This is a genomic window from Lelliottia sp. JS-SCA-14 (assembly GCF_035593345.1).
GTDB lineage: Bacteria > Pseudomonadota > Gammaproteobacteria > Enterobacterales > Enterobacteriaceae > Enterobacter > Enterobacter wanjuensis.
Window position 1 is genome coordinate 56,917 of sequence record NZ_CP141606.1, and the last position, 461,373, is coordinate 518,289.

A 461,373-nucleotide genomic window follows, 5' to 3' on the forward strand; every position below is an offset into this window, starting at 1 on the left:
AGCTTCCTGACCTGGAACTATTTTATTAACGCGATGGGCATGACCTGGGGTCAGTTCTTTGGCGTGAACTTCATGGCTGAACCGACGGCGGGCAGCGGGCTGGCGATGATTGCCGGGATCAAAACCCTCGACACCAGCATCATCGGCGCGATTGTGATCTCCGGGCTGGTGACCGCCATCCACAACCGCTATTTCGATAAACAGCTGCCGGTCTTCCTGGGCATCTTCCAGGGCACTTCGTTCGTGGTGATCATCGCCTTCTTCGTGATGATTCCCTGCGCCTGGCTGACTTTGCTCGGCTGGCCAAAAGTGCAGATGGGCATCGAGTCGTTGCAGGCGTTTTTACGCTCCGCCGGGGCGCTGGGCGTGTGGGTTTACACCTTCCTCGAACGCATTCTGATCCCAACCGGCCTGCATCACTTCGTCTACGGTCCGTTTATTTTCGGCCCGGCGGCGGTCGAGGGCGGTATCCAGGTTTACTGGGCGCAGCATCTGCAGGAGTTCAGCCAGAGCACGCTGCCGCTGAAAACCCTGTTCCCGGAAGGCGGTTTTGCCCTGCACGGTAACTCGAAAGTGTTCGGCTCCGTCGGGATTGCGCTGGCGCTGTGGTACACCGCGTCGCCGGAAAACCGCGTCAAAGTGGCGGGCCTGCTGATCCCGGCCACCCTCACCGCGATGCTGGTGGGGATCACTGAGCCGCTGGAGTTCACCTTCCTGTTTATCTCCCCGCTGCTGTTTGCCGTTCACGCGGTGCTGGCGGCAACCATGGCGACCGTGATGTACATGTTCGGCGTGGTCGGCAACATGGGCGGCGGTCTGCTCGACCAGTTCCTGCCGCAAAACTGGATCCCCATGTTCCACAACCATGCCTCGATGATGTTCACCCAGATTGGCATCGGCGTGTGCTTCACCGGGCTCTACTTCCTGGTCTTTAAGACCCTCATCGAACGCTTCAACCTGAAAACACCGGGCCGCGAAGAGAGCGAAATCAAACTCTACAGCAAAGCGGATTACCAGGCTGCGCGCGGGCAAACCACCGTCGCCGCCAATACCAGCTCGGGCCAGGCGGCAGGCTATCTGCAGGCGCTCGGCGGGGCAGGCAATATCGAAAGCATCAACAACTGCGCCACCCGACTGCGTATCGCCCTGATAGACATGAGCAAAACGCAAAGTGACGACGTTTTCAAAGCCCTTGGCGCCCACGGTGTGGTGCGTCGCGGCAACGGGATTCAGGTGATTGTCGGGCTGCACGTGCCACAGGTGCGCGACCAGCTTGAATCCCTGATGAACACTCCTTCTTCGACCCCATCATCTACCCTGACAGAGGCTGTATCATGAAAAAATTCTCAGTTGTTATCGCAGGCGGCGGCAGTACTTTCACTCCGGGTATCGTCCTGATGTTACTGGCGAATCGCGATCGCTTCCCGCTGCGCGCCCTCAAGTTCTATGACAACGACGGCGCACGTCAGGAGACCATCGCCGAGGCGTGCAAAATCATCCTCCAGGAGCAAGCTCCGGACATCGAATTCAGCTACACCACCGATCCTAAAGCGGCCTTTACCGACGTGGACTTTGTGATGGCGCATATTCGCGTCGGCAAATACCCGATGCGCGAAAAAGATGAAAAAATCCCGCTGCGTCACGGCGTGCTGGGCCAGGAAACCTGCGGGCCGGGCGGGATCTCCTACGGCATGCGCTCCATTGGCGGCGTGCTGGAGCTGGTGGATTACATGGAGAAATACTCCCCGAACGCGTGGATGCTGAACTACTCCAACCCGGCGGCAATCGTCGCTGAAGCGACGCGTCGTCTGCGTCCACAGGCCAAAATCCTCAACATCTGCGATATGCCCATCGGCATCGAAGGGCGAATGGCGCAGATTGTCGGCCTGAAAGATCGCAAAGAGATGCGCGTGCGCTACTACGGCCTGAACCACTTCGGCTGGTGGACGTCGATTGAAGACCTGAACGGGAACGATCTGATGCCGAAACTGCGCGAATACGTCGCGAAACACGGCTATGTGCCGCCCTCTGATGATGCGCATACGGAAGCGAGCTGGAACGACACTTTCGCCAAGGCAAAAGACGTGCAGGCGCTCGACCCGGACACCATGCCGAACACCTACCTGAAATATTACTTCTTCCCGGATTACGTGGTGGCGCACTCCAACCCGGAACGCACCCGCGCCAACGAAGTGATGGATCACCGCGAGAAGCACGTCTTTAGCTCCTGCCGCGCGATCATCGAAGCGGGGAAATCCTCCGCCGGTGAGCTGGAAATCGACGAACATGCGTCGTACATCGTCGATCTGGCTACCGCCATCGCCTTCAACACTCAGGAGCGGATGCTGCTGATTGTGCCGAACAACGGCGCTATCCATAACTTCGATTCTGATGCGATGGTCGAAATCCCGTGCCTGGTCGGCAAAAACGGCCCTGAGCCGCTGACCGTGGGCGACATCCCGCACTTCCAGAAAGGGCTGATGGGTCAGCAGGTGGCGGTGGAGAAACTGGTGGTCGACGCCTGGGAAGAGCGTTCCTACACCAAACTCTGGCAGGCGATTACGCTCTCTAAAACCGTGCCGAGCGCGTCTGTCGCCAAAGCCATTCTTGACGATCTGATTGAGGCCAACAAAGAGTACTGGCCTGAATTGCACTAATCCCGCCGACCGGCATCCCAGATGCCGGTCAATTTACGCTATGCTGAAGCCTGCTTGCGCGACGACAAGGAGCCTTCATGAAAATTTCCCAGCTGGGCGAAGCGCCGGACTATCGGTTTTCTCTCGCCAATGAACGCACATTTCTGGCATGGATCCGCACCGCGCTGGGGTTTCTTGCCGCAGGTGTCGGGCTGGACCAGCTCGCCCCGGATTTTGCCACTCCCCTGATTCGCGAAGTGCTGGCGCTGCTGCTCTGTCTGTTCGCCGGTGTGCTGGCGATCTACGGCTACCTCCGCTGGCTGCGCAATGAAAAGGCGATGCGCCTCAAGCAGGATCTGCCCTACACGCGCGGGCTGCTGGCAATCAGTGTGATTTTACTGACGGTGGCGGGCGTGGTGATGGCGCTGGTGTTCTATGGCGGATAGCCGCAAAGCGCGGCGGGAAGTCGATCCCGGCCTGCAGCCTGAACGCACGTCGCTCGCCTGGCTGCGCACACTGCTCGGCTACGGCGCGTTGATTGCGCTGGCGATTAAACACAACTGGCACCGCACCGGTCTGCCGTTCTGGGTATCGCTGGTGGTGCTGGCGCTGGTGGCGACAATTCTCTGGCGCTACACCCGCAGCCGCAATCTGATGGACGTGAATCGCGATGATTTTGTGCAGCCGAAAGCGGTGCGTGACAAATTCTTGATCTCTCTCGCAGTACTCTCCCTCGCATTGCTGTTTGCTGTTACGCACTTACAGCAAATTCTGAATTTTTAGGGTCGTCAATGACAGGATGCCACGAGAGTACCCGCGTGGTTGTGGTGGATAACTGCAACGTACGTGAACCAGGGAAGGTGTATCAATCGTTACGTCAGAGCGGAAGCAAAAACCTCCATTTTTTACCCCAGACGCTGGGCGAAAAGCCCGTCACGCCAGAGGTCTGGGGCCAGTTCTTAACGCAGATTTTTGCCATGTGGGTTCGGGAGGATATCGGGCAGATTTCGGTGCGCCTGTTCGACGAAACGCTCAACGGCTGGTGCGGCACCGCGCTGTGCGAGAAGAAGGACCTGCTGAAATGCCAGACCTGCCCTGGCCGCCGCTTATGCACGGCGGCCAATGACGACGAACTCTGTCAGGGCTATCTGGCGTTCTATAACTACAGCGCACCCTTTATGAAAGTGATGCGCGATTTGAAAAAGCACAACCGCTCGACGCAGGAGCTGATGGCGCTGTTACGACAGAAGTGACGGACGGCCCTTCGCCAGGTATTTCGCCATCTCCGCTTCCGGGACCATACCGCCGCCGGTCGCCCAGACGAGGTGCGTCGCGTTCGGCTGAACAGGCACCCGCACCGGCCCGGCCATGCCCGCCAGCGCCGATGGCTCGAGGCGAATCCCCTCTTCCTGCGCCAGCCAGCCCAGCATGTCGTACATGCTCTGATCGGACAGGGTGTAGAAGCCATCCAGCAGGCGCTCCATGGCACGACCTACAAACCCGGACGCGCGCCCGACCGCCAGTCCGTCCGCCGCCGTGACGTTATCAATCCCCAGATCCTGCACCGCAATCTCATCGTGCAAACCGGTATACACCCCCAGCAGCATGCACGGTGAATGGGTCGGCTCGGCGAAGAAGCAGTGAACATGGTCGCCAAAGGCCAGCTTGAGACCAAACGCCACGCCGCCAGGGCCACCGCCCACGCCGCACGGGAGATAGACATACAGCGGATGATCCGCATCCACCACGCGCCCCTGCTCGGCAAACTGCGCTTTCAGGCGCTCACCTGCGACGGCATAACCTAAAAAGAGCGTGCGGGAGTTTTCGTCGTCGATAAAGAAACAGTTCGGATCGCTCTCAGCGGCCTTGCGCCCTTGCTCCACCGCCACGCCGTAATCCTGCTCGTACTCCACCACTTCCACGCCGTGGCTGCGCAATTTGGCCTTTTTCCACTCGCGGGCGTCGGCCGACATATGCACCGTCACCTTAAAGCCGACGCGGGCGCTCATGATGCCAATCGACATCCCGAGGTTGCCCGTCGAGCCGACGGCGATGCTGTACTGGCTGAAAAAGTCCTTGAAGCGCGGCTCCAGCAGAATGCTGTAATCGTCCGTGAGCGACAGCAGCCCCGCTTCCAGCGCCAGCTTTTCGGCGTGGGTCAGCACTTCATAAATCCCGCCGCGCGCTTTAATGGAGCCGGAGATCGGCAGATGACTGTCTTTTTTCAGCAACAGGGTGCCGTTAATCGGCGTCGCAAATTCCTTCGCCAGTCGGCTCTGCATGGCAGGAATAGCCACCACGTCGGACTCGATAATGCCGTTTTTGGCGGCAGTTTCCGGGAAGGCTTTCGCCAGGTAAGGCGCAAACCGCGCCAGGCGTGCGTGGGCATCCTTCACATCCGCCTGGGTCAGCCCGACGTACGGCAACCCTTCGGCAAGCGAGGTGGTGCGCGGGTTAAACCAGGTGGTCTCTTTCAGCGCCATCAGATCCTCTACCAGAGGAAATTGGGCGATTAAGGTGGTGATGCTTGCGTTTTCCATAGTACGTCTCTTCGCGCTTAGATAATGAAAGAAAGCAGGAACGTGCAGCCAAGTGCAAGTACCGAGGCGATAAATGTCGCCGTTGTATAGTATTTGAAGGTCTCATTCAGGGTCGCGCCGCAGTATTGCTTCACCAGCCAGAAGAGAGAATCCGTCACGATCGTGCAGCCAATGGCGCCAGAACCGATGGCAATGGCGATGATCTCCGGGCTAACGTTGGGATAGAGCGGCAGCATCGGGGCGACAATCGCCGTCGCGCCCATCATCGCCACGGTGGCAGAGCCGACCGCCGCATGCAGAATCAATGCCACTAGCCAGGCCAGCAGAATCGGGTGCATGTGCATATTCGATAAAATCAGCGCCAGAGTGTCGGCAAGGCCGCTGGTTTTGAGGATCGCGTTAAACGCCCCGCCTGCGCCGATGATCAGCAGGATATTAGCAATCGAACCAAAGCCGGTTTCCGTGTGCTTGAGCAGGGCGCTCATGCCGATATGCTGGCGAATCCCGAGCAGGTAGTAGGCCACAAAGACGGCGATAAACATGGCGGTGATCGGGTTGCCGATAAATTCCAGCAGCGTGTAGAGCGAACCGGTTTTTTCCATGTTCAGCTCGGCGATGGTTTTCACCAGCATCAGGCCAATCGGCAGCAGCACCGTGAACAGCGTGGCACCGAGCGTCGGCAGCGTGTGTTCTTCGCGCACTTTCAGGTCAGAAAACTCCGCCGGAACCGGCTTGAACGGCAGGCGATCGCCGAGCAGTTTCAGGAACAGCGGGCCGCCCACCAGGGACGCCATCAGCCCGACCATCAAGCCGTAAACAATCACCGTGCCCACGTCCGCGCCCAGTTTGTTGGTCACAAACAGCGCTGCAGGGTGCGGTGGCACCACGCAGTGAACCGCCATCAGCGCGGTACAGAGCGGGATCGCCAGTTTCAGCAGCGAGGTCCGGGTCTTTTTGGCAATCGAAAACGCCAGCGGGATCAGCAACACCACGCCCACTTCGACAAACAGCGTGATACCGCAGATCAGCCCAACCAGCACCATAATCACATCGGCGGAGAGCCAGCGGCAGCGCTGGAGCGTCAGGCCGATGCGCTCCGCCGCGCCGGACACTTCCATCATTTTGCCGAGAATGGTGCCGAGGCCAATCACCGCCGCGAGGAATCCCAGCGTGCCGCCGATGCCGCTCTCAATGGCATTCACCATATCCAGCGGGCTCATGCCCATCATCGCGCCGACGAAAAAGCTTGCCAGCAGCAGCGCCAGAAACGGGTGAAACTTCAGTTTTACGATGGTTAATACAATCAACACGATGCTTGCCAGCAGCGTCGCCACAACCCACATCTGAGATCCCATATCTCACCTCACCCTTAAGTTATCTGCGGCTATTGGACGAAAAAACGGCACCGGCTGACAAACGATATAAATTGCCGTTCAGGTGAGCCAGATTGGATCAAGTGAGTGACGCCGTTCTAAAAAGCGCACTTATTACGGGGTTGGTTCACATAAATTCATCCAGAACCGGTATTCTGGACGCAGTGAAATGAGTCTGAAGAGAGAAAAAAGTCGCCATGAACGATGAGAACGAGGTCGGAAATCGCCTGCTGAATGGCTGGCAGCTGTCGAAAATGTACACCTTTGAGGTGGCGGCCCGGCACGAGTCCTTCGCGCTGGCGGCGGAAGAGCTGTCCCTCAGCCCGAGCGCGGTCAGCCATCGCATTAACCTGCTGGAAGAGGAGCTGGGAATTCAGCTGTTCGTCCGTTCGCACCGTAAGGTGGAGCTGACGCCGGAGGGAAAGCGCGTCTTCTGGACGCTGAAATCGTCGCTCGATACCCTGAATCAGGAGATCCTCGACATCAAAAATCAGGCGCTCTCCGGCACCCTGACCGTCTATTCGCGCCCGTCTATCGCCCAGTGCTGGCTGGTGCCGATGCTCGGGGATTTCACCCGCCGCTATCCGTCGATCTCTCTGACCATTCTGACGGGCAACGATTACCCGAACATGCAGCGAACGGGTATCGATCTGGCGCTCTATTTCGACGATACGCCGCCCACGCAGCTTTCTCACCATTTCCTGATGGACGAGGCCATCCTGCCGGTCTGCACCCCGGAATACGCGCGCGAGCACGAGCTGATGAAAAACCCCGACAACCTGCGCCACTGCACTCTTTTGCACGACCGCCAGGCGTGGAGCAATGATTCAGGCACCGACGAGTGGTTTAGCTGGGCGCAGCACTTTGGCGTGAATTTGCCGCCATCGTCGGGAATTGGCTTCGATCGCTCCGATTTAGCGGTTATCGCGGCAATGAACCACGTCGGCGTCGCCATGGGGCGGCAGCGGCTGGTGCAAAAGCGGTTGGATCGCGGGGAGCTGATCGCGCCATTCGGCGAGAAAGCGCTGAAATGCCATCAGCACTACTACATCTCGACCCTCTCCGGCAGGCAGTGGCCGAAAATTGATGCCTTTATCGACTGGCTGAAAAGTCAGGTGGGATGAAGAATTATTACGCTTAGCCTCTACACCAAACGGCAAAAAGCGTGCTAAATACAGCCTATTGCTTTCGATTCTTCGCAAGGTTAACCGTGTTAAAGCCTCTGATCGCCGCTGCGCTGATTTTCTCCTCTGGCTGGGTGTCTGCCGCTGAGCCTCCGCTGACGGCTGCGCGCTATGCGCAGCAGCTCGGCGTGGGTATCGACGTGGACTGGGCGCGCACCGAGCGCGGCATTCGTGAGTTCGACCCGCTGGAAGTGCGTGATTTTAAGGCCAAGGGCTTTACCCACGTGCGCATTCGCGTGGCGGGAGAGCCAACGGAAGCGCGGCTGATTCACCTGCGCAAGCTGGTGGAGGCCTGCGATCAGTACGGCGTCATTCCGGTGATTGCCTACCAGGCGGATGAGTACAAAAACGACCCGAAAGCGGATAACGAAAAAGAGGTGGTGAACTGGTGGATAGCCGTCGCGCACTACTTCGAGAAAAGCTCGCCGCTGCTCGGGTTTGACCTGATCTACGAACCGGCGGACAAGCTGAATCACAACATCGCGTCCCTCAACCGCGTCTACGATAAAACGATCAAAGCGATTCACGCCATCGATGCCGATCGCATGATTTTCGTCGCTCCGCGCCTGCGCGCGGCACCGGAAGATCTCACCAGCCTCCGGCTGCCTGCTCATAGCCAAAACTACGTCCTGGCCGAGTGGCACATCTTCCCGTGGGGACCGCTCAAGAACAACGGTAAATACCCCTGGACGTCAGGCACTGCGGCGGAGAAATCGGCGATTCGCAGCCGGATTAACACCGCCCTGCGCTGGCAGCAAAAAACCGGGCATGTGAGCTGGGTGGGCGGCTGGGGTGTGGGCGAATCCAGCCGCGTGACGCCGACGGCGCCGCAGATGGCGTTCGCGAACTTCATGGCCTGTGAACTGCAAAAAGCCAAAATCCCGTACGCGATTAACGCGGATTTCCAGTTTTACGACGGGGAGGAGGGGGCGTGGCGACCGGGACCGGAACCGTTATTGCAGGCGATGCTCGCCCCGGTGTGCGAAAAGCCCGACGAGAAGCCGGGCCATCATGTGATTAAATCGTCTGCTCGTGATGCGGCTCACGCGACGCCAGCGGCAGCCAGCACAGCAAAATCAGCAGCCCCATCAGGGTCATCAGCAGGCCAAGGCTAGACTGACCGGTTTGCGGCATCATGGCGGAGAGCCAGGCCAGCGCGCCGGAACCGATGTTTTGCAAACCCCCGACCAAAGCGCCCGCGGTACCGGCGAGGAACGGGAACGGCTCCATTGCGCCGCTGGTCGCCAGCGGGAAAAGCATACCCGCGCCGAAGAAGAACAGGGCGGCCGGGATCAGCAGCGTCCAGACGGTCATCACGCCCAGTAAGCCCGGGACCCACATCATCACGCCAGCCAGCAGGCAGCTCATCACCGACTGCCACATCAGGGTGGAAAAACGTTTATTCGGGCGACCGGCAAACCACGCCCCGAAGAACGCCGCCGGGATCGGCAGAATAAACAGAATACTCACCACCATACTGCTCAGCCCCAGGCCCGCGCCGAGTAGCACGCCGGAACAGGCTTCAAACACCGCAATCCCCGCCAGACCGCCAATCAACATCAGCAGATAACAGGTGAAGGCCCCGTTGCCGAACAGCGTTTTGTAGTTGGCGATGAGCTTCGTGCGCGGCGCACCCGTCGGGCGCGTTTCCGGCATCCAGCGCGCCATGCTGAAGGTGACGATAATGCACAGCACCAGCAGGAAGGCGTAACAGGCGCGCCAGGACCAGATGCTATCCAGCACGCCGCCAATCAGCGGGGCCAGCAGCGGGCTGACCAGAATGCCCATATTCAGCAGGCTGTTGGCGTGGCGCAGCTGCGTCCCCTGGTACATGTCGCGCGGCAGCGTTCGCGCCATCACCCCGCCGACGCCGGTTCCCATGCCCTGTAAGGCACTGGCGGCAATCAGGATTGTCAGGCTGTGAGTGGTCATCGCAATCACCGTGGCGATCATGAAAATCGTCATGCCGACGAGGATCACCGGGCGGCGTCCAACGCGGTCAGAGAGCGGACCGTAGAACAGCTGCGAGACGCCGTAGGTCAGCAGATAGGCGGCCATCACGCTCTGCACCGCGCCTTCGCGCACGCTGAGCTCCTTCGCCATGTCTGCAATCGCCGGAATATAAATGGTCTGCGCCATCTGACCGACGGCCACCAGTAACACCAGCATCAACAGTAAATTAACGTTCCTTTGCTTTTTCATGTCGCTGAATACTTTTGCAAAAAGAGAGAAATAAAGAATAAGTGACTGCGCATTCCCATAAATGCGCGAGGAATCTACCACAATGAGATGACAAATTAAGCATCTCTGAGGTGAATGGTTGAGCGAAAGCAGGCAGGATTTGTAAACGATCTCGGCAACTTATGTTGCCACTGTGCAGGTGTTAAAGAGGGGCGGTTGCCCGCCCCTCTCTGGTGCGACTTGAACCTGAATTACCGCAGGTATTTCAGGACGGCATCAAGCAGTTGCAGTACCGCAACAATGAGTTTCAGGATAAGAATGACCATATCCACGACGCCCATACGCGCCTCCTTCTGGCAGAAGGAGCACGATGCTGGCGTACCTCTCCGCCGCCTGTTGCCAGCACCTTTGTTGACGTAACACAGTGTGCTCATTGGGGGGTTAAGGCACTGACGGCACCACCCGTTTCAGCCAGGACTTCGTTGCGCCGGTGTACTGCTTGCGGCCCCCGTAACTCACTGCGAACAAAATCAGTATAGATAAATACTGGATGCATGAACAGTATTTTATCGACAAAATCGGCGGGCTGATCCATACTCAGATTCATCAAAAAAGAAGCCTAAAATTGCGCGTTCGTGGCCGATCGCGTATACTTCTTGCGTTGACGTAACACAGTGTGTTCGCGGAAACCAACCGCAAACCCTGAAAAAAAACCTCGCTCCGGCGGGGTTTTTTGTTTTCATCATTCGACAAACGAAACGTGATCCCTGACGCAAATTCAGGTGGATGAAAATATTTCCATTGTCAGGCTCTGAATCCTGTGTTTGTATAAATTCTATCAATGATTCTAAACACAGGTCCTCAATGACAACTTCCATGATGGCGTCGACCCTACTAAAAACTGCGCAACCTGCCGCAGTGGTCGTCGTACGTGTGGTGGTGGTCGTCGGCAATGCGCCGTAGGGACTGGATCAACACACGAATCCAAAACCCCGCCGGCGCAAACCGGCGGGGTTTTTAGTTTAAACCTCCCCGGAAAGTCGGCTCAGAACAAAAGGACTGGAGCATGGCAAGTTCGGGCACAACATCTGGCAAGACGCGTTTTACCGGCGCGCAGTTAATCGTTCACTTACTGGAACGTCAGGGCATCAGCATCGTTTCGGGCATTCCGGGCGGCACGGTTCTGCCGCTCTACGACGCGTTGAGTCAAAGCACGCAGATCCGCCACGTGCTGGCACGCCACGAGCAGGGGGCCGGATTTATCGCCCAGGGCATGGCGCGAACTCAGGGCAAACCCGCGGTCTGTATGGCCTGCAGCGGACCGGGCGCCACCAACCTGGTGACCGCCATCGCCGACGCGCGCCTCGACTCCATCCCGCTGATCTGCATTACCGGCCAGGTTCCCTCGTCGATGATCGGCACCGATGCGTTTCAGGAAGTCGACACCTACGGCATCTCTATCCCCATCACCAAGCACAACTATTTAGTTCGCGATATCGCCGAGTTACCTCAGGTGATCGCCGATGCGTTCCGCATTGCGCAATCCGGTCGCCCGGGCCCGGTGTGGATAGACATTCCTAAGGACGTGCAAACCGCTGAAATCGACATCGAGACCTTCCCGGAGCCGGGTGACCGCGCGCCCGCGCCGGAATTCAGCGCCCAGAGCGTGCAGGACGCCGCCGCGATGATCAACGCAGCGATTCGCCCGGTGCTCTATCTGGGCGGCGGGGCGATTAACGCCTCTGAACAGGTGCGTGAATTCGCTGAAAAAGCCAATCTGCCGACCACCATGACCCTGATGGCGCTGGGTATGCTGCCGAAAGCGCACCCACTCTCATTAGGTATGCTGGGGATGCACGGCGCGCGCAGCACCAACTTTATTCTGCAAGAATCTGATTTACTGATCGTTCTCGGCGCACGTTTTGATGACCGGGCGATTGGCAAAACCGAGCAGTTCTGCCCGAACGCGAAAATTATCCACGTCGATATCGACCGCGCCGAGCTGGGTAAAATCAAACAGCCGCACGTGGCGATTCAGGGCGACGTGGGCGAAGTGCTGGCCCAGCTGATCCCGCAAACCCACGCCACCGACAACGCCGAATGGCGCGATCTGGTCGCTCAGCTGCAGCAGGAGTTCCCGAGCGCTATACCGACCGAAGGCGATCCGCTGAGCCACTACGGCCTGATTAACGCCGTCGCCTCCTGCGTGGACGACAGCGCGATTATCACCACCGACGTCGGCCAGCATCAGATGTGGACCGCTCAGGCCTACCCGCTGAACCGTCCGCGCCAGTGGCTGACCTCCGGCGGCCTGGGGACAATGGGCTTCGGCCTGCCTGCCGCCGTGGGTGCGGCGCTGGCGAATCCGGACCGCAAGGTCATTTGCTTCTCCGGTGACGGCAGCCTGATGATGAATATTCAGGAGATGGCGACGGCGGCGGAAAACCAGCTCGACGTGAAAATCATCCTGATGAACAACGAAGCGCTGGGCCTGGTGCATCAGCAGCAGAGCCTGTTCTACAAGCAGGGCGTGTTTGCGGCGACCTATCCGGGAACGATCAATTTCATGCAGATTGCCGCCGGTTTTGGCCTGCACACCTGCGATTTAAATGCCGCTGAGGACGCTCAGGCCGCCCTGCAGGAGGCGATTTCCCGTCCGGGCCCGGCGCTGATCCACGTGCGCATCGACCCAGAACAAAAAGTGTATCCGATGGTCCCGCCGGGTGCGGCCAATACTGAGATGGTGGGAGAATAAGCCATGCAGAAACAATACGATAACGTCATTCTCGAACTCACCGTCCGCAACCACCCTGGCGTCATGACCCACGTCTGCGGCCTGTTCGCCCGCCGCGCGTTTAACGTCGAAGGCATCCTATGTTTGCCGATTCAGGGCAGCGATCAGAGCCGCATCTGGCTACTGGTGAACGACGACCAGCGCCTGGAGCAGATGATGGCGCAAATCGACAAACTGGAAGACGTCACCCAAGTGGTGCGCAACCAGTCCGATCCGACCATGTTTAATAAAATTGCGGTGTTTTTTGAGTAAATCGCTCAAGGCTTGAACGGCAGCGCGCTTATCGTTAAGGTAGGCGGCTTTGCCGTAAAGCACTGCGCTGGACATTGCCGATGTAGGCCTGATAAGCGCAGCGCCATCAGGCGCTTTCAGGCATCAGGACACCCACATGACCACCATCGCCCTTATCGACGACCATCTTATCGTCCGCTCCGGTTTTGCCCAGTTGCTGAGCCTGGAGTCCGATTTTCAGGTGGTAGCTGAATTCGGTTCAGGCCGCGAGGCGCTGGCCGGACTGCCGGGGCGTGGGGTGCAGGTGTGCATTTGCGATATCTCGATGCCGGACCTCTCCGGGCTTGAGCTGCTCAGCCAGTTGCCGAAAGGGATGGCGACGATCATGCTCTCGGTGCACGACAGCCCGGCGCTGGTCGAACAGGCGCTCAACGCCGGAGCGCGCGGGTTTCTCTCCAAACGCTGTAGTCCCGATGAACTCATTTCCGCCGTGCGCACCGTCGCCACGGGCGGGTGCTATCTTACCCCCGACATCGCCATCAAACTCGCCGCCGGACGCCAGGACCCGCTGACCAAACGCGAGCGGCAGGTGGCGGAAAAACTGGCGCAGGGGATGGCGGTGAAAGAGATCGCCGTCGAGCTGGGCCTGTCGCCGAAAACCGTTCACGTTCATCGCGCCAATCTGATGGAAAAACTCGGCGTCAGCAACGACGTTGAGCTGGCCCGCCGCATGTTTGACGGCTGGCAATGAGCCCGTATTTCTCGCGACTGGTCTCCGTCGTCGCCAGCTTTTTTATCTTCTCCGCCGCCTGGTTTTGTCTGTGGAGCATCAGCCTGCATCTGGTCGAGCGCCCGGAGCTGGCGGTGCTGCTGTTCCCGTTCGGTCTGCGTCTGGGGCTGATGCTGCAATGTCCGCGCGGCTACTGGCCAGTTTTGCTCGGCGCCGAGTGGATCATGCTGGTATGGCTGGCGCAGGAAGTGGCGCTGGCGCATCTCCCCTTATTGATGATCGGAGGTGTGCTGACGCTGCTCCCGGTGGCGCTGATCTCCCGCTATCGCCATCAGCGCGACTGGCGCACGCTGCTGCGTCAGGGCGCAGCGCTGATCGCCGCCGCGCTGCTGCAATCCCTGCCGTGGATCGGTAAACCCGACACTCTCACGGCCCTGCTGCTGACCCTCACCGGCGGGCTGACGCTGGCCCCGACCTGCCTCGTGATCTGGCACTATCTCACCAGCACCGTCTGGCAACCGCTCGGCCCGGCGCTGGTCTCCCAGCCGGTGAACTGGCGCGCGCGGCATCTCATCTGGTATCTGCTGCTGTTTGTGGTCAGCCTGTGGTTACAGCTCGGGCTGCCTGCGGAACTCTCCCGTTTTACGCCATTCTGCCTGGCGCTGCCGATTATCGCCCTGGCCTGGCACTACGGCTGGCAGGGGGCGCTGATCGCCACCCTGATGAACGCCATCGCGCTGATTGCCAGCCAGACGTGGCACGATCACCCCGTCGATTTACTCCTCTCGCTGCTGGCGCAAAGCCTGACCGGGCTACTGCTGGGGGCGGGGATCCAGCGTCTGCGCGAGCTGAACCAGTCCCTGCAAAACGAGCTGGCACGCAACCGCCGTCTGGCGGAGCGTTTACTGGAAACCGAAGAGAGCGTGCGCCAGGAAGTGGCGCGCGAGCTGCACGACGATATCGGCCAGACCATCACCGCCATCCGCACTCAGGCGGGGATTGTCCAGCGCCTGGCCCCGGAAAATATCGGCGTCCGCCAGGGCGGGGCGCATATCGAACAGCTTTCGCTTGGGGTGTACGATTCGGTGCGTCGTTTGCTGGGCCGACTGCGCCCGCGCCAGCTCGACGATCTCTCCCTTGAGCAGGCGGTGCGTTCCCTGATGCGCGAGATGGAGCTGGAAGATCGCGGCATCGTCAGCCACATCGACTGGGCGATCGATGAGTCGGGGCTGAGCGAAAGCCAGCGCGTGACGCTGTTCCGCGTCTGTCAGGAAGGGCTGAACAATATCGTCAAACACGCCAGCGCCAGCGCGGTCACGCTCCAGGGCTGGCAGCAGGACGACCGCCTGATGCTGGTTCTCGAAGATGACGGCTGCGGCCTGCCGCCCGGCTCCGGCCAGCAGGGTTTTGGCCTGGCGGGCATGCGCGAGCGCGTCACGGCGCTCGGTGGAACGCTGACGATCTCCTGCACTCACGGCACCCGCGTCAGCGTGAATTTGCCGCTGCGTTACTCGTAAGGACCGACGATGTTTACCTTTTTGAAAACGCCCGCCAGCGCCGCGCCGATAGGCGACAAGCATGAGATCGACGCCCGCTACCGCTACTGGCGACGCCACATCCTGACCACCATCTGGCTCGGCTATGCCCTGTTCTACTTCACCCGCAAAAGTTTCAACGCCGCCGCGCCGGAAATCCTCGCCAGCGGTGTAATGACGCGCACGGACATCGGCCTGCTGGCGACGCTGTTTTACATCACCTACGGACTGTCGAAATTCTTCTCCGGGATCGTCAGCGACCGCTCCAACGCCCGGTATTTCATGGGGCTGGGGCTGATCGCCACGGGCGTGGTGAATATCCTGTTCGGTTTTTCCACCTCGCTTTGGGCCTTCGCCCTGCTGTGGGCGCTGAACGCCTTTTTCCAGGGCTGGGGCGCGCCCGTTTGCGCACGCCTGCTCACCGCCTGGTACTCCCGCAACGAGCGCGGCGGCTGGTGGGCGATCTGGAACACCGCCCATAACGTCGGCGGAGCGCTGATCCCCATCATGGTGGGCGCGGCTGCGCTGCACTACGGCTGGCGCGCCGGGATGATGATTGCCGGAACGCTGGCGATTTTCGCCGGGCTGTTCCTGTGCTGGCGCCTGCGCGACCGGCCTGAAACCGTCGGTCTGCCGCCGGTGGGTGACTGGCGTCATGACGAGATGGAGATCGCCCAGCAGCAGGAAGGCGCAGGCCTGACGCGCAAGGAGATCCTCACCAAATACGTGCTGCTGAACCCGTACATCTGGCTGCTTTCTCTGTGTTACGTGCTGGTCTACGTGGTGCGCGCGGCGATCAACGACTGGGGCAATCTGTATATGTCCGAGACCCTGGGCGTCGACCTGGTGACCGCCAACTCGGCGGTGACGATGTTTGAGTTGGGCGGATTTATCGGCGCGCTGGTGGCGGGCTGGGGATCGGACAAACTGTTTAACGGTAACCGCGGCCCGATGAACCTGATTTTTGCCGCCGGGATTTTGCTCTCCGTCGGCTCCCTGTGGCTGATGCCGTTCGCCAGCTACGTGATGCAGGCGGCGTGCTTCTTCACCACCGGATTCTTCGTCTTTGGCCCGCAGATGCTGATCGGCATGGCGGCGGCGGAGTGTTCGCATAAAGAGGCGGCGGGCGCGGCGACCGGGTTTGTCGGCCTGTTTGCCTATCTCGGCGCGTCCCTCTCCGGCTGGCCGCTGGCGCGGGTGATCGACATCTGGCACTGGAGCGGATTTTTCGCGGTGATCGCCATCGCGGCGGGGATTTCTGCTCTGCTGTTGCTGCCGTTTCTGAACGCCCAGGCGCCGCGCGAGACTCACGAAGCGTGATACGCCTCACCTTTTTGCCCCGAGTGGGGCAAAACTAGGAAATTTTCCCGGTTTCGCCTGGACGCTGTCTCAGGCCAACGCGACTGCTGATTTTTACAATGCCTGCCATTCGCAGGTATTCCTATCAGGAGTTTTTGATGCTGGCCTTTCTCAACCAGGTGCGCAAGCCGACCCTGGATCTGCCGCTCGAGATGCGGCGCAAAATGTGGTTCAAGCCGTTCATGCAGTCCTACCTGGTGGTCTTCATCGGCTACCTGACCATGTACCTGATCCGCAAAAACTTTAACATCGCCCAGAACGACATGATCTCCACCTACGGGCTGAGCATGACGCAGCTGGGGATGATTGGCCTCGGTTTCTCCATCACCTACGGTGTCGGCAAAACCCTGGTCTCCTATTACGCCGACGGTAAAAACACCAAGCAGTTCCTGCCGTTTATGCTGATCCTCTCCGCCATCTGTATGCTCGGCTTCAGCGCCAGCATGGGCGCGGGCTCCGTCAGCCTGTTTATGATGATCGCTTTCTACGCCCTGAGCGGTTTCTTCCAGAGTACCGGCGGGTCGTGCAGCTACTCGACGATCACCAAATGGACGCCGCGCCGCAAGCGCGGAACCTACCTCGGCATGTGGAACATCTCCCACAACCTCGGTGGGGCGGGTGCGGCAGGCGTGGCGCTGTTCGGTGCCAACTTCCTGTTCGACGGCCACGTGATCGGCATGTTTATCTTCCCGTCGATTATCGCCCTGATTGTTGGCTTCATCGGCCTGCGCTACGGCAGCGACTCCCCGGAATCCTACGGTCTGGGCAAAGCGGAAGAGCTGTTTGGCGAAGAGCTGAGCGAAGAGGATAAAGAGGCCGAAGACGAGTCGATGACCAAATGGCAGATCTTTGTTGAGTACGTGCTGAAAAACAAAGTCATCTGGCTGCTGTGCTTCTCTAACATCTTCCTGTACGTGGTGCGTATCGGTATCGACCAGTGGTCCACCGTGTATGCCTTCCAGGAGCTGAAACTCTCCAAAGAGGTGGCGATTCAGGGCTTTACGCTGTTTGAAGTCGGCGCGCTGGTGGGCACGCTGCTGTGGGGCTGGCTCTCGGATCTGGCGAACGGCCGTCGTGCGCTGGTGGCCTGCGTGGCGCTGGCGCTGATCATCGCGACGTTAGGGGTGTATCAGCACGCCAGCAACCAGTACGTCTACCTCGCGTCCCTGTTCGCCCTCGGCTTCCTGGTGTTTGGCCCGCAGCTGCTGATCGGTGTTGCCGCGGTTGGATTTGTGCCGAAAAAAGCGATCGGCGCTGCCGATGGGATTAAGGGCACCTTCGCGTATCTGATCGGTGACAGCTTCGCCAAACTGGGTCTCGGGATGATCGCCGACGGCACGCCAGTCTTCGGCCTGACCGGCTGGGCGGGCACCTTCGCCGCGCTCGACGCCGCCGCTATCGCCTGCATCTGCCTGATGGCGATGGTCGCAGTGATGGAAGAGCGCAAAATTCGCCGCGAAAAACGGATTCAGAAATTGAAAGTAGCTTGATGGATTGTGCAGGTAACTTTTTGCCCGGCTTAGCGCCGGGCTTTTTTGGTTCAGGAGTCTGGGAAATACCAACGAGCTAAGAGGTATTTAATAAATAGCAATATCTCCAAATCTTCAATAAAATTAAAAATTCAAGGAAGAACCTTATTGGCTTTAGTTTGGTCAGAGGTTTTCATTATCTCTGGGGCGAGTCTCGATGTCGTTGCGTGGCAATATCAATTCTACAGGCATGTTCATTCTTGCGAGCATGGTGTTTTCGTTTCTTTTCAACTCCGCTTTCGGATATGGCCCGGCGGTGGCATATAGCTTTTTTACATTTATTTTAACCCTGACATTCAGGAATGAAATTGTATATTTCTCAGCAATTATATTAGGGGCAGTCATAGCCTTCCTGTATTGTCCAGTTGGCTTAACCTTTGGTCCTCCAGATCTGAATGCCATGACTTCCGTGGCTTACACAGACAAAGCCGAAACCTTAGAGTTTCTCATGTCTATTTCGGTGTGGAAGTGGTTGATTGCAGTGTCAATTCTGTTCTCTGCTGCATCATGTTGTCTGCTAAGAAAAAAAACAACATTTGTACTGCCACGCATCCTTTCGCTACTGAGTATTATTTGTTTTTTCAGCATTCCTATTAAGGCTGCATATCAGGAAAGTCAATTCTCACTTCTTGATTCACATTACCCGCCGATCAGATTCGTCAGTGATGCTCGCAATGCTTACAATCAGGTCAATGCGGATAAAGCGTTTTATCAACACAACATGAAAATACCTGATGATTGGGGTGATGATATTCATGGGGGGAATTATAATACGGTGGTGATTATCATCGGGGAAAGCGTGCGGCGGGATTTTATGTCAGCATATGGTTTTCCGATAAATGACACATCATTTATGCAAGCAATACCCGGAATCATTTTTACTAACTATATTTCAAGCGGCCCTGCAACAGTATTATCTTTAACCCATTCATTGTATCGATTTAAAAATGGGAAAATAGAATATAACAACAGTATTGTCAGATTGCTCAGTAAACGCGGTTATCACACTAACTGGATTTCCAACCAGGGGATATATGGTGGCGCTGACAGCCCTGTCTCGCTTGCAGGAAAGCAGGCGGATGAGTTCCATTTTGTGAAGAATGGTTCTTCGAACAAGTTTCTTTACAGCCCGGATGAGAAGATGCTCCCTCTGGTGTCAGAAGCGCTAAACCGTAAAGGGAAAAAAGCGATATTTATACACTTGATGGGTTCACATCCAATGGCCTGTGTTCGTACCTCTGGCCAGTACGATACGTTCTTCCGGTCGAAAGAAGAATCCTGCTACGTCCAGAGCATCAAGAATACCGACGCGTTGCTCAGCCACGTTTATGGGATGCTCGGCCAAAATTCTCAGAGTTGGGCAATGATGTACTTTGCCGATCATGGGCTTAGGGTTGTGGATAAAGGGACAAACGAGGAGCGTCAGCAGCACTCGGACAGGTATCAAAATGATTATGATGTCCCGCTTTTCGTGACAACTTCAGGCAGTAAACAGAGTGAGAAAATCACCGCGCCGCGCTCAGGTTTCGATCTGATCCCCCTTATTACTCAGTTGGTGGGTATCAATGAGACTTCTACTGATGTTCAGTGCAATTTGTACTCGGAAGAGGTTTGTCGCAAAGAGCGTCTTGTTTTGAAGAAAGACGGAACACGCGTTCCCTATAACGCACTGCCCAGAGAAGAAGCACTGTATTAGCGGGCTCTTTTGCGACTGAGTTTCTCGCGTTGTCCGCTGTCAGCCCCACGCGTTTCCCGATATCATGAGCGGCTTACATTAAGGAGAGCGCATGGTCTGGATAATGCTGGCCACCCTGGTTGTGGTGTTTGTTGTCGGGTTTCGCATTCTGACGTCCGATTCGCGCCGCGCTATCAAGCGACTGAGCGAACGCTTAGGGATTACGCCGGTGCCGCTGGAGTCGATGATTGACCAGTTTGGCAAAACCGCAGGCAATGAGTTTATCCGCTATCTGGAGCGACCGGACGAGGCTCATCTGCAAAACGCCGCGCAGGTGCTGTTGATCTGGCAGGTCTGCATCGTCGATGGCAGCGAAGAGAACCTGCACGCCTGGCACCGGATTTTGCGCAAAGCGCGCCTGGCAGCGCCCATCACCGACGCGCAAATCCGCCTGACGCTGGGCTTTATGCGCGAGATGGAGCCGGACCCGCAGGAGTTCAACGCCTTCCAGCTGCGCTATAACCAGCTCTTCCTGCCGGAAGGGGGCGTGTTCTTCCTGCACTAATTCACCACATTGCGGCTTTCTGCCGGGCGGCGCTGCGCTTGCACCGGGCTACAAGTCCTGTAGGCCCGGTAAGCGCAGCGCCACCGGGCACAAAAACCCACAAAAGTTGTCAAAACGTTAAATCCGTCACAGTTATGATGATAAACTGCGCGACTTTCCCGCACGTTTTTATCCTCAGGTGACGCCATGACAGAACAGATCCACTCCACGCCCACGACTCACACCAGTGAGGTGCTGCGACCAAACTGGTCGGCGGTTTTCGCCGTGGCGTTTTGCGTCGCCTGCCTGATTACCGTGGAATTTCTGCCGGTGAGCCTGCTGACGCCGATGGCCCAGGACCTCGGGATTTCCGAAGGCGTGGCGGGCCAGTCCGTCACCGTCACGGCGTTTGTCGCCATGTTCTCCAGCCTGTTCATCACCCAGGTCATCGGAACCATCGACCGCCGCAAGGTGGTGATCCTGTTCGCGGTGCTGCTTACCCTCTCCTGCGTGCTGGTCTCGTTTGCCGATAACTTTACTCTGTTGCTGCTGGGCCGCGCCTGTCTGGGCCTGGGGCTGGGCGGGTTCTGGGCGATGTCGGCCTCGCTCACCATGCGCCTGGTGCCTGCGCGCAAAGTGCCGAAAGCGCTCTCGGTGATTTTCGGTGCGGTGTCGATTGCGCTGGTGATCGCCGCCCCGCTGGGCAGTTTTTTGGGCGGGATTATCGGCTGGCGTAACGTCTTCAACGGCGCAGCGATCATGGGCATTCTGTGCATTTTCTGGGTGTGGAAAGCGCTGCCGTCCTTGCCTGGCGAAGCGGCGCATCACAAACAGAATATGTTCAGCCTGCTGAAACGCCCCGGTGTGATGGCGGGGATGACCGCCATCTTTATGGCGTTTGCGGGTCAGTTTGCCTTCTTCACCTACATTCGCCCGGTATTTATGACCATGGCCGGGTTTGACGTCGATGGCCTGACGCTGGTGCTGCTGAGCTTCGGTATTGCGAGTTTTGTCGGCACGTCGCTCTCTGCACAGTTCCTGAAACGCTCGCTCAAGATTGCTCTTGCGGGGGCGCCTCTAGTGCTGGCGGTCAGCGCCGTGGTGCTGATTTTGTGGGGCAGCGATAAGTGGGTGGCGTCGGCGATTGCGATTATCTGGGGCTTTGCGTTTGCGCTGGTCCCGGTAGGCTGGTCAACGTGGATCACCCGCTCTCTGGCCGATCAGGCGGAAAAAGCGGGTTCCATTCAGGTGGCGGTGATTCAGCTGGCGAACACCTGCGGGGCGGCGATCGGCGGCTACGCGCTGGATAATCTGGGGCTGCTGTCGCCGCTGGTCTTATCCGGCACGCTGATGCTGCTGACCGCGCTGCTGGTGGCAGGGAAAGTAAAGGCTCAGTGAGCCTGAACGCGTCTGCGTGAATCCATCGAAATCAGCACCACCGACGACACAATCAGTAGCGTCCCCAGCCAGTCCGGCAGGGTAAAGGCCACACCCAGCAGCAGCACCGATAGCAGGGCGCTGCTCAACGGTTCGGCGCAGCTCAGGATGCTCGCCTTCGGTCCACCAATCATCTGCGCGCCCTTCAGATACAAACTGAAGGTCAGCGCCGTGCCGATCACCACCAGATAGAAGAAGGCCAGCAGCAGGCTGCCGTCGATCACGAAGGTGGTGCCGCGCCCGGCGTAGAACGGCGTCAGCATCAGTCCTGCAATCAACATACTCCAGCCGACAATCGGCAGCGTGCCGTAGCGGGCGATCAGCGTCGACGGATAGGTGGTGTAAAACGCGGCGGCGAAGGCCGAGGCGATACCAAAGAAGAGCGCTTCCGGAGAGATGGATAGCGACGTCGGATCGCCGTGGGTCACCAGTAAAAACGTGCCGATAAGCGACGTCAAAATCGCCGCGAGGACAAAAATCCCGGGCCGTTTTTTTCGCGCCAGCGCGAACCAGGCCACGATAATGGTCGGGGAGAGAAACTGCAGGACCGTCGCGGTGGCGGCGTTGGATTTTTCAATCGTCAGCAGGAAGGTGAGCTGCACCGTGAGCGCGCCAACCAGTGAGAAAACCAGCAGGCTGATGGCGTCTTTGCGATGCCTGATGACCGAGAAAATCTTGTCGCCGTGGACGAAAGAGAGCGTCAGTAAAATCACGCCGGTAAACAGCAGACGAATCATGGTCAGATAAGGCGAGGAAATCTGACTCTTCTCCATGATGTACTGCGCGCAAACCCCTGAACTGCCCCATAACACGGCGGCGATCAAGACATTCAGCATCCCTCTTTTTGTGGAACCCATGTTCTCCCCTGCATGCTCGTTTTTTTTCTAGCATATCATGGGAGCATTGCCCGGCGGCGCTGCGCTTGCACGGGCCTACGAAAATAGTAGGCCGGGTAAGCGCAGCGCCACCCGGCAAATGACAGCACGGTTTTAGAACCACGCCTCCCACATCGCCCCAACGTTAAAGTCGTCGAACGTCTGGTCGTCGGTGCCGTTCACGCGCGCAGTGCGTTCGTTATCCACCTTGCCGCCGGTCACGTAGAAGCGCAGCATCGGACGGAATTCCGGGCCCATGGCGATGGACATGTTCTGCGACAGGGTCAGCTTCCAGCCTTTGTTATCGCCGCCGTTGTCATAGTCAACATGCTGCCAGCCCGCTTCCAGCCAGGTCGAATGAACGTCGTTCCACCAGTGCATCGGGCGCACAATCGCGTTGTAGTTTTTGCGGTTGTCGGTGCTGTCGCGGCTGTTGTCATAGTCGTGGAAGGCGAGGATGTACTCCACCTGGGTCTGCTGGGTGAACTTATGCAGCCCTTCGAAGCTGGCGTAAACCGTGGTCAGGTCTTCGGTTTTGTTGAACACGCTGTTGTCTGAGTTATCCGAGTAGCGGGCGATCACTTTGTTCACGCCGCTGTCGTTGGTGTGGCTCAGGACCACGCCGCCCTGCCAGGCTTTCAGGCGATCGTCGCTCTCGATGGCTTTCGAATCGAAGCCGTAGTTGGCATAGATTTCCAGATCCAGCGGGCCGACTTTCATGCCGTGGATTTTAGAGGTCGCCGCGTAGTTGCCCTTATCGCCGGTGCCGGAGCCGCCGGTACAGGAGATGCGCGACGGGTTAGAACCGTCGTTTTCCACTTCCGGGTTACAGGACTCCACCGCCGCGACGGTCGCCACATCAAACTGCACGCCGCCGATGTCGAAGTTTTTCACCCCGGCACCCTGGCCGTCGTGGTTCATCCAGAAGTAGTCGTTGATGCCCTGCTGCGGACGCTGGTGGAAGTCACGCCCGGCCCAGAAATAGGCGTTCGGGTTAGAGGCCACAATGTTGGTCACCCCGGCGTAGGCCTTTTTCAGGTTAACTTCGTCGCCCCAGTGGTCGATCATCACGTTGATATCCCAGATCGCGCCGTTGTCGCCCTTGAAGGCTTTGGAGAGCTGGAACTCGCCGCCGTTGCCTTCGTTACCCAGACGACCAATCGCCGAGCCGCCGTTGTAGGAACCGTCGACCGCGACATATTTCTGATCGCCCGCCTGGAAGTGCGCGCCGTAGCGGGCATAGCCGGTAAATTTAACGCCAAACGGAATCGCCAGATCCGGGGACTGCGCGGCGCTTTGCGGCTCGGTCACCACGTCCACTTTTTTCGCCACCGCGGCGTCCATTTTTGCCTGGCGATCGGCCAGGGCTTTATCCACCGCTTTAGCCACAATGGCGTCAATTTGCTCCTGCGTAAAATCTTGTGCGAGGACAGAAATTGGGCAAAGCGCGGCGATAACCGCCATTGTTAATGGAAGTTTTTTAATAATATTCATTGTCATCTCTATTAATTTACATTTTATTCAGACAATAACCAGCCCGTTCCGATTTGACAGAATATGTCGCTATCATCAGAAGAAGTTGATTTATATTTTTAGTGGTACAGAGGGTCTAATTTAACGTAACGGTATCTCCCTTTATTATCTCTGGTAGAGATGAATAATCTCTTCGGACAATTCACGGGCTAACAGTGAATTCATTAAATGATCCTGGGCGTGCACCATAATTAAGGTCATCGGCTGGCGGGCTTCGCCCGCGTCCTGTTCGATGAGTTTGGTCTGCATATGGTGCGCCTGGCGCGCGTAGCCATCGGCTTCGCGCAGCAGGCTTTTGGCTTCGTCGAGGTTGCCCTGCCGGGCCGCGTGCAGGGCTTCAAAGCACAGGCTACGCGACTGACCGGCGTTGACGATAATTTCCATTACGGCGTCTTCTAATGCAATCATCATTCATTACTCTTTATCAAAGCTGTTATTTAACGAGGTGGCGGCGAACCACTCCCCGCTTTTCTTAATGGTGCGTTGCTGCGTGGTTAAATCCAGCTGGATAAATCCGTAGCGGTTTTTATACGCATTACACCATGACCAGTTATCAATAAATGTCCACATATGGTAGCCAAGGCAATTTGCGCCTTCGCTAATTCCTTTGTGGACCCATTTGAGGTGCTCGGAAATAAAGTCGATACGGTACTGATCGTTAATTTGGCCGTTTTCAATAAAACGCTGCTCGTTTTCGACGCCCATGCCGTTTTCAGAAATAAAACAGCGCGGGTTGCCGTAATTTTCGCGCAGATTAACCAGAATATCGTAAATACCCGGCTCGTAGATTTCCCACCCGCGGTACGGGTTCATTTTGCGCCCTGGCATCTCGTAATTATCAAAGAACCACTCCGGCATAAACGGCGCCTGAGGATTCACCGCGCTGTCGCGACACTTCACGCGGCGCGGCTGATAGTAGTTGATGCCGAGCAGGTCGATAGTCCCTTCGGCAATCAACGCGCTGTCTTCGGGCTGACAGGCAGGCAGCTGATCGTAGGCTTTCAGGAGTGCCACCAGATCCGCCGGATACTCACCGCGAAGAACCGGGTCGAGGAAGCTGCGGTTGAACATCAGATCCGCATAATGCGCGGCTTTCCGATCCTGTGGACTTTGCGAGCGCGGATAGGACGGTGTCAGGTTCAGCACGATGCCGATCTCCCCCGCGTGATGCCCGGCGCGGAAGGCGCGCACCGCCTGAGCATGGGCCAGCACCGTGTGATACGCCACGGTCGCCGCACGGCGGAAATCCACCACGTTCGGATAGTGGAAGTCGTACAGATACCCGCCTTCCACCGGAACGATCGGCTCGTTAAAGGTAAACCAGTGCAGGACGCGATCGCCGAACAGCTCAAAGCAGATCTGCGCGTAGCGGGCGTAGGCCGCCACCACGTCACGGTTTTCCCAGCCGCCGATCTCCTGCATCGCCATCGGCATGTCGAAGTGGAACAGGGTGATGAACGGCGTGATGCCCTGCTCGAGCAGTTCGTCGAAGACCTGATTGTAGAACTCCACCGCCTGCGGATTCACTTCACCGACACCGTCGGGGATCAGGCGCGCCCAGCTAATCGAGGTGCGAAAGCTGTTGTGGTTCAGCTGCTTAAGCAGCTGAATGTCCGCTTTCCAGTTCTGATAAAAGGTCGAGGTATCCTGCGGCCCCACACCCTGATGGAAACGGTTTGGCTGATGGGCGAACCAGTGATCCCAGGTGGTCACTCCTTTGCCGCCGCCCAGGCTTTCCCCTTCGGTTTGCAGCGCCGAGCTGGCGCTGCCCCACCAAAAGTGTTCGGGAAATGAATACTTCATCATGCGTCCTCTTTGACTTAATTAACGTGCTGTTTCAGCGTTACCGACGGTCGCCTGGGCTTTTTGCTCTTCGGTTTTCATCAAAGAGCGCTCGTAGGCGCGCAGGAACGGGAGATACATCAGGGCAGACATCACCATACAAATCACGCACATCACCACCGGGCTGAACGCCCAGTTGGCCGCCCACGACGCGCCAATCGGGGCCGGCGTGGTCCACGGCGTCAGGGAAACCACCTGCGCCAGCCAGCCGAGTTTGGTCGCGGCGTACGCCAGGCAGGCGTTGACCAGCGGCACGAACACAAACGGGATAAACAGCATCGGGTTCATGATAATTGGCGCGCCGAACAGAATCGGTTCGTTGATGTTAAAGAAGCTCGGCACCACGCCCATTTTGCCGATGGTGCGCAGATGCGCCACGCGACTGCGCAGCAGCAGGAAAGCCAGGGGTAAGGTCGAGCCAACGCCGCCGATCAGCAGGTAGTGATCCCAGAAGCCCTGCAGATAGACGTGCGGAAGCGCCGCGCCCGCCGCGAGAGCCGCCTGGTTTGCCGACAGGTTCGCCATCCAGAACGGGTTCATGATGCCGGTGACAATCAGCGAGCCGTGGATGCCCGCGAACCAGAAGATCTGGCACAGCAGCACGGAGAGCAGAATCGCAGGCAGGGAATCCGAGGCGGAGACCAGCGGTTCCAGCAGATGCATAATCGCCTGCGGAATGATCATTCCGGTTTGCGCTTCGATAAACAGGTTCAGCGGATGCAGCGTACCGATCACCACCATCACCGGAATCAGGATCTCAAAGGAGCGCGCCACGCCGGTTGGGACTTCCTTCGGCAGGCGAATGGTGACTTTGTTCTCTTTCAGCCACGCGTAAACGCGGGTGGAGTAGATAGCGGTGATCAGCGCGGTGAAAATCCCCTGGCCGGAGAGATACTGCGTGGAGATTTTGCCGTCAGCGTAAGGTGCTGCCACCAACAGGAACGCCATAAACGCCAGCAGGCCGGACATCACCGGATCGAGATTGAACTGGCGGCCGAGGCTCGCGCCGATACCCACCGAGATAAAGAAGGTCATCACGCCCATGCTGAGGTTAAACGGCAGCATCAGTTGTTCGCGGTAGGTCTGGGAGAAATCGAGCCAGCCGCGGGCAAAACTGTTGGTGGTATCCGCCGAGAACGGCGGGAAGATGAACACCAGCATAAACGAGCCGATGATCATAAACGGCAGCGCCGCGGTAAAACCGTCACGGATCGCAATCACGTACTTTTGCTGTCCGAGCTTTGCCGCCAGCGGGGTAATGGACTGCTCAATAACGGCAACCATTGATTGATATAACGAACTCATGAGAACACCTTCTTAGTGTGCCGCGTCGATGAGCGACAGAGCATAGTCCAGTACCTTATCACCACGCTGCATTCCGTAATCCATCATGTCGATGGCCTGTACCGGAATGCCCTGCGTGGCAGCCTTGTCTGCCAGTGTCTTTAACATGTATTTCACCTGCGGTCCGAGAAGCACGACCTGGTACTGCGGAAACTGCGTATCAAATTCGGAAACACCGTACGCATCTATCGTCACCGGCACACCGCGTTCTTCTGCCACTTCAACCATTTTCCTCACCAGCAGGCTGGTGGACATCCCGGCAGAGCAGCACAGCATAATCTTGAACATCGACAACCATCCTCAAAGTGTAAAAAGTTATTGCGGAGGTGATTGGATATCATATGGAAACCGGTTTCCATTTATAAAAGACAGAAGTGTGACACCCATCAAGATCCAGTAGTTACGCGGCTTATTATCACGATGTGGGTCACGAAATTTGGCGATTTGGACATCAAATGGAGCGGAAACGGAAAATCGGTTTCCATGGAAAAGGGAAAACGGATATACTGCGGATTGGCTATAATGTGAGCCGAAGCGGTAATGGGAATTACAGGGCTGCGTGGGTCCTGTCAGGGGAATATGATGTCTACAATCAACGATGTATCACGTCTGGCCGGGGTGTCCAAAGCCACGGTATCACGGGTGTTGAGCGGGTCGCGCGGCGTGAAGGAAGCCAGCCGTGAGGCCGTACTGAAGGCGGTGGATGAGCTGAACTACCGGCCCAACGTCATTGCGCAGTCGCTGCTGAGCCAGTCCACCGGCTGTATCGGCGTCATTTGCGCGCAGGATAATATCAACCAGACCACCGGGTATTTGTACGCGCTGGAAAAACAGCTCAGCCAGCATCAAAAACACCTGCTGCTGCGTTTCGCCAACACCAAAAGCAAAGTGCTTAACGCGCTCGATGAACTCTCCTGCGGCCTGTGCGACGACATCCTGATTATCGGGGCGCGTTTCCCGCTGCATATCGATCAGGAGAACGTCATCCTGGTGGACTGCATGGAGTCCGATAACACCAACAGCATCCAGTTTGACCACGCCTTTGCCGCCGAAACCGCCTGTAACTATCTCACCAGCCAGGGCCGTCGGCAGATTGCTTTGATCCAGCCGCAGGGCAGCGGATTCGCCGATCAGGTGCTGCTTGGCTACAAACACGCGCTGGAGAAAAACTTCCTGCCGTTTAACCGCAATCTGGTGTTTATGGACGCCACCTCGTCCTCCGTGGCATTGCAGGAGCTGCTGAATAACGCGACCACGTTGAATTTCAACGCGTTGCTGGTGGCGGATGAGCAGGAAGCGCAGCGCGTGATCCCGCAGCTGCAGGCGTTTAACAAATCGGTGCCGGAAGACATCATGGTCTTTAGTCTCGCCGGTTCGCTGCATCTTCCGGGGATCCCGACCATTCCGGCCATCGAATATTCCATGGATGCGATGGCGGCGCGGATTGTGGCGTGGCTGAATGAAAAAACGCAGATGCTCGGGTCTTACGTCCTGCGCGGGGATCTGATTATCCCGGATATGCGCAAACGCTAATCAAACAAGCGTGAAGCCCGCTTCACGCTTAGTAATCCTCCATGCAGTCCACTTTGCCGACCGCTTCCCAGTAGTTGTCCAGGTTGTCGCGCTCCATCGCCAGCACGGCGTTTTTCACCAGCAGTTTGTTGGCCTCGGATGACATGATCATCGCCTGCCACTCCTTGTCCGTCTGTTTGCCCTGAGGCGAGCACACTTTCTTGATATCTTTCATCACGGCCTGCCTGATTTTTTCCGTTTTAACCGGATCTTCCGTCTCCTTTGCGTGGACGAAGGCGGCGAAAAGCAAACAGATAATCAGACAAAACAGGTGAGCAGCTTTCATAGAAACCCCCGGAAAAAAACGCGCATGGTCTTCTGAAATATATCGTTACATTCATCAAAGCGATTCAAGCCGAAAGTATGATTCTGGACAGACGCAGGTATGAGACGTTTTAAGCGTAGCTGGAGTTTTTACCGGGCATCAGCGCCCGGCAAAAAGATTTATGGCATGCCGCCGCCGAGGGATTGCCACAGCGTGACGCGGTTGGTGAAGTCGGTCTGTTGCAGGGCGATCAACGATTCCTGTGCCGACCACAGCGACCGCTGCGCGGTCAGCACCGTCAGATAATCTCCCGCGCCGGCCTGATAGCTGCGCGTCGCCACCGCCAGCGTTTTCTGCTCGGCGGCAACATACTCCCGCTGGGCATCGAGCTGTTCGCTCAGGGTTTCCCGCCGCGCCAGGGCATCGGCCACGTCCTTGAACGCGCTCTGAATGGTTTTCTCGTAGGTGGCGATCAGCCCCTTTTTCTCCGCTTCGGCATAGCGCAGCTGCGCCAGATTGTTGCCCCCGCTGAACAGCGGCAGGGTGATCGACGGGGCAAACGACCACACTTTCAGCCCATGACTGAACAGGGACGACAGGGAGTCGCTCCCGACTCCGGCGCTGGCGGTCAGGGAAATGCTCGGGAAGAAATTGGCGCGCGCTGCGCCGATACTGGCATTGGCGCTCAGCAGATTGTGCTCGGCCTCCTGGATATCCGGACGACGCAGCAGCGCACTGGAACTCACCCCCGCCGGGATCAGGGTGATGGCGTTGTCGCTCAGGCTCTCTAGCGTGCCGGGCAGGAGGTTGTCCGGCACCGTACCGCCCGCCAGCAGATTCAGGGCGTTTTTGTCCTGCATGACTAACGTCTGATAACTCGCCACGCTGGCGCGGGCCTGCTGATACACCGCCATCGCGGCGCTGACATCCGTCGCCGCTGCCACGCCCACTTCCTGCTGGCGTTTGACGATTTTCAGCGAGTTCGCGGCGCTCTCCATGGTCGATTTTGCCAGCGCCAGATTGCTGTTATCCGCCGCCAGCGTCAGCCATGCGGTGGTCAGCTCGCCGATCATCGTCAGGCGCGTATTCTGGGCGGTGAATTCGCTGGCAAGCCAGGTTTCGCGCGCGGCGCGGGACAGGCTCTGATTGCGGCCAAACAGATCCAGCTCAAAGCTCGACACCGCGCCGTTGGCCTCGTCGCTGGTGGTCACCCCGCTCGCCAGCGTGCGGCTGCGGGTGTGGCTCAGTTCAGCATCCACCGTTGGGAACAGGGACGAGCGGGTTTCGCCATACAGAGCGCGGGCGGCGTCGATATCGGCAATCGCTTTTTGCACGTCGCGGTTGCTGGTGAGCGCCATCGTCACCACCCCTTTCAGCCGGGCATCGTTCATCACATTTTGCCACTGGCTCACGACCGCGCCGGCCTCGCCGTGGCTGCCCGGCAGCGTCGCCGGGACGGGGGAATCGGGGCGCTGGTAGCTGGGGTCCAGCGACACACAGCCTGCGCTCATCAGGGCTAACACCAAAACAGATACACGAAACATGATTACCTCCGGTTTGCGTGCTGACCGGAGAACAACCGCTTCACCAGTACAAAGAATAAGGGGACAAAGAAAATCGCCAGCAGCGTGGCCGCCAGGGTGCCGCCGATGATGCCGGTGCCGATCGCCACGCGGCTGTTGGCGCCTGCCCCGGTGGCGACCGCCAGCGGCGTCACTCCGGCGATAAAGGCCAGCGAGGTCATGATGATCGGGCGCAGACGGGTCTGGGCGGCGCGCAGGGCGGCCCGCGTCAGGGAGTAGCCTTCAGCCACTTTGGCCTCGGCAAACTCAACGATCAGAATGGCGTTTTTCGACGACAGGCCGATGGTGGTCAGGAGCGCCACCTGGAAATAGACGTCATTGTTCAGACCGTGCATTGTCGCCGCCAGCGCCGCGCCGAGCACGCCGAGCGGGATCACCATGATCACCGAAATTGGCACCGACCAGCTCTCGTACAGCGCCGCCAGGCACAGGAACACCACCAGAATCGACAGGGCGTACAGGCTCATCGCCTGGCCGCTGGCCAGTTTTTCCTGCAGCGACAGGCCGCTCCATGCCCAGGTGGTGCCAGCCGGGAGTTTGTTCGCCAGCTGTTCCATGGTGGTCATCGCGCTGCCCGAGCTGGAGCCGCTGGCGTTCTCGCCCTGAATCTCATACGCCGCCGAACCGTTGTAGCGCACCAGGCTTTCCGGGCCGTATTCCCAGCGGGTGGTGGCGAAGGCGGAGAACGGCGTCATGCTGTCGTCGCTCCCGCGCACAAACCATTTGTTGAGATCCGACGGCGCGGCGCGGTAATCGCTATCGCCCTGGATGTAGACCTTTTTGACGCGGCCGCGATCGATAAAGTCGTTCACGTAGGTTCCGCCCCAGGCGCTGGAGAGGGTGCTGGTGACGTCGCTCAGGGCGAGGCCCAGAGAGACGGCTTTGTTGTTGTCGATATCGACCTGCAGCTGCGGCATCTGCGGCAGATCGTTGGCGCGCACCGCCTGCAGGGAAGCATCTTTATTCGCCTCGCCAATCAGCTGGTTACGCATCGCCAGCAGGGTATCGCGGTCCGTACTGCCGGTCGCCATCAGCTCGAAGGTAAAGCCGTTGCTCTGGCCGAGGCCGTCGACGGACGGCGGGGTCATGGCGAACACGGTGGCATCGCGAATGCCGCCCAGCTCCTGGCTGGCGCGCAGGGCGATCGCCTGGGCAGTATTTTCGCTCCCCTTACGCTCGGACCAGTTTTTCAGCGACACAAACGCCATCCCGGCGTTCTGGCCACTGCCGCTGAAGCTGAATCCTTCGACGGTGAAGATGACGTTGGTGTTGTCTTTCTCTTTGCTGAGGAACCAGTCGGTGACCTGACGGCTCACCTCGGCGGTGCGCACGGCGGTGGCACCGGCGGGCAGGGTGTACTGCACCATGATTTCGCCCTGATCTTCCGTCGGCAGGAAGCTGCCCGGTAGTTTCCACATGGTCAGGGCCATCGCGCCGCACAGCACCGCGAAAATCGCCATCATGCTGCCGGAGCGGCGTAACACCCGCAGGACTTTGTGCTGATAGCCCTTTTCCGTTTTGCTGTAAAAGCGGTTAAAGGCGCCAAAAAAGCCTTTCTTGTGCGGCGGTGTGTGGGTGAGAACCGTCCCGCAAAGGGCCGGAGTGAGGGTCAGGGCGACGACGACCGAGAGGATCATCGCCGAGATGATGGTCACGGAGAACTGGCGGTAAATCACCCCCGTCGAGCCGCCGAAAAACGCCATCGGCAGAAACACTGCCGAGAGCACCAGGGCAATCGCCACCAGCGCGCCGGAGATTTCACCCATCGATTTTTCGGTCGCTTCGCGGGCGGGCAAGCCCTCGTCGCGCATGATGCGCTCGACGTTTTCCACCACCACGATAGCGTCATCGACCAGCAGACCGATGGCCAGCACCATCGCGAACAGCGTCAGGGTGTTGATGGAATAGCCGAACAGGGCCAGCACGCCAAAGGTGCCGAGCAGCACCACCGGCACCGCCAGGGCGGGGATCAGCGTGGCGCGGACGTTTTGCAGGAACAGATACATCACCACCACCACCAGGATGATGGCTTCGAACAGAGTCTGAATCACATCCTCGACGGAGATTTTGATGAACTCGGTGCTGTCTTTCGGGTAGGCCACGTCATAGCCTTCCGGCATCGCGCGTTTGAACTCGGCGATTTTCTCTTTCACCGCGGTAGCGGTGCTCAGGGCGTTAGCCCCAGGCGAAAGCATCACCGCCACACCTGCCGCCGGATGGCCGTTCAGTTTGGCTGTCGCCGTGTAATCTTCGCTGCCCATCTCAACGCGGGCGACGTCGCCGATGCGCACCACCGAGCCGTTCGACTGACTCTTGATGATGATATTTTTAAACTGGTCGACGGTTTGCAGGCGCGACTGGGCGCGGACGGTGGCCGTCAACTGCTGCGCATTCGACGACGGCAGCGCACCGATTTTCCCGGCGGAGACCTGCACGTTCTGCGCTTCAATCGCGCTCTGCACGTCGGACGGCATCAGCGCGTACGAAGCCAGCTTCGCCGGATCGAGCCAGATGCGCATAGCGTACTCCGCGCCGAACACCTGCAAACTGCCCACGCCTTCCACGCGCGCCAGCGGGTCCTGAACGTTACTCACCAGCCAGTCGGCGATGTCCGAGCTGCTGGCTTTGTCGGTTTTGTCGTACACGCCCATGATCAGCAGGAAGTTGCTCTGGGATTTCACCACCGTAATGCCCGACTGCTGCACCTCGCTCGGCAGGCGCGATTCGGCCTGCTGCACTTTGTTCTGCACCTGGACCTGGGCGGTATCCGGATCGGTGCCCTGTTCGAAGGTGACGTTGATGCTCACGGAGCCGTCGGAGCTGCTGGTGGAGGTGAAATAGAGCAGGTTATCCAGGCCGGTCAGCTGCTGTTCGATCACCTGAGTGACGCTGTTTTCCAGCGTCTGGGCGGACGCGCCCGTATAGGTGGCGGAGATTTTGACCGACGGCGGTGCCACGTCCGGGTACTGCGCCACCGGCAGGGTGCGGATCGCCAGCATCCCGGCGAGCATAATCAGAATGGCGATCACCCACGCAAACACCGGGCGACGCACGAAGAAACGGGAAAACATCAGGCGTTTCCTCCGTCGGTTTTGACCGCTTCGGCTTTCACTTCCTGGCCGGTGGTCACTTTCCCGGAGCCCTCGACGATCAGCTTATCGCCCGCGTTCAGCCCGCTCAGCACCAGCCATTTGTCGCCGTAGGTGTCGCCGGTTTGCAGCGTGCGCTGCTCAACTTTGTTGCTGGCGTTCACCACCAGCGCGGTGGCGTTGCCTTTGGCGTCGCGGGTGATGCCCTGCTGCGGCGCCAGAATCGCGTCGTCCATGATGCCCTCATCCACTTTGGCGCGAACGAACATGCCGGGCAGGAGCTGCTGTTTTGGATTAGGGAATACTGCGCGCAGGGTCACGGAGCCGGTAGATTCATCCACGGCGACTTCCGTCAGCGCCAGTCGGCCCTTTTCACTGTAGGTACTCCCGTCTTCGAGGATCAGCGACACGCTCAGGGTATCGCTGTTGGTGGACAGGGTTTGCCTGCGTAATCGCAGCAGATCGGCGCTGGAACGGGTGAGATCAACGTACATGGTGTCCAGCCCGCGAATGGTCGCCAGCGCCGTATCCTGCTGGGCGGTGACCAGCGCACCCGGCGTGACGGACGAAATCCCGATGCGGCCGCTAATCGGCGCGGTGACAGTGGTCCAGTTCAGGCTGATACGCGCGCTCTCCAGGGCGGCTTTTTTGGATTCGACGCTGGCTTTGTCCTGCGCACAGGTGGCCTGCGCATCTTCCGCATCCTGACGCGACACCCCGTCGTCCTTCACCAGCTGGGCATAGCGTTGGGCCTTCTGGCAGTCGGCCTGCACCAGCGACTGGGCCTGTTTCAGCGCGGCGGCGGCTTCGTCGTAGCTGGCCTTAAAGCTGGCCGGATCGATCTGATACAGCGCCTGTCCGGCTTTGACCGTATCGCCTTCATTGAACAGCCGTTTTTGAATGATGCCGCCGACCTGCGGACGCACTTCCGCGCTCAGCGCAGCGCTGGTGCGCCCGGTTAACTCACTGACCACCGGAACGGGCTGGCTCATGAGCGTGACGATCCCCACTTCCGGGAGTGGGCCTTCTGGCGCGGATATTTGTGCATTATCGCAACCGGTCAGGAGAAATAATGCCGCGATGGAGGTTGTTCTGATTTTCATACTTTTTCCAGGGTGAACGATGCCTGTCCCGTTAATCGCTTAACGAGATGAAATTTATTTAAGGCAAAGGCATGCCGCATCTCCGCGACTCGCGGAAATGAAAAAACGGGAAAGCGTTATTTCCCGATGTTTAATTCAGATTTAATTAATTCACAATGAGAAGCATATTGAGTATTTCCCGATAAATTTTCTCTAATTCAGATGCAGAGACTTTTTGTGGGGTTAACCGACGATAGATGGAGCCTTCCATCATCACGGCGGTAATTTCTACGCAGCAGCGGATGCGCTCTTCGCTCAGGTGCGGGCACTGTTTTTTCAGGTGCTCGCAGGCGTTGGCGAACATGCGCGCATCGGCTTCGACCAGCATCGCCGCCACCAGCGGATTGCGGGTCGCTTCGGCGGACATCTCCAGCATCAGCGCATCGTCGTCTTCGCTTAGCGTCTGGCGCCAGGCGAGGATCTGCGGCATGCGGTCGGTCTGGGTTTTGTCTTCCATCTCCGCGATGCGGTAGTCGATGATGCGGCGGATCATCTCTTCGATGATGGCATCTTTGTTGCTGAAATAACGGTAGATCTGCCCGACGCTGAGCTTCGCCTCGCTGGCGATCTGCGACATGCTGGCCCCGTGAAATCCGCTGGCGCGAAAGCAGCGCCGCGCCGCGGTGATGATCTCGTCCTGCCGCTGTTTCTGCCGTTCTTCTAGCTTTGTGCTCATCGTTTTCCCGCCGCGCTGAGAGTGAGAATGATCGTTCTCATTTTTGGTTATTATACGTTTCAGGAAGGTATTGGAAAGCGCTTTTTTTATTTACATATTGAAAGGATATTTCCACAACGAAATAAAGGAGAGAATAAGGAGTTTTTATGAAGATAAAGCTGTGAGAGAGTCAAATTGCGCTGAAAATAAGGAGAGCACGGCTCTTTTCCAATAGGGAAGGCGCTGTGTTTAGCGGGCCTACTATAAGTTGCGAGGCGCTTTCCGAATTTGCATCGTGATGCTTGTCACTCTGCCCCCCGATGGCTCATTCTTTGGCCTGGTCAATAAACCCGCAGAGGTGGCAATGGAACGCACAGTAAAAATCTTCAAAAAGGGCCGTCGTCAGGCCGTCAGACTACCGGCTGATTTTGAATTTGATACGGATAGTGTCTATATCCGCAGGGATGAGTATGGGAATGTGGTGCTGTCTGTGAAGAATCATCGTGAGTACCACAGAGATATCTTTTTAAACCTGTTAAAGCTAACGGATGTCCCGGAATCATTCCTGAGTAAAGAGGAGCGCAATCAAGGGTTCGCAGACAGAGATCCTTTTGAAGGAATGTAGAAATGCGGCATATGCTTGATACAAACATTGTGAGCTATATCGTCAGAAAGCATCCAGATGTGCTTAATAAATATTCCTATACCGCGCTCGAAGATATTTGTATTTCGAGCGTCACTGAAGCGGAACTGCTTTACGGCGTGGCCAAAAAGCAAAGCAGTTCATTAACCGCAAAAATACTGGAGTTTCTGAATACGGTCACCGTATGTGACTGGGATCGTGAAGCCGCGGAAAGCTATGGCACGCTGCGCGCATCAATGGAAAAAGAGGGAAAAGTCATGGGGGCGCTTGATCAACTGCTTGCAGCCCACGCGGTGAGTCGCGGTGCCACTTTTGTCACCAACGATCGCGCCTTCGGCATGGTTCAGGGATTGAACGTAGAAGACTGGACCACGTCTCTGTAACACCTGACGCCCGGTGGCGCTGCGCTTACCGGGCCTACAAAGTCGTCCGTACACATATAACTTTTCCTTCTGGTTGATTCTTTTTCGGTTTTTAGCGTACCGCTTCGTTGTCGATATAGTCGTTTAAACGTTTATCAAAAGGATCTGTCTCGTGAAACTCTCTTTACCTCGATTTGGTGCATTAGTTCTAACGGGTCTGCTGCTGGCGGGCTGTGACCAGGGTGGCAGCGATGCCAAACACATTAAAGTCGGCGTGATTAACGGCGCCGAGCAGGACGTGGCGGAAGTCGCCAAAAAAGTGGCGAAAGAGAAGTACGGCCTTGATGTCGAACTGGTTGGTTTTAGCGGCTCGCTGCTGCCCAACGATGCGACCAATCACGGTGAACTGGATGCGAACGTGTTCCAGCATCGCCCGTTCCTCGCCGAAGACAACAAAGCGCACGGCTATAAATTAGTGGCCGTCGCCAATACCTTTGTCTTCCCGATGGCCGGTTATTCCCGCAAGGTCAAAGCCGTATCGGAGCTGAAGGATGGCGCGACCATTGCCATACCTAACGATCCGACTAACCTCGGGCGCGCGCTGTTGCTGCTGCAAAAAGAGAAGCTGATTACGCTGAAACCGGACGTCGGCCTGCTACCAACGGCGCTCGACATCACCGCCAACCCGAAAAAACTGAACATCATGGAGCTGGAAGGCGCGCAGCTGCCGCGCGTACTGGACGACCCAAAAGTGGATGTGGCGATCATCAGCACCACCTACCTGCAACAAACCGGGCTGTCGCCGGTGCATGATGGCGTGTTTATCGAGGACAAAAACTCACCCTACGTGAATATCGTGGTAACGCGCGAAGACAACAAAGACGCTGAAAACGTGAAGGAATTTATTCAGTCGTACCAGTCGCCGGAAGTGGCGAAAGCGGCGGAAAAAATCTTTAACGGCGGGGCGGTGCCGGGCTGGTGACAGGGTGATGGGCAGGCGGGATATATCTCGCCTGCCGTCGGTATTATTAAGTGAAACCCTAATGAATATTAAGATGATTGATATAAACGTCTTAAAATAGCTAATATTCAACGTCAATCACATATTCAACAAAAATATCCTGCCTATCTTAAATTCTATTTACTCGAAACAAGACTCACCTTATAGTTTTGAAATATTTTGTAATACGATATCTCAGGGACAAAATGAACAGGGTGTTCCGGCTTTTTAACGTTATTCCTCGCGTCAGTTATCGCTTTGTTATTCTTATTATTAGTATTTTTTCTTTCGCCCTTCAGGCAGCCCCGCTTTCTCCTGCAGACCGCGACACAATCCAACAGCAGCAACAGCAGCTGCTATTACAAAACCAACAGCAACGTGAAGAATTAGAACGCTCGATCCCCCTGCCAAAACCCACGGCACCAGCGCCTGTCGCAACAGGAACCGGGCCCTGTTTTCGCATCCAGAATATCACCCTGACGGGGGCGACGCTGATCTCTCCTAAAGCTCAGCAGAAGCTGCTGACCCCCTGGGAAAATCAGTGTCTGGATATGGCGAAAATCACTGAATTAACAGCACAAATTTCTGACTGGTATATCAGCCGAGGATATATCACCAGCCGCGCTTTTCTGACCGAACAGGATCTCTCTGGTGGTCAGCTCAATATTGCGGTGCTGGAAGGAAAGCTTGCAGATATTCGCCTTGAAGGCGAAACACCCTTAATGCTCAAAATGGCGTTTCCAGGTCTTAAGGGGCGCGTACTTAATTTGCGGGACATCGAACAAGGGATGGAGCAAATTAACCGTTTGCGTACCACGCCCGTGCAAATCGAAATTATTCCGGCGTCAGAGCCGGGATATTCAGTGGTTAATCTTACTGCGCAACCCGAATTTCCGTTAAGTGCGACCATCAGTCTGGATAATAGCGGGCAAAAGAGTACCGGTGAGGATCAGCTCAATGGCGGTCTGACCGGGAATAATCTCCTCGGGCTGGCCGATAAGTGGCTTGTGAGCGGCGGGCGCAGCAGCGATTTTGCCACTGCGTACGACGCGCAAAGTTTCCAGGCGGGCGTGAGCGTGCCATTCGGCTATGGCCTGCTGGACTACAGCTATGCGTGGAGTAACTACCGGACCACACTCGATAACATGGGCTACCAGTGGGTCTCGACGGGCGACACCAAAACGCACCGCCTCAATGGCTCCTGGGTGGTGTATCGCAACGGCGACGTCAAAACCGGCCTGACGCTGGGCGCGGTACAGCGCTCGAGCCGTAACTGGCTCAACGATGCGCCGCTGCAAAGCAGCACCCGCAACCTCTCCAGCCTGATTGTCGGTATCACCCATACGCAAAAAATGGCGGGTGGCGTGGCGACCTTCAACCCCACCTACAGCCACGGGATGCCGTGGTTCAACGCCGAGACGGACGAAGACAAATCGGGCGATATGCCGCGCGCAGAATTCCGTAAATGGAGCCTCAACGCCAGTTTTCAGCGTCCGCTGACCAGCAATCTCTGGTGGCTAACCAGCGCCTACGGCCAGTGGTCACCCGATCGGTTATACGGCTCCGAGCGCCTGACCCTGGGCGGCGAAAGCTCGGTGCGCGGTTTCAAAGAGCAGTATTTGTCCGGCGATAACGGCGGGTATCTGCGCAACGAACTCGGTTACACGCTGTTTACCCTCCCGGTAATTGGCCAGGTCAGCGCCACGGCGGCGTTCGACGGCGGCTGGCTGGAAAAAGACCGTGAAGATCGCTACGCGTCCGGCACCCTGTGGGGCGCCTCCATTGGCCTCAGCAGCGCCGGGCGCTGGTACAGCAGCCAGGTTTCCGTGGGGACGCCGGTGCACTATCCCGACTGGCTCGGCCCGGACCACATCAGCGTCAACTGGCGCATTGCTTTCGTGCTTTAAGAGAATTGATGACTATGGATACTCGTCACCCCCCTGTTCGTCTCTCACAGCGTCTGATTAGCTGGATGGTTTGCAGCCTGATGGTCTGGCAGCCCGTCGCCCCCGCGTTTGCGGCGGTGATGACGCCAGGCGGAAAGACCACGATGGATCAGGCCGGGAACGGGGTGCCGGTGGTGAATATCGCCCCGCCGAATGGGGCGGGGATTTCACACAACCAGTTCAACAGCTACAACGTTGGCAAAGAAGGGGTGATCCTCAATAACGCCACCGACCGTCTGACCCAGACGCAGCTCGGCGGCCTGATCCAGAACAACCCGAACCTGGTGGCGGGCAAAGAAGCGAAAGGCATTATCAACGAAGTGACGGGCGGCAGTCGTTCTCAGCTCCAGGGCTATACGGAAGTCGGCGGAAAAGCGGCGAGCGTGATGGTCGCCAACCCCTACGGCATCACCTGTAACGGCTGCGGATTTATCAACACCCCGAATGTGACCTTAACCACCGGCAAACCGCAGTTCGACGCGAACGGAAATTTGCTGGCGCTGGATGTCAGCAAAGGGGCGATCACCATTGAAGGCCAGGGGCTGGACGCCAGTCAAAGCGATGCCCTGTCGATCATCGCCCGCGCTACCGAGGTCAATGCGGCGATCCACGCCCGGGATCTGACGGTGACGGCGGGGGCAAACCGCGTCGGCGCAGATGGCAGCGTAAAAGCCATCGCCGGAGAAGGGGCCGCGCCTGTCATCGCGGTGGATACCAGCGCCCTGGGCGGCATGTACGCCAACCGCATTCGCCTGGTGTCGAGCGATAAAGGCGTGGGGGTGAACCTCGGTAATCTGAATGCCCGTCAGGGCGATATCCAGCTGGATGCTAACGGCAAGCTGACGGTCACGAACAGCCTCGCCAGCGGAGCGATCACCGCGAAAGGCGCAGGCGTGACGCTGAACGGTAGCCATCAGTCGGGCGGGGCGCTCAACGTCGCCAGCTCGCAGGATATCGCGCTGAACAACAGCACGCTGGTGAGCGGCGGCGAAATGCGCCTGACCAATGATGGCAAACTGCAGATGAGCGGCGGGAGCGCCACCAGTAAAGCGGCGCTGACGGTGAATAGCAGTCAGGATTTGACGCTCAACAACGCGACGCTCGGCAGCGACACGCAGACCACGCTCACCAGCGGCGGCACGCTGGCCGCAACGGGCAGCGCGGTGTCGGCCGGTAAAAATCTCACGCTGAAAGGCCAACAGCTCACGCTGGATAATCGCAGCCGCGCCGATGCGGCGGGCAATATCGATCTCAGCGGTGAGCGCATCACCAGCCAGGGGCAACTTAACGCGGGTGGCGATCTGACGAGCGCCAGCCAGCAGCTGGACAACAGCGGCCTGATGGCGGCGAAGGGGCGCGCCAGCGTACAGGCCGACAGCCTGACCAATAGCGGCACCTTGCAGGGCAACGGCGTCACCCTTGCCGGGAAAAACGTCATCAACAGCGGCACGGTGCAAAGCGGCGGACAGCTGCAGGTCAGCGCCGGGACGCTCAGCCAGCAGGGCACCCTCACTGCCAAAGGCGACGCGGAGCTGAACGCCAGCGAGTCTCTTCGCAATAGTGGAAGCGTGGTGGCGGACGGTGCGCTGCGTGCCAAAGCGGGCGCGCTGGTGCAAAACGGCGTGTTCTCCGGGGCAAAAGCGCTGACGGCGGATGCCGACACCCTCACCAGCGGCAAAGATTCACGCACCACCAGCCAGGGCAACATCCAGCTCACCGCCGCCCAGCTCGCCGATCTCAACGGCCAGACGGACGCAGCGGGCGCACTGTCCGTCAGCGGAAAAAATCTCACCACCCGCGCTGACGCGCATCTTCAGAGCGGTCAGGATCTGACCCTGCAAGCGAATAGCGTGGATCTTGGCGGCGTGCAGGCGGCAAAAGGGGGGCTTCGCGCTTCGGCACAGAACCTCGATCACAGCGGCACATCCACGGCGAAAACCCTCTCTTTTGGCACCAACGACGGCATCACCCAGCGCGGTGAACTCACGGCGAATGCAATCGCCCTCAACGGGCAGCGCATCAACCAGAGCGGCAAAGCGAAAGCGGACAGCATCACTCTCACAGCATCGGACGCGATAGCGAACAGCGGCACGCTGGTGGCCGACGCTCTGACTCTCGATGGCAAACAGATAAGTAACAGCGGTCTGTTGCAGGGAAACAGCCTGCTAACCCTGCGGGCGACCACGCTGGATAACCTGACGGGTGGCGCGATTTATAGCGCCCGTAACCTGACGCTCAATCTGCCGGAACTGAACAACAGCGGTCTCATCACCACGGACACCGATCTGGGGTGGCAGGGCAATGCGCTCACCAATAGCGGCGAAATCAACGGCGTAAATCTGCGTCTCGATGGCAACTCGCTGACTAACCAGGCGACCGGTCGTCTGCTGGCCGACGATGCGTTGAACGTCAAAGGTTCGCGGCTACTAAACGACGGTCAGATGGCGGCAAAAAACCTGCAACTGACGGGCAATACCCTGCAAAACCAGGGCGTTATGCAGGGGTATGACATTCTTGCGCTCAACGCCGACGAGGTCACGAACGGCGGCGCCATGCGCAGCGACGGCACGCTGACCCTTCGCGTCGCGACACTGACCAACAGCGGGGAGCTGAGCGCGACGAACCTGCTGCTCACCCTGTCTCGCCAGATGCAAAACAACAGCAGCGGACAGATTATCGCCCGCAACGGACTGACGCTCGCGACGCCGGAGCTTCTGAACAGCGGGCTGCTGGCCGGAGCGAATGTGCAACTCAACGCGGGGACCATCGCCAACAGCGGAACGCTGCAGGGGACAACCGCGCTAACGGCGACGGGAACGCAGCTCAACAACCAGCAGAACGGCAAAGTGCTCTCCGGCGGGGACGTGCGGCTGCAAAACGACAAACTCACCAACGCCGGTTTGCTGCAGGGCAAAACCCTCAACCTGGCGACCGGCGAGTGGATCAACAGCGGCAACGCGCTGGGCGAAGCGGGCATCACCGCGACGATCGCCAAATCCTTGACCAACGACGGCAATGTGCTGAGCCAGCAAAAGCTGGATCTGAACGCGGCGAACATCAATAACCGCGGGCAGCTGCTGGCGAAAGTGCTGACCCTGCGCGGCGACCTGCAAAACAGCGGTCTGTTGCAGGGGAGCAGCGCACTGACCTGGACCGGTGGCGGACTCACCAACCAGACGCAGGGGCAAATTACCGGCGGCGAAACGCTGACGCTCAGCGGCAAATCCTTAAGCAACCAGGGGCAGATTCAGGCGCGCGACGCCTCTGTCACCGCAGACGCCATCAGCAACAGCGGGTCGGTGCAGGCGCTGGATCGTCTTACCCTCAACGCTGGCGGACGGCTGGATAATCAGGGCACGCTCCTCAGCCAAAATCTGTTTGAACTGACGGCGGCGCAGCTCTTTAACGACGGGCAGCTGGCGGCGAAAACGCTGACCCTCGCTACACCGCAGCTGACGAACAACGGCATTCTGCAAGGCAACGACGGCCTGACGCTGACCACCCGCTCGCTGACCAACGGCCAGAACGGACAGCTGGTTAGCGGCGGCGCGCTCGCGCTGGATCTTGATAAGCTCGAAAACCACGGCCTGATGCAGGTGAATCAGCGGCTGACGGTGAAGGGCAACGATCTGCTCAACAGCGGCGATATTCAGGCGGATGCGCTGGAGATGACCCTCCACAACGCGCTGAATAATCAGGGTGGGCTAGTCGCCAAAAATGACGCCGCGCTGAACGCCGTCACCCTGACCAATACCGGGACGCTGGCAGGCAAAACCCTCACGCTGGGGGCCACCGAGATCCGCAACAGCGGCCTGATACAGGGCAACGATCGGGCGGATGCGACGGCGAGTCGGATCAGCAACGACGCGGCGGGTAAATGGCTCTCCGGCGGCGCGCTCACCCTGAACGGCGGAACGCTTAGCAATGCGGGTGCCCTTCAGGGGGAAAACCTGGGCCTGACGGGCGCGTCGCTGGATAACAGCGGGACAGTCAACGGCCTGAAAGGGCTCACCGGAAACCTCAGCGGCAAAATAACCAATACCGGCCTGCTACAGAGCGGCGGCGCGGTGAAGTTCACCGCCGACAGCCTGCTAAACCCAGGCCGCGTGATGGGTAAAACCCTGACGCTAAACGCCCGCGAACTCAACAACAGCGGGCTGTGGCAGGGCACCGATACCCTGACGCTGACGGGTGATTCGCTCGTCACCGGCGCGGCGTCAAAAACGCTGACCGGCGGGGCGCTGACGCTGGATGCCGGGCAGTTAACTACCCAGGGCACGCTTCAGGGCAACGGCGTGACGGTAACGGCCGACGGCTGGACGCACGGCGGATCGCTCCTCAGCCAGGGGGCGTTAACCGCCAGTGTTGGCGGCACCCTCACCTCAACCGGCGCGCTGATGAGCCAGGGCGACACGGCAATCACCGCGCAGACGCTGGATAACCGGGGCCAACTGCTGGGCGAAGGGGATATGCGGCTCGGCGGCAGTACGCTCAAAAACAGCGGGGCGGTGCAGGGGAAAACCCTCGCACTGCGCCAGACCAGTATCAACAACCAGGGAACGCTGACGGGGCTGCAAAGCCTGACGCTTAAGGCCCAGCAGCAGCTGATGGCCCGCATGGCGATGGCTGCGCCGCAGTTGGAGCTGATCAACGGCGCGTCGGGGGCGCTGCTCACGCAGGGCACGCTGAATATTACCTCCGGGACGGTCACCAATAACGGGTCCTGGCAGGGGCAAAACATCCTGCTGGATGCCCAGTCGCTGACCAACAACGGCGCGGTGCAGAGCGCCGACGCGCTGCAAATGACGCTGGCGAATAATCTGACCAACAGCGCGGGCAGCAAAATCACTGCGCTGGGCAGCGCGACGCTGCAGGCGATGTCGCTCAACAATCAGGGCCAGTGGGCGGCGAAAAACCTGACGCTCAAAGGGACGACACTCAGCAACAGCGGGGCGATCAGCGGCGTGAACGGTCTGACGCTGGCCCAGACCGGGGCCATCACCCAGCAGCAGAACGGGACGATGCTGACCGGCGGGGCGCTGAATCTCAACGCCGCCTCCCTCGCTAACGACGGAAAAATCCAGGGCGCAACGCTCGGCGTGACCAGCGGCGCATTGACCAACAACGGGCGATTGCAGGGGGATAACGGCGCGACGTTTAGCCTCAGCGGAGCGCTGACCAACAACGCTGGCGGGGAGATCGTCAGCCGTCAGGGGCTGACCGTAACGACGCCCTCTCTTTTCAACTACGGCCTGATGCAGGGCGGCGGCGACACAAACGTCACCGCCAACACTCAGGCACGCAACGACGGCAAACTGCTTTCCGGCGCACGCCTGACGCTGTCGACGCCGCAGTTCACCGGCGCGGGCTGGCTTCAGGCGACGAACCTGATCCTCAACGCGGCGACGGCAACTAACGGCGGCACCTGGCTTGCGGATCAGGCCACGCTGACGGGCAATACGTTGGTAAACCAGGGCACCACCCAGGCGGGAACGCTGGCGGTGAATTATGGCCAGTTGACCAACAGCGGGACGCTGCTCGGCAACAGCCAGCTGACGATTGACGCCGATCAGGTCACCCAGAGCGCGGCGGGTAAGTTGCTCAGCGGCGGCGATCTGTGGCTGGAGAGTAAAGGGCTGGATGCGGTCGGCCAGCTGGTTTCGCTGGGCAATCTGACCTTAAAACTCACGAATGCGTTTACCGGTAAGACGGCGATCGCGGCGGGGAAAACCCTCAGTATCAGCAGCAACGGTGCGATCGAAAACCGCAGCGTGATGCAGGGCCAGGCGGTCAATCTGACCGCGGGCGGCGCGCTGACCAATAACGGGCAACTGACAACCGGCAGCGGCGCGAGTGCGCTCTCGGGCAGCACCGTGGCGCTCAACGGAGCCGGGACGATCCAGGGTGGCGGCGATATCGCCATCGCCAGCCGCGGCAATATCACCGTGGATGGTTTCACCGGCACCCGCGGCTCCCTGACGCTCAGCGCGCCAGGGTCGATCGTCAACACCGCCCTGCTGTACGCCGCGAACAATCTGGCGCTGTACGCCAACAGCATCACCAACCAGCGCGGCGATATCCTTGCCGGAAATAATCTGTGGATGCAGAAAGACGCGGCGGGGAATGCGAACAGTGAAGTGGTGAATACGTCGGGGACGATTGAGACGCAGAATGGTGATATTTCAATTAAGACCGGACATTTGCTAAATGAACGTGCTGGATTATCGGCAAGTGTTACCGCAGAAACCGAGATCACCAATCAATATTCATGGCTGACGCAGACAGAGGCTCTCGTACCGCTCAGTTACCTGGATAGTGTTAATTACAATTATGGGTATTACCGCGTTGATACGGGGTGCGCTAACTCTTGTGCAGGGGCATATTGGTCACGACCTGCGCCATATAAAAATGCTGGCGATTTAGAATTCGCGGTATCTCGCTCGCAGGTCGTTGTCAGCAGTGATGGTTCAGCCGCAGCGCGTATATCGTCCGGGCGCGATGCTCTGTTGTCAGCGAATACGATGGAAAATAATGCCAGTAACATTCTGGCGACGAAAAATATCGTACTCAGCGGTGGGACACTGAACAACCAATCCTGGATTGAAAGTGCTCAGACACGCTATATGACATATTCCTATGGCGGTGATGAGTTCGCAAAAGAATCAAAGATAACTTCCCAAAACGGTACCGGCGGTGTGAATTACATTTATTTCACGTCCCGAGGGAATATCCGCACTGAGGGCGTTGATGGAGACGCTTATCGGGCCGTTATCCAGGCTGGTGGCAATGTCGTTGCTAACTTCACCAGTGATATCAGCAATACCGCCACCACGGCGAATGTTGGCGGGAATAACTCAACTATCAAAGCTCCTACGCTCACGACTTTGAGCAACCAAACCATTGATGGTGCTGCACAAAAGCAGAACCTGGCTAACACCGGCGTAGTCGCGGTCAACTCCCCGCAGTGGAACGATCAACTCCAGGGCGCGTTGCAGCAAATCAACGGCGGCGGCGCGCTGGACAGCAGCGGCGCAAGCAGCGCCTCGCTCAGCAACATCTCCACCAGCCAAAAGGGCAACGCCAGCCTCGGTCAGCTCAGCGAGCTGGCAAAAGCGGGCGTCACCACGGCGGACCTCAACACCGCCAAAGGCGGCGCAACCGGGCAGTATCAGGGCAAAACCGTCGATACCAGCGCCTACCCGCTGCCATCAGGCAACAACGGCTATTTTGTGGTTTCCGATAATCCAAAAAGCCCGTACCTGATTAACGTCAACCCGAAACTCAATGGCCTCGGGCAGCTCGATCCCGCCCTGTTCGCCGATCTCAACAAAATGCTCGGCACGCAGCCGTCGACCAGCGCTCCACAGGAGACGCGCGCCGCCTTTACCGATGAAAAACAGGTGCTCGGGTCGTCCTACATGCTGGGCCGTCTCAACCTGAACCCGGATTACGACTACCGCTTCCTCGGCGACGCGGCGTTTGATACGCGCTACGTCAGCAATACGGTGCTCAACCAGACGGGCAGCCGCTACCTGAACGGCGTCGGGTCCGATCTCGATCAGATGCGCTACCTGATGGACAGCGCCGCCGCCGCGCAGCAGTCGCTGGGCCTGCAGTTCGGCGTCTCTCTGACCGCCGATCAGATCGCCTCCCTCGACCACAGTATCCTGTGGTGGGAAAAAGCGACCATCAACGGCGAAACGGTGATGGTGCCGAAAGTCTATCTCTCGCCGAAGGACGTCACCGTCAACAACGGCAGCGTCATCGCGGGCAACAACGTCAGCCTGACCGGCGGCAACATTACCAACAGCGGCAGCACGCTGGTGGCGAGCAACAACCTGACGCTCGACAGCCAGAACAGCATCAGCAACCTCAACAACGGCCTGATCAAAGCGGGCGGCGATCTCAACCTGAGCGCCATCGGCGATATCAACAACATCAGCTCCACCATCAGCGGCAAAACGGTGCAGCTGGCGAGCCTCGACGGCAGCATCAACAACCTGACGCTGGCGGATCAGATTGATATCAATGCCAAAGGCAAATACAGCAACGTCAGTATTAAAGACACCGTCCTCGGCACCACGGCCTCGATCACGGCGCAGGATTCCCTGTCGCTCGAAGCGGGTAAAAACATCACCGTGACGGGCGCGAACCTCGCGTCGGGCGGCGATATGCTGATGAATGCGTGGGGCGATATCGCGGTTAACGCCAATCAGATCAACGACGCCTACAGCTCCAGCCAGGCCAAAACCAGCCGTTCGTCCGTGACGTACCAGGGCAGCACGGTGAATGCGGGCGGCAACCTCAGCATCAACGCCGGGAACAACATCGACCTGAGCGCCAGCGACCTGAAAGCCGGCGGCAGCGCCGGGCTGAACGCGGGTAACGATCTGAATCTTAACGCGGAGCAGACGAGTACCAGCAGCGGAAAGGGTAAGAGCGAGTCCCACAGCACCGGCGTCGATCGCACGACGATTTCCGCAGGCGACAACCTGGTGCTGAAAGCCGGGCAGGATATTAATTCGCAGGCAGCAGGCATTGCCGCAGAAGGCGATCTGGCGATGAGGGCTGGTCGGGATGTGAACCTGCTGGCGGAAGAAACGACCGACGGTAGTAGCTCACGCTCGAAAAAGAAAACGGTTATCGACGAGTCAGTTCGGCAGGGCAGTACCGAAATCGCCAGCGGCGGCAACACCACCATTATCGCCGGGCGAGATGTGAACTCAGAAGCCGCGCAGGTCACTGCCAGCGATGACCTCGCCGTGACAGCTGGGCGAGATGTCAATATCACTACGGCTACGGAGAGCGATTATCACTACAAGGAAGAGAGGAAAACCAAAAGTGGTTTCTTTAAGAAAACCACCACCCACACCATTGAAGAAGATAGCGCAACCTACGAAAAAGGCTCATCACTGAGCGGGGATAACGTTTTGATCACCGCCGGGAATGATGTCACGGTGAAAGGCTCTTCTGTTATCGGGGATAAGGATCTGACTCTTAACGCGGGTCACGATGTGAATATCGTGGCGGCCACGGAAGAGCAGTCGACATATCGACTGAAAGAGAAGAAAACCAGCGGTCTGATGGGCAGCGGCGGCATTGGTTTCACTATTGGGACCAGCTCTTCCCGTCATCAAATCAACGAAGACGGCACCACGCAGAGTCAGAGTGTCAGCACAGTCGGTTCAACTGGTGGAAACGTCAATATTTTTGCTGATGGCAAAGCTCACGTCAGTGGGGCCGATATTATTGCCGCGAAAAACCTCAACGTTGTGGCGGGTGAAATAGCGGTTGATCCGGGGAATGATCTGTTGCGCCGGAAAGAATCGTACGAGGAGAAAAAGAGCGGGCTGACGCTGTCCGTTTCCTCTGTCATTACCGATGCCGCTTTGGCCGCCAACAGCGCTCTCAAACGCGGGGAAGAGGTCAGTGACGATCGCCTTGCAGCCCTTTATGGCGTGAAAGCTGCGAAGGATATGTGGGTGGCGGGCTCGGGAGTGGCTTCCCTGGCGGGCGGTGCTGCTGGGGGTAACGTGAGCTTAATCAGGGTAGAGCTGAATATCGGCTCCAGCAAAAGCCAGTCCACCTCTGAACTGAAGCAGAATGAAGTGCGCGGCAGCACGCTGACGGCGGGTAGTGATGTCAACATGGTTGCCACGGGCAAAAATACCAGCGGCGACCTACATATCACTGGCAGCGGCGTGACAGGCAATAACGTCACACTGGTTGCGCAAAACGATGTGATTCTGGATGCAGCTTCGAACAAACGCGAGCAAACCAGCAGCAATAACAGCAGTGGCTGGAGCGCAGGAGCGCATGTTGGAATCGGGAAGGAAACCGGGATAGGGGTGCAGGCCAGCGGTTTCCAGTCAAAAGGCGGTGACGACGGCACAAGCACCGAACATGTAAATACACGCGTGAACGCTCGTGATGAACTGAGCATCAGCAGCGGCCGGGACACCGTGATCGCAGGCGCGCAGGCGCTGGGAGACAAAATCACAGCAGATGTGGGCCGCGACCTGCTGATCAGTAGCCTTCAGGATACTGATGATTATCACAGCTGGCAGAAGGACGTCAGCGGAGGAGTCAGCTTTACCTTCGGCACCATGACCGGATCGGCCTCGCTGAACATCATCAACAGCAAAATTGACAGTGAATACGCCAGCGTCGGTGAGCAAAGTGGTCTGTTTGCCGGGAATAAAGGCTTTGATATTACTGTCGGTAAGCATACTCAGCTTGACGGAGCGGTCATTGCCAGCACGGCAACGGCAGATAAAAACTCGCTCGATACCGGCACGCTAGGCTGGCGTGACATTGATAACGATGCCAGCTACAGCTCGAAGACAAAAGGCATTGGTGGCCTGGTGCCCATTATTGGCACCGGCAGCAAAGGCGATGCTTCCGGTACCACAAACGCGGCCATTGCGGATGGCACGATTTCAGTTCGTGACAAGGAAAACCAGCAGCAGGATGTGACGGAACTGAGTCGCGACACGGATAACGCCAACGGGCATATAGATAAGATATTTGATAAAGAAAAAGTACAGGAGCAGCAGGAGTTAGCAGCGCTGTTTGGACAGATGGCAAACCAGGCTGCGGGAGATATCGGAAGCGCCATGGGCTGGGCCGCGGACAGTAAAGAGAAAGCGGCTATTCACGGAATCATCGGTGCGCTTCAGGCTGGTCTTGGCGGGGGAAATGCTCTTGCAGGCGGCGTGGCTGGTCTCAGCAGCGAAGCCTTTAGCAGCATGGTCAACGACTATCTGGGCAGTCACACTTCACTGGGTAGCAGCGAAAAATCAGCCATTGTCCAGTGGGCGGCCGCCCTCAGCGGTGCAGCTATTGGGGGGGTGATTGGTGGCACGAACGGGGCACAGTCGGGCGCGGCGGCTTCACTGGATTCAGTGCGGTATAACTATCTGAATCACCAGGAAGCAGAGCGTAAAAAACAGGTTGAGAGTCAGCTTCAAAAGGGGGACTTGTCGTCAGAAGAGCGGCAGTCGCTTCAGCAGGAACTGGCGGACATTAATGCGACAGATAAATCCCGTGACCAGCAAATTCTGGATGTCTGTACTCAGGGGAATAAGAGCAGTGGTGCCTGCGGACAGTTGGTTGTAAAAGCACAGAAAGCGCTGGAAGGATATGGTGATAGCGCAGCGGGGTACAGATTGTCCTATAAGGATATCTTCCCGCAAGATTACGCGAATGCTGACGCTATAATGAAGGGGCTGGATGCGGGAAGCATTACGCGTGATGCGGCGATTAAAGGGATTGTCGCCAACAATCCGGGTAAGACGTGGGATGAGGTTGCTAGAACTTACGATGATGCAATGCAGACTCATGCGATTGTTAGCATTATCGCTGGGTCAAAGCTTTCTGGCGATGAGGGGATTTTTGGGAAAGATAAAATCTCAACAGGAAAGATATCCCCTGAAAATCAGAAGTATGTTGATATCCTTTCGCCTGAAGCGAAGCAGCATATTTTGTATGGTGATGGTCCTGGAGGTGGTGGACATTTATATCCCGGCCAGCCAGGCAAAACAGTATTCCCAAAAGAATGGGCAGCAGATAAGGTTGTTCACGAAGTAGGAGACATTGCAACATCTCCAAATACTCAGTGGTATGCTCAGACGGGGACAGGTGGAATTTATACTAGCAAGGGTAAACCAGCCAACTGGGTATCTTATGAAGAGAGAGATGGAATACGAATAAGAGTGGTCTATCAGCCTGCAACTGGAAGAGTCGTCACAGCCTTTCCTGATACAGCTGAGGTTCCCACAAGTTATAAACCCATCAAAAAGTAAAGGTTAAGTTAAATGACTAATATAGATGAAAGAATAAAAAGTTTCGGGCGGTTGTTTGCAAATCGATTGGAAAGTGAGCGGCTTGAAGATGCGATAAATTATGTTAATCACGGTGAAAGAGGATTAGCTTTTGAAACTATTTGCGATCATCTAAGCGAATTTAAAGTGCGGATTACACGGGAAGAGTATGATTTAGCTATACAAATTTGCAATTTACTAGAAATGGATGTTGATGATATTAGCCTGCTACATTTAAAAGAGTTGGTTTTAAGATAGATAATACCAACTATTAGAACTATTTACATCGTATCATTAACAGGTTTATATCTGTTGATTTTTGGAAAACAGTAAAATAGTTACACAGTATGGGCCGATGAAAAGGTATTGCGAATACATTCCTCAGTGGTGCGTATTCCGAAGTTGTTACTCAACAATCAACCGTACTATATGGCGTTTATGGTGGAACCGCTCAGGAAATGGGTGGTTATTTGACGACGGCAAAACCATCAGGTCCTGTCCAATCAATTAATGATAGCGCTCTTAATCCTCAATGGGGAAATACAGCGACAAAAGTAGTAAAAATTGAGGTGCCTGCAGGGACTAAATATTATGAAGGCATTGCAGCACCTTAAGGAGGATTAGTTGGTAGGGGAAGTCAAGTTCTCTTCCAGAAAAATGTTAAAATTGACTCTTCTTGGATAAAAAATGAATGAATGTGGTTGGGAAGTCATCGACGCATTTTCATCTCCATATGAATATGAACGCTTTGAAATATGGATTGATGATCAAGTTAAAAATGGAAGGGTAATCCAGGTCCCCGTTCAGGAAAACTATGCCGGCTGGGGTTTTGAAGAGAAGTGGTTTATTTGTTTGAAGTCATGCGATACCTGGAGACTTGTTGCTCCTCAAGCTCCTTTTCTCGGCTACTGGGGGACGATATAGGGTTTCAATTTCCTGAAATATGGAAAGTGTGTATGGTCTGCTTGTGCCCTCAGTGTTTTGTATACGAATACTGATACACCAGCAAAATAGATTGCTTGGGAAATCGTGATGAAATCCAAATCAGTGCCATGTTTGAACAAGTCAGGGCAAGAGTCATTACGGTAATTACTAAATAGAAACAGACACCTACGATAACAAAAGAGTAGACATGGGTATCAATAATGAAATCATGAGTACGAGTGATTCAATGATGACACCTGTAGCACATGATTATTCAACTTGCTCAGAGTGCTATACGGAGTTATCAATATATACAGGAAATACCCATCCTCAGGAAATAACACGTTTGCTGGGTATTAAACCGACTCAAGTAAATGTGTTAGGTGACAAAATTGTTAACAGCCGAGGGAAAACCAGGGAGATAAAGTTAGCTGGATGGTTTTTGTCGTCCAAAACGCAAGTGAATTCAAAGGATTTGAGGGAGCACATTGATTGGATATTGATGCTGTTATCACCGGTTAAAGTCGGCCTATCAGAAGTTCAACATATTAATGGTGTTAAAATTACCCTCAGATGTACCTGGCGTTCAAAATTTGACCATGGCGGCCCTGTTTTATGGCCACATCAAATGGCAGGTATGGCAGAACTAGGCCTCGAATGCTCCTTTGATATATATTTTGATGATGAAGATGAATCGTATTAAAATCTCCGTTAGCTCAATGTCAACCCATTCTCTACATTAAGAATGTGGGGCATACACAGAGAAAGCTGCAGAAACTGCGGACAGCTGGTTGTAAAAGCACAGAAAGCGCTGGAAGGATATGGTGATAGCGCAGCGGGGTACAGATTGTCCTATAAGGATATCTTCCCGCAAGATTACGCGAATGCTGACGCTATAATGAAGGGGCTGGATGCGGGAAGCATTACGCGTGATGCGGCGATTAAAGGGATTGTCGCCAACAATCCGGGTAAGACGTGGGATGAGGTTGCTAGAACTTACGATGATGCAATGCAGACTCATGCGATTGTTAGCATCATTGCTGGAATGAAAGGCGTTGATTCTGTTGTACCAAAAACAACTGTGGTTGAAACAGCTTCCGGACAAAAGGTAATAATAAAAACAACCGGTAATGTAGCTGAAGTGACTTACCCTGATGGTATCAGTTTTAAGATAAATCAGCCCGCACATCTTTCAACATTGGATGGTTACTCGCAGAAAAAGGGCATCTCAGGAGCGCACAATGCTGATACCTTTAATAAGGCCGTTGCTGATAATGGTGTGAAAGTTCTATCCCAGGAGCCTGATGTTGATGGTATTACATATGTTAAATATCAAGTGCCAGCGAAAGATAGAGCTGGTAATATTATTGGCTATAAAAATGATGTTTTAGAAAAAATAATTTACGATCCGAAAGTTTACAGTGATGAAAAAATATTGAGTTGGGGTCAGCAAGCGGCAGCAAGTGGTTATCAAGATGCTATTAAATCTGGGAAGAGAGAGTATACGGCAACAGCTGGTGGTCTTAATTTCCAGGTGTATGTGAATCCCAAGACTGGCACAGTAACTAACTTTTTTCCGGTGACGAAATGAACGAGTATATTTTCGAAAAAATAGATTATGACAATGATAACTTGTGGGTGATAAAAGAGTTTTTTAACTCATTACACCTACAAAATCGGCTCGTTTATGGAGTGGATAATATTATCAAAAAATGTGGATTTGTGATTAATGAGACATATTGTCATTATCCAGACTTTGAGAGTATAGATCCTGATTTCCATTTTGAAGGTATTATGTTTGGTGTTTGGGAGGGGGAGATTATAGTCTCTGAAGAAATTGGTTTTAAATACACTCGCTTAGCCTGCGAATATTATCTTAAACTTCACCCTGATGATTCAGAAAATATCAAACATTTGTTATCAAAGCTTTCAACTTGATAAAAGAGATCTCAACCATCTGACCAAGAACTAAGACTGTAAGACATTGGTTGCGGGCTGCTTATAAGCAGTCTTAAGGACACGGAGGATCTTTGAGCAGTTTCGTAATAACTAGGCAACCCGGTATCACCCGTACATCCAGCGGAGTGCCGGTGGTAAACCCGGCTTCTTCCATCCAGTGGCCGTTCAGGAGCAGGCTGGCGCTGCGGGTATAGCGCCTGATTTTCTTGGTTTTGCGATCGAAATGGCGGATGTTGACATAACATATCGTCATACGCCGTAAGGTTTTAGAAACACGTTCCGCTTTCTCTTCTACCTGAGGTATTGCGTTCTCTTTATGCAAACGGCGAGCGCCATTATTGCGTACCGCTTCGCGATTTCTGGAAATATATTCCAAAGTTTAAGAATCTGTTTTGGCAATAATCACTTCTGGCTTAGTATTTGTGTCAGCCATATACAACTCATATTTAGTTGTTTGTGGTTAGCGGTGTAAGGATGCGCTAACACCTTTACACCGCGTTCTTTAATAATCTGAATTTATCGTCTTATATTACTTTCCTGTTGCGGCTTTACGGTTGTTTCTCTGTGCCCATTATACCTTACTGAATAAAAATACAGTGCATGATTAACGGGCAATGTTAAAAACTACGATGCTGCTTCAGGAATTAATATCAATTCATGTAACGTTACGTTTTTAATAATTCGGTTAACACATTCCTTAATATTTCAGATACTCCCACTTTACGTATTCGACCCACAGGAAACTAACAGCATATTGCCTCCCTCGACCACAGCATCCTGTGGTGGGAAAAGCGACCATCAGCGGCAACACCGTGGTCATCGCCGGGCGGGATGTGAACTCAGAAGCCGCGCAGGGAGACATCGGCGTTGTGGCGGGTCGCGACGTGAATCTCACTACCGCCACGGAAAGCGATTACTACTACAAAGAGCGGACCAAAACCAAGAGCGGTTTCCTCAGCAAAAAAACCACGCACACCATCGAGGAGAGCAGCGCCACCCATGAAAGCGGCACGCTGCTGAGCGGGGATAATGTGCAGGTTGCGGCGGGGAATAACCTGCTGGTGAAAGGCTCCGGCGTGGTCGGGGATGATCAGGTCACGCTCAGGGCCGGTAACAACGTCGATATTGTGGCGGCGACCAACAGCAATACGGACTGGCGCTTCAAAGAAGAGAAGAAAAGCGGCCTGATGGGCTCGGGCGGCATCGGCTTCACCATTGGCAGCAGCAAATCGACGCACGATCTGCGTGAGAAGGGAACGACGCAAAGCCAGAGCTTCAGCACCGTCGGTTCGACGGGCGGCAACGTGGATATTTCTGCCGGAAACCAGGCGCATATCGGCGGCGCCGATCTGGTGGCCGGGAAAGATTTAAACCTCAGCGGCAGCAGCGTCATCATCGAACCAGGACACGACAAACGTACCCGCGATGAAACCTTCGAGCAGAAGAAAAGCGGGCTGACGGTCGCGCTGTCTGGCACAGTGGGTGGTGCGATTAACAACGCGGTGAGTGCGGCGCAGGATGCGCATGAGGAGAGCGATGGGCGACTGGCGGCGTTGCAGGCGACTAAAACTGCGCTGTCCGGTGTGCAGGCCGGGCAGGCGGTGGACATGGCCGCGACCACTGGCGATCCGAATGCGCTGGGGGTGGCCCTCTCACTCACCACGCAAAAATCGAAATCAGAACAGCACGCGCAGAGCGATGCGGTGACGGGCAGCACGCTGAACGCGGGCAATAACCTCTCCATCACCGCGAACGGGAAAGGCAGCGGCCCGAACAGCGGCGATATCGTGATTGCAGGCAGCCAGCTGAAAGCGGGCGGCGACACCACACTGGATGCGCAGAACGATATTCTGCTGAGCGGTGCGGCGAATACTCAGCAGTCGAGCGGCAAGAACAGCAGCAGCGGCGGCGGTGTGGGCGTGAGTATCGGTGGGGGCGGCAACGGTGCGGGCATCAGCGTGTTCGCCAACGTCAACGCGGCCCATGGGAAAGATAAGGGCAACGGCACTGACTGGACCGAGACCACAATAGACAGCGGCAAAACCGTCACCATCAAGAGCGGAAACGACACCGTACTCGACGGGGCGCAGGTCAACGGCAATAAAATTGTCGCCGACGTCGGTCATGACCTGCTGATGAGCAGCCAGCAGGACACCAACAAGTACGACAGCAAGCAGACCAGCGTGGCGGCAGGCGGCAGCTTTACCTTCGGCACGATGTCTGGCTCCGGCTACATCAACGCCAGCCAGGACAAGATGAAGAGCCGCTTCGACTCGGTCGCCGAGCAGACCGGGCTGTTTGCCGGTGACGGCGGCTTCGACATCACTGTCGGTAACCACACCCAGCTCGACGGGGCGGTCATCGCATCCACGGCAACGGCGGATAAAAACAGCCTCGATACCGGGATGCTGGGCTTCAGCGACCTGCACAACGAAGCCGATTTCAAAACCCAGCACTCGGGCATCAGTCTGAGCGGCGGCGGCAGCTTCGGGGATGAATTCCAGGGCAACATGCCGGGCGGGATGATTTCAGCGGCGGGCAACAAAGGCCACGCGGAGGGCACCACCCAGGCGGCAATCGCGGACGGCACGATAACCATTCGTGACAAGGCCAGCCAGAAACAGGACGTGGCAGACCTGAGCCGCGACACGGAGCACGCCAACGACAGCATCAGCCCGATATTCGATAAGGAAAAAGAACAGAACCGCCTGAAAGCGGTGGGGATGATCAGCGAAATCGGCAGCCAGGTAGCGGACATTGCGCGGACGCAGGGGGATCTGAACGGACTGAAAGAGGCAAAAGATAAATACGGCGATCTTCCGGCGAATGCGACGGAAGAACAGCGTCTGGCATATCTGGCGAAACTGCGTGCCACACCGGAATACCAGGGTGAGATGAAGAAGTTCGGCACCGGCAGCGATATCCAGCGCGGTATCCAGGCGGCCACAGCAGCGTTGCAGGGACTGGCGGGCGGCAATATCGGTGGTGCGCTGGCGGGGGCATCGGCGCCGGAGCTGGCGCATCTGCTGAAATCAACGGAAGGTGATCCGGCAGTCAACGCGATAGCGCATGCGATCCTGGGTGGTGCTGTGGCGGCTATTCAGGGCAATAGTGCAGCGGCAGGAGCCGTGGGTGCGGCATCCGGTGAGGTGATTGCGAGAGCCATTGCCGGGATTTATTACCCTGATGTAAAAATGTCTGATCTGACGGAAGAACAGAAGCAGACCATCAGTTCGCTGGCGAGTATTTCGGCAGGTATAGCAGGTGGGCTTGCGGGTGGCAATACGGCTGGCGCAGCTGCCGGGGCGGGGGCTGGGAAGAATGCGGTTGAGAATAATGCGCTGAGTGATATTGCACAGGCGCAGTCTGAAGGTAAGACGCTAGAGCAGAAGGCCGGTGAGCAGGTTGAAGCCGAAAACGAGCGTTATAAGAAGGCAAACTGCGGCGGCATCAGCGCCGAAGCCTGCACGGTGAAGATGTACGAAGAGCGGCGTGAAGCGCTGAAAGAAACGGTGTCGCTGAGCGCTGACTTCGTACCTGTCGTGGGTGATATCAAGAGTTTTGCGGAAGCGCAGTCGGCGCTGGATTACCTGGCAGCTGCGATAGGGATTATTCCTGGCGCAGGTGATGCTGCCGGTAAGGCCATCAAGGCGGCTGAAACAGCCCTGAAGAAAGGTGATGTGGCGGAAGCATCCAAGCTAATCAATAAAGCCAGCGATGAAATTCAGGCAGTTAAGCCGCTAGATGTTGGTTCATATAAAGAACTTAAAGATCGTTCTGTAGTTGGTGATGGACTGGAACATGATCATATCCCATCATTTGCTGCAATTCGTCAGGCAAAAGAAAATGAGCTGGGGAGAAAATTAACTCCAGCAGAAGAAAAAAGCCTATATAACAATGCAACAGCTATTGAAGTACCTAAAGATGTACATCAGGCTGGCCCTACTTATGGTGGTAAAAATACGCCATCCCAAGTAAAACAAGATGCGATAAATCTTTGTGGTGCAGAATGTCGTGATACAGATGCACTGAGAAAGAATATGTTGGATCGGGGATATGATCCTAAACTTGTCGATGATGCAATAATCCAACTCAAGGAAAGGAATTCTCAAAAAGGAGTAATAAAATAATGTTGATATGGAATGAATTTATTAAGTTGTTAGGTTGCTCAAAATTTGATAGTCAATTTTTTAATATTTCAAGTAATTTTAATGAGTTGCCTAAGATCGAGGAGAGTGTTTTAGGTGACAGGAATTATTACTCGTTTTTACAGTCAGGTGTTTTGTTTTTATTAGAAGATGAAGTTGTAGATCAGATTACTTTTTATGCAAAGAAGGATGAGGGTTTTTTTGAGTATAAAGGGGAGTTGCCAGTATCAATTGATAGTTCGGAGCAAGAGGCTGTTCAAATATTAGGTTGGCCATTGTCTTCAGGTGGTGGAAAAACGGATGCACTTATGGGTTATATTGATCGTTGGATAAAGTATGAAAATGAGGAGTATTCACTTCATTTACAGTTTAATCAGAATGATAATTTATCCAGAGTTACTATCATGAGATAAATATAAAGTCCCGCCCTTATCCGGCGGGAATTATTAACCTAATATCACACCGCCTCAAGCACCACCTTCGCTGCCACTCCCGTCAAAAACCGCCTCACCTGCTCCTGCTCTTTCTCCGGCAAACGGCTGATCTTGTTCAGGTCTTTCATAAAAGAAGTCTCTTCCGGACGAGTAGTGATCACCAGGCACCCCGGCATCACCCGTACATCCAGTGGGGTACCAGTGGTAAACCCGGCTTCTTCCATCCAGTGGCCGTTCAGGCGCAGGCTGGCGCTGCGGGTGTAGCGCCGGGTTCTCTCGGTCTTGCGATCGTAGTGGCGGGTACTGACATAACTCACCGTCATACGTCGTACGCTTTTAGAAATCCCTTTTGCTTTCTTTTCAACAGCACGAACGCCATTTTTGCGTACCGCTTCGCGGTTTCTGGAAATATTGGCCAAAGTTTCAGAATCTGTTTTGGAAATAATCACTTCTGGCTTAATATCGCTGTCAGCCATATTCAACTCCTTGATAGTTGTTTGTGGTTAGCGGTATACAGGTGGTGACACACCTTTATGCCGCGATCTCTTTTTTAGCTGCCCCCATTATACCGAACTGAATAAAAATACAGTGCCTTGTTTACGGGAAAAATTAAAAAATGCGAGGCGGATTCAGGAAAACAAATAACCATAAACAAAAAAAGACGACAGTGAGGTTTGTCGTCTAAAAGTGTGGCATATAAGGACCTTCGGGCCAGGGTCTCTCGTTTTGAACTATGTATTAAAGTCTCAGGTAATCGCCAGCCGCAGCCCCAGATCCTGCGGATACGGATCGAAATAGTTTTGCGTCAGAAGATAGTTGTCAGGATGCTCGGCCAGATAATGCTTGAGCAACGTGAGCGGGGCGAGGATCGGCAGCTGCCCGGCGCGGTAGTTGAGGATCACTTCGCGCAGCTCCAGGCGCTGGCGGGCGTTGAGCTGTTCGCGGAAATAGCCCTGGATGTGCATCAGCACGTTGGTGTGGTTTTTACGTGAGGCGGGCTGCTTCATGATCGCCATCAGCTTGTCGCGGTAGGCCACAAAAAACGCCTCCAGATCCTGCCACTCGTGCATCGACGCCACGAACGGGCCGATCTCGCGGTACGCCGCCTGGTTATGGGCCAGCAGCTGCAGTTTGTAGCGGCTGTGATACGCCAGCAGCGCGCGGCGCGTCAGGCCTTTGGCGCGGATCGCGTTCAGCTCGTGCAGGGCAAAAATCCGCGCGATGAAGTTCTCGCGCAGGACCGGGTCGTGCAGCCGACCGTCTTCCTCCACCGGCAGCCACGGGTATTTTGCCTGCATCGCGGCGGTGAACGCCCCGCTGCCCTCTTTCTGGCCAGGGTTGCCCGCTTCATCGTAGATCCGCACGCGTTCCATGCCGCAGCTCGGGGATTTGGCGCAGACGATAAAGCCGTCGTAACCGGCGATCCCCGGCAAATAGCCCGCGGCGAAATCGGTCATTTTGTCGGTCACGTCTTCGTGCGGCGCGAAGGTAAAGCGCACGCGCATGTCGCCGTCGGGCGCTTTCACCAGACGCAGCGCCGGGCGCGGAACGGGCAGGCCAATCGCCATCTCCGGGCAGACGGGTTTGAACGTCACCCACTGCGCCAGGGCATCCATCAGGAAATTCATGCGTTTATGCCCGCCGTCGAACCGCACGGCTGAGCCCGTCAGACATCCGCTAATACCGAGCGTGGGTTTGGTGTTCATGGTGTTGCCCCCTTACTGTCTTTCCGGGTGAAGAAAAGCGTGACGGTGCCGACGTTGAAACCAAACTTCGTCATCGCGGTTTTATTGAAAAGATGCGTGTCGTCCTGCAAATACATCCAGTCGTCGAAGTGCAACAGCCAGGTTTTGCCGTCGGCTTTGACGTTCATGCTGTAGCGCCAGTTGAAGGCGTTTCCCGCCGCCTGGCCTGTCGCCACGCCCTCGATATCCCCCGCACGACCTTCATAGCGATCGGCGCTGACGCGCCGGATGTGCCACACGCGCTGCTGCTTCTCGCCGTCGTCATACACAAACTGCTCGCTCAGGGTCAGGGTATCGGCCTGCACTTCGCCGTTCAGCGCCACGTGGAAGCGACGGATCTGCTTCCCGCTGCGGTCCTGCACCATGCCGAACGCTTCGGTCTGGCCCTGAAAATAACGGAAGATATCGAGTTTTGGCGTTTTGCCCTGATACTCGCTGATATCCGTGCTGCAGCCCGCCAGCAGCATCAGCGCCGCCAGACTGACCGCCAGAAAACGTTTCATGGTTGCCTCCCGACCAGCAGGTGGAAAAAGAGGATCAGCACCAGCCATCCCATCGCCATCCAGCTCAGGACGATGAAGGCCGGGGCCTGAAAGACGATCGCATCCAGACGCTCGCCGAGAAAATAGGCCACCGGGCCACCTGCGGTACCCATCAGCACCAGCAGCCAGCGCGGCAGGGCGGTGGTGGTGGTGAGCTGGGTCCAGACGCAGGCGAACATCAGCCACAGGGCCATCATCCACAGCGGCAAAATCCCTTCGCCGTTAAAACGCAGCAGGCCGGTCAACGACCAGAGCGTATCCAGAGAACTCCCCGCGACCGCCAGCAGAATGGCGTACAGTCGCTGGATTGGTTTGAGCATCAGGCAGGCCAGCAGCGCCAGCGCGAGCCACACCATCACCCCGCGCTCGCGAAAGATCACTACCATCGTCCAGTAAAAATCGAACGCGATGGCGAGGATGAAGACCTGCACGTGACGGTTCATACGCGCTCTGCCGTCAGCTGCACCACGCTGATGGTGCGGGCGTTGAACCCCGCTTCGCAGTAGCCCAGGTAGTAGAGCCACATGCGGCGGAAGCGCTCGTCGAAGCCGAGTTTTTCAATATCCTGCCAGGCGTGGAGGAAGCGCGTGCGCCAGTGTGTCAGGGTGCGGGCGTAGTCCGGGCCCATGTCGAACAGGTTGCGCACCACGAAATCCGTGTGGCGCGTCATGAGATCGCTCATCGCCGTGATGCTCGGCAAAAAGCCGCCGGGGAAGATGTAGCGCTGAATGAAATCGACGCTTTTGCTGTAGTTGCGGTAGCGCTGGTCCTGAATGGTGATCGCCTGAATCGCCATTTTGCCGCCGGGGCGCAGGCGCGCCTGGCAGGTGCGGAAGAACTCCGGCAAGAAGGTTTTGCCGACGGCTTCGATCATCTCCACCGACACCAGCTTGTCGAACTCCCCGGTTAAGTCGCGGTAATCGCAAAGCAATACCTGAACCTTGTCCTGTAAGCCTGCGCGGGCAATCCTCGCCTGCGCCCAGCAAAACTGCTCATAGGATAACGTGGTGGTGGTCACCCGACAGCCGTACTGGCGGGCGGCGAACTCGGCCATCGCGCCCCAGCCGGTGCCGATCTCCAGCAGGTGATCGTCCGGCGTCAGGGCCAGCTGATCGCAGAGTCGCGCCATTTTGGCCTGCTGCGCGGCGGTCAGATCCTGATCCGGCGAGGTAAACAGGGCGCTGGAGTAGAGCAATTCTTCGTCGAGAAACTGGGCGTAAAAGGTGTTGCCCAGATCGTAATGGGCGGCAATATTTTCCCGCGCCTGCTGGCGGTGGTTGCGGCGCGCCCAGTGGCGGATCCGTTCGACGGGCTTGCCCAGCAGGCGGAATCCGCTCTCCAGCCGCCCCAGGGTTTTGCCGTTGAGGGCCAGGATCTGCAGCAGCGTGGTGAGCTGATGCGTCTCCCACTCGCCGTCCATCCAGGCTTCGGCGGCGGCAAGACTTCCGCCGGTCAGCAATCGCCGGTAAAGCGTCGGAGAAAGCACCTCCACCTCGGCGTGCAGGGCCGCGCTGGCGTCACCAAAATGGAACGTCTGGTTGCCCTCGCGCACGGTCAGCGAACCCTGCTGCAAGTCTCCCAGCAGGCGGAACAGCAGCCAGCGCGCCATGCGCGCGTTGCGCGGATAATCTGGCTCAAGCGCATAAACGGGATCGGTCATGAGCGTTCACTCCTGCTGGCGGGATGGGGATGGACGGGCACGCGTTTGAGCCACAAACGCAGCGCCTGCCAGTAAATCGCGAGGACGGTTTTGAGCGTCATCAGCGGGATGCGCCACAGCAGCGAACGCAGCGCCGGGCGGGTCAGGGGCTGACGGGTCAGCATCAGCGTGGCATCAAACACTTTGGTTTCCTGATGCGTTTCAATGTGCATGTGCAGGGTTTTTGCCGGGCAGTTGAAACGCCAGTGGTAGACCATATCCATCGGATTAAACGGCGAAACGTGGAAGGCTTTCGCCATTGGGCGTGCTTCCTGGCCGTTCACCGCGTAGTAATGCCGCTCGTTCCACGGCGTGTTGCGCACTTCGGCGAGCACCCAGCGCAGCACGTCCTGGCGGTCAAAACAGTAGTAAAAATTGACCGGATTAAAATGGATGCCGAAATAGCGCAGCTGGGTCAGGAGCATCACCCGCCCGTCGGGGCGTTCGCCGGTCAGCGTCTCCAGCCTGGCGAGAGCCTGCGCTTTGAGCGGCTCGCCCAGCGGATAATCGCGGTCGTAAAACGACGCGGCGGCAAAGCGGTTGCGGCGGACACCCAGCGACGGCAGGAGCGCCAGCTCGTCGAGATCGAGCCACGCCATAAACAGGCTGTAGCGGAAATGGTGTGGCCGGGGCAGCAGGCGGCGATGACGCAGCACGCCCTGATAGAGGCAACTGTTCATGTTCCGGTCCTCGCGATCCCCGCCACCACGTCGAGCGCGCTGCGCACGCCATCTTCGTGAAATCCGTTGTACCAGTAAGCGCCGCAGAACCAGCTTCGCTGCTGGCCGTTGATCTCGGCGCGGCGCGACTGGGCGCGCCAGCTTTTGGGGTTGAACTGCGGATGTTCATACACAAAGCGCTGCCAGACATCGCGCTCGTCGATGGGCGCATCCGGATTGAGGGTGACGCAGAACAGCGGCGCGCCCGCGGGCAGGCCCTGCAAAATATTCATGCTGTAGGTGACGCAGGCGCTGTTTTGCTCCTGGTCGCTCAGGCGATAGTTCCAGCTCGCCCAGGCGCGCTCGCGCACCGGCAGCCAGCGGCGGTCGCTGTGCAGCACCACCTCGTTACGCTGCCAGCCGATATCGCCGAGGATCTGCTTTTCCGCAAGGCTTGGGTTATTCAGCAGCGCCAGCGCCTGCCCGGAGTGACAGGCGAAAATGACCTGATCGAAGCTGTGCGTTCCGTCGGCAAGCTCAATATCCACGCGGTGGGGGTGGCGGATCACCTTCTGCACCGGCGCATTCGTGCGCAGCGTCAGGCGATCGCCCAGCTGCGTGACGAGGGCGCGGACATATTCGCGCGATCCGCCGGGCACCACGTACCACTGGGGACGATGGGTGATGTCCAGCAGCCCGTGATTCTCAAAAAAGCGTAAAAACAGCGCCAATGGAAAACGGCGCATCTCCTGCAACGACGAGGACCAGATCGCTGCGCCCATCGGCAGGATGTAATGCCGGGCAAAGAACGGGCTAAAACGGTGCTGATCGAGGAAGGTTTGCAGGGTGTGGTTGTTGCTGGAGCCCTCGCGCAGCGCCTGTTTCGCCAGTTTGTTAAAACGCACGATCGATCTGAGCAGCCGCCAGAACGTCGGGTTCAGCAGATTGCGGCGCTGGGCAAACAGGGTCGAGAGCGTGTGGCCGTTGTACTCCAGCCCGCTTGCCGGGTTGTGCACGGAAAAGCTCATCTGCGTTTTCTGTCCACTGAGACCTAACTCGCTTAGCAGGCCCATAAAGCGCGGATAGGTGCGGTCGTTGTAGACGATGAACCCGGTGTCGATGGAATACTCCCCCGACGGGGTGGTGACATCGACCGTGGCGGTATGGCCGCCAACGGTGGGGGCCGCCTCGAACAGCGTCACCTGATGGTGCCCGGCCAGCCGCCAGGCGCAGGTCAGCCCGGCGATGCCGCTCCCGATGATGGCGATGTTCATGAGCGCACCATCCGGCGCAGCAGCGCGTTTTGCATAAACTGCGGCAGAGATGCCAGCAGGCGCAAAGCCAGACTGAATCCGGTGGGGAAGGCGATGTGCGCCCGGCCTTTCGCCACGCCGCGGCGGATGGCAGCCACGGCTTGCCCGACGCTCACTTTCGCGGGCATCGGGAAATCATTTTTGCGCGTCAGGGGCGTGTCGACAAAGCCAGGGGAGACAACCGTGACGGCCACGCCTTTCGGCTCCCAGTCCAGACGCAGGCAGTTGGCGAACCAGGTCAGCGCCGCTTTGGAGGCGCCGTACGCCTCGGCGCGCGGGAAGTGCAGCCAGTGCGCCATCGAACTCACCAGCACCACGCGGCTGCCGGGGGCGAGCGTGTTCTGCAGCGCAGCCAGACAATTTATCGGCCCGGTAAAATTGGTGCTCATTACCCGCGCGATCAGATCGACGTCGATCACCCCATGATCGAGATATTCGCAGGTTCCGGCGCACAGCACGGCGAGATCCACGCGGCAGTCGGCCAGCGCCTCGCGACAGGCCTGCGCGTCGGTCATGTCAAACTGACGCAGAGAGATCAGCGGGCTGTACTGGCGCAGGGCCTCAAGGCGGGCAGCATCCCTGCCGCAGGCGATGACGCGGCAGCCGTCATCCGCCCAGGACTTCGCCAGTCCCTCGCCAATCCCTGAGCTGGCGCCGGTGATGAGGACAGTCATCATGGGCGCACCCTCCTTTTCACACCGCGCACCGCCCAGCCAAGGACGGGCAGGTGTTCGTAAATCATCTCTCCGGCATCGTAATAATCCCGCTGGCGTTTCACCGTGCCGTCCTGGATTTCCACCACGGAACAGCCCGGCAGCGCCAGCGTCTCGCCGTCCGTCAAACGCGGATGCGACCAGTGCATGGTCCAGGTGAGGGCAAAACGGTCGCCGTCGATGAACGGCTTATCGATGGAGAAATGACACTGGTCCACATTGGCCAGCAGATGGGTGAAGTAGCGCTGGATTGCGAACAGCCCCTGATGCTCACCGAAGGGATCAATCAGCACCGCTTCAGGGTGATAGAGCGCAGGCAGCGCCGATGGCGGCTGGTTTTCCAGCCCGGCGTAGTAACTCATAAACCGATCGATGACGGCGCTCATTGATTCACCCTTGCAGTGGACGATCCTGATATAAAACCCATACCTAAAACTTGCACAAACGTGTGTGTTTGTCCAAGTTTGATTCGAGTTATTTTTTATTTATGAGTAATTTCAGATTGATAGGGTGAGTGTTTTTGTGCGGTAAAATGCGCTCCCGATAGCGGGGCGGGAGCGCAAGACGGGTCAGCTACCCTTGTAGGTGGAGTAGCCGTACTGGCTCAGCAGGAGCGGGATATGCAGTTTTTCGTTGGTTTTGGTGACGGTGAACAGCACCGGGACCTCAGGGAAAAACGAGGAGAGTTTTTGGCTCTGGAAGTAATCGCCGGTTTTAAAGGTCACTTTATACACGCCGGGCTGCATATCCTGATCCTCTGGATAGAGCGATTTAATGCGCCCGTCGTGGTCGGTTTTGCCGCTCGCCAGCATCGCCCAGTTGCCCTGCTGCTGTTTTTCCAGTGTGACCGTCACACCAGGGGGCGGCGTGCCCGTCTGCTGGTTAAGAATATGCACGCTCAGGGTGCCCATCGGTGCGCTAAAGGCGACGGGGGCGAAGGCGATGGAGGATAAAAGCAGCAGGCCGGAGAATTTATTCATGTTGTTTTCCTGTTTTTGATGAATACAGGAAAACGTTAGCATTCTGGCGGCAGGAAAATATTCAATCTTTTGTGATAACTGGCGAGGGAAATATCGTCTACAGGGTAATGACGTCCAGCGAAATAACCTGTTCTTGCCACTGCTCAATCTGTTTTTTGCGCGCGGCGGTTAATTTGCCGGTGGTGACCAGCAACCATTTGCGATCCGGGAAAATCTCCGGGGCCAGGGTGGCGGGCGGGATCGGCAGGACGTCGATGCGATGCCCTTGCCCCGTGCGTTTCAGCGCTTCGAGCCAGATTTCACACGGGTCGTTGAGGTGCCAGCCGGTGATCAGGCAGTTATCGCCTGGCGCGCGTTTATCCCCTTCGAGGCAGAACGAGGTATAGGCGATGATGATCCCGTCGAGAATTTCCCGCAGGGTCATGATCGCCGGGATATTCGCCGAGACCTGGCTGCGCAGCGGGCGCAGGACTTCCGTCACCAGTTCCGGGCGGGGCGATTCGCGGCCTGAGTCGTAAATCAGCTGGCGCAGGGACTCGATTTTCCCCTCTTTCAGGCGCTGCAGCATGCTCTCCTGCAGGGTGACCCAGTTATTGGTTCGCCGCGCGCCGGGCCGCGCCAGCAGCGGCTTCACCTGGCTGACCGGCACGCCTTTTTTCACCCAGTCGAGGATCTTCAGCGCTTCCTGCACGTCGTCGTCGCTGTAAAGACGGTGGCCGCCATCGGTGCGAAGGGGTTTCAACAGACCATAGCGACGCTGCCACGCGCGCAGCGTGGTGGCGGTGATGCCGCAAAGTCGGGCGAATTCGCCGATGGAGTAAGACATGGGGTGCGCCTGCTGATCAAGATGACTCTCAATATACTACGAATTCCGGTTGTTACGAGCACATGTGATTGAACGGCCCCGGCGGGCAGGGGCGCAGGATGGCGTGGACGCGCTCCTCTTTGAGCGTATACATGCCGCCGGAGAACGGGTCGACGATGAACCAGCCCGGCACGCCGAAGAAGATGATATTGCCGAAGGTGTACCAGCGGCTGAAGCGGTATTCGAGCGGCATCATGGTCGAGTAGTAGCCCTCCTGTTTCAGCGTCAGCGTGTATTCCCGCTTGCCAAAATAACTCCCGTCGGATTTTTTCAGCACCACGGATTGCGGCGTCTGTCCGGTGGCGATCATCTCACCATCGCGCCCGATAACCGCGAAATACGCCTCTGTCGGGGTGCTGTCGATATACAGCGTCTCTTCGTTGCTCCCGACAATGCTGGCGCAGCCCGTCAGCATCAGCGGCAGCAGTAACCATAGTAATTTTTTCATTGTGGGCGCTCCTCCGTGTATAGCGATTCAGAGCGACACAGGTGAGCCGATCATTAAGGCATATCGTGCATTTTTCGTAGGGCAATGCCGCACCGTTTGCATAGACTTCCGGTTAGGGTCGAACGGGGGGATAACGAGATGAACTGGCACTCTTTTCGCGGTGATGCACCGGCAACGATGACGATTTACAGCGCCTCGTTCCCCGATATTAGCGACCAATGGCCGATGAAAGACGACGTTACGCGGGAGATCAACGCCCTCAATCAGGCCATGAAAGCCAACCCTGAACTGCTGCCCCCGCTGCTGGAAGAGGGCGAAAACGGCCTGCCGAGGCTGATCCCGCAGCATCTTCACTCCGACCAGGCGTACCGCACGCGGCCGGCAATGGCGGCCTGGCGCGCACGGCTGGTGCCCTCCGCGCTGGCACTGTTTGTGGTGCAAAACCCGCTGGAAGAGCGCCTGCCCGAAGGCACACGAATGGACAGCGCAAGCCGCCAGTGGTTTATCCACGCCAACGACGCCATCGGCGTGCGATCCCGCGCGCAGGTGCTGGGCGCGCTGGTGGACAAGTACATTCACAATGAGATCGAAAGCGACTGGATAAGCCTCGCGAGCGGCGCGGCGATCCCGGTGCTGGAGGCGCTGCGCACGGCAAAACTGGACGGGCAGAAGGTGCACCTTTCGCTGGTGGACGACGACCCCGTCGCCCTGCGCTGGGCCGAAACCATGGCGGCGCAGGAGGGGCTGAACGTCGGGGAACAGCTGACGCTGCTCAAGCGGCACCTGGTGCATACCCTGATCCGCAGCGACGATTTAGTGCTGGAGCTGGGCGAACATCAGGCCGAACTGGTCGACGCGCTGGGAATTTTCGAATATTTCAATGACACCGATGCGGTGATTTTCCTCCAGCGCGCCGTACGGCTGGTGAAGCCCGGCGGGGCAGTGATTGTGTCGAATATGCTCACGACCAGCCCGCAGATCGACTTCATTTTGCGCTGCATCGGCTGGGCGCACATCTTCCCGCGCTCGCTGCAGCAGTTGCAGGATATTCATATCGCGGCGGGTATCCCGGCGGAGAAGGTGACGGTGATAGTGCCGAAGGATGGGGTGTATGCGGTGATGGAGATTAGGGTTTGATTGGGGGTTTTGCTCGATCGGTTCCCTCTCCCTGTGGGAGAGGGTTAGGGTGAGGGAGGGACTCGGCTCTGTTGGTGAGGGGAACATGTAAGTGCTGTGGTTATTCCGTTCACTTTGCGAACCGTGCTTCTCTGTCACCACGATACCCGTGAACGTGCCAGGGTGGCTCAATCGCCACCACCCTGGCAACCCGGGCTCCCGGCGGTAAATCGCCGCTTCGCGGTGCCCTCGTCTTATTCCTTCCGGCGACGGGGACGGGCGCAGGTAACGTCCCTGTAAAGCAGCGCCCTCGACGCACATCCCTGTGCGTCGCCCCTACCTCCAGTCAACGACTCAGCGATTTACAGCCGGACCAGGGCATCGCTGTAAGTTGTGCGCCGCGTCCAGGAGTCACATTGCTGTGCTCGATCGGTCCCCTCTCCCTTGAGGGAGAGGGTTAGGGTGAGGGGGAACATGCGGCGATTAAGCTGCATATTTGCCTTGGTTCTTTGAGTCGATTTTACGTTAAAGCGTGCTGTGATTGCCGGGTGGCGCTTCGCTTACCCAGCCTACAAAACCGACGGTGCCTCGCTGTAACAAATTTGCACGTTCAGTCCCCTCTCCCTTTTGGGCAGAGGGTTAGGGTGAGGGGAAAACCCCGCACCAAACCTAATGCACCCCAACCAACGCCCCCTCAATCCCTTTCAACTTCGCCTGCGCCTGTTTTAATTCATCCAGCAACCGCTGTTCCTGCTCGCTGTACGCCACCAGAACAATGCACCCGTCCATGACTTTGACCGTCACCTGTTGCCCGGTTTCAAACCCTGCGGCTCGTAGCCATTTGCCGGAAAGCATGATGTTGGGCGTGGTTTTGTCGTGAACATTTGGACGATATCCCACAATTATCGTGCGCTCAGTTCCGGTGGCGGTGGTGTCTGGGGTAGAATGCGAATCAGCCATAATCAACTCCTTGATAGTTGGTGAGGTTAGACGCTTCGCTTGTGTTCCCGCACATCGAAGCGTTGTTTAAAAGGAGGTTTAGGTGGCCTCCTAATTTGATTTAGAGTAAATGGATAGGTGGCCCCATGTCAATCATAGCGCGCGATAAAAAACCAAAAGGCGGCGGACAATCTCCGCAGTTTAAAATGCGTATTGATCCGGCATTAAAGGAACAGCTGGATGCTGTGGCGGCTGAGGAAGGGGTGAGTCTCGCCAGCTGGTTAAAGGAGCTGGCGAGGGAGGCGCTGAGGAATAAAGGCATTGACCCCAATGGTTAGTAGTTAGGGGATATATTTCTGTATTTGACTGATTATTGCAGAACCAAATTTAATGCATAAGCTATTAATAAATGTTGGTTCAACACTAGCGCAATAACAAAGATAGCCTTGAAGATACTTCTTTTTTCCAATATCCAAATCATTCCATTTGTATACAAGACTTCTGATTTCTCTCTTTTTATCTCTGCCTAAGGATATTTTATTGTCGTTAGTTAAAGTTAGTCCTGTAACAGACATTTTTCTTTTTTTAGACGAGTGTTTAGTTTTTGAACTGTTTATTATAAGATGTTTGGGGTATTCAATGCTTCTTATGATATTTATGATTGATGATGTAATAGATAGTAGCACATTTTCTTTATTAGTAGAGAAATACATATCATCAGAGTACCGACTATATGTAACTCCTTTTACAGAACATAGTTCAGATATTTTCTCGTCTAGATGCCAACAAACTAGGTTAGATACGGCAGGCGCAGTAACACTTCCCATGGTGAGACGCCCTTTGTAACATACAATTTTTAAAAATAATTCAGAGTCTTCTTCAGTCCAATCAGAATGAAATGTTTTAGAGTTATCCCTAAGATATAGAAATATATCATTGGACGTGATAGATTTAAAGAAATCGACAAAGTCTAAGCGTAATAAATACTTGTTTTCTTTATGTAAGTACGCATTTTTATAAATTGATGCGCCATCTCTATATGCTGTGCATGACGGATGTGGGATTATTTTTTTTAAAAAGTCATCATGTAACACGCGTTGTAATAATTTAAGTTCTTTTTGCGGTTGGTATACAACTCTACTTTTACCATTTGTTTTAGTTATGCTAAATTTGTTATAACTTTCGTTTGCAGAACAAGCGATATGGTCAATAAACTCCGGAGTAAGAATTAAACTACTTGATAGATAGTTAAGAAGCATTTTTCATCACCATGCGCAATTCATTTTTGAAAGATTTAATAAGGACAAGATCTGATAATGCTCTGGCTCGGCTTTTTAATATACTCTCTAACAGTTTTTTTGTAGTTTCATGATTAAAAAATTTATCGAAATCAATACATGAATAATAAGGGGTATCATCCTGCCATGATATTTTGAAAAGGCCTAATGCAATCCCCAGTGAAAGCATAAAGCTGATAGTGTCTCTTCCTCTATTTTTTTCTTTGAATTCGATTATCTCAGTAGTTAACGTGGCTATTTCTTTAGACGGTATTGGCCCTAATGATGCAATTACGTAAAGAAGAAAAAATAGAAGCACTTTAGGGGAATATCTGTATTTACCGTATGTGTTTTCTTCAGAAAATGAAGATCTAAATTTTCTTGATAATCTATCATTTATTTCTGGAATGCATGTGAGGATGGTAGAAAAGTCTGTGTAAATTGCCGGGTTAAATTTTGAGTCGTTGTTAACCCACATTACAGGACCAGTATTAATAAATGATAAGTCTCTCTCAAATCTTTTATCAAGTATTGGGAGTAGTTTTTTCCTTAATCCATTACTTAATGAAAATGCACCTAATTCAGCGACAGTACCATAACTCTCAACAAGAATGATAACGATATCAGAAAAATCGGCTAACCATTCCTCTAAAGCCAATGCATTTACATTTTTACTTGCTTATTACCTCCCAAGCAAGTTCGGCTCGGAAAGTTAAATATTCTTTATGATGCTTCTTTATATAGTGCTCTAGCGTACTTCGATTCCGACATGTCTTCTCTTCACCACCGCAGATAAATAATATCTTCGGAAGAGAATAACTAAGTTGGTTAAGTTCACTCGCTGAGAAATTATCAATAAAATCTTTGCGAGCATTTTTATACTTTGGATGGTTAATCCACATGTTAGTCCCTTACACAGGCCACGAAGCGCGAGCTCGTGAAGCGTCCGGGGGACGGTTTACGATCTTGCGGTGAGAAACCAAACAACTTTACCGGGTCGGCTATACACCAACCACAAGAAAGCATGCAATATGCTTTCTAACTAAGGGTAATACACCCTAGCATATAAAAAAATGACATCAAAGCCTGATTTATTAGATATGGCCATGAATGTTAGGAGTGTTTTACGAAATGTAGAGAGGATGATGATGAATGTAGGATGTTAACTATTGGCGGAAGATCACAGGAGTCGAACCTGCCCGGGAACGCTGGCGTCCCCAACTGGATTTGAAATCCAGCCACCTCACCGGAGATGACGATCTTCCGCGCCTCGATTGCTACATGGAGGCGGTGCGCATTATAGCTACTTTCAGGCATTTACCCCATCCTTTCGCATCTTTTTTTCACCCCTGCTTTGACCTGCATCCCCCTCCCGACTTAAAACCTAAGAAAATCCTGAGGTTAGATTTTTTCTGCAACTTCTACGGCGATCACAAAAGAGAAGAATCGTAAGCAGCTAACCAGAAAACAGAATATCCGCTCCACCAGGGATGGTTTACAACATCTGCAACCGGTATCAGCGCCCCTACAGCGTCCAAGGATAAAAATAATGAGCGAAATATTGTCTGTGAAGGAAAAGATAGGCTACGGCATGGGAGATGCCGCCAGCCATATCATCTTTGATAACGTCATGTTGTATATGATGTTTTTCTATACCGATATTTTCGGTATCCCCGCCGGGTTTGTCGGCACCATGTTCCTGCTGGCGCGTGCGCTGGATGCGATTTCCGACCCGTGCATGGGTCTGCTCGCCGACCGTACCCGCAGCCGCTGGGGGAAATTCCGTCCGTGGATTTTGTTCGGTGCCATCCCGTTTGGCATCGTCTGCGTGCTGGCGTACACCACGCCGGACCTCAGCCTGAACGGCAAAATGATCTATGCCGCCATCACTTACACGCTGCTGACCCTGCTCTATACCGTGGTCAACATCCCTTACTGCGCCCTCGGCGGCGTGATTACCAACGATCCGACGCAGCGCATCTCCCTGCAGTCCTGGCGCTTTGTGCTGGCGACGGCGGGCGGCATGCTCTCCACGGTGCTGATGATGCCGCTGGTGAAACTGATTGGCGGCGAAGACAAAGCCTTTGGCTTCCAGGGCGGGATTGCCGTGCTATCGGTGGTTGCGTTCCTGATGCTGGCGTTCTGCTTCTTCACCACCAAAGAGCGCATCCAGGTGCCGCCGAGTACCACCTCCATGCGTGAAGATCTGCGCGACATCTGGCACAACGACCAGTGGCGCATCGTCGGCGTACTCACCATTCTCAACATCCTCGCCGTCTGCGTGCGCGGCGGCGCGATGATGTACTACTGCACCTGGATCATGGGCTCGCCGGAAGTGTTCGTCGCGTTCCTCACCACCTACTGCGTCGGCAACCTGATCGGCTCTGCGCTGGCTAAACCGCTCACCGACTGGAAATGCAAAGTCAGCATCTTCTGGTGGACCAACGCCCTGCTGGCGGTGGCGAGCGTGGCGATGTTCTTCGTGCCGATGCATGCCACGATGATGATGTTCAGCTTCATCTTCGTGATCGGCGTGCTGCACCAGCTGGTGACGCCAATCCAGTGGGTGATGATGTCCGATACCGTCGATTACGGCGAATGGACCAACGGCAAACGCCTGACCGGTATTAGCTTTGCGGGCACACTGTTCGTGCTGAAGCTCGGCCTGGCGCTGGGCGGCGCGCTGATCGGCTGGATGCTGGCAGGCGGTGGCTACGATGCCGCAGCCAAAACCCAGAACAGCACCACCATCAGTATCATCATCGGCCTGTTTACCCTGGCCCCGGCAGCTTGCTACGTGCTGAGCGCCATCGTCGCCAAACGCTACTACACGCTGAAAACCCCGTTCCTGACCAAAATCATGGGCGAGCTGGCGCAGGGCGCGCGCCGCAACCAGCAGGAGTTTGAAACCCTGCCGGTCAGCAAAGAATTGCAGAACTAAGAGGATCAAAGCATGAAAATTAGTGACGGAAACTGGCTCATTCAGCCGGGTCTGAACGTGACCTACCCGGTGCAGGTGTTCGACGTGGAGCAACAGGGTAAAGACCTGGTGGTGTACGTCGCCCCGCGCGACGTGCGCGAGCGCACCTGGCAGCTCGACACATTGATGTTTACGGTCCGCCTGTTCTCGCCGCAGGAAGGCATCGTCGGTGTGCGCATCGAGCACTTCCAGGGCGCGCTGGACAAGGGGCCGCACTATTCGCTGAACGTTCTGAAAGACGTCAACGTTCAGATTGAAAACACGGCGGAATTTGCCGAGCTGAAAAGCGGCAACATCAGTGTGCGCGTCACCAAAGGGGAGTTCTGGGCGCTGGATTTCCTGCGCGACGGGCAGCGCATTACCGGCAGTCAGCTGAAAAACAACGGCTACGTGCAGGATGGGAATACCGACAGCAACTACATGTTCGAGCGCCTGGATCTGGGCGTCGGCGAGGCAGTGTATGGCCTCGGCGAGCGCTTTACTGCCCTGGTGCGCAACGGACAGACGGTTGAAACCTGGAACCGCGACGGCGGGACCAGCACCGAACAGTCCTATAAAAATATTCCGTTCTACCTGACCAACCGCGGGTACGGCGTGCTGGTGAACCATCCGGAAAACGTGTCGTTTGAAGTGGGTTCGGAGAAAGTCTCCAAAGTGCAGTTCAGCGTGGCGGGCGAGTATCTGGAATATTTCGTGATCGACGGACCGACGCCGAAAGAGGTTCTGAATCGCTATACGCAGTTCACCGGCCGCCCGGCGCTGCCGCCTGCGTGGTCGTTCGGCCTGTGGCTCACCACCTCGTTCACGACTAACTATGACGAAGCGACGGTTAACAGCTTTATCGACGGCATGGCCGAGCGCGATCTGCCGCTGCACGTCTTCCACTTCGACTGCTTCTGGATGAAAGCCTTCCAGTGGTGCGACTTCGAGTGGGATCCGGTGACCTTCCCGGACCCGGAAGGGATGATTCGTCGCCTGAAGGACAAAGGGCTGAAAGTCTGCGTGTGGATCAACCCGTACATCGGCCAGAAATCGCCGGTGTTTAACGAGCTGAAAGAGAAGGGGTATCTCCTGAAACGCGCGGACGGCTCCGTGTGGCAGTGGGACAAATGGCAGCCGGGGCTGGCGATCTATGACTTCACTAACCCGGAAGCCTGCCAGTGGTACGCCGACAAGCTGAAAGGCCTGGTGGATATTGGCGTCGACTGCTTCAAGACCGATTTCGGCGAGCGTATTCCGACGGATGTGGTGTGGCACGACGGGTCCGATCCGCAGAAGATGCACAACCACTACGCTTATATCTATAACGAGCTGGTGTGGGACGTGCTGAAAGAGACGGTGGGCGAAGAGGAGGCGGTGCTGTTTGCGCGCTCGGCGTCCGTAGGTGCGCAGAAGTTCCCGGTGCACTGGGGCGGCGACTGCTACGCGAACTACGAATCGATGGCCGAAAGCCTGCGCGGTGGGCTGTCGATTGGGCTGTCGGGCTTTGGCTTCTGGAGCCACGATATCGGCGGGTTCGAGAACACCGCGCCTGCCCATGTGTATAAACGCTGGTGCGCGTTCGGATTGTTCTCCAGCCATAGCCGCCTGCACGGGAGTAAATCCTACCGTGTGCCGTGGGCGTACGATGACGAGTCCTGCGACGTGGTGCGCCACTTCACCCAGCTGAAATGCCGGATGATGCCGTATCTGTATCGTCAGGCGGCGCTGGCCCGCGAGGTGGGTACGCCGATGCTGCGTGCGATGATGCTCGAGTTCCCGGACGATCCGGCGTGCGATTATCTGGACCGGCAGTACATGCTCGGCGACGCGATGATGGTGGCACCGGTGTTTAGCGAGGCGGGTGACGTGCAGTTCTATCTGCCAGAAGGGCGCTGGACGCACCTGTGGCATAACGACGACGTGCAGGGCAGCCGCTGGCATAAGCAGCAGCACGACTTCCAGAGTCTGCCGGTGTATGTGCGTGAAAACACTCTGCTGGCGCTCGGCAACAACAGCCAGAAACCGGATTACGCGTGGCACGAAGGGACGGCGTTCCAGCTGTTTAACCTGGCCGACGGGTGTACGGCGGTGAGCGAAGTGCCAGCGGCGGACGGTTCGGTGGTGTTTACGCTGACGGCGTCCCGCCTGGGCGATACGGTGATGGTCAAAGGCGAAGGTAATGCGCAGGGGTGGTCGATCTGTTTGCGTAACGTGCAGCAGATCGCGGGCGTCAAAGGCGGGTCACATGCAGGCAGCGAATGGGGCGTGGTGGTGAAAGCGCAGGGGAGTGAGGTGGTGATTCGGCTGTAAGATTTTCCCCTCACCCTAACCCTCTCCCCAACGGGGCGAGGGGATTTGTTCGGTGCTCGAGGGGATTTTTCTGCGGTTTGTTGCCCGGTGGCGCTGCGCTTACCGGGCCTACGGTTCGGAGTTTGATTTTGTAGGCCGGGTAAGGCGAAGCCGCCACCCGGCTTTTTGGTTGGCACCCGAGGCTGAAATCGCCCGGTGGCGCTGCGCTTACCGGGCCTACGGTTCGGAGTTTGGTTTTGTAGGCCGGGTAAGGCGAAGCCTCCACCCGGCTTTTTTGTTGGCACCCGAGGCTGAAATCGCCCGGTGATGCTGCACTTAGCGGGCCTACGGTTCGGCGTTTGATTTTGTAGGCCGGGTAAGGCGAAGCCGCCACCCGGCTTTGTTGTTGGCACCCGAAGCTGAAATCGCCCGGTGGCGCTGCGCTTACCGGGCCTACGGGGCCGTTGAAACCACGCCACCTACCATCGTCTGCTCGACCTGCTGCTTATCCATATTCACCGCCTTCAATTTCCCGTTCACCGTCGGTTTTAGCGGCGCTTTATCCTGCACGCTCCCACTGGCGGTCAGTTGGATGTTGCCGTCGCCACTCACCGGCAGCGCAGGCCAGCCCCACTGTTGCAGCACGTTCAGCGGCACACCGCGACCGTTCAGGCTGATCGTGGTCTGACGCTGCGGCAGCTGTGAAACCGTCCCCGTCGCTTCCAGAATGCCTTTCTCAGTAAAGGCGCTCAGCTCCGTGATATTCACCGTCGAGGCATTCGCGGCGAGCGCCATCGACGGACGTCGCACGTCCACGCGGTTAAAGGTAGCGGCGGCGCCGTTCAGCGTCGCATTGCCGCCCCACACGCCCCACTGGCGATCTTTCGCCAACTGGAGGTTGGCACCATAACCATCGAGGGAAGTGACCTGCCACGGGAATGCCGGATCGATATCAATCACCAGGTTGCGGCTCAGGCCGAACTTTTTCAGGGTGACGCCGTTGAGCCACTCCGGCAGCGGCTCCATCCACAGGGTTTTCCAGTTCTGTGGCAGCGTATATTCGAGTCCGGCGACGGCGACGTCGTCCAGCACGAGGGCTTTACCGTTGCGCAGCCAGTTGCCGGAGGTGCGCACCATGCCGCCTTCCCAGCGGGATGTGAACTGGCGCAGCGCCACGCCCTGCGGCGAGAATTCAGCGTTCAGAATCGGGTCAAAAAGATGCAGCGAACCGTAGATAAACTCGCTGGCGTTCATCGACAGACGCCCGTCCTGGCTCTGCCAGTCGCCTTTGCTCAGAGTCAGGTTGCGCAGGCTCAGGTCGAGATCGGTCACCGCCCAGTCCGGGCCTTGCAGACGCGCGTCGGTCACTTCCAGACGACCAATCTGTAACGACGGCAGCGTGGTGATCGGTGCGAAGAAATCCGCTAATGATTTATCACTTTGCAGACGAATGTCGTTCAGACGCATGGTGTCGATCACCCATCCGCCGTCGGCATTGCGCCGCGCGGTGCCGGTCAGGGAGCCGCGCGCCATGTCCGCGCCGATAGTACTCAGCACCACTTCATTGCCGTTCAGCTCGCCCTGAATCAGCACGTTGCTGGTGGGCATGCCGTTGAGGGTCAGCGACCCGGCGCTCATCTGGATCTGCGCCTTATTACCCAGCACCTTGCCCGCCTTCGGTTCCCAGGGGCTGACGCCGCCCGTCACTTTTTGCGCGCTCAGGTCCCATTCGGTATTCGGGCTGTTAAACGCCATATTGTTCAGCTGCAGACGGTCGGCCTGGAAGGGGAGCGGGGCCGTCTGCGGGGAGAGATTTAACGTACCGTCGTGCAGGGTGATGGTGTCCATGTGCAGCGGATCGGTGATTTGTCGGCTGCTCAGGCCAATATCGACTTTCTTCGCGACCAGCGTGGCGGGTTTGCCATCCCGGCCAAAAGTGACGTTCTCGAGGATGATGTGCGACGGGGAGGAAAAGCGGTGATCCATCAGGTCGAAGTTGAGTTCGTAGTCGGTATTCACCGTGATCCAGCTGCTTACCTGCGACGCGCCCCAGCGGGTCTGCACGAGGATATACAGTGCCAGGATTGCGATCAGCACCGCAATCAAAATCCAGATCAGCAGCTTTCCAATAAATTTCATGGTCTTCCATCCCGTCAAACGCACATAGAGGAGTTATGCACGATTTATGCGCAATCCTCAAGGCAGGAATGGTGTAATTCGGTTTCACGGCAGGCGCGAGGCCTGCCGTGACGGGGATCAGTTCTTTTCAGGCGGGAAGACGAGGTTCAGTACAATCGCAGTGATACCGCCCGCGGCGATGCCGGAGGAGAGCAGGTTTTTCACCCAGTCAGGGGCGAACTGCAGGATCAGCGGCTGCTGAGACACGCCCAGGCCGACGGCCAGAGACAGCGCGATAATCATGATCGCACGACGGTTCAGCGGCTCGCGCGACACGATGCGCACGCCAGATGCCGCAATCGTCCCGAACATCACCAGCGTTGCGCCGCCCAGAACCGGTTCCGGAATGTGCTGCACAAAGCCACTCACCGCCGGGAACAGGCCGAGCACGATCAGCATCAACGCGACGACGAAGCCTACGTAGCGGCTGGCGACGCCGGTCAACTGGATCACGCCGTTGTTCTGGCCGAAGCAGGAGTTCGGGAAGGTGTTGAACACGGCGGAGACAAAGGAGTTCAGGCCGTTCGCCAGCACGCCGCCTTTCAGACGCTTCATGTACAGCGGGCCAGAGACCGGCTGCTCGGAGACGTCAGACGTCGCGGTGATGTCGCCGATGGTTTCCAGGGAGGTGATCATGAACACCAGCATCAGCGGCAGGAGCAGGTTCCAGTCGATGCCTAAGCCGTAATACAGCGGCGTCGGGACCATGATTAGCGGGCTGTTGGTCGGCGCGGTGTTTTCCGGCAGCATGCCGAGCGCCCACGCCATCAGATACCCGGCGGCCATGGCAATCACCAGCGAGGCGACGCGCAGGTACGGGTTACGCTGACGGTTAAGCAGGATAATAATCGCCAGCACCACGCCCGCCAGCAGCAGGTTTTTCGGTGCGCCGAAGGTATGGTCGCTCATCGCCGCATAGCCGCCGCCGATGGACGTCAGGCCGACCTGAATCAGCGACAGGCCGATAATCATCACCACCACGCCGGAGACCAGCGGAGTAATCACGCGGCGCGCCAGGTGCAGAACGCGGGAGATGACCATTTCCGTGCAGCTGGCCAGCATCAATGTGCCAAACAGGGCGGCCATCATCGTTGGTACATCTGCGCCGCCGGTTTTCAGCGCGGTGCCGCCCATGATCAGCGGCGCAACGAAGTTAAAGCTGGTGCCCTGAATCGACAGTAAACCTGAACCGACCGGACCCCAGGCTTTAATCTGGATAATGGAGGCAACGCCAGAGGCGAACAGGGACATGCTGATGATGTGCTGTGTGTCCTGAGCCGGTAAACCGAGCGCCTGGCAGATCAGCAGGGCAGGCGTAATAACCGCCACGAACATCGCGAGTAAGTGCTGACATGCGGCAAACAGGGTTTGCGCCAGCGGTGGGCGATCTTCAAGACGGTAGATTAATTCACTATTATGCTGAGTCGGCGCAATCGGTTGCGCATCAGGAGACTCTACGGCGTTAACGGACATCGGCGGCAATCCCACGGTGGAAAAGCGGGCATTTTAGCTGACCGGATGGTAAAAGCAAACGATTGCATTTATAAATTATACAAACTGTTTCTGGCAGTGTTTATCAGGCGTTGGAATAACGCTCGGTTTCCGGCATCCAGCGCTCGATCAATGCGGCTGCCTGCGCGGAATGGCGCTCGTGAATGTAACGCGCAAGGCGCTGAACTTCGGGGATCATCGCCTGGTCACGCAGCAGATCCGCGACTTTGAATTCGGCGTTGCCGGTCTGGCGCGTGCCTAACAGTTCGCCGGGACCGCGGATCTCGAGATCTTTTTGCGCAATGACAAAGCCGTCGTTGCTGTCGCGCAAGACTTGCAGTCGCATTTGCGCCGTTTTGGAAAGCGGGGATTTGAAGAGCAATACGCAGTGGGACGCCACCGCACCACGTCCGACGCGGCCACGCAGCTGGTGGAGTTGCGCAAGACCCAGTCGCTCCGGGTTTTCGATAATCATCAGGCTGGCATTAGGCACATCTACGCCCACTTCGATGACCGTCGTGGCGATCAGCAAATGCAGCTCGCCCTGCTTGAATGCCTGCATCACGGCCTGTTTCTCAGCAGGCTTCATGCGGCCATGCACCAGCCCGACGTTCAGCTCGGGTAGCGCCAGCTTGAGCTCTTCCCACGTGGCCTCTGCCGCCTGGGCTTCCAGCAGGTCGGACTCTTCAATCAAGGTACACACCCAGTACGCCTGACGGCCTTCGTGCGTACAGGCGTTGCGCACGCGCTCGATAATCTCACTGCGACGGGTATCCGGAATCGCCACAGTGGTGACCGGTGTACGGCCTGGCGGCAGTTCGTCGATGGTCGAGGTATCCAGATCGGCATAGGCGGTCATCGCCAGGGTGCGCGGAATCGGGGTCGCGGTCATGATCAGCTGATGCGGATGGAAGCCCTGCTGCAGCCCTTTCTCCCACAGCGCCAGACGCTGATGCACGCCAAAGCGGTGCTGTTCGTCGATGATCACCAGCGCAAGGCCGTTAAACTGCACCTGTTCCTGGAATATGGCGTGGGTGCCGACAATCATCTGCACCTGACCGCTGGCGATCGCTTCCTGCTGCGCAAGACGCGCTTTGCCTTTTTGCTTCCCGACCAGCCAGCCGACCTCGACACCCAGAGGCGCAAACCAGTTGCGGAAGTTGTTGGCGTGCTGCTCGGCGAGCAGTTCAGTCGGCGCCATCAGCGCCACCTGCTTGCCGTTTGCGATGGCGCGCAGTGCCGCGAGGGCAGCAACCAGGGTTTTACCGGAACCGACATCACCCTGCACCAGGCGCATCATCGGCACGTCGAGCGCCATATCGCGTTCGATCTCGGCGGTGACTCGCGCCTGGGCGTTAGTCGGCTTGAACGGCAGGGAGGCCAGCAGCTTATCTTTTAAATCATCACGGGCAGGAAGGGGTTGGGCATGAAAACGCTGGGCACCCGCGCGAAGCGCCAGCATGCTCAGGTTATGGGCCAGTAATTCTTCAAGGATAAGCCGCCGCTGGGCCGGATGTTGACCGCTCTCTAAATCGCTCAGCTGTAAGGACGGCGGTGGGCGGTGCAATGTGCGGATCGCTTCCGGCAGGCTCATCATGCCCTGCGCCAGCTCAGGCGGCAGCAGTTCGGCGATGGCACAGGTATCGAGCAGCTCAAGCGCCTGATCGGTCAGCTTGCGCAGCGTAGCCTGCTTGATGCCTTCCGTCGTGGGGTAAACCGGCGTCAGCGTCTCCTGGAGTTCAGGCGTACTCAGATCGCCCTGCACGCGGTATTCCGGGTGGATCATCTCCGCGCCGTACTTACCACGTTTGGCTTCGCCGTAGGCCAGCACGCGTCGACCGGCGGCGAGACTGTTTTTCATCGCTGCGTTGAAGTTGAAAAAACGCATGGTGAGAATGCCGGAGCCGTCGCTGATCTGACAGGTCATCATCCGGCGACCGCCGAATGTGATGCTGCTGTTCAGCACCTCGCCTTCCACGGTGGCGTAGATGCCGGGCAGCAAATCGCCGATGGCGTAAAGCTGTGTGCGGTCTTCATAGCGCAGAGGGAGGTGCAGAAGTAAATCTTGCACGGTGTGCAGGCCGATCTTCGCCAGCTTGCTGCTTTGCGCTGCGCCCACGCCCGTTAAGGAGCTGAGCGGAACGGCATCAAGCAGATGGCCTTTCATGGATTAGCCTGCAAACTGCATGGTGGACCACCACGCGGCATCGGCTTCGATTTCGCCCTGCGCGTTGACGTGGGGATAAGGGAGTTGCTTCTGTTTTGCCACGCGAGCCAGCACCGGATAACCGCCTTCAAACAGCAGGCGCTGCTGCTCGTCTTCCGGGAGCATGCTGTTTTCACGCTCGTACATCCCCGCGTTTTGGCGCTGGCGCTGGGCTTCATACAGAATCAGCGCCGAGGCGACGGAGACGTTCAACGACTGCACCATACCGATCATCGGGATGATGATGTCCTGATCCGCCAGCTCTAACGCTTCCTGAGTGATCCCGGTTTTCTCCTGACCCATCAGAATGCAGGTGGGACGGGTGTAATCAATCTCGCGGAAATCGACGGCTTTATCGGAAAGATGGGTGGCGAGGATCTGCATGCCGCTGCCTTTCAGCTCTGCAACGGCGTCGGCAATCGTGGGATGGGTTTTGACCGTCACCCAGCTGTTGCTCCCGGCCGCGCTGGAGGCCATGGTGCGCATGTTTTTACTCGGCCAGACGGCGTGAACTTCATGCACGCCAACGGCATCCGCGGTGCGGACGATGGCGGAGACGTTATGAGGTTTATGGACCTGCTCCATACACACCGTCAGATCGGGCTGACGTCTGGCGAGCATCTCACAGATACGTTCATAACGTTCAGATCTCATGTCACTAATTTCGGTTACGGGTGACTTTAATGACGTCCGGCATCACGCGAATTTTGCGCATAATATTCGCCAGATGCACACGATCGCGCGCGGTCAGGCGAATGAACGCGCTATAGACGCGGCCATCTTTTTCTTCCGTATTCAGGCTCTGAATGTTGGAAGTGGCCGTGTTAATCGCCGCTGTCAGGTTCGCCAGTGCGCCCTGGTGGTTGAACATATCCACCTTAATTTCGGTGATAAATTCCTGCTCGGTCTCTTTATCCCACTCAACGGCCATGAACTTCTCGGGCTCTTTCTGATAGCCACGGATGTTACGGCAGGACTCGTGGTGGATAACCAGACCTTTACCAGGGCTGACGTGGGCGATGATCGGATCGCCTGGAATCGGTCGGCAGCATTTGGCGAAGGTGATCAGCACGCCATCAGCGCCTTTAATTGGCAGATGACCGTGGCCCTGCGTCGTAGGCTGCGCAACGGAGGCTTCGCCTTGCTGCAGGTTCTTCGCGACCACGACGCTCATGGCGTTGCCGAGACCGATTTCTGCCAGCAGATCGTCAAGCGAGGCGAGCTTCATGCGCTCCAGCTCTCGCTGAATGTTCTCTGGCGGAATTTCGGCCAGCTTGCGGCTGCCACCCAACGCATGGTTGAGCAGGCGACGGCCAAGGCTGACGGAATCGTCACGTTTCAGGTTTTTCAGCAGTTGGCGGATCTTCGCGCGCGCTTTGGAGCTGACGACGAAGTTAAGCCATGCGGCATTCGGGCGAGCGCCCGGTGCGGTAATGATTTCGACTGTCTGACCGCTGGTGAGCGGCTGCGACAGCGGATAAGGTTGCCTGTCGACGCGTGCGCCTACGCAGGCATGGCCGATATCGGTGTGCACTGCATAAGCGAAGTCGACCGGCGTGGCGCCAGCAGGCAGCTCGACGATGCGCCCTTCTGGCGTGAAAACGTAAATCTCATCCGGGAAGAGATCGGATTTAACGCTCTCGATAAATTCAAACGAACTCCCGGCGCTCTGCTGGAGTTCAAGCAGGCTTTGCATCCAGCGCTGGGCGCGGATTTGTGCGGTGGTGCTGGTTTCACCGTGCTCTTTATAAGCCCAGTGCGCAGCAACACCCATTTCCGCCATCTGGTCCATGTCTTCGGTGCGGATTTGCACCTCAACAGGCACGCCGTGTGGCCCGATCATCGAGGTGTGCAAAGATTGATAGCCGTTCGCTTTTGGAATGGCGATGTAGTCTTTGACGCGCCCTGGACGCGGTTTGTACAGGCTGTGCATTTGGCCGAGCACGCGGTAGCAGGTGTCAGAATCATGAACGATGACGCGGAACGCGTAGATGTCCATGATCGAGTGAAAACGCTGCTCTTTGAGCACCATTTTGCAGTAGATAGAGTAGAGATGTTTTTCGCGGCCGCTTACGCGACACGGAATTCCCGCTTCCTGCAAACGCCCGTCGATTTCAGAGAGGATTTTTTGAATCATCTCTTTACGGTTGCCGCGCGCGGCTTTGACCACCTCTTTAATCACACGATAGCGGTTCGGGTACAACGCTTCAAAACCCAGCTCTTCCAGCTCGGTTTTAATGTGATGGATACCTAAACGGTGTGCCAGCGGACTATAAATTTCGAGGGTTTCACGCGCGATGCGGCGACGTTTATCCGGGCGTAATGAGCCCAGCGTGCGCATATTATGGGTACGGTCAGCGAGTTTGATGAGAATGACGCGGATATCCTGCACCATCGCCATAATCATCTTGCGGAAGTTTTCGGCTTGCGCCTCTTTCTTATCGCGGAATTTCAGCTTATCAAGCTTAGAGACCCCTTCCACCAGTTCGGCAACGCTTTTGCCAAACAGCTGTTCCATATCCTGGTAGGTGGCGGGGGTATCTTCGATCACGTCATGCAGCAGCGCGGCCATCAGCGTTTCATAGTCGAGTTTCATCTCGGCCAGAATACAGGCCACCGCTACCGGGTGCGTGATATAGGGTTCACCGCTTGAACGTGTCTGGCCCTCGTGAGCGTCACGTGCAACGAGATACGCCTGCTGAAGACGCTTAATCTGGTCTTCAGGCAGGTAGGTTTGAATCAGTTGATTCAGGCTTTCAAACAGATACAAGGGCGACCCGCAGGTTTAATTAACGACGGCCTTCAGCAATGGCGGTTACGGCCTGCAGTTCTGCGGCTTCCTGCTCTTGCTGCTCCTGGCGCTCACGTACGTCGAGGATCTGGTTGTTGATCAGACCTTCTTCGATTTCGCGCAATGCGATAACGGTGGTTTTATCGTTTTCTTCTGGTACCAGTGGATCTTTGCCACCGGACTGCATCTGACGAGCGCGACGCGCGGCGACCAGTACCAGGTCAAAACGGTTACCAATTTTCTCTACAGCGTCCTGAACAGTTACGCGTGCCATACTTAAAATGCTCCACAGATGAAGAAAGGACTGGGCATGATACTGAATGTGCGTTCAGTCTGCCAACAGTTTGGTGATTAATGCGTCATGTCGCTGCTTCTGGCGGCTCATGCGCAGACGTTCTGCACGAATGATGGTTTTCAGATCGCCAAGGGCAGTATCAAAATCATCATTCACAATAAGGTAATCATATTCGGCGTAATGGCTCATTTCTGCAACTGCCTGCGCCATACGTTTTGCGATCACTTCTTCGCTGTCCTGGCCGCGGCCACGCAGGCGGCGGTCCAGTTCGTCCTTCGACGGCGGCAGAATAAAGATGCTGCGCGCTTGTGGCATTTTCGCGCGAATCTGCTGCGCGCCCTGCCAGTCGATATCCAGGAACACATTGACGCCGGTTGCCAGAACCTGCTCGATGGTTTCACGGGATGTCCCGTAGAAGTTACCGAAAACTTCAGCGTGTTCAAGGAACGCGTCTCGGCCAATCATCGTTCTGAATTCATCGTGATCAACAAAGAAATAGTGTTCACCGTGTACTTCACCCGGACGCGGAGCGCGCGTGGTGTGAGAAACCGACACTTGCGTATCGTACAACGGTTGGGTTTTTAACAACGCCTGAATCAGGCTGGATTTACCCGCGCCACTAGGGGCAGAAACAATATAAAGCGTGCCTTGAGCCATGAGAGTCTTTTGTATGTGTTAGCGAAGAAGTCTTACATACGGGCTTATTATACACGTCGCCGCTCTGTGACGTAGTCTTTGTCACACTTTTTCCACTGCATTGTTGATTTTTGCGTACCGTTTTCCGGTTTTCCCCGCCCGTTGCTGCAATCAAAACAAAACGCTGAAGCCGCCTCGTAAATCGTGACTTTGCAGATAGTCAGGTCAAAACGGGAGGGGTATACCTTGCGCAAAACAGGGAGGCGTGACGATGTGGAAATGGGCTGGAGTGGTGTTAATGCTGTGGAATGGCTACGGAATGGCGGTTTGCCCCGCCTGGTCGCATGCCAGAGCGGAAAAGGAAATTGCGGAACTCAGCGCGCAGGTCGCCCGCTGGAATCAAGCCTACTGGCAGGAAGGAAAAAGCGAGGTCAGCGACGAGGTTTACGATCAACTGAGTGGCAGGCTCACGCAATGGCGGCGCTGCTTTAGCGATGAGCCGCTATCGGATGATGTTCCCTCGGTCAGCGGGACGGTCAAACACCCTGTTGCGCATACGGGCGTGCACAAGGTGGAGGGGAAGGAGGAGCTACGTCAGTGGATGCATGCCCATCATGACCTGTGGGTGCAACCCAAAGTGGATGGTGTCGCAGTCACGCTGGTCTATCGGAAGGGAAAATTAGTGCAGGCCATCAGCCGTGGCGATGGGATAAAAGGTGAAGACTGGACGGCGCGAGTACAAAAAATCCCGTCGATACCTTTAACCCTACAAGGGCCATTGTCGGAGAGCGTTCTACAAGGCGAGCTGTTTTTGCGAAGCGAAGGGCATATCCAGCAGCAGATGGGGGGCATGAACGCCAGGGCCAAAGTGGCGGGAATGATGATGCGCCAGAATGATAGCTCGGTGCTCGATAATCTTGGCGTGTTTATCTGGGCCTGGCCAGATGGGCCAGCCGATATGTCGCAACGTCTTGCGGAACTGTCCAGGGCGGGTTTTCCGCTGACTGGGCGTTATACGCGCGCTGTTCAAACCGCAGATGAGGTCGAGCAAAACAGAATCGACTGGCTGACATCACCTCTGCCGTTTGCCACTGACGGCATTGTGATTCGCTCCGCGATCGAACCTGCGGGCGAGCGCTGGTTGCCCGGGGAGGGAGACTGGGTGGTTGCGTGGAAATACTCGCCCGTCTCTCAGCTTGCTGAAGTTAAAGCCATCCAGTTTGCCGTTGGGCGTACGGGAAAAATAGCCGTGGTTGCCACTCTTGAGCCTGTGCTGTTGGGCGACAAACGTGTGCAGCGAGTGAGCCTGGGTTCCGTTGGGCGATGGCGAACGCTGGACATTGCGCCTGGCGATCAGATTTTGGTGAGTCTTGCCGGGCAAGGCATACCGCGCTTCGATAAAGTCGTATGGCGTGACGCCGAGCGAACCAAATCTGTGCCGCCCGAGCCGCATTTCAGCCCGCTGACCTGTTTCTATGCTTCGCCCGATTGCCTGGAGCAGTTTTTTGCCCGTCTGGTCTGGTTGAGTTCGAAGCGCATTCTCAATATTGAAGGGACAGGGGATTCAGGCTGGCGATTGCTGCATCAGACTCATCATTTTGAGCATATCTTCTCATGGCTGGCGTTGAGCAAAGAGCAGCTTCAAAATACGCCGGGTTTGAATGTGGGTCGGGGTTTGCAGCTATGGCATCGCTTTGAGTTCGCGCGACAGCAGCCTTTTATTCGGTGGATTGGCGCGCTGGGTGTGCCATTACCGCAGGCGGCAGCGAAAGCGCTGAATGCCTCTTCGTGGCAGCAATTACGCGATACTGATGCGGGAAGCTGGAGCCAGCTTCCCGGCGTCGGCCCGGAAAAAGCGCGAAAGCTGGTTGAGTTTTTCCATGATCCTACGATCGATACCCTGGTGTCCTGGCTGGGTAAGCAGGGCGTTCAGGGGTTTTAGAGGGATCCGGTTTTGGCCTTTCGCCATGGCGTGTTTTTGCCCGGAGAACTGAATGTCTCACGCAACTGATCGTAATCGAAAATATGACGGCCACCATCCATCACCGGAAGTAATGTTGGCTCCTGGTAGCAGGTTTCGAGCACTGAACTGCAGTTCTCATTACCTGTTGAAATACCCAGCCAGCTCAGCATAAGCCAGTAGTTATTAGCGGTGGGCCAGAAGCCAGGGACCCAACCGAGTTGACGTTTTTGGGCTGATAGTGCGGGTTGGCTATACCAGATAAACTGCGGAACTTCGTACGCCTCTTTGCTTGGGTTACGGGAGCCATGCATATAAATGGAATCCAGCTGCGGATTTTTTTCCAGCCCGTGATCGGAGAAGTAAAGCATTGAAGAGGCGCTGTTTTGTAAGCGTTTCGCCACCTCGCCGATAAAATAATCGGTGAATCGAATCGCATTGTTGTAGCAATCTTCGTATTTATTTCCCGTATCGAGAATGTTTGCTGATTCCGGATAGCGGTCGCATGCCATCTCATGACTTCCGTTAATGTGCAGCACGATAAATTTCTTACCGGGTTTTTTCAGCGCTTCATCCAGAGCGGGTAAAAGCTCAGTATCATATTGGGTATTAATCCACTGTGCTTTTTGACTCGTGGAGGCAATGGCGACAATGTAATTATTGCTCTTTCCCGAATTGCCTTGTGCGCTGATCCATTCAGTATAATAGCCTGATTTTCTGGCGATGCTGACAATATTGTCGGCAAGCTTATCGACAGTAAAATTGTCTGGATCGGCTTTGCTCATAATCATCGGTACGGCCAGTACCGTGGCTGAGGCAGGGGCAATGGCATGGGTGAAGACGAGGGCGTTCTTCTTAAATGCTGACTCTACAGGCGTGGTCTCCTGATCAAAACCGTAAAGCTGCATATTACTGCTACGCGCGGATTCACCGACGATCACCACATAGTTTTCTATGCCCGTTTGACGATATTGCAAGGCGGGATAATGCACATTTTGCTGGCTGATTTTGTTTGCAAGGGCGCTATCCCGATGGGCAATAATAAATTCTGAACCCGTGTAAAACGGCGTGTTGGTCAGGATCCGCGAACTCAGTGGATAGTAAACTTCCAGATCTTTGCGTTTTTTTAGCCAGTTTGCGGTGGAGTACCAGCCCATATAACCCACAAGTAAGACAATACTGATGACTTTTGCCCGATCAGAGAGGTTATCGCTTAATGATTTAATGGCATACCAGGTGATAACAAAATAGGCAGCGATTACGGGGAAGCTACTGATGTAGAGCCCCGACATGCTTTTCGCTTCAGCCATATGGGTTGCCAGAATACTCATGGCAAAGACGGTGTTGAATTCGCTCTGGTAAACATTCCAGGTGCTGAAAGCGATAGCAAAATTGAGCGTCAGCAGAGCGGTAAGAATAAACGCAATAATTTTGCCGGGTATATACCGGTAGATAGAGGAAGCGCCAAGCAACAGAAGACTATTACAGATCGCAATGCGGACCACAAACCGTGCAGGTTGCGTGAAGTACACTGGCCATATTTGTATAAGCACAGAGATCAGCAGCAGGATTAAAAAATGGCTGCCGATCTTTTTATCAAGGATAAGTACAGAGGTTTTGGCAAGTGACATCGGTTCTTAACGCAAATTTCCAGGGCGATTACAGAACGGTATTGTATTCGTTTTTGAATATATTATAAGCCCACGAAAAGTGCTTTTTTCTGCCCGTTGTCTTTTTGTTAAGAACTCAATGCGAGTCGTGCGTGTAATGAAACACGGGCAGCCCCAGCTTCAGACGCAGCGCCAGCATACGCGCGGTGAAACCGAACAGCAGCGTGGCGATGACGACGACATCGTGGCTCGACACATAATGCTGCAGGGCGATATACAGCACCGCAGAGGCAAACGAAATCCCTGCGTAGAGCTCTTTCTGGAAGACCAGCGGAATGCGTTTACAGAACATGTCGCGCAACACGCCGCCAAATACGCCGGTCACGACCGCGGCGATGGTAGCGATGATCGGGCCTTCACCCATATCCAGCGCGATTTGCGCACCGATAATGGAGAACACGATCAGCCCCAATGCGTCCAGGACCAGAAACAGTCGACGCAGGTGTGGCATGACAGGGGCGGCAATTGTCGTCAGCACCGCGGCAACGGCTACGATGACAACATATTCGGGATGTTTGACCCAGCCGAGCGGGTAGTGTCCGAGCAGGATATCGCGAACCGATCCCCCGCCCAGCGCCGTGGCAGTGGCGATAATGATGACACCAAAAGTGTCCATACGACGACGCCCGGCAGCCAGCGCGCCTGTCATGGCTTCAGCGGTGATACCGACCAGATAGAGAATATGTAAAAGCATTATCGCCTCCAGAGAAACTGGCGACAGAGTAGCCTTTTGTGGTGTGGATCACGATTGAGATTTTCTAAGGCGAAGCGATTTGGCTTAGTTAAACTAATAGGGGAATAGATTCTTTAGCAGGGCAGTGAAGGGTTTTCTTGTGTGGTGTGGGTTTTTAAGCGTGAGAAAAAGTAATGGGTAGCTCGCGTTGAGCTACCCTGACGATTACTCGATGTTCTGAATCTGCTCGCGCATCTGCTCAATCAGCACTTTCAGTTCGATCGCAGAAGTGGTGACTTCGGCATTGATTGACTTGGAGGCCAGCGTGTTCGATTCGCGGTTGAACTCCTGCATCATAAAATCGAGGCGACGACCAACGGCTTCTTTTTTCTTCAGAATGTTGTAGGTCTCTTTGACGTGCGCTTCCAGACGATCCAGCTCTTCGGCCACGTCAACGCGCTGCGCCATCAGGACCAGCTCCTGCTCAAGACGGGTGTTTTCCAGCTGAACTTCGGCGTCTTCGAGTCGGGCAAGCAGGCGTTCGCGCTGCCACTGCAACACTTCTGGCATGTGGGCGCGTACTTTCAGGACTTCTGCGCTGACGCCTTCGAGACGCTGCTCGATCATCGCTTTCAGCGCCTGGCCTTCGGTTTCACGGGCGATGATAAAATCGTCCAGCGCGCCATCGAGCGCACCCAGAATCTCGGTGGTGATCGCATCCAGATCCTGCTCACCGGCCGCCATTACGCCAGGCCAGCGGAGGATATCAACGGGGTTGATTTCACCTTCGTCGCTCTGCATCTTGACCCAGTTCGCGGCGTTCACCAGCTGTTTAGCCAGTTTTTCGTTGAGGATCAGCTCCCCCTGGGCGCTCGCATCGGGTTCAAAACGTAGGTTACATTCCACTTTACCGCGCGTCAGGCGAGCACGGATACGTTCGCGAACGACCGGCTCAAGGCTGCGAAACTGCTCCGGCATACGGAAATACGTTTCCAGATAGCGCTGGTTTACCGAGCGCATTTCCCAGGTAGCGCTACCCCAGCTACCCTTGATTTCACGCCGGGCGTAGGCGGTCATACTGCGAATCATAGACATGTCCGTTTTTAGAGGAGAGATGGGGGGATTATAGCTTTCGGGGCTTTGTCAGGATAGGAATAAGCGCGTTTAATCCGTATAATGCGCAGCCACATTCGTTTCAAGCCGGAGATATCATCATGCGTCCAGCAGGCCGTAGCGCCAATCAGGTGCGCCCTGTCATCCTGACCCGTAACTATACAATACACGCTGAAGGCTCCGTGCTTGTTGAATTCGGTAACACCAAAGTGCTGTGCACCGCCTCTATCGACGAAGGCGTACCGCGTTTTCTGAAAGGCCAGGGCCAGGGTTGGATCACCGCCGAATACGGCATGCTCCCTCGCGCCACCCACACCCGTAACGCTCGCGAAGCGGCGAAAGGCAAGCAGGGCGGCCGCACGATGGAAATCCAGCGCCTGATTGCTCGCGCACTGCGCGCGGCGGTGGATCTGAAAGCCCTGGGCGAATTCACTGTTACCCTCGACTGCGACGTGATTCAGGCAGATGGCGGCACGCGTACGGCGTCCATCACCGGCGCTTGCGTCGCTCTTGCCGATGCGCTGAACAAGCTGGTTGCTGCGGGCAAGCTCAAAACCAACCCGATGAAAGGGATGGTTGCCGCGGTATCCGTTGGGATTGTCAAAGGCGAAGCCCTTTGCGATCTGGAATACGTTGAAGACTCCGCAGCAGAAACAGACATGAACGTAGTGATGACCGAAGACGGTCGCATCATTGAGGTACAGGGCACGGCAGAAGGCGAGCCGTTCACCCATGAAGAGCTTCTTACCTTGCTGGCGTTAGCCCGAGGGGGAATCGAATCCATTGTCGCGACGCAGAAAGCGGCGTTAGAAAATTGATTTTAAGGGCGACGTTGTCGCCCTTTTTTTTGTCCGTAGAAAAGTAAGATGAGGAGCAAATCCATGAAACCCTATCAGCGCCAGTTTATTGAGTTTGCGCTTAACAAGCAGGTTCTTAAGTTCGGCGAATTTACGCTGAAATCCGGGCGTAAAAGTCCCTATTTCTTCAATGCCGGCCTGTTTAATACCGGGCGCGATCTGGCTCTTTTAGGCCGCTTCTACGCCGAAGCGCTGGTAGATTCCGGGATTGATTTTGATCTGCTGTTTGGCCCGGCCTACAAAGGCATTCCAATTGCCACCACCACCGCGGTGGCGTTGGCGGAACACCATGACCGCGACGTGCCGTACTGCTTTAACCGTAAAGAAGCCAAAACCCACGGCGAAGGCGGTAATCTGGTCGGTAGCGCGCTGCAGGGCCGGATCATGCTGGTGGACGATGTGATCACCGCCGGAACCGCGATCCGCGAATCCATGGAGATCATTCAGGCTAACGGCGCGACGCTCGCAGGCGTGCTGATCTCTCTCGATCGTCAGGAGCGTGGCCGCGGTGAGATTTCGGCGATTCAGGAAGTGGAGCGCGATTACAGCTGCAAAGTGACGTCGATTATCACCCTGAAAGACCTGATTGCGTATCTGGAAGAGAAGCCTGAGATGGCGGATCACCTGGCGTCAGTCCAGGCGTATCGGGAAGAGTTCGGCGTCTGAGTGAATTGCCCGGTGGCGCTGCGCTGACCGGGCCTGCGTGTCACCCATGCCGGATAAGGCGTAGCCGCCATCCGGCAAGAGGTTTACTGCAGCTGTGCGGCCACTAACGGCCAGCGGGTATCGAAATCGTCCGTCGGGCGATATTTAAACTCGCTGCGCACAAAACGGGAGAGCATCCCTTCGCAGAAAGCCAAAAGCTGCCCGGCCAGCAGGGTTTCGTCAGTGACGTAGCCTTCGCCTTCACGCATTTTCTTCTCACGCAAAACCTGACGAAGCTGCGCTTCAATACGCTCGAAAAGCTGATTGATGCGCCCCTGAAGTTTGTCCTGCTCAAACATCAGCGCGTGGCCGGTCAAAATGCGGGTCAGACCCGGATTGCGTTCACCAAATCCCAGAATCAGCAGCACGATCAGACGTAAGCGCGACGTGGTGTCTTTTTCGTCTTTTAAAATCAGGTTGATACGGGTGATCAGGCTGTCTTCGATAAATTCGATCAGGCTGTCAAACATCCGCGTTTTGCTGGGGAAATGACGGTACAGCGCCGCTTCTGACACACCCACGGAGGCCGCCAGTTTTGCGGTGGTGATGCGTTGACTGCCATCGCTGGATTCAAGCATCAGAGCCAGAGATTGAAGTATTTCCTCGCGACGATTCCTTTTCGCGGTTTGTTTTTCTGCCATGTTACAAAATACCCCTGAAAATAAGCGCTTTTACGGCGAGCATCCACACAGCGACCGCAAACTGTCGTTTGCGGTGTGTTATCGCGTTATGACGCTGTGAGATGCGTATCGTTGGGCTTATTTGCGCCCTGAGTGGCCGAAGCCGCCTTCGCCGCGATCGGTGGCGTCAAAATCTTCCACCAGATTAAATTCAGCCTGAACCACCGGCACAAAGACCATCTGCGCGATACGTTCGCCCGGCTCAATGGTGAAGCTGTCCTGGCCACGGTTCCAGACGGAGACCATCAGCTGACCCTGGTAGTCAGAATCGATAAGCCCAACCAGATTGCCCAGCACGATACCATGCTTGTGACCCAGGCCAGAGCGAGGCAGGATCACTGCCGCAAGCGATGAGTCGGCAATGTGAATCGCCAGACCTGTCGGGATAAGCGTGGTCGCGCCCGGCGCCAGCTCTACGGCGTCGTCGAGACAGGCACGCAGGTCAAGACCGGCAGAACCGGAGGTGGCATAGGTCGGCAGCGGGAATTGCTGACCAACACGCGGGTCCAGAATCTTAACGTCGATTTTTTTCATCATAACGGGTAACGATCTCGTCCAGTAATTGTTGGCCCAGGAGTTCCTTGCGCTCAAGCGGTAAGACTTTATCTCCATCCTGCCAGAAAAGGTGCAGTGCATTGCTGTCGCTGTTAAATCCTTGCGTCGCCAGCGAGACATCGTTCGCGCAAATCAAATCGAGATTTTTGCGGGTACGTTTTTGCCGGGCGTATTCTTCCACATTATTCGTTTCTGCGGCAAATCCAACGACGTAAGGTCGGTGGGTTTTTAATGCGGCAACACCGGCGACGATGTCGGGATTTTTCACCATTTTTATCGTTAATTCATCGCCTTGCTTTTTGATTTTCGCCTCGGCAATCGTTTCTGCACGGTAATCCGCGACGGCCGCACAGCCGATAAATATTTGCTGTTTCTGCGCGTGAGCCTGAACCGCGGCTTCCATTTCCAGCGCCGTCGTCACGTCGATACGCTGCACAGAGGCGGGTGTTGGTAGCAAAACCGGCCCGCTCACCAGCGTAACCGTGGCACCGCGTTTTGCCGCGGCGGCGGCAATGGCGAAGCCCATCTTGCCGGAGCTGTGGTTGGTGATGTAACGCACCGGGTCGAGCGGTTCGCGCGTCGGGCCTGCCGTAATCATGATGTTGAGATGTTGCAGGTCGTTGACAGGGGCGAAATGGGTGGCGGCCATATCGACAATCGCAAGGGGATCCAGCATGCGTCCTGGGCCGATATCACCGCAGGCCTGGCTGCCGCTGTCGGGGCCCCATATCAGCAGGCCGCGAGAGGCCAGAACCTCCAGGTTATGCTGGGTGGCGGCGTTGCGGTACATCTGCTGATTCATGGCCGGCACCACGGCGACCGGGGCGGGCGTGGCGAGACAAATGGTCGATACCAGGTCGTTTGCCATACCGGCGGCAACGCGTGCGATTAAATCGGCCGTTGCGGGGGCGAGGATCACCAGATCGGCCCATTTGCCGAGCTCAATGTGGCCCATCGCCGCTTCGGCTGCCGGGTCCAGCAGACTGTCAGAGACCGGATATCCCGACACTGCCTGCAAACTCAGGGGCGTGATAAAGGCCTTACCGCCTTCGGTTATTGCGACCCGCACATCGGCCCCGCGCTCGCGCAAACGGCGCACCAGATCTGGCGTTTTATAGGCAGCAATGCCGCCGCTCACGCCAAGAACGATTTTTTTACCGGCCAGGCTCATCATGATTCTTTCCTGTTGGGTTTCACCAGAGAGCGGGCATTTTATCACAATCCCAAAAGTGACGTGATTTTGTCCGTGCTGCACTTTGCGAGGCGCTACGCAAGAACGAAAAGTGCCTGTCGAGCGGCGGCAATTCCTGTGTCAGCATGAGAGAAAAACAGGGAGAAGAGATATGGATGTCACCTTACCGCTCTTACCGCGCGAGAAAATGCTCCATTTTGGGATCACTTCGCTGACCGACAGCGAGCTGCTGGCACTTTTTTTACGCACCGGTACGCCTGGGAAAAGTGTGTTCACGCTGGCGGAGGAGCTGCTGGCGCATTTCGGCTCACTTTATGGTCTGCTCAACGCGGAGCTGGTGGAATTCAAGCATGTCGAAGGGATTGGCGTGGCGAAATATGCCCAGCTCAAGGGGATTGCGGAGCTGTCGAGACGCTATCATAGCGTGCGTATGCTCGAGGATAACCCTCTGATAAGCCCTGAAATGACGCGGGATTTCTTACAGAGTCAGCTCTCCGATGCCGAGCGCGAGATCTTTATGGTGATCTTTCTGGATAACCAGAATCGGGTGTTAAAACACTGCCCGCTGTTCTCGGGTACATTGGGCCACGTGGAGGTTCATCCGCGAGAAATTGTCCGCGAAGCGATAAAAGTGAATGCAGCCGCCGTGATCCTCGCGCATAATCACCCCTCGGGTTGCGCTAAACCAAGTCAAGCTGACAAAGAGATCACTGAACGTATCATCAAATGCTGTCAATTCATGGACATTCGTGTGCTTGACCATTTAGTTATCGGTCGTGGAGAGTATGTTTCTTTTGCCGAACATGGTTGGATTTAGACCATTTCGCGCGATCCATCGGGATCTTTGTCTGTTCGGGACTTGAGCACATCGTCGAGTCAGCGTATACTACGCCACCTTTGAGAATCTCGGGTTTGGCATTTGGGCCTGGCAATCGAGAGTTCGCTTAGAACCGCGATGACCGGGCTGTAAAGCCTGACGAGGCGCCGATACCCCATACGAAGCTCGAGCTAATTTGATTTTTGGAGAATAGACATGTCCCGAGTCTGCCAAGTTACTGGCAAGCGTCCGGTGACCGGTAACAACCGTTCCCACGCACTGAACGCGACTAAACGCCGTTTCCTGCCGAACCTGCACTCTCACCGTTTCTGGGTTGAGAGCGAGAAGCGTTTTGTCACCCTGCGTGTATCTGCTAAAGGTATGCGTGTTATTGATAAGAAAGGCATCGATACAGTTCTGTCCGAACTGCGTGCCCGTGGCGAAAAGTACTAAGTACTTAACGAGGAAATAAATCATGGCTAAAGGTATTCGTGAGAAAATCAAGCTGGTTTCTTCTGCTGGTACAGGTCACTTCTACACCACCACGAAGAACAAGCGTACTAAGCCGGAAAAACTGGAACTGAAAAAGTTCGATCCAGTTGTCCGTCAGCACGTGCTGTACAAAGAAGCTAAAATCAAATAATTTTAGTTTTCTTTGAAGAAAAACCCCGCAATCGCGGGGTTTTTTGCATTCTGTGTATCTCAAAGGAGGAAACATGCCTGAATTACCTGAGGTAGAGACCAGCCGTCGTGGAATTGAACCCCATCTGGTGGGGGCGACCATTCTGCATGCCGTCGTTCGTAATGGCCGTCTGCGCTGGCCTGTTTCCGATGAGATCCACGCCCTCAGCGACAAGCCTGTGCTCAGCGTGCAGCGTCGCGCCAAGTATCTGCTGCTGGAGCTGCCCGATGGCTGGATCATTATCCACCTGGGAATGTCAGGGAGCCTGCGCATCCTCACTGAAGAGCTGCCTGCCGAAAAACACGACCACGTCGATCTGGTGATGAGTAACGGCAAGGTGCTGCGCTACACCGATCCTCGCCGCTTCGGTGCCTGGCTGTGGACCAAAGAGCTGGAAGGGCATAACGTGCTGGCCCATCTCGGCCCTGAACCGCTCAGTGCAGACTTCAACGCCGAATACCTGAAGGCGAAGTGCGCGAAGAAGAAAACGCCGATCAAACCCTGGCTGATGGATAACAAGCTGGTGGTGGGCGTCGGGAACATTTATGCCAGTGAATCCCTGTTCGCTGCCGGGATCCATCCCGATCGGCTGGCCTCTTCGCTATCTGATAAAGAGTGTGAGCTGCTGGTGAAAGTGATCAAAGCCGTTCTGCTGCGCTCGATAGAGCAGGGCGGAACTACGCTGAAGGATTTCCTGCAAAGTGACGGGAAGCCGGGCTATTTTGCCCAGGAGCTGCAGGTGTATGGCCGAAAAGGGGAGCCGTGCAGAGTGTGCGGGACGCCGATTGTGGCGTCCAAACATGCGCAGCGGGCGACGTTTTACTGCCGCCAGTGCCAGAAGTAAGTTACCTGAGCTTGTCCATCAGCGCCTGATGGACGTTTGCCGGCAGGAAGTGCGTCACATCGCCCCCGTGGCGTGCCACCTCTTTCACCAGCGATGACGAGATAAACGACCACTCTTTCGACGGCATCAGAAACACGCTTTCCAGCTCCGGCATCAGATGGCGGTTCATGTGCGCCAGCTGCATCTCATATTCAAAATCAGCCACGGCGCGCAGCCCACGAATCAGAATGTTGGCTTTTTGCGCGCGGGCAAAATTCGCCATCAGATCGCTAAACCCCACCACTTCCACATTCGGAAGATGTGCGATCGCAGCGGTCGCCAGAGCGACGCGTTCATCCAGATCGAACATCGGTTTTTTACTCGGGCTGGCGGCAATCGCCAGAACAACCCGGTCAAACATACTGGCCGCGCGGGTGATGATATCAAGATGACCGTTAGTGATCGGATCGAAGGTACCCGGATAAATCGCTTTTGTGCTCATGGCTCACGCTTTCTCTGAGTAGCCGCGGTTCAGTGCCCACAGCTCGGTGTATTTGTTGAAAGTATACTGGGCATTCACCACCGCCAGTAACCAGCCCTGTTTGCCATCCAGAATGCCTGCGCGCAGTACCAGCGTTTTCAGAAACGCGCCCAGCGTGTGAGCGAAGATACCGGCAATCGAGGCTTTCTTGCCGCGCTGGTGGCGCTCCTGCGCCCATGCGGTTGCATAGCTGAGCTGTTTGCGCTGGAAGCTGGAAAAATCCCGACAGGTAAGATGACGCAAATCGCCTTGCAGGTTGATCACCTCGGCGTTCGCGCACTCCAGCGATTCGTGCACCAGATTGCTGTTGTACTGGTAGCGCTCGCGTTCATACAAGCGCATGACGCGGTCGGGATACCAGCCGCTGTGGCGCATAAAGCGTCCGAGGAAATAGTTGCGGCGGGCGATGCTATAAACTGCGCCAGGTTTTGGCGAGGCCAGCACTGACTGAAGGGATTGCTGCAATTCCGGCGTCACGCGCTCGTCGGTGTCGATCATCAGCACGTAATCGCCGGTGGCAAAAGATTGTGCGCGCTGGCGCTGAATGCCGTAGCCCTGCCAGTCCGTATCGATGAAGACCTTTGCACCCGCGGCGCGGGCGACCTCAAGGGTGTTGTCGCTGCTGCCTGAATCGAGGAGGATAATTTCGTCGGCCCAGGCGACAGAGGCCAGGCAGTCCGGAAGCAGGTCAGCGGCGTTTTTGGCGATCATCACGACCGACAGACGCTTGGACATTAATGGCTCCGCTGAGGCAGATAAGGTTGCAGAAGTTGCAGCAGACGGGTCAGCGCGCCCTGGTTCTGATGCAGCACTTCGACGGCATGACGACCGTACCACAGGCGGTAATCTTCGTCGGTGAGCAGGGTCGAGACCTCTTTCACCACCGAGTCCGCGTCGGTTACGGTAATTAAGCCATCGGCTTGCTGCAATTTAGCGCAGATATCTTTGAAGTTAAATGTGTGCGGGCCCATCAGCACCGGAATGGCGTGTGCGGCCGGCTCCAGCGGGTTATGACCGCCGCGCTCGACAAGGCTTCCGCCAACGAAGGCCAGATCGGCAATTCCGTACAGCAGCATCAGTTCGCCCATCGTATCGCCAATCACCACCTGGGTGCTGCCGGATGGGATCTCACCGCTGCTGCGCAGGGTGAAGCTAAATCCGCCTTTCTGCACCATTTCACGCGCGTCTATAAAGCGCTCCGGATGGCGAGGAACGAGAATCAGCAGTAAATCGGGGAATTTCTCCAGCAGCTTGCGATGCGCCTGCAGGATAATCTCTTCTTCGCCGTCATGCGTGCTGGTGGCAATCCACACCTGGCGGCGCGGGGCCCACTGGCGGCGCAACGTGACGGCGCGGGCGGCGAGTTCTGGCGTGACGGAAATATCAAATTTCAGGCTACCCGTGACGGCGAGCTGATTGCGTTTCAATCCCAGGGAGATAAAGCGCGCGCCGTCCTCTTCGTTTTGGGCGGCGATCAGCGTGATTTTCGCCAGCAGGCGGCGCATAAAGCTGCCCAGCTTGCCGTAGCCTTTGGCCGAGCGTTCCGACAGGCGGGCGTTAGCGACGACCAGCGGAATTTTACGGGCATGCAGGGCGGAAATCATATTCGGCCACAGTTCGGTTTCCATCACGATCACCAGCTTCGGACGCACGGTGTTGAGGAAACGGTTCATGGCGCAGGGTAAATCGTACGGCAGATAGACGTGATGGACATCTTTACCGAAGGCCGACATGGCGCGTTCGGAGCCGGTCGGCGTCATTGTGGTGACGGTAATCGGCAGCGAAGGATAGCGGTGGCGCAGGGCGCGGACCAACGGGATCGCGGCCAGCGTCTCGCCGACAGAAACGGAATGCAGCAAAATACCGTCCGGGGCGACCTTATTGCGGCAATAGCCATAACGTTCAGCCCAGCGTTTTCGGTACGCAGGCGCTTTACGGCTACGAAGCAGCAGTCGCAGCCACACCAGTGGCTGAATAATGTAGAGCAGGGCGGTATACAACAATTCCAAGCGATTATCCGTTTTTGAGTTTCGGCGGGCAAATTCTAAGCATTTAGGCGGGGTAAAGCTATCTCTTTGGCGTTTTTGCTCGCCCGGTTGGCGGTGTTGCGTTCATTTAGAGCAAAAAAAACGGGCAATCACTTGCCCGTTTAGTCTCTTGTGGATTACCGCTCTGCTTCAGGAAGCGCATTCAAATGGTAGGTCACACGCTCCGACAGGCCGCGAATATCTCCACCGGTAATGAAGAAACTGTCGTCTTTCTGATTCGGGTTACTCACTGAATAGCCGAGCATTTTGTTAATCAACGTTGCCACCTGGAAGTGGTTCAACGGGATTTGCGGGCTAATGGCATTCATGGAGTAGGCCGGATCGTTGCTGAAATAAAGGAACGGTACCTGAGCAATCGGCATTTCCACGACCGAGTGGCCGAATAAGCCGCCGTCGCCTACGCGCTCCCCGTGATCCGAGGTGATAAAGACCAGCACCGGCAGCTTAGATTTTGCCATCGTGGTACGAATCGCAGAGGCCAGTTCTTTGTCGTACAGGCGAACGGCATCGTCGTACTCATTTTTCTTCTGCGCAACGTCATCACTCAGACGTGGCGTGGAGAATTTAGCAAAGCCTTGTGGGATATTACGCTCGTAAGGAATATGCGGCGCACGGCTATTGAGCACCATCAGGAACGGCTTGTTCCAGTCCAGAGCGGCTTTTTCGACAGACGGAGTGAGTACCACATCTGCACCGACATCGGGAGCCGGGCGGATCTGCGTATCTTCCCACAGATCAATATCGTGGATACCGATCCAATTGCTTAACCCTTCCAGGCCTTGAGCCGAGATGAACGCGGTCTGATAACCCTGCTTTTTCGCATTAGCAAAGATATTGGTCGATTTCGATTTGTACGCGCCGTAGTTGTCCGGTTCGCGCAGGTTGTTCACCAGCATCGGAATAGCCACGCGCGTCGACACGGCGTTAGAGACAATCAGACGACCCGTACCTTGATACTGCTGCATCAGCGCTTTCAGTTCTGGCGTGGTATCACGCTCGTAGCCCAGGGCGCTCACGTGGTGCGGGTTCAGGCTCTCGCCAATCGCCAGGATGATGGAGTATTTACCCGCGTGCGAGCCTTCCACAGGCGTGACCTTGTACGGCTCATAATGGGTGACGCTCTGGTTTTCGCCGGAAAGCGCTTCCGGGATCAGACGGATGGCGCTGAAGCTCATGGCCGACAAACCGTTACGCAGCAGTGAGTGGCGAAGATCAGGGTTGAACTTATACATCTGCCCGTCGATCGCTTTATAGAACTGCCCGGCAAACATCACCACGATAGCCAGCAGACATGGCATTGCCAGCCATTTATGCCACTGCGGTGCCATCCGGCGGGTAAAGACCAGTGCAAATACCACTGCAACGATCATGATGGCAAAGTAGATGCCCAGCGAACCGAGGCTATCGGTAATCCCACTGGCAATATCTTTTGTTTCAACGAAAGCCAGCCACACTTCGCTGGGGCCGTAGAACTGACCGTAGAATTGGTAATAAACCGCTTCTGAGATCTGCACGATAAATGTCACGGCCAGCAGCAGGCGAGTGAGGAAGAAGCGTGCGCTTATGGCTGCTAAAAACGAAATGATCAGATAAAGGGAGATATCTCCGGCTTTCGGTTGGTAAACGTGATCTTTTAACAGAATGATGATTTCGGAAAGCGAAAACAGCACCAGGAAAGCCAGCGTCAACACCAGCGTGCGCAGGATATTGCGACGTGGCGTGAGTGATGATTGTGTAGATGTTTTAAACATGTTCAGACTCAATCCAACTCAGAACTTTTTAGTCAGCGGACGAATGGCTTTACCGAATCCAAAGCGCAGCGCGCGAACCAGTGTGGGGCGAGTGTGCAATCCTTTACGCCAGGTATCCTGAAACAGGGCATACCAGCGCGCGGCGACCGCCTCGCGGGAATAGACCTGCAGACGTTTATCACCCTGTTCACGCATCTGACGATACAGCTCAGGAGAATTTTTTAAGCGCATAATAGCCTCGAACGCCTCATCCGGGTTTTTCGCAATCAGGTAATCCAGCTCGCTTTCGCGAATTGCGCGGTAAGAGGGTTCGTCGTCACAGACCATTACCGTCTTGCCCAGCCAGTTATTAATCAGCTTACTGGCGGGTTTGCGGGCAAGTTTATGATCGTGAGATTTACGGAAACTGATACAAACATCCACGTCCTGGTAGTTCGTCCAGTTATCAAATGAGATGCGCAGCTCGATGCCTTGCTCCGCCAGGCGCTGTTTAAAATCGCCTTCGCGATAAGCTTCCGGGAAGCTGTCTACGCGCCCAAAGAAAGCCACGGTTTTGACGGTTTCATCCGTGCGTTCACGGGGCTTCACACCAGGCTGCGGCCAGTACGGCACGAAAATACGATTACTGTGACCGTCGACTTCCGGGTTCTGATCGACGACGACATCAGCGCCAATGACCGGTGGACGATCGGCACGAGCGACCACGGTTAAACCGCGCCACGGCTTCACGCGAGAGCCAAAGTCATCGTTGTGCATCAGGTTGATGGCATCTGCCCGACACTCTGAGCCAAATGAGCACTCAATATCGTCACCGTAATAGTGTTTAAGCGCCAGGGTGGTCTGGAAAGTCCAGCCGCCGCGACCTCCGCAATAAAAACGTTCAGGAATGCTATCCGGATTTACGCGGTTATCCAGCAATGTCTGGAAGTCAGCATAGTTTTTAGCAATAAAATCAGCGCGGGAAACCGCGTGTAGTTTGAGTTTACTCATCATGTCCGTTAGCCGAGAATTTTTTTAAGACGAAAGTAGCGACGTCCCAGACGCCAGCGTTGACGTAAGCCACGCGCATTTTTCCAGATCATTGACCAGATGCCACGATCGAACAGCTCCTGGGTGATCTCGCGTTTTTTCGCCATATCCTGGATGTTGTTGATGCTATGCAGGATCCCCAAACCCTCTTTGGCGATCTGCCAGTGACAGGCAGGAACACGCTTAACCTGTTCCGGATGGCGCAGATTAATAGCCTCCAGCATCTCCAGTATTTTCATATAGTGGCGAGACGAGCGCATCCGCGTATCGTCAGTACCTGGCGTATGGGAAACCGACGCCGAGTGAATCAGATAATCATAAAAGACTTCATCCACATACTGAACGCGTTTGGCGGTCAGCAATACTTCTGTCGTCCACGGGATATCCTGATGGCGTAGGCCGTGCTCGAAGGTAAAACCTTGTTCTTTGAGAAAGGCATGGCGATAGATATTCAGCCAGGTCACGTGCAAGAACTTGCGTGATTCCAGCGCCATTTGCAGCCAGGTCGGCCCGTCCAGAACGCCAGTGGAGGTCAGTTTGTCAGACGGGAAAATTTTCTTCGACGGACGACCATCATCATAGATATAGGTGCCGTTGCAGGTAGCGACGTCAAGATTACCGGCATAGGCGATCTCCAGCAGGCGCGGATACATGCCTGGATAGATAACATCGTCGATATCCGGGAAAGCGACATACTCCCCTTTCGCGACCGCAAGACCGGTATTACGCGCTGCGGAGACGCCGCCGTTGGGCTGAACAATCACCTGAAAATCGCTAAATTCGCTGGCGTAGCTCGCGATAATTTCCGCAGAACCATCCGTAGAACCGTCATTGACGACGATCAGTTCCAGACTTTCCAGGTTCTGCTTCTTAATGCTGTCAAAAAAAGCGCTCAGGAAGGATTCGCCGTTATAAACAGCGACAACGAGGCTTAATTGAGGCGTTCCAGACATGCATACTCCGTATTATTCCGCGCTGCGGCAGCAATCAACGTGTTCAACCCTAACGTTCGATGGCAATTCGACAGCCGACAGGCTAAAGAGTTCGATATGAGCGCGCCGAGGCGGATTAGCTTCGGCGCGCGGTCTAGTGACTCAGGATAGGGTTTCATCTGCTTTGGTCGGCCGTAACGCGCACATCCCGATCAGCAGCCCGGTCAAGAGGAGGTATTGCTCCAGATAGTGGTCTTTCAGGTTGTGATCGACCATGGTTCTGGAGAAGAAACCGATAGTAAACAGTAACAAGAACATCCCTACCATAGTGTTACCGTGACGGAATTCACGCCATCCAACGTACCAGCAGCCAGCCAGCAAGATCAGCCAGCCTGCAATCCCGGCAAATCCATTCTGGATGCCAAACTCAATCAGGCCGTAATGGCTGTGCGGAATATTAATCCGGTTATCCTGAGTATCGCGGCGCAGCACGTAGCGGAACGCCTCTTTGCGCGGCCCCATACCTAAAGGATGTTCAGCGACCAGTTTCCAACCCTGATGGAAGAAGCTGGCGCGACAGCCATTAGAATGGTTCATTGGGCGGCCCAATTCATTGCGTGGCACAGTCCCGTTCGTTTTGTTGTAGCAGAAACTGGTAAAAGGTGCATTCCAACCTGTAATCGCGTCGGTTTCCAGACTCTGCCAGCGCGGATCGGTTTTCCATGATGCATAGCCGAGTAACGCTGAAGCGATAAAGATACCCAGCAGAATGCCACCCGTTAACACCACCCGACTGCGGCGCATGCTGTGCAGGCTCAGCAGCACAAAGGTAGAGAATAAGCTACCAACAAGACCGATAGTGCCCCAGCGGGTATCAACCAGTGCGGTACAAATCAGATTACAGAGCAGCATGAAGGCCAGGAATGGGGTCTTCAGGCGTAAAAAGCGCTGATGCAGTAGGCCGCGCGCCAGTAATTCTGCAAGCAGGAAACCGGTGATCATGTTTACCTGGAAACTCATGCGCGTGCGGTTGTAAACAATCCGCGTTTCACCCCAGTGAATCACTCCGTCGCGCCAGTAAAGCCAGATGGTATCCAGTAAATGGATACAGACGACCCCCCAGAAAAAGAGCACAATCAGGGTGAAATAGCGCGCTGCAGAAATAGAGGGATACTGGCTTTGAATGGCTGGCAATAGCACCAGGCCCGCGCAGAAAAGTAATACCGGGCGCAACCATTGTCCGTCCCAGGTGGAAACCATCTCTTTAATATCTGGCGCGACAAAAAAGCCGTTAATCAGGATAAAGAAGGTTAACACCCATATTGCAATGAGAACGAACTTGATTTTGCTTAGGTCAAGATTTTTTCTGGCCGAGGCTGAGCTAAAAAAGAGACCCAGTGCCACTGCGACGATGGGATAGATCAGGCCATTGCGGTGAAAAGGAAGCTGGTCATTCGGGATTGGCCAGACAAAACACAAAGCCAGTACAGCCGGTACTAAAAGGCCCGTCAGGATGTTGCGAATATTTGTCATATTTATGGTACTGGTTAAGGATTTAGGCTTTTATACCGGTTAGTTAACAGTGCTATACGATAATTCCACGGAGTTCCGATGGGAATAAAAGCGAGAGAAAAGTACCACAGATGACTTAACTACAGAAGGACAATGTTTGTAAGCAAGAATAATCCAAGACTTCAGGCTAATGCTGACTTTGTGCATTCTGCGGCTGGCAATGTATATAATGCAGGAAAAGTTCGATTTCGGCCCATTAACAGGAAATGTATGCATATTGTTCACACTGAAGCAGACGGTGGCAAAGGCGGGCAACCTCTTCGCATTATCAACGAATCGCTTGGCCTTATTGCTCGCGGCCATCAGGTGACAATTTTGTGTCCGGAAACCGCACCGCTGCATGCTCTTGCCCGTGAAGCCGGGCTGACGGTGGTGACAATGCCGCTGAGGCGAAAAAACCTCAAAAATCTGCAGTTGCTGCGTAGCTGGATAAAAAACAACCGAAGCTCAATTGATGTCATCAATAGTCACAATTCTGCCGATACCTGGCTGGTAGCACTCGCCAATCTGACGCTATTGAATCCTGTCCCACTGGTGCGTACCCGTCATGCATCAGGGGTACCGCGCAGCAACTGGACTACCCGCTGGCTGTTTAGCAAAGCTTGTGCCCACATTGTGACCACGGGTGAAGCGCTTCGCCATCAGGTGGCGGATATTGGCGTGCCGATGGCGCAGAGCACTTCGGTGCCAAGCGGCGTGGACACTCAGCGTTTTCATCCTGCCGATAAGCAACAGGCTCGCGAGCACTGCGGTTTGTCACAGGATGATTTCTGGCTCGGGGTGGTCTCACATCTGCGTCCTAACAAAGGCCACAGCGTATTGCTGCGCGCCCTGGCGAAGATCGATAACCCGCATATCAAGCTGGCGATCGTCGGTGAGGGGCCACACAAGGCGACACTGGAACAGGAAATCACCGGTCTGGGGTTACAGCAGCGCGTGCTGATGGCCGGGCATCGCAGCGATCCGGAGCGCTGGTTCCCGGCGTTTGATATTGCCCTCAGCCCTTCGCACGATATGGAAGGCGTGCCGCAGGGCGTATTGCAGTCCCTGGCCTCACGTATTGCGACTATCGCCACGGATGCAGGCGGTACGGCGGATGCGGTAATTGACGGTCAGACAGGATTATTGGTTGCTCAGCGCGATGAATCCGCCCTTCAGGATGCGATAGTAAAACTGTATGACGACGCGGATCTGCGCGAGACGCTGGCGCAGCAGGGATATGACTACCTGTGCGCCCATTTTACGCGCGAATGCATGCTGGATGCGATGGAAAAGGTCTTCTCCGATGCCGCTCAGCGTAAGAGATCGTGATAGAGCGCCTGTAGCTCTTTCGCCATTCTCTCCAGGGTGTAAGGCTCAGCAGTGGCGCGCGCCGCTGCTGAATAGTCCCGCCCCAGTTTTCGGCCTGTAAGCCATTCGCCGACCACCTGCTGATAGCCGTTGCTGTCCAGCGCATCGCGTACCCAACCGTTAGTACCCTCTTCGATCCATTCCGCCGCACCGCAGCCATGGCTGGTCATCAGCGGCAGGCCGCAGGCCAGCGCTTCGACGCAGACATTCGGGAACGGATCGTAAAGAGTCGGCAGAATCAATGCATCCGCGGTGCCGTATACCTGACGCACATCAGCGACTGGACCCAGAAAATGAACGCGTGAAGCCACGCCGAGTGTCTGAGCCAGTTTTTCGAATTTGCGTGCGTGCTTGTCGCGCCCGGCGATCACCAGCCAGACGTCAGGATGCGGCACAATTGCGCGCAGCGCGGTCGCTACCCCTTTTCGGCTAAAACCGGAACCGACATATGCCAGCACGGGTGCATTGTGCGGAATCCCCCACGCATCGCGCTGAGACAACCTGCGCACGTCAGGCGAGAAATGTTGGGTATCGACGCCGTTATAAATGACCGTCAATTTGTCGTCCGCCAGGGCAAACCGACGGGCGATATCGTCGCGAACCATCTTCGAATTACAGATCACTTTCCGCAGCTGCGGATGAGTAAACATCTGCGCTTCGGCCTGCAAAATATAGCGATGATAGCGGCTCAGTGACTGCGCCCAGCGCGCCAGCGGCGACAAAATCCGGCTGTATTGCTCAAGCCAGGTGGCGTGAACGCCGTCGCCTGCGCGGAAAATCGTCGCGCCTGGAATTCGCTCATGGCTCTGCACGATATCAAATTGCGCAAACTGCGCGGCGGCGGCCTCGGCAAAGCCGGATTCGCGACTCAGGCGATTACGAAACGGCGGATTCACCGTCAGCGTGTTCCAGCCCGCGGCGTCTTCCCACTGGCGGGCAATCAGCGTCACGTTCAGCGCCGTATCCTGTGCCAGGACGTTCAGCGCGCGGGAGACAAAACGCTCCGCGCCGCCATTGGGATTATAGGTTTGTCGGACGATCGCCAGCTTCATGCCGGATATTCCAGCAGCAGCGTATCAATGGCGCTCAGGACCTGCTGAGGCGTAATCGCCGTGATGCAGTCCGACACGCCGCCATCCCCACAGCCCGCTTTGCCGCACGGCTGGCAGGTGAATCCGGCGGTGATAACACGATAGTTTACGCCCCACGGCGCCCATTTGATGGCACCCGTCGGGCCGAAGATGGCCACGGTTGGCGTGCCGACGGCGCTGGCGAGGTGCATTGGCATGGAATCGACGCCGAAGTAGATCCTGGCGTGTTTCATCAGCGCACCCAGCTCTTTCAGATTGAGCTGCCCGCTTAAATCAAACACGGGTTGTCTGAGAGATGCACGCAGTTCATCCATGTACGCCGTCTCTTCTTTCGAAGGGGCGGCGGAGAGGATAATCGGTAACCCGCGCGAGGCGAGGTTGTCGATGGTCGCCGCGAGCTTTTTGATATCCCAGGCTTTGAACATCCAGCGTGATGTCGGGTGCACCAGAATGTAGGATTTGCTGGCAAGCCCGAAACCGGCCAGTTTTTCGGCAATTGAGGCTTCCGCCGCATCGCCTGGTACAAACAGCGTATGTTTATCTTCTTCGTGTTGCGGGTGAATCCCGATCCGACGCAGGGCGTCGAGGTTCACTTCCACCATGTGACGGCTGTTATCCTGAATCGCCGGATAAAGAGTCGTAAAGGACTTCACCCAGCGACGACGTGCCAGCCCGCTGCGTTTATCCGGCTTAAAGCCCACGGAGACGCGCGGTTTCAGACGACGAGCCAGACGCGCGCCGTGCCAGTGTTCGGTCAAATTAATCAGCACGTCGTAATGACGCGCTTTCAGCGTATTGACCAGCGCGCGATACAGGCGGAGTTGTGCAAACCACCCTTGCTTGCGCCAGTTTCGGCCAATGGTATGCACCTGGTCGATATGCGGATGGCTGGTGAGCATCGCCTGGGTATCGTCATACACCAGCGCATCGACTTCTACATCCGGCCAGTTTTTTTTCAAAACGGTAAAGACCGGTGAGGTCAGCAGGACGTCACCGTGGTGACGCAGCTTGATGATCAGCACGCGTTTTGGCGGTCGCTCCGCTGAGAAAAAATCAGACATAGGCTCTCTCTGCTGCCAGCAAAGGCTCTAATTGCGCAAAAACCGCAGCGGCGCTGAGATCGCTCAGCTGCGATGAAAGGTCCGGGCGGCAGATAATTTGATTTTTCCCGTAGCCGCCGATAAGGCCCGGATCGGTTGGGCCATAAAGCGTAATATTAGGTCGATCGAGGGCTGCCGTCAGGTGGCTTAGCCCCGTATCCACGGAGACGACCGCGGTCGCCCCCGCCAGCTGTTGGGCGACGCCATCGAGTTTCATGCGCGGCAGAACCTCGACGTAATCAAATCCTTCCGCCAGACGTTTGGCCCGCGCCTCTTCGTGGGGGGCACCCCAGGGGAGTTTAATCCGCACGCCTGCGTCGCCGAGCAGGCCGATCAGCTCCCGCCAGTGAGATTCTGGCCAGTGCTTGTCGTCGCGCGTCGTGGCATGGAGGAAGATCAGATAGGGCTGAACGTCATGCGGCGATCCCGTTAAGAAATGCTGCGAGATCGCATAATCGCCCTGAGTGTCAGGTTTCACATAGCCAAGACTTTTCGCAAACAGCTCACGAGTGCGTTCTACAGCGTGCTGCTGTTTAGCAATGGCATGGCGCCGGTTATAGAACAGGCTCGCCAGCGGTTCGCGGGCGCTGTGCCAGTCCATACCGTGCTTGACGCCGTGCGCCAGGCGCGTGACCAGCGCGGCGCTTTTGACCAGCCCCTGGGCGTCGATTATCGCATCGTAGTGCTGAGCCTGAACCGCCTCGCGAAAGGCTTTGCGCTCGGCTTTGATTGGCGCGGAAAACCAGGCTTTGCGCCAGCGCCGAATCGCCACCGGGATCACGCGGTCGACCGCTTCATGCCAGGTGGGGATTTGCGCGAAGCCCTCTTCCACCACCCAGTCAAAACGAATGCCGGGGATGGCGCGCATCGCATCCGTCAGGGACGGCAGCGTATGCAGGACATCGCCCATCGAAGAGGTTTTTACGATCAAGACCCGCATTCGTTATCCTTCATCGTTCAACAGCAGATCGTTGAGTTCATCGAGGACACGCTGCGGCGTAATGTCGATTAGACTCTGATGATAGCCTTCTGCTGCATCGCCTTTGCGGACTTTGTGATAACCGGTGATCAAACGAATCACGCGCGCTTTATGGGACAGCGGCGGCGTGAAGTCCGGGCTGCTTGGGCCATAGAGCGCGACCAGCGGACGGTTCAGCGCAGCGGCGACGTGCATCAGGCCGGAATCGTTAGTGACGACCGCTTTACAGGCTGCCAGCAGAATCACCGCCTGCTCCAGCTGGGTTTCACCGGCCAGATTGCGGCACCATGCCTGCTGCTCGTTGCTCAGCGTGGCGAGGATTTCATTGCCCGCTTCATGATCTTTCGCCGAACCGAAGAGTACAACCTGATAGCCTTCGTCGATCAGCTGCTTTGCCAGCTCGGCGTAGTGATAGTGCGGCCAGCGCTTTGCCGGACCGAACTCTGCGCCAGGACAGAAGCCGATGATCGGGCGCTCAGCCGACAGACCAAACGCGTTACAGGTCTGCGATTTTTCGCCGTCATGCACCTGCAGCTGCGGCCACAGCAGCGGCTGCGGCAGATCTTTCGCCGAGAGCATCACGCCTTTGTCGTACGCCAGGGCCACGTAACGCTCGACCATTAACGGCCAGGCGGCTTTATCCAGCACGCGCGCATCGTTGAGCAGACCGTAGCGCATCTCGCCACGCCAGCCGGTGCGGTGCGGCACGCCAGCAAAGAACGGTACTAAGGCAGATTTAAAGGAGTTCGGCAGGACATACGCGCGATCGTAACGTTTCTCGCGCAGGCTATGCCCGAGCTTGCGGCGTTCGCCAATTTCCAGCGCCCCGTGGCCAAGCGGCATTGGGATCGCTTCGTTGACTTCCGGCATGCGCGACAACAGCGGACGGCACCACGCGGGTGCCATCACGTCGATTATCGCCTGGGGATAGCGCGCCTTGAGCGTGCGATAGAGACTTTGCGACATCATCATGTCGCCCACCCATGACGGGCCAATCACCAGTATTTTCATCTTAATGTCTTACGCGTCGCGGTTCAGCCAGGCCATATATTCCGTCACGCCTTCGGCAACGGTCTTGAACGGCTTGTCGTAGCCCGCGGCACGCAGGTTGGTCAGATCCGCCTGGGTGAATGCCTGGTAGCGACCTTTCAGTTTTTCCGGGAACGGAATGTACTCAAGGCTGCCTTTTTGATGGTAAGCCAGCGCCGCATCGGCCACGGCCTGGAAGGATTCCGCGCGACCGGTACCGAGGTTGAAGATACCGGAAACGCCGTTTTCCCAGAACCACAGATTCACAGCCGCCACATCGCCCACGTAGACGAAATCGCGTTTGAAGCCATCGCTGCCTTCGAACAGTTTCGGGCTTTCGCCGTTGTTCAGTTGGGTGTTCAGATGGAATGCCACGCTCGCCATGCTGCCTTTGTGGCCTTCGCGCGGTCCGTAGACGTTGAAGTAGCGGAAGCCGACGATCTGGGAATTCGCTTCTGGCAGAATCTGACGCACGTATTCGTCGAACAGGAATTTGGAGTAACCGTAGACATTCAGCGGCTGCTCGTATTCGCGCGATTCAATAAAGTCAGAGGTACGGCCGCCGTAGGTCGCCGCAGAAGAGGCGTACAGGAACGGAATGTCACGTTCCAGGCAGTAGTGCAGAACCTCTTTAGAGTACTGATAGTTGTTATCCATCATGTACTTGCCGTCCCACTCGGTGGTGGAAGAGCAGGCGCCTTCGTGGAAGATGGCTTCGATCTCGCCGAACTCTTCACCTGCCATAATCTGGATAAGGAAATCTTCTTTATCCATGTAGTCAGCAATGTTCAGATCGACCAGGTTCACAAACTTGGTGCCGTCTTTCAGGTTGTCGACAACCAGAATGTCGGTGATGCCTTTGTCATTCAGGGCCTTGATAATATTGCTGCCGATAAAGCCCGCGCCGCCGGTAACGATGATCATAACAGTAACCTTTGTAGTGTGGCGTCCGGGGACGATCCCGAACACGAATACTCATATCATATCATTAGTATGGCGACCCTTCAGCCATTCACCGATATGCAGCAGGGGTACACGTGATTTATGCTGCAAAAACGATAACTGATGATGCGTCATCTCGTATCGACGTATAGGTTTGGGTAATATGTGCCGAAATTTGCCGAGTCTGGAGAATTGCAATGCGTGGTGATTTTTACAAACAGTTAAACAACGACCTGGAGACCGCACGCGCGGAAGGGTTGTTCAAAGAAGAACGTATTATCACATCTGCGCAGCAGGCGGACATCACCGTCGCTGATGGCAGTAAAGTGATCAACTTTTGCGCGAACAACTACTTAGGTCTTGCGAATCACCCTGAGCTGATTGCCGCTGCCAAAAAAGGCATGGACACCCACGGTTTTGGTATGGCCTCCGTGCGTTTCATCTGCGGCACCCAGGACAGCCACAAACAGCTTGAGAGCAAGCTGGCGGCGTTCCTCGGGATGGAAGATGCGATTCTCTACTCTTCCTGTTTCGACGCCAACGGCGGTCTGTTCGAGACCTTGCTGGGCGCGGAAGACGCAATTATCTCTGATGCCCTGAACCATGCCTCGATCATCGACGGCGTGCGTCTGTGTAAAGCGAAGCGTTTCCGCTACGCCAACAACGATATGCAGGAGCTGGAAGCGCGTCTGAAAGAGGCGCGCGAAGCGGGTGCTCGTCACGTGCTGATCGCCACTGACGGCGTGTTCTCCATGGACGGCGTGATCGCTAACCTGAAAGGCGTGTGCGATCTGGCAGACAAATACGATGCGCTGGTGATGGTCGATGACTCACACGCCGTCGGTTTTGTCGGTGAGAACGGTCGCGGTTCCCACGAATATTGCGACGTGATGGGCCGCGTGGACATCATCACCGGCACGCTGGGCAAAGCGCTCGGCGGCGCATCCGGTGGCTATACCGCGGCGCGCAAGGAAGTGGTTGAGTGGCTGCGTCAGCGCTCCCGTCCGTATCTGTTCTCTAACTCTCTGGCTCCGGCGATTGTCTCTGCCTCCATCAAAGTGCTGGAGATGGTGGAGTCGGGCGCTGAGCTGCGCGATCGCCTGTGGTCTAACGCCCGTCTGTTCCGTGAAAAAATGACCGCAGCAGGCTTTACGCTGGCCGGGGCCGATCACGCGATTATCCCGGTGATGCTGGGTGACGCGGTGGTGGCGCAAAACTTTGCCCGCGAGCTGCAAAAAGAGGGGATTTACGTCACCGGGTTCTTCTTCCCGGTGGTGCCAAAAGGTCAGGCGCGTATTCGCACCCAGATGTCTGCGGCGCATTCGCCTGAACAAATTGAGCGTGCGGTGGCAGCCTTTACCCGCATCGGCAAACAACTGGGCGTGATTGCCTGAGGACGTGTGATGAAAGCGTTATCCAAACTGAAAGCGGAAGAAGGGATTTGGATGACCGACGTGCCGGAGCCGGAAGTCGGTCATAACGATCTGCTGATCAAAATTCGTAAAACCGCGATTTGCGGCACGGACGTTCACATCTACAACTGGGATCAGTGGTCGCAAAAAACCATTCCGGTTCCGATGGTTGTCGGCCATGAATACGTCGGCGAAGTGGTTGGTATCGGCCAGGAAGTGAAGGGCTTTAAGATCGGCGATCGTGTCTCTGGTGAAGGGCATATCACCTGCGGTCACTGCCGTAACTGTCGCGGCGGTCGCACGCACCTGTGTCGCAACACCGTGGGCGTGGGCGTGAACCGCCCGGGCTGTTTCGCCGAGTATCTGGTGATCCCGGCGTTCAACGCCTTCAAAATCCCGGACAATATTTCTGACGATCTGGCGTCTATCTTCGACCCGTTCGGTAACGCGGTGCACACGGCGCTGTCGTTCGACCTCGTCGGCGAAGACGTGCTGGTTTCTGGCGCGGGTCCAATCGGCATCATGGCTGCGGCGGTGGCAAAACACGTGGGGGCGCGCAACGTCGTGATCACCGACGTGAACGAGTATCGCCTGTCTCTGGCGCGTAAAATGGGCGTGACCCGTGCGGTGGATGTCTCGAAAGAGAACCTGAGCGACGTGATGAACGAACTCGGTATGACCGAAGGTTTTGACGTGGGCCTGGAAATGTCCGGCGCGCCGCCTGCGTTCCGTACCATGCTCGACACCATGAACCACGGTGGCCGCATCGCCATGCTGGGTATTCCTCCGTCAGACATGTCCATCGACTGGAACAAAGTCATCTTTAAGGGCTTGTTCATCAAAGGCATTTATGGCCGTGAGATGTTTGAAACCTGGTACAAAATGGCAGCGCTGATCCAGTCCGGTCTGGACCTGACGCCGATCATTACCCACCATTTCGGCATTGATGATTTCCAGAAAGGCTTCGACGCGATGCGCTCGGGCCAGTCAGGGAAAGTGATCCTGAGCTGGGATTAACAGTCAAAGCGCCTGCGGGCGCTTTTTTTTCGTTTCTTTCACACTTCTGGCATCCGCAATCGGATTATTTCGATTTTTACTTCGCTTTTTTACCCACACGCTTATAAAGTCTGTTTAAGTTTCGTTTACTTTTACAGCGCCTATGTTCAAGCTTACCGTTTGTTTATTGACCTGTAACTCCGCACGTCTGCTGCGTGAAGTGCTTCCGCCGCTTCTCGCGGTGGCGGATGAATTCGTCGTGGTGGATTCAGGAAGCACGGATGCCACACTCAAGATCTGCCGGGAATACGGCCTCTCTCCTCACTATCACCCGTATGCGATGCATGGCGCGCAGATGAATCATGCGATTGATCTGGCGAGTAACGACTGGGTGCTGTGCATGGACAGCGATGAGATCCTCGACGCTGAAACGGTCGATTTTATTCTGGCGCTCAAAGCGAGCGAAGAGCCTGCAGCAAACCAGGCCTGGCGTATTGCGCGCTACTGGCATGTGCTGGGTGAAGAAGTCCGGACCCTCTATCCCATTTCATCCCCGGATTTCCCGGTGCGTCTGTTTAATCGCACTCACGCCCGGTTTAATCACCGCCCGGTGGATGACAAAGTGGAGGGCGCGCTTCAGGCGATCAAAATGCCAGGGCGTGTTCGCCACGACACCTTCTACAATCTTCATGAAGTCTTTAATAAGCTGAACAGCTACACGTCGCGGCTGGTGAAATACCAGAACGTGCGGCCTTCGATTGGGCGCGGAATCATCAGCGGTATCGGCGCGTTCTTCAAATGGTATCTTTTCAGCGGTGCCTGGCGACAGGGGAAAGTGGGGGTGGTGACGGGTCTGTATGCCACGTCCTATAGCTTCCTGAAGTATTTCAAAGCCTGGTATCAGCATCAGGATAAAAAAGAGTCCGCGGCAAATAAAACAGCGGACTCTCATCTTACTGAATAACCCTTACGCTTTCTTACCCCAGCCCTGCCACTGGTGCTGGAGGTAAGTCACCAGCGAGCTTTGGCTCACGCTCTCACCTATCACCGTGAAGAATCGGGTTGCGTAGACCGGTTCTGGTGTCTGTTTCGGTTTGCAAACCTGTACGCCGCGGAACGGATTTTTCGGCTCCGTGCGCGGGTTGCTGCCTGGCGGCGTGGAGTTGTCTGGTCGTGAGGTGTCCAGCTGCGGCTCGTTCAGGAGATCGCTTGGGCGGACCAGCGTGATGTCCGAAGGCAGTGTCGGTAGCATCTGCTGCAATACGCGGACCGTTGACGGATGTGGGTGCCCAATGGCGATCGCCGAACCGGTACGCTGAGCAAGTTTCACAGCGCGGTTAAACTGGAAACGGATATCGGCTTCATTCTGCGTGTCATCGAGGAACACTTTGCGCTTAATCACCTTCACGCCAGTGCCCTGCGCGGCGCGCATCGACTGGCTGTTGCCGATGGTCATACTGTCGAGGAAGTAGAGATTGTAGCGCTCCAGCGCCTGCATCACTTTCTGCATCCCGAACAGGCTGGAGGTCATCGCGCTGCCCATATGGTTGTTCAGCCCGACTGCAAACGGCACTTTGCCATAGGCGTCGCGGATGATGCGCTCGATCTCGTCGCTGCTCATATCCGGCCGCAGGGTGTCTTTTTCCAGCGGCTGTTTGCTCAGGGGAGCCATCGGCAGGTGGATGAGGACTTCATGCCCGCTGTTGTGGGCTTTGGTCGCCATTTCACGCGCGTGCGGCGCATTAGGTAAGACGGCGACGGAGATGGCCGACGGCATCGCCAGCACCTGATTTTCGTTGTGCGGACGATAGCCAAAGTCATCAATGACGATCGCTAATTTGCCTGCGTAAACCGGTGAAGCCAGCGCCAGTGCACTGACGACGGAGAGAACAAGACGACGAAATTGAAGCAAAACTTATCTTCCCAACCACGGCTGTGGATTGACCGCCTGACCCTGGCGACGAATTTCGAAATAGAGTGACGGGCGGCCCTGACCGCCACTACTGCCCACAAGGGCGATAGGTTGTCCTGCGCGGACCTGTGTACCGACGCTGACCAGCGCGCTTTGGTTGTAGCCGTAAAGACTCATGTCGCCTTTCCCGTGCTCAACCACCACCACCAGGCCATAACCCTGCAGCCAGTCGGCGAGGATCACGCGGCCATCGGCGATCGCTTTGACTTCGCTGCCTTCCGACGCGCCAATCACGATACCCTTCCAACGTAGCTCACCCTGCAACTGTTCGCCATAGCGATGCAAGATTGAGCCGCGAACCGGCCAGAAGGCTTGCCCGCGTGGCGCACCCAGACCGCCGGTACGTGAAATGAGCGAGCGCTCGCTTTCTGTCGGTTTATAGGTTGAGCCTTTACGGGACGCTTCCTGTTGGCGGTCTTTCACGGCCTGAGCGTCGCGCGCCTCTTTTTCGGCACGCGCTTTGGCGGCCGCTTCGGCGCGGGCAATAGAATTGCGAAGTTTGGATTCGTTGGCGCGCATTTCGCCCAGCTGCGTCTGGCCTTCCTGAATGGAAGACTCCAGCCCGGAGAGGGTTTTCTTACGTTCGTTCCGCGCCTGTTCCAGCTTCGCCTGCTGGGCCTGCTGATCGTAAAGCAGAGTTTGCTGCTGGCTCTGCTTCTCTTCCAGCTCGGCTTTCTGCGAAGTGACCTCTTCCCGCGTCTGTTTGAGCTGCGCGATGGTCTCCTGGCGAGCCTGGTTCAGATAGCCAAAATAGGCCTGCAGGCGCTGTCCGCGCTGGCTCTCTTCCCCGCTGAGGATCAGCTGAATGCCCGTATGCTCACCCTGACGAAACGCGGCGTCGAGCTGCGCCGCAAGATTGCGTTCCTGGCTGGCTCGCTGGAGCTCCAGTTTGGCAATCGAGGCGTTCATCTCATCGATCTGCTTATTCAGCACGGCGAGGGTGTTCTGGGTTTCGCGCAGTTTGCGCGCGGCGGCGGAGATCGCCTCTTCCTGCTGCTTTAACTGCGCGAGCAGAGAGGAGCGTTGTTGTTGCTGCTGGCGTACCGCGCGCTCTTTGGCGGCGATATCGGCCTGAATCGATTTGAGCTGATCGCGATCGTCAGCGTGGGCGGATGCGGCGCACAGCAATACGCCAGCGCTGAGTGCGCTGGCGTAAAGCAGAGGCCTGACTGATAACCGTAACGGTTTCACGACCCATGTGATTGAAAAAATCGCCTTTCCCCTCATGGGGAGGGATTATTCCACGATGAACAGCGGCTTGCCAGTCATCTCTTGCGGGATTTCCATGCCCATCAGCGTCAGCATGGTCGGCGCGATGTCGGAAAGCTTGCCGCCTTCCACTGCTTTCAGAGATTTCTCACCCACGTAGATCAGCGGAACCGGCAGGTTGGTGTGCGCAGTATGTGCCTGACCGGTAGACGGATCGCGCATCTGTTCTGCGTTGCCGTGGTCAGCCGTAATCAGCAGCTGGCCGCCGACTTCTTCTACCGCTTTGGTCACTTCATCAACGCAATGATCCAGGGCTTCAACCGCTTTCACCGCCGCTTCCATCACGCCCGTATGACCGACCATGTCGCCGTTCGGGTAGTTACAGATGATGGTGTCGTACTTGCCGCTCTTGATCGCCGCGACCAGTTTTTCAGTCAGCTCAGCGGAGCTCATTTCCGGCTGCAGATCGTAGGTCGCCACTTTCGGGGAGTTGATCAGAATGCGATCTTCGCCTTTGAACGGCTCTTCTACGCCACCGTTGAAGAAGAAGGTCACGTGCGCATATTTCTCGGTTTCGGAGATACGCAGCTGGGTTTTATCGTTCTTCGCCATCCATTCGCCGAAGGTGTTGGCGAGCGATGCTGGTGGGTACGCGCAAGGCACTTTGATGTCTGCGGCGTATTCGGTCAGCATGATGAAGTCGAGGTTCACAACTTTCTTACGGGCAAAACCGTCGAAATCGCTGTTCACGAAAGCGCGGGTAATTTCACGAGCACGGTCAGCGCGGAAGTTCATGAAGATCAGCGCATCGCCATCTTCCATCGCGGCGTCGGCCTGGCCTTCAGCGCGGATCACGGTCGCTTTCACGAATTCGTCGTTTTCGTCGCGCGCGTAAGCGGCTTCCAGACCTTCAACAGCGGTATCAAACTGGAATTCGCCTTTCGCCTGAGTCATCAGGTCGTAAGCTTGTTCAACGCGATCCCAACGGTTGTCGCGGTCCATGGCAAAGTAGCGGCCAATGATGGACGCCACGCGGCCTTTGCCCAGCTCAGCAAATTTATCTTCGAACGTTTGCAAAGAAGATTTCGCGCTGCGCGGCGGGGTGTCGCGACCGTCGAGGAAAGCGTGCAGATAGATTTTTTCTGCGCCGCGCTCGGCTGCCATCTCAACCATCGCCAGGATGTGATCTTCGTGGCTGTGAACGCCACCGGCAGAGAGCAGACCCATGATGTGAACGGCTTTACCGGCTTTCACCGCTTTATCCACCGCGCCAGTCAGCGTTGGGTTGGTGAAGAACGTCCGTTCTTTAATTTCAACGTCCAGACGGGTCAGGTCCTGATAAACGATACGACCTGCGCCCAGGTTGACGTGTCCAACTTCGGAGTTGCCCATCTGACGGTCTGGCAGGCCCACTTCCAGGCCTGAAGCGTCAATCAGGGTATGCGGACGTTTTGCCCACAGCGCATCCATGACCGGGGTTTTAGCGTTGAAAATGGCGTTATCCTGGCTGTCTTCGCGATAGCCATAACCATCCAGAATCACCAGTACCATAGGTTTTTTAGAGACCGACATTGCGACATCCTCATGCTCAAGAGACAAAAAATTTGCCTGATTTTACTACAGCTGAATCGATAAAGTAGCCACAGAAGATCAAAGAAAGCGCTGGCACAGGCAGCGGCTATCCTCATTTTGACGCTTTTTTTTCGTGGCATGCCGCAGAAAATGGATTAGCTTATTCTCGCTGGCTGTATTTGCCACAACGCACAGGTATACTCCTGTCCTGGTTTTTTTAATCACTACGTCGGGAGTTGTTACCCCCCATGCAAGAAATTATGCAATTTGTTAGCCGCCACCCTGTACTGAGTATCGCGTGGATTGGTTTACTGGCCGCTGTGCTGTTCACTACGTTTAAAGGTCTTACGTCTAAAGTTAAGGTCATTACGCGTGGCGAAGCAACGCGCCTCATCAACAAAGAAGACGCGGTCGTTGTGGATCTGCGCCAACGTGATGATTTCCGTAAAGGTCACATTGCCGGTTCTATTAACCTGCTGCCGACAGAAATCAAAGCCAACAATCTTGGCGAGCTGGAAAAGCATAAAGACAAACCGATTATCGTCGTCGACGGTACCGGGATGCAGGCTCAGGACCCAGCAAGCGCACTCACCAAAGCCGGCTTCGATAAAGTCTTCGTGCTGAAAGACGGCGTCTCTGGCTGGAGCGGTGAAAACCTGCCTTTAGTTCGCGGTAAATAAGAGGAACGACGTGATGGCCAATATTGAAATCTACACCAAAGCGACCTGCCCGTTTTGCCATCGTGCAAAAGCGCTGCTGAACAGCAAAGGGGTTACTTTCCAGGAACTGCCCATTGATGGTGATGCGGCAAAACGTGAAGAGATGATCAAACGTAGTGGCCGCACGACGGTTCCGCAGATTTTTATTGATGCGCAGCACATTGGCGGCTGTGATGACTTGTATGCGCTGGATGCAAGCGGCGGGCTCGATCCCCTGCTGTGATAGCGTTTTAGGACAATTAAAAAGGGTATTTCCATGTCAGAACAAAACAACAACGAAATGAGTTTCCAGATCCAGCGCATCTACACCAAAGATGTCTCTTTTGAAGCTCCAAATGCGCCGCACGTTTTCCAGAAAGATTGGCAGCCAGAGGTTAAACTTGATCTGGATACCGCATCTACTCAACTGGCAGATGACGTGTATGAAGTTGTGCTGCGTGTGACCGTTACCGCTGCGCTGGGCGAAGAGACTGCATTCCTGTGCGAAGTACAGCAGGGCGGTATCTTCTCCGTGGGCGGTATCGAAGGTAATCAGCTGGCGCATTGCCTGGGTGCATACTGCCCGAACATCCTGTTCCCGTATGCTCGCGAATGCATCACCAGCCTGGTCTCCCGCGGTACATTCCCGCAGCTGAACCTTGCGCCAGTGAACTTCGATGCGCTGTTCATGAACTATCTGCAGCAGCAAGCTGGCGAAGGTACTGACCAACATCAGGATGCCTGATGAGTACAGTTAATGCGTCAATGACTGTGATCGGTGCCGGCTCGTACGGCACCGCTCTTGCCATCACTCTGGCGAGAAATGGTCACGAAGTGGTTCTCTGGGGCCACGATCCCAAACATATCGCGACGTTGCAACACGACCGCTGCAACGTGGCGTTTCTTCCTGACGTGCCTTTCCCTGATTCGCTGCATCTCGAAAGCGATCTCGCGACCGCACTGGCCGCCAGCCGCAACATTCTGGTGGTGGTGCCGAGCCATGTCTTTGGCCAGGTGCTGCATCAAATTAAAGCGCTGATGCGCCCCGATGCGCGCATTGTGTGGGCCACGAAAGGTCTCGAAGCGGAAACCGGGCGTCTCTTGCAGGATGTCGCGCGAGAAATCCTTGGGGATGACATTCCGCTTGCGGTGATTTCCGGGCCGACGTTCGCCAAAGAGCTGGCCGCAGGCCTGCCGACGGCGATCTCCCTGGCCTCCACCGATCAAACCTTCTCTGACGATCTTCAGCACTTGCTGCACTGCGGTAAGAGCTTCCGTGTCTACAGCAACCCTGATTTCATCGGCGTGCAGCTGGGCGGCGCGGTGAAAAACGTCATCGCGATTGGTGCCGGGATGTCCGACGGTATCGGTTTTGGCGCGAACGCGCGTACGGCGCTGATCACTCGCGGATTGACCGAAATGTCTCGTCTCGGGACCGCGCTTGGCGCCGACCCTGCCACCTTTATGGGCATGGCCGGTTTAGGCGATCTGGTGCTGACCTGTACCGACAACCAGTCTCGTAACCGCCGTTTCGGCATGATGCTCGGACAGGGCATGGATGTGATCGGTGCGCAGGAGAAGATTGGCCAGGTGGTTGAAGGCTACCGCAATACCAAAGAAGTTCGGGAATTGGCGCACCGATTTGGTGTCGAAATGCCAATAACCGAGGAAATTTATCAGGTATTGTATTGCGGAAAAAATGCGCGCGAGGCAGCATTAACCCTGTTAGGTCGCTCACGCAAGGACGAGCGCAGCAGTAACTAATCGCAGGGAATCTTAGTCACCTGAATGACCCGGCTGGCGCAGAACTGGCCGGTCATTATGATACCGCCTGGAGTATGCAATGCCGTGTGAAGAACTGGATATCGTCTGGAACAATATTAAAGCCGAAGCCCGGGCTTTGGCCGACTGCGAGCCGATGCTGGCCAGTTTCTACCACGCGACGCTACTCAAGCATGAAAACCTCGGCAGCGCCCTGAGCTATATGCTCGCCAACAAACTGGCTTCCTCCATCATGCCCGCCATTGCCATTCGCGAAGTGGTGGAAGAGGCGTATGCCGCCGATCCTGAAATGATTGCCTCCGCTGCCTGTGATATTCAGGCGGTGCGTACGCGTGACCCGGCAGTCGATAAATATTCCACGCCGCTGCTGTATCTGAAAGGCTTCCATGCTTTGCAGGCCTACCGCATCGGCCACTGGCTGTGGAACGAGGGCCGCCGCGCGCTGGCCATCTTCCTGCAAAACCAGGTTTCCGTGACCTTCCAGGTCGATATCCACCCGGCGGCGAAAATTGGCCGTGGGATCATGCTCGACCACGCCACGGGCATTGTGGTTGGGGAGACGGCGGTCATTGAAGATGACGTCTCTATCCTGCAATCCGTGACCCTCGGCGGTACCGGTAAAACCAGCGGCGATCGCCACCCGAAAATCCGTGAAGGGGTGATGATTGGCGCGGGGGCGAAAATTCTCGGTAATATCGAAGTGGGGCGTGGCGCGAAGATTGGCGCGGGTTCCGTCGTGTTGCAGCCCGTTCCGCCGCATACCACTGCCGCTGGCGTACCGGCGCGTATCGTCGGCAAGCCGGAGAGCGATAAACCGGCGATGGATATGGATCAGCATTTCAACGGTATTCACCATACCTTTGAGTATGGTGACGGGATTTAACACCCCGCCCGGTGGCGCAAGCCCGTAGGTCGGGTAAGCGAAGCGCCACCCGACACTATCAGCTCCGCAAAACCGCGCCGGCATACCCCAGCTGGCGCCAGGCTTCATACACCACCACCGACACCGCGTTCGACAGGTTCATGCTCCGGCTGTCCGGCATCATTGGAATGCGGATTTTTTGCTCGGCGGGCAGGGCGTCAAGAATAGTGGCAGGCAGGCCGCGCGTCTCAGGGCCAAACATCAGATAATCCCCTTCCTGATAGCTCACCGCGCTGTGCGCTGGCGTGCCTTTGGTCGTCAGGGCAAACATGCGCTGCGGCTTTTCTGCTTCCATAAACGCGGCATAATCGTGATGACGCACCACGGCGGTGAATTCGTGATAATCCAGCCCGGCGCGGCGCAGGCGTTTGTCATCCCACGTGAAACCCATTGGCTCGATGATGTGCAGACGAAAACCGGTGTTAGCGCACAGGCGGATGATATTCCCGGTGTTCGGCGGGATTTCTGGTTCGAATAATACGATGTTAAGCATGCAGCCCCCTTAAAATGCGGGGGCAGGATAGCAGATATTTCCCTAACCCTCACCCGGTGCACCGTTTAGTCCCCTCGCCCCTTTGGGGAGAGGGTTAGGGTGAGGGGATCAGACCGCACCCAACCTAAGCCGCGTCCCCTCGCGCCAGCGGAGCCAGCGCCGCAGGTAATTGACTCAGCTCCTGCACCAGCGAATCCTTGCTGATCTCCCCGATAGTTTTCGCCCCGGTCAGGGTCATCGCCACTTTCATCTCTTTCTCAATCAGGTTCAGGAGATTCGCCACGCCCGCCTGGCCGTGAGTCGCGAGAGCATACAGATAAGCTCGGCCCAGCAGCACGCTGTCAGCGCCGAGGGCAATCATACGCACCACGTCCAGCCCGTTGCGGATGCCGCTGTCGGCCAGAATCGCGATATCGCCCTTCACCGCGTCGGCAATGGCTGGCAGCGCACGGGCGGAAGAGAGCACACCGTCCAGCTGGCGGCCGCCGTGGTTCGACACCACAATCCCGTCTGCGCCAAAACGCACCGCGTCGCGCGCATCTTCCGGATCGAGAATCCCTTTGATCACCATCGGGCCGTCCCAGAACTCGCGGATCCACTCCAGATCTTTCCATGAAATCGACGGATCGAAGTTATTCGCCAGCCAGCCGATGTAATCTTCCAGCCCCGTCGGTTTGCCGAGATAGGCCGAAATATTACCCAGATCGTGCGGGCGACCGTTCACGCCGACATCCCACGCCCACTGGGGGTGCGTCACCGCCTGCCAGTAGCGGCGCATGGCCGCGTTCGCACCGCTCATGCCCGAGTGCGCATCGCGATAGCGCGCGCCTGGCGTGGGCATATCTACCGTAAACACCAGCGTTGAACAGCCCGCCGCTTTAGCGCGCTCCAGCGCGTTACGCATAAAGCCGCGATCGCGCAGGACGTACAGCTGGAACCACATCGGGCGCTTGATGGTCGGGGCCACTTCTTCGATTGGGCAGACGGATACCGTCGAGAGCGTAAACGGAATGCCTTTGGCATCGGCAGCCGCAGCCGCCTGCACTTCACCACGACGAGCGTACATGCCGCACAGGCCAACGGGCGCAAGGGCAACGGGCATTGAGAGCGTCTCGTTGAACAGCTTCGTCTCCAGACTCAGGTCGGACATATTCCTCAGCACGCGCTGGCGCAACGCCACCTCGGACAAGTCTTCCACGTTGCGGCGCAGGGTGTATTCGGAGTACGCCCCGCCGTCGATGTAGTGAAACAGGAATGGGGGCAGGATGCGCTGCGCCGCGGCGCGATAGTCACTGGCTGCGGAAATAATCATGCTTTGTTCTCCCTGGAAATATCATGATCGCCGGGCAGGCGGGTAATGCGCGCCTGCCGGGCCTGATCTTCATCGAATCGTTTGATGGTGGTATGGACGAAGCCGAGGTGCGCCATCATCGCTTTGCGCGCGGCGTCGGCATCGCCTTTGAGAATGGCGTCGAGCACGGCCTGGTGCTGCTCCGTGAGCTGCGCAAAGACCGGCGGGACGAGATACATGCGCTGGCGGCTCTGTTTGACGGAGGATTGCAGCAGATCGAAAAATCCGCGCATGGTTTGCAGGAGCACTACGTTATGCGAGGCCTCGGCAATGGCGAGGTGAAAACGCACGTCCGCCTGCGAGGCGATATCCGGATTATCGCTCTGCGTCGCTTCAAAACAGGCTTTGAGCTTCTCTTTGTCGGCATCCGTGGCGCGCATCGCCGCGTGCCAGGCGGTGCTGGCTTCAATGGCGTGGCGGGCTTCGAGGATATCGAAACTGTAGTCCGGGTCGTTCTCCATCAACGTTTTGAGGGGCTGAACGATGTTTTGCTCGGACCAGTCGTCGTGCTGCCAGCGGACAAAGGTGCCGCCGCCGCGACGGCTCAGCAGCACGCCCTCGCTGACCAGCGTCGCCAGCGCCTCGCGCAGTGAGTTGCGCGACACGCCAAGCTGCGCCGCCAGTTGCCGTTCTGCGGGCAATTTCATGCCCGCTTCCAGCTGTTGTTCTTCAATCAGCGCCCGCACGCGAGAGGCGATCTCGTCGGACAGGCGTCTGGGCATCACTATCATGGAATCATCCAGGTTAAGACATAGGCCTGAAGCGTGGTGATCACGCCCACCATGCAGGTGAAAATCAGGCTGTGTTTGACGGTAAAGCGGAACAGGTCAGACTCTTTCCCCACCAGTCCAACCGCCGCACAGGCAATGGCGATGGACTGCGGGGAGATCATCTTGCCCGTCACGCCGCCGGTGGTGTTCGCCGCGACTAACAGCACATCCGAGACGCCAATCTGCTGCGCGGCGGTCGCCTGTAGCGCGGCAAAGAGGGCGTTAGACGAGGTATCGGAACCTGTCAGGAACACCCCCAGCCAGCCGAGGAATGGCGAGAAGAAGGTGAACGCGTGGCCAGTGTGGGCCAGGGCTAACGCCAGCGTCGAGGAGAGGCCGGAGTAGTTAGATATAAACGCGAAGGCCAGCACCATCCCGATGGAGTAGATCGGCAGGGCCAGTTCTTTCAGCGTGCTGGCAAAAGTCTGGATAGCGGCGGCTGGTTTCATGCGCAGCCACACCACAGAAAGAATAGCCGCAAACAGGATCGCCGTGCCGGTTGCAGAGAACCAGTCGAACTTGTAGACCGCGGCATACGGCGTCGCTTCGTGAACGACCGGCGGCATGCGGGCCACCATTTTGTCGAGGAACGGCACGGAGATATTAATCACCATGTCGTACAGCGCGCCGCCCGGAGCGAACAGCGCTTTAAACGGCGGGACGCTCCAGAGCGTCACGGTGGCGGTCAGGAACAGGAACGGTGACCACGCGCGAACAATCTGCCCGACGCTGTAATGGGTGCGCGCCAGCGTCTGATCGACCTGCGCCGCGCCCATATCGCCGAAGCGGAAGACCCGCACCGGCTGCCAGCGCTTGAGGAACAGCGTCAGGCAGACCAGCGACACCAGGGAAGAGATGATGTCCGGCAGTTCCGGGCCAATGAAGTTGGAGCTGAGATACTGGGCGATAGCAAAAGAGCCACCCGCGACAACCACCGCAGGCCAGGTCTCTTTCACGCCGCGCCAGCCGTCCATAATCGCCATGATCCAGAACAGCACGATGATGGTCAGGAACGGCAGCTGACGGCCCACCATCTGGCCGATCTCAAAGCTGTCCAGACCGGTCACCTGTCCGGCCACCAGAATCGGAATCCCCATCGCACCGAATGCCACCGGCGCGGTGTTAACGATCAGGCACAGGCCCGCGGCATACAGCGGATTAAAGCCGAGCCCGACCAGCAGTGCGGCGGTGATCGCCACCGGCGCCCCAAAGCCCGCCGCCCCTTCGAGGAACGCCCCGAAGCAGAAACCGACAATCAGCATCTGCAGACGCTGATCGGGTGTAATGGAAAGAATCGACGAACGAATAATGTCGAACTGCCCGGTTTTCACCGAGATTTTATAGACGAAGACCGCCGCAATGATGATCCAGGCGATTGGCCACAGGCCGTAGAAGAAGCCGTAAACCACCGACGCCAGCGCGTGGTCGACCGGCATTTTGTAGAAGAACAGCGCCACCAGCAGCGCAATCGCCACGGTGTACGTCGCGGCGAGATAACCTTTTAGCTTGAGTTTAATCAGCGCGAAGAAGAAGAACAGGATCGGCAGCGATGCGATCAAGCTCGACAGCCAGATATTCCCGGCCGGATCGTAGTTTTGTTGCCAGAGGCTCATTGCAGGTCTCCTGAGGACCGCACAGCCCGCTTCGCGGTGAGTCTGCGCTCATCTCGGCGTCACAGTCTGTGTAAAAGTGGTCCTGCCAATATTGTGATGTAGGGGTAATGACAACAAATGGTTAATCAAATGTTATGGGTGGGCAATGATTTTGTGAGTGGAATTGATGGAAGTGTGAACCAGGGGAAGGTTGGTCAGGGGATTGGTTGGGCCAATTTTAAATAGTGCGGTTTGGTGCCCTCACCCCAGCCCTCTCCCAAAGGGAGAGGGGGCTCAAGACAATTCCCTCTCCCTTTGGGAGAGGGTTAGGGTGAGGGGAAAAATCAGAACGCCGTCTTCGAAAAACCGGTCATTTCTTTCAGGCCCATTTCACGGCCCAGCTCGGTCATCGGGTGGACCACCACCAGACCGCGGACGCTTTTTTTCAGCTTACCCATGTCGGCCTGTTCTTTTTTGGTGATCGCACGGCGGTGCGGCATGTCCATCAGCTTCTGCGCTTCTTTGCTCAGCTTGTGGCCTTTGACCGCGCGCAGACGGTCGATTTCCGCTTCCAGCGTCGCTTTCTCTTTTTCCAGCTCGGCGTATTTGTCAGCGGACTCAACCAGCGACATATCAGCCTGCTGGTGGCGGATCAGATCCAGGCGGTCGCTCAGGCGTTTAATTTCATTCTTTTCGACTTCTTTCATCACATATAGCTCTAAAAACGGGGGAATTAAGGGAAGGATACACCAATGTGCGCAGGCTTACTTCTGAAACGCTTTTTTTAAGCTGATTCGTGAAATCAGCTCAGTCAGGGAAAGGACCATCGTGGAGCGGACAACCTGTTGATAACGAAGCTTTTGCATCGCGTACAGTTCAGGATCGCTGTTGTCAAAATGCGGGGCCGGGGGAAGGGCGCTCACGCAGTGCAGCTCGCCAAACGGGCCGAGAATTTCATCGTCGGTAAAGGTGTACTCATTCCCGTCGTGATTCAGCTCTTCGCGCAGGGCCATCAGCAGTTCAGCGTCTTCATACTCGTGCCTGCTCAGCACGCCGAGACCATAAATCAGTTTCAGGCGCACCGACAGATCGCCCAGCGGTCCGTCGCCGTCCAGTAACGGTTCTACAGCATATTTTACCGCGTAGTCGTCTTTGCGGAACACCTGAAGTACCAGAATGTTCACCGCCTCGGTGAGTAACTCGACGGCGGCAATCAGGAAACTTCGTACGGTTTTGCCAGCATTCAGACGCTCAAGCACACGGTTTTCAAAGGCCTGGGTTTGTTCCATTATTGCCTGCATATCTGACAATCTGTCGTTCGGGCGCAGGATGACCTGCGCCTGATCCTGAATCATTTGGTTGCGTTATATGCGTTAACCGCCTCCACAACCACGTCACTATTGGCCTCAAGGCCCGAAATCTCGGCCAGCGCGGCCTGTGGGCCTTTGGCATCAATCAGCTGAGCCAGCTCCAGCGCCTGCGGGTCCTGCTCGCTGCGATAGTGCATCGCGCCCGCAATCCCTTTCACCAGGTTAGCGTGCGGCAGACCGTATTCCAGCGTGCCGAGCAGCGGCTTGATCAGGCGATCGCCCGCGCTCAGTTTACGCAGCGGCTGACGACCCACGCGCTCAACGTCATCTTTCAGATACGGGTTTTCAAAACGACCGAGGATTTTTTGAATGTATGCCGCATGTTTCTCAGCATCAAAACCGTAGCGTTTGATCAGGACCGCGCCGCTCTCGTCCATGGCACCTTTTACCACCGCGCGGATTTTCTCATCGAGAATCGCATCACGAATGGTCTGATGACCGGCCAATTTTCCGAGGTACGCGGTTATAGCATGCCCGGTGTTCAGCGTGAAGAGTTTGCGTTCGACAAATGCCATCAGGTTATCGGTTAATTCCATACCTGGGATGTTCGGCAGCTGGCCCTTGAACTGGGTTTTGTCGACAATCCACTCGCTGAAGGTTTCAACGGTCACTTCCAGCGGATCGTGGGTCGCTGACTCTGACGGCGGAACAATGCGGTCCACGGCAGAATCGACAAAGCCTACGTGCTCTTCGACCCAGGCTTTATCTTCGTCCGCCACAGCGGCCATCACGTGGCCTTTCAGCTGCGTGGTGCCGCGCACCATGTTTTCACAGGCGATGATGTTCAGCGGGGTGGTAACGCCCAGGGCTTTACGTTTTGCCAGGCCTTTCGCCACGGCTGGGGCGATGCGCTCAAGCACAACCGGACCGACGGCGGTGGTCACCAGGTCAACGCTTGCGATCAGATCAACGACGTCGTCGCCAATGCTGCTGACCGCATTCACGCCGGAGACGGTTTCAACCAGCTCGTTTTCTCCCACGACGTGAACCTGATAGCTATGACGGGCATTCAGGGCGTCGAGCACCACTTGATTCACATCGGCGAATGTCAGCGTAATGCCCGCGTCTGCCAGCAGTTTGCCGATAAAACCACGACCAATATTACCTGCGCCAAAATGTAATGCTTTCATAGTATTAACCTTCATCAATGTTTTGACCCGAGAGGGCTGGGGTGAGGCATTTCCCTCACCCTAACCCTCTCCCAAAGGGAGAGGGGATAGACCGCACCCCATTTTACTCCCTCTCCCGGGGGAGAGGGCAGGGGTGAGGGCGAACGTTACTTGTTCAGCAGCGCCAGTACTTCTTCCACGCTGGTGGTCTGCGCCAGGCGCTCGATGACGGATTCGTCATCCAGGGCGTTGGTCAGGCTGGTAATCACCTGGATGTGCTCGTTGTTGCGAGCGGCGATACCAATCACCAGACGGGCGATGTCGTCTTCTTCTTCACCGAAGCGCACGCCTGCCGGGTACTGACAGAACACCACGCCGGTTTTCAGCACGCGATCTTTCGCTTCAACCGTGCCGTGCGGAACCGCGATGGACTCGCCCAGGTAGGTTGGGGTCAGTTTCTCACGTTCCAGCATCGCATCCACATATTCTGGCTCGACATAACCGCCTTTCACCAGCTGCTCACCGGCAAAGCGAATCGCTTCTTCTTTGTGGCTCGCAGTACGACCGAGGAAGATGTTCTCAGCGCCCAGACGGAACAGGTGGCTGTCGTTTGGATCAAAGCTGTCTTTCAGGCTATCACGGACTTTCACTTCGTTGTCGGTGTGACGCTGTGCTGCCACCAGACGCTCAGTCAGGCTGGTGTACAGGCCGCTGTCGAGGAAGTTAGTCAGAGAAATATGCTGCGCCTGTGGCACCTGACGCATCGCACGCTCTGTCAGATCGCGGTGCGTGATAACCAGGTCGACATCTGGCGGCAGGCTGTTGATGGCGCTGTTGGTCACGGAGATGTGGGTCAGGCCCGCATCCTGGACTTTCTTACGCAGCACGCCAGCACCCATGGCGCTTGAACCCATACCGGCATCACAGGCGACGATGATTTTGCGCACGTGGCTCAGGTCGTTAGACACTTCGCCAGCAGACAGCGGAGTTGCCGCGCCTTTGGATTCAGATTTCATATCCTGCATGCGACGGGTCGCTGCTTCGATATCGTCGTCTTCTTTCACTTTGCTGGTTTTCAGCAGGATGGCTGAGACCGCGAAGGAGACCGCCATGGCCGCACAAATTGCCGCGATGTTCGCGAAGTACGCGCCTTTCGGAGTCATCGCCAGAACCGCCAGGATGGAGCCTGGAGACGCCGGAGAAACCAGGCCGCCGTTCAGCATAGTCAGTGTGAACACACCGGTCATACCGCCGAGGATAACGGCCAGGATCAGACGTGGGTTCATCAGAACATATGGGAAGTAAATTTCGTGGATACCACCCAGGAAGTGGATGATAGCCGCGCCGCCTGCAGACTGTTTAGCGCTGCCGCGACCGAAGAACATGTACGCCAGCAGAACACCCATACCTGGACCTGGGTTCGCTTCAATCAGGAAGAAGATGGATTTGCCCAGTTCATGGGACTGCTGAATACCCAACGGTGAGAAGATACCGTGGTTGATGGCGTTGTTGAGGAACAGGATTTTCGCCGGTTCAACAAAGATAGACGCCAGCGGCAGCATGTCGTGCACGACCATGAAGTTAACGCCAGCGGCCAGCACTTTCGACAGCACTTCAACCGCAGGGCCAATGCCGAGGAACGCCAGAATCGCCAGGATCATACCGATGATGCCAGCGGAGAAGTTGTTCACCAGCATTTCGAAGCCGGATTTGATCTTGCCATCAACCCAGACGTCAAATTTCTTAATTGCCCAGCCGCCTAAAGGACCGGCAATCATCGCGCCGAGGAACATCGGCATATCCGCACCGACGATCACGCCCATGGTGGTAATCGCACCGACCACGCCGCCGCGATCGCCGCCAACCAGACGACCACCGGTATAACCGATGAGCAGTGGCAGCAGATAGGTAATCATTGGGCCAACGAGTTTCGCCAGCGTTTCGTTCGGCAACCACCCTGTCGGAATAAATAACGCAGTGATGATACCCCACGCGATAAACGCGCCGATATTTGGCATCACCATGTTGCTCAGGAAGCGACCAAAGCTTTGCACTTTGATCTTGATATCGGATGACATAAAACACCCCTTCTTCTGTTTACGCTTAGGCTTGCGGCCCGAGGTTTATCGTTAATGTGCGGCGGCAGAGGTAGCCGAGCCCTGTTCTGATGCTGTGAAATCTGGCACTGAATCGTTCAACTGTCCAGACAGCGGAATTTTGTGTGATCTCAATCACGTAAATGTAGGGGGTGGGGCTAAAAATGAAGTGATCCGTGTCACAAAAGCGGTGTGTAAAAAAAATACAGACGGGCTAAATCAGCCGTGATTGACGCTTTTCTGTGACTGAAATCACATTTCGCGTTGGCGTGTTTGTTGGATGTTTGTGATCATCTTCACAATAAATTTGAAGGCAGAATTCTCCAGGTGTGATCGTCGCCTACATCTGTTTTGTCAATTCAGCCAGGCTGTAACTCAGCAACTCATCCTTTCACGTCATCGTCATCCCTTAGTGTTATGGAGAAAAGGCGTAATGAGGATTAATCTGCTAATGTAAACTTAAGTCGATTCTTAGTCAGGATATATTTTGTCACGCTATTAAACTTGCGCGGAGTTATTTTAAAAATAATACTCCACGGCTCTAAATTATATGTGCAAAAGATTTGCGCAGTATGAAAGTTAATTTGGTTGCTTACCATTTAATATTTTTAAAGAGTTGAAGCTATTTTAGTGAGGCAAATATGTTCCTTAACTATTTCGCGCTGGGCGTATTAGTTTTCGTGTTCCTTGTCATTTTCTACGGGATCATCGCGATTCATGACATCCCCTATTTGATGGCCAAAAAACGTAATCACCCCCATGCCGATGCCATTCATACGGCAGGCTGGGTCAGTCTGTTCACCCTTCATGTTATCTGGCCGTTCCTGTGGATTTGGGCCACGCTGTATCAGCCCGAGCGCGGATGGGGCATGCAGAACCATGGTGCGCAGTCCCCGCAACAACCCGATATCGATGCCCTCTCCAGACGCGTTGCCGAGCTGGAAAACCGGCTGGCCGCGGAGCACGTCCCCGCAGATAAAAATACGCCGGAGAGCTAATCATGGATCTGTTGATCATTCTGACTTACGTCGCCTTTGCGTGGGCGATCTTTAAAATATTCCGTATTCCGGTGAATCAGTGGACGCTCGCCACCGCCGCATTAGGTGGTGTATTTATCGTCGCCGGACTCATTTTATTAATGAACTATAACCACCCTTATACGTTTACGGCGCAAAAGGCGGTTATTTCTATTCCGATCACGCCGCAGGTGACAGGTGTGGTGAGTGAAGTCACGGATAAAAATAACCAGCTGATTAAAAAAGGCGATGTGTTATTTAAACTCGATCCGGTGCGTTATCAGGCCCGAGTCGACCGATTACAGGCCGACCTGGTGACGGCAACGCACAATATCGACGTGCTGAAAGCCCAGCTTTCGGAAGCCCAGGCCAATACGACCCGCGTCTCGGCGGAGCGCGACCGTCTGTATAAGGATTATCAGCGTTACCTCAAAGGCAGCCAGGCTCGGGTGAATCCGTTCTCTGAAAGCGACATCGACAACGCGCGGCAGAACTATCTGGCGCAGGATGCGATGGTGAAAGCGTCTATTGCCGATCAGAGCCAAATTCAAAGCCAGTTAGACAGCATGGTCAACGGCGAGCAGTCGCAGATTGTCAGCCTGCGGGCCCAGCTCACCGAGGCGAAATATAACCTCGATCAGACGATTGTGCGTGCGCCGAGCGACGGGTACGTCACCCAGGTGCTGATCCGCCCCGGAACTTACGCCGCCGCGCTGCCGCTGCGTCCGGTGATGGTCTTTATTCCTGAGCAGAAACGCCAGATTGTGGCGCAGTTCCGCCAGAACTCGCTCCTGCGCCTGAAACCGGGTGACGATGCGGAAGTGGTGTTTAATGCGCTGCCGGGGCAGGTGTTCCATGGCAAGCTGAGCAGTATTTTACCGGTGGTGCCGGGTGGTTCCTACCAGGCGCAAGGCTCGCTGCAATCTCTGACGGTCGTGCCGGGAACAGACGGGGTGCTCGCCACCATCGATCTGGACCCTAATGCCGACGTAGATGCGCTGCCGGACGGGATCTACGCGCAGGTGGCGGTCTATTCCGATCACTTCTCGCATGTGTCGGTGATGAGGAAGGTGCTGCTGCGCATGACCAGCTGGATGCATTACCTTTATCTTGACCATTAAAGCCTGCCCGTCGAGTAGGTCGGGTAAGCGAAGCGCCACCCGGTGCTAACAGACCTGCACATTTTTCATTGCCTGATCCATACTTACCCTTTTGTTGGCGTAAAGGATCAGGCAATGAAACTCATCGGCAGCTACACCAGCCCCTTCGTGCGTAAAATTTCGATTCTCCTGCTGGAAAAAGGGATCACCTTCGAGTTCGTGAACGAACAGCCCTATCAGGCAGAAACCGGCGTCGCGCAGTACAACCCGCTGGGCAAAGTCCCGGCACTGGTGACCGATGATGGCGAAACCTGGTTTGATTCTCCCATTATTGCGGAATACATCGAGCTGCTCGGCATTGCCCCGGCGATGGTGCCCCGCGAGCCGAAAGCGGCGCTGATGGTGAAACAGATCGAAGCGCTGGCCGACGGCATCATGGATGCCGGGCTGGTGTCTGTCCGCGAACAGGCGCGTCCTGCGGCGCAACAGTCTGAGGCGGAGCTGGTGCGCCAGCGGGAGAAAATCAGCCGCAGCCTCGACATGTGCGAGCAGCTTCTTCAGGACGGAAAAATCAGCACCGATACGGTGAATCTGGCGACCATCGCCATCGCCTGCGCGATCGGCTATCTCAACTTCCGCCGCGTCTCACCCGGCTGGTGCGTCGACCGTCCGCTGCTGGTCAAACTGGCCGAAACCCTCTTCCAGCGGGAAAGTTTTGCCCGCACCGAACCGCCAAAGGCTTGATACGGGTTATAACACTTCACCGTGGTACGCGGTACAATCCCCCCGCACGTTGACTCCCTCTCCCGTCGGGAGGGGGGAAGGCCTTCCAACCGCCAGGCATGTTAATGACTACTCATCGTTCCCTTTACAGCCAAATCCCCGCGACCGATCGCCTGCTGCGCGATCCCCACTTCACTGCTTTGCTTGCACAGTCCGGACACACCCGCATGGTGGCGCTCCTGAATCAGATGCAGGACGAAGCTCGCCTGCACATCCAGACGCAAAACGCGCTGCCACAGTGGTGTGAAGACTGGGCGCAAGAAGCGGAGAAACGGCTGACCGCGCAAACGCATAGCGCGTTGCGCCCGGTGATTAACCTGACGGGAACGGTGCTGCACACTAATTTAGGCCGCGCGCAGCAGGCGGAAGAGGCGATTGCGGCGGTCACCCAGGCGATGCGCTCCCCGGTGACGCTGGAGTACGATCTGGACGGTGCCGGGCGCGGACACCGCGATCGCGCTCTGGCCGATCTGCTCTGTCAGATCACCGGCGCGGAAGATGCCTGCATCGTGAACAACAACGCGGCGGCGGTCCTGCTGATGCTGGCGGCGACGGCGAGCGGCAAAGAGGTGGTGGTCTCACGCGGTGAACTGGTGGAGATCGGCGGCGCGTTCCGCATTCCGGACGTGATGCGTCAGGCGGGATGCGAACTGCACGAAGTCGGAACCACCAACCGCACTCACGCCAAAGATTATCGCGCGGCGGTCAACGAAAATACCGCCCTGCTGATGAAGGTCCACACCAGCAACTACCAGATCGAAGGCTTCACTAAAACGCTGGAAGAGGCGGAGCTGGCAGAGATTGGCCGCGAGCTGAACGTGCCGGTGATTGCCGATCTGGGCAGCGGTTCGCTGGTGGATCTCAGCCAGTACGGTCTGCCGAAAGAGCCGATGCCGCAGGAGATGATCGCCGCGGGCGTGAGCCTGGTGAGTTTCTCCGGCGACAAACTGCTCGGCGGCCCGCAGGCCGGGATTGTGGTGGGCAAACGCGAGCTGATTGCGAAGCTCCAGCAGCACCCGCTGAAACGCGCCCTGCGCGCGGATAAAATGACCCTCGCCGCGCTGGAAGCGACGCTGCGTCTCTACCTCCATCCGGAAAAACTGGCCGAGCGCCTGCCGACGCTGCGCCTGCTGGCGCGCGATGCGGCCTCCATTCGTGCGCAGGCTGAATTATTGCTCCCGAGAGTCGCCGCGCACTACGTCGATTTCGACGTGCGGGTCGAATCCTGTCAGTCGCAGATCGGCAGCGGGTCGCTGCCCGTTGATCGCCTTCCCAGCGCTGCGCTGACTCTGACGCCGCGCGACGGGCGCGGAAGCCAGCTCGAAAGTTTATCTGCGCGCTGGCGTGCGCTGCCTACGCCTGTCATCGGGCGTATTTATGATGGTCGTCTGTGGCTGGATCTGCGCTGCCTTGAAGATGAAGAACGGTTTCTGGAGATGTTGTTGAAATGATTATTGCCACTGCCGGTCACGTAGACCACGGAAAAACCACCCTTTTACAGGCCATTACCGGCGTGAATGCCGACCGTCTGCCGGAAGAGAAAAAGCGCGGCATGACCATCGATCTGGGCTATGCCTACTGGCCGCAGCCGGACGGTCGCGTGCTCGGGTTTATTGATGTGCCGGGGCATGAAAAGTTTCTCGCCAATATGCTGGCCGGGGTGGGCGGGATCGATCACGCCCTGCTGGTGGTGGCCTGTGATGACGGTGTAATGGCGCAAACGCGTGAGCACCTGGCGATTTTACAGCTGACGGGCAAACCGCAGCTGACGGTCGCGCTGACCAAAGCCGATCGCGTCGAAGAGCATCGCATTGACGAAGTGCGCGAAGAGATCCGCACCACGCTGCTGGAATTTGGTTTTGCCGATGCGCCGGTGTTTGTCACCGTCGCGACAGAAGGCCGTGGAATCGACGCTTTACGCGACCACTTGCTGCAACTTCCTGACCGCCAGCACGCGAGCGATCACCGCTTCCGCCTGGCCATTGACCGTGCTTTCACCGTAAAAGGGGCCGGGCTGGTGGTGACCGGAACGGCGCTGAGCGGAGAAGTTAAAGTGGGCGACAGCCTGTGGCTCACGGGCGCGAACAAGCCGATGCGCGTGCGCGGCCTGCACGCCCAGAATCAGCCTTCAGAACAGGCGCACGCCGGGCAACGTATTGCCCTGAACATCGCGGGCGATGCGGAAAAAGATCAGCTCAATCGCGGCGACTGGCTGCTGGCCGACGCGCCGCCGGAGCCGTCCGAGCGCGTGATTGTCTCTCTGCACACCCACACGCCGCTGACCCAGTGGCAGCCGCTGCATATTCATCACGCCGCCAGCCACGTGACCGGGCGGGTCTCGCTGCTGGAAAACGACCTGGCGGAGCTGGTGCTGGATACCCCTCTGTGGCTGGCGGATAACGACCGGCTGGTGCTGCGCGATATCTCGGCGCGCGCCACCCTGGCAGGGGCTCGGGTGGTGACGCTCAATCCGCCGCGCCGCGGGAAACGTAAACCGGAATACCTGCAATGGCTGGCGGCACTGGCGCAGGCGGAAGAGGACCAGGCCGCGCTGGCGGTGCACCTCGATCGCGGCGCGGTGAACCTGGTGGATTTCGCCTGGGCGCGCCAGCTGAGCGGTGACGGTTTGCGTCAGCTCACGCAGCAGCCGGGCTTTATCCAGGCCGGGTACAGCCTGCTGAATGCCCCGGTGGCCGCCCGCTGGCAACGCAAAGTGCTGACCACGCTCGCCACCTATCACGAACAGCATCAGGACGAGCCAGGCCCAGGCCGCGAACGCCTGCGCCGCATGGCGCTGCCGATGGAAGACGATGCGCTGGTGCTGCTGCTGATTGAAAAGATGCGCGAAAGCGGGGTGATCCACAGTCATCACGGCTGGCTGCATCTTCCCGATCACAAAGCCGGGTTTACCTCCGAGCAGGAAACGATCTGGCAAAAAGTGGCCCCGCTGTTTGGCGACGAGCCCTGGTGGGTTCGCGATCTGGCTCGTGAAACGGCGACGGATGAAGTGGTGATGCGCCAGGTATTACGCCACGCCGCGCAGCAGGGGCTAATTACCGCGATCGTTAAAGATCGTTATTACCGTAACGATCGCATCGTGACTTTCGCGAGTTTGATCCGCGAACTGGATCAGGAGAAGGGATCGACCTGCGCCGCCGATTTCCGCGATCGCCTGAACGTCGGTCGCAAACTGGCGATTCAAATTCTGGAGTATTTCAATCGTATCGGCTTCACGCGCCGCCGCGGCAATGACCATCTGCTGCGCGATTCCCTCCTGTTCCCGAAGACCGAGCAATAAGCGCGCGATCGAATCCGTGATACGCGTCGTAAAGCCGTAAGCAGCTGGCGAGAAAATCGCCAGCTGTGACTACCCTTGTTAGACACCAACAGCAAGGAGACGGTCATGACGAACAATCCTCCCTCAACGCGTATGCAGCCTGGCGAGTATGGTTATCCCCTCAAGCTAAAACCCCGGTACGACAACTTCATCGGCGGCGGCTGGGTCGCGCCGGTCGATGGCGAATATTACTCAAACCTGACGCCAGTCACCGGGCAGCCGCTGTGTGAAATCGCCAGCTCTGGCAAAAAAGATATCGATCTGGCGCTGGATGCGGCGCACAAAGCGAAAGAGAAGTGGGCGCACACCTCCGTGCAGGACCGCGCGGCGATCCTGTTCAAAATCGCCGACCGCATGGAGCAAAATCTGGAGCTGCTGGCGGCGGCCGAGACCTGGGATAACGGCAAACCGATCCGTGAAACCACCGCGGCAGACGTCCCGCTGGCAATCGATCATTTCCGCTATTTTGCCTCCTGTATTCGCGCCCAGGAGGGCGGGATCAGTGAAGTCGACAGCGACACTGTCGCCTATCACTTCCAGGAGCCGCTGGGCGTGGTCGGGCAAATTATTCCGTGGAACTTCCCGCTGCTGATGGCGAGCTGGAAAATGGCGCCTGCGCTGGCGGCAGGCAACTGTGTGGTGCTCAAACCGGCGCGTTTAACGCCGCTGTCGGTGCTTCTGCTGATGGAAATCATCGGCGATCTGGTCCCGCCGGGCGTGATCAACGTGGTGAACGGTGCGGGCGGTGAGATCGGCGAATACCTGGCGACCTCAAAACGCATCGCCAAAGTGGCCTTTACCGGCTCGACGGAAGTCGGGCAGCAGATCATGCAGTACGCCACGCAGAACATCATTCCCGTAACCCTGGAGCTGGGCGGCAAATCGCCGAACATCTTCTTTGCCGACGTGATGGACGAAGAGGACGCCTTCTTCGACAAAGCGATGGAAGGATTTGCCCTGTTCGCCTTTAACCAGGGCGAAGTTTGTACCTGCCCAAGCCGCGCGCTGGTGCAGGAATCGATTTATGAACGCTTTATGGAACGCGCGATTCGCCGCGTGGAGTCAATCCGCAGCGGTAACCCGTTGGATAGCGTGACGCAGATGGGGGCGCAGGTTTCGCATGGGCAGCTGGACACCATCCTGAACTACATCGATATCGGTAAAAAAGAGGGCGCGGATGTCCTGACCGGTGGTCGGCGTAAAGTGCTGGAGGGCGATCTGAAAGACGGGTATTACCTTGAGCCGACGATTCTGTTTGGCAAAAACAGTATGCGCGTCTTCCAGGAGGAGATATTTGGCCCGGTGCTGGCGGTCACGACCTTTAAAACGCCGGAAGAGGCGCTGGAGCTGGCTAACGATACGCAATACGGGTTGGGAGCCGGGGTCTGGAGTCGTAACGGGAATCTGGCGTACAAAATGGGGCGCGGCATTCAGGCCGGGCGCGTCTGGACCAACTGTTATCACGCCTATCCGGCCCACGCGGCATTCGGCGGATATAAACAGTCGGGCATCGGGCGTGAAACCCATAAGATGATGCTGGATCACTATCAACAGACGAAATGTCTGCTGGTGAGTTATTCAGATAAACCGCTGGGACTGTTTTAATTATTCTGAGCAGGTCGCCCCCGGGACGGCCTGCTTAATACGTTCGCGAAGACTGTTCAGCACTCCATCCAGAATGTATTGCACGCGCCACGGCTGATATTCCCGCTTGCGGAAAATAGCCGTCAGATCCAGCCACCACTCCTCCTGATGCGAGAAGCAGGGCATTAAAATCCCCTGTTCAATCTCGCTTTTCAGGCTCTCTTTTGGCGCAAAAACAATACCAAGATGATTACGCGCCAGTTCCAGCGCCGTTTGCGTATTATCACAAATATAGTTTCCGGTGACTTTATAATCGCGAACTTCTTCGCTGCCGTGAACGCGAAAACGCCAGATATTGGCATCGTCAACCAGAATGGAATCCAATAAAATACAGGAGTGTTTAATTAAATCGTCCGGGCTGTTAATTGGACGTTTTAGTATATATTCCGGAGTGGCAAAGGCGGTGACGGAATATTTTGTCAGCTGATAAGCCACCAGGCTTTCATCTTTCGGCTGAGCATAGGTAATTAAAATATCGCAGTCGTCTGGGAAAGAGACCCCTTCAGACAATTCGTTGCGATTCGGATTATAGGTTTTCAGGCAAATGCGGATATCGCCGATCTCTTCGAGCTGGTGGATCACATGGCGGGCGAGGTAGGTGATGATGCCGGTGGGGGCGTAAATCGTCACCCGTCCGCTTTTTTCATGCTTGTAGTCGGCAATAAAATTAATGAGTTGGATATTTTTATCCAGTGAAGCATTTATATAAGGCAGCAATACCTCACCAAACTGCGTCAGCGCCAGCTGGCGCGTCGTGCGTTCGAAGACTTTCAATCCGACGCGGGTTTCGAAATCCGAAAGATATTTACTGACGTTCGCCTGCGCCATCCCTAACAAAGCGGCGGCGTCGCCAATGCTGCCCGTTGCAGCAATGACGGAGATAATTTTTAACTCACGCGGCTTAATCTGTAAATTATTCATCACGAACGCCCATCTATATGATTTTATATATAATATTATATAAACTACTTCGTTGCATCGGCAAATTTGTAACCATTATTATTCGCCTCGTTTGTTAGGCATTTAATGGATACAGGGAATGATTATCAAAAAGAATTTGCTCATCACCGCAACGTTATTTTTCGCCTCATCCGCTATGGCGGGTGAATTTTCATTGGGTGCGGGCGCTGTTTTCAATGAATCGCCTTACAAAGGGTATAACGAAAATACGACGGCGGTTCCGCTGATTAGTTATGAAGGCGATAACTTCTACGTGCGTCAGACCACGGCCGGTTGGGCCTTCTGGAAAGACAGTAAGAATGAACTGAGCCTGACGGCGTCCTGGATGCCGCTGCACTTCGATCCCGACGACAACGATGATCACGCGATGAAGCAGCTCGACGAGCGCAAAGCGTCGGTGTTTGTGGGCGGCGCGTACTATCGCCACGAAAGCTGGGGTAGCCTGAAGTTCGGCGTCGCGGGCGATGCAATGGACGAAAGCGGCGGCGTGGTCGGTGAGATTACCTACTTCCATCCGATCCGCATGGAGCGTCTGACGCTGATTCCAGCCGTGGGCGTGTTCTACTACGACGAAAACTTCAATGACTACTACTACGGTGTTTCCGGAAAAGAGTCTCGTCACAGCGGCCTGAACGAATACAGCGCGGGTGACAGCTGGAACCCGTACGTTGCGCTGACCGCAAAGTATCAACTGACGCAGAACCTGTTCCTGAACGCCAGCGCGGCTTACACCGTCTTGCCGGATGACGTCAAAAACAGTCCGATGGTTGATCGCGATGACAGCTTCGTGCTGATGACCGGCGTGAGCTGGCGCTTCTAAGTCTCAACAAGCGGTCCTCAGGGATGAGGGCTGCTTCACTCCCTTCCCCGGTGGTGCTGTGCCTGCCCGACCTGCGATTATCAGGCCGGGTAGGTTTAGCGTCGTCGGGCTTTACGATCCTGCCTGCAAATTCAGATGTAACCCTCTCTCTTGCACATTCTCTTTGCGTAGCGCCTTCCTTTCAGAGGCTGCTTGGGTGCTCTTACTCAGGTATACGGATTCGCTGTCTCTTTTAAGTTAAATTTACCTATTCACCTTTGTCTTTTTGTCTCTTTTAAGTGACAATAAAAACATGTGCGGTGAGTAAGGGAAACGAGATGTACAAGTCTCAGTTCTACACGGACGCAAACGGCGAAAAGCCCTTCAATGACTGGCTGACAAAGCTAAAAAACAAAGACCGGATAGCAGCAGCAAAGATTGATACAAGGATAGACCGGGCCGAAGCGGGTAACTTCGGGGACCACAAGTTTGAAAGAGATGGAGTTTGGGAGTTACGAATTAATTACGGCCCAGGCTATCGTGTTTACTACTCGTTAGAAGACGGTGAAATCATTCTCTTACACATCGGCGGAACGAAGAAAACACAGGACGCCGATATAGACAAAGCAGTTGAATACCTCAAAGATTTTAAAGCGAGGGTGACAAAATGACAGTAGCTCACAAAAAGGGGGCTGCCCGCGAGGCGGCCGCAATCGCACCGGCTGTAGACCGTGACAAGCTCATGATTGAAGAATTACGAGCCGATCCTGATTACGCTGATCTTTACCTAAAAACCGCACTCGAAGATATAAATGAGGAAGGCGGATTAGGTGGCTTCCTCATAGCTTTACGACGTGTATTAGAAGCTCGCGGTGGAATTACAAAAGCGGCTAAAGAGACAGGACTGGCTCGGCAAAGTATCTATAGGGCGTTATCAGAAAACGGAAACCCAACGGTCACGACACTCGCACAGCTCGCCGCCGTAGCGGGTCTACAGTTAACATTAAGCAAAGCACCACACTGACATTTAGCCCACGTTATGCCCTTAGGAATCCCCAGCATCATGTAGCGGGGAAAACAGAACGGGCATGGATATAGTGATCTACTGATTATGCCAATAATTCAATGAGATCACTTCCATGCCCTATCCTGCGACATTCTCCGCGGGCTTTACACCTCATCCACCCATATCCGCATTTCGCCTTCTCCACGGTTGGCCCAGCTAAACCACGGAATAAATGTCAGCGTCTGATTGTGTGATGCAGTCGGTGCGCGGTCATATTGCCAGAGCGGTTGCGATTCGGACTCAGTGGCGCGGTGTGCAATGCCTTCAGCCTGAATCAGCATCTTGTGGGCGAATAACCCTTTCCCTTCGAAAACACGGAAGGCGCTATCGGCGGGCAGCGACAGATTGTGTAATCCCGGACCGTTATCCGCTTCTTCCAGGCAATAGACCAGCGGGCCGCGCTGCACCGCCACTTTGCCCGCCTGCTGGCGCACCTGCGGGTTGCCGTACAGACGGCGGACCGGCATCGGGAGCGTCAGGGTGATGGAATCTCCCTCCTGCCAGCGGCGGGTGAGGTAACAATATCCCTGACGCACATCGACGGTCACGATTTCACCATTCAGTGCCACCCGTGGCGTGTCGCACCAGTCCGGCAGTCGCAGCGCGAGAGTGTGCTCGACCGGAACCGGCGAGGTGATGTCGATGTTCACCTGATCCTGCCACGGATAGTGACCGCTGATACGCAGCTGCAGCTCGTTATCGCCCACCGTAATCACCGCGCTGTTGCCGACGTAGAGGTTGATAAAGAGCGCATCCGGGCGCGCGGTGTAGATGTAGTGACCCAGCGAGGTCAGCACGCGGGCGATATTCGGCGGGCAGCAGGCGCAGCCGAACCAGCGCTGACGAATGGGTTTCACGTGATCGTAGATATGATTGAAGGCCAGTGTTTTGGGATGCACCTCCAGCGGATTCACGTAGAAAAAGTGTTTGCCGTCCAGCGCCATCCCGCCCAGCACGGTGTTGTATAACGCCCGCTCCATGACGTCGGCGTACTGGCTATCCGCTTCCATCTCCAGCATCCGGCGGGCGAACATCATCAGGCCAATCGACGCGCAGCTTTCGGCATAGACCGTATCGTTCGGCAGATCGTAGTCGCTGCTGAAAGCTTCACCGCTGCTCTGGGAGCCGATCCCGCCCGTAATATAGAGTTGACGCTGCACCATGTTCTTCCACAGGCGCAGGCAGTCCTGACGTTTGCTTTCATCCCCGCTCAGTCGCGCGAGGTGCGCCACGCCGGTCATCAGGTAGACGAAGCGCACGGCGTGCCCGATGGCCGTTTGCTGCTCGGCGAGAGGCTGATGCGCCTGGCTGTAGGCTTTGTCTTTGACCATCCACGCCGGGCCGTACGTATTCCAGTGCGACGTTCTGCCGCGTTTTTCATATTCGATATCGTAAAAATGCGGCTGCGCGCCGCGCTCCTCAACGAAATATTTTACCAGGGCCAGATAGCGTGGCTCCTGGGTGACGTCGTACAGGCGCATTAACGCCAGCTCGATTTCGGGATGACCCGGGTAGCCGTGCAGCTGGTTTGCACCGGGGCCAAACACGCTGTCGATGTGGTCCGCCAGTTTGCACACTACCTCTAACAGCGTGCGTTTGCCGGTGCCCTGGAAGTACGCCACGCCCGCTTCAATCATATGCCCGGCGCAGTAAAGTTCGTGGCACTCCGCGAGGTTGGTCCAGCGTTCGCCCGGTGCCTTCACGGTGAAATAGGTGTTGAGATAGCCATCGTCGCATTGGGCGGCGGCCACCAGGTCAATCACCTCGTCGGCGGTTTTCTCAAGCGCCGGATCGGGTTTCTGGCACAGGGACCACGCTACGGCCTCAAGCCACTTGGCGACATCGCTGTCCTGGAAAACCATGCCGTAAAACTCCCCTTGCTCCAGCCCGGCAGCAATACGGAAATTGGTTATAGCGTGGCTCGGCTCTGCTTCCGGGATGCGGTCGTTTAGCGCATCCCATTGATAAGGAATGACCACATCACGTACCAGCTGTTGATACTGGCCGAGGAAGGGATCGTTGATTTTGAGCTTATGCAGGTCGGGTTCCATGATGGACATGTTGTTCTCCTCAGGACTGAACGTGACGCTGGCGCAGGTCGGTGGAAATGCGCGACATCATCGGGTTATTGAGTCTGCACCAGCGAATCGAGATCGCCAGCAGCAAGTGGAAAAGGGCTGGCAGCAGCGTTTCCATGGTGGTGATACCGGATAGCGACGCAGGGGTTTGATTGCCCACGCCGGGCTGATAGGCGACGAAGATAAAGACCAGGCTGATGATCCCCGCGCTGGAGGCCCATGCCAGCTTGATGAAAAAGAGGTTAAAGGCGAAGTTCATCCCTGATGAACGCACGCCGGTTTTCCACTCGCCGTAGTCGTCGGCAAAAGCCATCAGCGAAAAGTGCAGGGGAAGCGTAAAACCGAGGATCACCCCGTTGCCCAGAATCACAGCCAGCCACAGGGTTTGGTACGCCGGGCCGGTTGGCAGGAACCACATCCCTAACGCCAGCGCGGCCAGCACCAGGTTGGTGGTGGAGTACAGTTTCACCGTATCAATACGACGGGTGAGCGGGCTGACGATCACCGCACCGAGAATGGCGGCAAAGGTCACCATGGTGAAGAACAGCGAAGTATAAGCCGTACTGCCCTGCAGTACGTAGGTGATGAAATACATGTACCCGCCGCCGCGGATGTTAAAGACGTTAATCAGCAGGAAAGACATCACCAGCATCAATAAAAGCTGATCGTTGTTACGCAGCCCAGCCAGATGCTCGCGCAGGGTAAAGCGGCCCATCAGTGCCAGCGGGACGCGCTCGCGCACCCAGAAGAAGCAGCACAGGAACATCACCACGGCGATGGCGCACAGCACGCCGACACCCAGCTGATACCCCTGCGCCACATTGCCCTGACCCAGCGCCTCAACCAGCCACGGCAGGCCGACGGAGACTAAAAATCCCGCCACGCCGCACAGCACAAAGCGCCAGGACTGACAGGAAATCACCTCGCTGTGGCGGGTGGTCATGGTGTTGATCAGCGCGCAGTAGGGCACGTTGATCGCGGTGTAGCCGACGGACAACAGCAGATAGGTGCCGAACGCCCAGGCGATTTTGACCCCCATACTCGCTTCCGGCACAGTGAAGGTCAGGACGCCGATAATCCCGATGGGGAAAGCGATCCACAGCTGCCACGGACGAAAGCGCCCCCAGCGGCTCTGGGTCCGGTCAGCAATCACCCCCATAATCGGGTCGGAAATGGCGTCAAATACGCGTAGGGCAATAAACAGCGTGCCGACCAGCGCGGGCGTTAAACCAAAGACATCGGTATAGAAAAAGGTGAGAAAGTTCATGATCAGGCAGGTCATTACCGTCCCGCCAGCATCACCCAGGCCGTAGCCAATTTTCTCGCGTACGGACAGGCGATCGTCGGCGGCCTGTTGTACGACATCGGTTTGCGTAATCGGAGTGGAAGTCATTCTATAACTCCTCGTGAATAGGATTTTATTATGTTCTGCAAGGTACCCGATTAATTCTGCACTGAAAGTCGATGCCAACAAGGGAAGGGAAAAGTATAAAAAGGTGACGATTCCGACCTGATGATGAAAATGTGATTTCGATCTAGCGAATAAGCAATTATTCATTAATAATCAATATGAAAGAGGCTTAATCAGACGTTTTAAAGCGGGAAAATGAATACTCATGCTCGAATTATCCATAGCGCTTCCGGTTAAGGTACAAAACGGCGGACTGTTCATTTCACGCGGCGTCGGGCGTCACCCTGCGCGCAAGCTGACCTCATGGGAAATTATCTTTGTTGAAAAAGGGACACTAACGATCCAGGAGGAAAACAGAGTTTTTACCGTGAATGCGGGAGAGAGTTTGCTGCTGTGGCCGAATCGTCGCCACGTGGGAACGGAGGATTTCCCGGCCGATCTGCGGTTTTACTGGCTGCATTTTGATATCGAAGGCCAGCCGTCGGAATTAGAGGGTTTTACCAGGCTCGCCATCGAACAATATTGCCGCGTCCAGGACGCATCCTGTGTGGTCTCTCTTTTCCGCCAGTTTCTGATGGAGCAGGAGAAATTCCAGCGCAGCGCCGCACTGGAATTCTTGCTCTTGCTGATACTCCAGCAAATTTCCCTGTCGCCTGGAAGTGAGGAGAATAAGGACGAATCGGGCACGACGATTGCGTGGAAGGCGAAACAAATTATCCGCACGCAATTTCACCTCAGCCTCTCGACGTCGCAGCTGGCAAAAGATCTGCACTGTAATGCGGATTATCTCGGGCGCGTTTTTCGGCGCACCTTTCATTTAACCCTGACCGAGGCGATCCATCGCCAGCGCGTCCGATCTGCGGAGAAGCTGTTGCTTGATGATTCGGCTTCCCTCACGGAAGTTGCCGCCCGCTGCGGCTTCAACGATGTCGGCTATTTCCGTCAGATATTTCGTAAACATACCGGGCTAACCCCCGCCGTCTGGAAACGGCGGTACTGTAAGGAACATATTAATTCCGGCTGATCACTGGCCGTAATAGGCGTTCGCTCCGTGCTTACGCAGGTAATGTTTGTCCAGCAGTTCCTGCTGCATGGTCGGCAATTGCGGCGCAAGCTGGTGGGAGAACAGGCCCATATAGGCGCACTCTTCCAGCACGACGGCGTTGTGGACGGCGTCGGCGGCATCTTTGCCCCAGGCAAAAGGACCGTGGGAATGGACCAGCACGGCGGGGATCTGCATCGGATTTAAGTCGCGCTCCTCGAAGGTTTTGATAATCACTTCTCCGGTCTGATACTCGTACTCCCCGGCGATTTCGGCGTGGGTCATCAGCCGCGTGCAGGGAATGTCGCCATAGAAATAGTCCGCATGGGTGGTGCCCCACGCCGGGAGATCCAGCCCGGCCTGCGACCAGATGGTCGCGTGGCGTGAGTGGGTGTGGACGATGCCGCCTATCACCGGGTAGCGGCGATACAGCGCCAGGTGCGTTGGCGTATCTGAGGAGGGTTTTTTGCTGCCTTCCACGACCTTGCCGGTGGCGATCTCCACGACCACCATGTCCTCTGCGGTCATCACCTCATACTCGACGCCTGAGGGTTTGATGACCATCAGGCCACTTTCGCGATCCACGGCGCTGACGTTGCCCCAGGTAAAGGTCACCAGCCCGTGGGCGGGCAGCGCCAGGTTGGCCGCCAGGACTTCCGCTTTCAGTTGCTCTAGCATGTCATGCCTCCTTCCTGCATACGGGCTTCGATCCAGCGCCGTGCTTCGATAATTTCCAGTACCGGCTCTTTGGCTTTTTCAGTCCACATTTCAATGAGAAATGCGCCGCGATAGTTGAGCTGATTCAGGGTGTTAAACACGCCGACGAAATCGACGCAGCCTTCACCGAATGGCACATCGCGAAACTGTCCTGGGCTTTGTTCGGTGACTGGCTGCGTGTCTTTCAGGTGGATGGCGGCGATCCGGTCAATGCCGAGCGTCAGTTCGGCGGTGACATCGTTGCCCCACGCGCTCAGGTTGCCGACGTCGGGATAGACGCTAAACCACGGCGACTTGAGCATGTCATCCCACTTTTTCCACTTGCTGATGGAGTTCATGAACGCGGTATCCATGATCTCCACGGCCAGCATCACCTGCGCGGCAGCGGCTTGTTCTACCGCCCACGCCAGCCCTTCCGCGAAGCGCTGCTGGGTGCCTGCGTCGTGCTCTTCGTAATAGACGTCGTAACCCGCCAGCTGAATGGTGCGAATCCCCAGATCGCGCGCCAGTTTGATAGCCCTGGTCATGATCTCGCGCGCGCGTTCGCGCACGGACTCGTCGCGGCTGCCGAACGGGAAACGACGGTGCGCTGACAGGCACATGGACGGAATCGCGACGCCTGTTTCCAGCATCGCTTCGACCAGCGAGGCGCGCTGGGTGGTACTCCACTCCAGCCTGGATAAGCGCTCGTCGGTTTCATCCACCGACATTTCGACGAAATCAAAGCCGCAGCTTTTGGCTAGCACCAGGCGCTCCGGCCAGGAGAGATCTTTTGCCAGCGCTTTTTCATAAATTCCTAACGGATGCTGACGCATGGTTATTCTCCCCAGATGTCGCGGATTTGCGTGTGGAACTCATTTGCCACCTGCGATGGGTTGGCGGCCCCAGCCAGCGCACGTCCGGCGATAAAGGCTTTAACGTTAATCTCGCGGAACAGCGGTAAATCCGCCGGGGTGATGCCGCCGGTGATGGAGAGCTGCAGACCGATATCTGACAAAGCTTTCATTCTGGCGAGATCGTCTTCGCCCCACTGCTGGCCGCTGGCCTGGGCGTCGCGTCCGCGGTGGTAAATCGCCTGTTTAACCCCGACGCGATGCCACGCGCGCGCGTCGTCCAGGGTCCAGTTACCGAACAGCTCCATCTGGATTTCGCATCCGCGCGCGGCAGCCACCGCGTGGCCTTTTTCCACGGTCGCCAGTGGTGCGGCGCAGATAATCGTCATCCAGTTCGCGCCCGCGTCAAAGGCCTGCTGCGCCAGCGTTTCTCCTGCGTCGGCCACTTTCCAGTCGGCGACGATGATTTTGTCCGGGCACTGCTGGCGCAACGCGCGTACCGCCGAAAGACCCTCGGTGAGGCACAGAATGGTGCCGGCTTCGACGATATCGACATGATCGTGCAGCAGCGCGACATCGCGCTGGGCGGCCTGAAGGCTGGTGTGGTCGAGCGCCAGCTGTAGTAATGGTCGGCTCATAGGTTGTACTCCTTAATTCGGGCGTGAAAGCCCTGCAATGCTGAAATCAGTAGCTGGTAGCGGTGATATTTGTGCTGGTAGGCGGCGTGGGCCTGCATGTCCGGCTCGATGGTGCGGATGTCGTGCTTGAGGCTTTGCTGCGCGGCGTAGAAATCGGGATAAACCCCGGTGCCGACGAGGGCGGCGAGCGCCGCGCCGGAGCAGCCGGTCTCCTCGACCTGCGGCAGTTCGATTGCCAGACCGCTGACGTCCGCCAGCATCTGCATCCACACCTCGGAATGGGTCGGGCCGCCGGTGACGCGCAGGGCCTGAACATCGGTAAAGCGCTCGAGCATGCGGTTGAGATGGGTCATGTGACAGAACACCACCCCTTCATAAACCGCTTGCAGCAGGTGGGCGCGGGTGTGCAGCGCCTGCATGCCGTAGAAACCGCTGGTCATCTCCAGCCCGGCGTTGCTGCCGTAGAGAAACGGCAGGAAGAAGACATCGCTGGCCGCTTTCGGCAGGCTGGCAACTGCCTGATTGATCTCGTCAAAAGAGAGATCGCCCCACTGCGCCGTGAGCCACTCGAGGTTGCCGGATGAGGTCGGGCTGGCTTCGTGAACGATGTACTGCTGCGGGTGAACGTATCGGCCATAAACGTACGGGAAGGGTTCGTTATCGCGGATGCCGTGCGCAATCCCGCTGGTGACGGCCCAGGTGCCCATCACGGCGTTGAGCGTGTGCTCGTCGTGCAGTCCGGCGCAGATCGCGGTGGAAACCACATCAAACAGACCACCCACGACGGGCGTACCCGCCGCAAGACCGGTCAGGGTGGCTGCCTGAGCGGTGATTTCCCCGCAAATTTCTGCTGAGCCGACGATGGGCGGCAAGGCGCTGTCGATTTCGCTGATGCCCAGCCAGCGCGTCAGCTGCGGGTCATAGTCGCCCGTGTTCATGTTGTAGAGATTGGACTCGGAAATGTTGCTCTCTTCGCAGCCCTTTTTGCCCGTCAGGCACCAGCGCAGATAGTCATGGGCCATCATCACGCAGCCGATCTGGTGGTAGCGCTGGTGGTCGTGCTCTTTGACCCAGCGCAGCAGCGAAGCGGGATGCCCGGTCCACAGGGTTTGCCGGGTGTGCGGGTAGAGTTTTTCGGGGATCGCGTCCTGCTGCCAGCGCTGGACGATCTCTAAAGCCCGGCGGTCGGAAGAGAGGATGGCGTTGCCCAATGGCTTATCCTGTTTATCCAGCAGGAACAGGCCTTTGCCCTGGGCGGAGATGCCGATGCCTTTGATTTGGGAGCCATTAATGCCCGTGCGATTCAGCAGGGCGGCAACCGTCTCGTGGCAGCGCTGCCAGAGCAGGTGCATGTCGCGTTCGGCATAGCCCGGACGGGGGCTGAGCGTGGCGACCGGGCAACGTTCGATGCTGTGTTCTTTTCCCTGGCTGTTGTACAGACCGGCTTTCAGATAAGTACCGCCACAATCGATACCCAGCCAGAAGGGCTCTTTTTCACTCATCTTTGCGATTCTCGGTTCGTGGTTGCTGTTGCCGGGTGGCGCTGCGCTTACCCGGCCTACGTTCTGGGTTGCTGTTGCCGGGTGGCGCTGCGCTTACCCGGCCTACGTTCTTGGTTGCTGTTGCCGGGTGGCGCTTCGCTTACCCGGCCTACGTTTTTTCACCCTCTCCCTGTGGGAGAGGGCCGGGGTGAGGGCATCAGGCCGCGCGCTTGTGCGGATTCACCGTCGGATTGGGCTGTGCTCCGGCGTCACATTTCGCAGGCAACAGCAGCGCCAGCAGCGAGGCCAGGGCCAGAGAGATCGCCAGGCAATACACGCCCGCATCTTTGCTGTACAAGGTGATCAACACGCCCACCGCGTAAGGACCACAGAACCCGCCGAGATTACCGAGCGCGTTAATCACACCGCGTGCGCCGCCTGCCATCTCTGCGCTAAACAGACGCGCAGGGATGGTCCAGAACACACCCGCTGCCGACTGCAGGAAGAAGCCGCAGCCGACCAGCGCGGCATACGCCAGCCAGATGTTTTCTTTCAGCGCCACGGAGAGGAACATGCACAGGGCAAAACCGATTAGCGGCAGGGAGACGAACAGCTTGCGCTTGCCGGTGCGGTCAGAGAGGGCCGAGAACAGGAACATCCCGGCAATCGCGCCGACGTACGGCAGAATGGCGAGCATCCCGACCTGGCCCATCGTTGAATGGGTCAGCTCCTTCAGAATGGTCGGCAGCCACAAGGTGTAGCCGTAAATGCCGGTCTGGTAGAAGAAGTTCAGGGCGATCAGCTGCCACATGGTTTTGTCCGACAGTACCGCGCCCAGGGACGCATTTTTCACCTCTTTGCCCGCAATGGCGCGCTGCTCGGCGGCCAGCGTCTCGACCAGATAGTTTTTCTCGGCCTCGGAAATCCACTTCGCCTCCTGCGGTCGGTCATAGATGGTCTGCATCCAGAGCACCAGCACCACCAGGGAGAGAAGCCCTTCAATGATGAACAGCCAGCGCCAGTCGAGGGCGGTGATGATCCAGCCGGAAAGCGGGGCAGTGATAATCCCGGCAATCGGCACGAACATGATCACAATCGCGTTGGCGCGACCGCGCTCGGCGTCCGGGAACCAGTTGCTGATCATGGTCAGCACCACCGGCAGCATCCCGCCTTCCGCCACGCCGAGTAAAAAGCGCAGGACCAGCAGTTGATACTGGTTAGTAACGATGCCTGTCAGAACGGAAATCACCGCCCAGGCGACCAGCGACCAGCCGATGAATTTTTTACCGCTACCGTGCACGGCAATTTTGCCGCCGGGAACTTGCAGGAACAGATAACCAATAAAGAATATCCCACCTGCTAAACCCGCCATGGTGGCGGTGATCCCCAGTTCCTCATCCATACCGCCCGGCATCGCGAAGGCGATATTGACGCGGTCCATATAAGAGATAATGCAGGCGATAAGAATAGGGGGAATTATTCTCAACCAGCGTTGGCGCGGAATATCCGCCTGTAGAGCATGAGAAGAATTAGTCATAATTAATGTCTCATTAAGGTAATCGGCTCGGGAATAAGATTATTATTTTTATTGTGCTGCTTTTTTCATAACGCTAATACCGTCGCGCAAAATGGCGATGCGATGACTGACGTCAGCATTAGCATTTATTTCCAGTAGTTTGATACCGGAGAATTTCAATGTTGCGGCGCTCGCCGCAGTAAATAATTCATTTACACTTTCAGGTGTCATTAAGCTTTCAGGGCAGAACGGTGAAAAGGGTGCGTGAAGATCCTGCCAGTCGCCGTATTCGCCGGTCGCCGTGGTGCCGGAGAACATCAGCGCACCGAGCTTACCCGCCTGCAGTGCCGCCTGAACATGTTTCACCGGAAGCGTCGTATCGCGCCCTTCAATGGCCGAGCGGGCCCAGTTAATGCACACGCTGATATCGGTGCCCTGCAGCACGTCCAGAACGTTTTCCAGCGGCAAAAAGCCTTTGCGCGGCTGGCTGCCGGTCATGGCGTCACAGTGCTCGAGCACCAGATCGCACGGCCAGTCCCAGGCGGCAATTTCGCGGATTGAGCGAGAAAACGCGTCGGTGGCCTGCGAGACGCAAGCGTTGCCCGCCTGCGGTGCAGCCTGCATTTCCAGGGCGGTGACTTTGCCGGGGAAGCGTGCGTTGACCGCGACGATTTTCGCTAACAGATGGCGATAAAACGCCACGCTCTCGCGGCGCTGATCTTCGTCAGCAGACGCCAGGCCAAACCCGCCGTGGGTGCCACGCCGACGCATGGTTTCCATCACCGCCGTGACCACAATTTGCCAGTCGTCCGGCGTGTGGCGGAACAGCCACTCATCCCCGAACGGGTGCAGGTTTTCCAAACAGGGTTGTTCAATGCCGCGAACGTCGGGCGTATCGGCTAATTGACGCCAGAATTCACGCTCGTCCTGTTCCCCTTGCTGGTGGAACGAAGGTGCGCAGGGGTACGCACCAATAATAAAATCGGTGTGAGTCATTTCGCTTTCCTGTTTAATTTTAAAAAATTAAATCAATTCGCTGACAGCCACTTTGACGACAATTTTACGAATGGCCGACTCCTTGTGTTGATGACATTGCGGTCGATGAACATCCTGCGGGAAAAATATGGCGTAATTACCTGGGACCATTTCAATCAGCGATTCGTTTTCCATCTGGTGATAAAAAATAATGTCGCGCTGTTCCAGCAATGATTCGCTTATTTCGTTATTTCCGGTGTCAATCGCAAAACCTATTTTCTCTTCGCCCCACGCCAGAAATTGAATATCCAGATAGCGGCGATGTACTTCCGGGCGGTTTTGGTGGTGCTCCCGGGTGGTGAGATCGAGGATCTGCGCGTAGATATTGCGTCCGTCGATCTCCACCACGCCGGGTTCCAGTGCCGTGAAATCGGTTGTGCGTAAAAATTCGAGCGCCCGCTCTATCGCCTGCGGAAGTCGGCAGGGGTTGGGCTGTGAAATATGTCCGAATATCATGCGTCACTCCTTACAGCGACTGGATCTTCGCCCACACGCTGTCATCAATGGTGATGCCATTGCGACGGTTCTCTTCCAGCAGACGAGTGAATTCATGCCCCGGCAGGCGCACGGCGACGTCGTCGTCTGAACGTTCGGCGGTGGTGATGAAATCCATGATGCGCTGCAGTTTGGCATCGCGGGTTGGGCCGTCGATCAGCTTGTCCACTTCGATGGCGATGAAGATCTGCGACACGCCGTACTCATCGCTGTTGTCCTGCGTCACTTCCGCCACGGACGATCCGTTGGAGAGCAGGGTGGCAATCATGTCGAGCACGATAGAGAGGCCGGAACCTTTCCAGTAACCCATCGGCAAAATACGGCGGTTTTTCTCGATCACGCCCGGCTCTTTGGTCAGATTGCCTTCGTCGTCAAAGCCGCCGTCCACCGGCAGTTCGCGCCCGGCGAGGCGGTTCACTTCGAGCATGCCGTAGGAGAACATCGACATCGACATATCGACCATGGTGATCGGCGTGGATGGAATGGCGACGATCAGCGGGTTGGTGCCGATGCGGCACTCTTTCGCGCCCCACGGTGGCATTACGGCGATGGAGTTGGTCCAGCAAATACCGATATAGCCTTTCTCGGCGGCCTGCCAGCCGTAGCTCCCGCCGCGCATCCAGTGGTTGGCGTTGCGCAGCGCCACTAACCCAATCCCGTGATCCGAGGCCAGCTCGGTGGCGCGATCCATCATCTTTTTAGCGGTCAGGTTGCCGATGGAGCGCTGGGCGTCCCACTGCTCGATAGCACCCAGGGTGGTGACGCGCTTCGGCTGGGCGTCAGGAATGATGTCCCCGTTATCCAGCTGCTGAATGAAACGTGGGAAGCGGTTTACGCCGTGCGAATAAACGCCGGATTCGGTGGTGCGCGCAAACATCTCTGCGCAGGCGTCGGCGGTATCGGCCTGAACGCCGCGGTTGAGCAGTACCCGATTGAAGGCTGCTTTCAACTCGTCAAAGGTCACTTTCATCCCTGTTCTCCTGTTCGTATGAGGGGCGCATGTGAGTGCTTTTTTATCTCTAAATTCCACAATGCGAAATCTGATTTCAAATATAGCGATCAAATTTTGTTAGATCAACGACATTCATGCTTTTCAAAAACCAGTAAAATCAATGCATTGTGTTTTTTGTGCTGAGATCGTGAACTGAACCACACTTTGCGCTACCATCAGGACGCGATTAACGGAGAGCTATTTGATGAGCATGAAAGAGAGCGAAATGACGCCAGAAAAAGAGAGGCCAGCAGGTAGCCAGAGCTTGTTTCGCGGCCTGATGCTGATTGAGATCCTCAGTAACTACCCGAACGGGTGTCCGCTGGCGCATTTGTCGGAACTTGCCGGGCTAAACAAAAGCACCGTGCATCGGTTGTTGCAGGGGTTGCAGTCGTGCGGGTACGTCACTCCCGCGCCCGCGGCGGGCAGTTATCGCCTGACCACCAAATTCATCGCCGTCGGACAAAAAGCGCTGTCGTCGCTCAACATCATTCACGTGGCGGCGCCGCATCTCGAAAATCTGAATATCGTGACCGGCGAAACGGTGAACTTCTCCAGTCGGGAAGATGACCACGCGATTCTGATCTACAAGCTGGAGCCGACGACGGGAATGCTGCGCACGCGCGCCTATATCGGCCAGCACATGCCGCTCTTCTGTTCTGCGATGGGTAAAATTTACATGGCGTTTGGCCATCAGGATTACGTGGCGAGCTACTGGCAGAGTCATCAGGAGCAGATTCAGCCCCTGACCCGCAATACCATCACTGAACTGAGCGCCATGTACGATGAACTGGCGGAGATTCGCACCCACAGCATGGCGATGGACAAAGAAGAGAACGAGCTGGGCGTGTCTTGCATCGCGGTGCCGGTGTTTGATATTCACGGGCGCGTGCCTTATGCCATCTCCATTTCCCTGTCGACCTCGCGTATGAAGCAGGTGGGGGAGAAGAATCTGCTCAAACCGCTGCGTGAAACGGCGCAAGCGATCTCACAAGAACTTGGCTTTACCGTTCGCGGCTAAGTGGTGAAAAAAAAGGCCAGATGTCGACATCTGGCCTTTTTTGTTGTCTTGCGGTGAGCCGTTAGCGGCTGCCTTCGCTCCACGCCAGCTCAATCTCTTCAGCCAGGATTTTCACCCCGGCTTCGATTTTCTCTGGGTCCGGCACGTAGTTCATGCGCATGCACTGATGCGTATGCGGCCACGGCTTGTCGAGGCCCGGGAAGAAGTAATCCCCTGGCACCATCAACACGCCGCGTTTTTTCAGGCGCTGATAGAGCAGCTCGGTGGTGATCGGCAAGTCTTTAAACCACAGCCACAGGAAAATCGCCCCTTCCGGTTTATGAATCAGACAGCGATCTTCGGGCAAGTAGCGGCGAATGGTCGCGATCGTCTCCTGGACGCGCTGATAGTAAAACGGCTTGATCACGTCATTCGACAGGCGCAGCAGGTCGTTGCGTTTAATCATTTCGCACATCATTGCCGGGCCCATGCCACCTGGCGCCAGGCTGATAATGCCGTTCATGTTGGTGATAGCGCTGATGATTTTTTCATTGGCGATGATGATGCCGCAGCGGCTGCCCGGCAGGCCGAGCTTTGAGAGGCTCATGCACAGGACAATATTGGGGTTCCACAGCGGGCGGGCTTCGCTAAAGATAATGCCGGGGAAGGGTACGCCGTAGGCGTTATCGATCACCAGCGGTATGCCGTGCTGGTTGGCGAGCACATCTAGCTTCATCAGCTCTTCGTCGGTGATGACGTTGCCCGTTGGGTTGGTTGGGCGCGACACGCAAATCATGCCCGTCTCTTCGCCGATATGCAGGTGCTCAAAATCGACGTGATACTTGAACTGGCCCTCTGGCAGCAGCTCGATGTTCGGCCGCGCCGAGACAAACAGATCCTCTTCCAGCCCGGAGTCGGCGTAACCGATGTATTCCGGCGTCAGCGGGAACAGCACTTTTTTAGTGGTGCCGTCGGCGCGACGTCCTGCAAAGAGATTAAACAAGTAGAAAAATGCGCTCTGGCTGCCGTTTGTCAGTGCAATATTCTGTGGTTCGATATCCCAACCCAGCTCGTCGCGCAGCATTTCAGCCAGCAAGGTCAGCAGTTCGGTTTTGCCCTGCGGACCGTCGTAATTACACAGCGCATCAGTGGCTTTGCCGTTTTGCAGCATCTCCGCCAGCAGGTTGTGGAAGTAGTCGTTCATGGCCGGGATTTGGGCCGGATTTCCGCCGCCGAGCATGATAGCGCCCGGTGTGCGCAGCCCGTCGTTGAGATCCTCCATCAGGCGGGTAATGCCTGAATGGCGGGTGAATTTGTCGCCGAAAAGTGAAAACGTCATAGCAGGTGTTCTGGCATTCTTATAATGAAAGTGGGTAACCATAACGCTAGCATCGTGCGGGTGCAAATCGAGGGAAGAGGTCGGGATCGTGGTTTTGTTTCGCTGATTTGTGTTTGCGTGGTGAATTGTTCTGATAAAAACGTCCCCCTCCGTTGGAAGGGGACGACGATGGCGCTACTGATTCCCGGCCCAGATCACCATCACGCTATCGTCCTGGTGCTGGCGCACGAAACCGTAGCCCTGCTTGAGGGAGAGCGTGGTTTGCGTGCCTTCGCCGATGGCCGGATGGCGCGCCCGGAACTGCCCGAGAATTTGCCAGTGCTTAACGGTCGCCGCCTGATCGCCTGCGACATCCTGCCAGTTCATGTCCGAGCGCGTTCCCTGCAGCGGATCGGAGCCGGTCGGGCCGAATGGACGTTCGGACTCGTCACCATAGTAAATCTGCACTGAGCCAGGTGAGAGCAACAGCAGTTCTGCCGCGCGCTGGCCGCCCTCGCGGAACAGGCGCGTGTCGTGGGAGGAGAGATAGCTCAGGACGTTGAATCCCTGCAGTTTTTCCGCCATCTGCTGCCAGGTCATGTCCATTTCGGCCAGGCAATCGGCGGCTTTGGCGGCCTGCTCCTGATAGTCAAAGTTGATCATCGCGTCGAAACCATGGCGGTAATACTCGCTTTGCATCACGCCATGCCCCCAGGATTCACCCGTCATCCAGAACGGTGTGTCATCGAGTTTTTTATCCGGGTTGGCCTCTTTCCACGCTTTCAGCGCCTGGGTGGATTGCTCCTTCAGCGCTTGCCAGGCGGGGAGTTCAACGTGTTTGGCGGTATCGACGCGGAAACCGTCAATGCCGTAATCGCGCACCCATTGGCTGAGCCAGTGGGTGAGATAATCGCGCGGTGTATACCCGGCGATCTCTTTGGCGTGGGTGTCCGGCTTATGGCGGTAGAAATTGGGCAAACCGGACGGGGTGGTGGACTCGGTTTTGAGATCCGGTAAAAAGGCCAGCGACATGGTCAGATCGTCGAAGCCGGGGTTGTCGTAGTCGCCGATATCGGTGCGGATCCAGTTTTTGCCCCACCACTTTTCCCACCCGGCTTTGTCGCTGAAATTGATGTAGTCGTTAAAGCTGTGCCAGCTCTGCCCGGCGGCGGGCTTCCAGTCGGTCCAGCGTTCGCCCAGCGTCTTTTTCAGCTCGTCACCCTGCAAGTACAGCGCGCCGAACTGGAACGCCTGCATATCAGCAAGTGTAGCGTAGCCGGTGTGGTTCATCACCACGTCAAAGAGAATGCGGATGCCGCGCTGGTGTGCCTCGTCGACCAGATGGCGCAGATCGTCTTCGCTGCCCATATTGGCGTCGAGTTTTGTCCAGTCCTGCGTGTAGTAGCCGTGATAGGCGTAGTGCGGGAAATCGCCTTTGGTACCGCCCCCGACCCAGCCGTGGATTTGCTCCAGCGGGGAGCTTATCCACAGCGCGTTGACGCCAAGCTGCTGCAGATAATCAAGTTTGCTGGCGAGCCCTTTGAGATCGCCTCCGTGGAAGGTGCCAATCTCCTGCATGCCGTCTTTGTGGCGGCCATAGCTGTTGTCGTTAGAAGGGTCGCCATTGACGAAGCGGTCCGTCAGCACAAAGTAGACGGTGGCGTTTTGCCAGCTGAATGGCGCAGCTTTGTCGGTTTCTGCCCGCTCAAGCAGGAGCAGACCGTTGCTGTTCGCGGCGGGCTGCAGGGTGATTTTTCCTTGCTGCACCGTGGCCGTCTGCTGGCTGTAGAAATCCCGGACGACGGAGCCTTCCGGGAAGGTGTTTTTAACATCGAGGGTGAGCGGTTTGCCGTCCCATTTCGGGCACTGGCGAGTGACATCCGCGACGGGTTTCTCTGCGGCGCTTTGCACTGTGAGCATGAGCGTCGGCGTGCCTGAGCGCGTATCAATGCGCATCTGATAATCGCCCTCGCGGAATAAACGCCACTGAGGCGGCGTTCCTTCGCAAGGTTTTAGCGACATCATCTCATTGAGTTTAATCGGGTTTGTCGGCTGCCAGCACGCGTTGTCAAAACTCAACGTCAGCGGGCGAGTACCCTTCGCAAACTTCGCGTGGCTGGTGAACACCCCAGCAGCTTCGGCATTGAACGTGGAGAAGCCAGGAGATGACCAGTCTGCATTTGCCATCGCGGGTAAAAGCAAAAGGGCTAAAGCTGAGCGTTTCATTCCATTTTCCTGTCGCGGCCATTTTAACCAGTGTGCCATCAGGTTTATGGCGAGGACTCCTCCCCCTGCGTTTTCTGGCAGGATGAGCCGAAAGGGTGAGTGATCTCGCGCAAAATTAGGCGGTTATCTGCGATATCGCACACAAATTTGTAGAAATGATGGTTAAGTGAGCAAGTTTCAGGTGACATAGTTTCGGAATTGGACTATTTCTTTGGATGCTCTGGAAGACTATTTTTGATATGATTTGAGATTCCGCTCTCAATTTTGTGAAAAAAATAAGGTGTTGGAATGTATATATCCGACCAGGAGACCTAATGATATCGACTCCCATACGACGATTTGGGGCTACGATACTCATGTTGCTCACCGTGATGTTTTCAGGTGAGGTGCTTGCGAAGACGCACACGGATACAACGAGTAAAAAAGCCCACGTCATAAAGACGACGACCAGCAGTAAGAGTAAGGTTAGCAGTAAACAAGAGTATTCTCGCAATAGTGTAAAGAGCAGTTCACTTCCTGATTTGCGAAAATACCCTTCCGGGACACCAAGGAAAAAAGCGTTTCTCCGGACGGTAATGCCTTATATTACAAGCCAAAATTCTGCGATTACTGCAGACCGTAACTGGCTGGTTTCGAAACAGTATGAAAGCCGCTGGTCACCAAGCGAACGCGCACGTCTGAAAGACATCGCGACGCGCTACAAGGTGAGCTGGAACGGTAATACCCGCCGCGTGCCGTGGAACTCACTGCTTGAGCGTGTGGATATTATTCCAGGCAGCATGGTGGCAACCATGGCAGCAGCCGAGAGTGGTTGGGGCACGTCAAAACTGGCGCGTAACAACAATAATCTCTTCGGCATGAAATGCGCCAAAGGCCGCTGTAACAACGTGCCTGGCAAAGTGAAAGGCTATTCGCAGTTCGAATCAGTGAAAGATTCCGTGAATGCCTACGTGGTGAACCTGAACACGCACCCGGCCTACTCTTCGTTCCGTAAGTCACGCGCTCAGTTGCGTAAAGCGGACCAGGAAGTAACCGCGAGCACCATGATTCACAAGCTGAAAGGTTATTCAACGCAGGGTCAGAGCTACAACAACTACCTGTTTGCGATGTACCAGGATAACCAGCGCTTAATCGCCGCTCATATGTAAGTCATCCAAAAAAACGCCTTCCATCGGAAGGCGTTTTTCTTTGTTATACCAGCACTACACCAGCACTTCGCTGTACCGCTCGCGGTACTCCTTCGGCGTGGTGTCATACTCCTTCTTAAACACCGAATAGAAATATTGCAGAGACGGGTAGCCGCACATCTGCGAGATTTCATTGATCGACAGCGACGTTGAGATCAGCAGGCTGCGGGCTTTCTCCAGCTTCTCGGCGTGAATCACCGCGTGGATCGTCTCCCCAACCTCTTCTTTAAAGCGCTTCTCCAGATTTGAGCGAGAAATACCGACCGCATCCAGCACCTGATCCACCTTGATGCCTTTGCAGGCGTGATTGCGGATATAGTGCATCGCCTGAATCACCGCCGGATCGTTCAGGGAGCGATAGTCCGTCGAGCGGCGTTCCACCACGCGAACGGGCGGAACCAGCAGGCGCTGAAGAGGCAGGGTTTCGTTATCCAGCAGGCGATGAAGTAACTTGGCCGCCTGGTAGCCCATCTGCCGCGTCCCTTGTGCCACCGACGACAGGGCCACGCGCGACAGATAGCGCGTGAGCTCTTCGTTATCGATACCAATCACACACAGCTTTTCGGGAACCGGGATGTGCAAATGGTCGCAGACCTGGAGAACGTGACGCGCGCGCGCATCCGTAACGGCGATAATGCCCGTCTGCGGCGGCAGGGTTTGCAGCCAGTCGGCGAGCCGATTTTGCGCGTGCTGCCAGTTATCAGGCGCAGTCTCCAGCCCCTGATAAACCACGCCGCGATACTTTTCCTGCGCCACAATCTGGCAAAACGCATACTCGCGCTCCATCGCCCAGCCTTTGCCGCTGGAAGAGGGCAGGCCGTAAAAGGCGAAGCGGTGTACGCCTTTCTCTTTTAAATGCAGAAAGGCGCTCTCGACCAGCGCGTGGTTGTCGGTCGCGATGTAGTGGACCGGAGGATACTTCTCGGGTGAGTGATACGAGCCGCCGACGCCCACAATCGGGACGTCGACGTCGGTCAGCAACTGCTCAATCACGGGATCGTCGTAATCGGCGATCACGCCATCGCCCAGCCAGTCTTTGATGTTTTCAATGCGGGTACGGAAGTCTTCTTCGATGAAAATATCCCACTCCGATTGCGACGCCTGCAAATATTCACCCACGCCCTCGACGACCTGACGGTCATAGGCTTTGTTGGCGTTGAATAACAACGTAATGCGGTGACGCTTCTCAAACATGGCTTATCTTTCCCAAATCAGTGACAACGCGGCGTTATGCCCGTCGTTTGGTCGCAGAGTCCATCCAGACTGCCAGCAACAAAATGGCGCCTTTAACGATATACTGCCAGAAGGTCGGAACGTCCATCATACTCATTCCGTTATCCAGCGACGCCATAATAAACGCACCCATCACCGCGCCCGCAACACTCCCGATGCCGCCTGCGAGGCTGGTTCCACCAATGACACAGGCGGCGATAGCATCCAGCTCGGCGATGTTCCCGGCGGAGGGCGAACCTGCACCGAGGCGCGAGCTTAAAATCAGCCCGGCGATGGCCACCATCAGACCATTAATCGCGAAAACTGCAAGCTTGGTGCGCTCCACATTGATACCCGACAGACGTGCCGCCTCAATGTTGCCGCCGATGGCGTAGATACGCCGACCAAAGGCGGTGCGGGTCGCCATAAACATCCCCGCCAGCAATAGTAGCGTCAGGATAAGCACCGGCGTGGGTACGCCGCGATAATCATTCAGCAGCCAGATGGCCCCCAGCACGATAACGGCGGTCAGGGCCTGGCGTCCGACGACTGAGGTTGAAGCCGTCGAGGTGAGCCCCAGCGCCTGACGACGCATTCTGGCGCGCCACTGCCAGGCGATAAAGACCATCATACCGATAGCACCAAACGTGAAGCCCACGCCGTCGGAGAGATAACTCTGACCAATCTGCGACATCGACGCGCTGGTCGGCGACACGGTGGTGCCGTTGGTAATGCCGATCAGAATGCCGCGAAAGGCGAGCATTCCCGCAAGGGTGACGATGAACGAAGGGACTTTGCGATACGCGACCCACCAGCCGTTCCAGGTCCCGAGCAGCAGGCCGAGCACCAGCGTGACCGCTACGGTAAGCGGCAATGGCCAGCCGAGCCAGACGTCAAAAATCGCCGCGACGCCGCCCAGTAGCCCCATCATCGAGCCGACCGACAGATCGATTTCTGCCGAGATAATTACAAACACCATCCCGACCGCCAGAATGCCGGTAATGGCGGTCTGGCGCAGCAGGTTGGAGATGTTTCGCGCGCTTAAATAGGAGCCGTCGGTCATCCAGGTGAAGAACAGCATGATGACGATAATGGCCGCGATCATGACGAAAACCTGCAGGTTTAGCGTTTTAAATCCCGGGAACAGACCTGGCGCAGACGCAGGGGCTTTGATTTCAGACGGGTTGCTTTTCGACATGACGTTCCCTCCTCAGGGCGGCTTCCATCACCTGTTCCTGGGTCAGGTTTTGGTTTTTCAGATTGGCTTTCAGTTTGCCTTCGTGCATCACCAGGACGCGATCGCTCAGGCCGAGCACTTCGGGCAGTTCGGACGAGATCACAATCACCGCGATGCCCTGCTGCACCAGCTGGTTAATAAGTTTGTAGATTTCATATTTTGCGCCGATGTCGATCCCGCGCGTCGGTTCATCCAGAATCAGGATGCGCGGATTGAGCAGCAGACAGCGAGCCAGAATCGCTTTCTGCTGATTACCGCCGCTCAGCCGCCCGATGGCTAATTCGGGCGACGAGGTTTTGACTTTCAGGCGCGCTAAAGACTGGAGAATGCACTGCTGTTCAGCGGCATCGTCCAGGCTGCTCAGCGCACCCGAAAACTGGTTGAGTGCCGCCAGGGTAATGTTTTTCCCCACGGCCATGACCGGCACAATGCCGTCTCTTTTACGATCTTCCGGGACCATCGCGATACCCTGAGCGATCGCCTGCTGGCAGCTGTTGATCTGCACGGGCTGACCGTCGAGGTAAATCTTGCCCTCCCAGCGGCCCGGCCAGACGCCAAACAGGCACTGGACGGCTTCGGTTCGCCCGGCACCGACTAAACCTGCAATACCGAGGATCTCCCCGCGCCGCAGGGAGAAGGAGACATTGTTGACGCGTTTGATATGGCGGTTCACCGGATGCCAGGCAGTCAGATTCTCGACTCTTAGGATTTCATCCCCGGTGGTGTGCGGTTCGTTGGGGTAGAGCGCAGTGAGTTCGCGGCCCACCATCATGGTGATGATGTCGTCTTCGTTCATCCCGTCGGCTTCTCGCGTGCCGATGTGTTGCCCGTCGCGAATAACGCAGATGGTGTCCGAGATAGCTTTCACCTCGTTGAGTTTGTGAGAGATATAAATACAGGCGATGCCGTGGTGCTGCAGGTCGCGGATGATATCCAGCAGCACCGCGGTTTCTTGCTCCGTCAGGGAGGCGGTCGGTTCGTCGAGGATCAACAGGCGCACCTGTTTGTTCAGCGCTTTGGCGATTTCAACCAGCTGCTGCTGCCCCAGCCCCAGGTCGCCGACGCGGGTGTCTGGTGAGATATGCAGGCTGACCTGGGCCAGCAGCTTTTCACAGCGCAGGGTCATACTGTCGTAGTCCAGCACGCCGAAATTCGAGATCTCCGCGCCGAGGAAAATATTCTCCAGCACGGTGAGATGCTTCACCAGCGCCAGCTCCTGGTGAATGATGGCGATACCTTTGCGCTCCGTGTCGCGAATGTGGGTGGCCTGCAGGGTTTCACCGGCAAAGACGATTTCCCCGTCGTAACTGCCGTGCGGATAGATGCCGCACAGCACTTTCATCAGCGTGGATTTGCCGGAGCCATTTTCGCCGCACAGAGAGACAATCTCGCCGGGGTTTAAGCGCAGGCTCACGTTGTCGACAGCTTTCACTGCGCCAAAGGCTTTGGTGATACTTTTCATTTCAAGTAAGTAAGGCATAACTGCTCCACATGATCTGAGGGGGCCCCCGCACAGCAGGGGCGATGCGGGGTTACAGTTCGCTCTTCTTGTGGAAACCGTCTTTTACAACCGTGGCGTCAATGTTCTCTTTGTTGACTTCGATTGGCGTCAGCAGACGGGCTGGGACATCTTTCAGGCCGTTATTGAGCTTGGAATCGGCCTTAGGCTGCTGATCGTTGCCCAGTTCGACGGCAATTTCAGCGGCAGTAGTGGCGAGCTCGGTGATGGGTTTGTAGACCGTCATGGTTTGCGTACCGGCAATAATACGTTTCACGCCTGCCAGGTCCGCATCTTGTCCGGAAATTGCCACTTTACCGGCCAGGCCCTGGGCACTCAGCGCCTGAATCGCACCGCCCGCGGTGGCATCGTTTGAGGCGACGACGGCGTCGATTTTGTTATTATTCGCGGTTAACGCGTTTTCCATAATTTTCAGCGCGTTTTCTGGCAGCCAGCCGTCAGCCCACTGATCGCCCACCACTTTAATTTTTCCGTCGTCGATATAAGGCTTGAGAACTTTCATCTGCCCTTCGCGGAATAATTTGGCGTTGTTATCGACAGGTGAGCCGCCCATCAGGAAATAATTCCCCTGCGGCACTTTGTTGACCAGGCTTTGCGCCTGTAATTCACCGACTTTTTCGTTGTCGAAGGAAATATAAAAATCGATATCGGCGTTATTTATCATTCGGTCATAGGCTAAAACTTTAATTCCCTCTTGTTTCGCTTCTTTGACGACATTACTTAACACCTGACCGTTGTAAGGAATAATGACCAGAACATCAACGCCGCGGTTAATCATATTTTCGATTTGCGACATTTGCGTCTCTTCATTGCCATTAGCAGACTGAACAAACACTTTTGCGCCGAGAGATTCCGCTTTATTCACAAAAATATCGCGGTCTTTTTGCCAGCGCTCCAGGCGCAGGTCGTCGATGGCCATTCCGATTTTGACTTCTTTTGCATGCCCCGCAAAGCTTGTGAGCACTAGCGAAGCGCAGAGAGTAAGGCACAGGTTTCTTATCGTCATCATTATTTTACCTTTTTTGTAGGGTGGTAAGGCTTGGACAAAAGAATCATTCACTGCCAGATACGCAGCAAATTCTTAACGGGGAAAGGGAAACTCGCAATTACAGATTTTTATCTTCTCATTACGATATTTGGTTTATTTGCGAATTTATGACCGCGATCTGATTTTAAAATGCGCAACTTATTAATTACACATGATTCTGGAATAAGCGCCGAAAAATCCTTTGCCTGCGTATTATTTTTGCGAGCCAGCGCACGTTTGTGCATTCTCTCAATAGCAGTGTGAAATAACGTAATTGAGCAACCTGCAATGTGTATTCACTATTACTCCATTATCGATGACTCGCCGCACCTCTTGATTATGGAGTTCAATATGCAAGCTTATTTCGACCAACTCGATCGCGTTCGCTATGAAGGCCCGAAATCCACCAATCCTCTAGCATTTCGTCACTACAATCCGGACGAGCTGGTGCTGGGTAAGCGCATGGAAGATCACCTGCGTTTCGCCGCCTGCTACTGGCATACCTTCTGCTGGAACGGCGCGGATATGTTCGGCGTGGGGTCGTTTGACCGTCCGTGGCAGCAGCCAGGCGAAGCGCTGGAGCTGGCGAAGCGCAAAGCGGATGTGGCCTTCGAGTTCTTCCACAAACTGAACGTCCCGTATTACTGCTTCCACGATGTGGACGTCTCTCCGGAAGGCGCATCGCTTAAAGAGTACCTGAACAACTTTGCCCAGATGGTGGATTATCTGGGTGAAAAACAGCAGCAAAGTGGCGTGAAGCTGCTGTGGGGCACGGCAAACTGCTTCACCAACCCTCGCTACGGCGCGGGTGCGGCGACCAACCCGGATCCTGAAGTGTTCAGCTGGGCCGCCACTCAGGTCGTGACCGCCATGAACGCCACACATAAGCTGGGCGGCGAAAACTACGTCCTGTGGGGCGGCCGCGAGGGTTACGAAACGCTGCTGAACACCGATCTGCGTCAGGAGCGCGAACAGATTGGCCGCTTCATGCAGATGGTGGTGGATCACAAACACAAAATCGGTTTCCGCGGCACCCTGCTGATTGAACCTAAACCGCAGGAGCCCACCAAACACCAGTACGATTATGATGTCGCGACGGTGTACGGTTTCCTCAAGCAATTTGGTCTGGAAAAAGAGATCAAAGTGAATATCGAAGCCAACCACGCGACGCTGGCGGGGCACTCTTTCCACCATGAAATCGCGTCGGCTATTGCGCTGGGAATCTTCGGCTCTGTCGATGCCAACCGCGGTGACCCGCAGCTTGGCTGGGACACCGACCAGTTCCCGATCAGCGTGGAAGAAAATGCGCTGGTGATGTATGAAATCATCAAAGCGGGCGGTTTCACGACGGGAGGCCTGAACTTTGACGCCAAAGTGCGTCGTCAGAGCACCGATAAATACGATCTGTTCTATGGCCATATTGGCGCGATGGATACCATGGCGCTGGCGCTGAAAGTGGCTGCCCGCATGATTGAAGACGGCGAGCTGGATAAACGTGTGGCGAAGCGTTATTCCGGCTGGAACAGTGAACTCGGCCAGCAAATTTTGAAAGGGCAGTTATCCCTTGCCGAGATCGCGAAGTACGCTGAACAGCATAGTCTGGCGCCGAGCCATCAGAGCGGTCATCAGGAACTGCTGGAAAACCTGGTGAATCATTACCTGTTTGATAAGTGATCGATAATGCCGGGCGGCGCTGCGCTTGCCCGGCCTAAAATCATCGTAGGCCCGGTAAGCCTCGCGCCACCGGGCATTTTCAGTTAAGGAATCCACACTATGTATATCGGGATTGATCTTGGCACATCGGGTGTGAAAGCCATCCTGTTAAACGAGCAGGGCGACGTGCTGGCCTCGCAGACTGAGAAGCTGCACGTCTCGCGCCCACATCCCCTATGGTCAGAGCAAGATCCCGAAACGTGGTGGCAGGCGACGGATCGCGCGATCAAAGCCCTGGGCCAGCAGCACAGTTTGCGTGAGGTCAAAGCGCTGGGTATTGCCGGTCAAATGCATGGTGCAACCTTGCTGGACAGCGAGCACCGCGTGCTGCGCCCGGCGATTTTGTGGAACGATGGTCGCTGTGCAGAAGAGTGCGCGCTCCTCGAAGCGCGGGTGCCGACCTCACGGCAAATCACCGGTAACCTGATGATGCCGGGCTTTACCGCGCCTAAGCTGCTGTGGTTGCAGCGCCACGAGCCGGATATTTTTAAGCAGGTGGCAAAGGTCTTGCTGCCAAAAGATTATCTGCGTTTTCGCATGACTGGCGATTTCGCCAGCGACATGTCGGACGCGGCGGGGACGATGTGGCTCGATGTCGCTCAACGCGACTGGAGCGAGGCGATGCTGGATGCCTGCCAGTTGACCCGAGATCACATGCCTGCGCTCTTCGAGGGTAGTGAGATCACCGGCGTGCTCAATCCGTCGATTGCCGACAGCTGGAATATGCCTGCCGTGCCGGTAGTGGCGGGCGGGGGCGATAATGCGGCGGGTGCCGTGGGCGTGGGGATGGTCGATGCCGGACAGGCAATGCTGTCGCTTGGCACTTCAGGCGTCTATTTCGCGGTCAGCGACGGGTATCGCAGCAATCCAGAGAGCGCGGTACACAGCTTCTGCCACGCGCTGCCGGGGAAATGGCACTTGATGTCGGTGATGTTAAGCGCCGCGTCGTGTCTGGACTGGGCGGCAAACCTGACCGGACTCAAGGATGTTCCGGCGCTCATTTCGGCGGCCCAGCAGGCCAACGAAGAGGCGGGGGCCGTGTGGTTCTTGCCCTATCTTTCCGGCGAGCGCACGCCGCACAACAACCCGGAAGCGAAAGGCGTGTTCTTCGGCTTAACCCATCAGCATGGCCCGGCCGAACTGGCGCGCGCGGTGCTGGAAGGTGTCGGCTATGCGCTGGCGGACGGGATGGATGTGGTCCATGACTGCGGACTCAAACCGACCAGTATTACCCTGATTGGCGGAGGCGCAAGAAGCAGCTACTGGCGGCAGATGCTGGCGGATATCAGCGGATTGCAGCTCGATTACCGCACTGGCGGGGACATAGGACCTGCTCTGGGGGCGGCGCGTCTGGCGCAGATTGCCGTCAACCCTGACAAACCCCTGACGCAGCTTCTGCCGCAGCTCACGCTGGAGCAGGAGCACAAGCCGGACGCGGCGCACCATGCGCGCTACGCCGAACGCCGGGAAGTGTTCCGCAAAATCTACCAACAGCTCCTGCCGCTAATGTCGTAAAGGTAGGTTGTCCCGAAGCGGCGTGAGGATGTCCTTTTTTGGTCTTCTCGTGATGCTCGCTCCTCGTCAGTATAGAGATACACCCACTGGCGAGGAGCATTACCATGTCGCGCACCGCATTAATCAATATCGATACTCAGCAGTCTTTTCATCATCGCGAATACTGGCAGGAAGAGGGATTTCAGGCTTTTCAGCAGGCCATTCTTGGGCTGATTGAGGGCTGTGAATCCCGTGAGATTCCGGTTGTGGATATCTTCCATGTCGACGATAAGGGGCCCTTCTCGCTGGAAAGCGGTTTTGTTACGCCGATGTCCTTTTTACGTCATCAGCCTGCGGTGGTTTTCCACAAGCATGTGCATAACGCCTTTACGGATACGGGCCTTGACCACTGGCTGCGCGAGCGTGATATTAACCATCTGGTCATCTGCGGCCTGCGTACGGAACAGTGCTGCGAAACCACCGCGCGGGTGGCGTCAGATCTCGGCTATGCGGTGACTTTTGTCAGCGAAGCCACCCTGACTTTTCCGATGACCTGGAAGGGCGTCACGCTCAATACCGACGACCTGCGCCATCGCACGGAAACGGTGCTGGCCGGGCGTTTTGCTGAAATCAAAACTGTGGCGGAGACGCTGGAGTCGCTCTGATGAGTATCGACGTCTGGTTTGTGATGTTGCCGGGAGTGCTGGCGCTGGATATGTCCGGCCCGGCAGAAACCTTTGTGCTGGCGGGCGATGCGTTTCGCCTGCACTACATCGGCCCGCAGCCGGACGTTCCCACCTCGATTGGTCTGACGATGGGGGGCATTTCGCCTTTACCTGACACGCTTCCCGACGGCAGTTTGCTGGTTTTACCGGGCGTGAGCGACTCACGTCATCAGTTTTCGACCCCTCAGGCATTAGGCGTTCAGCACTGGCTGATGCGCCTGCAGCCTGCGATTCACCGCCAGGCTATCACCGTGATGTGCGTCTGTTCCGGCGCGCTGCTGGCGGCCAAATCGGGTTTACTCACCGGGAAGCAGTGCACGACCCATCACGATGTGATCACCCGTCTTCGCGACGCAGCGCCAGGGGCGGTAATCAAAGAGAATCGTATTTTTGTGCAGGACGGGAATATCTGGACCAGCGCGGGAATAACTTCTGGAATCGATCTCGCGCTGCACCTGATGAACCGTCTGTGCGGGCCGGAAAAGGCGCTGACGGTCGCGCGGGAAATGGTGGTGTGGTTCCGACGCTCGGGTGACGATCCGCAGCTTTCACCCTGGCTGCGCTATCGCAACCATCTGCATCCGGCGATCCACCGCGCGCAGGATGCGCTCACCGCCGAGCCGCAAAAGGGCTGGCAACTGGCGGATATTGCCGCTCTGGCGCACGTCAGTCCCCGGCATTTAACGCGCTTGTTTCAGGAGCATTTGGGGATCAGCGTGCGCGACTATCTGGAACAGCTGCGGCTGGCGATTGCCCAGCAGTGGCTGCTGCAGGGGCGCGGCGTGGAGCAGGCGTCCATCGCCGCCGGGTTTTCATCCCCACGCCAGTTTCACCGGGCCAAACAGCGCGCAATTAGCTGACAAACCGGCGGGTATCCACGCGCTGTAGCAGCATCGACAGCAACAGGCTGATCAGCAGCGTCGCCGTGAAAATCCAGACAATATCCAGAAGCGGCCAGCTTTTTAGCTCGACACCGCGGGTGCGCAGGGCGTGGATCACCAGCGCGTGAAAACCGTAAATGCCCAGCGAGTGGCGCGAGATGAGCCCCAGGACGGGAAGCGGGCGCGCGTTAAGGGTGTTTTTCACCAGCGTCAGCAGAGAGACGGCACAGATAAAGACCATAGGGCCGCAGTAGACATACCAGGTATCAGCAAAATTTCCGCGCCAGCGCAGCTCGTGCAAGGTCCCGCGAGAGATAACCACCACCGCCGCGATAAACAGAGCGGCGCACAGCCACGTCAGCCAGGTTTTGCGCGTATCCAGCATCCCAATCGCCCGGCCCAGCATCCCGTAAATCACATAGTAAAAGGTATCGCCGCTGATATAGAGGTTGATCGGCAGCCATTCGAAACCGCCAATTTTCTGCGAAACGGTATTGGGGTTGGCGAGCAGGCCAATCACCACCATCAGCGCCAGCAGCATCTTTCCGCCGACGTTTTTCACCTGAATCAGCGGAGAGACCAGATAAATCACGATGATGGCGAAGAAAAACCACAGGTGATAAAACACCGGTTTTTGCAGCAAATACCGTAACGACAGCTCGCCGTTAATCGAGGTAAACAGCGTGATGTAGAGCAGCGCCACGGCGCTATAAAACAGCAGGCACAGGCCGATACGCAGGAAGTGGCGCGGCTGCGCGCTGCGCTCGCCGAAAAACAGATAGCCGGAAATCATGAAAAACAGCGGGACGCTGACGCGCGACGCCGAGTTGAGGATATTGGCAATATCCCAGTTCATCGGGCTGATGCTGTGAGCATTGGTCACATACCAGGTCGTGGTGTGGATCATCACAACCATCAAACAGGCTATCCCTCGCAAATTATCAATCCAGCTAATTTTTGACTGCATCAGTTCCTCTGTTCTGGCGGTAAATACGGTCTGACTGTCATTGTGTGCTAGCCTCTCACTGGATAATTCTGAGTTTATCTGGGCGGGCTTGAACGAAAGTCGCGAGATTCGCAGAATGCCGGGCCATAATCTATAAAGTTTTAATATTAAAAATAACAGCCAGAAAACACGGCGGTAATAAAAATGATGATCACGCGCGCTGCGTCACTGATTCTGCTCGTTTTGCTTACAGGGTGCAGCTCACAGGAAGACGCTCCGGTACAACGGGCGCAGAAAAGCAAAGTCAGCCCGGAACGTTCGTTAAATATGGAGCAGCTGTGTAAGGATCAGGCCGCCCATCGCTATAACACCGGTTCGCAGAAAATTGATGTGACTGGCTTTGAGCAATTTCAGGGCAGCTATGAGATGCGCGGGTTTACGGCGCGTAAAGAGGGCTTTGTCTGCTCTTTTGATGCGGATGGGCAGTTTTTGCATCTCTCCATGCGCTAAGAGCCTTATTTCCCCAATTTTGCCTAAACAAACCCGTTTCGTACTGTATATCTTGCAGTCAGCGGGTATACTGATTCCTTCCATTTAAAACCACACGTATCCAGCACGAAATACTATGCAAAAGTTTGATACCAAGACCTTCCAGGGCCTGATCCTGACATTACAGGATTACTGGGCTCGTCAGGGCTGCACCATTGTTCAACCTTTGGACATGGAAGTTGGCGCCGGCACTTCACACCCGATGACTAGCCTGCGTGCGCTGGGGCCTGAACCTATGGCCACCGCGTATGTGCAACCGTCCCGTCGTCCGACGGATGGCCGCTATGGCGAAAACCCGAACCGCTTACAGCACTATTATCAGTTCCAGGTGGTGATTAAGCCTTCCCCGGACAATATCCAGGAGCTGTACCTTGGTTCCCTGAAAGAGCTGGGCGTGGACCCGACCATCCATGACATCCGCTTCGTGGAAGATAACTGGGAAAACCCAACGCTGGGTGCCTGGGGTCTGGGCTGGGAAGTGTGGCTGAACGGCATGGAAGTGACGCAGTTCACCTACTTCCAGCAGGTTGGCGGTCTTGAGTGTAAGCCGATCACCGGCGAAATCACCTACGGTCTGGAACGTCTGGCCATGTACATTCAGGGCGTAGACAGCGTTTACGACCTGGTCTGGAGCGACGGCCCGCTGGGTAAAACCACCTACGGCGACGTGTTCCATCAGAACGAAGTGGAGCAATCCACCTATAACTTCGAATACGCGGACGTGGACTTCCTGTTCACCTGCTTCGAGCAGTACGAGAAAGAAGCGCAGCAGCTGCTGGCGCTGGAATCTCCGCTGCCGCTGCCAGCCTACGAGCGTATTCTGAAGGCCGCCCATAGCTTCAACCTGCTCGACGCCCGTAAAGCGATCTCCGTGACTGAACGTCAGCGCTATATTTTGCGCATTCGCACGCTGACCAAAGCCGTTGCAGAAGCTTACTACGCGTCCCGTGAAGCCCTTGGCTTCCCGATGTGCAACCGAAATAAATAAGAGGCGGCCATGTCTGAGAATACTTTCCTGGTGGAAATCGGCACCGAAGAGCTGCCACCAAAAGCCCTGCGCAGCCTGGCGGAATCCTTTGCTGCGAACTTTACGGCTGAGCTGGATAACGCTGGCCTGGCACACGGCAACGTCGAGTGGTTTGCCGCTCCGCGCCGTCTGGCGCTGAAAGTTGCGAATCTCGCGGCCTCTCAGCCCGATCGTGAAGTGGAAAAACGCGGCCCGGCGATTGCCCAGGCGTTTGACGCCGAAGGTAAACCGAGCAAAGCCGCAGAAGGCTGGGCTCGTGGCTGCGGGATCACCGTTGACCAGGCCGAGCGTCTGGCGACCGACAAAGGTGAGTGGCTGCTGTATCGCGCCCATGTGAAAGGCGAAAGCGCAGAAGCGCTGCTGCCAAACATGATCGCCACGTCACTGGCAAAACTGCCGATTCCAAAACTGATGCGCTGGGGCGCAAGCGACGTGCACTTCGTGCGTCCGGTTCACACCGTGACCCTGCTGCTGGGCGATAAGCTGATCCCTGCGACTATCCTGGGTATTCAGTCCGATCGTGTGATTCGCGGCCATCGCTTCATGGGCGAGCCAGAATTCACCATCGACAATGCCGATCAGTACCCGCAGATCCTGCTGGAGCGCGGCAAAGTCATTGCCGATTACGAGCAGCGTAAAGCCAAAATCAAAGCGGACGCGGAAGAAGCGGCGCGCAAAATCGGTGGCAACGCCGATCTGAGCGAAAGTCTGCTGGAAGAAGTGACCTCGCTGGTGGAATGGCCGGTGGTGCTGACCGCCAAATTCGAAGAGAAATTCCTCGCCGTTCCGGCAGAAGCGCTGGTGTACACCATGAAGGGTGACCAGAAGTACTTCCCGGTATACGCAGCGGACGGCAAACTGCTGCCGAACTTTATCTTCGTGGCGAACATTGAATCGAAAGATCCGATCCAGATTATCTCCGGTAACGAGAAAGTGGTTCGTCCACGTCTGGCGGATGCGGAATTCTTCTTTAATAGCGACCGTAAAAAACGTCTGGAAGATCACCTCCCACGCCTGCAAACCGTTCTGTTCCAGCAACAGCTCGGCACGCTGCGTGACAAAACCGATCGTATCGCAGAGCTGTCCGGCTGGATTGCTCGTGAGATTGGTGCGGATGTGAATCACGCGACCCGCGCAGGCCTGCTCTCTAAGTGCGACCTGATGACAAACATGGTTTTCGAGTTTACCGACACCCAGGGCGTGATGGGCATGCACTATGCGCGCCACGATGGCGAAGCGGAAGACGTTGCCGTTGCGCTGAACGAGCAGTATCAGCCGCGCTTTGCGGGTGACGATCTGCCGTCCAACCCGGTGGCTTGTGCTGTGGCGATTGCCGATAAAATGGATACCCTCGCGGGGATCTTCGGTATTGGCCAGCATCCAAAAGGCGACAAAGACCCGTTTGCACTGCGTCGTGCGGCGCTGGGCGTGCTGCGTATCATCGTTGAGAAGAACCTGAATCTGGATCTGCAGACGCTGACCGAAGAAGCGGTGCGTCTGTATGGCGACAAGCTGACCAACGCCAAAGTGGTGGATGACGTTATCGACTTTATGCTGGGCCGTTTCCGCGCCTGGTATCAGGACGAAGGCTACACCGTCGACACTATTCAGGCGGTGCTGGCGCGTCGTCCGACTCGTCCGGCCGATTTCGATGCGCGCATGAAGGCAGTTTCCCACTTCCGTACGCTGGAAGCAGCGTCCGCGCTGGCTGCGGCCAACAAGCGTGTTTCCAATATTCTGGCGAAGTCCGACGAACAGCTGACCGAGCGTGTAAACGCCGCGACGCTGAAAGAGCCGGAAGAGATCGCCCTGGCGATGCAGGTTGTGGTGCTGCGCGACAAGCTGGAGCCGTACTTCGCGGAAGGACGCTATCAGGAAGCGCTGGTGGAACTGGCTGAGCTGCGTGAAGTGATCGACGCCTTCTTCGAGAAAGTGATGGTGAACGTAGAAGACAAAGAGCTGCGTATTAACCGTCTCTCTATGCTCGAAAAACTGCGTGAGCTGTTCCTGCGCGTGGCGGACATTTCGCTCCTGCAGTAATCTGCTTTGCCCGGTTGGGCCTACAGGTTCTGAAACCCGCTTCGGCGGGTTTTTTTTATGGCGAAAAAATAACCTTGAAATTCTGGCCTGAGTGCCGTTATCCTTTATCGCGTTAACTTTTCCTTCCTGGAGCGCATCCCGAAAATGAACAAACACGACTGATGAATTTCGATCCTTGCTAAACGCGAACGCGTCGGCAGGGGATGTTTTGATTTCATTCAGGAGTGCTTATGGCTCATTTTGCGCAATCCCCTTCTTTTATTTTGCATCAGGTCACCTGTCAGTTTGCGACGGGCGATACCCTTTTTGGTCCACTGAATTTCTCTCTTGAGCCGTCGCGCTGTGCGCTGGTTGGGCGTAACGGCAGCGGTAAAACGCGCCTTTTACGTTTGCTGGCCGGGCTGGACTCTCCGGCGAGCGGGCATATTGAGCGTCTGGGGACGCACGCGTATGTCGCGCAGCAGCATGATATTTCTGCGCACACGACGCTGGCGGAACTGCTGGGCTACGATCAGATTTTCGCGGCCCGTCGACGCATCGACAGCGGCGATTACCAGCCGGAGGATCTGGAATGTCTCGACGGCTACTGGGACTTAGCGGAACGACTCACCGCGGCGTTTCTCACGGCCCATCTGCCACCTTTTGATCCCGATAAACCCGCGTCAGAGTTCAGCGGCGGAGAACGCGTGCGTGCTTTGCTGTGCGGAGCCTTTACCTCCGGGGCTGACTATCTGCTGCTGGATGAACCGACAAACCACCTCGATCGACCGGGGCGGGAGTGGTTTTACGCCCAGCTGGCGCGCTGGTCTGGCGGAGTGATGGTCGCGTCGCACGATCGTGAGTTACTGGCGCAGGTGCCGCGCATTCTGGAACTCAGCGGTGCCGGGCTGCGCGCGTATGGCGGTAATTATGCGGACTACCAACGCCAGCGGGATGCCGAACAGCAGGCGGCGCGCGCGGCGCTGGAACATGCCGCCACCGAGCGCAAACGCACCCGCGCGCGTATGCATAAAGAGCATGACGCCAGCCAGCGGCGATCCGCGCAAACCCTGCGCACCGTCGATACCCTGAATATCGCCTCGTTTGAGCGGATCAAATATAAGATGGCGGCGAAAGAGCGGCCCGGGACGTGGCGTAAGCAGCATCACGAGCAGAATGATGCTCTGAACGCCGCCGTCAGCCAGGCGCGGGAACGCGTGGAGGAAGACAGCCCCGTGATGTTTACCCTGCCGGGGAGCCGCATCGCCGAGGGCAAGCAGGCGGTGGTGTTGGAGGCGTTGGTTCTGCCGTATGTGAATACGCCGCCTGTTAACTGGCGAATGGACGGGCCGATGCGCGTGGCGCTGCGCGGACCGAACGGCTGCGGAAAATCGACGCTGTTAAAGATAATCCTCGGGAAACAGGAACCTGTTTCCGGCTCGTGCAGCGTATCGGTGACAACCGCGTATCTCGATCAGCATTTATCGCAGCTCGATCTCACGCAGTCGGTGATGACGCATCTCAATTTGCACGACACGCCGCTGGAAGAGGGTGTGCTGCGCAGCCGTCTGGCGCAGCTTCAGCTGGGAGCGGATAAAGTTTCCCTGCCGTTAGGGACGCTGAGCGGCGGTGAACGCCTGAAAGCGGCGCTGGCCTGTGTGCTGTGGCGGGAAGAGGCTGCGCAATTGCTGCTGCTGGATGAGCCGACCAACCATCTGGATTTGGCGTCTGTGCAGGCGATTGAAGCGGCGCTGGCCGATTTCCCCGGCGCGCTGCTGGTGGTGTCGCACGATCAGGTTTTCCTCGATGGGCTTAAACTGACCCATGAACTGGTGTGGACGGAGAAAGGGTGGCGTTGTGAAAGGCTCTAAAATACAAACCCCCGCAGTAGCGGGGGCGGTAACATGAACGTACTTACTTACGGCGTACTGACTGTTGAAGCAACCTGAATCATGCGCATCAGTTTAAGCTCGGTCGTGGAGGGTTTTACACGTTTTGATTCCCACTCATGCACCATGGCCACACTGACGCCCATCTCTCGGGCGAAATCATCAATTTTTAACCCTGTCCCTTTGCGTAATCGCTCAAATTCAGTAAAGGGATTCGTCTTTTGGGACGGGGTGACTGTCTGCGATAAATCTTTAAAAACAATTTGTTCCAGGCTGGTTAACAGCTCAAACATAGGATCTTTAGATTCCATTAAGAACTCCTCTTAAATCACACAGCGGGATCGTGAACATCAGAGAGCCAATTAAGAATAGCCTCAAAAGAGTGCATAAGATCGTCACGTCTGTGACTAATCGTGCGGTAACGATCGACTTATTCGTTTCAGCAGAAGAGTGACTGACCCTAATTGCCTGATTAATCGAAACAGGAGTTGGTTGATATTTTTTTGTAAATCGTAAGAAAAAAAACGGCAATAGCCGTTTTGCATGAAAATAGTATCTTGCCAGCCTGACCTGGACTATCCTTGTCAGCGTCGGGCACGCGTGTGCCGGTGTGCGTTTTTTGGGTGAAAGGAGTATTAAAATGGCGACAGGAAAGTCCTGCTCTCGCTGGTTTGCGCCTATTGCGGCGTTATTGATGGTAGTTAGCCTGAGTGGGTGTTTCGATAAAGAAGGCGATCAGCGTAAAGCGTTTATCGATTTTCTACAAAATACCGTGATGCGCAGTGGCGAGCATCTGCCGACGCTGACTGCGGATCAGAAAAAACAGTTTGGTCCCTTCGTTTCCGATTACGCCATCCTTTATGGTTATTCACAGCAGGTGAATCAGGCGATGGATTCTGGTCTTCGTCCGGTTGTGGACAGCGTAAATGCGATCCGCGTTCCGCAGGACTATATGACTCAGCGCGAGCCGCTGCGCCAGTCTAACGGTGCGCTTGGCGTGCTGAGCCAGCAGCTGCAGAATGCCAAAATGCAGGCCGATGCGGCGCGTTCTGCGCTGAAGCAGGGTGAAGATCTCAAGCCCGTGTTTGATCAGGTGTACGAGAAAGTCGTCACCAAACCATCAGATGCGATGCAGCCGCTGATCCCAGCCGCGCAGATCTTTAGCCAGCAGCTGGTGCAGGTGGGCGATTTCATCTCCCAGCAGGGGACGCAGGTGAGCTTTGTCTCGAACGGCATTCAGTTCCCGACCTCACAGCAAGCCAGCCAGTACAACACGCTGATTGGGCCGCTCGCCTCTCAGCACCAGGCCTTTACGCAGGCCTGGAGCGCGGCAGTCACCGCGACGGAATAAAAGAAAAACCCCGCCTGGTGCGGGGTTTTTTACAGGCTGATAAAAATAATGCTTGTCATTCGTCTACCACATCGGTATAACTATTCCTGTCGGTTTGTTACACAGACCTAAAGCAGTTTAGTTAAGTAGTCCAGATGAGTTATCCAAAGATACCTTCGTAGTGACCCTTCCTTCATCGCTTAAAAATCTGTAACACATTCCATCATCGCGCCGGAAGGCAAAACGTATTTTAAAAAGGTAATTTCTATGTCTGGTAAAATGACTGGTCTGGTAAAATGGTTCAACGCTGATAAAGGCTTCGGCTTCATCACTCCTGACGATGGCTCTAAAGATGTATTCGTACACTTCTCTGCTATCCAGAACGAAGGCTACAAATCTTTGGACGAAGGTCAGAAAGTTTCCTTCACCATCGAAAGCGGCGCTAAAGGCCCAGCAGCTGGTAACGTTGTAAGCCTGTAAGCTTCCAACTCAGCAGCACAAGAATTTAAAAACCCGCCTCTGGCGGGTTTTTTTCGTTTCAGGGTTTGTGATTATTTGACCTGCGGGTTCACGCAGTTCTTCTCAACCTTCCCGTTCAGCGCATCGATCAGATTATCCACCGCCGTGGACGCCATATTGTAGCGCGTCTCATGCGTCGCCGAACCGATGTGCGGCAGGGCAACCACGTTGGGCATCGTCAGCAGCGGCGAATCGACCGGCAGCGGCTCTTGCTCAAATACATCCAGACCGGCCGCGTGGATCTCCCCGTTTTGTAATGCTTCAATCAATGCCTTCTCATCCACCACCGGCCCACGGCCTGCGTTGATGAAGATGGCTGATTTTTTCATTTTCGCGAACTCTGCTTTGCCGATCAGATGATGAGTCTCATCTGTCAGCGGCAGGATCAGGCAGACATAATCCGCTTCCTGTAGCAGCGTATCCAGATCGCAGTAACGGCCATTGAAACGCTCTTCGGCTTCTTTGTGCTGACGACGCGCGTTGTACAGAATCGGCATGTTAAAACCGAAATGCGCGCGCTGGGCCAGCGCCAGGCCGATACGTCCCATGCCGACAATCCCCAGCGTTTTGCCATGAACGTCCACACCAAACCAGTCGGGACCGATGCTTTTGGTCCATTCGCCCGCTTTCACGCGTTCGGCGACCTCCACCACCCGGCGCGCGGTGCTGAGCACCAGCGCCATCAGCGTATCTGCCACCGTCTCCGTGAGCGCGGTCGGGGTGTGCATCAGCAGAACCTTGCGGGCGTTGAGCGCGTCGACGTCGAAGTTGTCGTACCCGACCGAAATGGTCGAAGTGGCACGAAGCTTCGGCATTTTTTCCAGCAGTGCGCTGTCCACTTTTTCGCTCGAGCCGAGCAGCCCTTCCGCGCTGGCAAAGGCGTCTGCGTGCTGCGCCACGGTCTCCGGGCTCAGGTTCTTCACCTGGGTGACGGTGAAGTGTTCCTCAAGGCGTTTCTGTAGATCGTCGGGCAATGCTTTGTACAAAATGACGGACGGCTTCATGCTAATCTCCGTTGATTTTAAAGGGTTCAGGCGTGACGTGCGCCGGCAGGGATCTGTTGATTATTAGCAGGCTTAACAATCAAAGTAAGCCACACCGAAGCGAAAAGTGCCACCCCCATAAATATGTACGAGGCCGCCGGGCTGCCGGTTGCGCCGTTCAGATAGCCGACAAACCAGGAGCCAAAGAAGGAGCCTAGCGCGCCCATACTGTTGATCAGCGCCATCGCGCCACCGGCCACATTACGCGGCAGCATTTCCGGGATGATGGCAAAGAACGGGCCGTACGGCGCGTACATCGCAGCCCCGGCGATCACCAGCAGCGTGTAAGAGACCCAGAAATGGTTGGCGCCAACGGCCCAGGAGCCGATAAAGGCGAAACCGGCAATCAGCAGCAGCGGCCAGACGAAAAGCTTACGGTTTTGCAGCTTATCCGATGCCCACGACACCACAATCATCGCGATGGTCGCCGCCAGATACGGCACCGACGACAGCCAGCCCACTTCCACCATACCGAGATTTTCACCGCCGCTGCGGATAATCGACGGCAGCCACAGCACGAAACCGTACACCCCGATGCTCCACGCGAAATATTGCATGCAGAGCAGGACGACGTTGCGCGAGCGGAACGCCTCGCCGTAGTTACGCACCGCTTTCAGCCCCTGCTGTTCTTTATCCAGCTCGGCCTGCAGCGCGGCTTTTTCACTCTCAGACAGCCAGGTCGCCTGCGTCGGTTTGTCTTTTACCAGCACCCACCAGCAGAATGCCCAGATGATCGCCGGGAAGCCTTCGATGATGAACATATGGCGCCAGCCGAAGGACTGAATCAGATAGCCCGATACCACCGACATCCACAGCACCGTCACCGGGTTGCCGAGGATCAGGAAGGTATTGGCGCGCGAACGTTCTGATTTGGTAAACCAGTTGCTGATGTAGATCAGCATCGCGGGCATCACGGCGGCTTCAACGACGCCGAGAATAAAGCGAATGGCCGCCAGGGCTGGAATGTTATTGACCATCCCGGTGAGTGACGCGCAGGCCCCCCACAAAATCAGGCAGACAAAAATCAGTTTGCGCACGCTGCGGCGTTCGGCGTAAATCGCGCCCGGGATCTGGAAGAAGAAATACCCGAGGAAGAAGAGGGCGCCTAACAGAGAAGAGACGCCTTTGGTGATCCCCAGATCTTCGGTGATCCCCGCGGCGGAAGCGAAACTGAAGTTCGCGCGATCAAGGTACGCCAGGCTGTACGTGATAAACACGATAGGCATGATGTACCACCAGCGTTTGACTGCATTGGTCGATGTGTTCATGGGCTTGCCTCTGTGGTTGAGGTTTATACCGCCGTTGTCTGTAGGGTACACGGTGGCTAATTGTTGTTACTCGGATAATTGTGTTCTTGTGGGCAATCCTTCGCTGTCGCCTTGCACCTGAATGGCCAGCGAGCCGATTTTGTTCCCGCGTGCGACGGCCTGTTGCAGCGTTTTTCCTTCCAGCAGGGCGCTAATCACTCCTACTGCGAATCCATCTCCTGCTCCGACGGTGTCGACAACGTTGTCGACCCTCACCGCCGTGACGGCACCTTTCTCGCCGTCGGCTGTTTTGAACCAGGCGCCGTCGGCACCGGTTTTCAGCACTACGGCGTCCACGCCGCGTTCGAGATAAAAATCAGCGATCCCTTCCGGGGTTTGCTGCCCGGTGAGGATCATGCCCTCTTTCAGGCCAGGCAGAACCCAGTTGGCCTGGAACGCCAGATGGTTAAGTTTTTCAACCATTTCGCCTTCGCTTTTCCACAGCACCGGGCGCAGGTTTGGATCGAACGAGATCGTTTTGCCCTGAGCTTTCATGGCACTGGCCGCGTGATCGAGCAGGGCATAGGAACTGGCAGACAGCGCTGCTGCGACGCCACTTAAATGCAGATGCCGCGCGGAGGCAAAGTAAGCGGGATGGTAATCCTGCGTCGAGAGATGGCTGGCAGCGGACCCTTTACGGAAGTATTCCACAATGGGATCGGTTCCATTTTCGATTTTAGATTTGAGCTGAAAACCGGTGGCGAAACGGCCATCGAGCGTCACGCCTGCGGCGTCGATACCCTCTTTTTTCAGGGAATCCAGCACAAAGTGGCCGAAACTGTCGTCGCCCACGCGGCTGACCCAGCCGACTTTGAGCCCAAGGCGCGCCAGACCGGTTGCCACGTTCAGCTCCGCGCCCGCGACGCGTTTGATAAATTGTTCGACCGAGCGCAGTTCGCCCGTTTGCGTAGCGACAAACATGGCCATCGCTTCGCCGATGGTGATGACGTCCAGAGAATCAGACATGGCGTGTCTCCTCACGCAGCAGATTGACGTAATGGCGGGTGACCGCCGCTAAATCGGGCCCTTCCAGTGGAAACTCAATCCCGCGCGGGGCGTCTGCCGGAAGCTGGTCCAGCAGATCCATCCAGCGCGCATCGGCGCGATCCGGGGCGATGGCGCGATAATTTTGATGATGCGGCACCGCGGCTTTGACGTGGATATAGCTCACCGCCGGGGCCAGATGACGCGCGGCTTCTTCCGGTGATTCACCGACCCATAGCCAGTTTCCGGTATCAAACGTGAGCGTGACCGGCAGTTCCATCATCCGGCAGGCTGCCTTGAAACGCTGCATCGGCGCGAGCTGGCCGCAGTCGGTCTGATCGTTTTCCACTACCAGCGCCATGCCGCTCTCATCGAGCAACTCTCGCAGTGCTTCAAGGGGCTGCTTATCGCGGAAATGGCCCAGCGAGACTTTCAGCCACAGGGCATTGAGGGTACTGGCTTCTTGCAGATAGCGCGGCAGATCCGGGTTGAGCGTGCCGTCTGGCATCAAAAGAGGCGCGGGGGCGGAGTAACAGGCGAACAAACCGAGCAGTTCGATGGATTGCGCGAGTGTGGGGAGAGACTGTAACTCTTCTTCGCTGAACAGTTCCCGGCGGATCTCGACGCCATCGGCACCGCCCGAGGCTATAACCGGCAGCATGGCCCGCTGGCCGCCTGCCTGACGGACCTGATCCGCGCCATACGCGGCGGTGACGACGATGATTTTCCTGCCCATTGGCTGACTCCCATTCATAGCTGATAGGTATTACGCTAGATGGAACCGGTTCCAAAGAAAAGGTCAGGATGTTGAATTTATGATCGTCATCACGAAGGGGTTAACGGGAGGTGGAGCCGCGTACGATCAACTCGCCGGAGAAAACTTGCTCGCGTACGGTGTCGGTCATGCCTTCAATGCGGCGTACCACCTGCTCGACGGCGGCATAGCCGATCTGCCAGGTGGGCTGTTTGAGGGTGGTAATGCCGACGCCCGCCAGTTCGGCCCATTCGAGTTCATCGAAGCCGAGCAGGCCGATATCGCTGCCCCAGTTCAGGCCAATGCGTTTGAGGGCGCGGGCCACCTGCAGCGTGAGCGCGCCGTTGGCGGAAATCACCGCTTTGCGCATCCCGCGATGGCGGGTGTGGAACTGGCGCAGGGTGTTATCCATCTGGTCGGCTTCGTGCAGGGGGATTTCGGCATTTTCGGCAATCACGCCGGGATAACGCGCCAGCGTAGCGCGAAATGCGCTCAGGCGGTCGCGACGAGTGTTGACCATCCCCAGCGGTTCGCTCATGAACAAAATGGCTTCGAAACCTTGTTCGATCAGGTGTTCCGTTGCCGTGGTGGCGGCCTGGGTGTTGTCCAGCCCGACGACGTCACAAGCAAATTCCGGGATTTTGCGATCGATGAGCACCATTGGCAGGGACGACTGTTGCAGGCGGTTAAGCCCCTCTTCGCGCATCCCGACGGCGTTGACCACAATGCCTTCCACCTGGTAGCTGCGCAGCAGATCGAGATAGTGCAACTCCTGGTCGACTTCGTTGTTGGTGTTACACACCAGCGGAGTGAAGCCTTTTTCGCGGCACGCGGCTTCGATGCCGCTCAGGACGTTGACGGAGTAGGGGTTGGTGATATCGGCGATGATCAGGCCGATCAGGCGGGTGCGACCATGCTTCAGGCCGCGGGCCATCAGGCTGGGACGATAGTCGAGTTCGGCGATGGCCTGCTCAATACGAGCCAGCAGCGCGTCGGAAAGCAGATGTTTCTCGCCGTTGAGGTAGCGGGAAATACTGGTTTTACCGGTTTTGGCGGCTTTCGCCACGTCGCTGATGGTGGGCCGTGCTGATTTGCTCATCGCTGATTCCCTTAGGATTAGTGAGAACACCTTAGCGGGAAAATCAGCGATGGCAAGTGCTTCATGCCGGATGGCGCTGCGCTTATCCGGCCTACAAAATCCTCGAATGTAGGCCGGGTAAGGCGCAGCCGCCACCCGGCAACAAGGTTACTGCACAGGACTCAAGGTGATCTCAACACGGCGGTTTTGCGCTTTGCCTTCTGCCGTGCTGTTGCTGGCGATTGGGTTCGCCGGGCCCATGCCGTTGGTGCGGATACGGGTTGCCGCAACGCCCTGGGTGATCAGCGAGCTGGCGACGGAATCCGCGCGCTGTTGCGACAGACGCATGTTCAGATCCTGGCTGCCGGTGCTGTCGGTGTAGCCCGTCACGTTCACTGCGGTTTTATTGTACTCTTTAAGCACCATCGCCACGCCGGTCAAGGTGTTGGCGCCGGCCGGTTTCAGCGTCGCGCTGCTGCTGTCGAAAGTCACGTTGTTCGGCATATTCAGGATGATATTGTCGCCACTGCGCGTCACGCTCACGCCTGTTCCCTGCATTTTGTCGCGCAGTTTCGCTTCCTGCACATCCATGTAATATCCCACGCCGCCGCCCAGAGCAGCGCCCGCTGCGGCACCAATCAGTGCGCCTTTACCGCGATCTTTCTTCGAGGAAGAGAGTGCGCCAACGCCAGCGCCGACTAATGAGCCAATACCCGCGCCGATGCCGGATTTGCCCGCTTCACGTTCGCCGGTGTAAGGGTTGGTTGTGCAGCCAGAAACCGCCAGCGCGCCGCTGACCAGAGCCGCAATGACAAGTACGCGTTTATTCATCTTATTTCCTTAATCCTTTTTATTCTTTGCCACGAAGCGCGTGGCGGTTGATTATGACGCCCAGAGACGCAGAAAATTCCAGGGCTAACTCTGAAATTTGTGTCCAAATCTTAAATAGCCTCAAAGAAGGCCGTCACACCTGCAACAGACAAACCCAGGAGCGCACGCTTGACCACTTCAATAAAAACGATTCTGACCGCCGCCCACTGGGGCCCGATGCTGGTTGAAACCGATGGCGAAAATGTCCTCTCCTCGCGCGGGGCGCTGCCGACGCAGCATCCGAATTCGTTACAAACCGTGGTGCGCGATCAGGTGCACAGCAAAACGCGCGTACGCTGGCCGATGGTGCGTAAGGGCTTTCTGGCGTCGCCCGATAATCCACAGGGGACGCGCGGGCAGGATGAATTCGTTCGGGTGAGCTGGGACGATGCGCTGGCGCTTATCCACACCCAGCACAAACGTATCCGTGAGACCCACGGCCCGGCGTCGATTTTCGCGGGCTCTTACGGCTGGCGTTCGAACGGCGTGCTGCACAAAGCGGCGACGCTCCTGCAGCGCTACATGAGTCTGGCGGGCGGCTATACCGGGCATCTCGGTGACTACTCGACCGGCGCGGCACAGGCGATCATGCCCTATGTTGTCGGCGGAAATGAAGTGTATCAGCAGCAAACCAGCTGGCCGCTGGTGCTGGAGCATACGGACGTGGTGGTGCTGTGGAGTGCTAATCCGCTCAACACCCTCAAGATTGCGTGGAACGCCTCGGATGAGCAGGGTATCGGCTATTTTGATGCGCTGCGCAAGAGCGGTAAGCGGCTGATCTGTATCGATCCGATGCGCTCGGAAACCGTCGATTTCTTCGGCGACAGCGTCGAATGGCTGGCCCCGCATATGGGAACCGACGTGGCGATGATGCTGGGTATCGCCCATACGCTGGTGGAAAACGGCTGGCACGACGAAGAGTTCCTCAGTCGTTGCACCACGGGCTATGACTCATTCGCCGACTACCTGACGGGCAAAACCGACGGGATCGCCAAAACCGCCGAGTGGGCGGCCGACATTTGCGGCATAGAGGCGGCGACAATCCGCGAACTGGCGGCGCTGTTCCACGCAAACACCACCATGCTGATGTCCGGCTGGGGGATGCAGCGCCAGCAGTTCGGCGAGCAGAAACACTGGATGCTGGTGACGCTGGCGGCGATGCTGGGCCAGATCGGTACGCCGGGCGGCGGCTTTGGTTTGTCGTATCACTTTGCCAACGGCGGGAACCCGACGCGCCGCGCCGCGGTGCTGGCCTCGATGCAGGGCTCCGTCAAAGACGGCATAGATGCCGTGGATAAAATCCCGGTAGCGCGCATCGTCGAAGCGCTGGAAAACCCCGGCGGCTTTTATCAGCACAACGGCCTGGATCGCCATTTCCCGGATATCCGTTTTGTCTGGTGGGCGGGCGGCGCGAACTTTACCCATCATCAGGATACTAACCGCCTGATCCGTGCCTGGCAGAAGCCGGAGCTGGTGGTGATCTCCGAATGCTTCTGGACGGCGGCGGCCAAACACGCCGATATCGTCCTGCCAGCGACCACCTCGTTCGAGCGTAACGATCTCACCATGACCGGCGACTACAGCAATCAGCACATGGTGCCGATGAAACGCGTCGTTGCGCCGCGCGATGAAGCGCGGGATGACTTTGAGGTGTTTGCGGAACTGAGCGAGCGCTGGGAAGAGGGCGGACGAGAGCGTTTCACTGAAGGCAAATCCGATCTCGACTGGCTGGAGACGTTTTACCAGATCGCCGGAGAGCGCGGCGCGTCTCAGGGCGTGACCTTGCCGCCGTTCGCCCGGTTCTGGGAAGCGAACGAGATTATCGAAATGCCGGAGAGCGAGCAGAACGTGCAGTTTGTCCGTTTCGCCGATTTCCGCCGCGACCCACAAAACCATCCGCTGAAAACGGAAAGCGGCAAAATTGTGATCACCTCGCAGCGCATTGCCAGCTTTAACTATGCCGACTGTCCACCACATCCGATGTGGCTGGAGCCGGACGAGTGGCACGGTAATGCGCAGCCGAAACAGCTGCAGGTGCTCTCGGCCCATCCGGCGCATCGTCTGCACAGCCAGCTCAACTATTCGTCGCTGCGTGAAACTTATGCCGTGGCGGGACGTGAGCCGATCACCCTACATGCGGAAGATGCGAAGGCGCGCGGGATTGTTGACGGCGATGTGGTGCGCGTCTGGAACGCACGCGGACAGGTGCTGGCGGGCGCGGTGGTGAGCGAAGGGATTAAGCCCGGCGTGATCTGCATTCACCAGGGCGCCTGGCCGGATCTGGATCTGACGGAAGGCGGGATCTGCAAAAACGGCGCGGTGAACGTGCTCACCAAAGATCTCCCCAGCTCGAAGCTGGGGAACGGCTGCGCGGGAAACACGGCGCTGGCCTGGGTCGAGAAATATCAGGGGCCCGAGCTGACGCTTACGGCGTTTGATCCGCCTGCCAGCTCATGATCCACGTCGGGTGTTGAGTCTCTTCCTGCCAGGCGCTGTCTTCAATGCGAAAACCCTGCGCATGGTAGAAATTCACCGCCCGACTGTTCTTCTGGTAAACCTCAAGGCTGAGATAAGGGTAGTGCTGCTGCACATGGTGGATCAGCGCGTGGCCAATCCCCTTGCCCATATGCGCGGTGGCGACAAACAGCGCGCCGATAAACTGCGACTGCATGACGCTGATAAACCCGCGCACTTCGTCTTCCTCTTCCCACACCCAGGTTTCGGCGGAAGGAAGATAGGCGTCGCGCACCAGCGTCTCGCTCTCTATCCAGTATTGCGGGTCGATAAACGGGTGCGCGTCGGTGGTGCTTTCAAGCCATAAACTGAGCAGCGGCGCGGTGTTTTCACTTTGCCATTTGCGGATCATGTTGGCCTCCAGGGTGGCAGAAACAGCCCGTGATATGATCGTTCACCAGGCCGCAGGCTTGCATGAAAGAGTAGCAAATCGTGGTGCCAACAAATTTGAAGCCGCGCTTTTTCAGTGCTTTAGACAGGGCATCGGAGGCGGGTGTCGACGTCGGGATTTCACCCATTGTCGCGGCCTGTGTCACCTGCGGCGTGTTGTCGACAAACGACCAGACAAATTCACAGAACGGCTCGCCGTTTTCGGCCATCGCCAGATACGCTTTGGCGTTGCCAATGATGGCCTGAATTTTACCGCGATGACGAATGATTCCGGCGTCGAGTACCAGCCGTTCGACGTCTTCTTCGGTCATGGCCGCCACCGCAACGGGATCAAAATGGTGGAAGGCTTTGCGGTAGTTTTCCCGCTTCTTCAGTACCGTGATCCACGATAAACCCGCCTGCTGCCCCTCCAGACAGATCATCTCAAAGAGCTTTTGACCGTCGGTTTCCGGCACGCCCCATTCTTTATCGTGATAGTCGATATAGAGCTGATCCTGGCTTACCCATCCGCAACGTTGCATTGGTTTTCATCCTTAATGATTTTAACCCGTAAAAAAATCAACCTGGCTGGCTTGACGTGTGTCTTAAAAAGACAATATTTAATTAAGGGCTTTGCCCTCATACCTCTCTCTAACAATGACAAATATCGCCGAATTCGGCTCTTTCTGGAGTCGCTTTGATGATGATAAAAATAATCAGTGGTCGCCATGCCTTTACTGGCCTGGCGGGAATACCTGTCTGTTTGTTTTTTTGTAGCACAGCATACGCCTGGCAACAGGAATATATCGTTTCGGACGCGCAAAATAATACGACCGAACGCTATACATGGGACGCCGATCACCAACCGCGTTATGAGGATATTCTCGCGGAGCGGATCCGTTCTTCCCAGAATGTTCCAGGTGTGGCGTTGAATTCGCCGGAAAATTATCCTGCCGAATCCGCCAGTACCATGAGTCTGAGCGTCAATATTCCGGTGACGAACAATGTGACCACCGGGCCTGTCGCCGAGTGGCATTACGACGCTTCGTCGCCAATGGTTTACAACGAGTTTGGCGATAACGGCAGTAAGGCGTTAACCGATCCGCTCTGGCATGCCAGCGTGAGCACCCTTGGCTGGCGGGTGGACACGCGCGTGGGCGGTCTCCGGCCCTGGGCGCAGATCAGCTATAACCAGCAGTTTGGCGATAATCAGTGGAAGTCCCAGTCCGGGATGAGTCGTCTGCCTGCCTCGATGCAGTACGATAACTGGATGGATGTTACTGTGGGGGCCGACGTGCTGCTTTACCCGCATATGGCGGCCTATGCATCGTTATCCCAGGCCGATAGCACCATGACCGGGGCTGATTATCTTTATACGCTGGGTGTGAGCGCGAGATTTTAATTTTGTTACTGAAATCAACCTGACGATAACATCTTAAATACAATAACAGCCGGGCTTGTAGCGATAGCAGGCACTAACAAAATGCGTTTCGCGCTTCCCGGCAAGGTCATTCATTCCAGAATCCAGGCATTTCATTCCGTCTCAACTGCATTTCATGCCGTTTTCCCCCTGCTAATTTGAGGTTTTGTTTATCGTTGTCTGCAGCGAATTCCCTTAATTTCTCTTGCAGGACAACTGCCATGAACACATCAACTTACAACCGCACTCGTTGGCTGACCCTCTTTGGCACCATCGTGACGCAATTTGCGTTGGGATCGGTGTATACCTGGAGCCTGTTTAACAGCGCGCTCTCCGACAAACTCGGCGCACCGGTGAGTCAGGTCGCGTTCTCCTTCGGCCTGCTGAGCCTCGGCCTGGCGTTGTCCTCCTCCGTCGCCGGGAAATTGCAGGAGCGTTTTGGCGTGAAGCGCGTCACCATGGCCTCTGGCATTCTGTTAGGTGTCGGCTTCTTCCTGACAGCGCACTCCAGCAACCTGATGATGCTCTGGCTGAGTGCCGGTGTGCTGGTCGGTCTGGCGGACGGCGCGGGTTACCTGCTGACCCTGTCGAACTGCGTGAAGTGGTTCCCGGAGCGTAAAGGCTTGATCTCAGCCTTCTCCATTGGCTCTTATGGCCTGGGCAGCCTCGGGTTTAAATTTATCGACTCCCATCTGCTGACCTCCGTGGGCCTGGAAAAGACCTTCATGATCTGGGGCGCTATCGTGCTGGTGATGATTCTGTTCGGCGCGACCCTGATGAAAGATGCCCCGCAGCAGGAAGTCAAAACCGTTAACGGCGTGGTGGAAAACGACTTCACCCTGGCCCAGTCCATGCGTCAGCCGCAGTACTGGATGCTGGCGGTGATGTTCCTGACCGCGTGCATGAGCGGCCTGTATGTGATTGGCGTGGCGAAAGATATTGCGCAAGGGATGGTGAAACTGGATGCGCTGACGGCGGCGAACGCGGTGACGGTGATTTCCATCGCGAATCTCTCCGGTCGTCTGGTGCTGGGTATTCTCTCCGACAAAATCGCCCGTATCCGTGTGATTACGCTTGGGCAAGTGGTCTCTCTGGTCGGTATGGCGGCCCTGCTGTTTGCCCCGCTGAACGAGATGACCTTCTTCGCGGCGATTGCCTGTGTAGCCTTTAACTTTGGCGGCACCATCACCGTCTTCCCGTCGCTGGTAAGCGAATTCTTTGGCCTGAATAATCTGGCGAAGAATTATGGGGTGATTTATTTAGGTTTTGGTATCGGCAGCATCTGCGGGTCGCTGATTGCCTCGCTGTTCGGCGGCTTCTATGTCACCTTCTGCGTGATCTTCGCGCTGCTGATTATCTCTCTGGCGCTCTCCACCACCATTCGCCAGCCGCAGCGTGAAGTCTTTAACGAAGCACATGCCTGATGAATGATTGAAAAGGCTGGAGTTTCCGGCCTTTTTTTCACTGCCTTAATGTCCGTTTTTTGACCCACTCTGTTATCGAACTTGATTTTTTGTAAATATCTACTGCAATCACACTCTCTGCTGCCACTTTTCCCCTTCTCTGTGGTCTACTTACCACGCTTTAGACGTTTCTGATAACGATCCCCTGAGCGAATATCTACTCTGTTCACTTTTGCAGTCAAAAGTGAATGTCGTGACTGTCCCTTTTTCCGGGTAGCTTGCATGAAATATATTAAATCGATGACTCAACAAAAGCTGAGTTTTTTGCTGGCGTTGTACATCGGCCTGTTTATGAATGGCGCTGTTTTTTTCCGTCGGTTTGACGGATACGCGCAGGATTTTACCGTCTGGAAAGGAATCGCCGCGGTTGTTGAATTGGCCGGTACTGTTCTGGTCACTTTTTTCTTATTACGTCTGCTCTCTCTGTTTGGTCGCCGCATCTGGCGCGTTCTGGCTTCGCTGGTGGTGCTCTGTTCGGCGGGTGCCAGTTATTACATGACATTTATGAACGTGGTTATTGGCTACGGCATTATTGCCTCAGTCATGACGACGGATATCGATCTCTCAAAAGAAGTCGTCGGTCTGCACTTCATCCTGTGGCTGGTGGGCGTGAGCGCGCTGCCGCTGCTGCTGATCTGGAGCAACCGCTGCCGCTATACCTTGCTGCGTCAGATGCGCACGCCGGGGCAGCGTATCAGAAGCGTGGCGATTGTGCTGCTGGCCGGGCTGATGGTCTGGGGCCCGATTCGTCTGCTTGAAGTGAAGCAGAAGAATGACGAACGTACCTCTGGCGTGGATTTGCCAAGCTACGGTGGCGTAGTCGCCAACTCCTATCTGCCTTCTAACTGGATTTCCGCGCTGGGCTTATATGCCTGGGCGCAGGTGGATGAGTCCTCGGATAATAAATCCCTGCGGAATCCGGCAAAGGAGTTCACCTACGAAGCCCCGAAAGATATCGACGACACTTATGTGGTCTTTATCATCGGTGAAACGACGCGCTGGGATCATATGGGGATTCTGGGCTACGATCGTGACACCACGCCGAAACTGGCGCAGGAGAAAAACCTGGTCGCCTATAGAGGTTATTCCTGTGATACGGCGACCAAGCTGTCGCTGCGCTGCATGTTTGTGCGCGAGGGTGGGGCGGATGATAACCCGCAGCGTACCCTGAAAGAGCAGAACGTCTTCTCGGTGCTGCATCAGCTTGGGTTCAGTGCCGATCTCTATGCGATGCAGAGCGAGATGTGGTTCTACAGCAACACCATGGCGCAGAACATTGCCTATCGTGAGCAGATCGGTGCCGAGCCGCGTAACCGCGGTAAGAGCGTCGACGATATGCTGTTGATCGACGAGATGAAGGGTTCTCTGAGCAACAATCAGGATGGTAAACACATGATCATCCTGCATACCAAAGGCTCGCACTTCAACTACACCCAGCGTTATCCGCGCAGCTTTGCCAAATGGACGCCGGAGTGCGTGGGCGTGGATAAGGATTGCACCAAAGAGCAGCTGATTAACTCGTACGATAACTCGGTGATGTATGTGGATCACTTTATCGAGAGCGTGATTGACCAGGTGCGCGACAAGAAGGCGATTGTTTTCTATGCCGCCGACCACGGTGAATCGATCAACGATTTTGAGCACCTGCACGGTACGCCGCGCAAAATGGCGCCACCGGAGCAGTTCCGCGTGCCGATGATGGTCTGGATGTCGGATAAGTATCTGGAGAACCCGGATAAAGAGAAGATGTTCCAGCAGCTGAAAAAAGAAGCCGCGATGAAGGTACCTCGCCGTCACGTTGAGCTGTACGACACCATTATGGGTTGCCTCGGCTATACCTCGCCAGACGGCGGGATTAACGAGAATAACAACTGGTGTCACATCCCTGAGGGCGCGTCAAAAGCCGCTAAGTAACCGAGCTGGCGAGTTTCTCGCCAGTCGAATGGCTTTTTGCAGATAAGGGATTGACGGGGGCGCACCCCAGCAGTAAGATGCGCTCCGCATTCGGCGAGTAGCGCAGCTTGGTAGCGCAACTGGTTTGGGACCAGTGGGTCGGAGGTTCGAATCCTCTCTCGCCGACCACATTCGAAAAACCTGCTTTTAAAGCAGGTTTTTTTTCGTCTGGAGTTTGTGAGGATGAGAATCTCCGGGGAAGGTTGCTTTAGCAACGGCCCGCAGGGCGAGCCACGTAGTGGCGAGTCATCCTCTCTCGCCGACCAGATTTAAATAAGGGCTAACCGCAAGGTTAGCCCTTTTTGCATTATGGGCTTATCCACGCCGACCGGCCAAAACGCTCCTTATCCCCGCATTCCCCTGCCTGTTAACGATTTTGTGACATAATCCATTGTATTTTTTTATATATGGATTGATTTTTTTTCGCGTTGCTTATGGATAACCTCAGCATTTTCCGCTGTGCGTTTTAACGTTCGTGGCATTTACTGCGCAGATAATCGCCATTCTGTAAGAAAATTTACGCGATCTGAATAAATGTTAATCACTGATTGTTGCGAAATATGAAGAGAGTTGTGCTGCAAGATGAGGAGTAGCATAAATTTCCCTGCTGAAAATAGACGCCTAAAGTTTTTTTAATCTTTGTTTGCCGTTTCTCACCCTCAACGTAAATCCCCGTCACCTGTATTGACGTTTTCACATTCTGTTGACAGATTGTAGGGCACGAGGGGCATTTCAGGGAGGATCTGCGCTGCAACTCCGACGCTCTTCTGAAAGGAATCTCCAACCCTTATCACGCCTTCGGGCATCACCGACCGGACCGGGTAAAAAATAAATAAAGGTCAGGCGGCGTAACACAACAAAGCAAAACATCACATTGGAGCAGAATAATGAGTATTTCCTTGAAGAAGTCAGGGATGCTGAAGCTTGGTCTGAGCCTGGTCGCTCTCACCGTCGCAGCAAGCGTACAGGCAAAAACCCTGGTTTACTGTTCTGAAGGCTCGCCGGAAGGCTTTAACCCACAGCTGTTCACCTCTGGTACCACGTACGACGCAAGCTCCGTACCTATCTATAACCGTCTGGTTGAATTCAAAACCGGTACCACGGAAGTGATTCCGGGTCTGGCTGAGAAGTGGGAAGTCAGCGAAGACGGCAAGACCTATACCTTCCATCTTCGCCAGGGCGTGAAGTGGCAGGACAACAAAGATTTTAAACCGACGCGTGAGCTGACTGCGGATGACGTTGTCTTCTCCTTCGACCGTCAGAAGAACGCACAGAACCCGTACCATAAAGTCTCTGGCGGCAGCTATGAGTACTTCGAAGGGATGGGTCTGCCGGATCTGATCACCGAAGTGAAAAAAGTGGACGACAAAACCGTTCAGTTCGTACTGAGCCGTCCAGAAGCGCCATTCCTGGCTGACCTGGCTATGGACTTCGCCTCTATTCTGTCAAAAGAGTACGCGGACAACATGCTGAAAGCGGGCACTCCGGAAAAAGTGGATCTGAACCCAATCGGTACCGGTCCATTCCAGCTGCAGCAGTACCAGAAAGACTCCCGTATTCTGTACAAAGCGTTCGAAGGTTACTGGGGCACCAAGCCGCAGATCGACCGTCTGGTCTTCTCCATCACGCCTGACGCATCCGTGCGTTATGCCAAACTGCAGAAAAACGAGTGCCAGGTCATGCCGTACCCGAACCCGGCTGACATCGCTCGCATGAAGCAGGACAAAAACATCAACCTGCTGGAGCAGGCGGGCCTGAACGTGGGTTACCTCTCCTTCAACACCGAGAAGAAACCGTTTGATGACGTGAAAGTGCGTCAGGCGCTGACTTACGCGGTGAACAAAGAAGCGATCATCAAAGCCGTTTACCAGGGCGCGGGTGTGGCTGCTAAGAACCTGATCCCACCAACCATGTGGGGCTACAACGACGACGTTAAAGACTACTCCTACGATCCTGAGAAAGCGAAAGCGCTGCTGAAAGAAGCAGGCCAGGATAAAGGCTTTACCGTTGAGCTGTGGGCGATGCCGGTACAGCGTCCATACAACCCGAACGCGCGCCGTATGGCGGAAATGGTTCAGGCTGACTGGGCTAAAGTCGGCGTTCAGGCCAAGATCGTCACTTACGAGTGGGGCGAGTATCTGAAACGCGCCAAAGCAGGTGAACATCAGGCCGTGATGATGGGCTGGACCGGGGACAATGGGGATCCGGACAACTTCTTCGCCACCCTGTTCAGCTGCGCAGCGGCGAAAGACGGTTCTAACTACTCTCGCTGGTGCTACAAGCCGTTTGAAGACCTGATCCAACCGGCACGTGCGACCGACGATCACAACAAGCGTATTGAACTGTACAAACAGGCTCAGGTAGTGATGCATGACCAGGCTCCGGCGCTGATCGTGGCTCACTCCACCGTTTACGAGCCAGTGCGTAAAGAAGTCAAAGGCTATGTGGTTGATCCGTTGGGCAAACACCACTTCGAAAACGTCTCAATCGAATAATTAAAAATGTAAGGGGTACGTGAGTACCCTAGTGCCCGGCGGCGCTGCGCTTGCGCGGGCCTACGAGAGTAGGCCGGGTAAGCGTAGCGTCACCCGGCAGTTGTGAGCAATACAGACGCACGGTTCCAGGCTGTGAGTCTCTAGAGAGAGTACGGGATATGTTGCAGTTCATCCTCCGACGTCTGGGACTTGTCATCCCCACGTTTATCGGTATCACCCTTCTCACTTTTGCCTTCGTCCATATGATCCCCGGCGACCCGGTAATGATTATGGCGGGTGAGCGTGGTATCTCCCCTGAACGCCATGCGCAGCTGCTGGCCGAACTCGGCCTCGATAAGCCGATGTGGCAGCAGTACCTCCACTATATCTGGGGTGTATTGCACGGTGATTTAGGGATTTCGCTGAAAAGCCGTCTTCCGGTGTGGGACGAGTTTGTGCCGCGTTTTAAAGCGACGCTGGAACTCGGTATCTGCGCCATGATTTTTGCCGTTGCTGTCGGTATTCCCGTCGGTGTACTGGCTGCGGTTAAGCGCGGCTCTATTTTCGATCACACCGCCGTTGGTCTGGCGCTGACCGGTTACTCCATGCCTATCTTCTGGTGGGGCATGATGCTGATCATGCTGGTCTCGGTGCAGCTCAACCTGACGCCGGTCTCCGGGCGCGTGAGCGACATGGTGTTCCTCGATGACTCCAACCCGCTCACCGGCTTTATGCTGATTGATACGGCGATCTGGGGCGAAGAGGGCAACTTCATTGATGCGCTGGCGCACATGATCCTGCCTGCGATGGTGCTCGGGACAATTCCGTTAGCGGTGATCGTGCGTATGACCCGTTCGTCGATGCTGGAAGTGCTGGGCGAGGATTATATCCGTACCGCTCGCGCCAAAGGGCTGACCCGTATGCGCGTCATTATCGTCCATGCCTTGCGTAACGCGATGCTGCCGGTGGTGACCGTTATCGGTCTGCAGGTGGGGACCTTGCTGGCCGGGGCGATCCTGACCGAAACCATCTTCTCCTGGCCGGGCCTGGGACGTTGGCTGATCGACGCGCTGCAGCGCCGTGATTATCCGGTTGTGCAGGGCGGTGTGTTGCTGGTGGCGACGATGATTATCCTCGTCAACCTGCTGGTCGATCTGCTGTACGGCGTGGTGAACCCGCGTATTCGTCATAAGAAGTAAGGGGCCATCATGTCACAAGTTACTCAAAATAAAGCTGTTGCTGCCCCGGTGCCAATGACGCCGCTGCAGGAGTTCTGGCACTACTTCAAACGCAACAAGGGCGCGGTGGTCGGGCTGGTGTATGTCACCATCATGATCATTATTGCCGTGTTTGCGAACTTCCTCGCACCTTTCAACCCGGCGGATCAGTTCCGCGACGTGCTGCTGGCGCCGCCAGCCTGGCAGGATGGCGGCACCCTCACCCATCTGCTCGGTACGGACGACGTGGGCCGCGATGTGCTGTCGCGCCTGATGTACGGTGCGCGTCTGTCGCTGCTGGTGGGCTGTCTGGTGGTGGTGCTGTCGCTGATCCTGGGGGTTATCCTCGGACTGGTGGCGGGCTACTTCGGCGGTCTGGTCGATAACATCATTATGCGTATCGTCGACATCATGCTGGCGCTGCCGAGCCTGCTGCTGGCGCTGGTGCTGGTGGCGGTGTTTGGGCCGTCGATCGGTAACGCAGCACTTGCCCTGACGTTCGTTGCACTCCCGCATTACGTACGATTGACGCGTGCGGCGGTGCTGGTGGAAGTGAACCGCGATTACGTCACCGCTTCACGCGTGGCGGGTGCGGGCGCGCTGCGCCAGATGTTCGTCAATATTCTCCCGAACTGCCTTGCGCCGCTGATTGTTCAGGCGTCGCTCGGTTTCTCTAACGCCATTCTCGATATGGCTGCTCTTGGCTTCCTGGGCATGGGTGCGCAGCCGCCAACACCGGAGTGGGGCACGATGCTCGCCGATGTGTTGCAGTTCGCGCAAAGCGCGTGGTGGGTCGTGACCTTCCCGGGTCTGGCGATCCTCCTGACGGTGCTGGCATTTAACCTGATGGGTGATGGTCTGCGTGATGCACTTGATCCCAAACTGAAGCAGTAAGAGGCACGAGATGGCGTTATTAAATGTAGATAAATTATCGGTGCACTTCGGTGACGTGGGCTCCGAGTTTCGTGCCGTAGACCGTATCAGCTACAGCGTGAATCAGGGTGAAGTGGTCGGTATCGTGGGCGAGTCTGGCTCCGGTAAATCCGTCAGTTCACTGGCGATTATGGGGCTGATTGATTATCCGGGCCGCGTGATGGCGGAAAGCCTGGAGTTTAACGGCCAGGATCTGAAGCGTATCTCCGAGAAGCAGCGCCGCCAGCTGGTGGGCGCTGAAGTGGCGATGATCTTCCAGGACCCGATGACCAGCCTTAACCCGTGCTACACCGTCGGTTTCCAGATTATGGAAGCGATCAAGGTGCATCAGGGCGGCAACAAGAAAACCCGTCGCCAGCGCGCGATCGACCTGCTCACGCAGGTGGGGATCCCTGACCCGGCGTCGCGTCTGGACGTGTATCCGCACCAGCTGTCCGGTGGGATGAGCCAGCGAGTGATGATCGCCATGGCGATTGCCTGTCGGCCAAAACTGCTGATTGCAGATGAACCGACGACGGCGCTGGACGTGACCATTCAGGCGCAGATCATCGAACTGCTGCTTGAGCTGCAGCAAAAAGAGAATATGGCGCTGGTATTGATTACTCACGATCTGGCGCTGGTAGCGGAAGCCGCGCACAAAATCATCGTGATGTATGCCGGACAAGTGGTGGAGGCCGGGAGCTCGCACGATATCTTCCGTGCGCCGCGTCATCCCTATACTCAGGCGCTGCTGCGTGCGCTGCCGGAGTTTGCTCAGGATAAAGCGCGTCTGGCGTCACTGCCTGGCGTCGTTCCTGGCAAATATGACCGCCCGACGGGCTGTCTGCTGAATCCGCGCTGCCCGTATGCGACCGATAAGTGTCGTGCTGAAGAGCCAGAGCTGAATACCCTCCACGATGGCCGTCAGTCGAAATGTCACTACCCACTTGATGATGCCGGGAGGCCAACACTATGAGTACGCAAGAGGCCACCAAACACCAGCACCTGTTGCAGGCCATCGATCTGAAAAAACACTACCCGGTGAAGAAGGGGATTTTTGCCCCGGAACGCCTGGTAAAAGCGCTGGATGGGGTGTCGTTTACCCTTGAGCGCGGCAAAACGCTGGCCGTGGTGGGGGAATCTGGCTGTGGGAAATCCACACTGGGTCGTCTGCTGACGATGATTGAAACCCCAACCGGCGGCGAGCTGTACTATCAGGGCCAGGATCTGCTCAAGCACGATCCGCAGGCGCAAAAGCTGCGTCGGCAGAAAATCCAGATCGTGTTCCAGAACCCGTACGGTTCTCTGAACCCGCGCAAAAAAGTGGGACAGATTCTGGAAGAGCCGCTGCAGATTAACAGCGATCTCAACAAAGAGCAGCGCCGTGAAAAAGCGCTGGCGATGATGGCGAAAGTGGGGCTCAAAACCGAGCACTACGACCGTTATCCGCACATGTTCTCTGGCGGCCAGCGTCAGCGTATCGCCATTGCCCGTGGCCTGATGCTCGACCCGGATGTGGTGATTGCCGATGAACCGGTCTCTGCGCTCGACGTCTCCGTGCGTGCGCAGGTGCTGAACCTGATGATGGATTTGCAGCAGGATCTGGGGCTGTCGTATGTGTTTATCTCCCACGATCTGTCGGTGGTGGAGCACATCGCCGATGAAGTGATGGTGATGTACCTGGGCCGCTGTGTGGAGAAGGGGACCAAAGACCAGATCTTTAATAATCCTCGTCATCCGTACACCCAGGCGCTGCTCTCTGCCACACCGCGCCTGAACCCGGACGATCGCCGCGAACGTATAAAGCTGACGGGCGAGCTGCCGAGTCCGCTGAACCCGCCACCGGGCTGTGCGTTCAACGCGCGTTGTCGTCGCCGCTTCGGTCCTTGTACTCAGCTGCAGCCGCAGTTGAAAGACTACGGCGGTCAACTGGTGGCCTGCTTTGCGGTCGACCAGGATGAAAACGGTGAAAAACCGCACGCATAACGCGTAAACAAAAAAACCGGCGATTATCGCCGGTTTTTTTATGTCTGCTGACTCGCTATTTGCGCAGGCGAATCTGGTCGACGGCGTGATTTTCACTTTTGGTGAGGATCAGGCTCGCACGTTCGCGCGTCGGCAGGATGTTCTCTTTCAGGTTCACGTAGTTGATCTCATTCCATAGCGACGTCGCCACGTTAACCGCTTCCTCTTCTGAAAGCTGGGCGTAGTTATGGAAGTAAGAGTCCGGGTCGGTAAAGGCCCCTTCGCGGAACTTCAGGAAGCGATTGATATACCAGTTTTGCAGCAGGTCTTCCGGCGCATCGACGTATATAGAGAAGTCGACGAAGTCAGAGACAAACACATGATGCGGGTCATGCGGATAATCCATGCCGCTTTGCAGCACGTTTAACCCTTCGAGGATCAGGATATCCGGCTGGGCCACCGTTTTGTCACCATCCGGGATGCGATCGTAGATCAGATGGGAATAAACCGGAGCTGTGACGTTCGGCGCGCCGGATTTCAGATCCGACACGAATTTCACCAGACGGTGCATATCATAAGAAAGCGGGAAGCCTTTCTTCTTCATCAGGCCGCGCTCTTTTAACACCTCATTCGGATGCAGGAAGCCGTCTGTCGTAATCAACTCAACGCTACGATGCTCCGGCCAGCGGCTCAGCAGCGCCTGCAGAACACGCGCGGTGGTGCTTTTCCCGACCGCCACGCTGCCCGCGATGCTGATGATATAAGGAATACGTTGGCCGTTGGTGCCAAGGAACTGCTCCAGCACCGCCTGACGACGAAGATTGGAGCTGATATAGAAGTTAAGCAAGCGGGAGAGCGGCAGATAGATCTCGGCAACCTCTTCCAGCGACAGGTCTTCGTTGATCCCTTTTAACCGCGCGATTTCCCCTTCCGTTAAGGTCATGGGGACGGAGTCACGTAAAGCGGCCCACTGGCTGCGGTTAAAGTGTAGATAGGGTGTCATTAACGATTGCTCTTTTTTGCTCATAAGCGTGTTCTGTGAACCCTTTATCTGCGCAGCAACGCCTTCTTGTCGGCAGCGGTTCATCACTTAGTAGTTAAATTTGGACAATGGGCAGGAGGTTAACACCAGATGGCGGGAATAATAAGAAAAAATATAGACAAGTGATGCATTACGCGCAGGGCATCACGCTACGCTATAGGTGGGTTATTTGCGGGGCTTATGCTGAATATTTAAACGCCAATGGGCGAAATATCAGCGTTTTTCCCTTCTGGCGCACAAAATCTGAGCGAAAGAACATTTTATGCAATTTTTTAGTTGCATGACTGCGCATGCCCCCATAGAATGCGCGCTACTTGATGCCGACTTAGCTCAGTAGGTAGAGCAACTGACTTGTAATCAGTAGGTCACCAGTTCGATTCCGGTAGTCGGCACCATCAAGTCCGGTGGGGTTCCCGAGCGGCCAAAGGGAGCAGACTGTAAATCTGCCGTCACAGACTTCGAAGGTTCGAATCCTTCCCCCACCACCACTTTCTGGCAGCGTTATCGCCGCCTGAGCTGGCTAAAACATCAATCAGCTCAAAACATAAAAAGAGAGAAATCTCTTTTTTGTTACAGAAAGAACTGGGTAGCCGAGTTTCAGGATGCGGGCATCGTATAATGGCTATTACCTCAGCCTTCCAAGCTGATGATGCGGGTTCGATTCCCGCTGCCCGCTCCAAGACGTGCTGATATGGCTCAGTTGGTAGAGCGCACCCTTGGTAAGGGTGAGGTCCCCAGTTCGACTCTGGGTATCAGCACCACTTCACTTCTCCTCCCTGTTTCTCTCTGTTTACCTTTAAAAGCATTCAACAGTTCAGGCATATTGCCTGGTTGATGTGGTGATATCACCGATTTATCCGTGTCTTAGAGGGACAATCGATGTCTAAAGAAAAGTTTGAACGTACAAAACCGCACGTTAACGTCGGTACTATCGGCCACGTTGACCATGGTAAAACAACGCTGACCGCTGCAATCACTACCGTTCTGGCTAAAACCTACGGTGGTTCTGCTCGTGCATTCGACCAGATCGATAACGCACCAGAAGAAAAAGCTCGTGGTATCACCATCAACACTTCCCACGTTGAATATGACACCCCGACTCGCCACTACGCACACGTAGACTGCCCGGGCCACGCCGACTATGTTAAAAACATGATCACCGGTGCTGCTCAGATGGATGGCGCAATCCTGGTTGTTGCTGCGACTGACGGCCCTATGCCTCAGACTCGTGAGCACATCCTGCTGGGTCGTCAGGTTGGCGTTCCTTACATCATCGTGTTCCTGAACAAATGCGACATGGTTGATGACGAAGAGCTGCTGGAACTGGTAGAAATGGAAGTTCGTGAACTTCTGTCCCAGTACGACTTCCCAGGTGATGATACTCCAATCATCCGTGGTTCTGCTCTGAAAGCGCTGGAAGGCGAAGCAGAGTGGGAAGCTAAAATCGTTGAGCTGGCTGGCTTCCTGGATTCTTACATCCCAGAACCAGAGCGTGCGATTGACAAGCCGTTCCTGCTGCCTATCGAAGACGTATTCTCCATCTCCGGCCGTGGTACTGTTGTTACCGGTCGTGTAGAGCGCGGTATCGTTAAAGTTGGCGAAGAAGTTGAAATCGTTGGTATCAAAGAGACTGCTAAGTCTACCTGTACTGGCGTTGAAATGTTCCGCAAACTGCTGGACGAAGGCCGTGCTGGTGAGAACGTTGGTGTTCTGCTGCGTGGTATCAAACGTGAAGAAATCGAACGTGGTCAGGTACTGGCTAAGCCAGGCTCTATCAAGCCGCACACCAAATTCGAATCTGAAGTTTACATCCTGTCCAAAGATGAAGGCGGCCGTCATACTCCGTTCTTCAAAGGCTACCGTCCACAGTTCTACTTCCGTACAACTGACGTGACCGGTACCATCGAACTGCCAGAAGGCGTTGAGATGGTAATGCCAGGCGACAACATCAAAATGGTTGTTACCCTGATCCACCCAATCGCGATGGATGACGGTCTGCGTTTCGCAATCCGTGAAGGCGGCCGTACTGTTGGTGCAGGCGTTGTTGCTAAAGTTCTCAGCTAATCGCTGATAACATTTGACGCAATGCGCAATAAAAGGGCATCATTTGATGCCCTTTTTGCACGCTTTCGAACCAGAACCTGGCTCATCAGTGATTTTATTTGTCATAATCATTGCTGAGACAGGCTCTGTAGAGGGCGTTTAGTCCGAGAAGCGTTTGTTTTTTCGGGTTGGATCGCCTCGCTAATGCGGGGTGAAATTGTTTGTAGAATACTTCTGACAGGTTGGTTTATGAGTGCGAATACCGAAGCTCAAGGGAGCGGTCGCGGCCTGGAAGCGATGAAGTGGGTAGTTGTTGCCGTGCTGCTGATTGTGGCTATTGTAGGTAACTACCTTTATCGTGACATGATGCTGCCGTTGCGTGCGCTGGCCGTAGTAATTCTTATTGCTGCAGCGGGTGGTGTCGCGCTGTTGACGACAAAAGGTAAAGCGACCGTTGCTTTTGCCCGCGAAGCGCGAACCGAAGTTCGCAAGGTCATTTGGCCGACTCGCCAGGAAACATTGCACACCACGCTGATTGTGGCAGCGGTGACAGCTGTCATGTCACTGATCCTGTGGGGACTGGATGGTATTCTGGTTCGCCTGGTTTCCTTTATCACTGGCCTGAGGTTCTAAGATGTCTGAAGCCCCTAAAAAGCGCTGGTACGTCGTTCAGGCGTTCTCCGGTTTTGAAGGCCGCGTAGCCACTTCGCTGCGTGAGCATATCAAATTACACAATATGGAAGAGTTGTTTGGTGACGTCATGGTTCCGACCGAAGAAGTGGTCGAAATTCGTGGCGGCCAGCGTCGCAAAAGTGAGCGCAAATTCTTCCCGGGTTACGTGCTGGTTCAGATGGTGATGAACGATGCAAGCTGGCACCTGGTGCGCAGCGTCCCGCGCGTAATGGGCTTTATCGGCGGCACGTCCGATCGTCCGGCACCAATCAGCGACAAAGAAGTTGATGCGATTATGAACCGCCTGCAGCAGGTGGGTGATAAGCCGCGTCCTAAAACGCTGTTTGAACCGGGTGAAATGGTTCGTGTTAGCGACGGTCCGTTTGCTGACTTTAACGGTGTGGTGGAAGAAGTGGACTATGAGAAGTCCCGCCTGAAAGTTTCTGTTTCTATCTTCGGTCGTGCGACCCCGGTAGAACTGGACTTTGCCCAGGTAGAAAAAGCCTAAGCAGCCGATCAAAAAAGCGGCGATTTAATCGTTGCACAGGGCGCGAGATTGGAATACAATTTCGCGCCTTTTGTTTTTATGGGTCTCGGCCCGTAAGACGATATTTATCACGGGGAGCCTCCTTGAGGCGCTATAACCCATTTAGAGGATTTTAGAATGGCTAAGAAAGTACAAGCCTACGTTAAGCTGCAGGTTGCAGCTGGTATGGCAAACCCAAGTCCACCGGTTGGTCCAGCTCTGGGTCAGCAGGGTGTTAACATCATGGAATTCTGTAAAGCGTTCAACGCAAAAACTGAATCCCTGGAAAAAGGTTTGCCAATTCCGGTTGTTATTACCGTATACGCTGACCGTTCATTCACTTTCGTTACCAAGACCCCGCCGGCAGCAGTTCTGCTGAAAAAAGCGGCTGGTATCAAGTCTGGTTCCGGTAAGCCGAACAAAGACAAAGTGGGTAAAATTTCCCGCGCTCAGCTGCAGGAAATCGCGCAGACCAAAGCTGCCGACATGACTGGTTCCGACATTGAAGCGATGACTCGCTCCATTGAAGGTACTGCACGTTCCATGGGCCTGGTAGTGGAGGACTAAGAAATGGCTAAACTGACCAAGCGCATGTCCGTAATCCGTGACAAAGTTGATGCGACCAAACAATACGAGATCACCGAAGCTATCGCTCTGCTGAAAGAACTGGCTACCGCTAAGTTCGTTGAAAGCGTTGACGTTGCTGTAAACCTCGGTATCGACGCTCGTAAATCCGATCAGAACGTTCGTGGCGCAACTGTACTGCCACACGGTACTGGCCGTTCCGTACGCGTAGCTGTATTTGCTCAGGGTGCAAACGCTGAAGCTGCTAAAGCTGCCGGCGCTGAACTGGTAGGTATGGAAGATCTGGCTGATCAGATCAAAAAAGGCGAAATGAACTTTGACGTTGTTATTGCTTCCCCGGATGCAATGCGCGTTGTTGGCCAGCTGGGCCAGGTTCTGGGTCCACGCGGCCTGATGCCAAACCCTAAAGTCGGTACTGTAACGCCTAACGTTGCTGAAGCGGTTAAGAACGCTAAAGCAGGTCAGGTTCGTTATCGTAACGACAAAAACGGCATCATCCACACTACCATCGGTAAAGTGGACTTCGACGCTGACAAATTGAAAGAAAACCTGGAATCTCTGCTGGTTGCGCTGAAAAAAGCGAAACCAACTCAGGCGAAAGGCGTGTACATCAAGAAAATTAGCATCTCCACCACTATGGGTGCAGGTGTTGCAGTTGACCAGGCTGGCCTGAGCGCTGCTGCAAACTAATACCTTTACGTGGGCGGTGGATTTGTCTACAATCTTACCCCCACGTTTGCTAACGAAAGTTAGCAGGTAAAAAGATTTGTTCGTTGGAGCCTGGCCTAATCCAGGCCTCCGTCGAAGACCGCAGGTGTCTCGAAAGAGGCTTAATGCCCTGCGTAGACGGTGACAGAACGCTAAGATTATTTCTGATACTCTGGCTTGTTTCTGCTCACCGTATTAAGACGCTCTTTCCGTTGGGAAGAGTGAAGTGAGTTCCGGAACATGAGTTCCGGCAAACATCCAGGAGCAAAGCTAATGGCTTTAAATCTTCAAGACAAACAAGCGATTGTTGCTGAAGTCAGCGAAGTAGCCAAAGGCGCGCTGTCTGCAGTAGTTGCGGATTCCCGCGGCGTAACTGTAGACAAAATGACTGAACTGCGTAAAGCAGGTCGCGAAGCCGGCGTATACATGCGTGTTGTTCGTAACACCCTGCTGCGCCGTGTTGTTGAAGGTACTCAGTTCGAGTGCCTGAAAGACGCGTTCGTTGGTCCGACCCTGATTGCATATTCTATGGAACACCCGGGCGCAGCTGCTCGTCTGTTCAAAGATTTCGCGAAAGCGAATGCAAAATTTGAGGTCAAAGCCGCAGCCTTTGAAGGTGAGTTGATCCCGGCATCGCAAATCGATCGCCTGGCAACCCTGCCGACCTACGAAGAAGCAATTGCACGCCTGATGGCAACCATGAAAGAAGCTTCGGCTGGCAAACTGGTTCGCACTCTGGCTGCTGTTCGCGATGCAAAAGAAGCTGCTTAATAGCCGTTTTCTTTATCAAGCATTCGCTTACGTATAAACTTATTCTGATTTTCAGGAACAATTTAAATGTCTATCACTAAAGATCAAATCATTGAAGCAGTTGCAGCTATGTCCGTAATGGACGTTGTAGAACTGATTTCTGCAATGGAAGAAAAATTCGGTGTTTCCGCTGCTGCTGCTGTAGCTGTAGCTGCTGGCCCGGCTGAAGCTGCTGAAGAAAAAACTGAATTCGACGTAATTCTGAAAGCTGCTGGCGCTAACAAAGTTGCTGTAATCAAAGCAGTACGTAGCGCAACTGGCCTGGGTCTGAAAGAAGCTAAAGACCTGGTAGAATCTGCTCCAGCCGCTCTGAAAGAAGGCGTGAGCAAAGATGACGCAGAAGCACTGAAAAAATCTCTGGAAGAAGCTGGCGCAGAAGTTGAAGTTAAATAAGCCAACCTTTCCGGTTGCAGCCTGAGAAATTAGGCTGATGGCTGGTGACTTTTTAGTCACCAGCCTTTTTGCGCTGTAAGGCGCCAGTAGCATTTCACACTGTTTGACTGCTGGTTGTCCTGACAATGCTTGTTTCTATCGACGCCTTAATATACTGCGACAGGGTGCTCGCTCTGTGTAAATCGCAACGAAATGGTTTAAGCGTGATAGCAACAGGTATTGCGGAAAGTATTCAATTTTCCGATCAACAAAACGGTGTTGCACAAACTGTCCCTTCGTCGGACAGATGGGTCGACTTGTCAGCGAGCTGAGGAACCCTAATGGTTTACTCCTATACCGAGAAAAAACGTATTCGTAAGGATTTTGGTAAACGTCCACAAGTTCTGGATATACCTTATCTCCTTTCTATCCAGCTTGACTCGTTCCAGAAGTTTATCGAGCAAGATCCTGAAGGGCAGTATGGTCTGGAAGCAGCCTTCCGTTCCGTATTCCCAATCAAAAGCTATAGCGGTAATTCTGAGCTGCAGTACGTCAGCTACCGCCTTGGCGAACCGGTATTTGACGTTCAGGAATGTCAGATCCGTGGTGTGACCTATTCCGCACCGCTGCGCGTCAAACTGCGTCTGGTTGTCTATGAGCGCGAAGCGCCAGAAGGCACCGTTAAAGACATTAAAGAACAAGAAGTCTACATGGGTGAAATTCCACTCATGACGGACAACGGTACTTTTGTCATCAACGGTACAGAGCGTGTTATCGTTTCCCAGCTGCATCGTAGCCCGGGCGTCTTCTTCGACAGCGATAAAGGTAAAACACACTCTTCCGGTAAAGTACTGTATAACGCGCGTATCATTCCTTACCGTGGTTCATGGCTGGACTTCGAGTTCGATCCGAAAGACAACCTGTTTGTCCGTATCGACCGTCGTCGTAAACTGCCAGCGACCATCATTCTGCGTGCGCTGCAATACACCACTGAGCAGATCCTTGACCTGTTCTTCGAGAAAGTGATCTTTGAGATCCGCGACAACAAGCTGCAAATGGAGCTGCTGCCGGAACGTCTGCGTGGTGAGACCGCGTCGTTCGACATCGAATCCGACGGCAAAGTGTACGTGGAAAAAGGTCGCCGTATCACTGCGCGCCATATCCGCCAGCTGGAAAAAGATGAAATCAAACACATCGAAGTTCCGGTTGAATACATCGCGGGCAAAGTGGCAGCAAAAGATTACGTTGATGCATCTACTGGCGAACTGATCTGCCCGGCTAACATGGAGCTGAGCTTGGATCTGTTGGCTAAGCTGAGCCAGTCTGGCCACAAACGTATCGAAACGCTGTTCACCAACGATCTGGACCACGGTCCGTACATCTCTGAGACTGTACGCGTCGACCCAACGACCGATCGTCTGAGCGCACTGGTAGAAATCTACCGCATGATGCGTCCTGGTGAGCCACCAACTCGTGAAGCGGCTGAAAGCCTGTTCGAGAACCTGTTCTTCTCCGAAGACCGCTACGATCTGTCTGCGGTTGGTCGTATGAAGTTCAACCGTTCTCTGCTGCGTGACGCGATCGAAGGTTCCGGTATCCTGAGCAAAGAAGACATCATCGAAGTGATGAAAAAGCTCATTGATATCCGTAACGGCAAAGGCGAAGTGGATGATATCGACCACCTCGGCAACCGTCGTATCCGTTCCGTAGGCGAAATGGCGGAAAACCAGTTCCGCGTTGGCCTGGTACGTGTTGAGCGTGCGGTGAAAGAGCGTCTGTCTCTGGGCGATCTGGATACCCTGATGCCTCAGGATATGATCAACGCCAAGCCAATTTCTGCCGCAGTGAAAGAGTTCTTTGGTTCCAGCCAGCTGTCTCAGTTCATGGACCAGAACAACCCACTGTCCGAGATTACGCACAAACGTCGTATCTCTGCACTCGGCCCAGGCGGTCTGACCCGTGAACGTGCAGGCTTTGAAGTTCGAGACGTACACCCGACTCACTACGGTCGCGTATGTCCAATCGAAACGCCTGAAGGTCCAAACATCGGTCTGATCAACTCCCTGTCCGTGTACGCACAGACTAACGAATACGGTTTCCTTGAGACTCCGTACCGTAAAGTGACTGACGGTGTTGTCACCGACGAAATTCATTACCTGTCTGCTATCGAAGAAGGTAACTACGTCATCGCTCAGGCGAACACCAACCTGGACGAAGAAGGTCGTTTCGTTGACGATCTGGTTACCTGCCGTAGCAAAGGCGAATCCAGCCTGTTCAGCAATGATCAGGTGGACTACATGGACGTTTCCACTCAGCAGATCGTCTCTGTTGGTGCGTCCCTGATTCCATTCCTGGAACACGATGACGCCAACCGTGCATTGATGGGTGCGAACATGCAACGTCAGGCGGTTCCGACTCTGCGCGCTGATAAGCCGCTGGTTGGTACCGGTATGGAACGTGCTGTTGCCGTTGACTCCGGTGTAACCGCAGTTGCTAAACGTGGCGGTACTGTTCAGTACGTTGATGCTTCCCGTATCGTTATCAAAGTTAACGAAGACGAGATGTATCCGGGCGAAGCAGGCATCGACATCTATAACCTGACGAAGTACACCCGTTCTAACCAGAACACCTGCATCAACCAGATGCCGTGTGTCTCCCTGGGTGAGCCGGTTGAGCGCGGCGACGTGCTGGCAGATGGTCCGTCTACCGATCTCGGTGAGCTGGCACTCGGTCAGAACATGCGCGTAGCGTTCATGCCGTGGAACGGTTACAACTTCGAAGACTCCATCCTCGTTTCCGAGCGTGTGGTTCAGGAAGATCGTTTCACCACGATTCACATTCAGGAACTGGCATGTGTGTCCCGTGACACCAAGCTGGGGCCAGAAGAGATCACCGCTGACATCCCGAACGTGGGTGAAGCTGCGCTCTCTAAACTTGATGAATCCGGTATCGTTTACATCGGTGCAGAAGTGACCGGCGGCGACATTCTGGTTGGTAAGGTTACGCCGAAAGGTGAAACCCAGCTGACGCCAGAAGAGAAACTGCTGCGTGCGATCTTCGGTGAGAAAGCGTCTGACGTTAAAGACTCTTCTCTGCGTGTACCAAACGGTGTTTCCGGTACGGTTATCGACGTTCAGGTCTTTACTCGCGATGGCGTAGAAAAAGACAAACGTGCGCTCGAAATCGAAGAGATGCAGCTGAAGCAGGCGAAGAAAGACCTGTCTGAAGAATTGCAGATCCTCGAAGCTGGCCTGTTTAGTCGTATCTACGCAGCGCTGGTCTCCGGTGGCATTGAAGCTGAGAAGCTCGACAAGCTGCCGCGCGACCGCTGGCTGGAACTGGGCCTGGCCGACGAAGAGAAACAAAGTCAGCTGGAACAGCTGGCCGAGCAGTACGACGAACTGAAACACGAGTTCGAGAAAAAACTCGAAGCGAAACGCCGCAAAATCACTCAGGGCGACGATCTGGCACCAGGCGTGCTGAAGATTGTTAAGGTTTATCTGGCCGTTAAACGTCAGATTCAGCCTGGTGATAAAATGGCAGGTCGTCACGGTAACAAAGGTGTTATCTCCAAGATCAACCCGATCGAAGATATGCCTCACGATGCTAACGGTACGCCGGTAGATATCGTGCTGAACCCACTGGGTGTACCGTCTCGTATGAACATTGGTCAGATCCTCGAAACTCACCTGGGTATGGCTGCGAAAGGTATCGGCGAGAAAATCAACGCCATGCTGAAGCAGCAGGAAGAAGTCGCGAAACTGCGCGAATTCATCCAGCGTGCGTACGATCTGGGCACTGATGTTCGTCAGAAAGTTGACCTGAACACCTTCAGCGATGACGAAGTTCTGCGTCTGGCTGAGAACCTGAAAAAAGGTATGCCGATCGCAACACCGGTCTTCGATGGTGCGAAAGAGTCTGAAATCAAGGAACTGTTACAGCTGGGTGGCCTGCCGACTTCCGGTCAGATCACACTGTTCGACGGTCGTACCGGTGAGCAATTCGAGCGCCAGGTTACCGTTGGCTACATGTACATGCTGAAACTGAACCACCTGGTTGATGACAAGATGCATGCGCGTTCTACCGGTTCTTACAGCCTGGTTACTCAGCAGCCGCTGGGTGGTAAGGCACAGTTCGGTGGTCAGCGCTTCGGTGAGATGGAAGTGTGGGCGCTTGAAGCATATGGCGCGGCATACACCCTGCAGGAAATGCTTACCGTTAAGTCTGATGACGTGAACGGCCGTACGAAGATGTATAAAAACATCGTCGACGGTAACCATCAGATGGAACCGGGCATGCCGGAATCCTTCAACGTACTGTTGAAAGAGATCCGTTCCCTGGGTATCAACATCGAGCTGGAAGACGAGTAACTCTCGCTCAAACAGGTCACTGGTGCCGGATTAATAACCCGGCACCAGATTGTGCTAACTCCGACGGGAGCAAATCCGTGAAAGACTTATTAAAGTTTCTGAAAGCGCAAACTAAAACCGAAGAGTTTGATGCGATCAAAATTGCTCTGGCCTCGCCAGACATGATCCGTTCATGGTCTTTCGGTGAAGTTAAGAAGCCGGAAACCATCAACTACCGTACGTTCAAACCTGAGCGTGACGGCCTTTTCTGTGCGCGTATTTTCGGGCCAGTAAAAGATTACGAGTGCCTGTGCGGTAAGTACAAGCGCCTGAAACACCGTGGTGTGATCTGTGAGAAGTGCGGCGTTGAAGTGACCCAGACCAAAGTGCGCCGTGAGCGCATGGGCCACATCGAGCTGGCGTCTCCGACTGCTCACATCTGGTTCCTGAAATCTCTGCCGTCCCGTATCGGCCTGCTGCTGGATATGCCGCTGCGCGATATCGAACGTGTTCTGTACTTCGAATCTTATGTGGTTATCGAAGGCGGGATGACGAATCTGGAACGTAACCAGATTCTGACCGAAGAACAGTATCTGGACGCGCTGGAAGAGTTCGGTGACGAATTCGACGCAAAAATGGGTGCGGAAGCTATCCAGGCCCTGCTGAAAAGCATGGATCTGGAGCAAGAGTGCGAGCAGCTGCGTGAAGAGCTGAACGAAACCAACTCCGAAACCAAGCGTAAGAAGCTGACCAAGCGTATCAAACTGCTGGAAGCGTTCGTTCAGTCTGGTAACAAACCAGAGTGGATGATCCTGACCGTTCTGCCGGTTCTGCCGCCAGATCTGCGTCCGCTGGTTCCGCTGGATGGTGGTCGTTTCGCAACGTCCGACCTGAACGATCTGTATCGTCGCGTGATCAACCGTAACAACCGTCTGAAACGACTGTTGGATCTGGCTGCGCCTGACATCATCGTACGTAACGAAAAACGTATGCTGCAGGAAGCGGTCGACGCCCTGCTGGATAACGGTCGTCGCGGTCGTGCGATCACCGGTTCTAATAAACGTCCTCTGAAATCTTTGGCCGATATGATCAAAGGTAAACAGGGTCGTTTCCGTCAGAACCTGCTCGGTAAGCGTGTTGACTACTCCGGTCGTTCTGTAATCACCGTAGGTCCATACCTGCGTCTGCATCAGTGCGGTCTGCCGAAGAAAATGGCACTAGAACTGTTCAAACCGTTCATCTACGGCAAGCTGGAACTGCGTGGCCTCGCCACCACCATCAAAGCCGCTAAGAAAATGGTTGAGCGCGAAGAAGCTGTCGTTTGGGATATCCTGGACGAAGTGATCCGCGAACACCCGGTACTGCTGAACCGTGCACCAACTCTGCACCGTTTGGGTATCCAGGCGTTTGAACCTGTTCTGATCGAAGGTAAAGCAATTCAGCTGCACCCGCTGGTTTGTGCGGCATATAACGCCGACTTCGATGGTGACCAGATGGCTGTTCACGTACCGCTGACGCTGGAAGCCCAGCTCGAAGCGCGTGCGCTGATGATGTCTACCAACAACATCCTGTCACCTGCGAACGGCGAGCCAATCATCGTTCCTTCTCAGGACGTTGTATTGGGTCTGTACTACATGACCCGTGACTGTGTTAACGCCAAAGGCGAAGGCATGGTGCTGACTGGCCCTAAAGAAGCTGAGCGTATTTACCGCGCTGGCCTGGCCTCTCTGCATGCGCGCGTTAAAGTGCGTATCACTGAATACGAAAAAGATGCTAATGGCGAATTCGTTGCGAAAACCAGCATTATCGACACCACCGTAGGTCGTGCGATTCTGTGGATGATCGTGCCGAAAGGTCTGCCTTTCTCCATCGTCAACCAGGCGCTGGGCAAGAAAGCGATCTCCAAAATGCTGAACACCTGTTACCGCATTTTGGGTCTGAAACCGACCGTTATCTTCGCTGACCAGACGATGTACACCGGCTTTGCATATGCAGCGCGTTCAGGTGCATCTGTTGGTATCGATGACATGGTGATCCCACAGAAGAAATACGAGATCATCAGCGAAGCAGAAGCCGAAGTTGCCGAAATCCAGGAGCAGTTCCAGTCTGGTCTGGTTACCGCGGGCGAACGCTACAACAAAGTTATCGATATCTGGGCTGCGGCGAACGATCGCGTTTCCAAAGCGATGATGGACAACCTGCAAACTGAAACCGTCATTAACCGTGAAGGTAAAGAAGAGCAGCAGGTTTCCTTCAACAGCATCTACATGATGGCCGACTCCGGTGCGCGTGGTTCCGCAGCACAGATTCGTCAGTTGGCAGGTATGCGTGGTCTGATGGCGAAACCAGATGGTTCCATCATTGAGACGCCAATCACCGCGAACTTCCGTGAAGGTCTGAACGTACTCCAGTACTTCATCTCCACGCACGGTGCTCGTAAAGGTCTGGCGGATACCGCACTGAAAACAGCTAACTCCGGTTATCTGACGCGTCGTCTGGTTGACGTTGCGCAGGATCTGGTGGTGACCGAAGACGATTGTGGCACCCTCGAAGGTATCACCATGACCCCGGTTATCGAGGGTGGTGATGTTAAAGAGCCACTGCGCGATCGCGTTCTGGGTCGTGTGACTGCTGAAGACATTCTGAAGCCAGGTACCGCAGACATTCTGGTTCCACGCAACACTCTGCTGCACGAACAGTGGTGTGACCTGCTGGAAGAGAACTCTGTTGACTCCGTGAAAGTGCGCTCCGTCGTATCTTGTGACACCGACTTTGGTGTGTGTGCCCACTGCTATGGTCGTGACCTGGCGCGTGGCCACATCATCAACAAAGGTGAAGCAATCGGCGTTATCGCGGCACAGTCCATCGGTGAGCCGGGTACACAGCTGACGATGCGTACGTTCCACATCGGTGGTGCGGCATCTCGTGCGGCTGCTGAATCCAGCATTCAGGTGAAAAACAAGGGTAGCATCAAGCTGTCTAACGCCAAGTCGGTTATTAACTCCGCTGGCAAGCTGGTTGTGACCTCGCGTAACACCGAGCTGAAGCTGATCGACGAATTCGGTCGTACCAAAGAAAGCTATAAAGTCCCTTACGGTGCTGTGATGGCGAAAGGCGATGGCGAGCAGGTTGCTGGCGGCGAGACCGTAGCAAACTGGGATCCACACACCATGCCGGTTATCACCGAAGTGGCAGGTTTCATTCGCTTCACCGATATGATCGATGGCCAGACGATTACTCGTCAGACCGACGAGCTGACCGGTCTCTCCTCTCTGGTGGTTCTGGATTCTGCAGAACGTACCGCGGGTGGTAAAGATCTGCGTCCGGCACTGAAAATCGTTGATGCCAACGGTAACGACGTTCTGATCCCAGGTACCGATATGCCTGCTCAGTACTTCCTGCCAGGTAAAGCGATTGTACAGCTGGAAGATGGTATTCAGATCAGTGCGGGTGACGCCCTGGCGCGTATTCCTCAGGAATCCAGCGGTACCAAGGACATCACCGGTGGTCTGCCACGCGTTGCTGACCTGTTCGAAGCACGTCGTCCGAAAGAGCCAGCTATCCTTGCGGAAATCAGCGGCATCATTTCCTTCGGTAAAGAAACCAAAGGGAAACGTCGTCTGGTTATCACTCCGTTAGACGGTAGCGAGCCATACGAAGAGATGATTCCTAAGTGGCGTCAGCTCAACGTGTTCGAAGGCGAACGTGTAGAACGTGGTGACGTGGTTTCCGATGGTCCAGAAGCGCCGCACGACATTCTGCGTCTTCGTGGTGTTCACGCGGTTACGCGTTACATCACCAACGAAGTACAGGACGTTTACCGTCTGCAAGGCGTTAAGATTAACGATAAACACATCGAAGTTATCGTTCGTCAGATGCTGCGTAAAGCAACCATCGATAGCGCTGGCAGCTCGGACTTCCTGGAAGGCGAGCAGGTGGAATACTCCCGCGTCAAGATTGCGAACCGCGATCTGGAAGCGAACGGCAAAGTGGCGGCGCTGTACTCCCGCGACCTGCTGGGTATCACCAAAGCGTCTCTGGCAACCGAGTCCTTCATCTCTGCAGCATCCTTCCAGGAGACCACGCGTGTCCTGACCGAAGCAGCTGTTGCAGGTAAACGTGATGAACTGCGCGGTCTGAAAGAGAACGTCATCGTGGGTCGTCTGATCCCGGCTGGTACCGGTTATGCTTACCACCAGGATCGTATGCGTCGTCGTGCTGCGGGCGAACTGCCAGCGGCACCTCAGGTCACTGCGGAAGATGCTTCTGCAAGCCTGGCAGAACTGCTGAACGCAGGTCTGGGCGGCTCTGACAACGATTAATCGTTGATGCCCGGCGGTGAAAATTGCCGGGTAACGGAGCGTAGGTCGGGTAAGCGTAGCGCCACCCGACAACAAAAAACCCGCCTCGGCGGGTTTTTTTACGTCTGTATTTATTCAGTTCAGCAGCGGTAAGCGACGATAAAGTTCGATCATATCGCCCGCCAGATCCTGAATCACCATCGCGTTCATCAGGTGGTCCTGGGAGTGGACGGTAATCAGATTCACCGGGAGTTTGCCTGTGCCTTCATCAAGGCCAATCAGCTGCGTCTGAATGGTGTGCGCATGCTTCACGTATTCACGCGACTCTTCCATCGCCTGTTCGGCGCCCGCGAAATCCCCTTTACGTGCCAGTTGCAGAGCGGTTAAAGCAGCGCTGCGCGCCGCGCCCGCGTTTACCAGCAACTCCATGATGGTCGTTTCTAAATCTTCCATGTCTTACTCCAGCAGTTTGAGGGCTTTTTCAAGAACGACATCGCCTTTCATCATGCCGTAATCCATCATGTCGATCACCGCGACTTTTTTGCCCAGCGGTTCGGCCTGAGCCTGAAGTTTTGCCAGTTCGTATTTAACCTGTGGCCCCAGTAATACGATGTCGGCGGTAGCAATATTGTCTTTAAATTCAGCAACCGGAACGGCTTTGATGGTCACTTCAACGCCTTTTTTATCTGCGGCGTCTTTCATGCGTTGAACCAGCATGCTGGTAGACATACCCGCCGCACAGCATAAAACGATGTTCTTCATAGTCAGCCTCGATGTACATGTGTTTCTTGATAATTATCCCGTGCAGGCCGCTTCAACAACCGCTTTACCACGATTGTGTGTGAGGCATCACAAAGAAATCTGCTTTTTCTGAAACCGGTTACAATTTTTACCGACGAAGGGATGCGCCCGCCAAAAGCGGGCTTCTGGAAAGCGGCGTTATGAGTGAGTAGATGTCAGAAGAATACGGTTTTTGCCCTGCTGTTTGGCTTTGTAGAGCGCCTCATCCACGCTGCCAATTAACTGCTCCAGCGGCTCGAAGTGCCACTCGCCCAGCCCGGCGCTGAAGGTGACGTGCAACGCCTCTTCCCGCCAGGTACGTTCCGCTACCTGAAGTCGCCACTCTTCCAGCAGGCCAAAGGCGGTTTCGAGATGCTCTGCCGGGAAGACAACGGCAAACTCCTCACCGCCGTAACGATAGACGGAAATATGCTGAGGCTGCATCACCTGGATGCCTTCCCGGGCGACGTTGCGCAGCACAATGTCGCCGCTCAGATGACCCCAGGTGTCGTTAATAGATTTGAAATTATCGATATCCACCAGGGCCAGCGCAAAGGGCTGATGCTCTTTCATCAGCGCCGCGATATCGCTGTCGAAGGCGCGGCGATTCTTACAGCCGGTGAGGGCATCCACGGTCGCCTGGCGCACATAATCTCGCTCGCGCTCTTTGTTCTTCAGAATGGCTTTACTGAGCATTGCCTCCAGCCGCGGTGCCTGATTTACCTCGCCGGTTTTAATGGCGTTGATGATGTTCATCAGCACCGTACGCGATGCGTGGCGCAGATAGAGGCCAAACAGGATAATCACGATGGCGGCCAGCGCAAATCCCCAGCTGACAATGTTGGTCTCGTGGCGTGTGATGTCGGTTAGTGTGGTATTTGACACGCGATAAATGACCAGCCAGTCCGGATTCGTAAAGGCGTAATAGTAATACCAGTAACCCGTTTTACGATCGTAGGTATGTCCTTCCCCGCTGGTCATCTTAGCCATCAGCTCTTCACTGACATAGGGTTTAAACAGGGCGCTGGTATCGGGATGAAGCACCACTTTTCCATCACGCTCCACGACGAAGAATTCACCCTGTACCGGAGAGACCATCTGGCGCAGGGTATAGCCCATGGCGGTCAGATCCAGATGAAATGCGAGGGTGCCTTTCAGTCTGCCTTCCGGCGTTATCACGGGCCGGTAAATTGTGATGGTGGGATGATGGGTAAAGTAATCCGTATAGGGGCTGGTATAGCGACTTAAGGTGCTGGCCTGAGCCTGCCCGACGAACCACGGGCGGATGCGGGGATCAAACAGTTTGCTACTGTCACTGGCTAAGACTTCGGGGGCGCGCAGGTATTTTCCCTGCGAGTCAGCCAGGGAAATCGCCGACACGTTCGGCATCAGGTTCTGTAACTGCATCAGGACCTGCAATCCTTTCTCGCGATCGACATTCACCATGTTGCCGAGCTGGTCGTTGCGGGAGAAGAAGGTGACAGCCCGCCCGAGAATATGGTCGTTTTCACGCAGGATAGATTCCGTATAGTTCACCGCCAGGTTGTGGGTGAAATTACTGTTAATCTTATGATAATCCTCTACAAAATCCTTTCTCTGCGTCAGGGTGATAAACACGGCGATCAGAACGAAACCGATCAGGATCCCTGCAAAACTCACCAGGATTGGCGTTGTGAAAGAGAGCTTTCTGCTATGAACAGGCATGAGTCGTCAGGAGTCCAGAAGAGGTAATAGTCCAAATGGGTGCTGGTTTATTATACGTCTCAGCGTAGCAGGCCGAATGATTTATCTTAATAACTGGCGCGAAACTTCCTGGTTTGTGAAGGCAGGGCGAAACGAGGAAGAAGCTTTTCGCCCTGGTCAGCATCCGCTGCTGACCCTGACAGGTTAAAAAAACGGGCGAAAGTCAGCAATCGCCCGATGATAACGCTCCGAGCCGCCTCGAGAGCTTTTCGCGCCGTTGCAGGCCGTTTCAGCGTAACTGCGAGGCGCGTCCCAGCCAGCTGTCCCAGTCTTTCCACACCGGTTGTAATCCCTGCGTGCTGAGCGCCTGGGCCACCTCTTCAGGTCGACGGCCATCGTGCGGAGCAAACTGCTCCAGCTCGGGATGATTGTCCGCATACCCGCCAGGCTGAGTTTTGGAAAAGGCGCTGACGTTGTTGATGGCTAACGGAATCACCCGATCGCGAAACTCCGGGGACTCCCGGGTCGACAATGACAGCTCCACTTCCGGCGCCAGCAGGCGAAATGCGCAGATGACCTGTACCAGCTGGCGTTCGTCCATGATCGACGCCGGTTCGATACCGCCCGCGCAGGGCCTAAGTCGCGGGAAAGAGATCGAGTAGCGGCTCTGCCAGTAGTGTTGCTGGAGCCACAGCAGATGCTCCGCCACCATAAAACAGTCCACACGCCAGCTGTCGGACAGCCCGATCAGCGCGCCGAGACCGATTTTATCGATCCCCGCACGCCCCAGCCGGTCTGGGGTTTCAAGGCGGAAAAAGAAATCCTGCTTTTTCCCCTTCAGGTGATGCTGGGCGTACATGGCTTCGTGATAAGTCTCCTGATAGACCATCACGCCGTCCAGCCCGAGGGTTTTCAGCTCTGCATATTCGTTTTCGGATAACGGCTGCACTTCCATCTGCAACGATGAAAACCGACGACGAATGGCGGGAAGATGCTCACGGAAATAATCCATCCCCACTTTTCCCTGGTGCTCACCGGTGACCAGCAGGAGGTGCTCAAAACCCATCTCGCGGATGGCGGCGCATTCGCGGGCGATCTCTTCCGCGTCGAGGGTTTTGCGCTTGATGCGATTGCTCATGGAAAAACCGCAGTAGGTGCAATCATTGGCGCACAGGTTGGAGAGATAGAGCGGCACGTAAAAACTCACCGTGTTGCCAAAACGCTGGCGCGTGAGCCGCTGTGCGCGCTGCGCCATCGGCTCCAGACAGGCGCTGGCGGCAGGGGAGAGCAGGGCCATCATGTCCTCGCGGGTCAGATGCCGCGCGTTCAGGGCGCGCTCGACGTCAGCCGCCGTTTTGCTGTTGATCCGCAGACGAATATCGTCCCAGTTTAGCTCCCGCCAGCGGTCAGCGAAGGTGCTCATGAGTACGCCTCCAGAAAGCCGGTAAGCGGGCTGGTGGCCTGCGCCTGAAAATGGCGCGATCCTGGCCCGGAGTGACGCGCCAGCACGCCCGCCTCGACGGCCAGACGAAACGCGCGCGCCATCATTACCGGATCGTCAGCCACCGCAATGGCCGTGTTGACGAGTACGGCGTCGGCCCCCATCTCCAGCGCCTGTGCCGCGTGGCTTGGCACGCCGATGCCCGCATCGACGATCACGGGAACGGTGGCCTGCTCGATGATGATCTCCAGCATCGCGCGGGTCTCCAGCCCCTGATTGGAGCCAATCGGTGCGCCGAGGGGCATGACCGCCGCGCAGCCGACGTCCTCAAGGCGCTTGCAGAGCACGGGGTCCGCGCCGCAGTAGGGCAGAACGGTGAAGCCCTGTTTAACCAGAATTTCGGCGGCTTTCAGGGTTTCGATAGGGTCGGGCAGCAGCCAGCGCGCGTCCGGGTGAATTTCCAGTTTCAGCCAGCGGGTGCCCAGCGCTTCGCGTGCCAGCTGGGCGGCAAACACCGCCTCTTCTGCCGTTTTCGCCCCGGAGGTGTTGGGCAGCAGCGTCACGCCTGCCGCCAGCAGCGGTGCCAGAATCGCATCGCTGTGGTTGCGCAGGTCCACGCGCTTCATCGCCAGCGTCACCAGTTGGCTGCCGCTTTCGCGAATGGCATCCACCATCAGCTGTGGCGACGCGAATTTTCCGGTGCCGGTGAAGAGATGTGAATCAAAGGTTTTATCGGCAATACGTAACATGTCAGCCTCCCGCGATGACCTGAAAAAGCAGGATCTGATCGCCATCGCGCACCTGCTGACGTTCCCACCGCTCGCGCGGCAGGATCTGTTGGTTAAGGGCCAGCGCCACGCCGGGTTTCAACTGGCGTAGCTGGTCGAGAAGCGTGGCGATGGTCAGCCCCTCCGCGCACTGCATCGGTTCATCGTTAAACAGAATCCGCATGATGTCCTCCGCAGACGCTGCACCCGCCGGCACGCTGGAGCGCCAGATGTCGCCAGTTACCCGAGCGGCCATCGAACATGCGCAGCGTATTGCGCGGCGTCTCCATTCCGCTGAGCAGCTTGATGGCTTCCAGCGCCTGCAGAGTTCCCATCACCCCGACCACCGGCCCAAGGATGCCGGCCGTGCGGCAGTTGCGCTGCGGCTCTGCGTCATCTGGCCACAGGCAGCGGTAGCAGCCATGCGTCCACGGCGGCGTCAGGACCATCATTTGCCCGCCGAACCCAACGGCGCTGGCGGTGATGAGCGGGGTATTGAGCGCCACACAGGCGGCGTTGATCGCCTGGCGTGTCGCCATATTGTCGGTGCAATCCAGCACCACGTCCGCGCGGGCAACTTCCTGGTGCAGGGTTTCCCCGTCCAGTCGCTGTTGCACGGTGATAAGCGCAATTTCAGGGTTGAGGGCGTTCAGCCGTTGGCTGGTGACCTGCGCTTTTGACGCGTTCACATCCTCGGTGGTGAACAGGATCTGCCGCTGCAGATTGCTGATGTGGATGTCGTCATCGTCGGCTAACACCAGCGTCCCGATGCCCGCTCCGGCCAGATACAGCGCAGCAGGCGCGCCGAGCCCGCCCAGTCCGACAATCAATACCCGGCTGTCGAGCAGCTTTTGTTGACCGTCGACGGCGATATCCTCCAGCAGGATCTGGCGGCTGTAGCGCATGAAGTCGCTGTCATTCATCGCCCGCTCCCGCCAGTTGCAAGAGCTGTGCAGTCGCTGCCTGCCAGTCCACCGCCTGAGTAATGGCGCTGACCACCGCGATACTGCCGACGCCGGTCTCCAGCACCGCCGGGGCGCGATCAAGGCTGATGCCGCCGATGGCCACGGTCGGATAATCGGCCAGACGTTCGATGTGACGTGCCAGCTGCGCCAGCCCCTGCGGGGCCGAGGGCATCTGTTTGGTTTGCGTCGGGAAGACGTGGCCGAGGGCGATATAGGACGGTCGTGCGGCGAGCGCCACATCGATCTCCATATCGTCGTGAGTCGACACGCCGAGGCGCAGGCCGGCATTCCGGATGGCGTTCAGATCGGCGGTTTCCAGATCCTCCTGCCCGAGATGCACGCCGTACGCCTGATGCTTAATCGCCAGCTGCCAGTAGTCGTTGATGAACACCCGGGCGTCATACCGACGCCCCAGTGTGATGGCGGCAGACACATCACTTTCGACCTCGCCATCACGCTGGTCTTTGATGCGCAGTTGAATTGTTTTCACGCCAGCCTCAAGCAGGCGCTCAATCCACTCCACGCTGTCGACGACGGGATAAAGCCCTAAGCGCCGGGGCACGGTTGGAAAATTGGGCTGAACCATTACGCCTCCTCTTTTTTGAGGTAGATTTCGCCGCCTTTGGCGCGGAAGTTTTCCGACATATCGGCCATGCCGACTTCAATCACCTGCTTCGCGGCGTAGTCGCGCACTTCCTGGCTGATTTTCATCGAGCAGAATTTTGGCCCGCACATGGAGCAGAAGTGCGCCACTTTGCCGGACTCTTGCGGCAGGGTTTCATCGTGATAGGCGCGGGCGGTGAACGGGTCGAGGGCCAGGTTAAACTGGTCTTCCCAGCGGAACTCGAAGCGCGCTTTGGACATGGCGTTGTCGCGGATCTGCGCCCCAGGGTGGCCTTTGGCTAAATCGGCGGCGTGGGCGGCGATTTTGTAGGTGATCAGCCCCTGCTTCACGTCCTCTTTGTTCGGCAGGCCGAGGTGCTCTTTCGGGGTGACGTAGCAGAGCATGGCGCAGCCAAACCAGCCGATCATCGCCGCGCCGATGCCGGAGGTGAAATGGTCATAGCCCGGTGCAATATCGGTGGTCAGCGGCCCCAGGGTGTAGAACGGCGCCTCGTGGCAGTGCTCCAGCTCCTCGGTCATGTTGCGGCGGATCATCTGCATCGGCACGTGGCCCGGGCCTTCGATCATCACCTGCACGTCATATTCCCAGGCGATTTTGGTCAGCTCGCCGAGGGTGTGCAGCTCAGCAAACTGCGCTTCGTCGTTGGCGTCGCGAATGGAGCCCGGACGCAGACCGTCGCCCAGCGACAGGGAGACATCGTACGCGGCGCAGATTTCGCAAATCTCGCGGAAGTGTTCGTAGAGGAAGTTCTCCTGATGATGTGACAGGCACCATTTCGCCATAATCGAGCCGCCGCGCGACACAATCCCGGTCAGACGTTTGGCGGTCATCGGCACGTAGCGCAGCAGAACCCCGGCGTGAATAGTGAAGTAGTCCACCCCCTGTTCCGCCTGCTCCAGCAGGGTATCGCGGAAGGCTTCCCAGGTGAGATCTTCGGCGATCCCGTTCACCTTCTCCAGCGCCTGGTAGATCGGAACGGTGCCGATCGGCACCGGGCTGTTACGCAGGATCCACTCGCGGGTTTCGTGGATGTAGCGGCCGGTGGAGAGGTCCATCACCGTGTCCGCACCCCAGCGGGTCGACCACACCAGTTTTTCGACCTCTTCTTCGATGGAGGAGGTGACCGCGGAGTTACCGATGTTGGCATTCACTTTCACCAGGAAGTTGCGGCCGATAATCATCGGCTCCGATTCCGGGTGGTTAATGTTGGCGGGGATGATCGCCCGTCCGGCGGCGACTTCGTCACGCACGAATTCCGGGGTGATGTTCTCCGGCAGGCGAGCGCCAAATCCTTCGCCCGGATGCTGGTGGCGCAGCACTTCGCTGCGGATGCGCTCGCGGCCCATGTTTTCACGAATGGCGATGAACTCCATCTCCGGCGTGACGACACCTGAGCGTGCGTAATGGAGCTGGGTCACGCATTTGCCCGCTTTGGCGCGTTTCGGTGTGAGCAGGCCGGTAAAGCGCAGTTCGTCCAGACCATCGTCGGCCAGGCGTTCTTTGGTATACGCTGAGCTGCGGTCGGTCAGAGATTCGCTGTCCTGGCGTGCTTCGATCCACGGCTGGCGCAGTTTTGCCAGACCCTGCTGCACGTTGATGGCTACATCCGTATCGCCGTAAGGACCAGAGGTGTCGTAAACCGGTACCGCTTCGTTGTCTTCGAACTGGGGATTATCTTTGCTGCCGCCGATGAGCGTCGGGCTGAGCTGGATTTCACGCATCGGCACGCGGATATCGTCCTGCGAACCGGTGATGTAGATGCGCTGAGAATTCGGGAAAGCGGTGCCTTCCAGGGTGTCGATGAAGTGTTGGGCTTGTGCGCGCTGTTCGCGGCGGGTCAGTTTAGTGGCAGACATAGCTCATTCCAAAAAAGTAAGGAGTGGCTTGTCAGACGACGGATGAACTAAGAGAAGTGATCACCCAGGGAAGGGCGATACAACAGCTTTTTGACTCTTGTTCCCTTCGCAGGTATTAGCCTGATCAGGTTCCGCGGATCCCGAATTAACGGTCTCAGCCCGTACATTTCTGTACTGGGCACTCCGACAAGAAAACACGCCTGCAGTGCAGACGCGATATTTGTAAATTACTCGTTAACGCTTAAGAACTCAAGCCGGTCGCGCGATGTTGTCTTCGTTGCTGGCCTTCAGATCGCTGTCCAGCACCAGGGCGATGAGCTTGTCTTCCAGCGTGAAACGGACTTCCATCGCCTCGCCGAGATCGGAAAGCGCCTGCTGGAACTCCAGATAATTGTCCTGGTCGATGGCGTTTTCGAGCGTTGAGTCGTAATAGTCCATGATTTGCTGGGTATTGGCCTCCAGCAGCGGATAGAGTTTGGTCGCCGCTAAATACGGCGTCGTCCCTTCCATTTCGCGAATAATACGTTCATATAGATTAAAATGACCGTCGGAAAGGTAGTCGACCAGGCTTTGACAAAAATCATCCAGCGCTTTTTCATTCAACCGCATATACGATTCTTTGCCAGGCTTAATGCCAACCAGATTGTAGTAGGCAACAAGCAAATTTTTGCGCACGTGCAGCCAGCGATCGACCAGGTGATGACTTCCTCCAACGCGCTCTGTCAGGCTTTGTAGCTGGTTTAGCATGTTTGACTCCACAAGGTTAAGATGAAAAAGCTGGCCACCCAAAAATGTAAGAATATTGTTATCAACATGCCTGTGAAGCAAAGGTAGTGCAATAGATATGGATCGTATAATTGAAAAATTAGATCGCGGCTGGTGGATCGTCAGCCACGAACAAAAATTATGGTTGCCCGGCGGAGAATTGCCTTACGGCGAGGCCGGAAATTTCGATCTTGCGGGGCAACAGGCGCTGAAGATCGGCGAATGGCAGGGCGATCCCGTGTGGTTGATCCAGCAGCATCGCCATCACGAGATGGGATCGGTTCGTCAGGTGCTGGATCTCGATGTCGGTCTGTTCCAGCTGGCCGGGCGCGGCGTACAGCTGGCCGAGTTTTTCCGATCGCACAAATATTGCGGCTACTGCGGGCACACCATGCACCGGAGTAAAACCGAGTGGGCTATGCTCTGCAACCACTGTCGCGAGCGCTACTATCCGCAAATCGCCCCGTGCATTATCGTCGCCATTCGTCGTGATGACTCCATTCTGCTGGCGCAACATACTCGCCATCGCAACGGCGTGCATACGGTGCTGGCCGGGTTTGTCGAAGTGGGCGAGACGCTTGAGCAGGCCGTGGCCCGCGAAGTGATGGAAGAGAGCAGCATCAAGGTGAAAAACCTGCGTTACGTTACCTCCCAGCCGTGGCCGTTCCCCATGTCTCTCATGACCGCTTTTATGGCGGATTATGACAGCGGCGAGATTGTGATCGACCAAAAAGAGCTGCTGGAAGCCAACTGGTATCGCTACGACGATTTACCGCTCCTCCCGCCGCCGGGAACCGTGGCGCGCCGACTGATAGAAGATACGGTGGCAATGTGTCGGGCCGACTATGAATGAATCACATGTTACACTGGCGGCATGACGCTTAAGGAACTGCAAAAATGACCGAACTGAAGAACGATCGTTATCTGCGTGCGCTGCTGCGCCAACCCGTTGATATCACCCCGGTGTGGATGATGCGCCAGGCGGGCCGCTATTTGCCGGAATACAAAGCCACGCGCGCCGAAGCGGGCGATTTCATGTCCCTGTGCAAAAACGCCGAGCTGGCCTGCGAAGTCACGCTGCAGCCGCTGCGCCGTTTCCCGCTCGATGCGGCGATCCTTTTTTCAGACATCCTGACCATCCCGGACGCGATGGGGCTGGGTCTCTACTTCGAAACCGGCGAAGGCCCGCGCTTTACCTCGCCGATTAAGAGCAAAGCTGACGTCGATAAGCTGCCGATCCCCGATCCTGAACAGGAGCTGGGCTACGTGATGAATGCGGTGCGCACCATCCGCCGCGAACTGAAGGGCGACGTACCGCTGATTGGCTTCTCCGGCAGCCCGTGGACGCTGGCGACCTACATGGTGGAAGGCGGCAGCAGCAAAGCCTTCACGGTGATCAAAAAGATGATGTATGCGGAGCCGCTGGCGCTGCATGCCCTGCTCGACAAACTGGCGAAGAGCGTCACCCTGTACCTGAACGCTCAGATCAAAGCGGGCGCGCAGTCGGTGATGATTTTCGATACCTGGGGCGGCGTGCTGACCGGGCGCGATTATCAGCAGTTCTCCCTGTACTACATGCATAAAATTGTCGATGGCCTGCTGCGTGAAAACGAAGGCCGTCGCGTGCCGGTGACGCTGTTTACCAAAGGCGGCGGGCAGTGGCTCGAAGCGCTGGCCGCGACCGGCTGCGATGCGCTGGGTCTCGACTGGACCACCGACATTGGCGACGCGCGTCGTCGCGTGGGTGACAAAGTGGCGCTGCAGGGCAATATGGACCCGTCCATGCTCTACGCACAGCCTGCGCGTATCGAAGAAGAAGTGGCGACGATCCTGGCCGGTTTCGGCAAGGGCGAAGGCCATGTCTTTAACCTCGGTCACGGCATCCACCAGGACGTTCCGCCAGAACATGCGGGCGCGTTTGTGGAGGCAGTACACCGGCTTTCTGCGCCGTATCACCAGTAGGAGTGAGTATGGATCTCGCGTCGTTACGCGCTCAGCAAATCGAACTGGCCTCGTCGGTTTCCCGCGTGGATCGTTTTGACAAAAATCCTCCGGCGTTGATCGCCGGAGCCGATGTCGGGTTTGAGCAGGGCGGGGAAGTGACGCGAGCCGCGATGGTGCTCTTAACCTGGCCCGGGCTGGAGCTGGTGGAGTACAAAGTGGCGCGTATCGCCACCACCATGCCTTACATTCCCGGTTTTCTCTCCTTTCGTGAATATCCCGCGCTGCTGGCAGCGTGGGAGCAACTCTCGCAAAAACCCGATCTGCTGTTCGTCGACGGTCATGGGATTTCCCATCCGCGCCGCCTCGGCGTCGCCAGCCATTTTGGCCTGCTGGTGGATGTGCCGACGATTGGCGTGGCGAAGAAACGCCTATGTGGCAAATTTGAGCCGCTCTCCGCCGAGCCCGGCGCCCTGGCACCGCTGATGGATAAAGGCGAACAGCTGGCGTGGGTCTGGCGCAGCAAAGCACGGTGTAATCCGCTGTTTATCGCGACGGGGCATCGCGTGAGCACCGACAGCGCGCTGGCATGGGTGCAGCGCTGTATGAAAGGCTACCGTTTACCGGAGCCGACGCGCTGGGCTGATGCAGTCGCATCGGCGCGTCCGGCATTTGTTCGTTGGCAGGAAATTCAGCGTTGATTCAGGTAAACTGCGGCTAATTTCCGATTCGAGACATCATCATGTTACAAAACCCGATTCATCTGCGCCTTGAGAAGCTGGAAAGCTGGCAGCACGTCACCTTTATGGCCTGTCTGTGCGAGCGCATGTATCCCAACTATGCCACCTTCTGCAAGCAGACTGGATTTGGTGAAGGCCAGATTTATCGCCGTATTCTCGACCTGATTTGGGAAACGCTGACGGTCAAAGACGCCAAGGTGAATTTCGATTCTCAGCTCGAAAAGCTGGAAGAGGCGATCCCTTCTGCGGACGACTACGATCTGTACGGTGTCTACCCGGCCATTGACGCCTGCGTGGCGCTGAGCGAACTGCTTCACTCCCGTCTGAGCGGTGAAACCCTGGAGCATGCCATCGAAGTCAGCAAGGCTTCGATTACTACCGTGGCGATGCTGGAAATGACCCAGGAAGGTCGCGAAATGACCGACGAAGAGCTGCGTGCTAACCCTGCCGTTGAGCAGGAGTGGGATATTCAGTGGGAAATATTCCGACTTTTAGCCGACTGCGAAGAACGCGATATTGAGCTGATAAAAGGGCTGCGCGCGGACTTACGCGAGGCGGGTGAGAGTAATATTGGTATAATTTTTAACCAATGAGACAATAAAACGTGATTTAACGCCTGTTTTGTCGCACCTCGACTCTTCCCTTCTGCCCCCCGTCTGGTCTACATTTGGGGGGCGAAAAAAAGTGGCTATCGGTGCGTGTATGCAGGAGAGTGCTTTTTTGGCATTTTCGTCGCACTCGATGCTTAGCAAGCGATAAACACATTGAAAGGATAACTTATGAACAAGACTCAACTGATTGATGTAATTGCGGACAAGGCTGATCTGTCTAAAGTGCAGGCTAAAGCTGCTCTGGAATCCACCCTGGCTGCTATTACTGAGTCTCTGAAAGAAGGCGATGCTGTACAACTGGTTGGTTTCGGTACCTTCAAAGTGAACCACCGCGCTGAGCGTACTGGCCGCAACCCGCAGACCGGTAAAGAAATCAAAATCGCCGCTGCAAACGTACCGGCATTTGTTTCTGGTAAAGCACTGAAAGACGCTGTTAAGTAAGACGGCGTGGCAGTGAACAGTTTTGACAAGGGGGCGGTTTCGCCCCTTTTGTTTTTCTGGCGCCGTCCGCTTGCGCTGGCAGGCCTGCTGTTGCTCTCTGCCTGTAGCCATGACTCCTCTCTGCCGCCCTTTACCGCCAGCGGATACGCTGACGACCAGGGCGCGGTGCGGGTCTGGCGTAAAGATTCCGGTGACGATGTTCACCTGCTCTCCGCATTCAGCCCGTGGCACAACGGCAACACCTCTACCGCCGAGTACCGCTGGCAAGGCGACACCCTGTCGCTGATTGAACTCAATATCTACAGTAAAACCCCCGAACACGTCCGCGTGCGGTTTGATGACCACGGCGAGCTGAGCTTTATGCAGCGCGAAATCAGCGGCCAAAAACAGCAGCTCTCCAGCGATCAAATCGCTCTGTACCGGTATCGCGCCACTCAGGTGCGCCAGACCAGCGATGCGCTGCGTCAGGGACGCGTGGTGCTGCGCCAGGGACGCTGGCATTCCGATGGCACCGTGACCACCTGCGAAGGGCAAACCGTGAAGCCGGATCTTGAAGCCTGGGCGACAGAACATATCGAACGCCGTCAGCGTCACTCATCGATGGAAGTGAGTATTGCCTGGCTTGAAGCGCCGGAAGGATCGCAGCTGCTGCTGGTGGCGAACGAAGATTTCTGCACGTGGCAGCCGACGGAAAAGAATTTCTGATTCTGTGGGGAGGTGCCGGATGGCGCTGACGCTTATCCGGCCTACGAATGATCCCCTCTCCCTGTCGAAGAGGGGAATAAACGGTCTTCTTACTCGCCTTGCTCGCGGGCAATCGCACGATAGCCGATATCACTGCGGCTAAAGCTGCCGTCCCAGTGAATATCCTTCATCAGTGCGTAAGCGCGTTTCTGCGCTTCGGCAACGGTGTGACCCAGTGCGGTGGCGCACAGGACGCGGCCCCCGTTAGTTAATACGCGATCGTCGTCAGCCAGTTTCGTTCCCGCATGGAACACCTTCCCGCCGTCGACTTCTTCCAGCGGTAAACCGTGGATCTCATCGCCATTGTTATAGTTGCCCGGATAACCACCGGCGGCGATCACCACGCCCAGAGACGCGCGCTCATCCCACTCGGAGGTTTTTTCGTCCAGCTTGCCTTCGCAGGCGGCCAGGCACAGCTCGACCAGGTCGGATTTCATGCGCAGCATGATCGGCTGAGTTTCCGGGTCGCCGAAGCGGCAGTTGAACTCGATGACCTTCGGGTTGCCCTGCTTGTCGATCATCAGCCCCGCATACAGGAAGCCGGTGTAGGTGTTGCCTTCTGCCGCCATGCCTTTCACGGTAGGCCAGATGATGCGATCCATCGTGCGCTGGTGGACTTCGTCAGTCACCACTGGCGCAGGGGAGTAAGCTCCCATGCCGCCGGTGTTTGGACCGGTATCGCCGTTGCCTACACGCTTATGATCCTGGCTGGTGGCCATCGGCAGAACATGTTCGCCATCGACCATCACGATAAAGCTCGCCTCTTCGCCGTCGAGGAACTCTTCGATGACGATGCGATGGCCCGCGTCGCCAAAGGCGTTACCTGCCAGCATATCCTGGACGGCGGCTTCGGCCTCTTCGAGAGTCATCGCCACGATCACGCCTTTACCGGCGGCCAGACCGTCGGCCTTGATCACAATCGGCGCGCCTTTCTCACGCAGATACGCAAGAGCAGGTTCTACTTCGGTGAAGTTCTGGTATTCGCCGGTCGGGATTTTGTGGCGCGCGAGGAAATCTTTGGTGAAGGCTTTGGAGCCTTCGAGCTGCGCCGCGCCTTCCGTTGGGCCGAAGATTTTCAGACCGGCGGCGCGGAACGCATCCACCACGCCAATGACCAGCGGCGCTTCCGGGCCGACGATAGTCAGATCGATGTTCTCGTTCTGGGCAAAGCTCAGCAGCGCCGGGATATCGGTCACGCCGATCGCGACGTTCTGCAGAGCGGGCTCCAGTGCGGTACCGGCGTTGCCCGGCGCTACGAAGACGGTCTGAACCAGCGGCGATTGTGCCGCTTTCCATGCCAGGGCGTGCTCGCGGCCGCCGTTACCAATCACTAATACTTTCATTCTTTGCTCCGGGATTAATGGCGGAAGTGACGCATGTCGGTGAAGATCATCGCGATGCCGTGTTCGTCGGCAGCAGCAATCACTTCGTCATCGCGGATTGAACCGCCCGGTTGAATCACACAGGTGACGCCAACCGCTGCTGCGGCATCAATACCGTCGCGGAACGGGAAGAAGGCGTCAGAGGCCATCGCGGAACCTTTCACTTCCAGCCCTTCATCGCCTGCTTTAATCCCGGCGATTTTCGCGGAGTAGACGCGGCTCATCTGGCCCGCACCTATGCCGATGGTCATGTTCTCTTTGGAATAGACAATGGCGTTGGATTTAACGAATTTCGCCACTTTCCAGCAGAACAGCGCGTCACGCAGTTCCTGCTCGGTCGGCTGGCGTTTGCTGACCACGCGCAGATCGCCTGCGGTGACCATCCCCAGATCACGGTCCTGAACCAGCAGACCACCGTTAACACGTTTGAAATCGAGACCCGAAACGCGCTCAGCCCACTGACCGCATACCAGCACGCGGACGTTCTGCTTGGCGGCGGTGATCTTCAGGGCTTCTTCTGTGGCGGAAGGGGCAATAATCACTTCGACAAACTGGCGGGAGATAATCGCCTGCGCCGTTTCGGCATCCAGTTCACGGTTGAACGCAATGATGCCGCCGAACGCGGAGGTCGGGTCGGTTTTGTACGCGCGGTTGTAAGCTTCCAGAATAGAGCTGCTCACCGCAACGCCACATGGGTTCGCGTGTTTGACGATCACACAGGCTGGCTCGCTGAACTCTTTCACGCACTCCAGCGCCGCGTCGGTATCAGCGATGTTGTTATAGGAGAGCGCTTTGCCCTGAACCTGTTGGGCGGTGGCAACGGAAGCTTCTTTGATCTCTTCTTCTATATAGAAGGCGGCGTTCTGATGGCTGTTCTCGCCGTAACGCATATCCTGCTTCTTGATGAAGTTCAGGTTCAGGGTGCGCGGGAAGCGGCCGGAAGGCTCTTTGCTCTCGCCGTGATAGGCAGGGACGAGGCTGCCGAAGTAGTTGGCGATCATGCTGTCGTAAGCGGCGGTGTGTTCGAAGGCTTTAATCGCGAGGTCGAAACGGGTTTCAAGCAGAAGCGAACCGTCGTTGGCGTCCATTTCTTTAATGATAGTGTCGTAGTCGCTGCTCTTGACCACGATAGCCACATCTTTATGGTTCTTCGCGGCGGAGCGCACCATGGTCGGGCCGCCGATGTCGATGTTCTCAACCGCATCTTCCAGAGAGCAGTTTTCGCGGGCCACGGTCTGCGCGAACGGATAGAGGTTAACCACCACCATATCGATCGGCGCGATGTTGTGCTGTTCCATGATGCCGTCATCCTGACCGCGACGGCCCAGAATGCCGCCGTGCACTTTTGGATGCAGGGTCTTTACACGTCCATCCATCATTTCCGGGAAACCGGTGTAATCGGACACTTCGGTTACCGGCAGACCTTTATCTGCTAACAGGCGAGCGGTACCGCCGGTGGACAGCAGCTCTACACCGCGTGCAGAAAGTGCCTGAGCGAATTCGACGATACCGGCTTTATCAGAAACACTGAGCAGAGCGCGGCGGACTGGACGACGTTGTTGCATGGTAAATCCCCTGGATTTCACGATTACAGAGAGCGTTAGATGAATTTTCCTGTGAAAAACTCATCTAACACACCTGACGGGGCATCCTTGCATGGCGCGTGCATTTTAACGAAAACGTTTGCGCATCGCTCGTTAATTTTCAAATTTTCGTCGTGTTGTGGATAAGTCTGTGTGCAAAAGGGTATAAGGCGGGGTTTTGCTGTGGAATGCAGCAGTCAGTCATTTTTCTGTCATTTAGCGGTTGCGGCCTGACGAGAACTCCCTATAATGCGCCTCCATCGACACGGCAGATGTGAATCACTTCACACTAACCACCGGGTCGGTTGAAGAGAAAAAATCCTGAGATTCAGGGTTGACTCTGAAAGAGGAAAGCGTAATATACGCCACCTCGCAACGGTGAGCGAAAGCCGCGTTGCACTGCTCTTTAACAATTTATCAGACAATCTGTGTGGGCACTCAAAGTGACATGGATTCTAAACGTCGCAAGACGCTAAATGAATACCAAAGTCTCTGAGTGAACATACGTAATTCATTACGAAGTTTAATTCACGAGCATCAAACTTAAATTGAAGAGTTTGATCATGGCTCAGATTGAACGCTGGCGGCAGGCCTAACACATGCAAGTCGAGCGGTAGCACAGAGAGCTTGCTCTCGGGTGACGAGCGGCGGACGGGTGAGTAATGTCTGGGAAACTGCCTGATGGAGGGGGATAACTACTGGAAACGGTAGCTAATACCGCATAACGTCGCAAGACCAAAGAGGGGGACCTTCGGGCCTCTTGCCATCAGATGTGCCCAGATGGGATTAGCTAGTAGGTGGGGTAATGGCTCACCTAGGCGACGATCCCTAGCTGGTCTGAGAGGATGACCAGCCACACTGGAACTGAGACACGGTCCAGACTCCTACGGGAGGCAGCAGTGGGGAATATTGCACAATGGGCGCAAGCCTGATGCAGCCATGCCGCGTGTATGAAGAAGGCCTTCGGGTTGTAAAGTACTTTCAGCGAGGAGGAAGGCATTGTGGTTAATAACCACAGTGATTGACGTTACTCGCAGAAGAAGCACCGGCTAACTCCGTGCCAGCAGCCGCGGTAATACGGAGGGTGCAAGCGTTAATCGGAATTACTGGGCGTAAAGCGCACGCAGGCGGTCTGTCAAGTCGGATGTGAAATCCCCGGGCTCAACCTGGGAACTGCATTCGAAACTGGCAGGCTAGAGTCTTGTAGAGGGGGGTAGAATTCCAGGTGTAGCGGTGAAATGCGTAGAGATCTGGAGGAATACCGGTGGCGAAGGCGGCCCCCTGGACAAAGACTGACGCTCAGGTGCGAAAGCGTGGGGAGCAAACAGGATTAGATACCCTGGTAGTCCACGCCGTAAACGATGTCGACTTGGAGGTTGTTCCCTTGAGGAGTGGCTTCCGGAGCTAACGCGTTAAGTCGACCGCCTGGGGAGTACGGCCGCAAGGTTAAAACTCAAATGAATTGACGGGGGCCCGCACAAGCGGTGGAGCATGTGGTTTAATTCGATGCAACGCGAAGAACCTTACCTACTCTTGACATCCACGGAATTTAGCAGAGATGCTTTAGTGCCTTCGGGAACCGTGAGACAGGTGCTGCATGGCTGTCGTCAGCTCGTGTTGTGAAATGTTGGGTTAAGTCCCGCAACGAGCGCAACCCTTATCCTTTGTTGCCAGCGGTTCGGCCGGGAACTCAAAGGAGACTGCCAGTGATAAACTGGAGGAAGGTGGGGATGACGTCAAGTCATCATGGCCCTTACGAGTAGGGCTACACACGTGCTACAATGGCGCATACAAAGAGAAGCGACCTCGCGAGAGCAAGCGGACCTCATAAAGTGCGTCGTAGTCCGGATTGGAGTCTGCAACTCGACTCCATGAAGTCGGAATCGCTAGTAATCGTAGATCAGAATGCTACGGTGAATACGTTCCCGGGCCTTGTACACACCGCCCGTCACACCATGGGAGTGGGTTGCAAAAGAAGTAGGTAGCTTAACCTTCGGGAGGGCGCTTACCACTTTGTGATTCATGACTGGGGTGAAGTCGTAACAAGGTAACCGTAGGGGAACCTGCGGTTGGATCACCTCCTTACCTGAAAGAACCTGCCTTTGTAGTGCTCACACAGATTGTCTGATGAAAAGTAAATAGCAAGGCGTCTTGCGATTGAGACTACACGTCCCCTTCGTCTAGAGGCCCAGGACACCGCCCTTTCACGGCGGTAACAGGGGTTCGAATCCCCTAGGGGACGCCACTTGCTGGTTTGTGAGTGAAAGTCACCTGCCTCAATATCTCAAAACTGACTTCCGAGTCATGTTTGAGATATTTGCTCTTTAAAAATCTGGATCAAGCTGAAAATTGAAACGACACGCTGCGTCTGTTCTCCGTAATAAGAACAGAGTGACGGTGTGTTCGAGTCTCTCAAATTTTCGCAACACGAGATGTTTTACGAAACATCTTCGGGTTGTGAGGTTAAGCGACTAAGCGTACACGGTGGATGCCCTGGCAGTCAGAGGCGATGAAGGGCGTGCTAATCTGCGATAAGCGTCGGCGAGGTGATATGAACCTTTGACCCGGCGATACCCGAATGGGGAAACCCAGTGTGTTTCGACACACTATCATGTCATGAATACATAGTGGCATGAGGCGAACCGGGGGAACTGAAACATCTAAGTACCCCGAGGAAAAGAAATCAACCGAGATTCCCCCAGTAGCGGCGAGCGAACGGGGAGGAGCCCAGAGTCTGAATCAGCGCGTGTGTTAGTGGAACGGTCTGGAAAGTCCGACGGTACAGGGTGATAGTCCCGTACACAAAAATGCACACTTTGTGAACTCGAAGAGTAGGGCGGGACACGTGGTATCCTGTCTGAATATGGGGGGACCATCCTCCAAGGCTAAATACTCCTGACTGACCGATAGTGAACCAGTACCGTGAGGGAAAGGCGAAAAGAACCCCGGCGAGGGGAGTGAAAAAGAACCTGAAACCGTGTACGTACAAGCAGTGGGAGCCTCTTTTATGGGGTGACTGCGTACCTTTTGTATAATGGGTCAGCGACTTATATTCTGTAGCAAGGTTAACCGTATAGGGGAGCCGAAGGGAAACCGAGTCTTAACTGGGCGTTAAGTTGCAGGGTATAGACCCGAAACCCGGTGATCTAGCCATGGGCAGGTTGAAGGTTGGGTAACACTAACTGGAGGACCGAACCGACTAATGTTGAAAAATTAGCGGATGACTTGTGGCTGGGGGTGAAAGGCCAATCAAACCGGGAGATAGCTGGTTCTCCCCGAAAGCTATTTAGGTAGCGCCTCGTGAACTCATCTTCGGGGGTAGAGCACTGTTTCGGCTAGGGGGCCATCCCGGCTTACCAACCCGATGCAAACTACGAATACCGAAGAATGTTATCACGGGAGACACACGGCGGGTGCTAACGTCCGTCGTGAAGAGGGAAACAACCCAGACCGCCAGCTAAGGTCCCAAAGTCATGGTTAAGTGGGAAACGATGTGGGAAGGCACAGACAGCCAGGATGTTGGCTTAGAAGCAGCCATCATTTAAAGAAAGCGTAATAGCTCACTGGTCGAGTCGGCCTGCGCGGAAGATGTAACGGGGCTAAACCATGCACCGAAGCTGCGGCAGCGACGCTTAGGCGTTGTTGGGTAGGGGAGCGTTCTGTAAGCCGTTGAAGGTGTCCTGTGAGGGGTGCTGGAGGTATCAGAAGTGCGAATGCTGACATAAGTAACGATAAAGCGGGTGAAAAGCCCGCTCGCCGGAAGACCAAGGGTTCCTGTCCAACGTTAATCGGGGCAGGGTGAGTCGACCCCTAAGGCGAGGCCGAAAGGCGTAGTCGATGGGAAACAGGTTAATATTCCTGTACTCGGTGTTACTGCGAAGGGGGGACGGAGAAGGCTATGTTAGCCGGGCGACGGTTGTCCCGGTTTAAGCATGTAGGCGGAAGGTTTAGGTAAATCCGGACCTTTTTTAACGCTGAGGTGTGATGACGAGGCACTACGGTGCTGAAGTAACAAATGCCCTGCTTCCAGGAAAAGCCTCTAAGCATCAGGTAACATCAAATCGTACCCCAAACCGACACAGGTGGTCAGGTAGAGAATACCAAGGCGCTTGAGAGAACTCGGGTGAAGGAACTAGGCAAAATGGTGCCGTAACTTCGGGAGAAGGCACGCTGGTGTGTAGGTGAAGTCCCTGCGGACGGAGCTGAAACCAGTCGAAGATACCAGCTGGCTGCAACTGTTTATTAAAAACACAGCACTGTGCAAACACGAAAGTGGACGTATACGGTGTGACGCCTGCCCGGTGCCGGAAGGTTAATTGATGGGGTTAGCGGCAACGCGAAGCTCTTGATCGAAGCCCCGGTAAACGGCGGCCGTAACTATAACGGTCCTAAGGTAGCGAAATTCCTTGTCGGGTAAGTTCCGACCTGCACGAATGGCGTAATGATGGCCAGGCTGTCTCCACCCGAGACTCAGTGAAATTGAACTCGCTGTGAAGATGCAGTGTACCCGCGGCAAGACGGAAAGACCCCGTGAACCTTTACTATAGCTTGACACTGAACACTGGTCCTTGATGTGTAGGATAGGTGGGAGGCTTTGAAGCGTGGACGCCAGTCTGCGTGGAGCCAACCTTGAAATACCACCCTTTAATGGCTGGTGTTCTAACGTAGACCCGTAATCCGGGTTGCGGACAGTGTCTGGTGGGTAGTTTGACTGGGGCGGTCTCCTCCTAAAGAGTAACGGAGGAGCACGAAGGTTAGCTAATCCTGGTCGGACATCAGGAGGTTAGTGCAATGGCATAAGCTAGCTTGACTGCGAGAGTGACGGCTCGAGCAGGTGCGAAAGCAGGTCATAGTGATCCGGTGGTTCTGAATGGAAGGGCCATCGCTCAACGGATAAAAGGTACTCCGGGGATAACAGGCTGATACCGCCCAAGAGTTCATATCGACGGCGGTGTTTGGCACCTCGATGTCGGCTCATCACATCCTGGGGCTGAAGTAGGTCCCAAGGGTACGGCTGTTCGCCGTTTAAAGTGGTACGCGAGCTGGGTTTAGAACGTCGTGAGACAGTTCGGTCCCTATCTGCCGTGGGCGCTGGAGAATTGAGGGGGGCTGCTCCTAGTACGAGAGGACCGGAGTGGACGCATCACTGGTGTTCGGGTTGTCATGCCAATGGCATTGCCCGGTAGCTAAATGCGGAAAAGATAAGTGCTGAAAGCATCTAAGCACGAAACTTGCCCCGAGATGAGTTCTCCCTGACTCCTTGAGAGTCCTGAAGGAACGTTGAAGACTACGACGTTGATAGGCTGGGTGTGTAAGTGCAGCGATGTATTGAGCTAACCAGTACTAATGAACCGTGAGGCTTAACCTTACAACGCCGAAGATGTTTTGGCGAAAGCAGAGACGACGATTTTCAGCCTGATAACAGATTAATCGACGTGCAGAGATGCGTGTTGATAACAGAATTTGCCTGGCGGCTTTAGCGCGGTGGTCCCACCTGACCCCATGCCGAACTCAGAAGTGAAACGCCGTAGCGCCGATGGTAGTGTGGGGTCTCCCCATGTGAGAGTAGGGAACTGCCAGGCATCAATTAAGTGAAGAGGCCATCCGCAAGGATGGCCTTTTTGCGTTTTTGTCCTTTCTAAAAATCCTCCGTGAAACTTTCTCACCTTCCTCTTACAGACTCGACATTCGCCCGATTCCTGGTTATTGTCAGCTATCTGGATGTCTAAACGTTTATACGTATGCTGTGAGGATATAAGGTTATGCCGATTAGGGTGCAGGACGAGCTACCAGCCGTTAATTTCTTGCGTGAAGAGAACGTCTTCGTGATGAAGGCCTCGCGCGCGACAGGTCAGGAAATTCGCCCTCTGAAGGTTCTTATCCTCAACCTGATGCCCAAAAAGATCGAGACGGAAAACCAGTTTCTGCGTTTGCTCTCCAACTCGCCGCTGCAGGTAGATATCCAGCTGCTGCGCATTGATGCCCGTGAATCGCGCAACACGCCCTCCGAGCATCTGAACAACTTCTACTGCAACTTCGAAGATATCCGTAACGACAATTACGATGGCCTGATCGTCACCGGCGCGCCGCTGGGTCTGGTCGAATTCAACGATGTGGCCTATTGGCCGCAGATCAAACAGGTCCTCGAGTGGGCGAAAGATCACGTCACCTCAACGCTGTTTGTCTGTTGGGCGGTACAAGCGGCTCTGAATATTCTCTACGGCATTCCTAAACAAACCCGAGCGGATAAGCTGTCAGGCGTCTACGAACACCATATTCTTCATCCGCATGCTCTGCTGACGCGCGGTTTTGATGACTCTTTCCTCGCGCCGCACTCACGCTATGCAGATTTCCCGGCCGCGTTGATTCGTGATTACACCGATCTCGAGATCCTGGCCGAAACGGAAGATGGCGATGCCTATCTGTTCGCCAGCAAAGACAAACGTATCGCCTTCGTCACAGGTCATCCTGAGTACGACGCCCACACCCTGGCGAGCGAATTTTTCCGCGATCTGGAAGCGGGATTAACCCCGGAAATTCCGTACAACTATTTCCCTAAAAACGATCCGCAAAACACACCCAGAGCCTCCTGGCGCAGTCACGGAAACTTGCTCTTTACTAACTGGCTCAACTATTACGTCTACCAGATCACGCCATACGATCTGCGCCACATGAATCCAACGCTGGAGTAATCTCCTGCCCAGAACGATCCTAAAGCGTTTCAGCATTCCAGATCAGGCACCTTCGGGTGCCTTTTTTATTTCCGAAACCACACTCATCATCTGTTCTATTTTTAATCTCAACATAATCAATAAGATATTTGCATTTTATAATTAAAATGGAAATTGTTTTTGATTTTGGAAAAATAATAGATAGTCTTAATTTTGCTGAGCGAAAACTACGTAACGATCTTTCGCTCGCGATGGGGGACTCTTTTTTGGATCTTGGGTGAGGAGCAGAGAAATGAATCAACAGGCAACGACCGCCGATGAACTGGCGTTTAACCAACCGCATGGTGAGCTGGAACAGCAGGTTCTGACGCCAGATGCCGTCGAGTTTCTGACAGAGCTGGTGACGCGCTTCGCACCAAAGCGCAATAAACTGCTGGCCGCCCGTATCCAGCAGCAGCAGGACATCGACAACGGTAAGCTGCCAGACTTCATTTCGGAAACTGCTTCCATTCGAGATTCTGCCTGGAAAATTCGCGGCATCCCGCAGGATTTGCAGGATCGCCGCGTCGAAATCACCGGCCCGGTTGAGCGAAAAATGGTGATTAACGCCATGAATGCCAACGTAAAAGTCTTTATGGCCGACTTTGAAGATTCGCTGGCGCCGGACTGGCGTAAAGTGATCGAGGGGCAGATCAACCTGCGCGATGCGGTCAATGGCAGTATCAGCTACACCAACGAAGCCGGAAAAATCTATCAGCTCAAACCCAATCCGGCGGTCCTGATTTGCCGCGTGCGCGGCCTGCATCTGCCGGAAAAACACGTCACATGGCGCAACGAAGCCATTCCCGGCAGCCTGTTTGATTTCGCCCTCTACTTCTTCCATAACCACAAAAGCCTGCTGGCAAAAGGCAGTGGCCCCTATTTCTACCTGCCAAAAACGCAGTCATGGCAGGAAGCCGCCTGGTGGAGCGAAGTCTTTAGCTATACGGAAGATCGTTTCAATCTGCCGCGAGGCACCATCAAAGCCACCCTGCTGATCGAGACGCTGCCGGCCGTGTTCCAGATGGACGAAATCCTGCACGCCCTGAGCGATCACATCGTCGGCCTGAACTGCGGTCGCTGGGATTACATCTTCAGCTACATCAAAACCCTGAAAAATCACCCGGAACGCGTCCTGCCCGACCGTCAGGCAGTCACCATGGACAAGCCGTTCCTCAACGCCTACTCGCGACTGCTGATCAAGACCTGCCACAAGCGCGGCGCGTTCGCGATGGGCGGCATGGCGGCCTTCATTCCGAGCAAAGACGCCGAGCGCAACAATCAGGTGCTGACTAAAGTCAAAGCGGACAAAGAGCTGGAAGCCCGCAATGGTCACGACGGCACCTGGGTTGCCCATCCAGGCCTGGCAGACACCGCCATGGACGTCTTTAACAGCGTGCTGGGCGATAGCAAAAATCAGCTGTTCGTCACCCGCGACGACGATGCCCCGATTACGGCTGAACAGCTGCTGATGCCCTGCGAGGGGGAACGCACCGAAGCCGGTATGCGCGCCAATATTCGCGTGGCGGTTCAGTACATCGAAGCCTGGATCTCGGGCAACGGCTGCGTCCCGATTTACGGCCTGATGGAAGATGCTGCCACGGCGGAGATCTCCCGTACCTCCATCTGGCAGTGGATCCATCACCAGAAAGCGCTCAATAACGGCAAACCGGTGACCAAATCCCTGTTCCGCCAGATGCTCGCCGAAGAGATGCTGGTGATTCAGGACGAGCTGGGCGAACACCGCTTCAGCAGTGGCCGTTTCGACGATGCCGCCCGCCTGATGGAACAAATCACCACCTCAGAAGAACTTATCGACTTCCTGACTCTGCCCGGCTACCGCCTGCTGGCCTGAACCCACCACATAACAATATGGAGCATCTGCACATGAAAACCCGTACCCAACAAATCGAAGAATTACAAAAAGAGTGGACTCAACCGCGCTGGGAAGGCATCAACCGCCCGTATAGCGCAGAGGAAGTGGTGAAACTGCGCGGTTCGGTCAACCCGGAATGCACGCTGGCGCAGCTCGGTGCCGCAAAAATGTGGCGTCTGCTGCACGGTGAATCGAAAAAAGGGTACATCAACAGCCTCGGCGCATTGACCGGCGGTCAGGCGTTGCAGCAGGCGAAAGCGGGTATCGAAGCGGTTTATCTCTCCGGCTGGCAGGTCGCGGCTGACGCCAACCTGGCGTCGAGTATGTATCCGGATCAGTCGCTCTACCCGGCGAACTCGGTGCCGTCGGTGGTCGATCGGATCAACAACACCTTCCGCCGTGCGGATCAGATCCAGTGGGCGTCCGGAATCGAACCGAACGATCCGCGCTTCGTCGACTATTTCCTGCCGATCGTGGCCGATGCCGAAGCGGGCTTTGGCGGCGTGCTGAATGCGTTTGAGCTGATGAAATCCATGATCGAAGCCGGTGCAGCGGCGGTTCACTTTGAAGATCAGCTGGCGTCCGTGAAGAAATGCGGTCACATGGGCGGCAAAGTGCTGGTCCCGACGCAGGAAGCGATTCAGAAGCTGGTCGCCGCACGTCTGGCGGCGGATGTGCTGGGCGTGCCGACGCTGGTTATCGCCCGTACCGATGCGGATGCGGCAGATCTGATTACCTCCGACTGCGACCCGTACGACAGCGAATTCATCACCGGCGAGCGCACCAGCGAAGGGTTCTACCGGACTCATGCGGGGATTGAGCAGGCTATCAGCCGCGGTTTGGCCTATGCCCCGTACGCCGACCTGGTGTGGTGTGAAACCTCGACGCCGGACCTGGCGCTGGCAAAACGCTTTGCCGATGCGATCCACGCCAAATACCCGGGCAAACTGCTGGCTTACAACTGCTCGCCGTCGTTCAACTGGCAGAAGAATCTGGACGATAAAACCATCGCCAGCTTCCAGCAGCAGCTGTCAGAGATGGGCTACAAATACCAGTTCATCACCCTCGCGGGCATTCACAGCATGTGGTTCAACATGTTCGACCTGGCCCACGCCTACGCGCAGGGCGAGGGCATGAAACACTATGTGGAAAAAGTGCAGCAGCCGGAATTTGCGGCGAGCAAAGAGGGCTACACCTTCGCCTCACACCAGCAGGAAGTGGGCACGGGCTACTTCGACAAAGTCACCACCATCATTCAGGGTGGCGCGTCTTCCGTGACCGCGCTGACGGGGTCGACGGAAGAGTCACAGTTCTGAGTCTGATTGCCCGGCGGCGCTCCGCTTGCCGGGCCTACAGGGTTCCGTAGGCCGGATAAGCGAATGCGCCATCCGGCGATACCCGCATCATGGTGGGGAAAAAAGCATGTCACGTGGCCTGGAGTTACTGATTGCACAAACCATCCTGCAGGGCTTCGACGCGCAGTATGGCCGTTTTCTGGAAGTGACTTCTGGTGCACAGCAGCGCTTTGAACACGCCGACTGGCACGCCGTTCAACAGGCGATGAAGCAGCGTATCCACCTTTATGACCATCACGTTGGTCTGGTGGTGGAACAACTGCGCTGCATCACCGACGGCAAAAGCCCCGACGCGGATTTCCTGCTCCGTGTGAAAGAACACTACACCCATCTGTTGCCGGATTACCCGCGCTTCGAGATTGCGGAGAGCTTTTTCAACTCCGTCTATTGCCGGTTATTTGACCACCGCTCGCTATCTCCTGAGCGGTTATTTATTTTCAGCTCTCAGCCTGAGCGTCGCTTCCGTACGATCCCGCGCCCGCTGGCGAAGGATTTCTTTCCGGAGCACGGCTGGGAAAGCCTGTTAAGCAAAATGCTCTCAGATTTACCCCTGCGCCTGCCGTGGCAAAACAAGGCGCGCGATGTGGGTTACATCGTCGCTCATCTGACGGAAACCTTCGGCGCAGAAGTGCTCCAGCGCAGCCATTTGCAGGTAGCTAATGAGCTCTTTTTCCGTAACAAAGCCGCCTGGCTGGTCGGGAAACTGATTTCGCCCACGGCCACAATCCCCTTTCTGCTGCCGATCCATCGCACGGATGATGGCGAGCTCTTTGTCGACGCCTGCCTGACGACCAGCGCCGAGGCGAGCATCGTCTTTGGCTTCGCCCGCTCCTATTTCATGGTCTATGCCCCGCATCCCGCCGCGCTGGTTGAGTGGCTGCGCGAGCTGCTGCCGATCAAAACCACCGCCGAACTGTACATGGCAATTGGCTGCCAGAAACACGCGAAAACGGAGAGCTATCGCGAATACCTGCACTACATCACCCGCACCGACGAGCAGTTCATCGAAGCTCCCGGTATTCGCGGGATGGTAATGCTGGTGTTTACGCTGCCGGGTTTTGATCGCGTTTTTAAGGTCATCAAAGATAAATTCGCCCCGCAGAAAGAGATGACGGCAGCCCACGTCCGCGCCTGCTATCAGCTGGTTAAAGAGCACGACCGCGTCGGGCGCATGGCCGATACCCAAGAGTTCGAAAATTTTGTGCTGGATAAGCAGCAGATCGACCCGGCACTCATGGCGCTGCTGATGCAGGAAGCGCCGGGCAAAATCACCGATCTGGGCGATAAGATTGCTATCAGCCATCTCTACATTGAACGCCGTATGGTTCCGCTCAACATCTGGCTGGAGCAGGTGGACGGCCAGGCGCTGCGCGATGCGATTGAAGAGTACGGGAACGCTATCCGCCAGCTGGCAGCGGCCAATATTTTCCCCGGCGATATGCTGTTTAAAAACTTTGGCGTGACCCGGCACGGCCGCGTGGTGTTCTACGATTACGATGAAATTTGCTATATGACCGAGGTGAATTTCCGCGATATTCCGGCCGCGCGCTACCCGGAAGATGAGCTCGCCAGCGAACCCTGGTACAGCGTCTCGCCGGGCGATGTCTTCCCGGAGGAGTTTCACCACTGGCTGTGCGCCGACCCGCGCATCGGGCCCTTATTTGAAGAGATGCACGAGGATCTGTTCCGCGCCGACTACTGGCGCAGCCTGCAAACCCGCATTAAAAAGGGTTATGTGGAAGATGTGTACGCCTACCGCAGGCGGCAGCGTTTTAGCATTCGATACGCGATGTAACGCCGGGTGGCGGCTACGCCTTACCCGGCCTACGTTCAGGTTTTGTAGGCCCGGTAAGCGCACCGCCGCCGGGCAAAACATCTTAGCGAATCCCACCATACGCCAGCGTCACTTCCTTCGCCGCTTTGATCACCAGCGCGCCCAGCTCGGTCACGCGGTCGTCGGTCACGCGTGAAATCGGTCCGGAAATGGAGATCGCCGCGAAGGGTTCGCGGTGCTCATCAAAAATGCACGCCGCGATGCAGCGCAGGCCCAGGGCGTGCTCTTCATCATCAAACGAATAGCCGCGCTTGCGCGTCTGGGCCAAATCATCTTTCAGGTGCAAGGGGGAAACCAGCGTCGCATGGGTATAGGCGTGCAGCCCTTTACGGTGCAGCAGGCCGGTGACCTGCTCCTCGCTCAGTTGCGACAGGAACGCTTTCCCTGCACCCGACGCATGCATCGGCAGTTTGCCGCCAATCGGCGCGGACATGCGCATCAGCTGCGTACACTGCACCTGGTCGATGATAATCGCCTGATGGTCGCTCTGATCCAGCACCGCCAGGTTGACCGTCTCACCGGAATCTTCCATCAGTGTGCGCAGGATGGGGTGGACAATCGCCAGCAGGTTACGGCTCTGCAAAAAGCTGCTGCCGACGATAAACGCGTGCGCACCCACAGACCAGTGGCCCAACTCGCCCACCTGGCGAACAAACCCGAGCTGCTGCATGGTGCTCAACAGACGATGCGTCGTGGAGTTCGGCAGGCCAGCCTGCTGCGCCAGTTCGGTCAGGGCCACGCTGCTGTGGGATTCCGCAATCCATTCCAGCAGCTTTAATCCGCGCGTCAGCGACTGAACTTGTCCGCCAGGCGGCGCGGTAGTGGCAGCAGGTTTTCTGCCGCGTTTTGCGGGAACGGTAGCGACCATGACGGATTCCTTTTTCTGTATCGTGGAAATCATTTTCGTTTTATTTGGTGAATTTGCAACCGTTATCCTGACTGATCGGAGGAGTGATAGTGAACATGTCTCATGTTAACGCTGCGTGACTTCTCCCTCCTGCGAGATTATGCCAGTATGGATCGCAGCCTTTTGGCCTTGTTGAGCGTTGTCGGGAGCGAGTGTGAGCAGCAAAGTAGATCAACTGCGTGCGCAGTTAAATGAACGAATTCTGGTGCTGGACGGCGGCATGGGCACCATGATCCAGAGCTATCGTCTCAGTGAAGACGATTTCCGCGGTGAGCGTTTCGCCGACTGGCCCTGTGACCTGAAAGGCAACAATGACCTGCTGGTGCTAAGTAAGCCGGATGTCATCGCGGCGATTCATAACGCCTATTTCGAGGCGGGCGCGGACATCGTTGAAACCAATACCTTCAACTCGACAACCATCGCCATGGCGGATTACCAGATGGAATCCCTGTCGGCGGAAATCAACTTTGAGGCCGCCCGACTGGCGCGCGCCTGCGCCGATGCGTGGACTGCCCGCACGCCGGAAAAACCGCGCTACGTGGCCGGGGTGCTTGGCCCGACTAACCGTACCGCCTCGATTTCACCGGACGTCAACGATCCAGCCTACCGCAACGTCACCTTCGACCAACTGGTGGCTGCCTATCGTGAATCGACCAAAGCGCTGGTGGAAGGCGGTTCCGATCTGATCATGATCGAGACGGTATTCGACACCCTCAACGCCAAGGCCGCGATCTTTGCGGTGAAGGAAGAGATGGAAGCGCTGGGTGTCGACTTGCCGATCATGATCTCCGGCACCATCACGGATGCCTCCGGACGTACCCTTTCGGGCCAGACGACGGAAGCCTTTTACAACTCCCTGCGTCACGCCGATGCGCTGACCTTCGGCCTGAACTGCGCCCTCGGTCCGGACGAACTGCGTCAGTATGTGCAGGAACTTTCGCGCATCGCCGAGTGCTATGTCACCGCACACCCGAACGCCGGTTTGCCGAACGCCTTTGGCGAATACGACCTCGATGCGACGACCATGGCCGCGCAGATCCGCGAGTGGGCCGAGTCGGGCTTTCTGAATATCGTCGGCGGCTGCTGCGGTACCACGCCGGAACACATCGCCGCCATGAGCAACGCGGTGGCCGGCTTAGCGCCGCGCCAGTTGCCGACGCTTCCGGTCGCCTGTCGTCTGGCCGGTCTTGAGCCGCTGACCATTGCCGATGACAGCCTGTTCGTGAACGTCGGTGAACGTACCAACGTCACCGGTTCCGCCAAATTCAAGCGCCTGATCAAAGAAGAGAAATACAGCGAAGCGCTGGACGTTGCCCGCCAGCAGGTGGAAAGCGGCGCGCAGATCATCGACATCAACATGGATGAAGGGATGCTCGACGCCGAAGCGGCGATGGTGCGGTTCCTGAATCTGATTGCCGGTGAGCCGGACATTGCCCGCGTGCCGATCATGATCGACTCCTCTAAGTGGGAGGTTATCGAGAAAGGGCTGAAGTGCATTCAGGGCAAAGGCATCGTCAACTCGATCTCAATGAAAGAGGGGATCGAGCCGTTTATCCACCACGCCAAACTGGTGCGTCGCTATGGCGCCGCCGTGGTGGTGATGGCATTCGACGAAGTCGGCCAGGCCGATACCCGCGAGCGCAAGATTGAGATTTGCCGGCGGGCGTACAAGATCCTGACCGAAGAGGTCGGTTTCCCGCCCGAAGACATCATTTTCGACCCCAATATCTTCGCCGTCGCGACCGGGATTGAAGAGCATAACAACTACGCGCAGGACTTTATCGGCGCGTGCGAAGACATCAAACGCGAGCTGCCGCACGCCCTGATTTCCGGCGGCGTCTCGAACGTCTCATTCTCGTTCCGCGGTAACGACCCGGTCCGTGAAGCCATCCACGCCGTGTTCCTTTACTACGCCATCCGCAACGGCATGGACATGGGGATCGTCAACGCCGGACAGCTGGCGATTTACGACGACCTGCCCGCCGAACTGCGCGACGCCATGGAAGACGTGATCCTTAACCGCCGCGACGACTCCACCGAACGCATGCTGGATCTGGCGGAGAAATATCGCGGCAGCAAAAGCGATGAAAGCGTAAAAGTTCAGCAGGCTGAATGGCGCGCCTGGGATGTGAAAAAGCGTCTGGAATACTCGCTGGTCAAAGGCATCACCGAGTTTATCGAGCTGGATACGGAAGAGGCTCGCCAGCTCTCGACGCGCCCGATTGAGGTGATCGAAGGCCCGCTGATGGACGGCATGAACGTGGTCGGCGACCTATTCGGCGAGGGCAAAATGTTCCTGCCGCAGGTGGTGAAATCCGCGCGCGTGATGAAGCAGGCGGTGGCCTATCTCGAACCCTACATTGAGGCCAGCAAAGAGAAAGGCCAGACCAACGGCAAGATGGTGATCGCGACCGTCAAAGGTGACGTGCACGACATCGGCAAAAATATCGTCGGCGTGGTGCTGCAGTGCAATAACTACGAAATCATCGACCTGGGCGTGATGGTCCCGGCAGACAAAATCCTCAAAACCGCGCGTGAAGTGAACGCGGATCTGATCGGCCTCTCCGGGCTGATCACCCCGTCGCTGGACGAAATGGTCAACGTGGCGAAAGAGATGGAGCGCCAGGGCTTTACCATTCCGCTGCTGATTGGCGGCGCGACCACCTCGAAAGCGCACACAGCGGTGAAAATCGAGCAAAACTACAGCGGGCCGACGGTCTACGTGCAGAACGCGTCACGTACGGTGGGCGTGGTGTCAGCCCTGCTTTCTGCGACGCAGCACGACGATTTTGTCGCCAGAACCCGCAAAGAGTACGACACCGTTCGCATCCAGCACGCCCGCAAAAAACCGCGCACTCCGCCGGTGACATTGGCTGCGGCACGCGAAAACGATCTGGCCTTCGACTGGGCGAGCTACACGCCGCCGGTGGCGCACCGTCTGGGTGTGCAGGAGGTGACCGCGAATATCGAAACCCTGCGCAATTACATCGACTGGACGCCGTTCTTTATGACCTGGTCTCTGGCGGGGAAATATCCGCGCATTCTTGAGGATGAAGTGGTCGGCGAAGAGGCGCAGCGCCTGTTCAAAGATGCCAACGATTTGCTCGACCAGTTGAGTGCCGAGAAGAGCCTCAATCCGCGGGGCGTCGTCGGCCTGTTTCCGGCGAACCGCGTTGGGGATGACATCGAAATTTATCGCGATGAAACCCGCACCAACGTGCTGGCGGTGAGCCGTCATCTGCGCCAGCAGACCGAGAAAGTCGGTTTTGCCAACTACTGCCTGGCCGATTTCGTCGCGCCAAAACTCAGCGGCAAAGCGGACTACATCGGCGCGTTCGCCGTGACCGGTGGGCTGGAAGAGGATGCGCTCGCTGACGCGTATGAAGCGCAGCACGATGATTACAACAAAATCATGCTGAAAGCTCTCGCCGATCGTCTGGCGGAAGCCTTCGCGGAATACCTGCATGAGCGGGTGCGTAAAGTTCACTGGGGTTACGCGGCGAATGAGAACCTCAGCAACGAGGAGCTGATCCGCGAAAACTATCAGGGTATCCGTCCGGCACCAGGCTATCCGGCCTGTCCGGAACACACGGAAAAGGGCACCATCTGGCAGCTTTTGGATGTGGAAACCCACACCGGGATGAAACTGACGGAATCCTACGCCATGTGGCCGGGCGCGTCCGTTTCGGGCTGGTATTTTAGCCACCCTGACAGCAAATATTACGCCGTGGCGCAAATCCAGCGCGATCAGGTGGAAGACTATGCGCTGCGTAAGGGGATGAGCGTCTCCGAAGTGGAACGCTGGCTGGCCCCGAATCTGGGCTACGACGCGGATTAATTTCACTTTTCCTTACAACTAACAGGGCGCTCATCGGGCGCCCTGTCTCTTTCTGTCGCAATAACTCTTATACTTAAAAAACTCAGCCCGGTGGCGCTTCGCTTACCGGGCCTACAAAAGACCGTAGGCCGGGCAAACGCAGTGCCGCCCGGCAAAGAAGCCAAAGGATAACCGACAACAATAAGGAGAACCCACTTCCGTGCTGACATTGTTACACCTGCTATCGGCCGTCGCCCTGCTGGTCTGGGGCACGCACATTGTCCGTACCGGCGTGATGCGCGTCTTTGGCGCACGCTTACGCACCGTCCTCAGCCGCAGCGTTGAGAAGAAGCCGCTCGCCTTCTGCGCGGGGATCGGCGTCACAGCCCTCGTACAAAGCAGTAACGCCACCACCATGCTCGTCACCTCGTTCGTGGCGCAGGACCTGGTGGCGCTCACTCCGGCGCTGGTGATTGTGCTCGGCGCAGACGTCGGGACCGCGCTGATGGCGCGAATCCTGACCTTCGATCTCTCCTGGCTCTCGCCGCTGCTGATTTTCATCGGCGTGATCTTCTTCCTCGGCCGCAAGCAGACCCGCGAAGGGCAACTGGGCCGCGTCGGGATTGGCCTCGGGCTGATCCTGCTGGCGCTGGAGCTGATTGTCCAGGCGGTCACGCCGATCACTCAGGCCAACGGTGTACAGGTGATTTTCGCCTCGCTCACGGGCGATATCATGCTCGACGCGCTGATCGGCGCGGTGTTTGCCATCATCAGTTACTCCAGCCTGGCGGCGGTGCTGCTCACCGCGACGCTGACCACCGCCGGGGCGATCTCCTTCCCGGTCGCGCTGTGCCTGGTGATCGGCGCGAATCTCGGCTCTGGCCTGCTGGCGATGCTCAACAACAGCGGCGCGAATGCCGCCGCCCGCCGCGTGGCGCTCGGGAGTTTACTCTTCAAGCTGGTGGGCAGCCTGATCATCCTGCCGTTTGTCCATCCCCTGGCGAACCTGATGGATAACCTGCCGCTGCCGAAAGCCGAGCTGGTGATCTATTTCCACGTCTTCTACAACCTGGTGCGCTGCCTGGCGATGGTGCCGTTTGCCGGGCCGATGGCGCGGTTCTGTAAGCGCATGATCCGCGATGAACCCGAACTGGACGCTCGTCTGAAACCGAAGCATCTCGACACCTCGGCGCTGGATACCCCGGCGCTGGCGCTGGCCAATGCCGCGCGTGAGACCCTGCGCATGGGCGACGCGATGGAGACCATGCTGGATGGCCTGAAGAAGGTGATGCACGGCGAGCCGCGCGAAGAGAAAGAGCTGCGCAAACTGGCCGACGATATCAACGTGCTCTACACCGCCATCAAACTCTACCTGGCGCGCATGCCGCAGGATGAGCTGGCGGAAGAGGAGTCCCGCCGCTGGGCAGAGATTATCGAGATGTCTCTTAACCTGGAGCAGGCCTCCGATATCGTCGAGCGTATGGGGAGTGAAATCGCCGATAAATCCCTGGCCGCCCGCCGGGCATTCTCCCTCGAGGGGGTGACTGAGCTGGATGCGTTGCACGATCAGCTTCTCAGCAACCTGCAGCTGGCGATGTCGGTCTTCTTCTCCGGCGATGTGCCGAGCGCCCGCCGTCTGCGCCGCAACAAGCACCGCTTCCGCATTCTCAACCGACGTTACTCTCACGCCCACGTTGACCGCCTGCATCAGCAGAACGTGCAAAGTATCGAAACCAGCTCCCTGCACCTGGGGCTGCTCGGCGATATGAAGCGTCTCAACTCCCTGTTCTGCTCGGTGGCCTACAGCGTGATGGAACAGCCGGATGAAGATGATGAGAGGGATGAGTATTAGTTCTGAAAGCGCCTCGCAGTTTCCTGCTGTCGGGCGTGACGCAATCCCACTTCACATTTAACGTTGCAACGCAGGTGATTGGTAAATCTGCGCTGCAACGTTTTGTCATTAGTGATGTATAAAATTTTATACAGGGATGTGTTATGTTATTAGAAAAACCAACGATGCGTCCTGTCGCATGGATGGGAAGCGCGCTTGATGATTTGCTCGGTTTCCCGGAGGAAATCCGTAAAGACGCCGGGTATCAGCTGCATCGGTTACAGGCGGGCCTGGAGGCTGCTGACTGGAAACCGATGTCAGAGATAGGCAGAGGCGTCGCTGAGATCAGGCTTCATGGAGCGACGGGTGCCTGGCGGATCATTTATCTGGCCCGTTTTGACGATGCTGTGTACGTGCTGCATTGCTTTGTGAAAAAAACGCAGCGAACTTCCGAACAGGATATACGAATTGCAAAAGCCCGTTATCAGGCGGCGCTCGATGAAATGAGGAATCGAAATGAAGAATAACGTTGATTGCAATATTCGTCATGTCACGGGGGCGGATGCCAACATTTTTGCCGATCTGGGGTTTGAGGAAAGTGAAGCGAAATACCTGAAGCTGGATGCCGAAAAGGAGGTCGAACAGCTTTTGCTGATCAAGCGCCAACTGATGCAAGAGATCTCCAGCTGGATTTCAGATAATAAAATGCGGCAGGCAGATGCAGCGGCGAGACTTAACGTCTCTCGCCCGCGTGTATCCGATGTGGTGAATCTCAAAACCAGCAAGTTTACCCTCGACACGCTTGTGATGATGCTGAGCAAACTGGGAAAACCTGTCTCAGTTACCGTCGGCTAATCTTTTTACCAGCCCAAACCTAAGGTATATTTCGCCCATTAAGGAGAAATTATGCTGCCCACCCAATCAACCCGATTAAACAAATACATTAGCGAGAGCGGAATCTGCTCGCGTCGCGAGGCTGACCGTTACATCGAGCAAGGCAACGTCTTCCTCAATGGCAAACGCGCCACCATTGGCGATCAGGTGGTGCCCGGCGACGTGGTGAAAGTGAATGGCCAGCTCATAGAGCCCCGGGACGAAGAAGACCTGGTGTTTATCGCGTTGAACAAACCGGTGGGGATTGTCAGCACCACGGAAGATGGCGAGCGGGATAACATCGTTGATTTCGTCAACCACAGCAGCCGCATCTTCCCGATTGGGCGTCTGGACAAAGATTCGCAGGGGCTGATTTTCCTCACCAACCATGGCGATCTGGTGAACAAAATCCTGCGTGCCGGTAACGATCATGAGAAAGAGTATCTGGTTACGGTCAACAAGCCGGTGACGGATGATTTTATTCGCGGGATGGGCGCGGGCGTGCCGATTCTCGGGACCGTCACCAAGAAGTGCAAAGTCAAAAAAGAGGCACCGTTCACGTTCCGCATTACCCTGGTGCAGGGCTTAAACCGTCAAATCCGCCGTATGTGCGAGCATTTTGGTTTTGAGGTCACGAAGCTTGAGCGTACGCGCATTATGAACGTCAGCGTCGCCGGTATTCCGCAGGGCGAGTGGCGCGATCTGACCGGGGATGAACTGATTGAGCTGTTTAAGCTGATTGAAGGGTCATCTTCCGAGGCTAAGCCGAAAGCCAAAGCGAAACCGAAAAGCCAGGGGATAAAACGGCCTGTGGTCAGCGCGCCGAAATCCGCAGAAAAAGAGCGCAACAAACCTGCCGGAAAACGCTTCGTACAGCCAGGCCGTAAAAAGAAAGGGCGCTAAATTAGCGCCTTCCACGGGGTGAAGTATTGGCAGTCCACGAAAATGTGGATTCCTTATCTGGCTTATAAGCCTGCGCTTTTTTGAGTTTGCGGGCTTTCTTCGCTTCGACTTCACGCTCGGCCATCAGCTTGTCGATGTACTCTTTTTTCACCTGATTGGTTTCAGCGTTTGTCAGAGTACGACCATGTGCAATCCGTGCGCGATCGAGCAGGGTTTTCAGCTCGCGCTGCTCGCTTTCCGTCATGTCTTTCTGGGTCAATCTCGGTGTGGACATACCTGAAGCCTCTTGAGAGTAGAGGCTTCAGTGTAAAGCAAGCCGCGGTTTGCGCGAAGTGAATTAGTTTTCTTTCACCACTTCTTTTTTCGGCTGCGCTTCAATCGGTTTTCCTGACCAGTAGCCCGCCAGCAGCGAGCCGGACAGGTTATGCCAGACCGAGAACAATGCGCCAGGCAGCGCCGCCAGCGGAGAGAAGTAGATCTTACCGAGCGCCGCCGCGAGGCCGGAGTTCTGCATCCCCACTTCGATCGCCAGCGTGCGGCAGGTCGATTCATCAAAGCCAAACAGCTTCCCGCCCCAGTAACCGCCCAGCAGCCCGATGGTGTTATGCAGAATCACCGCGATTATCACCACAAAACCGACCGACGCAATATGCGATGCCGACCCGGCAACCACGGCGCTGATGATCGCCAGGATGCAGACCATTGAAAACGCAGGCAGGTAAGGCTCCACGGCTTTCACGACGCGCGGGAACAGGTGATGAATCACCAGACCGAGCGCAATCGGAATCACCACGATTTGCAGGATCGACAGCAGCATGCCCATTACATCCACCTGAATATGCGCATCCACATACAGACGCGTCAGCAGCGGCGTGGCGATCACCCCCACCAGCGTTGAGACCGACGAGATGGTCACCGATAGCGCCACGTCGCCCTTCGCCAGATAGATCATCACATTCGACGCCGTACCGCTGGCAACGCTGCCCACCAGCACCATCCCGGCAGATAAATCCGGCGGCATTTTAAAGGCCATCGCCAGCAGCCAGGCTGCCAGCGGCATCACCAGGTAGTGCAGGAAAATCCCCGCTGCGACCGGAGCAGGGCGTGACAGCACGCGCTTAAAATCGTCGATTTTCAGATGCACGCCCATGCCGAGCATGATCAGCATCAGTAGCGTCGTGACCCACGGGCCGACGGGGGTAAAGGTCGATGGCGTGTAATAGGCGAGAACAGAGAGCAGCAGCGCCCAGAGCGGGAACAGCCGCGTGATTGCGGATAACATAGTGAATTCCTTGCAGTATTGTCGTTGTGTTATTTAGTTATAAAAAAGCCGGGTTCGAGCCCGGCTATTGGTATTGTTTATCGTGCTAAGGAATTTTATTCAAACAAATTATGGTGAAGTTTCTGCACGACCTGCTCGGCTTCGTGGCCCGGGACCAGGAAGCAGAGGTTGTAGCTGGAGGCGCCGTAGCAAATCATGCGGATGTTGAACGGATCCAGCACGCCAAAGACCTCTTTGCCCACGCCGCAGGCGCGTGACAGCTGGTTGCCGATAATCGCCACCAGGGCCAGGTTCTCTTCGACTTCAACGCGGCACAGGGCAGACAGCTCCATCAGCAGGGATTGCGTCAGCAGGGTATCGCCCGTCGACGTCGAGCCGGTGGTGTCCAGCGTCAGCGCAATGCTCACTTCAGAGGTGGTAATCAGATCCACCGAGATATTGTGGCGCGCCAGAATCCCGAACACTTCCGCGAGGAAACCGCGGGAGTGCAGCATGTTCAGGCTGTGCAGGGTGACCAGGGTTTGCTTACGACGCAGGGCCAGAGCGCGGAACAGCGGTGGATTTTCGGTGCTTTTACACACCAGCGTCCCGCCTGCTTTTGGATCTTTGCTCGAGCCGACAAAGACAGGAATATCGCTGCGCACGGCAGGCAGCAGAGTCGCCGGATGCAGCACTTTCGCGCCGAAGGTCGCCATTTCGGCAGCCTCTTCAAAGGCAATCACATCAATACGTTTTGCGGCAGGTACTACGCGCGGATCGGTGGTGTAGATGCCAGGGACGTCGGTCCAGATATCCACACGGGTGGCGTACAGCGCCTCGCCCAGCAGGGCAGCGGTGTAGTCACTGCCGCCGCGGCCCAGAGTGGTGGTACGGCCTTTGGCTTCGCTACCGATAAAGCCCTGGGTGATGACAATCCCTTCGGCCAGGCGCGGGGCCAGCTGTTGTTTCGACAACTCGGAAAGGGTCGCCACGTCCGGTTCGGCGCGGCCAAAGCGGTCGCTGGTGCGCATGATTTTACGCACGTCAAACCACTGCGCCAGCACGTCGCGCTCACGCAGGATCTCAACGAACAGCAGGGTGGACATCAGCTCGCCGTGGCTCACCAGTTCGTCGGTCAGCGCGGTAGACGTCGCCAGAGAGGCCGCTTCCGCCAGGGTGGTGATATTTTCCAGCAGACGTTCAACTTCCTCGCGAATCACCTGAGGGTTCTTCATGCGCTCGAGGATATCGAACTGAATTTTGCGCAGCGCGTCGAGCTTCACAAAGCGCTCGGTCGCTTCCAGTCCTTCTGACAGGGCCACCAGCAGATTGGTCACGCCAGCCGAGGCAGAAAGCACCACCAGGCGGGTCGTCGGATCGGCCAGCACCACGTCGGCGCTGCGGTTCATGGCGTCGTAATCGGCCACACTGGTACCGCCAAATTTGGCGACAACAAAACTCGTCATAACATCCTCGTGTCAGGGAAAGAATAAAGCGACCTTGGCACAAGAACGAAACGATGACAGGTGCAGGCGCAAATACCGCCCTATAAATAAAATGCGGGGGGAGTCCTGTCAACGCTGGGATTATGCGGATTTTTCATGGGGGGGTACCCCTCAGTAACAGGACTAATAACAAGCCATTATTTTATCCCTCGTTTTACGGCGATCTGAAGGACATTCCACCGCGATAGGGCTGGCTGTAGCGACTATACTTTTGGGACTTTTCACGCCCGTTTGATGCAGACCAGGGCAATGGCATAAAAACCATCACAATTTCTGCGCGCAGGCGCTACAATCGACCGCAGTCACAATTCTCAAATCACAAGAGTATTGCTAATGAAAAACATCAATCCAACGCAGACTTCTGCCTGGCAGGCACTACAAAAACACTTCGACGAAATGAAAGACGTCACCATCGCGGACCTGTTCGCGAAAGACGGCGACCGTTTCAGCAAATTCTCCGCCACCTTCGACGATCAGATGCTGGTGGACTTCTCCAAAAACCGCATCACCGAAGAGACGCTGGCAAAACTGCAGGATCTGGCGAAAGAGACCGATCTGGCAGGGGCCATCAAGTCCATGTTCTCCGGCGAGAAGATCAACCGCACCGAAGACCGCGCTGTCCTGCATGTCGCGCTGCGTAACCGTAGCAATACTCCGATTATCGTCGACGGCAAAGATGTGATGCCGGAAGTGAACGCGGTGCTCGAGAAGATGAAAACCTTCTCCGAAGCCATTATCTCCGGCAGCTGGAAAGGCTACACCGGTAAAGCGATCACCGACGTCGTGAACATCGGTATCGGCGGCTCTGACCTCGGCCCGTTCATGGTGACCGAAGCGCTGCGTCCGTACAAAAATCATCTGAACATGCACTTCGTTTCCAACGTCGATGGCACCCACATCGCCGAAGTGCTGAAAAAAGTGAACCCGGAAACCACCCTGTTCCTGGTCGCCTCTAAAACCTTCACCACGCAAGAGACCATGACCAACGCCCACAGCGCGCGCGACTGGTTCCTGGCAACGGCGGGCGATAACCAACACGTCGCCAAACACTTCGCGGCGCTCTCCACCAACGGTAAAGCCGTGGGCGAGTTCGGCATCGACACCGCAAACATGTTCGAGTTCTGGGACTGGGTCGGCGGTCGTTACTCCCTGTGGTCAGCGATTGGTCTGTCGATCATCCTGTCCGTAGGTTACGACAACTTCGTTGAGCTGCTCTCCGGCGCGCACGCGATGGACAAGCACTTCTCCACCACTCCGGCTGAAAAAAACCTGCCGGTGCTGCTGGCGCTGATCGGTATCTGGTACAACAACTTCTTCGGCGCAGAAACCGAAGCGATCCTGCCGTACGACCAGTACATGCACCGCTTCGCGGCGTACTTCCAGCAGGGCAACATGGAATCCAACGGCAAATACGTTGACCGTAACGGCAACGCCGTGGATTACCAGACCGGCCCAATCATCTGGGGCGAGCCGGGCACTAACGGTCAGCACGCGTTCTATCAGCTGATTCACCAGGGCACCAAAATGGTCCCATGTGATTTCATCGCGCCGGCGCAGACTCACAACGCGCTGTCCGACCATCACCAGAAACTGCTGTCTAACTTCTTCGCGCAGACCGAAGCCCTGGCGTTTGGTAAAGCCCGCGACGTGGTTGAGCAGGAATATCGTGACCAGGGTAAAGATCCGGCCACGCTGGACCACGTAGTGCCGTTCAAAGTCTTCGAAGGCAACCGCCCAACCAACTCCATCCTGCTGCGCGAAATCACGCCGTTCAGCCTGGGTGCGTTGATTGCCCTGTACGAGCACAAAATCTTCACTCAGGGCGCGATCCTGAATATCTTCACCTTCGATCAGTGGGGCGTGGAGCTGGGCAAACAGCTGGCGAACCGCATTCTGCCAGAGCTGGGTGATGACAAAGATATTAACAGCCATGACAGTTCAACGAATGGTCTGATTAATCGCTATAAATCCTGGCGTGGATAATTAATATTCCCTGAACAATGCCGGCGAAATGCCGGCATTTTTTTATCGGATAATTCCGGTTGTCCGTTACCTGGCGCAAATTTCTATTCTGAGGTTAATCCGAAAAGGCCAATTACCCTGTTAATGACTAAGGGTCATTTTAGGAAAATACGGAGCCTTGCTGATATTTTATTATATTATAACTTGTTGAATTTATACGTCTTGATTAATATTTTCCCTCCGCTGATATTTCCTTTCATCCATTTATCCTAAAACCGTCCCGCTATTTCCCCGCACGGCAATCCGTCTGCTTTAGTTGTGTATACTCGAATCCGCCTGAATTTCTTTTCGGGCAAATCTCCATTCATTCATTGAAGGGAAATTGTTATGAAGAAAGTACTGTATGGCATTTTTGCCATATCTGCGCTTGCGGCGACGTCTGTCTATGCGGCTCCGGTTCAGGTCGGGGAAGCAGCAGGCTCGGCAGCGACGTCTGCGTCAGCGGGGAGTTCTACCGCGACCGCGACCAGCACCGTAGGCTCGGCCGTGGGTGTCGCTCTGGCGGCAACCGGTGGCGGTGATGGCTCCAATACCGGAACCACGACCACCACGACAACAAGCACTCAGTAATCACGGGTGTATTACCATAACCACACTTCGGTGTGGTTATTTCACCCCTTCGGAGAAGAGTCGTGAAGCGACCTGCAATTATTCTGCTTTGCCTGCTGTTGCAGGCGTGCTCAGCCACCACCAAAGGGCTGGGACACTCACTGTGGGACAGCGTATTCGGCACGCCGGGCGTGCATCTGACGGATGACGATATCCAGAATATGCCCTACGCCAGCCAGTACATGCAATTAAACGAGGGGCCGCAGCTGTTTGTGGTGCTCGCTTTCGCCGAAAACGGGCAGCAGAAATGGGTGACGCAGGATCAGGCCACCATCGTGACGCAGCACGGGCGTATCGTGAAAACCCTGCTCGGCGGCGACAACCTGCTTGAAGTGAACAACCTCGCGCAAGACCCGTTGATCAAACCGAATCAAATCGTCGACGGCGCAAGCTGGACGCGCACCATGGGCTGGACGGAGCACAAGCAGGTGCGCTACGCCACCGCGCGTTCCGTTTTCCGCTGGGATGGCACCGACACCGTCACCGTGGGCAGCGACCAGACTCAGGTTCGCATCCTTGACGAAGAGGTCACGACCGACCAGGCCCGCTGGCATAACCGTTTCTGGGTGGATGACGAAGGGCAAATTCGTCAGTCCCTGCAATACCTTGGCGCGAACTTCTTCCCGGTGAAAGCCACCCTCATCAAGGCGGCGAAACCATGAAAATTATCACTTCTGCTGCACTCCTTCTGACGCTTACAGCGCCGATTGCCTGGTCTGCGGGGACCGTAAAGGTCTACACCCCAGGGAGTCACGAGCCGAAAACCCTCTCCAACGCCGAACACCTGATCGATCTGGTCGGGCAGCCGCGTCTGGCGAACAGCTGGTGGCCGGGGGCAGTAATCAGCGAGCGTCAGGCAAGCGTCGTGGCCGAACAGAAACACAAGGCGCTGCTGGCCCGGCTGACGGGTCTGGCAGAGCAGGAAACGGGCGATACGGCAGCGGCGATCAACGCCGTGCGCCAGCAGCTTCAGGCGATACAGGTCACGGGACGTCAGCTGGTGAATCTCGACCCGGACAAAGTACGCGTGGCCGAGAAGGGCAATCCGACTTTGAAAGGGGAGTACAGCCTGTGGATCACGCCGCAGCCGACCACCGTCACGGTGATGGGTCTGGTCAGCCATCCGGGGAAAAAGCCATTTACGCCGGGGCGCGATTTGGCGAGTTATCTCGACGACCAAAGCCTGCTGGACGGCGCCGATCGCAGCTATGCGTGGGTGGTCTATCCCGATGGCCGCACGCAAAAGGCCCCGGTGGCGTACTGGAATAAACGCCATATCGAGCCGATGCCGGGCAGCGTGATTTTTGTCGGCTTTGCCGATCACTTCTGGACGAAGGCGTATGACGGGCTGAACTCCGACATCCTTCACTCCCTGACGCATCGGATACCGGATTAATGAAAAGAACTTATCTCTACAGCATGCTGGCGCTTTGCGTCAGCGCCGCCTGCCACGCCGAAACCTTTCCCGCGCCCGTCGGGCCGTCGCAGTCAGACTTCGGCGGCGTCGGGCTGATGCAAACCCCCACGGCACGCATGGCGCGCGAGGGGGAAATCAGCCTCAACTATCGCGATAACGATCAGTACCGCTACTACTCCGCGTCGGTACAGCTCTTCCCGTGGCTCGAAACCACTCTGCGCTACACCGATGTGCGCACCAAACAGTACAGCAGCGTCGAGGCGTTTTCGGGCGATCAGACCTACAAAGACAAAGCCTTCGACGTCAAACTGCGCCTGTGGGAAGAGAGCTTCTGGATGCCGCAGGTCTCCGTCGGGGCGCGCGATATCGGCGGGACCGGCCTGTTTGATGCGGAATACATCGTCGCCAATAAAGCCTGGGGGCCGTTCGACTTTTCTCTTGGGATGGGCTGGGGATATCTCGGCACCAGCGGCAACGTGAAAAACCCGTTCTGCTCCTACAGCGACAAATATTGCTACCGCGATAACAGCTACCAGAAAGCCGGTTCGGTCAACGGCGACCAGATGTTCCACGGCCCGGCCTCGCTGTTTGGCGGCGTGGAATACCAGACGCCGTGGCAACCGCTGCGTCTGAAGCTGGAGTACGAAGGCAACAACTACACGCAAGATTTTGCGGGTAAGCTCGAACAGAAGAGCAAGTTTAACGTCGGCGCCATTTACCGCGTCACCGATTGGGCCGACGTTAACCTCAGCTACGAGCGCGGGAACACCTTTATGTTTGGTGTCACCCTGCGCACCAACTTTAACGATATGCGTCCGTCCTATAACGACAATTCGCGCCCGGCGTATCGACCGCAGCCGCAGGATGCGATCCTGCAGCACTCGGTGGTGGCGAATCAGCTGACGTTACTGAAATACAACGCGGGCCTCGCCGATCCGAAGATTCAGACCAAAGGTGACACGCTGTATGTCACGGGTGAGCAGGTGAAATATCGCGATTCCCATGAAGGGATCGAACGGGCGAATAGGATCGTGATGAACGATCTGCCGGACGGGATCCGCACGATCCGCGTGACGGAAAACCGTCTGAACATGCCGCAGGTGACCACGGAAACGGATGTCGCCAGCCTGAAGCGTCATCTTGAAGGCGAGCCGCTGGGGCACGAAACGGAGCTGGTGCAAAAACGCATCGAACCGGTGGTGCCGGAAACCACCGAGCAGGGCTGGTATATCGACAAATCGCGCTTCGATTTCCATATCGATCCGATCCTGAACCAGTCCGTCGGCGGCCCGGAAAACTTCTACATGTATCAGCTGGGCGTGATGGCGACGGCGGATCTGTGGATGACGGATCACCTTCTGATCACCGGCAGCGTATTTGGCAACCTCGCCAATAACTACGACAAATTTAACTACACCAACCCGCCGAGCGACTCGAAGCTGCCGCGCGTGCGTACCCGCGTGCGTGAATATGTGCAGAACGATGTGTACGTGAATAACCTGCAGGCCAACTATTTCCAGTACCTCGGCAACGGCTTCTACGGCCAGGTTTACGGCGGCTATCTGGAAACCATGTACGGCGGCGCGGGGGCGGAAGTGTTGTATCGTCCGGTCGACAGCAACTGGGCGTTCGGCCTGGATGCGAACTATGTGAAACAGCGTGACTGGCGTAGCGCGCAGGACATGATGAAGTTCACCGATTACAGCGTGAAGACCGGCCACCTGACCGCCTACTGGACGCCGTCGTTTGCCCAGGACGTGCTGGTGAAAGCCAGCGTCGGGCAGTATCTGGCGGGCGATAAGGGCGGTACGCTGGAGATCGCCAAACGCTTCGACAGCGGCGTGGTGGTGGGGGGCTACGCGACCATCACCAACGTGTCGCCGGACGAGTACGGGGAAGGGGATTTCACCAAAGGGGTGTACGTCTCGATTCCGCTGGATCTCTTCTCGTCAGGTCCGACCCGCAGCCGCGCGGCGATCGGCTGGACGCCGCTGACGCGCGACGGTGGGCAGCAGCTTGGACGTAAGTTCCAGCTGTACGATATGACCAGCGACCGGTCGGTTAACTTCCGTTAAGGCTGTTTCGCCGGATGGCGCTGCGCTTATCCGGCCTACGGGAATGTAGGCCCGGTAAGCGAAGCGCCACCGGGCGATTGTTCTGGTTTGCACAAAACATAAACAAAAAATATAGATCTCCGTCACATTTTTGCGTTATACAGGTACTTCGCTCCAGAGAATGAGGTGCTGTATGACATCCCTGACTCGCCCGCGCGTTGAGTTTATCTCAATGGTCCTCCAGACCGTGCTGAGCCTCGGTCTGTTGAGCCTTGGCCTGATACTGGTGGTCTTTCTCGGCAAAGAGACGGTACATCTGGCGGATGTGCTGTTCGCCCCTGAACAAACCAGCAAATATGAGCTGGTTGAAGGACTGGTGGTCTACTTTCTCTACTTCGAATTTATCGCCCTGATTGTGAAGTACTTTCAGTCTGGCTTTCACTTCCCGCTGCGTTACTTTGTCTATATCGGCATCACCGCGATAGTGCGGTTGATCATCGTCGATCATAAGTCTCCTCTCGACGTGCTGATCTACTCGGCGGCGATCCTGCTGTTGGTCATTACCCTCTGGCTGTGCAACTCTAAGCGGCTGAAACGCGAATAAAAAAATGGCGGCCCGAGGGCCGCCAAACAACAGTCACAAGTTAGGGTCAATACATTACGTCAAAGTTGAGGGTTGCAGTGGCATAACACGATGAAACTTAACCTTTTACACCGCCCGCCGTGAGGCCGTTGACCAGCCAGCGCTGAGCCAGCAGGAACACCACGGTGATCGGGATAGCAGAGAGTACAGCGGCTGCGGCAAAGTCGCCCCACAGGTAGTTTTGCGGGTTGAGATATTGCTGCATACCCACGGCCAGCGTGTAGCTATTCACATCACGCAGCAGCAGCGACGCGACCGGGACTTCGGTAATGGCCGCGATGAACGACAGAATAAAGACCACCGCCAGAATCGGCACCGACAGCGGCAACAGCACCAGGCGGAAGGCCTGCCACGGCGTGGCCCCATCCAGCGCCGCCGCTTCTTCCAGCGACCCGTCGATGGTTTCGAAATAGCCCTTAATCGTCCAGACGTGCAGCGCGATCCCGCCCATGTAGGCGAAAATCACCCCGCCGTGGGTGTTCAGACCGATAAACGGCACGTACTGGCCGAGACGGTCAAACAAGGCGTACAACGCGACGAGTGACAGCACTGCCGGGAACATCTGGAAAATCAGCATGCTTTTCAGCAGCGTCGCCTTGCCCGGGAAACGCATACGGGCAAAGGCGTAAGCGCAGGTGGTGGAGAGCGCCACAATCCCGATGGCGGTAATGCCGGCCACTTTAATTGAGTTCCACAGCCACAGCAGCACCGGGAACGGCGGCGGCGTCACGCGACCGTCGGCGTGCTCGACGCTAAAGCCCAGCGCCAGCTTCCAGTGCTCCCAGGAGATCTGGTCCGGGATCAGGCTGCCCGTCGCGAAGTTCCCTTCGCGCAGGGAGATGGCGATCACCATCAGCAGCGGGAACATGATGGCGGCGATAAAAATCAACAGCCCTAAGTGCGTCACCAGGAGGCGCAGTTTCTGAGATTTGGGTTGTACCATAGCCATAGTGAGTGCCCTCCTTAGTCAAATTTCATTCGTGTGGCTTTCAGGTTCACAATCGCCAGCGCGCCGACCAGCAGGAAGATCAGGGTGGCAATTGCGGCCGCCAGCCCGAAGTCCTGACCGCCGCCGCCTTCGAAGGCGATGCGATAGGTGTAGCTCACTAACAGGTCTGTATAACCGGCGGGCGTGGTGGTGCCGAGGCGGTCCGGGCTGCCGTTGGTCAGCAGCTGAATCAGTACGAAGTTGTTAAAGTTAAAGGCGAAGCTGGCAATCATCAGCGGCGTCAGCGGCTTGATCAGAAGCGGAAGCGTAATCTTAAAGAAGTTCTGGAACGGACCTGCGCCGTCCATCGCCGAGGCTTCGTACAGATCGTCCGGAATCGCTTTCAGCAGGCCCATGCACAGGATCATCATGTACGGATACCCGAGCCAGGTGTTGACGATGATAATCATGCTGCGGGCGGTGGTCGGGTCGCTGAACCAGGCCGGTTTGATGCCAAACAACGCGCCGAGCATCATGTTGATTTCACCGAAGCTCTGGTTGAACAACCCTTTGAAAATCAGAATCGAGATAAACGACGGCACGGCGTAGGGCAGGATCAGCAGCACGCGGTAGATGGCTTTGCCCTTGAGGGATTCCCACTGCACCACGCACGCCAGCACCATGCCGACCGCGACGGTTAAAATCACCGTCAGCACCGAGAAGACCACCGTCCAGACGAAGATCGCGAAGAACGGTTTCTGAATCCCTTCGTCGGTGAAGACGCGGGTGAAGTTATCCCAGCCAATAGTGACCGTGTAGCCTGGGCTGAGTTTGTCATCGCCCCATTTGCCGTCGGCGTTGATGGACTGGTAGAAACCGATCTCGTTGTTTGGACGATACTTCACGCCGCTCTGATTGTTGGTCAGCGTGCCGTCATCGGCTTTGGTGTAGAGCGGCTGCGTGCCGGAGAACTGGCGCAGGGAGCTCATGATCACTTTGCTTTCGTCCGGCAGGATCGCCGTCAGCTGGGTCAGCGCCTGGCGGTTCTGGGTGATGATACGCAGATTCGCGCGCTCGCCTTCCGGCAGGGCGCTTGCTTCTTTCAGAGTCAGCTTCTGCTCGCCGCCAAATTTGAAGGCGTCGGAGAGATAATTTTTACCGGTCCCTTCATCGGTCAGGGCCAGTTTCCACTCGTCACCCGCCGGGTATAAACCAAAGTTAAAGGTTTTACCGGCCTGATAAGAACGGTCCATCAACACCTGTTCGGCGCGTTCCTGCGCGAGCTGGTTGGTGCTGCTGTAGTTGGTAAAGGCGATTGCGATAGTACAGATCAGCGGGAACAAGACGAACAGTCCCATCCCGGCCACGCCCGGATAGACATAGCGCCAGGCATAGGCTTTACGATTAGCGAAAATATAGAGGCCAACTGAGCTCAAAATCAGCGTCATGATGGCGAACAGGTACTCCCCCTGCACATACATTAAAACAACAAGGTATCCCACCAGTAAGCCCAGCAGACCTATCACTGACCATTTCAGCGTGTCGCTTTGCCACCAGTGTTTCTTTTTAATGATATCCATGGGGAATCTTCCTCAACAGCAATTAAACAACCCTCACCCCAACCCTCTCCCTGAGGGAGAGGGGGCGGTTTCTCCTTCTCCCTTGAGGGAGAAGGCCGGGATGAGGGGGTTACAACACGTCTTACTTCGTAATACGACCTTGCGCGTCTTTCAGTGCCGCATCGACAGTCTGACGACCGCTTGCTGCGTTGATCACCGCCGTACGAGTGGCATACCAGAACGCCGCCATTTGCGGGATGTTCGGCATGATTTCGCCTTTCTGGGCGTTATCCATGGTGGCCGCAATGCGTGGGTCTTTCGCCAGCGTATCCTGGAAGGATTTCAGCGCGACGGCACCCAGCGGTTTGTCCTTGTTCACTTCATCCAGACCCTGATCGGTCAGGAGGTAGTTTTCGAGGAACTCTTTCGCCAGCTCTTTGTTCGGGCTGGCGGCGTTGATACCTGCGCTCAGCACGCCAACGAACGGTTTAGACGGCTTGCCTTTGAAGGTTGGCAGCAGGGTCACGCCGTAGTTGATTTTGCTTTTATCGATGTTAGACCAGGCCCACGGACCGTTGATGGTCATCGCGGTTTCGCCTTTGTTGAACGCCGCTTCCGCGATGGAGTAATCGGTATCCGCGTTCATGTGTTTGTTCTTGATCAGATCCACCAGGAAGCCCAGGCCCGCTTTCGCGCCAGCGCTGTCCACGCCCACATCTTTGACGTCGTATTTGCCGTTTTCAAACTTGAAGGCATACCCGCCGTCGGCAGCGATCAGCGGCCAGGTGAAGTACGGTTCTTGCAGGTTGAACATCAGCGCGCTCTTACCTTTCGCCTTCAGCTCTTTATCCAGAGCCGGGATCTCTTCCCAGGATTTTGGCGGGTTCGGTACGAGGTCTTTGTTGTAAATCAGAGACAGGGCTTCAACGGCCACCGGATAGGCGATCAGCTTACCGTTGTAACGCACGGCGTCCCAGGTGAACGGGAACAGTTTGTCCTGGAACGCTTTATCCGGGGAGACTTCTGCCAGCAGGCCAGACTGCGCGTAGCCGCCGAAACGGTCATGCGCCCAGAAGATGATGTCCGGGCCATCGCCCGTTGCCGCAACCTGAGGGAATTTCTCTTCCAGTTTGTCCGGGTGTTCAACGGTGACTTTGATGCCGGTGTCTTTTTCGAATTTCTTACCCACTTCGGCCAGGCCGTTATAGCCTTTGTCGCCGTTAATCCAGATAACCAGCTTACCTTCTTCAATTTTGGCGAGAGCCGGTGCGGAAATCATCATTGCTGCCAGGGCGGACAATGCGAAAACGCGTGCGCCAGTCTTGATCTTCATATCTGCCATCCTTTTTGGTGATGTGCTCGTGGATATTGAGGTGGTTCAACGTCACTCAGTTTCCTTATATGACATCCTCTTTCCATCCTCCTTAGGTCTACGCCCCACCCCCGCGTTGTGTGATCTGCGTTGCATAAATTTAAGTTATGAGTCATGGCGCACATAAAAGCCCACTGAATATTGCAGCCTGCATCACGAAATTCCCCAGAGCCCGCCCGGCGCGGTGGCAGAACCGGTTATCTCATCCTCCCGCCTCCTCCCCCATGAAAAAGGCAGGGGGTGGAGGATTTGCAGAAGTTATCGATACCCCATAGTGAACTTATGTTGAATGTTTCTGTCGGTGACAGGTTGTAACGAGGGAGAAGGGCATGGCGAGCGTACAGCTGCGGAATGTAACGAAAGCCTGGGGCGACGTAGTGGTGTCTAAAGACATCAATCTCGACATCCACGAAGGTGAATTCGTGGTGTTTGTGGGCCCATCAGGCTGCGGTAAGTCAACACTGCTGCGTATGATTGCTGGACTTGAAACCATCACCAGTGGCGATCTGTTTATTGGTGAAACCCGCATGAACGATATCCCGCCCGCCGAACGCGGCGTTGGCATGGTGTTCCAGTCTTATGCGCTCTATCCCCATCTCTCTGTTGCCGAAAACATGTCCTTTGGCCTGAAACTGGCCGGGGCGAAAAAAGATGTGATTAATCAGCGCGTCACTCAGGTGGCGGAAGTGCTGCAGCTGGCACACCTGCTGGAGCGTAAACCGAAAGCACTCTCCGGTGGACAGCGTCAGCGCGTGGCGATTGGCCGTACGCTGGTGGCGGAACCGCGCGTGTTCCTGCTCGATGAACCCCTCTCTAACCTGGACGCCGCCCTGCGCGTTCAGATGCGTATTGAAATCTCCCGTCTGCACAAACGCCTTGGCCGCACGATGGTCTACGTCACCCACGATCAGGTCGAAGCGATGACGCTGGCCGACAAAATCGTGGTGCTGGACGCCGGCCGCGTCGCGCAGGTGGGGAAACCGCTGGAGCTCTATCACTACCCGGCTGACCGCTTCGTTGCGGGCTTTATTGGCTCGCCGAAGATGAACTTCCTGCCGGTGAAAGTGACCGCTACGGCTATCGAACAGGTACAGGTGGAACTGCCGAACCGTCAGCAGATTTGGCTGCCAGTGGACAGCGCTAACGTACAGGTCGGGGCAAACATGTCCCTGGGTATTCGTCCTGAACATTTACTGCCAAGTCAGATCGCCGATGTGACGCTGGAAGGTGAAGTGCAGGTCGTCGAACAACTTGGTCACGAAACACAGATTCATATCCAGATCCCCGCCATCCGTCAGAACCTGGTTTACCGCCAGAACGACGTGGTGTTGGTAGAAGAGGGTGCCACATTCGCTATCGGTTTGCCGCCAGAGCGTTGCCATCTGTTCCGAGAGGATGGCACTGCATGTCGTCGGCTGCATAAAGAGCCAGGCGTTTAAGCATTCCAACAAAACTACACAAAACCATTTGTGCTGCATCGAGGCGGCAAATGAGTGAATCCCCGGGAGCGTACATGAGTACGTGACCGGGGTGAGCGAATGCAGCCAACGAAGAGGCAGTGCAAATGGGGAAGTGTAATAAGAAAAGCAATGATCTCAGGAGATAGAATAATGATTACTCTGCGCAAACTTCCCCTGGCAATCGCCGTGACAGCAGGCATTTTGTCTGCTCACGCGGGTGCCGTCGATTTTAAAGGTTACGCCCGTTCGGGTATCGGCTGGACCGGTAGCGGCGGCGCGCAACAGTGCTTCCAGGCAACGGGTGCACAAAGTAAATACCGTCTTGGTAACGAATGTGAAACTTACGCTGAGCTGAAACTGGGCCAGGAAGTGTGGAAAGAAGGCGATAAGAGCTTCTACTTCGACACCAACGTCGCGTACTCCGTTGCACAGCAGAACGACTGGGAAGCCACTGACCCAGCCTTCCGTGAAGCCAACGTGCAGGGTAAAAACCTGATTGAATGGCTGCCAGGTTCCACCATGTGGGCCGGTAAGCGCTTCTATCAGCGTCATGACGTTCACATGATCGACTTCTACTACTGGGATATCTCCGGTCCGGGCGCAGGTCTGGAAAACGTGGATCTCGGCTTTGGTAAACTCTCCATGGCCGTGACCCGTTCGACTGAAGCGGGCGGTTCTTCTACCTTCGCCAGCAACAACGTGCGTGATTTCACCACTGAGACCGCGAACGACGTCTTCGACGTGCGTTTAGCGCAGATGGAAATCAACCCAGGCGGCACGCTGGAACTGGGCGTTGACTACGGTCACACCAACGTAAACGACGATTACTACCTGCAGCCAAATGCCTCTAAAGATGGTTGGATGTTCACTGCAGAACATACCCAGAGCATGCTGAAAGGCTTTAACAAATTTGTGGTTCAGTACGCCACCGACTCCATGACCTCTCAGGGTAAAGGCCTGTCTCAGGGCGCGGGCATTGGTCTGGGTAATGACGACACCGATGGCAAACTGTATGCCTACGGCATCAACAACAACGGCCACCTGCTGCGTATCCTCGACCACGGCGCAATCTCCCTGGGCGACAGCTGGGACCTGATGTACGTCGGTATGTACCAGGACATCGACTGGGATAACGGCAACGGCACCAAATGGTACACCGTGGGTGTGCGCCCAATGTACAAATGGACGCCAATCATGAGTACCTTGCTGGAAGTGGGCTACGACAACGTCAAATCCCAGAACACCGGCGACAAAAACAACCAGTACAAAATCACCCTGGCGCAACAGTGGCAGGCGGGCGACAGCATCTGGTCCCGTCCGGCAATCCGCGTCTTCGCAACCTACGCGAAGTGGGATGAGAAGTGGGGTTATGACACTTCCGGTAGCCCAATTTCCACTAACTCTAAGTACAACTCTAACTTCGGTATGCAGACTGCTGGCCTGGGCCGCGGCGACACCGACGAGTGGAGCTTCGGTGCTCAGATGGAAATCTGGTGGTAATCCGTCCTTAATCTCACGTAATGGCTAAACAAAGGAGGGGCGCAAGCCCCTCTGATTTAAGCGTCGCGCGCTATTGCCTGGCCACCGCTGCGCTTGATATCTGAGGTGATAAAATGAAAATGAACAAAAGTCTCGTTGCCCTCTGCCTGACCGCTGGCCTGCTGGCAAGCGTACCGGCAGTCAGTTTTGCCGATGTCAATTTCGTCCCGCAGAACACCACGGCGGCCCCGGCCATCCCGGCTTCTGCGCTGCAACAGCTGGTCTGGACCCCTGTCGACCAGTCTAAAACCCAAAGCACCGATCTTTCTGCCAGCGGCCAACAGCTGAATGTTCCCGGCATTTCCGGTCCGGTCGCGGCCTGGAGTATCCCGGCGAACATTGGAGAGCTAAACCTGACGCTGACCAGTATCGTCGACAAACAAACGAACGTCTTCGCGCCGAACGTGCTGATTCTGGATCAGAACATGACGCCATCGGCGTTCTTCCCGAGCAGCTACTTCACCTATCAGGAACCGGGTGTAATGAGCGCCGATCGCCTGGAAGGGGTGATGCGCCTGACGCCTGCGCTGGGTCAGCAGAAAATTTATGTGCTGGTCTTCACTACGCCGCAGGATCTCACCCAGACCACGACGCTGGTGGACCCGGCCAAAGCCTACGCCAAAGGCACGGGCAATGCGGTGCCGGATATTCCGGACCCGAAAGCGCGTCACACCACGGACGGCACCCTGAAACTGAAAGTGAGCACTTCCTCTGCCTCCAGCGTGCTGGTCGGCCCACTGTTTGGCTCATCCGGCCCTGGCCCTGTGACCGTAGGTAACACCGCCGCTCCGGCTCCGGCCTATGCCGCACCGGTCGCCGCTGCGCCTGCTGCTGCCCCGGCACCGGCGCCTGCTCCGGCGAAGAAAGCCGAGCCGATGCTTAATGACACCGAAAGTTACTTCAATCGCGCCATCAAAGAGGCAGTTGATCGCGGCGATGTAGACAAAGCGCTGAAGCTGCTTGATGAAGCTGAGCGTTTAGGTTCGACCACTGCCCGTTCCACCTTTATCAGCAGTGTAAAAGGCAAGGGGTGACCGTCTCCCCACAGTGCTGATTTTGTCAGTAGTTTAGTGCGCCTGAGTGGGCGCACTTTTTTTTGTGCGGCAAAAAGCTGTTGCACCGCTGTTGCGATAATGATCGCTAAACCGCGTTTGGCCGCCCCCAATCTGCTTTTCTGCGATACAATAGCCAGACGTTATGTATCGGAGAGTCTGGCATGTCACACCCTGCGCTAACGCAACTGCGTGCGCTGCGCTATTTTGAACACATCCCCGCGCTTGACCCGGAACAGCTGGACTGGCTGCTGCTGGAAGATTCCATGACGAAACGCTTTGAGCAGCAGGGGAAAAAAGTCACGGTCACGCTGATTCAGGAAGGCTTTGTCGCGCCTGAAGACGTCGCCAGTGAACTGCCGCTGCTGCCGAAAGAGGAGCGCTACTGGCTGCGCGAGATTTTACTCTGCGCCGACGGTGAACCCTGGCTTGCCGGGCGGACGGTGGTCCCGGAATCGACCCTGTGCGGCCCGGAACTGGCGCTGCAACAGTTGGGTAAAACCCCGCTGGGACGTTATCTTTTCACGTCGTCTGAGCTCACCCGTGATTTTATTGAGATTGGTCGCGATGCAGACCTGTGGGGACGCCGTTCCCGCCTGCGCTTAAGCGGCAAGCCGCTCATGCTGACAGAACTCTTTTTGCCTGCATCGCCGTTGTACTAAGAGGATTTGAAAATGGAGTGGAGTCTGACGCAGGACAAGCTGCTGGCTTTTCACCGCTTGATGCGCACCGATAAACCCATCGGCACTTTTTTGCTGCTGTGGCCAACGCTATGGGCGCTGTGGGTCGCCACCCCTGGTTTGCCGCCGCTGTGGATCCTGGCGGTGTTTGTGGCCGGCGTCTGGCTGATGCGTGCCGCGGGCTGTGTGGTGAACGATTATGCCGACCGCAAATTTGACGGTCACGTGAAACGCACCGCCAACCGCCCGATGCCGAGCGGCCAGGTCTCGGAGAAAGAGGCCCGCACGCTGTTTGTGGTGCTGGTATTACTCGCTTTCCTGCTGGTCTTAACGCTTAACACGATGACGATTCTGCTCTCGGTGGCGGCGCTGGCGCTGGCGTGGGTTTATCCGTTTATGAAGCGCTATACCCATCTGCCGCAGGTGGTGCTGGGCGCGGCCTTCGGCTGGTCGATTCCGATGGCGTTCGCCGCCGTCAGTGAATCTGTACCCTTAAGCTGCTGGCTGATGTTCCTCGCCAACATCCTGTGGGCGGTGGCGTATGACACCCAGTACGCGATGGTCGACCGCGATGACGATCTGAAAATTGGCATCAAGTCGACGGCGATTCTGTTTGGTCGTCACGATAAGCTGATCATCGGAATTTTGCAGGTCGCCGTGTTAGGGCTGATGGTGCTGATTGGCTATCTGAACGCCCTGAACTGGGAGTTTTACTGGTCGGTGCTGGTGGCGGGAATGCTGTTTGTGTATCAGCAGAAGCTGATTGCGAACCGCGAGCGCGAAGCCTGTTTCAAAGCGTTTTTGAATAATAACTACGTCGGGCTGGTGCTGTTTTTGGGGCTGGCGATGAGTTACTTTGCCTGAAAAAAAAGCCCGGTGGCGCTACGCTTACCGGGCCTACATGTTGTGCTAAATCGTAGGCCGGGTAAGGCGAAGCCGCCACCCGGCTTTTTTATCACTCGTCCTGCGTCGCACTCTCAATCGTCAAACGAACGTCAGACGTAATCAACTCCGCCAGCATCTGGTAAACCCGCATCGTCTCTTCAGGTTCCGCATCGCTGATATAGCCTTCATCACGCAACGTCAGCACCAGAGAGCTAAACACCGCTTTATCGAAGAACTCAGGCGCGTTAATGCCGTGCAGCACGGACAGACGCTGAGCCAGGGTGCGGCTCTCTTTTTCCAGGGTTCCACGGTTGATGGACGGGTTCGCGCTCAGCAGCCAGAAGGTGATGGCGTAGCGCTGCAGCGTCTCACGCGCACCGGCTGCCAGCAGCTGCAGGGTACGGGAGCGTGACGGATTGATATGCAGCTCATCGTCTTTCACCGCGATCAGGCCCTGACGCAACAGCTCGGCGGTCAGTTTATCCAGCTCGACGGCCAGCTCTTCGTTGCTCCAACTCAGGAACAGCTCAGCTTTCAGCATCGGATAGAGCGTCTCAACGTGACGCAGCAGTTCCTGACGGGAAATGCGGCGGTGCTGAGTGATGATCGCCGCCATCAGGGACGGCAGCATCAGCATATGAGCGATGTTGTTGCGATAGTAGGTCATCAGCACCGCCTGCTCACGCGGCAGAATGATGATGTCACCGATCGTATCTTTCTCGACTTCGAACTTATTCATCTGCAGCGCGTGGTCGATCAGCTGACCGGCGGTCGCAGATGGAACGGTAGAGTCGGCGGAATACGGGACATTACGCATAATGTCCAGGTAGCAATCGAGCTGTTCGGTCAGCTGTTCGCGCGTCAGAGAACGTTGACGAGACGCCAGCAGCGCCGTGACGCACAGGTTCATCGCGTTAGCCGCACCGGCGTTGTTAATACGCACCATCAGATCGGCGGCGATGTTATTCACCGTCGGCGTCAGCCAGGCTGGGCGAATCGCTTCGATTGGATCGATAGACTCGCGCCACTCGGGAACGTGCTGATTCAGGTAGGTCATCAGCGGCAGCGGTTCGCCAAAGTTGACGTAGCCCTGACCGAGATTGCGCAGCTTGCTCAGGCCTTTCAGCATCTGAGGCAGGCTCTCTTTCTCTTTGGTCGCGCCGCGCAGCTCTTTGGCGTAAGTGCCCACTTCCATCACGTGCTCGTAACCGATGTAGATCGGCACCAGCGTAATAGGGCGCGTACCGCCGCGCAGCATCGCCTGAATGGTCATCGACAGGGTGCCGGTTTTCGGGTCAAGCAGACGGCCCGTACGAGAGCGGCCACCTTCGACGAAATACTCAACGGAATAGCCGCGGCTGAACAGCTCGCCCAGATATTCGCGGAACACCGTAGAGTAGAGCTTGTTGCCCTTGAAGGTACGACGAATAAAGAACGCACCCAGACGGCGGAAAATCGGGCCGGCTGGCCAGAAGTTCAGGTTGATACCGGCGGCGATGTGCGGTGGCACCAGTCCCTGATGATAAAGGACGTAGGACAGCAGCAGATAGTCCATGTGGCTGCGGTGGCAAGGCACATAGACAATTTCGTGGCCGTCGTGGGCCAGCTGGCGCACGCGCTCGGCGTTGTGGACGTTAATCCCCTGATAGAGACGGTTCCAGGTGAAGCTCAGGATACGGTCGGAAAGGCGGATCATCTCGTAGGAGAAGTTGGCCGCAATCTCTTCCATCAGGGCAATCGCGTTCTGCTGGGCTTTCTCGTGAGAGATTTTCTTGCTGCGCGCTTCGTCTTCGACGGCGCGAGCAATGGCTTTCGAGGCCAGCAGTTTGTTGAACAGATCCTGACGCGCTGGCAGGCGCGGGCCAACGGCCGCCAGACGCTGACGGGCGAAGTGCATACGCGCCACGCGTGCCAGTTTCTGCGCAATGATCTTATCCGTGCCGTGCTCATCCGCCATGCGGCGCAGCGAAACGGAAGGGGAGAAACGCACAAAGCTGTCGCGCCCCAGCCATGAGACGGCAAAGAATTTCTGAATGCCGTTCAGCATGCGCAGCGGCGGATTCTCTTCGCCTTTCTGACGTCCAGGACGACGACCAAACATCACCGACACCGGCACCATCTGGACATCCAGGCTGGGGTTGCTGCGGTGCAGATCGAGGTAGTCATGGAACAGCTTAATCGACTCTTCTTTCGGCGTGTAATAGGTGAACACGCGCGGCCCGCCGTGAATAAACACGTAGCGCGGCAGCAGCGTTCCGTCGACCTCAAGGGGTTCGAGCGGATCGGGTAAGTCGTGCGCCAGACACTGGGCGCGCAGCGTCAGTAAGTCTGCCTTCGAGTTATAAGGCAAAACGTACATAATTGGGCGCGAGGTATCGAGCCCTAATTCCAGCGCGGGTTCCGCCGGGATAGACTTACTTTTTACCAGGACGCTTAATGGTAAATTAAGTAATTTGTAGTAAATTCGTGGCCAGCCGGACATAAACGATGTAAAGCCTCTGGTTAATAATGCAAATGCGGCGCAAGGATAACAGAAAGCGCGCAAAATTTCTGTTGTTACCGGTCATACTTCAGGCTGCATGGCAATGCGCTACAGCTATAGTTACTGACGCTAAATCTAAGAAAAGGTTCTTTTAATGGCCAATAATACCACTGGGTTAACCCGAATCATCAAAGCTGCCGGATATTCATGGAAAGGTTTCCGCGCCGCATGGATCAATGAAGCTGCTTTTCGCCAGGAGGGGGTTGCCGCCGTCGTCGCGGTAATCATCGCCTGTTTCCTCGATGTTGATCCTATTACCCGCGTGCTTCTCATTGGTTCAGTCCTTCTGGTGATGATAGTGGAAATTCTGAACAGTGCTATCGAAGCGGTGGTGGATCGCATCGGGTCTGATTTCCACGAACTCTCGGGCCGCGCAAAAGATATGGGCTCTGCCGCTGTGCTGCTGGCGATTATCATCGCTGCCATCACCTGGATCACGCTTCTTTGGTCACATTTTCGATAAGCCTTCAGGAATCGAATAAGTCTCTGGTTTTTTGTGCAGTTTTTGATTCCAAAATCACCTTTGACTGTATATACTCACAGCATAACTGTATATACACCCAGGGGGCGGAATGAAAGCGTTAACGGCCAGACAGCAAGAGGTGTTCGATCTTATTCGGGATCACATCAGCCAGACGGGAATGCCACCAACGCGTGCGGAAATCGCGCAGCGTCTGGGCTTCCGTTCTCCAAATGCCGCTGAAGAGCACCTCAAAGCGCTGGCGCGTAAAGGCGTCCTTGAGATTGTTTCGGGTGCGTCACGCGGCATTCGCCTGCTGGTGGAAGAAGAAGAGGGTCTGCCACTGGTGGGCCGTGTCGCAGCAGGTGAGCCTCTGCTGGCACAGCAACACATTGAAGGGCATTATCAGGTCGATCCGGCGATGTTCAAACCCAGTGCCGATTTCCTGCTGCGCGTCAGCGGGATGTCCATGAAAGACATCGGCATTCTGGACGGCGATCTGCTGGCAGTTCACAAAACCCAGGATGTGCGTAACGGCCAGGTTGTGGTTGCGCGCATCGACGACGAAGTGACCGTGAAACGCCTGAAAAAACAGGGCAACACGGTACAGCTGCTGCCAGAAAACAGCGAGTTCTCCCCGATTGTGGTCGATCTCCGCGAACAGTCTTTCTCCATCGAAGGTCTGGCTGTGGGCGTGATCCGCAACGGCGAATGGCTGTAATGTCTCTCTGACAGGCTGCGGTCTTTCCGCAGCCTGACTGTCTCTTATCTTTCCCGGTACTTTCTCATGTCTCTGCTGACTCCCTCAGACAAGGCATTGTGGCGTCTCGCGCTGCCGATGATTTTCTCCAATATCACCGTTCCCCTGCTCGGGCTGGTCGATACGGCGGTGATTGGCCATCTGGATTCCCCTGTTTATCTCGGCGGCGTGGCCATCGGCGCAACGGCGACCAGCTTCCTCTTTATGCTGCTGCTCTTTTTACGTATGAGCACCACCGGGCTGACGGCCCAGGCGTTTGGCGCTAAAGATCCGGTTCGTCTGGCTCGTGCGCTGGTCCAGCCACTGATCCTCGCGCTCGGCGCAGGGCTGCTGATTGTTTTGCTGCGTACGCCGCTAATCGATCTGGCTCTACACGTCGTCGGCGGTAGTGAAGCCGTGCTCGAACAGGCGCGACGGTTCCTTGAAATCCGCTGGCTCAGCGCCCCGGCGTCGCTGGCTAACCTCGTTTTGCTCGGCTGGCTGCTCGGCGTACAGTACGCCCGCGCGCCGGTGATCCTGCTGGTGGTGGGAAACCTGCTCAATATCGTGCTCGATCTGTGGCTGGTGATGGGCCTGCACATGAACGTGCAGGGGGCCGCGCTGGCGACGGTTGTCGCGGAATACGGCACCTTCTTCATCGGCCTGTGGATGGTGAAACGCGTGCTGGCGATGCGTGGCATCACACTCGCGATGCTGAAAACCGCGTGGCACGGCAATATCCGCAAACTGCTGGCGCTTAACCGCGACATCATGCTCCGCTCGCTGCTGCTGCAACTCTGCTTTGGCGCGCTGACGGTATTCGGCGCGCGGCTCGGGCCGGAGATCGTGGCGGTGAACGCGGTCCTCATGACCCTGCTGACCTTCACCGCCTACGCGCTGGACGGGTTTGCCTATGCGGTTGAAGCCCATTCAGGGCAGGCGTACGGTGCGCGCGAAACGGGGCAGTTGCAGGAGGTGTGGCGGGCGGCCTGTCGGCAGTCGGGCCTGGTGGCGCTAAGCTTTGCGCTCGTCTACGCTTTGTTCGGAACGAATATTGTGGCGCTCTTAACCTCGCTGCCTGAGCTGCGCGAGCTGGCAAATCACTACATTCTCTGGCAGGTCGTTTTACCGGTGGTGGGGGTGTGGTGCTATCTGCTCGACGGCATGTTTATCGGTGCGACGCGCGGGGCCGAGATGCGCAACAGCATGGCGGTCGCGGCGGCCGGTTTTGCCCTGACGCTTTTCACGCTGCCCTGGCTTGGCAATCACGGTTTGTGGCTGGCCCTGGCGGTGTTCCTCGCTCTGCGCGGCCTCTCTCTGGCGGTGATCTGGCGGCGCCACTGGCGCAACAATACCTGGTTTGCGTAGTGGCTTCGTTTGACGAAATGGTTAAAGATTCTGAATCTCTCAACGTCTGCCAAATCCTTATCTACAATTAATATCACGTCCAGCAGAAATGAACGTAACGGACGACACGAATTTTACGTGATAACCGAACGATGAGGATATGATTATGAATAAAGACGAAATCGGCGGTAACTGGAAACAGTTCAAAGGTAAAGCGAAAGAACAGTGGGGTAAACTGACCGATGATGACGTGACCGTCATTGAAGGTAAACGCGAACAGCTGGTCGGTAAGATTCAGGAACGTTACGGCTACGCGAAAGATCAGGCGGAAAAAGAGGTCGTTGACTGGGAAAAACGCAACGACTACCGCTGGTAACAGAGTTCTACCCGTTGTACACGGAAGTACAATCCCTGAGGGCGGCTTAACAGCCGCCCGCTTTGTTTTTAGCGCGGTTTTTTCTTCACTAAAATGGAGTGATCGTGCTGGCACTCGCCCTGATGGCGACAGGCTTCCACTTCGACACACGCCGAGCACAACCCGTGCGCTTCAATCACGTTATGGCGCAGGGCAAAGCCCATTTTCGCCGCCAGCGAATGCATGATGTCTTCCACGCCTTCCGCCCCTTCTTCTTTGACCGCACCGCAGCGATCGCAGATAAACATGGCTGAAGTGTGCGTTGGCTGATCGAACAGATGGCACAGCACATAACTGTTTGTCGACTCAACCTTATGCACAAACCCTTGTTCCAGCAGGAAATCCAGCGCACGATAGACCGTTGGCGGTTTCGCCTGGGGCTCGCTTTCGCGCAGCAGGTCGAGCAGATCGTAGGCGCTGATGGCACCGCGCTGCAGGCTCATCAGACGTAACACTTCAAGGCGCTGCGGGGTCAGGCGCACATTGCGTTCAGCGCAGAGCTTTTCAGCTTGCGCCAGCAGATCTTGCATCGTGGTCTTGTCCATGTCGCACCTCGGAGTATGGAGTCTGGAAACCCTCACTTTACCATGTTCTGCTGAAAACGCCGAGATCCGCCACGGTGTGCTATACCTGACGCATCGAAACAAGGGAATAAACAGAATGAAAAGACCTGACTGCATCCGACACTGGCGCGACGTCGAAGGTGCCGACGATTCGACTTACCCGGACAGTGACGAACTCTTCGCTATCGGCGCGCCGCTGGCCCGAAAACTGGGGCTGGGGCGGATCGGTATTCACCATGAACGCCTGCCGCCGGGCCGTCGCACTTCCTATCCCCACGCCGAAAGCGACGAAGAGGAGTTTATCTTCGTGATTGAAGGGCATCCGCAGGCATGGATTAACGGTTATTTATGGAAACTTGAGCCGGGCGACAGCGTCGGTTTTCCGGCCGGAACCGGGGTCTGCCACACCTTTATCAACAACACCGAGGAAGAGGTTCGGCTGCTGGTCGTGGGTGAGGCGAACAAAAAACACAACCGCATCTATTACCCGCTCAATCCGGTGTATGCCGCCACCCGAGAGGACCGCTGGGTGGACCATCCCCCGCAGTTTTTTGGCCCGCACGACGGAAAACCTGGGCGAAAATAATTTCCTCTTCTATAAATATTGAGGGCCGTCACAAATTACAACAGGCCAACCGGAAGATTTAACTTAAGGAAATAGCGTGTCTTTTTGATGTTATTCACAGCAATAGTTCGTCCCTGTTTAAGAGATAACAGGGTTGTTAAATAACAGACTATAAAACGAGCATACTGTGAAAAAACATTTAAAATTTTCGGTGGTTAGCATCGCTGTCTCCCTGTTTGTGGCAAACGAGGCGTCCGCCGCTAATACCTGGGCAGAAGCGCGTAGTGACGCGATGGGTGGTACGGGCGTTGCTTCGGGCAATTACGGTAGTGGAGCCTTCATAAACCCGGCGCTGCTGGCAAAGGCAAAACCGGATGACGACATTACCGTGATTCTGCCTTCGGTCGGCGCGCAGATCACCGACAAAGACAATCTGCAGGATCAGATCGACGATATCAGCGATAAAGTCGATCACTACGACAATGTGATCAACAGCCTGACACCGGCTGAGATCATCGCCAATCCCTTAGGATCCGTGAACCAGTTCCAGAGCGCGGCGAAAGATCTTGCTGACGAACTGGACGATCTGAAAGGCAAAACCGCCCGCGCTAACGCCGGTGCCGGAATTGCGGTCAGCATTCCCAACCATGTTCTGGCGGTTGCCTTTGTGGCAAAAGGCTACGCCCACGCGCGCGTCAGCTCTTCCATCGACCAGCAGGATATTGATTATCTGCGCAGTATCCAGAACAGCAAACTGGTGGCCGGAAGCGTCGCGCTGGATGCTGCCCTGAATGGTTCGGACCAAATCACCAAAAACCTCAACTCCACCGCGTCTGGCCGGGCAGCAATTGTCTCGGATTACGGCGTGGCGGTGGCGCGTCAGTTTGATATCGCCGATGTACCGGTCTCTGTCGGTATCACGCCAAAGCTGCAAAAAACCTGGCTCTATAACTACACCACCTCCATCTACACCTACGACAGCGATGACTGGAACAACAGCCGCTATCGCACGGACGATACCGGTTTCAACGTCGATGCCGGTGTGACCGCTGATTTTGGCGAGCACTGGACGGTGGGCCTGAGCGGGCAAAACCTGATGTCGCGTGATATCGACACCAAAGATGTGCGCATTCGTAATGGCCGCACGGGTGAGGAAGTGAACTACAAAGATACCTACCAGATCCGTCCGCTGGTGACCGCTGGCGTGGCCTGGCACAACGATCTGGTGACGCTCACCGCCGATGGCGATCTGACCGAAACCAAAGGCTTCAAAAGCGAAGAAAACTCCCAGTATGTCGGCGTCGGTGCGGAAGTCACGCCCCTCAGCTGGCTGGCGGTGCGTGCCGGTTATCGTGCGGACGTGAAAGACAACGACAGCAACGTCTTTACCGGCGGTCTTGGCTTTGCGCCGTTCAACGCGGTCCATGTGGATCTGATGGGCCTGTACGGGGAAGACAAAACCTGGGGCGCGGGCGCGCAGCTGAGCGTCACCTTCTAAGACGACCGGAGGCCATGCGCCTCCGGCTTTTCTTTGTGCTATAGTAGCGCCCCTTTTCCACCAAATGCTTAAAACTTCGCCATGTCGTCAGAATCACAGTCAAATTTCCCTGCACACCGTTTTTCCATCGCGCCGATGCTCGACTGGACCGACAGACACTGCCGCTATTTCCTGCGCCAGCTCTCTCGCCACACGCTGCTGTACACCGAAATGGTGACCACCGGGGCGATTATTCATGGCAAGGGCGACTATCTGGCCTATAGCGAAGAAGAGCATCCGGTTGCCTTGCAGCTCGGCGGGAGCGACCCGGCGGCGCTGGCGCACTGTGCGAAACTGGCGCAAGAGCGCGGCTACGATGAGATCAACCTCAACGTCGGCTGTCCGTCTGACCGCGTGCAGAACGGCATGTTTGGCGCCTGCCTGATGGGCAATGCCCAACTGGTGGCCGATTGCGTCAAAGCGATGCGCGACGTGGTGTCGATTCCGGTGACGGTCAAAACCCGTATTGGCATTGACGACCAGGACAGCTACGAATTCCTGTGCGATTTCATCAATACGGTGGCCGGAAAAGGTGAGTGCGAGACGTTTATCATCCACGCGCGTAAAGCCTGGCTGTCGGGCCTCAGCCCGAAAGAGAACCGTGAAATTCCGCCGCTGGACTACCCGCGCGTGTATCAGCTCAAGCGTGATTTCCCGCATCTGACCATGTCGATCAACGGCGGCATCAAATCTCTCGACGAAGCCAAAGCCCATTTAGAACACATGGACGGCGTGATGGTGGGCCGCGAGGCGTATCAAAATCCGGGCATTCTGGCCTCGGTGGATCGTGAGATCTTCGGCGTGGACGGCACCGATAAAGACCCGGTTGCCGTGGTGCGCGCCATGTATCCGTACATTGAGCGCGAGCTGAGCAACGGTACCTATCTGGGCCATGTGACGCGCCATATGCTCGGTTTATTCCAGGGCATTCCGGGGGCGCGTCAGTGGCGTCGCTACCTGAGCGAAAATGCCCACAAAGCCGGGGCAGATATCGAAGTCCTCGAGCAGGCGCTGCGTCTGGTCGCTGACAAGCGATAATTTTCACCAAAAGTTCGTCAAATTCACCACGCCCTGCGAATGTTCGCGGGGCGTTTTGTTTTGGATTCAATAAGTTAACTTTGGCACGTTTCTTGTAATACCCACTGCATATCTGAGGTATTCATGTGGGAGAGAGCCATGCTGGAACTGCTGTTTGTGATTGGATTTTTTGTCATGCTGATGGCGACCGGAATTTCGCTGCTTGGCATTCTGGCTGCACTGGTGGTGGCGACGGTGGTGATGTTTATCGGCGGGCTGTTTGCGCTGATGATTAAACTGCTGCCGTGGCTGTTGTTAGCGGTCGCTGTGGTGTGGGTGATTCGGGCGATAAAAGCGCCAAAAGTCCCGCAGTATCAGCGCAATAACCGCTTTCGTTACTAAGGTATTGAGGCGTTCGTCACATACCTGTAACTTTTCCGGCAGCGAGGCTTAGAACAGAATAGGATTTACTTATCGAATCTGTCACTATGGCTGCCGTTAAAGAATTCATCGAGCTGTACCCTACATACAGCCGAACTAAAAAAAGAATGGGCTTCCTACAGGAAGCCCTAATTCTTTTTATGGGATCAGCAAACTCGACCCCTGCGTCCCGCGACTCTCCAGCACTTCATGCGCGCGCTGCGCATCGCTCAGCGGATATTTCTGCGCTTCTGCCACATCCACTTTAATTACGCCGCTGGCAATTAGCGAAAACAGCTCGTTGCTGGCTTCCGTCAGTTCATCACGGGTGGTGATGTAGCCTTGCAGGGAAGGGCGCGTGACATACAGCGAGCCTTTCTGATTGAGAATGCCCAGATTCACGCCGGTGACTGCGCCGGAAGCGTTGCCAAAGCTCACCATCAAACCGCGACGCTGCAGGCAATCGAGCGATGCTTCCCAGGTGTCTTTTCCGACGGAGTCATAGACCACGCGCAGCTTTTTGCCGTTGGTGATCTCTTTCACGCGCTCGGCGATGCTCTCTTCGCGATAGTTAATCACCTGCCACGCGCCCGCCTGCAGGGCACGCTGCGCTTTTTGCGCGCTGCCGACGGTGCCGATCAGTTTGGCGCCCAGCGCTTTGGCCCACTGGCAGGCGATCAGCCCGACACCGCCCGCCGCGGCGTGGAACAGGAACTGCTCATCGGGTTTGATTTCGTAGGTTTTACGCAGGAGATAATAGACGGTCAGCCCTTTCAGGAATGACGCCGCTGCCTGCTCAAAGGAGATCGCGTTCGGCAGAATGGCGGCCTTATCGGCGGGCACGTTGTGAATCGAGCTGTACGCGCCGAGCGGCGACTGGGCATACACCACGCGATCGCCTTCTTTAATATGCTTCACGCCGCTGCCGATTTTCACCACGACACCTGCTGCCTCGGTTCCCAGGCCGCTCGGCATGGTCGGTGGCGGATAGAGACCGCCGCGGATGTAGGTATCGATATAGTTGATACCAATCGCTTTGTTTTCGACCTGGATTTCGTTCTCCCCAGGTACTGCGGGGGTAAACTCCACCGCCTTCAGGACTTCAGGACCACCATGCTTGTGAAATTCGATACGAGTTGCCACGTTGAACTCCTTTGTCGATTCATTTGCAGACGGTTATACTTCCCCGTCTCTCAATTTATGGTAATCCATTCACTATGGCAGGAAATAAACCCTTCAACAAACAGACTGAGCCTCGCGAGCGCGATTTGCAGGTCGCCGGACTCAAAGTCCCGCCGCACTCGATTGAAGCGGAACAGTCGGTGTTGGGCGGTTTGATGCTGGACAACGAGCGCTGGGACGATGTCGCCGAGCGCGTGGTATCCGATGATTTTTATACCCGTCCACACCGCCATATCTTTACCGAAATGGCGCGCCTGCAGGAAGCCGGTAGCCCGATTGATCTGATTACGCTGGCTGAGTCTCTGGAGCGCCAGGGGCAGCTCGATTCTGTCGGTGGTTTTGCCTATCTGGCAGAATTATCGAAAAACACGCCAAGTGCGGCGAATATCAGCGCCTACGCCGACATCGTGCGCGAACGCGCCGTTGTCCGTGAGATGATCGCTGTGGCGAATGAGATCGCCGAAGCGGGCTTTGACCCGCAGGGCCGCACCAGCGAAGACCTGCTGGATCTCGCCGAATCCCGCGTGTTTAAAATCGCCGAAAGCCGTGCGAACAAAGACGAAGGGCCGCGAAACATCGCCGAAGTCCTGGATTCCACCGTCGCGCGTATCGAACAGCTTTTCCAGCAGCCGCACGACGGCGTCACCGGTGTGAACACTGGTTATGACGATCTCAACAAAAAGACCGCCGGTTTGCAGCCGTCGGATCTGATTATCGTCGCGGCGCGTCCGTCGATGGGTAAAACGACCTTTGCGATGAACCTCGTCGAAAATGCGGCGATGTTGCAGGATAAACCGGTTCTGATCTTCAGTCTGGAGATGCCCTCCGACCAGATTATGATGCGTTCTCTCGCGTCTCTGTCGCGTGTGGATCAGACCCGCATTCGTACCGGCCAGCTTGACGACGAAGACTGGGCGCGCATCTCCGGTACCATGGGCATTCTGCTGGAAAAACGAAACATCTACATCGATGACTCCTCCGGTCTGACGCCGACGGAAGTCCGCTCGCGCGCGCGCCGTATCGCCCGCGAACACGGCGGCATCGGCCTTATCATGATCGACTACCTGCAGCTGATGCGCGTGCCGTCGCTCTCCGATAACCGTACGCTGGAAATCGCCGAAATCTCCCGCTCTCTCAAAGCGTTAGCGAAAGAGTTACAGGTCCCCGTGGTGGCCCTGTCGCAGCTTAACCGCTCCCTGGAACAACGCGCCGATAAGCGCCCGGTCAACTCCGACCTGCGTGAATCCGGCTCCATCGAGCAGGATGCCGACTTGATCATGTTCATCTATCGTGACGAGGTTTATCACGAGAACAGCGACATGAAAGGCATCGCGGAAATCATTATTGGTAAGCAGCGTAACGGCCCGATTGGGACGGTGCGTCTGACGTTTAACGGTCAGTGGTCGCGTTTTGATAACTACGCGGGACCTCAATACGACGACGAATAATTCCTCGTCATCCTTCGCGCCACAGCGGCGTTGGCTGCGCCCGCTCACCCCGGTCGCTTAGTTGACTAAGCTCCCGGGGATTCACGGGCTTGCCGCCTTGCTGTGACGCAAATGATTTAGAGGAATACTCTTTCTTAACGGCAAGGATTTCAAATTCAAATGCAAGCGGCAACTGTAGTCATTAACCGCCGCGCTCTGCGACACAACCTGCAACGTCTGCGTGAACTGGCGCCTGCCAGCAAGCTCGTTGCAGTCGTGAAAGCGAACGCTTACGGACACGGTCTTCTTGAGACCGCGCGAACGCTCCCTGATGCCGATGCCTTTGGCGTCGCCCGTCTCGAAGAAGCCCTGCGCCTGCGCGCGGGCGGTATCACCCAGCCGATACTGTTACTCGAAGGCTTTTTCGAAGCCGCCGATCTGACGACCATTGCCGACCAGCATCTGCACACCGCGGTGCATAACGAAGAGCAGTTAGCCGCACTGGAAACCGCCACGCTGAGCGAGCCGGTCACCGTGTGGATGAAACTCGACACCGGTATGCACCGTCTGGGCGTGCGTCCGGAGCAGGCCGAGGCCTTTTATCAGCGCCTGAGCCAGTGCAAAAACGTGCGTCAGCCGGTGAACATCGTCAGCCACTTTGCGCGTGCCGATGAGCCAGAGTGCGGCGCAACGGAACAGCAGCTCGATATCTTCAACACCTTCTGCGAAGGCAAACCGGGAATGCGCTCCATTGCGGCGTCCGGCGGTATTTTGCTCTGGCCGCAGTCGCACTTCGACTGGGCGCGTCCGGGCATTATTCTCTACGGCGTATCGCCGCTGGAGGGCAAACCCTGGGGCCCGGACTTTGGCTTCCAGCCGGTGATGTCCCTGGTCTCCAGCCTGATCGCCGTGCGCGAGCACAAAGCGGGTGAACCGGTCGGCTACGGCGGCACCTGGGTGAGCGAGCGTGATACGCGTCTGGGCGTGGTGGCGATGGGCTACGGCGACGGCTATCCGCGCGCGGCACCGTCCGGTACACCGGTGCTGGTCAACAGTCGTGAAGTGAAGATTGTCGGCCGCGTGGCGATGGATATGGTTTGCGTCGATCTCGGACCGGATGCCGATAATAAAGCCGGTGACCCGGTGGTGATGTGGGGCGAAGGTCTGCCCGTCGAGCGCATTGCTGAAATCACGAAAGTGAGTGCTTACGAACTTATCACACGCCTGACGTCGCGGGTGGCGATGAAATACGTCGATTAAGTCTCTTTAAATGCCGGGTATCGCCCGGCATTTATCTCTTTATTAACATCCCCTCGACCTTCCCGCGCTTCCGGTTTATTGTTGAAATCCCTGCCTGACAGAAATCCGGAGATACATCGCGTGTTCCAGAAAGTTGACGCCTACGCCGGCGACCCCATCCTCTCCTTAATGGAGCGTTTCAAAGAAGATTCACGCAGCGACAAAGTGAACCTCAGCATCGGTCTTTACTACAACGAAGACGGCATTATTCCTCAGCTGCAGGCGGTGGCCGAAGCCGAAGCGCGCCTGAACGCGGTGCCGCACGGTGCGTCGCTCTATCTGCCGATGGAAGGGCTGAATACCTACCGCAACACCATCGCCCCGCTGCTGTTTGGCGCCGATCACCCGGTGTTAACGCAAAAACGCGTGGCGACGATCCAGACCCTGGGCGGTTCCGGCGCGCTGAAAGTGGGCGCGGACTTCCTGAAAAAATATTTCCCCGATTCTGGTGTGTGGGTCAGCGATCCGACCTGGGAAAACCACGTCGCGATTTTTGAAGGCGCAGGCTTTGCCGTCAGCACCTATCCGTGGTTCGACAACGACACCAAAGGCGTGCGCGTCGAGGCATTGCTGGAAAAACTGAATACTCTGCCGGAGCGCAGCATCGTGCTGCTGCATCCGTGCTGCCATAACCCGACCGGCTCGGACCTGACCAACAGCCAGTGGGATGCGGTCATTGAAGTTCTGAAAGCGCGCAATCTGATCCCGTTCCTCGACATCGCCTATCAGGGCTTTGGCGCGGGCATGGAGGACGACGCCTACGCGATCCGCGCGATTGCCAGCGCCGGGCTGCCAGCTCTGGTCAGCAACTCCTTCTCGAAAATTTTCTCTCTGTACGGCGAGCGCGTCGGCGGGTTGTCGATTGTCTGTGAAGACGCAGATGCAGCCGGGCGCGTACTGGGCCAGCTGAAAGCGACGGTTCGCCGCATCTACTCCAGCCCACCAGCGTTCGGTGCGCAGGTGGTGGCGACGGTTCTGGGCGATGACGAGCTGAAAGCGACCTGGCTTGCCGAAGTGGAAGGGATGCGTAAGCGTATTCTGGCGATGCGTCAGGAGCTGGTGAATGCCCTGAAAAGCGCATTACCGGAGCATAACTTCGATTATCTGCTCAAGCAGCGCGGCATGTTTAGCTACACCGGGCTGAGCGCACAGCAGGTCGATCGTCTTCGCGAAGAGTTCGGTGTTTACCTGATCGCCAGCGGCCGTATGTGCGTCGCGGGCCTGAACGCACACAACGTCCAGCGCGTCGCGCAGGCGTTTGCGGCTGTGATGTAAGCACTTACTTACATTATTGGCTTCCGTGCGGTTTAGCGCCCGGTGGCGCTGCGCTTACCGGGCCTACAAAACCTAAACGTAGGCCGGGTAAGGCGCAGCCGCTACCCGGCTTTTTTCATCCTCACGCTTTGTGATATCCCTCCCTTTACCAGGGATAATCTCAAAAATTTCCTTCCCTTCACCTGGCTCAGGGGTTAAGGTCTGGTAGATTTTTGACCATTCGCTCAATTTAAAACGATAACAAACTGAATATTCAGGGGAATACATGCGCAAGATCACACTGGCGCTCAGCGCCGCCTGCTTATTGTTCTCGCTTAATAGTGCAGTCGGTGCAAGAGCTTCCGCGCCAACGCCGGTCTACACCGGAACCACCGCCGCCATTCTGGCTGAACAAGCCCCCATTCACTGGGTCTCCGTGGCGCAAATCGAAAACAGCCTGATGGGCCGCGCGCCAATGGCTGTCGGTTTTGATATCGACGATACCGTCCTCTTTTCCAGCCCTGGCTTCTGGCGCGGCAAAAAAACCTGGTCGCCGGATAGCGAGGAGTACCTGAAAAACCCGGAATTCTGGGAAAAAATGAACAACGGCTGGGACGAGTTCAGCATCCCGAAAGAAGTGGGTCGCGCGTTGATTGCGATGCACGTCAAACGCGGCGACAGCATCTATTTCGTCACCGGTCGCAGCCAGACCAAAACCGAAACCGTCAGCAAAACCCTGCAGGGCGATTTTTCGATTCCGGCAGCCAACATGAATCCGGTGATCTTTGCCGGGGACAAGCACGGGCAAAACACCAAAACCCAGTGGCTGGAGCAGAAAAATATCAAAGTGTTCTACGGCGATTCGGATAACGATATCTCTGCTGCCCGCGAAGTCGGTGCTCGTGGCATCCGCGTTCTGCGCGCCTCCAACTCGACCTATCGTCCGCTGCCAATGGCGGGATCCTTCGGTGAAGAGGTGATTGTTAATTCGGAATACTGACGTGCGATGATTTTTTGAACAAATCAGGCCTGGCCGGGTTTACCTTTTGTCGTCTTGCTGCACACTTAAAGGGGCAGGTCCTCAGGTCGCACTCAACCCATTTACAGGGGAGCAAAGATGACAATTTCGGAGATACTTCAATACTGCATGAATAAACCGGGCGCGGGGCAAAGTGTCCACAGCGACTGGAAAGCCACGCAGATCAAGGTGGCAGACGTGCTGTTTGCGATGGTGAAAGAGGTCGAAGGGCGTCCGGCGGCATCGTTAAAAACCAGCCCGGAACTGGCGGATTTACTGCGTCAGCAGCACAGCGATGTGCGGCCGAGCAAGCATTTGAATAAAGCGCACTGGAGCACCGTCTATCTCGACGGCTCGCTGCCGGATTCGCAGATTTACTATTTAGTCGATGCCTCTTACAAGCAGGCTTTTGAGCTGCTGCCGGAAAATACCCGACAGCAGCTTTCCGTTTAAGACTCGAGCAACGGTTTCAGGAAGCGCGCGGTGTGCGAAGCTTCGCACTCTGCCACCGTCTCTGGCGTACCCGAGACGAGGATTTCACCGCCGCCGCTGCCGCCTTCCGGACCGAGATCCACAATCCAGTCTGCGGTTTTGATGACGTCCAGGTTGTGCTCAATGACCACAATAGTGTTGCCCTGATCGCGCAGCTGATGCAGCACTTCAAGCAACTGCTGGATATCCGCAAAGTGCAGACCGGTGGTTGGCTCATCCAGAATATACAGCGTCTGACCGGTGCCGCGTTTCGACAGCTCACGCGCCAGCTTCACGCGCTGCGCTTCACCGCCGGAGAGCGTCGTCGCTGACTGACCGAGACGAATGTAGGTCAGCCCCACATCCATCAGCGTTTGCAGCTTACGCGCCAGTGCAGGTACGGCATCGAAGAACTCACGGGCCTCTTCAATGGTCATATCCAGCACTTCGTGGATAGTCTTGCCTTTGTACTTAATCTCCAGCGTTTCGCGGTTATAGCGCTTGCTTTTGCACTGATCGCACGGCACGTAGATATCCGGCAGGAAGTGCATCTCGACTTTGATCACGCCGTCGCCCTGACAGGCTTCACAGCGGCCACCGCGCACGTTAAAGCTGAAACGTCCTGGCGTATAGCCGCGCGAGCGTGATTCAGGAACACCGGCGAACAGTTCACGTACGGGCGTAAACACGCCAGTATAGGTCGCCGGGTTCGAGCGCGGCGTTCGGCCAATCGGGCTCTGGTCGATATCGATCACTTTATCGAAATGCTCCAGGCCCTGAATGTCGCGATACGGCGCAGGCTCAGCCAGCGTCGCACCGTTCAGCTGGGTCTGGGCAATCGGGAACAGGGTATCATTAATCAGCGTCGATTTACCGGAACCTGACACCCCGGTGACGCAGGTGAACAGCCCGACAGGCAGCGTCAGCGTGACGTCCTTCAGGTTGTTGCCGCGAGCGCCGGTCAGCTTCAGCACTTTCTCTGGATTGGCTGCAACACGCTGTTTCGGCACATCAATTTTGCGCTTACCGCTCATGAACTGACCGGTCAGGGACTCCGGAACGGCCATGATGTCGGCCAATGTTCCTTCTGCCACCACCTGGCCGCCATGGACACCCGCGCCAGGACCGATGTCGATGACGTGGTCAGCGGCGCGGATCGCATCTTCGTCGTGCTCAACCACAATCACCGTGTTGCCGAGGTTACGCAGGTGGATCAGCGTGCCGAGCAGACGCTCGTTATCGCGCTGGTGCAGGCCGATGGACGGCTCATCCAGCACGTACATTACGCCGACTAACCCGGCACCAATCTGGCTCGCCAGACGGATACGCTGCGCTTCACCGCCGGAGAGCGTCTCTGCGGAGCGAGAAAGTGACAGATAGTTCAGACCGACGTTCACGAGGAATTTCAGGCGATCGCCGATCTCTTTCAGCACTTTTTCGGCAATCTGCGCGCGCTGGCCGGAGAGCTTCAGGTTAGTGAAGAAGTCCATCGCGTGACCGATGCTCATGTCTGAGATGGTCGGCAGCGCGGTGTTTTCAACGAACACATGACGCGCCTCGCGACGCAGACGCGTCCCTTCACAGGTGGTACATGAGCGGTTGCTGATGAACTTCGCCAGCTCCTCGCGCACCGCGCTGGATTCGGTCTCTTTGTAGCGGCGCTCCATATTGTGCAGCACGCCTTCGAACGGATGGCGGCGCACGGAAGTGTCACCGCGATCGTTCATGTATTTGAACTCGATGTTCTCTTTGCCGGAACCCGACAGCACCACTTTATGCACATTTGGGCTCAAACTCGCCCACGGCGCTTCGACGTCGAACTTATAGTGTTCGGCCAGCGATTTCAGCATCTGGAAGTAGTAGAAATTACGGCGATCCCAGCCGCGAATCGCGCCACCGGCCAGGGAAAGCTCCGGGTTCTGAATGATGCGATCCGGATCGAAATATTGCTGCACGCCCAGGCCATCACAGGTCGGGCATGCCCCCGCCGGGTTGTTGAACGAGAACAGACGCGGTTCCAGCTCGCGCATGCTGTACCCGCAAATCGGGCAGGCAAAGTTCGCGGAGAAGAGCAGCTCTTCGGCTTTCGCATCGTCCATGTCAGCGACAATCGCTGAGCCGCCGGAGAGTTCCAGCGCCGTTTCGAACGACTCGGCCAGACGCTGCGTCATATCGTCGCGCACTTTAAAGCGGTCAATCACCACTTCAATGGTGTGTTTCTTTTGCAGCTCCAGCTTCGGCGGATCGGACAGGTCACACACTTCCCCGTCGATACGGGCGCGGATGTAGCCCTGGCTTGCCAGGTTTTCCAGCGTTTTTGTGTGCTCGCCTTTACGGTCTTTGATGATCGGGGCCAGCAGCATCAGGCGTTTGCCTTCTGGCTGCGCCAGCACGTTATCCACCATCTGACTGACGGTTTGCGCAGCCAGCGGCACGTCATGATCCGGACAGCGCGGCTCGCCCACGCGGGCAAACAGCAGACGCAGATAGTCATGAATTTCGGTAATGGTACCGACGGTGGAACGCGGGTTATGCGACGTAGATTTCTGTTCGATGGAGATCGCCGGCGACAACCCTTCGATATGGTCGACGTCCGGTTTTTCCATCAGCGACAGAAACTGACGCGCATAGGCGGAGAGCGATTCAACGTAGCGACGCTGTCCTTCGGCATACAAGGTGTCGAAAGCCAGTGATGACTTGCCAGAACCCGATAGTCCGGTCACGACAATCAGCTTGTCGCGAGGGATTATGAGGTTGATATTCTTGAGATTATGGGTGCGGGCGCCCCGTACTTCGATCTTATCCATTCACCTTTCCCGGTAGAGACTCGGATGCCTGGTTTGTTTGAAGGACAAACGGCAGAAACGGCTAATTATGACACAATCTGACCTGTTTGAATATACAGTATTGGAATGCAGCTTCTGATTTAATGTGCAACAATGTTTAGTGAGTGCGAGTTCTGTGGAATCACTGTCGCAGCTATCAAAATGTGACGTGGAAATGGTACACTCGCGCGCTTACACTATTAAGAAACGTATTCAGGAGACACGATCATGGCCAGCAGAGGCGTAAACAAGGTGATTCTCGTCGGTAATCTGGGCCAGGACCCGGAAGTACGCTACATGCCGAGTGGTGGCGCAGTTGCCAACATTACGCTGGCTACTTCCGAATCCTGGCGTGATAAAGCGACCGGTGAGATGAAAGAGCAGACTGAATGGCACCGCGTTGTGCTGTTCGGCAAACTGGCAGAAGTGGCCGGTGAATATCTGCGTAAAGGTTCTCAGGTGTATATCGAAGGTCAGCTTCGTACCCGTAAATGGACCGACCAGGCCGGTGCAGAGAAGTACACCACCGAAGTGGTAGTGAACGTTGGCGGCACCATGCAGATGCTGGGTGGCCGTCAGGGCGGTGGTGCAGGTGCGCCAGCAGGCGGCGGTCAGCAGCAGCAGGGTAGCTGGGGCCAGCCTCAGCAGCCTCAGGGCGGCAACCAGTTCAGTGGCGGCGCGCAGTCTCGTCCGCAGCAGCAGTCCGCTCCGGCACCGTCTAACGAACCACCAATGGATTTCGACGACGATATCCCGTTCTGATGTGGTTTTGCCCACTGGTCTACAACACCGCATTGTGTGTGGTTTTGTAGGCCGGGTAAGGCGAAGCCGCCACCCGGCAACCCACAACTAAAAAGCCCCTCTCGGGGCTTTTTGTTTTATCCCACCGCGTAATTTCGTAAAAACACCGCGAAATCGCCAAACGCGAGCGGTTTTGAAAAGTAATACCCCTGCAGACAGTCGATCTGATTCGCCTTCAGATACGCCACCTGATAGTCATACTCCACGCCCTCTGCGGTAGTGAGAATGTTCATCCTTTTCGCCATATCAATCACGCAGTCGATCAGCGGCGTCGCCACATCCCGAGAGATTTGCCGGACAAACATGCGGTCGATTTTAATGCTGTCGGGGCGCAGGTTGGAGATAAACGCCAGGTTGGAAAACCCGGTGCCAAAATCATCCAGGGCGATTTTGATCCCGCGCGTTTTGATGTGTGTAATCTTGTGCGCCATCGCCTCGCTGATATCAATGTTTTCGCGCTCGGTAATTTCAAATACCAGCGTCACGCCGAGAGCGGCAAACACCGGTGCCCAGTTATCGACAAACGCCTCGAATCCGTCGTCCGCCAGATGGCTGTAGCTGATATTGAGATTCAGATTAAAACCCGGTTTAAGGGCGACGATACCCTGCTGTAAATCATCCACCACCTGCTCAAGCAGACTCTGCGTCAGTTCGATAATCAGCGCCGTGCGTTCCGCCACCGGAATAAACACGTCCGGTGGCACAAACCCCAGCTCGTCATGATGCCAGCGAGCGAGGATCTCCGCCCCGGAGACGACATTGCTGTGCGCGCAAATCAGCGGCTGATAGTGCGGGTGGATCTGACGCTGTCGAATCGCGTGCGCCAGCTGGGTGTAGAGCGAGTGACGACGGGTGGCCAGCAGCCAGACGACGGTCGCCATAATGAACGACATTGCGAGGATAAAACCGATGGAGAGCCAGGATTTCGCCATGGCTTTCACCGCCTCATCCAGCCGTGGCTCTTCCCATGCCAGGGTATAAAGCGGGGAATGGGCGGGAAAAAGCGTGTAGCGGCTAAAGTGCGGCGAGCTGAGCGGAAGGTCTGACAGGCCCGCCGCGGTGAGGGTTTTGCCAGACACCTCCAGCGCCAGCTTTCTGCCCGCCGAACTGCTGCGCATCACTTCCAGCAGAAAACGGATATCGGAGGCGACGTACACATCCCCCTGCGGCAGAGCCGTTTTAAAGGCGATCACCTTGATATCCTTTGCGCTCACCGAAGGCGACATCCAGATCTGTTTCCCGCTGCGAAGAATATCCCGGACGTCGACATGTTTATTTGCCAGCAGCGACGAACAATCAATATGGTTATCTTTCACGACGTTAATCGAGTAAATGTGCATATACCGGCCGGGGATCATATTGAGCTGTTTTTCCACCGTGAAATCGCACACTTTCCCGACCAGACCCGCGGCCTGCTGCGTGGCAGAATGAGCATCGTTTAAAAAACCGTCCAGAATATGCTGTAAATAGTTCGCCTCGTCCTCGATATTTTTTTTGTTATTGTTCTGCATGGCGATCAGCGCCAGAGACGCGGTCACCATTAACGTCAGCAGAAAGGTCAGACACGAGGCGATAACCCTGTTCTTTTTTGTTCTGAGAATATATTGCTGATACATGGGGTTATTTTTCTTATACGCGTGGCAGGGCGAGGCAGTCTGTTAATGCTCGGGCTGCATATATTCCTGATGGAAATGCTCTTTGCTGAGAGGGCGAGAGAAGAGAAAACCTTGTCCATATTTCACCCCGTGGCGCAGCATGGTGGAGACATGGGTATAGTTTTCAACGCCTTCGATAATCACGTCGATATCGAGCTCATTGATGTAATCCAGCAGCAAAAACGTGTGATCGATATTCGCCGACGCCAGGCAACTTCTGTCGAGCTTAATATAGTCCGTCGACCAGACGGCGAGCCGGGCTTTTAGCGTATCCAGGCCATCAATCCCATCCCAGGCAAGATGAATTCCGGCATCACTGAGCTGCGCAAGATTTTGCCTGACCGCATCGTCAGGGCAATCAACGCTGTCGGTAATTTCGAAAATGAAATGTCGCGGCGAAAGGTGGTTTTGTTGCATCAGGTGAATGGCGCGCGCCGCGTAACCGGCGTCGTTCAACTGCACCTGCGAAATATTGAGAGTAAACAGCTGATACTCGCGCAGTGCCTGCGGCTGACGGGTGATAAATTTAAACGCCTGCGCCATGACGTAGTCGCCCATCGGCAATATTCCGCCCGTCTCTTCCAGTTGGCTGATAAAGAGATTCGGCGGCACGATATTGCGCCGATGGGTGCCGCGCACCAGCACTTCGCCGCCAATGCAGACGAAGCGCGAGAGATCGAAAATAGGTTGAATGACAAAATCGATGCCAGCATCGAGCCTGTTTTTTTCGACACACTGGACGACAAAATGTGTACTTTTTTCCATGCCAGCCTCATAGCCATAACGTTACCCGTTTAAAACGACACAAAGGGCGTCAGACTTAAACGGGTGAGGCAAGATGGGAGCTGTCTGGCCTTAGCCTGCGAGGATTTTGTTTTTACCGGTTTTTTTCGCCTGATACAGCAGCTGATCGGCCTGAGCGACCACGTCAGACAGCGACGCCCCGCCCATTTTGCACAGCCCGGCGCTGAACGAAACCCGCAGATCGGCTTCGCGGAAACTCCGCGTGTGCACTGAAATTCGCCACTTTTCGAGGTAACTTTGTGCCTTTTCCACCGAAACATCGCGGAACAGCACGGCGATCTCCTCGCCGCCGTAACGATAGAGCGTGATATTTTCCAGACCCCGCAAGCGTAACCCCAGCTCAGCGAGGGTTTTCAGCACCACATCTCCGACCGTATGGCCCCAGGTATCGTTGATTTTCTTGAAATTATCGACGTCAATCATGGCGATATGGGTATTGGCCAGGCCGTTATAGCGTTCTGCATCGTTATCAAACGCGCGGCGATTTGCCAGACCCGTCAGCCCGTCCGTCAGAGCATCCTGGGCGATCTTTTCCTGCCTCTGCTGGGCGCTGTGGATCTCCTCGAACAGCAGCTCCTCAACGGCGGTCTGCTTGATCGTGCCATTTCTGATGCCGTTGGTGATGCGCATGTAGATGGTATTCAGCGCCGCGCGCAGCACCCACCAGCAAAATAAAAGAATGACCTGGGTGAGCACCATTCCATAGAGGACCTTGATGCTGCCGTGGCGTACCAGCTGTTTCATCTCGCTTTCGGCAACTTCCTGGACGACAAACCACTCCTGCGGCCCGATGGTGCGATAAAAATAGTAATATCCGTTCAGAAAGAATTCGCCGCGAAAGGCATTCGCGTTGCGGGCGATGGCCTGAAGGGTGCTGTCCGCAATGTTATAACCGGGGCTTATGACCATCTGGCCCTCTTTGGTCATCACAAAGGTTCGGCTTTTCATCGGCGGGTAAGTGGCATTGAGGATCGCTTCGCTTTTTTCGGCGTCGAGATTGAGTGCCAGTACGCCGTCGTTCGAGCCGTCGACGCCGTCGATGACGGGGAGTGAAATCGTCAGTACGCGCTCTTTGTGGGTGAAAATATCGTTGGTCACGCTGTAATGGGCAGTGTCGGTGTCCTCAACGGCGATGCTGAACCACGGCTCTTTGCGCGGATCCCAGGTCTCTTTACTCTCGATATAGGGCAGGCGAGTGTAGTGACCATCATTACTGGCATGAATGATTGAAACGGCATCCGGCATGATACGCAGACGTTCGATCAGCCAGTTTCTCAGCGCTAAATCGTCATGTTCTGATGTACTGAATTTATGCTGATCCGCAGCGGTACGCGCCATTTCGCGCACAATATCTTCATAGCCGCTGAGGTATTTATTAAAAAACAGCGTGACGTTATTGATATAAAGCCGATTTTGTCTTTTACAGGATTCTTTAATATCAGCCCATTGTGCCAGCGTGATCAGGAAACAAACGATAACCAGAGTAATAGACAGGGCTGAAAAACAGATATTCAGCGGCTTTCGGAAATTCAAGCTCGTGATCACTGATGGCTCCAGGTTTTGACCAAATTAGCTGACATGGGACGCACACAAAAATTTATCGTAATAAACAATAAATTAACATTATTCGAGGGTACTCAGAGGATCGTACCTGCACCGTTTTTAATTGTCAAAGTCGATCGAATATCTGTTATCGATCGATAAAAACAATCACTATAATGAGGTAGAAATATAATTACGGGCTATAGTTTGGAGGAAGAAATAGGGAGTAATGGGAAATAATATTACCCGAAAGGCGGAAATAAAATTTCCCGTGCAAAATAATAATAGCGAGATTATTCGTTCTTCAGATCATATTCAATCAGCTTCCAGTTAACCGGATAACCATTCTGCCAGGGCATGGTGTCACCCTTTTTCACATTCACCACGTTGGTGACCGCCGGATTATCAATTTGCCAATAGCCGCTTTGCGGACAGGCATTTCCGCTAGAACGTTTTATACCTAATGGGCTTCGCGAAGAGTTTGTTTGTGAACTGTAGGCTGAAACTGTAGCCATGGTGAGATTGCTACTATCAATTTTCATCATTAAGCGTCCATAATTTATACATCCCCTCTTTTAATGCGACAAAAAACAAACAGAACTTAACACTTCATTTTCATTATCTATTCATATAGTTATCGTGAATGGGTTTATATTGCAAAGCGTGGATCCATTCGCCACAATAGCCCTATTATTGGATGAAAGTTGAACAAATATGATCCCTCGCGTTTGCCGTTTTCTGTTTTGCCTCACCTTCTTACTGAGCGGTAGCGCCATGGCAGTGAACTGCCAGCGAGCCGTAACGCCGCTGGAAAATACCATCTGTAATAACGACAACCTGCACTGGCTCGACAGCACCTTGTCCGTGGTTTATCAGCAGGCGGTTCATCAGGAAGGGGTGGCAGGAAACGACAAAGAGTATCGCGACTGGGAAAAGCTGCTGGAAAAATGCACCACCGATACCTGCATTGAACGCGCGTACTACGCGGGGATCAGCGCGCTTTCCGATACCAATCGTGATTTCAAATGGGAAGGAAAATGGTGGAACATGCTGGCGCCCAATATGAGCGGCGGGGTGATTCAGTTTAGCCGTAGCGCCCAGTGGAGCGAGACCCTCGATATCCGCGCATGGGCGGGCCTGAACAAAGATGAGTTCACCGCCGAGGCGCGCAAACTTTACGGGATGCTGGTGGTGGAGCGGGTGGTGGACACCACCAACTGCAAACTGCTGCTGATCCCCAAAAACGACGGCTCACTGCAGGTCTACAGCAACTCGGACTGGGGCTGTCGCATGTCGATGCCCGCCGGGGTGTTCCTCGACGGCGCGTACCAAATGGCCGAAAGCGATCCGCGACCAAAAGCGACGCTGCTGACGCTGGGGATTTTCCCGGATGCCGCCCTCGACGACAAATTCCGCGCGCTGGTGGGCGACGATTACCAGAACTTCGTGAATAGCGCGAATGTTTATATTTATCAGGATGATATCGACAACATCGGTGCCCGCGTGATCTCCATGTGGGTGCAGGGCTCCGCCAACAAACGCACGGCCATCGTGATGTACACGCCGAAAGGGGAGATCTGGGCCGGGCGGATTTCACCCGCCAAAGAGGGTGGGTTGATGTTTAGCTATTACAGTACCGACGGCAGCGATCAGCGCAAAATGCCCCGCACGCTGGCGGGGTGGAAGTTGCGGTTTTTGGATGAGTAAGGTGAGCGGCTGCTTTGCTATGGATGCTGATCCATTAAGCATTAGAGGTGGTTCCGTTCACCTTATGTTCAGCAGAATATAAAACCTGTATCACCTGTGAACGTGACAAGGGGGCTGCGCGGCCCCCTTGTCAATCCCCGCGCCCCGCCATGAAATCGGTGCTTCGCACTGCGCTCACCTCCCGGCCATCTGCCTGCGGTCGGCTCGACTCGACATCACTGTCTCGTTTCGCCTCTGGCCGCCATCCCTGGCGTCCAGCCCTTGTCATCTGGCCTCCGGTTCGCCGATTTCTGCGGGGACCCACACCGGTGCCACATTCATACGGCTGTGAAGGTTGAGGGATCGCGAGTCCGGCTGAAAATCGCCGAAGCGTTTCCTGGAGGCCGGGTCGAGGCGCAGGGAAGCGCCGAGAGGGTGCGACCTGCATGGATGCAGGATCGCGCCCGACCCGAAAGCCGCAAGGAATAAGCTGAGGGCACCGCGAAGCGGCGATTTTCCTGACCGGGAGCCGGGATTGTAAAGGGCGCGGCGGCGAGCGCCCTTTACACGTTCACCGCAGAGAAACAGACAGGAAGCAGAGGATATGAAGTGAACGGAACAATTCCACTAAGCTCATAAAAGGATTAACCGGCATGATTGCCAAACATGATCTCACGACAACGTCCCCACAATCGTCAAATCACTATCATCCGGCACCTCGTTATACGACAACACATTCAAATTGCTGGCAAACAAACGCCCATAACGTGAAATCAACGGTCGCAGCTGCGGCGTCACCAGCAGCAGCGGCGGCATCCCTTTGGCTTTCATCTGCTCCTGAATGATCGGCATCGTGTTCTGCAATTGCGTCAGAATGTTCGGGTCCACCGGGAAGCTATCCAGCGCCACTTTTCCGCCCTGCTGCGACTGATTCAGCGCCCCCAGCAGCATATTCTCCAGCGCGTTATCAATCGTGTAGGCCGACAGCTTCTGCCGATCGCCATTGATGTTGTGAATAATCGCGCGACGCAGGGCATAGCGCACGTCGGAGGTCAGCAGGATCGGATCTTTGGTCACCGCCGAACTCTCCAGCAGCGTCGAGGCGATGGTCACGATATCTTTCAGCGACACCTGCTCCAGCAGCAGCTGGCGGTAGATCCGCAGCAGCAGGCTAAAGTTGAGAGCGTTCGACAGATCCTCGGCCAGCTTCGGCGCCTGTTGCGCCAGGCGGGAGTGCAGGTGAGTGATGTCGTCGTAGTTAAACAGCTCCGGCAAATGCTCGCGCGCCACTTTGTTGACGTGCGTTGCCACCACGCTGGCGCAGTCCACCACCTGATAACCCAGGTTCAGCGCTTTGGCTTTCTGCTCCGGATCGATCCAGACGATCGCCATCCCGTAGGCCGGATCCGTATCCAGTACGCCGTCGATCTCGCCGTACAGCTCAGACCCCGGGATCGCCATCAGTTTTTCGGCATACACTTCCGCCAGCGCCGTGCGGATGCCGTTGATATAAATCGCGTATTGCGCGGGCTTCAGGCGGAAGTTTTCGCGAATGCGAATCTCCGGGAGCAGCACGCCGCACTGCTCGGACACCACCTGGCGCACCCCGCGAATACGTTGCGACAGCGGGCTGCCCTTGGCGGAGTCAATCAGCGTCACCAGCTTGTACCCCAGATTCAGGCCAATCGGCTCCACCAGCGGAATACTTTCCCAGTTAATCGCGGGCGCGGCGTCCTGGCCCAGCGCGTCGGTGATCGCCTCGTAATCGGTCTCTTCCTCGGCGGGTTTAACCACTTTGCTCTGCCGCCAGGCGGCAAACAGCAGCAACCCGGTGAAGCACAGAAACGCGATGTGCGGCATGCCCGGAACAATCGCCAGAATAAACATGACGAACGCGGCGGTGTAGAGCACATGCGGTTTGGCGAGCAGCTGAGTTTTGATCTCGTCGCTGACGTCATCGCCGTCGCTCACGCGCGTCACGATAATCGCCGCGGCGGTCGCCAGCAGCAGGGAAGGGATCTGCGCCGCCAGGCCGTCACCGATGGTCAGCAGGACGTACTGCTGGAAGGCGTGGCTGGCATCGAGATCGTATTTGAAGATACCGATACAGATCCCGCCGATGACGTTAATCACCAGCACCATGATCCCGGCGATGGCATCCCCGCGGACAAACTTCGATGCCCCGTCCATCGCGCCGTAGAAGTCGGCCTCTTTCGACACCTCTTTACGCCGATCGCGCGCCTGTTTCTGGTTAATCAGCCCCGCATTCAGGTCGGCGTCGATCGCCATCTGTTTGCCGGGCAGGGCGTCGAGGGTAAAGCGCGCCGAAACTTCGGAAATACGCTCGGCCCCTTTGGTGACCACCACAAAGTTGATGATCATCAGGATGATGAAGACCACGAAACCGACGACGAAATCGCCGCCGATCACCACCTGTCCAAACGCTTCGATGACCTTACCGGCGGCGCCTTCCCCCTCGTGACCGTGGAGCAACACCACGCGCGTGGAGGCGACGTTCAGGGTCAGTCGCATCAGGGTGGTGATCAGCAGGAGCGTCGGGAACACCGCAAAATCGAGCGGGCGCTGCATGTTCACCGCCACCAGCAGGACCGTCACGGCCAGCACGATGTTGAAGGTGAACAAAATATCCAGCATCAGCGGGGACAACGTCAGCATCACCATCGCCAGCACGCTGAGCAGCAATATCGGCACGCCGATGCGGCCCTGACGGAGAATGGCAAGCATCTGCTGCGACTTACTGTTCGCCATGGGTTTTTAATACCTCTTTTGGAATGTTGATCTGCCTGTTCAGGCTCGGTTTGGCCTCAAGCTGGCCGGTGCGCCAGGATTTGAGCTGCATGACGTAGGTCAGCACGTGCGCAATGGCGCGAAAAAGCTGAGCCGGGATCTGCTGGTTCACGCGCGTGGAGTGGTACACCGCGCGCGCCAGCGGCGGAAACTCCACCACTTCAATCTGGTGCTGGCTCGCCACTTCGCGGATGTAGAGCGCGATATCATCAACGCCTTTCGCCACGATGTAGGGCGCCTCGGCTTTGTTCGGATCGTATTTCAGCGCCACCGCGAAGTGGGTTGGGTTGGTGATGATCACGTCCGCTTCCGGCACGGTGCGGTTGATCTGGCCCATCGCCATCTGGCGCTGGAGCTGGCGGATGCGCCCTTTGATCTGCGGGTTACCGTCGTTGTTTTTGTACTCTTCTTTCACCTCTTGCTTGGTCATGCGCATCTTTTTGGTGAACATGAATTTGGTCAGCGGCACGTCGAGCAGGGCAAAAATCACAATCACTGAAATAAAGTAGATCAGCACATGGTGAAAAATGCCGAAACCGGCGTGGATCGCCTGGTTGAGGTTGAGCTTCTGCAGATGCAGCAGCGGGTTCAGCGAGCTGTGCACCATCGAGTAGAGCACCGCCAGAATCACCCCGCACTTGAGCATCATCTTGCCGACTTCAACGAAATGGCTGGCGGCGAACATGCGCTTGATGCCGCTTAACGGGCTGATTTTTTTAAAGTCCGGCTTCAGCTTCGACATCGTGAAAATCCAGCCGCCGGGGATCAGACTCGCCACAATACAGGCCAGCGGAATCGGCGCGAGGGTGGCGATAAACCGCAGGATCACCGAGACGTTGAGCATCAGAAACTGGCTCAGCGCGCCGCTGTCGTCCAGCCGCCCGGCCATCATGCCCACCGAGGTAAAGGACTCGCTAATCAGCTGCTGGTAATAGGGAAAAAAGCTGCTCAGGGTAATAAACGAAGTCAGCAGCCCCACCGCCATGGTCAGATCTTTCGAGCGCGGCAGATCGCCCTTTTCCCGCGCTTTGCGCAGTTTCTGGGGTGTGGGTTTTTCGCTCTTATCTCCGCCCTGGGCCATCAGTGGCTCCTTACGGCTTCGAGCCTGGCCAGAATTTCATTGGTCAGGTTGAGATAGTGGTCGGGAATATTGGTCATCATCATCGAAATACAGAGCAGGCCAAACAGCATGCTGATAGGAAAGCCCAGCGAGAACAGGTTCAGGGTGGGGGAAATACGGTTCAGCAGGCCAAACCCGCCCTGCACAATCAGCATCACGAAGGTGGTCGGAATGGCGATTAAGGTCGCCGCGGACATGATCCAGCCCAGGCTCTGGACGATTAATAATAATGTTGGTTTATTAATCGCCTGGCCGATGGGCCACCAGACAAAACCTTTAAACAGGATCGTCACCACCAGCAGATGCCCGTCCATGATGAAAAACAGCAGGCCGCAGAAGGTGTAAATAATCTGCGAAATCACGGTGGTCGAACTGCCGTTGACCGGATCGTTCATCATCGCCATCCCGAGGCCCATATTCATCGACAGAATATGTCCGGCGGTCTGCAGGGCGACAAACACCAGATGCATCGCCATGCCAAACAGCATGCCCCACAGCATCTGCTCGCCGATGAGCAAAATGGTGCGCACCGACAGCAGCCCGGTGAGCAGCACTTTTTCCGGCAGCATCGGGGTAATAATCACCGACAGCGCCAGCGCGAGGGCCGCTTTGATGCGTTTACTAAAGGCGCGGTTGTCCAGCACCGGGCAGAAGTGGATAAACGCCAGGATGCGCACAAACGGCAGAACCAGCGCCATCAGCGGGTTAATCAGGGTGTGGATATCAATGCCCATGGCCGTCAGCCTACCAGCGCCGCCGCCTGGTGAAAGATATTGACGGTAAAATCGACCAGCTGGGTCAGCATCCATTTGCCGCCCACGATCAACACCGCCAGCGTCACCAGCAGACGCGGCAGAAAGCTCAGGGTCTGTTCGTTAATTTGCGTGGTCGCCTGGAAAATACTGACGCACAGGCCGACGATCAGGCTTGGAATAATGGCCACCGCCGAGATAATCAGCACCAGTTTGATGCCGCTCGCCATGATGTCACCGGCAATATCCATCGTCACCATGGCTATATCCCTTGCACGCTGGAGGTGAGCGTCCCGACGATCAGCGTCCAGCCGTCGCAGAGCACAAACAGCATCAGCTTAAATGGCAGCGAGACAATCAGCGGTGAGAGCATCATCATCCCCATCGCCATCAAAATACTGGCAACAATCAGGTCGATGACCAGGAACGGAATGTAGATCATAAAGCCAATCTGGAAGGCGGTTTTCAGCTCGCTTAACAGGTACGCGGGGGTGACCACCGTCAGATCCTGCTCGCGCGGATCGCCCGTGACTTTGGCGATGTCCATCATCTGCGCCATCGCTTTATTGCTGGTTTGCGCCAGCATGTAGTGCTTGAGCGGTGTTTCCGCTTTGCCGAGCGCCTGTTTCATGGTGATTTCGTCATTCTGAAACGGCACGATGGCCTCGTCGTAAATCGTGGTCCAGACCGGGCGCATCACCAGCAGCGTCAGGGCCAGCGCGATGCCGGTGAGGATTTTATTCGGCGGGCTTTGCTGCAACCCGAGCGCCTGGCGCAGGATCGCCAGCACGATGATAAAGCGCGTAAAGCAGGTCATCATCAGCAGCATCACCGGCAGCAGACCCAGAAGGGTCATCATGATCAGGATTTCAATTTTGACGTTGTAATCCTGGCCGCCGTCGGTGGTGGCCGAACTAAAGAGGGTGATATCGCCGTTGGCCGCAAACAGCTGCGGCGAGAAGAGCAGCCCGGCAATCAGCAGCGCGGGTGCCACGGCGCGAAGCAGCGGTTTCATCGCGTCAGTTCACCCAGTTCTTTGCTGTTGAATTCCAGAATGCGCAGGCCGTATTTGTCGTTCAACACCACCGCTTCGGCTTTGCCAAACAGAATGCCGTTCACTTTGATGTCCAGCGCTTCCCCGGCCATTTTGTCCAGCTCAATCACCGAATCGTGGTTGACGGTCATCAGCTCGGCCAGCGAAATCTCCACCGACGCCACTTCCAGCGTCAGGGTGACGGGAATGCGGCTAAAGAGCGCCATTTTGCGCAGGTCGTCGATGTCGTTCACGCTCGCGGGCTCTTCCTGAATATCGAGGCGGATATTGCCCTCAACGGTCTCTTCGCGCGGCATGTCGCCGAGGTTGAGATCGCTGAAATCCAGGGACTGGCTCAATTCTTGTTGCAGATCACTCATAAGGCTTCTCGATGGTTCTGTCGTTAAATCCACACAGGAATAACTTGCTGTGGTCTTCGGCAATGTTGGCGTCAAAAATCTGCTCTTTCCCGATATACACAGGAACGGGATCGTTGATGCTCATAGGGATAATGTCGCCCGGCTTAATTTTGGCGAGCTGGGCGACGGTCAAATTCAGGCTGGCGACCTTGCCGCTGAGTTTGAGCGGCAGGCTGTAAAACAGGCGCTCGATCTGCGAACGGTCCGGGGTGGCTTTCTTGCCTGCGGCGCTGTCCGTTGACGGGTCGCGCATGGTCATCAGCATGTGATCGACATGCTGGTTATCAAATAACAGGGTAAAGCTCCCGTGTTCATAACCTTCGAGACTAAAGGTCACACACCACGCCCATTGATTAATAATGGTGGTGTTGTCGCTCTTTATTTCCAGGTCCTGACCGAAAGTCTCTTTATCAATCAGCAGGCGCGTGAGATCGAGCCCAATTTTGGTTTTCAGGCGATCTTCTGTTTTCGTCACCGGCTGGCTGGTGTCCGGCAGAATATTGCCGCTCTCTTTTCCCAGACCATAATAGTCGTGAAGAATGTGCAGTAATAACGAGCGCTCAATGCTAAAGGCAATTGAACCCAACGGCGTGGAAAAGAGCTGCGTATTTTTATGCGTCTGGTCGATAGCAAAAATCATCGACTCCAGCGCGACATTCACCCGCAGTTTTTTAAGAAAATAGATGCTCAGTCGCGAATCAAAGATATCGAAGCTGTCATTCATCAACTTAGGTAATTTATGCCAGGGGCGACCAAGCTTGCTCACATCGAGCTTCACCATGTCGGGAATCGCCTGACGTTGGTAGATTCTAATTCGCTGAGGAGCTGCTTGCATAGTTCTTCCGCATAAAAGAGTGATGCGCGTTCAGGTTTATCAATTAAACAAAAACGCAAATCGTATCTAAAAAAATTTAAGTTTATTAAAACCGTGTCGCTATACGTTATCAGGAGGAAAAACCCGCCAGCGATAAATCCAGACGTGCACTGTTTTATTAGGGACAAGAATTAGACTCTTTTTAGGCGATCGGCACAAGATTGTCGGGGTTATTAATTCCTTATTTAGCAGGCGCAGATTAAGATTAATAACTTTTGTAACTTCATGATATGTATGGATTAATATTTTAATACCCATTAAAAACAAGACTTCTCACCCCCCGCCGTTATAATGCGCTTCAGTCATAAATTCAGATGCTCTCATGTATCCAGTGACTTTCGTAACCCATATCGAACTTATGCATTTATAAATATCCACGCCGCGTGGCGGAATATCTGTGCAGCAGTTTCAGGTTAATGAATTGATTAAATTGTTGGTGAGTTGTTATGAGTATTGTTATTGAACATGAAGCCCGTAATGAAAATGGATTTGTTGCCAGCGCGCCAGAAAGCGTCAATGTATTTTCATTAGCGCGTCGCGTGGCTAAATATAATGTATCGGTACTTATTACTGGCGAGACCGGAACAGGTAAAGAGTGTATCTCCCGCTATATTCATGAGAATGCATTAGGTGCAGATGCGCCTTATGTTGGTGTGAACTGTGCGGCGATTCCGGAAAGCATGCTCGAAGCGATTTTATTCGGCTACGAAAAAGGTGCCTTTACCGGCGCGGTCACCGGCGTGGCCGGGAAATTCGAACAGGCCAACGGCGGAACCTTATTGCTCGATGAAATCGGCGATATGCCCTTGGCCCTGCAGGCGAAATTATTACGCGTCTTGCAGGAGCAAGAAGTTGAGCGTCTGGGCAGCCATAAACGTATTCCGCTGGATATTCGTCTGGTCGCCTCCACCAATAAAGATTTGCAGCAGGAAATTGCCGAAGGGCGTTTTCGTCAGGATCTGTTTTACCGTATTTCGGTGGTGCCGATTCATATCACCCCCCTGCGCGAACGTCGTCAGGACATTATTCCTCTGGCCCTGCGTTTTATTGCCAAATATAAAGCTTTCCACAAAGGCAATATTCGCCTCAGCGACGAAGCGCGCCACGCGCTGCTGGCCTACGAATGGCCGGGCAACGTGCGCGAGCTGGAGAACGTCATTCAGCGCGGCATGATTCTGAGCAACGGCGAAGAGATCACCGCGGTCGATTTCGGCCTGCCGGTGATGATCCCCACGGTCGACATGCCCGACCTCGACGTGATGCCCGCCTATCGCGAGCAGCAGAGCGCGGCCAGCGCGATGAGCAACGTCAAACTCCACGGCCGGATGGCGGAGTTCCAGTACATCCTCGAACTGCTGAAACGCCACAACGGCAACAAATCCAAAACGGCGGCTTTTTTGGGAATCACCCCGCGCGCGCTGCGCTATCGCCTGGCGTCGATGCGCGAAGAAGGCATTGATGCCGGTTGCTACTCGTAACGGCAGAAGAGACATCACCCATGGACAAAATTTCCGCTATCGGACTCCAGGCAAGCCAACAGGCAATGCTTAGCAAAATGCACAACACCGCCGCGATGGCCGCGTCTGGCGTGAATCAGGGGCAGATGATCGCCCCCGGCGCGTCGTTCCCGGAAGTGGCGGGCGCAGGCAATCTCTCCTTCTCACAGGTGCTCAACAACGCCATTGATAACGTCGATGCGGTGCAGCACTCCGCTGGGGCGAAGCAAAAAGCGATTGAAATGGGACAGAGCGACGATCTGGCTGGTGCGATGATCGAATCGCAGAAGGCGAGCGTGGCCTTCTCCGCCATGATGCAGGTTCGCAACAAACTCACCACTGCGCTCGACGAAGTGATGAATACTCCGCTCTAAGGTCTCCTCCGTGCTGAATAAGTTAAAAGAAAAACTCTCCTCTATCCCGTTCCCTGCCGGGCGGCTGAAACCCCAGTGGCTCATCACCGCAGGCGGTGTGCTGCTGGTGGGGGCGATCGTCTTCTCCCTGTGGCGCAGCAATCAGGGCTATGTTGCCCTGTACGGCAGCCAGGAAAATATTCCTGTGGCGCAGGTGGTGGAAGTGCTGGGCGCCGAGGCGATTGCCTATCGCATCAACCCCGACAACGGCCAGATCCTGATCCCGGAGAACAAACTCCCGCGCGCGCGCATGGCGCTGGCGGCGAAAGGCATTACGGCGGTGACGCCGGACGGCTATGAGCTGATGGACAAAGAGGAGATGCTCGGCAGTAGCCAGTTTATCCAGAACGTTCGCTACAAGCGCAGCCTCGAAGGTGAACTGGCGCGCAGCATTATGGCTCTCGACCCGGTCGAAAGCGCCCGCGTGCATCTCGGCCTGAGCGAATCCAGCTCATTCGTGATGACCAACAAACCGCAGAGCAGCGCCTCGGTGATGCTGCAACTGCGCTACGGCAAACATCTGGATGAGCAGCAGGTTGCCGCCATCGTCCAGCTGGTCGCCGGAAGCGTGCCCGGTCTGCAGGCCAACAGCGTGCGCGTGGTCGATCAGGCGGGGAATCTGCTGTCGGAAAATGGCCAGCAGGGCACCACCAATATGGCCAGCATCCGCCAGGGGCGCGATGTCATTGAGCGAATCAAACACGAAACCACCAGCAACATCGCCGGGCTGCTGACGCCGCTGTTTGGCAGCGAAAACTACCGCATCAGCGTCACGCCGTCCGTGGACATGAGCAGCGTGGAAGAGACGCAGGAGCGCCTCGGGAAAGAGCCGCTGGTGAGCGACGAGAACATCTCTCGCGAAAACACCACTAACGAGCTGGCGATGGGCATTCCAGGTTCACTGAGCAACCGCCCGGTGACCGCTCCCGCCGCCGGTGCAGCACCTGCCGCCGCGCAACAGCAAACCACCCAAACCCAGACCAGCGATCCGCGCTCGCTCACCAACCGTACCCAGGAGCAGCGTAAGTTCGCCTTCGATCGCGATATCCGCCACATCCGCCATCCCGGCTACAAGCTGGAGAAACTGCGCGTGGCGGTGGCCCTGAATCAGGCGGCACCGTCGCTGGCCTCCATGACGCCAGAGCAACTCGCCACCCTGACGCGCCTGGTGGAAGACGCCGCCGGTATTGAAAAAGATCGCGGTGACTCCCTGACGCTGGACCGCCTGACCTTTGTCGATATGACGGTCGACGGCCTGCCGGTGCTGAAATGGTGGCAAGACCCGTCCATTCAGTACTGGGGACAAACGGGCGGCATCGGCCTTCTGGCCCTGCTCACCCTGCTGTTCGGCGTGCGTCCGCTGGCGCAGCGCCTGGGTCGCCGCGAACCGCTTGAGGCTGAAGCCATCGAAGCGAAAACGCACGACGACGCACCGGAAAATGATCTGGTCACTACCGAAAACGGCCTGACCGGCTTACCAGGACCTGCGTTTAATCAGGATAGCGAATTGCCGCCACTCAGCTCTGGCCTTGAAACCAAGGTGGAATACCTGCAGATGCTGGCGGAAAACGAAACCGAACGTATGGCTGAAGTACTGAAACAATGGATCAACAGCAATGAGCGAACAGCTAATAAACAAGAGCAGTAAAAGCAGCGTCAAAAGTGGACGCAGCCGCCTCGAGCAGGCCGCCATTCTGTTGCTCAGCGTGGGCGAAGAGGCCGCCGCGAAGCTGATGCAGAAGATGAACCGCGATGAGGTGATCCTGCTCAGCGATACGATGGCCCGTCTGCATGGCGTGAAGGTCGACCACGCGCGCTATGCGATGAACAACTTCTTTGACGATTACCGCGAGCAGAGCGGGATCAACGGTGCGTCCCGTAGCTATCTGCGCAGCATTCTGGAGAAAGCGCTGGGCGGCGAAATCGCCAGTAGCGTGATCAACGGCATCTACGGGGATGAGATCCGCCACCGTATGGCGCGCCTGCAGTGGGTCGATGTCCCGCAGCTGGCGGCGCTGATCGAGCAGGAGCACCTGCAGCTCCAGGCGGTATTCCTCGCCTTCCTGCCGCCGGACGTGGCGGCCAGCGTGCTTAGCGCGTTGTCGCAGGAGCGCCAGGATGAAATCGTCTGGCGTATTGCGCGCCTTGACGACGTCAACCGCGACGTGATTGACGAGCTGGACCGCCTGATTGAACGCGGCGTGGCGGTGCTGTCGGAACACGGCTCGAAAGTGGTCGGCATCAAACACGCGGCCAACATCGTGAACCGTATTCCGTCCAACCAGCAGCAGCTGTTGGATCAGCTGCGCGAGCGTGATGCGGGCGTAGTCGATGAGCTGGAAGAGGAGATGTACGAGTTCTTCATCCTCAGCCGCCAGACGCCAGCCACGCTGCAGCGCCTGATGGAAGAGATCGCCATTGAGGAGTGGGCGGTGGCCCTGAAAGGCACCGAGCCGGTCCTGCGCCAGACCATTTTCAACGTTATGCCGAAGCGTCAGGTGACGCTGCTGCAATCCACCACCACGCGTCTGGGGCCGGTTCCGGTCAGCCGCGTCGACCATGTGCGTAAAGAGATCATGGCCACCGTTCGCCAGCTGGCGGAAGAGGGTGAGATTCAGGTGCAGCTGTTTGCCGAACAGACCATGGAGTAACCATGTTTAAAAAGCACAGCTTACCGCTCAGCGCGCTGACCCCGACCCGACAGGCGGTGATCAAACCCCGTCTGCACAAATTCCCGCCGCTGCGCAAACGCCGCCCGGCGCACAGCGTGGCGGAGGACATTCCCGCGGCGGTAGACGGCGCGGCGATCCAGGAGCAGCTCCAGCAGGGGTTTCAGGACGGCCTGAACCGCGGATTTGCCCAGGGCCTGGAAGAGGGCAAAGAAGAGGGCTATCAGGAAGGGCTGCGCCTCGGTTTTGACGAGGGCGTGCGCAAAGGGCGATCCGAAGGCAAAACCCAGGCACGCCAGCAGTTTCTCGACGCGGCGCACCCTCTGGATGAGATCATTCAGTCGATGGAAACCTTTATGGCGGGCTACGAACAGCGCCGTCGCGAAGAGCTATTGCAGCTGGTGGAGAAAGTGACCCGCCAGGTGATCCGCTGTGAACTGACCCTGCATCCGACGCAGATTTTGACCCTGGTGGAGGAAGCGCTTAGCGCGTTGCCCCAGCAACCCGAGCAGATCAACGTCATGCTCAACAGCGAAGAACATCGCCGCATCAGCGAAGCCGAGCCCGAGAAAGTGACCCAGTGGGGGCTGATGGCGGACCCCGACCTTGCCCCCGGTGAATGCCGCGTGGTGACCAACACCACCGAGATGGACGTCGGATGCCAGCACCGTCTGGACCAGTGCATGGACGTGCTGAAAGAGACGCTCCTGCCGGAATCCCGCGATGAGTGATACCGATTTCGCGCAGGTTCTGCGCTCCATCGACAACATCAACCTCGCCCGCGTGGCCGGGCGTCTGGTGCGCGTGGCGGGGATTTTGCTGGAGTGCGTCGGGTGTCGTCTCGCCGTCGGCCAGCTGTGTCAGGTTGAAAGCGCGGATGGCGAGTTTATCGAAGCCCAGGTGGTGGGTTTCGATCGCGACGTGACCTTTTTGATGCCCTTCAAACAGCCGTCCGGCCTGATGGCGGGCGCGCGCGTCTATCCGATGGACAAACAGCAGGGCGTGTTGATTGGCGATCAGTGGCTCGGACGCGTGGTCAACGGCCTCGGGGAACCGATCGACGATAAAGGTAAACTCTCCGGCGACACGGTGCTCCCGCAGCAACTCCCGCAGGTTCACCCCCTGCGCCGCCAGCCGGTGGCTGCGCCGCTCGACGTCGGCGTGCGGGCGATCAACGGCCTGCTGACCATCGGCAAAGGCCAGCGCGTGGGGCTGATGGCGGGGAGCGGCGTAGGTAAAAGCGTGCTGCTCGGGATGATCACCCGTTACACCCAGGCCGAAGTGGTGGTGGTGGGGCTGATCGGCGAGCGCGGTCGCGAAGTGAAAGAATTTATTGAACATTCGCTGGGCGAAGAGGGACGGCGTAAATCGGTGATTGTCGCCGCGCCTGCGGACGAATCGCCGCTGATGCGCATCAAGGCCACCGAGCTGTGCCACACCATCGCCAGCTACTACCGCGACAAGGGCAAAGACGTCCTGCTGCTGGTGGATTCCCTGACCCGCTACGCCATGGCCCAGCGCGAAATCGCCCTCTCACTCGGCGAACCGCCTGCTACCAAAGGCTATCCGCCGTCGGCGTTTGGCATGATCCCACGGCTGGTGGAAAGTGCGGGCAACAGCGAAAGCCACGGCTCGATGACCGCGATTTACACAGTGCTGGCCGAAGGCGATGACCAGCAGGATCCCATCGTCGACTGCGCCCGTGCGGTGCTCGACGGGCATATCGTTCTGTCGCGCCATCTGGCGGAAGCGGGGCACTATCCGGCCATCGACATCGGGCAGTCCATCAGCCGCTGCATGAGCCAGGTGACGGAGCGCGAGCACCAGCTTTCGGCGCGAACCCTTAAACAGCTGTACGCCGAATACCAGAGCATCAAGCCGCTGATCCCGCTCGGCGGCTACGTCGCCGGTGCCGATCCGATGGCCGATAAAGCGGTCAACCTCGCCCCGGCCATCACCCGCTTTTTACAGCAGGAAGTGCAGGACGCGGCCCTGCTCGACAAAACCATCTCCGATCTCAACGTACTGGCGAAAGCAGGATAATCGACGATGAGCAAACTGATTCACACCCTCGAACAACTCCATCTGCTGCGCCACCGCGCGGTGAAAGACCTGAGCAGCAAACTCGCCACCCAGCAGCAGCTGTGCCAGCGTCTGGAGAAGAACATCCACGCCCTGTCGAATCTCGTTAACCACAGCGCACCGGAGATCCAGGGCAACGCGACCATGCTCAACAACCAGTCGTTCTACAAGCGCAATATCCAGCGCGTGATCGACTGGCAGCGACAGGAGCAGGCGCTCGCGACCGTCGAGGCGCAGAAGTTGCAGGGCAATCTGCTGGCGGAGTCGCGCCGGGAGAAGAGCCTCGAACTGGTGCTCGACGGGCGTCGTCAGGATCTGCGTCAGGCGCAGGAGCGCCGCGAGCAGAAGGTCACTGACGCGGTTTCCGCGCAGTGCTGGTTAAGACAACAGCAGGCACAGCGACAGCGATAAGATGGCTACGAATTTGATGCAGACGCTGCTCAAACGCCAGCAGCAGAAAAAAACCACAGAGCACCCTTTCGTCAGCGTGATCTGCCCGACCTGGGATCGCCGGGCGTTTTTGCCCTATCTGCTCTATCTCTTTCAGTATCAGGACTATCCGGCGGATAAACGCGAGCTGGTGATCCTCGACGACTCGGCGGAGAGCAACGAAGATCTGATCGCGATGATGGTCGATGCGCGCGTGGACAACGTGCGCTACATCCACAGCCCGGAGCGCCTCGATCTCGGCAAAAAACGCAACATGCTCAACGCGCTGGCGAAAGGGGAGTACATCGTCTGCTTCGACGATGACGATTACTATCCGCCGAACAAAATCAGCGCCCAGGTGGGCGAGATGCAGCGCAACAACGCGCTCTTCTCCGGCAGCGACACGATTTATATCTGGTACAGCCATCTCGACAAAATCTATCGCACCCACGCGTTTGGCGCGCACCACGCCCTGAACGGGACGTTTGCCTATCACCGCAACTTCCTGAAAAACCACCGCTACGAAGACACGGCGGTGCTGGCGGAAGAGCAGGCGTTCCTGAACAACTTCACGTCGCCGGTGTTTCAGATTGACCCCAAGCAGGCGATTCTGTGCATCTCGCACAGCAGTAATACCTATGACAAAGATTTTGTGCTCGGCTCCAGCCAGCCGACGGATCTGACGCTGGACGATTTCGTCTCGGACCGCAATCTGCTGAGCCACTATCGCCGCCTGAGCCACGCGCCGCTGAGCACCTCCGTGCAGTGGTCGGCGCTCGATAAGGTGGCGGTGATGTACGACCAGCCCGAGCAGCTTGAAAACCAACGTCAGGCGCTGGCCGCGCTCGGTCTGAACGACAGTCAGCTTGTGCCTTTTGCTCGCGGTATGCAGAGCGAACTGGAAACGCACTGTGAGGTGCTGGACACCGCGATGCGTGAAGGCTGGCGCAGCGTGCTGCTGCTGGATGCGTCGGTGAAATACGTGCGCAAAGAGATGTCGATCAAAACGGTCAACCAGCTGCTTTCCCGCCTCGAACATATCGACTGGCAGGGGCTGCTGCTGGGCGCGCGCTACCAGCGCATTTCCCCCCTGAAAGCCTTGCCCGGCGTGGCCCGCATTACCCGCGCCGACTGCGCTTGCGCCTATGCCGTGAACGGCAAATACCTTCCCGAGCTGCTGGCCCACTACCGGGAGGCCATCGCGCAACAGTACAGCCTTGATGCCTGCTGGCCTGCGCCAATGCAGGCCCACTGCTGGCTTGGCCTGCAGCCGAGCTTCGCTTTTTTACCCGAGATATCCGACCGCGAAAGCGGAAAGAGTGTCGATTGCACCCACTGGTTTTTTCGCAAAAACTTTCAATGAAAAAGGGCCGCGACGCCCGCGGCCGGAGTACCTTATGGAATTGATTGAGCACTACCAACCCGAGTACGTCATTCGCTTCGCCGAGCGCGTGCGACCGTGCGACTGTCCTGCCTGCCAGAACCGCGCGGACGACTGGCCCGCCACGCAGCTAAAACTGAAAAATCAGCAGCGCGACAGCCTCGACGCCGGCTGCGAAACCGCGGCCCGCGAAATCCTGCTCAACCCGCAAGCCTTTGTTCTACATACCTCCACCACCCGCCCGGAGAGCGAGCTGGGGCTGAGCGCGTGGGACGAAACCCTGAATCAGCAGTGTATCAACCTGGCGGTTCACCCGGCGCTGACCCTCGAAAGCAGCCTGTACGCGACCGGCGTGCTGCTGAGTAAAGCCCAGCGTTATCTCGATAACGATCAATGCGACCCGCAGCTGCTGCTGGAGATGGGTGAGCAGCTCGCGGATCTGGCCGAGCGTGGAATTCTGGACGAACAGCTGCAGCTCCTGCCGCCGATTGAGGTCAACCGCGTGGAGGCCCTGGAGCAGATGGGCGCGATGCGCCTGACCCTGAACCTGCCCGCGATGCAGAAAATGAGCATGATGCTGAAGCTCAGCGAACTGGCGGTGATGCAGCCTGCCCGCCTGCAGGATCGTTTACGTGAACTGGAAGCAGTGACCGCCCGCAACACGCTCCTGACAGATCAGCCGCATATCCTGCGCAACGCCCTGATCTATAAACTCTACGGCGAATGCCTGCCCGGCCCGAACGCCGACAACTACGGCGATGTGCTGATGTCCCTCACCCGGATGATGTTCCAGCTGAAAATGCTGTGCGCCATGTGGCTGGAAGACAACGCCCAGTTGACCCACGACGACGTGGTAGCCCTGTTCAGCGCCTGGTTCAGCTGGCAGCGCGGGAATGTGTGGAAAGGGGCGAATTCTGCGGACTACACGTTGCTGTGTGGGTTGTCGTTGATTTGATGGCTTATTCAGCTCTTTAGTTTAAGTAGACATCAAAACCATAAATCTATGGCTTTGATGTCTACTACTATTCATTTGAGTTCTTCTTTCTTTTTCTTCATCCATGCATCGTCATATTTAATATTCCCTCTGACATAGTTCCATTCAATCGCACGGAATCTCAGTCCCACAACCTCATGCATATTCGGTGCGGAACTCCCTGGATAATAGACATGGGTAAAATCTAAGGACGAGATCACGACGCTTTCCAGTGTGATGCGATAGATCTCGACTTCAATCCCCGCCTCGATAATCTCATAATATTTAATGACGGCTTTCTGTAATCGTCTTGATTCGCTGATGGCATTAGCAAGATAGGGACTGACTTTGTCTAACTGCTTATGAATGACAACGGGATCATGCTGTCGGGTCCCTGTCAGGCTTCCGGTATGGCTATCGACACCGGTTCGTATGCCATAACTGCTGTTCATCACCTCTATGGCACCCTCCCGGCCTGGCGCCGTACATTCCCCGGTGACTTTCATTCCGTTTTCATCATATAAAAATAAATAGGCGGGTAGCGACATTCTTATTACCTCAATTCTCTTAGTTGTCCGTTGTTATTAATAAAAAACTCATGAATATAATGTTTGCCATTTAAACCGTATGAAATAGCATAGCTATAACCATATTCCCACTTTATATTAATGCAGTCATCGGGATAGGAAAGATTTAGATTTGAATCGTGTTTTATCACTGAATATCCTTCCTCCTGGTCTGATTCAATACGGTAATAATTCAAGACGTCTTTTTTATTAACGCTGAAACAAAGTCTTTCACCATTTATGTAAGTATATCCGATTTCAGGTGCTGGCCTTCCTCCTGGACAACCAGACAGCAAACATATTAGAGGAATGATGATTAATCTTTTCATCCAGGAAATCCTTTTAACACTGCTTTATATTTTTGAATCAAAGAGTAAACAGATTCATCAGGGTTATAATCACGATATACATGTAAGTCGCAATAATCTTTTAAGCTATTGTGAAGTAGTAGCCAATAATCACTGGCTATGGATGCTTGTTGTTCTAATCCATAGTGCAGGAGATCAGCTTTATCCAGGCTGTAACTGTAATCAGCGAAACGAGAGAACAAACCCCGTGTTCTGACAAACATTCCCTTTTGAGCTTGCCAGGCATGAACCATTTCATGCATGAATCTGTGCTTCTTCTCCAGGAGATCTAAAGAGAAATCGTGTGAATAGGTTTCTTCTCGGAACCACAGTTCACCGTTGGGAGTCATTGCAATATCGATAGGTTGCAGGTTGAATGGGAGGTAACTTTCGCGATGCACCCATATCTTACTGTAGATGAGGCTTCCCCCGAACAACGTTTTAGCAAGGGCGATCTCACGTATCGTAAGGAGTCTTACTCCATCGGGCTTTATCCGGGTTCCTGATGTTGGATCAATCCTTTCGTTAACTGACATTCAATAACCCTCTCATCCGTGTTGGTATTGACAACTCATCCTACAACCAGAAAATAGATGAAAGAAGCGATATTTTTCGCGTCATTTATTAAACAATAATACTCGCGAATAAATTACGTCAACGCATTGCTTGAACTAATTAATGTAATTCGTCTCCCTGCAATTACATTCGAAAATTAGATACTCCTTCCAGTAATGACTATTTTAAAAATAAAGCTCTGACCGTATTCTTTTCCCGCACCTGCAAAATCAGGTGCCGGGTTTAGCATCCTGTATTATCTTAGTGGCGACACACCGGCGCGCCAGCGCTTTTTTTGTGTCGTGCGCACGGCTTCACCTCAATGGCGGGCCGGGCGGTGGCGTCGAAAGACGCGCCGGTGTCCACTAAGGCCGGTAATGCTAACGCCGTCTGGTTCCGCCACCCGTGAAATTAGCATTTCCGCTGGCGGTAATGATTTATTACCTAGTGGAGTTTTCTTTATGACCACCCTATTTACCCCAGCCCACGATCTCCTCACCCTCCCTTTCAGCGCTGCGACGGATTTCACCGATCTCGCCGACTGCTGCGATCGCTTTGCCGAAACCCTGATGGAATGCCACGAACCCGTGGAGAAAATGGCGCTGTTAGGCCGCATCGGGGCCTGTCTGGCGCTGCTGCGCCCGACGCTCAGCGAACCGATCCCGGCGCACCTGATTGAACGTTTTACCGTCGATACGCTGCCTGAATCAGCCCCGTATTTTGAGCCGGATGCCGAAGCCCTGTGCGACTACTGCCAGTCGCTAACGCTGGTGCTGTGCGGACAATCGCTGTTGCCGGAAACCGAGAAGACGCTGAAAGCGCTGCTGTGTGAGCTGATGTGGATGTTTGCCGGCGATCTCAAAGCGCCCCGCTGGGCCAGAGAGCAGCTGCCGCACTAATGAAGACGCCCCGCCTGCGGGCCGGGGTAGTAGCTCTTTAATTTAAGTAGACATCAAAACCATAAATTTGTGGGTTTGATGTCTACTTAATATCGCATTATAGTTATGTGGACACCAAAGCCATAAAAAGAGGGTGTAAACGTCCACTTATGAACCGAGCCAGTGCACTAAAAAAACTCACCGAATGGGACAAACGAGGGCGCTACGTCTTTACGCTCGCCGATCTGAGCAAGATGTTTGCCGAAGACAGCCCGAAAACGCTCCAGGCAGGATTAAATCGTCTGGTGAAAGAAGGTATTTTGACTCGACCTGTGCGCGGCGTTTATCTGTTCAACCTTGCTCATAGTGGCGACAGTTACGCCATCGAACATATCGCCCGAGCGCTAAGACGGGGTGAGTATAACTATGTCAGTCTGGAGTCCGCTTTAAGCGAATATGGCGTCATTTCACAGATCCCCATCGACAGGCTCACTGTAATGACGACCGGTAGAAAAGGCACGTATCACACCCCCTTTGGTACCATTGAGTTTACCCATACCAAACGCTCTCAGCAGGATATTCTGGCGGGAATGGTGCAGGTCAATCGTCCGTTAAGGATCGCTACGCCTGAATGTGCTCTGCGGGATTTAAAACGAGTCGGTCGTAATGTTCATCTGGTTAACGAAAAGGCGTTATTAAATGACAAATAAAGCGAATTTTGTCCAACTCACCGAGCTTGCCATGCAGGGGACCGGGCGTGCCCATATGCGTCCGGTGATTGAGAAAGAGCTTCTGCATTACGATATCCTTTTCTGTCTTGATGCCAATGGGCTGCTGGATCAGCTGACTTTTCAGGGAGGGACTTCGCTGCGTCTCTGTTACGGCGCACCGCGTTTTAGTGAAGATTTAGATTTTTCCGGTGGTGTCGATTTCAACAGTAAACAGCTACAAGCGATGAAAACCTGTCTGGAGCGCTATATTGGCGATCGCTATGGTTTTGAGGTTTCGGTTAAAGAGCCCGCGGAACTCAAAGATGAGCCTGAATATGCAGGTCTGAACGTGGATAAATGGCAGGTTTCTATTACGACCGCGCCTGAACGCAGAGATCTGCCCAGACAACGAATCAAAATCGAAGTGGCGAATATTCCTTCTTATTCGCGAGAACCCAAAGCGTTGCTGGCAAACTATGAATTTCTGCCCGATGGATACTCCGACACGCTGGTATTAGCCGAATCGCTGGATGAAATAATGGCTGATAAGTTAGTTTCGCTGGTAAATACGCAACGTTATGTCCGCAACCGAGATATCTGGGATTTGCGTTGGCTGAAGCAACAAGGCGCCATCGTGCGTATGGACTGGATAAAAAACAAAGTCTCAGATTACTCCGTGGAGGATTATTCGGGAAAAGTCGCCACGATGCTCGCACGCTTACCCGATATTATAAAAGGCGATGCCTTCCGAAACGAAATGGCGCGTTTTATCCCGCAGGACGTGCAGGAGCGTACACTGCATAAAGAGAAATTTTTTATTTTCCTGACGGCTGAAATCACTGGATTGCTGCAACAAGTGCAACTGGGGTTTCACTGAGGAAAATGCCCGGCCTGGGCTTACTCGGTTTTTGTAGGCCCGTGCAAACGAAGTGCCGCCGGGCGATGTTGACTGGCGGCTCTAATTCCTCTTTAAGAAATCGCGTCCAGAGGTTTAAAGAATAAAGGGCGATAATCGACGACAGTGTTTTCAATATCGCTTTTATCCGGGATCTGAAAACCGGCGCACGGATAAAGCCCCAGCCAGCAATCCTTCATCATCAGGTGCCACCAGTTCACGTCCAGTACGGCATGTTGTGGGGCGTCTTCTTGCTCCAGCATGGCCAGGCTCTGGCGAAAATTCTCGCGCAGGGTCGCGAAGTAGTGGCGCTTCACCCGGTACGCGCAGGAACACCATGCCCGGTTTACCCGTATCAGATAATCAATGCTTTTCAGCGGTGTCACGAGCTGATAATTGGCCGCCAGCAGGGCGACGTCCCAGTTAATGGCGCCGAGTGTTTTTAGCCAGGCATTAAGTCTGGCAACGCTTTGCCCGTCGCGGATAAACTCAAAGTCATCTTCCAGAATCAGCACATCTTCCCAGCCTTCCGCTATTGCCATCTCCAGCACGGCAATATGCGATTTGACGCAACCCACCGCACCGGGCGTGGCTTTAATTCCCTCGAAACGGATCACTTTTTCTTTGGGGGCGTTCAGCTCGCGTAACTGTCGTCTCATATGGACATTACGGTCGCGGCGGTGGGTCAGATTGATGTACACAATCCGGGAAAAGGCGGCCCAGTGAATCGTTTCTTTCATGATCAGTGCCTGATAAATGCGCGTGCGATATCTGCGGGAATGGGCGCGCTTGCCCGCACTTCTACCCCGGTAAACAGATAGCGATGGAGATATTTTTTGAGCTGCTCGTGGCTAAAATTCTGATAAAACGCTCGCCCCAACACCTCTACCGGCTTGTGATACAGCTTCGCTTCCAGGCCGACGGTTGAGTTTATGGTGACCACTCGGGAAGAGGCTTTGATCAGATCGAGGGTGTTTTCCTGGGTAATTTTGAATTTGTAGCGTTGCTGCAGTTTGGCAATGTTGACCAGCTCCGATGGCTCCGTTTCCGCCGGGTGAATTTTGACCACCAAATCGCGTTTTTCCTGACGCGCAAGGCGACTGGCGTGCCGGACGGCCTCTTCGTTGCGCAGATCGGCATTGAGCCACAGCTGCGTATCGTATGAGACCTGCAGCGGCAGAAAAATAAAACCACGTTGATGCCCAAGAACCCTGTCCTGAGAAATCTCAGCGATCAGCTTTTCACAAGGGTTGTTGCGCGCCTGCAGCGGCGGCTGGCGTTTTTCAGCTTCGTACCCGATCATCCATTGGGTGTGGAAATCCTCCGGCACGTCGGGCAGCGCATCCAGGCATTTCGGGTTAAGTGCCAGCGCAGAGCGGGCGTTGGAACCCTGCGGATCGATAAACACTTTGTTGGGAAAATTCGACAGTTCGATGTAGCGCGTTGTGATGCTGCGCTGCTGGCAAAAGAGCGTGGCGGGCAGTTCAGCCAGGCCATTTCCTGAGCACAGGATCATTTTCCTCAGGCCGTTCAGCTCTGGTTTGTTCATCAGCTGGAGCAGGATATACAGATAAATGTTCCAACAGCGTTGATACTCCAGCTTCTGAATCAAAAATTCGCGTGATCCACGGATATCGCTATCAATGCGGCTAAAAAGCGAGGGCTTCTGTTGCTGAAAAGCGTCCGGTGTGGGGAGATTCATTTCCCCGGCGATGCGGCACAGAGTGATGTCGCTGAGATTTTCGCTGAGCCACTCCGAGATCGGCTCCCAGGGGGAAATCGCGACAATCGCTTGCTGCTCGTCGGCGGGCAGGGCGTTGATCACGCGGGAATAAAATTGCGCGTTCTCGATGGTTTCCATGTAAAAGCCAATCATCTCACACCTGCCGATAAAGCCAGTTCTCCGGCTCGCCCACGTTAAACAGGTTTTGCAGAACGTCCTGCTGCATCGCCAGCACCATGCCATTGCTGTCGTTCAGGGTTTTGCATTCGGCGGCGATCTGCTCCAGCGAATCCCAGAGCGTGTTGAGCTGTGACTGATTGGCGGCGGGCAGGCGGGTGAAGAGCGTACGCAGGCCGTGCGCGCCGGCGGGGATCCCGAGCTGGGTCAGGAGCTGATAGCGCTGTCGGCTGTTTTCCAGAAGCTGCTCATACACTGTGAAAATGCTGGCGTTCAGCGCCTCCAGTTCCTGCGCGTTGCGCGCGATCAGCAGCTGACGCTGATCCTTCAGCAGGGATTTCAGCTGGCCGTAACGGTTACGGTCATCAACCATCCCCTGGATCAGCGTTTTGACGCTCTGTGCGGCGTTACTCATGTTTACCTCTGATAGTATTGCTCTATCGCGCTGGTCAGGGCATCGAGATCGACGCTGATTTTCCCGCTGGCGATAGCCTCTTTCATGCTGGCGACGCGCGCCATATCGACTTCTGGCATCGTAGCCAGCTGCGTCTGCGCATCTCCGAGAACCGGGTCAATGGCAGTGGTGCGTGCGACTTTCATCTCCTCAGCACCTGCGGTGCGAGTCTGTGCTGTCGCACTGGACTGATTGATCGCGCTCGTCATGGCGTACTGTGGGGATGTCACTTTCATCGCTTACTCCATCTTCTTGTTTGTGCAGGTTGCGTCAGCTATCTGGCGGGCGGAAAAAACCTTTCCGATCTCCTTACCCCTGTAAAGCGACGCGCTGAGGGCGAAACTTAAACCCGGCGTAAAGTTTTTTAATTTTTCGCGCTGAGGTTTGTTCGGACCACGCCCATGTCGCTGACGATGGCGGTCACTTCCCGCTCGCTGCTCTCATTTTTCACTTTGATCATCTCGCCTTTGCGCCCTTTTTTGGTGGCGATCCCCATGGTGCGGGCCTCGACGCCGTCCTGATCGGCAATCATCAGCACCCGCTGACCGCGCTCGACCATCACCGGCGAATCCAGCTGACTCATGCTCAACGGCTGAAGTTCACGCACGCGGCGCTTGAGCGTCAGGCCCACCACGTCGTCGGGATGGGTAATGTATCCGCTGCGCAAGTTGCTGATATTGAACTTCTTCAGGGTGATATCGGAGGGACCGAGCACATGCCCGCGCTCAAGGGTGTTTTTGGCCATCAGCACGGAAAGATAGATATCCGGTTTGACCGTCACCGCCACTTCCCAGCCGTTCGCGCTGTCACAGCGCACGTCAAAGCGCAGCCTGCGCAGATCGAGGCGCTCGCCCGAGGGCATGCTGACCGTCAGCGGCGCGCCACACGGGGCGTATTGCGAGATCTCAGAAGGAATAAACAGATTGAGCTTCGCCTGGTAATCCTCCCAGCGATTGCGCTGCGCTTCCTGGCGAATGGTGTCGGAAGCCGCCTGCTGGACGCGGGTATGCACCTGCTTACGGGCGCTGGCAGGCGTCGGGGGCGCGGCGGCGGAAGTCGCGGCAAAGCACAGTAATGCTGCGGCCAGGGTGAGGCGGAAAAAGCCCTTCCCGTTATGCGGTGCAGATGGTGATAAAACGCTATGAATCATGATGTTATAAACCTGGCACGATAGTTGCTTTAAAGATTGCAGCAACACGGACTATCGGCACTGTCCACCATCACGAAGGAGTGAGTTGTGAGTATTAGTTTTGATAAGGCATTGGGCGTTCATCCGCAAGCTGTAGCACTTCGACTTTCCAGGGCGGAACTGCTTTCAGCAAACCTGGCTAACGTCGATACACCCAATTTCCAGGCTAAAGATATTGATTTTGCCGCGGAGATGCAACGTTCGCAGCGGGATTTCTTTCCAGGCTCGGCGGCGCAGAAGATGTATCGCGTGCCCTATCAGCCCTCCTCGGACGGCAACACCGTCGCGCTGGATGTGGAACAAACAGAGTTTGCTAAAAATGTTCAGGACTACCAGATGAGCCTGGCGTTTTTAAACATGAAATTCACTGGCCTGAAGAAGGCCATTGAAGGCAAGTAATTGAATCAGGTAACGATTAATGGCTTTTACCGATATCTACCGAGTCTCAGGCTCGGCCATGACGGCACAAACCGTCCGCCTGAACACCGTCGCCAGTAACCTCGCCAACGCCGACACCGCGGCGACGGCAGAAGCGGGCGTCTACAAAGCGCGTCGTCCGGTCTTCGCGGCGGTGTACCAGAACGACGAGCTGCTGAACAACAACGGCTTGTCCGGCGCCCGCGTGCAGGTGATGGACGTGGTGGAATCCGGCAATGCGGTGCAGCGGTATGAACCGCATCACCCGATGGCGAACCCGGACGGTTACGTCTGGTATCCCGACATCAACGTGGTGGAAGAGATGGCGGACATGATGTCCGCGTCGCGCAACTTCGAAACCAACGTCGATGTTCTTAACAATGTAAAAAGCATGCAGCAGAGCCTGCTGCGTCTGGGCGAGGCGTAATAGATGAGCGTGAATGGCGTTTCCACTCAATCCGGTACCACCACTTACGACAGCGGTGTATCCGCCAATGACAATAGCGCGGCGGGGATGAACAACCTGTTTATGCAGCTGCTGGTGGCACAAATCCAGAACCAGGATCCGTTGAATCCGACCGACGGCACCGAATACGTCGGCCAGCTCGCGCAGCTGACCCAGGTGCAGTCGATGGAGACCATGTCGAAATTAATGGCCAACAACGCGGTGCTGATGGACAACCTGCAAACCCTGTCGACGGGCAACCTGGTGGGCCAGAAGGTGATGGTTCAGACCGACACCATCAACACCGACGGCAGCACCAACATTGAAGGCCGTCTGACGCTGGATCATGCCGCCAACACCGTCACGGTGATCGTCAAAGACGAAAGCGGCACCGAGACCAAAATCGAGCTGGGCAAACAGGAAGCCGGTTCCGTGGACTTCACTATCGACCCGCAGGAACTGGGGCTGAAAGAGGGCAAGTACACCATGACCGTGATGACCGACAACGAACCGGCCAAAGTGCCGATCGAAGTCGGCGGCGTGGTGAGCAACGTGCGCATCCCGCTCGACGGCACCGCGACCGTGCTCAACATCACCGGCATCGGCGAAGTGGCGTACAACAACATCACCCAGTTTGGTCAATCCAGCGATAAAACCCCTAAGGGATTAACGAGTTAATCAGGAATTACTATGAGCTTTGATATTGCAGTTTCTGGCCTGAATGCCATCAACCAACAGCTTGGGGCGATCTCCAACAACATCGCCAACTCCGGCACCGTGGGCTTTAAATCCGGCCGCGCTGAGTTTGCTTCTTTATATGCCGAAGGCCAGCCGCTGGGCGTGGGCGTCACCGGCGTGGCGCAGAGTATCTCCAAAAGCGGAACCATTTTTGCCTCTGCCAACAGCCTGGATCTGGCGATCAACGGCGACGGCTTCTTTATGATGCGCGACAGCACCGGCACCACCGCCTACACCCGCGCGGGCTATATGCAAACCGACAACAACGGCAACCTGATCAACAACCTGGGCATGTACCTGCAGGGTTATCCGGTCGATGCTAACGGTGTGGTACAGACCGGCACCATCGGCAATCTGACCATCAGCAGCGGCTCGATTCCGGCGAAAGCGACCAGCACTCTCGACTTTACCGCCAACCTGAACGCCAACGAAAAGCTGCCGGAAAACGCCACCTTTGATCCGAAGGACGAAAAATCCTACAACCATACCTACGCCACGCAGGTGTTCGACTCCCTGGGCCGCGAACACACCATGAAGCAGTACTTCGTGAAAACCTCGGACAACGAGTGGGAAGTGCACTACTACATGGACGATCAGGATCTCGGCACCACCGAGAAAATGACCTTCACCGAGCAGGGCGTGTTGCAGGCGCCGACCGGGCCGGTGACCGTTAATGCAGATATTCCTGGCGCGGAAGGCATCGAACTGACCCTGAGCTACAGCGGCACCACCCAGTTCGGCTCTGATTTCTCGGTCAGCAAAAACAGCGGTAACGGCTACGCCTCGGGCGAACGTACCGGGCAGATGATCGACAAAGACGGCAGCGTCTACGCCACCTTCTCCAACGGCGAGCGCCTGTTGCAGGGCCAGCTGGTGCTGGCGAGCTTCTCCAACCCGAACGGCCTCTCGTCCCAGGATGGCACCACCTGGTCGCAAACCGCCAGTTCCGGCACGCCGCTGACGGGCGCACCGGGCACCGGCCTGCTGGGGGCGATCAGCTCCAACACTCTGGAAGGCTCTAACGTCGATCTCACCGCCGAACTGGTCGGGCTGATGACCGCCCAGCGTAACTACCAGGCCAACACCAAAGTGATCAGCACCAACGACAGCATGATGAATTCGCTGTTCCAGGCCCTGTAATGGACCACTTAATTTATACCGCCGTGAGCGGGGCGTCCCGCAGCCTCGCCCAGCAGCAGATCCACGCGAATAACCTGGCGAACGTCAACACCCAGGGTTTTCGTCACGATCTTGACAGCGCGATGTCGCAGCAGATTCAGGGGGAGGGTTATGCCTCCCGTTTTCTGGTGCAACAGCAGCAGGGCGGCGTCGATCTGACGCCGGGCGCGACGCGTGAAACCGGGCGCGATCTTGACGTCGCTGTTAAAGGTAGCGGCCTGATTGCGCTGGTCAGCGGCAACCGCGAGGTCTACACCCGCAACGGCCAGATGGAAGTCGGCCCGGAAGGCGATCTGACCATCGACGGCCTGCCGGTCTCCGGCGACAACGGCCCGATCGTGCTCCCGCCGTTCTCGTCCGTCAGCATCGCCGACGACGGGGTGATCACTATCGTGGCGGACGACGGTGATATTGCCGCGCCGATGGACGTCGACCGCATCAAGCTGGTGGATATCGCCGCTGACCAGTTGAGCAAAAACAGCGCCGGTTTCCTGGTGACCAACGCCAACGTCAATCCGCGTACCGAAGAGGTGGAAGTGGTTTCCGGCCACCTGGAAACCTCGAACGTCTCGGCGATTAACGAGATGGTCTCCAGCATCGCGCTCAACCGTCAGTTCGAAGCGCAAATCAAAATGATGAAGGCGGCAGAAGATCTGGCGACAGCGGGCAATCGCCTGCTGCGTAACGCCTGATTTTTTTCCGCTTAGCGAAAAGGAAAACCCATGAATCCCGCTTTATGGATCAGTAAAACCGGTCTTGCCGCGCAAGACGCGAAGATGAGCGCCATCTCCAACAACCTGGCGAACGTCAACACCACCGGGTTTAAGCGCGATCGCGTGATGTTCGCCGATCTGTTCTATCAGAATCAGCGCACGCCGGGCGGTCAGCTTGACCAGAACAACACCTCGCCGACGGGTATTCAGTTCGGTACTGGCGTCAAAATCGTCGGCACCCAGAAAGAGTTCACCACCGGCAACATCCAGAACACCGGACAGACGCTGGACGTCGCCATCACCGGCCAGGGCTTTTTCCAGGTCGAAACCAGCGACGGCGATATCGCCTACACCCGCGCCGGTAACTTCCAGAAAAACCCGGACGGCCTGCTGACCAACGCTCAGGGCCTGCCGCTGGTGCCGCAGATTGAACTGCCGGACAACGTCAAAGATCTGCAGATCGGCAAAGACGGCACCGTCACCGCGACGGTCGCGGGCGAAGCTGACCCGGTGGAACTGGGACAGATCACCCTGGTGAACTTCGTCAATCCGGCCGGACTGGAAGCCCTCGGCGGCAACCTGTATCGCGAAACCGCCGCCAGCGGTGAAGCGGTGGAAGGCGTGGCGGGCGAAGAGGCATTCGGGCAGCTCGAACAGGGCTCGCTGGAAGGCTCCAACGTTCAGGTCGTGGAAGAGATGGTGGATATGATCACCGTTCAGCGCGCCTACGAGATGAACGCCAAAATGGTCTCGGCGGCGGATGACATGCTCAAATTTGTCACGCAGTCGATGTAACGCGTGAAGTGAAAAAGAAATGAAAAAGCAGTTAGTTATTGGATTTGTTGCGCTGCTGCTGGCCGGGTGTGAAAGCCCGGCGCTGTTAGTGCAAAAAGATGATGCGGCCTACGCGCCGCCAGAAGATTTCTCCATGCCGACCACCAAAGTGCAGGGCGGCGGGCTGTATAACGGCAACTACAACTGGTCCCTGACGCAGGACCGCCGCGCCTATCGCGTGGGCGACATCCTGACGGTGAAACTGGACGAATCCACCCAGGCCAGCAAACAGGCGCGGACCAACTTCGGCAAGAAAAATGACGTCTCGATTGGCGTGCCGGAAGCCTTTGGTCACTCCGTGGATAAGCTCTCCGGCTCCATTGACGGCAGCCGCAATTTCAACGGCAACGCCACCTCCCAGCAGCAAAACAGCCTGCGCGGGGCCATCACCGTGGCGGTCTACAAAGTGCTGCCTAACGGCGTGCTCGCGGTGCGCGGTGAAAAATGGCTGACCCTCAATCAGGGCGATGAATACATGCGCGTCACCGGACTGGTGCGTGCGGAAGACGTGGAGCGCGATAACTCGGTCTCCTCCCAGCGGATCGCCAACGCGCGCATCTCCTACGCCGGACGCGGGGCGCTCAGCGACTCCAACTCCGCAGGCTGGCTGACGCGCTTCTTCAACCATCCGCTATTCCCAATTTAATGGAGTCTGCGATGCGTAAAGCAATGCTATTTCTGATGCTGCTCTGGACGACGGCGGCCAGCGCAGAGCGCCTGGGGAATGTGGTCGATATTCAGGGCGTGCGCGGCAACCAGCTGGTGGGTTACAGCCTGGTGGTCGGCCTCGACGGCACCGGCGATAAAAACCAGGTGAAATTCACTAGCCAGTCGGTGACTAACATGCTGCGCCAGTTTGGCGTCCAGCTGCCGACCAAAATCGATCCGAAAGTGAAAAACGTCGCCGCCGTGGCGATCAGCGCCACGCTTCCGCCGGGCTATGCGCGCGGGCAGAGTATCGACATCACCGTTTCGTCGATTGGCGATGCCAAAAGCCTGCGCGGCGGCACCTTGCTCCTGACGCAGCTGCGCGGGGCCGACGGCGAAGTCTACGCCCTGGCGCAGGGCAACGTGGTGGTCGGCGGCGTGAAAGCCGAAGGCAACAGCGGATCGAGCGTGACCATCAACACCCCAACCGTGGGCCGCGTGCCAAATGGCGGATCCGTCGAGCGCGAAGTGCCATCTGATTTCCAGCAGAACAACCAGGTGATCCTCAACCTCAAACGCCCAAGTTTTAAAACCGCCAACAGCGTGGCCGTGGCCCTGAACAGTGCGTTTGGCTCCGGCACGGCGACCGCGCAGAGCGCCACCAACGTGACGGTCAACGCGCCGCTGTCGGCGGGCGAGCGCGTGGCCTTTATGTCGATGCTGGAAGACGTGCAAATTAATGCGGGCAAACAGCCGCCGCGCGTGGTGTTCAACGCCCGCACCGGCACCGTGGTGATCGGCGACGGCGTGGTGGTGCGCGCTGCGGCGGTGTCTCACGGCAACCTGACCGTGACCATTCGTGAATCCTCGAACGTCAGCCAGCCGGGCGCGTTCAGCCAGGGCCAGACGGTGGTCACGCCGCAAAGCGACGTCGATGTTAATCGCGGCAGCGGTCAGATGGTAACCATCGCGGCGGGCACCAGCCTGCGCAGCATTGTGAACACCATCAACAGCCTCGGCGCGTCGCCAGACGACACCATGGCGATCCTGCAGGCCCTGCACGAAGCGGGCGCGCTCGATGCTGAACTGGTTGTGATTTAAGGAGAGACCATGCTACAGGCGATCAAACCCCAGACCAGCGTTCTGCCCGGCGATTTTACCGGCCAGGTCAAACCGCAGAATCTCGAGCAGGCTGCGGAGCAGTTCGAAGGCATTTTTCTGCGCTCGATGCTCCAGCAAATGCGTAAAGCCTCCGAAGCGCTGGTGGACAACAATCCGTTCGACAGCAAACAGCAGCGCATGATGCGCGATTTTTACGACGACAAGCTGGCATCCCAGCTGGCGTCCCAGCGCAGCACCGGCATCGCCCAGATGATCATCACCCAGCTCGGCCCGCAGGAAAGCGCGCCGCTTAAGAATTCGCAGGGAATGGTCGCTTTACAGGAACATCCGAAGACATTAACGCCCCCCGTCGTTCCGGTAATACGCCGCGGGCAGGAGTAATCCATGAACATGATCAACATTGCCTTTAGCGGCCTGCAGGCAGCGCAGTTTGGGATGAGCGTGACCTCCATGAACATCTCCAACGTGCTGACGCCGGGCTACAGCCGTCAGGGCATTATCCAGAGCTCCGTCACCACCCTGGGGCCGGGCGGCATGTCCGCCGGGGCGGGCGTGCAGGTGGACAGCATCCGCCGCATTTCCGATCAGTACCTGACGGGCCAGGTGTGGCAGAGCAACAGCAAAGCCAACTACTACGGGATCAACAACCAGTATCTCAGCTCGCTGGAGAAGGTGATTGGCACCGACTCCACCAGTCTGGGTAACGGTCTGGATGATTTCTTCTCGGCCTTGAGCGCGTTAACCGCCGGGCCGGAAAGCGAAGCCAACCGCCAGCAGCTGCTGAACCAGGCGCAATCTCTGGCGACCCGTTTCAACAACATGAACGACTTCATCGACAGCCAGAAAACCTCGGTCAGTAATCAGCGCAACACCATGGTCGATCAGATGAACACCCTGACCGCCGGGATCGCCGACTACAACAAGAAAATCATGGAGATGGATTCGACGGGCGGGAACAGCAACGTCCTGCGCGATCAGCGTGACGAGCTGGTGAAACAGCTCAGCACCTATAGCGACGTGAAAGTCACGGAAGACAGCAACGGCAGCTACTCCGTGTCGATGAAAAACGGTCAGCCGCTGGTGAGCGGCAAGGTGGCCGGGCAGCTCAGCGCTACCACCGACGCCAAAGGTAACTCCGTCTTAAACCTGAAGTTTTCCGGCAGCGATTTCTCGCTCAACCCGTCGACCGGCGGCCAGCTCGGCGCGCTGTACGACTACGAAACCGGCGATCTGGCGGATATGCAGGCCTCCGTGCAGGGGATGGCGGAGACCGTCGCCACGCTGTTTAACGATCAGCTGGCGCAGGGCTTCGATAAGAACGGCAATCCGGGCAAACCGCTGTTTACCTTCGATCTGACCAATCCGGCGGGCATGTTGCAGGTCAACGATCTCAAACCTGACGAACTGGCGCTCTCCGGAAATAAGGACGAGCAGGGTAACGGCGACAACCTGCAGGCATTGATCGACCTGAAAAACAAAAAGGTCGATATCGGCGGGATGGGCAACATGAGCCTGAACGAAGGGGCGGCGGCGATCATCTCCAACATCGGTATCGCCAGCAAACAGTCGAAGAGTGAGCTTGAGGCAGCCCAGGCGGTGTTTGACCAGGCGCAGCTGCAGCGCAATAACCTCAGCGCGGTCAACCAGGACGAAGAGGCGATTAACCTGCAGGTTTACATGCAGGCGTATCAGTCCAACGTCAAAGTGATTGCCACCGGCAACCAGATTTTTACCGACCTGTTAGGCCTGTTCTAAGGGTTGTGAAGGAACGAAATTATGCGAATCAGTAGTCTTTATAATTCCGACGCCATGATGGCGCAGCTTGGCGTCAACGGCACCCGTATGAGCAAGCTGATGGAGCAGATGGCGACCCAGAAGCGAATCAACGTCCCGTCGGACGACCCGGTGGCCGCGACCCGTCTGGTGCAGCTCAACCGCGAGCAGTCGGCTATTCAGCAGTATCAGAGCAACATCTCGCGTCTTAGCGGATCGCTGTCCAGCCAGGAAGCGCACGTTACCGCGATGAGCAACCAGCTCCTGTCGCTCAATGACAAACTGCTGGCGGCGGCGAACGGCGACACACACAGCAGCGAAGATATGGTGGGTTTTGGCAACGAGCTGTCGTCGATGCTCGACTCGCTGGTGGCGTCGATCAACGCCCAGAACGAAAACGGTAGCTATCTCTTCTCCGGCACCAAAACGGACGCCAAACCGGTGGTCTGGGATGAGGCGCAGGGGAAATACATTTACCAGGGCAACAACGGCACGCGGGAAACCACGGTCGCCAACGGGGTGAACGTCACCGAAAACACCAACGTCGTGCAGGCGTTTGGTAACGGCACCGATCTGGAGATGCTGAACAAGCTGAAAGCCCTGAGTGAGAAAATGCAGGACCCGAGCATTCCGGTCAGCGACTATCAGGATGAGATGAACGAGATGCTATCCCTTTCGTCTGATACCCGCGACAAAGTGGCGGCGCAGCTGACCGATCTGGGTGGACGCCAGAACCGACTGACCATGCTCGGCGATGCCCATACGGACGTCAGCACCGCCAACGATCAGGTGGTGCGCGACCTGTCGGATACCGACTGGGCGACGACCAGCATCAACCTTCAGCTGTACACCAACTCGGTACAGGTCACTAACAAAGCGTACAGCATGATCAGTCAGCTCTCGCTCTTCAGCATGTTGTAATGGTTATGCAGGTAGGATTAAAAACCACCACCGCCTCCAGCACCGCGTCCGCCGTCCGGACGTCGCCGGGGGCACCGGCGCAAATTACCCGCACCGAGCGCGTGGCGAACACCCCGCGCGCGACGGCGCCATTCCCCGAGGCGGCGCTGCTTTCGCGCCGTCCGATGCGCTATAACGTCCAGCTTAATCAGCAGCTGACGGCGGTTCAGCAGGCGGACAATTATCTGTCAGAAGCCGAGACCCAACTGCTGGTGCTGCGTCATCAGAAAGGTTCAGCCCCGTCGGGCCTGAACACGCTGCTGCATCAGCGCGGACAGCTGTCGGGTGGGACGATCGATCGCAACTTCAACATCACGCTCCAGCAAAAAAGCCAGGTGAACTTCACCCTGCCGGGCGTTGAAAAACTGCTGGAACAGCCGCAGGGCGAGACGCTGGTGTTCCAGCTCGGCGGCGGCCAGCGCGAACTGACAGCCGTGGCGCTGCCTGCAAACTCCTCACCGCGTCAGGTGCTGGCGCATCTCAATGTGGGACTGGGCCGCTTAGGCATTAACGCGACGCTGGCCCCCGAGGGGAAGGTCGCTTTCCAGGTCGACGAAGCCCGCTGGTCGCGCGTCAGCCAGCATCTCAGCGTGCGCGGCGAAGGACAACATTTCCCGGCGGATGCGTTCACCCTGTTGGCTCCGCAGGCGGAAACCAGCCGCGAAGATGAGATTGGTTTGTTAGTCAGTCGCTGGGAGCGTGGCGACGGGAAGAAGTTGCAGCAGACGCTGGACCAGATTACTCGCGAGCGCAGCAAATTACATTTTCATCAGGACCGCGTCGCGACGCGCATTCAGGATATGTCGACGGTTTACACGCCGGGCGAAGCGCTCGAAACGGCGCGCGCGCTGGGAGATGCACTAGCCGGGAGCGGCAAGCAGTTTGGATTGCTGACGCAAGCGCTGGCAGCGCAGGGGAATGTTCATCAGGTGACGGTGAAGAATTTGTTGGGGTGAGGGTTTTCGATAATTTATAGAGCAGGTTGTGGCCTGCTCTTCATTTGCGGTGATTCTGAGTGACAGATCAAAGATCCTAACCATAAGGGCTGAGATCACTACAATACTCAGTGTTAACGTCAGTATTCAGTTTGCTAGAAAAGCCCACTTTTCTTACAGATCTTATCCTGCCAGTTTTTTAAATTTTCATGTGTCGTTAAATCACTAATAATAATATCCCCGGCGCTTTTTATATACTCTGGGTCTTTAACATAAATCTCATACTCATGATTCTGCTCAGGAATAAAAGAAACCCGTTTCTCATAAGTACGATTATTCCCATAATAATCTGCCTCGTTCATACTGCTCATGACCATGAGGCGTTGCCCCGGTTTTATTGCGTATTCCTTTACCTTTTCATTACCAAAGCTACTCGGAGTGTGCATATTTATTTTTTTGGCAGAACCAGCACTGTAATCAGCTGTACTCAACAATGACAGGTGAAAGGCTGATGTCAGTTTTCTGCTTTCAAACTCTTTATAGCAATCACCATCCAACTCATAAAAAACAAGGCTGAGTTTGCCTTTATCCAGGACTCTTATTTTTGCTGCATCGCTCCCTGTATAATCTTCCACTGAGCGCTTCATATCAAGTTGACAACCAGATAATAAAATTACCGAAAATAACGTCAGGTACATATTTACAAACTTCATACATCAACCCTTAAAACTAAGCATATTAATTTGATGGGAATATAAAAATTGCACTTGTCTTCTTGATAGTTTAGATGTACTTCGAATTATACTATTGCGTGATTAAAATTTGTTTCATGATTTTGTTTACTTCATCAAAAGCAAACTTTACGGTTATAATTTAAAGAGAGCGGAAATGAGTCCGCTCTCTTTGGGTTTATGATCAGAATCGATAACCGACACCAATATTAAAACCATTAACTGCATGGTCGTTCGCACCATCATCCAGTTTTGAACCTTCATAACCCACGTCAATGACAAAATTATCCAGCGGGCTGATCTGAACACCGGCTCCATAAACCAGGGATGTGGAATCATGGCTTCCACCATCGACATTACCCATATCAACTAAACCACGAGTGCCTTCGTAATTCTTCCAGTTATAGTTGTAATCAACTTTATTATAGCTGGCACCGAGTAGGGCATAGACGCTAACGATCTCGTTAAAACGCCAGGCCGGGCCTGCAGCCAGCGAGTAATATTTTACGTTCGCATGCAGATCAATTTTATCGCGATCAACGTAATAAGAACTGCTCTCGGAACCTGTCATAAAAGTAAATGAAGTGATAATGCTTAGCGGAGAATCCCACTCATAACGGTATTTCAGGTTCATGCCATTGATGTTTTTGAAACCTTCAACATGAGCCTGTGCATATCCTGCAGTAATAGAACTCTCTGCCTGTACCGCAGCAGAAACGCCCAACGCAGACAGAAAAACGGCGGTTAATACAGAGTATTTCATTGACATACATCATCCTTAATATGAGATAAAAATTTGGTGGGTTCGTCAGTTAATACAGTGGCACCGCCGCACCCAATCCAGTACAACACAAGGCTAATTAAAAATGCAATTATAGTATGCTGTTTTTACCTTAAGCAACCTATCCTTCGACAAGGCTAATAACATTATTCATTGCTGCTAATATCACGGATAACAGGTAGTAGTACAGATCTCATTACAAAACTCTGTTGGCATTACCGATACTTATTTATATGTTTAAAACTTTGGGTAGGGTTGTTCTGCGTTAAGCTTTCCTCCTAAATCTTTCTACAATGCAATGTTACATGACGTTGTATTGTTTTCTGAATGCCCCTCGCATTTTATGAAATCTACACACTTGTCATATACTGTGTTTTTATTCAGTACGATATAATGAACGTACAAAAAAACACGTAAATCAACAATGGTGGAATAACTAAACATATAACCTCGGATTATTAAAAAGCGCGATATGAAAGTGTAACCAGCACCTTCATACCGCTGACCAAAAACAACTAAACGGAGTTGAAAATGGCTACCACAAATATTAAGCCAGAAATCGCTATCGCCAAAACAGATTCTGGAACTTTAGCGAATATTTCCGAAAACCACGAAGTTGCACGCAAAAATGGCGTCTCTGCAAAGGCAGATACAGCTAATCGTATTTCTAAAACCGTACGGCGTATGACGGTGAGTTATGTCAGTGTCCGCCACTACGATCGCCGCACCGAGAAAACCCGGCGCTATACCCGCAGCGCCAGTTTGCGTCTGAACGGGCACTGGATGGAGGAAGCTGGATTTACCACCGGCACGCCGCTGGATGTGCGGGTGATGCCGGGGTGCCTGGTTATTACCACTTTGCCAAAAGAATCCGCATTAATGAAAGTGCTGAGCAAAACTGCTAATTGTTTACCAGAAAAAGAGCAACAGCAGGTTTTGGCATTTTTGCAGGGTGTGACGGCGAAAGTGGCACTTGAAAAAAATTAATTCTCGATAATTAAAAGAGCAGGATCTTTCCTGCTCTTTATTCATAATATTAGAACCGATAATCGGCTCTAATATTAAAATCAGATGCGGTTAGTGGTCTACGCTTTGGCACTAACAAGCAAAAACATCCCAACTGCGAAGGCTGGTATTTGTTTTACTAACTCTATAAGCTAATTTAGCTTTGTAACGATAACATCGTTGGTTTTATCCATGAGTAGCGTGTCTGCCAAAGGCAATGTCCTAATCAACCTTTCTAACGTCCCTCTAGGGAAACGACATTCGTTAAAACTACCTTCGAAATCCAAAGTATAAATTAGCCTTTCTTCACAGCCATCAAATCCTAGCCAGAAATTACACCCATAGTCATACAACTCAGCAACATTTAATGATAATAATTTTTTAGGTGTTCCTTCTGAAAAATCCATTTCTTCCACAGATACATTACCGATATCTTCATGGATTTTTATAAGCCCTGCCTCCAGACTCTCTTTTAATGAAGATATTACGATATAAAGGTCTATAGTAGTCCCTTTACCAGGGATGAGCATGTCATTGATAATGAAGTTAAACATTCCACTCGGAGAACATAAGAAATCCACCTGTTCCACTTGTATTGCGATTTGATAAGGATTGCCAATGATCATTTTATTCCCCCCCTTTATTATAGAATTGGAATTTCAGCATCCGGAACGCAAGTTTTGCCACTAAAATTGCCGCTCACCACACAGTACACCATCTGAAGATACATATGGTGTACTGGCTTATGGCATTGGCAAGAAAAAACATCCCAACCGTGAAGGCTGGGATTACCCTAATTTTTTTAAATGATTATAAAAATCTTCAATATCAATAAAATATTCCCATTCACTATCAGTACCAGACATTGATACTTCATAATTATCTTCTGATTTCCCGATATAAATTTCAGGAATGAGAGTCCCACGAGCTGCAAATCGGAGACAGTGATGGGACCGATAATCAAACATTAGATCAACAATTTCATCATCTTCCACATCAACATTTTCATAAAAATGCCGTATTTTTCTGGCTAATGATCTACCATCTACCCTATCTATAGGTAAATTTGATGATTTAATCTCATGCTCATTTTCTTTGAACCAATCAAGCAATTCAGACAAGTCTACTTTCCCATGGAAAATAGTGGTCGCGTTCCTGTCATTTACAACTGAAAGATCAACCACCTGAAAACCAACCAGTTGTGGTCCTTCAATTAAAGATATGCGCAATTTATTCATGACTATTTTCCTTTAATCATTTTGTTGTACTCAGCTTTACTGATATCACCGCGAGCAAGGAATTCACGTAATACTTTAGGTGGTACCTCTATACCAGGAACTGGATACCCATGCCATCCACCAGCGTTATCAGGCTGAAACTCATACAATTTCCCATCACTCAATCCATACTTTTGTTTTCCGCCCTGGATTGAATTATTTAAAACATCTTGGGCTTGAGAATCACTTAAATCCATCGGTGTTCCCCATCCACCAGGGGCATGTTTGGGACTTGGTACATAATTACTCTTGTCTGATAATAAGTCAGATAGTCCTTATTTTGCTCAGCAATCGGGGTGGTGGTTGTGTTCCCACCAGTTTCAATTACACCGTCAGTGTTCCCAGTATTGGTTATCGGTGTATAGCTGTTCTCTGTGTTGCCAGTGTGGGTGGATTGCCATCTTGGTCAAACTGCTGATCTCCGCCTGTATTTGTTGGCCCCTGTACAGCAATTTGATCACCGCCACTACGATCGCAAGACCGAGATAAACCGGCGCTATACCCGCAGCGCCAGCTTGCGCCTGAACGGCCACTGGATGGAAGAAGCTGGGTTTACCACCGGCACACCGCTGGATGTACGGGTGATGCCGGGGTGTCTGGTTATTACCACCCGCCCGGCGGAAACGTCATTTATGAAAGACCTGAACAAGATCAACCGATTGCCGGAGAAAGAGCAGGAGCAGGTGAGGCGGTTTTTAATGGGAGTGGCGGCTAAGGTGATGCCTGAGTCGGTGTAAGTTAGACAAAGCAAAACCCGTCGGATAGGTCGGGTTTTAAGCTTATCTTTTACTAAAACCCTTTACCCCTAAAAAGAAAGAATATTACCCATCCCCCGCCTAATATTCCACCGCCAACGCCCCCTAATTTGATTGCATAAATAAGTTCACTCCAAGTTATATTAAAATAATCGCCGACAAGCCATAATAATGTTGCAAATGCTAGTTTTGTTATCAACGCAGCTAAAATCATACCAATAATGCATAAGAAAAACATTGAAATACAGATGATGAATCGCCCGGCGATGATTCGAGATGAATAATTCATTTTTTTAATTTTCCAATCGTTTGATCAGCAACTTTGCCACCAAGCTCTGAACCTATCGAACCCCCAATGTCGCCAGCAGTACCTGGAATATTGCTCGGTTTCATACCTTCTCGAATAATATCGTTTCGATTCACTTCTGCATATTTTATCCATGTTTGGTCAAATTTAGGATCCCAGCCATTTGTTACCCATTTCCCTACTGCATTTGTAACTTTCTCGGAACCCCAGGCAACACCCTTTCCAATACCGTATCCTACAGTGGAACCAATGCCATTGGAAACAGCTCCAGAAATTGGATCTTTATCATCTATCCAGTTCCCAAACGCACCGCCAGCAGCATTCCAGCCAACAGTACCCGCCAGACCATTACCCATACTGATAACGTTAACCCAGCCAGCAATCACAGCATTGGCCGGATCTATTGTGCCATCCGCAAGATAGCTTATTCCAGCATTTGCACTTGCCCCCAATCCCCACATAGCCAGTGCTTCTCCAGAGAGCGAAGCCGTCCCGCCCGCAGCAAGAGCAAATGCTACAGCATCTCTTTCATTTTGAGCTTTCTGACAACTGGCAGAACCAGGCGCATCGCCACAGCTCGCCATATCAATTCCGTACTGTTGTATCCATGCAGCCTGCGCATCTTCATTACCTGCAACTAGGTTGTTCTCAATCGCATTCTTCCCGGCGCTCGCCCCGGCAGCTGCTCCCGCAGTATCCCCACCAGCGATCCCCCCCGCCATACCTGACGATATACTTGCCAGCGTACTCAGCGTCTGCTTCTGGTCTTCCGTCAGCTTCGACAGGTCTTTCACATCTGGGTACAGCACGTTACAGCCATTTTTGTCTGTTGTACTTCCTCCACGGAATTTTTGCGCTGTTAAACTTTTTTCACCTGACTACCGCCCATAACGTTATCGTGAGAACGGGCACTGTAAGGAATAACTGATAGCGAGTTCCCGGTCATTTAGGCCGGGAACATCACAATATCTAAATTAGTTCTTCGCCATTTAAAAGCACAATCACATTACTTGCGCCTAACTCCTGCCTGAACAGATCTGCTATTTCAGCAGTATTCAGTTCAGGGAAAGACTTATCATTTACTGAGATCAAAAAATATGACTTTGGTTCTTTTAGGCCAAATTCTTCAGCAATTAATAATTTAGTCTCTTGATTGTACTTTTCAACACAATCATTAATAAGTTCCAGTTCTCGGTAGCTTAAAATCATATGTGGTTCGAACATAAAATACGGACCGTCAAAAAGATAAGCGAACGTTTCCCTCATCATATCCAATCTTTTTTTCAACACATCAATACTTATTGATGTGTAACACACTATATCAATTGACATTTATCCACCTTACTTAATTCGTATTGGTTTTCCAGACTGGTCAATAATAATTACTTTATCTAACCTTTTAATCGGCCAATCACTAAATTGCTTTTTTAAATCACTAACGCTTATTTTTGTATCTGCCAAGTTGATAACAATTAGGCACAGATAAAAATAAGGCCACCACAGGATAGTAACATAAAGAGATAAATTCAGATTATTAAAGAGCGCGATGTAAAGGGGTTAGCGCACCCACCACAAACAGCTAATACGGAGTTGAATATGGCTGACACAAATATTAAGCCAGAAGTCACTATTGCCAAAACAGATTCTGAAACTTTGGCCAATATTTCCAGAAATCGCTAAGCTGTACGCAAATCTGGCATCCAGGCGGCGAAAGAGAAAGCAAAATGTATTTCTAAAAACGTGCGACGCATGACGGTGAGTTATGTCAGCATCCGCCACTACGATCGCAAGACCGAGAGAACCCGACGCTATACCCGCAGCGCCAGTTTGCGTCTGAACGGGCACTGGATGGACGAAGCTGGATTTACCACCGGTACGCCGCTGGATGTGCGGGTTATGCCCGGCTGTCTGGTTATTACCACTTTGCCAAAAGAATCCGCATTAATGAAAGTGATGAGCAAAACTGCTAACGGTTTACCAGAAAAAGAGCAACAGCAGGTTTTGGCATTTTTGCAGGGCGTAACGGCGAAAGTGACGCTTGAAAGCAAGTAAGTTTCGATAATTAGAAGAGCAGGATCTGTCCTGCTCTTAATTTATAAAATTAGAACCGATAACCAATACCAATATTAAAACCATTAACTGCATGATCGTTAGCGCCATCATCCAGTTTTGAACCTTCATAACCCACGTCAATGACAAAATTATCAAGCGGGCTGATCTGAACACCGGCTCCATAAACCAGTGATGTTGAATCATGGCTTCCGCTAACGATATTACCCATGTCTACGTATTCACCAGGTCCTTGATAGTTTTTCCAGTTATAGTTGTAATCAACTTTATTATAGCTGGCTCCGAGCAGGGCGTAGACGCTAACGATCTCGTTAAAACGCCAGGCCGGGCCAGCAACCAGCGAGTAATATTTCACCTTCACATGCCGATCAATTTTATCTCGATCAACGTAATAAGAACTGCTCTCTGAATCCGTCATAAAGGTAAATGATGTGATAACGCTCAACGGAGAATTCCACTCATAACGATATTTTAAATTCATACCGTTAGTGGTGCCAAAACCCTCAACATGAGATTGTGCGTAACCAGCGGTAATAGAATTTTCAGCCTGTACGGCAGCAGAAGCACTTAGCGCAGACAGAAGCGCAGCGATTAATACAGTGTGTTTCATTGACATAAATCATCCTTAATAAGAAAAAATTTATTGTAACTCTTTAAAAATTAGCAATTTTTAGGGCGCTGCATCGTTATAAAATAAAGTGCACCAGTATTCGGTATTTAACATTCGCCACTAAAATGACTATCTATTACGGCAGCATACCCAACCTGCATCTGATAGAAGAGGTTGGGTCCTCAAATCATCGCTGATAAAATAATAACTTCCTATTACTTACCACTTTTTTTTCTGTTGTTTAAGTATTGAAGAAGACAAATAACAAAACTAAGTAGAAAACCTACCCCGATCCCAACAGATAAAATATAATATATATCATCAAGGCTGATGTTAAATGTTTTAGTGCTAAAATAGAAAAAAACCTCGACAGATAGCTTTAGCCCAGCAAACAAGATAGACAGTGTGAACGAATAAACAATAAACAATATTAAAAAAGACATAATGTATTTCATTTTTTAACCTTTTCAATGACGATATTTCCTTTGTCATTAATAAATGTGTTTATTATTTCTTTACTAGAGGCCCCAATATTACCACCAGCACCAATAGCACGCTCAGTTAAGGCAGCAGTTCCAAGCCATTCTCCAACAGCAGGAGCAACCGCTTTACTCAGTACTGGTATCGCCAGAGAAATTGCAGCTATAGTCTCTTTTGGCAAGTTATTCACCATTTGTAATTCATCATAATTATTAATGGTTGGGATGATTCCTGATAAAATTTTTAATACTTATCCTCACCAAGGTATAATGCTTCCTTGAATTTTTTAATTATCATTATCAACCGTTTTGTTATTCTGGTTTTATATACTCCCTGTTAAGTCTATTCGATATTTCAATATCATCGTCTCCGTACTGTTGGATTTTTTACTGAAAACGTCAAAAAAATCAATCATCTCTAAAGTATCACCCAATCCTACAAGTGAGCTTTCTCCCATAAATCCAATATGTTTCATGATTGCTGCCACTTAAACTGAAGAATCGAAGGCTTAATTATGCCGTTGGTTTCTTGAACGATACCCCTGATAATAGATGCTCTGCACTTTGGCTGAATAACAGGTAAAACCACCCGGCTCTGTGGCCGGGGGCTTTTTAGCTTTTTATCGTGAAAGAGATATAAATATTATCACCTTTTAGTTTGCTTAAATGTTCTTTAGCATAACTACAACTTTCAGAATAATCAGACAAATTGCAGTGCCAGTCTGCATAAATATTCTCCATTTTATTATTGTTTTGCTGGTAAACATCCCCCCCAAGTACTGTCCATTTAGCTTCTGAAAACAATTCCAGAGCTTTGTTCGCGACAGACATAGGTAGCACAGCATCATTAATCCCTTTATCTAAAAGGCTTTTCCCACAACGAGAATACAGTTCCAGTATTTGATTGATCATTTATATAACCACTTACATTTATTGTTTAGGTACAAAAAGACGGTGATTTATAGAACCATCTGGTTCGCGGATATATTCAAATACACCTTCTTTCCCACGGTAACTCCCTGATATTTCTAGCTTCAATCGTTCAACACCGTCGCCGCCAGTGATTACAGATATCGTTCCTTGACTGGCATGACCATCCACAGATTCCGGGAATGAGTGATAATCGCCAGAAGATACTTGTTGTTTGACTTTGTCTGTATACGTCGTTCCCTCAAAGAAATCATCTGCACTAATAGAACCATTTTTATCGAATGATTCAGATGCGTAACTTGTGCCTGTGTTTTCTTTTGGTCTTGGATTGATGAAAATTCCATCATTTTTTCCGGGTTGGCTTTCCGGCGATGCAGTAATAATAGAACCATTCTTATCTGACTGATCCGGTGTAACTAGTGTTGTCCCTTTATTTGTATCCAGAACCGGATTCTCCAGTTTTTCGATACTCTCTGTACCAGCTAACTGATCTCCACCAGTATGCAAAGGGCCATATTTATCTTGCAGTGAACCAATGTACTTACTGGTGATTTCATCATTACCCATCATTTCCAGGGTGACAAGATGATCCAGTTCATCAGATGTCATCTTATCCGCCAGGTCTTTTACTGCCACTCCGGCAAGACCCACAATACCTGCTTTCGCTCCTATCTCCAGCAATTGCTCCGCTACCTTCGTCCGGCAAGGTGCAGCTATTGCACAGCCTCTGGCCAACAGACTCAGGTTATTATTCTCCGCCGCATTCTTCCCGGCCTGCGCCCCGGCTACCACATCGGCTGTACTGTCACCGACCAGCCCGCCGATTATGCCTGCCGCCAGCGTGGAGAGCGCAGATATCGTCTGCTTCTGCTCTTCCGTCAGCTTGTCGCGAGGGATATCCGGATAGAGCTGCTGCGCAATATATTCACCCGCCACGGCACCGGATGCGCCAGCTAATGCGCTGTTACCGTTAATCTGCGCAACCACCGCCCCGACAACTGCATGGGCTATCAGGTTGGCTTCGGTGTTCACCTTGCCAGTGACCGGGTCAGTCGTCATATCGTGAATCATTTCAGCCAGGTACGGCGCAGAACCACCCGCCAGCGCTTTCGCCATATCGCCACCCGCCAGGCCCTGAATAGCGGCGGTTGCTGCCTGGATCCCCTGCTGAATACTGCCGCCCGTCCCGTAATCCGATTTGCTGAACGCCTCGTTATACGCATTCTGGAACAGCTGACCATTGATATCCTCATCCGTCACCGGTTTCTCCGGATGCTCTTTCTGCCACTGAGTTTTCGCCGCCTCCCGCTCTTCCGGTGTGACGGTTTTCATTTTCTCAGTGGCTTTCTTCGTCGCTTCTATCTGCCCCTGCGTGCGCACGATATCCGCCGCCTGGCTCCCAATTTCCCCAATCGCCTGGATTTCCTGCAACCGCCGCTGCTCTTTTTCCTTGTCGAAGATAACGTCCAGTCCCGGATTGGCGTTCGCCACGTCACGGCTCAGGTCATCGACGTTCTGCGTCTGCTTGTCCTTGTCGCGGATGGTGATGGTGCCGTCGCTGATAGCGGATTTGGTGGTCGAGTCCGCGCTGCCTTCGCCGTTAGCACCGACTAACAGACCGTTCGCCATGTTCCCCGCGAACTGACCGCCGATACTGCCGCCCGAACTCAGCCCTGCGCTCTGGTGCTCCACCTCATATTCCGCGTGGTTGTCGATGTTGCTGAAGCCTAATGTGCCGGTGTCGAGCAGATTGTTTTCCGGCGCAGAGGTGCTGCTGATCACCGCGCCGTTCAGCTGCGTATGTTCGCCGACGGTGATATCAAACCCGCCTTTCCCGGCGAAGATGCCTGTCTGCTCCTGCACCGCGTCGTAGTTGCTGTGCATTTTGTCCTGGCTCAGATTTATTGATCCGGACCCACCGCCCATGCTCGCGCTGCCGCCCGCGCTGGCGTTCTGCTGTTTTGAGTCGTACTGGTCAGAATCCCTCTCGCTGGTCAGCGTCAGGTCGCGGCCCACGTCCATCGTCACTTTATCGCCGCTGATTTGCGCGCCCGTCAGCGTGGTATCGCGCCCGCTGACGATGGTCAGGTTATTCCCGGCATCTATCGTGGTTTCGGTATGGGTGGTGCCGTTGCCGGTTTCGCTGCCTTTGCCTTTGTTGACGCTGGCGTTCACCGAGATACCGTTGCTGCCGCTGCCAAAGTTAATCCCAACGCCCACCGAGCCACCGTGGCTTTCGTTTTTGCCCTCCAGGCTGTGGGTGTTCTCTGCCGAAATCAGGTTCACGTCGCGTGCGGCATCAAGCGTGATGTCATTTCCGGCGCGTATCTGACTGCCGGTGACATTCACATCGCTGTCGGTAGCCTTAATGCTGAGATTGTTCCCCGCCTGTATCGTGCTGCCCTGGCTGTCGTGATTCGTCTGCGTCTGCTCAGATTTTGACGACTGGCTGCCGTAAGAGAGGTTAATACCTATCACCGCCGCCGGGTCGCCGCCCTGAGCCTGATTCAGTTCGTTACCCTGATACGCCTGCACACCCGACAGCGCTGCCTTCATGCCGTCCAGCGCCGCCATCCGCCCGTTGCTCTCTTTTTCCTTATTCGCCGTGTTCGCGCTGGTCACCGCCTGGTTAATCGCGCTGCCCACCGAGCCGGAGAGCGCCAGCGTCAGCCCGCTGCTGCTCTGCTCGACGGTGTGCTTCGAGCTGGAATCATTGTCGGCGGCGAGGATATCCACCTGTTTACCCTGCAGGGCAATGTCATTGCCTGCCAGCACGTCCGAGCCTTTGATGGTCAGCCCGTTGCCCGCCACCATATTCACGTCGCCGTTGATGCTGCCTACCGTGCTGCCTGCGCTGGTCAGCGAGGTGCCGGTGTCGGTGGTTTTCAGGTCATTCGTGCCGTAGCTGATGCCGATACCGCCGGTGCCGCTTAAGCCCGATTTTTTCTCCTGATGCTGATGCATCTCGTCGTGCTGTTCGGTCGCGGCCGTGACGGTGAGGTTGTTCCCGGCAATCAGATTGACGTCCTGTGAACCCGCCACGCTGCTTCCCTGAACCAGCAGGTCGTGCCCCGCTGAAAGCGTCACGCCGTCGCCGTCAAGCTGGCTGCCGACCGCAAGCTGGTTGCTCTCGCGGTTGTGGTCCACGGTGGTGGTTTTCGAGGTCATACTGCTGCTGCCGGTCTGCTTCGTGTACTGCTCGAAGCTGTCAGACGAAGTGCCGTTGACGATATTCAGGTCGTTGCCTGCCTGGATGGTCAACTGCTGGTTCGCCGAAACCGTGCCTGCCGTGATATTCACATCATGACCCGCCCCCATCGAGACATTGCCGCCACCCTGAATAACCGTACCGGTGTCGCTGCTCTGCGAGCGTTTCAGCCAGTCGTCGCGGCCCCAGCTCAGGCTGTCGTGGCTGCCGGTTTCTACCGTGTTCAGGTTCAGGTTGTTGCCCGCGATCACCGTGGTCTGGCTGTCTTCGCCGCTATTGCTGAGCAACGCGGCGGTGAGGTTTACATCGCGCCCGGCCTGCATTCCCAGGAAACCGCCGTCATTACTCACGGACATGCTGCCGATGCGGTCGATGCTGGTGCGTCCGAAGTTGCCGTCGGCGCTGACTGCGCTGCGGGTGGTGGTGGTGACGTTGATGTCCCGCCCGGCGATGGCCAGCAGGCTGTCGCCGCCCTGAATCGTGCCGCCGATATTGTTGATGTCGGTGCGCGCCTGCAGCGCCACATCGTTACCGCTGATGATGCCGCCGAGGTTGTTGATGTTGTTCGCCAGCACCAGCGTGTTGTCTTTGCTGTTGATGCGCCCGCTGTTGGTCAGGTCTCCGCTCAGGTTGAGGTTGACGTTGCGCCCGGCGAGCAGGGCGCCGCTGCCGTCGAGGTCGCCCGGTTTGACCTTCGCGTATACCTGCGGAACCAGCACCTGCTGGGTGCTGCCGTCCGGCATCTGTACGGTCTGGCTGACCATCCAGACGATGTCGGAGGTGAGGGCGCTCATCTGCTCCGGCGTCAGCGCCACGCCCGGTTTCAGGCCCCAGAGTTGCCCGAAGGCGATGCCGTTATCCATCAGCATTTTGTACTGCTCTTCGTCACTTTGCGTGTTGCCGATGTAGCGTTGCCCGGTCAGCGCCACCACCTGTTCGCGGATCAGGCGCTGTTCATAGAAGCCGTCACCGAGGCGCTTCTGGATGTTGTTCGGGTCGGTGATGAACGCATTCATCATGTAGTCGGAGCTGAGCCACTGCTTCTTGTTGGTGAAACGCGGGTCGGTCTCCACCAGGTACGGGCTGTTGCTCTCGGGATGTGATTTGAACAGGCTGTTGTCCGGGATGCGGGTGTTGGGCCCGACCATGCGCACCACCTGGCTGTCGCCCGGCAGGTTCACTTCAAAGGTTTTGCCTGGGGACAGACTCATGGACGGGCCGCCGCTCACCCCAGGAATGGTGACTGAGCCGACCGGGCCGGAGGCCAGTGCCCCCGCGCCGTTCGGCCCGGCGATGTCGCCCATGCTGAGATTGCCACCGCCCTGAATCGTGCCGCTGACGGACGTCTCCTGATGCGCATCCACCGTCAGGCCACTGCCGCCTGCCTGGCTGTGGTCGGCCATAGTGCTGGCGTTGAGGCTTATTTCCTGGATGATGGCCGGAGGGGTGTAGTCCGAGGTTTTAACGCTCGGGGAGTCACCGCCTTTGCTCTGTTTACGCTTGTAGCGCGTGGCGGTACCTTCGTCGAGGATCTGCCGCTGGCCCGGGACCTCCACGTTGTTCAGGTTGGTGGCATTGATGTTCAGGTTGCCGCCCGCGACGATCTGGCTCTTATCGTTGAGCACATCCCCCGCATTAATCGTCAGCGTGCCGCCCGAAATGATCTGTGCTGGATCACTTTCCAGCACGCGGTCTTCAGTGATGGTGCGGGTGTAGTCGTAGTGGGTGAACTTGTCGCCGTTGGTGGTGTTGCAGATGACGCCCTCGATACAGATTATCCAGGTCTCATCCTTGTACATGCTGATGTTGTAGTCGTTCTCGTTATAAAGCTGACTACCGAGACGATCGACGTTGTATTCGGAAATGTGCTCCTGCGACACCAGCACGTTTTCGGTGGTGAAGTGGTCGTTGATGTTGTTGAGCGTGGCGACGTTGAGCCGCATATTGCCCGCAGACTCAATGGTCGCGCTGTGATTATTGATTGCGATGGCCTGACCGGTAGCCAGCCAGTTCTCATCGAGGCTGCCGCCCAGATACATATTCCCGTCGCTGTAAATCAGGGCGTGGCTGCTGTTATTCAGGACCCCGACGCCTATATCCAGCTGCTGGCGGGCAGCGATGGTTGCGGCCATGCCACCTTCGCGGCTGTTGTTGAGCGTGCGGGCGTCAATCGATAGCCAGTCGCCGTAAATACGTCCGGTGCCGGTGTTGTTTAGCGTCAGCGCGCTCAGATGGGTGGTGTAACCGTCCAGCAGGCCACGGTTGGTGAGCGTCCCGCTGACATTCACATCAAGTGTGCCCGCACTCAATTCGCCATCCACGGTGTTATTCAATGATGCGGCGTGAAGCGTGAAGGTGTCGCCTGCCTGCATCAGGTTCTGGTTGGTGACGTTGCCCGAGGTGGTGAAATCCAGATTGCCATTGGCCTGAATCGTTCCTACGTTGGTGAAATCACTGGCAAGCCCGAGGGACATATCGCCGAGAGAAAGCAGTTTGCCGTCACCGGTCAGGCTGGTGCTGTTAATCGTTAGGCCGCTGCCCGTTTCAATATCGCCCTGACTGTTGATCACTGAACCGGCGCGGATCTGCGCAAGCTGCATGGCGGTGATCAGGCCATGACTGTTATTCAACTGTCCGCCGAGGTTCAGGCCGACACTGTTGTTGGCCAGGACATCGCCGTTAAGATTGTTGAACGTGTCGGCAGTGACCACAATATTGCCACCCTGAATACCCAGCGACTGGTCATCGCTGTGGGTGTTCAGGTTGACCACCTGCTGCGCGTTCATCACGATTTGCTGTGCGCTCTGGATAAGCCCGGCGGTGTTGTCGACGATCGCATGCGTGGCGTTGAGCACCATATCGCCCAGTGCCTGGAGGCCTCCGTGCTGGTTGTTTATCCCGGTGCTGTTCAGCGTCAGGTCACTTTTTCCGGCGATGCGCCCATTTCGATTATCAAAATAGCCGCTGGTGAGGGTGAAATCCCCGCCGCTGGTCAACAAGCCTTGTTGGTTTGCCACGTCCCCACTGTTCAGGGTAAGGCTGTTCTGGGCGCTGATTAAACCGTCGAGGTTGTTCAGGCTATTGCCGCGCGTGTTCCAGCTTAAACCCGCGCCGGACTGAATAGCGCCGCCGTGATTACTGAGTGCGCCGGTAGCGGCATCCAACCCCTGCAATGCCACCAGTAAACCAGCGTCGTTGTTCACCTCTGCGGTATTCAGTGCAATCTGCTGGTTGCTGATCATCGCGCCGAGCTCGTTATCCAGCGTGCCGCTGTTCAGCGTCATGCTGCCCTGGCTGGTGATGCCGCCAGATTCGCCGCTATTTTTGTTGCTGAGCAACGCGCCGTGGGTATCCAGCAGCAGCTCGCCGCCACTTTGCACGGCACCGCCGTTATCATTTCGCAGGGTGCTACCGCTGTAACTGAGTGATCCGACGCCAGCCAGCAGACCGGCGGTGTTATTCCAGCTTCCGGTGGCAAACTGCGCGTTGCCTGCGCTGTAAACCACCCCGGCCTGGTTGTTCACATCGCCGGCACTCAGCTGCAAATCTTTGGCGCTGGAGATCGTGCCGTTCTGTGTATTGCTGAGCGCCGCCCCATGGGTGTCGAGCGTCAGATTACCGCCGCTCTGGAGAAGCCCGCCGTTGTCATTCCACAGCGCATTGCCACTGAAACTGAGCGAGCCGACGCCCGCCAGCTGCCCGGCGGTGTTATCCCAACTCCCCGTGGAGAGCCAGACATTCGCGCCGCTGTAAACCGTGCCGGACTGGTTACTGACGTCGCCTGCGCTGAGGTGCAAATCGCCCTGGCTGATAATATTGCCGTTGCGGGTGTTGCTGATCTGTTCGCCGTGAGTTTCCAGCACCAGTTCAGCGCCGCTCTGGATCAGGCCACCGTTATCGTTGATCAGTTTACCGCCGCTGAAGTTCAGGCCGCTGACCCCCACCAGTAATCCGGCGGTGTTGTTCCAGTTCCCCGTGTTAAGCCAGGTGCTGTCGGCGCTGTAGACTGTGCCAGACTGGTTATTCACCTCACCGGCTTTGACCGTCAACTTCCCGCCACTGGTGATGCCGCCAGACTCGCCGCTGTGGGTATTACTGAGCGCTGCGCCGTGGGTGTCGAGCACCAGACTGCCGCCACTCTGAATCACACCGCCATTATCATTTTGCAGCGTCTGGCCGCCCCAGGTGAGGGCATTGACCGAGACCAGTTGCCCCGCGGTATTGTTCAGACTGCCGGTGGTAAGCCAGGCGTTATCGCCGCTGTAGAGGGTGCCGTGCTGGTTGTCGATATTGCCACTGGAGAGCGTTAAATCGCCCAGGCTGATAATGCCGCCCTGATTGCCGCTGTTCTGGTTAACCAGCGCGCCACCGTGGGTATTGAGCGTGAAGGTACTGCCGCTTTGCATTAATCCGGCGCTGTTATCCAGACTACTGCTGCTGATGTTGAGCAAACCGTCGGCGGCGATAAATCCGCTGCGGTTATCCACGGCACCGGCGCTGGTAAGCGTCAGGGCGTGGCCCGCAGACAGCAGTTGCCCCTGCTGGTTGTTCAGGCTGCCTGCCGCGAGGGCGACATCACCATTCGAGGCCACGTTGCCCTGGCTGTTATCCAGCCCACCACTGACGGTGAGTGTCATTTTTCCGCTGCCGGTCTGCGTCATATTACCGGCGTGGTGTGACAGGCTGTCGGCGTTAACCGTGATGCTGTCGGCCTGGGTAGTCGCGCTGTCCAACACCAGGTTTTTACCCTGTAAATCCAGCGCGCCGTTGCTGGCGATGGTGCCTCCAGTGGCGTCGACTTGCGCGGTATTCAACGCTAATTTCCCGCTACCGGCATGAATGATGCTGCCCTGCCGGTTGGTCAGTTTGGCGGTGTTGAGCGTGAGATTATGGCTGTTGCTGGCAATGGTGCCGTCGTTGTTATTGATAGCGATGGTCTGGGTCAGCGAGAGATCGTGCTCGCCGAGCTGATTAATCACACCACTCTGATTGGAGAGCGTGCTGCCCCCGAGCAGCAAACGGTCGGCTTCCAGTCTGCCGCCATCGTTATTTAACAGACCCCTGGTGTTCAGCGTGAGGGTTTGCGCCGCCGCGATATTGCCCTGCGCGGTGCTCAGGTTGCCGGTTGTCGCGGTGGCATTGATGTCGCGGGCCCAGGTCTGGCTCTGACTGAAATCAACGCCTGCGCCTTTTGCATTGAGTGAGTTTGCCGCGAGGTTCTGCCCGTGAGCGCTGAGCTGCCCGGAAGTGGTGAGCGTCAGGTCGCCTGAATTGCCCAATTTGCCGTCGCTGTTCATCCCGGCAGCTAATACGCCAGACGTGGAGCTGTTCAGGCTGCCTGCGTTGAGGGTGGTTTCATGGGCGGCAGCCATCGTGCCGCTGTTGACGATATCCGCCGGGGTGCTGAGGGTGGTGTTGCCCGAGGCGTACTGAACGCCACTGTTTTGAATGCCTCCGGACGCGCTGACGCTTAAGTCCTGCACGCTGTTTATCACACCGCTGTTTTCGATGCGTCCGTCTGCAGTGATCGTCACGTTGCCTGCGGAAGTGCCTATCGTGCCCGCGTTACGTACGCCAACGCCGGTTTCAGTGCCAATAAGGCGGATTTTCCCCGCATACATGCCGCCCAGCTGTGAGACATCGACCGCCAACTGCGGACGAGTATTGGTATCCGGTGTGGTGCGGGTGATGGTTTCATGGGCGGCATTCACCACATTGCTGCCGGTGGTCACTTTCAGGTCGTTGGCCCAAATTCCGGCGTTTACTTTGACCGCACGGGCAATAATATCGGTGCTGTCCTGGGAGGTGGTGTCCATCCCGCGCCCCTGAATAACAATCTCCCCCTGGCGCACGTCATAGCCGGTAATTTGACCGTTGCTGAACTGCGGTGCGCCGGTGGTCAGCGTGGTGCGGTTGGCGTTGATAAACCCGCAACCGTCACAGGTGATCCCGGCCGGGTTGGCGATAATGATTTGCGCCTTTTTACCCGCCACTTCCAGCACACCGTTCAGCTGGCTGGGATTGCGCGAGTTCACCTCATTCAGGATGATTTTTGCTTCGCTTTTGGCCAGCCACGGGTTGCCGTTGACCATGCCGCCCAGCTGAGTTTGCGTGGCGTTATGCGAGTTATTGAGGATCGCACCCTTTCCGTCGATATCGAACTGGCTGTATTTGTTATGCGAAACGCCGTTGCTATTCGGGGTCTGGATATTGATCTGTGGGGTGCCGTTAGCGCTGTTAATCACCGTCGGCTGTTGTTTGCCCGCAGCGCTGCCGTCCGCCACAATCCCCGCCTGCACGGAAACGCTGACACAGCCCAGCGCCAGTAACAGACTGAAGTTAAGGCGGGACAGGGCGCTGATGTGTTGGGAAAGTGTATGTCCCATCCCCGAAGAGGGGCCGGACGACCCACGTCCTGAGGCCGCTATATCGGCCACCACCATCAACATGCCACGCGCTTTGTTAAAGACAATCCGATAAAGGTTCTTGTTCATGATTGCGTCCTTGCAGGGAATTCTTTGAGTAAGACAGTCAGAGGGTGCGCAGCGCGCCAGTCGTCAGCCTGTTGCCGACTGACTTTTGCGCCGCGAAAATTTTTGACGCATTTGCCGCGAGTGGCACCGCGGTGATACAGCGCTCGCATGCAGTTTTCCGGGAACAGGTAGTCTGCCACCAGGTTTTTCATCACCAGGGTATGCCCAAAAGGCGCGACCCAGTCACGCAGCCACAGGCGCGGTCCGCTCAGCCAGTCTCGCTCTTGCGTCATGATGCCGGGTGCTTCCAGGTAACGACGCTCGGCGGCTTCGTCCAGCCACATCCAGCTCAGGAAAAACACCGGCTTGCCGTTTTCGCTTGCCAGCAGATACTGTTGTTTTTTGATAATGGGGAGCAGAACGGTCGGCAGCGTGTCCAGCGCCAGCTCGCGGTGGAATTCGGAATGCATCCATAGCCAGACCGCCGCACCCAGCACTTCGGCTGAACTGGCCTCACCGCCTAGCACGCCCGGCGCAATCACATCAAATCCGTTAATACGCATATCAGTACTGCCAGTTCAGGTTGAAGCCGAGCGTGACCGGATCGGTAGTGAAACCCTCGGGTTTGGATAGCGGGATACCGGCGAAGGCGTCATAACTCGCGCCCCATAAGCCACCGCGAATGCCCACAGCACCGCCCGCTAGATGATTACCCAGGTTGTAATCGTTGCCGTGACCGCTGATTCGACCGTAGTCCAGGCCGAGATAAAGCTGATGGTTGGGCAGCGGCGTTTGCCATGAGAGTTCGTTGCGCAGGGTCCAGCCGCTGTCGGCGCTTAACGTGCGTTCACCGTCAAAGCCGCGCACCGTCCAGCGCCCGCCGATAGAAAACTGATCCTGCGGCGTGAGTGGGGTGTCGCTTATCTGACGCAGGTACTGCACGTTGTAGCCAAAATTCTGTGTCCCAAGCGCAAAAGGTGCATCAAGCTGGGCATTGAGTTGCAGGATTTTGCTCAGTGCCGTTGCCTCGCCGTAAGACTCTTCGGAGGCAGGAATGGCACCAAACCAGCGCGTGCCGCGCTGATAGCTGATACCTGCATCCAGCGTGGCGGCGGCAATATAGTGGTGATGCTGTAATCCGATTTTCCAGGCCGCCGTCTGGCGACGCTGCACGTCCACTTCGGTTCCGTTGACATAGTTTTTTGAATCGCGGGCAATCACGTCGTAAGTGAACGATGTTTTCTGGCTGGCGTTGCGGTGCAGCACACGGCTGAGCTGCCAGTCGAGGTTATTGCTGTCTCCGCTGTAGCGGATATCCCCGTTCAGACCCGCGGTGGTCTGGTAGTAGCTGTTGTTACTGGCGGTGAAGCTGGTTGCCCAGTAACCGAAGGGCAGGGAGTATTGACCGGTGTAGTTGTGAGTCCCTTTTCCTGCCGGGGCGTGAAGCGAGCTGCCCGCGGAAAGATAGAGTGTGTCGCTCAGGCTCAAGAGGTTATCGCCGTAAAGGGTTAAGCCGCCCTGATAGCGCCCGGTGCTACGCGAGCCAGAGTCATCAAGCGAAACCCCCACTCGCCACAGGCGCTTTTGTTGCCAGCTCAGGGCGATATCACTTTCCCCCGGCTTTTCGCCTGGCACCATTTCCATGCTGGCCCGCACGGTTGGCACGCGCTGTAAGTTCTCCAGCCCTTGCTCAATATCACGTAAATCCAGCAAATGACCGTCATGGGCCGGGAAGGCGGTATAGAGAGTGACGTAATGGTCGCTTTGCGGTGTGAGCACAACATGGCGGATTTTTCCTGGAACCACCGCAAGCGCGAGCGTGCCCAGGGTCAAATCCTGCTGGGGGGCCACGACGCGGGTAGTGACATATCCATGGTCGATCAGCCGGTTTTGCAGGGCGCTCATCAACAGGTTAATACCGCTGGAGCCTAAGCAGCGGCCTACAGCTTGATCGGCTATTTTCTGCAATGGCAGCCAGTGGGGGAGGGAGCTGTATCCAGATAATTCGACGCGATTTATCGGGAAACAGGGTGTTTCATGCGGGAACTGTAAGCGACCGTAAGAAGACGCCGGTGCCGAAAGCCGCACATCTGGCGTCGGAGGCGCTAATGCTGCCTCACGCGCACGTTGGCTCTCTTGCTGACGAATGAGTTCCTGATCCGCTAATGTCGGGAGGGCATAGCTGTTTGCTGACAGCAATACACCGCCTACTGCAAGGGGTAATCCTTTTAAAAAAATGCGCATAAAATGGTTTAACTTCCTGTTAAAACAATTAAGCAGAGTGACCGCAATAAAAGGTCTGCATAAATTATAATTTTCTTAAAATAACTGATCTGTTATTTGCACCTATACCGTAGAGGAATAAGTCACCAAGAAAGATAACTTGATGAAATACGTTCGGCATCATCCAATCAGAAGGCGTTTACGAATGTTAACAGAATCACCCAGGTTATAGTCCTGAACAAAATCCTAAAAACAAAGAAGTGGGATTCCAGACACTTGCACAAGCTTCGCAGGAGGGGGAGGGCCTGCGGACAGCGCACCTGGGCAGGGTTTCGGGCGGTAAGCTATTCTGAAGGGCTGGCGAGAGAAGAATAGAGTGGGATATATAATAAACAGCCCCTGCCAGATTCTAATACATTCAGTATTAATATGTTTTACTTCGATGGAGTAGATTAATACTGTAAATGCAAATCGCTCGATCAACCCCCTCTCCCTTTTAGGGAGAGGGTTAGGGTGAGGGTATTATTATTTCTTCAACGGATACAAAAATATCGCTCCGCTTTGCCCGACAACCAGCTGTTGATTGCCGACATACAGCGGCTGCATCCAGATATTAATGTGCAGCAGCATATCCACCAGACCGTCGATCATCAGCCCTTTTTGCGCGGTGCTGTAGTAGATCGGCGTGTAGGAGAAAAACAGACGGCTGTTCTGCTCGTTGATGCCGGTAAATTTTCCTTTCAGCACGAAACGGTTGTCGTTCGGGCTGGTGATGGTGGTTAAAATCGAGCCGTTGACCGTCTGCATATGCGAGTCGTAAATCTCTTTTCGGCTCGACATCAAATCGTAAAAGCCCAGCTGCAAAAAACCTTCCACATTGCTCTGCGGAATGGACGGGGTTTGCATCACCCGCAATCCTGCTACCGCGCTTGCCACCAGAAGAAAGCAAAACAGGGCCACTTTCCAGTTAAGAGCAGGTTTCCATCTCACTGATTTTTCTCCTCGTTTCTCGCAGTATCAGGTTGTTCAGTTGCGTCGGGTCGATGCGCCAGTGGTAAATCGCCATCGCCAGCTGTTTATTGTCGCAGCGGCTTTTCAGCGCGAAGGTGTAGTTCAGCGTTTGATCGACGCTCTGGTAATAGACCGTCATGGTCACGGACTGCGTCTTGATCTGCTGATTAATGGCGTAAAGCGTGTCTTTGATTTTGCTGTAAAAATCTTCTTTGCTCATTTCCAGGCGGTTGGACTCGGAGAGCTCATAAATACGAATATTGCTGTAAACCGCGACCTCTTGCTCCGACGCGACAATCTTCGGGCCCTGACTCCCGGCGTACTGCCAGCCGGCCACGGCGCCGATGAGGATCGTCACCAGCAATATCGCCAGCGTGATCAACGGATGCTGAAACCTGGGCCGGGCGGGGCCGACGAGGGAGCCCTCGACCGGAACGGGCAGATCCGCCGGAGCCGGCTCGGCCACCATCGCGGTGTCAGGCGCAGTTTCCGCCTCTTCCGCAGCGCTATTCTCAGCGGTCGGGCTCAGCGTCGGCAGCACAAAGCCGTCGATCTCCGTTTCCGGCAGATCAATCTCTTCACTCTCTTTTTCAACGAAACGGCACCAGGCCTGTTCGAGTAAATACCCCTTTTTAGGGATCGTTTTAATAATTCTTTGCTGTTTGCCGTCGTCTTCTAACGCCGAGCGTAACGCGTGAATCGCATTCGGCAGGCTATTATTACCAATAACCCGACGTTCCCAGACCAGCGTCGTCAATTCCTCGCGGGTGAGAATTTTTCCTGCATTTTCAAGAAGTACGTCTAATAGTTTTAATTGATATTCACCGAGACGTTTTCTTTCACCTGTCACTAAACTAATGAGCGAACCAGAGGGCAAATCTACGAGCCAGTTATTGACGGTATAATATTTTTTTCTCATGGCAATTGGTGGTGAACAGCCACTCCTGAATCAATTAATCATCCGCGCAGCGTGCAGAAAAATCACACAATGCTTAATGTAAATTAATCATTAATTCCGTTTAAAATTCGTTTGAGAATTGCCGCGTGCCTGCGGAGATTATGCAAAAAACGAGCGGTATTACGACGTAATCAGGGATTTCGCTCGGCGGAAGGGTGAAGTGTCACCCATCATTTTCCGCTGTTTCCGGGATGAGATTAGGAAGTTTCTCTTCCGTGACACATTTTTACGCGATAAAAGTGTGATGTGCAACAAATTATTAAGTTAATTCTCTGCGCAGGCATTAATGAGAATCGTTAAACGTTAATAGTGATCTGTAGTTGTTTTTTATATTAACAACTTGTTCCCTTATGTGAATTCTATGTTTTATTACTTTCAGCTGGATAAAATATCGTTACATTTTGACAAGAAAAAACATTAATTATTTTTAAGTTGAATTTAAGTTAAGGAAAGAGTGTGTCGCCTTTATTTTTAATTTGCTTTGGCAATGTATGCTTTTATTCGTAAGACCAGGCTTTTTCTTATAGACGTCTTTTTAAATTTTTTTTCATCACCGATTTAATTCTCCGTTTCGCTGTGTCGTTTTACTTGAGTACCAGAGAGAAGAGCCTGACAGACAGGTTCACAAGGAGATTACTAACATGGCACTTTCTATTTTCACTAACGCGTCTTCCATGGCTTCTACTAACGCACTGAATAAATCCAACAGCATGCTGTCTACTGCGATGGAACGTCTGGGCACCGGTAAACGTATCAACTCCGCAGCGGACGATGCGGCTGGCCTGCAAATCGCCACCCGCCTGCAGGGTCAGAGCAACGGTATGGCTGTTGCACAGCGCAACATCTCTGACGCGACGGCTCTGCTGCAGACCGCAGAAGGTGCTTTCGATGAAGTGAGCAACATCATGTACCGCATGAAAGACCTCGCATCCCAGGCCGCGAACGACACTAACGGTACTGAAGACCGCGCTGCGCTGCAGTCTGAAATGGACGAGCTTAACGCTGAACTGAAGAACATTATGGGCAACACCAAATACGCAGGTGAAAACCTGTTTGGTGCATCAGGTAAGTTCAGCAAAGAGATGAACTTCCAGATCGGTGCTTCAGAGGGCGAAAACCTGAAAGTGAATGTGAAAACTGAGCTGGATAACGTGACCGGTTCCGGCGGTATGGGCGCACTGACTGCTTCCGGCGCGCTGACCACGGTATCTGGTGCACAGGCGATGATGACAAGCGTTGAAGGTGCCATCGCTGAAGTCGGTACCCTGCGTTCTAAACTGGGTGCCAACATCAACCGTCTGGGCCACACCGCGGCTAATCTGGCGAACATGAAAGACAACACTGACCTGGCGCTGGGCAACATCCGTGATGCCGACTTCGCCTCCGAAGCCTCCAGCATGACCCGTAACCAGATGCTGGCCCAAACCAGCATGTCCATGCTGAAGCAGTCCAACAGCATGTCCGGTATGGTGATGTCCCTGCTGGGCTAATCCCGACCTTTTTCAACGAAAACACCGCTGTAAGGCGGTGTTTTTGTTTGCGGCCTTTCCCCTTCCTTCCTTTTCCCATTCGGGGAAAGTTGCCTTCCCTGTAAAACGTAACTCACTGAATTAACGGCATTTAAAAACTGGCACGATGGTTGCATTAACTGAGCATGGTTTAGCAACAGGTGCGAACGGAGACAACTACTATGGCAGATTTCAGCAGCATTGATCCGACCACGCTGGCCCAGTCGCTGGCGTCCTACGACATCATGTCGATCCAGAATCAGCTGAAGACCAAAACAGCCACGATGACGTCGCAGAAAAAAGCGCTGGACGCGCTTCGCACCGCGTTAACCGATTTTCGCAGCGCCATTAAAGGGCTGAACAACGTTAATGACGGGATGTTGAAAAACGTCGCCACCGTTAACCGCGAAGGGATTGCGACCGTCACGGCCAACTCCAATGCGCAGAAGGGCACGTATAACATCGAAGTCGATCAGCTGGCGTCCGCGCATCAGATCGGCTTCGGCGATCTGACGGATGATTCCATCAAAAACGCCACCGGCACGATGGACATCACCCTTGGCGAAGGGGCAGATGCGAAAACCATCACCGTCGATATGGACAGCGTTAACAGCCTGAGCGATCTCACCAAAGCCATTAACGGCAATGAAGATAACCCAGGCGTCACGGCGTCGCTGATTCGTACCGACGGCAAAGTGACCCTGATGCTGAGCAGCGACGAAAGCGGCGAAGCAAACAAAGTCACCGTCGGCGGCACCTCGGGTTTTGATTCAGCGAATGCCAAACAGATCTCGAAAGCGGCGGACGCCAAATTCCGCATGGGTGAGATGGAGTTCACCAGCAGCAGCAACACGCTGGACAAGCTGATCGACGGGGTGTCCATCGAGCTGACGTCGAAGACCGAGGCCGACAAACCCCTGACCATCACCATCGGTACCGACACCGCCGGAACGAAAGAGCAGCTGCAGACGTTCATCACCTCCTACAACACCCTGCAGGACACGCTGCAAAAGCTGACCAAAAGCGGCAGCGGTGACGGGGAGGAGCGCGGGGCGTTTGCGGGTGATGCCACGATGGCGTCCCTCGATCGCGAGCTGAACGACGTGCTGCGCACCCAGTTTGGCGGCAAACGCATGTCCGATTTCGGTATCACGGCGGACAAAGACGGCAAGCTGGAGATCGACAGCAAAAAGCTCGACGCCGCGCTGACCGCCGACCCGCAGGCGCTGACCGGCCTGTTCAACGGCAAAGAGGGGCTGATCGCCGGGATGGATAAATCCCTCGACCGCTACCTCAACTCGACCACCGGCCTGCTGAAAGGGCGTCAGGAAGTGCTCGACCGCCAGCAGAGCGATATCGACAGCAAAACGGAAGCCATGAATTCGCGGTACGACTCCTCGTATAACCGCTACCTGAAGCAATTTACCCAGTTGCAGCAGGCCATGGCGCAGATGAACAACACCATGAGTATGTTTGGTTTAGCTTAAGGGAAAGACAGTTTTTATGTACGGGAACGAACAGCAGGGCTTCGGGCATTACCAGCAATCCGATTTAGCGATTCAGGCGGCGGCAGCGAATCCGCATCAACTGGTTTTGATGCTGTTTAACGGTCTGATGGACGAACTGGTGCGCGCAAAAAGCCACATCGCCGCGCGCCGGTACGACCGCAAGGTGCAGAGCATTAATAAGTGCATCGATATTCTGAACGCACTGACCAGCGCGCTGGACTTTGACAAAGGGGGCGAGCTGGCGCTGAGCCTCGCGAACCTTTACGACTACTGCGTTTATCGCCTGTATGACGCCAGCCATAAGCTCTCCGTCGAGCATGTTGAAGAGGTGGAAGTGATCCTCAGCAACCTGCAGGACGGCTGGGAAAAAATGGGGCAGCAGAATGGATGATTTACAGGTGATGCGTTTTCTGGCGCGTTCCCTGGAGCATGCGGCCAGTCAGCACGACTGGCCGAAAATGCAGGAGGTCGATGCGCAGATAGCCGGGCTGTTGATGTCGCTGAAAGGGCAGACGCTGACGGCAGAAAAACGTGATGCGCTAACGGCGCTCAAACTCGTCCATCAGCAGGTGAGTCAGTTTTGCCAGCAGCAGCGCGATGAGCTTGAACAGAACATGGCGCGCGCGCGTCGCAACCGCGAAGGGGCAAGCGCCTACGCGCAGTTTGCCGATGCGGGAGAGATCTGATGAATCTGCTGCTCTCGCAACTGACGCCGACACCCACCACCACCGAGCCGGGCGCGATTGCCCCGGCGCTGCCTGGAGCGGAAACCCCGGCGTTAACGCTGCCGGGAACGCCTTCCGGTGAGTCGACGCCCGTGGCGTTCAACGATGCGCTGCTCAACATCATCAATACCCTGATGGGCGGGGAGCAGACGCGCGACACCACCATGGTGCTGGCGGGTCTGGACACCGACGAGGATGACGACACGGCGACGCACACGACCGACAGCAACCTGCCGACGCCGGACGCCACCGCGCCGCCGCAGGCGTTGCTGGATACGCTGCTGATGGCAAGCCTGATGCCGGTCAAAACGCTGAATGCTACGTCAGCTACACCGCAAACCGGGGAAGCGCTGAAGATGCAGACGCTGTCGGCGGGGCATTCGCCTCTGAGCAACGCGTTATCGCTCACGCCGCAAACGCCTGCGCCGGTCAGCGTGACGCCGGAACCGGCGGCTGAGTTCGCCAAACCGCTGGCGACTGAGGTGGTGAAAACCCTGGCTGAGGTACTGCCCGGTGCAGGGCAACCGGCGGCAGCCGGGCAGACGTTTTCGACGGTAATGGATAAGCAAACGGTCCATCTGCCGCCGGTCAAACTGGACGCAGACGAAACCAAATGGGCGCAACAGCTGCACAGCGCCCTTAACGATCGCCTGCAGATCCAGGTCAAAAACCAGGTGCAGCACGCCACCATCCGCCTCGATCCGCCGGAGATGGGCAAAGTGGATATTTCGCTGCAAATCGAAAATGGCCGCATGCAGGTGCACATCAGCGCCAGCAACAGCGAGACGGTGCGCGCGCTCCAGCAGATCAGCAACGAGCTGCGCCAGAGCCTGACGGAGCAAAACTTCGTCCAGGTGAACGTGCAGGTTTCCGCCCAGTCCGGGCAGCAGCAGGGACGCGGACAACAGCTGCCAGCCCAGGCGGACAGGCCTGATGCAGGGGCAGAGATTGCCGCAGAGGACGCTCAGTCCCCTGACGGTAAAGACGATTCGGTATTACTTACGGTTTAAATATGACAATTAAAACTTTTTCTTTAGGGCTGGTGATCGCCCTGATTGCCGCCACTTTCGCCGCTGTACTGACCGTCATGGGCACGCACATGCTCAGCCAGGACGAGCATAAACGTTCCATCATCACCGACCTGTTCAGCTCGTCGAAAGAGAACGTGGTGGAATTTGTTGAAATCAAAAACGTCGTCGTGACCTTAAAAAGCCCCGGCGATTCCGAGCGCTATTTGCTGCTGGAGCTGGCCCTGACCACCGATTCTGCCGCTGATACCAGCCGCGCGGAAGAGATGTCTCCGGCCATTCGCGGTGCGACGGTCAATGCCCTGTCGGCGATGAACTACGACGCCGTGCGTGAAATGAGCGTGGAATCCCTGCGCGACACGTTGATGAATGCCTACACGGCGCGCTTTGAAAGCCTCAATACGCGCATGCCGTTCAAAGACGTGATCATCAGCAAAATGGTTTTCCAGTAATCAACGGTAGTCGACTGAAATGATGGATTTTATTGCGGATGACGCGCTGACCCCGGCTGACGAAGCAAAGTACGTCAACGCGTACCTGCCGCTGGTCCACCGGGTGGTGAAGCAGCTCTCCTGGCAAACCAGCAGCGTGATGGACAAAGAAGACATGGAGCAGATCGCCCTGATGGGTCTGCTGACGTCGCTGCGTCGCTACGGTCATCCCGACGAGCAGTTTGGCGCCTACGCCGCCCAGCGCGTGCGTGGCGCGGTGCTGGATGAGCTGCGCGAGCTGGACTGGCGTCCGCGCCGGCTGCGCCAGAAGAGCCATAAGATCAACGATGCGATCCGCGAAATCACCCGCAAGCTGGGGCGCACGCCGACGTTTGAAGATCTCAGCGAGCATCTGTCCATCACTGCCGACGAATACCACGAGTATTTACTGCTGGATTGCGCCAGAACGCTGGAAAGTCTCGACGAATTATTAGGTGAGGATGCGCTACCCGGCATCCTCAACACCCGCTCGCTGGAGGACGAAATGGTCACCAGCGGCACCTTAAAGGCTGCGCTGGCGAGCCTTGATGAGCGCGAACAACTGATTCTGACGCTCTATTACCAGCAGGAAATGAGTCTGAAAGAAATCGCGCTGGTTCTCGATCTGACCGAGGCGCGCGTCTGCCAGCTTAATAAAAAGATCGCTCAAAAGATCCAGTGTTTTTTCCAGAAGTGAAAGGTATATGCAAAAGTTTCTCGGTATTTTCATTATTTTCGCCTGCGTCGTCGGCGGTTTTCTCATGTCCGGTGGACGCCTCGCCTCATTCTGGCAGCCCGGTGAAATCATCATCATTCTCGGTGCCGGCCTCGGCGCGATGGTGCTCGCCAACCCGCGCCCGGTGCTGGCAGAGATGTATCGCCAGTTTCGCGGCATTATGCGCAAAAACGAGTACACGGATGAGTATCAGCGTCAGCTATTAATGCTGCTGTTTGAACTGCTGGAGCTGGTGCAGGACGGCGGTCTGAAGGTGCTGGACGCGCACATCGAAGTGCCGGAAAGCAGCCCGCTGTTCCAGAAATACCCGCTGATCCTGCAGAACAAAGCGCTGATCACCTTTATCTCGGACAACTTCCGTCTGATGGCGATGGGCAAGATCAACGAACACGAGCTGGAAGGGATTCTGGAGCAGGAGCTGGTGGCGATGGAAGAGAACCTTCTTCAGCCGTCCCGCTCCCTGCAACGTACCGCAGAGGCGATGCCGGGCTTTGGGATCTGCGCCGCGGTTCTCGGGATCATCATCACCATGCAGTCTATCGACGGCTCCATCGCCGTGATCGGCGTGAAAGTGGCGGCGGCGCTGGTCGGGACCTTCCTCGGCGTCTTCTTCTGCTACTGCCTGATGGACCCGGTGGCGAACGCCATGGAACAGAACACCAAAAAGCAGCTCGCGGTGATCGAATGCGTGCGTACCGTGCTGGTGAATCACGTGGCGGGCAAACCGACGCTGCTGGCGGTGGATGCCGGGCGCAAAATGCTGCCGCTGGATTCCAAGCCGACCTTCGCCACCCTCGACGGCTGGGTGAACCAGATGACGGGTGAATCCTGATGCGCGGCACTCGCGGAAAAGAACATACCACCATCATCAAACGTTCCTCGCGCAAAAGCCATGACACCTTTCATGGCGGAGCGTGGAAGGTGGCCTTCGCCGACTTTACCCTGGCAATGATGGCGCTGTTTATGGTGCTGTGGATCATGGGGTCGGTGACGGAGGAGGAGCGCAAAGAGATCGTCTCTCAGCTTAACGGCGAGTCGATTTTTGAGGGCCACTCCCTGACGCCGATCACCCAGCCGAACGGTAGCGGCGGCAAAATTGCGGTCACGGAAAAGCGCGATCGCGAGACGAAAAACGCGAAGTCAGAGAAGCCGATGACCGTCCAGGCGGGGCTGAAAGGCGAAAGCCTGGAGGACGTGAATAAACGTTCTCAGAAAGAGATCGAAGATCTGGCGCGCATCATCATGAAGATCACCTCGGCCTACGATGCTCAGTCGAACCTGAAAATGGAGATCGTTCCGCAGGGGCTGCGGATCCTGATCACCGACGATCAGAAGCGCGAGATGTTTCAGCGCAGCAGCGCGATCCTGACGCCGTTCTTCACCCGTCTGCTGACGGAGTTCGCCCCGGCGCTCAACAAGATCGACAACAAAATCATTATTACCGGCCACACGGACGCCACCCGTTTTCGCGACCAGGATCTCTACAACAACTGGAATCTGTCCGGGGAACGTGCGATGCAGGCGCGTAAAGTCCTGACCAGAGCTGGCCTGGAGCCGGGCAAAATTTTGCAGGTGAGTGGGATGGCCGATCAGATGCTGATCGACCCGCAGAATCCGCTCAGCTCTTCGAACCGCCGCATTGAAATCATGGTGCTGACCCACTCGGCGAGCGAATCGCTTTACCAGTTCTTTGGTCAGCACGGCGAGAAAGTGATCAAGCCGATTATCGATAAAATCTCAAAGAAATAACGATGTTGACCCTCATTACACTCCAGACCCTACGCCGTGTGGCGCTTGTCGCCGCGCTGATGGTGGCTGGAACCTTACATGTCGAAGCCGCCCCGCGCCGTGAGTCGGTCACAGACGAAGAGAGCGCCGCCAAAACGCGCATGCGCAACCGCGAAGCGCTGCTGAAAAAAGCGCGTACCCGCATCGCCGTGGTGCCGGTGACGCCGGAGCAAAAGCGCAAGCAGAGCGAGGCGAAGCGCCTTGAGCGCGTGCAAAACCGCGAGCAGCTGGCGATGCACAAGCGCTGGCAGCCCGGCAAACTCTCGACAGATATGATCTGGGAGCCGCTGCCCGGCGAGAAGATGAGCCCGCGCCTGCAGGCGTCGCTGAAAAAAGTGATTCAGCTGCTGCAACAGCAGATCGGCAAACCTTACGTCTGGGGCGGCCAGACGCCGGAGGAGGGCTTTGATTGCAGCGGCCTGGTGTTCTACGCCTTCACGCCGGTGCTGAGCCGCAACCTGCCGCGCACCGCCAACGGCATGTATCAGGACCGAACCCTGCGCCAGATTAAGCAGGACAAATTACGCCGCGGCGATCTGGTGTTCTTCAACATCAACCAGCGTCCCGGCGCGGATCACGTCGGGGTGTATCTCGGGGACGGCAAATTTATCGAAGCCCCGCGCACCGGCCTGAATATTCGCATTAGCCAGCTTTCTGACAACTTCTGGCAGGACCACTATCTCGGTGCCCGCCGCCTCTTAACTGACGAAGCCGTGCTCTGACCCGGCCCCATTTTTCAGAACGATTGAGAACAAATCCATGACCCAGACGTGTAAAAAATTCGCCATCGACGACGGATCCACCAATGTAAAAATCAGCTGGATTGAAAACGGCACTCTCAAAACCGTGGTCTCGCCGAACTCCTTCCGCAAAGACTGGAAAAGCGCGGCGCTGCTGCGCGGCCAGGCGGTGCATAACTACACCATCGGCACCACCAAATACACCTACGACGCCACCTCGGATAAAGCGCTCTCCACCACCCACATCGACTACCAGTACGACGATTTAAACCTGCTGGCGGTGCATCACGCCCTGCTGCAGACCGGGATGACGCCGTGCGACGTGGAGGTGATAGTGACCCTGCCGATCACCCAGTTCTACAAGCCGGACGACTGCCAGCGAAACGAAGAGCGGATCGAAGCGAAGCGTCAGAACCTGATGCGCGACATCTCCCTCAACAAGGGCGAACTGTTCCGCATCGTGGACGTACAGGTGATGCCGGAGAGCCTGCCTGCGGCGCTGTCGCATCTGCTCAACTCGAACGTGAATGAATTTACCAAATCACTGGTGATCGACTGCGGCGGCACCACCCTCGACATGGGCGTGGTGATTGGCGAATTCGATGATGTGTCGGCCATCTACGGTAACAACGAAATCGGCGTGGCGATGGTCACGGACGCGACGCGCAAGTTGCTGGCCGCCGCCGACAGCGACTCCAGCTATCTGGTGGCCAACGAGCTGATCAAACGCCGTCACGATCTCAACTTCGTGAAAAGCGTGATTAACGACGAATCGCGCATCGACGAGATCCTCGAAAAGATTGAGATCAAAATTCAGGAGCTGGGCGATCAGGTCGCTTACGAAGCGAAAAAATTCGCCAAGAACCCGAACCGCGTTTACCTGGTCGGCGGCGGTGCGCATCTGATCGAAGGGGCAATTCGTGAGGTCTACGCGACGCTCGGCGATCGCGTGGTGAGCATTGAAAATCCGCAGAGCGCCCTGTCGCGCGAGATCTGCCTGTACCACTCTGACGCCGGTGCCCAGGTGGTGGATGAACCCTTAATGGCCGAGGTGGGTGACGATGCGTAAGGGACAGATTCGCCGCGTCAATCTGTCCCTGCACCTGACGCCAGACCAGTCGCGCGCGGATCTGCGCGCGATGCAGCAGCTGCAAGCCTGGCATCAGTCCATGGACAAAGCGGCCAGCATTGACGATACCAATATGGAGATCCGCACTTTTCATCGGAACGTCTATCTGGCGGGCCTGCAGCTGCACCTGATGGACCCGGCAGTGTGTCGCCATGTGGCGGAATCGTTGGGGCGCGAAGAACTGACGCTCGCGGAGCTGCTCGGGGAATTGATGCCGCAGACTGTGGATGATTCATCCAATGAACAGATGGCGCAGTTGCAAAAGATTCATGCCGAAATTGCCGCGTTAAAACCGCTGATGGAACAGCAAAAGCTGGCGTTACAGCAGCTGCGTTTGGCCGGAAAAACGGCTGGTTCGCCAGAGCCTGAGCGCGCGGCGAGTGGGGCAGAGGAGCGGGATTTGAGCGAGGTGGATGCCCCGACGGAGAAGATGAAGAAGGTGCGGGCGAAGGGGATATTTTGAGTGGGCTGATGCCCTCACCCTAACCCTCTCCCACAGGGAGAGGGGACCGTCCGGCGGTTTCCCTCACGCCTGGCGAGGGACTTCTTTCTCCCTCTCCCTTTGGGAGAGGGGACCGTCCGGCGCTTTCCCTCACGCCTGGCGAGGGACTTTTTTCTCCCTCTCCCTTTGGGAGAGGGCAGGGGTGAGGGGGCCAGACCGCACAATTAAATCAGGTAATCACCATCGGCCAGTCAGGCGGTGTATGGCTCATCGCCTCAATCATCACCACTTTCATGTTGCTCCAGATCGTCGCCACATCCACCATCGTAATGCCGAGCAACCCCATCGCAAACCAGCATGCCGCGCCGAGACCGAGCAGGGTGCTGATCACTGCCAGCCCCGCGAAATCAGCTTTACGTAATTGAATGTTCAACGTGCTGGCTAAAAACATCAAAACCGCACTCAACAACGGCCAGCGCAGTAAAACCATGCTGGTGGTAATGGTCGCCATAAAACCGATCCTCGAATAGCTGACGGACAACAATGAAACAGTGTTTCGCGTTACAAAATATGTGTGAACTATATCACATTTGTTCTTTTATTCGCCAGCCTTGTTGCCGCAAAAATGTGCGCTTTCTAACCAATCGAAGGAAAATAATGGGTATGCAGAATATATCTTTGCAGGCTAATAGTGATTTACAGAGGGTGTTTATAAGGAATTCATTAAGATAGAAAAGTCTCTACAGGCTGGAAGGGTCTGTACAATATTTACAGTATTAAACCTATAGCTTATGCTTGAACGGATAATTAAATATACACAATTAATAATTCAGGCTACTGAATTCATTGCTTTTTATTCTCTGGTGTCACTTATTATTCACACACACATGCAATTCTGTACATAGTTATGCGATACCTGGAATAAATTGTCTCAATGAGATTATTCGAATCCTGAGTTATTCGTTGCGCCTGGTTTCTATGAATCAATGACCTGCGAATAAATCTGATGAAAGAGACATGCCGCGAAATTGTTAACGACAGCATGCAGGCTTTGCATGCTTTAGCAAAACTGATGCCGCTGTTAACGTCCCAATGCTCCCTGACGGAGATGCTGGAGACGATCAATCGCTCGCTGGGGTCGGCGCTGGCGTGGGTCAGCGTGGATGACGACCGGGGCCTGCCGCGCGTGGTCTGCGCGGGGGATGTCACCTGCCACTCGTTTGAAGTCACCGATTTTCTCGCCAGCACCCTGATGCAACGCCATCACCGTTCGTGGCGCGCGATTTACTGGAAAGAGAATATTGGCCGCTCGATATTTACCGCTCAGCATCCGGGTTATTCGCAATTACAAAGCGGCGTGCTGTGCAAACTCTCTTCCCGTGACGGAAGCTGCAACGGCTATTTCTTCCTGGGATTTTCGCAACGATTATGTGCCTTACCGACGCTGAAAAATGTGGTGGTGGTGCTGGTTGAAAAATTAAAAGATTATTTCGCCGAAATGATCTCCCGCGAAAGAACGGCGAAAGAGATGCAGCTGGTGGTGACGCAATATAAAACGTTATTTGAACGTGCCCCGGTATTAATGAACTCCTTCGACAGGCGTAATCGCTGTGTGCTGTGGAACGTTGAGTGCGAAAAAGTATTTGGCTGGAGTATGGCGGAAATTAATTTACACCCCGATCCGCTGGCGCTGTTTTATCCCGATCCGGAAGTCCGACGGCGGGTGCGTGATTCCGTGAATGTCTCGCCCCTCAAGGACATGTACGAGTGGCGGCCCATCAGAAAAGATGGCACGCAGCTTACGATCCTGTGGTCAAATATTCTGCTGCCTGATGGCTCTATTTTGAATATAGGGCTGGATATTACCGAGCGTAAAAAGGCAGAGGAGCAACTGGCGCTGAAAGCCACCACCGACGATCTGACCGGATGCTTTAATCGGTCGGCTATTTTGCAGCAACTTCAGGCCGTGATGGAACGCAATCAAAGCTATTTTTGCGTGTTAATGTTTGACCTGGATTATTTCAAGCAGATTAACGATGAGTGGGGCCATCAGGTGGGAGATGCCGCTCTGGTGCATTTTTGCGATCGTCTGCGTGAACTGAGTCCGACGCATGCGGCGCTGGGCCGGGTTGGCGGCGAGGAGTTTTTACTTCTATTATCAGAGACAGATTGTGATGCGGCGATGGCGCTCTCATCAAATTTACGCGCCATCCTGCTGGAAAGGCCGATGCTGGTTGGGGACAAATCGCTGATACTCTCCTTTAGTGCCGGGGTGGTGGAAGTGGGCTGCGGGCATCGCGATACCTCTTCACTCCTGACGCGCGCCGACAAAGCGTTATATGACGCCAAACGAAGTGGAAGAGGGAAAACGGTGATCGCAATTGATTATTTATAAATCAATGCGCCCTTGCTGTGTTATCTTAAAACTCATCATTACGTTTTGATATTTATTATCCTTAATAAAAATCGAACCCATTCTTTAAGTTTGGCTTACGGGCAAATATTATCGTCATAACCAAATATTGGGTTTCTGATGATAAAAGTCAGTTGCTAACTTCGCATGATTCATGCAACGTAATCACCTGTTTATCAAAGCATCCGGCCTTCATTACTACAGGCACACATCATGCAGGGATATAGGGCGGAAATGAATCGTAGCGCACGGCGCAAGGTGCTGAGGGTCGTCGGGATCATCATGGTAGTTTCACTACCGGTGATGCTTGCGCTATGGTTTGCACAGCTCAGAGCCGTCACCGAAACAAGTAGTCAGCTACGTTCTTTTGCACAACTCGCTTTAGATAAAACTGAACTGGTTATTGGACAAGTTGATTTAGCCCGCGACGCTGCCGAAAAATATCAGGGCGAAGTTTGTTCACCTGCCCATCGGCAATATATGTTGAACGTGGTGCGTGGCCGTCTGTATGTGTCCGATTTAATTTATGCCGAAGGTCAGCAGTTTCTTTGCTCCACGGTGATGATGCCTGATAAGCCTTATCTGATACCTACTGCAAATTACAAACGTAAACCCGACGTCTCTATCTATTATTTCCGCGATACGCCATTTTATGCCGGTTTTAAAATGACATATATGCAGCGCGGGAATTATGTCGTGGTGGTCAATCCGCTCTCCTACAGCGAAGTGATGTCGACGGATCATTCTCTGGCCTGGGGCGTATTTGATACGGTCACCAATGCCTTCTTTTCCGCCAGTCCACAGGCCGATATTTCGTTATTACATACGCTTGTCGGAAATGTGAACGAGCCATTCCAGAAAAATGACCGTTTTTACACCATCGTCAATTCGACGAAACGACCTATTGCCGCCATTGTTTCCACCTCGAACACCCGCTTTTATGAAATTCTTTATCACCAGGCCACATTGACCCTGCCGCTGGGAATGATTTGCAGCATTATTATTTTGCTGGTCTGGTCGCGTACGCACCGCGAATTTAATTCGCCAGGGCGCTTATTGCACCGCGCGCTCAATAAGCGCCAGCTCTGCGTTCACTATCAGCCGATCATTGATATTAAAAATAATCGCTGCGTGGGTGCCGAAGCGCTGCTGCGCTGGCCGGGGTTTAACGGCCCGGTGATGAGCCCGGCGGAGTTTATTCCGCTGGCGGAAAAAGAGGGAATGATTGAGCGCATTACCGATTATGTCGTCGAGGAAGTGTTTAACGATCTCGGGGAGTTTTTGGGCAACAATCCGCACCTGTATATTTCGATTAACCTGTCGGCGTCGGATTTCCACTCGTCGCGTCTGATTGCCCTTATCTCGGATAAAGCGCAGCAGTACGCGGTGCGGGCGCAGCAGATTAAAATTGAAGTGACGGAGCGCGGGTTCATCGATGTGCCGAAAACTACGCCGGTGATCCAGGCGTTCCGCCAGGCGGGTTATGAGGTGGCGATCGATGATTTCGGCACCGGTTATTCGAACCTGCATAACCTCTATTCGCTCAACGTCGATATCCTGAAAATCGATAAGTCGTTTATCGATACCCTGACCACCAACAGCACCAGCCACCTGATTGCCGAGCACATCATTGAGATGGCCCAGAGCCTGCGGTTGAAAACCATTGCGGAAGGGGTGGAAACGGCGGAGCAGGTGACCTGGCTGCTGAAGCGCGGCGTGCAATATTGTCAGGGCTGGCACTTTGCGAAGGCGATGCCGCCGCAGGAATTTATGACCTGGCAGCAACAGCCTGTCGGCGTGCTGATCCCGCGCACGAGTTAGTTCAGCTGGTGGCGGTAATCGCTCGGGGTGCGGTCGAACTCACGACGAAATACCCGGGAAAAGGTCTGCTGCGAGACATACCCCAAATCCATGGCGATATCAAAAATCGGACGCTTGGTGGTGCGCAGCGCCTGCGCGGCCAGCAATAACCTACGCTGACGGATGTAATCCCCGAGCGTCTGATGCATCACGGTGCGGAACATCCGCTGCAGATACCACTTCGAATAGCCCGACTTTTTAGCGACAGCGTCAATATTTAACGGTTGGTCGATATGCTCATCAATCCATTCAATCAATGTCTGAATAATTTGCTGATGCGACATAAGGTTGCCCCTCTTTAGATACAACTTTCTCTGTTGATTCGTCGTTTTCTCTGCGGGGGAGTATAATTCCTCAAGTTAACTTGAGGTAAAGAGGTTTTATGGAAAAGAGATTACCCAGAATTAAGGCGCTGCTGACGCCGGGGGAAGTCGCGAAGCGTAGCGGGGTGGCGGTCTCGGCGCTGCATTTCTATGAAAGCAAAGGCTTAATTAAAAGTATCCGCAACGGCGGGAATCAGCGTCGCTACACCCGTGATGTGCTGCGTTACGTGGCGATTATCAAAATTGCGCAACGGATTGGGATTCCGCTGGCGACCATCGGCGATGCGTTTGGCGTGTTGCCGGAGGGGCATACGCTGAGCGCGAAGGAGTGGAAGGAGCTTTCGTCGCAGTGGCGCGTGGAGCTGGATCGGCGCATTCATACGCTGGTGGCGTTGCGCGATGAGCTGGACGGGTGCATCGGGTGCGGGTGTTTGTCGCGCAGCGATTGTCCGCTGCGAAATCCGGGGGATACGCTCGGGGCGCAGGGGACGGGGGCGCGGTTGTTGGAGGAGGATTAGGGGCTGTGCGGTCTGGTTGCCGGATGCGCTTCGCTTATCCGGCCTAAAAAACCTGCAAACGGCACGGGACCCGTAGGCCGGGTAAGGCGCAGCCGCCACCCGGCAAAACCACCGCACCAACCCCAAAAAAACTAAAGCGCCAAACGAAGGCGCTTTAGTTTATTCCCGGTCTTTGTCTTTCTCTCTATCCCGCTGGTTCACGGGAGGGTTTCCCCCGACATCAACACCCCTCATGTCGAGCACGTTGGGGAGGTTCCGGTTTGTGTTGACACTTTAATTGTATGCAAAACCCCGCTGTTCGCCAGTCGCCGTGGGCAGAATCTCGGCAAAAGTTTTTCGCCATGTTGTGCAATTTTCTATAGTTAGTTTGTATGAATCACAGGAGAACACCATGCTGACGCTCCACCACCTGAACCAGTCCCGCTCCCAGCGCGTCCTTTGGGCCCTTGAAGAGTTGTCCGTACCGTATCAAATTGTTCGCTACCAGCGCGAAAAAACGATGTTGGCCCCGCCGTCGCTGAAAAAAGTGCATCCGCTGGGCAAGTCGCCGGTTGTCGAGGACAACGGGCTGATCCTCGCCGAGTCCGGCGCAATTCTGGAATACCTGCAGGAAACCTACGACACCCCGTCGCAGCTCAAACCTGAGAGCGCGGCCAACAAAATCCAGTACCGCTTCTGGTTGCACTACGCCGAAGGATCCCTGATGCCGCTCCTGCTGATGAAGCTGGTGTTCGCCAGTCTCGGCAAACCGCCGATTCCCTTTGGCATGCGCTCGCTCGGCAAAGTGCTGGGCGGCGGTGTGCAAAAAGCCTGGCTCAATCCGCAGCTGGAAACCCACGCCCGCTATATCGAATCTCATCTCAGCGAAAACACCTGGTTCGCCGGTGAACAGCTCAGCATGGCCGATATGCAGATGACCTACCCGATCTTCGCCCTGCTGGCGCGCGGCGGGATCGACAACCTTCCTCACACTCAGGCGTGGAAAAAACGGGTCGAAATGCGCCCGGCCTGGCAGCGCGCGATCCAACAGGGTGGTCCGTTCGATATCCCCGGCGAGTGACAGATTGTTATCAAATTGCGCATTCACGATAACGTTTGCGCATCCTCTGGTTATTTCTTCAGCGTCATAAGGGAATTTTAGCGATAAACGATAAAGTTCAGTTGAAAAGGGCGTGTATTACGCTAGATAATCGTTTGCCTTCAATTCAACACCCGTTTTGTTAGCGCGGAGCTAAACGTTTGCTTTTTTTGTGACGGCCCCTTTTCGTCGCAAACGCAGCACAAGGATTTGACGTTTCGCTGGCAGTGGAGTTGTCCACCACGCTTACAGACGAATGATAAAAATTTCTCAGGGGATGTTTGCTATGTCTACGCCTTCAGCGCGTACCGGCGGTTCACTCGACGCCTTATTTAAAATTTCTGCTCGCGGCAGCACCGTGCGCCAGGAAGTGGTTGCAGGTCTGACAACGTTTCTGGCGATGGTTTACTCTGTCATCGTGGTGCCGGGCATGTTGGGCAAAGCGGGCTTCCCGCCTGCGGCGGTCTTCGTTGCCACCTGTCTGGTGGCGGGCGTCGGCTCCATCGTCATGGGCCTGTGGGCGAACCTGCCGCTGGCGATTGGCTGCGCGATCTCACTGACCGCGTTCACCGCGTTCAGCCTGGTGCTGGGCCAGCACATCAGCGTGCCGGTTGCGCTGGGTGCGGTGTTCCTGATGGGTGTGCTGTTCACCATCATCTCTGCTACCGGGATTCGTAGCTGGATCTTGCGCAACTTGCCGCAGGGCGTGGCGCACGGCACCGGCATCGGTATCGGCCTGTTCCTGCTGCTGATTGCGGCGAACGGCGTGGGTCTGGTGATCAAGAACCCACTGGACGGTCTGCCGGTCGCGCTGGGCCACTTCGCCAGCTTCCCGGTGATCATGTCCCTGATTGGTCTGGCGGTGATTATCGGCCTGGAAAAACTGAAAGTGCCGGGCGGCATTCTGCTGACCATCATCGGCGTTTCGGTGGTGGGGCTGATTTTCGATCCAACCGTTCACTTCTCCGGTATCTTCGCCATGCCATCCCTGAGCGACGACCAGGGCAACTCCCTGATTGGTAGCCTGGACATCGTTGGCGCGCTGAACCCGATTGTTCTGCCAAGCGTTCTGGCGCTGGTGATGACCGCGGTGTTTGATGCCACCGGCACCATCCGCGCGGTCGCGGGCCAGGCGAACCTGCTGGACAAAGACGGGCAGATTATCGACGGCGGCAAAGCGCTGACCACCGACTCCCTGAGCAGCGTCTTCTCCGGCCTTGTCGGTGCGGCTCCGGCTGCGGTGTACATCGAGTCCGCAGCGGGTACGGCGGCAGGCGGTAAAACCGGTCTGACGGCGATCACCGTCGGCGTGCTGTTCCTGCTGATCCTGTTCCTCTCTCCGCTCTCGTATCTGGTTCCGGCTTACGCGACTGCACCTGCGCTGATGTACGTCGGCCTGCTGATGCTGAGCAACGTGGCGAAAATCGATTTTGCGGATTTCGTTGATGCGATGTCCGGCCTGATTACCGCCGTGTTTATCGTCCTGACCTGTAACATCGTGACCGGCATCATGATCGGTTTTGCCTCGCTGGTGATTGGTCGTCTGGTCTCCGGTGAGTGGCGCAAGCTGAACATCGGCACCGTAGTGATTGCGGTGGCGCTGGTGGCGTTCTACGCAGGCGGCTGGGCAATCTAAGTTGTCTTTTCCTGCGAAAACGGGTGGCTCAGGCCGCCCGTTTTTATTTTCGGACCCCACTTCGTTGTCTTTTGCGTTACTCTGGGAAATGTAAAATAGAGGCACGACGCTTCATGTTTTAGACAATAAGAAACACGCAAACAGGGAACGCATGGAAATCTTCTTCACAATACTCATCATGACCCTTGTGGTCTCACTTTCCGGGGTAGTCACCCGCGTACTGCCCTTCCAGTTACCCCTCCCGCTGATGCAAATTGCCATAGGCGCGCTGCTGGCGTGGCCGACGTTTGGCCTGCACGTCGAGTTCGATCCCGAGCTGTTCCTCGTGCTGTTCATCCCGCCGCTGCTGTTTGCCGACGGCTGGAAAACGCCGACGCGTGAGTTTCTTGAACACGGGCGAGAGATATTTGGCCTGGCGCTGGCGCTGGTCGTCGTCACGGTGGTCGGGATAGGGTTCCTGATCTACTGGGTGGTGCCGGGCATTCCGCTGATACCCGCCTTTGCGCTGGCCGCCGTGCTGTCGCCAACGGATGCGGTAGCCCTTTCCGGTATCGTCGGCGAAGGCCGCATACCGAAGAAAATCATGGGCATCCTGCAGGGCGAGGCGCTGATGAACGACGCCTCTGGCCTGGTGGCCCTGAAATTTGCCGTCGCCGTGGCGATGGGAACGATGATTTTCACCATCGGCGGCGCGACCGTTGAATTCTTCAAAGTGGCCATCGGCGGTATCCTGGCCGGGTTTGTGGTGAGCTGGCTGTACGGCCGCTCCCTCGGGTTCCTCAGCCGCTGGGGCGGGGACGAACCCGCCACGCAGATCGTCCTGCTGTTCCTGCTGCCGTTTGCCTCTTACCTGATTGCCGAACATATCGGCGTGTCGGGCATCCTGGCGGCCGTTGCGGCGGGGATGACCATCACGCGTGCGGGCGTGATGCGCCGCGCGCCGCTGGCGATGCGTCTGCGCGCCAACAGCACCTGGGCGATGCTGGAGTTTGTCTTCAACGGCATGGTGTTCCTGCTGTTGGGCCTGCAATTGCCGGGCATTCTGGAGTCTTCGCTGGTGGCGGCCGAGGCTGACCCGAACGTCGAAACCTGGATGCTGTTTACCGATATCGTGCTGATTTATCTGGCGCTGATGCTGGTGCGTTTCGGCTGGCTGTGGACGATGAAAAAATTCAGCCTGCGTTTTCTGCACAAGAAGCCGATGGAGTTTGGCTCCTGGTCCACACGCGAGCTGTTGATCGCCTCGTTTGCGGGCGTACGCGGGGCGATTACCCTCGCCGGTGTGCTCTCGATTCCGCTGCTGCTGCCGGACGGCAACGTCTTCCCGGCGCGCTACGAGCTGGTGTTCCTCGCCGCGGGCGTGATCCTGTTCTCGCTGTTTATCGGCGTGGTGATGCTGCCGATCTTGCTGCAACATCTGGAAGTGGCCGACCATTCGCAGCAGCATAAAGAGGAGCGCATCGCGCGCGCCGCAACGGCTGAAGTGGCGATTGTCGCCATCGAGAAGATGGAAGAGCGCCTGGCGTCGGATGCTGAAGAGAACATCGATAATCAGCTGCTGAAAGAGGTGAGTTCGCGGGTCATTGGTAACCTGCGCCGCCGCGCCGATGGGCGTAACGACGTCGAAAGCTCGATGCAGGAAGAGGATCTGGAGCGCCGCTTCCGTCTGGCGGCGCTGCGCTCAGAGCGGGCCGAGCTTTACCATTTGCGTGCGACAAGGCAGATCAGCAATGAGACGCTGCAGAAGCTGCTGCATGATTTGGATTTGCTGGAAGCGTTGTTGATTGAGCAGTAGGGGTGGTGCGGCCTGATGCCCTCACCCCGACCCTCTCCCACAGGGAGAGGGAGAAAACCGAACTATCCCTCTCATAGGGAGAGGGCGAAAAACCGCTCCGAACTGTCCCCTCTCCCTTTGGGAGAGGGCTAGGGTGAGGGGAAACAAACGACTACTCCCCCTTCACCCAAAACCCCTCACAACACGTCAACCACGCCTGGGCGCTGTGCGACAAATAAACCCCGTCGCGCCAAATCATCCCTAACTGCCAGTGCAGATCGCTCTCGAGCGGGATCCAGCGCAGCGTGTTTTTATCCAGCCGCTCGCAAATCGGCTGCGGCAATATCGCAATCCCGACGCCCGCCTGCACCATGGCGGCGAGAAAATCCCACTGGCCGCTGCGCACGGCGATGCGCGGTTTGACGCCGTGCTGGTGGAACAGCTGCATCAGCTGGCGGCTGAGGGCGAAATCTTCGTTGTAAATCAGCAGCGGATGTTCCGCCAGCAACTCCGGTTTTACGGTGTCGATGTGCATCCAGTCCCCGGAGCGCGGGACCAGCACGCAAAGAGGATGGCTGAACAACGGCAGCGTCGCCAGGCCGCTGTCCTCTTCGACGGGCAGGGCGGTCATCGCCAGATCCAGCTCGCCGTTCATCACCGCCTGCTGTACGGTCAGGCCGCCGAACTCGGAAATCTTTAGCTCCACGCCAGGATAGCGCTGACGATAGAGGCTGATCGGCCCGGCCATCATCATCCCGACCATCGGCGGAATGCCTAAGCGCAGCAGGCCTTTATTCAGATGGTTAATATCGCCAAGCTCCGCCTCCAGCTGGCGGAATTCGGCCAGAATCGCCAGGCCGCGCTCAAACACCACGCGCCCGGTGTCGGTCAGCAGCAGCTTGCGACCGTCGCGGATCAACAGGGTACAGTTCAGTTCATCTTCGAGATTTTTCAGCATCTTGCTGATGGTGGGCTGGGTGACGAATAACTTCTCCGCTGCGCGGGTAAAACTCTGCTGGCGAACCACTTCGACAAAATAGCGCAGCGTTCTTATGTCCATGATTATTCCTCGAAACTATACCTTTGATGATTTTAATTCATTTCAGTCCACTTCGTGTGGTCACTATACTGGCGCTTCATCTCATTTCTGAGGAATTCCCCCATGGCCGTGGCGTTAAGTCGTGTTACGCCTGCTGTTGTGCAACGGCTCCAGGTACCGGTTCAGGTACTGCTCTATGCCGCACTGTTTGTTTTCGCTGAATATCTCGTGACATGGCTGCACCTGCCGCTGCCCGCCAATCTGGTCGGCATGGTGCTGATGCTCGCGCTGATTCTGTGCCGCGTCATCCCGTTGAGCTGGATCCGCGCGGGCTCCCGCTGGCTGCTGGCGGAGATGCTGCTGTTCTTCGTTCCGGCGGTGGTGGCGGTGGTGAACTACGCGCAGCTGCTGATGGTCGACGGCTGGCGGATTTTCGCGGTGATCGCCCTGAGCACGCTGATGGTGCTGGGTGCGACGGCGTGGGTCGTCGATAAAGTCTATCGCTTTGAAATCAGCAGGCAGAAGCATGACTAACTTTCAGGTCAGCGTTCTGTGTCTGGTGGTCACGCTGGTGATCTACTTCGCCAACAAACGCCTCTACCGCCGCTTTCACGCCCTGCCGCTGATGCCGCTGGTCTTCACCCCGATTTTACTGGTGCTGATGCTGGTCTTCGGCCACATCTCCTGGCAAAACTACATCGGCGAATCCCACTGGCTGCTGTGGCTGCTCGGGCCGGCGACCATCGCGTTTGCCGTGCCGGTTTACGACAACCTGGCGGTGATCCAACGCCACTGGATGTCGCTCACGGCGGGCGTGGTGACGGCCACCGTCGTGGCGGTGACCAGCTCCGTCTGGCTGGCGCGTCTGTTCACTTTGTCCGATGAGATCCAGCGCAGTCTGGCGGTGCGTTCCGTCACCACGCCCTTTGCGCTGGCGGCGGCGAAACCTCTCGGCGGGCAGCCGGATCTGGTGGCGCTGTTTGTCGTCGTGACCGGCGTGTTCGGCATGGCGGTGGGCGATATGCTGTTTTTGCGACTGTCGATTCGCGAAGGGATGGCGAAAGGGGCCGGATTTGGCGCGGCGTCGCACGGTGCGGGGACCGCACGGTCGTATGAAATCGGTCAGCAGGAAGGTGTGGTCGCAAGCCTGGTGATGATGCTCTCCGGCGTGACAATGGTGCTGGTTGCACCGCTGGTGGCGTGGGTGATGTTCTGAAAAAGAATCCCCGGCCAGAGCGGCCGGGGAGAATTAACGATTAATGCGCGCGGCCCTGATCGATCCCAAGACCGGTTTGTGAACGGATAAACTGGGCGCGGAATTTGTCGCGTTCCAGGTTACCTTCCGCCGAGTTATCGGTCGCCGAGAAGAACCAGATACCGATGAACGCCACGGCAATGGAGAACAGCGCCGGGTATTCGTACGGGAAGATGGCTTTTTCGTGGCCGAGGATCTGCACCCAAATCGTCGGGCCGAGGATCATCAGCACTACCGCCGTCAGCAGGCCCAGCCAGCCGCCAATCATCGCGCCACGGGTGGTCAGTTTTGACCAGTACATGGAGAGGAGAATGATCGGGAAGTTACAGCTGGCGGCAATCGAGAACGCCAGGCCGACCATGAAGGCGATGTTCTGTTTCTCGAACAGAATCCCCAGCAGGATCGCCACCACGCCCAGAATCAGCACCGTGATTTTGGAGACTTTTAGCTCCTGACGCTCGGTCGCCCCTTTGCGCCAGACGTTGGCGTACAGGTCATGAGAAACCGCCGACGCACCCGCCAGGGTCAGACCCGCTACCACCGCCAGAATCGTGGCGAAGGCTACAGCGGAGATAAAGCCGAGGAACAGGTTGCCGCCCACGGCATCAGCCAGATGCACCGCCGCCATGTTATTCCCGCCAATCAGCTGCCCCGCCGCATCTTTAAACGCCGGATTCGCGCCGACCAGCATGATCGCGCCGAAGCCGATGATAAAGGTCAGGATGTAGAAGTAGCCCATAAAACCGGTGGCGTAGAAGACGCTTTTACGCGCTTCGCGGGCGTCTGATACGGTGAAGAAGCGCATCAGAATGTGCGGCAAACCGGCGGTACCAAACATCAGGCCGAGCCCGAGCGACAGGGCGGATATTGGGTCTTTCACCAGCCCGCCAGGGCTCATGATCGCTTCGCCTTTCGGGTGAACCGCCATGGCTTCGGTGAACAGGTTGTTGAAGCTAAAGCCGACGTGTTTCATCACCATAAAGGCCATGAAACTTGCGCCGAACAGCAGCAGCACGGCTTTGATGATCTGTACCCAGGTCGTCGCGAGCATCCCGCCGAACAGGACGTACATCACCATCAGCACGCCCACCAGCACCACGGCAACGTGGTAATTCAGGCCGAACAGCAGCTCGATCAGCTTCCCTGCGCCCACCATCTGCGCAATCAGATACAGCGCCACCACCACCAGCGAACCGCAGGCGGAGAGGGTGCGGATCGGGCCTTGCTTCAGGCGATACGACGCCACATCAGCAAAGGTATAGCGCCCGAGGTTACGCAGGCGTTCGGCGATAAGGAACAGAATGATCGGCCAGCCGACCAGGAAGCCGAGGGAGTAAATCAGGCCGTCGTAGCCGGAGGTGTAAACCAGCGCGGAGATCCCGAGGAACGAGGCGGCAGACATAAAATCGCCCGCAATCGCCAGGCCGTTCTGGAAGCCGGTAATATTGCCGCCCGCGGTGTAGTAATCATTACGCGAGCGCACGCGTTTCGACGCCCAGTAGGTGATGTACAGGGTCAGCAGCACGAAAATCAGGAACATAATAATCGCCTGCCAGTTGGTTGGCTGGCGTTGTACCTCGCCGGTAAGGGCATCGGCCGCATTGGCCGCAAAAGGCAGTGTGGCGGCTAGCGCCGTCAGAACTCGCTTCATGATGCTTTTACCTCACGCAGTACCGCTTTATTAAGACGATCAAATTCACCGTTGGCGCGCCAGACGTAGACGCCGGTCAGCACGAAGGAGATGACAATTACCCCGATGCCGATAGGGATGCCGCGCGTGACGCTGGTTCCGGCGTGCAGCGGGGTGCCCAGCCAGTGCGGCGCAAAGGCGATCAGCAGAATAAAGCCGACGTAGATAATCAGCATGATGATGGAAAGGATGAAGGCAAACCGTTGCCGTTTTTCGACGAGCTCCCTGAAATGCGCACTATGTTCTATCCGTTGATAAATATCAGTATTCATCACAGAACTCTCCAGAGTATTGGTGTAGAGGAGGGGCTTTTATTATTCCCTCTCCCTTGAGGGAGAGGGTTAGGGTGAGGGGGGAAAGGTGCGGTCTGATGCCCTCACCCCGACCCTCTCCCACAGGGAGAGGGAGAAAAAAGTGAGTTAAGAAGGCATTGCGATGGCCTGCTTCTCTTCGAGCAGTTTGTCCACCACGCCAGGATCGGCGAGCGTTGAGGTATCGCCGAGGTTACTGGTATCGCCCGCAGCGATTTTGCGCAGAATACGGCGCATGATCTTGCCGGAGCGGGTTTTTGGCAGCGAGTCGGTCCAGTGCAGCACGTCCGGCGTGGCGAGCGGGCCGATCTCTTTGCGCACCCAGTTACGCACTTCGGTGTACAGCTCCGGCGTCGGCTCTTCGCCGTGGTTCAGGGTGACGTAGGCGTAAATCGCCTGGCCTTTGATGTTGTGCGGAATGCCCACCACCGCCGCTTCGGCGATTTTTGGATGGGACACCAGCGCCGATTCAATCTCCGCCGTCCCCAGACGGTGGCCGGAGACGTTCAGGACATCGTCCACGCGACCGGTGATCCAGTAGTAACCGTCTTCGTCACGACGCGCGCCGTCGCCGCTGAAGTACATGTTTTTGAAGGTCGAGAAGTAGGTCTGCTCGAATCTGTCGTGATCGCCAAACAGAGTTCGCGCCTGGCCTGGCCAGGAGTCGGTGATCACCAGGTTGCCCTCGGTCGCGCCGTCGAGCGGGTTGCCTTCGTTATCCACCAGCGCAGGCTGCACGCCGAAGAACGGACGGGTCGCGGAACCGGCTTTCAGCTGCGTCGCACCCGGCAGCGGGGTAATCATGAAGCCGCCGGTTTCGGTCTGCCACCAGGTGTCCATCACCGGGCATTTTTCGTTGCCGATTTTCTTCCAGTACCACTCCCAGGCTTCCGGGTTAATCGGTTCGCCGACGGAGCCGAGAATGCGCAGGGAGGAGCGGTCGGTGCCTTCGATGGCTTTGTCGCCTTCGGCCATCAGGGCGCGGATCGCGGTTGGTGCGGTATAGAGAATATTGACCTTATGCTTATCGACCACCTGACACATACGGGCAGGCGTCGGCCAGTTTGGTACGCCTTCGAACATCAGCGTGGTCGCGCCGCAGGCCAGCGGGCCGTACAGCAGATAGCTGTGGCCGGTGACCCAGCCGACGTCGGCGGTACACCAGTAAATGTCGCCCTGGTGATAGTCGAAGACATATTTAAAGGTTGAGGCCGCGTAAACCAGATACCCGCCGGTGGTGTGCAGCACGCCCTTCGGCTTGCCGGTGGAGCCGGAGGTATAAAGGATAAACAGCGGATCTTCGGCGTTCATCGCTTCAGGCTGATGCTGGTCGCTGGCTTTCTCAATCAGGTCGCTCCACCACAGGTCGCGGCCCTCTTTCCACTCGACGTTGCCGCCGGTGCGCTTCAGCACGATGACGTTGGTGATGGTTTTGACGTTCGGATTTTTCAGCGCTTCATCTACGTTTTTCTTCAGCGGGATGCCGCGACCGGCACGCACGCCTTCGTCAGCGGTGATCACCAGTTTTGAACTGGAGTCGATAATGCGCCCGGCGACCGCTTCCGGCGAGAAACCACCGAAAATCACCGAATGGACGGCGCCAATGCGCGCGCAGGCGAGCATCGCCACGGCGGCTTCCGGCACCATTGGCATATAAATCGCCACCACATCGCCTTTTTTGATGCCTTGCTCCAACAGGACGTTGGCAAAGCGGCAAACGTCGCGGTGCAGCTCTTTATAGGTAATGTGTTTGCTCTGCGAGGCGTCGTCGCCTTCCCAGATAATGGCAGTTTGATCGCCGCGCTCGGCAAGATGGCGGTCCAGGCAGTTTGCGGCCAGGTTCAGGGTGCCGTCTTCATACCATTTAATGGAGATATTGCCTGGCGCAAAAGAGGTGTTTTTCACCTTCTGATACGGCGTGATCCAGTCAAGAATTTTACCCTGCTCACCCCAGAAGGCGTCAGGCTCGGAGATGGATTGTTGATACTTTTGCTGGTACTGCTCCGGATTTATCAGGCAACGGTCCGCAATGTTTACGGGAATGTCATGTTTGTGTATTTGGCTCATGGCTTTTGTTCTCCTTTTAGGATGTTAATAATATGTCGCAAAAACGTTAATTGTAGGGGTTTTGGTCGCTTTGTTTGTTATTTGGGCGACAGATCACGCAATAAATGAACAGGTGAAAAAAGCAGCAAATGAAACTTTGAAGGGAAATAATTTACAATCTGGATTATTCACAATTGGCTGGAAAAAAGCGTTTTTATAACAAAAGGTTATTTATAAGAATTATTACAAATTAGCGTCATAAGACCTTTTGGCAGTGGAAAGCCTCGTTCTTTAAGGGTTGCGCAGCAGGCCATGCAAATGATACTGATACGGCGCGTTAAAAACCCTATAAACCAACGCAACACAATTCATACCCTTTCAGTATGTGCCATTCCTGCCAGTCATGAGGGGAAGGGCGCTTCATTGAGGAAGTCTTTTTTTATGAAAAATTTGAAAATCAGCCTCGCCTGGCAAATCTTGCTGGCGATGGTGCTGGGCATCTTGCTGGGCAGTTATCTGCATTATCACAGTGACGACCGCGAATGGCTGGTGGCGAACATGTTGTCCCCGGCGGGCGATATCTTTATCCACCTGATCAAAATGATTGTTGTCCCGATTGTGATCTCCACGCTGATTGTGGGTATTGCGGGCGTGGGCGATGCCAAGCAGTTAGGGCGTATCGGCGCGAAAACCATCATCTATTTCGAAGTGATCACTACGGTTGCTATCATTCTGGGTATTACGCTGGCGAACGTGTTCCAGCCGGGTGCCGGGATTGATATGTCGCAGCTGGCAACGGTGGATATTTCGAAATACCAAAGCACAACTGCAGACGTGCAAAGCCATGCGCATGGCCTGATGGGAACTATCCTGTCGCTGGTGCCGACCAATATCGTGGCGTCGATGGCGAAGGGCGAAATGCTGCCGATCATCTTCTTCTCGGTGCTGTTTGGTCTGGGTCTTTCCTCCCTGCCGGCAACGCACCGTGAACCGCTGGTAACGGTGTTCCGTTCTATCTCCGAAACCATGTTCAAAGTGACGCACATGGTGATGCGCTACGCGCCGGTCGGTGTGTTTGCGCTGATCGCCGTGACGGTCGCGAACTTCGGCTTTGCTTCCCTGTGGCCGCTGGCGAAGCTGGTGATCCTGGTTCACTTCGCGATTCTGTTCTTTGCGCTGGTGGTGCTGGGTCTGGTGGCGCGCATCTGCGGGCTGAGCATCTGGATCCTGATTCGTATCCTGAAAGACGAGCTGATTCTGGCCTACTCCACGGCCAGCTCCGAGAGCGTGCTGCCGCGTATTATCGAGAAGATGGAAGCCTACGGCGCACCGGCGTCGATCACCAGCTTCGTGGTGCCGACGGGGTATTCCTTTAACCTTGATGGTTCAACGCTGTACCAGAGTATCGCGGCGATTTTCATCGCGCAGCTGTACGGGATCGACCTGTCGCTGTGGCAGGAAATCGTGCTGGTGCTGACCCTGATGGTGACCTCGAAAGGGATCGCGGGCGTTCCGGGCGTCTCCTTTGTGGTGCTGCTGGCAACGCTCGGCAGCGTCGGTATTCCGCTGGAAGGGCTGGCGTTTATCGCCGGTGTGGACCGTATTCTCGACATGGCGCGTACCGCGCTGAACGTGGTGGGGAATGCGCTGGCGGTGCTGGTGATCGCCAAGTGGGAACATCAGTTCGACCGCAAAAAAGCGCTGGCGTACGAACGCGACGTGCTGGGTCGTTTTGATAAGACCGCGGATCAGTAAGGTCAAAAAAAGCCGGGTGGCGGCTTCGCCTTACCCGGCCTACAGATGAATTATTGTCTTTTGTAGGCCTGATAAGCGCTAGCGCCATCAGGCTTTTTACTCCCCGCTCAACGCATCAAACTCTTCACATCCGGTATCAAACCCTTCGGTACAGCTCAGGTTAAACCAGTACAGCGCCTTCTGTTTGTTCGGGGCAATAAACCCTTTTTCGCCCTGCTGGAAAACCATACCCGCCCAATATTCCGCATAACCGGTGCGCGACAGGGCAGAGCTGCGTTTGAGCCACATCTGCGCCTGGGCATCATCCTGAGCTATCTCCACGCCGTTGGCGTAAATCAGCCCCAGCAGCATCTGGGCATCGACGGCGGAATCACTGTCGATATCCTCCGTGGCGGTTTGCAGCAGCTTGATCGCCTGCGGATAATCGGTTTTCCCGGCCTGGGTATTCACCAGCAGACGCGCCAGCATGATCGCCCCGCGTTTGCTGCCCGCAATGGTCGCCTGCTGCGCCAGAGTTTTCGACTCGGCGTAGTCGGCATGTTTAAAGTGGATTTGCGAGAGCAGCGCCATCGCATCGATGTCCCCGCCTTTGGCCGCTTTCTCGGCCCACTGTTCCGCCTGAGTATCATCACCCGCGCTGAAGTAAGTGTCGGCCAGATAGTACTGGGCCCGCGCATCGCCCGCCTCGGCCTGTTGCTTATACTGGCTGCCGGGTTCGTCTGCGTGAGCTAACGCGGTAAAAAGAAAAAGCAGCGTAAAAAGGGTTTTCATGAGTTCTTATCATCCGGGTACATAGCGCGCAGTATATACCCGTCATACTTCGAGTTGCATGCGCGTTGGCTGCACCTGCTCACCCCAGTCACTTACTTAAGTAAGCTCCTGGGGATTCTCAGGCTTGCCGCCTTCCTGCAACTCGAATTATTTAGGGTAAAGTCGCGATTATAGAAGAATAAAAAGGGTGCGTTAAGACCTCAACGTCCAGACAAGCAGGGCGGGTTACCCCGCCCACAAAATTAACCAGCAATACAGGCTAATTTCGCCGCCACTTCCTGATGTTCACTCTTTATTGTCAGCTCGCAAAGCTTGCCGCGATTAATAAAGGTAAATATCACGATAGTTAGACAAACAATGAATACAATGCCTAACACAGTTTTTAATGGCGTCATGCCTATTACTCCTTGCGTATAAAAGAATAAGAGGCTACTCTCAACCTGGCTGAAGTTGATGTGGATTTAAAAGAGAGTAGCCTCAGGTGAATGAAAATTTTCCTGGGGCTTTCCACTTTCTGCTCCTCACTAATGCTCAACATCATGCTTAAAACAGAAAGTCTTAAGCACCCGCCGCCATCTTATCCTTCTGAATTAAAATGCAAAGATGTAATTCACTTCTTTTAAAGTTGCATAACTTTATGCGAGATCTATTCCAGAATAATATTGATGATATTAATGTGATTTATATAAATAAAAATGGGGTGAATATCTCACCCCATTTATTCATTGAATACGTAATGAATTAACCCATCGCGCTTTCGCGCAGCCTGGCTTTCAGCTTCGTATATTCATCAATCACGTACTGCTCGGCCTTTTGCTGGTCGACAATCGCCTCGACGCGCACGGCGCAATACTTATACTCCGGCGTTTTGGTTATCGGACTCAAGTTCTCCGTCACCAGCTCGTTACAGGCGCCAATCCACCACTGGTAGGTCATGTACACCGCCCCTTTGTTTGGGCGATCGCTGACCTGCGCGCGGGTGATGATGCGGCCTTTGCGGGAGTTCACCCACACCAGGGCTTCATCCTCAATGCCCAGTCGTTCGGCGTCGGCGGTGTTGAGCTGCGCGTAGCCCGGCTCATCGGCCAGTGCGGCCAGCGCCGCACAGTTCCCGGTCATCGAGCGACAGGAGTAGTGGCCCACTTCACGCACCGTTGAGAGCACCATCGGATACTCGTCGGTGAGTTTGTCGATAGGCGCGACCCAGTCGCAGGTGAAGAACTGTGCCAGCCCGTTCGGGGTGTCGAACTTCTCGGCGAAGAGATACGACGTGCCCTGATCGGCCTCTGACTCATCGCGGCACGGCCACTGGATATAGCCCAGCTCACCCATTTTTTCATAGGTTGCCCCGGTGAAATCCGGACACAGATTGCGCAACTCGTCCCAGATCTCCTGGGTGTTGTTGTAGTGCATCGGATAACCCATGCGGGTGGCGATTTCGCTGATGATTTGCCAGTCCGTTTTCAGATCCCACTTCGGCTCGACCGCTTTAAAGAAGCGCTGGAAGCCGCGGTCCGCTGCGGTGTAGACGCCTTCGTGCTCGCCCCAGGACGTTGACGGTAAAATCACATCCGCCGCCGCCGCGGTTTTGGTCATGAAGATATCCTGCACAATCACCAGCTCGAGATCTTCAAAGCCTTTGCGCACCGCCGACAGCTCGGCGTCGGTTTGCAGCGGATCTTCACCCATGATGTAGGCCGCACGCACTTCACCGTGCGCCGCGCGGTGCGGCAGCTCGCTGATGCGATACCCGGTGTGTTCCGGCAGACTTTCCACGCCCCAGGCCCTGGCGAATTTCGCGCGGTTTTCCGGGAACTTGACGTACTGATAGCCCGGATAGGTATCCGGCAGTGCGCCCATATCGCAGGCACCCTGAACGTTGTTCTGCCCACGCACCGGGTTGACGCCAACGTGCGGTTTGCCGAGGTTGCCCGTCAGCATCGCGAGGCTGGTCAGGGAGCGCACGGTTTCCACGCCCTGATAGAACTGGGTCACGCCCATGCCCCACAGGATGCAGGCGGTTTTCGCCGCCGCATACATTCGCGCCGCCTGACGAATTTCCTGCGCCGTGACGCCGGTAATCGCTTCCACCGACTCAGGCGTATAGCCCTCGACAATTTTGCGATACTCGTCGAAGCCTTCCGTACGCGCGGCGACAAACGCCTGGTCGTACAGTTTCTCTTCAATGATGACGTGGCCAAGGGCATTCAACAGCGCGATGTTCGAGCCGTTGCGCAGCGCGATATGCATATCCGCAATGCGTGCGGTTTCGATTTTACGCGGATCGCAGACGATGATTTTCGCCCCGTTGCGCTTCGCGTTAATCACGTGATTCGCCACGATAGGGTGGGAATCCGCAGGGTTGTAGCCGAAAACAAACACCAGATCGGTGTTATCGATTTCGTTGATAGCGTTACTCATTGCGCCGTTACCGACCGACTGGTGCAGACCTGCAACCGATGGGCCGTGTCAGACGCGAGCGCAGCAGTCGACGTTGTTGGTACCAATAACGGCGCGCGCGAATTTTTGCATCACATAGTTAGTTTCATTCCCCGTTCCGCGCGATGAGCCGGTGGTCTGGATCGCGTCCGGGCCGTATTTGGCTTTGATATCGCTCAGGCGGCTGGCGACATAGTCCAGCGCCTCGTTCCAGGAGACGGATTCCAGCTTGCCGCCGCGTTGACGGCGAATCATGGGGGTTTTCAGACGGGGGGTGAGGATCTGGGTATCGTTAATAAAATCCCAGCCATAGTAGCCTTTCAGGCACAGCGTGCCCTGATTGGTCTTACCCTGTGCAGCCTCCGCCCGGACGATTTTGCCGTTATCGACCACCAGGTTGATCTTGCAACCCGAGGCACAATAGGGGCAAACCGTGATGACTTTTTTCATCGGTCTCGCTCCAGTTAAACAATGCTTTCCCACGCCATTATGCAGCTTCTATGCCATTTTTTTATTGTGGGTATCCCCTGACTTTACGGCCGATGTTTGGTCAAAACCCTGACGAGACGCAGGCAATCGTCAAAATTGACGTGTCGAAGGGGCAGCGGATGTGACATGGGTTGAAATTCCGTCACGCCGAAAGGAATTTGGCTGGAGCCGATTGCAGAATAGGTCAGACTTAACATAATCCCCTGACGGAACCCTGCGATGAAACCGGCGATTCTGGTGGTTGATGACGATACGGCGGTCTGCGAACTGCTGCAGGATGTGCTCAACGAGCACGTCTTTACGGTGCACGTCTGCCATACCGGGCGGGATGCGCTGGCGCTGGCCCAGCGTGAGCCGGGCATTGCGCTGGTCTTACTCGATATGATGCTGCCGGATATCAACGGTTTGCAGGTTTTGCAGCAGCTGCAAAAACAGCGCCCTGAGCTGCCGGTGATTATGCTTACCGGGCTGGGGAGTGAATCGGACGTGGTGGTCGGTCTGGAGATGGGCGCGGATGATTACATCGGCAAACCCTTTAATCCGCGCGTCGTCGTTGCCCGCGTCAAAGCGGTCTTGCGTCGAACCGGCGTGCTGGCGGCGGAACCGACGGCCCCGCGTGCGTCGGGCTTAGGCTTTAACGGCTGGACGCTCGACACCACCCGCTGTGAGCTGAGCTCCCCGCAGCAGACCACCGTTCCGCTCACCCAGGGCGAGTACGGTTTACTGCTGGCGCTGGCTCAGAACGCCCGGCGGGTATTGAGCCGGGAACAGCTGCTGGAGCTGACCCACAGCGAAAGCGCCGAGGTGTTTGATCGTACAATCGACGTGCTGATCATGCGCCTGCGGCGAAAAATCGAAATTAACCCCCATCAGCCGTTGCTGATCAAAACCATTCGCGGCCTCGGGTATGTCTTTGCCGCAGACGTTTCTCATAACGATAAAGCGGCTTAAAGGTTCGCCTCCAGCTCGACCAGCGTTTTCGCCCCATCAATGGCATTGGCCGCCAGCAGGCTGGCCCGCGCGCAGGCGTGCGCCAGGGCTATGCTCTCAGGCAGGGACCACGCCTCGTGGCAGCCATATAAAAATCCGGCGCAAAACGCATCGCCCGCGCCGACACTGCCGATAATCTCATCCTGTTCCAGCTGACGGGACGGCACCCACTGGCCCTGCTCGCCCGGCATCTGGCCCCACGCGCCTTCCGGGCAGTGGATCACCACGCGCTGACGCACGCCCGCCGCCAGCAGCTGCGACGCGGCTTCGGCGATATGTAAAATGTTCGGCGCATCGCTGCTGTCGCGCATCTCCAGCCCGCTAAACTCCCCGGCCTCCAGCTCGTTAATCACCAGATAATCCACGTAGCGCAGGGCAGGGAGCACCAGCGGCTGATAGCGCGGGTCGCCTTTGCGCGACACCAAATCCAGCGAGGTTTCATACCCCAGATCGCGCATCTGGGAGAGCAGGCGCGCGCTGCGGGTGCCAAACTCGTCGTCCGGCAGATCCAGGCTGTCGAGCAGCAGCAGATACCCGAGATGGAAAATCTTCATCGACGGATCGAGCCGATCGAACGCCGGGAGATCCAGCAGGCGGTTGGCCGCCGGAGAGTGGAAAAAGGTGCGCTGTCCGCTGGGGTCGGTCATCACCTGCGACATCGACGTCGGCGCAAAGGTGGTGCGCTGCACCCGCTGGCGGTTGACGTGGTACTGGTCGAGCATCGCCAGAATGTAGTCTCCGTCGCTGTCGTCGCCAATCAGCCCGACCGCCTGTAGCGGCAGGCCGACGTGCATTTTCGCCAGCGTCAGTAACACATTCAGCGGCGCACCGCCGGTGGCCCGCTCGCTGTGAATAATCTCCGCCAGCCAGCCGCGCTCCGGCCACTGCACAATCTGATGCACATGATCGACGAGCATATTTCCTGCGGCGATAACGCCCCGGCGTTCCATCAGGCTTTCCCCGCGCTGCCGAAAATGCGCATCTGTTCCGACACCGTGTCGGTGATCGCCTCTTCGATGCCCAACAGCAGCTCGGCAAACTCGTCGTAGATCGGCTGACGATGAGTCATGCGCTGCTCGACGGAGGCCAGCGCCGCCTGCGACATCCCGGTGTAGAAATTGATTTTGTGAATGCCGAGCTCAATGGCGCGGCGGAAATCGGCGTCGCTGATCCCGGACCCGCCGTGCAGCACCAGCGGCAGGCCGGTTTGCTGGCGGATGGCGTCAAGGCGGGCGAAATCGAGCTTCGGCTCGCCTTTGTACTTCCCGTGGGCATTGCCGATGGCGACGGCCAGGGCGTCAATGCCGGTTTGATCGACGAACTCGCGCGCCAGGGCCGGGTCAGTGAAAAAGGCTTCGTCGGCGTGACCGTACAGCGCACCGCCCTCGTCACCGCCGACCGCGCCCAGCTCCGCTTCCACCGACACGCCCACGGCGTGACACATCTTCACCACTTCCCGGGTCTGGCGAATATTCTCTTCGTAGCTGAGGGTGGAGCCATCAAACATCACGGAGCTGAAACCTAAGCGCAGCGCCCGCACCACCGCCTCAAAATGCAGGCCGTGATCGAGATTGAGGACCACCGGAATATCGTGTCGCGCGGCCTCGAACCGGACCGCTTCGACTAATGAATCGAGAGACAAATATTTAAAATGCACTTCGGCGATGTTGATGATAAACGGCGAGCGCTCCTGCTTTGCTGCGGCGAACAGGGCGCGCAAAAAGTGGGAGTCGAGAACGTTAAACGCGCCGAGGGCGTAGCGATGTTCACGGGCGTGTTCCAGCCCGGCGGCGAGAGAAATTAGCGGCATCATTCACTCCTTAAGTTCGAAACAGGCTGTACTCGTTGCAGAGCACCAGCACCGCCGGTTCGTCTTCTTCGATGTTGTTGTAGCGCGAGAGCGGCTGCAAAAAATGGTTGTCATGTTCGTCGTCATTCACCGACGACACTTCGCCCACCAGCACATCGCCAAACCCGCGCTCTCCCCAGAAACTGTGGTACAGACCGGGCGTGAGACAGATGCTCTCCCCGGGCGTCAGGCGCAGCTGGCTGCCGGGCGCGTGGGTCTGCATGCAGCCGTCGACCACCACCGTGACGTCGGTGTTTTCCGTCTCTTCATGCCCGCCCGCGTTCCACAGCTCGATAATCAGGTTTCCGCCGCCGCGATTGATGATGTCTTCGCGTTTACGCCAGTGGAAATGCATCGGCGTGACCTGCCCGTCGCGGACGTGCATGATTTTTTCCGCGTAGGTTTTTTCGTAGGGCGTGCCGTTCGGCGAGCCGTTGCGCAGGGTGAACAGGGTGAGTCCCTGCGCGAGAAAGTTGTTGCCGCCGAAAGCGGTCACGTCCCAGCCGAGTTTAAGGTCGAAGACTTCGCGCCAGGCGCAGGCGTCGAGCTGTCGCCACTGGGTCGGCGGAAAGCTGGCGAACGGCGGCAGGTGGACGTCATGCATCGAAAAGAACTGCCGCGTGTGGCCGAGGATTTCGTTGATGTCGGAGCGTTTCATGGGAACTCCTTTTTAGGTGCGCGCTGGGCCCCTCACCCCGGCCCTCTCCCCAGGGGAGAGGGAGAAAAAAGTTCCCTCTCCCTGTGGGAGAGGGTTAGGGTGAGGGCATCAAACCGCACAAATATTACTTAACCGTCCACCCCTTATACGTCCCGACACTCTTCTTATCGATCATCGTCACCGGGATCAGCACAGGCTCTTTCGGCGCAGGTTTGCCCTGCAGAATGTCATACCCGATCTCCACCGCTTTGGCCGCCATCACCTGCGGATCCTGCGCTGGCGTTGCCACAAACAGGGAGTTCTCGCGCTTCAGTGCCTCTTCGCCGTCCGGGCTGCCGTCCACGCCGACGATGAAGAACTCGCTGCGCTGGGCCTGTTTCGCTGCCAGATCGGCACCGATCGCCGTTGGATCGTTAATGGCGAACACGCCGTCGATCTTCGGATTGGCCGCCAGCAGGGCGGTCATGACCTCCAGCCCGCCTTCGCGACTGCCTTTGGCGTTCTGGTTATCCGACAGCACTTTGATATCCGGGTGGCGCTTGAACTCGGTCTGACAGCCTTCGACACGGTTTTGCACCGCGGAGACCGGCGGTCCGTTGATGATCACTACGTTGCCTTTGCCTTTCAGGCGGTCGGTGATGTATTTACAGGCCATTTCGCCCGCCTGGGTGTTATCGGAGGTGATGGTCGCATCGGCCCCTTCGGCCGCCACGTCAACTGCCACCACCACGATCCCCGCCTCTTTCGCGCGCTTCACCGCCGGGCCGATCCCTTTCGAGTCGGCGGCGTTAAGAATTATCATATCGACCTTCGCGGCGATAAAATTATCAATCTGAGAAACCTGCTGGCCCAGATCGTAGCCGCTGGAGACTAGCGTCACCTTGACGTTATCCCCCGCCAGTTTGCGGGCTTCCAGCTCCGCCCCTTTGGTGATCTGCACGAAGAACGGGTTGGCGAGATCGCCCACCGTCACGCCGATGGATTTCAGATCTTTCGCCTGCGCAAACGGGGCTGCGGCAAGCAGTGCGCCAGCACAGAGCGCGGTAACCAGTGGCTTCAATCTCATGCTGTTTTCCTCATTATCGTAGGGTGTTGTTGTTATGCACTTTGATGGTGTCGGGTACGGTATTTGTCGATCAGCACCGCAATGATGATCACCGCCCCTTTGATCACCAGTTGCCAGAAGTAGGACACGCCCATCAACGTCATGCCGTTGTTCAGGGTGGCGATGATCAGCGCGCCGACCAGCGTGCCGGTGATCGTGCCGATCCCGCCGACGAAACTGGTCCCGCCGAGGATCACCGCCGCGATGGCGTCCAGCTCATAGCCGGTGCCTAAGTTGCCGTTAGCGCTGTACAGCCTGGATGCGCTCATCACCCCGCCGAGGCCCGACAGCAGGCCGCTCATGCCGTAGACAAACAGCAGCACCAGCCAGACTTTGATCCCGGTGAGACGCGCGGCCTGCATGTTGCCGCCCACCGCGTAGATATGAACGCCAAGGGTGGTGCGGCGCAGAATGAACCAGCACACCACAATCACCGCCAGGGCGATCACCACCAGCCACGGGATCGGGCCGAGATAGTTATTGCCGATCCATTCAAAATTGATATTCGAGTTGATGACCGTGGTGCCGTCGGCCAGCAGATAGGCCGCGCCGCGCAGGGCCGTGTAGGTGCCGAGGGTGACAATGAACGGCGGCAGTCCGGCAAAGGCCACCAGCGCGCCGTTGAACAGTCCCAGCACCATGCCGAGCATCAGCGCCGCCGGGATCGACAGCATCGCCAGTTCGGGAATAAGGGAGACCACCATCGCCGCCACCGCCGTGGTGCCGAGAATCGACCCCACCGACAGGTCGATCCCGCCGGTCAAAATGATGAAAGTCATCCCGGCGGCCAGCACGATGTTGATCGACGCCTGACGGGTGATGTTGAGCAGATTGCTTTCGGTGAAGAAGTTCGGCGCGATAAAGCCAAACACCGCCACGATCAGGATCAGAATCGGCAAAATCCCGACCGTTTGCATCAGATCGCTCATCAGCATTTTTTTGGCGGAGGCGGATTTCGCCACCTGCTGCGGGTTAGTTGAATGTGTCATGAGTTCACCGCCTGATGAGTGTCGTTGACGCCGGTTGCCAGCGTCATAATATTTTCCTGAGTGATGCTTTCGCCGAGCAGCTCCCCGGCAATACTCCCTTCGCGCATCACGTAGACCCGGTCGCTCATGCCGACCACCTCCGGCAGTTCGCTGGAGATCATCAGGATCGCCACGCCCTTGCGTGCCATCTGGTTCATGATCCGGTAGATCTCGCTTTTTGCCCCGACGTCCACGCCACGCGTCGGCTCATCGAGGATCAGAATGCGCGGGCCAATCGCCACCCAGCGGGAGATCAGCAGCTTTTGCTGATTGCCGCCGGACAAGCCACCTGCGCGCACCTGGGAGTGCGGGACGCGAATGTTGAGCAGGGCGATGGCGTCATCGGAGATCGACTGGGCTTTTTTGCGGTCGAGCATGCCCCAGGTGGAATCGCGCTCCAGCGTCGCCATGGTGATGTTCTCCTGCGCCGCCAGCTCCAGAAACAGCCCCTGTTCTTTGCGGTTCTCGGTTAAAAACCCGATGCCGTGGTCGATGGCGGCGCGCGGGGAGTGGATCACCACCGGCTCGCCGTCGACTTCAATCATGCCGCCCGTCGCTTTGCGCACGCCGAAGATCAGCTGCGCCAGCTCCGAACGTCCGGCCCCGACCAGCCCGGCGAGACCGACGATCTCCCCGGAGCGCACCTGCAGGCTGCACGGCTGCACTTTTTTGCCGTCCGTCAGGTGATGAACGTTAAGGCGTGCGCTGCCGAGGGGGATATCGCGCTCTTTGTTAAACAGGTCGCTTAAGGGGCGGCCAACCATCATCCTGACCAACTCGGAGGCGTTGAGTTTGTCGCGGGTCAGGCTGCCGACGTACTGCCCGTCGCGCAGGACGCTGACACGGTCGGAGAGCTCGTACACCTCCGCCATGCGGTGGCTGATGTAGATAATCGCCATCCCCTCATCGCGCAGGCGCAGAATCAGTTCAAACAGGCGGTGAGTTTCGCGCGAGGAGAGAGCGGCGGTGGGTTCGTCCATCACCAGCACGCGGCTGTTGCGGTGCAGCGCGCGGGCGATTTCCACCTGCTGCTGCTCGGCGATGGTCAGTTTCATCACTAAATCCGTGGCTTTGAAATGGGCGCCGAGGCGGTCAATTACCGTCTGGGCCTGCGCGGCCATCTCTTTGCGCTGCACCAGCCCGGCGCGCGACAGCTCGCTGCCGAGGAAAATATTTTCCGCCACCGTGAGGTTCGGCGCGAGCTGCATCTCCTGATAAATCAGGGTAATGCCTGCGGCCAGGGCGTCTTTCGGGCCTTTGATGTGATACGGCTGGCCGTCGATCAGGATCTCACCGCTGGTGGCGGTATACGCCCCCGCGAGTATTTTCATGAGGGTGCTTTTGCCTGCGCCGTTTTCGCCCATTAACGCGTGGATCTCGCCGGGCCAGACCGTCAGATCCACACCCTTGAGCGCGTGGAAGTTGCCAAAGGTTTTGGCAATGTTGCGCATCTCTAATACCGGGGTCCTGCTCATGGCGGATCTCCTGTGAAGGTCGATATCAGCAGTCCATCACAGGTTCGTAAATGCAAAATGTCAGAAGCCGTTCATATTTGTCATAGTTATGAATAGTTAACTGATGTCACATTTTCCCCCTCACCCCAGCCCTCTCCCACAGGGAGAGGGGGATACGAGTTCCCTCTCCCTGTGGGAGAGGGTTAGGGTGAGGGCATCAGACCGCACCACACCGGAGCCAACAACTATGCCATCACGCCGCCCCCCCTTTTTCGCCAGCGCCCGTGGCCGTCTGCTGATCTTCAATCTGCTGGTGGTGGCGGTGACGCTGATGGTCAGCGGCGTGGCGGTACTCGGCTTTCGTCATGCCAGCCAGATTCAGGAGCAGGTCCAGCAGCAGACCCTGAATGACATGACCGGCAGCATGAATCTGGCGCGCGATACCGCCAACGTGGCCACGGCGGCGGTGCGTCTTTCGCAGGTAGTGGGGGCGCTGGAATACAAAAGCGAGGCCGACAGGCTGAAGCAGACCCAGACGGCGCTGCGCCATTCGCTGGAACAGCTCGCCGACGCACCGCTGGCGCAGGAAGAACCGGCGCTGGTGGCACGAATCATTCGTCGGAGTAATGAATTACAGCAGAGCGTCACCGGGATGCTGGAGCGCGGCCAGCGGCGGCATCTCGAGCGCAACGCGCTGCTCAGTTCGCTCTATCAAAGCCAAAGTTTTTTGCGCCATTTGCAGGACATCAACCGTCGCTTCGGCGATAACGTGCCGGACGCGCGACAGCTGGCGGAAATGGACCGGCTGATTATGGCGGCGATTGAAACCCCGTCTCCGCGGGCCACCATTCAGCAGCTGAATACGGTCACGACCACGCTGCCGCAGACTGCCCGCCAGCCGGTGATCGACTTTGTCCTGCCGGATTTCAATGCCGAGCTGAGCAAGCTCGCTCCCCTCTCCAGGCAGCTTGAAGAGAGCGATCTCGCCATCAGCTGGTACATGTTCCACATCAAAGCGCTGGTGGCGATTTTAAACAGCGATATCAATCAGTATGTGGCGCAGGTGGCGCAGGCGTCCGAGCTGCGTACCGCGCAAAGCCACAAAGAGCTGCGCTCCATCAGCGTCTTTATCAGCGTCTTCGCCGTGCTGGCGCTAATCATTACCGGCTGTGCGTGCTGGTACATCTACCGCAACTTAGGCTCCAACCTGACGGCGATTTCCCGGGCGATGTCGCGTCTGGCCCACGGCGAACCGGATGTGTCGGTGCCCGCGCTCCAGCGTCGGGACGAGCTGGGCGAGCTGGCGCGCGCGTTCAACGTTTTTGCCCGCAACACCGCGTCGCTGGAGCACACCACCCGGCTGCTGAAAGAGAAAACCACCCAGATGGAGATCGACCGTCTCGAGCGCGTGGGGCTGGAGGAGGCGCTGCTGCACAGTCAAAAAATGAAAGCCGTCGGGCAACTGACGGGTGGGCTGGCGCATGATTTTAACAACCTGCTGGCGGTGATCATCGGCAGCCTGGAGCTGGTCGATCCCGAGTCGCCCGATGCGCCGCGCATCACCCGCGCGCTGAAAGCCGCCGAGCGCGGCGCGCTCCTGACCCAGCGCCTGCTGGCTTTCTCGCGCAAACAGTCCCTGCACCCGCACGCGGTGGAGATGAAACCCCTGCTGGAAAACCTCGGCGAGCTGATGCATCACTCGCTGCCCGCCACTCTGACGCTGGATATTGAAGCGCAACACCCGGCGTGGCCCGCGTGGATTGACGTCAGCCAGCTGGAAAACGCGATTATTAACCTGGTGATGAACGCCCGCGACGCGATGGAGGGGCAGAGCGGCGTGATCCGCATTCGGACCTGGAACCAACGCGTGACCCGCAGCGACGGGCGCAGGCAGGATATGGTCGCGCTGGAGGTGATCGACCATGGATGCGGGATGTCGCAGGAGGTGAAATCTCAGGTGTTCGAACCCTTCTTCACCACCAAACAGACGGGCAGCGGCAGCGGGTTGGGCTTGTCGATGGTGTATGGGTTTGTGCGCCAGTCCGGCGGGCGGGTTGAAATCGAAAGCGCGCCGGGGCAGGGCACCACCGTACGCCTCCAGCTCCCGCGCTCCGCGCAGGCGGTGGTCTCAGGCGATGAAATGCCCGCAACAGCAGAAACCGAACAGAGCGATCGGCTGGTGCTAGTTCTCGAAGATGAAACCGACGTGCGCCAGACCCTGTGCGAACAGCTGCATCAGCTCGGCTACCTGACGCTGGAGGCCGAAACCGGCGAACAGGCGCTGGCGATGCTGGAGGCGTCATCTGATATCGAACTCTTTATCAGCGACCTGATGCTGCCCGGCACAATGAGCGGCGCGGAGGTGATCCACCACGTCCGCACCCATTTCCCGCATCTCCCGGTGCTGCTGGTCAGCGGCCAGGATTTACGTCCGACCCACAACCCGCAGCTGCCCGACGTGGAGCTACTGCGAAAACCCTTCACCCGAGCGCAGCTGGCACAGGCGCTGCGGAAGGTGTCGGGGTAACGTTTTTAGGATTTCATCAATCGTATCGGCAAACAAAGCGGTGCTAATCTGAGCAAAATTTAGCGGAGTGGGATATAAAGGGAATTATGCCGGTACTGACAAGAGGGGACTCACAGATGATTGTGATGCCTACAACTTATAGCCCGATGACCGTGGCCCGTTCATTTCAACTGGTTGAAGAGTTTGAGCTTTCCGGGCGCGTGCTGCATGTGATTTATGACAGCCAGACACCCCGCGCGGCAATCATTGAAGCCGATATTGAAACCTTTGATGGCGTACCTCGACATCGGGTGGTTGCAGCACTCGATCTGCAGCGCAAAGCGCAGTTAGGTAAGGATATTGTCGCCGTCGAGCGCTGCTGGGAAGATGCAAACCTGGTCCAGGTTGAGGGTATCTGCGTGGCCCCCGGCGAGCGAGATAAAGGGCTGGCGACACGCTTGTACGAGGCCTTGATTCTGCAATGCGGCATCACGCTGGTCAGTGATTTTGAACAATACGACGGCGGGAAAATGCTCTGGCAAAAGATTGCCCGCGAGTCTGACCACATCGTTGTCTTCGTGCTGGACACTGAACAAAGCGCATTCTGGCCTTATGACGGCAGCAAGGTGGTATACGATGGCGGCTGCATTCCTGAAGAGCGCATCTGGAGCCTCTCTCCCGATCAAAAATGCCATGGGATCGTTTTGGTTGCTGAAAGTAAAACGAAAGCCAGCCAGATGATGGAAGATCCCGCACGCTTTCGCATTTGAGGATCCTCCGTATCTGCTGCGAAAACCCTTCACCCGAGCGCAACTGGCGCAGGCGCTGCGGAAGGTGTCGGGGTAAAGCGGCTGCGGGCCAGTGTGGCTGCGCCCTGTGCGCCGTTAAAGGCAGAGGAGGAGGCCGCGATAAAGCGGACCGCCTGATACGGCAACGGTCGGCGCAGGTGCTGCTTAATTTTTTCGATCAGCGACTCCTGCGGGAATCCAGGCATATCCATCACTCCACCGCCAAGAATGACCGCATCGGGATCGAACAGATTCACGCTGGTGGCGATGGCGCGCGCGGCATGGTCGAGAAGCGCCTGGACAAAAGGTTCGTCTGCGGCTTCGGTAAAAATATCGCCCAGCGCGTATTCCCGCGGCTGCTGCTGATACCAGTTCGCCAGGGCAATCCCGGAGCAGACGGTCTCCAGACATCCCGAATTCCCGCATCCGCAGCGCAGTGACCTGTCGCCCTGCGGAATATGACCCAGTTCGCCCGCCACACCGTGCGCGCCAGTCCAGGGCGCACCGTTCAGCCAGATGGCAAAGCCCATGCCCGTTCCCAGATAGGCAGCCAGAACCTGCTGATTCACAAGATCGTTTTGCGCCACGTCGAAGGAGAGCTGTAAATTGACGTCGCGGGAAAATTCCACCGGACAGCCGAGTGCATCTTCCAGTTTACCTGCCAGATCGTGCAGCTCTGTCGTCTGCAGCGGCAGATTGGGGGTCGAGATGATGGTGCGTTTGTCTTTGCCGACCAGCGCCGGAAAGCCCATCACCAGCCCGCAGCAGCGGGCCTGAAAGTGGTCGACCTGCGCCTGGATCATCGCGGCCACGCCGCACACCACGCCATGACGAATGACCTCCGCGGTGCGCTGTTTTTCGCAGTGCAGCACCTCGCCATCCTCCGACTGCAGGCAAAAACGGATATGCGTTGCCCCCATATCCACGCCTGCCACCACGTTACGCCGATTTTGCATGAGGCATTACCTCGTTTCGGGCCGCCAGAATTTGCTCGCTCATCAGCTGCCAGGCGTCGCCAATATTATCCGCATGATTGAACAGTCCAGAGGTGCCGACAATAAACACATCCGCGCCCGCCGCCATCAGCTCTCGATAGGTTCCCTGGTTGCAGGACCCGTCGATTTCAATCTCAAAACTGAGGCCTTCACGCTCGCGCCAGCTTTTCAGCTCGGCGATTTTATCGAGCATCTCCGGGATAAAGGGCTGTCCGGCAAAGCCCGGGTCGACGGTCATCACCGTGATTTTGTCCGCCTTATGAATATAGTATTTCATGGCGTCCACCGGCGTTTCCGGGTTGAGGATCAGCCCGACCTTCATGCCGTGGCGGCGTATCTCTTCGATCAGACGGAACGCCTGGCCGTTGATCGTCTCGGGGTGCAGGGTGATGTAATCCGCCCCGGCACGCGCCAAATCACCGATGTAATCCTGCGGACGCGTCACCATCAGGTGGCAGTCCAGCGGTTTGCTCGCGAGCTTTTTCACCTGACCGACAAAAAACGGCGACAGCGTCAGGTTCGGGACAAAATGGCCGTCCATGATGTCGATATGGAAATAGTCGGCGTGCTGGTCAATAAAGGCGATTTGTTCCTGGAACCTGGCGAGGTCCATGCACATCAGAGAAGGAGAAATTTTCATGTCAGATTCCTTACTTGCTAATTAACCGGTCAAGCGCGACGGCAGCGATGATCAACCCGCCCATCACCACCAGCTGGTAATAGGTTTGTACTTGCAGAATATTCAGCCCGTTGTTGATGGTGCCGATGATCAGGCCGCCAATTACCACCGAGAAAATGCGCCCTTTACCACCAAAGAAACTGGTGCCGCCAATGATGGCGCTGGCGATGGCGTAGGTTTCAAACCCCATCCCGGCGAGGGGCTCCGCAGCGCCCAGACGGGCGGTGGAGACCACGCCCGCCAGCCCCGCGCAGACGCCGGAGATAATGAACACCACCAGAATGTGAAACTTGACGTCGATGCCGGAATAGAAGGCGGAATTCTTGTTCCCGCCCAGCGCATAGATGTTGCGCCCGAGCCGCATTCGGGTGGTCAGGAACCAGAGGATCAGCGCCACAATGAGCGAGAAAATCACCGGGACCGGAATGCCCACCACGTTCGCGGCAAAGAAGTTCACGAACTCAAAGGAGAAGCCGTAGACCGAGTTGGCGTCGGAAATCACCAGCGTGATACCGCGGAAAATGGCGTTGGTGCCGAGGGTGATAATGAACGGGTGTAGCCCGGTCCAGTTGACCAGACAGCCGTTAATCGCCCCCAGCGCGCCACCGACCAGCACCCCGCCAATCAGGGCTGCCGTAAAGGGATCCACGCCTGCCAGCATCAGTTTGGCTGTCACCATGCCCGACAGCGCCAGGATTGCGCCGACCGACAGGTCGATGCCCGCCACCAGAATGGCGAAGAATTCACCCATCCCGATCAGTACCGTCACCGAGCTTTGCACGAAAATCTGCGTGATGTTGTTGGTGTTTAAGAAATACTCCGGAGACATCGTGCCGAAGATGGCGACAATAATCGCCAGGATAAAGAAGGTGCCGTATTTGTCCCAGAACAGGGCGAAATTGAACGGTTTTTTCTCTCCCGGCTCGCCTTTCACTCTTGTGGTAATGCCCATGCCATAATCTCCTCTTCGCTCATGTTGTCGCGATTGGTCAGGATTTGCGTCAGTCGTCCTTCGCAGAACACGGCGATGCGGTCGCAGACGGCGATAATTTCGGGAAGCTCGGATGACACCATCAGGATGACCTTGCCGTCGTCAGCCAACTGGCGCATCACTTTGTAGATTTCGGCCTTTGCGCCCACGTCGATGCCGCGGGTGGGCTCGTCAAAAATGATCACTTCCGGGTGGCAGCACAGCCATTTGGATATCAGGACTTTCTGCTGATTGCCGCCGGAGAGCTCGGTGATGTTTTGCTCGACGGAGTGGCATTTCAGTGCCAGCAGCTGACGCTGGGTCTCGGCAATCTTGCGCTCTTCGCTTTCGCGAAAAAGCCCCATCGCGCCTTTGTAACCGCCGCGCTTCAGGCTGTGGCTAATCGCCATGTTTTGCGCGATGGAGAAGTTGGGGAAAAAGCCATTTTCGCGGCGGCTTTCGGTGATGTAGGCCATCCCTTTTTTCAGCGCGTCGAGCGGGGAGCGCGGCGAGATCTCTTTCCCGTTGAGGTGGATTTCACCGCCCGAGCGCTTGTCGATCCCGAACAGGCAGTCCATCAGCTCCGTGCGCCCGGAGCCTACCAGCCCGGCAAAGCCGAGGATTTCGCCGCGGCTCACGCTGAAGGAGATATCGCGCACTTTTTTCTTGTCGCGGCTGGTGATGTTTTTCACCTCAAACACGGTGTCGCGCTCGACGTTGCCGGTGCTCTCTTTCATGGCGTTAAAGCGGTTTTGCAGCTCGCGGCCCACCATCAGCCGCACGATATCGTCGTTGGTCACTTCACTGACCAGGCCGCTGCAGACGCTACTGCCGTCTTTCATCACCGTGTAGCGATCGCAAATCCGGCGAATTTCGGCGAGTTTGTGAGAGATGTAGACAATCGCGGTACCTTCTTTGCGCAGCTGGTTCATGATCAGAAACAGATAATCGACCTCTTTATTGGTGAGCGAGGAGGTCGGTTCATCCATGATGATCACTTTGGCGTCGAGCATCAGAGTTTTAGCAATTTCCAGCATCTGCTTATGGCTGATCGATAAATTCGCCACTTTCTCATCTAAATCGACTTTTAAACCGATGCGCAATAACATCATCGCGCCGCGAAGTCGCATCTCTTTCCAGTCGATTACCGTCATACCACAGACTTTTTTCGTCAGATGACGACCAATATATAAATTCTCCAGCACCGTTAATTCATCAATAACGCTGAGTTCCTGATAAATAATGCCGATGCCTAATTGTGCCGCCTGTTTGTGATCGAGTTTGTCATACTGTGAGCCTTTAATCGTGATCGTGCCTTTGGTCGGCGCATGTATTCCCGACAGCACTTTCATTAACGTGGATTTACCGGCACCGTTTTCCCCTAATAACGCATGAATTTCGTAAGGGAATATCGTTAAATCAACGGACTTTAATGCGTGAACCGGACCAAAAGATTTGCCGATCCCCGCCATTGAAATAGTGGGCGTGTGCATTACGGGCCTCAATCATTTGTAGGTGGTGGCATCGGTGTGCGTATTTCCCCTCACCCTAACCCTCTCCCCAAAGGGGAGAGGGGACCGCACGGAGCCGTCTTTTCCCCCTCGCCCCTTTGGGGAGAGGGCCGGGGTGAGTCCTGTAGGCCTGATAAGCGCAGCGCCATCAGGCATTTTTACGGATTACTTCGTCACCAGAATCGAATCCACCAGCTTAAATTCCGGGGCTTTTTCCAGCGGGATCACCTTGCCGGTTTTCGCGGCGTCGACCATCAGTTTCAGCCCCGTCGCGCCGATATCCGCCGGGTTCTGCGCCACGGTGGCGGTCATCAGGCCACCATCCACCATCTTGCGGGCTTCCGGAATACCATCCGTGCCCACGACCAGGATTTTGCCGGTCTTGCCCGCGTTAGCCACGGCCTGAGCCACGCCCATCGCCATGGTATCGTTGGCGCAGTAGAAGGCTTTCAGATTCGGGTTGCGCTGCAGGACGTTGGTGGCAACATCCAGGGCTTTGATACGGTCCCAGTCGGCAGGCTGGCTGGCAACCAGTTTGATCTGGCTGGCTTTTTTGAATGCTTCTGTTGCGCCGTTGCGGCGTGCTTCACCGGAGGCGTTACCCGCTTTACCTTCAATAATCGCCACGTCACCGCCTTCGGCGCCGAGTTTTTCGATAATGAAATCAGCCCCTTTTGCCCCTACCGCCACGTTATCGGTGGTGACGAAAGCTTCCACGTTTCCGCCCGCTTTTTTCAGGTTATCCATGTCGATTTTTTCATCGAGGTTTACCAGGTAGATGCCTTTCTGCCAGGCGCGAGAGACCGGCATCACGAGGTTAACGGAAGAGAGCGGAGCAAAAGCGATACCTTTGTATTTCTTATTACTCAGGTCTTCGAAGAGCTGCAGCTGAGACTGAAAATCGCCCTCGGAAGGGGAGGCAAAAATATCGACGGTGACGCCCAGCGTTTTCGCTTCGTCTTCAATCCCTTTTTTCATGTCCACCCAAAACGGATTAGACAACGTTTTTAATACCACGGCATATTCTGCCGCGGCAAACGCGCTGGTGGACAACATTAAGCCCATAGCGGCGCCGCTGAAATATTTCAGATATTTATTCATAGCAGTGTTCTCAATGTAGGGTACGTTATGTTAATCCCACCGCAGTGGGATTAACTTGTTTTATGATTATTTCAGCGCGCCTGGGGAAAAGAAATCCACAATAGCGCCGGTTTTTTGCATATTCAGTGTGGCTTGTTCAATATTTTGTTGAGCAACGGAAACAAATAAAGCATCTAATAATGTTAATTGTAATATACGCGCGGAGGCGTTTCGCCCTAATAAAGGGGTCTCTGGTGCTGGCGAGCAAATAATATAATCAGCCAGTTTAGCAATCGGTGAATGATAGCTATGGGTAATACAGATAATTTTCGCGCCGTTCTTTTTAGCCAGTTCCACGGCGGCTTTCACATCGCTGGTGCGTCCGGAATGCGACACCACCAGCACCACGTCGCCCTCTTTTAACAGCGAGGCGGACATCATCATGATGTGCGCGTCCTGATACGACTGACAGCGCACCCCGATGCGCAGAAACTTATGCTGGATATCCGCGCAGATGGCGTTCGAGCCGCCGACGCCGTACAGATCGCGCTGGTTGGCCTGAGCGAAAAATCTCGCCGCGCGGTGGATTTCATCCACGTTCACAATCGACTGGCCTTCCATGATGGTGCGCAGCGTGATGTTGAAGACTTTGTTCACCACATCCTGTGGCGCTTCATCAAAGGAGAGTTCAGCGGGCAGCACCTGCTCGGACTGGGAAAAATAGTCCACCAGCGCGCTGCGAAGATTACGAAAACCACTGAATCCCAACAGCTTAGCCACTTTCACTATCATTGCTTCGGAAACGGCGAGCGCTTCTGCCACATCTTTAATGGCCGGGGCATCGCTCAAATTACCCGGCTTCAACAGCCAGTCAACAATGCGACTTTCGTTGTCGGTCATCCCTTCCTGCTTCATGCGCAAAAACGGTGCCAGGCCGATGCCGTTGGGAAGCTCTTTTTCAAATTCTGGCTGACTCATCGCTCTCTTTGTCCTTAAAAATGAAGACGACACTATATCACCACATTCCTTTGCGGAAATATGCTGCTAACTTCACAATATTTATAAATTCATAAAGTTTTGTGTGATGTGAAGTGTTGGTTGTGAGTGTGTATTTAACATCATGATATTTATGTAATTAAAATTCAGTCGTGATTTTTTACTGAGCCTGCTGGTGCTATATGTGAGGGATGGTGCGCTTGTAATGGCTAAAGTGGCGGTGTAGAACTGAGCGGGAATCCGATGGTTTTGTGGTTTTATTGCACAACTGACCGGTCTTAAATCACAAACTCCATCGGGTTCGTAAAGTTAACCCACTACGAGGCATCTCATGAACAGGATTGCGTTTGGCTGTGATCACGTTGGTTTCATTCTGAAAGAGGACATTCTGGCCCATCTTCGCGCCCGCGGAGTGGAGGTGATCGACAAAGGCACCGGCTCAACGGAGCGAACAGATTATCCCCGCTATGCCAGCGCTGTGGCGCAGGCGATTGTCGACGGAGAAGTGGAGGGCGGCATCCTGATTTGTGGAACCGGGGTGGGGATTTCGATTACGGCGAACAAGTTTCCGGGCATTCGCGCGGTGGTGTGCAGCGAGCCTTATTCGGCGCAGCTTTCGCGCCAGCACAATGATACTAACGTGCTGGCCTTTGGCTCACGGGTTGTCGGACTGGAGCTGGCAAAAATGATTGTCGATGCGTGGCTCGACGCGAGCTTCGAAGGCGGACGTCATCAGACGCGCATAGAAGCCATTGCGGCGCTGGAGCAGCGTTCGTTTTGAGATTCCTCCGCTACTCGCCCACACCGCCGTTGATTAACGTAAAGCCAGCCCACCTGCTGCGAGACTGGCTTTATGAAACACACGACCACCGCTCTGATATTTGGCCTGCTGTCATTCACCAGCCATCTGGCCCACGCTGATCTTATTGACGACGCTATCGGGAATATCCAGCAGGCGATCGGGGAAGCGTACAATCCGTCGAGCAGTCGTCAGAATGATGACGACCGGTATGAGGAGAGCCGCCGAACTGACAGTCGCCAGTACGATGACCGCCGCCGACAGCTTGAGGATCGTCGCCGTCAGTTAGATGACCGGCAGCGCCAGTTGGATCAGGACCGACGTCAGCTGGAGGACGATGAGCGCAGGCTGGAGGAGGATTACGATCGGTGATATTTGTGCGGTCTGGTGCCCTCACCCCGACCCTCTCCCACGGGGAGAGGGGGAAAAGAGCAATACCTCAATCAAACACCAATCGCATCCCGTCATACCCCGCCTCAAACCCCTCGGGCAGCGGGTTATCCATCATCCATACGTCAAACTGATGGCTGATGTGCGTCAAAATGACCTGCGGGCAGCCAATCACCTCGTTGAGCGCTATCACCGTGTTCAAATCGCAATGGTTGCGCGGCGTTTCGTCGCGCGGCTCGTGGCTGCAATCGATCACCATCGCCTGCGGGTGATTGTTGAGTAGAAATTTCACCGTTTTGTCCGGCAGCCCAGCGGTATCAGATAGCCACGCCACGCGGCTGTGGGCGCTCTCCAGCAGATAGCCAAAGGTCAGCTTTGAGTGATTGAGCGGCAGCGGGGTGACGCGCAAACCCTGTAACTCAAACATCACGAACGGCTCTACCGTATGGCTGAAATCGAGCAGGCCGGGGTGTTTGAACAGATCGTCGCAGCCCGTTTCGTCCGGCGGACCGTAGACCGGAATCGTTGCTCCGACACCCCAGCGCAGGGGGAACAGACCCTGGACATGATCCATATGATAGTGGGTGAGCAAAAACTGCTGAAAACTCCCCGCGTGCCAGTCGTCCATCAGATGCGGAATGCCCGCGTCGAGCAGGGTGACCGCGTCGTTGAATTTCACAACCGCGCTGCACGGGCGGCGGCGATAGCCCTCCTGCAGGCGCGCCCGGCGACAGGCCGCGCAGTCGCAGCCGAAGACCGGCACCAGCTGAGCACCGCCGGTGCCGGTGAGTTGGATGGTCAGGGCCATGGTTCCCCCCATTGAATAAATTGCCGGTTCAGCAGGGTTTTGTAGGCCGGGTAAGGCGAAGCCGCCACCCGGCGTTGTTTTACAGCAACTTCGTAAACCGAAAATGGCTCTGAGCATACCCTTCACGCAGATAGAACCGGTGCGCGTCCACGCGCTTCACGCTGGTCGATAACTCCATCATCTCGGCACCGACACTTCGCGCCTTTGCTTCGGCCCAGGCCAGCAGCTGGCTGCCGACTTTCAGGCCACGAGCCTGCGGGAGCACCACCAGCTCCTGGATCTCGCCGATCCAGTTGGCGTGATGCAGGTGAAACTGCAAATGCAGGCCGATCATCCCGACGATCTGCCCGTCCAGCTCCGCAAGATGGTAGTGCATGTTGCGATCCTGCAGATTCAACAGGTACCCGGCGTGAAAGGCTTTCTGATCGAACTCCGCCTGTTTGAGTTCGCAGATCAGACCGTAAACGGCCTGTGCATCGTCCGGGGTGGCGGTACGCAGCTGGCAGTCAGGCATGTTGTTTCTCCTTCTGACGGATAAGCGATAACAAATTATCGACTGACTGTAGCAAACTTCCGTCGTTATTGAGCAGATGACAGTCCGACGGCGTATAGCGCGCGGCGCGCTCCAGGCGCTGGTCGATCTCCCGCGCGCTTTCCCGCCCGCGCTGCTGCAGGCGTTCACGCAGCACCTCCTGCGACACCTGCAAACAGACCGGCATCAGCGCCTGTTCATAGCGCGCACGGGCCTGTTGCAGGTGGGCCCGCGAGCCGTTGACCAGCACGTCGAAACCGGCGTGCAGCCAGAGGTCGATCTCAATGCCCACGCCGTAGTAAAAGCCGTTCGCGTGCCAGCTCAGCGCCAGTAAGTTCTGCCCTGCGCGAGTAAAAAACTCCGGCTCGCTCAGAGCGATATGGTTCTCGCTGCCCGCGTTCGCCGCCCGCGTGATGTAGCGATGCGCCACGAGTAATTGTGCGTGTTCCTGCTGGCGCAGCGCCGACAGCAGGCTGTCTTTTCCGGAGCCGGACGGCCCCATCAGCCAGATCAGTTTTCCCATCAGAACACCCGCTTTCCCTGACGCCAGACGTGATCGATATGGATGTGCTCGCCCTTGCGGTGTGCCAGAACGAGATCCGCCCGTTTGCCTTCGCCAATCACCCCGCGATCGCCGAGATTGAGCGCGTCAGCCGGGTTTTTGGTCACCAGGCGAATGGCCTGCGGCAGGGTAAAACTGTTGCCCGCATCGTCCGCCACGCGGAAGGCCGCATCCAGCAGGCTCGCCGGATAGTAATCGGAGGAGAGAATATCCAGCAGACCCAGCGCCGCCAGCTGGCTGGCCGCCACGTTGCCGGAGTGCGAGCCGCCGCGCACGATGTTCGGGGCGCCCATCAGGACGTTCATCCCGTGCTGGCGGGAGGCTTCTGCCGCCGCGAACGTGGTGGGAAATTCGGCGATCACGCTGCCAAGCTGGTGGGATTCATGCACGTGATCGTGAGTGGCGTCGTCATGGCTGGCGAGGGCAATATGGCGATCCCGGCACATCGCCGCAATCGCCAGGCGATTCGGCTGCGACCATTGGGCTGCCAGCGCCAGCTGTTCCTCTTCGTAGCGCGCCATTTCGTCGTCATTCAGGGAGTATTTGCCCTGATAATATTCGCGATACTTCTCGATGTTGGCGAACTGGCGCTGGCCCGGCGAGTGGTCCATGAGGGAAACCAGGGAGACCGGCTCGCGGCCCACCAGTTTTTCAAACAGCGGCAGGGTGGTGTGGTGCGGCAGTTCGCAGCGCAGATGCAGGCGATGCTCGGCGCGGTTCAGGCCGCGCTTTTGCGTCTCTTCCACCGCGTTAATCATCTTCTCGAGATTCTCCAGACGGTCGCCGCCGTCGCGCACGTCGCCAATTGCCACCGCGTCCAGCACCGTGGTGATGCCGCTGGCGACCATCAGCGCGTCGTGACTGCTCATCGCAGAGTGGGCCGGCCAGTCGACTTTCGGGCGCGGGGTGAAGAATTTATCCAGATTATCCGTGTGCAGCTCGATCAGCCCCGGCAGCAGCCAGCCGCCTTCGCCGTCCATCGCTTGTGGCGAGCGGCTCTGGGTTTCGGCGAAGGCGCGAATCACGCCGTCCTGAATTTCGATCGATCCGTCGATGACTTCATTTTCCAGCACCAGTTTGACGTTATTGATGATCATGACGGAACTCCCATCGCATGAAGACGATCGGCTACGCGATCGCGGACCGTGGCGTCGTGGAAGATCCCCACGATCGCGGCACCGCGCGCTTTGGCCTGTTCGATCAGCTCGACGACGGCGGCGCTGTTTTTGGCATCCAGCGAGGCGGTCGGTTCGTCGAGCAGTAAAATTGGGTAATCGACGATAAACCCGCGGGCGATGTTCACGCGCTGCTGTTCGCCGCCGGAAAAGGTCGAGGGGGCCAGATGCCACAGGTGTTCCGGGACGTTAAGGCGCGTCAGCAGGCGGGCGGCTTTGGCCGCGCACGCTTCGCGGGAGACGCCGAGATCCAGCAGGGGCTGCATGACGACGTCGAGGGCGGAGATCCGCGGGATCACCCGCAGGAACTGGCTGACCCAGCCGATCGTCGCGCGGCGCACTTCCAGCACTTTGCGCGCCGGGGCTTGGACCAGATCGACCCATTCGTCGCCGTGACAGATGTGAATGTGGCCCTGGTCGGGCAGATAGTTGGCGTACAGGGAGCGCAGCAGCGTCGATTTTCCGCTACCTGAGTGGCCGTGCAGCACCACGCATTCGCCCTTGTTGACCTCGAGAGAGGCGTTTTGCAGCACCGACAGGCGCACGCCGTTTTGCTGGTGGAGCACAAAAGTTTTACTCACGTTTTCTACGCGGATCATGTTGGCTTCCTGGTTCTTTTTGCCGGATGGCGGCTTCGCCTTATCCGGCCTACGGGTTTGGTGCGGTCTTTTTTGCCGGGTGGCGCTTCGCTTACCCGGCCTACGGGTTTGGTGCGATCATTTTTGCCGGGTGCGGTTTTCGTAGGTCGGGTAAGGCGAAGCCGCCACCCGACGCAAACCCACTCAATTCTGCAAAACGGACGACACCAGCAACTGGGTGTACGGATGGTGCGGATCGTCGAGCACACGGTCGGTTAATCCACTTTCCACCACCTGACCCTCTTTCATCACCATCAGGCGGTCCGCCAGCAGACGGGCGACGCCCAGATCGTGGGTGACAATCACCACCGCCAGATCCAGCTCCACCACCAGGCCGCGCAGCAGGTCGAGCAGTCGCGCCTGGACAGACACGTCCAGCCCGCCCGTCGGCTCATCCATAAACACCAGCTTCGGATGGGTGACGAGGTTGCGGGCGATCTGCAGACGCTGCTGCATCCCGCCGGAGAAGGTGGTGGGCAGGTCGTCGATGCGTGACGCCGGGATCTCCACGTCCTCCAGCCACTGCTGGGCGGTCGCGCGGATATTCCCGTAGTGCCGCGCCCCGGTTGCCATCAGCCGTTCGCCGATGTTCCCGCCCGCCGACACCTGGCGGCGCAGGCCGTCCATCGGATGCTGATGCACCACGCCCCACTCGGTGCGCAGCAGGCGGCGGCGCTCGGCTTCGCTCATGCCGTAGAGGGATTGATCCTGATACAGAATCTCTCCGTTCTGCGGCGTCAGGCGCGCGGAGATCGATTTGAGCAGAGTGGTTTTGCCGGAGCCGGACTCGCCGACGATCCCCAGCACTTCGCCAGGCCACAGCTCGAACGACACGTCGCTAAAGCCTTTGCCGGGCGCATACAAATGGGTCAGGTTGTTCACCGAAAGCAGCGGTTTCATTGGCCGTTTGCCTCGCTCTGTTGGCGGCAGAAATCGGTGTCGGAGCAGACAAACATGCGTTTGCCCGTATCGTCGAGCACCACTTCGTCGAGATAGCTGTGTTGGGACCCGCAGATGGCGCACGGCTCGTCCCACTCCTGCACCCTGAACGGGTGATCGTCGAAATCAAGGCTTTCGACGCGGGTGTAGGGCGGCACGGCGTAGATGCGTTTTTCGCGTCCGGCACCGAACAATTGCAGGGCGGGCATCATGTCCATCTTCGGGTTATCGAATTTCGGGATCGGCGAGGGGTCCATTACGTAGCGCCCGTTCACTTTCACCGGATAGGCGTAAGTAGTGGCGATATGGCCGAAGCGGGCGATATCTTCGTAGAGTTTCACCTGCATCACGCCATACTCTTCGAGGGCGTGCATGGTGCGGGTTTCGGTTTCGCGCGGCTCGATAAAGCGCAGCGGCTCGGGGATCGGCACCTGGAAAATCAGGATCTGATCTTCGGTCAGCGGCGTCTCCGGGATGCGGTGACGGGTCTGAATCAGGGTGGCGTCTTCCGTACGTTCGGTGGTGTTCACCCCGGTGACGCGTTTGAAGAAGTTACGAATCGACACGGCGTTGGTGGTGTCGTCCGCCCCCTGGTCGATGACTTTCAGCACGTCCGCTTCACCAATCACGCTGGCGGTGAGCTGGATCCCGCCGGTGCCCCAGCCGTAAGGCATCGGCATTTCGCGGCCGCCAAAGGGTACCTGATAGCCTGGGATCGCCACCGCTTTCAGGATGGCGCGGCGGATCATGCGTTTGGTTTGTTCGTCCAGATAGGCAAAGTTATACCCGCTGAGGTTAGCCATTTTTGCGCTCCCGTTGCAGACGTTTCAGCAGTTCCAGTTCTGCCTGGAAATCAACGTAATGCGGCAGTTTGAGGTGCGAGACAAAGCCCGCGGCTTCGACGTTATCCGCGTGGGCCAGCACGAACTCTTCGTCCTGTGCCGGGCCGGAAATCGTCTCGTCGTAGTCCGGGGCCTGTAGCGCGCGGTCGACCAGCGCCATCGCCATCGCCTTGCGCTCGCCCATGCCAAACACCAGGCCGTAGCCGCGGGTGAAGTGTGGGGCGTCGTTTTCGGGGGCCACGAAGCCGTTCACCATTTCGCATTCGGTCATCAGCAGTTCGCCGACGTTGACTGCAAATCCCAGCTCTTCCGGCACGATGTCGATCTCAACAAAACCGCTGCGGATTTCCGCGGCGAACGGGTGGTTGCGCCCGTAGCCGCGCTGGGTGGAGTAGGCCAGCGCCAGGAGATAGCCTTCGTCGCCGCGCATCAGCTGCTGCAGGCGCGAGGAGCGCGAGCAGGGATAGACCGGCGGGGTGCGGGTGACGTCGTCGGGCACGCTGCCCGTGTCCTCTTCGGCCTTCGCCAGCCCCTGATTCGCCAGCAGGCTAAAGACGTGGGGCGCGTTTTCCTGCGGCGCGTCGCTGGTGTTAAGGGACGGGGATTCGCCGTTCGCCAGCAGGGTGAAATCCAGCAGGCGATGGGTGTAGTCATAGGTCGGGCCGAGCAGCAGCCCGCCGGGAATATCTTTGTAGACCGCCGAAATTCGGCGTTCCAGGCGCATCTTCGCGCTCTCCAGCGGTTCGCTGACCGCCAGTTTGGCCAGCGTCGTGCGGTAGGCGCGCAGGAGGAAGATCGCTTCGACATTGTCACCGCTGGCCTGCTTCAGCGCCAGGGCGGCCAGTTCGCGGTCGGCGATCCCGCCTTCGGTCATCACGCGATCGACGGCCAGATTCAGCTGCTGTTCAATTTGCTCGACGCTCAGCTCGGGAAGCTGTTCATCGCCGCGTCTTCTGCGCTCTTGCAGCGCATGGGCGGCGGCTATCGCCTTTTCGCCCCCTTTGACGGCAACGTACATCAGCACACCTCGACATGTGTGGTTCGTGGGATAGCCAGCAGACGTTCGCCGCAGGTGAGGATCAGGTCGATACCCAGCGGGAACGGATGCGGACGTTCGGTCAGCTCGTGAATGATGCACTCCGGCAGCTGCGGGGCGACCATGCGCTCGTCGGCGATCCCGGCCCCGGTCAGGCGCAGCATGCGGCCACCGCTCAGGCTTGGGACCTGCAGAATCAGCGTGGCGCTGGTTTCCGGGGCGACGGCGCTGCCGGATGAGAGCGCGTTGAGCTGCTCGTGGCTGATTTGCTCGTCGGCGACGGCAAAGATGGCCTGCTGCGGCTGATCGACCAGCGGTGCGCTGGTGTGGAAACGCAGATTCTGGCTGGCAATGTCGTTCGCCATGCTGCCCGACAGCCAGACCGGCGTATCGGCGTCGGCCAGGGTCAGCAGCACGCTGGTGGTGGCGAGGTTCAGCGGCTGCCAGCCGTGGGTGAGCTGATGCAGCGAGACAATCACGCCCGGCTCGCTCATGGCTTTCAGCAGACGACGAAAACTGTGCTGGGCGTCCTGCACGGCAAGGGTGAAAGCAGGTTGAAGCGTCATGCGTTATCTCCGCGAACGAGCGTAAAGAAGTCGACCCGGCTGGTGTTCACTTCGGCCTGACGGGCGGCGATGCGCGCGGCACGGTCGGCTTCCAGCGGGGCAATTAAGGTTTCCATTAACGACTGAAAATGAGTCGGTTCCTGCAGCAGCGCGTCGACGACGGCGCACTGTTCGGCGTGCGGTTTGTCGCGCCCGAGCTGGTAGCTGTAGCCGAGCGTGCCGCTTTTGAGGCGGATCACCGCGCGGGTGAGGGTGGCGTCCCCGGCAAAAAAGCGCTCACCGGTGCCGCCCATCCGCGCCTGAATCTGGACCAGGCCAATCTCTGGCGCCCGGATGGTTTCGTATTCCGGACGGATGTTCAGCACGCGCAGGCGCTCACGCAGCGCGGCGGGCTGGCTGTGGGCGAGGACGCTCATCCAGCGCTGGCGGGTGGGAGTATCGAAATGCATTCAGTGCTCCATGGTGAATTCAATCATGTCGGCGCGGGTCAGGCTGACGGAGTATTCCGTCGCGTTGACGTCGCCGTCACGGTGGTTGAGGGTACGCACGCAGAGCAGCGGCGCCATGTTCGGGATCTCCAGCACTTTGCTCTCTTTAGCCTGCGCGCGGCGGGCGCTGATCCGCGTCTGGGTGCGTCTGAGGGCGATGCCGGTGGCGTCGAACAGGAAGTCATGCAGCGAGCCGCTGGAGAAATGTTGCAGCGTTGGCCAGAGGGCGAGGTCGGCGAAGTAGTGGTCGATCTGACAGACCGCCACGCCGTTGACGCGGCGTAACGTGCGCAGATGCACCACGTTGTCGCCCTCCTGAATCCCCAGCGCATCGGCGATGTGGCTCGACGCGGGGCGCAGCACCGAGAGCAGTTTTTCGCTGGTCGGGTGGCTGCCCTGATCGAGGAGGTTCTGGCTAAAACGCGCCTGCGAGTTGAGCGGGTAGTCGAAGGGGCGCATCAGAACCAGCACGCCGATGCCCTGGCGGCGCTGGACCCAGCCGCGTTCGACCAGCTGGTCGATAGCGCGACGCAGGGTGTGACGGTTGACTTCGTAGCGGTCGGCGAGCTGCTGTTCCGCGGGGAGGTAGTCGCCGCAGCGGTAGTGGGTGCGCAGCTCGACTTCGAGTTTCGCGGCGATCTCTTGCCAGCGGGTCGGGTAACTGGTTGGATGTCTGGATAAGTGCATAGAAATCAAAGCCTCGCTTCTCAGATGAAGTGCTTACGCAAACGTTGAGAGAGGAAATCCAGCAGGCTGACGGTGATGATGATGAGGACCATCAGGGCGCAGGTTTGCTGGAACTGGAAGCCGCGAATCGCTTCCCACAGGGTGACGCCGATGCCGCCTGCGCCGACCATGCCGACCACCGTCGCCGAGCGAACGTTGGATTCGAAACGGTAGAGGGAGTAGGAGATTAAAAGCGGCATCACCTGCGGCAGGACGCCGTAGAGAATCTCTTCGATTTTATTGGCACCCGTGGCGCGGATACCTTCCACCGGGCCGGGTTCAATGGCTTCGACCGCTTCGGACAGCAGCTTGGAGAGCACGCCGGTGGTGTGGATGAACAGGGCCATCACGCCTGCGAAGGGACCGAGGCCGACGGCGACCACGAACAGCATCGCGAAGACCATCTCGTTAATGGCGCGGCAGGCGTCCATCAGGCGGCGCATCGGCTGGTAGATCCACCAGGGGACGATGTTTTCGGCGCTCATCAGGCCAAACGGGATGGAGAGGATGACTGCCAGCGCGGTGCCCCAGACGGCGATTTGCATGGTGACCGCCATTTCGCTGAGGTAGTCACGCCACTGGCTGAAGTCCGGCGGGAAGAAGTCGGCGGCGAAGGTCGCCATGTTGCCGGAATCTTTGACCAGCATCAGCGGGTCCATTTCCGCACCTTTCCAGGAGACGACGAGCACCGCCAGCAGGATGGCCCAGCTGATCAGCGAGAACCAGCTGCGTTTCGGGGGTGGGACGGTGATGGTTTGCATGAATTCTCCGTTGGTTGTTGATCCCCTCTCCCTTGAGGGAGAGGGTTAGGGTGAGGGGGAAATGTGCGCGCTGATGCCCTCACCCCGGCCCTCTCCCAAAGGGAGAGGGAGAACAAATTACTGCACCGCTTTATTCACCGACGTCATCGCGGTAAGTGCGGCGGTCAGACGGTCAAGATCTTCCAGCTGCGCCTGAATCACTGACACTTTGCTGGTCTTCTCTTCGTCGTTCAGACCTTTGTTGTCCTTCACGCCCTGCATCTCTTTAAACAGCGCCAACTGGCGGATCGGCACCAGCTGCAGGTCGCTTGAGGCGCGGAACGGCGCCCAGCCGAGACGTTCGAGAACGGTTTTCTCTTCGGCGGTTTTGCCGTAGTTCATAAAGAAGTCGTAGATCTTGTCTTTGGTGCTTTCGGAGAGGTTTTTACGCCATACAATCGGGTCGCCCGGGATCAGCGGGGATTTCCAGATCACCTTCAGCGCTTTAAGCTTGTCCGGGGCGGAGGTTTTCAGCTTGTCGAGGTTTTCGGTGTTGTTGGTGGCAACGTCGACCTGTTTGTTGGCGACGGCCAGGGCGTTGGTTTCGTGGCCGGCGTTGACCGTGCGTTTAAACTCGCTGGTGGAGACGTTATTTTTCGCGAAGACGTAGTAGCCAGGGACGAGGTAACCGGAGGTGGAGTTCGGGTCGCCGTTGCCGAAGGTCAGATCTTTGCGTTTGGCGAGCATGTCGTTGAGGTTATTGATCGGGCTGTCTTTGTTGACGATCAGCACGCTCCAGTAACCCGGAGAACCGTCGGCGGCAACGGTCTGGGCGAAGACCTGGCCGTTAGCGCGATCGACCGCTTCCATTGCGGAGAGGTTGCCGTACCAGGCGATGTCGACTTTGTTAAAGCGCATCCCCTGGATGATGCCCGCGTAATCCGGGGCGAAGAAGGCGTTCACTTTGATGCCCAGTTTGGTTTCCATATCTTTCAGGAAGGGTTCCCACTGGGGTTTCAGGTTTTGCTGTGACTCTGTCGAAATAATGCCGAAATTCAGGGCTTTTTCCTGTTCCTGCTCCTGCGCATAGGCCGGGCTTAACAGGGTGCTGATGCTGAACATGCTGGTAAAGGCCAGCGCGGCAACGGCTTTGTAGCTCATGTCTATTCCTCAAGCGGGGTCGATTAAGCAGCCTGCGCGTTCTCTTCGACGCGGTTAATGCTGCGGTACAGGTGGTCAAATCTTTCGTTATCAAAGTGTTGGCTTGCGCCGTCGTAGAACACATGGCCCTGACGCAAGGCGACGATGCGCTCGCAGTAGCGCAGGGCGTAATCCACCTGATGCAGCGTGACTACGACGGTGATGCCGTCGTTCTGGTTAATGTCGCGCAGGGTTTCCATCACGATGCGAGCCGATTCCGGGTCCAGCGAGGCGATGGGTTCATCGGCGAGGATCACTTTGGCTTTTTGCATTAATGCCCGGGCGATGGCCACGCGCTGCTGCTGGCCGCCCGAGAGGGTGGAGACGCGCTGGTGGGCGAAATGGGCCATCCCGACGCGGGTCAGCGCCTGGAGCGCCTGCTGTTTTTGTGACGGCGAGAACCAGCGCAGGCAGGTGCGCCAGAACGGGGTGCTGCCGAGCGCGCCGATCAGGACGTTCTCCAGCACCGTCAGGCGGTTCACCAGGTTGAACTGCTGGAAGATGCAGCCCGTTTGCGCGCGGCTTTTACGGATATCGCCCGCCAGACGGCCCGAGCGCTGCACGGTGTTACCCAGCAGCTCGACGTGACTTTCTGGCGTTTTATCGCCGGTGATTAAGCCGCTGAGATGGCGCAGCAGAGTGGATTTTCCGGAACCGGAAGGCCCGAGCAGTGCCACCATTTCGCCCTGCTGGACGGTCAGATCAACGGCATGCAGAGCCTTGTTGTGGTGAAAGGTCTTGCTCAGTTTCTCGACGCGGATGACAGTTTGCATGTTCAGGCCTCACGATAAATGTGGCCTCATGCTGGCGGATCAATGTGACATTTAGGTTAAGTATTGGTTGCGGGAGTTTGAAGAGTTGAGGTGAATGGGATGACAGGCGGAGGGGACGCCTCCGCCAGAGGATTACTGCTGTTTGACGACGTTGATCATCCAGGGCACGCCATATTTATCGGTCACTTTGCCGAAACCGTGCGCCCAGAAGGTCTCCTGCCAGGCCATTTCGACATTGCCCCCTTCGGCGAGCTTATCGAACCAGCCTTTGCCTTCGGCCACGTCCTGGGTGTCGAGCACCAGCGTGAAGCCTGCGTACTGGGCTTTACCGCCGGGCACGCCGTCGCTCATCATGATTTCGCTCCCGGCGATATGAACGTTGGAGTGGGCAATCGCGGTGTCGGGGAATTGCATACCGGAAGGGCAGCCTTCTTCGCTGTTTCCGTCTTTGGGCATTTCGCCGTAGGTGATTTTATAGGTGACTTCTGCGCCGAGGGCGTGCTGGTAAAAGGCGGTGGCCTCAGCACAGTTTCCGGCGAAGGAGATGTAGGGACTTAACGGCATAATCATTACCTCAGGTAAGAGAAGCCCGTTAAGTGTAGTACGAAATTTGTACAATAATACGTAGGCCCGGTAAGCGTAGCGCCACCGGGCGCTTTGCCGGATGCGCTGCGCTTATCCGGCCTACAAAAGAACAAAGTCTTATTTATCAGTTCTTTTTAACGAACTCGGATTTGAGTTTCATTGGGCCAAAGCCGTCAATTTTGCAGTCAATATTATGATCGCCTTCGACCAGACGGATATTCTTCACTTTGGTGCCGATTTTCAGCATCGAAGAGGCGCCTTTGACCTTCAGGTCTTTTACCACGGTGACGCTATCGCCGTCGGCCAGCAGATTACCGTTGGCATCTTTCACAATCAGCGCATCGCTATCTTGTGATGGTTCGGCATCATTCCATTCATGGGCGCATTCAGGGCAGATGAACATCCCATTATCTTCGTAGGTGTATTCGGAATTACATTTTGGGCAGTGTGGCAGTGACATATTGGAGTCCTCAAAAAGTGCTAACGGGGCTGGAAAGCGCCAGCCAAAACACGGCAGTTTGCCGAAAAAGGCGTCAAGTATAGCGTAAGTCCCCACATTTGTCGGTGACATTCTTTTTTTGTAAATAGTGAAATTGCGTTTTCTGCAGTGACACTTTCTGTCAGTCACTTAAGCGATGCTAACTGCGTACTTAAGATTTAAACAACGCGACGAAATATATCGAATATTTTATTGCGCAAATTGCCAGGTACTGTCATTTCGGATAAGGTGAGGTGAGCAGTTGTTATTTATCAACGGCACCCGATTTTGCTAATCCTCCTTTGGCAAGCGGGAATTACCTCTCTTTTTGGGTGGGTAAATTACTTTGATATATCCTATAGCTACATAAAAAATGGTCTACGCTCATTATCTTTCGGCTACTTTTGCCGAGAGGAGTGTACGAGCGCTTTACGCTGCAACCGGAATATATTTTGGTTTCTCATCAGGCGCTTATATTCATTGAACATATTTTCCACGCGTGATCAAAAAAGCCGAAATTTCATTATTAAAACTATCCGGCTAAATAAAAGTAATAAATTTGCGTTAAGGAAAGGCTTTTATCATGCACACACAAACAATTTTTGAATTAAGCCAGGAAGCAGAGCGGCTTCTGCAACTTGCTTTGCAGAATCTGGATGCGTTGAAATCAATGCCGATTGCGGTGCTGGATAGCACCACCGCTGCCATGACCGGGGAGACAAATAATGTCCTGCCTCTGCATTTCAGCACCCGCGGGGTGGAAACGCAGCTTTCCATGCTCAATAACGAATTACGCAAAATTACCCGTCTGGAGATGGTGCTGGCGATCGTCGGGACCATGAAGGCCGGGAAATCGACCACCATCAATGCCATCGTCGGGACAGAGGTGCTGCCAAACCGTAACCGCCCGATGACCGCGCTGCCGACGCTGATCCGCCATACGCCGGGCCAGACCGAGCCGGTGCTGCATTTCGCCCACGTGTCGCCGATCGATACGCTGATCAAGCAGTTGCAGGAGAAATTGTGCAACCACGATCGCGGAAAGCTCACCCAGCGCCTCGAGATCGACAAAGACATGAACGCCCTGCTCGGGCGCATCGAGCAGGGTGAAGCCTTCGAAAAACACTACCTGGGCGCGCAGCCCATTTTCCAGTGCCTGAAAAATCTTAACGATCTGGTGCGTTTGTCCAAGGCGCTGGGCGTGGATTTCCCGTTCTCGGAATACGCGGCGATTGAGCATATCCCGGTGATTGAGGTGGAGTTTGTCCATCTGGCGGGGCTGGATTCCCATCTCGGCCAGCTGACGCTGCTCGACACCCCAGGGCCGAACGAGGCCGGGCAGCCGCATCTGCAGAAAATGCTCAGCGAGCAGCTGGCGCGCTCGTCGGCGGTGCTGGCGGTGATGGACTACACCCAACTGAAATCCATATCTGATGAAGAGGTGCGGCAGGCGATTTCGGCGATCGGGAAATCCGTACCGCTGTACGCCCTGGTGAATAAGTTCGATCAAAAAGATCGCAACAGCGATGACGAAGAGCAGGTGCGGGCGATGATCTCCGGCACGCTGATGAAAGGCAATATTTCGCCGGGGCAGATCTATCCGGTGTCGTCCATGTGGGCCTATCTGGCGAACCGCGCGCGCTACGAAATCACGACCCATGGCCGTTTGCCGAACCCACAGGAGCAGCGCTGGGTGCAGGATTTTGCCGAGGCGGCGTTAGGGCGTCGCTGGCGCACGGCGGATCTGGACGATGTGGAGCATATTCGCCACGCCGCCGATCTGCTGTGGGAAGATTCGCTTTTCGAGCAGCCGATCCGCAAACTGATCTACGCTGCTTACGCTAATGCGTCGCTCTACGCTCTGCGATCCGCCTCGCATAAGCTGCTGAACTACGCGCAAAACGCTCGCGAGTACCTCGATTTCCGCTACCAGGGGCTGACGGTGGCCTTTGAAGAGCTGGAAGTGAATATTGCCCGGCTCGAAGAGGATATGGCGCTGCTGCAGACGCGTCAGGATGTGGTCAGCGACGAAGTGGGGCATGAAGTTGAGCAGGCGCTGGATGCGGCTAACGCCTTTATTTCTCAGCAGAAAAACCAGATTCAGCAGGCGATTAGCCACATTTTCAATCGCGAAAATATTCTCGATTTAGCGGGCATTGAGCACATGAGCCTGCGAAACAGCTCCCCGGACGAGATGGGGCAACTGGTGCTGGACGACGAAGGGCAGGCGCAGATTGTGCTGAGCAAAATCCGCTCCTCCTGCGAGCTGATCATGCTGGATGCGCAGGGTAAAATCAGCCGCGAGTTGGCGCTGCGCTTCGATCAGCTTGAATCCACGCTGGCGCGTTCTCTGAATGAAGCGATGCGTCCGATTGAAAAACGCATCAAAGAGGAGTTGAGCCACGCCGGTTTCCGCGCGCGGATCAGCTTCCCGGCGTTCCAGGCGAGTCAGCTGAACTTCAATACGCGCGGCCTGTTTTCGGATGCCATTGCGTCGGAGAACCGTCCGGCGGGTGAAGTGTCGGGTTCCGGCAGCGTGCGGGAGACGGTGTCGCGCTGGCTGAATAATCCGGGCTGGGGTTTTGAAGATTACGTCGTGACGCGCACCCGGTATGTCATTGACGTCGCGCAGCTTCATGAGCGGTTTAAACAACATATTGATCAATTTTGTGAACAAATCGGTAAAGCTTTGGTGGCGCAGGTCGATGTCTCTGTTACGGCGGGCATGGCGACGTTTTTCGCAGAATTCTCTTTATGTCTGACCGGGTTACAGGAAAGCTTGCGTGATAGCCTCGCAGTGCGCCAGCAAAACGAGCACTCCACAAGGGCGCTCAGCCAGCTGTTGCAGCAAAGTATTACTACTGCGACGTGGATTCAGGAAGATACCCGACTGTTACGCGATGATATTCAAACCTTATTCGCGGCTGAGCAACTATGACAACACAACTACTGGACGGTCCCGGGCGGACGCTGGAGTGTATTCATCCGAAGTTTATGGTCGATCTGGTACAAGGGGTGGACGCGGTGCGTCTTCCCCCGCTCGTACCTCAGCAGCAGCAATTTCGTGAGCGTTTAACTCAGGAGATCATGACCCAGACGAAGCTTCGTCCCTGGGCGATGACGGGAATGTTCAGCGAAAATGCTGCCCTGCGGCTGGGGCTGGCGGAAAAACTGGCGGGGATGTTTGATCCCGGCCATCTGGCGTTAACGCGGATGACGGATAAGTTGACCTCACTGCGACAGCAAACCTCCCGCCTGGGGCAACAGTCTCCGGGCCTGATGCAGCAGTACGACGATCTCTCCTCCCACTTTTCCCAGCGTGCGGCTTATAAAGAAAAAGCGTTATCCCAGCGTGGGTTAACGGTGCAGGCGGGCGAACACAGCGAGCAAATTTTTACCCACTGGCGGGCCGGGCAGTACGACGGCTGGTCGCTGGCGGGGCGCTGTTATATCGCGCTGGAAGAGCTGCGCTGGGGGGCATTTGGCGATGCCTGCCGCCTGGCGAACGATGATGTTGCCGCGATGCTGAAGGATAATTTGCGCAGCCTGGCGGCAAATTATCTGGCGCAGGGGATTAACGCCTCTCCGGCGACCCGCCACTTCTATCAGCAATGGCTCGCCACGCCGATGTCATCGGGGTTGATGGATCATAAAGATATGCTGGGCTGGCTGGGCGACTGGTGTCATCCGGAGCGTCATCCGGTGAGCTGGTCCGTGACGCAGAGCTGGCAGACCGTGGCGCTGGGGATGCCGAGACTCTGTTCGGCGAAACGGCTTGCGGATGCGATGGTGGGCGAGGTGTTTGGCGAGGCGTAAACCAAAACCCTCTCCGCGGAGAGGGCATGTCACAATCTTAATGATGTAAGGATTCAACCGGCTGTGGCTCAGTTTCCGTCTGCGAAAGCGTGCCGTAGCGTTTGGAATACAGCGCCGTAATGATCGGCACCACAATCGCGGTCACAATCACCGCTGCGGCGACCAGCGCGGTGGCCGAGGCAGCGACCGGTTCGAAGGCCGGGTTAATCTGCGCGATAATCACCGGGTTCGCCACGGCTGCTCCTGCTGCGGATGATGCGGCGACACCTGCGGTCCCATTCCCTCCCCCAATCACGCGGTCCGCGATAATCAGTGGAATACCGGTGATGACGATAACCGCGATGCCGAGGGCGATGCCCAGCAGGCCGGTGTCCATAATCACGCCCAGGTTAATGGTATTGCCCAGCGCGAAGCCAAAGAACGGAATCAGCACCGGTGTGGCTTTGCTGAAGAAATCGCGCAGGTCGGTGTCGAGGTTACCCAGGGCGAAACCGATCAGGAACGGCAGGATCGCGCCCACAAAGTGGTGCGGTTCGAAGGTGGCCAGACCGGCAGAGCCGAGGATCAGCATGGTCATCAGCGGGCCGGATTCCAGCGACATCAGTACGAATGCGCCTGACTCTTCTTTGGTGCCGTACTGGTTCATCAGGCTGGCGTACAGACCGCCGTTGGTCATATCCATCGCGGAAACAATCGCCAGAACGGATAATCCGGCGAAGAATCCGGTCTGAATTCCGTTCTCAGGAATAAACATGGCGCAGACCATCGCGGCTACCCAGGCAACGGCAATTTTGGTGATCACCAGCGTGCCGGATTTGCGCAGAACGGTGCCCGTTGCCCGTAAATTAATTGACGCGCCAATACAGAAAAACCACACCGCGAGAATCGGCACGGTGCCGGTAATCATTCCTTTTGTGAACCCACCGAAATAAGCACCGGTATTCGGTGCCAGCGTATTTAGAATTGCGCCAAGTACCAGAGGGACCAGCATCATCCCGCCAGGGATGCGTTCAATCGTGGCTTTGATCTTCATGATAAATCCTCACATCTTATCTCGCGTTTCTGGCAGACAAGTCAGGTAAAAACAATGTTTACATTCAGTAAGTTAAATGCCTGGTGTTTCGTCTGGTTATGCACAGGCCGCAATCCGTTTACGCGTTTAAACGGTGGGTGAGTAGCATCCTCGGCGGCGTGTTCGGGCTTATCATGCGATCATTGGAATTGCGATTCAATCAAAATGAAACATGGTTTTAGTTATCTCGATCACATATTTAAGTAAACAGCGAAACGGAGCGCTTGTAATTAAAAAGCTGTGAATTGGATGTGAATGAATGTGAGTGATTTTCTGCCGTTGCAGGAAAAATAATAACCTGCGTAATAATTATCTTAAGTCTGATAAATCATCATTATGAAGAGAGGGTGTTTTACGTTTTCTGACAACTTCTGACGTCATACGTAAATTTTTGTGAAGTTGATCACTAATTTAAACGCTGGTAGGGTAAAGAGGTCATTAACTGCCCAGACAGGCGTCAACAGGTTCGGTTGTATCGACGAGAAACGTCAATGTAAGTAAACCTGCTACGCTTGAAGAAGAAGATTCGCATGAGGCGAATCTCAGGTTCACAGACCGCAAGAATATCTGTGGTATGGACAGGGCTGAGTCTACGAGGATAGCAATGCTTAAAAGGAAAAAAGTAAAACCCATTACATTGGGTGACGTCACCATCATTGATGACGGTAAACTGCGCAAGGCCATTACCGCTGCTTCGCTGGGTAACGCGATGGAGTGGTTTGACTTTGGTGTTTATGGCTTCGTTGCCTACGCATTAGGTAAAGTGTTCTTCCCCGGTGCCGATCCCAGCCTGCAGATGATTGCAGCGCTAGGTACCTTCTCCGTACCCTTCCTGATCCGCCCGCTCGGTGGGCTGTTCTTCGGGATGCTGGGCGATAAATACGGTCGCCAGAAAATTCTCGCCATTACCATCGTGATTATGTCGATAAGTACCTTCTGTATCGGCCTGATCCCGTCCTACGCCACCATTGGCATCTGGGCACCTATCCTGCTGCTGCTGTGTAAAATGGCGCAGGGCTTCTCGGTCGGCGGTGAGTACACGGGCGCATCGATTTTCGTCGCGGAATACTCCCCGGACCGTAAACGTGGCTTTATGGGAAGCTGGCTGGACTTTGGCTCGATTGCCGGGTTTGTGCTGGGTGCGGGCGTGGTGGTGTTGATCTCCACCGTCGTCGGTGAAGCGAACTTCCTCGAGTGGGGCTGGCGTATTCCATTCTTCCTGGCGCTGCCGCTGGGTATTATCGGCCTGTATCTGCGTCACGCATTAGAAGAGACCCCGGCGTTCCAGCAGCACGTTGAGAAGCTGGAGCAGGGCGACCGCGAAGGCTTGCAGGAAGGACCGAAAGTGTCGTTCCGTGAGATTGCAACCAAGCACTGGCGTAGCCTGCTGACCTGTATCGGTCTGGTGATTTCAACCAACGTGACTTACTACATGTTGCTCACCTATATGCCGAGCTACCTGTCGCATAACCTGCACTATTCTGAAGATCACGGCGTGCTGATTATCATCGCTATCATGGTCGGTATGCTATTTGTGCAGCCGATTATGGGTCTGATGAGTGACCGCTTTGGTCGTCGTCCGTTCATTATCCTGGGTAGCGTCGCGCTGTTCGCTCTGGCGATCCCGGCCTTTATCCTGATTAACAGTAATGTACTGGGCCTGATTTTTGCCGGTCTGCTGATGCTCGCGGTGATCCTCAACTGCTTTATCGGGGTGATGGCGTCCACGCTTCCGGCGATGTTCCCGACGCACATTCGTTACAGTGCGCTGGCGGCGGCATTTAATATCTCGGTCCTGATTGCCGGTCTGACGCCAACGCTGGCGGCCTCGTTGGTCGAAAGCACTCAGAACCTGATGATGCCTGCTTACTATCTGATGGTTATCGCGGTGATCGGTCTGGTGACCGGCCTGACGATGAAAGAGACCGCCAACCGTCCTCTGAAAGGGGCGACGCCAGCGGCATCGGATATTCAGGAAGCGAAAGAGATCCTGCGCGAGCACTACGATAATGTTGAACAGAAGATTGAAGACATTGATGTAGAGATAGAAGAGCTACAGAAGAAACGTTCTCGCCTGGTGGATCAGCATCCACGGATTAACGAGTAACACACGAAAAACCCGCCGCTGGCGGGTTTTTTCATTAACAGCCTGCGGCAATGAAATCGCCGTTGGCGCTGATCGGGATGACCGTTAAGAACAGCACGGTCGCGAACAGGATCAACACAATCCCTCCGGCGATTTTTGCCACCGGCACCAGCCAGCTCAGATTTGACCCGCCGCCGAAGAATGCGACTGTGCGTTCACGGGCATAACTTACTGCCAGTGAGAGTCCCATGATCGACAGCGCTGTCCCGAGTGACATGGTCATCACTGCCGCAATCCCCCAGGTCACAATCCCCAGCGCATTTGAAAACATCAGGATCATGATCGCCCCGCTGCACGGGCGCGCGCCGATGGCCAGGATCACGCCCAGTCGTGTTTTCCAGTCGCCAGCGGTTAAATCTGCGCCGACACCGTGATGACCGCAGCCGCAGTCTTCATTATGTTGATGAAGAGGCTTCAGAGCGTGAACCGTCATTCTGCGCGGACGCAGGCTTCTCAGCGCCTGATAAATCACGAACGCGCCGAATGCGCCGATCAGGACGGCGCTAACCTTCTCTACGTACCAGCGGCTGGCGCTGAGATCGCCCGACGCGAGATTAAATCCCACGGCCAATATAAAGACGAAGAGAATGGCGCTCACGCCCTGCATCAGGCTACCGAGAAAGGGCACCACGCGCGCGGCGAGCTGGCTTTCTTTATTAGTAGAAAGATAAGTGGTGACGATGAATTTACCGTGACCCGGCCCAATCGCGTGAAGCACACCATAGAAGAACGCGCCCGTCAGCAGCCACAGCCCTCCGGTGTACTGATGGTTGTTGAGCTGCAGAAGGTACATCACCAGATAGCGGTGCAGGGTGATTTGCGTGGCGAGGCACCACTGAATAAACGCGTTCCAGTGGGCGTGCAGCGTAAAGGCTGCCAGCAGAATCGCCAGCGCCATCAGCCCGGCAGTGGGGAGACGCCAGTCACGTGCGAGACGTTGTGTGGTCATGGTATGGCCTGCGGGATGGAATTTTTGGCAAGTATAGCGTTTCTGACGGCGACAGGAATTGAAGATGAAGGTGCTGTGCGGTGGGAATTCCGCCTCGATTGTGGATAAGTCTGTGTGCAAACAGGTATAAGGCGGGGTTTTGCTGTGGAATGCAGCAGTCAGTCATTTTTCTGTCATTTAGCGGTTGCGGCCTGACGAGAACTCCCTATAATGCGCCTCCATCGACACGGCAGATGTGAATCACTTCACACTAACCACCGGGTCGGTTGAAGAGAAAAAATCCTGAAATTCAGGGTTGACTCTGAAAGAGGAAAGCGTAATATACGCCACCTCGCAACGGTGAGCGAAAGCCGCGTTGCACTGCTCTTTAACAATTTATCAGACAATCTGTGTGGGCACTCAAAGTGACATGGATTCTAACGTCGCAAGACGCTAAATGAATACCAAAGTCTCTGAGTGAACATACGTAATTCATTACGAAGTTTAATTCACGAGCATCAAACTTAAATTGAAGAGTTTGATCATGGCTCAGATTGAACGCTGGCGGCAGGCCTAACACATGCAAGTCGAGCGGTAGCACAGAGAGCTTGCTCTCGGGTGACGAGCGGCGGACGGGTGAGTAATGTCTGGGAAACTGCCTGATGGAGGGGGATAACTACTGGAAACGGTAGCTAATACCGCATAACGTCGCAAGACCAAAGAGGGGGACCTTCGGGCCTCTTGCCATCAGATGTGCCCAGATGGGATTAGCTAGTAGGTGGGGTAATGGCTCACCTAGGCGACGATCCCTAGCTGGTCTGAGAGGATGACCAGCCACACTGGAACTGAGACACGGTCCAGACTCCTACGGGAGGCAGCAGTGGGGAATATTGCACAATGGGCGCAAGCCTGATGCAGCCATGCCGCGTGTATGAAGAAGGCCTTCGGGTTGTAAAGTACTTTCAGCGAGGAGGAAGGCATTGTGGTTAATAACCACAGTGATTGACGTTACTCGCAGAAGAAGCACCGGCTAACTCCGTGCCAGCAGCCGCGGTAATACGGAGGGTGCAAGCGTTAATCGGAATTACTGGGCGTAAAGCGCACGCAGGCGGTCTGTCAAGTCGGATGTGAAATCCCCGGGCTCAACCTGGGAACTGCATTCGAAACTGGCAGGCTAGAGTCTTGTAGAGGGGGGTAGAATTCCAGGTGTAGCGGTGAAATGCGTAGAGATCTGGAGGAATACCGGTGGCGAAGGCGGCCCCCTGGACAAAGACTGACGCTCAGGTGCGAAAGCGTGGGGAGCAAACAGGATTAGATACCCTGGTAGTCCACGCCGTAAACGATGTCGACTTGGAGGTTGTTCCCTTGAGGAGTGGCTTCCGGAGCTAACGCGTTAAGTCGACCGCCTGGGGAGTACGGCCGCAAGGTTAAAACTCAAATGAATTGACGGGGGCCCGCACAAGCGGTGGAGCATGTGGTTTAATTCGATGCAACGCGAAGAACCTTACCTACTCTTGACATCCACGGAATTTAGCAGAGATGCTTTAGTGCCTTCGGGAACCGTGAGACAGGTGCTGCATGGCTGTCGTCAGCTCGTGTTGTGAAATGTTGGGTTAAGTCCCGCAACGAGCGCAACCCTTATCCTTTGTTGCCAGCGGTTCGGCCGGGAACTCAAAGGAGACTGCCAGTGATAAACTGGAGGAAGGTGGGGATGACGTCAAGTCATCATGGCCCTTACGAGTAGGGCTACACACGTGCTACAATGGCGCATACAAAGAGAAGCGACCTCGCGAGAGCAAGCGGACCTCATAAAGTGCGTCGTAGTCCGGATTGGAGTCTGCAACTCGACTCCATGAAGTCGGAATCGCTAGTAATCGTAGATCAGAATGCTACGGTGAATACGTTCCCGGGCCTTGTACACACCGCCCGTCACACCATGGGAGTGGGTTGCAAAAGAAGTAGGTAGCTTAACCTTCGGGAGGGCGCTTACCACTTTGTGATTCATGACTGGGGTGAAGTCGTAACAAGGTAACCGTAGGGGAACCTGCGGTTGGATCACCTCCTTACCTGAAAGAACCTGCCTTTGTAGTGTCCACACAGATTGTCTGATGAATGATGAACTTCTGAATGTACTTTCGAGTGCATTAAGAAGTTTTGCTCTTTAAAAATCTGGATCAAGCTGAAAATTGAAACGACACGCTGCGTCTGTTCTCCGTAATAAGAACAGAGTGACGGTGTGTTCGAGTCTCTCAAATTTTCGCAACACGAGATGTTTTACGAAACATCTTCGGGTTGTGAGGTTAAGCGACTAAGCGTACACGGTGGATGCCCTGGCAGTCAGAGGCGATGAAGGGCGTGCTAATCTGCGATAAGCGTCGGCGAGGTGATATGAACCTTTGACCCGGCGATACCCGAATGGGGAAACCCAGTGTGTTTCGACACACTATCATGTCATGAATACATAGTGGCATGAGGCGAACCGGGGGAACTGAAACATCTAAGTACCCCGAGGAAAAGAAATCAACCGAGATTCCCCCAGTAGCGGCGAGCGAACGGGGAGGAGCCCAGAGTCTGAATCAGCGCGTGTGTTAGTGGAACGGTCTGGAAAGTCCGACGGTACAGGGTGATAGTCCCGTACACAAAAATGCACACGTTGTGAACTCGAAGAGTAGGGCGGGACACGTGGTATCCTGTCTGAATATGGGGGGACCATCCTCCAAGGCTAAATACTCCTGACTGACCGATAGTGAACCAGTACCGTGAGGGAAAGGCGAAAAGAACCCCGGCGAGGGGAGTGAAAAAGAACCTGAAACCGTGTACGTACAAGCAGTGGGAGCCTCTTTTATGGGGTGACTGCGTACCTTTTGTATAATGGGTCAGCGACTTATATTCTGTAGCAAGGTTAACCGTATAGGGGAGCCGAAGGGAAACCGAGTCTTAACTGGGCGTTAAGTTGCAGGGTATAGACCCGAAACCCGGTGATCTAGCCATGGGCAGGTTGAAGGTTGGGTAACACTAACTGGAGGACCGAACCGACTAATGTTGAAAAATTAGCGGATGACTTGTGGCTGGGGGTGAAAGGCCAATCAAACCGGGAGATAGCTGGTTCTCCCCGAAAGCTATTTAGGTAGCGCCTCGTGAACTCATCTTCGGGGGTAGAGCACTGTTTCGGCTAGGGGGCCATCCCGGCTTACCAACCCGATGCAAACTACGAATACCGAAGAATGTTATCACGGGAGACACACGGCGGGTGCTAACGTCCGTCGTGAAGAGGGAAACAACCCAGACCGCCAGCTAAGGTCCCAAAGTCATGGTTAAGTGGGAAACGATGTGGGAAGGCACAGACAGCCAGGATGTTGGCTTAGAAGCAGCCATCATTTAAAGAAAGCGTAATAGCTCACTGGTCGAGTCGGCCTGCGCGGAAGATGTAACGGGGCTAAACCATGCACCGAAGCTGCGGCAGCGACGCTTATGCGTTGTTGGGTAGGGGAGCGTTCTGTAAGCCGTTGAAGGTGTCCTGTGAGGGGTGCTGGAGGTATCAGAAGTGCGAATGCTGACATAAGTAACGATAAAGCGGGTGAAAAGCCCGCTCGCCGGAAGACCAAGGGTTCCTGTCCAACGTTAATCGGGGCAGGGTGAGTCGACCCCTAAGGCGAGGCCGAAAGGCGTAGTCGATGGGAAACAGGTTAATATTCCTGTACTCGGTGTTACTGCGAAGGGGGGACGGAGAAGGCTATGTTAGCCGGGCGACGGTTGTCCCGGTTTAAGCATGTAGGCGGAGCGTTTAGGTAAATCCGGACGCTTACTAACGCTGAGGTGTGATGACGAGGCACTACGGTGCTGAAGTAACAAATGCCCTGCTTCCAGGAAAAGCCTCTAAGCATCAGGTAACATCAAATCGTACCCCAAACCGACACAGGTGGTCAGGTAGAGAATACCAAGGCGCTTGAGAGAACTCGGGTGAAGGAACTAGGCAAAATGGTGCCGTAACTTCGGGAGAAGGCACGCTGGTGTGTAGGTGAAGTCCCTGCGGACGGAGCTGAAACCAGTCGAAGATACCAGCTGGCTGCAACTGTTTATTAAAAACACAGCACTGTGCAAACACGAAAGTGGACGTATACGGTGTGACGCCTGCCCGGTGCCGGAAGGTTAATTGATGGGGTTAGCGGCAACGCGAAGCTCTTGATCGAAGCCCCGGTAAACGGCGGCCGTAACTATAACGGTCCTAAGGTAGCGAAATTCCTTGTCGGGTAAGTTCCGACCTGCACGAATGGCGTAATGATGGCCAGGCTGTCTCCACCCGAGACTCAGTGAAATTGAACTCGCTGTGAAGATGCAGTGTACCCGCGGCAAGACGGAAAGACCCCGTGAACCTTTACTATAGCTTGACACTGAACACTGGTCCTTGATGTGTAGGATAGGTGGGAGGCTTTGAAGCGTGGACGCCAGTCTGCGTGGAGCCAACCTTGAAATACCACCCTTTAATGGCTGGTGTTCTAACGTAGACCCGTAATCCGGGTTGCGGACAGTGTCTGGTGGGTAGTTTGACTGGGGCGGTCTCCTCCTAAAGAGTAACGGAGGAGCACGAAGGTTAGCTAATCCTGGTCGGACATCAGGAGGTTAGTGCAATGGCATAAGCTAGCTTGACTGCGAGAGTGACGGCTCGAGCAGGTGCGAAAGCAGGTCATAGTGATCCGGTGGTTCTGAATGGAAGGGCCATCGCTCAACGGATAAAAGGTACTCCGGGGATAACAGGCTGATACCGCCCAAGAGTTCATATCGACGGCGGTGTTTGGCACCTCGATGTCGGCTCATCACATCCTGGGGCTGAAGTAGGTCCCAAGGGTACGGCTGTTCGCCGTTTAAAGTGGTACGCGAGCTGGGTTTAGAACGTCGTGAGACAGTTCGGTCCCTATCTGCCGTGGGCGCTGGAGAATTGAGGGGGGCTGCTCCTAGTACGAGAGGACCGGAGTGGACGCATCACTGGTGTTCGGGTTGTCATGCCAATGGCATTGCCCGGTAGCTAAATGCGGAAAAGATAAGTGCTGAAAGCATCTAAGCACGAAACTTGCCCCGAGATGAGTTCTCCCTGACTCCTTGAGAGTCCTGAAGGAACGTTGAAGACTACGACGTTGATAGGCTGGGTGTGTAAGTGCAGCGATGTATTGAGCTAACCAGTACTAATGAACCGTGAGGCTTAACCTTACAACGCCGAAGATGTTTTGGCGAAAGCAGAGACGAAGATTTTCAGCCTGATAACAGATTAATCAGCGTGCAGAGATGCGTGTTGATAACAGAATTTGCCTGGCGGCTTTAGCGCGGTGGTCCCACCTGACCCCATGCCGAACTCAGAAGTGAAACGCCGTAGCGCCGATGGTAGTGTGGGGTCTCCCCATGTGAGAGTAGGGAACTGCCAGGCATCAAATAAGTGAAGAGGCCATCCGAAAGGATGGCCTCTTTGCGTTTTTGTCCTTTCTAAAATAAACCATAAAACAACAAAAACTCTGGTTCCAGCCCTGCCATCCGGCCTTAAATCAAAGCTAAAACCTTATCAATATCATTGATCACGTCATTTCTGGCGCAGCTACGTGTGTGTGGAATTCGAGCGGAGTGATGATAGAAGAGGTATTCAAACTGAAGAAAAGTTATTTATTGAGTTGAGCGACGCGGCCTAAATCTACCGGATCCCCAAAAGCAAAAAACCAGCCATAGGCTGGGTTCTTTAAATAGTGGTGCCCGGACTCGGAATCGAACCAAGGACACGGGGATTTTCAATCCCCTGCTCTACCGACTGAGCTATCCGGGCAACGGAGCGCATTAAACCTTAATCCCGCATGTGCGTCAACCCTAATTCGGGAAAAGCTGTTCAACTGCTTAACTTTACGGCAATCTGTCGGTTTGCGCAGCGAAATTGCACAAATCTTCCAGACAATGAGGGGCCGAAATCGCAATGCTGACAGATCACAGGAGGAGAGTATGACGAACGACTGGCTTGAGCTCCGTCAGCATGCAGATACGGGCATTGAAACCATTAAAGCGCACTTTGAAGGCCACGCCTTCGACCCACACTGGCACGACAGCTATCTGGTCGGCATCACGCTTTCTGGCACCCAGCAGTTCCACTGCCGCCGCGAGCGACACCGTAGCCAGCCGGGAGATGCCTTTCTGCTCGAACCCGGTGAGATCCACGATGGCGACGCACCCGTCGAAGGCGGTTTTACCTATCTGACCTTTTATCTGGACGAGCAGTGGCTGAACAACACGCTGCATGGACTGTACGAATCCACGCCCGGCAGTTATTCACTCCATTTTGCCCAAACCCTGACGCGCGAGCCGCAGCTGGTTCGCACCATCGGTGAAACGTTCAGCGCACTGCATCAGGATGAGATGAAAATCGTCCAGCAAAGCACGATGGATAACTTGCTGGCGCAAATCACCTCCCATTGCCACTGGCGAAAACGACTGCCTTCGCAGCTCCAAAGCGCGGCGGTGGCACATCGGGCGCGCGATTACCTGTATGCGCATCTCGGCGAAAACCTCGGGCTGTCAGACCTGGCGCGCGAGACGGGAACCGATCGCTTTACGCTGACCCGTTGCTTCAAACGTGAGTTCCACCTGGCGCCGCACGCCTGGCTTATCCAGCTTCGACTCGCAAAAGCCCGTCAGATGCTGGCACGTGGCGATTTACCCGTCGATGTCGCTGCAGCGCTCGGTTTCGCCGACCAGAGCCATCTTGGGCGCTGGTTCCAGCGGGCCTATCGCATCACCCCAGCCCATTACCGAAAGTTGTGCACAAACCTTCCAGACGTTTCCAGAAAATAGCGGCACAGTCAGGTCTCCAATAAGAAGGAGATACCTGTGACTGTAATGCCATTTCTGCTGTTTGCTTTTGTCGCTTCTATAACGCCAGGCCCGACCAACATCCTCGTTCTGACCAACAGCCAGCACTATGGCGTGAAGGCGACCCTTCCAGCCCTTGTGAGCGGCTGTGTGGCGGCCAGCGCTATCGTGCTGATATCCGGTGCAGGGGCGGGAGAAGTCTTGCGCCAGTACCCGCTGATTCGTCAGGTAATGAGCTGGGCGGGTGTGCTGTGGTTAAGCTGGATGAGCTGGCAGCTGTTCAATGCCCCAGCGGCAAATCTGACCAACGGCTCACACCACCGTTTTACGGCGCGGGCGGCTGCGCTACTGCAGGTGGTTAATCCAAAGACATGGATGATGGCGCTGGCGGTCGTCAGCCTGTTTGCGCCAGCGGGGGAACATACGTTGCGTGATATTGCGCTGATGGCGCTGTGGTTCTTAATGATTTCGATTATGTGTCTGATGTGCTGGGCGTGGCTGGGGAAGGCGGTGAACCGTGTGTTTCGCACCACCGTGGCGATGGTGCGCTTTCAACGCGCGATGGCCCTGTGCCTGCTGGTATCCGCGTGGGCAGGCATGCTGGCTTAAGTCAGCGCGCCACCCATGCGGCACTGAGCAAAACGCAGAATATCTTCCGCCAGACGGTGCGCCGTCTCAACGTCAGTCACACTCCGGTTGACCAGCATGCGGCTCAGACATCCTTCCAGCACCAGTTCCATCTGTTTGGCCACCATCGCCGGGTCGTCCACTTCGAGCGTCGTCAGCAGCTCGTGCGTGAAGTCGTGGGCGGCGCTTTTCTGCTGATCCGCCAGCTGATGGATCGGATGACCCGGATCCGGGTAGAACGTGCAGGCGGCAATAAACAGGCAGCCCGGATAGCGATTGTTGCGAACGCAATCCGCCAGAGCGGTGTAGCGTGCCAGTAATTTCTGTTCAGGCGACAGCTCTTCGTTCAGCATCAGCTGCCTGCGCCAGATATCCACCTGCTGGCTGAGATAGCGCAGGGCGTCATAAAGCAGCGCCTCTTTATCGGGCCAGAAGCGGCGCAATTCATCCAGAGGATAATCGATGCGTTCGGCGACCATCTCAAGCGTGGTGCTGGCGATCCCTTGTACTTCAAGTAATTGCAGGGCTTGTCCCAGTACGTCTTCACGTTGCACGGTTTTCTCCTCCCAATGCTAACGGTTTCTTCCGTTATCAGTGTCGTTTACGGTTGGCGATCGCGCAAATGTGCGCTGAATGCGGCTGCATCCATAAATCCGGTCACGCGCCCGGCGGGCTGCTCTTCTCCCCGTTCATTAAAGAACAGAATTGTCGGCAGACCAAGCACGTTGAGTTCCTTCAGCAAGGCCTTGTCCTGCGCGCTATTGGCCGTCACATTGGCCTGCAGCAGAACGGTCTCTTTCAGCGCATTTTGCACCTGCGGATCGCTAAAGGTGTATTTTTCAAACTCTTTACAGGCCACGCACCAGTCGGCGTAGAGGTCGAGCATCACCGGTTTGCCCTTGGTCTGCGCCAATGCGGTACGCAATTCATCGACGTTGCTGATTTGCGTAAAGTTAAGAGGCGCCTTTGTTTGTGTCGTAGCAGAGCCAAACGCCCAGTCCTGAAGCGGGCGCACGCTCACCAGTGCGGCGGCCAGCAGGATAATTTGCACGATGCGCATCCACGATTTTTTCGCCTGCAGGCTGGTGATAAACGCCCAGCTGAAGAACGCGACGCCCAGAATCGCCCACAGACGTATTCCCCAGACATCGCCAATAATGCGCTCCAGCAGGAATACCGGCAGCGCCAGAATCACAAAGCCGAACGCGGTTTTCACCGTCTCCATCCACGGCCCGCTTTTCGGCAGCAGTCGGTTGCCAAAAACAGTCACCAGAATCAACGGTAGGCCCATGCCCAGCGCGTAGAGATAGAGCGTCCCACCGCCGAACCACATATTCCCGCTCTGAGCGATGTAGAGCAGGATGGCGCTCAGCGGCGCGGTGGTGCAGGGAGAACAGATCAGCCCGGCGATCGCCCCCATGACAAACACCCCGCCAGCCGAACCGCCCTGCTGACGATTGCTCATCAGCGTTAAGCGCGTTTGCAGGGACGACGGCAATTGCAGGGTGAACAGCCCGAACATCGACAGCGCCAGCAGGGTAAAGACCACCGACAGACCGATGAGCACGTACGGATGCTGAAGTGCGGCCTGGAACTGCAGCCCCGCCGCGGCCACCACAAGACCGAGCGCGGTATAAGTGAGCGCCATCCCCTGAACATAGATAAAGGCCAGCAGCAGCGCGCGGGCGGTAGATAAACGCTGTTTACCGCCGAGTACGATACCGGAGATCAGGGGATACATTGGCAATACGCATGGCGTGAAGGCGATGCCGATCCCGATCAATAACGCCCAGAGGGCAGAGAAGGGGAGTTCCGCGCTCTTTTCACTCGGCTCCTGAGACGGGGGCACAGGGGTTGCCGCCACGACTTCACTCAGCGGCACCACTTTAGTTTCCGGCGGATAGCAGAAACCGGCATCGGCGCAGCCCTGATACGTCACCGTCAGCGTCGCGCCCTGGCTTGCCTGATTCACCGTGACCGGCACCGTCAGTCGGTGGCGGTAGATCTCGCTTTTACCGTAGAACTCGTCTTCGTGCCATTCGCCCGCAGGCAGCTGTGGCTCGCCGACCGTCGCATTCGCAGGAGTGATACTGACCTGCTTGCGGTACAGGTAGTACCCGTCCTTCACCTGCCAGCTCAGATTCAGATCGTGCTGGTTCTGCTGGAAGTCGAAAACAAATGCCCGATCGGCGGGAATGAAATTAGAGCGGCCGGGCGCGTCGAACAGCCCGGCAAAAACTGATGTGCTGCACAGCAGCAGGATCAGCGTAAGGAAGCGTTGAGCCATGAGAGATAATCGTTATCGCCGTGAGCCACTGGCAGCACCAGCAGTTCGGGGGTCTGGTAAGGATGATGAGACTTGAGGCAATCGAGAAGCGCCTGCTGATGCGCGACGTTGGTTTTCAGCAGCATTTGCACTTCGTACTCCTGTTCCAGCTTGCCTTCCCAGTAGTACATCGAGGTGGCACCGGGCAGGATCGTCACACAGGCCGCGAGCTGTTCTGCCAGCACTTTGGCGGCAAGCTCCTGGGCAGTGGCTTCATCGGGTGCGGTACAGAGTACAACGACAGCGTCAGGTGTATTCACTACTCGACCTCCTCATCGCGAAAAAATCACTATATCACGCTGGGCCGAAGGGCATTAATGAATCGGGCCGCTGAGCGGCCCGACTTTAACTATTTTTACACCACCGGCAGCTTAAAGAATCACGCTGCCAATCAGGAAGCCGAAGCAGACGGCAAACACCACGCCCATCGTGCCCGGAATAAAGAACGGATGGTTAAAGACGAAACGCCCGATGCGCGTCGTGCCGGTATCGTCCATCTGCACCGCCGCGACCAGCGTTGGGTAGGTTGGCAGAATGAACAGGCCGGAAACAGCGGCAAACGAAGCCACTGCGGTCAGCGGAGAGACGTTCAGCGCCAGCGCCATTGGCATCAGCGCTTTGGCTGTTGCCGCCTGAGAGTACAGCAGCGCAGAGGCAACGAAGAAAATCACCGCCAGCAGCCACGGGTGGCCCTGAATCACGGTACCCGCCGTCTCTTTAATCCAGTCGATGTTGTGGGAGACGAAGGTATCGCCGAGCCACGCCACACCGAGGATACAGATACAGGCGCTCATCCCCGCTTTAAAGGTGCTGGAACTCAGAATGCTGTCCGTTTCCACGCCGCACATCACCGTGGTCAGCGTCGCGACGCTCAGCATAATAATCAGGATCGCGTTAGTGGTGTTCATCAGCGGCGTCGCCACCAGGCCAAGGCTTGGGCTGTTGACGATGGCATAAATCACCACACAGACCACGCCGAGCAGGAACAGCAGCACCGAAAGTTTGGCGCGCGGTTTGATTTCAACTTTGTTTTCACCGCGCAGTTCGATCAGACCCTCTTCCAGACGTTTCAGGTATACCGGATCGTCAGAGAGTTTTGAGTTGAACAGCATAGTGACCAGGAACGACATCAGCAGCACAGCCAGCAGCGTCGACGGGATCACCACCGAGAGCAGATGGATGTAGCTCACGCCGTGGCCTTCCATCACTGAGGACATATAAACCACCGCGGCAGAAATTGGCGAGGCGGTAATCGCAATCTGAGCGGAAACGACGGCGGTCGACAGCGGACGGCACGGTTTGATGCCTTGCTCTTTCGCCACTTCGGCAATCACCGGCAGCGTCGCCAGAGAGATGTTCCCGGTCCCGGCAAAAATGGTCAGGAAGTAGGTGACGACGGGCGCAAGGATGGTGATGTACTTCGGATTTTTACGCAGCAGTTTTTCAGTCTGATGCACCAGATAATCCAGCCCGCCCGCGATCTGCATCGCAGAGATGGCCGCAATCACCGCCATGATGATGGAGATAACGTCAAACGGGATTTTCCCCGGTGCGACACCAATCGCGGCCAGCACCAGCACGCCGAGCCCGCCAGCATAGCCGATACCAATCCCCCCGAGTCTGGCGCCGATAAAAATCGCCGCTAAAACGATAATCAGCTCAATGACAATCATAATCGCTTCCTTGAATGTTAGATGTTGGATACGTAAATGTTATTTTTGTGATGTCCTATAAAAGCAAAAAGGCATGTCACAAGTGACATGCCTTTCGGAAGTTTAACCGGAACTGTTATTGTTCGCTTTCATCGGTATAACGTTTCGCTTTGTAGGCCGGGTGCATCAGGTTTTGCGCCGAGAAGATATCATCCAGCTCAGCTTCTGTCAGCAGTCCTCGCTCCAGTACGACTTCGCGCACGCTCTTACCGGTTTCGGCACAAATCTTCCCGACGATATCGCCGTTGTGGTGGCCGATGAACGGGTTCAGGTAGGTGACGATGCCGATAGAGTTATAGACGAAGCTTTCGCACACTTCTTTGTTCGCTGTGATGCCGTTAATGCATTTTTCCAGCAGGTTGTAGCAGGCGTTGGTCAGAATGTGGATAGACTCAAACATCGCCTGGCCAATCACCGGCTCCATTACGTTCAGCTGCAGCTGACCCGCTTCGGAGGCCATGGTCACGGTAATGTCGTTCCCGATGACTTTGAAGCACACCTGGTTCACCACTTCTGGCACCACCGGGTTCACTTTGGCTGGCATGATGGACGAACCGGCCTGCAGCTCTGGCAGGTTGATTTCGTTCAGGCCAGCGCGTGGACCGGAGGAGAGCAGGCGCAGGTCATTACAAATTTTGGAGAGTTTCACCGCCAGACGTTTCAGCGCGCTGTGCACCATCACGTAAGCGCCGCAGTCTGAGGTCGCCTCGATCAGGTCTTCCGCGGGGACTACCGCCAGGTTAGAGACTTCCGCCAGTTTTTGCACCGCCAGCTGCTGATAGCCGTCTGGGGTGTTCAGACGTGTCCCGATGGCGGTCGCGCCAAGGTTCACTTCCAGCAGCAGCTCAGAGGTGCGCAGGATGTTGCGGGTCTCTTCGTTCAGCAGCACGTTAAACGCGTGGAACTCCTGGCCGAGGGTCATTGGCACCGCATCCTGCAGCTGGGTACGACCCATTTTCAGAATGTCCTGGAACTCAACGGCTTTACGCTGGAAGCCATCGCCCAGCTGGTTAATCGCGTCGATCAGTTTCACCACGGAGGCGTACACGGCGATACGGAAACCGGTCGGGTAGGCGTCGTTGGTGGACTGGCACTTGTTCACGTGGTCGTTTGGATTGAGGTACTGGTACTCACCTTTCTGGTGGCCCATCAGTTCAAGACCGATATTCGCCAGCACCTCGTTGGTATTCATGTTGACGGAGGTCCCCGCGCCGCCCTGATAGACGTCAACCGGGAACTGATCCATGCATTTGCCGTTGTTCAGCACTTCATCGCAGGCGGCGATAATGGCATTTGCAGCGCTTTTCGGAATGGTTTGCAGCTCTTTGTTCGCCAGGGCTGCGGCTTTCTTCACCATCACCATGCCACGGACAAACTCAGGGATGTCGCTGATTTTGTTGTTGCTGATGTAAAAGTTTTCAATCGCTCTCAGAGTGTGAATACCGTAGTAGGCATCCGCTGGAACTTCCCTGGTACCCAACAAATCTTCTTCGATACGAATGTTGTTTAACATGTGAACCTTCTTTTAAAGCGGCCGATGGATTGTACTAAACACACAGTAGATATGTGGTTTTCAATATTTGCTGACCGACGATTATTCCCTCAATCAGCCAGATACTCGAGATCATATGCTGATGATAGCGAATTGCCGTAATCTGGATCACTTATTATCGCCCTCATCTCATGATAATTATTAATCTGTGAAATGAATCACCGCTTGAATATTTCCAGAAAAAATATCCGTGCAAACCGATTGAAATTTGGCTATCCGTCTCCATCTCAGAAAGACGCGAATCGCAAACACATTCAGACAGAGGCCAGAGGCGTCTGCCACACAGGAGAAACCAGTGCGCTGGATACCTTTTATTGCCATTTTTCTCTATGTTTACATTGAGATTTCGATTTTTATCCAGGTTGCCCACGTGCTGGGTGTCCTGCTGACGCTGATCCTGGTGATATTCACATCAGTGATAGGTATGTCGCTGGTGCGTAACCAGGGTTTCAAAAATTTCCTGTTAATGCAGCAGAAGATGGCGGCGGGCGAAAGTCCGGCGGCCGAGATGATCAAAAGCGTCTCCCTGATTCTTGCGGGTCTGCTACTGATTCTGCCGGGCTTCTTCACCGACTTCATCGGCCTGTTACTGCTGTTGCCGCCGGTGCAAAAACTGCTGACCCTGCGACTGCTGCCGCATCTGCGCTTTAACCGTATGCCTGGCGGCGGGTTCAGCACCGGGCCGGGAAATGGGGAAACCTTTGACGGGGAGTACCAGCGGAAGGACGACCAGCACGACCGTATCGATCATAAAGACGATCGCTGAGTTTTATGCCCGGTTGCGCTTCGCTTACCGGGCCTACAAAACCCAAACCGTAGGCCGGATAAGGCGCAGCCGCCATCCGGCAACTAAACCGTACCGCGCTTAGGCAAGAACCCCCACAGCCCCGCCAGCATCACGACGGCATACAAACTCTTCCAGCCAATCATCACCAGCAGCAGTAAACACAGTACCCCGCCGATCACCGCCAGCACTTTAAAGCGGCCTTTCAGCAACCGACACCCCGCCAGCATGCACAGCAGATAAATCATGATGAAAATGCCGTTGGCGTAGACGATCAGCGCGTCCAGATTGATGTTCAGCCAGTAGATCCCCAAAGTGCTTAGCACGCAGCAGCCCAGCACCGCGTTCAGGGCATTCAGCGGCAGCTGACGTTTTGACAGGCGCGACAGTCGGCTGTCCGGTTTGTATTGCGCCTGAGACCACACCAGACGGGCGAAGCTCTGAATATAGATGTTCAGGCTGGCGAAGCAGGCGAGATAGCCAATCACGCAGGCAATCCATAACGCTTTGACGCCAAACAGCTGCACCACAATGCCTGGCAGCGATGCCGCCGCGGCCGCTTCAGCGCTGTACGCGTTGAAGTGCAGCACAAGCACCGTACAGGCCCAGTAGACCGTGCCCGCCAGCAGCAGGCCAATCATCAGCGCCCGTGGGAAATCGCGCTCCGGCTGTTTGAATTCCGACGCCAGATGAGCAAACGCCTCCAGCCCGACAAAGCACCAGAACATCACCGAGAGCGCGGCGAAAAGTTGAGAATGATCGACGTCGGCGATGGCCGGGAAGGGAATTTCGCTGACGTGGATATCGCCGGCCCACCAGATGGCGGCAATCAACGCGACGATCAGCACCGCCACCAGCGTTTGCAGATTGGCGCTGGAACTGGCCCCGCGCGAGCCCACCCACCAGACGATCGCCAGCGTACCCAGCTCGGCAAACAGCAACTGTTCGTCGTGCCAGCCAAACAGCGCCTGAGCAAAACCGGTGGCGATGTGCAGGGCGGCAGGGAGACCGACAGGAATCACCGACAGGAACAGCCAGCCAGTGACGCGCTCCAGCCGTGGGCCAAACGCCATGCCGACAAAATGCGCCACGCCGCCCGCGCTCGGGAAATGTCGTCCGAGCGTCGCAAAGACAATCGCAATCGGAAAGACCAGCACAATCAGCACTGGCCACGCCCACAGGCTGTTATTCCCCGCCACCAGTGCCGCCAGCGCAGGCACCGCAAACACACCCGTTCCTAACAAGGAGGTGGAGAGCAAACCCACGCCCTGCGCCAGCCCCAGCTCCTGTTTGAGTCCACTCATTGACTTCGTCCTGACACCATCAAAAGAGAGGCGATGGTAACACTTTCACAAATTTTTTTTCGGCTGCCCCTTGAAGGGGCAAAATCCGACCCCCATCTCTCAGGGCACCAGTCGGTAAACCTTTTACGGCCCGGCGTCTTCCATAACTGATAATGACTTTCTCGAAGGAGAGCTATCAATGAGTATTCGTCCGTTACATGATCGTGTGATCGTCAAGCGTAAAGAAGTTGAAACCAAATCTGCGGGCGGCATCGTACTGACCGGTTCTGCAGCAGCCAAATCAACTCGTGGCGAAATCATCGCTGTCGGTAAGGGCCGCATCCTGGAAAACGGTACAGTGCAGCCGCTGGACGTTAAAGTGGGCGACATCGTGATCTTCAACGATGGCTACGGCGTGAAATCCGAGAAGATCGACAATGAAGAAGTGTTGATCATGTCCGAAAGCGACATCCTGGCAATTGTTGAAGCGTAATCCGCGAAACGATACTGAACGAATTTGAGGAAATAAGAACATGGCAGCTAAAGACGTAAAATTCGGTAACGACGCTCGTGTGAAAATGCTGCGCGGCGTGAACGTACTGGCAGATGCAGTAAAAGTGACCCTGGGCCCGAAAGGCCGTAACGTGGTGCTGGATAAATCCTTCGGCGCACCAACCATCACTAAAGATGGCGTTTCCGTTGCACGTGAAATCGAACTGGAAGACAAATTCGAAAACATGGGCGCGCAGATGGTGAAAGAAGTTGCCTCTAAAGCGAACGACGCTGCAGGCGACGGTACCACCACCGCGACCGTGCTGGCTCAGGCGATCATCGCTGAAGGCCTGAAAGCTGTTGCTGCGGGCATGAACCCAATGGACCTGAAGCGCGGTATCGACAAAGCGGTTATCGCGGCTGTTGAAGAGCTGAAAGCCCTGTCCGTTCCTTGCTCCGACTCTAAAGCGATTGCGCAGGTAGGGACTATCTCCGCTAACTCCGACGAAACTGTGGGTAAACTGATCGCAGAAGCGATGGACAAAGTCGGTAAAGAAGGCGTGATCACCGTTGAAGACGGTACCGGCCTGGAAGACGAACTGGACGTGGTTGAAGGTATGCAGTTTGACCGCGGCTACCTGTCCCCATACTTCATCAACAAGCCAGAAACTGGCGCTGTTGAACTGGAAAGCCCGTTCATCCTGCTGGCTGACAAGAAAATCTCCAACATCCGTGAAATGCTGCCTGTTCTGGAAGCCGTAGCGAAAGCTGGCAAACCACTGGTTATCATCGCGGAAGACGTTGAAGGCGAAGCCCTGGCGACTCTGGTCGTTAACACCATGCGTGGCATCGTGAAAGTGGCTGCGGTTAAAGCACCTGGCTTCGGCGACCGTCGTAAAGCTATGCTGCAGGACATCGCAACCCTGACCGGCGGTACCGTGATTTCTGAAGAAATCGGTATGGAACTGGAAAAAGCGACCCTGGAAGATCTGGGTCAGGCGAAACGCGTTGTGATCAACAAAGACACCACCACCATCATCGATGGCGTGGGTGACGAAGGCGCAATCCAGGGTCGCGTAACTCAGATCCGTAAGCAGATCGAAGAAGCGACCTCTGACTACGACCGTGAAAAACTGCAGGAGCGCGTAGCGAAACTGGCAGGCGGCGTGGCAGTGATCAAAGTCGGTGCGGCTACCGAAGTTGAAATGAAAGAGAAGAAAGCCCGCGTTGATGACGCCCTGCACGCAACCCGTGCTGCGGTAGAAGAAGGCGTGGTTGCTGGTGGTGGTGTCGCGCTGGTTCGCGTTGCCGCTAAACTGGCTGGCCTGACTGCTCAGAACGAAGATCAGAACGTGGGTATCAAAGTTGCGCTGCGCGCAATGGAAGCGCCACTGCGTCAGATCGTCTCCAACGCCGGTGAAGAGCCGTCTGTTGTGGCGAACAACGTGAAAGCAGGCGAAGGTAACTACGGTTACAACGCAGCGACTGAAGAATACGGCAACATGATCGACTTCGGTATCCTGGACCCAACGAAAGTGACCCGTTCTGCTCTGCAGTACGCGGCATCCGTAGCCGGTCTGATGATCACCACCGAATGCATGGTGACCGATATGCCTAAAGGCGATGCTCCTGACTTAGGCGCAGGCGGCATGGGTGGTATGGGTGGTATGGGCGGCATGATGTAATTTGCCCCCGCGCCCTGCATCCAGAATGATTTGGGCGTTTACGTCCCAGAATTGAAAAACCCTCAGGCAGAAATGCCTGGGGGTTTTTCTTTTGGTCATCTTTTTAGTATAAGGTTTACACACGGACAACTCTTGTCCAGCTTATTGAAAACGGGGAATAACATGCGCGTTAAAGTCTGTGCAGGGATCGTAGGGGCAGCGTTGCTGCTGGCGGGATGTAGCTCCAGTAACGAGCTCTCCTCGGCGGGACAGGGCGTTCGCTTTGTGGAAGATAAGCCGGGCAGCGAGTGCCAGCTTTTAGGCACGGCAACCGGTGAGCAGAGCAACTGGATGTCTGGTCAGCACGGTGACGAAGGCGGCTCAATGCGCGGTGCAGCAAATGCGCTGCGTAACCAGGCGGCGGCAATGGGTGGCAACGTGATTTATGGCGTGAGCAGCCCAACGCAAGGTATTCTGTCGAGCTTCGTCCCGACGGCCAGCTCCATGAACGGCCAGGTTTATAAGTGCCCGAATTGAGATAGGTGCGGGCTGATGCCCTCACCCCGACCCTCTCCCACGGGAGAGGGCGCAAACACTAAAAACGGCAACGGGTGTTGCCGTTTTGCTTTTACCTCTGCCACCTGCCTATTTAGTTCTGCCGCAGCTGCAAATCCAGCGGCGTTTTGCTCGGCTCACCGCCAATCTCGCGCGCCAGCTTCGGCACCATATATCCCGACACCAGCGTCAGTAGCTCCCGCATAATTTGCCGGGCTTCCTCATCGCTCACCATAAAATGCGCCGCACCCTGAACGCGGTCCAGCACGTGCAGGTAATAGGGCATCACCGAGGCATCAAACAATGCATTGCTCAGATCGGCGAGCGTCCGCGCGTTATCGTTCACACCGCGCAGCAGCACGCTCTGATTCAGCAGCGTCACACCCGCTTTGCGCAGACACGCCATTGCCGAGCGGAACGCGTCGTCGATTTCGTTGGCGTGATTAATATGATTCACCAGCAGGATTTGCAGCCGCGACTGTTCGAAGCGCGCAACCAGCGTGTTGGTTATTCGCGCGGGGATCACAATTGGCAGGCGGCTGTGAATGCGTAACCGCTTGATGTGCGGGATCGCCTCAAGCTGTGCCATCAGCCAGTCCAGCTCGTGATCTTTCGCCATCAGCGGATCGCCGCCGGAAAAGATGATCTCATCCAGCTCAGGATGGGCCGCAATATAGTCCAGCGCCACCTGCCAGTTGCGCTTATTGCCCTGATTATCGGCGTACGGGAAGTGACGACGGAAGCAATAGCGGCAATTTACCGCACATCCGCCCTTCACCAGCAGCAGGGCGCGGTTCTGGTACTTATGCAGCAAACCCGGCACCACGCTGTTCTGTTCTTCCAGCGGATCGGTGCTAAATCCGGGCGCGGTCACGAACTCATCCTGTGAGGTAAGTACCTGTTTTAGCAATGGATCGTTGGGGTTGCCTTTCTCCATCCGCGCGACAAACGCACGGGGGACACGCAGGGCAAAGAGGCGCTTTGCCTCACGGCCAGCGAGCAAATTTTCATCAGTGTCTATATTCAATAGACGCAGCAGTTCATCAGGACTGGTGATTACATCGGCAAGTTGCGATAACCAATCTTCTCTGGACGGGGTATTTAGGGTTACAATATGCGCCATTTTGTGGCTTAGCTACCAGTTAACAATTTTCAGAGGGCCTTATGGCGACTTACTATAGCAACGATTTTCGTGCTGGTCTTAAAATCATGATGGACGGCGAACCGTATGCGGTTGAAGCCAGCGAATTCGTTAAACCAGGTAAAGGCCAGGCATTCGCGCGCGTTAAGCTGCGTCGCCTGCTGACCGGTACCCGCGTTGAGAAAACCTTCAAATCTACCGACTCCGCTGAAGGCGCTGACGTTGTCGATATGAACCTGACCTTCCTGTACAACGACGGCGAGTTCTATCACTTCATGAACAACGAAACTTTCGAGCAGCTGGCTGCTGACGAGAAAGCCGTTGGTGATAACGCGAAATGGCTGCTGGACCAGGCTGAATGCATCGTGACCCTGTGGAACGGTCAGCCTATCTCCGTGACTCCGCCTAACTTCGTTGAGCTGGAAATCATTGAAACCGATCCAGGTCTGAAAGGTGACACCGCAGGTACCGGCGGTAAACCAGCCACCCTGTCTACTGGCGCTGTGGTTAAAGTGCCACTGTTCGTACAGATCGGCGAAGTGATCAAAGTGGATACTCGCTCTGGCGAATACGTATCCCGCGTGAAGTAATTCATGTTTACCCTAAATAATTCGAGTTGCAGGAAGGCGGCAAGCCTGAGAATCCCCAGGAGCTTACTTAAGTAAGTGACTGGGGTGAGCAGGCGCAGCCAACGCACATGCAACTTGAAGTATGACGGGTAATGAGTGAGGCGCAGCGCCTGCTGCGCCTGATTGATTCAGGCAGGGATGATGAAACGTACCGTTAAAATTCTGCTGATGCTGGCACTCTCCAGCGCCATCCTTTCCGGGTGCAACACCGCGCGCGGCGTCGGTGAAGATATCAAAGCTGTTGGCCACGCGATCTCCCACGCAGCCAGTTAATCACGTCTAATACTCCGAAAAATTCTTCCTTTTCCGTCAACCGGCGGGATCTTGTCTATCCTTAAGTGGCTATACACAAATAACATTGGCTATAAAAGGAAGATATTATGGTTAAGAAAACAATTGCAGCGATCTTTTCTGTACTGGTGCTTTCTTCAGTATTAACCGCATGCAACACCACGCGTGGCGTGGGTGAAGATATCTCTAGCGGCGGTAGTGCTATTTCTGGTGCAGCAACGAAAGCACAGAATTAATGATGTGATATCAGGACGGTACGGAACGGGGCTGCCGCCGTACCGTCAGCTTTACACTTCCTGAAGCGTCAAAAACGGTGAGAAGCGCGTGTCCATGTGCAGTTTCATACGGATATTGCGTTTGTAGGTATACACCGTCTTGCTGTTAATGCTGAGCTTCCCGGCAATATTCTGATTGCTGGCACCTTCCATCCATAGTGCTAAAACTTTCTCTTCCTGACGGGTCAGCAGGGGCGTTGCAATTTGCGGGATCTCGTAGCTGGCACAGGTACTTAATGCGTCATTAATCACTCTCGCCAGGGTGTCCAGCGACGTGCTTTTGCACAGCGAAGCCCACAGCGGGAACTGCTTAATGTAGCCCGACATATCCAGCTTGATGTCGGATTGCAGCAGAATAAAAGGCCGCGTCTCGCTGGCAATAAGCAGGGACGACAGCTGCTGGATATCACTCATATCCTGCATAAAACTGTTTAAATCGGCGATCACCAGCGTGGGCTTCCATTGCAGGATATGCTCCCTGGCAAGAAACAGATTATTCAGCCCAGTGACCATAAAGGTGCCGGGGAATAACCCTGAATGATTGAGCCATGCTTCAAACCCGGAGCGGGTGAAGTGACAACGGTCAATCAAGAGAATTTTAAACATGTTTTTTTCGCATCAGGCAAAGGGCTCGGCTTGCTGCCATCAGAAAGCACACCATCATAGGGAAGTCCGATGAGTACTAAATGGCTGAACTCCGCTGCATACTGAGGCTATTTCAGGCTTTAACCAGATTTTGCCAATTGTATTGAATTAAGATCGCTTTCTGAGCAAAATAGGCCTCTCACCTCTGCCTTGCGGGACGACCTGCAAGCGCTTCGACCACCGGGGACGGCCCCAGACTGTTATTTAAGTTAAGGAGCCTTATATGTCCTGGATTATTCTTTTGATCGCCGGTTTGCTGGAAGTGGTGTGGGCCATCGGCCTGAAATATACCCACGGTTTCACCCGCCTGACCCCGAGCATCATCACCATCACCGCCATGATTGTCAGTATTGCGTTGCTTTCGTGGGCGATGCGCACGCTGCCTGTCGGCACGGCCTATGCCGTCTGGACGGGGATCGGTGCCGTGGGCGCGGCGATTACCGGTATTTTGCTGCTGGGAGAGTCCGCGAGCCTGGCGCGTATTGCCAGCCTCGCGTTAATCGTGGCGGGGATTATTGGGTTGAAGCTCAGCACCCATTAATGCGGCTGTTCGACCCAGATTAATTTCGACACATCAAACCCTTGTCGGGTCGCGACATCGAGCATTTGCTGCTTCATTTCGTCTGAAATGGTCGGCGTGCGCGAGAGGATCCACAGATAGTCGCGATCCGGCCCGCAAACCAGCGCATGGCGATATTCCCGGTCCAGCGCTATCACGTTATAGCCACCGTAGAACGGGCCAAAGAACGATACTTTCAGCGCGGCCCGGCTCGGGTCGCCGGTAAAGTACGCCTTGCCGATCGACTGCTGCCACATCCCACGCTCTGGGTTGTATCCCTTGTTAATCACCTGAATGCCGCCGTCATCCATGGTGCTGTAAGTTGCGGTGACGCGCTGTAACCCGCGTTCAAAGCGATGATCCAGGCGGGCGATTTCATACCAGGTGCCGAGATAACGCTGTGCATCAAAGTTATTCACGACGGTGACGCCATTCGGCGGGGTAGGTGAACTACAAGCCACCACTAAAAACGCGGCTGTCACCGCGGCGATAACAGGCAAAATGCGCATAGAAGTTTCCTTGCTGTTTTTTTGTTAAGTGTAGATGACAGCAAGGAAAATGCGGGACAAAAGGTTACTGGAGCGCGTCCAGGATTCGATACGCGGCCTCTACACGAGCCGGGTTGGGATAGCTTTTATTCGCCAGCATCACGATGCCGAGATTCTTTTCCGGAATAAAGGCGACGTAGCTGCCAAATCCGCCGGTGGATCCGGTTTTATGCACCCACGAGGCTTTCACGGCAGGGGCGGGTGGATTGATTGCCACTGCAGTTGTCGGGGCGAGCGCGATTTTATTATCGCTGCCGTCGACGACGGTTTTGGCTTTCACCGGCCAGTTCAGCATTTCCCAGCCTAAGCCCTGATACATCTCGCCGATGCGCCAGTAGCGCGACTGCGCCAGCGCAATGCCCTGCTGCAGCTTTTCGTCTTTCACGGCTGACGGGTTCATATTGGCCTGCACCCAGCTCGCCATATCTTCGATGGTGGTTTTAACGCCGTAAGCTTCGGCATCCAGCATCCCCGGCGAAACGTGAACGGCTTTGCCGTCGCGATAGCCCCAGGCGTAGTTTTTCTCTTCCGCAGCCGGAACGTTCAGCCAGGTGTGACTCAGTTTCAGCGGCTGGAGTACGCGCGTGGTCATCGCCTGTTCAAAGCTCATGCCCGACGGCTTAACGGCGAGTGCGCCAAACAACCCAATGCTGGCGTTCGCGTAAAGACGTTTTTCGCCCGGAGCCCACTGCGGCTGCCAGTGTTGATAGAAGTTGAGCAGGGCCGACTGGTCGGTGACTTCATCAGGTACCTGCAGGGGCAAACCACCCGCCGTGTACGTCGCCAGATGCAGCAGATTAATGTGCTGCCACTGTTTGCCCGTCAGTTCAGGCCAGTATTGAGTGACGGGATCGCTAAGATGGATTTCGCCGCGCGCGAGGATGTCGCCACCCAGTACGCCGGTGAAGGTTTTACTCACGGAGCCCAGTTCGAACAGCGTTTGCTGAGTGACGGGTTTGTTTCCGTCGATATCGGCTTTACCCCAGGTGAAATAGTGAGGTTTGCCCTGATAAATGACCGCGACGGCCATACCGGGGATAGCCTGTTCCTGCATGAGTGGGGCGATGGTGCGGTTAACGATGTCGGCGAGCTGTTTATCTGTCGCCGGTGCCGCCAGCGTTGAGAATGACGCGCTGAGCAGCAAGGCGCAGCAAAGTGATTTTTTCATCTGAGCATCTTCCATAAAAAAGCCCGCCGGAAGGGCGGGCCGGATGAAGACGCACAATATCAAATTGTGACGATAGCAACCAGGGTCACAACCGTCAGAATGGTCGCCAGGCCGTAGAACACCCATTTGCCGTTTGGCACGTGGATTTTCAGATCATGCATGGCGTGGTGGATGCGGTGCAGCCCCAGCCAGAGTGGCAGAACAATCATCAGGAAGATAAACACGCGGCCAATAAAGCTGCTGGCGAACGCCAGCACGCGGTCATAGCCCAGCGCATCGCCCGGGAACAGCCCCAGCGGCAGCAGGATCGCGACCAGCAGGATAATGACCGGTGCGACGATGGCGCTCCACATGCCGCCTGCGCCGAACAAGCCCCAGAATACCGGCTCGTCAGAACGTTTTGGGTTGGGATTAATCACTCAGGCCTCCTTACCAGAACAGTGCCACAAACAGAACGACCACAGTCACCACTGCAGTCACCGCCCAAAGCCCTTTAATCACAGGCTCCGGCCCCATTTTCTCGCCCTTCACGATAATGTTCGCGGCCTTCGGCGCCAGCTCAAACCAGGTTTTGGTATGCAGCAGCGCGGCGGCGAGCACGATCAGGTTCAGGATCACCACGATCGGGTTTTGCAGGAAACCCACAAAACTGGCCCAGGTCTCCGGACCGTGCTTCAGCGCGAAAAGACCGTACATCAGCTCAAGGCTGAACCACACTGCCGGAACCGCCGTGCCTTCACGCAGCATATAGAAGCGATAAAACGGCAGTTTTTTCCACCAGGTGGCCGGCATTGGCCGCACGTAGGCTTTGCGTTTAGTCGTCATCATGCACTCCTTAGCGTGGTTTCAGGGTAGCGATAAGAAAGTCTTTCGAGCTTTCCACTTTACCCTGCTGAATAGCGGCGGCCGGGTCGACATGCTTCGGACACACTTCCGAGCAATAGCCCACGAAAGTACAACTCCACACGCCGTTCTGGCTGTTGAGCTGCGCCATACGTTCTTTCTTCCCGTGATCGCGGCTGTCTTCGTTGTAGCGATGCGCCAGCGTAATGGCCGCCGGGCCGATAAACTCCGGATTCAGGCCAAACTGCGGGCACGCGGCATAGCACAGACCGCAGTTGATGCAGCCGGAGAACTGATGGTATTTCGCCATCTGCGCCGGGGTCTGGGTGTTTGGACCCTGATCCGGCGTGCGCGGGTTGCCGATGATGTACGGCTTAATCGCTTCCAGACTTTCGATAAAGTGGGTCATATCGACCACCAGATCGCGCTCAATCGGGAAGTTACCCAGCGCTTCGACCTTCATGCCTTTGGTGTACTCGCGCAGGAAGGTCTTACAGGCCAGCTTCGGCACTTTGTTGACCATCATGCCGCAGGAGCCGCAGATAGCCATGCGGCAAGACCAGCGATAGCTCAGGTCCGGCGCCAGGTTATCTTTGATGTACCCGAGCGCATCCAGCAGCGAGGTTTGCTCATCAAAAGGCACATCGTAGAAAGCGCTGTGCGGTGCGGCGTCCACTTCCGGGTTGTAGCGCACCACTTCAATTTTCAACGTCTGCATCTCAGCCATTCGCCTTCTCCTTCTTATCGGCGGCTTCCGCTTCTGCCCCATAAACACGTTTTGCTGGTGGCAGCGTGGTGATCTTCACGTCGCTGTAGTCCAGACGGGTGGTGCCGTCTGCGTCGCGGTAAGCGAGGGTATGCTTGAGGAAATTCACGTCATCGCGTTCGGTACAGCCTTCGTCCAGACGCTGATGCGCGCCGCGCGACTCTTTACGCGCCAGAGCGGAGTGCGCCATACATTCGGCAACGTTCAGACCGTGACCCAGCTCAATGGTGTAGAGCAGGTCGGTGTTGAACACGCTGGAGGTGTCGGTAATGCGCACACGCTTGAAGCGCTCCTGCAGCTCCGCCAGCTTATCGACGGTTTTCTGCATCAGCTCAGGCGTACGGTAGATGCCGCAGCCTTCTTCCATGGAGAGTCCCATTTCGTCGCGGATTTTCGACCAGTTTTCCGTGCCTTCCTGGTTCACCAGCGCTTTCAGGCGTTTTTCGACATCGACCACCTGCGCGTCGAGCGCGGCGCTGTTGGCTTCACCAGCCGTTGCAGCGCGCTCCATCGCGCGTTCACCCGCCATGCGGCCAAACACCACCAGCTCCGCCAGCGAGTTGGAGCCGAGACGGTTTGCCCCGTGCAGACCGACGGAAGAGCACTCCCCGACGGCAAACAGCCCTTTAATGCGGGTTTCACACTGCTGATCGGTTTCGATGCCGCCCATGGTGTAGTGCGCGGTTGGACGCACCGGAATCGGCTCTTTTACCGGATCGACGCCAACGTAGGCTTTCGCCAGTTCGCAGATGAACGGCAGACGTTCCAGCAATTTCTTCTCGCCCAGATGACGCAGGTCGAGATAGACCACATCGCCGCGCGGCGTAGAAATCGTGTTGCCTTTGCGCCACTCGTGCCAGAACGCCTGGGAGACTTTGTCGCGCGGACCGAGTTCCATATATTTGTTTTTCGGCTCGCCGAGCGGGGTTTCCGGGCCCATGCCGTAATCCTGCAGATAACGATAGCCATCTTTGTTGACCAGAATACCGCCTTCACCACGGCAGCCTTCCGTCATCAGAATGCCTGAGCCCGGCAGGCCAGTTGGGTGATACTGCACGAACTCCATGTCGCGCAGCGGAATGCCATGATTGAGCGCCATGCCCATGCCATCGCCGGTGACGATCCCACCGTTGGTGTTATAGCGATACACACGGCCTGCGCCGCCTGTCGCCATCACCACCGCATTGGCGCGGATCTGCATCAGCGTGCCTTCCATCATGTTCATCGCCACCAGGCCACGCGCATGGCCGTCGTCGACCAGTATGTCGAGGACGAAGTGTTCGTCAAAGCGTTGAATTTGTGGGAACTGAAGGGAGGTCTGGAACAGGGTGTGAAGCATATGGAAGCCAGTTTTATCGGCGGCAAACCAGGTGCGTTCGATCTTCATCCCGCCGAATCGGCGCACGTTGACGCTACCATCCGGGCGGCGACTCCACGGGCAGCCCCACTGCTCCAGCTGGGTCATTTCCGTCGGGCAATGGTGGACAAAGTAGTCAACGACATCCTGTTCGCAAAGCCAGTCGCCCCCGGCAACCGTGTCGTGGAAATGGTATTCGAAGCTGTCATGATCCTGCGCAACGGCGGCGGACCCTCCTTCTGCGGCAACCGTGTGGCTGCGCATCGGATAGACTTTTGAAATCAGTGCGATTTTAGCGGTTGGATTCGCTTGGGCTGCAGCAATCGCAGCCCGTAATCCTGCGCCGCCAGCACCTATAACGACAAGATCGGCTTGAAAAGTTTGCACGACATTCCTCCAGATTTTTGTTTTTCCGCAACGTGAAGACCTAACAGGTTTCACTTGCCTCAGGGGCGGTTGCGAACGCGTTTCCACTGCTCCTTTATGGGTAAAACAGTATAACCGTATGGATGTGGGGGAAATTTGACGCGTTCGATTTTTTTGCTGTTAAGTCCGGCGATTTATCACTGCGTTTGATGAATTGCGTCACGGAATTTTTCAGATTGCTGAATCGAGAAAATTTACTGTGCAAAATTTGTCTCTCTGTGCGCTAACGAGTAGACTTCGTGCCCTTGTCTGAATCCGGAGAAAATTCCCATGAGCGAAACGGCCACCTGGCAGCCGAGCGCAACCATCCCTAACCTGTTAAAACGTGCAGCAATTATGGCAGAAATCCGCCGTTTCTTTGCTGACCGTGGTGTACTTGAGGTGGAAACGCCGTGCATGAGTCAGGCGACGGTGACCGATATTCATCTGGTCCCGTTTGAAACCCGTTTTGTCGGCCCAGGCCACTCTCAGGGGATGAATCTGTACCTGATGACCAGCCCGGAGTATCACATGAAGCGCCTGCTGGCGGCGGGCTGCGGCCCGGTGTATCAGCTTTGCCGCAGTTTCCGCAATGAAGAGATGGGGCGTCACCACAACCCGGAATTCACCATGCTGGAGTGGTATCGCCCGCACTACGACATGTACCGCCTGATGAACGAGGTGGACGATCTGCTGCAACAGGTGCTGGAGTGCGCCGGAGCCGAAACGCTCTCATACCAGCAGGCTTTCCAGCGTCATCTGGAAATCGACCCGCTGTCGGCGGACAAAACCCTGCTGCGTGAAGTGGCGGCGAAGCTAGATCTGAGCAATGTTGCGGATACCGAAGAAGATCGCGATACCCTGCTGCAGCTGCTGTTCACCTTTGGCGTTGAGCCGCAGATTGGTAAAGACCGCCCGACCTTTGTCTACCACTTCCCGGCGAGCCAGGCGTCTCTGGCGCAGATCAGCACCGAAGACCATCGCGTCGCCGAGCGCTTTGAGGTGTATTACAAAGGTATTGAGCTGGCGAATGGTTTCCACGAACTGACCGATGCCCGCGAACAGCAGCAGCGTTTCGAGCAGGACAACCGCAAGCGTACTGCGCGCGGCCTGCCGCAGCAGCCGATTGATATCAACCTGCTGGAAGCGTTAAAAGCCGGTCTGCCGGACTGCTCCGGCGTGGCGCTGGGCGTGGATCGTCTGGTGATGCTGGCGCTCGGCGCCGAGCAGCTTGGGGATGTGATTGCGTTTACGGTGGATCGGGCTTAGGTAAAAGCAAAAATCCTCTCTCAGAGAGGATTTTTTAGTGTGTTCTCCCTCTCCCTGTGGGAGAGGGTTGGGGTGAGGGCATCAGGCCGCACTGAATTAGTTCGCACTTACCTTACAAACTCCCCGCCGGCCGTTTCCTCGCCGCTGACGTCAACGTTCTTCCCGTTTTACGCCCGTCCAGTGTTTCCAGACGCATCTGGAACGGCGGGAATGGCATATCAATCCCGTGCTCGCGGAACCCGGCCAGAATCAGCTGGTGGATCTCATGGCGCAGCGGCATACGGTGTCCCATCTCGGCGGCGTAGATACGCAATTCGAAAATCTGAATCCCCTGCTGCAAATCGACCAGGAACACTTCCGGTGCCGGGTTGTCGATCACCAGTGAACAGCGCTCGGCGGCGGTATAGAGAATTTGCGTCACCTCTTCGCTGTTGGCATCGGATGGAGCCGGAACGGTCAGAACCACACGCGTCACGGAGTCGGACAGCGACCAGTTGATAAACTGCTCGGTGATGAACGCTTTGTTCGGCACGATGATCTCTTTGCGGTCCCAGTCGCTGATGGTGGTCGCACGAGTATTGATCTTGGTGATGCTCCCGGTCAGATCGCGGATCGTGACCGTATCGCCGATGCGGATCGGTTTTTCGAACAGAATGATCAGGCCCGAAATAAAGTTGGCGAAGATCTCCTGCAAACCAAAGCCCAGACCTACACCGAGTGCCGCGACCAGCCACTGCAGTTTCGACCATTCAATCCCAATCATCGAGAAGCCGACCAGCCCGCCAAACAGCAGGATCAGGTACTTGGTGATGGTGGTGATGGCGTATCCCGTGCCGGGGGTGAGATCCAGGTGCTGCAACAGCGCCAGCTCCAGCAGAGCAGGGAAGTTACGCACCAGCTGGGTGGTAATGATCAGCACCAGAATCGCGATTAACACCGCACCCAGGGTAATCGGCTCCAGGCTCTCGACGCCCTGTACCGTGGACGTCGCGTCCCACAGGGAGATGTTTTCAAGGAAGCCAAACGCCGAGTGGATTTCGGACCACAGCACGATCACCGACAGCAGCGCGATCAGCATCAGAATGGATCGCACCAGTCGCAGGGACTGGGTACTGATGGCATCCAGATCCAGTTCGACCTCATCCACTTCCGTCGTCCCTTCGGTGCTGCTGGTGCTGTGCGGATCGTCTTCGCCACGCGCGCGCTGGGCGAGGATCTCGGCGCGACGGTGTTTTGCGCGGTCAAACGCCAGTCGGCGGCGCTGAATCAGCATCCAGCGGCGGATAACGTGATAAACCACCAACAGCAGGAACCAGATCGCTACCGAGGTTTCGAGACGCGCGAGCAGGGCCTGGGCGGTCGCCAGATACCCGACTGCGGCGGCCAGAATCGCGACCAGCGGTGCGCTGAGGAGCAGGTTCCACAGCATGCGGTTCACCATGTTTTCGCCGCTGCCGCTTTTGTCGACATACAGCGGAATACCGGCGCGTTTCAGGCTCAGGGTCACCATCGCCAGCGCACCGCAGATCAGCATGAAGCACAGGCGCCCTAAGGAGCCGGAAAACTCACGGTCGTTGAGATTATCGAACATAATCAGCGCCATAATCAGCGGCACGATAAGCCCAATACTCATCAGGTAATAGCGCATCGCCCGCGTTACGCGCTGGCGCGGCCAGGCGAAGTGGGCGATAAACAGCCCGTTCGGGCGGGCAAAGGTGGCGCAAATCATCACCACCCACAGCAGCGGCACCGTAGCCGTCACGCCATCGCCAATCGCTACTGCGAGCGGATACGGCCAGGCTTCACGCAGGCCATAGCCCAGCGTCATCCACAGCACCGGCAGCGGAGACGCCACCAGAATCGACCAGAATACGGTGCGCAGCGTGAGCCAGAAGTGGTCCTGCGTCACCTTCCCGACGCGTGCGCTAGAACGTTCCAGGAAGCGGGTGAAGTGCCTGCGCGAGTAAATGCTAAAACCAACCAGAATCAACGCCCCGAGCAGCGGGAAAATCGTCTCTTTGCTGGTGAGGATCATCACGCCTGCTTTGCCCACCTGACCAAAGGTATCCAGTGAGATCAGGCGACGCAGATCCTGCACAATGTCGATCGGCCAGGAGATGCTCATCGGCCGTACGTCAGAAGTCCAGAACAGATAGCGGTGGGTGGCTTCGTTCACCTCTTTCAGCGCATCTTCCAGCTGACTATTGGACACTTTCAGCTTGGTCAGTTCCAGAATCAGCGTATCGCCGCCCTGCAGCAGAGAGTTCAGCAGTTCGCGCTGCGTGCGTAGCTGAGCTTCGAGAATACGGTTCTCTTCGCTGGTCAACGGCTCGCTATCCGCCTGATGCTGCTGACGGACTTGCGACTGTTTGTTAAGAAGATCTTCGTAGCGCAGGCGCTGGACGCGCAGCTGCGCCATTTCGGTGTCGAGCTGTTGCGGCTTAGGCATCTCCGGCAGACGCGCCACCTGAGCGCGTAAGGCTTCGCCCAGCAGATTCGACGAGCCCAGCCACTGGGACTGCTCGCGCAAGGTGTTCAGAGCCTGACGCACCTGCAAGGTCTGATTGGTCGCCTGACGCTGCTGCGAGGCGACGAGATCCATACGCTGGGCCTGCTGGTTCAGCGCGGCGGACAACTCGCGGTTGATCTTGAACTGAGCCACAATCCCGGCCGGGAGGTGCTCGCTGTTTTCCGCCAGCAGTTCGGTGCTCTCCAGCGCACGCTCGGCCTCGCGCTGACGCTGACTGTTGAGCTGATTGCGCAGGGCCTGCAGATAGGTATCGAGCTGCTGCCCCTGTTTCTGCGCCAGTTCGGAACGCATGCGCGCCAGTTCCTGACGGTTGTTAGCGGAGAGCTGGGCCAGCTCAAGCTCATCGACCTGGGCTTTGAGTTTGGCGGATTCGGCCTGCAGGCTGAGATTTTGCGGATTGTTGCCGGGCTGCGTGCCGATGCGGCGCTCAACTTCACTGAGCTGGCGGCGGGCATCGGTTTGCTGTTGCGGCAGCTGGCTGAGGGAGTCCGCGATTTCACGCGCGCGCTCTTGCTCCTGCTGCGCCTGACGGCTCTTCTCCAGCAGCTGACTGCTGACCTGCAGGATTTCCTGATTCAGAGCGTCGGTGCTCATACCCGAAGGAACGTCGCGCGGCTCGTCGCGCATGTTGTTCAGCTGCGAGCGGAGCGTCTGGGAGAGTTTGGGGAAGTTGTCGATAACCTGCTGATATTGCTCTGCGCGCTCGAGGGAACCTTTGCGTTCCTCAAGCGCGTTCAGCGCGGCCTGGAGCTGCTCAACGGCTTCCGGCTGGGCGGGTTTTGCCGCCTTCGCCTGCTCCAGTTCCTGAGATATCTGTTTGGCATCAGGGGCTGTCGCTGCGTACGCCCCTGTACTGAGGCACCAGGCCATCAGAAAAATGATAATCGGGCGCACTTCAGTAACCCCTTTGGTTAGCCTTGGTCTTTCTTATCGTCAACCAGCGGGCTGGCGTCGTGTTCGGCTTTGATCTCTTCGGCTGGCAGCGGTGCTGGCTCAGCGTCTGGCGTCACGAAGGTTTCGGTAGAAACGGCCAGCGGCTGACCGATTTTCGTCACGGACAGGCTAGAAAGCGTTTCAACCAGATCCACTTTACCCGGTGCGAACAGGTTGATCACCGTGGAACCCAGTTTGAAGCGACCCATCTCCTGACCTTTCAGCAGGGCAACGGAGCCTTCGCTTTCGCCAGCCGGCCAGGTCCAGCGTTTGATCACGCCTTCGCGCGGCGGGGTGATGGTGCCAGCCCACACGGTTTCGATGCTGCCTACAATGGTAGCACCGACCAGAATCTGCGCCATTGGGCCAAATTCAGTATCAAACAGGCAGATGACGCGCTCGTTACGGGCGAACAGGTTCGGGACGTTTTGCGCCGTCAGATGGTTCACGGAGAACAGATCGCCCGGCACGTAGATCATCTCACGCAGGATACCGTTGCATGGCATGTGAACGCGGTGATAGTCGCGCGGCGACAGGTAGGTGGTGACAAACGAGCCGTTGCGGAACAGATCCGCCATCAGGTAGTTACCCGCCAGCAGGGCTTCCACGCTGTAGTCGTGGCCTTTGGCCTGCAGGATTTTGTCTTCTTCAATTTTGCCGAGCTGGCTAATCACGCCGTCAGCAGGCATCACCAGCACGTTGGGGTCGGTATTCAGCGGGCGAACGTCATCGCGCAGTGGGCGGACGAAGAAATTGTTAAAGGTGCGATAGCTGGCGGTGTCCGGCTTCTGCGCCTCTTTCATGTCGACCTTGTAGTATTTAACGAACAGATCGATAACCAGCTTTGTCAGCCAGCCCGCTCGTTTGCTCGCGCCCCAGCCCGCCAGGCGGGTGAGCCATAGTTTAGGCAGAATGTATTGAAGCGAAAGTTTAAATGAGTTTAACAAGGTAGCCTCCAGGCCATTGTTTTGTCGTTCCTGATCCGGCTTCACAGAGCCGGAACCTGAAAAAAGGGGACGATTTTAGCGACGCTTAGCTTAGTTGTCAGTTATCAGAATCAGAAAAGTTTTTACGCGTTTTTACCTGATCCATGCTTTCGAGGATGCGGTGATAGTTGTAGAAACGGGTTTCGGCAATTTTCCCGTTTTCCACCGCTTCACGAATGGCGCAGCCAGGGTCGTTGTCGTGTTTACAGTCGCGGTATTTGCAAGCGCCTAAATATTCATGGAATTCGACAAATCCATTGAAGATTTGTTCCGGCTCAAGGTGCCAGAGACCAAATTCACGCACCCCTGGGGAGTCAATGACGTCGCCGCCGTGCGGGAAGTGGTACAGGCGCGAGGCCGTAGTGGTGTGCTGGCCAAGCCCTGAGTTGTCCGACACATCGTTGGTCAGAATCTCTTCCTGCAGCCCCAGCAGATTGTTTAACAGGCTGGATTTACCCACGCCAGACTGACCGGCGAAAATGCTGATGCGGTCGGTGAGCGCCTCTTCCAGCGGTTTCAGGCCATCTTTCTTGTGGCTGGAGACCATCAGCACGCGATAGCCAATCGCCCGGTAGATGTCCATCTGCTCGTTCACAAACGCCATGCCGTCTTCATCGAGCAGGTCGATTTTGTTCAGGACGATCAGCGGCTCGACCTCCAGCGTTTCGCAGGCGACGAGATAGCGGTCGATAATGTTGAGCGAAAGCTCGGGTAAGATCGCCGAGACAATCACGATCTGATTGATATTCGCGGCGATCGGTTTGACGCCGTCGTAGAAGTCGGGGCGTGTCAGAACGGACGTGCGCTCGTGAACCGCTTCGACGATCCCTTTTACGTTGACACCTTCGGACGCCGCTTTGCCCGGACGCCATACCACGCGATCACCGGTGACCAGTGAACGGATGGTGCGACGAATGTTGCAGCGGTGAACGCTACCGTCGGCGGCTTCCACATCGGCATGCATGCCGAAACGGCTGATGACCATGCCTTCGGTCTTTTCGCCAAACAGGTTGTCGTCATAATCGGGTTTCTCCGAAGTGGTCTTAAGACGGCGCTGATGGTTGGCACTCACACGGCGCTGTTGCCCTTTGGAGAGTTTATTTTTACTCAATCGTGCTGACTCCTGGTCGCCCGTATCGGGCAAAACCTCTATGATACACACTAATTAATACTAGTTAACCTGCTACAGCCGGTTATGCGAGAAGGGTGGAAAATAACATGAGCGCAGACGAAAACAACCTGATTTGGATCGATCTTGAAATGACCGGGCTGGATCCCGAGCGCGATCGCATCATTGAGATCGCCACGCTGGTGACCGATGCCAACCTGAACATTCTGGCAGAAGGGCCGACGATTGCCGTGCATCAGTCTGACGAACAGCTGGCGCTGATGGACGACTGGAACGTGCGCACCCATACCGGCAGCGGGCTGGTGGAACGCGTGAAAGCCAGCACCCAGGGCGATCGCGATGCCGAGCTGGCGACGATCGCGTTCCTGAAACAGTGGGTGCCTGAGGGGAAATCGCCGATCTGCGGTAACAGCATCGGCCAGGACCGTCGCTTCCTGTTCAAGTATATGCCGGAGCTGGAAGCCTATTTCCACTACCGTTATCTGGACGTGAGCACGCTGAAAGAGCTGGCGCGTCGCTGGAAACCAGAAATTCTGGATGGCTTTAAGAAACAGGGCACCCATCAGGCGATGGACGATATTCGTGAGTCGGTGGCAGAACTGGCGTATTACCGCGAAAACTTTATTCAGCTCTGATTTCAGATGGTTGCCGGGGGGCGGTTTCGCCTTACCCGGCCTATTCCGTCTGTTTTTGGTGTAAAAACATGCAAAGCGATGAATAATCCATCACTTGAACTGAATTTCGAAAAAATCGCTTTAAGGGGGGTTGCAGCTAAAAGGATTTCTCGTATAATGCGCCTCCCGTAACGACAGAGAATTACACGTTACGACAGCGTCAGATTTTTGCGGGAATAGCTCAGTTGGTAGAGCACGACCTTGCCAAGGTCGGGGTCGCGAGTTCGAGTCTCGTTTCCCGCTCCAAAATTTGAAAGTATCGCAAGATACGCGCAGCACCAGGACCACCCAAGCGGGAATAGCTCAGTTGGTAGAGCACGACCTTGCCAAGGTCGGGGTCGCGAGTTCGAGTCTCGTTTCCCGCTCCAAAATTTGAAAAGTGTCGTCAGACACGCACCACCCAAGCGGGAATAGCTCAGTTGGTAGAGCACGACCTTGCCAAGGTCGGGGTCGCGAGTTCGAGTCTCGTTTCCCGCTCCAAATTCTTCTTCATACCCAGTTTATCCACAGCGAAGTCTTTCGTTGGGGACATTTTCTATTGCTTCTGACAAACTCTTGTAAACAGAGTTATCCACAGATCCTGCTATTATTCCTGAACCGCCAAAACCTTCGCACGGTGAACGGTATATCCGTAACTTATTGAAGTTGATATATAAAATTTGATTTCAAAATGTTATTGAGATCACTTGACCTGTCTGCAAAGCCTGATGGTGCCTGACTTCGTGATTTTATTCACAGGCTGTGAATAGTTCAGGCGTCGCGCGGAAGCCCTTTTTCGACCACCCGAACCAGACGCTGTTTCTTCGGCAATTGCACCTCAACGACACAGGCGTTTCGCTTCTCGATTTGCTGCGCAATCGCCCACTCTATGTGTTCGTCGAGAAGTGGGTGCTCACCTCGGCGCGTTTCAAGCGCCTGGATAGTGGCTTCGTCCCAGGGGGCATTTCCCAGGGCCACGGCAATATTTCGCAGCCAGCGCAGATGTCCGATACGACGGATCGCCGAACCTTCGGTGATTCGCAGAAACTTAGTTTCATCCCAGGCAAACAGCTCCGTCAGTTTCGGGGCGTGTAAGGCTTTGCGCGGGCTGAAATCGTCTTCGTCCGTGAGCTGCGAATAGCGATTCCACGGGCAGATGAGCTGGCAATCGTCACAGCCGTAAATCCGGTTGCCAATCAGCGGGCGGAACTCTTCCGGGATCGCCCCTTCAAGCTCAATCGTGAGATACGAGATACAGCGGCGTGCATCCACGGTATAGGGCTCGACAATCGCTCCTGTCGGGCAGATGGTCATGCAGGCCACGCAGCGCCCACAGCCCTCTTCAACCGGGCCGTCGACCGGCAGCGGCAAATCAATCAGCAATTCACCGAGAAAAAAGAACGAACCTGCATCGCGGCTTAAGATAAGTGAGTGCTTACCTGTCCATCCAAGTCCGGCTTTTTCGGCAATGGGGCGCTCAAGGATAGGCGCGGAGTCGACAAAGGGTCTAAAATTCAGCGAGCCACAGTGCTGCTGAATAGTTTCCCCGAGTTTTTTTAAGCGGTTACGCAGAAGCTTGTGATAATCACGCCCGAGGGCATAACGGCTGACGTAACCCAATGAAGGATCTTTCAGCGTGCGGGCAAACGCCGCGTTGGCGGGAAGGTAGTTCATGCGAACGCTAATGACGCGCAGCGTCCCCGGCAAAAGCTCGTGGGGCCGGGCGCGCATCATGCCGTGACGCGCCATCCACTCCATTTCGCCGTGGTATTGTTTGTCCAGCCAGGCCTGCAGTTTTGGCTCGCTCGCGGAAAGGTCCGTATCGGTGATACCGACTTTCTGAAAGCCAAGCTCAGCGCCCCACTGTTTAATGTTTTGCGCTAACTGATTGAGATCGAGGGGCTGTGACATGACGGACCATACAGTGAAGAAAATCCCCGCAAGTATACCACATTCCATCTGGCCTGCGGACGCCCTGCGTCGCGCCGAAAAAGAGGCCGCTGACAGCCTCGGCATTACCCTCTACGAACTGATGTGCCGCGCAGGCGATGCGGCGTTCAGCGTCGCGCATGAGGCCTATCCGCGCGCCACGCATTGGTTGATTCTCTGCGGTCATGGCAACAACGGCGGCGACGGTTATGTCGTCGCTCGTCTGGCAGCCGCCGCTGGCATAAACGTGACCTTGCTGGCGCTGGAGAGCGACAAACCCTTGCCGGAAGAGGCGAGCGAGGCCCGCGATGCCTGGCTGAACGCCGGGGGCGTGATCCACGCTGCGGATATCGTCTGGCCGGAGGGAGTTGACCTTATTGTGGATGGCCTGCTCGGTACTGGCCTCAAACAGGCTCCCCGCGACAAGGTGGCAACACTGATTGACCATGCGAATGCCCATCCCGCGCCGGTGATCGCGCTGGATATCCCATCGGGACTGGTCGCGCAAACGGGGGCGACGCCGGGCGCGGTGATTCACGCCGCGGCCACCGTGACCTTTATCGCCCTCAAACCCGGATTACTGACCGGTAAAGCGCGCGATGTCGTGGGTAAACTTCACCATCATGCGTTAGGCCTGGATAGCTGGCTGGCAGCCCAGGAGACGGGTATCGCCCGTTATGACGCCTCGCAGCTTGCCCGGTGGCTACCGCCGCGCCGTCCGACGTCCCATAAAGGCGACCACGGGAAACTGGTGATTATCGGTGGCGATCGCGGCACGGCGGGGGCGATTCGCATGACCGGAGAAGCCGCTCTGCGCGCGGGTGCGGGCCTTGTGCGAGTGCTCACTCGCATCGAGAATATCCCGCCAATCATCACTGCCCGGCCAGAGCTGATGGTGCATGAGCTGACGCCGCAATCCCTCGAAGAGAGCCTGGCGTGGGCGGACGTCGTGGCGATAGGGCCAGGACTGGGTCAGCAGGAGTGGGGCAAAAAAGCGCTGCAGAAAGTCGAGAACTGCCGCAAACCCATGCTGTGGGACGCCGACGCGCTGAACCTTCTGGCAATCAATCCTGATAAACGTCACAATCGCATCCTGACGCCACACCCCGGCGAGGCCGCGCGGCTGCTTAACTGCAGCGTCGCAGAAATTGAAAGCGATCGCTTACTTTCTGCGCAGCGTCTGGTAAAACGTTATGGAGGTGTTGCGGTTCTGAAAGGGGCAGGCACGATTGTGGCCTGTGAATCTGGCGCGTTGGGCATTATCGACGCGGGCAATGCGGGAATGGCGAGTGGCGGAATGGGCGATGTGCTCTCCGGCATTATCAGCGCCTTGCTGGCACAGAAACTTACCCCTTATGATGCTGCCATTGCAGGCTGTGTGGCGCACGGCGCGGCAGCCGACAGGCTGGCTGCGCAGTACGGTACGCGCGGCATGCTGGCCACCGATCTTTTTGACACGCTGCGGCGTGTTGTTAACCCGGATGTGATTGACGTAGAAAATGACTAATCGAGTGATCGCTTTACCCGACGAGCAGGCAACTTTGGATCTTGGCAAACGCCTGGCGCAGGCCTGCGAAGGGGCAACCGTCATCTATTTGTACGGTGATTTGGGCGCGGGTAAAACCACCTTCAGCCGCGGCTTTTTGCAGGCGCTGGGCCATAAAGGGAATGTGAAAAGCCCGACCTATACCCTGGTTGAGCCTTACGAACTCGACAATTTGAGGGTGTATCACTTCGATCTCTACCGTCTTGCGGACCCAGAGGAGCTGGAATTTATGGGTATCCGTGACTATTTCGCCAACGATGCCATTTGCCTGGTGGAGTGGCCGCAACAAGGTGCGGGTGTGTTGCCTGACCCGGATGTCGAAATTCACTTAGATTACCAGGCGCAAGGGCGTGAGGCACGCATCAGTGCAGTTTCCTCATCAGGCTGTTCCTTGCTGGCTCGTTTAGCCAGCTGAATGAAGGGATAACGGGATGATTAATCGCGTTAAAGGTTGGCTGCTGGCCGCAACGGTGCTGCTGTGCGCGCAGGCCGGTGCGGCAAGTTTATCGGACATTCAGGTGTCCAACGGTGATTCGCAGGCGCGCATCACCTTCAGTTTCATGGGCGATCCCGATTACGCCTTTACCCAGGTCGATAAACGTAGCGTCGCGCTGGATATCAAACAGACCGGCGTGATTCAGGGCTTGCCGCTGCAGTTTAGCGGTAACAACCTGGTCAAAAGTATTCGCTCCGGCAATGCGCAAGATCCTCAGTCTTTGCGACTGGTGGTCGATCTGACGCAGAACGGCAAAACCCGCGCGGTGAAGCAGCAAAACGGCGCGAACTACACCGTGGTCTTTACCATTAACGCCGATGTCCCGCCGCCTCCACCTCCGCCGCCTGCACCTGTCGTGGCACAGCGCGTGGAGCAGCCGGTGGTCGCTCCGCGCCCGTCTGAACCGGCGCGAAATCCGTTCAAAGCGCAAAACGATCGCATCACCAGCGTCACCAGCAGCAATACCGTGACGCGCCCGGCGGCACGTGCGCGGGCGGTGTCGTCCGATGAGAAAGTCATTATCGCTATTGATGCCGGCCACGGCGGCCAGGATCCTGGCGCGATTGGGCCGGGCGGTACGCAGGAGAAAAGCGTCACTATCTCGATTGCCCGTAAGCTGCGCGCCCTGCTGAATGACGATCCGATGTTCAAAGGGGTGATGACCCGCGACGGCGACTACTTTATCTCGGTGATGGGCCGTTCCGACGTCGCGCGTAAACAGAACGCCAACTTCCTGGTGTCGATCCACGCGGATGCCGCGCCAAACCGCAGTGCGACCGGTGCGTCGGTATGGGTGCTGTCGAACCGCCGTGCGAATAGCGAAATGGCGAACTGGCTCGAAGAGCACGAGAAGCAGTCGGAACTGCTCGGCGGCGCGGGTGACGTGCTGGCGAACAGCCAGTCCGACCCGTATCTCAGCCAGGCGGTGCTGGATTTACAGTTCGGTCATTCTCAGCGCGTCGGGTATGATGTGGCGACGAATGTGATTAGCCAGCTTCAGCGCGTCGGTGCGATCCACAAGCGCCGCCCTGAGCACGCGAGTTTAGGCGTGTTACGCTCCCCGGATATCCCGTCGATCCTGGTCGAAACCGGCTTTATCACCAATAACAACGAAGAGCGTCTGCTGGGCAGCGACAGCTATCAGCAGCAGATTGCCGATGCGATTTATAACGGTCTGCGCAATTACTTTTCCGCGCATCCGCTGCAGTCAGCGCCGCAAGGGGGCGCGGGTCAAACCGCCAGCGCCGCTCTGCCTGGCGAGATTAGCGCGACCAACTAAGGAGAATTCATGCCGATTCAGGTTCTGCCGCCGCAGCTTGCGAACCAAATCGCCGCCGGCGAGGTGGTGGAGCGTCCTGCTTCGGTTGTGAAAGAGCTGGTGGAAAACAGCCTCGATGCGGGCGCAACCCGCATTGATATTGATATCGAACGCGGCGGCGCAAAGCTGATTCGTATTCGGGACAACGGCTGCGGCATCAAAAAAGACGAGCTGGCTTTAGCGCTGGCTCGTCACGCCACCAGTAAAATTACCTCTCTTGACGATCTGGAAGCGATCATCAGCCTCGGTTTTCGCGGCGAAGCGCTGGCCAGTATCAGCTCCGTTTCCCGTCTGACGCTCACCTCACGCACTGCCGAACAGCAGGAAGCCTGGCAGGCCTATGCGGAAGGGCGTGACATGGACGTGACCGTCAAACCTGCCGCCCATCCCGTGGGCACCACGCTGGAAGTGCTGGATCTGTTCTACAACACCCCGGCGCGACGCAAGTTTATGCGCACCGAAAAAACCGAGTTCGGCCATATCGACGAGATCATTCGCCGTATCGCGCTGGCGCGTTTCGATGTGACGATCAATCTGAGCCATAACGGCAAAGTGATGCGTCAGTATCGTGCGGTGGCGGAAGGGGGTCAGAAAGAGCGTCGCTTAGGCGCGATCTGCGGAACCGGGTTCCTGGAACAGGCGCTGGCGATCGAGTGGCAGCATGGCGATCTCGCGATGCGCGGCTGGGTGGCCGATCCGAAAGCCATGAACGCCACGCTGGCGGAGATCCAGTACTGCTACGTTAACGGCCGCATGATGCGCGATCGGCTGATCAACCATGCGATCCGCCAGGCCTGTGAAGACAAGCTCGGCGCGGATCAGCAGCCTGCTTTTGTTCTCTATCTTGAAATCGATCCGCACCAGGTGGACGTTAACGTCCATCCCGCCAAGCACGAAGTGCGTTTCCATCAGTCGCGACTGGTCCACGATTTTATCTATCAGGGCGTGCTGAGCGTGTTACAGCAGCAGGCTGAACCTTCGCTGCCGCTGGTGGAAGAGACGGTTGCGCCACGCCCGATCCCGGAAAACCGCGTGGCGGCGGGCCGTAATCAGTTTGCCGAACCGGCTGTCGCGCGTGAGCCTGAGACGCCGCGCTATTCATCTGGCGGTCAGGCACCACGCCCGAGCGGGGCGAATTATCCCCATGCGCCGGGGTATCAAAAACAGCAGGGTGCGCTCTACAGCAAATTGCTGGATACTCCGGCCGTGGAGCGTAAAGAGCCTGTGGCGCCATCGGCCCCGGCGCTGGAAGGGCACAGCCAGAGTTTTGGCCGGGTGCTGACGATCGTTGCCCCGGATATGGCGCTGCTTGAGCGCGACGGGAAGCTGGCGCTGCT

Annotated in this window: 412 protein-coding genes, 11 tRNA genes, 6 rRNA genes, 3 pseudogenes and 1 riboswitch (2 of these 433 cut by a window edge); of the genes and pseudogenes, 219 read left to right on the forward strand and 213 right to left on the reverse strand. The window is 56.0% G+C overall.

Going from position 1 to position 461,373, the window contains the following annotated elements; all coding sequences use genetic code 11:
* From U9O48_RS00285 to U9O48_RS00305, 5 genes are all read left to right on the forward strand, one after another.
* On the forward strand, positions 1–1,338 hold the 3' portion of the coding sequence (locus tag U9O48_RS00285; protein ID WP_285155044.1) for an alpha-glucoside-specific PTS transporter subunit IIBC. 279 nt of this gene lie to the left of the window's left edge; the window shows 1,338 of its 1,617 coding nt (coding positions 280–1,617); its start codon lies off the left edge, out of view; its stop codon occupies positions 1,336–1,338.
* Positions 1,335–2,657: a 6-phospho-alpha-glucosidase gene (locus U9O48_RS00290; RefSeq protein ID WP_282494045.1), complete on the forward strand. Its 1,323-nt coding sequence runs from the start codon at positions 1,335–1,337 to the stop codon at positions 2,655–2,657. Before U9O48_RS00285 ends, U9O48_RS00290 begins: the two co-directional genes overlap by 4 nt.
* A gap of 77 nt (positions 2,658–2,734) precedes the next feature.
* Complete coding sequence (locus tag U9O48_RS00295; protein ID WP_282494044.1) at positions 2,735–3,082, forward strand: YidH family protein; 348 nt, start codon at positions 2,735–2,737, stop codon at positions 3,080–3,082.
* Positions 3,072–3,419: a DUF202 domain-containing protein gene (locus U9O48_RS00300; RefSeq protein WP_282494043.1), complete on the forward strand. Its 348-nt coding sequence runs from the start codon at positions 3,072–3,074 to the stop codon at positions 3,417–3,419. The genes U9O48_RS00295 and U9O48_RS00300 overlap by 11 nt, the downstream gene beginning before the upstream one ends.
* 8 nt (positions 3,420–3,427) lie before the next feature.
* Entirely contained in the window at positions 3,428–3,889 is a 462-nt protein-coding gene (locus U9O48_RS00305; RefSeq protein ID WP_324723269.1) for a regulator, read from the forward strand.
* Here the strand turns inward: U9O48_RS00305 and dsdA are convergent.
* Both dsdA and dsdX read right to left on the reverse strand, forming a co-directional pair.
* The gene (gene dsdA / locus U9O48_RS00310) at positions 3,875–5,176 is read right to left on the reverse strand and encodes a D-serine ammonia-lyase (RefSeq protein WP_324723270.1); all 1,302 of its coding nucleotides are present in this window, start codon (positions 5,174–5,176) and stop codon (positions 3,875–3,877) included. The two genes, U9O48_RS00305 and dsdA, sit on opposite strands and share 15 nt — an antisense overlap.
* A 17-nt stretch (positions 5,177–5,193) precedes the next feature.
* On the reverse strand, positions 5,194–6,531 hold the full coding sequence (gene dsdX, locus U9O48_RS00315) for a D-serine transporter DsdX (RefSeq protein ID WP_324723271.1): 1,338 nt from the start codon (positions 6,529–6,531) through the stop codon (positions 5,194–5,196).
* Positions 6,532–6,746: 215 nt separating this feature from the next.
* Between dsdX and dsdC the strand changes: the two genes are divergently transcribed.
* Both dsdC and U9O48_RS00325 read left to right on the forward strand, forming a co-directional pair.
* Positions 6,747–7,673, forward strand: a complete 927-nt coding sequence (gene dsdC / locus U9O48_RS00320) for a DNA-binding transcriptional regulator DsdC (protein ID WP_285155041.1) — start codon at positions 6,747–6,749, stop codon at positions 7,671–7,673.
* Between the two features lie 86 nt (positions 7,674–7,759).
* On the forward strand, positions 7,760–8,848 hold the full coding sequence (locus U9O48_RS00325; RefSeq protein WP_324723272.1) for a cellulase family glycosylhydrolase: 1,089 nt from the start codon (positions 7,760–7,762) through the stop codon (positions 8,846–8,848).
* Here U9O48_RS00325 and emrD read toward each other — a convergent pair.
* The 3 genes from emrD to U9O48_RS00340 all read right to left on the reverse strand — a co-directional run bounded on the left by emrD (position 8,751) and on the right by U9O48_RS00340 (position 10,509).
* Complete coding sequence (gene emrD, locus U9O48_RS00330; RefSeq protein ID WP_285155039.1) at positions 8,751–9,935, reverse strand: multidrug efflux MFS transporter EmrD; 1,185 nt, start codon at positions 9,933–9,935, stop codon at positions 8,751–8,753. The two genes, U9O48_RS00325 and emrD, sit on opposite strands and share 98 nt — an antisense overlap.
* A gap of 230 nt (positions 9,936–10,165) precedes the next feature.
* A complete protein-coding gene (tisB, locus tag U9O48_RS00335; protein ID WP_282494036.1) occupies positions 10,166–10,255 on the reverse strand; it encodes a type I toxin-antitoxin system toxin TisB in 90 nt (29 codons plus the stop codon).
* Positions 10,256–10,344: 89 nt separating this feature from the next.
* Positions 10,345–10,509 (reverse strand): hypothetical protein, encoded by a 165-nt coding sequence (locus U9O48_RS00340; protein WP_324723273.1) that lies wholly within the window; start codon positions 10,507–10,509, stop codon positions 10,345–10,347.
* Positions 10,510–10,778: 269 nt separating this feature from the next.
* Between U9O48_RS00340 and ivbL the strand changes: the two genes are divergently transcribed.
* The 10 genes from ivbL (at position 10,779) to nepI (ending at position 21,709) form a co-directional block, all read left to right on the forward strand.
* On the forward strand, positions 10,779–10,877 hold the full coding sequence (gene ivbL, locus U9O48_RS00345; RefSeq protein WP_100778255.1) for an ilvB operon leader peptide IvbL: 99 nt from the start codon (positions 10,779–10,781) through the stop codon (positions 10,875–10,877).
* A gap of 103 nt (positions 10,878–10,980) precedes the next feature.
* Positions 10,981–12,669: an acetolactate synthase large subunit gene (gene ilvB / locus U9O48_RS00350; RefSeq protein WP_282494035.1), complete on the forward strand. Its 1,689-nt coding sequence runs from the start codon at positions 10,981–10,983 to the stop codon at positions 12,667–12,669.
* 3 nt (positions 12,670–12,672) lie between these two features.
* Entirely contained in the window at positions 12,673–12,960 is a 288-nt protein-coding gene (gene ilvN / locus U9O48_RS00355; RefSeq protein WP_282494034.1) for an acetolactate synthase small subunit, read from the forward strand.
* Positions 12,961–13,096: 136 nt separating this feature from the next.
* Entirely contained in the window at positions 13,097–13,690 is a 594-nt protein-coding gene (gene uhpA, locus U9O48_RS00360; RefSeq protein WP_285146259.1) for a transcriptional regulator UhpA, read from the forward strand.
* A complete protein-coding gene (uhpB, locus tag U9O48_RS00365) occupies positions 13,687–15,186 on the forward strand; it encodes a signal transduction histidine-protein kinase/phosphatase UhpB (RefSeq protein WP_285146258.1) in 1,500 nt (499 codons plus the stop codon). The genes uhpA and uhpB overlap by 4 nt, the downstream gene beginning before the upstream one ends.
* A gap of 9 nt (positions 15,187–15,195) precedes the next feature.
* Positions 15,196–16,524, forward strand: a complete 1,329-nt coding sequence (locus U9O48_RS00370) for an MFS transporter (protein ID WP_324723274.1) — start codon at positions 15,196–15,198, stop codon at positions 16,522–16,524.
* Between the two features lie 137 nt (positions 16,525–16,661).
* On the forward strand, positions 16,662–18,053 hold the full coding sequence (uhpT, locus tag U9O48_RS00375; RefSeq protein ID WP_285151046.1) for a hexose-6-phosphate:phosphate antiporter: 1,392 nt from the start codon (positions 16,662–16,664) through the stop codon (positions 18,051–18,053).
* A 196-nt stretch (positions 18,054–18,249) separates the two neighbouring features.
* Entirely contained in the window at positions 18,250–19,788 is a 1,539-nt protein-coding gene (locus U9O48_RS00380) for a phosphoethanolamine transferase (protein WP_285151044.1), read from the forward strand.
* A gap of 91 nt (positions 19,789–19,879) precedes the next feature.
* Entirely contained in the window at positions 19,880–20,332 is a 453-nt protein-coding gene (locus U9O48_RS00385) for a DUF1198 domain-containing protein (RefSeq protein WP_103950148.1), read from the forward strand.
* Between the two features lie 186 nt (positions 20,333–20,518).
* The gene (gene nepI / locus U9O48_RS00390; protein ID WP_282492106.1) at positions 20,519–21,709 is read left to right on the forward strand and encodes a purine ribonucleoside efflux pump NepI; all 1,191 of its coding nucleotides are present in this window, start codon (positions 20,519–20,521) and stop codon (positions 21,707–21,709) included.
* Here nepI and U9O48_RS00395 read toward each other — a convergent pair.
* The 6 genes from U9O48_RS00395 to U9O48_RS00420 all read right to left on the reverse strand — a co-directional run bounded on the left by U9O48_RS00395 (position 21,703) and on the right by U9O48_RS00420 (position 27,630).
* Positions 21,703–22,605 carry an EamA family transporter gene (locus U9O48_RS00395; RefSeq protein ID WP_282492105.1) on the reverse strand — a complete coding sequence of 301 codons (903 nt, stop codon included), beginning with the start codon at positions 22,603–22,605 and terminating at the stop codon, positions 21,703–21,705. The genes nepI and U9O48_RS00395 overlap by 7 nt on opposite strands.
* Before the next feature lie 132 nt (positions 22,606–22,737).
* Positions 22,738–24,117 carry a carbohydrate porin gene (locus tag U9O48_RS00400; protein ID WP_285151043.1) on the reverse strand — a complete coding sequence of 460 codons (1,380 nt, stop codon included), beginning with the start codon at positions 24,115–24,117 and terminating at the stop codon, positions 22,738–22,740.
* 144 nt (positions 24,118–24,261) lie between these two features.
* On the reverse strand, positions 24,262–24,564 hold the full coding sequence (locus U9O48_RS00405) for a PTS lactose/cellobiose transporter subunit IIA (protein ID WP_142503674.1): 303 nt from the start codon (positions 24,562–24,564) through the stop codon (positions 24,262–24,264).
* 6 nt (positions 24,565–24,570) lie between these two features.
* Positions 24,571–25,959, reverse strand: coding sequence for a glycoside hydrolase family 1 protein (locus U9O48_RS00410; protein WP_285151087.1), 1,389 nt, complete (start codon positions 25,957–25,959; stop codon positions 24,571–24,573).
* Between the two features lie 21 nt (positions 25,960–25,980).
* Positions 25,981–27,303 (reverse strand): PTS sugar transporter subunit IIC, encoded by a 1,323-nt coding sequence (locus U9O48_RS00415; protein ID WP_282492104.1) that lies wholly within the window; start codon positions 27,301–27,303, stop codon positions 25,981–25,983.
* Positions 27,304–27,315: 12 nt separating this feature from the next.
* Positions 27,316–27,630, reverse strand: coding sequence for a PTS sugar transporter subunit IIB (locus U9O48_RS00420; protein WP_282492103.1), 315 nt, complete (start codon positions 27,628–27,630; stop codon positions 27,316–27,318).
* Between the two features lie 294 nt (positions 27,631–27,924).
* Here U9O48_RS00420 and U9O48_RS00425 point away from each other — a divergent pair, with 294 nt between their 5' ends.
* Positions 27,925–28,875 carry a LacI family DNA-binding transcriptional regulator gene (locus U9O48_RS00425; RefSeq protein ID WP_324723276.1) on the forward strand — a complete coding sequence of 317 codons (951 nt, stop codon included), beginning with the start codon at positions 27,925–27,927 and terminating at the stop codon, positions 28,873–28,875.
* A gap of 28 nt (positions 28,876–28,903) precedes the next feature.
* Here U9O48_RS00425 and U9O48_RS00430 read toward each other — a convergent pair whose 3' ends face one another.
* The 5 genes from U9O48_RS00430 to U9O48_RS00450 all read right to left on the reverse strand — a co-directional run bounded on the left by U9O48_RS00430 (position 28,904) and on the right by U9O48_RS00450 (position 35,669).
* Entirely contained in the window at positions 28,904–29,200 is a 297-nt protein-coding gene (locus tag U9O48_RS00430; RefSeq protein WP_282492102.1) for a YicS family protein, read from the reverse strand.
* Between the two features lie 158 nt (positions 29,201–29,358).
* Positions 29,359–30,723, reverse strand: a complete 1,365-nt coding sequence (locus tag U9O48_RS00435) for an efflux transporter outer membrane subunit (protein ID WP_285146254.1) — start codon at positions 30,721–30,723, stop codon at positions 29,359–29,361.
* Between the two features lie 2 nt (positions 30,724–30,725).
* Complete coding sequence (locus U9O48_RS00440) at positions 30,726–33,833, reverse strand: efflux RND transporter permease subunit (protein WP_324723278.1); 3,108 nt, start codon at positions 33,831–33,833, stop codon at positions 30,726–30,728.
* A complete protein-coding gene (locus U9O48_RS00445; RefSeq protein WP_324723280.1) occupies positions 33,833–34,954 on the reverse strand; it encodes an efflux RND transporter periplasmic adaptor subunit in 1,122 nt (373 codons plus the stop codon). The genes U9O48_RS00440 and U9O48_RS00445 overlap by 1 nt, the downstream gene beginning before the upstream one ends.
* Positions 34,955–35,099: 145 nt before the next feature.
* On the reverse strand, positions 35,100–35,669 hold the full coding sequence (locus U9O48_RS00450; RefSeq protein WP_282492098.1) for a TetR/AcrR family transcriptional regulator: 570 nt from the start codon (positions 35,667–35,669) through the stop codon (positions 35,100–35,102).
* A 274-nt stretch (positions 35,670–35,943) separates the two neighbouring features.
* Between U9O48_RS00450 and U9O48_RS00455 the strand changes: the two genes are divergently transcribed.
* From U9O48_RS00455 to cdiI, 11 genes are all read left to right on the forward strand, one after another.
* Positions 35,944–36,273: an antitoxin gene (locus U9O48_RS00455; RefSeq protein ID WP_324723281.1), complete on the forward strand. Its 330-nt coding sequence runs from the start codon at positions 35,944–35,946 to the stop codon at positions 36,271–36,273.
* A 2-nt stretch (positions 36,274–36,275) separates the two neighbouring features.
* The gene (locus U9O48_RS00460; protein ID WP_282492097.1) at positions 36,276–36,674 is read left to right on the forward strand and encodes a type II toxin-antitoxin system VapC family toxin; all 399 of its coding nucleotides are present in this window, start codon (positions 36,276–36,278) and stop codon (positions 36,672–36,674) included.
* 151 nt (positions 36,675–36,825) lie between these two features.
* On the forward strand, positions 36,826–37,635 hold the full coding sequence (nlpA, locus tag U9O48_RS00465) for a lipoprotein NlpA (protein ID WP_103950242.1): 810 nt from the start codon (positions 36,826–36,828) through the stop codon (positions 37,633–37,635).
* 224 nt (positions 37,636–37,859) lie between these two features.
* Positions 37,860–39,560 (forward strand): ShlB/FhaC/HecB family hemolysin secretion/activation protein, encoded by a 1,701-nt coding sequence (locus tag U9O48_RS00470; RefSeq protein WP_324723282.1) that lies wholly within the window; start codon positions 37,860–37,862, stop codon positions 39,558–39,560.
* Between the two features lie 14 nt (positions 39,561–39,574).
* Complete coding sequence (locus U9O48_RS00475; protein ID WP_324723283.1) at positions 39,575–51,403, forward strand: hemagglutinin repeat-containing protein; 11,829 nt, start codon at positions 39,575–39,577, stop codon at positions 51,401–51,403.
* 12 nt (positions 51,404–51,415) lie between these two features.
* Complete coding sequence (locus tag U9O48_RS00480) at positions 51,416–51,679, forward strand: MafI family immunity protein (RefSeq protein ID WP_324723284.1); 264 nt, start codon at positions 51,416–51,418, stop codon at positions 51,677–51,679.
* A 200-nt stretch (positions 51,680–51,879) separates the two neighbouring features.
* Positions 51,880–52,035, forward strand: coding sequence for a hypothetical protein (locus U9O48_RS00485; protein ID WP_324723285.1), 156 nt, complete (start codon positions 51,880–51,882; stop codon positions 52,033–52,035).
* A gap of 73 nt (positions 52,036–52,108) precedes the next feature.
* Entirely contained in the window at positions 52,109–52,345 is a 237-nt protein-coding gene (locus U9O48_RS00490; protein WP_324723286.1) for a hypothetical protein, read from the forward strand.
* Between the two features lie 208 nt (positions 52,346–52,553).
* A complete protein-coding gene (locus U9O48_RS00495; protein ID WP_324723287.1) occupies positions 52,554–53,048 on the forward strand; it encodes a DUF4279 domain-containing protein in 495 nt (164 codons plus the stop codon).
* 144 nt (positions 53,049–53,192) lie between these two features.
* Complete coding sequence (locus U9O48_RS00500) at positions 53,193–53,936, forward strand: CdiA family toxin C-terminal domain-containing protein (protein ID WP_324723288.1); 744 nt, start codon at positions 53,193–53,195, stop codon at positions 53,934–53,936.
* Positions 53,933–54,283 (forward strand): ribonuclease toxin immunity protein CdiI, encoded by a 351-nt coding sequence (gene cdiI, locus U9O48_RS00505; RefSeq protein ID WP_324723289.1) that lies wholly within the window; start codon positions 53,933–53,935, stop codon positions 54,281–54,283. The genes U9O48_RS00500 and cdiI overlap by 4 nt, the downstream gene beginning before the upstream one ends.
* A gap of 73 nt (positions 54,284–54,356) precedes the next feature.
* On the opposite strand, the gene U9O48_RS00510 is transcribed toward cdiI, so the two are convergent.
* Complete coding sequence (locus U9O48_RS00510; RefSeq protein WP_324723291.1) at positions 54,357–54,680, reverse strand: SymE family type I addiction module toxin; 324 nt, start codon at positions 54,678–54,680, stop codon at positions 54,357–54,359.
* Positions 54,681–55,107: 427 nt separating this feature from the next.
* Here U9O48_RS00510 and U9O48_RS00515 point away from each other — a divergent pair.
* Together U9O48_RS00515 and U9O48_RS00520 are read left to right on the forward strand one after the other, a co-directional pair.
* Positions 55,108–58,434: pseudogene (locus tag U9O48_RS00515) on the forward strand (hemagglutinin repeat-containing protein); the annotation flags it as partial.
* The gene (locus U9O48_RS00520) at positions 58,434–58,865 is read left to right on the forward strand and encodes a hypothetical protein (RefSeq protein ID WP_324723292.1); all 432 of its coding nucleotides are present in this window, start codon (positions 58,434–58,436) and stop codon (positions 58,863–58,865) included. The pseudogene U9O48_RS00515 and the gene U9O48_RS00520, both read left to right, overlap by 1 nt.
* Positions 58,866–58,909: 44 nt before the next feature.
* Here U9O48_RS00520 and U9O48_RS00525 read toward each other — a convergent pair whose 3' ends face one another.
* From U9O48_RS00525 to U9O48_RS00580, 12 genes are all read right to left on the reverse strand, one after another.
* Positions 58,910–59,362 carry a SymE family type I addiction module toxin gene (locus U9O48_RS00525; protein ID WP_324723293.1) on the reverse strand — a complete coding sequence of 151 codons (453 nt, stop codon included), beginning with the start codon at positions 59,360–59,362 and terminating at the stop codon, positions 58,910–58,912.
* Between the two features lie 270 nt (positions 59,363–59,632).
* On the reverse strand, positions 59,633–60,592 hold the full coding sequence (locus U9O48_RS00530; protein ID WP_324723294.1) for a DUF523 and DUF1722 domain-containing protein: 960 nt from the start codon (positions 60,590–60,592) through the stop codon (positions 59,633–59,635).
* The gene (locus U9O48_RS00535) at positions 60,589–61,134 is read right to left on the reverse strand and encodes a DUF3833 domain-containing protein (protein WP_282492084.1); all 546 of its coding nucleotides are present in this window, start codon (positions 61,132–61,134) and stop codon (positions 60,589–60,591) included. Before U9O48_RS00535 ends, U9O48_RS00530 begins: the two co-directional genes overlap by 4 nt.
* Positions 61,131–61,616, reverse strand: coding sequence for a DUF2878 domain-containing protein (locus tag U9O48_RS00540; protein WP_285151035.1), 486 nt, complete (start codon positions 61,614–61,616; stop codon positions 61,131–61,133). The genes U9O48_RS00535 and U9O48_RS00540 overlap by 4 nt, the downstream gene beginning before the upstream one ends.
* Positions 61,613–62,833: an SAM-dependent methyltransferase gene (locus U9O48_RS00545; RefSeq protein ID WP_285151034.1), complete on the reverse strand. Its 1,221-nt coding sequence runs from the start codon at positions 62,831–62,833 to the stop codon at positions 61,613–61,615. Before U9O48_RS00545 ends, U9O48_RS00540 begins: the two co-directional genes overlap by 4 nt.
* Positions 62,830–63,552, reverse strand: a complete 723-nt coding sequence (locus tag U9O48_RS00550; protein ID WP_324723297.1) for a DUF1365 domain-containing protein — start codon at positions 63,550–63,552, stop codon at positions 62,830–62,832. Before U9O48_RS00550 ends, U9O48_RS00545 begins: the two co-directional genes overlap by 4 nt.
* Complete coding sequence (locus U9O48_RS00555; protein WP_324723299.1) at positions 63,549–64,805, reverse strand: NAD(P)/FAD-dependent oxidoreductase; 1,257 nt, start codon at positions 64,803–64,805, stop codon at positions 63,549–63,551. The genes U9O48_RS00550 and U9O48_RS00555 overlap by 4 nt, the downstream gene beginning before the upstream one ends.
* Positions 64,802–65,521: an SDR family NAD(P)-dependent oxidoreductase gene (locus U9O48_RS00560; protein WP_324723300.1), complete on the reverse strand. Its 720-nt coding sequence runs from the start codon at positions 65,519–65,521 to the stop codon at positions 64,802–64,804. The genes U9O48_RS00555 and U9O48_RS00560 overlap by 4 nt, the downstream gene beginning before the upstream one ends.
* Positions 65,518–65,943: a nuclear transport factor 2 family protein gene (locus tag U9O48_RS00565; RefSeq protein ID WP_285151031.1), complete on the reverse strand. Its 426-nt coding sequence runs from the start codon at positions 65,941–65,943 to the stop codon at positions 65,518–65,520. Before U9O48_RS00565 ends, U9O48_RS00560 begins: the two co-directional genes overlap by 4 nt.
* A gap of 183 nt (positions 65,944–66,126) precedes the next feature.
* A complete protein-coding gene (gene uraH, locus U9O48_RS00570) occupies positions 66,127–66,537 on the reverse strand; it encodes a hydroxyisourate hydrolase (protein ID WP_282492077.1) in 411 nt (136 codons plus the stop codon).
* 97 nt (positions 66,538–66,634) lie between these two features.
* On the reverse strand, positions 66,635–67,363 hold the full coding sequence (locus U9O48_RS00575; protein ID WP_285146238.1) for a MerR family transcriptional regulator: 729 nt from the start codon (positions 67,361–67,363) through the stop codon (positions 66,635–66,637).
* Positions 67,364–67,415: 52 nt separating this feature from the next.
* The gene (locus U9O48_RS00580) at positions 67,416–67,850 is read right to left on the reverse strand and encodes a hypothetical protein (protein ID WP_285151029.1); all 435 of its coding nucleotides are present in this window, start codon (positions 67,848–67,850) and stop codon (positions 67,416–67,418) included.
* Between the two features lie 138 nt (positions 67,851–67,988).
* Here U9O48_RS00580 and U9O48_RS00585 point away from each other — a divergent pair, with 138 nt between their 5' ends.
* Positions 67,989–68,987, forward strand: coding sequence for a class I SAM-dependent methyltransferase (locus U9O48_RS00585; protein WP_285146236.1), 999 nt, complete (start codon positions 67,989–67,991; stop codon positions 68,985–68,987).
* 648 nt (positions 68,988–69,635) lie between these two features.
* Here the strand turns inward: U9O48_RS00585 and U9O48_RS00590 are convergent.
* On the reverse strand, positions 69,636–69,926 hold the full coding sequence (locus tag U9O48_RS00590) for a SymE family type I addiction module toxin (protein ID WP_285151028.1): 291 nt from the start codon (positions 69,924–69,926) through the stop codon (positions 69,636–69,638).
* 125 nt (positions 69,927–70,051) lie between these two features.
* Between U9O48_RS00590 and U9O48_RS00595 the strand changes: the two genes are divergently transcribed.
* Positions 70,052–70,243 carry a toxin-antitoxin system HicB family antitoxin gene (locus U9O48_RS00595; RefSeq protein ID WP_285151026.1) on the forward strand — a complete coding sequence of 64 codons (192 nt, stop codon included), beginning with the start codon at positions 70,052–70,054 and terminating at the stop codon, positions 70,241–70,243.
* Positions 70,244–70,246: 3 nt separating this feature from the next.
* On the opposite strand, the gene U9O48_RS00600 is transcribed toward U9O48_RS00595, so the two are convergent.
* The 3 genes and pseudogenes from U9O48_RS00600 to U9O48_RS00610 all read right to left on the reverse strand — a co-directional run bounded on the left by U9O48_RS00600 (position 70,247) and on the right by U9O48_RS00610 (position 72,447).
* Complete coding sequence (locus tag U9O48_RS00600) at positions 70,247–71,164, reverse strand: retron St85 family RNA-directed DNA polymerase (RefSeq protein WP_285151025.1); 918 nt, start codon at positions 71,162–71,164, stop codon at positions 70,247–70,249.
* Positions 71,154–71,843, reverse strand: a pseudogene (locus tag U9O48_RS00605) (retron St85 family effector protein); the annotation flags it as partial. The gene U9O48_RS00600 and the pseudogene U9O48_RS00605, both read right to left, overlap by 11 nt.
* A gap of 509 nt (positions 71,844–72,352) precedes the next feature.
* Positions 72,353–72,447 (reverse strand) — tRNA-Sec (locus U9O48_RS00610).
* Between the two features lie 281 nt (positions 72,448–72,728).
* Here U9O48_RS00610 and U9O48_RS00615 point away from each other — a divergent pair.
* On the forward strand, positions 72,729–74,123 hold the full coding sequence (locus U9O48_RS00615) for a glycoside-pentoside-hexuronide family transporter (RefSeq protein WP_282492117.1): 1,395 nt from the start codon (positions 72,729–72,731) through the stop codon (positions 74,121–74,123).
* A gap of 12 nt (positions 74,124–74,135) precedes the next feature.
* Positions 74,136–76,454 (forward strand): alpha-xylosidase, encoded by a 2,319-nt coding sequence (gene yicI / locus U9O48_RS00620; RefSeq protein ID WP_324723303.1) that lies wholly within the window; start codon positions 74,136–74,138, stop codon positions 76,452–76,454.
* Positions 76,455–76,886: 432 nt separating this feature from the next.
* Here yicI and U9O48_RS00625 read toward each other — a convergent pair whose 3' ends face one another.
* The 7 genes from U9O48_RS00625 to gmk all read right to left on the reverse strand — a co-directional run bounded on the left by U9O48_RS00625 (position 76,887) and on the right by gmk (position 86,051).
* The gene (locus tag U9O48_RS00625) at positions 76,887–78,572 is read right to left on the reverse strand and encodes an AsmA family protein (RefSeq protein WP_324723304.1); all 1,686 of its coding nucleotides are present in this window, start codon (positions 78,570–78,572) and stop codon (positions 76,887–76,889) included.
* Between the two features lie 117 nt (positions 78,573–78,689).
* Positions 78,690–80,084: a nucleobase:cation symporter-2 family protein gene (locus U9O48_RS00630; RefSeq protein ID WP_282492067.1), complete on the reverse strand. Its 1,395-nt coding sequence runs from the start codon at positions 80,082–80,084 to the stop codon at positions 78,690–78,692.
* A gap of 103 nt (positions 80,085–80,187) precedes the next feature.
* Positions 80,188–82,269 (reverse strand): ATP-dependent DNA helicase RecG, encoded by a 2,082-nt coding sequence (recG, locus tag U9O48_RS00635; protein WP_324723305.1) that lies wholly within the window; start codon positions 82,267–82,269, stop codon positions 80,188–80,190.
* Between the two features lie 3 nt (positions 82,270–82,272).
* The gene (gene trmH / locus U9O48_RS00640) at positions 82,273–82,962 is read right to left on the reverse strand and encodes a tRNA (guanosine(18)-2'-O)-methyltransferase TrmH (protein WP_282492065.1); all 690 of its coding nucleotides are present in this window, start codon (positions 82,960–82,962) and stop codon (positions 82,273–82,275) included.
* Positions 82,963–82,966: 4 nt separating this feature from the next.
* Positions 82,967–85,078, reverse strand: a complete 2,112-nt coding sequence (spoT, locus tag U9O48_RS00645) for a bifunctional GTP diphosphokinase/guanosine-3',5'-bis pyrophosphate 3'-pyrophosphohydrolase (RefSeq protein ID WP_282492064.1) — start codon at positions 85,076–85,078, stop codon at positions 82,967–82,969.
* A 19-nt stretch (positions 85,079–85,097) separates the two neighbouring features.
* The gene (gene rpoZ, locus U9O48_RS00650; RefSeq protein WP_032615688.1) at positions 85,098–85,373 is read right to left on the reverse strand and encodes a DNA-directed RNA polymerase subunit omega; all 276 of its coding nucleotides are present in this window, start codon (positions 85,371–85,373) and stop codon (positions 85,098–85,100) included.
* Between the two features lie 54 nt (positions 85,374–85,427).
* Positions 85,428–86,051 (reverse strand): guanylate kinase, encoded by a 624-nt coding sequence (gmk, locus tag U9O48_RS00655; protein ID WP_285158497.1) that lies wholly within the window; start codon positions 86,049–86,051, stop codon positions 85,428–85,430.
* Between the two features lie 250 nt (positions 86,052–86,301).
* Between gmk and ligB the strand changes: the two genes are divergently transcribed.
* Positions 86,302–87,972, forward strand: coding sequence for an NAD-dependent DNA ligase LigB (gene ligB, locus U9O48_RS00660; protein WP_324723307.1), 1,671 nt, complete (start codon positions 86,302–86,304; stop codon positions 87,970–87,972).
* On the opposite strand, the gene U9O48_RS00665 is transcribed toward ligB, so the two are convergent.
* The 3 genes from U9O48_RS00665 to U9O48_RS00675 all read right to left on the reverse strand — a co-directional run bounded on the left by U9O48_RS00665 (position 87,969) and on the right by U9O48_RS00675 (position 91,422).
* Positions 87,969–89,621 (reverse strand): phosphoethanolamine transferase, encoded by a 1,653-nt coding sequence (locus tag U9O48_RS00665; protein WP_285146222.1) that lies wholly within the window; start codon positions 89,619–89,621, stop codon positions 87,969–87,971. The genes ligB and U9O48_RS00665 overlap by 4 nt on opposite strands.
* Before the next feature lie 115 nt (positions 89,622–89,736).
* Positions 89,737–90,354: a trimeric intracellular cation channel family protein gene (locus U9O48_RS00670; protein ID WP_282492061.1), complete on the reverse strand. Its 618-nt coding sequence runs from the start codon at positions 90,352–90,354 to the stop codon at positions 89,737–89,739.
* Positions 90,355–90,558: 204 nt separating this feature from the next.
* Positions 90,559–91,422 carry a YicC/YloC family endoribonuclease gene (locus U9O48_RS00675; RefSeq protein WP_282492060.1) on the reverse strand — a complete coding sequence of 288 codons (864 nt, stop codon included), beginning with the start codon at positions 91,420–91,422 and terminating at the stop codon, positions 90,559–90,561.
* Positions 91,423–91,547: 125 nt separating this feature from the next.
* On the opposite strand from U9O48_RS00675, the gene rph reads away from it, so the two are divergent.
* Complete coding sequence (gene rph, locus U9O48_RS00680; protein ID WP_285146221.1) at positions 91,548–92,264, forward strand: ribonuclease PH; 717 nt, start codon at positions 91,548–91,550, stop codon at positions 92,262–92,264.
* Positions 92,265–92,327: 63 nt separating this feature from the next.
* Positions 92,328–92,969: an orotate phosphoribosyltransferase gene (gene pyrE, locus U9O48_RS00685; protein WP_282492058.1), complete on the forward strand. Its 642-nt coding sequence runs from the start codon at positions 92,328–92,330 to the stop codon at positions 92,967–92,969.
* 83 nt (positions 92,970–93,052) lie between these two features.
* Here the strand turns inward: pyrE and slmA are convergent, their stop codons facing one another.
* The 3 genes from slmA to coaBC form a co-directional block, all read right to left on the reverse strand.
* A complete protein-coding gene (slmA, locus tag U9O48_RS00690) occupies positions 93,053–93,649 on the reverse strand; it encodes a nucleoid occlusion factor SlmA (RefSeq protein ID WP_095280150.1) in 597 nt (198 codons plus the stop codon).
* A gap of 117 nt (positions 93,650–93,766) precedes the next feature.
* Positions 93,767–94,225 carry a dUTP diphosphatase gene (gene dut, locus U9O48_RS00695; RefSeq protein WP_282492056.1) on the reverse strand — a complete coding sequence of 153 codons (459 nt, stop codon included), beginning with the start codon at positions 94,223–94,225 and terminating at the stop codon, positions 93,767–93,769.
* A complete protein-coding gene (gene coaBC, locus U9O48_RS00700) occupies positions 94,203–95,414 on the reverse strand; it encodes a bifunctional phosphopantothenoylcysteine decarboxylase/phosphopantothenate--cysteine ligase CoaBC (protein WP_285146316.1) in 1,212 nt (403 codons plus the stop codon). The genes dut and coaBC overlap by 23 nt, the downstream gene beginning before the upstream one ends.
* A gap of 172 nt (positions 95,415–95,586) precedes the next feature.
* On the opposite strand from coaBC, the gene radC reads away from it, so the two are divergent.
* From radC to mutM, 4 genes are all read left to right on the forward strand, one after another.
* Positions 95,587–96,252, forward strand: coding sequence for a RadC family protein (gene radC, locus U9O48_RS00705; RefSeq protein WP_282492055.1), 666 nt, complete (start codon positions 95,587–95,589; stop codon positions 96,250–96,252).
* Between the two features lie 216 nt (positions 96,253–96,468).
* The gene (gene rpmB / locus U9O48_RS00710) at positions 96,469–96,705 is read left to right on the forward strand and encodes a 50S ribosomal protein L28 (RefSeq protein ID WP_002436699.1); all 237 of its coding nucleotides are present in this window, start codon (positions 96,469–96,471) and stop codon (positions 96,703–96,705) included.
* Positions 96,706–96,727: 22 nt separating this feature from the next.
* Positions 96,728–96,895, forward strand: coding sequence for a 50S ribosomal protein L33 (gene rpmG, locus U9O48_RS00715; RefSeq protein WP_003024094.1), 168 nt, complete (start codon positions 96,728–96,730; stop codon positions 96,893–96,895).
* Between the two features lie 73 nt (positions 96,896–96,968).
* Positions 96,969–97,778, forward strand: coding sequence for a bifunctional DNA-formamidopyrimidine glycosylase/DNA-(apurinic or apyrimidinic site) lyase (gene mutM / locus U9O48_RS00720; RefSeq protein ID WP_285146219.1), 810 nt, complete (start codon positions 96,969–96,971; stop codon positions 97,776–97,778).
* A gap of 1 nt (position 97,779) precedes the next feature.
* Here mutM and coaD read toward each other — a convergent pair whose 3' ends face one another.
* The 7 genes from coaD to U9O48_RS00755 all read right to left on the reverse strand — a co-directional run bounded on the left by coaD (position 97,780) and on the right by U9O48_RS00755 (position 105,591).
* Entirely contained in the window at positions 97,780–98,259 is a 480-nt protein-coding gene (coaD, locus tag U9O48_RS00725; RefSeq protein WP_324723310.1) for a pantetheine-phosphate adenylyltransferase, read from the reverse strand.
* 3 nt (positions 98,260–98,262) lie between these two features.
* A complete protein-coding gene (locus U9O48_RS00730) occupies positions 98,263–99,033 on the reverse strand; it encodes a glycosyltransferase family 2 protein (protein WP_324723311.1) in 771 nt (256 codons plus the stop codon).
* Positions 99,033–100,307, reverse strand: coding sequence for a lipid IV(A) 3-deoxy-D-manno-octulosonic acid transferase (waaA, locus tag U9O48_RS00735; protein WP_285155715.1), 1,275 nt, complete (start codon positions 100,305–100,307; stop codon positions 99,033–99,035). The genes U9O48_RS00730 and waaA overlap by 1 nt, the downstream gene beginning before the upstream one ends.
* A 155-nt stretch (positions 100,308–100,462) precedes the next feature.
* Complete coding sequence (locus U9O48_RS00740; RefSeq protein ID WP_324723313.1) at positions 100,463–102,097, reverse strand: sulfatase-like hydrolase/transferase; 1,635 nt, start codon at positions 102,095–102,097, stop codon at positions 100,463–100,465.
* A gap of 18 nt (positions 102,098–102,115) precedes the next feature.
* Positions 102,116–103,087: a glycosyltransferase family 1 protein gene (locus U9O48_RS00745; protein WP_324724429.1), complete on the reverse strand. Its 972-nt coding sequence runs from the start codon at positions 103,085–103,087 to the stop codon at positions 102,116–102,118.
* 8 nt (positions 103,088–103,095) lie between these two features.
* Entirely contained in the window at positions 103,096–104,079 is a 984-nt protein-coding gene (locus U9O48_RS00750) for a glycosyltransferase (RefSeq protein ID WP_285146213.1), read from the reverse strand.
* A gap of 141 nt (positions 104,080–104,220) precedes the next feature.
* On the reverse strand, positions 104,221–105,591 hold the full coding sequence (locus tag U9O48_RS00755) for an O-antigen ligase family protein (protein WP_285146212.1): 1,371 nt from the start codon (positions 105,589–105,591) through the stop codon (positions 104,221–104,223).
* A 249-nt stretch (positions 105,592–105,840) separates the two neighbouring features.
* On the opposite strand from U9O48_RS00755, the gene U9O48_RS00760 reads away from it, so the two are divergent.
* Positions 105,841–106,941: a glycosyltransferase family 4 protein gene (locus tag U9O48_RS00760; protein ID WP_285146211.1), complete on the forward strand. Its 1,101-nt coding sequence runs from the start codon at positions 105,841–105,843 to the stop codon at positions 106,939–106,941.
* Here the strand turns inward: U9O48_RS00760 and U9O48_RS00765 are convergent.
* From U9O48_RS00765 to rfaD, 5 genes are read right to left on the reverse strand one after another with little or no spacing between them, the layout of a single operon-like run.
* Entirely contained in the window at positions 106,923–108,032 is a 1,110-nt protein-coding gene (locus tag U9O48_RS00765; protein ID WP_285146210.1) for a glycosyltransferase family 4 protein, read from the reverse strand. The two genes, U9O48_RS00760 and U9O48_RS00765, sit on opposite strands and share 19 nt — an antisense overlap.
* Complete coding sequence (rfaQ, locus tag U9O48_RS00770) at positions 108,029–109,132, reverse strand: putative lipopolysaccharide heptosyltransferase III (protein ID WP_285146209.1); 1,104 nt, start codon at positions 109,130–109,132, stop codon at positions 108,029–108,031. Before rfaQ ends, U9O48_RS00765 begins: the two co-directional genes overlap by 4 nt.
* Positions 109,125–110,111: a lipopolysaccharide heptosyltransferase RfaC gene (rfaC, locus tag U9O48_RS00775; protein ID WP_285146208.1), complete on the reverse strand. Its 987-nt coding sequence runs from the start codon at positions 110,109–110,111 to the stop codon at positions 109,125–109,127. The genes rfaQ and rfaC overlap by 8 nt, the downstream gene beginning before the upstream one ends.
* Positions 110,112–110,114: 3 nt before the next feature.
* Positions 110,115–111,161 (reverse strand): ADP-heptose--LPS heptosyltransferase RfaF, encoded by a 1,047-nt coding sequence (gene rfaF / locus U9O48_RS00780; protein WP_285146207.1) that lies wholly within the window; start codon positions 111,159–111,161, stop codon positions 110,115–110,117.
* A 9-nt stretch (positions 111,162–111,170) separates the two neighbouring features.
* The gene (gene rfaD / locus U9O48_RS00785) at positions 111,171–112,103 is read right to left on the reverse strand and encodes an ADP-glyceromanno-heptose 6-epimerase (RefSeq protein WP_285146205.1); all 933 of its coding nucleotides are present in this window, start codon (positions 112,101–112,103) and stop codon (positions 111,171–111,173) included.
* 215 nt (positions 112,104–112,318) lie between these two features.
* Here rfaD and kbl point away from each other — a divergent pair, with 215 nt between their 5' ends.
* The 3 genes from kbl (at position 112,319) to U9O48_RS00800 (ending at position 115,493) form a co-directional block, all read left to right on the forward strand.
* Positions 112,319–113,515: a glycine C-acetyltransferase gene (gene kbl, locus U9O48_RS00790; RefSeq protein ID WP_285146203.1), complete on the forward strand. Its 1,197-nt coding sequence runs from the start codon at positions 112,319–112,321 to the stop codon at positions 113,513–113,515.
* A gap of 9 nt (positions 113,516–113,524) precedes the next feature.
* Positions 113,525–114,550 (forward strand): L-threonine 3-dehydrogenase, encoded by a 1,026-nt coding sequence (gene tdh / locus U9O48_RS00795; protein ID WP_282492038.1) that lies wholly within the window; start codon positions 113,525–113,527, stop codon positions 114,548–114,550.
* Positions 114,551–114,692: 142 nt separating this feature from the next.
* Positions 114,693–115,493, forward strand: coding sequence for a glycosyltransferase family 2 protein (locus tag U9O48_RS00800; protein ID WP_324723315.1), 801 nt, complete (start codon positions 114,693–114,695; stop codon positions 115,491–115,493).
* Between the two features lie 3 nt (positions 115,494–115,496).
* Here U9O48_RS00800 and U9O48_RS00805 read toward each other — a convergent pair whose 3' ends face one another.
* Genes U9O48_RS00805 through gpmM form a run of 3 tightly spaced genes read right to left on the reverse strand, consistent with a single transcriptional unit; the run spans position 115,497 to position 119,282 of the window.
* The gene (locus U9O48_RS00805; RefSeq protein ID WP_324723316.1) at positions 115,497–116,441 is read right to left on the reverse strand and encodes a divergent polysaccharide deacetylase family protein; all 945 of its coding nucleotides are present in this window, start codon (positions 116,439–116,441) and stop codon (positions 115,497–115,499) included.
* Positions 116,442–116,444: 3 nt separating this feature from the next.
* Positions 116,445–117,704: a murein hydrolase activator EnvC gene (envC, locus tag U9O48_RS00810; RefSeq protein WP_282492114.1), complete on the reverse strand. Its 1,260-nt coding sequence runs from the start codon at positions 117,702–117,704 to the stop codon at positions 116,445–116,447.
* A gap of 33 nt (positions 117,705–117,737) precedes the next feature.
* Positions 117,738–119,282 (reverse strand): 2,3-bisphosphoglycerate-independent phosphoglycerate mutase, encoded by a 1,545-nt coding sequence (gpmM, locus tag U9O48_RS00815; RefSeq protein WP_282492033.1) that lies wholly within the window; start codon positions 119,280–119,282, stop codon positions 117,738–117,740.
* A gap of 248 nt (positions 119,283–119,530) precedes the next feature.
* Between gpmM and U9O48_RS00820 the strand changes: the two genes are divergently transcribed.
* From U9O48_RS00820 to cysE, 5 genes are all read left to right on the forward strand, one after another.
* Complete coding sequence (locus U9O48_RS00820; RefSeq protein ID WP_095280187.1) at positions 119,531–119,962, forward strand: rhodanese-like domain-containing protein; 432 nt, start codon at positions 119,531–119,533, stop codon at positions 119,960–119,962.
* Between the two features lie 13 nt (positions 119,963–119,975).
* Positions 119,976–120,224 (forward strand): glutaredoxin 3, encoded by a 249-nt coding sequence (gene grxC / locus U9O48_RS00825; RefSeq protein WP_095280188.1) that lies wholly within the window; start codon positions 119,976–119,978, stop codon positions 120,222–120,224.
* Positions 120,225–120,257: 33 nt separating this feature from the next.
* Positions 120,258–120,725, forward strand: coding sequence for a protein-export chaperone SecB (secB, locus tag U9O48_RS00830; protein ID WP_095280190.1), 468 nt, complete (start codon positions 120,258–120,260; stop codon positions 120,723–120,725).
* Positions 120,725–121,744 (forward strand): NAD(P)H-dependent glycerol-3-phosphate dehydrogenase, encoded by a 1,020-nt coding sequence (gene gpsA / locus U9O48_RS00835; RefSeq protein WP_100778177.1) that lies wholly within the window; start codon positions 120,725–120,727, stop codon positions 121,742–121,744. Before secB ends, gpsA begins: the two co-directional genes overlap by 1 nt.
* Positions 121,745–121,823: 79 nt before the next feature.
* The gene (cysE, locus tag U9O48_RS00840) at positions 121,824–122,645 is read left to right on the forward strand and encodes a serine O-acetyltransferase (protein ID WP_059180464.1); all 822 of its coding nucleotides are present in this window, start codon (positions 121,824–121,826) and stop codon (positions 122,643–122,645) included.
* Positions 122,646–122,703: 58 nt separating this feature from the next.
* On the opposite strand, the gene trmL is transcribed toward cysE, so the two are convergent.
* From trmL to U9O48_RS00880, 8 genes are all read right to left on the reverse strand, one after another.
* Positions 122,704–123,177 (reverse strand): tRNA (uridine(34)/cytosine(34)/5-carboxymethylaminomethyluridine(34)-2'-O)-methyltransferase TrmL, encoded by a 474-nt coding sequence (gene trmL / locus U9O48_RS00845; RefSeq protein ID WP_285146197.1) that lies wholly within the window; start codon positions 123,175–123,177, stop codon positions 122,704–122,706.
* 124 nt (positions 123,178–123,301) lie between these two features.
* The gene (gene lldD / locus U9O48_RS00850) at positions 123,302–124,489 is read right to left on the reverse strand and encodes an FMN-dependent L-lactate dehydrogenase LldD (protein ID WP_285146196.1); all 1,188 of its coding nucleotides are present in this window, start codon (positions 124,487–124,489) and stop codon (positions 123,302–123,304) included.
* Entirely contained in the window at positions 124,486–125,259 is a 774-nt protein-coding gene (gene lldR, locus U9O48_RS00855) for a transcriptional regulator LldR (protein WP_282492030.1), read from the reverse strand. The genes lldD and lldR overlap by 4 nt, the downstream gene beginning before the upstream one ends.
* Entirely contained in the window at positions 125,256–126,911 is a 1,656-nt protein-coding gene (gene lldP / locus U9O48_RS00860) for an L-lactate permease (protein ID WP_324723319.1), read from the reverse strand. Before lldP ends, lldR begins: the two co-directional genes overlap by 4 nt.
* Positions 126,912–127,234: 323 nt before the next feature.
* A complete protein-coding gene (locus U9O48_RS00865) occupies positions 127,235–127,597 on the reverse strand; it encodes a YibL family ribosome-associated protein (RefSeq protein ID WP_282492028.1) in 363 nt (120 codons plus the stop codon).
* A 57-nt stretch (positions 127,598–127,654) separates the two neighbouring features.
* Positions 127,655–128,245 carry a mannitol operon repressor MtlR gene (gene mtlR / locus U9O48_RS00870; RefSeq protein WP_282492027.1) on the reverse strand — a complete coding sequence of 197 codons (591 nt, stop codon included), beginning with the start codon at positions 128,243–128,245 and terminating at the stop codon, positions 127,655–127,657.
* On the reverse strand, positions 128,242–129,405 hold the full coding sequence (gene mtlD, locus U9O48_RS00875) for a mannitol-1-phosphate 5-dehydrogenase (RefSeq protein ID WP_324723320.1): 1,164 nt from the start codon (positions 129,403–129,405) through the stop codon (positions 128,242–128,244). The genes mtlR and mtlD overlap by 4 nt, the downstream gene beginning before the upstream one ends.
* A 131-nt stretch (positions 129,406–129,536) precedes the next feature.
* Complete coding sequence (locus tag U9O48_RS00880; RefSeq protein WP_282492025.1) at positions 129,537–131,447, reverse strand: PTS mannitol transporter subunit IICBA; 1,911 nt, start codon at positions 131,445–131,447, stop codon at positions 129,537–129,539.
* 659 nt (positions 131,448–132,106) lie between these two features.
* Here U9O48_RS00880 and U9O48_RS00885 point away from each other — a divergent pair.
* The 6 genes from U9O48_RS00885 to aldB all read left to right on the forward strand — a co-directional run bounded on the left by U9O48_RS00885 (position 132,107) and on the right by aldB (position 139,306).
* Complete coding sequence (locus U9O48_RS00885; protein WP_282492024.1) at positions 132,107–132,463, forward strand: DUF3302 domain-containing protein; 357 nt, start codon at positions 132,107–132,109, stop codon at positions 132,461–132,463.
* Positions 132,464–132,465: 2 nt separating this feature from the next.
* Positions 132,466–133,602 carry an HlyD family secretion protein gene (locus U9O48_RS00890; RefSeq protein WP_282492023.1) on the forward strand — a complete coding sequence of 379 codons (1,137 nt, stop codon included), beginning with the start codon at positions 132,466–132,468 and terminating at the stop codon, positions 133,600–133,602.
* 114 nt (positions 133,603–133,716) lie between these two features.
* A complete protein-coding gene (locus U9O48_RS00895; protein WP_103947728.1) occupies positions 133,717–134,325 on the forward strand; it encodes a glutathione S-transferase in 609 nt (202 codons plus the stop codon).
* A 104-nt stretch (positions 134,326–134,429) separates the two neighbouring features.
* A complete protein-coding gene (gene selA, locus U9O48_RS00900; protein ID WP_324723322.1) occupies positions 134,430–135,815 on the forward strand; it encodes an L-seryl-tRNA(Sec) selenium transferase in 1,386 nt (461 codons plus the stop codon).
* On the forward strand, positions 135,812–137,662 hold the full coding sequence (gene selB / locus U9O48_RS00905; RefSeq protein ID WP_324723323.1) for a selenocysteine-specific translation elongation factor: 1,851 nt from the start codon (positions 135,812–135,814) through the stop codon (positions 137,660–137,662). The genes selA and selB overlap by 4 nt, the downstream gene beginning before the upstream one ends.
* A gap of 105 nt (positions 137,663–137,767) precedes the next feature.
* Positions 137,768–139,306, forward strand: a complete 1,539-nt coding sequence (gene aldB / locus U9O48_RS00910; protein WP_282492019.1) for an aldehyde dehydrogenase AldB — start codon at positions 137,768–137,770, stop codon at positions 139,304–139,306.
* Here aldB and U9O48_RS00915 read toward each other — a convergent pair whose 3' ends face one another.
* Positions 139,307–140,266 (reverse strand): LysR family transcriptional regulator, encoded by a 960-nt coding sequence (locus U9O48_RS00915; RefSeq protein WP_324723324.1) that lies wholly within the window; start codon positions 140,264–140,266, stop codon positions 139,307–139,309.
* A 118-nt stretch (positions 140,267–140,384) separates the two neighbouring features.
* Between U9O48_RS00915 and U9O48_RS00920 the strand changes: the two genes are divergently transcribed.
* The 3 genes from U9O48_RS00920 (at position 140,385) to U9O48_RS00930 (ending at position 142,128) form a co-directional block, all read left to right on the forward strand.
* A complete protein-coding gene (locus U9O48_RS00920; RefSeq protein WP_324723326.1) occupies positions 140,385–141,125 on the forward strand; it encodes a MipA/OmpV family protein in 741 nt (246 codons plus the stop codon).
* Between the two features lie 317 nt (positions 141,126–141,442).
* Entirely contained in the window at positions 141,443–141,775 is a 333-nt protein-coding gene (locus U9O48_RS00925; RefSeq protein ID WP_324723327.1) for a type II toxin-antitoxin system RelE/ParE family toxin, read from the forward strand.
* A 71-nt stretch (positions 141,776–141,846) separates the two neighbouring features.
* Positions 141,847–142,128 (forward strand): DNA-binding protein, encoded by a 282-nt coding sequence (locus U9O48_RS00930; protein WP_390888419.1) that lies wholly within the window; start codon positions 141,847–141,849, stop codon positions 142,126–142,128.
* 146 nt (positions 142,129–142,274) lie between these two features.
* On the opposite strand, the gene U9O48_RS00935 is transcribed toward U9O48_RS00930, so the two are convergent.
* Positions 142,275–144,230 carry a glycoside hydrolase family 127 protein gene (locus tag U9O48_RS00935; protein WP_324723328.1) on the reverse strand — a complete coding sequence of 652 codons (1,956 nt, stop codon included), beginning with the start codon at positions 144,228–144,230 and terminating at the stop codon, positions 142,275–142,277.
* Between the two features lie 10 nt (positions 144,231–144,240).
* Positions 144,241–145,641: an MFS transporter gene (locus U9O48_RS00940; protein WP_285155732.1), complete on the reverse strand. Its 1,401-nt coding sequence runs from the start codon at positions 145,639–145,641 to the stop codon at positions 144,241–144,243.
* Between the two features lie 223 nt (positions 145,642–145,864).
* Here U9O48_RS00940 and U9O48_RS00945 point away from each other — a divergent pair, with 223 nt between their 5' ends.
* Positions 145,865–146,683 carry an AraC family transcriptional regulator gene (locus tag U9O48_RS00945; protein ID WP_324723329.1) on the forward strand — a complete coding sequence of 273 codons (819 nt, stop codon included), beginning with the start codon at positions 145,865–145,867 and terminating at the stop codon, positions 146,681–146,683.
* On the opposite strand, the gene araD is transcribed toward U9O48_RS00945, so the two are convergent.
* The 8 genes from araD to yiaK all read right to left on the reverse strand — a co-directional run bounded on the left by araD (position 146,684) and on the right by yiaK (position 154,386).
* On the reverse strand, positions 146,684–147,379 hold the full coding sequence (araD, locus tag U9O48_RS00950) for an L-ribulose-5-phosphate 4-epimerase (RefSeq protein WP_324723331.1): 696 nt from the start codon (positions 147,377–147,379) through the stop codon (positions 146,684–146,686).
* Positions 147,373–148,233, reverse strand: a complete 861-nt coding sequence (locus U9O48_RS00955) for an L-ribulose-5-phosphate 3-epimerase (RefSeq protein WP_282492011.1) — start codon at positions 148,231–148,233, stop codon at positions 147,373–147,375. The genes araD and U9O48_RS00955 overlap by 7 nt, the downstream gene beginning before the upstream one ends.
* A 2-nt stretch (positions 148,234–148,235) precedes the next feature.
* Positions 148,236–148,889, reverse strand: coding sequence for a 3-keto-L-gulonate-6-phosphate decarboxylase UlaD (gene ulaD, locus U9O48_RS00960; protein ID WP_285145669.1), 654 nt, complete (start codon positions 148,887–148,889; stop codon positions 148,236–148,238).
* Positions 148,886–150,391, reverse strand: a complete 1,506-nt coding sequence (locus U9O48_RS00965) for an FGGY-family carbohydrate kinase (RefSeq protein WP_324723332.1) — start codon at positions 150,389–150,391, stop codon at positions 148,886–148,888. The genes ulaD and U9O48_RS00965 overlap by 4 nt, the downstream gene beginning before the upstream one ends.
* 196 nt (positions 150,392–150,587) lie before the next feature.
* Complete coding sequence (locus U9O48_RS00970; RefSeq protein ID WP_282493044.1) at positions 150,588–151,907, reverse strand: MFS transporter; 1,320 nt, start codon at positions 151,905–151,907, stop codon at positions 150,588–150,590.
* A gap of 48 nt (positions 151,908–151,955) precedes the next feature.
* A complete protein-coding gene (locus U9O48_RS00975; protein ID WP_324723333.1) occupies positions 151,956–152,882 on the reverse strand; it encodes a DUF4862 family protein in 927 nt (308 codons plus the stop codon).
* Between the two features lie 27 nt (positions 152,883–152,909).
* A complete protein-coding gene (locus U9O48_RS00980) occupies positions 152,910–153,377 on the reverse strand; it encodes a YhcH/YjgK/YiaL family protein (RefSeq protein ID WP_285145672.1) in 468 nt (155 codons plus the stop codon).
* A gap of 10 nt (positions 153,378–153,387) precedes the next feature.
* Complete coding sequence (gene yiaK / locus U9O48_RS00985) at positions 153,388–154,386, reverse strand: 3-dehydro-L-gulonate 2-dehydrogenase (protein WP_285145673.1); 999 nt, start codon at positions 154,384–154,386, stop codon at positions 153,388–153,390.
* A 226-nt stretch (positions 154,387–154,612) separates the two neighbouring features.
* On the opposite strand from yiaK, the gene yiaJ reads away from it, so the two are divergent.
* Positions 154,613–155,428 (forward strand): IclR family transcriptional regulator YiaJ, encoded by an 816-nt coding sequence (yiaJ, locus tag U9O48_RS00990; RefSeq protein WP_324723335.1) that lies wholly within the window; start codon positions 154,613–154,615, stop codon positions 155,426–155,428.
* A gap of 61 nt (positions 155,429–155,489) precedes the next feature.
* On the opposite strand, the gene avtA is transcribed toward yiaJ, so the two are convergent.
* Both avtA and U9O48_RS01000 read right to left on the reverse strand, forming a co-directional pair.
* The gene (avtA, locus tag U9O48_RS00995) at positions 155,490–156,746 is read right to left on the reverse strand and encodes a valine--pyruvate transaminase (RefSeq protein ID WP_416382125.1); all 1,257 of its coding nucleotides are present in this window, start codon (positions 156,744–156,746) and stop codon (positions 155,490–155,492) included.
* A gap of 174 nt (positions 156,747–156,920) precedes the next feature.
* Positions 156,921–158,951, reverse strand: coding sequence for an alpha-amylase (locus U9O48_RS01000; RefSeq protein WP_324723338.1), 2,031 nt, complete (start codon positions 158,949–158,951; stop codon positions 156,921–156,923).
* A gap of 314 nt (positions 158,952–159,265) precedes the next feature.
* On the opposite strand from U9O48_RS01000, the gene U9O48_RS01005 reads away from it, so the two are divergent.
* Entirely contained in the window at positions 159,266–160,099 is an 834-nt protein-coding gene (locus U9O48_RS01005) for a protein bax (protein ID WP_282493037.1), read from the forward strand.
* 54 nt (positions 160,100–160,153) lie between these two features.
* Here U9O48_RS01005 and xylR read toward each other — a convergent pair whose 3' ends face one another.
* From xylR to xylF, 4 genes are read right to left on the reverse strand one after another with little or no spacing between them, the layout of a single operon-like run.
* Complete coding sequence (gene xylR / locus U9O48_RS01010; RefSeq protein ID WP_324723339.1) at positions 160,154–161,332, reverse strand: D-xylose utilization transcriptional activator XylR; 1,179 nt, start codon at positions 161,330–161,332, stop codon at positions 160,154–160,156.
* A gap of 34 nt (positions 161,333–161,366) precedes the next feature.
* Positions 161,367–162,548, reverse strand: coding sequence for a xylose ABC transporter permease XylH (xylH, locus tag U9O48_RS01015; protein ID WP_324723340.1), 1,182 nt, complete (start codon positions 162,546–162,548; stop codon positions 161,367–161,369).
* Positions 162,526–164,067: a xylose ABC transporter ATP-binding protein gene (locus U9O48_RS01020; RefSeq protein ID WP_324723341.1), complete on the reverse strand. Its 1,542-nt coding sequence runs from the start codon at positions 164,065–164,067 to the stop codon at positions 162,526–162,528. Before U9O48_RS01020 ends, xylH begins: the two co-directional genes overlap by 23 nt.
* A 52-nt stretch (positions 164,068–164,119) precedes the next feature.
* Positions 164,120–165,112 (reverse strand): D-xylose ABC transporter substrate-binding protein, encoded by a 993-nt coding sequence (gene xylF, locus U9O48_RS01025; protein ID WP_285151085.1) that lies wholly within the window; start codon positions 165,110–165,112, stop codon positions 164,120–164,122.
* 372 nt (positions 165,113–165,484) lie between these two features.
* Here xylF and xylA point away from each other — a divergent pair, with 372 nt between their 5' ends.
* From xylA to U9O48_RS01045, 4 genes are all read left to right on the forward strand, one after another.
* Positions 165,485–166,807, forward strand: coding sequence for a xylose isomerase (xylA, locus tag U9O48_RS01030; RefSeq protein WP_285155743.1), 1,323 nt, complete (start codon positions 165,485–165,487; stop codon positions 166,805–166,807).
* A gap of 99 nt (positions 166,808–166,906) precedes the next feature.
* Positions 166,907–168,361, forward strand: a complete 1,455-nt coding sequence (gene xylB, locus U9O48_RS01035) for a xylulokinase (protein WP_285150966.1) — start codon at positions 166,907–166,909, stop codon at positions 168,359–168,361.
* Positions 168,362–168,465: 104 nt separating this feature from the next.
* Positions 168,466–169,005, forward strand: coding sequence for a cysteine hydrolase family protein (locus U9O48_RS01040; protein ID WP_285150964.1), 540 nt, complete (start codon positions 168,466–168,468; stop codon positions 169,003–169,005).
* The gene (locus U9O48_RS01045) at positions 169,005–169,925 is read left to right on the forward strand and encodes a GlxA family transcriptional regulator (RefSeq protein WP_285158524.1); all 921 of its coding nucleotides are present in this window, start codon (positions 169,005–169,007) and stop codon (positions 169,923–169,925) included. The genes U9O48_RS01040 and U9O48_RS01045 overlap by 1 nt, the downstream gene beginning before the upstream one ends.
* Here U9O48_RS01045 and U9O48_RS01050 read toward each other — a convergent pair.
* A complete protein-coding gene (locus tag U9O48_RS01050) occupies positions 169,918–170,913 on the reverse strand; it encodes an acyltransferase (RefSeq protein ID WP_282493030.1) in 996 nt (331 codons plus the stop codon). The genes U9O48_RS01045 and U9O48_RS01050 overlap by 8 nt on opposite strands.
* 183 nt (positions 170,914–171,096) lie before the next feature.
* Between U9O48_RS01050 and U9O48_RS01055 the strand changes: the two genes are divergently transcribed.
* The 4 genes from U9O48_RS01055 (at position 171,097) to U9O48_RS01070 (ending at position 176,358) form a co-directional block, all read left to right on the forward strand.
* Positions 171,097–171,402 carry a YsaB family lipoprotein gene (locus tag U9O48_RS01055; RefSeq protein ID WP_285150962.1) on the forward strand — a complete coding sequence of 102 codons (306 nt, stop codon included), beginning with the start codon at positions 171,097–171,099 and terminating at the stop codon, positions 171,400–171,402.
* Between the two features lie 115 nt (positions 171,403–171,517).
* The gene (gene glyQ, locus U9O48_RS01060; RefSeq protein ID WP_095280253.1) at positions 171,518–172,429 is read left to right on the forward strand and encodes a glycine--tRNA ligase subunit alpha; all 912 of its coding nucleotides are present in this window, start codon (positions 171,518–171,520) and stop codon (positions 172,427–172,429) included.
* Positions 172,430–172,438: 9 nt separating this feature from the next.
* Entirely contained in the window at positions 172,439–174,508 is a 2,070-nt protein-coding gene (glyS, locus tag U9O48_RS01065; protein WP_282493028.1) for a glycine--tRNA ligase subunit beta, read from the forward strand.
* A 230-nt stretch (positions 174,509–174,738) separates the two neighbouring features.
* Entirely contained in the window at positions 174,739–176,358 is a 1,620-nt protein-coding gene (locus U9O48_RS01070; RefSeq protein ID WP_285150960.1) for an ABC-F family ATP-binding cassette domain-containing protein, read from the forward strand.
* A 47-nt stretch (positions 176,359–176,405) separates the two neighbouring features.
* Here the strand turns inward: U9O48_RS01070 and U9O48_RS01075 are convergent, their stop codons facing one another.
* Positions 176,406–176,687, reverse strand: coding sequence for an HTH-type transcriptional regulator (locus U9O48_RS01075; RefSeq protein ID WP_282493026.1), 282 nt, complete (start codon positions 176,685–176,687; stop codon positions 176,406–176,408).
* 329 nt (positions 176,688–177,016) lie between these two features.
* Here U9O48_RS01075 and U9O48_RS01080 point away from each other — a divergent pair, with 329 nt between their 5' ends.
* Positions 177,017–177,727 carry a DUF3053 domain-containing protein gene (locus U9O48_RS01080; RefSeq protein WP_282493025.1) on the forward strand — a complete coding sequence of 237 codons (711 nt, stop codon included), beginning with the start codon at positions 177,017–177,019 and terminating at the stop codon, positions 177,725–177,727.
* Between the two features lie 246 nt (positions 177,728–177,973).
* Complete coding sequence (cspA, locus tag U9O48_RS01085; protein WP_006177792.1) at positions 177,974–178,186, forward strand: RNA chaperone/antiterminator CspA; 213 nt, start codon at positions 177,974–177,976, stop codon at positions 178,184–178,186.
* A gap of 71 nt (positions 178,187–178,257) precedes the next feature.
* Here the strand turns inward: cspA and ghrB are convergent, their stop codons facing one another.
* The 6 genes from ghrB to U9O48_RS01115 form a co-directional block, all read right to left on the reverse strand.
* Positions 178,258–179,229 carry a glyoxylate/hydroxypyruvate reductase GhrB gene (gene ghrB, locus U9O48_RS01090; protein ID WP_324723344.1) on the reverse strand — a complete coding sequence of 324 codons (972 nt, stop codon included), beginning with the start codon at positions 179,227–179,229 and terminating at the stop codon, positions 178,258–178,260.
* Between the two features lie 26 nt (positions 179,230–179,255).
* Positions 179,256–180,536 carry an MFS transporter gene (locus U9O48_RS01095; RefSeq protein WP_285145684.1) on the reverse strand — a complete coding sequence of 427 codons (1,281 nt, stop codon included), beginning with the start codon at positions 180,534–180,536 and terminating at the stop codon, positions 179,256–179,258.
* 66 nt (positions 180,537–180,602) lie between these two features.
* Positions 180,603–181,541: a sugar kinase gene (locus U9O48_RS01100; RefSeq protein WP_324723345.1), complete on the reverse strand. Its 939-nt coding sequence runs from the start codon at positions 181,539–181,541 to the stop codon at positions 180,603–180,605.
* On the reverse strand, positions 181,534–182,295 hold the full coding sequence (locus U9O48_RS01105; RefSeq protein WP_324723346.1) for a sugar phosphate isomerase/epimerase: 762 nt from the start codon (positions 182,293–182,295) through the stop codon (positions 181,534–181,536). The genes U9O48_RS01100 and U9O48_RS01105 overlap by 8 nt, the downstream gene beginning before the upstream one ends.
* Before the next feature lie 100 nt (positions 182,296–182,395).
* On the reverse strand, positions 182,396–183,412 hold the full coding sequence (locus U9O48_RS01110) for a LacI family DNA-binding transcriptional regulator (RefSeq protein WP_282493020.1): 1,017 nt from the start codon (positions 183,410–183,412) through the stop codon (positions 182,396–182,398).
* A 147-nt stretch (positions 183,413–183,559) separates the two neighbouring features.
* Positions 183,560–184,222 (reverse strand): OmpA family lipoprotein, encoded by a 663-nt coding sequence (locus U9O48_RS01115; protein WP_285143691.1) that lies wholly within the window; start codon positions 184,220–184,222, stop codon positions 183,560–183,562.
* Positions 184,223–184,438: 216 nt separating this feature from the next.
* Here U9O48_RS01115 and U9O48_RS01120 point away from each other — a divergent pair, with 216 nt between their 5' ends.
* A complete protein-coding gene (locus tag U9O48_RS01120; protein ID WP_324724430.1) occupies positions 184,439–186,718 on the forward strand; it encodes a molybdopterin guanine dinucleotide-containing S/N-oxide reductase in 2,280 nt (759 codons plus the stop codon).
* Here the strand turns inward: U9O48_RS01120 and U9O48_RS01125 are convergent.
* Positions 186,687–187,127: an N-acetyltransferase gene (locus U9O48_RS01125; protein WP_282493019.1), complete on the reverse strand. Its 441-nt coding sequence runs from the start codon at positions 187,125–187,127 to the stop codon at positions 186,687–186,689. The genes U9O48_RS01120 and U9O48_RS01125 overlap by 32 nt on opposite strands.
* A complete protein-coding gene (gene tag, locus U9O48_RS01130; protein ID WP_285143690.1) occupies positions 187,105–187,686 on the reverse strand; it encodes a DNA-3-methyladenine glycosylase I in 582 nt (193 codons plus the stop codon). The genes U9O48_RS01125 and tag overlap by 23 nt, the downstream gene beginning before the upstream one ends.
* A 158-nt stretch (positions 187,687–187,844) precedes the next feature.
* Here tag and U9O48_RS01135 point away from each other — a divergent pair, with 158 nt between their 5' ends.
* The 9 genes from U9O48_RS01135 (at position 187,845) to dppF (ending at position 198,569) form a co-directional block, all read left to right on the forward strand.
* The gene (locus U9O48_RS01135) at positions 187,845–188,546 is read left to right on the forward strand and encodes an autotransporter domain-containing protein (protein WP_285143689.1); all 702 of its coding nucleotides are present in this window, start codon (positions 187,845–187,847) and stop codon (positions 188,544–188,546) included.
* 239 nt (positions 188,547–188,785) lie between these two features.
* Positions 188,786–189,988: an MFS transporter gene (locus U9O48_RS01140; protein ID WP_282493016.1), complete on the forward strand. Its 1,203-nt coding sequence runs from the start codon at positions 188,786–188,788 to the stop codon at positions 189,986–189,988.
* A gap of 261 nt (positions 189,989–190,249) precedes the next feature.
* On the forward strand, positions 190,250–191,941 hold the full coding sequence (gene eptB, locus U9O48_RS01145) for a kdo(2)-lipid A phosphoethanolamine 7''-transferase (protein WP_285158530.1): 1,692 nt from the start codon (positions 190,250–190,252) through the stop codon (positions 191,939–191,941).
* A gap of 91 nt (positions 191,942–192,032) precedes the next feature.
* Positions 192,033–192,109: transfer RNA gene (locus tag U9O48_RS01150), tRNA-Pro, on the forward strand.
* Positions 192,110–192,867: 758 nt separating this feature from the next.
* Positions 192,868–194,475, forward strand: a complete 1,608-nt coding sequence (gene dppA / locus U9O48_RS01155; RefSeq protein WP_282493014.1) for a dipeptide ABC transporter periplasmic-binding protein DppA — start codon at positions 192,868–192,870, stop codon at positions 194,473–194,475.
* Positions 194,476–194,633: 158 nt separating this feature from the next.
* On the forward strand, positions 194,634–195,653 hold the full coding sequence (gene dppB, locus U9O48_RS01160) for a dipeptide ABC transporter permease DppB (protein ID WP_100778115.1): 1,020 nt from the start codon (positions 194,634–194,636) through the stop codon (positions 195,651–195,653).
* A 9-nt stretch (positions 195,654–195,662) separates the two neighbouring features.
* Entirely contained in the window at positions 195,663–196,565 is a 903-nt protein-coding gene (gene dppC, locus U9O48_RS01165) for a dipeptide ABC transporter permease DppC (RefSeq protein WP_285143687.1), read from the forward strand.
* A gap of 10 nt (positions 196,566–196,575) precedes the next feature.
* Entirely contained in the window at positions 196,576–197,559 is a 984-nt protein-coding gene (gene dppD / locus U9O48_RS01170) for a dipeptide ABC transporter ATP-binding protein (protein WP_285143686.1), read from the forward strand.
* The gene (dppF, locus tag U9O48_RS01175; protein WP_282493011.1) at positions 197,556–198,569 is read left to right on the forward strand and encodes a dipeptide ABC transporter ATP-binding subunit DppF; all 1,014 of its coding nucleotides are present in this window, start codon (positions 197,556–197,558) and stop codon (positions 198,567–198,569) included. Before dppD ends, dppF begins: the two co-directional genes overlap by 4 nt.
* 55 nt (positions 198,570–198,624) lie before the next feature.
* Here dppF and coaA read toward each other — a convergent pair whose 3' ends face one another.
* Positions 198,625–199,575, reverse strand: a complete 951-nt coding sequence (coaA, locus tag U9O48_RS01180; RefSeq protein WP_095280277.1) for a type I pantothenate kinase — start codon at positions 199,573–199,575, stop codon at positions 198,625–198,627.
* 334 nt (positions 199,576–199,909) lie between these two features.
* Here coaA and U9O48_RS01185 point away from each other — a divergent pair.
* The 13 genes from U9O48_RS01185 (at position 199,910) to rpoC (ending at position 213,977) form a co-directional block, all read left to right on the forward strand.
* Positions 199,910–199,985, forward strand: a tRNA-Thr gene (locus U9O48_RS01185).
* Between the two features lie 8 nt (positions 199,986–199,993).
* Positions 199,994–200,078: transfer RNA gene (locus U9O48_RS01190), tRNA-Tyr, on the forward strand.
* Between the two features lie 116 nt (positions 200,079–200,194).
* Positions 200,195–200,269 (forward strand) — tRNA-Gly (locus U9O48_RS01195).
* A gap of 6 nt (positions 200,270–200,275) precedes the next feature.
* A tRNA-Thr gene (locus U9O48_RS01200) sits at positions 200,276–200,351 on the forward strand.
* A gap of 118 nt (positions 200,352–200,469) precedes the next feature.
* Positions 200,470–201,654 carry an elongation factor Tu gene (gene tuf, locus U9O48_RS01205; RefSeq protein WP_285148659.1) on the forward strand — a complete coding sequence of 395 codons (1,185 nt, stop codon included), beginning with the start codon at positions 200,470–200,472 and terminating at the stop codon, positions 201,652–201,654.
* Between the two features lie 228 nt (positions 201,655–201,882).
* Positions 201,883–202,266: a preprotein translocase subunit SecE gene (secE, locus tag U9O48_RS01210; protein WP_003862342.1), complete on the forward strand. Its 384-nt coding sequence runs from the start codon at positions 201,883–201,885 to the stop codon at positions 202,264–202,266.
* A 1-nt stretch (position 202,267) separates the two neighbouring features.
* On the forward strand, positions 202,268–202,813 hold the full coding sequence (gene nusG / locus U9O48_RS01215) for a transcription termination/antitermination protein NusG (RefSeq protein WP_125295710.1): 546 nt from the start codon (positions 202,268–202,270) through the stop codon (positions 202,811–202,813).
* Between the two features lie 156 nt (positions 202,814–202,969).
* On the forward strand, positions 202,970–203,398 hold the full coding sequence (gene rplK / locus U9O48_RS01220; RefSeq protein WP_004097640.1) for a 50S ribosomal protein L11: 429 nt from the start codon (positions 202,970–202,972) through the stop codon (positions 203,396–203,398).
* Positions 203,399–203,401: 3 nt separating this feature from the next.
* Positions 203,402–204,106 carry a 50S ribosomal protein L1 gene (gene rplA / locus U9O48_RS01225; protein ID WP_282493098.1) on the forward strand — a complete coding sequence of 235 codons (705 nt, stop codon included), beginning with the start codon at positions 203,402–203,404 and terminating at the stop codon, positions 204,104–204,106.
* Between the two features lie 291 nt (positions 204,107–204,397).
* Entirely contained in the window at positions 204,398–204,895 is a 498-nt protein-coding gene (rplJ, locus tag U9O48_RS01230; RefSeq protein WP_007704673.1) for a 50S ribosomal protein L10, read from the forward strand.
* A gap of 66 nt (positions 204,896–204,961) precedes the next feature.
* Positions 204,962–205,327, forward strand: coding sequence for a 50S ribosomal protein L7/L12 (gene rplL, locus U9O48_RS01235; RefSeq protein WP_095280280.1), 366 nt, complete (start codon positions 204,962–204,964; stop codon positions 205,325–205,327).
* A 320-nt stretch (positions 205,328–205,647) separates the two neighbouring features.
* Entirely contained in the window at positions 205,648–209,676 is a 4,029-nt protein-coding gene (gene rpoB, locus U9O48_RS01240) for a DNA-directed RNA polymerase subunit beta (RefSeq protein WP_285145695.1), read from the forward strand.
* A 77-nt stretch (positions 209,677–209,753) separates the two neighbouring features.
* On the forward strand, positions 209,754–213,977 hold the full coding sequence (gene rpoC / locus U9O48_RS01245; protein ID WP_282493096.1) for a DNA-directed RNA polymerase subunit beta': 4,224 nt from the start codon (positions 209,754–209,756) through the stop codon (positions 213,975–213,977).
* A 114-nt stretch (positions 213,978–214,091) separates the two neighbouring features.
* Here the strand turns inward: rpoC and U9O48_RS01250 are convergent, their stop codons facing one another.
* The 10 genes from U9O48_RS01250 to rsd form a co-directional block, all read right to left on the reverse strand.
* Positions 214,092–214,409: a PTS lactose/cellobiose transporter subunit IIA gene (locus U9O48_RS01250; RefSeq protein WP_282493095.1), complete on the reverse strand. Its 318-nt coding sequence runs from the start codon at positions 214,407–214,409 to the stop codon at positions 214,092–214,094.
* A gap of 3 nt (positions 214,410–214,412) precedes the next feature.
* Positions 214,413–214,718, reverse strand: coding sequence for a PTS sugar transporter subunit IIB (locus U9O48_RS01255; RefSeq protein ID WP_095280284.1), 306 nt, complete (start codon positions 214,716–214,718; stop codon positions 214,413–214,415).
* A gap of 177 nt (positions 214,719–214,895) precedes the next feature.
* Positions 214,896–216,440 (reverse strand): sensor domain-containing diguanylate cyclase, encoded by a 1,545-nt coding sequence (locus U9O48_RS01260; RefSeq protein WP_285150953.1) that lies wholly within the window; start codon positions 216,438–216,440, stop codon positions 214,896–214,898.
* A 268-nt stretch (positions 216,441–216,708) separates the two neighbouring features.
* A complete protein-coding gene (thiH, locus tag U9O48_RS01265) occupies positions 216,709–217,842 on the reverse strand; it encodes a 2-iminoacetate synthase ThiH (RefSeq protein ID WP_285150951.1) in 1,134 nt (377 codons plus the stop codon).
* Complete coding sequence (gene thiG / locus U9O48_RS01270; protein WP_282493092.1) at positions 217,839–218,609, reverse strand: thiazole synthase; 771 nt, start codon at positions 218,607–218,609, stop codon at positions 217,839–217,841. The genes thiH and thiG overlap by 4 nt, the downstream gene beginning before the upstream one ends.
* Before the next feature lies 1 nt (position 218,610).
* A complete protein-coding gene (thiS, locus tag U9O48_RS01275) occupies positions 218,611–218,811 on the reverse strand; it encodes a sulfur carrier protein ThiS (RefSeq protein ID WP_285145693.1) in 201 nt (66 codons plus the stop codon).
* The gene (gene thiF / locus U9O48_RS01280; protein WP_324723351.1) at positions 218,795–219,550 is read right to left on the reverse strand and encodes a thiazole biosynthesis adenylyltransferase ThiF; all 756 of its coding nucleotides are present in this window, start codon (positions 219,548–219,550) and stop codon (positions 218,795–218,797) included. Before thiF ends, thiS begins: the two co-directional genes overlap by 17 nt.
* A complete protein-coding gene (gene thiE / locus U9O48_RS01285) occupies positions 219,543–220,178 on the reverse strand; it encodes a thiamine phosphate synthase (protein ID WP_324723352.1) in 636 nt (211 codons plus the stop codon). Before thiE ends, thiF begins: the two co-directional genes overlap by 8 nt.
* Positions 220,178–222,073 carry a phosphomethylpyrimidine synthase ThiC gene (gene thiC / locus U9O48_RS01290; RefSeq protein WP_324723353.1) on the reverse strand — a complete coding sequence of 632 codons (1,896 nt, stop codon included), beginning with the start codon at positions 222,071–222,073 and terminating at the stop codon, positions 220,178–220,180. Before thiC ends, thiE begins: the two co-directional genes overlap by 1 nt.
* A gap of 84 nt (positions 222,074–222,157) precedes the next feature.
* A riboswitch (TPP riboswitch) is annotated at positions 222,158–222,269 on the reverse strand.
* Positions 222,270–222,322: 53 nt separating this feature from the next.
* On the reverse strand, positions 222,323–222,820 hold the full coding sequence (gene rsd / locus U9O48_RS01295) for a sigma D regulator (RefSeq protein WP_324723354.1): 498 nt from the start codon (positions 222,818–222,820) through the stop codon (positions 222,323–222,325).
* Positions 222,821–222,917: 97 nt separating this feature from the next.
* Between rsd and nudC the strand changes: the two genes are divergently transcribed.
* The 6 genes from nudC (at position 222,918) to U9O48_RS01325 (ending at position 227,276) form a co-directional block, all read left to right on the forward strand.
* Entirely contained in the window at positions 222,918–223,691 is a 774-nt protein-coding gene (gene nudC, locus U9O48_RS01300) for an NAD(+) diphosphatase (protein ID WP_282493086.1), read from the forward strand.
* Between the two features lie 44 nt (positions 223,692–223,735).
* Positions 223,736–224,800, forward strand: a complete 1,065-nt coding sequence (hemE, locus tag U9O48_RS01305) for a uroporphyrinogen decarboxylase (RefSeq protein ID WP_282493085.1) — start codon at positions 223,736–223,738, stop codon at positions 224,798–224,800.
* 8 nt (positions 224,801–224,808) lie between these two features.
* Positions 224,809–225,480 carry a deoxyribonuclease V gene (gene nfi, locus U9O48_RS01310; protein WP_285145689.1) on the forward strand — a complete coding sequence of 224 codons (672 nt, stop codon included), beginning with the start codon at positions 224,809–224,811 and terminating at the stop codon, positions 225,478–225,480.
* A 41-nt stretch (positions 225,481–225,521) separates the two neighbouring features.
* A complete protein-coding gene (locus tag U9O48_RS01315) occupies positions 225,522–226,112 on the forward strand; it encodes a YjaG family protein (protein WP_282493083.1) in 591 nt (196 codons plus the stop codon).
* 186 nt (positions 226,113–226,298) lie between these two features.
* Positions 226,299–226,571: a nucleoid-associated protein HU-alpha gene (gene hupA, locus U9O48_RS01320; RefSeq protein ID WP_002445246.1), complete on the forward strand. Its 273-nt coding sequence runs from the start codon at positions 226,299–226,301 to the stop codon at positions 226,569–226,571.
* Positions 226,572–226,583: 12 nt separating this feature from the next.
* Positions 226,584–227,276, forward strand: a complete 693-nt coding sequence (locus U9O48_RS01325) for a DUF1481 domain-containing protein (RefSeq protein WP_285145688.1) — start codon at positions 226,584–226,586, stop codon at positions 227,274–227,276.
* Positions 227,277–227,365: 89 nt separating this feature from the next.
* Here U9O48_RS01325 and purD read toward each other — a convergent pair whose 3' ends face one another.
* Together purD and purH are read right to left on the reverse strand one after the other, a co-directional pair.
* Positions 227,366–228,658 (reverse strand): phosphoribosylamine--glycine ligase, encoded by a 1,293-nt coding sequence (purD, locus tag U9O48_RS01330; RefSeq protein ID WP_324723355.1) that lies wholly within the window; start codon positions 228,656–228,658, stop codon positions 227,366–227,368.
* Positions 228,659–228,672: 14 nt separating this feature from the next.
* On the reverse strand, positions 228,673–230,262 hold the full coding sequence (gene purH / locus U9O48_RS01335) for a bifunctional phosphoribosylaminoimidazolecarboxamide formyltransferase/IMP cyclohydrolase (protein WP_285150941.1): 1,590 nt from the start codon (positions 230,260–230,262) through the stop codon (positions 228,673–228,675).
* Between the two features lie 563 nt (positions 230,263–230,825).
* On the opposite strand from purH, the gene U9O48_RS01340 reads away from it, so the two are divergent.
* The 8 genes from U9O48_RS01340 (at position 230,826) to aceK (ending at position 242,016) form a co-directional block, all read left to right on the forward strand.
* Positions 230,826–232,365, forward strand: a 16S ribosomal RNA gene (locus U9O48_RS01340).
* 84 nt (positions 232,366–232,449) lie between these two features.
* Positions 232,450–232,525 (forward strand) — tRNA-Glu (locus tag U9O48_RS01345).
* Between the two features lie 216 nt (positions 232,526–232,741).
* A 23S ribosomal RNA gene (locus U9O48_RS01350) occupies positions 232,742–235,648 on the forward strand.
* 98 nt (positions 235,649–235,746) lie between these two features.
* Positions 235,747–235,862, forward strand: a 5S ribosomal RNA gene (gene rrf, locus U9O48_RS01355).
* The 16S, 23S and 5S rRNA genes sit together here with 1 tRNA gene alongside, the layout of an rRNA operon.
* Before the next feature lie 180 nt (positions 235,863–236,042).
* Positions 236,043–236,972 (forward strand): homoserine O-acetyltransferase MetA, encoded by a 930-nt coding sequence (gene metA, locus U9O48_RS01360; protein ID WP_103947519.1) that lies wholly within the window; start codon positions 236,043–236,045, stop codon positions 236,970–236,972.
* Positions 236,973–237,243: 271 nt separating this feature from the next.
* Positions 237,244–238,845 (forward strand): malate synthase A, encoded by a 1,602-nt coding sequence (aceB, locus tag U9O48_RS01365; protein WP_285150615.1) that lies wholly within the window; start codon positions 237,244–237,246, stop codon positions 238,843–238,845.
* Positions 238,846–238,877: 32 nt separating this feature from the next.
* Positions 238,878–240,182 carry an isocitrate lyase gene (gene aceA / locus U9O48_RS01370; protein ID WP_095280303.1) on the forward strand — a complete coding sequence of 435 codons (1,305 nt, stop codon included), beginning with the start codon at positions 238,878–238,880 and terminating at the stop codon, positions 240,180–240,182.
* Between the two features lie 106 nt (positions 240,183–240,288).
* The gene (gene aceK, locus U9O48_RS01375) at positions 240,289–242,016 is read left to right on the forward strand and encodes a bifunctional isocitrate dehydrogenase kinase/phosphatase (RefSeq protein WP_324723356.1); all 1,728 of its coding nucleotides are present in this window, start codon (positions 240,289–240,291) and stop codon (positions 242,014–242,016) included.
* 82 nt (positions 242,017–242,098) lie between these two features.
* Here the strand turns inward: aceK and iclR are convergent, their stop codons facing one another.
* A complete protein-coding gene (gene iclR / locus U9O48_RS01380) occupies positions 242,099–242,923 on the reverse strand; it encodes a glyoxylate bypass operon transcriptional repressor IclR (RefSeq protein ID WP_285145892.1) in 825 nt (274 codons plus the stop codon).
* Between the two features lie 193 nt (positions 242,924–243,116).
* Here iclR and metH point away from each other — a divergent pair, with 193 nt between their 5' ends.
* The 5 genes from metH (at position 243,117) to rluF (ending at position 250,386) form a co-directional block, all read left to right on the forward strand.
* Positions 243,117–246,800, forward strand: a complete 3,684-nt coding sequence (gene metH / locus U9O48_RS01385; protein WP_324723357.1) for a methionine synthase — start codon at positions 243,117–243,119, stop codon at positions 246,798–246,800.
* Between the two features lie 199 nt (positions 246,801–246,999).
* Positions 247,000–248,631, forward strand: coding sequence for a Na/Pi cotransporter family protein (locus U9O48_RS01390; protein WP_285145894.1), 1,632 nt, complete (start codon positions 247,000–247,002; stop codon positions 248,629–248,631).
* Between the two features lie 143 nt (positions 248,632–248,774).
* The gene (locus U9O48_RS01395) at positions 248,775–249,137 is read left to right on the forward strand and encodes a type II toxin-antitoxin system RelE/ParE family toxin (RefSeq protein ID WP_324723358.1); all 363 of its coding nucleotides are present in this window, start codon (positions 248,775–248,777) and stop codon (positions 249,135–249,137) included.
* A complete protein-coding gene (locus U9O48_RS01400; RefSeq protein ID WP_324723359.1) occupies positions 249,127–249,465 on the forward strand; it encodes a helix-turn-helix domain-containing protein in 339 nt (112 codons plus the stop codon). The genes U9O48_RS01395 and U9O48_RS01400 overlap by 11 nt, the downstream gene beginning before the upstream one ends.
* Positions 249,466–249,516: 51 nt before the next feature.
* Complete coding sequence (rluF, locus tag U9O48_RS01405) at positions 249,517–250,386, forward strand: 23S rRNA pseudouridine(2604) synthase RluF (protein WP_285145897.1); 870 nt, start codon at positions 249,517–249,519, stop codon at positions 250,384–250,386.
* 1 nt (position 250,387) lies between these two features.
* On the opposite strand, the gene U9O48_RS01410 is transcribed toward rluF, so the two are convergent.
* The 3 genes from U9O48_RS01410 to lysC form a co-directional block, all read right to left on the reverse strand.
* Positions 250,388–250,660 carry a DUF3811 domain-containing protein gene (locus U9O48_RS01410; protein WP_282494849.1) on the reverse strand — a complete coding sequence of 91 codons (273 nt, stop codon included), beginning with the start codon at positions 250,658–250,660 and terminating at the stop codon, positions 250,388–250,390.
* A gap of 63 nt (positions 250,661–250,723) precedes the next feature.
* Positions 250,724–251,668, reverse strand: coding sequence for a ketopantoate/pantoate/pantothenate transporter PanS (gene panS, locus U9O48_RS01415; protein WP_282494848.1), 945 nt, complete (start codon positions 251,666–251,668; stop codon positions 250,724–250,726).
* A 95-nt stretch (positions 251,669–251,763) separates the two neighbouring features.
* Complete coding sequence (lysC, locus tag U9O48_RS01420) at positions 251,764–253,113, reverse strand: lysine-sensitive aspartokinase 3 (RefSeq protein WP_282494847.1); 1,350 nt, start codon at positions 253,111–253,113, stop codon at positions 251,764–251,766.
* Positions 253,114–253,485: 372 nt separating this feature from the next.
* Between lysC and pgi the strand changes: the two genes are divergently transcribed.
* The 6 genes from pgi (at position 253,486) to psiE (ending at position 259,858) form a co-directional block, all read left to right on the forward strand.
* Positions 253,486–255,135 carry a glucose-6-phosphate isomerase gene (pgi, locus tag U9O48_RS01425; protein ID WP_285145898.1) on the forward strand — a complete coding sequence of 550 codons (1,650 nt, stop codon included), beginning with the start codon at positions 253,486–253,488 and terminating at the stop codon, positions 255,133–255,135.
* Between the two features lie 366 nt (positions 255,136–255,501).
* Positions 255,502–255,744, forward strand: a complete 243-nt coding sequence (gene yjbE / locus U9O48_RS01430; RefSeq protein WP_095280315.1) for an exopolysaccharide production protein YjbE — start codon at positions 255,502–255,504, stop codon at positions 255,742–255,744.
* 62 nt (positions 255,745–255,806) lie between these two features.
* Entirely contained in the window at positions 255,807–256,445 is a 639-nt protein-coding gene (locus tag U9O48_RS01435; RefSeq protein ID WP_324723361.1) for a YjbF family lipoprotein, read from the forward strand.
* Entirely contained in the window at positions 256,442–257,179 is a 738-nt protein-coding gene (locus U9O48_RS01440; RefSeq protein WP_324723362.1) for a capsule biosynthesis GfcC D2 domain-containing protein, read from the forward strand. Before U9O48_RS01435 ends, U9O48_RS01440 begins: the two co-directional genes overlap by 4 nt.
* Entirely contained in the window at positions 257,179–259,275 is a 2,097-nt protein-coding gene (locus tag U9O48_RS01445; RefSeq protein ID WP_324723363.1) for a YjbH domain-containing protein, read from the forward strand. The genes U9O48_RS01440 and U9O48_RS01445 overlap by 1 nt, the downstream gene beginning before the upstream one ends.
* A 172-nt stretch (positions 259,276–259,447) precedes the next feature.
* Complete coding sequence (gene psiE, locus U9O48_RS01450) at positions 259,448–259,858, forward strand: phosphate-starvation-inducible protein PsiE (protein WP_095280319.1); 411 nt, start codon at positions 259,448–259,450, stop codon at positions 259,856–259,858.
* Between the two features lie 97 nt (positions 259,859–259,955).
* On the opposite strand, the gene malG is transcribed toward psiE, so the two are convergent.
* The 3 genes from malG to malE form a co-directional block, all read right to left on the reverse strand.
* Positions 259,956–260,846, reverse strand: coding sequence for a maltose ABC transporter permease MalG (gene malG / locus U9O48_RS01455; RefSeq protein ID WP_282494842.1), 891 nt, complete (start codon positions 260,844–260,846; stop codon positions 259,956–259,958).
* 14 nt (positions 260,847–260,860) lie between these two features.
* Positions 260,861–262,405 carry a maltose ABC transporter permease MalF gene (gene malF / locus U9O48_RS01460; RefSeq protein WP_285150608.1) on the reverse strand — a complete coding sequence of 515 codons (1,545 nt, stop codon included), beginning with the start codon at positions 262,403–262,405 and terminating at the stop codon, positions 260,861–260,863.
* A gap of 121 nt (positions 262,406–262,526) precedes the next feature.
* Positions 262,527–263,717, reverse strand: a complete 1,191-nt coding sequence (gene malE / locus U9O48_RS01465; RefSeq protein WP_146052600.1) for a maltose/maltodextrin ABC transporter substrate-binding protein MalE — start codon at positions 263,715–263,717, stop codon at positions 262,527–262,529.
* 368 nt (positions 263,718–264,085) lie between these two features.
* Here malE and malK point away from each other — a divergent pair, with 368 nt between their 5' ends.
* From malK to ubiA, 5 genes are all read left to right on the forward strand, one after another.
* Positions 264,086–265,195: a maltose/maltodextrin ABC transporter ATP-binding protein MalK gene (gene malK, locus U9O48_RS01470; RefSeq protein ID WP_100778069.1), complete on the forward strand. Its 1,110-nt coding sequence runs from the start codon at positions 264,086–264,088 to the stop codon at positions 265,193–265,195.
* A 168-nt stretch (positions 265,196–265,363) separates the two neighbouring features.
* Complete coding sequence (locus tag U9O48_RS01475; RefSeq protein WP_282494863.1) at positions 265,364–266,716, forward strand: maltoporin; 1,353 nt, start codon at positions 265,364–265,366, stop codon at positions 266,714–266,716.
* A 113-nt stretch (positions 266,717–266,829) separates the two neighbouring features.
* The gene (malM, locus tag U9O48_RS01480) at positions 266,830–267,789 is read left to right on the forward strand and encodes a maltose operon protein MalM (protein WP_285150607.1); all 960 of its coding nucleotides are present in this window, start codon (positions 266,830–266,832) and stop codon (positions 267,787–267,789) included.
* A 182-nt stretch (positions 267,790–267,971) separates the two neighbouring features.
* Positions 267,972–268,469, forward strand: coding sequence for a chorismate lyase (gene ubiC / locus U9O48_RS01485; protein WP_282494838.1), 498 nt, complete (start codon positions 267,972–267,974; stop codon positions 268,467–268,469).
* Positions 268,470–268,481: 12 nt separating this feature from the next.
* Positions 268,482–269,351, forward strand: coding sequence for a 4-hydroxybenzoate octaprenyltransferase (ubiA, locus tag U9O48_RS01490; protein ID WP_282494837.1), 870 nt, complete (start codon positions 268,482–268,484; stop codon positions 269,349–269,351).
* 91 nt (positions 269,352–269,442) lie between these two features.
* On the opposite strand, the gene plsB is transcribed toward ubiA, so the two are convergent.
* Positions 269,443–271,854 (reverse strand): glycerol-3-phosphate 1-O-acyltransferase PlsB, encoded by a 2,412-nt coding sequence (gene plsB / locus U9O48_RS01495; protein WP_324723366.1) that lies wholly within the window; start codon positions 271,852–271,854, stop codon positions 269,443–269,445.
* A gap of 154 nt (positions 271,855–272,008) precedes the next feature.
* Between plsB and U9O48_RS01500 the strand changes: the two genes are divergently transcribed.
* From U9O48_RS01500 to U9O48_RS01515, 4 genes are all read left to right on the forward strand, one after another.
* Positions 272,009–272,377: a diacylglycerol kinase gene (locus U9O48_RS01500; RefSeq protein ID WP_282494835.1), complete on the forward strand. Its 369-nt coding sequence runs from the start codon at positions 272,009–272,011 to the stop codon at positions 272,375–272,377.
* Positions 272,378–272,486: 109 nt separating this feature from the next.
* The gene (gene lexA, locus U9O48_RS01505) at positions 272,487–273,095 is read left to right on the forward strand and encodes a transcriptional repressor LexA (RefSeq protein WP_324723368.1); all 609 of its coding nucleotides are present in this window, start codon (positions 272,487–272,489) and stop codon (positions 273,093–273,095) included.
* Positions 273,096–273,161: 66 nt separating this feature from the next.
* Complete coding sequence (dinF, locus tag U9O48_RS01510) at positions 273,162–274,481, forward strand: MATE family efflux transporter DinF (protein ID WP_324723369.1); 1,320 nt, start codon at positions 273,162–273,164, stop codon at positions 274,479–274,481.
* Between the two features lie 145 nt (positions 274,482–274,626).
* The gene (locus tag U9O48_RS01515; RefSeq protein WP_095280331.1) at positions 274,627–274,836 is read left to right on the forward strand and encodes a CsbD family protein; all 210 of its coding nucleotides are present in this window, start codon (positions 274,627–274,629) and stop codon (positions 274,834–274,836) included.
* A 68-nt stretch (positions 274,837–274,904) separates the two neighbouring features.
* Here U9O48_RS01515 and zur read toward each other — a convergent pair whose 3' ends face one another.
* Complete coding sequence (gene zur / locus U9O48_RS01520) at positions 274,905–275,420, reverse strand: zinc uptake transcriptional repressor Zur (protein ID WP_282494833.1); 516 nt, start codon at positions 275,418–275,420, stop codon at positions 274,905–274,907.
* Between the two features lie 115 nt (positions 275,421–275,535).
* Between zur and U9O48_RS01525 the strand changes: the two genes are divergently transcribed.
* From U9O48_RS01525 to pspG, 4 genes are all read left to right on the forward strand, one after another.
* On the forward strand, positions 275,536–276,024 hold the full coding sequence (locus tag U9O48_RS01525) for a cupin domain-containing protein (protein ID WP_282494832.1): 489 nt from the start codon (positions 275,536–275,538) through the stop codon (positions 276,022–276,024).
* Between the two features lie 166 nt (positions 276,025–276,190).
* A complete protein-coding gene (traF, locus tag U9O48_RS01530; protein ID WP_282494831.1) occupies positions 276,191–277,501 on the forward strand; it encodes a conjugal transfer protein TraF in 1,311 nt (436 codons plus the stop codon).
* Positions 277,502–277,582: 81 nt separating this feature from the next.
* Positions 277,583–278,578 carry a tRNA dihydrouridine(20/20a) synthase DusA gene (gene dusA / locus U9O48_RS01535; protein ID WP_282494830.1) on the forward strand — a complete coding sequence of 332 codons (996 nt, stop codon included), beginning with the start codon at positions 277,583–277,585 and terminating at the stop codon, positions 278,576–278,578.
* Positions 278,579–278,716: 138 nt separating this feature from the next.
* Complete coding sequence (gene pspG, locus U9O48_RS01540) at positions 278,717–278,959, forward strand: envelope stress response protein PspG (RefSeq protein WP_282494829.1); 243 nt, start codon at positions 278,717–278,719, stop codon at positions 278,957–278,959.
* Positions 278,960–279,136: 177 nt separating this feature from the next.
* Here pspG and U9O48_RS01545 read toward each other — a convergent pair whose 3' ends face one another.
* Positions 279,137–280,120 carry a quinone oxidoreductase gene (locus tag U9O48_RS01545; protein WP_324723371.1) on the reverse strand — a complete coding sequence of 328 codons (984 nt, stop codon included), beginning with the start codon at positions 280,118–280,120 and terminating at the stop codon, positions 279,137–279,139.
* Positions 280,121–280,194: 74 nt separating this feature from the next.
* Here U9O48_RS01545 and dnaB point away from each other — a divergent pair, with 74 nt between their 5' ends.
* The 5 genes from dnaB to U9O48_RS01570 all read left to right on the forward strand — a co-directional run bounded on the left by dnaB (position 280,195) and on the right by U9O48_RS01570 (position 285,610).
* Complete coding sequence (gene dnaB, locus U9O48_RS01550) at positions 280,195–281,607, forward strand: replicative DNA helicase (protein ID WP_154126839.1); 1,413 nt, start codon at positions 280,195–280,197, stop codon at positions 281,605–281,607.
* 159 nt (positions 281,608–281,766) lie between these two features.
* Positions 281,767–282,846 carry an alanine racemase gene (gene alr, locus U9O48_RS01555; protein ID WP_324723372.1) on the forward strand — a complete coding sequence of 360 codons (1,080 nt, stop codon included), beginning with the start codon at positions 281,767–281,769 and terminating at the stop codon, positions 282,844–282,846.
* 120 nt (positions 282,847–282,966) lie between these two features.
* Positions 282,967–284,160, forward strand: a complete 1,194-nt coding sequence (gene tyrB / locus U9O48_RS01560) for an aromatic amino acid transaminase (protein ID WP_324723374.1) — start codon at positions 282,967–282,969, stop codon at positions 284,158–284,160.
* 265 nt (positions 284,161–284,425) lie between these two features.
* Positions 284,426–285,139 (forward strand): acid phosphatase AphA, encoded by a 714-nt coding sequence (gene aphA / locus U9O48_RS01565; protein WP_282494817.1) that lies wholly within the window; start codon positions 284,426–284,428, stop codon positions 285,137–285,139.
* A 117-nt stretch (positions 285,140–285,256) separates the two neighbouring features.
* The gene (locus U9O48_RS01570; RefSeq protein ID WP_095280343.1) at positions 285,257–285,610 is read left to right on the forward strand and encodes an MmcQ/YjbR family DNA-binding protein; all 354 of its coding nucleotides are present in this window, start codon (positions 285,257–285,259) and stop codon (positions 285,608–285,610) included.
* Here the strand turns inward: U9O48_RS01570 and uvrA are convergent.
* Positions 285,607–288,435 (reverse strand): excinuclease ABC subunit UvrA, encoded by a 2,829-nt coding sequence (uvrA, locus tag U9O48_RS01575; RefSeq protein ID WP_324723375.1) that lies wholly within the window; start codon positions 288,433–288,435, stop codon positions 285,607–285,609. The two genes, U9O48_RS01570 and uvrA, sit on opposite strands and share 4 nt — an antisense overlap.
* 246 nt (positions 288,436–288,681) lie before the next feature.
* Between uvrA and ssb1 the strand changes: the two genes are divergently transcribed.
* Positions 288,682–289,215 (forward strand): single-stranded DNA-binding protein SSB1, encoded by a 534-nt coding sequence (gene ssb1 / locus U9O48_RS01580; RefSeq protein WP_285145916.1) that lies wholly within the window; start codon positions 288,682–288,684, stop codon positions 289,213–289,215.
* A 116-nt stretch (positions 289,216–289,331) separates the two neighbouring features.
* Here the strand turns inward: ssb1 and U9O48_RS01585 are convergent, their stop codons facing one another.
* The 4 genes from U9O48_RS01585 to U9O48_RS01600 form a co-directional block, all read right to left on the reverse strand.
* Positions 289,332–290,870, reverse strand: coding sequence for an EAL domain-containing protein (locus tag U9O48_RS01585; RefSeq protein ID WP_324723376.1), 1,539 nt, complete (start codon positions 290,868–290,870; stop codon positions 289,332–289,334).
* A gap of 42 nt (positions 290,871–290,912) precedes the next feature.
* Entirely contained in the window at positions 290,913–291,674 is a 762-nt protein-coding gene (locus U9O48_RS01590; RefSeq protein ID WP_324723377.1) for an EAL domain-containing protein, read from the reverse strand.
* A gap of 90 nt (positions 291,675–291,764) precedes the next feature.
* Positions 291,765–293,051, reverse strand: a complete 1,287-nt coding sequence (locus tag U9O48_RS01595; protein WP_282494812.1) for a sensor domain-containing diguanylate cyclase — start codon at positions 293,049–293,051, stop codon at positions 291,765–291,767.
* Positions 293,052–293,548: 497 nt separating this feature from the next.
* The gene (locus U9O48_RS01600; protein WP_282494811.1) at positions 293,549–293,800 is read right to left on the reverse strand and encodes a hypothetical protein; all 252 of its coding nucleotides are present in this window, start codon (positions 293,798–293,800) and stop codon (positions 293,549–293,551) included.
* Positions 293,801–294,029: 229 nt separating this feature from the next.
* Here U9O48_RS01600 and U9O48_RS01605 point away from each other — a divergent pair, with 229 nt between their 5' ends.
* On the forward strand, positions 294,030–294,962 hold the full coding sequence (locus U9O48_RS01605; RefSeq protein WP_285150594.1) for a lysozyme inhibitor LprI family protein: 933 nt from the start codon (positions 294,030–294,032) through the stop codon (positions 294,960–294,962).
* A gap of 651 nt (positions 294,963–295,613) precedes the next feature.
* Here the strand turns inward: U9O48_RS01605 and U9O48_RS01610 are convergent.
* The 7 genes from U9O48_RS01610 to U9O48_RS01640 are packed head-to-tail and all read right to left on the reverse strand — an operon-like array spanning position 295,614 to position 301,908.
* The gene (locus U9O48_RS01610) at positions 295,614–297,710 is read right to left on the reverse strand and encodes a flagellar biosynthesis protein FlhA (RefSeq protein ID WP_324723378.1); all 2,097 of its coding nucleotides are present in this window, start codon (positions 297,708–297,710) and stop codon (positions 295,614–295,616) included.
* The gene (gene flhB / locus U9O48_RS01615) at positions 297,697–298,833 is read right to left on the reverse strand and encodes a flagellar biosynthesis protein FlhB (RefSeq protein ID WP_416382209.1); all 1,137 of its coding nucleotides are present in this window, start codon (positions 298,831–298,833) and stop codon (positions 297,697–297,699) included. The genes U9O48_RS01610 and flhB overlap by 14 nt, the downstream gene beginning before the upstream one ends.
* Positions 298,830–299,603 (reverse strand): flagellar biosynthetic protein FliR, encoded by a 774-nt coding sequence (gene fliR / locus U9O48_RS01620; RefSeq protein ID WP_282494807.1) that lies wholly within the window; start codon positions 299,601–299,603, stop codon positions 298,830–298,832. The genes flhB and fliR overlap by 4 nt, the downstream gene beginning before the upstream one ends.
* A 5-nt stretch (positions 299,604–299,608) precedes the next feature.
* Positions 299,609–299,881 (reverse strand): flagellar biosynthesis protein FliQ, encoded by a 273-nt coding sequence (fliQ, locus tag U9O48_RS01625; RefSeq protein ID WP_282494806.1) that lies wholly within the window; start codon positions 299,879–299,881, stop codon positions 299,609–299,611.
* A 2-nt stretch (positions 299,882–299,883) separates the two neighbouring features.
* Entirely contained in the window at positions 299,884–300,636 is a 753-nt protein-coding gene (gene fliP, locus U9O48_RS01630) for a flagellar type III secretion system pore protein FliP (protein WP_282494805.1), read from the reverse strand.
* Positions 300,633–301,034 (reverse strand): FliM/FliN family flagellar motor switch protein, encoded by a 402-nt coding sequence (locus tag U9O48_RS01635; protein ID WP_282494804.1) that lies wholly within the window; start codon positions 301,032–301,034, stop codon positions 300,633–300,635. Before U9O48_RS01635 ends, fliP begins: the two co-directional genes overlap by 4 nt.
* Complete coding sequence (locus tag U9O48_RS01640) at positions 301,027–301,908, reverse strand: FliM/FliN family flagellar motor C-terminal domain-containing protein (RefSeq protein ID WP_285157529.1); 882 nt, start codon at positions 301,906–301,908, stop codon at positions 301,027–301,029. The genes U9O48_RS01635 and U9O48_RS01640 overlap by 8 nt, the downstream gene beginning before the upstream one ends.
* A 485-nt stretch (positions 301,909–302,393) precedes the next feature.
* On the opposite strand from U9O48_RS01640, the gene U9O48_RS01645 reads away from it, so the two are divergent.
* The 9 genes from U9O48_RS01645 to U9O48_RS01685 are packed head-to-tail and all read left to right on the forward strand — an operon-like array spanning position 302,394 to position 311,372.
* Positions 302,394–303,425: a sigma-54 interaction domain-containing protein gene (locus U9O48_RS01645; RefSeq protein WP_282494802.1), complete on the forward strand. Its 1,032-nt coding sequence runs from the start codon at positions 302,394–302,396 to the stop codon at positions 303,423–303,425.
* Between the two features lie 20 nt (positions 303,426–303,445).
* Positions 303,446–303,817, forward strand: a complete 372-nt coding sequence (gene fliE / locus U9O48_RS01650) for a flagellar hook-basal body complex protein FliE (RefSeq protein WP_285145921.1) — start codon at positions 303,446–303,448, stop codon at positions 303,815–303,817.
* 10 nt (positions 303,818–303,827) lie between these two features.
* Entirely contained in the window at positions 303,828–305,504 is a 1,677-nt protein-coding gene (gene fliF / locus U9O48_RS01655) for a flagellar basal-body MS-ring/collar protein FliF (RefSeq protein WP_324723380.1), read from the forward strand.
* Positions 305,473–306,507 (forward strand): flagellar motor switch protein FliG, encoded by a 1,035-nt coding sequence (locus U9O48_RS01660; protein ID WP_282494799.1) that lies wholly within the window; start codon positions 305,473–305,475, stop codon positions 306,505–306,507. The genes fliF and U9O48_RS01660 overlap by 32 nt, the downstream gene beginning before the upstream one ends.
* A gap of 2 nt (positions 306,508–306,509) precedes the next feature.
* On the forward strand, positions 306,510–307,256 hold the full coding sequence (fliH, locus tag U9O48_RS01665) for a flagellar assembly protein FliH (RefSeq protein ID WP_282494798.1): 747 nt from the start codon (positions 306,510–306,512) through the stop codon (positions 307,254–307,256).
* Positions 307,249–308,568: a flagellar protein export ATPase FliI gene (fliI, locus tag U9O48_RS01670; protein ID WP_285150591.1), complete on the forward strand. Its 1,320-nt coding sequence runs from the start codon at positions 307,249–307,251 to the stop codon at positions 308,566–308,568. The genes fliH and fliI overlap by 8 nt, the downstream gene beginning before the upstream one ends.
* Before the next feature lie 6 nt (positions 308,569–308,574).
* Positions 308,575–309,018 (forward strand): flagellar export protein FliJ, encoded by a 444-nt coding sequence (fliJ, locus tag U9O48_RS01675; RefSeq protein WP_282494796.1) that lies wholly within the window; start codon positions 308,575–308,577, stop codon positions 309,016–309,018.
* A gap of 1 nt (position 309,019) precedes the next feature.
* Positions 309,020–310,399 carry a glycosyltransferase family 2 protein gene (locus U9O48_RS01680; RefSeq protein ID WP_324723381.1) on the forward strand — a complete coding sequence of 460 codons (1,380 nt, stop codon included), beginning with the start codon at positions 309,020–309,022 and terminating at the stop codon, positions 310,397–310,399.
* Between the two features lie 34 nt (positions 310,400–310,433).
* Positions 310,434–311,372, forward strand: a complete 939-nt coding sequence (locus U9O48_RS01685) for a hypothetical protein (protein WP_324723382.1) — start codon at positions 310,434–310,436, stop codon at positions 311,370–311,372.
* Positions 311,373–311,443: 71 nt separating this feature from the next.
* On the opposite strand, the gene U9O48_RS01690 is transcribed toward U9O48_RS01685, so the two are convergent.
* Genes U9O48_RS01690 through U9O48_RS01700 form a run of 3 tightly spaced genes read right to left on the reverse strand, consistent with a single transcriptional unit; the run spans position 311,444 to position 312,839 of the window.
* Entirely contained in the window at positions 311,444–311,938 is a 495-nt protein-coding gene (locus tag U9O48_RS01690) for an Hcp family type VI secretion system effector (RefSeq protein ID WP_324723383.1), read from the reverse strand.
* Between the two features lie 5 nt (positions 311,939–311,943).
* Complete coding sequence (locus tag U9O48_RS01695; protein ID WP_324723384.1) at positions 311,944–312,285, reverse strand: putative T6SS immunity periplasmic lipoprotein; 342 nt, start codon at positions 312,283–312,285, stop codon at positions 311,944–311,946.
* Positions 312,282–312,839, reverse strand: a complete 558-nt coding sequence (locus U9O48_RS01700; protein WP_324723385.1) for a type IV secretion protein Rhs — start codon at positions 312,837–312,839, stop codon at positions 312,282–312,284. Before U9O48_RS01700 ends, U9O48_RS01695 begins: the two co-directional genes overlap by 4 nt.
* Before the next feature lie 480 nt (positions 312,840–313,319).
* Between U9O48_RS01700 and U9O48_RS01705 the strand changes: the two genes are divergently transcribed.
* The 3 genes from U9O48_RS01705 (at position 313,320) to U9O48_RS01715 (ending at position 315,323) form a co-directional block, all read left to right on the forward strand.
* Positions 313,320–313,757 (forward strand): hypothetical protein, encoded by a 438-nt coding sequence (locus tag U9O48_RS01705; RefSeq protein WP_324723387.1) that lies wholly within the window; start codon positions 313,320–313,322, stop codon positions 313,755–313,757.
* A gap of 149 nt (positions 313,758–313,906) precedes the next feature.
* Positions 313,907–314,446 carry a type IV toxin-antitoxin system AbiEi family antitoxin gene (gene abiEi / locus U9O48_RS01710; protein ID WP_324723388.1) on the forward strand — a complete coding sequence of 180 codons (540 nt, stop codon included), beginning with the start codon at positions 313,907–313,909 and terminating at the stop codon, positions 314,444–314,446.
* Positions 314,436–315,323 (forward strand): nucleotidyl transferase AbiEii/AbiGii toxin family protein, encoded by an 888-nt coding sequence (locus U9O48_RS01715; protein ID WP_324723390.1) that lies wholly within the window; start codon positions 314,436–314,438, stop codon positions 315,321–315,323. Before abiEi ends, U9O48_RS01715 begins: the two co-directional genes overlap by 11 nt.
* A gap of 92 nt (positions 315,324–315,415) precedes the next feature.
* Here the strand turns inward: U9O48_RS01715 and U9O48_RS01720 are convergent, their stop codons facing one another.
* The 5 genes from U9O48_RS01720 to flgA all read right to left on the reverse strand — a co-directional run bounded on the left by U9O48_RS01720 (position 315,416) and on the right by flgA (position 318,845).
* Positions 315,416–316,081 (reverse strand): glycosyltransferase family 25 protein, encoded by a 666-nt coding sequence (locus U9O48_RS01720; RefSeq protein ID WP_324723392.1) that lies wholly within the window; start codon positions 316,079–316,081, stop codon positions 315,416–315,418.
* Between the two features lie 2 nt (positions 316,082–316,083).
* Positions 316,084–317,217 (reverse strand): hypothetical protein, encoded by a 1,134-nt coding sequence (locus U9O48_RS01725; RefSeq protein WP_324723393.1) that lies wholly within the window; start codon positions 317,215–317,217, stop codon positions 316,084–316,086.
* Position 317,218: 1 nt separating this feature from the next.
* The gene (locus U9O48_RS01730) at positions 317,219–317,656 is read right to left on the reverse strand and encodes a flagella synthesis protein FlgN (protein ID WP_282494789.1); all 438 of its coding nucleotides are present in this window, start codon (positions 317,654–317,656) and stop codon (positions 317,219–317,221) included.
* 2 nt (positions 317,657–317,658) lie between these two features.
* Entirely contained in the window at positions 317,659–317,931 is a 273-nt protein-coding gene (gene flgM, locus U9O48_RS01735; protein WP_282494788.1) for a flagellar biosynthesis anti-sigma factor FlgM, read from the reverse strand.
* 128 nt (positions 317,932–318,059) lie between these two features.
* Positions 318,060–318,845, reverse strand: a complete 786-nt coding sequence (gene flgA, locus U9O48_RS01740; protein WP_324723394.1) for a flagellar basal body P-ring formation chaperone FlgA — start codon at positions 318,843–318,845, stop codon at positions 318,060–318,062.
* An 87-nt stretch (positions 318,846–318,932) separates the two neighbouring features.
* On the opposite strand from flgA, the gene flgB reads away from it, so the two are divergent.
* Genes flgB through U9O48_RS01800 form a run of 12 tightly spaced genes read left to right on the forward strand, consistent with a single transcriptional unit; the run spans position 318,933 to position 328,669 of the window.
* The gene (gene flgB / locus U9O48_RS01745; protein ID WP_282494786.1) at positions 318,933–319,283 is read left to right on the forward strand and encodes a flagellar basal body rod protein FlgB; all 351 of its coding nucleotides are present in this window, start codon (positions 318,933–318,935) and stop codon (positions 319,281–319,283) included.
* 19 nt (positions 319,284–319,302) lie between these two features.
* The gene (gene flgC, locus U9O48_RS01750; protein WP_285145934.1) at positions 319,303–319,728 is read left to right on the forward strand and encodes a flagellar basal body rod protein FlgC; all 426 of its coding nucleotides are present in this window, start codon (positions 319,303–319,305) and stop codon (positions 319,726–319,728) included.
* Between the two features lie 3 nt (positions 319,729–319,731).
* Positions 319,732–320,424: a flagellar hook assembly protein FlgD gene (gene flgD / locus U9O48_RS01755; RefSeq protein WP_282494784.1), complete on the forward strand. Its 693-nt coding sequence runs from the start codon at positions 319,732–319,734 to the stop codon at positions 320,422–320,424.
* A gap of 12 nt (positions 320,425–320,436) precedes the next feature.
* Positions 320,437–321,624, forward strand: coding sequence for a flagellar hook protein FlgE (gene flgE, locus U9O48_RS01760; RefSeq protein ID WP_285157518.1), 1,188 nt, complete (start codon positions 320,437–320,439; stop codon positions 321,622–321,624).
* On the forward strand, positions 321,624–322,355 hold the full coding sequence (locus U9O48_RS01765) for a flagellar basal body rod protein FlgF (RefSeq protein WP_285145937.1): 732 nt from the start codon (positions 321,624–321,626) through the stop codon (positions 322,353–322,355). Before flgE ends, U9O48_RS01765 begins: the two co-directional genes overlap by 1 nt.
* A 30-nt stretch (positions 322,356–322,385) precedes the next feature.
* On the forward strand, positions 322,386–323,171 hold the full coding sequence (gene flgG, locus U9O48_RS01770) for a flagellar basal-body rod protein FlgG (RefSeq protein ID WP_282494781.1): 786 nt from the start codon (positions 322,386–322,388) through the stop codon (positions 323,169–323,171).
* A 19-nt stretch (positions 323,172–323,190) separates the two neighbouring features.
* Positions 323,191–323,856, forward strand: coding sequence for a flagellar basal body L-ring protein FlgH (gene flgH / locus U9O48_RS01775; protein ID WP_282494780.1), 666 nt, complete (start codon positions 323,191–323,193; stop codon positions 323,854–323,856).
* An 11-nt stretch (positions 323,857–323,867) separates the two neighbouring features.
* Positions 323,868–324,959, forward strand: coding sequence for a flagellar basal body P-ring protein FlgI (locus tag U9O48_RS01780; RefSeq protein ID WP_285145939.1), 1,092 nt, complete (start codon positions 323,868–323,870; stop codon positions 324,957–324,959).
* 9 nt (positions 324,960–324,968) lie between these two features.
* Positions 324,969–325,361: a rod-binding protein gene (locus tag U9O48_RS01785; RefSeq protein WP_129036130.1), complete on the forward strand. Its 393-nt coding sequence runs from the start codon at positions 324,969–324,971 to the stop codon at positions 325,359–325,361.
* A 3-nt stretch (positions 325,362–325,364) separates the two neighbouring features.
* Positions 325,365–326,735: a flagellar hook-associated protein FlgK gene (gene flgK / locus U9O48_RS01790; protein WP_285150579.1), complete on the forward strand. Its 1,371-nt coding sequence runs from the start codon at positions 325,365–325,367 to the stop codon at positions 326,733–326,735.
* A gap of 21 nt (positions 326,736–326,756) precedes the next feature.
* Positions 326,757–327,674, forward strand: a complete 918-nt coding sequence (flgL, locus tag U9O48_RS01795; RefSeq protein WP_285145942.1) for a flagellar hook-associated protein FlgL — start codon at positions 326,757–326,759, stop codon at positions 327,672–327,674.
* Positions 327,674–328,669, forward strand: coding sequence for a hypothetical protein (locus U9O48_RS01800; RefSeq protein WP_324723398.1), 996 nt, complete (start codon positions 327,674–327,676; stop codon positions 328,667–328,669). The genes flgL and U9O48_RS01800 overlap by 1 nt, the downstream gene beginning before the upstream one ends.
* Positions 328,670–328,803: 134 nt before the next feature.
* On the opposite strand, the gene U9O48_RS01805 is transcribed toward U9O48_RS01800, so the two are convergent.
* Positions 328,804–329,361 carry a hypothetical protein gene (locus tag U9O48_RS01805; RefSeq protein WP_324723399.1) on the reverse strand — a complete coding sequence of 186 codons (558 nt, stop codon included), beginning with the start codon at positions 329,359–329,361 and terminating at the stop codon, positions 328,804–328,806.
* A gap of 202 nt (positions 329,362–329,563) precedes the next feature.
* Positions 329,564–330,148: an Ail/Lom family outer membrane beta-barrel protein gene (locus U9O48_RS01810; protein ID WP_282494773.1), complete on the reverse strand. Its 585-nt coding sequence runs from the start codon at positions 330,146–330,148 to the stop codon at positions 329,564–329,566.
* A gap of 543 nt (positions 330,149–330,691) precedes the next feature.
* Here U9O48_RS01810 and U9O48_RS01815 point away from each other — a divergent pair.
* Complete coding sequence (locus tag U9O48_RS01815) at positions 330,692–331,147, forward strand: SymE family type I addiction module toxin (RefSeq protein ID WP_324723400.1); 456 nt, start codon at positions 330,692–330,694, stop codon at positions 331,145–331,147.
* Positions 331,148–331,317: 170 nt separating this feature from the next.
* On the opposite strand, the gene U9O48_RS01820 is transcribed toward U9O48_RS01815, so the two are convergent.
* The 3 genes from U9O48_RS01820 to U9O48_RS01830 all read right to left on the reverse strand — a co-directional run bounded on the left by U9O48_RS01820 (position 331,318) and on the right by U9O48_RS01830 (position 332,639).
* Positions 331,318–331,791 carry an Imm42 family immunity protein gene (locus U9O48_RS01820; protein ID WP_324723401.1) on the reverse strand — a complete coding sequence of 158 codons (474 nt, stop codon included), beginning with the start codon at positions 331,789–331,791 and terminating at the stop codon, positions 331,318–331,320.
* A gap of 162 nt (positions 331,792–331,953) precedes the next feature.
* On the reverse strand, positions 331,954–332,403 hold the full coding sequence (locus tag U9O48_RS01825) for a hypothetical protein (RefSeq protein ID WP_324723402.1): 450 nt from the start codon (positions 332,401–332,403) through the stop codon (positions 331,954–331,956).
* 2 nt (positions 332,404–332,405) lie between these two features.
* On the reverse strand, positions 332,406–332,639 hold the full coding sequence (locus U9O48_RS01830; protein WP_324723403.1) for a hypothetical protein: 234 nt from the start codon (positions 332,637–332,639) through the stop codon (positions 332,406–332,408).
* A gap of 177 nt (positions 332,640–332,816) precedes the next feature.
* Here U9O48_RS01830 and U9O48_RS01835 point away from each other — a divergent pair, with 177 nt between their 5' ends.
* Positions 332,817–333,179, forward strand: a complete 363-nt coding sequence (locus tag U9O48_RS01835) for a SymE family type I addiction module toxin (RefSeq protein ID WP_324723404.1) — start codon at positions 332,817–332,819, stop codon at positions 333,177–333,179.
* Between the two features lie 52 nt (positions 333,180–333,231).
* Here U9O48_RS01835 and U9O48_RS01840 read toward each other — a convergent pair whose 3' ends face one another.
* The 3 genes and pseudogenes from U9O48_RS01840 to U9O48_RS01850 form a co-directional block, all read right to left on the reverse strand.
* Positions 333,232–333,486: a hypothetical protein gene (locus tag U9O48_RS01840; RefSeq protein WP_324723405.1), complete on the reverse strand. Its 255-nt coding sequence runs from the start codon at positions 333,484–333,486 to the stop codon at positions 333,232–333,234.
* Positions 333,483–334,310: pseudogene (locus tag U9O48_RS01845) on the reverse strand (VENN motif pre-toxin domain-containing protein); the annotation flags it as partial. The gene U9O48_RS01840 and the pseudogene U9O48_RS01845, both read right to left, overlap by 4 nt.
* Positions 334,311–334,473: 163 nt before the next feature.
* Positions 334,474–334,836: a hypothetical protein gene (locus tag U9O48_RS01850; protein ID WP_324723407.1), complete on the reverse strand. Its 363-nt coding sequence runs from the start codon at positions 334,834–334,836 to the stop codon at positions 334,474–334,476.
* A 417-nt stretch (positions 334,837–335,253) separates the two neighbouring features.
* Between U9O48_RS01850 and U9O48_RS01855 the strand changes: the two genes are divergently transcribed.
* On the forward strand, positions 335,254–335,556 hold the full coding sequence (locus tag U9O48_RS01855) for a SymE family type I addiction module toxin (RefSeq protein WP_324723408.1): 303 nt from the start codon (positions 335,254–335,256) through the stop codon (positions 335,554–335,556).
* Positions 335,557–335,605: 49 nt separating this feature from the next.
* On the opposite strand, the gene U9O48_RS01860 is transcribed toward U9O48_RS01855, so the two are convergent.
* From U9O48_RS01860 to U9O48_RS01895, 8 genes are all read right to left on the reverse strand, one after another.
* The gene (locus U9O48_RS01860) at positions 335,606–336,190 is read right to left on the reverse strand and encodes an Ail/Lom family outer membrane beta-barrel protein (protein ID WP_324723410.1); all 585 of its coding nucleotides are present in this window, start codon (positions 336,188–336,190) and stop codon (positions 335,606–335,608) included.
* Between the two features lie 445 nt (positions 336,191–336,635).
* Positions 336,636–336,857 carry a hypothetical protein gene (locus U9O48_RS01865; RefSeq protein ID WP_324723412.1) on the reverse strand — a complete coding sequence of 74 codons (222 nt, stop codon included), beginning with the start codon at positions 336,855–336,857 and terminating at the stop codon, positions 336,636–336,638.
* Between the two features lie 418 nt (positions 336,858–337,275).
* Positions 337,276–337,575 carry an Imm40 family immunity protein gene (imm40, locus tag U9O48_RS01870; RefSeq protein WP_324723413.1) on the reverse strand — a complete coding sequence of 100 codons (300 nt, stop codon included), beginning with the start codon at positions 337,573–337,575 and terminating at the stop codon, positions 337,276–337,278.
* A gap of 18 nt (positions 337,576–337,593) precedes the next feature.
* Complete coding sequence (locus tag U9O48_RS01875) at positions 337,594–347,295, reverse strand: hemagglutinin repeat-containing protein (RefSeq protein ID WP_324723414.1); 9,702 nt, start codon at positions 347,293–347,295, stop codon at positions 337,594–337,596.
* Positions 347,292–347,837 carry a toxin-activating lysine-acyltransferase gene (locus U9O48_RS01880; RefSeq protein WP_285157506.1) on the reverse strand — a complete coding sequence of 182 codons (546 nt, stop codon included), beginning with the start codon at positions 347,835–347,837 and terminating at the stop codon, positions 347,292–347,294. Before U9O48_RS01880 ends, U9O48_RS01875 begins: the two co-directional genes overlap by 4 nt.
* A gap of 1 nt (position 347,838) precedes the next feature.
* Positions 347,839–349,518, reverse strand: coding sequence for a ShlB/FhaC/HecB family hemolysin secretion/activation protein (locus U9O48_RS01885; RefSeq protein ID WP_324723415.1), 1,680 nt, complete (start codon positions 349,516–349,518; stop codon positions 347,839–347,841).
* A gap of 504 nt (positions 349,519–350,022) precedes the next feature.
* Complete coding sequence (locus U9O48_RS01890; RefSeq protein WP_282494766.1) at positions 350,023–350,487, reverse strand: hypothetical protein; 465 nt, start codon at positions 350,485–350,487, stop codon at positions 350,023–350,025.
* Positions 350,465–351,427 (reverse strand): transcriptional regulator, encoded by a 963-nt coding sequence (locus tag U9O48_RS01895; RefSeq protein ID WP_324723416.1) that lies wholly within the window; start codon positions 351,425–351,427, stop codon positions 350,465–350,467. The genes U9O48_RS01890 and U9O48_RS01895 overlap by 23 nt, the downstream gene beginning before the upstream one ends.
* Before the next feature lie 680 nt (positions 351,428–352,107).
* Here U9O48_RS01895 and U9O48_RS01900 point away from each other — a divergent pair.
* The 12 genes from U9O48_RS01900 (at position 352,108) to U9O48_RS01955 (ending at position 361,561) form a co-directional block, all read left to right on the forward strand.
* The gene (locus U9O48_RS01900) at positions 352,108–352,956 is read left to right on the forward strand and encodes a flagellin (protein ID WP_285145592.1); all 849 of its coding nucleotides are present in this window, start codon (positions 352,108–352,110) and stop codon (positions 352,954–352,956) included.
* A gap of 200 nt (positions 352,957–353,156) precedes the next feature.
* On the forward strand, positions 353,157–354,461 hold the full coding sequence (gene fliD / locus U9O48_RS01905) for a flagellar filament capping protein FliD (protein WP_282494763.1): 1,305 nt from the start codon (positions 353,157–353,159) through the stop codon (positions 354,459–354,461).
* 16 nt (positions 354,462–354,477) lie between these two features.
* On the forward strand, positions 354,478–354,873 hold the full coding sequence (gene fliS, locus U9O48_RS01910) for a flagellar export chaperone FliS (RefSeq protein WP_095280392.1): 396 nt from the start codon (positions 354,478–354,480) through the stop codon (positions 354,871–354,873).
* Positions 354,866–355,168, forward strand: coding sequence for a flagellar protein FliT (fliT, locus tag U9O48_RS01915; protein ID WP_282494762.1), 303 nt, complete (start codon positions 354,866–354,868; stop codon positions 355,166–355,168). The genes fliS and fliT overlap by 8 nt, the downstream gene beginning before the upstream one ends.
* Positions 355,168–356,217, forward strand: coding sequence for a flagellar hook-length control protein FliK (locus U9O48_RS01920; protein ID WP_324723417.1), 1,050 nt, complete (start codon positions 355,168–355,170; stop codon positions 356,215–356,217). Before fliT ends, U9O48_RS01920 begins: the two co-directional genes overlap by 1 nt.
* A 2-nt stretch (positions 356,218–356,219) precedes the next feature.
* A complete protein-coding gene (locus U9O48_RS01925) occupies positions 356,220–356,687 on the forward strand; it encodes a flagellar basal body-associated FliL family protein (RefSeq protein WP_324723418.1) in 468 nt (155 codons plus the stop codon).
* Positions 356,688–356,709: 22 nt separating this feature from the next.
* Complete coding sequence (locus U9O48_RS01930; RefSeq protein WP_285150616.1) at positions 356,710–357,402, forward strand: FliA/WhiG family RNA polymerase sigma factor; 693 nt, start codon at positions 356,710–356,712, stop codon at positions 357,400–357,402.
* A gap of 7 nt (positions 357,403–357,409) precedes the next feature.
* Complete coding sequence (motA, locus tag U9O48_RS01935) at positions 357,410–358,273, forward strand: flagellar motor stator protein MotA (protein ID WP_100777999.1); 864 nt, start codon at positions 357,410–357,412, stop codon at positions 358,271–358,273.
* On the forward strand, positions 358,273–359,190 hold the full coding sequence (lafU, locus tag U9O48_RS01940; protein ID WP_285145594.1) for a putative lateral flagellar export/assembly protein LafU: 918 nt from the start codon (positions 358,273–358,275) through the stop codon (positions 359,188–359,190). The genes motA and lafU overlap by 1 nt, the downstream gene beginning before the upstream one ends.
* A 2-nt stretch (positions 359,191–359,192) precedes the next feature.
* The gene (locus U9O48_RS01945) at positions 359,193–359,951 is read left to right on the forward strand and encodes a C40 family peptidase (protein ID WP_324723420.1); all 759 of its coding nucleotides are present in this window, start codon (positions 359,193–359,195) and stop codon (positions 359,949–359,951) included.
* A 37-nt stretch (positions 359,952–359,988) separates the two neighbouring features.
* Positions 359,989–361,038, forward strand: coding sequence for a plasmid segregation protein ParM domain-containing protein (parM, locus tag U9O48_RS01950; RefSeq protein ID WP_285150565.1), 1,050 nt, complete (start codon positions 359,989–359,991; stop codon positions 361,036–361,038).
* A complete protein-coding gene (locus U9O48_RS01955; RefSeq protein WP_285150564.1) occupies positions 361,031–361,561 on the forward strand; it encodes a hypothetical protein in 531 nt (176 codons plus the stop codon). The genes parM and U9O48_RS01955 overlap by 8 nt, the downstream gene beginning before the upstream one ends.
* A gap of 208 nt (positions 361,562–361,769) precedes the next feature.
* On the opposite strand, the gene U9O48_RS01960 is transcribed toward U9O48_RS01955, so the two are convergent.
* The gene (locus U9O48_RS01960) at positions 361,770–362,051 is read right to left on the reverse strand and encodes a YjcB family protein (protein ID WP_282494755.1); all 282 of its coding nucleotides are present in this window, start codon (positions 362,049–362,051) and stop codon (positions 361,770–361,772) included.
* A 495-nt stretch (positions 362,052–362,546) separates the two neighbouring features.
* On the opposite strand from U9O48_RS01960, the gene U9O48_RS01965 reads away from it, so the two are divergent.
* Together U9O48_RS01965 and U9O48_RS01970 are read left to right on the forward strand one after the other, a co-directional pair.
* Positions 362,547–363,935: a sensor domain-containing diguanylate cyclase gene (locus tag U9O48_RS01965; RefSeq protein WP_282494754.1), complete on the forward strand. Its 1,389-nt coding sequence runs from the start codon at positions 362,547–362,549 to the stop codon at positions 363,933–363,935.
* Positions 363,936–364,187: 252 nt separating this feature from the next.
* Positions 364,188–365,774 carry an EAL domain-containing protein gene (locus U9O48_RS01970; protein WP_282494753.1) on the forward strand — a complete coding sequence of 529 codons (1,587 nt, stop codon included), beginning with the start codon at positions 364,188–364,190 and terminating at the stop codon, positions 365,772–365,774.
* Here the strand turns inward: U9O48_RS01970 and soxS are convergent.
* On the reverse strand, positions 365,771–366,097 hold the full coding sequence (gene soxS / locus U9O48_RS01975; protein WP_100777992.1) for a superoxide response transcriptional regulator SoxS: 327 nt from the start codon (positions 366,095–366,097) through the stop codon (positions 365,771–365,773). The genes U9O48_RS01970 and soxS overlap by 4 nt on opposite strands.
* Positions 366,098–366,195: 98 nt before the next feature.
* Between soxS and soxR the strand changes: the two genes are divergently transcribed.
* The 4 genes from soxR (at position 366,196) to U9O48_RS01995 (ending at position 371,163) form a co-directional block, all read left to right on the forward strand.
* Positions 366,196–366,654 (forward strand): redox-sensitive transcriptional activator SoxR, encoded by a 459-nt coding sequence (gene soxR / locus U9O48_RS01980; protein WP_282494752.1) that lies wholly within the window; start codon positions 366,196–366,198, stop codon positions 366,652–366,654.
* Between the two features lie 391 nt (positions 366,655–367,045).
* Entirely contained in the window at positions 367,046–367,714 is a 669-nt protein-coding gene (locus tag U9O48_RS01985; protein ID WP_282494751.1) for a glutathione S-transferase family protein, read from the forward strand.
* 304 nt (positions 367,715–368,018) lie between these two features.
* Positions 368,019–369,368: a guanine/hypoxanthine transporter GhxP gene (gene ghxP / locus U9O48_RS01990; RefSeq protein WP_282494750.1), complete on the forward strand. Its 1,350-nt coding sequence runs from the start codon at positions 368,019–368,021 to the stop codon at positions 369,366–369,368.
* Positions 369,369–369,519: 151 nt separating this feature from the next.
* Positions 369,520–371,163, forward strand: a complete 1,644-nt coding sequence (locus tag U9O48_RS01995; protein WP_282494749.1) for a Na+/H+ antiporter — start codon at positions 369,520–369,522, stop codon at positions 371,161–371,163.
* A 151-nt stretch (positions 371,164–371,314) separates the two neighbouring features.
* Here the strand turns inward: U9O48_RS01995 and U9O48_RS02000 are convergent, their stop codons facing one another.
* Complete coding sequence (locus U9O48_RS02000; RefSeq protein ID WP_324723421.1) at positions 371,315–372,202, reverse strand: LysR family transcriptional regulator; 888 nt, start codon at positions 372,200–372,202, stop codon at positions 371,315–371,317.
* Between the two features lie 102 nt (positions 372,203–372,304).
* Between U9O48_RS02000 and U9O48_RS02005 the strand changes: the two genes are divergently transcribed.
* Together U9O48_RS02005 and U9O48_RS02010 are read left to right on the forward strand one after the other, a co-directional pair.
* Positions 372,305–372,715: a CidA/LrgA family protein gene (locus tag U9O48_RS02005; protein ID WP_324723422.1), complete on the forward strand. Its 411-nt coding sequence runs from the start codon at positions 372,305–372,307 to the stop codon at positions 372,713–372,715.
* Positions 372,708–373,397: an LrgB family protein gene (locus U9O48_RS02010; RefSeq protein ID WP_324723423.1), complete on the forward strand. Its 690-nt coding sequence runs from the start codon at positions 372,708–372,710 to the stop codon at positions 373,395–373,397. Before U9O48_RS02005 ends, U9O48_RS02010 begins: the two co-directional genes overlap by 8 nt.
* Positions 373,398–373,437: 40 nt before the next feature.
* Here the strand turns inward: U9O48_RS02010 and actP are convergent, their stop codons facing one another.
* The 3 genes from actP to acs all read right to left on the reverse strand — a co-directional run bounded on the left by actP (position 373,438) and on the right by acs (position 377,504).
* On the reverse strand, positions 373,438–375,087 hold the full coding sequence (actP, locus tag U9O48_RS02015; RefSeq protein WP_282494745.1) for a cation/acetate symporter ActP: 1,650 nt from the start codon (positions 375,085–375,087) through the stop codon (positions 373,438–373,440).
* On the reverse strand, positions 375,084–375,398 hold the full coding sequence (locus U9O48_RS02020) for a DUF485 domain-containing protein (protein WP_095280408.1): 315 nt from the start codon (positions 375,396–375,398) through the stop codon (positions 375,084–375,086). The genes actP and U9O48_RS02020 overlap by 4 nt, the downstream gene beginning before the upstream one ends.
* Positions 375,399–375,545: 147 nt before the next feature.
* Positions 375,546–377,504, reverse strand: a complete 1,959-nt coding sequence (acs, locus tag U9O48_RS02025; protein WP_324723424.1) for an acetate--CoA ligase — start codon at positions 377,502–377,504, stop codon at positions 375,546–375,548.
* 420 nt (positions 377,505–377,924) lie between these two features.
* On the opposite strand from acs, the gene gltP reads away from it, so the two are divergent.
* A complete protein-coding gene (gltP, locus tag U9O48_RS02030) occupies positions 377,925–379,238 on the forward strand; it encodes a glutamate/aspartate:proton symporter GltP (protein WP_282494743.1) in 1,314 nt (437 codons plus the stop codon).
* A 96-nt stretch (positions 379,239–379,334) separates the two neighbouring features.
* On the opposite strand, the gene U9O48_RS02035 is transcribed toward gltP, so the two are convergent.
* The 3 genes from U9O48_RS02035 to fdhF form a co-directional block, all read right to left on the reverse strand.
* Complete coding sequence (locus U9O48_RS02035) at positions 379,335–380,009, reverse strand: tetratricopeptide repeat protein (RefSeq protein WP_285150146.1); 675 nt, start codon at positions 380,007–380,009, stop codon at positions 379,335–379,337.
* Between the two features lie 242 nt (positions 380,010–380,251).
* The gene (locus U9O48_RS02040; RefSeq protein ID WP_285145605.1) at positions 380,252–380,404 is read right to left on the reverse strand and encodes a Hok/Gef family protein; all 153 of its coding nucleotides are present in this window, start codon (positions 380,402–380,404) and stop codon (positions 380,252–380,254) included.
* 346 nt (positions 380,405–380,750) lie between these two features.
* Positions 380,751–382,898, reverse strand: a complete 2,148-nt coding sequence (gene fdhF / locus U9O48_RS02045; protein ID WP_285150145.1) for a formate dehydrogenase subunit alpha — start codon at positions 382,896–382,898, stop codon at positions 380,751–380,753.
* Between the two features lie 258 nt (positions 382,899–383,156).
* Between fdhF and U9O48_RS02050 the strand changes: the two genes are divergently transcribed.
* Positions 383,157–383,888, forward strand: coding sequence for a response regulator (locus tag U9O48_RS02050; protein WP_285145607.1), 732 nt, complete (start codon positions 383,157–383,159; stop codon positions 383,886–383,888).
* On the opposite strand, the gene U9O48_RS02055 is transcribed toward U9O48_RS02050, so the two are convergent.
* From U9O48_RS02055 to U9O48_RS02080, 6 genes are all read right to left on the reverse strand, one after another.
* A complete protein-coding gene (locus U9O48_RS02055; protein WP_285150144.1) occupies positions 383,885–384,877 on the reverse strand; it encodes a carbohydrate kinase family protein in 993 nt (330 codons plus the stop codon). The two genes, U9O48_RS02050 and U9O48_RS02055, sit on opposite strands and share 4 nt — an antisense overlap.
* Positions 384,877–385,737: a ketose 1,6-bisphosphate aldolase gene (locus U9O48_RS02060; RefSeq protein WP_282494732.1), complete on the reverse strand. Its 861-nt coding sequence runs from the start codon at positions 385,735–385,737 to the stop codon at positions 384,877–384,879. The genes U9O48_RS02055 and U9O48_RS02060 overlap by 1 nt, the downstream gene beginning before the upstream one ends.
* A gap of 10 nt (positions 385,738–385,747) precedes the next feature.
* Positions 385,748–386,434 carry a D-lyxose/D-mannose family sugar isomerase gene (locus U9O48_RS02065; RefSeq protein WP_285150143.1) on the reverse strand — a complete coding sequence of 229 codons (687 nt, stop codon included), beginning with the start codon at positions 386,432–386,434 and terminating at the stop codon, positions 385,748–385,750.
* Positions 386,435–386,558: 124 nt separating this feature from the next.
* Positions 386,559–387,500: an ABC transporter substrate-binding protein gene (locus tag U9O48_RS02070; protein ID WP_100777973.1), complete on the reverse strand. Its 942-nt coding sequence runs from the start codon at positions 387,498–387,500 to the stop codon at positions 386,559–386,561.
* Positions 387,501–387,532: 32 nt separating this feature from the next.
* Positions 387,533–388,528, reverse strand: a complete 996-nt coding sequence (locus U9O48_RS02075) for an ABC transporter permease subunit (protein ID WP_282494730.1) — start codon at positions 388,526–388,528, stop codon at positions 387,533–387,535.
* Complete coding sequence (locus U9O48_RS02080) at positions 388,525–390,042, reverse strand: sugar ABC transporter ATP-binding protein (protein WP_285145611.1); 1,518 nt, start codon at positions 390,040–390,042, stop codon at positions 388,525–388,527. Before U9O48_RS02080 ends, U9O48_RS02075 begins: the two co-directional genes overlap by 4 nt.
* Positions 390,043–390,268: 226 nt before the next feature.
* On the opposite strand from U9O48_RS02080, the gene U9O48_RS02085 reads away from it, so the two are divergent.
* Both U9O48_RS02085 and U9O48_RS02090 read left to right on the forward strand, forming a co-directional pair.
* Complete coding sequence (locus U9O48_RS02085; protein ID WP_285150142.1) at positions 390,269–392,548, forward strand: ATP-binding protein; 2,280 nt, start codon at positions 390,269–390,271, stop codon at positions 392,546–392,548.
* A gap of 116 nt (positions 392,549–392,664) precedes the next feature.
* Positions 392,665–393,297, forward strand: a complete 633-nt coding sequence (locus tag U9O48_RS02090) for a GNAT family N-acetyltransferase (protein WP_282494727.1) — start codon at positions 392,665–392,667, stop codon at positions 393,295–393,297.
* Positions 393,298–393,326: 29 nt separating this feature from the next.
* Here U9O48_RS02090 and alsK read toward each other — a convergent pair whose 3' ends face one another.
* The 6 genes from alsK to U9O48_RS02120 form a co-directional block, all read right to left on the reverse strand.
* Positions 393,327–394,271, reverse strand: a complete 945-nt coding sequence (gene alsK / locus U9O48_RS02095; protein ID WP_285145613.1) for an allose kinase — start codon at positions 394,269–394,271, stop codon at positions 393,327–393,329.
* A complete protein-coding gene (alsE, locus tag U9O48_RS02100; protein WP_285145614.1) occupies positions 394,255–394,950 on the reverse strand; it encodes a D-allulose 6-phosphate 3-epimerase in 696 nt (231 codons plus the stop codon). The genes alsK and alsE overlap by 17 nt, the downstream gene beginning before the upstream one ends.
* A 10-nt stretch (positions 394,951–394,960) precedes the next feature.
* Entirely contained in the window at positions 394,961–395,941 is a 981-nt protein-coding gene (gene alsC, locus U9O48_RS02105; RefSeq protein WP_285145615.1) for a D-allose ABC transporter permease, read from the reverse strand.
* Positions 395,920–397,452: a D-allose ABC transporter ATP-binding protein AlsA gene (gene alsA / locus U9O48_RS02110; RefSeq protein WP_285150141.1), complete on the reverse strand. Its 1,533-nt coding sequence runs from the start codon at positions 397,450–397,452 to the stop codon at positions 395,920–395,922. The genes alsC and alsA overlap by 22 nt, the downstream gene beginning before the upstream one ends.
* 183 nt (positions 397,453–397,635) lie before the next feature.
* Positions 397,636–398,571 carry a D-allose transporter substrate-binding protein gene (gene alsB, locus U9O48_RS02115; RefSeq protein WP_285145617.1) on the reverse strand — a complete coding sequence of 312 codons (936 nt, stop codon included), beginning with the start codon at positions 398,569–398,571 and terminating at the stop codon, positions 397,636–397,638.
* Between the two features lie 66 nt (positions 398,572–398,637).
* Positions 398,638–399,528: a MurR/RpiR family transcriptional regulator gene (locus tag U9O48_RS02120; RefSeq protein WP_282494721.1), complete on the reverse strand. Its 891-nt coding sequence runs from the start codon at positions 399,526–399,528 to the stop codon at positions 398,638–398,640.
* Between the two features lie 349 nt (positions 399,529–399,877).
* Between U9O48_RS02120 and rpiB the strand changes: the two genes are divergently transcribed.
* On the forward strand, positions 399,878–400,327 hold the full coding sequence (gene rpiB / locus U9O48_RS02125) for a bifunctional allose-6-phosphate isomerase/ribose-5-phosphate isomerase RpiB (RefSeq protein WP_285150140.1): 450 nt from the start codon (positions 399,878–399,880) through the stop codon (positions 400,325–400,327).
* A 72-nt stretch (positions 400,328–400,399) separates the two neighbouring features.
* On the forward strand, positions 400,400–400,717 hold the full coding sequence (gene yjdP, locus U9O48_RS02130; protein WP_285150139.1) for a DDRRRQL repeat protein YjdP: 318 nt from the start codon (positions 400,400–400,402) through the stop codon (positions 400,715–400,717).
* Positions 400,718–400,784: 67 nt separating this feature from the next.
* Here yjdP and phnP read toward each other — a convergent pair whose 3' ends face one another.
* From phnP to U9O48_RS02210, 16 genes are all read right to left on the reverse strand, one after another.
* Positions 400,785–401,543 (reverse strand): phosphonate metabolism protein PhnP, encoded by a 759-nt coding sequence (phnP, locus tag U9O48_RS02135; RefSeq protein ID WP_285150138.1) that lies wholly within the window; start codon positions 401,541–401,543, stop codon positions 400,785–400,787.
* A gap of 79 nt (positions 401,544–401,622) precedes the next feature.
* Positions 401,623–402,057, reverse strand: coding sequence for an aminoalkylphosphonate N-acetyltransferase (gene phnO / locus U9O48_RS02140; RefSeq protein WP_324723425.1), 435 nt, complete (start codon positions 402,055–402,057; stop codon positions 401,623–401,625).
* The gene (phnN, locus tag U9O48_RS02145) at positions 402,050–402,601 is read right to left on the reverse strand and encodes a ribose 1,5-bisphosphokinase (protein WP_095280425.1); all 552 of its coding nucleotides are present in this window, start codon (positions 402,599–402,601) and stop codon (positions 402,050–402,052) included. The genes phnO and phnN overlap by 8 nt, the downstream gene beginning before the upstream one ends.
* On the reverse strand, positions 402,598–403,734 hold the full coding sequence (gene phnM / locus U9O48_RS02150) for an alpha-D-ribose 1-methylphosphonate 5-triphosphate diphosphatase (protein WP_285150136.1): 1,137 nt from the start codon (positions 403,732–403,734) through the stop codon (positions 402,598–402,600). The genes phnN and phnM overlap by 4 nt, the downstream gene beginning before the upstream one ends.
* The gene (phnL, locus tag U9O48_RS02155; protein WP_285145623.1) at positions 403,731–404,411 is read right to left on the reverse strand and encodes a phosphonate C-P lyase system protein PhnL; all 681 of its coding nucleotides are present in this window, start codon (positions 404,409–404,411) and stop codon (positions 403,731–403,733) included. Before phnL ends, phnM begins: the two co-directional genes overlap by 4 nt.
* 183 nt (positions 404,412–404,594) lie before the next feature.
* The gene (gene phnK, locus U9O48_RS02160; protein ID WP_095280428.1) at positions 404,595–405,350 is read right to left on the reverse strand and encodes a phosphonate C-P lyase system protein PhnK; all 756 of its coding nucleotides are present in this window, start codon (positions 405,348–405,350) and stop codon (positions 404,595–404,597) included.
* Positions 405,347–406,192 (reverse strand): alpha-D-ribose 1-methylphosphonate 5-phosphate C-P-lyase PhnJ, encoded by an 846-nt coding sequence (gene phnJ / locus U9O48_RS02165; protein ID WP_285145624.1) that lies wholly within the window; start codon positions 406,190–406,192, stop codon positions 405,347–405,349. Before phnJ ends, phnK begins: the two co-directional genes overlap by 4 nt.
* A complete protein-coding gene (locus tag U9O48_RS02170) occupies positions 406,185–407,249 on the reverse strand; it encodes a carbon-phosphorus lyase complex subunit PhnI (RefSeq protein WP_324723426.1) in 1,065 nt (354 codons plus the stop codon). Before U9O48_RS02170 ends, phnJ begins: the two co-directional genes overlap by 8 nt.
* A complete protein-coding gene (gene phnH, locus U9O48_RS02175; RefSeq protein WP_324723427.1) occupies positions 407,249–407,833 on the reverse strand; it encodes a phosphonate C-P lyase system protein PhnH in 585 nt (194 codons plus the stop codon). Before phnH ends, U9O48_RS02170 begins: the two co-directional genes overlap by 1 nt.
* The gene (gene phnG, locus U9O48_RS02180) at positions 407,830–408,282 is read right to left on the reverse strand and encodes a phosphonate C-P lyase system protein PhnG (protein ID WP_324723428.1); all 453 of its coding nucleotides are present in this window, start codon (positions 408,280–408,282) and stop codon (positions 407,830–407,832) included. The genes phnH and phnG overlap by 4 nt, the downstream gene beginning before the upstream one ends.
* Positions 408,283–409,008 carry a phosphonate metabolism transcriptional regulator PhnF gene (phnF, locus tag U9O48_RS02185; protein WP_095280433.1) on the reverse strand — a complete coding sequence of 242 codons (726 nt, stop codon included), beginning with the start codon at positions 409,006–409,008 and terminating at the stop codon, positions 408,283–408,285.
* Positions 409,009–409,028: 20 nt separating this feature from the next.
* A complete protein-coding gene (phnE, locus tag U9O48_RS02190) occupies positions 409,029–409,808 on the reverse strand; it encodes a phosphonate ABC transporter, permease protein PhnE (protein ID WP_285150132.1) in 780 nt (259 codons plus the stop codon).
* A gap of 117 nt (positions 409,809–409,925) precedes the next feature.
* Positions 409,926–410,948 carry a phosphonate ABC transporter substrate-binding protein gene (gene phnD / locus U9O48_RS02195; protein WP_285155454.1) on the reverse strand — a complete coding sequence of 341 codons (1,023 nt, stop codon included), beginning with the start codon at positions 410,946–410,948 and terminating at the stop codon, positions 409,926–409,928.
* Positions 410,949–410,971: 23 nt separating this feature from the next.
* A complete protein-coding gene (gene phnC, locus U9O48_RS02200) occupies positions 410,972–411,760 on the reverse strand; it encodes a phosphonate ABC transporter ATP-binding protein (protein ID WP_285145629.1) in 789 nt (262 codons plus the stop codon).
* Positions 411,761–411,892: 132 nt separating this feature from the next.
* Positions 411,893–412,324 carry a VOC family metalloprotein YjdN gene (yjdN, locus tag U9O48_RS02205; protein ID WP_282494707.1) on the reverse strand — a complete coding sequence of 144 codons (432 nt, stop codon included), beginning with the start codon at positions 412,322–412,324 and terminating at the stop codon, positions 411,893–411,895.
* Positions 412,325–412,469: 145 nt separating this feature from the next.
* Complete coding sequence (locus tag U9O48_RS02210) at positions 412,470–412,805, reverse strand: zinc ribbon domain-containing protein YjdM (protein WP_095280439.1); 336 nt, start codon at positions 412,803–412,805, stop codon at positions 412,470–412,472.
* 601 nt (positions 412,806–413,406) lie between these two features.
* Here U9O48_RS02210 and crfC point away from each other — a divergent pair.
* Positions 413,407–415,761: a clamp-binding protein CrfC gene (crfC, locus tag U9O48_RS02215; protein ID WP_282494706.1), complete on the forward strand. Its 2,355-nt coding sequence runs from the start codon at positions 413,407–413,409 to the stop codon at positions 415,759–415,761.
* The gene (locus tag U9O48_RS02220) at positions 415,758–416,639 is read left to right on the forward strand and encodes a diguanylate cyclase regulator RdcB family protein (protein ID WP_282494705.1); all 882 of its coding nucleotides are present in this window, start codon (positions 415,758–415,760) and stop codon (positions 416,637–416,639) included. The genes crfC and U9O48_RS02220 overlap by 4 nt, the downstream gene beginning before the upstream one ends.
* 37 nt (positions 416,640–416,676) lie before the next feature.
* Here U9O48_RS02220 and kdgT read toward each other — a convergent pair whose 3' ends face one another.
* On the reverse strand, positions 416,677–417,672 hold the full coding sequence (gene kdgT / locus U9O48_RS02225) for a 2-keto-3-deoxygluconate transporter (protein ID WP_285150130.1): 996 nt from the start codon (positions 417,670–417,672) through the stop codon (positions 416,677–416,679).
* A gap of 643 nt (positions 417,673–418,315) precedes the next feature.
* On the opposite strand from kdgT, the gene proP reads away from it, so the two are divergent.
* Positions 418,316–419,818, forward strand: a complete 1,503-nt coding sequence (proP, locus tag U9O48_RS02230; RefSeq protein WP_282494703.1) for a glycine betaine/L-proline transporter ProP — start codon at positions 418,316–418,318, stop codon at positions 419,816–419,818.
* Positions 419,819–419,852: 34 nt separating this feature from the next.
* Here the strand turns inward: proP and U9O48_RS02235 are convergent, their stop codons facing one another.
* Positions 419,853–420,806, reverse strand: a complete 954-nt coding sequence (locus U9O48_RS02235) for a nickel/cobalt transporter (protein ID WP_324723429.1) — start codon at positions 420,804–420,806, stop codon at positions 419,853–419,855.
* A gap of 505 nt (positions 420,807–421,311) precedes the next feature.
* On the opposite strand from U9O48_RS02235, the gene U9O48_RS02240 reads away from it, so the two are divergent.
* The 3 genes from U9O48_RS02240 to rrf (U9O48_RS02250) all read left to right on the forward strand — a co-directional run bounded on the left by U9O48_RS02240 (position 421,312) and on the right by rrf (U9O48_RS02250) (position 426,204).
* Positions 421,312–422,851: ribosomal RNA gene (locus tag U9O48_RS02240) — 16S ribosomal RNA — on the forward strand.
* Between the two features lie 232 nt (positions 422,852–423,083).
* A 23S ribosomal RNA gene (locus U9O48_RS02245) occupies positions 423,084–425,990 on the forward strand.
* 98 nt (positions 425,991–426,088) lie between these two features.
* Positions 426,089–426,204: ribosomal RNA gene (rrf, locus tag U9O48_RS02250) — 5S ribosomal RNA — on the forward strand.
* Positions 426,205–426,515: 311 nt separating this feature from the next.
* Here rrf (U9O48_RS02250) and U9O48_RS02255 read toward each other — a convergent pair.
* A tRNA-Phe gene (locus U9O48_RS02255) sits at positions 426,516–426,591 on the reverse strand.
* Between the two features lie 170 nt (positions 426,592–426,761).
* Between U9O48_RS02255 and U9O48_RS02260 the strand changes: the two genes are divergently transcribed.
* Together U9O48_RS02260 and U9O48_RS02265 are read left to right on the forward strand one after the other, a co-directional pair.
* On the forward strand, positions 426,762–427,607 hold the full coding sequence (locus U9O48_RS02260) for an AraC family transcriptional regulator (protein ID WP_285150320.1): 846 nt from the start codon (positions 426,762–426,764) through the stop codon (positions 427,605–427,607).
* Between the two features lie 36 nt (positions 427,608–427,643).
* Positions 427,644–428,234: a LysE family translocator gene (locus tag U9O48_RS02265; RefSeq protein WP_282491534.1), complete on the forward strand. Its 591-nt coding sequence runs from the start codon at positions 427,644–427,646 to the stop codon at positions 428,232–428,234.
* On the opposite strand, the gene U9O48_RS02270 is transcribed toward U9O48_RS02265, so the two are convergent.
* From U9O48_RS02270 to aspA, 5 genes are all read right to left on the reverse strand, one after another.
* Entirely contained in the window at positions 428,231–428,806 is a 576-nt protein-coding gene (locus U9O48_RS02270) for a transcriptional regulator (RefSeq protein WP_282491533.1), read from the reverse strand. The genes U9O48_RS02265 and U9O48_RS02270 overlap by 4 nt on opposite strands.
* Positions 428,807–428,853: 47 nt before the next feature.
* Complete coding sequence (locus tag U9O48_RS02275; RefSeq protein ID WP_324723430.1) at positions 428,854–430,539, reverse strand: protein-disulfide reductase DsbD; 1,686 nt, start codon at positions 430,537–430,539, stop codon at positions 428,854–428,856.
* Entirely contained in the window at positions 430,515–430,838 is a 324-nt protein-coding gene (gene cutA, locus U9O48_RS02280) for a divalent cation tolerance protein CutA (protein ID WP_282491531.1), read from the reverse strand. The genes U9O48_RS02275 and cutA overlap by 25 nt, the downstream gene beginning before the upstream one ends.
* A 111-nt stretch (positions 430,839–430,949) precedes the next feature.
* Positions 430,950–432,251: an anaerobic C4-dicarboxylate transporter gene (locus U9O48_RS02285; RefSeq protein ID WP_282491530.1), complete on the reverse strand. Its 1,302-nt coding sequence runs from the start codon at positions 432,249–432,251 to the stop codon at positions 430,950–430,952.
* Between the two features lie 115 nt (positions 432,252–432,366).
* A complete protein-coding gene (aspA, locus tag U9O48_RS02290) occupies positions 432,367–433,803 on the reverse strand; it encodes an aspartate ammonia-lyase (protein WP_103948109.1) in 1,437 nt (478 codons plus the stop codon).
* 334 nt (positions 433,804–434,137) lie between these two features.
* On the opposite strand from aspA, the gene U9O48_RS02295 reads away from it, so the two are divergent.
* On the forward strand, positions 434,138–434,608 hold the full coding sequence (locus tag U9O48_RS02295; protein ID WP_282491529.1) for an FxsA family protein: 471 nt from the start codon (positions 434,138–434,140) through the stop codon (positions 434,606–434,608).
* 83 nt (positions 434,609–434,691) lie between these two features.
* Here U9O48_RS02295 and yjeH read toward each other — a convergent pair whose 3' ends face one another.
* Positions 434,692–435,930, reverse strand: coding sequence for an L-methionine/branched-chain amino acid transporter (gene yjeH, locus U9O48_RS02300; RefSeq protein ID WP_324723431.1), 1,239 nt, complete (start codon positions 435,928–435,930; stop codon positions 434,692–434,694).
* Between the two features lie 178 nt (positions 435,931–436,108).
* On the opposite strand from yjeH, the gene U9O48_RS02305 reads away from it, so the two are divergent.
* From U9O48_RS02305 to U9O48_RS02315, 3 genes are all read left to right on the forward strand, one after another.
* Complete coding sequence (locus tag U9O48_RS02305; protein WP_003855929.1) at positions 436,109–436,402, forward strand: co-chaperone GroES; 294 nt, start codon at positions 436,109–436,111, stop codon at positions 436,400–436,402.
* A gap of 40 nt (positions 436,403–436,442) precedes the next feature.
* Positions 436,443–438,086: a chaperonin GroEL gene (gene groL, locus U9O48_RS02310; protein ID WP_282491526.1), complete on the forward strand. Its 1,644-nt coding sequence runs from the start codon at positions 436,443–436,445 to the stop codon at positions 438,084–438,086.
* A 162-nt stretch (positions 438,087–438,248) separates the two neighbouring features.
* A complete protein-coding gene (locus U9O48_RS02315; RefSeq protein ID WP_282491525.1) occupies positions 438,249–438,602 on the forward strand; it encodes a DUF4156 domain-containing protein in 354 nt (117 codons plus the stop codon).
* 112 nt (positions 438,603–438,714) lie between these two features.
* Here the strand turns inward: U9O48_RS02315 and epmB are convergent, their stop codons facing one another.
* Complete coding sequence (gene epmB / locus U9O48_RS02320) at positions 438,715–439,743, reverse strand: EF-P beta-lysylation protein EpmB (RefSeq protein ID WP_324723432.1); 1,029 nt, start codon at positions 439,741–439,743, stop codon at positions 438,715–438,717.
* Between the two features lie 41 nt (positions 439,744–439,784).
* Here epmB and efp point away from each other — a divergent pair, with 41 nt between their 5' ends.
* From efp to ecnB, 3 genes are all read left to right on the forward strand, one after another.
* Positions 439,785–440,351, forward strand: a complete 567-nt coding sequence (efp, locus tag U9O48_RS02325; protein ID WP_095280459.1) for an elongation factor P — start codon at positions 439,785–439,787, stop codon at positions 440,349–440,351.
* A gap of 180 nt (positions 440,352–440,531) precedes the next feature.
* Positions 440,532–440,663, forward strand: a complete 132-nt coding sequence (locus U9O48_RS02330) for an entericidin A/B family lipoprotein (RefSeq protein WP_324723434.1) — start codon at positions 440,532–440,534, stop codon at positions 440,661–440,663.
* Between the two features lie 107 nt (positions 440,664–440,770).
* Positions 440,771–440,917 (forward strand): lipoprotein toxin entericidin B, encoded by a 147-nt coding sequence (gene ecnB, locus U9O48_RS02335; protein ID WP_095280461.1) that lies wholly within the window; start codon positions 440,771–440,773, stop codon positions 440,915–440,917.
* Between the two features lie 51 nt (positions 440,918–440,968).
* Here the strand turns inward: ecnB and U9O48_RS02340 are convergent, their stop codons facing one another.
* The gene (locus tag U9O48_RS02340) at positions 440,969–441,562 is read right to left on the reverse strand and encodes a LuxR C-terminal-related transcriptional regulator (RefSeq protein WP_285145710.1); all 594 of its coding nucleotides are present in this window, start codon (positions 441,560–441,562) and stop codon (positions 440,969–440,971) included.
* 262 nt (positions 441,563–441,824) lie between these two features.
* On the opposite strand from U9O48_RS02340, the gene sugE reads away from it, so the two are divergent.
* Positions 441,825–442,142, forward strand: a complete 318-nt coding sequence (gene sugE / locus U9O48_RS02345; protein WP_282491519.1) for a quaternary ammonium compound efflux SMR transporter SugE — start codon at positions 441,825–441,827, stop codon at positions 442,140–442,142.
* On the opposite strand, the gene U9O48_RS02350 is transcribed toward sugE, so the two are convergent.
* The 6 genes from U9O48_RS02350 to frdA form a co-directional block, all read right to left on the reverse strand.
* Positions 442,139–442,669, reverse strand: coding sequence for a lipocalin family protein (locus U9O48_RS02350; RefSeq protein ID WP_282491518.1), 531 nt, complete (start codon positions 442,667–442,669; stop codon positions 442,139–442,141). The two genes, sugE and U9O48_RS02350, sit on opposite strands and share 4 nt — an antisense overlap.
* Before the next feature lie 64 nt (positions 442,670–442,733).
* Complete coding sequence (ampC, locus tag U9O48_RS02355; protein ID WP_324723436.1) at positions 442,734–443,876, reverse strand: CMY2/MIR/ACT/EC family class C beta-lactamase; 1,143 nt, start codon at positions 443,874–443,876, stop codon at positions 442,734–442,736.
* Between the two features lie 59 nt (positions 443,877–443,935).
* Positions 443,936–444,295: a fumarate reductase subunit FrdD gene (gene frdD, locus U9O48_RS02360; RefSeq protein WP_095280465.1), complete on the reverse strand. Its 360-nt coding sequence runs from the start codon at positions 444,293–444,295 to the stop codon at positions 443,936–443,938.
* 10 nt (positions 444,296–444,305) lie between these two features.
* Positions 444,306–444,701 (reverse strand): fumarate reductase subunit FrdC, encoded by a 396-nt coding sequence (gene frdC / locus U9O48_RS02365; protein ID WP_100777909.1) that lies wholly within the window; start codon positions 444,699–444,701, stop codon positions 444,306–444,308.
* Between the two features lie 10 nt (positions 444,702–444,711).
* Positions 444,712–445,446: a succinate dehydrogenase/fumarate reductase iron-sulfur subunit gene (locus tag U9O48_RS02370; protein WP_095280467.1), complete on the reverse strand. Its 735-nt coding sequence runs from the start codon at positions 445,444–445,446 to the stop codon at positions 444,712–444,714.
* On the reverse strand, positions 445,439–447,229 hold the full coding sequence (frdA, locus tag U9O48_RS02375) for a fumarate reductase (quinol) flavoprotein subunit (protein WP_282491514.1): 1,791 nt from the start codon (positions 447,227–447,229) through the stop codon (positions 445,439–445,441). Before frdA ends, U9O48_RS02370 begins: the two co-directional genes overlap by 8 nt.
* 309 nt (positions 447,230–447,538) lie before the next feature.
* Between frdA and epmA the strand changes: the two genes are divergently transcribed.
* Positions 447,539–448,516: an elongation factor P--(R)-beta-lysine ligase gene (gene epmA, locus U9O48_RS02380; RefSeq protein ID WP_285157636.1), complete on the forward strand. Its 978-nt coding sequence runs from the start codon at positions 447,539–447,541 to the stop codon at positions 448,514–448,516.
* A gap of 112 nt (positions 448,517–448,628) precedes the next feature.
* Here the strand turns inward: epmA and mscM are convergent, their stop codons facing one another.
* The 3 genes from mscM to rsgA all read right to left on the reverse strand — a co-directional run bounded on the left by mscM (position 448,629) and on the right by rsgA (position 454,076).
* A complete protein-coding gene (gene mscM, locus U9O48_RS02385; RefSeq protein ID WP_324723438.1) occupies positions 448,629–451,940 on the reverse strand; it encodes a miniconductance mechanosensitive channel MscM in 3,312 nt (1,103 codons plus the stop codon).
* 17 nt (positions 451,941–451,957) lie between these two features.
* Positions 451,958–452,926 (reverse strand): archaetidylserine decarboxylase, encoded by a 969-nt coding sequence (gene asd, locus U9O48_RS02390; RefSeq protein ID WP_324723439.1) that lies wholly within the window; start codon positions 452,924–452,926, stop codon positions 451,958–451,960.
* 97 nt (positions 452,927–453,023) lie between these two features.
* Complete coding sequence (rsgA, locus tag U9O48_RS02395; protein ID WP_324723440.1) at positions 453,024–454,076, reverse strand: small ribosomal subunit biogenesis GTPase RsgA; 1,053 nt, start codon at positions 454,074–454,076, stop codon at positions 453,024–453,026.
* Positions 454,077–454,183: 107 nt separating this feature from the next.
* Here rsgA and orn point away from each other — a divergent pair, with 107 nt between their 5' ends.
* From orn to U9O48_RS02415, 4 genes are all read left to right on the forward strand, one after another.
* On the forward strand, positions 454,184–454,729 hold the full coding sequence (gene orn, locus U9O48_RS02400) for an oligoribonuclease (RefSeq protein WP_324723441.1): 546 nt from the start codon (positions 454,184–454,186) through the stop codon (positions 454,727–454,729).
* A 209-nt stretch (positions 454,730–454,938) separates the two neighbouring features.
* A tRNA-Gly gene (locus U9O48_RS02405) sits at positions 454,939–455,014 on the forward strand.
* Between the two features lie 46 nt (positions 455,015–455,060).
* A tRNA-Gly gene (locus U9O48_RS02410) sits at positions 455,061–455,136 on the forward strand.
* A 36-nt stretch (positions 455,137–455,172) separates the two neighbouring features.
* Positions 455,173–455,248 (forward strand) — tRNA-Gly (locus U9O48_RS02415).
* A gap of 270 nt (positions 455,249–455,518) precedes the next feature.
* Here the strand turns inward: U9O48_RS02415 and queG are convergent.
* Positions 455,519–456,658 carry a tRNA epoxyqueuosine(34) reductase QueG gene (gene queG / locus U9O48_RS02420; protein ID WP_285153566.1) on the reverse strand — a complete coding sequence of 380 codons (1,140 nt, stop codon included), beginning with the start codon at positions 456,656–456,658 and terminating at the stop codon, positions 455,519–455,521.
* On the opposite strand from queG, the gene nnr reads away from it, so the two are divergent.
* The 4 genes in view from nnr to mutL are tightly spaced (at most 16 nt apart) and all read left to right on the forward strand, a layout consistent with a single transcriptional unit that may run on beyond the window.
* On the forward strand, positions 456,657–458,183 hold the full coding sequence (gene nnr / locus U9O48_RS02425; protein ID WP_324723442.1) for a bifunctional ADP-dependent NAD(P)H-hydrate dehydratase/NAD(P)H-hydrate epimerase: 1,527 nt from the start codon (positions 456,657–456,659) through the stop codon (positions 458,181–458,183). The two genes, queG and nnr, sit on opposite strands and share 2 nt — an antisense overlap.
* Positions 458,176–458,637, forward strand: a complete 462-nt coding sequence (tsaE, locus tag U9O48_RS02430; RefSeq protein WP_282493304.1) for a tRNA (adenosine(37)-N6)-threonylcarbamoyltransferase complex ATPase subunit type 1 TsaE — start codon at positions 458,176–458,178, stop codon at positions 458,635–458,637. The genes nnr and tsaE overlap by 8 nt, the downstream gene beginning before the upstream one ends.
* Positions 458,638–458,653: 16 nt before the next feature.
* Positions 458,654–459,997 (forward strand): N-acetylmuramoyl-L-alanine amidase AmiB, encoded by a 1,344-nt coding sequence (gene amiB, locus U9O48_RS02435; protein ID WP_324723444.1) that lies wholly within the window; start codon positions 458,654–458,656, stop codon positions 459,995–459,997.
* A 9-nt stretch (positions 459,998–460,006) separates the two neighbouring features.
* On the forward strand, positions 460,007–461,373 hold the 5' portion of the coding sequence (mutL, locus tag U9O48_RS02440; RefSeq protein ID WP_324723445.1) for a DNA mismatch repair endonuclease MutL. Its footprint extends 475 nt past the window's final position; 1,367 of the gene's 1,842 nt are visible here — the first part of the coding sequence; its start codon is at positions 460,007–460,009; its stop codon lies beyond the right edge, outside the window.

Coding starts and splice junctions, on each gene's coding strand:
- U9O48_RS00290 (WP_282494045.1), top strand. CDS start 1,335: ATGAAAAAATTCTCAGTTGTTATCGCAGGCGGCGGCAGTACTTTCACT.
- U9O48_RS00295 (WP_282494044.1), top strand. CDS start 2,735: ATGAAAATTTCCCAGCTGGGCGAAGCGCCGGACTATCGGTTTTCTCTC.
- U9O48_RS00300 (WP_282494043.1), top strand. CDS start 3,072: ATGGCGGATAGCCGCAAAGCGCGGCGGGAAGTCGATCCCGGCCTGCAG.
- U9O48_RS00305 (WP_324723269.1), top strand. CDS start 3,428: ATGACAGGATGCCACGAGAGTACCCGCGTGGTTGTGGTGGATAACTGC.
- dsdA (WP_324723270.1), bottom strand. CDS start 5,176: ATGGAAAACGCAAGCATCACCACCTTAATCGCCCAATTTCCTCTGGTA.
- dsdX (WP_324723271.1), bottom strand. CDS start 6,531: ATGGGATCTCAGATGTGGGTTGTGGCGACGCTGCTGGCAAGCATCGTG.
- dsdC (WP_285155041.1), top strand. CDS start 6,747: ATGAACGATGAGAACGAGGTCGGAAATCGCCTGCTGAATGGCTGGCAG.
- emrD (WP_285155039.1), bottom strand. CDS start 9,935: ATGAAAAAGCAAAGGAACGTTAATTTACTGTTGATGCTGGTGTTACTG.
- tisB (WP_282494036.1), bottom strand. CDS start 10,255: ATGGGCGTCGTGGATATGGTCATTCTTATCCTGAAACTCATTGTTGCG.
- U9O48_RS00340 (WP_324723273.1), bottom strand. CDS start 10,509: ATGGATCAGCCCGCCGATTTTGTCGATAAAATACTGTTCATGCATCCA.
- ivbL (WP_100778255.1), top strand. CDS start 10,779: ATGACAACTTCCATGATGGCGTCGACCCTACTAAAAACTGCGCAACCT.
- ilvB (WP_282494035.1), top strand. CDS start 10,981: ATGGCAAGTTCGGGCACAACATCTGGCAAGACGCGTTTTACCGGCGCG.
- ilvN (WP_282494034.1), top strand. CDS start 12,673: ATGCAGAAACAATACGATAACGTCATTCTCGAACTCACCGTCCGCAAC.
- uhpA (WP_285146259.1), top strand. CDS start 13,097: ATGACCACCATCGCCCTTATCGACGACCATCTTATCGTCCGCTCCGGT.
- uhpB (WP_285146258.1), top strand. CDS start 13,687: ATGAGCCCGTATTTCTCGCGACTGGTCTCCGTCGTCGCCAGCTTTTTT.
- U9O48_RS00370 (WP_324723274.1), top strand. CDS start 15,196: ATGTTTACCTTTTTGAAAACGCCCGCCAGCGCCGCGCCGATAGGCGAC.
- uhpT (WP_285151046.1), top strand. CDS start 16,662: ATGCTGGCCTTTCTCAACCAGGTGCGCAAGCCGACCCTGGATCTGCCG.
- U9O48_RS00380 (WP_285151044.1), top strand. CDS start 18,250: ATGTCGTTGCGTGGCAATATCAATTCTACAGGCATGTTCATTCTTGCG.
- U9O48_RS00385 (WP_103950148.1), top strand. CDS start 19,880: ATGGTCTGGATAATGCTGGCCACCCTGGTTGTGGTGTTTGTTGTCGGG.
- nepI (WP_282492106.1), top strand. CDS start 20,519: ATGACAGAACAGATCCACTCCACGCCCACGACTCACACCAGTGAGGTG.
- U9O48_RS00395 (WP_282492105.1), bottom strand. CDS start 22,605: ATGGGTTCCACAAAAAGAGGGATGCTGAATGTCTTGATCGCCGCCGTG.
- U9O48_RS00400 (WP_285151043.1), bottom strand. CDS start 24,117: ATGAATATTATTAAAAAACTTCCATTAACAATGGCGGTTATCGCCGCG.
- U9O48_RS00405 (WP_142503674.1), bottom strand. CDS start 24,564: ATGATTGCATTAGAAGACGCCGTAATGGAAATTATCGTCAACGCCGGT.
- U9O48_RS00410 (WP_285151087.1), bottom strand. CDS start 25,959: ATGAAGTATTCATTTCCCGAACACTTTTGGTGGGGCAGCGCCAGCTCG.
- U9O48_RS00415 (WP_282492104.1), bottom strand. CDS start 27,303: ATGAGTTCGTTATATCAATCAATGGTTGCCGTTATTGAGCAGTCCATT.
- U9O48_RS00420 (WP_282492103.1), bottom strand. CDS start 27,630: ATGTTCAAGATTATGCTGTGCTGCTCTGCCGGGATGTCCACCAGCCTG.
- U9O48_RS00425 (WP_324723276.1), top strand. CDS start 27,925: ATGTCTACAATCAACGATGTATCACGTCTGGCCGGGGTGTCCAAAGCC.
- U9O48_RS00430 (WP_282492102.1), bottom strand. CDS start 29,200: ATGAAAGCTGCTCACCTGTTTTGTCTGATTATCTGTTTGCTTTTCGCC.
- U9O48_RS00435 (WP_285146254.1), bottom strand. CDS start 30,723: ATGTTTCGTGTATCTGTTTTGGTGTTAGCCCTGATGAGCGCAGGCTGT.
- U9O48_RS00440 (WP_324723278.1), bottom strand. CDS start 33,833: ATGTTTTCCCGTTTCTTCGTGCGTCGCCCGGTGTTTGCGTGGGTGATC.
- U9O48_RS00445 (WP_324723280.1), bottom strand. CDS start 34,954: ATGAAAATCAGAACAACCTCCATCGCGGCATTATTTCTCCTGACCGGT.
- U9O48_RS00450 (WP_282492098.1), bottom strand. CDS start 35,669: ATGAGCACAAAGCTAGAAGAACGGCAGAAACAGCGGCAGGACGAGATC.
- U9O48_RS00460 (WP_282492097.1), top strand. CDS start 36,276: ATGCGGCATATGCTTGATACAAACATTGTGAGCTATATCGTCAGAAAG.
- U9O48_RS00470 (WP_324723282.1), top strand. CDS start 37,860: ATGAACAGGGTGTTCCGGCTTTTTAACGTTATTCCTCGCGTCAGTTAT.
- U9O48_RS00475 (WP_324723283.1), top strand. CDS start 39,575: ATGGATACTCGTCACCCCCCTGTTCGTCTCTCACAGCGTCTGATTAGC.
- U9O48_RS00480 (WP_324723284.1), top strand. CDS start 51,416: ATGACTAATATAGATGAAAGAATAAAAAGTTTCGGGCGGTTGTTTGCA.
- U9O48_RS00485 (WP_324723285.1), top strand. CDS start 51,880: ATGGGTGGTTATTTGACGACGGCAAAACCATCAGGTCCTGTCCAATCA.
- U9O48_RS00490 (WP_324723286.1), top strand. CDS start 52,109: ATGAATGAATGTGGTTGGGAAGTCATCGACGCATTTTCATCTCCATAT.
- U9O48_RS00495 (WP_324723287.1), top strand. CDS start 52,554: ATGGGTATCAATAATGAAATCATGAGTACGAGTGATTCAATGATGACA.
- cdiI (WP_324723289.1), top strand. CDS start 53,933: ATGAACGAGTATATTTTCGAAAAAATAGATTATGACAATGATAACTTG.
- U9O48_RS00520 (WP_324723292.1), top strand. CDS start 58,434: ATGTTGATATGGAATGAATTTATTAAGTTGTTAGGTTGCTCAAAATTT.
- U9O48_RS00525 (WP_324723293.1), bottom strand. CDS start 59,362: ATGGCTGACAGCGATATTAAGCCAGAAGTGATTATTTCCAAAACAGAT.
- U9O48_RS00530 (WP_324723294.1), bottom strand. CDS start 60,592: ATGAACACCAAACCCACGCTCGGTATTAGCGGATGTCTGACGGGCTCA.
- U9O48_RS00535 (WP_282492084.1), bottom strand. CDS start 61,134: ATGAAACGTTTTCTGGCGGTCAGTCTGGCGGCGCTGATGCTGCTGGCG.
- U9O48_RS00540 (WP_285151035.1), bottom strand. CDS start 61,616: ATGAACCGTCACGTGCAGGTCTTCATCCTCGCCATCGCGTTCGATTTT.
- U9O48_RS00545 (WP_285151034.1), bottom strand. CDS start 62,833: ATGACCGATCCCGTTTATGCGCTTGAGCCAGATTATCCGCGCAACGCG.
- U9O48_RS00550 (WP_324723297.1), bottom strand. CDS start 63,552: ATGAACAGTTGCCTCTATCAGGGCGTGCTGCGTCATCGCCGCCTGCTG.
- U9O48_RS00555 (WP_324723299.1), bottom strand. CDS start 64,805: ATGAACATCGCCATCATCGGGAGCGGCATCGCCGGGCTGACCTGCGCC.
- U9O48_RS00560 (WP_324723300.1), bottom strand. CDS start 65,521: ATGATGACTGTCCTCATCACCGGCGCCAGCTCAGGGATTGGCGAGGGA.
- U9O48_RS00565 (WP_285151031.1), bottom strand. CDS start 65,943: ATGAGCGCCGTCATCGATCGGTTTATGAGTTACTACGCCGGGCTGGAA.
- uraH (WP_282492077.1), bottom strand. CDS start 66,537: ATGAATAAATTCTCCGGCCTGCTGCTTTTATCCTCCATCGCCTTCGCC.
- U9O48_RS00575 (WP_285146238.1), bottom strand. CDS start 67,363: ATGTCTTACTCCATCGGCGAATTCGCCCGACTTTGCGGCATCACCGCC.
- U9O48_RS00580 (WP_285151029.1), bottom strand. CDS start 67,850: ATGAAAAAATTACTATGGTTACTGCTGCCGCTGATGCTGACGGGCTGC.
- U9O48_RS00585 (WP_285146236.1), top strand. CDS start 67,989: ATGAACTGGCACTCTTTTCGCGGTGATGCACCGGCAACGATGACGATT.
- U9O48_RS00590 (WP_285151028.1), bottom strand. CDS start 69,926: ATGGCTGATTCGCATTCTACCCCAGACACCACCGCCACCGGAACTGAG.
- U9O48_RS00595 (WP_285151026.1), top strand. CDS start 70,052: ATGTCAATCATAGCGCGCGATAAAAAACCAAAAGGCGGCGGACAATCT.
- U9O48_RS00600 (WP_285151025.1), bottom strand. CDS start 71,164: ATGCTTCTTAACTATCTATCAAGTAGTTTAATTCTTACTCCGGAGTTT.
- yicI (WP_324723303.1), top strand. CDS start 74,136: ATGAAAATTAGTGACGGAAACTGGCTCATTCAGCCGGGTCTGAACGTG.
- U9O48_RS00625 (WP_324723304.1), bottom strand. CDS start 78,572: ATGAAATTTATTGGAAAGCTGCTGATCTGGATTTTGATTGCGGTGCTG.
- U9O48_RS00630 (WP_282492067.1), bottom strand. CDS start 80,084: ATGTCCGTTAACGCCGTAGAGTCTCCTGATGCGCAACCGATTGCGCCG.
- recG (WP_324723305.1), bottom strand. CDS start 82,269: ATGAAAGGCCATCTGCTTGATGCCGTTCCGCTCAGCTCCTTAACGGGC.
- trmH (WP_282492065.1), bottom strand. CDS start 82,962: ATGAGATCTGAACGTTATGAACGTATCTGTGAGATGCTCGCCAGACGT.
- rpoZ (WP_032615688.1), bottom strand. CDS start 85,373: ATGGCACGCGTAACTGTTCAGGACGCTGTAGAGAAAATTGGTAACCGT.
- gmk (WP_285158497.1), bottom strand. CDS start 86,051: ATGGCTCAAGGCACGCTTTATATTGTTTCTGCCCCTAGTGGCGCGGGT.
- ligB (WP_324723307.1), top strand. CDS start 86,302: ATGTGGAAATGGGCTGGAGTGGTGTTAATGCTGTGGAATGGCTACGGA.
- U9O48_RS00665 (WP_285146222.1), bottom strand. CDS start 89,621: ATGTCACTTGCCAAAACCTCTGTACTTATCCTTGATAAAAAGATCGGC.
- U9O48_RS00670 (WP_282492061.1), bottom strand. CDS start 90,354: ATGCTTTTACATATTCTCTATCTGGTCGGTATCACCGCTGAAGCCATG.
- U9O48_RS00675 (WP_282492060.1), bottom strand. CDS start 91,422: ATGATTCGCAGTATGACCGCCTACGCCCGGCGTGAAATCAAGGGTAGC.
- rph (WP_285146221.1), top strand. CDS start 91,548: ATGCGTCCAGCAGGCCGTAGCGCCAATCAGGTGCGCCCTGTCATCCTG.
- pyrE (WP_282492058.1), top strand. CDS start 92,328: ATGAAACCCTATCAGCGCCAGTTTATTGAGTTTGCGCTTAACAAGCAG.
- slmA (WP_095280150.1), bottom strand. CDS start 93,649: ATGGCAGAAAAACAAACCGCGAAAAGGAATCGTCGCGAGGAAATACTT.
- dut (WP_282492056.1), bottom strand. CDS start 94,225: ATGATGAAAAAAATCGACGTTAAGATTCTGGACCCGCGTGTTGGTCAG.
- coaBC (WP_285146316.1), bottom strand. CDS start 95,414: ATGAGCCTGGCCGGTAAAAAAATCGTTCTTGGCGTGAGCGGCGGCATT.
- radC (WP_282492055.1), top strand. CDS start 95,587: ATGGATGTCACCTTACCGCTCTTACCGCGCGAGAAAATGCTCCATTTT.
- rpmB (WP_002436699.1), top strand. CDS start 96,469: ATGTCCCGAGTCTGCCAAGTTACTGGCAAGCGTCCGGTGACCGGTAAC.
- rpmG (WP_003024094.1), top strand. CDS start 96,728: ATGGCTAAAGGTATTCGTGAGAAAATCAAGCTGGTTTCTTCTGCTGGT.
- mutM (WP_285146219.1), top strand. CDS start 96,969: ATGCCTGAATTACCTGAGGTAGAGACCAGCCGTCGTGGAATTGAACCC.
- coaD (WP_324723310.1), bottom strand. CDS start 98,259: ATGAGCACAAAAGCGATTTATCCGGGTACCTTCGATCCGATCACTAAC.
- U9O48_RS00730 (WP_324723311.1), bottom strand. CDS start 99,033: ATGTCCAAGCGTCTGTCGGTCGTGATGATCGCCAAAAACGCCGCTGAC.
- U9O48_RS00740 (WP_324723313.1), bottom strand. CDS start 102,097: ATGTTTAAAACATCTACACAATCATCACTCACGCCACGTCGCAATATC.
- U9O48_RS00745 (WP_324724429.1), bottom strand. CDS start 103,087: ATGAGTAAACTCAAACTACACGCGGTTTCCCGCGCTGATTTTATTGCT.
- U9O48_RS00750 (WP_285146213.1), bottom strand. CDS start 104,079: ATGTCTGGAACGCCTCAATTAAGCCTCGTTGTCGCTGTTTATAACGGC.
- U9O48_RS00755 (WP_285146212.1), bottom strand. CDS start 105,591: ATGACAAATATTCGCAACATCCTGACGGGCCTTTTAGTACCGGCTGTA.
- U9O48_RS00760 (WP_285146211.1), top strand. CDS start 105,841: ATGCATATTGTTCACACTGAAGCAGACGGTGGCAAAGGCGGGCAACCT.
- U9O48_RS00765 (WP_285146210.1), bottom strand. CDS start 108,032: ATGAAGCTGGCGATCGTCCGACAAACCTATAATCCCAATGGCGGCGCG.
- rfaQ (WP_285146209.1), bottom strand. CDS start 109,132: ATGTCTGATTTTTTCTCAGCGGAGCGACCGCCAAAACGCGTGCTGATC.
- rfaC (WP_285146208.1), bottom strand. CDS start 110,111: ATGCGGGTCTTGATCGTAAAAACCTCTTCGATGGGCGATGTCCTGCAT.
- rfaF (WP_285146207.1), bottom strand. CDS start 111,161: ATGAAAATACTGGTGATTGGCCCGTCATGGGTGGGCGACATGATGATG.
- rfaD (WP_285146205.1), bottom strand. CDS start 112,103: ATGATCATCGTTACCGGCGGCGCGGGCTTTATCGGCAGCAATATTATC.
- kbl (WP_285146203.1), top strand. CDS start 112,319: ATGCGTGGTGATTTTTACAAACAGTTAAACAACGACCTGGAGACCGCA.
- tdh (WP_282492038.1), top strand. CDS start 113,525: ATGAAAGCGTTATCCAAACTGAAAGCGGAAGAAGGGATTTGGATGACC.
- U9O48_RS00800 (WP_324723315.1), top strand. CDS start 114,693: ATGTTCAAGCTTACCGTTTGTTTATTGACCTGTAACTCCGCACGTCTG.
- gpmM (WP_282492033.1), bottom strand. CDS start 119,282: ATGTCGGTCTCTAAAAAACCTATGGTACTGGTGATTCTGGATGGTTAT.
- U9O48_RS00820 (WP_095280187.1), top strand. CDS start 119,531: ATGCAAGAAATTATGCAATTTGTTAGCCGCCACCCTGTACTGAGTATC.
- grxC (WP_095280188.1), top strand. CDS start 119,976: ATGGCCAATATTGAAATCTACACCAAAGCGACCTGCCCGTTTTGCCAT.
- secB (WP_095280190.1), top strand. CDS start 120,258: ATGTCAGAACAAAACAACAACGAAATGAGTTTCCAGATCCAGCGCATC.
- gpsA (WP_100778177.1), top strand. CDS start 120,725: ATGAGTACAGTTAATGCGTCAATGACTGTGATCGGTGCCGGCTCGTAC.
- cysE (WP_059180464.1), top strand. CDS start 121,824: ATGCCGTGTGAAGAACTGGATATCGTCTGGAACAATATTAAAGCCGAA.
- trmL (WP_285146197.1), bottom strand. CDS start 123,177: ATGCTTAACATCGTATTATTCGAACCAGAAATCCCGCCGAACACCGGG.
- lldD (WP_285146196.1), bottom strand. CDS start 124,489: ATGATTATTTCCGCAGCCAGTGACTATCGCGCCGCGGCGCAGCGCATC.
- lldR (WP_282492030.1), bottom strand. CDS start 125,259: ATGATAGTGATGCCCAGACGCCTGTCCGACGAGATCGCCTCTCGCGTG.
- lldP (WP_324723319.1), bottom strand. CDS start 126,911: ATGAGCCTCTGGCAACAAAACTACGATCCGGCCGGGAATATCTGGCTG.
- U9O48_RS00865 (WP_282492028.1), bottom strand. CDS start 127,597: ATGAAAGAAGTCGAAAAGAATGAAATTAAACGCCTGAGCGACCGCCTG.
- mtlR (WP_282492027.1), bottom strand. CDS start 128,245: ATGATTCAGGATCAGGCGCAGGTCATCCTGCGCCCGAACGACAGATTG.
- mtlD (WP_324723320.1), bottom strand. CDS start 129,405: ATGAAGGTTAATACTATGAAAGCATTACATTTTGGCGCAGGTAATATT.
- U9O48_RS00880 (WP_282492025.1), bottom strand. CDS start 131,447: ATGTCATCCGATATCAAGATCAAAGTGCAAAGCTTTGGTCGCTTCCTG.
- U9O48_RS00885 (WP_282492024.1), top strand. CDS start 132,107: ATGTTCCTTAACTATTTCGCGCTGGGCGTATTAGTTTTCGTGTTCCTT.
- U9O48_RS00890 (WP_282492023.1), top strand. CDS start 132,466: ATGGATCTGTTGATCATTCTGACTTACGTCGCCTTTGCGTGGGCGATC.
- U9O48_RS00895 (WP_103947728.1), top strand. CDS start 133,717: ATGAAACTCATCGGCAGCTACACCAGCCCCTTCGTGCGTAAAATTTCG.
- selA (WP_324723322.1), top strand. CDS start 134,430: ATGACTACTCATCGTTCCCTTTACAGCCAAATCCCCGCGACCGATCGC.
- selB (WP_324723323.1), top strand. CDS start 135,812: ATGATTATTGCCACTGCCGGTCACGTAGACCACGGAAAAACCACCCTT.
- aldB (WP_282492019.1), top strand. CDS start 137,768: ATGACGAACAATCCTCCCTCAACGCGTATGCAGCCTGGCGAGTATGGT.
- U9O48_RS00915 (WP_324723324.1), bottom strand. CDS start 140,266: ATGAATAATTTACAGATTAAGCCGCGTGAGTTAAAAATTATCTCCGTC.
- U9O48_RS00920 (WP_324723326.1), top strand. CDS start 140,385: ATGATTATCAAAAAGAATTTGCTCATCACCGCAACGTTATTTTTCGCC.
- U9O48_RS00925 (WP_324723327.1), top strand. CDS start 141,443: ATGTACAAGTCTCAGTTCTACACGGACGCAAACGGCGAAAAGCCCTTC.
- U9O48_RS00930 (WP_390888419.1), top strand. CDS start 141,847: ATGATTGAAGAATTACGAGCCGATCCTGATTACGCTGATCTTTACCTA.
- U9O48_RS00935 (WP_324723328.1), bottom strand. CDS start 144,230: ATGTCCATCATGGAACCCGACCTGCATAAGCTCAAAATCAACGATCCC.
- U9O48_RS00940 (WP_285155732.1), bottom strand. CDS start 145,641: ATGACTTCCACTCCGATTACGCAAACCGATGTCGTACAACAGGCCGCC.
- U9O48_RS00945 (WP_324723329.1), top strand. CDS start 145,865: ATGCTCGAATTATCCATAGCGCTTCCGGTTAAGGTACAAAACGGCGGA.
- araD (WP_324723331.1), bottom strand. CDS start 147,379: ATGCTAGAGCAACTGAAAGCGGAAGTCCTGGCGGCCAACCTGGCGCTG.
- U9O48_RS00955 (WP_282492011.1), bottom strand. CDS start 148,233: ATGCGTCAGCATCCGTTAGGAATTTATGAAAAAGCGCTGGCAAAAGAT.
- ulaD (WP_285145669.1), bottom strand. CDS start 148,889: ATGAGCCGACCATTACTACAGCTGGCGCTCGACCACACCAGCCTTCAG.
- U9O48_RS00965 (WP_324723332.1), bottom strand. CDS start 150,391: ATGAGTGAAAAAGAGCCCTTCTGGCTGGGTATCGATTGTGGCGGTACT.
- U9O48_RS00970 (WP_282493044.1), bottom strand. CDS start 151,907: ATGACTAATTCTTCTCATGCTCTACAGGCGGATATTCCGCGCCAACGC.
- U9O48_RS00975 (WP_324723333.1), bottom strand. CDS start 152,882: ATGACTCACACCGATTTTATTATTGGTGCGTACCCCTGCGCACCTTCG.
- U9O48_RS00980 (WP_285145672.1), bottom strand. CDS start 153,377: ATGATATTCGGACATATTTCACAGCCCAACCCCTGCCGACTTCCGCAG.
- yiaK (WP_285145673.1), bottom strand. CDS start 154,386: ATGAAAGTGACCTTTGACGAGTTGAAAGCAGCCTTCAATCGGGTACTG.
- yiaJ (WP_324723335.1), top strand. CDS start 154,613: ATGAGCATGAAAGAGAGCGAAATGACGCCAGAAAAAGAGAGGCCAGCA.
- avtA (WP_416382125.1), bottom strand. CDS start 156,746: ATGACGTTTTCACTTTTCGGCGACAAATTCACCCGCCATTCAGGCATT.
- U9O48_RS01000 (WP_324723338.1), bottom strand. CDS start 158,951: ATGAAACGCTCAGCTTTAGCCCTTTTGCTTTTACCCGCGATGGCAAAT.
- U9O48_RS01005 (WP_282493037.1), top strand. CDS start 159,266: ATGATATCGACTCCCATACGACGATTTGGGGCTACGATACTCATGTTG.
- xylR (WP_324723339.1), bottom strand. CDS start 161,332: ATGTTTGAGAAGCGTCACCGCATTACGTTGTTATTCAACGCCAACAAA.
- xylH (WP_324723340.1), bottom strand. CDS start 162,548: ATGTCGAAAAGCAACCCGTCTGAAATCAAAGCCCCTGCGTCTGCGCCA.
- U9O48_RS01020 (WP_324723341.1), bottom strand. CDS start 164,067: ATGCCTTACTTACTTGAAATGAAAAGTATCACCAAAGCCTTTGGCGCA.
- xylF (WP_285151085.1), bottom strand. CDS start 165,112: ATGACGATAAGAAACCTGTGCCTTACTCTCTGCGCTTCGCTAGTGCTC.
- xylA (WP_285155743.1), top strand. CDS start 165,485: ATGCAAGCTTATTTCGACCAACTCGATCGCGTTCGCTATGAAGGCCCG.
- xylB (WP_285150966.1), top strand. CDS start 166,907: ATGTATATCGGGATTGATCTTGGCACATCGGGTGTGAAAGCCATCCTG.
- U9O48_RS01040 (WP_285150964.1), top strand. CDS start 168,466: ATGTCGCGCACCGCATTAATCAATATCGATACTCAGCAGTCTTTTCAT.
- U9O48_RS01045 (WP_285158524.1), top strand. CDS start 169,005: ATGAGTATCGACGTCTGGTTTGTGATGTTGCCGGGAGTGCTGGCGCTG.
- U9O48_RS01050 (WP_282493030.1), bottom strand. CDS start 170,913: ATGCAGTCAAAAATTAGCTGGATTGATAATTTGCGAGGGATAGCCTGT.
- U9O48_RS01055 (WP_285150962.1), top strand. CDS start 171,097: ATGATGATCACGCGCGCTGCGTCACTGATTCTGCTCGTTTTGCTTACA.
- glyQ (WP_095280253.1), top strand. CDS start 171,518: ATGCAAAAGTTTGATACCAAGACCTTCCAGGGCCTGATCCTGACATTA.
- glyS (WP_282493028.1), top strand. CDS start 172,439: ATGTCTGAGAATACTTTCCTGGTGGAAATCGGCACCGAAGAGCTGCCA.
- U9O48_RS01070 (WP_285150960.1), top strand. CDS start 174,739: ATGGCTCATTTTGCGCAATCCCCTTCTTTTATTTTGCATCAGGTCACC.
- U9O48_RS01075 (WP_282493026.1), bottom strand. CDS start 176,687: ATGGAATCTAAAGATCCTATGTTTGAGCTGTTAACCAGCCTGGAACAA.
- U9O48_RS01080 (WP_282493025.1), top strand. CDS start 177,017: ATGGCGACAGGAAAGTCCTGCTCTCGCTGGTTTGCGCCTATTGCGGCG.
- cspA (WP_006177792.1), top strand. CDS start 177,974: ATGTCTGGTAAAATGACTGGTCTGGTAAAATGGTTCAACGCTGATAAA.
- ghrB (WP_324723344.1), bottom strand. CDS start 179,229: ATGAAGCCGTCCGTCATTTTGTACAAAGCATTGCCCGACGATCTACAG.
- U9O48_RS01095 (WP_285145684.1), bottom strand. CDS start 180,536: ATGAACACATCGACCAATGCAGTCAAACGCTGGTGGTACATCATGCCT.
- U9O48_RS01100 (WP_324723345.1), bottom strand. CDS start 181,541: ATGTCTGATTCTCTGGACGTCATCACCATCGGCGAAGCGATGGCCATG.
- U9O48_RS01105 (WP_324723346.1), bottom strand. CDS start 182,295: ATGGGCAGGAAAATCATCGTCGTCACCGCCGCGTATGGCGCGGATCAG.
- U9O48_RS01110 (WP_282493020.1), bottom strand. CDS start 183,412: ATGAGCAAATCAGCACGGCCCACCATCAGCGACGTGGCGAAAGCCGCC.
- U9O48_RS01115 (WP_285143691.1), bottom strand. CDS start 184,222: ATGAATAAACGCGTACTTGTCATTGCGGCTCTGGTCAGCGGCGCGCTG.
- U9O48_RS01120 (WP_324724430.1), top strand. CDS start 184,439: ATGCTGGTTGAAACCGATGGCGAAAATGTCCTCTCCTCGCGCGGGGCG.
- U9O48_RS01125 (WP_282493019.1), bottom strand. CDS start 187,127: ATGATCCGCAAATGGCAAAGTGAAAACACCGCGCCGCTGCTCAGTTTA.
- tag (WP_285143690.1), bottom strand. CDS start 187,686: ATGCAACGTTGCGGATGGGTAAGCCAGGATCAGCTCTATATCGACTAT.
- U9O48_RS01135 (WP_285143689.1), top strand. CDS start 187,845: ATGATGATAAAAATAATCAGTGGTCGCCATGCCTTTACTGGCCTGGCG.
- U9O48_RS01140 (WP_282493016.1), top strand. CDS start 188,786: ATGAACACATCAACTTACAACCGCACTCGTTGGCTGACCCTCTTTGGC.
- eptB (WP_285158530.1), top strand. CDS start 190,250: ATGAAATATATTAAATCGATGACTCAACAAAAGCTGAGTTTTTTGCTG.
- dppA (WP_282493014.1), top strand. CDS start 192,868: ATGAGTATTTCCTTGAAGAAGTCAGGGATGCTGAAGCTTGGTCTGAGC.
- dppB (WP_100778115.1), top strand. CDS start 194,634: ATGTTGCAGTTCATCCTCCGACGTCTGGGACTTGTCATCCCCACGTTT.
- dppC (WP_285143687.1), top strand. CDS start 195,663: ATGTCACAAGTTACTCAAAATAAAGCTGTTGCTGCCCCGGTGCCAATG.
- dppD (WP_285143686.1), top strand. CDS start 196,576: ATGGCGTTATTAAATGTAGATAAATTATCGGTGCACTTCGGTGACGTG.
- dppF (WP_282493011.1), top strand. CDS start 197,556: ATGAGTACGCAAGAGGCCACCAAACACCAGCACCTGTTGCAGGCCATC.
- coaA (WP_095280277.1), bottom strand. CDS start 199,575: ATGAGCAAAAAAGAGCAATCGTTAATGACACCCTATCTACACTTTAAC.
- tuf (WP_285148659.1), top strand. CDS start 200,470: ATGTCTAAAGAAAAGTTTGAACGTACAAAACCGCACGTTAACGTCGGT.
- secE (WP_003862342.1), top strand. CDS start 201,883: ATGAGTGCGAATACCGAAGCTCAAGGGAGCGGTCGCGGCCTGGAAGCG.
- nusG (WP_125295710.1), top strand. CDS start 202,268: ATGTCTGAAGCCCCTAAAAAGCGCTGGTACGTCGTTCAGGCGTTCTCC.
- rplK (WP_004097640.1), top strand. CDS start 202,970: ATGGCTAAGAAAGTACAAGCCTACGTTAAGCTGCAGGTTGCAGCTGGT.
- rplA (WP_282493098.1), top strand. CDS start 203,402: ATGGCTAAACTGACCAAGCGCATGTCCGTAATCCGTGACAAAGTTGAT.
- rplJ (WP_007704673.1), top strand. CDS start 204,398: ATGGCTTTAAATCTTCAAGACAAACAAGCGATTGTTGCTGAAGTCAGC.
- rplL (WP_095280280.1), top strand. CDS start 204,962: ATGTCTATCACTAAAGATCAAATCATTGAAGCAGTTGCAGCTATGTCC.
- rpoB (WP_285145695.1), top strand. CDS start 205,648: ATGGTTTACTCCTATACCGAGAAAAAACGTATTCGTAAGGATTTTGGT.
- U9O48_RS01250 (WP_282493095.1), bottom strand. CDS start 214,409: ATGGAAGATTTAGAAACGACCATCATGGAGTTGCTGGTAAACGCGGGC.
- U9O48_RS01255 (WP_095280284.1), bottom strand. CDS start 214,718: ATGAAGAACATCGTTTTATGCTGTGCGGCGGGTATGTCTACCAGCATG.
- U9O48_RS01260 (WP_285150953.1), bottom strand. CDS start 216,440: ATGCCTGTTCATAGCAGAAAGCTCTCTTTCACAACGCCAATCCTGGTG.
- thiH (WP_285150951.1), bottom strand. CDS start 217,842: ATGAGCACCTTCGCTGACCGCTGGCGGGAGCTAAACTGGGACGATATT.
- thiG (WP_282493092.1), bottom strand. CDS start 218,609: ATGTTACGTATTGCCGATAAAACCTTTGATTCACATCTCTTCACCGGC.
- thiS (WP_285145693.1), bottom strand. CDS start 218,811: ATGCGGATTCTGTTTAACGATGAACCGATGCAGTGCGCGGAGGGGCTG.
- thiF (WP_324723351.1), bottom strand. CDS start 219,550: ATGAATGACAGCGACTTCATGCGCTACAGCCGCCAGATCCTGCTGGAG.
- thiE (WP_324723352.1), bottom strand. CDS start 220,178: ATGGTTCAGCCCAATTTTCCAACCGTGCCCCGGCGCTTAGGGCTTTAT.
- thiC (WP_324723353.1), bottom strand. CDS start 222,073: ATGTCTGCCACTAAACTGACCCGCCGCGAACAGCGCGCACAAGCCCAA.
- rsd (WP_324723354.1), bottom strand. CDS start 222,820: ATGCTAAACCAGCTACAAAGCCTGACAGAGCGCGTTGGAGGAAGTCAT.
- nudC (WP_282493086.1), top strand. CDS start 222,918: ATGGATCGTATAATTGAAAAATTAGATCGCGGCTGGTGGATCGTCAGC.
- hemE (WP_282493085.1), top strand. CDS start 223,736: ATGACCGAACTGAAGAACGATCGTTATCTGCGTGCGCTGCTGCGCCAA.
- nfi (WP_285145689.1), top strand. CDS start 224,809: ATGGATCTCGCGTCGTTACGCGCTCAGCAAATCGAACTGGCCTCGTCG.
- U9O48_RS01315 (WP_282493083.1), top strand. CDS start 225,522: ATGTTACAAAACCCGATTCATCTGCGCCTTGAGAAGCTGGAAAGCTGG.
- hupA (WP_002445246.1), top strand. CDS start 226,299: ATGAACAAGACTCAACTGATTGATGTAATTGCGGACAAGGCTGATCTG.
- purD (WP_324723355.1), bottom strand. CDS start 228,658: ATGAAAGTATTAGTGATTGGTAACGGCGGCCGCGAGCACGCCCTGGCA.
- purH (WP_285150941.1), bottom strand. CDS start 230,262: ATGCAACAACGTCGTCCAGTCCGCCGCGCTCTGCTCAGTGTTTCTGAT.
- metA (WP_103947519.1), top strand. CDS start 236,043: ATGCCGATTAGGGTGCAGGACGAGCTACCAGCCGTTAATTTCTTGCGT.
- aceB (WP_285150615.1), top strand. CDS start 237,244: ATGAATCAACAGGCAACGACCGCCGATGAACTGGCGTTTAACCAACCG.
- aceA (WP_095280303.1), top strand. CDS start 238,878: ATGAAAACCCGTACCCAACAAATCGAAGAATTACAAAAAGAGTGGACT.
- aceK (WP_324723356.1), top strand. CDS start 240,289: ATGTCACGTGGCCTGGAGTTACTGATTGCACAAACCATCCTGCAGGGC.
- iclR (WP_285145892.1), bottom strand. CDS start 242,923: ATGGTCGCTACCGTTCCCGCAAAACGCGGCAGAAAACCTGCTGCCACT.
- U9O48_RS01395 (WP_324723358.1), top strand. CDS start 248,775: ATGTTATTAGAAAAACCAACGATGCGTCCTGTCGCATGGATGGGAAGC.
- U9O48_RS01400 (WP_324723359.1), top strand. CDS start 249,127: ATGAAGAATAACGTTGATTGCAATATTCGTCATGTCACGGGGGCGGAT.
- rluF (WP_285145897.1), top strand. CDS start 249,517: ATGCTGCCCACCCAATCAACCCGATTAAACAAATACATTAGCGAGAGC.
- U9O48_RS01410 (WP_282494849.1), bottom strand. CDS start 250,660: ATGTCCACACCGAGATTGACCCAGAAAGACATGACGGAAAGCGAGCAG.
- panS (WP_282494848.1), bottom strand. CDS start 251,668: ATGTTATCCGCAATCACGCGGCTGTTCCCGCTCTGGGCGCTGCTGCTC.
- lysC (WP_282494847.1), bottom strand. CDS start 253,113: ATGACGAGTTTTGTTGTCGCCAAATTTGGCGGTACCAGTGTGGCCGAT.
- pgi (WP_285145898.1), top strand. CDS start 253,486: ATGAAAAACATCAATCCAACGCAGACTTCTGCCTGGCAGGCACTACAA.
- yjbE (WP_095280315.1), top strand. CDS start 255,502: ATGAAGAAAGTACTGTATGGCATTTTTGCCATATCTGCGCTTGCGGCG.
- U9O48_RS01440 (WP_324723362.1), top strand. CDS start 256,442: ATGAAAATTATCACTTCTGCTGCACTCCTTCTGACGCTTACAGCGCCG.
- U9O48_RS01445 (WP_324723363.1), top strand. CDS start 257,179: ATGAAAAGAACTTATCTCTACAGCATGCTGGCGCTTTGCGTCAGCGCC.
- psiE (WP_095280319.1), top strand. CDS start 259,448: ATGACATCCCTGACTCGCCCGCGCGTTGAGTTTATCTCAATGGTCCTC.
- malG (WP_282494842.1), bottom strand. CDS start 260,846: ATGGCTATGGTACAACCCAAATCTCAGAAACTGCGCCTCCTGGTGACG.
- malF (WP_285150608.1), bottom strand. CDS start 262,405: ATGGATATCATTAAAAAGAAACACTGGTGGCAAAGCGACACGCTGAAA.
- malE (WP_146052600.1), bottom strand. CDS start 263,717: ATGAAGATCAAGACTGGCGCACGCGTTTTCGCATTGTCCGCCCTGGCA.
- malK (WP_100778069.1), top strand. CDS start 264,086: ATGGCGAGCGTACAGCTGCGGAATGTAACGAAAGCCTGGGGCGACGTA.
- malM (WP_285150607.1), top strand. CDS start 266,830: ATGAAAATGAACAAAAGTCTCGTTGCCCTCTGCCTGACCGCTGGCCTG.
- ubiC (WP_282494838.1), top strand. CDS start 267,972: ATGTCACACCCTGCGCTAACGCAACTGCGTGCGCTGCGCTATTTTGAA.
- ubiA (WP_282494837.1), top strand. CDS start 268,482: ATGGAGTGGAGTCTGACGCAGGACAAGCTGCTGGCTTTTCACCGCTTG.
- plsB (WP_324723366.1), bottom strand. CDS start 271,854: ATGTCCGGCTGGCCACGAATTTACTACAAATTACTTAATTTACCATTA.
- U9O48_RS01500 (WP_282494835.1), top strand. CDS start 272,009: ATGGCCAATAATACCACTGGGTTAACCCGAATCATCAAAGCTGCCGGA.
- lexA (WP_324723368.1), top strand. CDS start 272,487: ATGAAAGCGTTAACGGCCAGACAGCAAGAGGTGTTCGATCTTATTCGG.
- dinF (WP_324723369.1), top strand. CDS start 273,162: ATGTCTCTGCTGACTCCCTCAGACAAGGCATTGTGGCGTCTCGCGCTG.
- U9O48_RS01515 (WP_095280331.1), top strand. CDS start 274,627: ATGAATAAAGACGAAATCGGCGGTAACTGGAAACAGTTCAAAGGTAAA.
- zur (WP_282494833.1), bottom strand. CDS start 275,420: ATGGACAAGACCACGATGCAAGATCTGCTGGCGCAAGCTGAAAAGCTC.
- U9O48_RS01525 (WP_282494832.1), top strand. CDS start 275,536: ATGAAAAGACCTGACTGCATCCGACACTGGCGCGACGTCGAAGGTGCC.
- dusA (WP_282494830.1), top strand. CDS start 277,583: ATGTCGTCAGAATCACAGTCAAATTTCCCTGCACACCGTTTTTCCATC.
- pspG (WP_282494829.1), top strand. CDS start 278,717: ATGCTGGAACTGCTGTTTGTGATTGGATTTTTTGTCATGCTGATGGCG.
- dnaB (WP_154126839.1), top strand. CDS start 280,195: ATGGCAGGAAATAAACCCTTCAACAAACAGACTGAGCCTCGCGAGCGC.
- alr (WP_324723372.1), top strand. CDS start 281,767: ATGCAAGCGGCAACTGTAGTCATTAACCGCCGCGCTCTGCGACACAAC.
- aphA (WP_282494817.1), top strand. CDS start 284,426: ATGCGCAAGATCACACTGGCGCTCAGCGCCGCCTGCTTATTGTTCTCG.
- U9O48_RS01570 (WP_095280343.1), top strand. CDS start 285,257: ATGACAATTTCGGAGATACTTCAATACTGCATGAATAAACCGGGCGCG.
- uvrA (WP_324723375.1), bottom strand. CDS start 288,435: ATGGATAAGATCGAAGTACGGGGCGCCCGCACCCATAATCTCAAGAAT.
- ssb1 (WP_285145916.1), top strand. CDS start 288,682: ATGGCCAGCAGAGGCGTAAACAAGGTGATTCTCGTCGGTAATCTGGGC.
- U9O48_RS01585 (WP_324723376.1), bottom strand. CDS start 290,870: ATGTATCAGCAATATATTCTCAGAACAAAAAAGAACAGGGTTATCGCC.
- U9O48_RS01590 (WP_324723377.1), bottom strand. CDS start 291,674: ATGGAAAAAAGTACACATTTTGTCGTCCAGTGTGTCGAAAAAAACAGG.
- U9O48_RS01595 (WP_282494812.1), bottom strand. CDS start 293,051: ATGGCGCGTACCGCTGCGGATCAGCATAAATTCAGTACATCAGAACAT.
- U9O48_RS01600 (WP_282494811.1), bottom strand. CDS start 293,800: ATGATGAAAATTGATAGTAGCAATCTCACCATGGCTACAGTTTCAGCC.
- U9O48_RS01605 (WP_285150594.1), top strand. CDS start 294,030: ATGGCAGTGAACTGCCAGCGAGCCGTAACGCCGCTGGAAAATACCATC.
- U9O48_RS01610 (WP_324723378.1), bottom strand. CDS start 297,710: ATGGCGAACAGTAAGTCGCAGCAGATGCTTGCCATTCTCCGTCAGGGC.
- fliR (WP_282494807.1), bottom strand. CDS start 299,603: ATGGGCATTGATATCCACACCCTGATTAACCCGCTGATGGCGCTGGTT.
- fliQ (WP_282494806.1), bottom strand. CDS start 299,881: ATGGTGACGATGGATATTGCCGGTGACATCATGGCGAGCGGCATCAAA.
- fliP (WP_282494805.1), bottom strand. CDS start 300,636: ATGAAACCGCTGCTTCGCGCCGTGGCACCCGCGCTGCTGATTGCCGGG.
- U9O48_RS01635 (WP_282494804.1), bottom strand. CDS start 301,034: ATGAGTGATCTGCAACAAGAATTGAGCCAGTCCCTGGATTTCAGCGAT.
- U9O48_RS01640 (WP_285157529.1), bottom strand. CDS start 301,908: ATGCAAGCAGCTCCTCAGCGAATTAGAATCTACCAACGTCAGGCGATT.
- U9O48_RS01645 (WP_282494802.1), top strand. CDS start 302,394: ATGAGTATTGTTATTGAACATGAAGCCCGTAATGAAAATGGATTTGTT.
- fliE (WP_285145921.1), top strand. CDS start 303,446: ATGGACAAAATTTCCGCTATCGGACTCCAGGCAAGCCAACAGGCAATG.
- U9O48_RS01660 (WP_282494799.1), top strand. CDS start 305,473: ATGAGCGAACAGCTAATAAACAAGAGCAGTAAAAGCAGCGTCAAAAGT.
- fliH (WP_282494798.1), top strand. CDS start 306,510: ATGTTTAAAAAGCACAGCTTACCGCTCAGCGCGCTGACCCCGACCCGA.
- fliI (WP_285150591.1), top strand. CDS start 307,249: ATGAGTGATACCGATTTCGCGCAGGTTCTGCGCTCCATCGACAACATC.
- fliJ (WP_282494796.1), top strand. CDS start 308,575: ATGAGCAAACTGATTCACACCCTCGAACAACTCCATCTGCTGCGCCAC.
- U9O48_RS01680 (WP_324723381.1), top strand. CDS start 309,020: ATGGCTACGAATTTGATGCAGACGCTGCTCAAACGCCAGCAGCAGAAA.
- U9O48_RS01685 (WP_324723382.1), top strand. CDS start 310,434: ATGGAATTGATTGAGCACTACCAACCCGAGTACGTCATTCGCTTCGCC.
- U9O48_RS01690 (WP_324723383.1), bottom strand. CDS start 311,938: ATGTCGCTACCCGCCTATTTATTTTTATATGATGAAAACGGAATGAAA.
- U9O48_RS01695 (WP_324723384.1), bottom strand. CDS start 312,285: ATGAAAAGATTAATCATCATTCCTCTAATATGTTTGCTGTCTGGTTGT.
- U9O48_RS01700 (WP_324723385.1), bottom strand. CDS start 312,839: ATGTCAGTTAACGAAAGGATTGATCCAACATCAGGAACCCGGATAAAG.
- U9O48_RS01705 (WP_324723387.1), top strand. CDS start 313,320: ATGACCACCCTATTTACCCCAGCCCACGATCTCCTCACCCTCCCTTTC.
- abiEi (WP_324723388.1), top strand. CDS start 313,907: ATGAACCGAGCCAGTGCACTAAAAAAACTCACCGAATGGGACAAACGA.
- U9O48_RS01715 (WP_324723390.1), top strand. CDS start 314,436: ATGACAAATAAAGCGAATTTTGTCCAACTCACCGAGCTTGCCATGCAG.
- U9O48_RS01720 (WP_324723392.1), bottom strand. CDS start 316,081: ATGAAAGAAACGATTCACTGGGCCGCCTTTTCCCGGATTGTGTACATC.
- U9O48_RS01725 (WP_324723393.1), bottom strand. CDS start 317,217: ATGATTGGCTTTTACATGGAAACCATCGAGAACGCGCAATTTTATTCC.
- U9O48_RS01730 (WP_282494789.1), bottom strand. CDS start 317,656: ATGAGTAACGCCGCACAGAGCGTCAAAACGCTGATCCAGGGGATGGTT.
- flgM (WP_282494788.1), bottom strand. CDS start 317,931: ATGAAAGTGACATCCCCACAGTACGCCATGACGAGCGCGATCAATCAG.
- flgA (WP_324723394.1), bottom strand. CDS start 318,845: ATGATTCATAGCGTTTTATCACCATCTGCACCGCATAACGGGAAGGGC.
- flgC (WP_285145934.1), top strand. CDS start 319,303: ATGGCTTTTACCGATATCTACCGAGTCTCAGGCTCGGCCATGACGGCA.
- flgD (WP_282494784.1), top strand. CDS start 319,732: ATGAGCGTGAATGGCGTTTCCACTCAATCCGGTACCACCACTTACGAC.
- flgE (WP_285157518.1), top strand. CDS start 320,437: ATGAGCTTTGATATTGCAGTTTCTGGCCTGAATGCCATCAACCAACAG.
- U9O48_RS01765 (WP_285145937.1), top strand. CDS start 321,624: ATGGACCACTTAATTTATACCGCCGTGAGCGGGGCGTCCCGCAGCCTC.
- flgG (WP_282494781.1), top strand. CDS start 322,386: ATGAATCCCGCTTTATGGATCAGTAAAACCGGTCTTGCCGCGCAAGAC.
- flgH (WP_282494780.1), top strand. CDS start 323,191: ATGAAAAAGCAGTTAGTTATTGGATTTGTTGCGCTGCTGCTGGCCGGG.
- U9O48_RS01780 (WP_285145939.1), top strand. CDS start 323,868: ATGCGTAAAGCAATGCTATTTCTGATGCTGCTCTGGACGACGGCGGCC.
- U9O48_RS01785 (WP_129036130.1), top strand. CDS start 324,969: ATGCTACAGGCGATCAAACCCCAGACCAGCGTTCTGCCCGGCGATTTT.
- flgK (WP_285150579.1), top strand. CDS start 325,365: ATGAACATGATCAACATTGCCTTTAGCGGCCTGCAGGCAGCGCAGTTT.
- flgL (WP_285145942.1), top strand. CDS start 326,757: ATGCGAATCAGTAGTCTTTATAATTCCGACGCCATGATGGCGCAGCTT.
- U9O48_RS01800 (WP_324723398.1), top strand. CDS start 327,674: ATGGTTATGCAGGTAGGATTAAAAACCACCACCGCCTCCAGCACCGCG.
- U9O48_RS01805 (WP_324723399.1), bottom strand. CDS start 329,361: ATGAAGTTTGTAAATATGTACCTGACGTTATTTTCGGTAATTTTATTA.
- U9O48_RS01810 (WP_282494773.1), bottom strand. CDS start 330,148: ATGTCAATGAAATACTCTGTATTAACCGCCGTTTTTCTGTCTGCGTTG.
- U9O48_RS01815 (WP_324723400.1), top strand. CDS start 330,692: ATGGCTACCACAAATATTAAGCCAGAAATCGCTATCGCCAAAACAGAT.
- U9O48_RS01820 (WP_324723401.1), bottom strand. CDS start 331,791: ATGATCATTGGCAATCCTTATCAAATCGCAATACAAGTGGAACAGGTG.
- U9O48_RS01825 (WP_324723402.1), bottom strand. CDS start 332,403: ATGAATAAATTGCGCATATCTTTAATTGAAGGACCACAACTGGTTGGT.
- U9O48_RS01830 (WP_324723403.1), bottom strand. CDS start 332,639: ATGGATTTAAGTGATTCTCAAGCCCAAGATGTTTTAAATAATTCAATC.
- U9O48_RS01840 (WP_324723405.1), bottom strand. CDS start 333,486: ATGAATTATTCATCTCGAATCATCGCCGGGCGATTCATCATCTGTATT.
- U9O48_RS01850 (WP_324723407.1), bottom strand. CDS start 334,836: ATGTCAATTGATATAGTGTGTTACACATCAATAAGTATTGATGTGTTG.
- U9O48_RS01855 (WP_324723408.1), top strand. CDS start 335,254: ATGACGGTGAGTTATGTCAGCATCCGCCACTACGATCGCAAGACCGAG.
- U9O48_RS01860 (WP_324723410.1), bottom strand. CDS start 336,190: ATGTCAATGAAACACACTGTATTAATCGCTGCGCTTCTGTCTGCGCTA.
- U9O48_RS01865 (WP_324723412.1), bottom strand. CDS start 336,857: ATGGTGAATAACTTGCCAAAAGAGACTATAGCTGCAATTTCTCTGGCG.
- imm40 (WP_324723413.1), bottom strand. CDS start 337,575: ATGATCAATCAAATACTGGAACTGTATTCTCGTTGTGGGAAAAGCCTT.
- U9O48_RS01875 (WP_324723414.1), bottom strand. CDS start 347,295: ATGAACAAGAACCTTTATCGGATTGTCTTTAACAAAGCGCGTGGCATG.
- U9O48_RS01880 (WP_285157506.1), bottom strand. CDS start 347,837: ATGCGTATTAACGGATTTGATGTGATTGCGCCGGGCGTGCTAGGCGGT.
- U9O48_RS01885 (WP_324723415.1), bottom strand. CDS start 349,518: ATGCGCATTTTTTTAAAAGGATTACCCCTTGCAGTAGGCGGTGTATTG.
- U9O48_RS01895 (WP_324723416.1), bottom strand. CDS start 351,427: ATGAGAAAAAAATATTATACCGTCAATAACTGGCTCGTAGATTTGCCC.
- U9O48_RS01900 (WP_285145592.1), top strand. CDS start 352,108: ATGGCACTTTCTATTTTCACTAACGCGTCTTCCATGGCTTCTACTAAC.
- fliD (WP_282494763.1), top strand. CDS start 353,157: ATGGCAGATTTCAGCAGCATTGATCCGACCACGCTGGCCCAGTCGCTG.
- fliS (WP_095280392.1), top strand. CDS start 354,478: ATGTACGGGAACGAACAGCAGGGCTTCGGGCATTACCAGCAATCCGAT.
- fliT (WP_282494762.1), top strand. CDS start 354,866: ATGGATGATTTACAGGTGATGCGTTTTCTGGCGCGTTCCCTGGAGCAT.
- U9O48_RS01920 (WP_324723417.1), top strand. CDS start 355,168: ATGAATCTGCTGCTCTCGCAACTGACGCCGACACCCACCACCACCGAG.
- U9O48_RS01925 (WP_324723418.1), top strand. CDS start 356,220: ATGACAATTAAAACTTTTTCTTTAGGGCTGGTGATCGCCCTGATTGCC.
- U9O48_RS01930 (WP_285150616.1), top strand. CDS start 356,710: ATGGATTTTATTGCGGATGACGCGCTGACCCCGGCTGACGAAGCAAAG.
- motA (WP_100777999.1), top strand. CDS start 357,410: ATGCAAAAGTTTCTCGGTATTTTCATTATTTTCGCCTGCGTCGTCGGC.
- lafU (WP_285145594.1), top strand. CDS start 358,273: ATGCGCGGCACTCGCGGAAAAGAACATACCACCATCATCAAACGTTCC.
- U9O48_RS01945 (WP_324723420.1), top strand. CDS start 359,193: ATGTTGACCCTCATTACACTCCAGACCCTACGCCGTGTGGCGCTTGTC.
- parM (WP_285150565.1), top strand. CDS start 359,989: ATGACCCAGACGTGTAAAAAATTCGCCATCGACGACGGATCCACCAAT.
- U9O48_RS01955 (WP_285150564.1), top strand. CDS start 361,031: ATGCGTAAGGGACAGATTCGCCGCGTCAATCTGTCCCTGCACCTGACG.
- U9O48_RS01960 (WP_282494755.1), bottom strand. CDS start 362,051: ATGGCGACCATTACCACCAGCATGGTTTTACTGCGCTGGCCGTTGTTG.
- U9O48_RS01965 (WP_282494754.1), top strand. CDS start 362,547: ATGAAAGAGACATGCCGCGAAATTGTTAACGACAGCATGCAGGCTTTG.
- U9O48_RS01970 (WP_282494753.1), top strand. CDS start 364,188: ATGAATCGTAGCGCACGGCGCAAGGTGCTGAGGGTCGTCGGGATCATC.
- soxS (WP_100777992.1), bottom strand. CDS start 366,097: ATGTCGCATCAGCAAATTATTCAGACATTGATTGAATGGATTGATGAG.
- soxR (WP_282494752.1), top strand. CDS start 366,196: ATGGAAAAGAGATTACCCAGAATTAAGGCGCTGCTGACGCCGGGGGAA.
- U9O48_RS01985 (WP_282494751.1), top strand. CDS start 367,046: ATGCTGACGCTCCACCACCTGAACCAGTCCCGCTCCCAGCGCGTCCTT.
- ghxP (WP_282494750.1), top strand. CDS start 368,019: ATGTCTACGCCTTCAGCGCGTACCGGCGGTTCACTCGACGCCTTATTT.
- U9O48_RS01995 (WP_282494749.1), top strand. CDS start 369,520: ATGGAAATCTTCTTCACAATACTCATCATGACCCTTGTGGTCTCACTT.
- U9O48_RS02000 (WP_324723421.1), bottom strand. CDS start 372,202: ATGGACATAAGAACGCTGCGCTATTTTGTCGAAGTGGTTCGCCAGCAG.
- U9O48_RS02005 (WP_324723422.1), top strand. CDS start 372,305: ATGGCCGTGGCGTTAAGTCGTGTTACGCCTGCTGTTGTGCAACGGCTC.
- U9O48_RS02010 (WP_324723423.1), top strand. CDS start 372,708: ATGACTAACTTTCAGGTCAGCGTTCTGTGTCTGGTGGTCACGCTGGTG.
- actP (WP_282494745.1), bottom strand. CDS start 375,087: ATGAAGCGAGTTCTGACGGCGCTAGCCGCCACACTGCCTTTTGCGGCC.
- U9O48_RS02020 (WP_095280408.1), bottom strand. CDS start 375,398: ATGAATACTGATATTTATCAACGGATAGAACATAGTGCGCATTTCAGG.
- acs (WP_324723424.1), bottom strand. CDS start 377,504: ATGAGCCAAATACACAAACATGACATTCCCGTAAACATTGCGGACCGT.
- gltP (WP_282494743.1), top strand. CDS start 377,925: ATGAAAAATTTGAAAATCAGCCTCGCCTGGCAAATCTTGCTGGCGATG.
- U9O48_RS02035 (WP_285150146.1), bottom strand. CDS start 380,009: ATGAAAACCCTTTTTACGCTGCTTTTTCTTTTTACCGCGTTAGCTCAC.
- U9O48_RS02040 (WP_285145605.1), bottom strand. CDS start 380,404: ATGACGCCATTAAAAACTGTGTTAGGCATTGTATTCATTGTTTGTCTA.
- U9O48_RS02050 (WP_285145607.1), top strand. CDS start 383,157: ATGAAACCGGCGATTCTGGTGGTTGATGACGATACGGCGGTCTGCGAA.
- U9O48_RS02055 (WP_285150144.1), bottom strand. CDS start 384,877: ATGGAACGCCGGGGCGTTATCGCCGCAGGAAATATGCTCGTCGATCAT.
- U9O48_RS02060 (WP_282494732.1), bottom strand. CDS start 385,737: ATGCCGCTAATTTCTCTCGCCGCCGGGCTGGAACACGCCCGTGAACAT.
- U9O48_RS02065 (WP_285150143.1), bottom strand. CDS start 386,434: ATGAAACGCTCCGACATCAACGAAATCCTCGGCCACACGCGGCAGTTC.
- U9O48_RS02070 (WP_100777973.1), bottom strand. CDS start 387,500: ATGAGATTGAAGCCACTGGTTACCGCGCTCTGTGCTGGCGCACTGCTT.
- U9O48_RS02075 (WP_282494730.1), bottom strand. CDS start 388,528: ATGACACATTCAACTAACCCGCAGCAGGTGGCGAAATCCGCCTCCGCC.
- U9O48_RS02080 (WP_285145611.1), bottom strand. CDS start 390,042: ATGAGCAGGACCCCGGTATTAGAGATGCGCAACATTGCCAAAACCTTT.
- U9O48_RS02085 (WP_285150142.1), top strand. CDS start 390,269: ATGCCATCACGCCGCCCCCCCTTTTTCGCCAGCGCCCGTGGCCGTCTG.
- U9O48_RS02090 (WP_282494727.1), top strand. CDS start 392,665: ATGATTGTGATGCCTACAACTTATAGCCCGATGACCGTGGCCCGTTCA.
- alsK (WP_285145613.1), bottom strand. CDS start 394,271: ATGCAAAATCGGCGTAACGTGGTGGCAGGCGTGGATATGGGGGCAACG.
- alsE (WP_285145614.1), bottom strand. CDS start 394,950: ATGAAAATTTCTCCTTCTCTGATGTGCATGGACCTCGCCAGGTTCCAG.
- alsC (WP_285145615.1), bottom strand. CDS start 395,941: ATGGGCATTACCACAAGAGTGAAAGGCGAGCCGGGAGAGAAAAAACCG.
- alsA (WP_285150141.1), bottom strand. CDS start 397,452: ATGCACACGCCCACTATTTCAATGGCGGGGATCGGCAAATCTTTTGGT.
- alsB (WP_285145617.1), bottom strand. CDS start 398,571: ATGAATAAATATCTGAAATATTTCAGCGGCGCCGCTATGGGCTTAATG.
- U9O48_RS02120 (WP_282494721.1), bottom strand. CDS start 399,528: ATGAGTCAGCCAGAATTTGAAAAAGAGCTTCCCAACGGCATCGGCCTG.
- rpiB (WP_285150140.1), top strand. CDS start 399,878: ATGAACAGGATTGCGTTTGGCTGTGATCACGTTGGTTTCATTCTGAAA.
- yjdP (WP_285150139.1), top strand. CDS start 400,400: ATGAAACACACGACCACCGCTCTGATATTTGGCCTGCTGTCATTCACC.
- phnP (WP_285150138.1), bottom strand. CDS start 401,543: ATGGCCCTGACCATCCAACTCACCGGCACCGGCGGTGCTCAGCTGGTG.
- phnO (WP_324723425.1), bottom strand. CDS start 402,057: ATGCCTGACTGCCAGCTGCGTACCGCCACCCCGGACGATGCACAGGCC.
- phnM (WP_285150136.1), bottom strand. CDS start 403,734: ATGATCATCAATAACGTCAAACTGGTGCTGGAAAATGAAGTCATCGAC.
- phnL (WP_285145623.1), bottom strand. CDS start 404,411: ATGATCCGCGTAGAAAACGTGAGTAAAACTTTTGTGCTCCACCAGCAA.
- phnK (WP_095280428.1), bottom strand. CDS start 405,350: ATGAAACCGCTGCTTTCGGTGAACAACCTGACCCATTTGTATGCGCCC.
- phnJ (WP_285145624.1), bottom strand. CDS start 406,192: ATGGCTAACCTCAGCGGGTATAACTTTGCCTATCTGGACGAACAAACC.
- U9O48_RS02170 (WP_324723426.1), bottom strand. CDS start 407,249: ATGTACGTTGCCGTCAAAGGGGGCGAAAAGGCGATAGCCGCCGCCCAT.
- phnH (WP_324723427.1), bottom strand. CDS start 407,833: ATGACGCTTCAACCTGCTTTCACCCTTGCCGTGCAGGACGCCCAGCAC.
- phnG (WP_324723428.1), bottom strand. CDS start 408,282: ATGCATTTCGATACTCCCACCCGCCAGCGCTGGATGAGCGTCCTCGCC.
- phnF (WP_095280433.1), bottom strand. CDS start 409,008: ATGCACTTATCCAGACATCCAACCAGTTACCCGACCCGCTGGCAAGAG.
- phnE (WP_285150132.1), bottom strand. CDS start 409,808: ATGCAAACCATCACCGTCCCACCCCCGAAACGCAGCTGGTTCTCGCTG.
- phnD (WP_285155454.1), bottom strand. CDS start 410,948: ATGAGCTACAAAGCCGTTGCCGCGCTGGCCTTTACCAGCATGTTCAGC.
- phnC (WP_285145629.1), bottom strand. CDS start 411,760: ATGCAAACTGTCATCCGCGTCGAGAAACTGAGCAAGACCTTTCACCAC.
- yjdN (WP_282494707.1), bottom strand. CDS start 412,324: ATGCCGTTAAGTCCCTACATCTCCTTCGCCGGAAACTGTGCTGAGGCC.
- U9O48_RS02210 (WP_095280439.1), bottom strand. CDS start 412,805: ATGTCACTGCCACACTGCCCAAAATGTAATTCCGAATACACCTACGAA.
- crfC (WP_282494706.1), top strand. CDS start 413,407: ATGCACACACAAACAATTTTTGAATTAAGCCAGGAAGCAGAGCGGCTT.
- U9O48_RS02220 (WP_282494705.1), top strand. CDS start 415,758: ATGACAACACAACTACTGGACGGTCCCGGGCGGACGCTGGAGTGTATT.
- kdgT (WP_285150130.1), bottom strand. CDS start 417,672: ATGAAGATCAAAGCCACGATTGAACGCATCCCTGGCGGGATGATGCTG.
- proP (WP_282494703.1), top strand. CDS start 418,316: ATGCTTAAAAGGAAAAAAGTAAAACCCATTACATTGGGTGACGTCACC.
- U9O48_RS02235 (WP_324723429.1), bottom strand. CDS start 420,806: ATGACCACACAACGTCTCGCACGTGACTGGCGTCTCCCCACTGCCGGG.
- U9O48_RS02260 (WP_285150320.1), top strand. CDS start 426,762: ATGACGAACGACTGGCTTGAGCTCCGTCAGCATGCAGATACGGGCATT.
- U9O48_RS02275 (WP_324723430.1), bottom strand. CDS start 430,539: ATGGCTCAACGCTTCCTTACGCTGATCCTGCTGCTGTGCAGCACATCA.
- U9O48_RS02285 (WP_282491530.1), bottom strand. CDS start 432,251: ATGATTGTCATTGAGCTGATTATCGTTTTAGCGGCGATTTTTATCGGC.
- aspA (WP_103948109.1), bottom strand. CDS start 433,803: ATGTTAAACAACATTCGTATCGAAGAAGATTTGTTGGGTACCAGGGAA.
- yjeH (WP_324723431.1), bottom strand. CDS start 435,930: ATGAGTGGACTCAAACAGGAGCTGGGGCTGGCGCAGGGCGTGGGTTTG.
- U9O48_RS02305 (WP_003855929.1), top strand. CDS start 436,109: ATGAGTATTCGTCCGTTACATGATCGTGTGATCGTCAAGCGTAAAGAA.
- groL (WP_282491526.1), top strand. CDS start 436,443: ATGGCAGCTAAAGACGTAAAATTCGGTAACGACGCTCGTGTGAAAATG.
- U9O48_RS02315 (WP_282491525.1), top strand. CDS start 438,249: ATGCGCGTTAAAGTCTGTGCAGGGATCGTAGGGGCAGCGTTGCTGCTG.
- epmB (WP_324723432.1), bottom strand. CDS start 439,743: ATGGCGCATATTGTAACCCTAAATACCCCGTCCAGAGAAGATTGGTTA.
- efp (WP_095280459.1), top strand. CDS start 439,785: ATGGCGACTTACTATAGCAACGATTTTCGTGCTGGTCTTAAAATCATG.
- U9O48_RS02330 (WP_324723434.1), top strand. CDS start 440,532: ATGAAACGTACCGTTAAAATTCTGCTGATGCTGGCACTCTCCAGCGCC.
- ecnB (WP_095280461.1), top strand. CDS start 440,771: ATGGTTAAGAAAACAATTGCAGCGATCTTTTCTGTACTGGTGCTTTCT.
- U9O48_RS02340 (WP_285145710.1), bottom strand. CDS start 441,562: ATGTTTAAAATTCTCTTGATTGACCGTTGTCACTTCACCCGCTCCGGG.
- sugE (WP_282491519.1), top strand. CDS start 441,825: ATGTCCTGGATTATTCTTTTGATCGCCGGTTTGCTGGAAGTGGTGTGG.
- U9O48_RS02350 (WP_282491518.1), bottom strand. CDS start 442,669: ATGCGCATTTTGCCTGTTATCGCCGCGGTGACAGCCGCGTTTTTAGTG.
- ampC (WP_324723436.1), bottom strand. CDS start 443,876: ATGAAAAAATCACTTTGCTGCGCCTTGCTGCTCAGCGCGTCATTCTCA.
- frdC (WP_100777909.1), bottom strand. CDS start 444,701: ATGACGACTAAACGCAAAGCCTACGTGCGGCCAATGCCGGCCACCTGG.
- U9O48_RS02370 (WP_095280467.1), bottom strand. CDS start 445,446: ATGGCTGAGATGCAGACGTTGAAAATTGAAGTGGTGCGCTACAACCCG.
- epmA (WP_285157636.1), top strand. CDS start 447,539: ATGAGCGAAACGGCCACCTGGCAGCCGAGCGCAACCATCCCTAACCTG.
- orn (WP_324723441.1), top strand. CDS start 454,184: ATGAGCGCAGACGAAAACAACCTGATTTGGATCGATCTTGAAATGACC.
- nnr (WP_324723442.1), top strand. CDS start 456,657: ATGACGGACCATACAGTGAAGAAAATCCCCGCAAGTATACCACATTCC.
- queG (WP_285153566.1), bottom strand. CDS start 456,658: ATGTCACAGCCCCTCGATCTCAATCAGTTAGCGCAAAACATTAAACAG.
- tsaE (WP_282493304.1), top strand. CDS start 458,176: ATGACTAATCGAGTGATCGCTTTACCCGACGAGCAGGCAACTTTGGAT.
- amiB (WP_324723444.1), top strand. CDS start 458,654: ATGATTAATCGCGTTAAAGGTTGGCTGCTGGCCGCAACGGTGCTGCTG.